This is a genomic window from Streptomyces sp. SCPE 10 (assembly GCF_051980735.1).
GTDB classification, from domain to species: Bacteria; Actinomycetota; Actinomycetes; order Streptomycetales; family Streptomycetaceae; genus Streptomyces; species Streptomyces misionensis.
This window is the reverse complement of sequence record NZ_CP197069.1, coordinates 4,829,313-5,284,023: the sequence shown is the minus strand read 5'-3', so window position 1 is coordinate 5,284,023 and position 454,711 is coordinate 4,829,313. Positions and strand designations below refer to the sequence as shown.

At 71.6% G+C, this 454,711-nt stretch carries 404 protein-coding genes, 3 tRNA genes, 4 pseudogenes and 1 riboswitch (2 of these 412 only partly in view); of the genes and pseudogenes, 172 read left to right on the top strand and 239 right to left on the bottom strand.

The window, feature by feature from the left end; genetic code table 11:
• From ACSP97_RS24560 to ACSP97_RS24545, 4 genes are all read left to right on the top strand, one after another.
• Positions 1 to 1,596: the 3' portion of an ABC transporter ATP-binding protein gene (locus ACSP97_RS24560; RefSeq protein WP_358273527.1), read on the top strand. Its footprint begins 168 nt before the window's first position; 1,596 of the gene's 1,764 nt are visible here — the last part of the coding sequence; the start codon falls outside the window, past its left edge; it ends in the stop codon at positions 1,594 to 1,596.
• Between the two features lie 363 nt (positions 1,597 to 1,959).
• Complete coding sequence (locus ACSP97_RS24555; protein ID WP_358273526.1) at positions 1,960 to 3,615, top strand: M4 family metallopeptidase; 1,656 nt, start codon at positions 1,960 to 1,962, stop codon at positions 3,613 to 3,615.
• Positions 3,616 to 3,704: 89 nt separating this feature from the next.
• Entirely contained in the window at positions 3,705 to 4,226 is a 522-nt protein-coding gene (locus ACSP97_RS24550) for a DUF1990 domain-containing protein (RefSeq protein WP_355151740.1), read from the top strand.
• The gene (locus ACSP97_RS24545; RefSeq protein ID WP_382013196.1) at positions 4,223 to 4,588 is read left to right on the top strand and encodes a hypothetical protein; all 366 of its coding nucleotides are present in this window, start codon (positions 4,223 to 4,225) and stop codon (positions 4,586 to 4,588) included. The genes ACSP97_RS24550 and ACSP97_RS24545 overlap by 4 nt, the downstream gene beginning before the upstream one ends.
• Here the strand turns inward: ACSP97_RS24545 and ACSP97_RS24540 are convergent.
• On the bottom strand, positions 4,585 to 7,203 hold the full coding sequence (locus ACSP97_RS24540) for a glycosyltransferase family 1 protein (RefSeq protein ID WP_355151742.1): 2,619 nt from the start codon (positions 7,201 to 7,203) through the stop codon (positions 4,585 to 4,587). The two genes, ACSP97_RS24545 and ACSP97_RS24540, sit on opposite strands and share 4 nt — an antisense overlap.
• Positions 7,204 to 7,534: 331 nt before the next feature.
• Here ACSP97_RS24540 and ACSP97_RS24535 point away from each other — a divergent pair, with 331 nt between their 5' ends.
• The 4 genes from ACSP97_RS24535 to glgB all read left to right on the top strand — a co-directional run bounded on the left by ACSP97_RS24535 (position 7,535) and on the right by glgB (position 15,022).
• On the top strand, positions 7,535 to 9,634 hold the full coding sequence (locus ACSP97_RS24535; protein WP_440554274.1) for an alpha-1,4-glucan--maltose-1-phosphate maltosyltransferase: 2,100 nt from the start codon (positions 7,535 to 7,537) through the stop codon (positions 9,632 to 9,634).
• The gene (gene treS / locus ACSP97_RS24530; protein WP_355325977.1) at positions 9,631 to 11,331 is read left to right on the top strand and encodes a maltose alpha-D-glucosyltransferase; all 1,701 of its coding nucleotides are present in this window, start codon (positions 9,631 to 9,633) and stop codon (positions 11,329 to 11,331) included. Before ACSP97_RS24535 ends, treS begins: the two co-directional genes overlap by 4 nt.
• A gap of 92 nt (positions 11,332 to 11,423) precedes the next feature.
• A complete protein-coding gene (locus ACSP97_RS24525) occupies positions 11,424 to 12,791 on the top strand; it encodes a maltokinase N-terminal cap-like domain-containing protein (RefSeq protein WP_440554272.1) in 1,368 nt (455 codons plus the stop codon).
• Positions 12,792 to 12,817: 26 nt separating this feature from the next.
• A complete protein-coding gene (gene glgB / locus ACSP97_RS24520; protein WP_440554270.1) occupies positions 12,818 to 15,022 on the top strand; it encodes a 1,4-alpha-glucan branching enzyme in 2,205 nt (734 codons plus the stop codon).
• Between the two features lie 45 nt (positions 15,023 to 15,067).
• On the opposite strand, the gene ACSP97_RS24515 is transcribed toward glgB, so the two are convergent.
• The 5 genes from ACSP97_RS24515 to ACSP97_RS24495 form a co-directional block, all read right to left on the bottom strand.
• Positions 15,068 to 17,302, bottom strand: a complete 2,235-nt coding sequence (locus ACSP97_RS24515; RefSeq protein ID WP_440554268.1) for a HelD family protein — start codon at positions 17,300 to 17,302, stop codon at positions 15,068 to 15,070.
• 168 nt (positions 17,303 to 17,470) lie between these two features.
• Positions 17,471 to 17,785 carry a thioredoxin family protein gene (locus ACSP97_RS24510; protein ID WP_391869865.1) on the bottom strand — a complete coding sequence of 105 codons (315 nt, stop codon included), beginning with the start codon at positions 17,783 to 17,785 and terminating at the stop codon, positions 17,471 to 17,473.
• Positions 17,786 to 17,799: 14 nt separating this feature from the next.
• Positions 17,800 to 18,228, bottom strand: a complete 429-nt coding sequence (locus tag ACSP97_RS24505; protein WP_355153633.1) for a MerR family transcriptional regulator — start codon at positions 18,226 to 18,228, stop codon at positions 17,800 to 17,802.
• A 49-nt stretch (positions 18,229 to 18,277) separates the two neighbouring features.
• A complete protein-coding gene (locus tag ACSP97_RS24500; RefSeq protein WP_355153635.1) occupies positions 18,278 to 19,042 on the bottom strand; it encodes a DUF2127 domain-containing protein in 765 nt (254 codons plus the stop codon).
• Positions 19,043 to 19,136: 94 nt separating this feature from the next.
• Positions 19,137 to 20,816 (bottom strand): MFS transporter, encoded by a 1,680-nt coding sequence (locus tag ACSP97_RS24495; RefSeq protein ID WP_355153637.1) that lies wholly within the window; start codon positions 20,814 to 20,816, stop codon positions 19,137 to 19,139.
• A gap of 120 nt (positions 20,817 to 20,936) precedes the next feature.
• On the opposite strand from ACSP97_RS24495, the gene ACSP97_RS24490 reads away from it, so the two are divergent.
• The gene (locus tag ACSP97_RS24490) at positions 20,937 to 21,560 is read left to right on the top strand and encodes a TetR/AcrR family transcriptional regulator (RefSeq protein WP_355153639.1); all 624 of its coding nucleotides are present in this window, start codon (positions 20,937 to 20,939) and stop codon (positions 21,558 to 21,560) included.
• A gap of 65 nt (positions 21,561 to 21,625) precedes the next feature.
• Here the strand turns inward: ACSP97_RS24490 and ACSP97_RS24485 are convergent, their stop codons facing one another.
• Entirely contained in the window at positions 21,626 to 23,002 is a 1,377-nt protein-coding gene (locus ACSP97_RS24485) for a cation:dicarboxylate symporter family transporter (RefSeq protein WP_355525928.1), read from the bottom strand.
• Between the two features lie 156 nt (positions 23,003 to 23,158).
• Here ACSP97_RS24485 and ACSP97_RS24480 point away from each other — a divergent pair, with 156 nt between their 5' ends.
• From ACSP97_RS24480 to ACSP97_RS24470, 3 genes are read left to right on the top strand one after another with little or no spacing between them, the layout of a single operon-like run.
• Positions 23,159 to 24,787: a sensor histidine kinase gene (locus tag ACSP97_RS24480; RefSeq protein ID WP_355153643.1), complete on the top strand. Its 1,629-nt coding sequence runs from the start codon at positions 23,159 to 23,161 to the stop codon at positions 24,785 to 24,787.
• Complete coding sequence (locus ACSP97_RS24475; protein ID WP_355325998.1) at positions 24,784 to 25,473, top strand: response regulator; 690 nt, start codon at positions 24,784 to 24,786, stop codon at positions 25,471 to 25,473. The genes ACSP97_RS24480 and ACSP97_RS24475 overlap by 4 nt, the downstream gene beginning before the upstream one ends.
• 16 nt (positions 25,474 to 25,489) lie before the next feature.
• Positions 25,490 to 25,621, top strand: a complete 132-nt coding sequence (locus tag ACSP97_RS24470) for a hypothetical protein (protein WP_440554264.1) — start codon at positions 25,490 to 25,492, stop codon at positions 25,619 to 25,621.
• A gap of 57 nt (positions 25,622 to 25,678) precedes the next feature.
• Here the strand turns inward: ACSP97_RS24470 and ACSP97_RS24465 are convergent, their stop codons facing one another.
• Entirely contained in the window at positions 25,679 to 26,704 is a 1,026-nt protein-coding gene (locus ACSP97_RS24465; protein WP_355153647.1) for an ATP-dependent 6-phosphofructokinase, read from the bottom strand.
• 192 nt (positions 26,705 to 26,896) lie between these two features.
• Between ACSP97_RS24465 and pta the strand changes: the two genes are divergently transcribed.
• The 3 genes from pta to pyk all read left to right on the top strand — a co-directional run bounded on the left by pta (position 26,897) and on the right by pyk (position 31,710).
• Positions 26,897 to 28,996: a phosphate acetyltransferase gene (gene pta / locus ACSP97_RS24460; protein ID WP_440554262.1), complete on the top strand. Its 2,100-nt coding sequence runs from the start codon at positions 26,897 to 26,899 to the stop codon at positions 28,994 to 28,996.
• A complete protein-coding gene (locus ACSP97_RS24455; RefSeq protein ID WP_355153651.1) occupies positions 28,993 to 30,201 on the top strand; it encodes an acetate kinase in 1,209 nt (402 codons plus the stop codon). Before pta ends, ACSP97_RS24455 begins: the two co-directional genes overlap by 4 nt.
• A gap of 84 nt (positions 30,202 to 30,285) precedes the next feature.
• On the top strand, positions 30,286 to 31,710 hold the full coding sequence (pyk, locus tag ACSP97_RS24450; RefSeq protein ID WP_355153653.1) for a pyruvate kinase: 1,425 nt from the start codon (positions 30,286 to 30,288) through the stop codon (positions 31,708 to 31,710).
• A gap of 98 nt (positions 31,711 to 31,808) precedes the next feature.
• Here pyk and ACSP97_RS24445 read toward each other — a convergent pair whose 3' ends face one another.
• From ACSP97_RS24445 to ACSP97_RS24430, 4 genes are all read right to left on the bottom strand, one after another.
• On the bottom strand, positions 31,809 to 33,227 hold the full coding sequence (locus ACSP97_RS24445) for a hypothetical protein (protein ID WP_440554259.1): 1,419 nt from the start codon (positions 33,225 to 33,227) through the stop codon (positions 31,809 to 31,811).
• Positions 33,217 to 33,765, bottom strand: a complete 549-nt coding sequence (locus ACSP97_RS24440) for a DUF6114 domain-containing protein (RefSeq protein WP_355153657.1) — start codon at positions 33,763 to 33,765, stop codon at positions 33,217 to 33,219. Before ACSP97_RS24440 ends, ACSP97_RS24445 begins: the two co-directional genes overlap by 11 nt.
• 116 nt (positions 33,766 to 33,881) lie before the next feature.
• The gene (locus ACSP97_RS24435; protein ID WP_355153658.1) at positions 33,882 to 34,514 is read right to left on the bottom strand and encodes a DUF6230 family protein; all 633 of its coding nucleotides are present in this window, start codon (positions 34,512 to 34,514) and stop codon (positions 33,882 to 33,884) included.
• Positions 34,515 to 35,138: 624 nt separating this feature from the next.
• Positions 35,139 to 36,110 (bottom strand): tetratricopeptide repeat protein, encoded by a 972-nt coding sequence (locus ACSP97_RS24430; protein ID WP_355153660.1) that lies wholly within the window; start codon positions 36,108 to 36,110, stop codon positions 35,139 to 35,141.
• 210 nt (positions 36,111 to 36,320) lie between these two features.
• On the opposite strand from ACSP97_RS24430, the gene ACSP97_RS24425 reads away from it, so the two are divergent.
• Entirely contained in the window at positions 36,321 to 36,941 is a 621-nt protein-coding gene (locus ACSP97_RS24425; RefSeq protein ID WP_355525936.1) for a TetR/AcrR family transcriptional regulator, read from the top strand.
• A gap of 7 nt (positions 36,942 to 36,948) precedes the next feature.
• Here ACSP97_RS24425 and ACSP97_RS24420 read toward each other — a convergent pair whose 3' ends face one another.
• The 7 genes from ACSP97_RS24420 to ACSP97_RS24390 form a co-directional block, all read right to left on the bottom strand.
• The gene (locus tag ACSP97_RS24420; RefSeq protein ID WP_440554255.1) at positions 36,949 to 38,649 is read right to left on the bottom strand and encodes an acyl-CoA mutase large subunit family protein; all 1,701 of its coding nucleotides are present in this window, start codon (positions 38,647 to 38,649) and stop codon (positions 36,949 to 36,951) included.
• A gap of 91 nt (positions 38,650 to 38,740) precedes the next feature.
• A complete protein-coding gene (locus tag ACSP97_RS24415) occupies positions 38,741 to 39,079 on the bottom strand; it encodes a DUF3817 domain-containing protein (RefSeq protein WP_355153666.1) in 339 nt (112 codons plus the stop codon).
• Positions 39,080 to 39,122: 43 nt separating this feature from the next.
• Positions 39,123 to 39,632, bottom strand: a complete 510-nt coding sequence (locus tag ACSP97_RS24410; protein WP_070027751.1) for a MarR family winged helix-turn-helix transcriptional regulator — start codon at positions 39,630 to 39,632, stop codon at positions 39,123 to 39,125.
• 87 nt (positions 39,633 to 39,719) lie between these two features.
• A complete protein-coding gene (locus tag ACSP97_RS24405) occupies positions 39,720 to 40,367 on the bottom strand; it encodes a TetR/AcrR family transcriptional regulator (RefSeq protein WP_355326007.1) in 648 nt (215 codons plus the stop codon).
• Positions 40,364 to 41,131, bottom strand: coding sequence for a hypothetical protein (locus tag ACSP97_RS24400; RefSeq protein ID WP_440554252.1), 768 nt, complete (start codon positions 41,129 to 41,131; stop codon positions 40,364 to 40,366). The genes ACSP97_RS24405 and ACSP97_RS24400 overlap by 4 nt, the downstream gene beginning before the upstream one ends.
• An 87-nt stretch (positions 41,132 to 41,218) precedes the next feature.
• A complete protein-coding gene (locus ACSP97_RS24395) occupies positions 41,219 to 41,515 on the bottom strand; it encodes an MTH1187 family thiamine-binding protein (RefSeq protein ID WP_355153672.1) in 297 nt (98 codons plus the stop codon).
• Complete coding sequence (locus ACSP97_RS24390) at positions 41,512 to 41,856, bottom strand: DUF3817 domain-containing protein (RefSeq protein ID WP_355326013.1); 345 nt, start codon at positions 41,854 to 41,856, stop codon at positions 41,512 to 41,514. The genes ACSP97_RS24395 and ACSP97_RS24390 overlap by 4 nt, the downstream gene beginning before the upstream one ends.
• Before the next feature lie 168 nt (positions 41,857 to 42,024).
• Here ACSP97_RS24390 and ACSP97_RS24385 point away from each other — a divergent pair, with 168 nt between their 5' ends.
• The 4 genes from ACSP97_RS24385 to ACSP97_RS24370 all read left to right on the top strand — a co-directional run bounded on the left by ACSP97_RS24385 (position 42,025) and on the right by ACSP97_RS24370 (position 44,686).
• On the top strand, positions 42,025 to 42,657 hold the full coding sequence (locus ACSP97_RS24385) for an AIM24 family protein (protein ID WP_070027746.1): 633 nt from the start codon (positions 42,025 to 42,027) through the stop codon (positions 42,655 to 42,657).
• Entirely contained in the window at positions 42,658 to 43,308 is a 651-nt protein-coding gene (locus tag ACSP97_RS24380) for an AIM24 family protein (RefSeq protein WP_355153675.1), read from the top strand.
• Positions 43,305 to 44,117 (top strand): AIM24 family protein, encoded by an 813-nt coding sequence (locus ACSP97_RS24375; RefSeq protein ID WP_355153677.1) that lies wholly within the window; start codon positions 43,305 to 43,307, stop codon positions 44,115 to 44,117. The genes ACSP97_RS24380 and ACSP97_RS24375 overlap by 4 nt, the downstream gene beginning before the upstream one ends.
• Positions 44,118 to 44,209: 92 nt before the next feature.
• The gene (locus ACSP97_RS24370; protein ID WP_355153679.1) at positions 44,210 to 44,686 is read left to right on the top strand and encodes a MarR family winged helix-turn-helix transcriptional regulator; all 477 of its coding nucleotides are present in this window, start codon (positions 44,210 to 44,212) and stop codon (positions 44,684 to 44,686) included.
• 163 nt (positions 44,687 to 44,849) lie between these two features.
• Here the strand turns inward: ACSP97_RS24370 and ACSP97_RS24365 are convergent, their stop codons facing one another.
• The 3 genes from ACSP97_RS24365 to ACSP97_RS24355 all read right to left on the bottom strand — a co-directional run bounded on the left by ACSP97_RS24365 (position 44,850) and on the right by ACSP97_RS24355 (position 48,427).
• Positions 44,850 to 46,088, bottom strand: coding sequence for an MFS transporter (locus ACSP97_RS24365; RefSeq protein WP_440554248.1), 1,239 nt, complete (start codon positions 46,086 to 46,088; stop codon positions 44,850 to 44,852).
• A 145-nt stretch (positions 46,089 to 46,233) separates the two neighbouring features.
• Complete coding sequence (gene meaB, locus ACSP97_RS24360; RefSeq protein WP_440554246.1) at positions 46,234 to 47,190, bottom strand: methylmalonyl Co-A mutase-associated GTPase MeaB; 957 nt, start codon at positions 47,188 to 47,190, stop codon at positions 46,234 to 46,236.
• 37 nt (positions 47,191 to 47,227) lie between these two features.
• Positions 47,228 to 48,427, bottom strand: coding sequence for an acetyl-CoA C-acetyltransferase (locus ACSP97_RS24355; RefSeq protein WP_071828843.1), 1,200 nt, complete (start codon positions 48,425 to 48,427; stop codon positions 47,228 to 47,230).
• Between the two features lie 149 nt (positions 48,428 to 48,576).
• Between ACSP97_RS24355 and mce the strand changes: the two genes are divergently transcribed.
• The 7 genes from mce (at position 48,577) to ACSP97_RS24320 (ending at position 58,497) form a co-directional block, all read left to right on the top strand.
• Positions 48,577 to 49,017 carry a methylmalonyl-CoA epimerase gene (mce, locus tag ACSP97_RS24350; protein ID WP_355153685.1) on the top strand — a complete coding sequence of 147 codons (441 nt, stop codon included), beginning with the start codon at positions 48,577 to 48,579 and terminating at the stop codon, positions 49,015 to 49,017.
• A 206-nt stretch (positions 49,018 to 49,223) separates the two neighbouring features.
• Positions 49,224 to 53,291, top strand: coding sequence for a polarized growth protein Scy (gene scy / locus ACSP97_RS24345; protein WP_355326019.1), 4,068 nt, complete (start codon positions 49,224 to 49,226; stop codon positions 53,289 to 53,291).
• Between the two features lie 183 nt (positions 53,292 to 53,474).
• Entirely contained in the window at positions 53,475 to 54,410 is a 936-nt protein-coding gene (locus ACSP97_RS24340) for a cellulose-binding protein (RefSeq protein WP_355153689.1), read from the top strand.
• Between the two features lie 90 nt (positions 54,411 to 54,500).
• Positions 54,501 to 55,460, top strand: coding sequence for an ATP-binding cassette domain-containing protein (locus tag ACSP97_RS24335; protein WP_355525944.1), 960 nt, complete (start codon positions 54,501 to 54,503; stop codon positions 55,458 to 55,460).
• Positions 55,457 to 56,272, top strand: coding sequence for an ABC transporter permease (locus ACSP97_RS24330; protein WP_440554242.1), 816 nt, complete (start codon positions 55,457 to 55,459; stop codon positions 56,270 to 56,272). Before ACSP97_RS24335 ends, ACSP97_RS24330 begins: the two co-directional genes overlap by 4 nt.
• 129 nt (positions 56,273 to 56,401) lie before the next feature.
• Entirely contained in the window at positions 56,402 to 57,616 is a 1,215-nt protein-coding gene (locus ACSP97_RS24325) for an ABC transporter ATP-binding protein (protein ID WP_355326028.1), read from the top strand.
• Positions 57,613 to 58,497, top strand: coding sequence for an ABC transporter permease (locus ACSP97_RS24320; protein ID WP_355153696.1), 885 nt, complete (start codon positions 57,613 to 57,615; stop codon positions 58,495 to 58,497). Before ACSP97_RS24325 ends, ACSP97_RS24320 begins: the two co-directional genes overlap by 4 nt.
• 18 nt (positions 58,498 to 58,515) lie before the next feature.
• On the opposite strand, the gene ACSP97_RS24315 is transcribed toward ACSP97_RS24320, so the two are convergent.
• Entirely contained in the window at positions 58,516 to 58,848 is a 333-nt protein-coding gene (locus ACSP97_RS24315; RefSeq protein WP_070027779.1) for an ATP/GTP-binding protein, read from the bottom strand.
• 230 nt (positions 58,849 to 59,078) lie between these two features.
• Between ACSP97_RS24315 and ACSP97_RS24310 the strand changes: the two genes are divergently transcribed.
• Entirely contained in the window at positions 59,079 to 60,107 is a 1,029-nt protein-coding gene (locus ACSP97_RS24310) for an LLM class flavin-dependent oxidoreductase (protein WP_440554239.1), read from the top strand.
• Positions 60,108 to 60,229: 122 nt separating this feature from the next.
• On the opposite strand, the gene ACSP97_RS24305 is transcribed toward ACSP97_RS24310, so the two are convergent.
• Complete coding sequence (locus tag ACSP97_RS24305; protein WP_355153701.1) at positions 60,230 to 60,622, bottom strand: SCO5389 family protein; 393 nt, start codon at positions 60,620 to 60,622, stop codon at positions 60,230 to 60,232.
• Positions 60,623 to 60,907: 285 nt separating this feature from the next.
• Between ACSP97_RS24305 and nucS the strand changes: the two genes are divergently transcribed.
• Positions 60,908 to 61,579: an endonuclease NucS gene (gene nucS, locus ACSP97_RS24300; RefSeq protein ID WP_180329391.1), complete on the top strand. Its 672-nt coding sequence runs from the start codon at positions 60,908 to 60,910 to the stop codon at positions 61,577 to 61,579.
• Between the two features lie 135 nt (positions 61,580 to 61,714).
• On the opposite strand, the gene ACSP97_RS24295 is transcribed toward nucS, so the two are convergent.
• Positions 61,715 to 62,119, bottom strand: a complete 405-nt coding sequence (locus tag ACSP97_RS24295) for a hypothetical protein (RefSeq protein WP_440554236.1) — start codon at positions 62,117 to 62,119, stop codon at positions 61,715 to 61,717.
• Between ACSP97_RS24295 and ACSP97_RS24290 the strand changes: the two genes are divergently transcribed.
• Entirely contained in the window at positions 62,112 to 62,363 is a 252-nt protein-coding gene (locus ACSP97_RS24290) for a hypothetical protein (protein ID WP_440554234.1), read from the top strand. The two genes, ACSP97_RS24295 and ACSP97_RS24290, sit on opposite strands and share 8 nt — an antisense overlap.
• 44 nt (positions 62,364 to 62,407) lie before the next feature.
• Here ACSP97_RS24290 and ACSP97_RS24285 read toward each other — a convergent pair whose 3' ends face one another.
• The 3 genes from ACSP97_RS24285 to ACSP97_RS24275 form a co-directional block, all read right to left on the bottom strand.
• Entirely contained in the window at positions 62,408 to 64,819 is a 2,412-nt protein-coding gene (locus ACSP97_RS24285) for an ATP-binding protein (protein WP_440554232.1), read from the bottom strand.
• 296 nt (positions 64,820 to 65,115) lie between these two features.
• Positions 65,116 to 65,439 carry an STAS domain-containing protein gene (locus ACSP97_RS24280; protein ID WP_355153708.1) on the bottom strand — a complete coding sequence of 108 codons (324 nt, stop codon included), beginning with the start codon at positions 65,437 to 65,439 and terminating at the stop codon, positions 65,116 to 65,118.
• A 191-nt stretch (positions 65,440 to 65,630) separates the two neighbouring features.
• Entirely contained in the window at positions 65,631 to 66,479 is an 849-nt protein-coding gene (locus tag ACSP97_RS24275) for a 3-hydroxyacyl-CoA dehydrogenase family protein (RefSeq protein WP_355153710.1), read from the bottom strand.
• A gap of 337 nt (positions 66,480 to 66,816) precedes the next feature.
• Here ACSP97_RS24275 and ACSP97_RS24270 point away from each other — a divergent pair.
• A pseudogene (locus ACSP97_RS24270) lies at positions 66,817 to 67,032 on the top strand (Scr1 family TA system antitoxin-like transcriptional regulator); the annotation flags it as partial.
• Positions 67,008 to 67,136: pseudogene (locus ACSP97_RS24265) on the top strand (DUF397 domain-containing protein); the annotation flags it as partial. The pseudogenes ACSP97_RS24270 and ACSP97_RS24265, both read left to right, overlap by 25 nt.
• Positions 67,137 to 67,284: 148 nt before the next feature.
• Here ACSP97_RS24265 and ACSP97_RS24260 read toward each other — a convergent pair.
• Positions 67,285 to 67,935, bottom strand: a complete 651-nt coding sequence (locus ACSP97_RS24260) for a TetR/AcrR family transcriptional regulator (RefSeq protein ID WP_355326040.1) — start codon at positions 67,933 to 67,935, stop codon at positions 67,285 to 67,287.
• 80 nt (positions 67,936 to 68,015) lie between these two features.
• Here ACSP97_RS24260 and ACSP97_RS24255 point away from each other — a divergent pair, with 80 nt between their 5' ends.
• From ACSP97_RS24255 to ACSP97_RS24240, 4 genes are all read left to right on the top strand, one after another.
• A complete protein-coding gene (locus ACSP97_RS24255) occupies positions 68,016 to 68,798 on the top strand; it encodes an ABC transporter ATP-binding protein (protein ID WP_440554229.1) in 783 nt (260 codons plus the stop codon).
• Positions 68,799 to 68,817: 19 nt separating this feature from the next.
• Positions 68,818 to 69,567 carry an ABC transporter permease gene (locus tag ACSP97_RS24250; protein ID WP_440554227.1) on the top strand — a complete coding sequence of 250 codons (750 nt, stop codon included), beginning with the start codon at positions 68,818 to 68,820 and terminating at the stop codon, positions 69,565 to 69,567.
• A gap of 13 nt (positions 69,568 to 69,580) precedes the next feature.
• Positions 69,581 to 70,153 (top strand): cob(I)yrinic acid a,c-diamide adenosyltransferase, encoded by a 573-nt coding sequence (locus ACSP97_RS24245; RefSeq protein WP_440554225.1) that lies wholly within the window; start codon positions 69,581 to 69,583, stop codon positions 70,151 to 70,153.
• 225 nt (positions 70,154 to 70,378) lie between these two features.
• Entirely contained in the window at positions 70,379 to 72,220 is a 1,842-nt protein-coding gene (locus ACSP97_RS24240; protein WP_355153721.1) for a glycoside hydrolase family 18 chitinase, read from the top strand.
• Between the two features lie 59 nt (positions 72,221 to 72,279).
• Here ACSP97_RS24240 and ACSP97_RS24235 read toward each other — a convergent pair whose 3' ends face one another.
• The 25 genes from ACSP97_RS24235 to ACSP97_RS24115 all read right to left on the bottom strand — a co-directional run bounded on the left by ACSP97_RS24235 (position 72,280) and on the right by ACSP97_RS24115 (position 98,436).
• Positions 72,280 to 72,726 carry a DUF2550 domain-containing protein gene (locus ACSP97_RS24235; RefSeq protein ID WP_355153723.1) on the bottom strand — a complete coding sequence of 149 codons (447 nt, stop codon included), beginning with the start codon at positions 72,724 to 72,726 and terminating at the stop codon, positions 72,280 to 72,282.
• A gap of 124 nt (positions 72,727 to 72,850) precedes the next feature.
• The gene (locus ACSP97_RS24230) at positions 72,851 to 73,225 is read right to left on the bottom strand and encodes a F0F1 ATP synthase subunit epsilon (RefSeq protein ID WP_070027808.1); all 375 of its coding nucleotides are present in this window, start codon (positions 73,223 to 73,225) and stop codon (positions 72,851 to 72,853) included.
• Between the two features lie 110 nt (positions 73,226 to 73,335).
• Positions 73,336 to 74,772, bottom strand: coding sequence for a F0F1 ATP synthase subunit beta (gene atpD, locus ACSP97_RS24225; protein WP_355153724.1), 1,437 nt, complete (start codon positions 74,770 to 74,772; stop codon positions 73,336 to 73,338).
• Positions 74,773 to 75,690 carry a F0F1 ATP synthase subunit gamma gene (locus ACSP97_RS24220; RefSeq protein WP_355153726.1) on the bottom strand — a complete coding sequence of 306 codons (918 nt, stop codon included), beginning with the start codon at positions 75,688 to 75,690 and terminating at the stop codon, positions 74,773 to 74,775.
• Positions 75,691 to 75,711: 21 nt separating this feature from the next.
• Complete coding sequence (gene atpA, locus ACSP97_RS24215) at positions 75,712 to 77,304, bottom strand: F0F1 ATP synthase subunit alpha (RefSeq protein ID WP_070027816.1); 1,593 nt, start codon at positions 77,302 to 77,304, stop codon at positions 75,712 to 75,714.
• A gap of 148 nt (positions 77,305 to 77,452) precedes the next feature.
• Positions 77,453 to 78,268 carry a F0F1 ATP synthase subunit delta gene (locus ACSP97_RS24210; RefSeq protein ID WP_358295042.1) on the bottom strand — a complete coding sequence of 272 codons (816 nt, stop codon included), beginning with the start codon at positions 78,266 to 78,268 and terminating at the stop codon, positions 77,453 to 77,455.
• Entirely contained in the window at positions 78,265 to 78,810 is a 546-nt protein-coding gene (locus ACSP97_RS24205) for a F0F1 ATP synthase subunit B (RefSeq protein ID WP_070027820.1), read from the bottom strand. Before ACSP97_RS24205 ends, ACSP97_RS24210 begins: the two co-directional genes overlap by 4 nt.
• A 37-nt stretch (positions 78,811 to 78,847) precedes the next feature.
• Positions 78,848 to 79,096: a hypothetical protein gene (locus ACSP97_RS24200; protein ID WP_070027822.1), complete on the bottom strand. Its 249-nt coding sequence runs from the start codon at positions 79,094 to 79,096 to the stop codon at positions 78,848 to 78,850.
• 72 nt (positions 79,097 to 79,168) lie between these two features.
• Positions 79,169 to 80,005, bottom strand: a complete 837-nt coding sequence (gene atpB, locus ACSP97_RS24195) for a F0F1 ATP synthase subunit A (protein WP_070027824.1) — start codon at positions 80,003 to 80,005, stop codon at positions 79,169 to 79,171.
• Between the two features lie 210 nt (positions 80,006 to 80,215).
• Positions 80,216 to 80,656 (bottom strand): hypothetical protein, encoded by a 441-nt coding sequence (locus ACSP97_RS24190; protein ID WP_355153731.1) that lies wholly within the window; start codon positions 80,654 to 80,656, stop codon positions 80,216 to 80,218.
• Between the two features lie 301 nt (positions 80,657 to 80,957).
• Positions 80,958 to 82,295, bottom strand: a complete 1,338-nt coding sequence (locus ACSP97_RS24185; protein ID WP_440554220.1) for an MraY family glycosyltransferase — start codon at positions 82,293 to 82,295, stop codon at positions 80,958 to 80,960.
• Positions 82,296 to 82,465: 170 nt separating this feature from the next.
• Positions 82,466 to 83,704 (bottom strand): serine hydroxymethyltransferase, encoded by a 1,239-nt coding sequence (glyA, locus tag ACSP97_RS24180; RefSeq protein WP_355153735.1) that lies wholly within the window; start codon positions 83,702 to 83,704, stop codon positions 82,466 to 82,468.
• A gap of 93 nt (positions 83,705 to 83,797) precedes the next feature.
• Positions 83,798 to 84,475, bottom strand: coding sequence for an arsenate reductase/protein-tyrosine-phosphatase family protein (locus tag ACSP97_RS24175; RefSeq protein ID WP_070027831.1), 678 nt, complete (start codon positions 84,473 to 84,475; stop codon positions 83,798 to 83,800).
• Positions 84,472 to 85,119 carry an L-threonylcarbamoyladenylate synthase gene (locus ACSP97_RS24170; RefSeq protein ID WP_355153737.1) on the bottom strand — a complete coding sequence of 216 codons (648 nt, stop codon included), beginning with the start codon at positions 85,117 to 85,119 and terminating at the stop codon, positions 84,472 to 84,474. Before ACSP97_RS24170 ends, ACSP97_RS24175 begins: the two co-directional genes overlap by 4 nt.
• A 50-nt stretch (positions 85,120 to 85,169) precedes the next feature.
• Positions 85,170 to 86,015 (bottom strand): peptide chain release factor N(5)-glutamine methyltransferase, encoded by an 846-nt coding sequence (gene prmC / locus ACSP97_RS24165; protein ID WP_070027833.1) that lies wholly within the window; start codon positions 86,013 to 86,015, stop codon positions 85,170 to 85,172.
• A gap of 38 nt (positions 86,016 to 86,053) precedes the next feature.
• Positions 86,054 to 87,121, bottom strand: coding sequence for a peptide chain release factor 1 (gene prfA / locus ACSP97_RS24160; RefSeq protein WP_070027834.1), 1,068 nt, complete (start codon positions 87,119 to 87,121; stop codon positions 86,054 to 86,056).
• A gap of 108 nt (positions 87,122 to 87,229) precedes the next feature.
• Positions 87,230 to 87,451, bottom strand: coding sequence for a 50S ribosomal protein L31 (gene rpmE / locus ACSP97_RS24155; protein ID WP_015657814.1), 222 nt, complete (start codon positions 87,449 to 87,451; stop codon positions 87,230 to 87,232).
• Positions 87,452 to 87,647: 196 nt separating this feature from the next.
• Entirely contained in the window at positions 87,648 to 88,781 is a 1,134-nt protein-coding gene (locus ACSP97_RS24150) for an LCP family protein (protein WP_355153740.1), read from the bottom strand.
• A 342-nt stretch (positions 88,782 to 89,123) separates the two neighbouring features.
• Positions 89,124 to 91,097, bottom strand: coding sequence for a transcription termination factor Rho (gene rho, locus ACSP97_RS24145; RefSeq protein ID WP_355326061.1), 1,974 nt, complete (start codon positions 91,095 to 91,097; stop codon positions 89,124 to 89,126).
• 405 nt (positions 91,098 to 91,502) lie between these two features.
• On the bottom strand, positions 91,503 to 92,420 hold the full coding sequence (thrB, locus tag ACSP97_RS24140; RefSeq protein WP_440554214.1) for a homoserine kinase: 918 nt from the start codon (positions 92,418 to 92,420) through the stop codon (positions 91,503 to 91,505).
• Positions 92,421 to 92,712: 292 nt separating this feature from the next.
• Positions 92,713 to 93,771 (bottom strand): threonine synthase, encoded by a 1,059-nt coding sequence (gene thrC, locus ACSP97_RS24135; protein WP_355153746.1) that lies wholly within the window; start codon positions 93,769 to 93,771, stop codon positions 92,713 to 92,715.
• Between the two features lie 6 nt (positions 93,772 to 93,777).
• The gene (locus ACSP97_RS24130; protein WP_355153748.1) at positions 93,778 to 95,070 is read right to left on the bottom strand and encodes a homoserine dehydrogenase; all 1,293 of its coding nucleotides are present in this window, start codon (positions 95,068 to 95,070) and stop codon (positions 93,778 to 93,780) included.
• A gap of 146 nt (positions 95,071 to 95,216) precedes the next feature.
• Complete coding sequence (gene lysA / locus ACSP97_RS24125; RefSeq protein WP_355153750.1) at positions 95,217 to 96,608, bottom strand: diaminopimelate decarboxylase; 1,392 nt, start codon at positions 96,606 to 96,608, stop codon at positions 95,217 to 95,219.
• Positions 96,609 to 96,661: 53 nt separating this feature from the next.
• Positions 96,662 to 97,648 (bottom strand): ArgS-related anticodon-binding protein NrtL, encoded by a 987-nt coding sequence (gene nrtL / locus ACSP97_RS24120; RefSeq protein WP_440554211.1) that lies wholly within the window; start codon positions 97,646 to 97,648, stop codon positions 96,662 to 96,664.
• A 170-nt stretch (positions 97,649 to 97,818) separates the two neighbouring features.
• Positions 97,819 to 98,436, bottom strand: coding sequence for a response regulator (locus ACSP97_RS24115; RefSeq protein ID WP_355153754.1), 618 nt, complete (start codon positions 98,434 to 98,436; stop codon positions 97,819 to 97,821).
• A gap of 896 nt (positions 98,437 to 99,332) precedes the next feature.
• Here ACSP97_RS24115 and ACSP97_RS24110 point away from each other — a divergent pair.
• The 5 genes from ACSP97_RS24110 to ACSP97_RS24090 all read left to right on the top strand — a co-directional run bounded on the left by ACSP97_RS24110 (position 99,333) and on the right by ACSP97_RS24090 (position 107,087).
• Positions 99,333 to 99,404 (top strand) — tRNA-Arg (locus ACSP97_RS24110).
• A gap of 409 nt (positions 99,405 to 99,813) precedes the next feature.
• Entirely contained in the window at positions 99,814 to 99,945 is a 132-nt protein-coding gene (locus ACSP97_RS24105) for a hypothetical protein (RefSeq protein WP_440558563.1), read from the top strand.
• Between the two features lie 563 nt (positions 99,946 to 100,508).
• The gene (locus ACSP97_RS24100; protein WP_440558476.1) at positions 100,509 to 101,075 is read left to right on the top strand and encodes a DNA cytosine methyltransferase; all 567 of its coding nucleotides are present in this window, start codon (positions 100,509 to 100,511) and stop codon (positions 101,073 to 101,075) included.
• 320 nt (positions 101,076 to 101,395) lie between these two features.
• A complete protein-coding gene (locus tag ACSP97_RS24095; protein ID WP_440554209.1) occupies positions 101,396 to 102,397 on the top strand; it encodes a hypothetical protein in 1,002 nt (333 codons plus the stop codon).
• 1,150 nt (positions 102,398 to 103,547) lie between these two features.
• Entirely contained in the window at positions 103,548 to 107,087 is a 3,540-nt protein-coding gene (locus ACSP97_RS24090) for an nSTAND1 domain-containing NTPase (protein ID WP_440554207.1), read from the top strand.
• 1 nt (position 107,088) lies between these two features.
• On the opposite strand, the gene ACSP97_RS24085 is transcribed toward ACSP97_RS24090, so the two are convergent.
• Positions 107,089 to 107,388 (bottom strand): NIPSNAP family protein, encoded by a 300-nt coding sequence (locus ACSP97_RS24085; RefSeq protein WP_355525990.1) that lies wholly within the window; start codon positions 107,386 to 107,388, stop codon positions 107,089 to 107,091.
• Between the two features lie 328 nt (positions 107,389 to 107,716).
• On the opposite strand from ACSP97_RS24085, the gene ACSP97_RS24080 reads away from it, so the two are divergent.
• Positions 107,717 to 108,187 carry a GNAT family N-acetyltransferase gene (locus ACSP97_RS24080; protein WP_355150543.1) on the top strand — a complete coding sequence of 157 codons (471 nt, stop codon included), beginning with the start codon at positions 107,717 to 107,719 and terminating at the stop codon, positions 108,185 to 108,187.
• 138 nt (positions 108,188 to 108,325) lie between these two features.
• Here ACSP97_RS24080 and ACSP97_RS24075 read toward each other — a convergent pair whose 3' ends face one another.
• From ACSP97_RS24075 to ACSP97_RS24065, 3 genes are all read right to left on the bottom strand, one after another.
• A complete protein-coding gene (locus tag ACSP97_RS24075) occupies positions 108,326 to 108,793 on the bottom strand; it encodes an SPW repeat protein (RefSeq protein WP_355525992.1) in 468 nt (155 codons plus the stop codon).
• Positions 108,794 to 109,145: 352 nt separating this feature from the next.
• A complete protein-coding gene (locus ACSP97_RS24070; RefSeq protein ID WP_440554204.1) occupies positions 109,146 to 110,348 on the bottom strand; it encodes a hypothetical protein in 1,203 nt (400 codons plus the stop codon).
• A gap of 174 nt (positions 110,349 to 110,522) precedes the next feature.
• On the bottom strand, positions 110,523 to 111,197 hold the full coding sequence (locus tag ACSP97_RS24065) for an 8-oxoguanine DNA glycosylase OGG fold protein (RefSeq protein ID WP_440558475.1): 675 nt from the start codon (positions 111,195 to 111,197) through the stop codon (positions 110,523 to 110,525).
• A gap of 530 nt (positions 111,198 to 111,727) precedes the next feature.
• Between ACSP97_RS24065 and ACSP97_RS24060 the strand changes: the two are divergent.
• Positions 111,728 to 112,821: pseudogene (locus tag ACSP97_RS24060) on the top strand (IS630 family transposase).
• Here ACSP97_RS24060 and ACSP97_RS24055 read toward each other — a convergent pair.
• The 4 genes from ACSP97_RS24055 to ACSP97_RS24040 form a co-directional block, all read right to left on the bottom strand.
• A complete protein-coding gene (locus ACSP97_RS24055) occupies positions 112,787 to 113,368 on the bottom strand; it encodes a NifU family protein (protein ID WP_355326087.1) in 582 nt (193 codons plus the stop codon). The pseudogene ACSP97_RS24060 and the gene ACSP97_RS24055 overlap by 35 nt on opposite strands.
• Positions 113,365 to 115,311, bottom strand: a complete 1,947-nt coding sequence (feoB, locus tag ACSP97_RS24050; RefSeq protein ID WP_440554202.1) for a ferrous iron transporter B — start codon at positions 115,309 to 115,311, stop codon at positions 113,365 to 113,367. Before feoB ends, ACSP97_RS24055 begins: the two co-directional genes overlap by 4 nt.
• Entirely contained in the window at positions 115,308 to 115,610 is a 303-nt protein-coding gene (locus tag ACSP97_RS24045) for a FeoA family protein (protein WP_355526166.1), read from the bottom strand. Before ACSP97_RS24045 ends, feoB begins: the two co-directional genes overlap by 4 nt.
• Before the next feature lie 190 nt (positions 115,611 to 115,800).
• A complete protein-coding gene (locus ACSP97_RS24040) occupies positions 115,801 to 116,898 on the bottom strand; it encodes a substrate-binding domain-containing protein (RefSeq protein ID WP_440554200.1) in 1,098 nt (365 codons plus the stop codon).
• A gap of 745 nt (positions 116,899 to 117,643) precedes the next feature.
• Here ACSP97_RS24040 and ACSP97_RS24035 point away from each other — a divergent pair.
• The 3 genes from ACSP97_RS24035 (at position 117,644) to ACSP97_RS24025 (ending at position 121,568) form a co-directional block, all read left to right on the top strand.
• Positions 117,644 to 118,624 (top strand): hydroxyacid dehydrogenase, encoded by a 981-nt coding sequence (locus ACSP97_RS24035; protein ID WP_440558474.1) that lies wholly within the window; start codon positions 117,644 to 117,646, stop codon positions 118,622 to 118,624.
• A gap of 74 nt (positions 118,625 to 118,698) precedes the next feature.
• Positions 118,699 to 120,522, top strand: a complete 1,824-nt coding sequence (locus tag ACSP97_RS24030; protein WP_440554199.1) for a DUF2264 domain-containing protein — start codon at positions 118,699 to 118,701, stop codon at positions 120,520 to 120,522.
• A gap of 83 nt (positions 120,523 to 120,605) precedes the next feature.
• Positions 120,606 to 121,568 carry an aldo/keto reductase gene (locus ACSP97_RS24025; protein ID WP_440554198.1) on the top strand — a complete coding sequence of 321 codons (963 nt, stop codon included), beginning with the start codon at positions 120,606 to 120,608 and terminating at the stop codon, positions 121,566 to 121,568.
• A 41-nt stretch (positions 121,569 to 121,609) separates the two neighbouring features.
• On the opposite strand, the gene ku is transcribed toward ACSP97_RS24025, so the two are convergent.
• The gene (ku, locus tag ACSP97_RS24020; RefSeq protein ID WP_440554196.1) at positions 121,610 to 122,623 is read right to left on the bottom strand and encodes a non-homologous end joining protein Ku; all 1,014 of its coding nucleotides are present in this window, start codon (positions 122,621 to 122,623) and stop codon (positions 121,610 to 121,612) included.
• Positions 122,624 to 122,676: 53 nt separating this feature from the next.
• On the opposite strand from ku, the gene ligD reads away from it, so the two are divergent.
• A complete protein-coding gene (gene ligD, locus ACSP97_RS24015; protein WP_355526014.1) occupies positions 122,677 to 123,564 on the top strand; it encodes a non-homologous end-joining DNA ligase in 888 nt (295 codons plus the stop codon).
• A gap of 6 nt (positions 123,565 to 123,570) precedes the next feature.
• On the opposite strand, the gene ACSP97_RS24010 is transcribed toward ligD, so the two are convergent.
• Complete coding sequence (locus tag ACSP97_RS24010; RefSeq protein WP_358295074.1) at positions 123,571 to 124,374, bottom strand: nuclease-related domain-containing protein; 804 nt, start codon at positions 124,372 to 124,374, stop codon at positions 123,571 to 123,573.
• A 99-nt stretch (positions 124,375 to 124,473) separates the two neighbouring features.
• Between ACSP97_RS24010 and ACSP97_RS24005 the strand changes: the two genes are divergently transcribed.
• The 6 genes from ACSP97_RS24005 (at position 124,474) to ACSP97_RS23980 (ending at position 130,551) form a co-directional block, all read left to right on the top strand.
• Entirely contained in the window at positions 124,474 to 124,980 is a 507-nt protein-coding gene (locus tag ACSP97_RS24005) for a protein-tyrosine phosphatase family protein (RefSeq protein ID WP_355150481.1), read from the top strand.
• A gap of 113 nt (positions 124,981 to 125,093) precedes the next feature.
• Positions 125,094 to 125,831 (top strand): hypothetical protein, encoded by a 738-nt coding sequence (locus ACSP97_RS24000; RefSeq protein ID WP_364732539.1) that lies wholly within the window; start codon positions 125,094 to 125,096, stop codon positions 125,829 to 125,831.
• On the top strand, positions 125,828 to 127,072 hold the full coding sequence (locus ACSP97_RS23995; RefSeq protein ID WP_440554193.1) for an ATP-binding protein: 1,245 nt from the start codon (positions 125,828 to 125,830) through the stop codon (positions 127,070 to 127,072). The genes ACSP97_RS24000 and ACSP97_RS23995 overlap by 4 nt, the downstream gene beginning before the upstream one ends.
• An 89-nt stretch (positions 127,073 to 127,161) precedes the next feature.
• The gene (locus tag ACSP97_RS23990) at positions 127,162 to 128,523 is read left to right on the top strand and encodes an FtsW/RodA/SpoVE family cell cycle protein (protein WP_355526023.1); all 1,362 of its coding nucleotides are present in this window, start codon (positions 127,162 to 127,164) and stop codon (positions 128,521 to 128,523) included.
• 41 nt (positions 128,524 to 128,564) lie between these two features.
• Entirely contained in the window at positions 128,565 to 130,022 is a 1,458-nt protein-coding gene (locus tag ACSP97_RS23985; RefSeq protein WP_355150537.1) for a penicillin-binding transpeptidase domain-containing protein, read from the top strand.
• Between the two features lie 43 nt (positions 130,023 to 130,065).
• On the top strand, positions 130,066 to 130,551 hold the full coding sequence (locus tag ACSP97_RS23980; RefSeq protein WP_358678214.1) for a DUF3291 domain-containing protein: 486 nt from the start codon (positions 130,066 to 130,068) through the stop codon (positions 130,549 to 130,551).
• On the opposite strand, the gene ACSP97_RS23975 is transcribed toward ACSP97_RS23980, so the two are convergent.
• The gene (locus ACSP97_RS23975) at positions 130,535 to 131,401 is read right to left on the bottom strand and encodes a hypothetical protein (protein WP_358678353.1); all 867 of its coding nucleotides are present in this window, start codon (positions 131,399 to 131,401) and stop codon (positions 130,535 to 130,537) included. The genes ACSP97_RS23980 and ACSP97_RS23975 overlap by 17 nt on opposite strands.
• 55 nt (positions 131,402 to 131,456) lie before the next feature.
• Complete coding sequence (locus ACSP97_RS23970) at positions 131,457 to 132,566, bottom strand: ferritin-like domain-containing protein (protein ID WP_440554190.1); 1,110 nt, start codon at positions 132,564 to 132,566, stop codon at positions 131,457 to 131,459.
• 124 nt (positions 132,567 to 132,690) lie between these two features.
• On the opposite strand from ACSP97_RS23970, the gene ACSP97_RS23965 reads away from it, so the two are divergent.
• Both ACSP97_RS23965 and ACSP97_RS23960 read left to right on the top strand, forming a co-directional pair.
• Positions 132,691 to 133,629, top strand: coding sequence for an AurF N-oxygenase family protein (locus ACSP97_RS23965; protein WP_355150469.1), 939 nt, complete (start codon positions 132,691 to 132,693; stop codon positions 133,627 to 133,629).
• Between the two features lie 322 nt (positions 133,630 to 133,951).
• On the top strand, positions 133,952 to 134,767 hold the full coding sequence (locus ACSP97_RS23960; RefSeq protein ID WP_440554188.1) for an alpha/beta hydrolase: 816 nt from the start codon (positions 133,952 to 133,954) through the stop codon (positions 134,765 to 134,767).
• Between the two features lie 7 nt (positions 134,768 to 134,774).
• Here the strand turns inward: ACSP97_RS23960 and ACSP97_RS23955 are convergent, their stop codons facing one another.
• Positions 134,775 to 135,353: a HutD/Ves family protein gene (locus ACSP97_RS23955; protein ID WP_440554186.1), complete on the bottom strand. Its 579-nt coding sequence runs from the start codon at positions 135,351 to 135,353 to the stop codon at positions 134,775 to 134,777.
• Between the two features lie 143 nt (positions 135,354 to 135,496).
• Between ACSP97_RS23955 and ACSP97_RS23950 the strand changes: the two genes are divergently transcribed.
• From ACSP97_RS23950 to ACSP97_RS23940, 3 genes are all read left to right on the top strand, one after another.
• Positions 135,497 to 136,156: a TetR/AcrR family transcriptional regulator gene (locus ACSP97_RS23950; RefSeq protein ID WP_355150463.1), complete on the top strand. Its 660-nt coding sequence runs from the start codon at positions 135,497 to 135,499 to the stop codon at positions 136,154 to 136,156.
• 4 nt (positions 136,157 to 136,160) lie between these two features.
• The gene (locus tag ACSP97_RS23945; protein ID WP_355150461.1) at positions 136,161 to 136,463 is read left to right on the top strand and encodes a hypothetical protein; all 303 of its coding nucleotides are present in this window, start codon (positions 136,161 to 136,163) and stop codon (positions 136,461 to 136,463) included.
• Between the two features lie 115 nt (positions 136,464 to 136,578).
• Complete coding sequence (locus ACSP97_RS23940) at positions 136,579 to 137,604, top strand: C40 family peptidase (protein WP_358295089.1); 1,026 nt, start codon at positions 136,579 to 136,581, stop codon at positions 137,602 to 137,604.
• A 64-nt stretch (positions 137,605 to 137,668) separates the two neighbouring features.
• Here the strand turns inward: ACSP97_RS23940 and ACSP97_RS23935 are convergent, their stop codons facing one another.
• The 5 genes from ACSP97_RS23935 to ACSP97_RS23915 are packed head-to-tail and all read right to left on the bottom strand — an operon-like array spanning position 137,669 to position 143,409.
• Positions 137,669 to 138,922: a styrene monooxygenase/indole monooxygenase family protein gene (locus tag ACSP97_RS23935; protein ID WP_355150457.1), complete on the bottom strand. Its 1,254-nt coding sequence runs from the start codon at positions 138,920 to 138,922 to the stop codon at positions 137,669 to 137,671.
• Between the two features lie 24 nt (positions 138,923 to 138,946).
• Complete coding sequence (locus ACSP97_RS23930; RefSeq protein WP_355150455.1) at positions 138,947 to 139,606, bottom strand: GTP-binding protein; 660 nt, start codon at positions 139,604 to 139,606, stop codon at positions 138,947 to 138,949.
• On the bottom strand, positions 139,587 to 140,003 hold the full coding sequence (locus ACSP97_RS23925; protein WP_355150453.1) for a DUF742 domain-containing protein: 417 nt from the start codon (positions 140,001 to 140,003) through the stop codon (positions 139,587 to 139,589). Before ACSP97_RS23925 ends, ACSP97_RS23930 begins: the two co-directional genes overlap by 20 nt.
• The gene (locus tag ACSP97_RS23920) at positions 140,000 to 140,497 is read right to left on the bottom strand and encodes a roadblock/LC7 domain-containing protein (RefSeq protein ID WP_355150451.1); all 498 of its coding nucleotides are present in this window, start codon (positions 140,495 to 140,497) and stop codon (positions 140,000 to 140,002) included. The genes ACSP97_RS23925 and ACSP97_RS23920 overlap by 4 nt, the downstream gene beginning before the upstream one ends.
• Complete coding sequence (locus tag ACSP97_RS23915) at positions 140,494 to 143,409, bottom strand: sensor histidine kinase (RefSeq protein WP_440554182.1); 2,916 nt, start codon at positions 143,407 to 143,409, stop codon at positions 140,494 to 140,496. The genes ACSP97_RS23920 and ACSP97_RS23915 overlap by 4 nt, the downstream gene beginning before the upstream one ends.
• A gap of 371 nt (positions 143,410 to 143,780) precedes the next feature.
• On the opposite strand from ACSP97_RS23915, the gene ACSP97_RS23910 reads away from it, so the two are divergent.
• The gene (locus tag ACSP97_RS23910) at positions 143,781 to 144,572 is read left to right on the top strand and encodes a hypothetical protein (protein WP_440554180.1); all 792 of its coding nucleotides are present in this window, start codon (positions 143,781 to 143,783) and stop codon (positions 144,570 to 144,572) included.
• Positions 144,573 to 144,648: 76 nt separating this feature from the next.
• On the opposite strand, the gene ACSP97_RS23905 is transcribed toward ACSP97_RS23910, so the two are convergent.
• Positions 144,649 to 145,140, bottom strand: coding sequence for a MarR family winged helix-turn-helix transcriptional regulator (locus ACSP97_RS23905; protein WP_355150445.1), 492 nt, complete (start codon positions 145,138 to 145,140; stop codon positions 144,649 to 144,651).
• A 242-nt stretch (positions 145,141 to 145,382) separates the two neighbouring features.
• Between ACSP97_RS23905 and ACSP97_RS23900 the strand changes: the two genes are divergently transcribed.
• Positions 145,383 to 146,207 carry a lysozyme gene (locus ACSP97_RS23900; protein WP_358295096.1) on the top strand — a complete coding sequence of 275 codons (825 nt, stop codon included), beginning with the start codon at positions 145,383 to 145,385 and terminating at the stop codon, positions 146,205 to 146,207.
• Between the two features lie 70 nt (positions 146,208 to 146,277).
• Here ACSP97_RS23900 and lon read toward each other — a convergent pair whose 3' ends face one another.
• Both lon and ACSP97_RS23890 read right to left on the bottom strand, forming a co-directional pair.
• The gene (gene lon, locus ACSP97_RS23895; protein ID WP_355150441.1) at positions 146,278 to 148,698 is read right to left on the bottom strand and encodes an endopeptidase La; all 2,421 of its coding nucleotides are present in this window, start codon (positions 148,696 to 148,698) and stop codon (positions 146,278 to 146,280) included.
• Between the two features lie 121 nt (positions 148,699 to 148,819).
• Entirely contained in the window at positions 148,820 to 149,584 is a 765-nt protein-coding gene (locus ACSP97_RS23890) for a rhomboid-like protein (RefSeq protein ID WP_440554177.1), read from the bottom strand.
• 184 nt (positions 149,585 to 149,768) lie between these two features.
• Between ACSP97_RS23890 and ACSP97_RS23885 the strand changes: the two genes are divergently transcribed.
• The 4 genes from ACSP97_RS23885 to ACSP97_RS23870 all read left to right on the top strand — a co-directional run bounded on the left by ACSP97_RS23885 (position 149,769) and on the right by ACSP97_RS23870 (position 156,496).
• Positions 149,769 to 150,446, top strand: a complete 678-nt coding sequence (locus tag ACSP97_RS23885) for a spermidine synthase (RefSeq protein ID WP_355150439.1) — start codon at positions 149,769 to 149,771, stop codon at positions 150,444 to 150,446.
• Between the two features lie 113 nt (positions 150,447 to 150,559).
• On the top strand, positions 150,560 to 151,303 hold the full coding sequence (locus ACSP97_RS23880) for a response regulator transcription factor (protein ID WP_355150437.1): 744 nt from the start codon (positions 150,560 to 150,562) through the stop codon (positions 151,301 to 151,303).
• Positions 151,300 to 152,424 carry a HAMP domain-containing sensor histidine kinase gene (locus ACSP97_RS23875; RefSeq protein WP_355150435.1) on the top strand — a complete coding sequence of 375 codons (1,125 nt, stop codon included), beginning with the start codon at positions 151,300 to 151,302 and terminating at the stop codon, positions 152,422 to 152,424. Before ACSP97_RS23880 ends, ACSP97_RS23875 begins: the two co-directional genes overlap by 4 nt.
• 301 nt (positions 152,425 to 152,725) lie before the next feature.
• The gene (locus ACSP97_RS23870; protein WP_355150433.1) at positions 152,726 to 156,496 is read left to right on the top strand and encodes a multifunctional oxoglutarate decarboxylase/oxoglutarate dehydrogenase thiamine pyrophosphate-binding subunit/dihydrolipoyllysine-residue succinyltransferase subunit; all 3,771 of its coding nucleotides are present in this window, start codon (positions 152,726 to 152,728) and stop codon (positions 156,494 to 156,496) included.
• Positions 156,497 to 156,588: 92 nt separating this feature from the next.
• On the opposite strand, the gene ACSP97_RS23865 is transcribed toward ACSP97_RS23870, so the two are convergent.
• Entirely contained in the window at positions 156,589 to 156,768 is a 180-nt protein-coding gene (locus ACSP97_RS23865) for a DUF6104 family protein (RefSeq protein WP_028420339.1), read from the bottom strand.
• A 167-nt stretch (positions 156,769 to 156,935) separates the two neighbouring features.
• Between ACSP97_RS23865 and ACSP97_RS23860 the strand changes: the two genes are divergently transcribed.
• Positions 156,936 to 157,844, top strand: coding sequence for a DUF4097 family beta strand repeat-containing protein (locus ACSP97_RS23860; RefSeq protein ID WP_355150431.1), 909 nt, complete (start codon positions 156,936 to 156,938; stop codon positions 157,842 to 157,844).
• A gap of 1 nt (position 157,845) precedes the next feature.
• The gene (locus ACSP97_RS23855) at positions 157,846 to 158,763 is read left to right on the top strand and encodes a PadR family transcriptional regulator (RefSeq protein ID WP_355150429.1); all 918 of its coding nucleotides are present in this window, start codon (positions 157,846 to 157,848) and stop codon (positions 158,761 to 158,763) included.
• A gap of 67 nt (positions 158,764 to 158,830) precedes the next feature.
• Here ACSP97_RS23855 and ACSP97_RS23850 read toward each other — a convergent pair whose 3' ends face one another.
• Entirely contained in the window at positions 158,831 to 159,796 is a 966-nt protein-coding gene (locus ACSP97_RS23850; protein ID WP_355150427.1) for a zinc-binding dehydrogenase, read from the bottom strand.
• Positions 159,797 to 159,961: 165 nt separating this feature from the next.
• Positions 159,962 to 161,185: an NAD(P)-dependent malic enzyme gene (locus tag ACSP97_RS23845; protein ID WP_355326141.1), complete on the bottom strand. Its 1,224-nt coding sequence runs from the start codon at positions 161,183 to 161,185 to the stop codon at positions 159,962 to 159,964.
• 596 nt (positions 161,186 to 161,781) lie between these two features.
• Here ACSP97_RS23845 and ACSP97_RS23840 point away from each other — a divergent pair.
• Genes ACSP97_RS23840 through ACSP97_RS23830 form a run of 3 tightly spaced genes read left to right on the top strand, consistent with a single transcriptional unit; the run spans position 161,782 to position 164,514 of the window.
• Positions 161,782 to 162,741 carry an ABC transporter substrate-binding protein gene (locus tag ACSP97_RS23840; protein ID WP_440554173.1) on the top strand — a complete coding sequence of 320 codons (960 nt, stop codon included), beginning with the start codon at positions 161,782 to 161,784 and terminating at the stop codon, positions 162,739 to 162,741.
• A 40-nt stretch (positions 162,742 to 162,781) separates the two neighbouring features.
• On the top strand, positions 162,782 to 163,714 hold the full coding sequence (locus ACSP97_RS23835) for an amino acid ABC transporter permease (protein ID WP_180329475.1): 933 nt from the start codon (positions 162,782 to 162,784) through the stop codon (positions 163,712 to 163,714).
• Positions 163,711 to 164,514, top strand: a complete 804-nt coding sequence (locus tag ACSP97_RS23830; RefSeq protein ID WP_355150420.1) for an amino acid ABC transporter ATP-binding protein — start codon at positions 163,711 to 163,713, stop codon at positions 164,512 to 164,514. The genes ACSP97_RS23835 and ACSP97_RS23830 overlap by 4 nt, the downstream gene beginning before the upstream one ends.
• Before the next feature lie 53 nt (positions 164,515 to 164,567).
• On the opposite strand, the gene ACSP97_RS23825 is transcribed toward ACSP97_RS23830, so the two are convergent.
• Positions 164,568 to 165,326 (bottom strand): class I SAM-dependent methyltransferase, encoded by a 759-nt coding sequence (locus tag ACSP97_RS23825; RefSeq protein ID WP_355150418.1) that lies wholly within the window; start codon positions 165,324 to 165,326, stop codon positions 164,568 to 164,570.
• Positions 165,327 to 165,427: 101 nt separating this feature from the next.
• Here ACSP97_RS23825 and ACSP97_RS23820 point away from each other — a divergent pair, with 101 nt between their 5' ends.
• Positions 165,428 to 166,057 (top strand): CGNR zinc finger domain-containing protein, encoded by a 630-nt coding sequence (locus ACSP97_RS23820; RefSeq protein ID WP_355150416.1) that lies wholly within the window; start codon positions 165,428 to 165,430, stop codon positions 166,055 to 166,057.
• Here ACSP97_RS23820 and sodX read toward each other — a convergent pair.
• Positions 165,961 to 166,395, bottom strand: coding sequence for a nickel-type superoxide dismutase maturation protease (sodX, locus tag ACSP97_RS23815; RefSeq protein ID WP_070026780.1), 435 nt, complete (start codon positions 166,393 to 166,395; stop codon positions 165,961 to 165,963). The genes ACSP97_RS23820 and sodX overlap by 97 nt on opposite strands.
• A gap of 145 nt (positions 166,396 to 166,540) precedes the next feature.
• Here sodX and sodN point away from each other — a divergent pair, with 145 nt between their 5' ends.
• From sodN to ACSP97_RS23785, 6 genes are all read left to right on the top strand, one after another.
• On the top strand, positions 166,541 to 166,936 hold the full coding sequence (gene sodN, locus ACSP97_RS23810) for a superoxide dismutase, Ni (protein WP_440554171.1): 396 nt from the start codon (positions 166,541 to 166,543) through the stop codon (positions 166,934 to 166,936).
• A gap of 146 nt (positions 166,937 to 167,082) precedes the next feature.
• The gene (locus ACSP97_RS23805) at positions 167,083 to 167,466 is read left to right on the top strand and encodes an ASCH domain-containing protein (protein WP_440554169.1); all 384 of its coding nucleotides are present in this window, start codon (positions 167,083 to 167,085) and stop codon (positions 167,464 to 167,466) included.
• Positions 167,467 to 167,698: 232 nt separating this feature from the next.
• Positions 167,699 to 168,118, top strand: a complete 420-nt coding sequence (locus ACSP97_RS23800; protein WP_355526183.1) for a MarR family winged helix-turn-helix transcriptional regulator — start codon at positions 167,699 to 167,701, stop codon at positions 168,116 to 168,118.
• 52 nt (positions 168,119 to 168,170) lie between these two features.
• On the top strand, positions 168,171 to 168,770 hold the full coding sequence (locus ACSP97_RS23795) for a cysteine hydrolase family protein (RefSeq protein WP_355326150.1): 600 nt from the start codon (positions 168,171 to 168,173) through the stop codon (positions 168,768 to 168,770).
• A gap of 355 nt (positions 168,771 to 169,125) precedes the next feature.
• Complete coding sequence (locus ACSP97_RS23790) at positions 169,126 to 169,479, top strand: helix-turn-helix transcriptional regulator (protein WP_382071546.1); 354 nt, start codon at positions 169,126 to 169,128, stop codon at positions 169,477 to 169,479.
• 49 nt (positions 169,480 to 169,528) lie between these two features.
• Positions 169,529 to 169,945, top strand: coding sequence for a VOC family protein (locus ACSP97_RS23785; protein WP_355150406.1), 417 nt, complete (start codon positions 169,529 to 169,531; stop codon positions 169,943 to 169,945).
• Between the two features lie 6 nt (positions 169,946 to 169,951).
• On the opposite strand, the pseudogene ACSP97_RS23780 reads toward ACSP97_RS23785, so the two are convergent.
• The 3 genes and pseudogenes from ACSP97_RS23780 to ACSP97_RS23770 form a co-directional block, all read right to left on the bottom strand.
• Positions 169,952 to 170,300, bottom strand: a pseudogene (locus ACSP97_RS23780) (DUF952 domain-containing protein).
• A gap of 158 nt (positions 170,301 to 170,458) precedes the next feature.
• Complete coding sequence (locus ACSP97_RS23775) at positions 170,459 to 171,595, bottom strand: family 2 encapsulin nanocompartment cargo protein polyprenyl transferase (protein ID WP_440554166.1); 1,137 nt, start codon at positions 171,593 to 171,595, stop codon at positions 170,459 to 170,461.
• A 112-nt stretch (positions 171,596 to 171,707) separates the two neighbouring features.
• Positions 171,708 to 173,114 (bottom strand): family 2B encapsulin nanocompartment shell protein, encoded by a 1,407-nt coding sequence (locus ACSP97_RS23770; protein ID WP_355150400.1) that lies wholly within the window; start codon positions 173,112 to 173,114, stop codon positions 171,708 to 171,710.
• A gap of 215 nt (positions 173,115 to 173,329) precedes the next feature.
• Here ACSP97_RS23770 and ACSP97_RS23765 point away from each other — a divergent pair, with 215 nt between their 5' ends.
• Positions 173,330 to 174,247, top strand: coding sequence for a 1-aminocyclopropane-1-carboxylate deaminase/D-cysteine desulfhydrase (locus ACSP97_RS23765; protein WP_440554164.1), 918 nt, complete (start codon positions 173,330 to 173,332; stop codon positions 174,245 to 174,247).
• A 61-nt stretch (positions 174,248 to 174,308) separates the two neighbouring features.
• Here the strand turns inward: ACSP97_RS23765 and ACSP97_RS23760 are convergent, their stop codons facing one another.
• Entirely contained in the window at positions 174,309 to 175,904 is a 1,596-nt protein-coding gene (locus ACSP97_RS23760) for a Na+/H+ antiporter (RefSeq protein ID WP_355150396.1), read from the bottom strand.
• 62 nt (positions 175,905 to 175,966) lie between these two features.
• Between ACSP97_RS23760 and ACSP97_RS23755 the strand changes: the two genes are divergently transcribed.
• The 3 genes from ACSP97_RS23755 (at position 175,967) to ACSP97_RS23745 (ending at position 178,118) form a co-directional block, all read left to right on the top strand.
• Positions 175,967 to 176,227 carry a UBP-type zinc finger domain-containing protein gene (locus ACSP97_RS23755; protein WP_355150394.1) on the top strand — a complete coding sequence of 87 codons (261 nt, stop codon included), beginning with the start codon at positions 175,967 to 175,969 and terminating at the stop codon, positions 176,225 to 176,227.
• A 344-nt stretch (positions 176,228 to 176,571) separates the two neighbouring features.
• Complete coding sequence (locus tag ACSP97_RS23750; protein ID WP_009190566.1) at positions 176,572 to 176,988, top strand: anti-sigma regulatory factor; 417 nt, start codon at positions 176,572 to 176,574, stop codon at positions 176,986 to 176,988.
• Between the two features lie 20 nt (positions 176,989 to 177,008).
• On the top strand, positions 177,009 to 178,118 hold the full coding sequence (locus tag ACSP97_RS23745; RefSeq protein ID WP_355150392.1) for an RNA polymerase sigma factor SigF: 1,110 nt from the start codon (positions 177,009 to 177,011) through the stop codon (positions 178,116 to 178,118).
• 10 nt (positions 178,119 to 178,128) lie between these two features.
• On the opposite strand, the gene ACSP97_RS23740 is transcribed toward ACSP97_RS23745, so the two are convergent.
• Positions 178,129 to 178,572, bottom strand: a complete 444-nt coding sequence (locus ACSP97_RS23740; RefSeq protein WP_355150390.1) for a hypothetical protein — start codon at positions 178,570 to 178,572, stop codon at positions 178,129 to 178,131.
• Positions 178,573 to 178,777: 205 nt separating this feature from the next.
• Here ACSP97_RS23740 and ACSP97_RS23735 point away from each other — a divergent pair, with 205 nt between their 5' ends.
• Together ACSP97_RS23735 and ACSP97_RS23730 are read left to right on the top strand one after the other, a co-directional pair.
• Positions 178,778 to 179,746: a diacylglycerol/lipid kinase family protein gene (locus ACSP97_RS23735; RefSeq protein ID WP_070026800.1), complete on the top strand. Its 969-nt coding sequence runs from the start codon at positions 178,778 to 178,780 to the stop codon at positions 179,744 to 179,746.
• Between the two features lie 320 nt (positions 179,747 to 180,066).
• Positions 180,067 to 180,324, top strand: a complete 258-nt coding sequence (locus tag ACSP97_RS23730) for a WhiB family transcriptional regulator (protein WP_003992873.1) — start codon at positions 180,067 to 180,069, stop codon at positions 180,322 to 180,324.
• A gap of 239 nt (positions 180,325 to 180,563) precedes the next feature.
• Here ACSP97_RS23730 and ACSP97_RS23725 read toward each other — a convergent pair whose 3' ends face one another.
• Positions 180,564 to 182,033: a sensor histidine kinase gene (locus ACSP97_RS23725; RefSeq protein ID WP_355150387.1), complete on the bottom strand. Its 1,470-nt coding sequence runs from the start codon at positions 182,031 to 182,033 to the stop codon at positions 180,564 to 180,566.
• Between the two features lie 522 nt (positions 182,034 to 182,555).
• On the opposite strand from ACSP97_RS23725, the gene nagB reads away from it, so the two are divergent.
• The 7 genes from nagB to ACSP97_RS23690 all read left to right on the top strand — a co-directional run bounded on the left by nagB (position 182,556) and on the right by ACSP97_RS23690 (position 190,666).
• Positions 182,556 to 183,341, top strand: coding sequence for a glucosamine-6-phosphate deaminase (gene nagB, locus ACSP97_RS23720; protein ID WP_355150385.1), 786 nt, complete (start codon positions 182,556 to 182,558; stop codon positions 183,339 to 183,341).
• Positions 183,342 to 183,606: 265 nt separating this feature from the next.
• Positions 183,607 to 184,371 carry a GntR family transcriptional regulator gene (locus tag ACSP97_RS23715; RefSeq protein ID WP_355150383.1) on the top strand — a complete coding sequence of 255 codons (765 nt, stop codon included), beginning with the start codon at positions 183,607 to 183,609 and terminating at the stop codon, positions 184,369 to 184,371.
• A gap of 139 nt (positions 184,372 to 184,510) precedes the next feature.
• Positions 184,511 to 184,774 carry a DUF3311 domain-containing protein gene (locus ACSP97_RS23710; protein WP_070026806.1) on the top strand — a complete coding sequence of 88 codons (264 nt, stop codon included), beginning with the start codon at positions 184,511 to 184,513 and terminating at the stop codon, positions 184,772 to 184,774.
• A complete protein-coding gene (gene mctP / locus ACSP97_RS23705) occupies positions 184,771 to 186,399 on the top strand; it encodes a monocarboxylate uptake permease MctP (RefSeq protein WP_355150381.1) in 1,629 nt (542 codons plus the stop codon). Before ACSP97_RS23710 ends, mctP begins: the two co-directional genes overlap by 4 nt.
• 81 nt (positions 186,400 to 186,480) lie before the next feature.
• A complete protein-coding gene (locus ACSP97_RS23700) occupies positions 186,481 to 186,987 on the top strand; it encodes a GNAT family N-acetyltransferase (protein WP_355326170.1) in 507 nt (168 codons plus the stop codon).
• A gap of 52 nt (positions 186,988 to 187,039) precedes the next feature.
• Positions 187,040 to 187,164: riboswitch (cobalamin riboswitch) on the top strand.
• Positions 187,165 to 187,289: 125 nt separating this feature from the next.
• On the top strand, positions 187,290 to 189,653 hold the full coding sequence (locus ACSP97_RS23695) for a ribonucleoside-diphosphate reductase subunit alpha (RefSeq protein ID WP_355326173.1): 2,364 nt from the start codon (positions 187,290 to 187,292) through the stop codon (positions 189,651 to 189,653).
• A gap of 56 nt (positions 189,654 to 189,709) precedes the next feature.
• Positions 189,710 to 190,666: a ribonucleotide-diphosphate reductase subunit beta gene (locus tag ACSP97_RS23690; RefSeq protein WP_239697933.1), complete on the top strand. Its 957-nt coding sequence runs from the start codon at positions 189,710 to 189,712 to the stop codon at positions 190,664 to 190,666.
• Here the strand turns inward: ACSP97_RS23690 and ACSP97_RS23685 are convergent.
• The gene (locus tag ACSP97_RS23685; protein WP_355150375.1) at positions 190,579 to 190,821 is read right to left on the bottom strand and encodes a hypothetical protein; all 243 of its coding nucleotides are present in this window, start codon (positions 190,819 to 190,821) and stop codon (positions 190,579 to 190,581) included. The genes ACSP97_RS23690 and ACSP97_RS23685 overlap by 88 nt on opposite strands.
• A 92-nt stretch (positions 190,822 to 190,913) precedes the next feature.
• Between ACSP97_RS23685 and ACSP97_RS23680 the strand changes: the two genes are divergently transcribed.
• Positions 190,914 to 191,876, top strand: coding sequence for a GlxA family transcriptional regulator (locus tag ACSP97_RS23680; protein WP_440554145.1), 963 nt, complete (start codon positions 190,914 to 190,916; stop codon positions 191,874 to 191,876).
• A 28-nt stretch (positions 191,877 to 191,904) separates the two neighbouring features.
• On the opposite strand, the gene ACSP97_RS23675 is transcribed toward ACSP97_RS23680, so the two are convergent.
• The 8 genes from ACSP97_RS23675 to ACSP97_RS23640 form a co-directional block, all read right to left on the bottom strand.
• The gene (locus ACSP97_RS23675; protein ID WP_355526102.1) at positions 191,905 to 193,278 is read right to left on the bottom strand and encodes a bifunctional albaflavenone monooxygenase/terpene synthase; all 1,374 of its coding nucleotides are present in this window, start codon (positions 193,276 to 193,278) and stop codon (positions 191,905 to 191,907) included.
• Complete coding sequence (gene cyc1 / locus ACSP97_RS23670) at positions 193,275 to 194,360, bottom strand: epi-isozizaene synthase (RefSeq protein WP_355150369.1); 1,086 nt, start codon at positions 194,358 to 194,360, stop codon at positions 193,275 to 193,277. The genes ACSP97_RS23675 and cyc1 overlap by 4 nt, the downstream gene beginning before the upstream one ends.
• Before the next feature lie 288 nt (positions 194,361 to 194,648).
• On the bottom strand, positions 194,649 to 195,299 hold the full coding sequence (def, locus tag ACSP97_RS23665; RefSeq protein WP_355150367.1) for a peptide deformylase: 651 nt from the start codon (positions 195,297 to 195,299) through the stop codon (positions 194,649 to 194,651).
• Between the two features lie 73 nt (positions 195,300 to 195,372).
• The gene (locus ACSP97_RS23660) at positions 195,373 to 196,353 is read right to left on the bottom strand and encodes a tetratricopeptide repeat protein (RefSeq protein ID WP_440554142.1); all 981 of its coding nucleotides are present in this window, start codon (positions 196,351 to 196,353) and stop codon (positions 195,373 to 195,375) included.
• Between the two features lie 216 nt (positions 196,354 to 196,569).
• Positions 196,570 to 196,869, bottom strand: coding sequence for a mycothiol system anti-sigma-R factor (gene rsrA, locus ACSP97_RS23655; RefSeq protein ID WP_146465641.1), 300 nt, complete (start codon positions 196,867 to 196,869; stop codon positions 196,570 to 196,572).
• A complete protein-coding gene (gene sigR / locus ACSP97_RS23650; RefSeq protein WP_355150363.1) occupies positions 196,866 to 197,564 on the bottom strand; it encodes an RNA polymerase sigma factor SigR in 699 nt (232 codons plus the stop codon). Before sigR ends, rsrA begins: the two co-directional genes overlap by 4 nt.
• A gap of 255 nt (positions 197,565 to 197,819) precedes the next feature.
• Positions 197,820 to 198,446, bottom strand: coding sequence for an alpha/beta hydrolase family protein (locus ACSP97_RS23645; protein ID WP_358274118.1), 627 nt, complete (start codon positions 198,444 to 198,446; stop codon positions 197,820 to 197,822).
• A 1-nt stretch (position 198,447) separates the two neighbouring features.
• The gene (locus ACSP97_RS23640) at positions 198,448 to 199,263 is read right to left on the bottom strand and encodes an SOS response-associated peptidase (RefSeq protein ID WP_355150359.1); all 816 of its coding nucleotides are present in this window, start codon (positions 199,261 to 199,263) and stop codon (positions 198,448 to 198,450) included.
• Positions 199,264 to 199,313: 50 nt separating this feature from the next.
• On the opposite strand from ACSP97_RS23640, the gene ACSP97_RS23635 reads away from it, so the two are divergent.
• The 4 genes from ACSP97_RS23635 to ACSP97_RS23620 all read left to right on the top strand — a co-directional run bounded on the left by ACSP97_RS23635 (position 199,314) and on the right by ACSP97_RS23620 (position 202,863).
• Positions 199,314 to 200,036 carry a M50 family metallopeptidase gene (locus ACSP97_RS23635; protein WP_355150357.1) on the top strand — a complete coding sequence of 241 codons (723 nt, stop codon included), beginning with the start codon at positions 199,314 to 199,316 and terminating at the stop codon, positions 200,034 to 200,036.
• A gap of 58 nt (positions 200,037 to 200,094) precedes the next feature.
• Positions 200,095 to 201,435, top strand: coding sequence for a 3-phosphoshikimate 1-carboxyvinyltransferase (aroA, locus tag ACSP97_RS23630; protein WP_355150355.1), 1,341 nt, complete (start codon positions 200,095 to 200,097; stop codon positions 201,433 to 201,435).
• 9 nt (positions 201,436 to 201,444) lie between these two features.
• Positions 201,445 to 202,455, top strand: coding sequence for a ribosome small subunit-dependent GTPase A (gene rsgA, locus ACSP97_RS23625; protein WP_355150353.1), 1,011 nt, complete (start codon positions 201,445 to 201,447; stop codon positions 202,453 to 202,455).
• An 84-nt stretch (positions 202,456 to 202,539) separates the two neighbouring features.
• Complete coding sequence (locus ACSP97_RS23620; protein ID WP_070026832.1) at positions 202,540 to 202,863, top strand: DMT family transporter; 324 nt, start codon at positions 202,540 to 202,542, stop codon at positions 202,861 to 202,863.
• A gap of 106 nt (positions 202,864 to 202,969) precedes the next feature.
• Here the strand turns inward: ACSP97_RS23620 and ACSP97_RS23615 are convergent, their stop codons facing one another.
• The gene (locus ACSP97_RS23615) at positions 202,970 to 203,563 is read right to left on the bottom strand and encodes a TetR/AcrR family transcriptional regulator (protein WP_355150351.1); all 594 of its coding nucleotides are present in this window, start codon (positions 203,561 to 203,563) and stop codon (positions 202,970 to 202,972) included.
• A gap of 193 nt (positions 203,564 to 203,756) precedes the next feature.
• On the opposite strand from ACSP97_RS23615, the gene hisN reads away from it, so the two are divergent.
• Together hisN and ACSP97_RS23605 are read left to right on the top strand one after the other, a co-directional pair.
• Positions 203,757 to 204,557, top strand: coding sequence for a histidinol-phosphatase (gene hisN, locus ACSP97_RS23610; RefSeq protein ID WP_355150349.1), 801 nt, complete (start codon positions 203,757 to 203,759; stop codon positions 204,555 to 204,557).
• 151 nt (positions 204,558 to 204,708) lie between these two features.
• Positions 204,709 to 205,131 carry a CBS domain-containing protein gene (locus ACSP97_RS23605; protein ID WP_355150528.1) on the top strand — a complete coding sequence of 141 codons (423 nt, stop codon included), beginning with the start codon at positions 204,709 to 204,711 and terminating at the stop codon, positions 205,129 to 205,131.
• 138 nt (positions 205,132 to 205,269) lie between these two features.
• On the opposite strand, the gene ACSP97_RS23600 is transcribed toward ACSP97_RS23605, so the two are convergent.
• Entirely contained in the window at positions 205,270 to 206,724 is a 1,455-nt protein-coding gene (locus ACSP97_RS23600) for a catalase (RefSeq protein ID WP_358678275.1), read from the bottom strand.
• A gap of 145 nt (positions 206,725 to 206,869) precedes the next feature.
• On the opposite strand from ACSP97_RS23600, the gene ACSP97_RS23595 reads away from it, so the two are divergent.
• Positions 206,870 to 207,286, top strand: coding sequence for a Fur family transcriptional regulator (locus tag ACSP97_RS23595; RefSeq protein WP_146465629.1), 417 nt, complete (start codon positions 206,870 to 206,872; stop codon positions 207,284 to 207,286).
• A gap of 213 nt (positions 207,287 to 207,499) precedes the next feature.
• On the opposite strand, the gene ACSP97_RS23590 is transcribed toward ACSP97_RS23595, so the two are convergent.
• The 4 genes from ACSP97_RS23590 to ACSP97_RS23575 all read right to left on the bottom strand — a co-directional run bounded on the left by ACSP97_RS23590 (position 207,500) and on the right by ACSP97_RS23575 (position 212,713).
• Positions 207,500 to 207,573: transfer RNA gene (locus ACSP97_RS23590), tRNA-Met, on the bottom strand.
• Between the two features lie 72 nt (positions 207,574 to 207,645).
• On the bottom strand, positions 207,646 to 209,484 hold the full coding sequence (locus tag ACSP97_RS23585; RefSeq protein WP_440554136.1) for a sel1 repeat family protein: 1,839 nt from the start codon (positions 209,482 to 209,484) through the stop codon (positions 207,646 to 207,648).
• A 219-nt stretch (positions 209,485 to 209,703) separates the two neighbouring features.
• A tRNA-Met gene (locus ACSP97_RS23580) sits at positions 209,704 to 209,777 on the bottom strand.
• Between the two features lie 41 nt (positions 209,778 to 209,818).
• Complete coding sequence (locus tag ACSP97_RS23575; RefSeq protein ID WP_440558473.1) at positions 209,819 to 212,713, bottom strand: UPF0182 family membrane protein; 2,895 nt, start codon at positions 212,711 to 212,713, stop codon at positions 209,819 to 209,821.
• Positions 212,714 to 212,877: 164 nt separating this feature from the next.
• On the opposite strand from ACSP97_RS23575, the gene ACSP97_RS23570 reads away from it, so the two are divergent.
• Positions 212,878 to 213,420, top strand: a complete 543-nt coding sequence (locus ACSP97_RS23570) for a PPA1309 family protein (protein ID WP_440554135.1) — start codon at positions 212,878 to 212,880, stop codon at positions 213,418 to 213,420.
• Between the two features lie 81 nt (positions 213,421 to 213,501).
• On the opposite strand, the gene ACSP97_RS23565 is transcribed toward ACSP97_RS23570, so the two are convergent.
• From ACSP97_RS23565 to ACSP97_RS23550, 4 genes are all read right to left on the bottom strand, one after another.
• Entirely contained in the window at positions 213,502 to 214,599 is a 1,098-nt protein-coding gene (locus ACSP97_RS23565) for a YlbL family protein (RefSeq protein ID WP_355150341.1), read from the bottom strand.
• Between the two features lie 50 nt (positions 214,600 to 214,649).
• Positions 214,650 to 214,790, bottom strand: coding sequence for a hypothetical protein (locus tag ACSP97_RS23560; protein WP_355150545.1), 141 nt, complete (start codon positions 214,788 to 214,790; stop codon positions 214,650 to 214,652).
• Between the two features lie 186 nt (positions 214,791 to 214,976).
• Complete coding sequence (locus ACSP97_RS23555) at positions 214,977 to 215,438, bottom strand: molybdenum cofactor biosynthesis protein MoaE (protein ID WP_355150339.1); 462 nt, start codon at positions 215,436 to 215,438, stop codon at positions 214,977 to 214,979.
• Between the two features lie 114 nt (positions 215,439 to 215,552).
• Positions 215,553 to 216,677, bottom strand: a complete 1,125-nt coding sequence (locus ACSP97_RS23550) for an SDR family oxidoreductase (protein WP_355326191.1) — start codon at positions 216,675 to 216,677, stop codon at positions 215,553 to 215,555.
• Between the two features lie 191 nt (positions 216,678 to 216,868).
• Between ACSP97_RS23550 and ACSP97_RS23545 the strand changes: the two genes are divergently transcribed.
• The gene (locus ACSP97_RS23545; RefSeq protein ID WP_355150335.1) at positions 216,869 to 218,314 is read left to right on the top strand and encodes a zinc-dependent metalloprotease; all 1,446 of its coding nucleotides are present in this window, start codon (positions 216,869 to 216,871) and stop codon (positions 218,312 to 218,314) included.
• Complete coding sequence (locus tag ACSP97_RS23540; protein WP_355150333.1) at positions 218,311 to 218,832, top strand: NUDIX hydrolase; 522 nt, start codon at positions 218,311 to 218,313, stop codon at positions 218,830 to 218,832. The genes ACSP97_RS23545 and ACSP97_RS23540 overlap by 4 nt, the downstream gene beginning before the upstream one ends.
• A gap of 52 nt (positions 218,833 to 218,884) precedes the next feature.
• Here the strand turns inward: ACSP97_RS23540 and ACSP97_RS23535 are convergent, their stop codons facing one another.
• From ACSP97_RS23535 to ACSP97_RS23520, 4 genes are all read right to left on the bottom strand, one after another.
• Entirely contained in the window at positions 218,885 to 219,637 is a 753-nt protein-coding gene (locus tag ACSP97_RS23535; RefSeq protein ID WP_355150331.1) for an AIM24 family protein, read from the bottom strand.
• Positions 219,638 to 219,656: 19 nt separating this feature from the next.
• On the bottom strand, positions 219,657 to 220,337 hold the full coding sequence (locus ACSP97_RS23530) for an AIM24 family protein (RefSeq protein WP_070026854.1): 681 nt from the start codon (positions 220,335 to 220,337) through the stop codon (positions 219,657 to 219,659).
• An 11-nt stretch (positions 220,338 to 220,348) separates the two neighbouring features.
• Complete coding sequence (locus tag ACSP97_RS23525; protein WP_440554131.1) at positions 220,349 to 222,094, bottom strand: TerD family protein; 1,746 nt, start codon at positions 222,092 to 222,094, stop codon at positions 220,349 to 220,351.
• Positions 222,095 to 222,298: 204 nt separating this feature from the next.
• Positions 222,299 to 222,868 (bottom strand): M48 metallopeptidase family protein, encoded by a 570-nt coding sequence (locus ACSP97_RS23520; RefSeq protein WP_355150327.1) that lies wholly within the window; start codon positions 222,866 to 222,868, stop codon positions 222,299 to 222,301.
• A 334-nt stretch (positions 222,869 to 223,202) separates the two neighbouring features.
• Between ACSP97_RS23520 and ACSP97_RS23515 the strand changes: the two genes are divergently transcribed.
• Together ACSP97_RS23515 and ACSP97_RS23510 are read left to right on the top strand one after the other, a co-directional pair.
• A complete protein-coding gene (locus ACSP97_RS23515; RefSeq protein ID WP_440554129.1) occupies positions 223,203 to 224,429 on the top strand; it encodes a TOMM precursor leader peptide-binding protein in 1,227 nt (408 codons plus the stop codon).
• Complete coding sequence (locus ACSP97_RS23510) at positions 224,422 to 225,804, top strand: ABC1 kinase family protein (RefSeq protein WP_355150323.1); 1,383 nt, start codon at positions 224,422 to 224,424, stop codon at positions 225,802 to 225,804. Before ACSP97_RS23515 ends, ACSP97_RS23510 begins: the two co-directional genes overlap by 8 nt.
• A gap of 45 nt (positions 225,805 to 225,849) precedes the next feature.
• Here ACSP97_RS23510 and ACSP97_RS23505 read toward each other — a convergent pair whose 3' ends face one another.
• The 5 genes from ACSP97_RS23505 to ACSP97_RS23485 all read right to left on the bottom strand — a co-directional run bounded on the left by ACSP97_RS23505 (position 225,850) and on the right by ACSP97_RS23485 (position 229,765).
• Complete coding sequence (locus ACSP97_RS23505) at positions 225,850 to 226,062, bottom strand: hypothetical protein (protein ID WP_358274141.1); 213 nt, start codon at positions 226,060 to 226,062, stop codon at positions 225,850 to 225,852.
• A 142-nt stretch (positions 226,063 to 226,204) separates the two neighbouring features.
• Positions 226,205 to 226,528, bottom strand: a complete 324-nt coding sequence (locus ACSP97_RS23500) for a hypothetical protein (protein ID WP_355150319.1) — start codon at positions 226,526 to 226,528, stop codon at positions 226,205 to 226,207.
• Complete coding sequence (locus ACSP97_RS23495; RefSeq protein WP_070026864.1) at positions 226,525 to 226,893, bottom strand: WhiB family transcriptional regulator; 369 nt, start codon at positions 226,891 to 226,893, stop codon at positions 226,525 to 226,527. The genes ACSP97_RS23500 and ACSP97_RS23495 overlap by 4 nt, the downstream gene beginning before the upstream one ends.
• A gap of 171 nt (positions 226,894 to 227,064) precedes the next feature.
• Positions 227,065 to 227,388, bottom strand: coding sequence for a hypothetical protein (locus ACSP97_RS23490; protein ID WP_355526137.1), 324 nt, complete (start codon positions 227,386 to 227,388; stop codon positions 227,065 to 227,067).
• 163 nt (positions 227,389 to 227,551) lie between these two features.
• Positions 227,552 to 229,765, bottom strand: a complete 2,214-nt coding sequence (locus ACSP97_RS23485) for an ATP-dependent DNA helicase UvrD2 (protein WP_355526140.1) — start codon at positions 229,763 to 229,765, stop codon at positions 227,552 to 227,554.
• A gap of 197 nt (positions 229,766 to 229,962) precedes the next feature.
• On the opposite strand from ACSP97_RS23485, the gene ACSP97_RS23480 reads away from it, so the two are divergent.
• A complete protein-coding gene (locus ACSP97_RS23480; protein ID WP_074993197.1) occupies positions 229,963 to 230,205 on the top strand; it encodes a mycoredoxin in 243 nt (80 codons plus the stop codon).
• A 99-nt stretch (positions 230,206 to 230,304) separates the two neighbouring features.
• On the opposite strand, the gene nudC is transcribed toward ACSP97_RS23480, so the two are convergent.
• The 5 genes from nudC to ACSP97_RS23455 form a co-directional block, all read right to left on the bottom strand.
• Positions 230,305 to 231,249 (bottom strand): NAD(+) diphosphatase, encoded by a 945-nt coding sequence (gene nudC / locus ACSP97_RS23475; protein ID WP_355150313.1) that lies wholly within the window; start codon positions 231,247 to 231,249, stop codon positions 230,305 to 230,307.
• Between the two features lie 152 nt (positions 231,250 to 231,401).
• Positions 231,402 to 232,805, bottom strand: a complete 1,404-nt coding sequence (locus tag ACSP97_RS23470; RefSeq protein WP_440554125.1) for a dipeptidase — start codon at positions 232,803 to 232,805, stop codon at positions 231,402 to 231,404.
• Positions 232,806 to 232,852: 47 nt separating this feature from the next.
• Positions 232,853 to 236,383 (bottom strand): UvrD-helicase domain-containing protein, encoded by a 3,531-nt coding sequence (locus ACSP97_RS23465; RefSeq protein ID WP_440554123.1) that lies wholly within the window; start codon positions 236,381 to 236,383, stop codon positions 232,853 to 232,855.
• A 94-nt stretch (positions 236,384 to 236,477) separates the two neighbouring features.
• Entirely contained in the window at positions 236,478 to 239,873 is a 3,396-nt protein-coding gene (locus tag ACSP97_RS23460) for an ATP-dependent helicase (protein ID WP_440554121.1), read from the bottom strand.
• A 210-nt stretch (positions 239,874 to 240,083) separates the two neighbouring features.
• Entirely contained in the window at positions 240,084 to 240,470 is a 387-nt protein-coding gene (locus ACSP97_RS23455; RefSeq protein ID WP_070026872.1) for an MGMT family protein, read from the bottom strand.
• Positions 240,471 to 240,656: 186 nt separating this feature from the next.
• On the opposite strand from ACSP97_RS23455, the gene ACSP97_RS23450 reads away from it, so the two are divergent.
• On the top strand, positions 240,657 to 243,557 hold the full coding sequence (locus tag ACSP97_RS23450; protein ID WP_440554118.1) for a lysylphosphatidylglycerol synthase domain-containing protein: 2,901 nt from the start codon (positions 240,657 to 240,659) through the stop codon (positions 243,555 to 243,557).
• 122 nt (positions 243,558 to 243,679) lie between these two features.
• Positions 243,680 to 245,266 carry an alpha/beta hydrolase gene (locus tag ACSP97_RS23445; RefSeq protein WP_440554116.1) on the top strand — a complete coding sequence of 529 codons (1,587 nt, stop codon included), beginning with the start codon at positions 243,680 to 243,682 and terminating at the stop codon, positions 245,264 to 245,266.
• A gap of 263 nt (positions 245,267 to 245,529) precedes the next feature.
• On the opposite strand, the gene moeZ is transcribed toward ACSP97_RS23445, so the two are convergent.
• The 12 genes from moeZ to ACSP97_RS23385 all read right to left on the bottom strand — a co-directional run bounded on the left by moeZ (position 245,530) and on the right by ACSP97_RS23385 (position 260,047).
• The gene (gene moeZ, locus ACSP97_RS23440) at positions 245,530 to 246,708 is read right to left on the bottom strand and encodes an adenylyltransferase/sulfurtransferase MoeZ (RefSeq protein WP_355150299.1); all 1,179 of its coding nucleotides are present in this window, start codon (positions 246,706 to 246,708) and stop codon (positions 245,530 to 245,532) included.
• Between the two features lie 63 nt (positions 246,709 to 246,771).
• Positions 246,772 to 247,500: a spherulation-specific family 4 protein gene (locus ACSP97_RS23435; RefSeq protein ID WP_355526152.1), complete on the bottom strand. Its 729-nt coding sequence runs from the start codon at positions 247,498 to 247,500 to the stop codon at positions 246,772 to 246,774.
• The gene (locus ACSP97_RS23430; protein WP_355150295.1) at positions 247,488 to 248,447 is read right to left on the bottom strand and encodes an NAD-dependent epimerase/dehydratase family protein; all 960 of its coding nucleotides are present in this window, start codon (positions 248,445 to 248,447) and stop codon (positions 247,488 to 247,490) included. The genes ACSP97_RS23435 and ACSP97_RS23430 overlap by 13 nt, the downstream gene beginning before the upstream one ends.
• Positions 248,448 to 248,560: 113 nt before the next feature.
• Positions 248,561 to 250,027 carry a hypothetical protein gene (locus tag ACSP97_RS23425; RefSeq protein WP_440554113.1) on the bottom strand — a complete coding sequence of 489 codons (1,467 nt, stop codon included), beginning with the start codon at positions 250,025 to 250,027 and terminating at the stop codon, positions 248,561 to 248,563.
• A complete protein-coding gene (locus tag ACSP97_RS23420; RefSeq protein WP_440554111.1) occupies positions 250,024 to 251,631 on the bottom strand; it encodes a glycosyltransferase in 1,608 nt (535 codons plus the stop codon). The genes ACSP97_RS23425 and ACSP97_RS23420 overlap by 4 nt, the downstream gene beginning before the upstream one ends.
• 253 nt (positions 251,632 to 251,884) lie before the next feature.
• Positions 251,885 to 253,477, bottom strand: a complete 1,593-nt coding sequence (locus ACSP97_RS23415; protein ID WP_440554109.1) for a dipeptide ABC transporter ATP-binding protein — start codon at positions 253,475 to 253,477, stop codon at positions 251,885 to 251,887.
• Positions 253,474 to 254,472 carry an ABC transporter permease gene (locus ACSP97_RS23410; protein ID WP_355530127.1) on the bottom strand — a complete coding sequence of 333 codons (999 nt, stop codon included), beginning with the start codon at positions 254,470 to 254,472 and terminating at the stop codon, positions 253,474 to 253,476. The genes ACSP97_RS23415 and ACSP97_RS23410 overlap by 4 nt, the downstream gene beginning before the upstream one ends.
• The gene (locus ACSP97_RS23405; RefSeq protein WP_355530130.1) at positions 254,469 to 255,503 is read right to left on the bottom strand and encodes an ABC transporter permease; all 1,035 of its coding nucleotides are present in this window, start codon (positions 255,501 to 255,503) and stop codon (positions 254,469 to 254,471) included. Before ACSP97_RS23405 ends, ACSP97_RS23410 begins: the two co-directional genes overlap by 4 nt.
• Before the next feature lie 4 nt (positions 255,504 to 255,507).
• Positions 255,508 to 257,226, bottom strand: coding sequence for an ABC transporter substrate-binding protein (locus ACSP97_RS23400; protein WP_355150283.1), 1,719 nt, complete (start codon positions 257,224 to 257,226; stop codon positions 255,508 to 255,510).
• Positions 257,227 to 257,403: 177 nt separating this feature from the next.
• Positions 257,404 to 257,499 (bottom strand): Ms4533A family Cys-rich leader peptide, encoded by a 96-nt coding sequence (locus ACSP97_RS23395; protein ID WP_355530133.1) that lies wholly within the window; start codon positions 257,497 to 257,499, stop codon positions 257,404 to 257,406.
• Between the two features lie 56 nt (positions 257,500 to 257,555).
• Positions 257,556 to 258,980, bottom strand: coding sequence for a DUF3152 domain-containing protein (locus tag ACSP97_RS23390; RefSeq protein ID WP_440554105.1), 1,425 nt, complete (start codon positions 258,978 to 258,980; stop codon positions 257,556 to 257,558).
• An 8-nt stretch (positions 258,981 to 258,988) separates the two neighbouring features.
• Positions 258,989 to 260,047, bottom strand: a complete 1,059-nt coding sequence (locus tag ACSP97_RS23385; protein ID WP_355530135.1) for an alpha/beta fold hydrolase — start codon at positions 260,045 to 260,047, stop codon at positions 258,989 to 258,991.
• 203 nt (positions 260,048 to 260,250) lie between these two features.
• Here ACSP97_RS23385 and ACSP97_RS23380 point away from each other — a divergent pair, with 203 nt between their 5' ends.
• The 4 genes from ACSP97_RS23380 (at position 260,251) to ACSP97_RS23365 (ending at position 262,042) form a co-directional block, all read left to right on the top strand.
• Complete coding sequence (locus ACSP97_RS23380) at positions 260,251 to 260,475, top strand: hypothetical protein (protein WP_355150275.1); 225 nt, start codon at positions 260,251 to 260,253, stop codon at positions 260,473 to 260,475.
• A gap of 134 nt (positions 260,476 to 260,609) precedes the next feature.
• Positions 260,610 to 261,251, top strand: coding sequence for a TetR/AcrR family transcriptional regulator (locus ACSP97_RS23375; protein WP_355150273.1), 642 nt, complete (start codon positions 260,610 to 260,612; stop codon positions 261,249 to 261,251).
• Between the two features lie 128 nt (positions 261,252 to 261,379).
• Positions 261,380 to 261,607 carry a DUF3107 domain-containing protein gene (locus ACSP97_RS23370; protein WP_355150271.1) on the top strand — a complete coding sequence of 76 codons (228 nt, stop codon included), beginning with the start codon at positions 261,380 to 261,382 and terminating at the stop codon, positions 261,605 to 261,607.
• A 171-nt stretch (positions 261,608 to 261,778) separates the two neighbouring features.
• A complete protein-coding gene (locus ACSP97_RS23365) occupies positions 261,779 to 262,042 on the top strand; it encodes a hypothetical protein (RefSeq protein ID WP_355150269.1) in 264 nt (87 codons plus the stop codon).
• Positions 262,043 to 262,140: 98 nt separating this feature from the next.
• On the opposite strand, the gene ACSP97_RS23360 is transcribed toward ACSP97_RS23365, so the two are convergent.
• Positions 262,141 to 262,884 carry a ferritin-like fold-containing protein gene (locus ACSP97_RS23360; RefSeq protein ID WP_355150267.1) on the bottom strand — a complete coding sequence of 248 codons (744 nt, stop codon included), beginning with the start codon at positions 262,882 to 262,884 and terminating at the stop codon, positions 262,141 to 262,143.
• A gap of 503 nt (positions 262,885 to 263,387) precedes the next feature.
• Between ACSP97_RS23360 and ACSP97_RS23355 the strand changes: the two genes are divergently transcribed.
• Positions 263,388 to 265,955: a DEAD/DEAH box helicase gene (locus ACSP97_RS23355; RefSeq protein WP_440554101.1), complete on the top strand. Its 2,568-nt coding sequence runs from the start codon at positions 263,388 to 263,390 to the stop codon at positions 265,953 to 265,955.
• A 121-nt stretch (positions 265,956 to 266,076) separates the two neighbouring features.
• Positions 266,077 to 266,967 carry an alpha/beta fold hydrolase gene (locus tag ACSP97_RS23350; RefSeq protein WP_440554099.1) on the top strand — a complete coding sequence of 297 codons (891 nt, stop codon included), beginning with the start codon at positions 266,077 to 266,079 and terminating at the stop codon, positions 266,965 to 266,967.
• Here the strand turns inward: ACSP97_RS23350 and ACSP97_RS23345 are convergent.
• The gene (locus ACSP97_RS23345) at positions 266,964 to 267,869 is read right to left on the bottom strand and encodes an NYN domain-containing protein (RefSeq protein ID WP_107409176.1); all 906 of its coding nucleotides are present in this window, start codon (positions 267,867 to 267,869) and stop codon (positions 266,964 to 266,966) included. The genes ACSP97_RS23350 and ACSP97_RS23345 overlap by 4 nt on opposite strands.
• A gap of 206 nt (positions 267,870 to 268,075) precedes the next feature.
• Here ACSP97_RS23345 and ACSP97_RS23340 point away from each other — a divergent pair, with 206 nt between their 5' ends.
• Positions 268,076 to 268,228 carry a hypothetical protein gene (locus tag ACSP97_RS23340; protein ID WP_086805833.1) on the top strand — a complete coding sequence of 51 codons (153 nt, stop codon included), beginning with the start codon at positions 268,076 to 268,078 and terminating at the stop codon, positions 268,226 to 268,228.
• A 74-nt stretch (positions 268,229 to 268,302) separates the two neighbouring features.
• Here ACSP97_RS23340 and ACSP97_RS23335 read toward each other — a convergent pair whose 3' ends face one another.
• The 3 genes from ACSP97_RS23335 to ACSP97_RS23325 form a co-directional block, all read right to left on the bottom strand.
• Positions 268,303 to 268,908, bottom strand: a complete 606-nt coding sequence (locus tag ACSP97_RS23335; protein ID WP_355150261.1) for a MarC family protein — start codon at positions 268,906 to 268,908, stop codon at positions 268,303 to 268,305.
• Positions 268,909 to 268,982: 74 nt separating this feature from the next.
• Positions 268,983 to 269,840: a PHP domain-containing protein gene (locus ACSP97_RS23330; protein ID WP_355326345.1), complete on the bottom strand. Its 858-nt coding sequence runs from the start codon at positions 269,838 to 269,840 to the stop codon at positions 268,983 to 268,985.
• Positions 269,841 to 269,943: 103 nt separating this feature from the next.
• Positions 269,944 to 270,585 (bottom strand): DUF6758 family protein, encoded by a 642-nt coding sequence (locus ACSP97_RS23325; RefSeq protein WP_355150259.1) that lies wholly within the window; start codon positions 270,583 to 270,585, stop codon positions 269,944 to 269,946.
• Positions 270,586 to 270,780: 195 nt separating this feature from the next.
• Here ACSP97_RS23325 and ACSP97_RS23320 point away from each other — a divergent pair, with 195 nt between their 5' ends.
• Positions 270,781 to 272,004 carry an MFS transporter gene (locus ACSP97_RS23320; protein ID WP_355150257.1) on the top strand — a complete coding sequence of 408 codons (1,224 nt, stop codon included), beginning with the start codon at positions 270,781 to 270,783 and terminating at the stop codon, positions 272,002 to 272,004.
• A gap of 21 nt (positions 272,005 to 272,025) precedes the next feature.
• Here the strand turns inward: ACSP97_RS23320 and ACSP97_RS23315 are convergent, their stop codons facing one another.
• The gene (locus ACSP97_RS23315; RefSeq protein WP_355530144.1) at positions 272,026 to 272,610 is read right to left on the bottom strand and encodes a suppressor of fused domain protein; all 585 of its coding nucleotides are present in this window, start codon (positions 272,608 to 272,610) and stop codon (positions 272,026 to 272,028) included.
• 504 nt (positions 272,611 to 273,114) lie between these two features.
• Here ACSP97_RS23315 and ACSP97_RS23310 point away from each other — a divergent pair.
• Together ACSP97_RS23310 and ACSP97_RS23305 are read left to right on the top strand one after the other, a co-directional pair.
• Positions 273,115 to 274,242 (top strand): magnesium and cobalt transport protein CorA, encoded by a 1,128-nt coding sequence (locus ACSP97_RS23310; protein WP_355150253.1) that lies wholly within the window; start codon positions 273,115 to 273,117, stop codon positions 274,240 to 274,242.
• A 22-nt stretch (positions 274,243 to 274,264) separates the two neighbouring features.
• The gene (locus ACSP97_RS23305) at positions 274,265 to 274,780 is read left to right on the top strand and encodes a hypothetical protein (protein WP_440554095.1); all 516 of its coding nucleotides are present in this window, start codon (positions 274,265 to 274,267) and stop codon (positions 274,778 to 274,780) included.
• 147 nt (positions 274,781 to 274,927) lie between these two features.
• Here ACSP97_RS23305 and ACSP97_RS23300 read toward each other — a convergent pair whose 3' ends face one another.
• A complete protein-coding gene (locus ACSP97_RS23300; RefSeq protein ID WP_355150249.1) occupies positions 274,928 to 275,677 on the bottom strand; it encodes a hypothetical protein in 750 nt (249 codons plus the stop codon).
• A gap of 256 nt (positions 275,678 to 275,933) precedes the next feature.
• On the opposite strand from ACSP97_RS23300, the gene ACSP97_RS23295 reads away from it, so the two are divergent.
• The 3 genes from ACSP97_RS23295 to ACSP97_RS23285 are packed head-to-tail and all read left to right on the top strand — an operon-like array spanning position 275,934 to position 279,013.
• Positions 275,934 to 277,235, top strand: a complete 1,302-nt coding sequence (locus ACSP97_RS23295) for a magnesium transporter MgtE N-terminal domain-containing protein (RefSeq protein WP_355150247.1) — start codon at positions 275,934 to 275,936, stop codon at positions 277,233 to 277,235.
• Positions 277,225 to 277,836: a DUF1003 domain-containing protein gene (locus tag ACSP97_RS23290; RefSeq protein ID WP_355150245.1), complete on the top strand. Its 612-nt coding sequence runs from the start codon at positions 277,225 to 277,227 to the stop codon at positions 277,834 to 277,836. The genes ACSP97_RS23295 and ACSP97_RS23290 overlap by 11 nt, the downstream gene beginning before the upstream one ends.
• Before the next feature lie 43 nt (positions 277,837 to 277,879).
• Positions 277,880 to 279,013, top strand: a complete 1,134-nt coding sequence (locus ACSP97_RS23285) for an Mrp/NBP35 family ATP-binding protein (RefSeq protein ID WP_355530150.1) — start codon at positions 277,880 to 277,882, stop codon at positions 279,011 to 279,013.
• A gap of 49 nt (positions 279,014 to 279,062) precedes the next feature.
• On the opposite strand, the gene ACSP97_RS23280 is transcribed toward ACSP97_RS23285, so the two are convergent.
• The 5 genes from ACSP97_RS23280 to sigE all read right to left on the bottom strand — a co-directional run bounded on the left by ACSP97_RS23280 (position 279,063) and on the right by sigE (position 283,978).
• Positions 279,063 to 279,725 (bottom strand): hypothetical protein, encoded by a 663-nt coding sequence (locus ACSP97_RS23280; protein WP_355150241.1) that lies wholly within the window; start codon positions 279,723 to 279,725, stop codon positions 279,063 to 279,065.
• Positions 279,726 to 279,949: 224 nt separating this feature from the next.
• Positions 279,950 to 280,408 carry a sec-independent translocase gene (locus ACSP97_RS23275; RefSeq protein ID WP_355326267.1) on the bottom strand — a complete coding sequence of 153 codons (459 nt, stop codon included), beginning with the start codon at positions 280,406 to 280,408 and terminating at the stop codon, positions 279,950 to 279,952.
• Positions 280,409 to 280,492: 84 nt separating this feature from the next.
• Positions 280,493 to 282,130, bottom strand: a complete 1,638-nt coding sequence (locus tag ACSP97_RS23270) for a S1C family serine protease (protein WP_440554091.1) — start codon at positions 282,128 to 282,130, stop codon at positions 280,493 to 280,495.
• 130 nt (positions 282,131 to 282,260) lie between these two features.
• Positions 282,261 to 283,268, bottom strand: a complete 1,008-nt coding sequence (locus ACSP97_RS23265) for a zf-HC2 domain-containing protein (RefSeq protein ID WP_440554090.1) — start codon at positions 283,266 to 283,268, stop codon at positions 282,261 to 282,263.
• Entirely contained in the window at positions 283,265 to 283,978 is a 714-nt protein-coding gene (gene sigE / locus ACSP97_RS23260) for an RNA polymerase sigma factor SigE (RefSeq protein WP_355150233.1), read from the bottom strand. The genes ACSP97_RS23265 and sigE overlap by 4 nt, the downstream gene beginning before the upstream one ends.
• Before the next feature lie 234 nt (positions 283,979 to 284,212).
• Here sigE and ACSP97_RS23255 point away from each other — a divergent pair, with 234 nt between their 5' ends.
• On the top strand, positions 284,213 to 284,911 hold the full coding sequence (locus ACSP97_RS23255) for an O-methyltransferase (protein WP_355150518.1): 699 nt from the start codon (positions 284,213 to 284,215) through the stop codon (positions 284,909 to 284,911).
• A gap of 117 nt (positions 284,912 to 285,028) precedes the next feature.
• Here the strand turns inward: ACSP97_RS23255 and ACSP97_RS23250 are convergent, their stop codons facing one another.
• Positions 285,029 to 285,196 carry a DUF3117 domain-containing protein gene (locus ACSP97_RS23250; RefSeq protein WP_018544333.1) on the bottom strand — a complete coding sequence of 56 codons (168 nt, stop codon included), beginning with the start codon at positions 285,194 to 285,196 and terminating at the stop codon, positions 285,029 to 285,031.
• Positions 285,197 to 285,571: 375 nt separating this feature from the next.
• Here ACSP97_RS23250 and ACSP97_RS23245 point away from each other — a divergent pair, with 375 nt between their 5' ends.
• Positions 285,572 to 286,375, top strand: coding sequence for an enoyl-CoA hydratase/isomerase family protein (locus ACSP97_RS23245; RefSeq protein ID WP_355150231.1), 804 nt, complete (start codon positions 285,572 to 285,574; stop codon positions 286,373 to 286,375).
• On the opposite strand, the gene ACSP97_RS23240 is transcribed toward ACSP97_RS23245, so the two are convergent.
• Together ACSP97_RS23240 and ACSP97_RS23235 are read right to left on the bottom strand one after the other, a co-directional pair.
• Positions 286,360 to 286,962 carry a DNA-3-methyladenine glycosylase I gene (locus tag ACSP97_RS23240; RefSeq protein WP_355150229.1) on the bottom strand — a complete coding sequence of 201 codons (603 nt, stop codon included), beginning with the start codon at positions 286,960 to 286,962 and terminating at the stop codon, positions 286,360 to 286,362. The genes ACSP97_RS23245 and ACSP97_RS23240 overlap by 16 nt on opposite strands.
• Positions 286,959 to 287,315, bottom strand: coding sequence for a DivIVA domain-containing protein (locus ACSP97_RS23235; protein WP_070026917.1), 357 nt, complete (start codon positions 287,313 to 287,315; stop codon positions 286,959 to 286,961). The genes ACSP97_RS23240 and ACSP97_RS23235 overlap by 4 nt, the downstream gene beginning before the upstream one ends.
• A 139-nt stretch (positions 287,316 to 287,454) precedes the next feature.
• Between ACSP97_RS23235 and folP the strand changes: the two genes are divergently transcribed.
• Positions 287,455 to 288,315 carry a dihydropteroate synthase gene (gene folP, locus ACSP97_RS23230; RefSeq protein WP_382015246.1) on the top strand — a complete coding sequence of 287 codons (861 nt, stop codon included), beginning with the start codon at positions 287,455 to 287,457 and terminating at the stop codon, positions 288,313 to 288,315.
• A 158-nt stretch (positions 288,316 to 288,473) separates the two neighbouring features.
• Here folP and ACSP97_RS23225 read toward each other — a convergent pair whose 3' ends face one another.
• Complete coding sequence (locus ACSP97_RS23225; RefSeq protein ID WP_070026919.1) at positions 288,474 to 289,232, bottom strand: TIGR00730 family Rossman fold protein; 759 nt, start codon at positions 289,230 to 289,232, stop codon at positions 288,474 to 288,476.
• Between the two features lie 155 nt (positions 289,233 to 289,387).
• The gene (gene dapE / locus ACSP97_RS23220) at positions 289,388 to 290,467 is read right to left on the bottom strand and encodes a succinyl-diaminopimelate desuccinylase (RefSeq protein WP_358295227.1); all 1,080 of its coding nucleotides are present in this window, start codon (positions 290,465 to 290,467) and stop codon (positions 289,388 to 289,390) included.
• Between the two features lie 96 nt (positions 290,468 to 290,563).
• On the opposite strand from dapE, the gene ACSP97_RS23215 reads away from it, so the two are divergent.
• Positions 290,564 to 291,550 (top strand): heavy metal transporter, encoded by a 987-nt coding sequence (locus tag ACSP97_RS23215; protein ID WP_355150221.1) that lies wholly within the window; start codon positions 290,564 to 290,566, stop codon positions 291,548 to 291,550.
• A gap of 288 nt (positions 291,551 to 291,838) precedes the next feature.
• Positions 291,839 to 292,255 (top strand): ATP-binding protein, encoded by a 417-nt coding sequence (locus tag ACSP97_RS23210; protein ID WP_355150219.1) that lies wholly within the window; start codon positions 291,839 to 291,841, stop codon positions 292,253 to 292,255.
• Positions 292,256 to 292,355: 100 nt separating this feature from the next.
• Here the strand turns inward: ACSP97_RS23210 and ACSP97_RS23205 are convergent, their stop codons facing one another.
• Together ACSP97_RS23205 and fdxA are read right to left on the bottom strand one after the other, a co-directional pair.
• Complete coding sequence (locus tag ACSP97_RS23205) at positions 292,356 to 293,450, bottom strand: bifunctional succinyldiaminopimelate transaminase/glutamate-prephenate aminotransferase (RefSeq protein WP_440554084.1); 1,095 nt, start codon at positions 293,448 to 293,450, stop codon at positions 292,356 to 292,358.
• Positions 293,451 to 293,573: 123 nt separating this feature from the next.
• Positions 293,574 to 293,894 (bottom strand): ferredoxin, encoded by a 321-nt coding sequence (gene fdxA / locus ACSP97_RS23200; RefSeq protein ID WP_014674796.1) that lies wholly within the window; start codon positions 293,892 to 293,894, stop codon positions 293,574 to 293,576.
• Between the two features lie 140 nt (positions 293,895 to 294,034).
• Between fdxA and ACSP97_RS23195 the strand changes: the two genes are divergently transcribed.
• Positions 294,035 to 295,084: a GNAT family N-acetyltransferase gene (locus ACSP97_RS23195; RefSeq protein WP_355150215.1), complete on the top strand. Its 1,050-nt coding sequence runs from the start codon at positions 294,035 to 294,037 to the stop codon at positions 295,082 to 295,084.
• Between the two features lie 27 nt (positions 295,085 to 295,111).
• Positions 295,112 to 295,981: a SirB1 family protein gene (locus ACSP97_RS23190; RefSeq protein ID WP_355150213.1), complete on the top strand. Its 870-nt coding sequence runs from the start codon at positions 295,112 to 295,114 to the stop codon at positions 295,979 to 295,981.
• Between the two features lie 18 nt (positions 295,982 to 295,999).
• Here the strand turns inward: ACSP97_RS23190 and ACSP97_RS23185 are convergent, their stop codons facing one another.
• The 8 genes from ACSP97_RS23185 to ACSP97_RS23150 all read right to left on the bottom strand — a co-directional run bounded on the left by ACSP97_RS23185 (position 296,000) and on the right by ACSP97_RS23150 (position 303,683).
• Entirely contained in the window at positions 296,000 to 296,614 is a 615-nt protein-coding gene (locus tag ACSP97_RS23185) for a response regulator transcription factor (RefSeq protein ID WP_355150211.1), read from the bottom strand.
• Positions 296,611 to 297,807 (bottom strand): sensor histidine kinase, encoded by a 1,197-nt coding sequence (locus ACSP97_RS23180; protein ID WP_440558472.1) that lies wholly within the window; start codon positions 297,805 to 297,807, stop codon positions 296,611 to 296,613. Before ACSP97_RS23180 ends, ACSP97_RS23185 begins: the two co-directional genes overlap by 4 nt.
• A 5-nt stretch (positions 297,808 to 297,812) precedes the next feature.
• Entirely contained in the window at positions 297,813 to 298,550 is a 738-nt protein-coding gene (locus ACSP97_RS23175) for an ABC transporter permease (RefSeq protein ID WP_355326299.1), read from the bottom strand.
• Positions 298,547 to 299,494: an ABC transporter ATP-binding protein gene (locus tag ACSP97_RS23170; RefSeq protein ID WP_355150207.1), complete on the bottom strand. Its 948-nt coding sequence runs from the start codon at positions 299,492 to 299,494 to the stop codon at positions 298,547 to 298,549. Before ACSP97_RS23170 ends, ACSP97_RS23175 begins: the two co-directional genes overlap by 4 nt.
• Positions 299,495 to 299,640: 146 nt before the next feature.
• Positions 299,641 to 301,857 carry a hypothetical protein gene (locus tag ACSP97_RS23165; protein WP_358274192.1) on the bottom strand — a complete coding sequence of 739 codons (2,217 nt, stop codon included), beginning with the start codon at positions 301,855 to 301,857 and terminating at the stop codon, positions 299,641 to 299,643.
• A gap of 196 nt (positions 301,858 to 302,053) precedes the next feature.
• A complete protein-coding gene (locus ACSP97_RS23160) occupies positions 302,054 to 302,446 on the bottom strand; it encodes a DUF6113 family protein (protein ID WP_355530279.1) in 393 nt (130 codons plus the stop codon).
• A 32-nt stretch (positions 302,447 to 302,478) separates the two neighbouring features.
• Entirely contained in the window at positions 302,479 to 303,357 is an 879-nt protein-coding gene (gene mshB, locus ACSP97_RS23155; RefSeq protein WP_358675694.1) for an N-acetyl-1-D-myo-inositol-2-amino-2-deoxy-alpha-D-glucopyranoside deacetylase, read from the bottom strand.
• A gap of 131 nt (positions 303,358 to 303,488) precedes the next feature.
• The gene (locus ACSP97_RS23150; RefSeq protein WP_355150201.1) at positions 303,489 to 303,683 is read right to left on the bottom strand and encodes a hypothetical protein; all 195 of its coding nucleotides are present in this window, start codon (positions 303,681 to 303,683) and stop codon (positions 303,489 to 303,491) included.
• 177 nt (positions 303,684 to 303,860) lie between these two features.
• On the opposite strand from ACSP97_RS23150, the gene ACSP97_RS23145 reads away from it, so the two are divergent.
• A complete protein-coding gene (locus ACSP97_RS23145; protein WP_355530177.1) occupies positions 303,861 to 305,975 on the top strand; it encodes a S9 family peptidase in 2,115 nt (704 codons plus the stop codon).
• A gap of 113 nt (positions 305,976 to 306,088) precedes the next feature.
• On the opposite strand, the gene ACSP97_RS23140 is transcribed toward ACSP97_RS23145, so the two are convergent.
• From ACSP97_RS23140 to ACSP97_RS23120, 5 genes are read right to left on the bottom strand one after another with little or no spacing between them, the layout of a single operon-like run.
• Positions 306,089 to 307,180, bottom strand: coding sequence for an ABC transporter ATP-binding protein (locus ACSP97_RS23140; protein ID WP_355150197.1), 1,092 nt, complete (start codon positions 307,178 to 307,180; stop codon positions 306,089 to 306,091).
• Positions 307,164 to 308,147 carry an ABC transporter ATP-binding protein gene (locus ACSP97_RS23135; RefSeq protein WP_355150195.1) on the bottom strand — a complete coding sequence of 328 codons (984 nt, stop codon included), beginning with the start codon at positions 308,145 to 308,147 and terminating at the stop codon, positions 307,164 to 307,166. Before ACSP97_RS23135 ends, ACSP97_RS23140 begins: the two co-directional genes overlap by 17 nt.
• Before the next feature lie 8 nt (positions 308,148 to 308,155).
• A complete protein-coding gene (locus tag ACSP97_RS23130) occupies positions 308,156 to 309,136 on the bottom strand; it encodes an ABC transporter permease (protein ID WP_355326314.1) in 981 nt (326 codons plus the stop codon).
• The gene (locus ACSP97_RS23125; RefSeq protein ID WP_355326317.1) at positions 309,129 to 310,052 is read right to left on the bottom strand and encodes an ABC transporter permease; all 924 of its coding nucleotides are present in this window, start codon (positions 310,050 to 310,052) and stop codon (positions 309,129 to 309,131) included. Before ACSP97_RS23125 ends, ACSP97_RS23130 begins: the two co-directional genes overlap by 8 nt.
• Before the next feature lie 5 nt (positions 310,053 to 310,057).
• Positions 310,058 to 311,677, bottom strand: coding sequence for a peptide ABC transporter substrate-binding protein (locus tag ACSP97_RS23120; RefSeq protein ID WP_388292913.1), 1,620 nt, complete (start codon positions 311,675 to 311,677; stop codon positions 310,058 to 310,060).
• 473 nt (positions 311,678 to 312,150) lie between these two features.
• Between ACSP97_RS23120 and ACSP97_RS23115 the strand changes: the two genes are divergently transcribed.
• The 6 genes from ACSP97_RS23115 (at position 312,151) to ACSP97_RS23090 (ending at position 319,256) form a co-directional block, all read left to right on the top strand.
• A complete protein-coding gene (locus ACSP97_RS23115) occupies positions 312,151 to 313,179 on the top strand; it encodes an ABC transporter permease (protein ID WP_355150187.1) in 1,029 nt (342 codons plus the stop codon).
• Between the two features lie 80 nt (positions 313,180 to 313,259).
• Positions 313,260 to 315,017, top strand: a complete 1,758-nt coding sequence (locus ACSP97_RS23110) for an ABC transporter substrate-binding protein (RefSeq protein ID WP_440554075.1) — start codon at positions 313,260 to 313,262, stop codon at positions 315,015 to 315,017.
• A 95-nt stretch (positions 315,018 to 315,112) separates the two neighbouring features.
• On the top strand, positions 315,113 to 316,093 hold the full coding sequence (locus ACSP97_RS23105) for an ABC transporter permease (protein WP_355150183.1): 981 nt from the start codon (positions 315,113 to 315,115) through the stop codon (positions 316,091 to 316,093).
• Between the two features lie 47 nt (positions 316,094 to 316,140).
• Positions 316,141 to 317,178, top strand: a complete 1,038-nt coding sequence (locus ACSP97_RS23100) for an ABC transporter ATP-binding protein (protein WP_355150181.1) — start codon at positions 316,141 to 316,143, stop codon at positions 317,176 to 317,178.
• A gap of 26 nt (positions 317,179 to 317,204) precedes the next feature.
• Positions 317,205 to 318,248 (top strand): ABC transporter ATP-binding protein, encoded by a 1,044-nt coding sequence (locus tag ACSP97_RS23095; protein WP_355530185.1) that lies wholly within the window; start codon positions 317,205 to 317,207, stop codon positions 318,246 to 318,248.
• A gap of 264 nt (positions 318,249 to 318,512) precedes the next feature.
• Positions 318,513 to 319,256, top strand: coding sequence for a class I SAM-dependent methyltransferase (locus tag ACSP97_RS23090; RefSeq protein WP_358276373.1), 744 nt, complete (start codon positions 318,513 to 318,515; stop codon positions 319,254 to 319,256).
• A gap of 13 nt (positions 319,257 to 319,269) precedes the next feature.
• Here ACSP97_RS23090 and ACSP97_RS23085 read toward each other — a convergent pair whose 3' ends face one another.
• From ACSP97_RS23085 to ACSP97_RS23055, 7 genes are all read right to left on the bottom strand, one after another.
• Positions 319,270 to 320,406 (bottom strand): ABC transporter ATP-binding protein, encoded by a 1,137-nt coding sequence (locus ACSP97_RS23085; protein ID WP_440554072.1) that lies wholly within the window; start codon positions 320,404 to 320,406, stop codon positions 319,270 to 319,272.
• A 12-nt stretch (positions 320,407 to 320,418) separates the two neighbouring features.
• Complete coding sequence (locus tag ACSP97_RS23080) at positions 320,419 to 321,441, bottom strand: ABC transporter ATP-binding protein (RefSeq protein ID WP_355530194.1); 1,023 nt, start codon at positions 321,439 to 321,441, stop codon at positions 320,419 to 320,421.
• A gap of 12 nt (positions 321,442 to 321,453) precedes the next feature.
• Entirely contained in the window at positions 321,454 to 322,434 is a 981-nt protein-coding gene (locus ACSP97_RS23075) for an ABC transporter permease (protein ID WP_355145988.1), read from the bottom strand.
• Positions 322,435 to 322,521: 87 nt separating this feature from the next.
• The gene (locus tag ACSP97_RS23070; protein WP_355145986.1) at positions 322,522 to 324,330 is read right to left on the bottom strand and encodes an ABC transporter substrate-binding protein; all 1,809 of its coding nucleotides are present in this window, start codon (positions 324,328 to 324,330) and stop codon (positions 322,522 to 322,524) included.
• A gap of 152 nt (positions 324,331 to 324,482) precedes the next feature.
• Entirely contained in the window at positions 324,483 to 325,517 is a 1,035-nt protein-coding gene (locus ACSP97_RS23065; RefSeq protein WP_355145984.1) for an ABC transporter permease, read from the bottom strand.
• A 546-nt stretch (positions 325,518 to 326,063) separates the two neighbouring features.
• On the bottom strand, positions 326,064 to 327,971 hold the full coding sequence (typA, locus tag ACSP97_RS23060; RefSeq protein ID WP_440554069.1) for a translational GTPase TypA: 1,908 nt from the start codon (positions 327,969 to 327,971) through the stop codon (positions 326,064 to 326,066).
• Positions 327,972 to 328,113: 142 nt separating this feature from the next.
• A complete protein-coding gene (locus ACSP97_RS23055; protein ID WP_355323980.1) occupies positions 328,114 to 330,228 on the bottom strand; it encodes an ABC transporter family substrate-binding protein in 2,115 nt (704 codons plus the stop codon).
• Between the two features lie 288 nt (positions 330,229 to 330,516).
• Between ACSP97_RS23055 and ACSP97_RS23050 the strand changes: the two genes are divergently transcribed.
• From ACSP97_RS23050 to ACSP97_RS23035, 4 genes are read left to right on the top strand one after another with little or no spacing between them, the layout of a single operon-like run.
• Complete coding sequence (locus tag ACSP97_RS23050) at positions 330,517 to 330,807, top strand: hypothetical protein (RefSeq protein WP_355145978.1); 291 nt, start codon at positions 330,517 to 330,519, stop codon at positions 330,805 to 330,807.
• A gap of 58 nt (positions 330,808 to 330,865) precedes the next feature.
• Positions 330,866 to 331,687: a hypothetical protein gene (locus ACSP97_RS23045; protein ID WP_440554066.1), complete on the top strand. Its 822-nt coding sequence runs from the start codon at positions 330,866 to 330,868 to the stop codon at positions 331,685 to 331,687.
• Complete coding sequence (locus tag ACSP97_RS23040) at positions 331,687 to 333,615, top strand: fumarate reductase/succinate dehydrogenase flavoprotein subunit (protein ID WP_440554064.1); 1,929 nt, start codon at positions 331,687 to 331,689, stop codon at positions 333,613 to 333,615. Before ACSP97_RS23045 ends, ACSP97_RS23040 begins: the two co-directional genes overlap by 1 nt.
• Positions 333,612 to 334,382 (top strand): succinate dehydrogenase/fumarate reductase iron-sulfur subunit, encoded by a 771-nt coding sequence (locus ACSP97_RS23035; protein ID WP_355145972.1) that lies wholly within the window; start codon positions 333,612 to 333,614, stop codon positions 334,380 to 334,382. Before ACSP97_RS23040 ends, ACSP97_RS23035 begins: the two co-directional genes overlap by 4 nt.
• 13 nt (positions 334,383 to 334,395) lie before the next feature.
• Here the strand turns inward: ACSP97_RS23035 and ACSP97_RS23030 are convergent, their stop codons facing one another.
• Entirely contained in the window at positions 334,396 to 335,490 is a 1,095-nt protein-coding gene (locus tag ACSP97_RS23030) for a hypothetical protein (protein WP_440554062.1), read from the bottom strand.
• A gap of 80 nt (positions 335,491 to 335,570) precedes the next feature.
• On the opposite strand from ACSP97_RS23030, the gene ACSP97_RS23025 reads away from it, so the two are divergent.
• Entirely contained in the window at positions 335,571 to 337,157 is a 1,587-nt protein-coding gene (locus tag ACSP97_RS23025; protein WP_440554060.1) for a hypothetical protein, read from the top strand.
• A 10-nt stretch (positions 337,158 to 337,167) separates the two neighbouring features.
• Here the strand turns inward: ACSP97_RS23025 and ACSP97_RS23020 are convergent, their stop codons facing one another.
• From ACSP97_RS23020 to ACSP97_RS23000, 5 genes are all read right to left on the bottom strand, one after another.
• Positions 337,168 to 339,756: a SpoIIE family protein phosphatase gene (locus ACSP97_RS23020; RefSeq protein WP_355145966.1), complete on the bottom strand. Its 2,589-nt coding sequence runs from the start codon at positions 339,754 to 339,756 to the stop codon at positions 337,168 to 337,170.
• 344 nt (positions 339,757 to 340,100) lie between these two features.
• Positions 340,101 to 340,499 carry an ATP-binding protein gene (locus ACSP97_RS23015; RefSeq protein ID WP_382012654.1) on the bottom strand — a complete coding sequence of 133 codons (399 nt, stop codon included), beginning with the start codon at positions 340,497 to 340,499 and terminating at the stop codon, positions 340,101 to 340,103.
• Between the two features lie 339 nt (positions 340,500 to 340,838).
• Positions 340,839 to 341,258: a (deoxy)nucleoside triphosphate pyrophosphohydrolase gene (locus tag ACSP97_RS23010; RefSeq protein WP_355323991.1), complete on the bottom strand. Its 420-nt coding sequence runs from the start codon at positions 341,256 to 341,258 to the stop codon at positions 340,839 to 340,841.
• 43 nt (positions 341,259 to 341,301) lie between these two features.
• Positions 341,302 to 341,493, bottom strand: a complete 192-nt coding sequence (locus tag ACSP97_RS23005) for an SPOR domain-containing protein (RefSeq protein WP_355145960.1) — start codon at positions 341,491 to 341,493, stop codon at positions 341,302 to 341,304.
• Between the two features lie 426 nt (positions 341,494 to 341,919).
• Positions 341,920 to 342,672: a GntR family transcriptional regulator gene (locus ACSP97_RS23000; protein WP_355323994.1), complete on the bottom strand. Its 753-nt coding sequence runs from the start codon at positions 342,670 to 342,672 to the stop codon at positions 341,920 to 341,922.
• Between the two features lie 259 nt (positions 342,673 to 342,931).
• On the opposite strand from ACSP97_RS23000, the gene ACSP97_RS22995 reads away from it, so the two are divergent.
• The gene (locus ACSP97_RS22995) at positions 342,932 to 344,137 is read left to right on the top strand and encodes a serpin family protein (RefSeq protein ID WP_355145956.1); all 1,206 of its coding nucleotides are present in this window, start codon (positions 342,932 to 342,934) and stop codon (positions 344,135 to 344,137) included.
• A 307-nt stretch (positions 344,138 to 344,444) separates the two neighbouring features.
• On the opposite strand, the gene ACSP97_RS22990 is transcribed toward ACSP97_RS22995, so the two are convergent.
• A complete protein-coding gene (locus tag ACSP97_RS22990) occupies positions 344,445 to 345,098 on the bottom strand; it encodes a GOLPH3/VPS74 family protein (RefSeq protein WP_440554056.1) in 654 nt (217 codons plus the stop codon).
• A gap of 316 nt (positions 345,099 to 345,414) precedes the next feature.
• Between ACSP97_RS22990 and ACSP97_RS22985 the strand changes: the two genes are divergently transcribed.
• The gene (locus ACSP97_RS22985; RefSeq protein WP_440554054.1) at positions 345,415 to 346,374 is read left to right on the top strand and encodes a helix-turn-helix transcriptional regulator; all 960 of its coding nucleotides are present in this window, start codon (positions 345,415 to 345,417) and stop codon (positions 346,372 to 346,374) included.
• On the opposite strand, the gene ACSP97_RS22980 is transcribed toward ACSP97_RS22985, so the two are convergent.
• The 17 genes from ACSP97_RS22980 to ACSP97_RS22900 form a co-directional block, all read right to left on the bottom strand.
• Positions 346,345 to 347,430 (bottom strand): glycosyltransferase family 2 protein, encoded by a 1,086-nt coding sequence (locus tag ACSP97_RS22980; RefSeq protein WP_355324003.1) that lies wholly within the window; start codon positions 347,428 to 347,430, stop codon positions 346,345 to 346,347. The genes ACSP97_RS22985 and ACSP97_RS22980 overlap by 30 nt on opposite strands.
• Before the next feature lie 29 nt (positions 347,431 to 347,459).
• Positions 347,460 to 350,003 (bottom strand): class III lanthionine synthetase LanKC, encoded by a 2,544-nt coding sequence (gene lanKC, locus ACSP97_RS22975; protein ID WP_440554052.1) that lies wholly within the window; start codon positions 350,001 to 350,003, stop codon positions 347,460 to 347,462.
• 112 nt (positions 350,004 to 350,115) lie between these two features.
• Positions 350,116 to 351,780: a daptide biosynthesis intramembrane metalloprotease gene (gene mpaP, locus ACSP97_RS22970; RefSeq protein ID WP_440554050.1), complete on the bottom strand. Its 1,665-nt coding sequence runs from the start codon at positions 351,778 to 351,780 to the stop codon at positions 350,116 to 350,118.
• Complete coding sequence (locus tag ACSP97_RS22965; protein ID WP_440554048.1) at positions 351,777 to 352,520, bottom strand: ABC transporter permease; 744 nt, start codon at positions 352,518 to 352,520, stop codon at positions 351,777 to 351,779. Before ACSP97_RS22965 ends, mpaP begins: the two co-directional genes overlap by 4 nt.
• Positions 352,513 to 353,241, bottom strand: coding sequence for an ABC transporter ATP-binding protein (locus tag ACSP97_RS22960; protein WP_355530230.1), 729 nt, complete (start codon positions 353,239 to 353,241; stop codon positions 352,513 to 352,515). The genes ACSP97_RS22965 and ACSP97_RS22960 overlap by 8 nt, the downstream gene beginning before the upstream one ends.
• Positions 353,242 to 353,243: 2 nt before the next feature.
• Positions 353,244 to 353,441 carry a hypothetical protein gene (locus ACSP97_RS22955; RefSeq protein ID WP_070026970.1) on the bottom strand — a complete coding sequence of 66 codons (198 nt, stop codon included), beginning with the start codon at positions 353,439 to 353,441 and terminating at the stop codon, positions 353,244 to 353,246.
• A 111-nt stretch (positions 353,442 to 353,552) separates the two neighbouring features.
• Positions 353,553 to 353,729 carry a daptide-type RiPP gene (locus tag ACSP97_RS22950; protein ID WP_167381432.1) on the bottom strand — a complete coding sequence of 59 codons (177 nt, stop codon included), beginning with the start codon at positions 353,727 to 353,729 and terminating at the stop codon, positions 353,553 to 353,555.
• A gap of 80 nt (positions 353,730 to 353,809) precedes the next feature.
• A complete protein-coding gene (locus tag ACSP97_RS22945; protein ID WP_070026971.1) occupies positions 353,810 to 354,007 on the bottom strand; it encodes a daptide-type RiPP in 198 nt (65 codons plus the stop codon).
• Positions 354,008 to 354,102: 95 nt separating this feature from the next.
• Positions 354,103 to 355,317, bottom strand: coding sequence for a daptide-type RiPP biosynthesis dehydogenase (gene mpaC / locus ACSP97_RS22940; RefSeq protein ID WP_440558471.1), 1,215 nt, complete (start codon positions 355,315 to 355,317; stop codon positions 354,103 to 354,105).
• Complete coding sequence (gene mpaD / locus ACSP97_RS22935) at positions 355,317 to 356,594, bottom strand: daptide-type RiPP biosynthesis aminotransferase (RefSeq protein ID WP_391869720.1); 1,278 nt, start codon at positions 356,592 to 356,594, stop codon at positions 355,317 to 355,319. The genes mpaC and mpaD overlap by 1 nt, the downstream gene beginning before the upstream one ends.
• Complete coding sequence (gene mpaM, locus ACSP97_RS22930; RefSeq protein WP_440554044.1) at positions 356,594 to 357,409, bottom strand: daptide-type RiPP biosynthesis methyltransferase; 816 nt, start codon at positions 357,407 to 357,409, stop codon at positions 356,594 to 356,596. Before mpaM ends, mpaD begins: the two co-directional genes overlap by 1 nt.
• The gene (gene mpaB / locus ACSP97_RS22925; protein ID WP_440554042.1) at positions 357,406 to 358,485 is read right to left on the bottom strand and encodes a daptide biosynthesis RiPP recognition protein; all 1,080 of its coding nucleotides are present in this window, start codon (positions 358,483 to 358,485) and stop codon (positions 357,406 to 357,408) included. Before mpaB ends, mpaM begins: the two co-directional genes overlap by 4 nt.
• Entirely contained in the window at positions 358,478 to 359,458 is a 981-nt protein-coding gene (locus tag ACSP97_RS22920) for an LLM class flavin-dependent oxidoreductase (protein WP_440554040.1), read from the bottom strand. Before ACSP97_RS22920 ends, mpaB begins: the two co-directional genes overlap by 8 nt.
• Positions 359,459 to 359,722: 264 nt before the next feature.
• On the bottom strand, positions 359,723 to 362,887 hold the full coding sequence (locus tag ACSP97_RS22915; RefSeq protein WP_440554038.1) for an N-acetylmuramoyl-L-alanine amidase: 3,165 nt from the start codon (positions 362,885 to 362,887) through the stop codon (positions 359,723 to 359,725).
• A gap of 397 nt (positions 362,888 to 363,284) precedes the next feature.
• Positions 363,285 to 364,133, bottom strand: coding sequence for a dTDP-4-dehydrorhamnose reductase (gene rfbD / locus ACSP97_RS22910; protein WP_440558470.1), 849 nt, complete (start codon positions 364,131 to 364,133; stop codon positions 363,285 to 363,287).
• A 32-nt stretch (positions 364,134 to 364,165) separates the two neighbouring features.
• On the bottom strand, positions 364,166 to 365,170 hold the full coding sequence (gene rfbB / locus ACSP97_RS22905) for a dTDP-glucose 4,6-dehydratase (protein ID WP_355145927.1): 1,005 nt from the start codon (positions 365,168 to 365,170) through the stop codon (positions 364,166 to 364,168).
• Positions 365,167 to 366,234: a glucose-1-phosphate thymidylyltransferase gene (locus ACSP97_RS22900; RefSeq protein ID WP_355145925.1), complete on the bottom strand. Its 1,068-nt coding sequence runs from the start codon at positions 366,232 to 366,234 to the stop codon at positions 365,167 to 365,169. Before ACSP97_RS22900 ends, rfbB begins: the two co-directional genes overlap by 4 nt.
• Positions 366,235 to 366,458: 224 nt before the next feature.
• Between ACSP97_RS22900 and ACSP97_RS22895 the strand changes: the two genes are divergently transcribed.
• The 3 genes from ACSP97_RS22895 to ACSP97_RS22885 all read left to right on the top strand — a co-directional run bounded on the left by ACSP97_RS22895 (position 366,459) and on the right by ACSP97_RS22885 (position 370,498).
• Positions 366,459 to 368,456 (top strand): glycosyltransferase family 2 protein, encoded by a 1,998-nt coding sequence (locus tag ACSP97_RS22895; RefSeq protein WP_440554036.1) that lies wholly within the window; start codon positions 366,459 to 366,461, stop codon positions 368,454 to 368,456.
• Positions 368,457 to 368,484: 28 nt separating this feature from the next.
• Positions 368,485 to 369,081: a dTDP-4-dehydrorhamnose 3,5-epimerase gene (gene rfbC / locus ACSP97_RS22890; protein WP_355530254.1), complete on the top strand. Its 597-nt coding sequence runs from the start codon at positions 368,485 to 368,487 to the stop codon at positions 369,079 to 369,081.
• A gap of 154 nt (positions 369,082 to 369,235) precedes the next feature.
• Positions 369,236 to 370,498 (top strand): alpha/beta hydrolase, encoded by a 1,263-nt coding sequence (locus ACSP97_RS22885; RefSeq protein ID WP_355145919.1) that lies wholly within the window; start codon positions 369,236 to 369,238, stop codon positions 370,496 to 370,498.
• 728 nt (positions 370,499 to 371,226) lie between these two features.
• Here ACSP97_RS22885 and ACSP97_RS22880 read toward each other — a convergent pair.
• The 7 genes from ACSP97_RS22880 to ACSP97_RS22850 all read right to left on the bottom strand — a co-directional run bounded on the left by ACSP97_RS22880 (position 371,227) and on the right by ACSP97_RS22850 (position 382,604).
• Positions 371,227 to 372,420: a hypothetical protein gene (locus ACSP97_RS22880; RefSeq protein WP_440554033.1), complete on the bottom strand. Its 1,194-nt coding sequence runs from the start codon at positions 372,418 to 372,420 to the stop codon at positions 371,227 to 371,229.
• Positions 372,401 to 373,807: an N-6 DNA methylase gene (locus ACSP97_RS22875; RefSeq protein WP_440554031.1), complete on the bottom strand. Its 1,407-nt coding sequence runs from the start codon at positions 373,805 to 373,807 to the stop codon at positions 372,401 to 372,403. Before ACSP97_RS22875 ends, ACSP97_RS22880 begins: the two co-directional genes overlap by 20 nt.
• On the bottom strand, positions 373,804 to 373,989 hold the full coding sequence (locus ACSP97_RS22870) for a hypothetical protein (RefSeq protein ID WP_207824155.1): 186 nt from the start codon (positions 373,987 to 373,989) through the stop codon (positions 373,804 to 373,806). The genes ACSP97_RS22875 and ACSP97_RS22870 overlap by 4 nt, the downstream gene beginning before the upstream one ends.
• Positions 373,990 to 374,214: 225 nt before the next feature.
• The gene (locus ACSP97_RS22865) at positions 374,215 to 377,553 is read right to left on the bottom strand and encodes a type I restriction endonuclease subunit R (protein ID WP_440554028.1); all 3,339 of its coding nucleotides are present in this window, start codon (positions 377,551 to 377,553) and stop codon (positions 374,215 to 374,217) included.
• Positions 377,550 to 378,794 (bottom strand): restriction endonuclease subunit S, encoded by a 1,245-nt coding sequence (locus ACSP97_RS22860; RefSeq protein ID WP_440554026.1) that lies wholly within the window; start codon positions 378,792 to 378,794, stop codon positions 377,550 to 377,552. The genes ACSP97_RS22865 and ACSP97_RS22860 overlap by 4 nt, the downstream gene beginning before the upstream one ends.
• A complete protein-coding gene (locus ACSP97_RS22855) occupies positions 378,787 to 380,421 on the bottom strand; it encodes a type I restriction-modification system subunit M (protein WP_440554024.1) in 1,635 nt (544 codons plus the stop codon). Before ACSP97_RS22855 ends, ACSP97_RS22860 begins: the two co-directional genes overlap by 8 nt.
• A 17-nt stretch (positions 380,422 to 380,438) precedes the next feature.
• Positions 380,439 to 382,604 (bottom strand): hypothetical protein, encoded by a 2,166-nt coding sequence (locus ACSP97_RS22850; RefSeq protein ID WP_440554022.1) that lies wholly within the window; start codon positions 382,602 to 382,604, stop codon positions 380,439 to 380,441.
• A 351-nt stretch (positions 382,605 to 382,955) separates the two neighbouring features.
• Here ACSP97_RS22850 and ACSP97_RS22845 point away from each other — a divergent pair, with 351 nt between their 5' ends.
• Positions 382,956 to 384,704: a DUF6119 family protein gene (locus ACSP97_RS22845; RefSeq protein WP_440554020.1), complete on the top strand. Its 1,749-nt coding sequence runs from the start codon at positions 382,956 to 382,958 to the stop codon at positions 384,702 to 384,704.
• A gap of 139 nt (positions 384,705 to 384,843) precedes the next feature.
• Positions 384,844 to 386,235 carry a hypothetical protein gene (locus tag ACSP97_RS22840; protein ID WP_440554018.1) on the top strand — a complete coding sequence of 464 codons (1,392 nt, stop codon included), beginning with the start codon at positions 384,844 to 384,846 and terminating at the stop codon, positions 386,233 to 386,235.
• Positions 386,236 to 386,251: 16 nt separating this feature from the next.
• Here the strand turns inward: ACSP97_RS22840 and ACSP97_RS22835 are convergent, their stop codons facing one another.
• From ACSP97_RS22835 to ychF, 3 genes are all read right to left on the bottom strand, one after another.
• On the bottom strand, positions 386,252 to 386,665 hold the full coding sequence (locus tag ACSP97_RS22835) for a DNA-binding protein (RefSeq protein ID WP_440554016.1): 414 nt from the start codon (positions 386,663 to 386,665) through the stop codon (positions 386,252 to 386,254).
• A complete protein-coding gene (locus ACSP97_RS22830; protein ID WP_028438980.1) occupies positions 386,647 to 386,931 on the bottom strand; it encodes a hypothetical protein in 285 nt (94 codons plus the stop codon). The genes ACSP97_RS22835 and ACSP97_RS22830 overlap by 19 nt, the downstream gene beginning before the upstream one ends.
• Positions 386,932 to 387,212: 281 nt before the next feature.
• Positions 387,213 to 388,301: a redox-regulated ATPase YchF gene (gene ychF / locus ACSP97_RS22825; protein ID WP_355145917.1), complete on the bottom strand. Its 1,089-nt coding sequence runs from the start codon at positions 388,299 to 388,301 to the stop codon at positions 387,213 to 387,215.
• Positions 388,302 to 388,490: 189 nt separating this feature from the next.
• Here ychF and ACSP97_RS22820 point away from each other — a divergent pair, with 189 nt between their 5' ends.
• On the top strand, positions 388,491 to 389,030 hold the full coding sequence (locus ACSP97_RS22820; protein WP_358270696.1) for a DUF6542 domain-containing protein: 540 nt from the start codon (positions 388,491 to 388,493) through the stop codon (positions 389,028 to 389,030).
• A gap of 14 nt (positions 389,031 to 389,044) precedes the next feature.
• Here ACSP97_RS22820 and ppgK read toward each other — a convergent pair whose 3' ends face one another.
• Together ppgK and ACSP97_RS22810 are read right to left on the bottom strand one after the other, a co-directional pair.
• On the bottom strand, positions 389,045 to 389,794 hold the full coding sequence (gene ppgK / locus ACSP97_RS22815) for a polyphosphate--glucose phosphotransferase (RefSeq protein WP_358295398.1): 750 nt from the start codon (positions 389,792 to 389,794) through the stop codon (positions 389,045 to 389,047).
• Between the two features lie 49 nt (positions 389,795 to 389,843).
• Positions 389,844 to 390,851 carry a 4-hydroxy-3-methylbut-2-enyl diphosphate reductase gene (locus ACSP97_RS22810; protein ID WP_355145911.1) on the bottom strand — a complete coding sequence of 336 codons (1,008 nt, stop codon included), beginning with the start codon at positions 390,849 to 390,851 and terminating at the stop codon, positions 389,844 to 389,846.
• A gap of 100 nt (positions 390,852 to 390,951) precedes the next feature.
• Here ACSP97_RS22810 and xseA point away from each other — a divergent pair, with 100 nt between their 5' ends.
• The 3 genes from xseA (at position 390,952) to ACSP97_RS22795 (ending at position 393,104) form a co-directional block, all read left to right on the top strand.
• A complete protein-coding gene (gene xseA, locus ACSP97_RS22805) occupies positions 390,952 to 392,160 on the top strand; it encodes an exodeoxyribonuclease VII large subunit (protein WP_355145909.1) in 1,209 nt (402 codons plus the stop codon).
• Complete coding sequence (locus tag ACSP97_RS22800; protein WP_355145907.1) at positions 392,157 to 392,381, top strand: exodeoxyribonuclease VII small subunit; 225 nt, start codon at positions 392,157 to 392,159, stop codon at positions 392,379 to 392,381. The genes xseA and ACSP97_RS22800 overlap by 4 nt, the downstream gene beginning before the upstream one ends.
• Before the next feature lie 132 nt (positions 392,382 to 392,513).
• Positions 392,514 to 393,104 (top strand): malonic semialdehyde reductase, encoded by a 591-nt coding sequence (locus ACSP97_RS22795; protein WP_355145905.1) that lies wholly within the window; start codon positions 392,514 to 392,516, stop codon positions 393,102 to 393,104.
• Between the two features lie 168 nt (positions 393,105 to 393,272).
• On the opposite strand, the gene ACSP97_RS22790 is transcribed toward ACSP97_RS22795, so the two are convergent.
• Positions 393,273 to 393,824 (bottom strand): DUF4245 domain-containing protein, encoded by a 552-nt coding sequence (locus ACSP97_RS22790; protein WP_364733269.1) that lies wholly within the window; start codon positions 393,822 to 393,824, stop codon positions 393,273 to 393,275.
• A gap of 127 nt (positions 393,825 to 393,951) precedes the next feature.
• Here ACSP97_RS22790 and glpX point away from each other — a divergent pair, with 127 nt between their 5' ends.
• On the top strand, positions 393,952 to 394,986 hold the full coding sequence (glpX, locus tag ACSP97_RS22785; protein ID WP_355145901.1) for a class II fructose-bisphosphatase: 1,035 nt from the start codon (positions 393,952 to 393,954) through the stop codon (positions 394,984 to 394,986).
• Positions 394,987 to 395,104: 118 nt separating this feature from the next.
• Here glpX and ACSP97_RS22780 read toward each other — a convergent pair whose 3' ends face one another.
• On the bottom strand, positions 395,105 to 395,482 hold the full coding sequence (locus ACSP97_RS22780) for a WhiB family transcriptional regulator (RefSeq protein ID WP_070029086.1): 378 nt from the start codon (positions 395,480 to 395,482) through the stop codon (positions 395,105 to 395,107).
• A gap of 175 nt (positions 395,483 to 395,657) precedes the next feature.
• Positions 395,658 to 396,347, bottom strand: a complete 690-nt coding sequence (locus ACSP97_RS22775; protein ID WP_355145899.1) for a DUF1707 SHOCT-like domain-containing protein — start codon at positions 396,345 to 396,347, stop codon at positions 395,658 to 395,660.
• Positions 396,348 to 396,561: 214 nt separating this feature from the next.
• Between ACSP97_RS22775 and ACSP97_RS22770 the strand changes: the two genes are divergently transcribed.
• The 4 genes from ACSP97_RS22770 (at position 396,562) to ACSP97_RS22755 (ending at position 402,867) form a co-directional block, all read left to right on the top strand.
• Positions 396,562 to 398,232, top strand: coding sequence for a fumarate hydratase (locus ACSP97_RS22770; RefSeq protein ID WP_355145898.1), 1,671 nt, complete (start codon positions 396,562 to 396,564; stop codon positions 398,230 to 398,232).
• Positions 398,233 to 398,317: 85 nt separating this feature from the next.
• Positions 398,318 to 399,703 (top strand): class II fumarate hydratase, encoded by a 1,386-nt coding sequence (locus ACSP97_RS22765; RefSeq protein WP_355145896.1) that lies wholly within the window; start codon positions 398,318 to 398,320, stop codon positions 399,701 to 399,703.
• 84 nt (positions 399,704 to 399,787) lie between these two features.
• Positions 399,788 to 400,477, top strand: a complete 690-nt coding sequence (gene fomD, locus ACSP97_RS22760) for a cytidylyl-2-hydroxypropylphosphonate hydrolase (protein WP_355324033.1) — start codon at positions 399,788 to 399,790, stop codon at positions 400,475 to 400,477.
• A 278-nt stretch (positions 400,478 to 400,755) separates the two neighbouring features.
• Positions 400,756 to 402,867: a SpoIIE family protein phosphatase gene (locus ACSP97_RS22755; protein ID WP_355324036.1), complete on the top strand. Its 2,112-nt coding sequence runs from the start codon at positions 400,756 to 400,758 to the stop codon at positions 402,865 to 402,867.
• A 56-nt stretch (positions 402,868 to 402,923) separates the two neighbouring features.
• On the opposite strand, the gene ACSP97_RS22750 is transcribed toward ACSP97_RS22755, so the two are convergent.
• Positions 402,924 to 405,311 (bottom strand): transglycosylase domain-containing protein, encoded by a 2,388-nt coding sequence (locus tag ACSP97_RS22750; protein WP_355145890.1) that lies wholly within the window; start codon positions 405,309 to 405,311, stop codon positions 402,924 to 402,926.
• A 304-nt stretch (positions 405,312 to 405,615) separates the two neighbouring features.
• On the opposite strand from ACSP97_RS22750, the gene ACSP97_RS22745 reads away from it, so the two are divergent.
• Genes ACSP97_RS22745 through ACSP97_RS22735 form a run of 3 tightly spaced genes read left to right on the top strand, consistent with a single transcriptional unit; the run spans position 405,616 to position 409,165 of the window.
• Entirely contained in the window at positions 405,616 to 406,140 is a 525-nt protein-coding gene (locus ACSP97_RS22745; RefSeq protein ID WP_070029103.1) for a PadR family transcriptional regulator, read from the top strand.
• A complete protein-coding gene (locus ACSP97_RS22740; RefSeq protein WP_355145887.1) occupies positions 406,137 to 406,826 on the top strand; it encodes an ABC transporter ATP-binding protein in 690 nt (229 codons plus the stop codon). The genes ACSP97_RS22745 and ACSP97_RS22740 overlap by 4 nt, the downstream gene beginning before the upstream one ends.
• Positions 406,823 to 409,165, top strand: coding sequence for an FtsX-like permease family protein (locus tag ACSP97_RS22735; protein ID WP_440554007.1), 2,343 nt, complete (start codon positions 406,823 to 406,825; stop codon positions 409,163 to 409,165). The genes ACSP97_RS22740 and ACSP97_RS22735 overlap by 4 nt, the downstream gene beginning before the upstream one ends.
• A gap of 41 nt (positions 409,166 to 409,206) precedes the next feature.
• On the opposite strand, the gene ACSP97_RS22730 is transcribed toward ACSP97_RS22735, so the two are convergent.
• Positions 409,207 to 410,157: a LysR substrate-binding domain-containing protein gene (locus ACSP97_RS22730; protein ID WP_355145883.1), complete on the bottom strand. Its 951-nt coding sequence runs from the start codon at positions 410,155 to 410,157 to the stop codon at positions 409,207 to 409,209.
• 133 nt (positions 410,158 to 410,290) lie between these two features.
• Between ACSP97_RS22730 and ACSP97_RS22725 the strand changes: the two genes are divergently transcribed.
• Both ACSP97_RS22725 and ACSP97_RS22720 read left to right on the top strand, forming a co-directional pair.
• Positions 410,291 to 410,845 carry a peroxiredoxin gene (locus tag ACSP97_RS22725; RefSeq protein ID WP_355145881.1) on the top strand — a complete coding sequence of 185 codons (555 nt, stop codon included), beginning with the start codon at positions 410,291 to 410,293 and terminating at the stop codon, positions 410,843 to 410,845.
• Between the two features lie 3 nt (positions 410,846 to 410,848).
• Positions 410,849 to 411,382: an alkyl hydroperoxide reductase gene (locus ACSP97_RS22720; RefSeq protein ID WP_162135529.1), complete on the top strand. Its 534-nt coding sequence runs from the start codon at positions 410,849 to 410,851 to the stop codon at positions 411,380 to 411,382.
• Between the two features lie 33 nt (positions 411,383 to 411,415).
• Here ACSP97_RS22720 and ACSP97_RS22715 read toward each other — a convergent pair whose 3' ends face one another.
• The 5 genes from ACSP97_RS22715 to ACSP97_RS22695 form a co-directional block, all read right to left on the bottom strand.
• Positions 411,416 to 412,777, bottom strand: coding sequence for an AI-2E family transporter (locus ACSP97_RS22715; protein ID WP_440554004.1), 1,362 nt, complete (start codon positions 412,775 to 412,777; stop codon positions 411,416 to 411,418).
• Positions 412,778 to 412,909: 132 nt separating this feature from the next.
• Positions 412,910 to 413,623, bottom strand: a complete 714-nt coding sequence (locus tag ACSP97_RS22710; protein ID WP_355145877.1) for a transglycosylase SLT domain-containing protein — start codon at positions 413,621 to 413,623, stop codon at positions 412,910 to 412,912.
• 376 nt (positions 413,624 to 413,999) lie between these two features.
• Positions 414,000 to 415,325, bottom strand: a complete 1,326-nt coding sequence (locus ACSP97_RS22705; RefSeq protein WP_440554001.1) for a PhoH family protein — start codon at positions 415,323 to 415,325, stop codon at positions 414,000 to 414,002.
• A gap of 371 nt (positions 415,326 to 415,696) precedes the next feature.
• On the bottom strand, positions 415,697 to 416,470 hold the full coding sequence (locus ACSP97_RS22700) for an isoprenyl transferase (RefSeq protein ID WP_364727411.1): 774 nt from the start codon (positions 416,468 to 416,470) through the stop codon (positions 415,697 to 415,699).
• 658 nt (positions 416,471 to 417,128) lie between these two features.
• Entirely contained in the window at positions 417,129 to 417,911 is a 783-nt protein-coding gene (locus tag ACSP97_RS22695; protein ID WP_440553999.1) for a class I SAM-dependent methyltransferase, read from the bottom strand.
• 296 nt (positions 417,912 to 418,207) lie between these two features.
• Here ACSP97_RS22695 and ACSP97_RS22690 point away from each other — a divergent pair, with 296 nt between their 5' ends.
• Positions 418,208 to 418,585: a DUF192 domain-containing protein gene (locus ACSP97_RS22690; RefSeq protein ID WP_440553997.1), complete on the top strand. Its 378-nt coding sequence runs from the start codon at positions 418,208 to 418,210 to the stop codon at positions 418,583 to 418,585.
• 5 nt (positions 418,586 to 418,590) lie between these two features.
• Here the strand turns inward: ACSP97_RS22690 and ACSP97_RS22685 are convergent, their stop codons facing one another.
• From ACSP97_RS22685 to ACSP97_RS22620, 14 genes are all read right to left on the bottom strand, one after another.
• A complete protein-coding gene (locus tag ACSP97_RS22685; protein WP_355145867.1) occupies positions 418,591 to 419,214 on the bottom strand; it encodes an OmpA family protein in 624 nt (207 codons plus the stop codon).
• Positions 419,215 to 419,224: 10 nt separating this feature from the next.
• Complete coding sequence (locus ACSP97_RS22680) at positions 419,225 to 419,800, bottom strand: hypothetical protein (RefSeq protein ID WP_355145865.1); 576 nt, start codon at positions 419,798 to 419,800, stop codon at positions 419,225 to 419,227.
• Between the two features lie 33 nt (positions 419,801 to 419,833).
• Entirely contained in the window at positions 419,834 to 420,427 is a 594-nt protein-coding gene (locus ACSP97_RS22675; RefSeq protein WP_382072323.1) for a pilus assembly protein TadG-related protein, read from the bottom strand.
• A complete protein-coding gene (locus ACSP97_RS22670; RefSeq protein WP_070029141.1) occupies positions 420,424 to 420,621 on the bottom strand; it encodes a Flp family type IVb pilin in 198 nt (65 codons plus the stop codon). Before ACSP97_RS22670 ends, ACSP97_RS22675 begins: the two co-directional genes overlap by 4 nt.
• A 125-nt stretch (positions 420,622 to 420,746) precedes the next feature.
• Positions 420,747 to 421,481, bottom strand: a complete 735-nt coding sequence (locus ACSP97_RS22665; protein WP_440553994.1) for a response regulator — start codon at positions 421,479 to 421,481, stop codon at positions 420,747 to 420,749.
• Positions 421,482 to 421,494: 13 nt separating this feature from the next.
• Positions 421,495 to 422,754: a sensor histidine kinase gene (locus tag ACSP97_RS22660; protein WP_440558469.1), complete on the bottom strand. Its 1,260-nt coding sequence runs from the start codon at positions 422,752 to 422,754 to the stop codon at positions 421,495 to 421,497.
• Between the two features lie 65 nt (positions 422,755 to 422,819).
• Positions 422,820 to 423,707: a DUF5936 domain-containing protein gene (locus tag ACSP97_RS22655; RefSeq protein WP_355145861.1), complete on the bottom strand. Its 888-nt coding sequence runs from the start codon at positions 423,705 to 423,707 to the stop codon at positions 422,820 to 422,822.
• Positions 423,708 to 423,718: 11 nt separating this feature from the next.
• Positions 423,719 to 424,666 (bottom strand): type II secretion system F family protein, encoded by a 948-nt coding sequence (locus ACSP97_RS22650; protein WP_355324063.1) that lies wholly within the window; start codon positions 424,664 to 424,666, stop codon positions 423,719 to 423,721.
• Between the two features lie 8 nt (positions 424,667 to 424,674).
• A complete protein-coding gene (locus ACSP97_RS22645; RefSeq protein ID WP_355145857.1) occupies positions 424,675 to 426,012 on the bottom strand; it encodes a CpaF family protein in 1,338 nt (445 codons plus the stop codon).
• A 13-nt stretch (positions 426,013 to 426,025) separates the two neighbouring features.
• Positions 426,026 to 426,367: a TadE/TadG family type IV pilus assembly protein gene (locus ACSP97_RS22640; RefSeq protein WP_440553990.1), complete on the bottom strand. Its 342-nt coding sequence runs from the start codon at positions 426,365 to 426,367 to the stop codon at positions 426,026 to 426,028.
• Position 426,368: 1 nt separating this feature from the next.
• The gene (locus ACSP97_RS22635) at positions 426,369 to 426,749 is read right to left on the bottom strand and encodes a TadE/TadG family type IV pilus assembly protein (protein ID WP_355145853.1); all 381 of its coding nucleotides are present in this window, start codon (positions 426,747 to 426,749) and stop codon (positions 426,369 to 426,371) included.
• Positions 426,750 to 426,753: 4 nt separating this feature from the next.
• A complete protein-coding gene (locus ACSP97_RS22630) occupies positions 426,754 to 427,986 on the bottom strand; it encodes an AAA family ATPase (protein ID WP_355145851.1) in 1,233 nt (410 codons plus the stop codon).
• A gap of 12 nt (positions 427,987 to 427,998) precedes the next feature.
• On the bottom strand, positions 427,999 to 428,709 hold the full coding sequence (cpaB, locus tag ACSP97_RS22625; RefSeq protein ID WP_355145849.1) for a Flp pilus assembly protein CpaB: 711 nt from the start codon (positions 428,707 to 428,709) through the stop codon (positions 427,999 to 428,001).
• A gap of 57 nt (positions 428,710 to 428,766) precedes the next feature.
• Positions 428,767 to 429,627, bottom strand: coding sequence for a hypothetical protein (locus tag ACSP97_RS22620; RefSeq protein WP_355145847.1), 861 nt, complete (start codon positions 429,625 to 429,627; stop codon positions 428,767 to 428,769).
• A gap of 311 nt (positions 429,628 to 429,938) precedes the next feature.
• On the opposite strand from ACSP97_RS22620, the gene ACSP97_RS22615 reads away from it, so the two are divergent.
• The 5 genes from ACSP97_RS22615 (at position 429,939) to ACSP97_RS22595 (ending at position 438,156) form a co-directional block, all read left to right on the top strand.
• Complete coding sequence (locus ACSP97_RS22615; protein ID WP_440553987.1) at positions 429,939 to 431,672, top strand: chitinase; 1,734 nt, start codon at positions 429,939 to 429,941, stop codon at positions 431,670 to 431,672.
• Between the two features lie 146 nt (positions 431,673 to 431,818).
• The gene (locus ACSP97_RS22610; protein WP_440553985.1) at positions 431,819 to 432,364 is read left to right on the top strand and encodes a hypothetical protein; all 546 of its coding nucleotides are present in this window, start codon (positions 431,819 to 431,821) and stop codon (positions 432,362 to 432,364) included.
• Positions 432,361 to 432,999 (top strand): hypothetical protein, encoded by a 639-nt coding sequence (locus tag ACSP97_RS22605; protein ID WP_355531968.1) that lies wholly within the window; start codon positions 432,361 to 432,363, stop codon positions 432,997 to 432,999. The genes ACSP97_RS22610 and ACSP97_RS22605 overlap by 4 nt, the downstream gene beginning before the upstream one ends.
• Positions 432,999 to 437,717 carry a putative T7SS-secreted protein gene (locus tag ACSP97_RS22600; protein WP_440553983.1) on the top strand — a complete coding sequence of 1,573 codons (4,719 nt, stop codon included), beginning with the start codon at positions 432,999 to 433,001 and terminating at the stop codon, positions 437,715 to 437,717. Before ACSP97_RS22605 ends, ACSP97_RS22600 begins: the two co-directional genes overlap by 1 nt.
• 19 nt (positions 437,718 to 437,736) lie before the next feature.
• Entirely contained in the window at positions 437,737 to 438,156 is a 420-nt protein-coding gene (locus ACSP97_RS22595; RefSeq protein ID WP_440553981.1) for a contact-dependent growth inhibition system immunity protein, read from the top strand.
• A gap of 93 nt (positions 438,157 to 438,249) precedes the next feature.
• On the opposite strand, the gene ACSP97_RS22590 is transcribed toward ACSP97_RS22595, so the two are convergent.
• The 5 genes from ACSP97_RS22590 to ACSP97_RS22570 form a co-directional block, all read right to left on the bottom strand.
• Entirely contained in the window at positions 438,250 to 438,825 is a 576-nt protein-coding gene (locus ACSP97_RS22590; RefSeq protein ID WP_440553979.1) for a hypothetical protein, read from the bottom strand.
• 71 nt (positions 438,826 to 438,896) lie between these two features.
• Positions 438,897 to 440,393 (bottom strand): GntP family permease, encoded by a 1,497-nt coding sequence (locus ACSP97_RS22585; RefSeq protein WP_391869740.1) that lies wholly within the window; start codon positions 440,391 to 440,393, stop codon positions 438,897 to 438,899.
• A gap of 104 nt (positions 440,394 to 440,497) precedes the next feature.
• Positions 440,498 to 440,908, bottom strand: a complete 411-nt coding sequence (locus ACSP97_RS22580; protein WP_355531958.1) for a RidA family protein — start codon at positions 440,906 to 440,908, stop codon at positions 440,498 to 440,500.
• A complete protein-coding gene (locus ACSP97_RS22575; RefSeq protein ID WP_355145827.1) occupies positions 440,905 to 441,693 on the bottom strand; it encodes an IclR family transcriptional regulator in 789 nt (262 codons plus the stop codon). The genes ACSP97_RS22580 and ACSP97_RS22575 overlap by 4 nt, the downstream gene beginning before the upstream one ends.
• Positions 441,690 to 442,751: a sugar kinase gene (locus ACSP97_RS22570; RefSeq protein WP_440558468.1), complete on the bottom strand. Its 1,062-nt coding sequence runs from the start codon at positions 442,749 to 442,751 to the stop codon at positions 441,690 to 441,692. The genes ACSP97_RS22575 and ACSP97_RS22570 overlap by 4 nt, the downstream gene beginning before the upstream one ends.
• A 179-nt stretch (positions 442,752 to 442,930) precedes the next feature.
• Between ACSP97_RS22570 and ACSP97_RS22565 the strand changes: the two genes are divergently transcribed.
• Together ACSP97_RS22565 and ACSP97_RS22560 are read left to right on the top strand one after the other, a co-directional pair.
• Entirely contained in the window at positions 442,931 to 444,205 is a 1,275-nt protein-coding gene (locus ACSP97_RS22565; RefSeq protein WP_440553976.1) for an amino acid deaminase, read from the top strand.
• 29 nt (positions 444,206 to 444,234) lie between these two features.
• A complete protein-coding gene (locus ACSP97_RS22560) occupies positions 444,235 to 445,860 on the top strand; it encodes an N-acyl-D-amino-acid deacylase family protein (protein WP_440553974.1) in 1,626 nt (541 codons plus the stop codon).
• 5 nt (positions 445,861 to 445,865) lie between these two features.
• Here ACSP97_RS22560 and ACSP97_RS22555 read toward each other — a convergent pair whose 3' ends face one another.
• Positions 445,866 to 446,720 (bottom strand): trypsin-like serine peptidase, encoded by an 855-nt coding sequence (locus ACSP97_RS22555; protein ID WP_355531950.1) that lies wholly within the window; start codon positions 446,718 to 446,720, stop codon positions 445,866 to 445,868.
• Positions 446,721 to 446,892: 172 nt separating this feature from the next.
• Positions 446,893 to 447,576, bottom strand: coding sequence for a hypothetical protein (locus ACSP97_RS22550; RefSeq protein ID WP_440553972.1), 684 nt, complete (start codon positions 447,574 to 447,576; stop codon positions 446,893 to 446,895).
• Positions 447,577 to 447,700: 124 nt separating this feature from the next.
• On the opposite strand from ACSP97_RS22550, the gene ACSP97_RS22545 reads away from it, so the two are divergent.
• Entirely contained in the window at positions 447,701 to 448,912 is a 1,212-nt protein-coding gene (locus tag ACSP97_RS22545) for a pyridoxal phosphate-dependent aminotransferase (RefSeq protein ID WP_440553970.1), read from the top strand.
• Positions 448,913 to 449,027: 115 nt separating this feature from the next.
• On the top strand, positions 449,028 to 449,444 hold the full coding sequence (locus ACSP97_RS22540; protein WP_355324109.1) for an SCO4983 family protein: 417 nt from the start codon (positions 449,028 to 449,030) through the stop codon (positions 449,442 to 449,444).
• 254 nt (positions 449,445 to 449,698) lie between these two features.
• Here ACSP97_RS22540 and ACSP97_RS22535 read toward each other — a convergent pair whose 3' ends face one another.
• A complete protein-coding gene (locus ACSP97_RS22535) occupies positions 449,699 to 451,519 on the bottom strand; it encodes a phosphoenolpyruvate carboxykinase (GTP) (RefSeq protein WP_355324112.1) in 1,821 nt (606 codons plus the stop codon).
• Between the two features lie 289 nt (positions 451,520 to 451,808).
• Here ACSP97_RS22535 and trhA point away from each other — a divergent pair, with 289 nt between their 5' ends.
• The 4 genes from trhA to ACSP97_RS22515 all read left to right on the top strand — a co-directional run bounded on the left by trhA (position 451,809) and on the right by ACSP97_RS22515 (position 454,450).
• On the top strand, positions 451,809 to 452,522 hold the full coding sequence (gene trhA / locus ACSP97_RS22530; RefSeq protein ID WP_440553968.1) for a PAQR family membrane homeostasis protein TrhA: 714 nt from the start codon (positions 451,809 to 451,811) through the stop codon (positions 452,520 to 452,522).
• Positions 452,523 to 452,642: 120 nt separating this feature from the next.
• On the top strand, positions 452,643 to 453,293 hold the full coding sequence (locus tag ACSP97_RS22525) for a TetR/AcrR family transcriptional regulator (RefSeq protein WP_358301182.1): 651 nt from the start codon (positions 452,643 to 452,645) through the stop codon (positions 453,291 to 453,293).
• A 33-nt stretch (positions 453,294 to 453,326) separates the two neighbouring features.
• The gene (locus ACSP97_RS22520) at positions 453,327 to 454,058 is read left to right on the top strand and encodes a Mut7-C RNAse domain-containing protein (protein ID WP_440553965.1); all 732 of its coding nucleotides are present in this window, start codon (positions 453,327 to 453,329) and stop codon (positions 454,056 to 454,058) included.
• A gap of 47 nt (positions 454,059 to 454,105) precedes the next feature.
• Positions 454,106 to 454,450 (top strand): hypothetical protein, encoded by a 345-nt coding sequence (locus tag ACSP97_RS22515; RefSeq protein ID WP_355145803.1) that lies wholly within the window; start codon positions 454,106 to 454,108, stop codon positions 454,448 to 454,450.
• 8 nt (positions 454,451 to 454,458) lie between these two features.
• Here ACSP97_RS22515 and ACSP97_RS22510 read toward each other — a convergent pair whose 3' ends face one another.
• On the bottom strand, positions 454,459 to 454,711 hold the 3' portion of the coding sequence (locus tag ACSP97_RS22510) for a thioredoxin domain-containing protein (protein WP_440553963.1). It continues 1,778 nt past the right edge of the window; the window shows 253 of its 2,031 coding nt (coding positions 1,779-2,031); the start codon falls outside the window, past its right edge — the gene reads right to left on this strand; the stop codon is at positions 454,459 to 454,461.

Below are 454,711 nucleotides of genomic sequence, written 5' to 3'. Positions count from 1 at the left end.
GACGAGGTGCGGGCCGGGCGCGGGGTCGGCGCGGTGGACCGGCTGGCCCTGTGGATCCTGCTGTGCGCGCTGGCCCAGCTGGTGCTGGCCCGCTGGGCGCGCCGGGCGGGCTACCGGTTCGGCGAGCGGACGCTGGCGCGGGTGCGCGAGGGGTACGTCGACCGGGTGCTGGCGCTGCCCGCCGCCGTGGTGGAGCGGGCCGGCACCGGCGATCTGACCGCGCGCGGCACGGCGGATGTGACGGCCGTCGGCGACACCCTGCGGGACGCGGGCCCGGAGCTGCTGGTGAACAGCGTGCAGGCGCTGTTCGTGCTGGGCGCGGTGTTCGCCCTCGATCCGCTGCTCGGTGCGTTCGGGGTGCTCGGGCTGACCCCGATCTGGCTGGTGCTGCGCTGGTACCTGCGGCGGGCCCGGGACGGCTATCTCGCCGAGGGCGCGGCAGGATCCGCGGTCGCGGAGATCATCGCGACGACGGCCGAGGGCGCCCGTACCGTCGAGGCGTTCGGTCTCGCCGGGCGGCGGATCGCGGCGAGCCGGGACGCCCTCGACCGGTCCCGGCGGGCCCGGCTGTACACGCTGTTCCTGCGCACGGTGTTCTTCCCGGCGGTCGAGACGACGTACACCGTCCCGACGGTCGGCGTGCTGCTGCTCGGCGGCTGGCTGTACACGCGGGGCGCGGTCGGGGTCGGCGCGGTGGTGGCGGCGGCGCTGTATCTGCGCCAGCTGGTGGAGCCGTTGGACCAGATCCTGATGCGGGTGGAGCAGATGCAGTCCAGCGGTGCCTCGTTCGCCCGGGTGGAGGGGCTGGCCCCGGCGCCCGGCGGCGCGGCGGACGGCGACGGCGCGAGGCCCGTGGACGACCGGATCGAGGTGCGCGGTGTGCGCTACGCCTACGAGCACGGCGACGAGGTGCTGCGCGGGGTGGACCTGGCCGTGCGCCCCGGTGAACGCCTCGCCGTGGTGGGCCCGTCGGGCGCCGGGAAGACCACGCTGAGCCGGCTGATCGCGGGCGTCGACCGGCCCGGGTGCGGCACGGTGACGGTGGGCGGGGTGCCGGTCGCCGGGCTGTCCCCGGAGCTGCTGCGCCGCCAGGTCGTCCTGGTCACCCAGGAGCACCATGTGTTCCTGGGCACCGTCCGGGACAACCTGCGCATCGCCGAACCGGACGCCACGGACGAGCGGTTGTGGGCGGCGCTCGCGGCCGTGGGCGCCGACGGCTGGGTCGGTGAGCTGCCCGAGGGGCTCGGCACCCGCCTCGGCGCCGGGGGCCACCCGACCGACGGCTCCCAGGCGCAGCAACTGGCGCTGGCCCGCGTGGTGCTGGCCGACCCGCACACGCTGATCCTGGACGAGGCGACCGCCCTGTTGGACCCGACGACGGCCCGGCACACCGAGCGCGCCCTCGCCGCCGTGCTGCGCGGCCGGACCGTCATCGCCGTGGCGCATCGCCTGCACACCGCGCACGACGCGGACCGGGTGGCGGTGATGGAGGGGGGCCGGCTGACCGAACTGGGGACCCACGAGGAGCTGGTGGCGGCCGGCGGCGCCTACGCGGCGCTGTGGCGGACGTGGCACGGGGACGCCCTCCGGCCATGACCGGTGGGCGAATCGGCCAACAACTCGGCCAACAACGAGGAACTTCCCGAGAACGGCTTTCGGCCACGCCTGACGGGGAGGCGCAAGACTGCCGGAACCTGACGTTCCTGTGAACCACTCCCCAAAGCCCTGGTAATTCAAGGTCATTGAGGGAAGCGAACCCCTCGGAGTACCCCTGTTCACACGCCCGCAACGTTTACTGGACGGTCGACTTCCAGCCAACATCACTTCAGGGTCATGACATGTACGCGCCCTTGATGTCACTCTCTCTCCACGCCGCAAGCAGCACAGCAGCTTCACAGCGAAATACTTCCCGGCCAGTAACCCCACGCTGACCGGTCTCCCCCACGAGAAGGAGCTTGCGTGAGCCCCCTCTACGCGCGTCACAAGCGCACCACCCTCGCCATCGCCACCGCCGTCGCCGCCGGAGCCCTGATCTCCGCCGGTATGGCCACGAGCGCCTCGGCCACCCCCGCCCCGGCCGCCGCCAAGGTGCCGGCCGCCGCCCCGGCGATGCTGTCCGCCTCGGCCCACACGTCGCTGATCAAGCAGGCGCAGGCCGACGCCCCCGAGACCGCGCAGCAGATAGGTCTCGGCGCCAAGGAGAAGCTGGTCGTCAAGGACGTCGTCAAGGACCTCGACGGCACGGTCCACACCCGCTACGAGCGCACCTACGCGGGCCTGCCGGTCCTCGGTGGCGACCTGGTCGTCCACACGTCCAAGACCGGCAAGACCGAGGGCGTCACCAAGGCGAACAAGGCGACCATCAAGGTGGCCTCGCTCACGCCCAAGCTCACCCCGGCCAAGGCCGAGAAGCAGGCCGTGTCCGCCGCCAAGACCCTCGGCTCCGCGCAGTCCACCGCGGACGGCGCCCGCAAGGTGATCTGGGCCGGCTCCGGCACGCCCGTCCTCGCCTACGAGACCGTCGTCGGCGGCCTCCAGGACGACGGCACCCCGAACCAGCTGCACGTCATCACCGACGCCGCCACCGGCAAGAAGCTCTTCGAGTACCAGGGCATCGAGAACGCGACCGGCACGGGCAAGACCCTCTACTCCGGCACCGTCAACCTCGACACCACCCTGTCGGGCTCGACGTACCAGCTCACCGACGCCACCCGCGGCGGCCACAGCACCTACAACCTGGCGCACAAGACGTCCGGCAAGGGCACGCTGTTCACCGACGCCGACAACGTGTGGGGCACCGGCGCCGCCTCCAGCTCCTCGACGGACCAGACGGCCGCCGCGGACGCCGCCTACGGCGCCCAGGAGACCTGGGACTTCTACAAGAACACCTTCGGCCGCAACGGCATCAAGAACAACGGTGTCGGCGCCTACTCCCGCGTCCACTACGGCAACTCGTACGTGAACGCGTTCTGGGACGACAGCTGCTTCTGCATGACGTACGGCGACGGCTCCGGGAACAACCACCCGCTGACCGCGCTGGACGTGGCCGGCCACGAGATGAGCCACGGTGTCACCTCCAACACCGCGGGCCTCAACTACAGCGGCGAGTCCGGCGGCCTGAACGAGGCCACCTCGGACATCTTCGGCACCGGCGTGGAGTTCTACGCCAACAACTCGACCGACAAGGGCGACTACCTCATCGGCGAGAAGATCAACATCAACGGCGACGGCACCCCGCTGCGCTACATGGACAAGCCCAGCAAGGACGGCGGCTCGGCGGACTACTGGTCCTCCTCCGTCGGCAACCTGGACGTCCACTACTCGTCCGGCGTCGCCAACCACTTCTTCTACCTGCTGTCCGAGGGCAGCGGCGCGAAGACGGTCAACGGAGTGTCGTACAACTCCCCGACCTACAACGGCTCCACGGTCACCGGCATCGGCCGGGACAAGGCGCTGCAGATCTGGTACAAGGCGCTGACGACGTACTTCACGTCGACCACCAACTACAAGTCGGCCCGCACGGGCACGCTGTCCGCGGCGTCCGCCCTGTACGGCTCCTCCAGCGCCGAGTACAAGGCGGTGGCGGCGGCCTGGTCGGCGGTCAACGTCAACTGACCCCCGCGCGGCGGTGACGAGGGCAGGACGGTGAAGAGGGCGGCACCCGGAGCGGATCTCCTCCGGGTGCCGCCCTACTCTTGGGCCCCATGTCCTCGGCACCCTTCACCTACGAACCGGTCGGAGCCACCCGCGACGACCTGACCTTCTGCCCGCCCGGCTACCGCCCCTTGCTGGCGCGCGCCCGCCTCGGCGAGGGCCGAAAGGTCTTCGACCGGGCCGCCGAGGCGGTCCTCACCTGGGAGATGCACCGCGCGATGGGCGTCGGCATAACCGCCGCCGCCGACCGCGCCGCCCCCGGCGTGGACGTCACGGTCTCCCTGGCCGGCCTGGTCAGGGCCCCCTGCCGGATCATCTGGACCACCGAGGAGCCGCGCCGCGCCGGCTGGGGCTACGGCACCCTCGACGGCCACCCCGAGTGCGGCGAGGAGGCCTTCGTCGTCGACCGCACCGGCGACGGCACGGTCTGGCTGACCGTCGCCGCGTTCAGCAAACCCGCCAGCTGGTACGCCAGGGCCGGCGGCCCCGCCACCCGGGGCCTGCAACACGCCTACGCCCGCCGCTGCGGCACGGCCCTGCGCAGGCTGTGCGAGGGACTGACGGAGGAGTGACCCGGCGCGCGCTGCCGGTCCTCCTGCTGACGCTCCTCTCGGCCGCCCTGCTGGCGGCGCACCTCTCCTTCGGCTCCGACAGCTACCGGGACTGCGCCTACGTCGGCCCGTCCATCCGGATGTACCTCACTTCCTGGGCCGGTCTCGCCTGCGCGCTCGGCGCCCTGCCGGCGTTCGCCCGACTGCCCCGGAGCGAACGCCGCGGACTCGCGCTGCCGTCCGTGGTGGCCGCCGTGCTGCTGACCCTCGCGACCCTGACGACCACCTACTGGCTGTACGCCCCCGACCCGGCCGGCGGGGACGACTGCTCGGGCCTCGCGCGGCTGATCACGTCGTGCCGGACCCTTCCCTGGCTTCCCTAGCGCAGCAACACCCCCGTCTGCTCCACCAGTTCGTCCGACGGCAGGGCCACCAGGCCCAGTTCCGCACCGGAGGCCAGCAGGCGGTGGGTGGGCAGGATGCGGACCGTGTAGCCGTAGGGGCCGGTGCGGTCGAGGGCGAGGGGGCCCTCGTAGAGGTGGCGGCCCTCCAGGTCGGGGGTGCCGGCCGGTTTCAGCGGGACGACGGTGGCGTCGGTGATGCGGTCCTGCGCGTCCACCCGCCCGGACACCGCCTGCACCTCCACGTCGTCGGGGGTCAGCCCCCCGAGGGCGACCCGGACCCGCAGACCCAGCGTCGTGCCCAGTTCGGCCGTGGCCGTGGTCTCGGTGGTCTCCACGTGGTCGACGCTCACCCCGTGCCAGGCCTCCCGCACCCGCGCCTTCCACCCGGCCAGCTCCCGCGCGGCGTCCGGGGTCAGCGCGCGGTGCGAGCGGGCGGCCGGGGTGTAGAGCCGGTCCACGTACTCCCGGACCATGCGGCCGGCCAGCACCTTGGGGCCGAGCAGGGTGAGGGTCTGGCGGACCATCTGGATCCAGCGGTCCGGCAGCCCGCCCCGGCCGCGCTCGTAGAAGCGCGGGGTGATCCGCTGCTCCAGCAGGTCGTACAGGGCCGCCGCCTCGATGTCGTCGCGCCGCTCCGGGTCCGTGCCGGGGCCGTCGGCGGTCGGGATGGCCCAGCCGAAGTCCGGCCGGAACCACTCGTCCCACCAGCCGTCGCGCACCGAGAGGTTCAGACAGCCGTTGAGCGCCGCCTTCATCCCGGAGGTGCCGCAGGCCTCCAGCGGGCGCAGCGGGTTGTTCAGCCAGACGTCGCAGCCCGGGTAGAGCTTCTGCGCCATCGCCATGCCGTAGTCGGGCAGGAAGACGATCCGGTGGCGCACCTCCGGGTCGTCGGCGAACCGGACCAGCTCCTGGACGAGGCGCTTGCCCCCGTCGTCGGCCGGGTGCGCCTTGCCCGCCACCACGATCTGCACCGGCCGCTCCGGGTGCAGCAGCAGCGCCCGCAGCCGGTCGCGGTCGCGGAGCATCAGGGTGAGCCGTTTGTACGACGGCACGCGCCGGGCGAAGCCGATCGTGAGCACGTCCGGGTCGAGCACGCCGTCGATCCAGCCCAGCTCGGCGTTGCCCGCCCCGCGTTGCCGCCAGGAGGCGCGCAGCCGCTCCCGTACCTCCAGCACCAGCTGTTCGCGCAGCGTGCGGCGCAGCTCCCAGACGTCCTGGTCCGGGATGTCCGCCGCCGCGTCCCAGCGCTCGGAACCGCCGACGCTCAGCGCGTCCTCGGCCCGCTGGGTGCCGATCTGCCGGGCGCCGAGCCGCAGCACCTCCGGGGCCACCCAGGTGGGCGCGTGCACCCCGTTGGTCACGGAGGTGATCGGCACCTCCTCGGCGTCGAATCCCGGCCAGAGTCCGGCGAACATCTCCCGGCTGACCCGGCCGTGCAGCAGCGACACCCCGTTGGCGCGCTGGGCCAGCCGCAGCCCCATCACGGCCATGTTGAACAGGTTCGGCTCGCCGCCCGGGTAGGTCTCCATGCCGAGCGCGAGGATGCGCGGGGTCTCGATGCCGGGCAGCTCGGCGTCCGGCCCGAAGTGCCGGGCGACCAGGTCCCGTTCGAAGCGGTCGATGCCGGCCGGGACGGGGGTGTGCGTGGTGAACACCGTGCCGCCCCGCACCGCCTCCAGCGCCGCGTCGAACTCCAGCCCGCGGGCGCACAGTTCGGCGATCCGCTCCAGGCCGAGGAAGCCGGCGTGCCCCTCGTTGGTGTGGAACACCTCGGGCTCCGGGTGCCCGGTGAGCCGGCAGTACGCGCGCACCGCGCGGACCCCTCCTATGCCCAGCAGCATCTCCTGGAGCAGCCGGTGCTCGCTGCCGCCGCCGTAGAGCCGGTCGGTGACGGAGCGTTCGCCGAGGTCGTTCTCCTCCACGTCGGAGTCGAGCAGCAGCAGCGGCACCCTGCCGACCTGGGCCAGCCAGATCCGGGCGCGCAGGGCCCGGCCGCCGGGCAGCGCGAGGGAGATCCGGGCACAGGTGCCGTCGGCCTCCTTCAGCTGGGTGAGGGGCAGTTCGTTGGGGTCGAGCACCGGGTAGTGCTCCTGCTGCCAGCCGTCGCGGGACAGGGTCTGCCGGAAGTAGCCGTGCCGGTACAGCAGTCCGACCCCGATCAGCGGCACCCCGAGGTCGCTGGCCGCCTTGAGGTGGTCGCCGGCGAGGATGCCGAGCCCGCCGGAGTACTGGGGCAGCGCGGCCGTGATGCCGAACTCCGGGGAGAAATAGGCCACCGCGGCGGGCAGGCCCTCGTTCTGGGCCTGGTACCAGCGGTCGCCGGTCAGATAGTCGTCCAGGTCGTCGGCGGCGGCGTTCAGCCGGCGCCGGAACCGCCGGTCCCCGGCCAGCTCGGCCAGCCGCGCGGGCCGCACCCGGCCGAGCAGCCGTACCGGGTCGCAGCCGGCCGCGGCCCATGCCTCGGGGTCGACGGACTGGAACAGATCGCGCGTTTCCGCGTGCCAGGACCAGCGCAGATTGTGCGCGAGGTCGCTCAGCGGCCGGAGGGGTTCGGGGAGAACGGGACGGACGGTGAACCGACGGATCGCCTTCACATTCCACCTCGGGCGCGTTATCGGGATGAGACGCACGGCGGGGCACGTCTCGTTCGTCCCTTCCGACGGTAGTGGTTACCGGGGCGTCGGTGGGGACGTACCACCGGGGGTGTCGGGGCGTGGGGAGGCGGCGCCGGGGCACTCGCGGAAGTGGGCCGGTCTTGCGGGTGGACATACGCGCGAGTAGTTAACAAAGTTCCGGATTGCCCACCCGAGAAGGGTGGGAAGGCTCCTCCATATCCACCCCACAGGTCGCGCCCAGCACCTCCCGCAGGACCCACCTCCCCATAGTCATCCGCCCACAGCCACGTTGACGCGGACAGGAGCGGTCATGCCCGCCACGAACCATTCGTCAGCAACCCCGCCGGGCCGCAGGGCCACGGCGGCCGGGAAGAAGCCTGCGGACCGCAAACGTCCGAAGTCCCCCGCTCCGAAGCCACCGGGGCCCGTCCCCGTGACCGGTCGCATCCCGGTCCTCGACGTGCGCCCCGTGGTGCAGCACGGTCGCCGGCCCGCCAAGGCGGTGACCGGGGAGTCGTTCGAGGTGTCGGCCACCGTGTTCCGGGAGGGGCACGACGCGGTCGCGGCGAACGTGGTGCTGCGCGACCCGGCGGGCCGGCCCGGACCCTGGACCCCGATGCGGGAACTCGCCCCGGGCACCGACCGCTGGGGCGCCATCGTCACGGCGGGTGCGCCCGGCCGCTGGACGTACACGGTGGAGGCCTGGGCCGATCCGCTCACCACCTGGCACCGGCACGCCCGGATCAAGATCCCGGCCGGCATCGACACCGAACTGGTCCTGGAGGAGGGCGCCCGGCTGTACGAGCGCGCCGCCGCCGGGGTCCCCGAGGCACGGCGGCGGCGCGTGCTGGAGGCGGCCCGCGCCCTGCGGGACGAGGAGCGCCCGGCCGCCTGGCGGCTCGCGGAGGCGCTGCGGCCAAAGGTGCGGGAGGTGCTCGCGCGGTATCCGTTGCGGGAGTTGGTGACCGCGTCGGACCCGATGCCGCTGCTGGTCGAGCGCGAGCGCGCGCTCTACGGCTCCTGGTACGAGTTCTTCCCCCGCAGCGAGGGCACCGCCGCACACCCCCACGGCACCTTCCGCACCGCCGAGCGGCGGCTGAAGCCGATCGCCGACATGGGCTTCGACGTGGTCTACCTGCCCCCGATCCACCCGATCGGCCACACCTTCCGCAAGGGCCGCAACAACAGCCTCACCGCCACCCCCGACGACGTCGGCGTCCCCTGGGCCATCGGCTCCCCCGAAGGCGGACACGACACCGTCCACCCCCGGCTCGGCACGATCGAGGACTTCGACCACTTCGTCGACCGGGCCCGCGCACTGGGCCTGGAGATCGCCCTGGACTTCGCCCTCCAGTGCTCCCCCGACCACCCCTGGGTGCACAAACACCCCGAGTGGTTCCACCACCGGCCCGACGGCACCATCGCCCACGCCGAGAACCCGCCCAAGAAGTACCAGGACATCTACCCGATCGCCTTCGACACGGACATGGACGGCCTCGTCACCGAGACCGTGCGGGTGCTGCGGCACTGGATGGACCACGGGGTACGGATCTTCCGCGTCGACAACCCCCACACCAAACCGGTCGTCTTCTGGGAACGCGTCATCGCCGAGATCAACGACCAAGACCCCGACGTGATCTTCCTGGCCGAGGCCTTCACCCGCCCCGCCATGATGCACACCCTGGCGCAGATCGGCTTCCAGCAGTCCTACACCTACTTCACCTGGCGCACCACCAAAGACGAACTCACCGCATATCTCACCGAGTTGACGGGCGAGGCAGCCGCCTACATGCGGCCCAACCTCTTCCCCAACACCCCCGACATCCTGCACGCCTACCTCCAGCACGGCGGCCGCCCCGCCTTCGAGGTCCGCGCCGTCCTCGCCGCCACCCTCTCCCCCAGCTGGGGCATCTACAGCGGCTACGAACTGTGCGAGAACACCCCCCTGCGCGAAGGCAGCGAGGAATACCTCGACTCCGAGAAATACCAGCTCACACCACGCGACTGGGACACCGCCGCACGCGAGGGCCGCACCATCGCCCCGCTGATCACCAAGCTCAACCACATCCGGCGCCGCAGCCCCGCCCTGCGCCAGTTGCGCGATCTGCACTTCCACCACGCCGACCAGGACGCCGTGATCGCCTACTCGAAGCGCGGCGGCTCGAACACGGTTCTGGTCGTCGCCAACCTCGACCCCCACCACACCCAGGAGGCCACGGTCTCGTTGGACATGCCGCAACTCGGCCTGGACTGGCACGAGTCGGTGCCGGTGCGCGACGAGCTCACCGGCGAGACCTACCACTGGGGCAGGGCCAACTATGTGCGCCTGGAACCGGGCCACCGGCCCGCGCACGTCTTCACCGTCCTGCGACCGTCCAACCCGCAGATCGGAGGGTCACCCACCACATGATCGTCAATGAGCCCGTCCCGGACACCTTTCAGGACACTCCGGCCGGGGACCGGGACCCGGACTGGTTCAAGCGCGCCGTCTTCTACGAGGTGCTGGTCCGCTCCTTCCAGGACAGCAACGGCGACGGCGTCGGCGACCTCAAGGGCCTGACCGCCAAGCTCGACTACCTCCAGTGGCTCGGCGTGGACTGCCTGTGGCTGCCGCCCTTCTTCAAGTCGCCGCTCAGAGACGGCGGTTACGACGTCTCGGACTACACCGCGGTGCTGCCGGAGTTCGGCGACCTCGCCGACTTCGTGGAGTTCGTGGACGCCGCCCACCAGCGCGGCATGCGCGTGATCATCGACTTCGTCATGAACCACACCAGCGACCAGCACCCGTGGTTCCAGGAGTCCCGCCGCGATCCGGACGGCCCGTACGGGGACTACTACGTCTGGGCCGACGACGACAAGCAGTACCCGGACGCGCGGATCATCTTCGTCGACACCGAGGCCTCCAACTGGACGTACGACCCGGTACGCAAGCAGTACTACTGGCACCGCTTCTTCTCGCACCAGCCGGACCTCAACTACGAGAACCCGGCGGTGCAGGAGGAGATGATCTCCGCGCTGAAGTTCTGGCTCGATCTCGGCATCGACGGGTTCCGGCTGGACGCGGTGCCGTACCTGTACCAGCAGGAGGGCACCAACTGCGAGAACCTGCCCGCGACCCACCAGTTCCTCAAGCGGGTGCGCAAGGAGATCGACGCCCAGTACCCGGACAAGGTGCTGCTGGCCGAGGCCAACCAGTGGCCGGAGGACGTGGTCGACTACTTCGGGGACTACACCTCGGGCGGCGACGAGTGCCACATGGCCTTCCACTTCCCGGTGATGCCGCGGATCTTCATGGCCGTGCGGCGCGAGTCGCGCTACCCGGTCTCCGAGATCCTCGCCAAGACGCCCGCGATCCCGTCCAGTTGCCAGTGGGGCATCTTCCTGCGCAACCACGACGAGCTGACCCTGGAGATGGTCACCGACGAGGAACGCGACTACATGTGGGCCGAGTACGCCAAGGACCCCCGCATGCGCGCCAACATCGGCATCCGGCGCCGGCTCGCCCCGCTGCTCGACAACGACCGCAACCAGATCGAGCTGTTCACCGCCCTGCTGCTGTCCCTGCCCGGCTCGCCGATCCTCTACTACGGCGACGAGATCGGCATGGGCGACAACATCTGGCTCGGCGACCGCGACGCCGTACGCACCCCCATGCAGTGGACCCCCGACCGCAACGCCGGCTTCTCGTCGAGCGATCCGGGCCGGCTCTTCCTGCCCACGATCATGGACCCGGTCTACGGCTACCAGGTCACCAACGTGGAAGCCGCCATGTCCTCGCCGTCCTCCCTGCTGCACTGGACCCGGCGCATGATCGAGATCCGCAAGCAGAACCCCGCCTTCGGCCTCGGCACGTACACCGAACTCCAGTCGAGCAATCCCGCCGTGCTCGCCTTCCTGCGCGAGTACGAGGACGACCTGGTGCTGTGCGTGCACAACTTCTCCCGCTTCGCCCAGCCCACCGAGCTGGACCTGAGCCGGTTCGGCGGGCGGCACCCGGTCGAGCTGTTCGGCGGGGTGCGCTTCCCGGCGGTGGGCGAGCTGCCGTATCTGCTGACCCTCGCGGGACACGGCTTCTACTGGTTCCGGCTGCGCCGGGAGGCGGTGTAGCCACGCCGCTCGCGCCGCGGGGCGTTTCCCCCGCCCCGCCCCGGGCACGCGACAGTGACACCCCGACGACCCGGGGAAAGGACGTGACGCCCATGACGGAAGCGGTCACCCCTCCATTGAGCACCACCCTCGACTCACTGGCCCCCTTGCTGCGCGCCTGGCTGCCCCGGCAGCGCTGGTTCGCGGGCAAGGGTCGCCCGGTCACCGGGTTCACTCCGGTGGCCGTCACCCAACTCCTGCCGCCCGACGGGAGATTGGGCCTGTACCACATCCTGGTGCGGGTCCATCAGCCGTCGGGGCCGCGAACCGGCCACTGCTACCAGCTCCTCATAGGCGTGCGCGAGGCGCTGCCGCCCCGGCTGGCGCCCGCGCTGATCGGCCATGTGGACAGGGGCCCGCTCGCCGGACACACGGCGTACGACGCCCTCTACGACCCCCGGCCCGCCGAAGTGCTCCTGGAGGCCCTGCGCACCCGGGCGCGCATCGGCGGGCTCGTCTTCGAACGGGACCCGCGCCGGGAGATCCGGCCGCACCTGGTGGCCCGGCTGCTGGCCGCCGAGCAGTCCAACACCTCGGTGGTGTACGGGGACGCGTTCATCCTGAAGGTGCTGCGCCGGGTGGTCCCCGGGATCAACCCCGACCTGGAACTGCCGCTGGCGCTGGCCCGTGAGGGCTGTCCCCGGGTGCCCGCGCCGACGGCGTGGCTGCACACCGAACTGGACGGGGAGCCGCATGTGCTCGCGGTGCTCCAGCCGTTCGTGAGCGGAGCCGCCGACGGCTGGGAGCTGGCGCTGCGGGCCCTCGCCAAGGGCGAGGGCTTCGCCCCCGAGGCGCGGGCGCTGGGCCGGGCCACCGCCGAGGTGCACACCGCGCTCGCCCGCGCCCTGCCGACGGTCACCCTCGGCCCGGCCCAACTGGGGCCGCTGGTCCAGGGGATGACCGAGCGGCTGGCGGCGGCCGTCCAGGCGGTGCCCGCGCTGGTGCCCTACGAGGAGGGGCTGCGCTCGGCGTACACGGCGCTGGGCGAGCTGGTGACCCAGGGCCGTACCTGGACGGCGCAGCGGGTGCACGGGGACCTGCACCTCGGGCAGTGTCTGCGCGCGCCGTCCGGCGACTGGTCGCTGATCGACTTCGAGGGGGAGCCGGCCCGGCCGCCGGCCGAGCGGCGGATGCCGCAGCCACCGGTGCGGGACATCGCGGGGATGCTCCGCTCCTTCGACTACGCGGCCCGCTCGGCGAGCCCGCCCGCACCGCGCTGGGCGCACGACTGCCGGGCCGCCTACTGCTCCGGGTACGCGGAGGTGACCGGGCGCGACCCGCGCACCGATCCGGTCATGCTGCGCGCCTACGAGACCGACAAGGCCGTCTACGAGGTGGTGTACGAGGCCCGCCACCGCCCCGACTGGCTGCCGGTGCCGCTGTCGGCGGTCCGCCGCCTCGCCGCGTCCGACCCGAACTGACCCGATCCACCCCGGGAGACTCGCTCGTGACGTCGAAGAATCACGTATCCGCCGCCGGGACCGCCGCGCCCTGGGAGGCCGGGGACCGCGACCGGCTGCTGCACGGCACCCACCACGACCCGCACGCCGTACTCGGTGCCCACCCGGTGCCGGACGGCGTCGTCTTCCGGGCCCTGCGCCCGGGCGCCCGCTCGGTCACCGTCGTCGCCGGCGAACTCCGCGCCGAACTGCGCGACGACGGCGACGGCTTCTTCTCCGGCCTGCTCCCGCTGACCGCCGTACCGGACGCCTACCGGCTGCGGGTGGCGTACGACGGCGCGGTGCACGAGACCGAGGACGCCTACCGCTTCCTGCCCACGCTCGGCGAGCTGGACCTGCATCTGATTGGCGAGGGCCGGCACGAGCAGCTGTGGCGGGCCCTCGGCGCCCACGTCCTGACCCACCAGGGGGTGACCGGCACCCGGTTCGCGGTGTGGGCGCCCGACGCCCGGGGGGTGCGGGTCGCCGGGGACTTCGACTTCTGGGACGGCACCGGCTTCCCGATGCGTTCGCTGGGTTCCTCCGGGGTCTGGGAGCTGTTCGTGCCGGGGATCGGCGAGGGCGAGCTGTACAAGTTCGAGATCACCCGGCCCGACGGCTCCCGCACCCTGCGCGCCGACCCGCTGGCCCGCCGCACCGAGGCCCCGCCGGCCACCGCGTCGGTGGTGCACGTCTCGCACCACGTGTGGGAGGACGCAAAGTGGCTGGCCCACCGGGGGGACGTACCGGTGCACGAGGCGCCGTTCTCCGTGTACGAGGTGCATCTGCCGTCCTGGCGGCCCGGCCTGTCCTACCGGGAACTCGCGGACCAACTGCCCGCGTACGTCAAGGAGATGGGCTTCACCCATGTGGAGCTGATGCCGGTCGCGGAGCACCCGTTCGGCGGCTCGTGGGGCTACCAGGTCACCGGCTTCTACGCGCCGACGGCCCGCCTGGGCACCCCGGACGACTTCAAGTACCTGGTGGACCGGCTGCACCAGGCCGGCATCGGGGTGCTGATGGACTGGGTGCCGGCCCACTTCCCGCGCGACGAGTGGGCACTGGCCGAGTTGGACGGGCGCCCGCTGTACGAGCACCCCGATCCGCTGCGGGCCGCGCATCCCGACTGGGGCACGCTGGAGTTCGACCTGGGCCGGCGCGAGGTGCGCAACTTCCTGGTGGCGAACGCCGTCTACTGGTGCGAGGAGTTCCATGTGGACGGCCTGCGGGTGGACGCGGTGGCCTCCATGCTCTACCTGGACTACTCGCGCGAGCCGGGCCGGTGGACGCCGAACGAGCACGGCGGCCGGGAGAACCTGGACGCGGTGGCCTTCCTCCAGGAGATGAACGCCACCGTGTACCGGCGCTGCCCCGGGGTGGTGACCGTCGCCGAGGAGTCCACCGCCTGGGACGGGGTGACCCGGCCGACCGACAGCGGCGGGCTGGGCTTCGGCCTGAAGTGGAACATGGGCTGGATGCACGACTCGCTCCAGTACATGGCGCACGACCCCGTGCACCGCGCGTACCACCACCACGAGATGACCTTCTCGATGATGTACGCGTACAGCGAGAACTACGTCCTGCCGATCTCCCACGACGAGGTGGTGCACGGCAAACGATCGCTGGTCTCCAAGATGCCGGGCGACTGGTGGCGGCAACGCGCGGACCTGCGCGCCTACCTGGGCTTCATGTGGGCGCACCCGGGCAAGCAACTCCTCTTCATGGGGCAGGAGTTCGCGCAGGGCGCCGAGTGGTCCGAGGCGCACGGCCCGGACTGGTGGCTCCTCGACCCGTCGTACCCCGCCGAGCCCGACCACCGGGGCGTCCGCGATCTCGTGCGCGATCTCAACGCCCGCTACCGGGCCACCGCCGCGCTGTGGCAGCGGGACACCGACCCGTCCGGCTTCCGGTGGATCACCGGCGACGCGGCCGACGACAACGTCCTCGCCTTCCTCCGGTTCTCCGCCGCCGGCGACCCGGTCCTCGTCGTCTGCCACTTCTCCCCGGTGCCCCACCCCGACTACGTGATCGGCGTCCCGGACGACGTCCCGGCCTGGGCGGAGATGCTGAACACGGACGCCGAGCGCTACGGCGGCAGCGGGGTGACCAACCCGGGGCCGCTGAAGGCGGAGCCGCGGGCCGCCCACGGCCACCCGGCCTCCGTCCGACTGACCCTGCCCCCCTCGGCCACGGTGTGGCTGCGGCCGGCCTGACCACCGGGTGCCCCGGAGCACACCGCTCCGGGGCGCTCGGGGTGGCTAGGTGTGCTGCCCGGCCAGGGCCGCGGGCAGGTCGCCGGTGTGCAGCACCCCCAGCCGCTGGGTGGCGCGGGTCAGGGCCACGTAGAGGTCGCTGGTGCCGTACTCGCCCGGCTCGACCACCAGGACCGAGTCGAACTCCAGGCCCTTGGACTGGCGGGGGTCCAGCAGGACGACCGCCCGGGTGAGGTCGGGTTCCGCGCCGGCCGTGACGCCGTCGAGGCGTGCCGCGATCGCCCGGTGCAGACGGCGCGGGGCGATGACCGCCAGGCGGCCCTCCGCCGGGGTGAGTTCGGCGACCGCCTTGGCCACCGCGCCGGGCAGGTCGTCGTCGGCCCGGCGCACCCAGGGCCGTACGCCCGTGGAGCGCACCGAACTCGGCGGCCGGAAGCCGGGGTCCTCGGCCCGGACCACGGCCGCGGCGAGGTCCATGATCTCGGACGGGGTGCGGTAGTTGACGCCGAGGCGCGTGTGCTCGTAGCGGTCCTCGACGTACGGGGCGAGGATCTTCGCCCAGGAGCCGACGCCGGCCGCCTCCGCGGTCTGCGCCGGGTCGCCGACCAGGGTCATGGAGCGGGTCGGGCAGCGCCGCATCAGCAGCCGCCAGGCCATCGGCGACAGTTCCTGCGCCTCGTCCACGATGATGTGCCCGAAGGCCCAGGTCCGGTCCGCGGCGGCGCGCTCGGCCGCGCTGCGGTGGTCGGCCTCCTCCTGGCGCTCGGCGAACCGCTCGGCGTCGATGATGTCGTGCGCGGACAGCACCTCCGAGGCTTCCGGGTCGTCCTCTTCCTTGTCCTCGAACTCGTAGGTCCGCGAGGCGTACGACACGTCCAGCACCCCCTGCGCGTACGCGATCTGCGCCTCGCGCTCCTGCTCCGCGCGGGAGCGGGCCGGCCGGTCGTCCTCGCCGAGGAGTTCGGCGGCCTCGTCGAGGAGCGGTACGTCGGCGACGGTCCACGCGCGGGTCACCGGGCGGCGGATCGCGGCGGCGTCCTCGGCGGAGAGGTACCCCTCGGGTTCGGCCAGGAAGTCGGCGACCAGCCGCTGCGGGGTGAGGCGGGGCCAGAGCCGGTCGATGGCGTCCCAGACCTCGGGGTTCTCCGCGAGTTCGTCGCGGATCTGGGTGAGGTCGGAGGCGTCCAGCAGGCTGCTGCCGTCATAGGGGTCGGTGCCGACCCGTTCGGCGTACAGGTCGGTGAGGGTGTTGAGGATGTGGCCCTCGAAGTGCTCGCGGGCCGCGTTGTGCGGCAGCTTCGCGGCCCGGGTGCGTTCCCGGGCGACGCTCACCAGGCCGTCGTCCAGCATCAGCACCTCGCGGTCGTGCTCGATCGCGATGACCGGGTCGGGCAGCGCCTGCCGGTCGCGCACCACCTCGGCGAGCACGTCGGCCATCGCGGCGCCGCCCTTGACGGCGGCCGCCTCCGGGGTGTCGGCGGCGGTGGCCTTCACCCCGGGGAACAGCTCGCCGACCGTGGCCAGCAGCACACCGGTCTCGCCGAGGGAGGGCAGCACCTCGCCGATGTAGCCGAGGAAGGCCGGGTTGGGTCCGACGATCAGCACGGCACGGCGGGCCAGCAGCTCCCGGTGCTCGTACAGCAGGTACGCCGCCCGGTGCAGTGCCACGGCGGTCTTGCCGGTGCCCGGACCGCCCTCCACCACCAGCACGCCGCGGTGCGGCGCCCGGATGATGCGGTCCTGGTCGGCCTGGATGGTCCGCACGATGTCGCCCATCCGGCCGGTGCGCGCCGAGTTCAGTGCGGCCAGCAGCACGGCGTCGCCGTTGTGGTCCTCGTGCCCGGTGCGGGTGGCGTCGCCGAGGTCCAGGATCTCGTCGTGCAGGGCGGTGACGGTGCGTCCCTCGGTGGCGATGTGGCGGCGCCGCCGCAGCCCCATCGGAGTGTGCCCGGTGGCCAGGTAGAACGGCCGGGCGACGGCGGCCCGCCAGTCGACCAGCACGGGGGTGCGCTCGGCGTCGTCCTTGCGCAGCCCGATTCGCCCGATGTGGTGGCTCGCGCCGTCGGCGAGATCGATGCGTCCGAAGCACAGCGATCCGTCCACGGCGTTCAGCGCGGCGAGCAGACCGGACCGCTCGGCCACCAGGATGTCCCGCTCCAGCCGGGCCTGCATGGGCTTGTCGCCCTGCGCGAGCGCGTCCCCGACCGAGGCCTCCGCCTCCCCGCGCAGCACGTCCACGCGCGCGTACAGGGCGTCGATGAATTCCTGTTCGCGGCGCAATTCATCGTCTGGAAATTCGGTGTTTGACAATTCCGCTCCCGCCCGGATATACTGTGCTCACAAAGCTTTCCGTGACTCCGTGAACAGGAAGTCACGAACCACCGAATATACGCAAAGAAATCCCCCGGCCGCAATTGCCCGGGGGATTTCCGTGTCTCTCGGCCCGCTTCAGAGCACGTCCGCCAGCTCGGCCAGCAGCCGCCGCTTCGCCCGTGCCCCCACCATCGACCGCACCGGTTCACCGCCGCGGAAGACCATCAGCGTGGGCGTCGCCAGCACCCCGTGCGCCATGGTGGTCCGCGGGCTGCGGTCCACGTCCACCTGTACGACCTTCAGCCGCTTGCCCTCCTCCAGGGCGATGTCCCTCAGCACCGGTGCCAGCTGCCGGCACGGCCCGCACCACTCGGCCGTGAACTGCACCAGCACTGGCAGCTCGGCGCCGAGCACCTCCGTCTCAAAGTCGGCGTCGGACACCTCGGCCACTGCGCTCACCACACTCACGATCGCTGTCCTCCCAGTTCGCACACGGGTTCCGGACCCCCCGGAACCGATGCCTCGGCGGCCAGCTCGTCCCGGGCCCGCTCGGCCCTGCGCAACTGCCCCGCGACCGTCTCCCGCACCGCCGTCAGCTGCCCGATCAGCGCGTCCAGCTCCGCGAGCTTGCGCCGGTAGACCACGAGCGACGCCGGACAGGCGTCGCCCTGTGGATGCCCCGCCCGCAGACACTCCACGAACGGCCGCGTCTCCTCCAGCTCGAACCCGAAGTCCTGGAGCATCCGGATCTGCCGCAGGAGTCCGAGGTCGTCCTCGTCGTACCTCCGGTGGCCCTTCTCGTCCCGCCGCGCCGGAAGCAGCCCACGCGCCTCGTAATAGCGCAGGGCACGCGTCGTGGTCCCGGCCCGGGCAGCCAGCTCGCCGATTCGCATGTCCGTGACGTTAGGCGTTGACGCCGGGGTCAAGGCAAGCGGCCGGGTGTCAGACCAGCACCCCCGCCGACTCCTCCACCTCCAGCAGGGACGCGCTGTGCCGCTCCTCCTCGAACTTGCGGCGGCCGCCGCGCAGACCGAACAGGCGCTTGGCGAGGGCGATGTAGAGGACGGCGAGGATGTTGAGGGCGAGGGTGGCGATCTTGAGGTAGCTGATCTTCTCCGTCAGCTCGTAGACCTCCAGCGGGAGGAACGCGGCCGTGGCGACGACCGTGAGGTATTCCGCCCAGCGCTTGGCGCGCCACAGGCCGACCGCCTCGACCAGTTCGATCAGGGCATAGGCGAGGAGCACACCGGCGACCAGGAGCAGCGTGGAGTGCTTGTAGCCGAAGGCCTTCTGGATGGAGCCGACCACGGGAGAGTGGTCGAGGTCGTAGTGGAAGTGGCGGAAGACCGGGCGCAGGACGGTCAGGTACTCGTTGAACAGCCGCCGTACCGCGTCCTGGCTGTTGCTGAACTTCCACACCGCCACCGCGACCAGCACTATGAACACCCCGCGCACGGCCCGCTCGACCGCGAGGAAGCGCAGGATGAACAGGTCCCGCAGCACCTTGCCGCGCGGCACCAGCGGCGCGTCCTCGGCCGGCCCCGAACCGTCGGGCTCGCCGAGCACGAAGTCGCCGCAGCGCAGACAGCGCCAGACGTCCCCGAGCCCGGTCCGCGCGTGCAGCCGCACCCGCAGCCGGGGGTCGTCGGGCGCGTAGGTCACGTGCCCCTTGCGGGCGCAGGTGCGCCGGTCCCAGTCGATCTTCATCCCCCGTGCCTCCATGCTCTTGCTGACGCCACGCGGCGGCGTGCCGTTCCGGTCGATCCGGAACGGCACGTTAACCGATGCGGGTGGGAAGACCTCAGCGGGCCGAGGTGTCCGCCGGTTCCTTCTCCGCTTCCTTCACCTGCGCGGCCTGTGCCGCGGTGGCGCGGCGCGGCAGCAGCAGGGCGACCAGGACGGTGCCGACGCCGAGCACGACCGCGCCGACGAGGCTGGTGTGGGCGACGGCGTCGGAGAAGGAGGAGCCGACCGCGTCGGCCATCTGGCGGGCGCCCGCGGCCAGTTCGCCGGCCTGCTGCTTGAGCTGGGCGGCCTGCTGGGGGCTGCTCGCGTGGGCGGCCTGCGCGGCGACCTGGTGTGCCTTGTCGGCGATGCCCTGCGCGACGGCGTACCCGGCGCCGACCGAGTCCTGGGCGGTGTCGAGGGCGCTCGGCGGGAGCTTGCTGCCGGCCGTGGCGTCGCCGAGGTGGTTGCCGTACGACGTCGCGAGCAGCGAGCCGAGGATGGCGATGCCGAGCGAGCCGCCCAGCTCCAGCGAGGTGTCGTTGACCGCGCCGCCGACGCCCAGCTCGGACTCCGGGAAGGCGCCCATGATCGCGTCGGTGCAGGGCGAGAGGGCGAGGCCGATGGCGAGGCCGAGGATGATCAGCGGGGCCAGGAAGTCGCCGTACGTGGAGCCCGCGTCCACCCGGGTGAGCAGGGCCAGCGCCACGGTGCCGAGGACCATGCCCGCGCTGACCGTCCACTTCATGCCGACGCGCGGGGTGAGCCAGCCGGTCAGGGCGGAGCCGACGAAGACCGCGCCGGCGAGCGGCAGCATCCGCACACCGGTCTGCAGGGCGTCGTAGCCGAGGACGAACTGGAGGTGCTGGGTGAGGAAGTAGAACGCGCCGAAGACGGCCAGGAAGAACAGGGCGACGGCCAGGTTGGAGCCGGCGAAGCGGCGGTTCGCGAAGCGGCGGACGTCCAGGATCGGACGCGGGTGGCGCAGCTCCCACAGGACGAACGCGACCAGTCCGGCGCCCGCGATCACGGCGGCCGTGACGGCCTTGGCGCCCCAGCCGAAGTGCGGGCCCTGGATGATCATGTAGACGAGCGCGCCGGTCCACAGCACGGACAGCAGGCCGCCCACGTAGTCGATGCGGTCGTGGTGGCCGGCCTTGGACGGCGGGACCAGGACGAAGGCGGCGACCAGGGCCACGGCCGCGATCGGCACGTTGATCAGGAAGGTCGAGGACCAGCCGTGGTCCCGCAGCAGGGCGCCGGCGACCACCGGTCCGGCGGCGATGGCGAGGCCGGCGGTGGCGGTCCACAGCGTGATCGCCTTGGCCCGCTCGGCCCGCGGGAAGGTCGCCGCGAGCAGCGACAGCGTGGCCGGCATGATCAGCGCCGCGCCGACGCCCATCACCGCACGGGCGGCGATCACGGTCGCGGCGCTGCCGGCGAGATAGCCGAAGACGGCGCCGGCGCCGAAGACGAGCAGGCCGAGCACGAGCGCCCCGCGCCGGCTGTACTTGTCGCCGATCGCCCCGAGCAGCAGCATCAGCGCCGCGTAGGGGACGGTGTAGCCGTCGATCACCCACTGGAGGTCGGCGCTGGACAGGCCGAGGTCCTTCGTCATGTCGGGCGCCGCGACCGTGAGGGCGGTGTTGGCCATCACGATGATCAGCAGGCTCAGGCAGAGCACCAGCAGGGCCCACCAGCGCCGGGCGTACGGGCGCTCCATCTTCTCGACCGGTTCGGTCATGACGAGTCGCATGGCAGCGGTTTGCCTTCCTCGGGGTTCACATCGGTACTTGCACAGCAGCGTGCAATTGCACAACCATGTGCAATGTACGCCGTTGCACAGTGCTGTGCAACTCGCGAGAGGACGTGCAGAATGACTGCCATGACCACGGGTAACCCCAGCCGCGCCGACGCGAACCGGCGCCGCATCCTCGACGTCGCCCTCGCCGAGCTGCTGCGCGACCCGGACGCCTCCATGGACCAGATCGCGCGCGCCGCCGGCGTCGTACGACGGACCGTGTACGGCCACTTCCCCAGCCGTGAGGCGCTGATCAGCACCCTCACCGACGAGGCCGTGCAGGCCCTGGCGGACGCGGACGCCGCGGTGCGCACGGGGGCGGACGACCCGGCGCGGGCCCTGGCCCGCTCGGTGCTGGCGGTGTGGGAGACCGCGGACCGCTACCGGCTGCTGATCGCGCTCGCCCAGCGCACGGTCACCGTCCAGGGCATCCGCGAGCGGCTCGCCCCGGTGCGCGCGGCCAAGATCAGGGTGCTCCAGCAGGGCCTGGACGAAGGGGTGTTCACCTCACCGCTGCCCGCGCCCGCGCTGGCCTACGTGCACGAGCAGACCCTGTTCGCGGTGATGGAGGCCGTCAACGACGGTCTGCTGCCGGCGCGGGAGGCGGGCCGCTCCGCCACGGTCACCGTCCTGACCGCGGCCGGCGTGCCCGCCGAGACGGCCACCGCCCTGGTGGCCGAGGTGAGTTCCGGCTCCTGACGCCGAAACGCCGGATGCCCGGCCCCGGTTCAGGCGGGGCCGGGCATCCGGAGTACAAAGGGCCCCTACGCCTTGGCCAGCTTCTCCTCCCGGGGCTCGGGAATCCCGGCCACCGTGCTCGCCTGCACGTCGAGCGCCGCCTCGTCGAACGGCAGCTCGCCGGCGAGCACCTGCCGCACCCGCGCCTTGTCGATCTCCTTGGTCCACGTGCCCACCAGCACCGTGGCGATCGCGTTGCCCGCGAAGTTCGTCAGCGCTCGCGCCTCGCTCATGAACCGGTCGATGCCGACGATCAGACCGACGCCGTCCACCAGCGCGGGCTTGTGCGACTGCAGACCGCCGGCCAGGGTGGCGAGACCGGCCCCGCTGACACCGGCCGCGCCCTTGGAGGCCAGCAGCAGGAACAGCAGCAGCGGAATCTGCTCGCCCACCGACATCGGGGTGCCCAGCGCGTCCGCGATGAACAGCGACGCCATGGTCATGTAGATCATCGTGCCGTCGAGGTTGAAGGAGTACCCGGTCGGCACGGTGATGCCGACGACCGGCTTACTCACGCCCAGGTGCTCCATCTTCGCGATCAGCCGGGGCAGCGCGGACTCGGAGGAGGACGTGGACAGGATCAGCAGGAACTCCCGCGCCAGGTACTTGCACAGGGAGAACACGTTGACCCCGGCCACCAGGCGCAGCACCGCACCGAGCACCACGAAGACGAACAGGACACAGGTGATGTAGAAGCCGAGCATCAGCACCGCGAGGCTCTTGAGCGCGTCCACGCCCGCCGAGCCGGTGACCGCCGCGATCGCGCCGAACGCGCCGAGCGGCGCCGCCCACATCACCATGGACAGGATGCGGAAGACCAGCCGCTGGAGGTGCTCGACGCCGCGCAGCACCGGCTGCCCGGCCGCGCCCATGGCCTGGAGGGCGAACCCGGCGAGCAGGGCGACCAGCAGCGTCTGCAGGACCTGGCCCTCGGTGAAGGCGGACACGAACGTCTTGGGGATGATCGACAGCACGAAGTCCACGGGCGGCAGCGCGTCCTGGCCGACCTGCGCCTGCCCGGTCTGCTTGAGGGCGCTCGTCAGATGGAGCCCGGAGCCGGGGTGCAGCACGTTGCCGACGACGAGCCCGATCGCGAGGGCGACCAGCGACATCACGAGGAAGTAGCCGAGGGCTATGCCGCCGACGGCACCCACCTTGGCGGCCTTCCGCACGGACCCGATGCCGAGCACGATGGTGCAGAAGATGATCGGCGAGATCATCATCTTGATCAGGTTGACGAACCCGGTGCCCAGCGGCTGGAGCTTCACCGCGGCGTCGGGCCAGATCAGGCCGACCGCGATGCCGATCACGACCGCCACGATGACGGCGATGTACAGGTAATGGGTCCGGTCCCGCTTGGCGCGGGGTGCGGCAGGTGCCGTATCGGGAGTGGTGGCGGCCACGACTGCCCTCCTTGACGTCTTCGTCGGTGCACGACCGGCGTGCGGCTCACGTCCGGGATGGTGCTGGGGAACGCGGTGACTATCTCCCGGCCTGTGAGGGCGGTCACGCTTGCGTTCATTTAGTTCACGCCACAACCGAGGGGCACACTGGCTGGCATGCGTCTTCCGTCCCTGCCCCGTCCCCGCAGCCTGGCGGGCCAGCTGTTCGCCATGCAGGCCGTGCTGATAGCGGTGGTCGTGGCCGGATCCGCGCTGTTCACCTACGTCAGCGACCGGCGGCAGGCCGAGGGCGCGGCCGCCCGGCAGGCCACCGCGGTGGCCCGCTCGATCGCCGACTCCCCCGCGGTCCGCGACGCGATCCGCACCCCGGACCCGACCGCGTCGCTGGAGCCGTACGCCCTGAAGGTCACCCGGGACGCCAACGTCGACTTCGTCACGATCATGAACCCGGCCGGGATCCGCTGGACCCACCCGGACCGCCGCCAGATCGGCAAGCGCTTCCTCGGCACCACCGCCCCCGCCCGGCGGGGCCGCACCTTCACCGAGACCTACACCGGCACCCTCGGCCCCTCCGTGCGCGCGGTGACCCCGGTGACGGACGGCGGCCGGATCGTCGGCCTGGTCAGCGCCGGCATCACCGTGGACCGGATAAGCGAGCGCCTCCAGGACCAGGTCACGGCGCTGCTCGGGGTGGCCGGCGGGGCGCTGCTGCTGGGCGCGGTCGGCACGTACGTCGTCAACGCCCGGCTGCGCCGCCACACCCACAACATGAACGCCACCGAGCTGAGCCGGATGCACGACTACCACCAGGCGGCGCTGCACGCGGTCCGCGAGGGACTGCTGATGCTGGACGGCGGGTACCGGGTGGCGCTGATCAACGACGGCGGGCGGGAACTGCTGGGCGTGGGCGAGGACGTGGTGGGCCGTTCGGTCGCCGGGCTCGGCCTGCCCGCCCCGCTGACCGGCGCGCTGCTGTCCTCGCGCCCCCGGGTGGACGAGGTGCACCTGACCGCCTCCCGGGTGCTGGTGGTCAACACCTCTCCCGTATCCGGCGGCGAGCACCGCGGCACGGTCGTCACCCTGCGCGACGTCACCGAACTCCAGTCGCTGATGGGCGAGCTGGACACCGAGCGGGGCTTCACCCAGGCGCTGCGCTCGCAGGCCCACGAGGCGGCGAACCGGCTGCACACCGTGGTGTCGCTGATCGAGCTGGGCCGGGCCGAGGAGGCCGTGGAGTTCGCCACCGCCGAGCTGGAGCTGGCGCAGGCGCTGACCGACCAGGTGGTGGCGGCGGTGAGCGAGCCGGTGCTCGCGGCGCTGCTGCTGGGCAAGACCTCCCAGGCCAACGAGCAGGGTGTGGAGCTGGTGGTGTCCGCCGACAGCCGCCTGGACGACGGCCTGCTGCCCGGGGAACTGCCCGCCCGGGACCTGGTGACCATCCTCGGCAACCTGATCGACAACGCGGTGGACGCGGCGCGGGGCAGCGCGCGGGCTCGGGTGACCGTGACGGCGTACGCCTCGGCGGCCGAACTGGTGCTCCGGGTCACGGACACCGGCCCCGGCGTCGACCCCGGCCACGCCGACCTGGTGTTCCAGCGCGGCTTCTCCACCAAGCCGGCCGGACCCGGCGGGCGGGGGCTCGGGCTCGCCCTGGTGCGGCAGGCGGTGACCCGGCACGAGGGCACGCTGACGGTCACCGGCGCGTCGCCGGACGGGGGCGCGGTCTTCGAGGTGCGGCTGCCACTGCGCCCGGCGCCCGCCCTGGCCGAGGGCGGTGCCGCGTGACGGACGGCAGACCGATCAGAGTGCTCGTGGTGGAGGACGATCCCGTCGCCGCCGACGCGCACGAGCTGTACGTGGGCCGGGTGCCCGGCTTCGTCGCGGTCGCCAAGGCCCGCACGGGCGCCGCGGCCCGGCGCGTCCTGGAGCGCACGGAGGTGGACCTGCTCCTGCTCGATCTGCATCTGCCGGATGTGCACGGCCTGCAGTTCGCCCGCTCGCTGCGCGCCTCGGGCCATCACGCGGACGTGATCGCGGTGACCTCGGCCCGCGATCTGGCGATGGTGCGCGAGGGCGTCTCGCTGGGCGTGGTGCAGTACGTGCTCAAGCCGTTCACCTTCGCCACCCTGCGGGACCGGCTGGTGCGCTACGCCGAGTTCCGGGGCGCGGCGGGCGAGGCGAGCGGGCAGGACGAGGTGGACCGGGCGCTCGCGGTGCTGCGGGCCCCGGCGCCGGCCGCGCTGCCCAAGGGGCTCAGCGGGCCCACCCTGGAGCGGGTGACCGGCGCGCTGCGCGAGGCGGCCGGCGGTCTCACCGCGGCCGGGGTCGGCGAGGCCGTGGGCATCTCCCGGATCACCGCGCGCCGCTACCTGGAGCACCTGGTGGACACCGGCCGGGCCGCGCGCAGCCCGCTGTACGGCCAGGTGGGCCGGCCGGAGCTGGTGTACCGCTGGGTGCCGCAGCGGCGCTGAGCCGGGAGAGACCGCGGTGACGGACACCCACCTCGCCGGGATCAAGAAGCAGTTCGAGCCCGAACACCCCGGCAAGAAGGCCGAGTTGGTGTCGACCAAGGCACCGGACTCTCCCGCCCGCCGCCTGGGCGGCGCGGTCAAGGGCTGACGCCGGGGAACCGCCGGGGGGACCGCCGGACGGCGGCACCCCGGCGGCGCGGGCCGGTCAGAAGACCGACTCCGCCTCCTCCATCCGGCTCTTCGGGACCGTCTTCAGTTCGGTGACCGCCTCCGCCAGCGGGACCATCACCACGTCGGTGCCGCGCAGGGCGGTCATCCGGCCGAACTCCCCGCGGTGGGCGGCCTCCACGGCGTGCCAGCCGAAGCGGGTGGCGAGGACGCGGTCGTACGCGGTGGGCACGCCGCCGCGCTGCACATGGCCGAGGATGACCGGCTTGGCCTCCTTGCCCAGGCGCCGCTCCAGCTCGTACGCCAGCGCGGTGCCGATGCCCTGGAAGCGCTCGTGGCCGTACTGGTCGATCTCGCCCTTGCCGTAGTCCATGGTGCCCTCGGCCGGGTGGGCGCCCTCGGCGACGCAGATGACGGCGAACTTCTTGCCGCGGGCGAAGCGCTCCTCGACCATCTTGGCCAGGTCGGCCGGGTCGAAGGGCCGCTCGGGCAGGCAGATGCCGTGGGCGCCGGCGGCCATGCCGGACTCCAGAGCGATCCAGCCCGCGTGCCGCCCCATGACCTCGACGACCATCACGCGCTGGTGGGACTCGGCGGTGGTCTTCAGCCGGTCCATCGCCTCGGTGGCGACGCCGACGGCGGTGTCGAAGCCGAAGGTGCGGTCAGTGGCGGAGATGTCGTTGTCGATCGTCTTGGGCACACCGACGACCGGCAGCCCCGCGTCGGACAGCATCCGGGCCGCCGTCAGGGTGCCCTCGCCGCCGATCGGGATCAGCGCGTCGATGCCGAACTCCTCGACCATGTCGGTGGCCCGCTCACAGGCCTCCCGGAGCCGGTCGCGCTCCAGCCGGGACGAGCCGAGGATGGTGCCGCCGAGGGCCAGGATGCCGCCGACCGCGTCCAGGTCGAGGGTCCGGTAGTGGCGGTCCAGCAGACCCCGGTAGCCGTCCTCGAAACCGATGACCTCGTCGTCGTACTGCGTCACCGCCCGGTGCACGACCGAACGGATCACGGCGTTGAGGCCGGGGCAGTCGCCACCTGCGGTGAGTACTCCGATGCGCATCGTGCTCTGTCTCCTGCTCGCTGTGGTCCGTGCGTGCGCCGTCTCCGATTCTTTCACGTCCGCCGGGCTCCCCCTCGATCCTGACGGGCGCCTTATCCCGGCCGAGGGGTACTGTCAAGAGGGTTCTGCTCACCTCGGTGGGCGATTTTTGTGCCGACCCTTTTGTGCCGACATGAGAAACGGAGTGGACACGTGACGCGCAGCGTGTACGTGACCGGCATCGACCGGGGCGACGGCCGCCAGGTCGTGGATCTGGGGGTCATGGAACTCCTGACCCGGCAGGCCGACCGGGTGGGCGTCTTCCGGCCGCTCGTGCACGACGGGCCCGACCGGATGTTCGACCTGCTGCGGGCGCGCTACCGCCTCTCCCAGGACCCCGCGACCGTGGTCGGCATGGACTACCGCGAGGCGTCCGCGCTCCAGGCCGAGCGCGGCACCGACGAGCTGGTCTCCGCCCTCGTCGACCGCTTCCACCGGCTGGCCCGCGACTACGACGTGGTCCTCGTCCTCGGCACCGACTACGCCGCCACCCAGCTCCCGGACGAGCTGGCCCTCAACGCCCGTCTCGCCAACGAGTTCGGCGCCTCCGTACTCCCGGTGGTCGGCGGCCGCGACCACACCGCCGAGTCGGTGCGCGCGGAGGTCCGCAACGCCTACCGGGCCTACCACGGCCTCGGCTGCGACGTGCTCGCGATGATCGCCAACCGGGTGGCCCGGGAGGACCGCGACGACATCGCCACATGGCTGTCCTCCCGGCTTCCGGTGCCCTGCTACGTGCTGCCCGACGAGCCCGCGCTGTCCGCGCCGACCGTCGCCCAGATCGCCCAGACCCTCGACGCCACGGTGCTGCTCGGCGACGACTCCGGGCTCGCCCGGGACACCCTCGACTTCGTCTTCGGCGGCGCGATGCTGCCGAACTTCCTGCCCGCGCTGACCCCGGGCTGCCTGGTCGTGACCCCCGGCGACCGCGCCGACCTGGTCGTCGGCGCGCTGGCCGCGCACAGCGCCGGCACCCCGCCGATAGCCGGTGTGCTGCTCACCCTGGACGAGGTGCCGAGCGAGGAGATCCTCACCCTGGCGGCCCGGCTCGCCCCCGGCACCCCGGTGCTGTCCGTGCGCGGCAACAGCTTCCCGACCGCCGAGCGGCTGTTCTCTCTGGAGGGCCGGATGACCGCGGCCACCCCGCGCAAGGCGGAGACCGCGCTGGGCCTGTTCGAGCGCCATGTCGACACCGTGGACCTGGCGAGCCGGGTCGCGGCGTCCAGCGGCGACCGGGTCACCCCGATGATGTTCGAGCACAAGCTGCTGGAGCGGGCCCGCGCCGACCGGCGCCGGGTGGTGCTGCCGGAGGGCACCGAGGAGCGGGTGCTGCACGCGGCCGAGGTGCTGATGCGCCGGGGCGTGTGCGAGCTGACCCTGCTGGGGCCCGTCGACCGGATCCGCAAGAAGGCCGCCGATCTCGGCATCGACCTCGGCGAGACCCGGCTGATCGACCCGGCCACCTCCGAGCTGCGCGACGCCTTCGCCGAGAAGTACGCGGCCCTGCGCGCCCACAAGGGCGTCACGGTGGAACTGGCCTACGACGTGGTCGCGGACGTGAACTACTTCGGCACCCTGATGGTCGAGGAGGGCCTGGCCGACGGCATGGTCTCCGGTTCGGTGCACTCCACGGCGGCCACCATCCGCCCGGCCTTCGAGATCATCAAGACCCGCCCGGAGGCCTCGATCGTCTCCTCGGTGTTCTTCATGTGCCTGGCCGACAAGGTGCTGGTCTACGGCGACTGCGCGGTCAACCCGGACCCGGACGCCGAGCAGTTGGCGGACATCGCCGTCCAGTCGGCCGTCACGGCGGCCCGGTTCGGGGTGGAGCCGCGGATCGCGATGCTGTCGTACTCCACGGGCACCTCCGGCTCGGGCGCCGACGTCGACAAGGTGCGGGCGGCCACCGAGCTGGTGCGGGCCCGCCGGCCCGACCTGAAGATCGAGGGGCCGATCCAGTACGACGCGGCGGTGGAGCCGTCCGTCGCCGCCACCAAGCTGCCGGGCTCCGAGGTCGCCGGGCAGGCCACCGTGCTGATCTTCCCGGACCTCAACACCGGCAACAACACCTACAAGGCCGTGCAGCGCTCGGCCGGCGCGATCGCCGTCGGCCCGGTCCTCCAGGGGCTGCGCAAGCCGGTCAACGACCTGTCCCGGGGCGCCCTGGTGCAGGACATCGTGACGACCGTGGCCATCACCGCCATCCAGGCCCAGACATCCGCCGACCGAGCAGAGAGTGTGCCCGTACCGTGACCGCGACCCGTGTCCTCGTCCTCAACTCCGGTTCCTCCTCGCTGAAGTACCAGCTGCTCGACATGCGGGACGCGAGCCGGCTCGCCGTCGGGCTGGTCGAGCGGATCGGCGAGCAGACCTCCCGGATCGAGCACACCTGCGTCCCTGGCGGCGAGACGCGGGAGCAGAACGGCCCGATCGCCGACCACGACGCGGCCCTCAAGGCGGTCGCCGGGGAACTGGCCCGGGACGGCGTGGGCCTCGACTCGCCGGACCTGCTGGCGATCGGGCACCGGGTGGTGCACGGCGGGATGTTCTTCACCGAGCCCACGGTGATCGACGACGGGGTGATCACCGAGATCGAGCGGCTGATCCCGGTCGCCCCGCTGCACAACCCGGCCAATCTGACCGGCATCCGCACCGCCCGGGCGCTCCGTCCCGACCTGCCGCAGGTCGCCGTGTTCGACACCGCGTTCCACACCACCATGCCGGAGCCGGCGGCGCGCTACGCGATCGACCCGAAGATCGCCGACCGCCACCGCGTGCGCCGCTACGGCTTCCACGGCACCTCGCACGCCTATGTCTCGCGGGCGGCCGCGCGGCTGCTGGGCAAGGACCCGTCCGAGGTGAACGTGATCGTGCTGCACCTCGGCAACGGCGCCTCCGCCTCCGCCGTGGAGCGGGGCCGGTGCGTGGACACCTCCATGGGACTGACGCCTTTGGAGGGCCTGGTGATGGGTACGCGATCCGGTGATCTGGACCCGGCCGTCATCTTCCATTTGGCACGGGTTGGCGGAATGTCCATGGACGAGATCGACACTCTTCTCAACAAGAGGAGCGGGCTGTTCGGTCTGTGCGGGGACAACGACATGCGCGAGATCCGCCGCCGGATCGACGAGGGCGACGAAGAGGCCGCTCTCGCCTTCGACATTTACATTCACCGGCTCAAGAAGTACATCGGCGCTTATTTCGCCGTCCTCGGGAAGGTGGACGCGATCGTCTTCACCGCCGGGGTCGGCGAGAACGCGGCGCCCGTGCGGGAGGCGGCGATCGCGGGCCTGGAGGGGCTGGGCGCGGCGGTCGACCCGGAGCTGAACGCCGTGCGCGACGGGCGGGCACGGCTGATTTCGCCGGCGTCCGCGCGGGTGGCCGTGGCCGTGGTGCCGACGGATGAAGAACTGGAGATCGCGACGCAGACCTATGCGCTGATCGGAAAGAGCAATTGAGCAGCACCTGAGCAGGACGCCTCTCATTTGTATCTTCCGCCAGACGGAATATTCCGTAGCGAAACAAACCGATAGGATCGCCCCATGCGCCGTTCGAAAATCGTCTGTACTCTCGGCCCCGCGGTCGACTCCCACGAGATGCTCGTCGCCCTGATCGAGGCGGGCATGAACGTGGCCCGCTTCAACTTCAGCCACGGCTCCCACGCCGAGCACCAGGCGCGGTACGACCGCGTCCGGGCCGCGTCCAAGGAGACCGGCCGGCCCATCGGCGTCCTCGCCGACCTCCAGGGCCCGAAGATCCGCCTGGAGACCTTCGCCGAGGGCCCGGTCGAACTCGAGCGCGGTGACGAGTTCGTCATCACCACCGAGGACGTGCCCGGCGACAAGCACATCTGCGGGACGACGTACAAGGGGCTGCCGGGCGACGTCTCGCGCGGCGACCAGGTCCTGATCAACGACGGCAACGTCGAGCTGAAGGTCGTGGACGTGGAGGGCCCCCGGGTCCGCACCATCGTCATCGAGGGCGGTGTCGTCTCCGACCACAAGGGCATCAACCTGCCCGGCGCGGCCGTCAACGTGCCCGCGCTGAGCGAGAAGGACGTCGAGGACCTGCGGTTCGCGCTGCGCATGGGCTGCGACCTGGTCGCGCTGTCCTTCGTGCGGGACGCCAAGGACGTCCAGGACGTGCACCGCGTCATGGACGAGGAGGGCCGCCGGGTCCCGGTCATCGCCAAGGTGGAGAAGCCGCAGGCGGTGGAGAACATGCAGGACGTCGTGATGGCGTTCGACGGCGTGATGGTCGCCCGCGGCGACCTGGCCGTGGAGTACCCGCTCGAGAAGGTCCCGATGGTGCAGAAGCGCCTGATCGAGCTGTGCCGGCGCAACGCCAAGCCGGTGATCGTGGCGACCCAGATGATGGAGTCGATGATCACCAACTCCCGTCCGACCCGCGCCGAGGCCTCCGACGTGGCCAACGCGATCCTGGACGGCGCCGACGCGGTGATGCTGTCCGCCGAGTCCTCGGTGGGCGCCTACCCGATCGAGACGGTCAAGACGATGTCGAAGATCGTCCAGGCCGCCGAGCAGGAGCTGCTCTCCAAGGGCCTCCAGCCGCTGGTGCCGGGCAAGAAGCCGCGCACCCAGGGCGGTTCGGTGGCCCGCGCGGCCTGCGAGATCGCCGACTTCCTCGGCGGCCGGGGCCTGGTCGCCTTCACCAAGTCCGGTGACACCGCGCGCCGGCTGTCGCGCTACCGCGCCGCCCAGCCGATCCTCGCCTTCACCACCGAGGAGGCCACCCGCAACCAGCTCACGCTGAGCTGGGGCGTGGAGCCGCACGTGGTGCCGTTCGTGAACACCACCGACGACATGGTCGTGCAGGTGGACCAGGAGCTGGCCAAGCTGGGCCGCTTCGAGACGGGCGCCACCGTGGTGATCACCGCCGGCTCGCCCCCCGGCGTCCCCGGCACCACCAACATGATCCGGGTGCACCACCTGGGCAGCGACAACTGACCTACCCCGCGAGGGTCTTGTACGGCGCTGAGGGCGCCCCCGGTAACAGGGGGCGCCCTCTGCTGTGTTGCGGCTCCCGGACGGGTCTTGGGGACCGGTCAGCCGGTCGTGTACACGTGCATCCCGGGCACGTGCAGGGTGCCGCCGAACTGGGCCGCCTGGGTCACCTTCACATTGGTGAAGTAGATCAGCGGGAGGTTCAGCGGGGGCGGGCTGTCGGGGCTGAACGTCATGGGGATCAGCCCGAACAGGTTGCCCGAGATCTTCTCGGTGTACATCACGGTCTTGCCGTCGCGGATCGTCGACGTCGAGCCCTTGGCGGCCTGGACGTGGTACGTCTTGCCGGAGAGCTTGTCCTGCACCGTCTGGTGCAGGTCGCCGATGTCGGTGCCGTCGGAGACCACGTACTTCAGCGCCTTCTTGGTGGTGCCGTTCGCCGCCCTGACCTCGACGATGCCCTGGTAGTCGGCGCCCTTCAGCAGCAGCGAGCTGGCGCTGAGGTACCAGGGGTCGTCCGCCACCGGCACCTGGTTGTCGACGCCGCCCTCGTCGGTGGTGGCCGCCGGGCAGTCCTCGGCCGAGGGGGTCGCGCTCGCCGACGGGTCGGCGCCGGCGGACGGGCTCGAAGTGGCCGACCCGGCCGCGTCCTTGACCGCCTTGCCCGCGCCGTCGACCGCCTTGCCCGCGTCGCCGGCCGCCTCGGTGGCCGTGTCGGTGGTGTTCTTCACCGTGTCCCCGACCGTCTTGACGGTCTTGGACGTGGTGTCCTTGACGGTGTCGGTGAGCTTCGAGCCCGACGCCGAGGCCGACGGGGTCGCCGTGGGCGTGGGGCTGGCGGACGCCGTGGGGGTGTCCTTCGCGCCGCCGGTGAGGATGTTCCCGAGCGTGTCGCCGATGGTGCCCAGCAGCCCGCCGCCGCTCTGGCTCGCCGACGACGTGGGCGTCGTCGCGCCGGAGTCCGAGCCGGCGGACCCGGAGGTCCCGGCCGGCTTCGGCGCGGTCTTCCCAGCCGAGCCCGAATTGGCCGAGCCCGAATCGGCCGAACCTGAATCGGCCGAGTCCGAGCCGGCGGAGCCGGAACCGGAGGACGACGAACCGGACGTGTCCTTGGCGGAGTCCTTGCCGGAGTCCTTGGCGGGGTCCTTGCCTGCGTCGGTGCTCGCGGAGGGCGAGGGCGTCGGCGCCTCGGACCGGTCCGAGGCGGACGGCGAGGGCGAGGCCGAGGGGTCCTTGGCGTCGTCCAGCGCCTTCACGCAGTCCTTGTACTCGTCGGCCGTCAGGCTCTTGGCCGTGGTCGACGGGGACGGGCCGCTGCCGCCGCCCGCCGCGATGGCGAGCGTGGAGGTGAAGCCCATGCCCATCAGCACGGCCGTCGGCATCGCCACGGTGGCTATCGCCTTGCCGGCCGGCATGTGGAATCTGGTGAACAGCGGCTTTCTGGGGGCCGCGTGGCGGGGTCCGGTTCTGGCGCGGGGCTCCTCCGTGTCGCTCCCGCGCGTCACCTCGTCAGCCGGCACTGTGCCTCCCGTTCGCCCCGTTGGCCGGGCTCGTTCCTGACAGGTCGGTCGGCTCGCCCATGCGCTGTCCCGGCAGCGGTGCGGTGTCGGGGGTCCCGTCCGCGGCGGGGGCCGCCCCGGCCGGCGGCTGCGGCTGCGGCGGCGCGCCGGGCGCCCAGGCCACGGCCATCGCTCCGCCGATCAGCGCGGACAGGAAGCCGACGATGAAGCCGCCGATGTTGGACAGCGGAATGGACACCAGCGCCAGCAGGATCGCCGCGATGCCCGCGAAGACCCGGATGTGCTGCTGGACCCAGAGGGTGATGCCGAGAACGATGAGCAGCACACCGATGATCAGGGAACTGGAGCCGCCGGGGGTGCCCATCGTCATCGACAGATGGCCCAGCTGGAGGTGTGCGTACGGGAAGTACAGGATGAGAAAGCCGCCGAAGATGACGAGCACACCGGCCCAGAACGGACGCGTGCCCCGCCAGGCGCGGAACTGCTGCCTCCGGCGGGTGAACTGGCCGGGGTCGGCGGCAGGGGTCTCGGCGCTCATGGAAAACAGCTCCCTGGTGCAGCGTTGCTGTGGTGGTGATGTGTGCCGCGTGTGAAAACGCGGTCCAAGTGGCGCGGGCGGGGGCGCCGTCGGCTCCCCCGCCCGTCATCGAGTGCCTAGTAGCACTCGTGCGTGCCCGCCGAGACGGACATGTGCAGACCGCTGAGCTTGAAGGTGCCGGCCGTGGTCGCCCACGCCGTCTGCTTCACGCCGGTCAGCGTGGCCGAGTCGGCCTGCTGCGCGAAGCCGAACGGGTTGGCCTGCTCCTTGCCGCCCTTCATGCCGGGACCCTTGCCGGCGTCCTTGGCGGCAACACCGATGTCGATGTTCTTGAAGGTGGCGTCGGCGCTGAGGTCGTCGACGTCGATGTACAGCTGGCTGGCCTCGACCGGCTTGTCTGCGCCCGCCTTCAGCACGAGGCTCACCGAGCCCAGCACCGGGATGTTGGGCGTGACGACCGACTGGCACATGTTGGTGATCTCGGCCGAGTTGAAGGCCGAGACCGCCACCGGGTGGGTGGTCTGATCACCGCTGAGGGTGTAGCCGTTGTCGAGCGCGCCGTACTGCTCGAAGCCCTGACCGACCAGCTTGTCCGCGGTCACCTTGAAGGACTGACCGGACACGCTGAACGAGGCGGCGAGCGCACCCTGCGCGAGGGCGACACCTATGCACGCCGTGGCGGCCACGCTGGGCACCATGACCACAGCGAACCGCTTCCATCTGGTCCCGCCACGCACCTGGGACTCCATATTTCCTCCTTCTCGGACGTACATCTCCTGGCCCGGTCTTCGCCCACGGGCGGCGGCTCAGCCGGGCAGGGATGGGAGAAGTGCTACGTCCTCGGGAAGGAGAGCGCCCGCGCTCGGCGGCGCGTACCGCGCCCGAATCACCGGCGATCACCCCCGAGCGACAACCACTGGTCGCGCCTGACACGCATCACGCACAACCTTGCTGGACAGGCTTCGCCGGCCGGCGAAGACCCCCCTGCCCAAGACCCGGCGCCACTGCCGCCGGCTCTGCTCGGTGGGGACCCAGAGTCTCCCTCGCCCCGACCGGATGCCGGGGTACGGGAATGGACCGAGCGTCGCCGATCGTGGTGCAAATTGGCCGCCCGCACAAGGGGGTTCGTTACTGGCTAGTAACGGCCGGATAACCGAGAAACGTCCGCGTGATCTCGGAGCGCGACACTCGGTCGCACCACAGGGCAGAACAAAGCCGTTGATCCCTGTACGAAACCAGACAGATCAACGGCCTTGATTTACTCGGAGTAACAGCCGCCCCGATTACCAAGATTTGGTAAAGCGGAGCGGCCTCAACGCCTTGTCGGCAAACCTTTCACCCCGGCGTCACAGGCCGTGGCGTTTACCGACTGGTCAGAAAAGCGCCCGCGCCAGCGCCCGGCGGGCGCCGACCACCCGCGGGTCCTCGGGGCCCACGACCTCGAACAGTTCGAGCAGCCGGCGCCGTACCGCGTCCCGGTCGTCACCCACCGTGCGTGTCACCGTCTCGATCAACCGCCCGAAGGCGTCCTCGACATGACCGCCCACCAGATCCAGGTCCGCGGCGGCGATCTGCGCCTCGGCGTCCTTCGGGTTCTCGGCCGCCTCGCGGCGGACCTTCTGCGGGTCCATGTGCTGCACCCGGCGGAGCAACTCCGCCTGCGCGAGGCCGAGCTTGGCCTCGGGGTGGCCCGGGTCGTCGGCCAGTACGTTCTGGTACGCGCGCACCGCGCCGTCCAGGTCGCCGGCGTCCAGGGCCAGCGCGGCGGCGTTCAGGGCCGCGTCGTACGGCCCCTCCGGCGCCTCGGCACCGGCCGCGCCGCCCGGCTCCGCTTCCGGGTCGACGGTCAGACCGGTCAGCCCGAAGCGCTGCTCGGCGACCTGCACCAGCTGGTCGAGGGTCCCGCGGATCTGCTCCTCGCTCGCCGCCCCCTGGAACAGCGGCAGGGCCTGGCCCGCCACGACGGCGAACACCGCCGGGATGCCCTGCACCCCGAACTGCTGCATCAGCATCTGGTTGGCGTCGACGTCGATCTTGGCGAGCAGGAAGCGCCCGTTGTACTCGACGGCCAACCGCTCCAGGACCGGGCTCAGCTGCTTGCAGGGCTGACACCACTCGGCCCAGAAGTCGATGACGACCGGCACCTCTGCGGAGCGCTGGAGGATCTCGCGTTCAAAGCCGGCTTCGTCGACGTCGATGACGAGGTCGGCCGGGGAGACGGCACCCGTGCCGCCCTGCCGGGCGGCTTCGGCGCGCGCCTGCTCGGCCTTGGCCTTGGCCTCCTGGGCCGCCTTCACCGCGGCGAGGTCGACCACGCCGCTCATGGACATGTTCCGTGGCTGCATGCGTCTATCCTCCCCCGATACCGCGTCTGAAGAAAAAAGCGTCGATGTCCGGCGCCGGGTCCCCACCCGCGCCGTGCCGTTCCGCCCGCGTACGTCCCTCGCGAGCTTTCCGCTACGACCCGTAGCGTAATGGCAATGGGCGGGCGAACGACAGCTCCTCCCGGTGATCTCCCTCACGGCCCCGCAGAACCCGCCGGTTATGGTCGTGGGATGCACAGCCGCACCCCCGCCAGCCGTCCCGGGCGCCCGCGCAGCGCCGCCGCGGACGCCGCGATCCTGGCCGCGACCAGGGAGGCGCTGGTGGAACTGGGCTGGTCCAAGCTCACCCTGCAGGACGTGGCGACGCGCGCCGGGGTGGCGAAGACCACTCTCTACCGCCGCTGGGCCGGCAAGAACGAACTGGTCGTCGACGCCGTCGCGGAACTCTTCGACGAGCTGCGCCTGCCCGACCGGGGCAGCCTGGCCGCCGACATCGAGGGCGTCGTCCTCCAGTTCGCGGCGCTCCTGGACCGCCCCGAGTGCCGGAGCGGCCTGATGGCGGTCGTCGCCGAGTCCACCCGCGACGACCTGCTGCGCGAACGCATCCGCGCCTCCATCGTGGAACGCCAGAAACGGCTGGTCCTGGAGGGCCGGGCCCGGGCCACCGAACGCGGCGAACTGCCCCCGGAACCCGAGGACGAGGAGGAGGCGGCCCGCACCGTCGACCTCACCTTCGACGTGGTGGCGGGCGCGGTGGTGCACCGCACCCTGGTGAGCGGCAAGCCCGCCGACGAGGCGTGGGTGCGCAGTTTCGTCCGGGTGCTGCTGCTGGGACTGGCCGCCCCGTCCTGAAGCCCGGTCAGAACCCCGCGGGCTCCGTGTACGCCCCCCACTCCTCGCGCAGCACCCCGCAGATCTCGCCGAGGGTCGCCTCGGCGCGCACCGCGGCCAGCATGGGCTCGATCATGCCCGAGCCGTCCCGGGCGGCGGCGAGCAGTTCACCGAGGGCGGTGCGTACGGCGGTGCCGTCCCGTTGCGCACGGCGCTCGCCGAGGGCCCTCACCTGGTCCCGCTCCACCTCGTGGCCCACCCGCAGGATCTCCAGGTCGCCGGTGACGGACCCGGTGTGGGCATTGACGCCCACGACCCTCTTCTCCCCCTTCTCCACGGCCTGTTGATGGCGGAAGGCCGACTCGGCGATCTCCCCGGTGAACCAGCCGTCCTCGATCCCGCGCAGGATGCCGGAGGTCATCGGCCCGATCGGATGCCGTCCGTCCGGATGCGCCCGCAGCCCCCGCTCCCTGATCTGCTCGAAGATCTTCTCCGCCGCCGCCTCGATCCGGTCCGTCAGCTGCTCGACGTACCACGAACCCCCGAGCGGGTCCGCGACGTTGGCGACGCCGGTCTCCTCCATCAGCACCTGCTGGGTGCGCAGCGCGATCTCCGCGGCCTGCTCGCTGGGCAGCGCCAGCGTCTCGTCCAGGGCGTTGGTGTGCAGCGAGTTGGTCCCGCCGAGCACCGCGGCCAGCGCCTCCACCGCGGTGCGCACCACGTTGTTGTACGGCTGCTGCGCGGTGAGCGAGACACCGGCCGTCTGCGTGTGGAACCGCAGCCACTGCGCCTTCTCGCCGCGCGCGCCGTACACGTCCCGCATCCAGCGGGCCCAGATCCGGCGGGCCGCGCGGAACTTGGCGATCTCCTCGAAGAAGTCGACATGGGCGTCGAAGAAGAAGGACAGGCCGGGCGCGAAGACGTCGACGTCCAGCCCGCGGCTGAGCCCCAGCTCGACGTACCCGAAGCCGTCCGCCAGCGTGTACGCCAGCTCCTGCGCGGCCGTCGCCCCGGCCTCGCGGATGTGGTAGCCGGAGACGGACAGCGGCTTGTAGGCGGGGATGCGGGCGGCGCAGTACTCCATGAGGTCGCCGATCAGCCGCAGATGCGGCTCGGGCCCGAAGAGCCACTCCTTCTGGGCGATGTACTCCTTGAAGATGTCGGTCTGGAGCGTGCCGTCGAGCACCGAGGGGTCGACGCCCTGCCGCTCGGCGGCGACCAGGTACATGCAGAAGACGGGCACGGCGGGCCCGCTGATCGTCATCGACGTGGTGACGTCGCCGAGCGGGATGTCCCGGAACAGGACCTCCATGTCGGCGGCCGAGTCGATCGCGACCCCGCAGTGGCCGACCTCGCCGAGCGAGCGGGGGTCGTCGGAGTCGCGGCCCATCAGCGTCGGCATGTCGAACGCCACGGAGAGCCCGCCGCCGCCCGCGGCGAGGATCATCCGGTACCGCTCGTTGGTCTGCTCGGCGGTGCCGAACCCGGCGAACTGCCGGATGGTCCAGGCGCGGCCGCGGTAGCCGGTCGGATACAGGCCGCGGGTGAAGGGGTACTCCCCCGGCCAGCCGATCCGCTCGAATCCCTCGTACGTGTCACCGGGCCGGGGCCCGTACACCGGCTCCACCGGGTCCCCGGAGAGCGTGGAGAAGTCCGCGTCACGCTTGCGCGCGGCGTCGTAGCGGGCCTGCCAGCGCCGGCGGCCCTCCTCGATGGCGTGAGCGTCCATACCGTCGAATTTACTTGGACGTCCTAGTATCTGTCGACGGCAGACCGCCGTACGGGTGCCCGTACGGCGGTGGGGGCCCCGGCGAGGGGGCTTACGCCTCGGCGACGGCCGGGGTACGGCCGGCGATCCTGCCGTCCAGTTCCCGGCTGATCTTCCGCTCCACGAAGAACGCGGCGGTGGGGATCGTGCCCGCGAGCAGCACCCACAGCTGCTTGCCGACCGGCCACTTCGCCTTGGAACCCAGGTCGAAGGCGAAGACCAGGTAGACGACGTACAGCCAGCCGTGGGCGATGGCGACGACGCGGGTCACGTCGGCCGCGCCGCTGATGTCCAGCCCGTACTTCGCGATCATGCTCAGGCACAGCAGCACCAGCAGGACACCCGTGGTGTAGGCCAGGACGCGATAGCGGGTCAGCACGCTCTTCTTCATGGGGTCGAGCGTAACCACCCGTTCCGGGAGATCTTGCCCGGGGTCACCCCTCGTCGAAGTCGAGCGCCGCGACCCGCAGCGGGCGGAACATCGCGAAGATCTCCCGGCACTCCTCCGCGTCGTACACCCCCAGGCCGAAGTCCATGGCCATCAGGTCGCGGGTGGCCGCGTCGACCACCTCGCGGCCCTTGTCGGTGATCACGGCGAGGGTGCCGCGCCCGTCGTTGGGGTTGGGCCGCTTCGCCACCAGGCCGGACTTCACCAGCCGGTCCACGGTGTTCGTCACGGAGGTGGGATGCACCATCAGCCGCTCGCCGATCTTGGACATCGGCAGTTCGCCGGCCTTGGAGAAGGTGAGCAGCACCAGCGCCTCGTAGCGGGCGAACGTCAGCCCGTACGGCTTGACCACCGCGTCCACCTCGGCGAGCAGGATCTGCTGGGCCCGCATGATCGAGGTGATCGCGGCCATGGAGGGCACGTTTCCCCAGCGCTGCTGCCACAGCTCGTCGGCGCGGGCGATGGGGTCGAACGGGAGGCTGAGTGGCTTGGGCACGTCATCAGACCCTACCGGCCGGTCATATGCCGGTCAGCTCCGTCTCGCCTTTCGGATGCCGGGCGATCACCACGCGTGCCCCGCCCCTCACCGTCCCGCCTTGCGCAGCCGGTGCCGCACCGCCCGCTGCGCCACCGGCCCCAGCTCCTCCACCGCGGCCACCAGCGCCGCGAGCTGGTCCAGCGCGTCCAGCGCCGCCCGCGCCCCCGCCTCGTCGGCCCCCTCGTACAGCTCGATGCCCACGAAGGACGCGGCCACCGCGCGCGCGAGCCCGGCCGGGTCGACGAACTCGGCGAACGGCGTCGCGGCGAGCAACCGGGTGAGCACCTGTTCGATCTCGGCGATCCACAGCCGCAGCCCCGCCGCCGTCGCGGGTCCGAGCGCCGGGTGGGTCGGGGCGCCCGCGAGGAGCTGGCCGAGGAGGGCGACATGGCCGCCGTCCCGCTCGCGTTCGTGGATCTCGCGGCCCACGGCGAGCAGCTCGGCCAGGGAGGTGACGGCGGCGAGCCGCTCCCGGTAGCGGGCGACGGCCCGCTCCGCGCCGTACCGGCAGGCGGCGGCGAGCAGCTCGTCCACGGTGCCGAAGTGGTAGAAGACCAGCGCCTGGTTGACGCCGGCCGCGGCGGCCACCGTACGGGCCGAGGTCTTGGCGATGCCCTGCTCGGTGAGCGTGCGCAGGGCGCCCTCAAGCAGCCTGGTCTTGGTCTCCCGGGCCTTGGCCGTCTCGGGGCTCATACGGGGGCCTCCGTGCGGTTCTGGAGGGCGCGCAGCAGGCGCGGCGCCCGGGTCTGGGTGGCGGGGGCGCGCAGACAGCGGCGGGCGGCCGGGATGGCCTCCCCCGGGGACTTGAACAGGGCGGCGCAGACGGCGGCGAGCAGCAGCACCGGGCACAGGTAGGCCATGGCGGCGGAGAACGGGCCGAACAGGCCGAGCAGCGGTTCGAGGGCGCCGAGTCCGGTCAGGCAGCCGGCGAGCAGCAGGGCGCGCACCGCCAGTTCGGCGAGCCAGTTGCGCAGGGCGCGCTCGGGGGTGATGCCGCGTTCCAGCCAGAGCCGGAGCCGGTCGAAGGACCAGGCGGTGGCCCAGCCGAGCAGCGGGCGGACCAGCAGGCGGTCGGTGGCGGCGCCGAGGGCTCCGCCGCGCGGGCGGTAGTCGTAGCCGGCGAGGAAGCGGACGCCCTGCGCGTCGGGGACGTAGCGCCAGTAGCCGGCGCCTTCGGCGATCAGGCCGAGGGGGTGGGTGGAGGAGAAGCAGAGCGCGGAGGTGCGGGTGCCGTCGGGCCGTTCCTTCTCGCCGGCCGAGACGCCGGTGCCGCCGAGGGCGAGGAAGGGCGGCAGGCGCGCGGTGAAGCGGAACGGGCGCGGCTCGCCCTGGACGTGCGGGAGGTGGTGCAGCTCGGTGAGGAGCAGGTCCCAGCGCCGGTGCCGGGCGGGGTCCTGGGTGTGCGCCCACAGCTGGTCCAGGTCGGCGCGTATGTGCGTCTCCGTGTAGAGACCCATGTGCTCCCCCACGTCAGGCCGCCGTTGGGCGAACGCTCAAAGGATCTTCGGCAGGAAGATACTCCCTTTGAGCGGTCGCTCAAAAGATTAGCCGGCGAGGTGTCGCTCCACGGTCTCCACCTTGGAGGTCAGACCGTCGGTGACGCCGGGCCGGATGTCGGCCTTGAGGACGAGCGAGACGCGCGGGGCACGCGCCTCGACGGCGGCGACGGCGCGCCGCACGACGTCCATGACCTCTTCCCAGCTGTCGCCCTCGATCGAGGTGAACATGGCGTCGGTGCGGTTCGGCAGGCCCGACTCGCGGACCACGCGGACGGCGTCGGCGACGTACTCCCCCACGTCCTCGCCGACGCCGAGGGGCGTCACGGAGAAGGCGACGATCATGCGTTCACGATTCCTTCCTTGCGGGCGCGGGCCGCGATCACGGCGTCCTCGGCCTCGCGGCGCAGCTTGCGCTCCGCGAAGAAGCCGCCGGTGGGCAGCACGGAGAGGACGAAGTAGAGGGCCGCGGTGCCGAGGCTCCACTTGGCCTTGTTCCAGGCGTCGGCCCAGAACAGAACGTACAGGATGAAAAGGACACCGTGGATCGCGCCCATCACGGGCACCGCGTTGAAGTCCGTGGTCCGCTTCAGCACCGAGCAGACGAGCAGGACGATGAAGGACACGGCTTCGGGGGCGGAGACGAGGCGGAGGCGGCGGAGGGCGGTGGCGGTCTTGATGTCCACGGGTCACCTTCGGTGGGAGTTGCGAGGAGTGGCTGCCGATTTGTGAACGTACGCACAAGCGTCCCGCCATTGTGACAAACGGTGCCCTTAGGGGTCCGCTCAGGGTGCGAGTCCACCTGTGGGTGCTGTTCGGCCCACCCGCCGTGCGGATACGTTCCCAGCGTGGCGATGTTCCGATTGCAGGGCACCAGGGTGCTCGCCGTCGACATGACCGGGGACGCCGTGAAGGCGAAGAACGGCTCGATGGTCGCGTACGACGGGCAGATGTCGTTCAAGAAGCTCACGGGCGGCGGCGAGGGGCTGCGCGGCATGGTGACGCGGCGCCTCACCGGCGAGCAGATGGCGGTGATGGAGGTGAAAGGGCACGGGACCTGCTGGTTCGCCGACCGGGCGACCGAGATCAACCTGGTGAGCCTGCGGGGCGAGAAGCTGTACGTCGAGTCGAGCAATCTGCTGGTGACGGACGCGGCGCTGCGCACGGGCACCACGTTCACCGGGCTGCGCGGCGCCTCCCAGGGCAACGGTCTGTTCACCACGACGGTGGAGGGGCACGGGCAGGCGGCGATCATGTCCGACGGGCCGGCGGTGGTGCTCAGGGTCACCCCCCAGTACCCGCTGACGGTCGATCCGGGCGCCTACGTCGCCCACCAGGGCAACGTCCGGCAGTCCTTCCAGTCCGGTGTGACGTTCCGCACCTTCCTCGGGGAGGGCGGCGGCGAGGCCTTCCAGATCCGCTTCGAGGGGGACGGCCTGGTGTACGTGCAGCCGAGCGAGCGGAACACGATCGCGGGGGATCTGTAGATGGCCTTCCGGGAAATCAACTCCAAGATGGTCGAGGCGACCGTGCTGCCCGGGCAGCGGCTGTTCAGCCAGCGCGGGGCGATGCTCGCCTACAAGGGGGACGTGTCGTTCACGCCCAGCATCCAGGGCGGCCAGGGCGGGGTGATGTCGATGCTCGGGCGCCGGGTGACGGGCGAGGCGACCCCGCTGATGAGCGTCGAGGGCAGCGGCACGGTCTTCTTCGGGCACGGCGGTCATCACGTCCATGTCATCCACCTCGCCGGCGACACCCTGTACGTGGAGGCCGACCGCCTGCTCGCCTTCGAGGGCACGCTGCGCCAGGGCACGATGTTCATGGGCTCGCAGGGCGGCGTCATGGGCCTGGTCCGGGGCCAGGTCACCGGCCAGGGACTGTTCACCACCACCCTCCAGGGGCAGGGCTCGGTGGCCGTGATGGCGCACGGAGGCGTCTTCGAGCTGCCGATCACCCCGCAGCGCCCGGTCCACGTGGACCCGCAGGCCTACGTCGCCCACCACGGCGAGGTCCGCAACAGGCTGTCCACCGCGCTGGGCTGGCGCGAGATGGTGGGCCGCGGCTCCGGCGAGGCCTTCCAGCTGGAACTCAGCGGCAACGGCACGGTGTACGTCCAGGCCTCGGAGGAGAAGCTATGAGCGCGTACGGCACCCCCGCTCCCGGGGGCCCGGTGGTGTACGACCCGATGACCCTGCCCGCGGACGACAACGTGAACAGCTACACGTTCTGCGTCGAACTCAAGGACGGGCAGTGGTTCCTCCAGAAAGGGAAGATGATCGCCTATTACGGGGCGATCGAGTTCAACGGCGTCGGACACGGACGACTCGACCACCTCGTCCGCACCTCGTTCCATTCGCCACTGCACGCGAGCGACTGGGTCGTGGCGCAGGGCTCGGGCAAGATGCTGCTCGCCGACCGGGCCTTCGACGTCAACTCGTACGACCTGGACGACGGGAACCTGACCATTCGCGCGGGCAATCTGCTCGCTTTTCAGCCAAGTCTCGCGCTCAAGCAGTCGATCGTGCCGGGATTCCTCACACTCCTCGGAACCGGCACGTTCGTGGCGGCGTCCAACGGCCCGGTGGTGTTCATGGAACCACCCCTGCGGGTGGATCCCCAGGCACTGGTGGGCTGGGCCGACTGTCCCTCCCCGTGTCATCACTACGACCACGGGTACCTGACCGGAGTACTGGGCGGTCTACGTGCGATGACGGGCCTGGGCGGGGTCTCCGGCGAGGAGCACCAGTTCGAGTTCGCGGGCGCGGGGACGGTGCTGCTGCAGTCGTCGGAGGCGCTGATGACCGAGGTGGAGACCGGGGTCGTGCCGGCCGAGCCGGGGGTTCCGGGCGGTGGCGCACCGGCACCGGGTGGACACGGTCCGCAATCGGGCGGTGCACCGCGCCTTCCCGGACAGCTCGGGGACCTCCAACGTCGCTTCGGGCTGTGAGCGGTAGTCTGCGGAGTGTGACGTCGAACGCGTGCGCACTGTCACACCACCCGAAGTAGTTCGTCATTCAACTTCTTAGGTAGACTTCATTCATGGAGACCGAGACGGCCACGCGCTGGCTGACCGATGCGGAGCAGTGCGCCTGGCGCACCCACCTGGAGGTCAACAGGCTGTTGACGTACCAGCTGGAGAAGGATCTGCAGCCGTTCGGCCTGACGATGAACGATTACGAGATCCTCGTGAACCTGTCCGAGTCGGAGGACGTACGGATGCGGATGAGCGACCTCGCCTCCGCGACGATGCAGTCCAAGAGCCGGCTCTCGCACCAGATCACGCGGATGGAGAACGCGGACCTCGTGCGCCGCGAGAACTGCGAGTCCGACCGGCGGGGACTGTACGCCGTACTCACCGAGCACGGCCTGGAGACGATGAAGAAGGTGGCGCCGCACCACGTCTCGTCGGTGCGGCGGCACTTCATCGATCTGCTGTCGCCGGAGGCACTGGTGGAACTGGACAAGGCCCTGAAGCCGATCGCCGAGCACCTGCGGGGACAGCGGGGGCGTCCCTAGGGCCTCTCGTTTGGATCAAGCCGGGCTCGCGGGGCCCGGCACGCGCATCTGCCGCGTTGTCGTCAGTCGCCGACGCTCCGCGTCGACTCCCTCCTCCGCCTTGCATCTGCACGCACCGGGCCCCGCTCCCTGATCCGGCCTGATCCAAACGAAAGACCCTAGCTCAGCGAGGCGGGCGTTCCCCGGCCCCGGCGAGGTGCCGGGGCGCCCGCGCCGTTCCGGTGGTCCGGCCACCGGCGGCCAGGGCGGCGGAGGCGAGGGCCGTCGCGCCCGTCACCAGGAAGCAGACTCCCAGCGGCAGCCGGCCGATCAGCAGCCCCGCCACCAGCGCCCCGGCCGAACTGCCGCCGTTCACCCCCATGTTGACCCAGGCCCCGGCCTGGGTGCGGGACTCCGGCGCGGCCACTTCGTCCGCCGCCAGATACGCGGTCGTCAGGGTCGGGGCGATGAACGCGCCGGCGAGGGCCAGCGCGGCGGTGAGCAGCCACAGGTTCGGGGCCAGACCCGCCACCGCGATGACGCAGCCCAGCGCCACCGCGAAGAGCACCAGCCGGGTGCGGGCCGCCGCCCGCCACGTCACCGCGCCATTCACCAGACCGCCCACCGCGCTGCCTGCCGAGACCGCGCCCAGGACCCAGGGCACGAGCCCGGTGTCGTACTCGCGCTCCGTGGCGAAGGCCATGGTCAGCAGCTCCACCGCGCTGACGGCCAGCCCCGCGCCCAGCGCCACCGCGAACGGCGCCGCCAGTCCCCCGACGGCGCTCCGCCGGCCGCGCGGCGGGGCGGGACGGGGCCCGGGAATCACCGGGGAACTCAAGAAGACGCTCGCGCCGCCCACCACGAGCAGCGCGCTGAACAGCACCCCCGAGGCCGGCGGGGCGAACCCGGTCAGCACGCCGACCAGGACGGGTCCGGAGACGAACAGCAGTTCCTCGGCGACCCCGTCCAGGCTGTAGGCGCGCTGCAACATCCGCTGGTCGGGGGCGAGTTCGGCCCATACGGCCCGCATGACCGGCCCCAGCGGCGGCGCGCACGCGCCGGCCAGCGCGGCGACCGTGGCGATCAGCGCCACCGGCGCCCCGGGACGCCACGTCAGGACGGCCAGGAGGGCCAGCAGGGCGCCGTACAGCACCGCCATCGGCAGCACCGCCCGGCGGGCGCCGTGGCGGTCACTGAGGGCGGCGCGCAGCGGGGTCAGGAAGACGGTGGTGGCGCCGAACAGGGACATCACCGCGCCGGAGACGGCGTAGGAGCCGGTGGCCCGGGTGACGGACAGCATCACCGCGAGCCCCACGGTGCCGTAGGACAGCCGGGCGGCCAGGGCCGCGGTGAAGGTGCGGCGGACGTGCGGGAGGCGCAGGACGGCGGCGTACGAGGGCCGCACGGGAGCATGCGTGGACACGCTGGAGTTCCTCTGACTCAGGCGGGGAAGGGGACGCCGAAGTGCGCGAGTGCCGTGGTGTCACCGGCCTCGCGCGGGGCGCGCCCTATGCCAAGAGGAGGAACATGGGGGTCAACCTACCGGGCCGGCCCGGGAGTTGTCAGCGTCAGCCGTCCGTCAGGCCCGCGATCAGTTCGTCCGCCGCGCGGTAGGGGTCGAGTTCGCCCGCCGTGATCCGCTCGGCGAGCGCGCCGAGGCGGCGGTCGCCGTGCAGGTCGCCGATGCGCCGGCGCAGGGCCGTGACCGCGATGGTCTCCACCTCGTGGGCCGCGCGGGCACGCCGGCGCTCGGCGAGCACCCCGCGCTCCTCCATCCACGCGCGGTGCTTCTCCAGCGCCTCGACCACCTCGTCCACGCCCTCGGCGCGGGGGGCGACCGTCTTCACGATCGGCGGGCGCCAGTCGCCGGGCCGGCGGGCCTCGCCGAGGCCGAGCATGTGGCCCAGCTCGCGGGCGGTGGCGTCGGCGCCGTCCCGGTCCGCCTTGTTGACGACGTAGACGTCGCCGATCTCCAGGATGCCCGCCTTGGCGGCCTGGATGCCGTCGCCCATGCCCGGGGCCAGGAGCACCACGGAGGTGTCCGCCTGGGCGGCGATCTCCACCTCGGACTGGCCGACGCCCACCGTCTCGACCAGGATCACCTCGCAGCCCGCCGCGTCCAGTACGCGGATGGCCTGCGGCGCGGCCCAGGCGAGGCCGCCGAGGTGACCCCGGGTGGCCATGGAGCGGATGTAGACGCCGGGGTCGGAGGCGTGCTCCGACATCCGTACGCGGTCGCCGAGCAGGGCGCCGCCGGAGAAGGGCGAGGACGGGTCGACGGCCAGGACGCCGACCCGCCTGCCCTGCTTGCGGTAGGCCGTGACGAGCGCGGAGGTGGAGGTCGACTTGCCGACGCCCGGCGAGCCGGTCAGGCCCACCACATAGGCGTTGCCGGTCAGCGGGGCCAGTGCCGCCATGACCTCTCTGAGCTGGGGGGACGCCCCCTCCACCAGGGAGATCAGCCGGGCCACGGCCCGCGGCCGGCCTTCCCTGGCCTGGGCCACCAGGCAGGAGACGTCCTGCATCACAGCTCCGTTCGCTTCACCGGCCCGACGAGGGGCCTCAGGCCTTCGGTACCCGCACGATCAGCGCGTCGCCCTGGCCGCCGCCACCGCACAGCGCGGCCGCGCCGGTGCCGCCGCCCCGGCGCTTGAGCTCCAGCGCCAAGTGGAGCACGAGCCGGGCGCCGGACATGCCGATCGGGTGGCCGAGCGCGATCGCGCCGCCGTTGACGTTCACCTTTTCCGTGGACACGCCGAGGTCCTTCATTGACTGCACGGCGACGGCGGCGAAGGCCTCGTTGATCTCGATGAGGTCGAGGTCGGAGACCTCCAGGCCGTCCTTCTTCAGGGCGTGCAGGATGGCGTTGGACGGCTGGGACTGGAGGGAGTTGTCCGGGCCGGCCACATTGCCGTGCGCGCCGATCTCGGCGAGCCACTCCAGGCCCAGTTCCTCGGCCTTGGCCTTGCTCATCACGACCACCGCGGCGGCGCCGTCGGAGATCTGCGAGGAGGAGCCGGCGGTGATGGTGCCGTCCTTGGCGAAGGCCGGGCGCAGCTTGGCCAGGGACTCGGTGGTGGTCTCGGCGCGGATGCCCTCGTCCTTGCTGAACAGGATGGGGTCGCCCTTGCGCTGCGGGATCTCCACCGGGGTGATCTCGGCCTCGAACAGGCCGTTCTTCTGCGCGGCGGCGGCCCGCTGGTGGGACAGCGCGGCGATCTCGTCCTGCTCGGCGCGGCCGATGCCGAGGCGGGTGTTGTGCTTCTCGGTGGACTCGCCCATGGCGATGCCCTCGAAGGCGTCGGTCAGCCCGTCGTACGCCATGGCGTCGAGCATCTCGACGGCGCCGTACTTGAAGCCCTCGCGGGACTTCGGCAGCAGGTGCGGGGCGTTGGTCATGGACTCCTGGCCGCCGGCCACCACGATGTCGAACTCGCCGGCGCGGATCAGCTGGTCGGCCAGGGCGATGGCGTCGAGGCCGGAGAGGCACACCTTGTTGACGGTCAGGGCCGGGACGCTCATCGGGATGCCAGCCTTGACGGCGGCCTGGCGGGCCGGGATCTGGCCCGCGCCGGCCTGGAGCACCTGGCCCATGATCACGTACTGCACCTGGTCGCCGCCGATGCCGGCGCGGTCGAGGGCGGCCTTGATCGCGAAGCCGCCCAGCTCGGCTCCGGAGAAGGACTTCAGGGAGCCCAGCAGTCGTCCCATGGGCGTACGGGCGCCCGCGACGATCACCGAGCGGTTCGTTCCAGAAGACATGAGGTGCGATCCCCTTCCAGCTGCGCAGAGCCGAGGAGTGAACGAGGGTTTACTTCGAATGTACTGAGCGGCACTCAGTGCCGTCATCGTCCTGTCGGTGTGATCGCGCGCACGTTGCGTAACCATCGCGGTGGCGCTGCACTGAAACCATGCTGACGCGAATCGACCACATCGGGATCGCCTGCCACGACCTCGACGCCACCGTCGAGTTCTACCGTGCCACGTACGGCTTCGAGGTGTTCCACACCGAGGTCAACGAGGAGCAGGGCGTGCGCGAGGCCATGCTCAAGATCAACGAGACGTCGGACGGCGGCGCCTCCTACCTCCAGCTGCTGGAACCGACCCGGGAGGACTCGGCGGTCGGCAAGTGGCTGGCGAAGAACGGCGAGGGCGTGCATCACATCGCCTTCGGCACGGCGGACGTCGACACCGACTCGGAGGAGATCCGGGGCAAGGGCGTCCGGGTGCTCTACGACGAGCCGCGACGCGGTTCCATGGGCTCGCGGATCACCTTCCTGCACCCCAAGGACTGCCACGGAGTCCTCACAGAACTGGTGACTTCGGCGCCTGTTGAGTCCGCCGAGCACTGACCCCCGTACATAAGGGCCGGTAGGGTTGGGGGCGGTCGTCCCGGAACCGGGGCGGCCGCATGCCGGGGTCCGGGTTTCGGGGGACGTGCGTCGGGGCAGCAGGCCGTGCTCCGCCGTTGATCTGACACCATTTCCCCGGGGGCCCCGTTCGGCGGTTGGACGTGGCTCGTTGGAGAAGCTGACCAGGGGACGGATGGGACCGCGCAGTGCGGGGCTACGAGAGCCAGGAGCGAGAGCCGGCGGCTGACGTCGACCACCTCTCTCGGTTCGAGGCCGAGATGAAGCGGCTGAGGACCGAGCGGGAGAAGGCGATCCAGCACGCCGAGGACCTCGGCTACCAGGTCGAGGTGCTGCGCGCCAAGCTGCACGAGGCGCGCCGCACCCTGATGACCCGTCCCGCCTATGACGGCGGCGACATCGGCTACCAGGCCGAGCAGTTGCTCCGCAACGCCCAGATGCAGGCCGAGCAGCTGCGTCAGGACGCCGAGCGGGAGCTGAGCCAGGCCCGGGCGCAGACGCAGCGGATCCTCCAGGAGCACGCCGAACAGGCGGCGCGGCTCCAGGCGGAGCTGCACCAGGAGGCGGTGACCCGGCGCCAGCAGCTCGACCAGGAGCTGGCCGAGCGCAGGGCCACCGTCGAGTCGCACGTCAACGAGAACGTGGCGTGGGCGGAGCAGCTGCGGGCCCGTACCGAGCAGCAGGCCCGGCGGCTGCTCGACGAGTCGCGCGCGGAGGCCGAGCAGGCGATGGCCGCCGCCCGCGCCGAGGCGGAGCGGCTGACCCGGGAGGCCCGGGACCGGCTGCGCGGCGAGGCCGAGGAGGCCCGCGCGGAGGCCGAGCAGATCCTGCGCCGGGCCCGCGCGGACGCGGAGCGGCTGCTGAACGCGGCCTCCACGCAGGCGCAGGAGGCCACCGACCACGCCGAGCGGCTGCGCACCACCACGGCCACCGAGTCGGACGCCGCCCGCCGGCAGGCCGCCGAGCTGAGCCGGGCCGCCGAGCAGCGGATGGCGGACGCGGAGGAGGCGCTGCGCAAGGCGCAGGCCGAGGCCGAGAAGCTGGTCGCGCAGGCCGAGGAGACCGCCGCCAAGACCCTGGCGAGCGCGGAGAGCGCCAACGAGACGCGCACCCGCACCGCCAAGGAGCAGGTCGCCCGTCTGGTCCAGGAGGCCACCAAGGAGGCGGAGGCCACCCGCTCGGAGGCCGAGCAGCTGGTCGCGGACGCCCGCGCCGAGGCCGAGAAGATCGTCGCGGAGGCCGTCGAGAAGGCCCGCACGGTCACCGCGGAGGAGACCGCCACCCAGCTGTCCAAGGCGGCCAGGACCGCCGAGGAGGTCCTCAACAAGGCGTCGGAGGAGGCCCGGAAGACCACTCGGGCCGCCACCGAGAAGGCCGAGCGGATCCGCAAGGAGGCCGAGGAAGAGGCGGACCGGCTGCGCGCGGAGGCGCACGACATCGCCGAGCAGCTCAAGGGCGCGGCGAAGGACGACACCGAGGAGTACCGCGCCAAGACGGTCGAGCTCCAGGAGGAGGCGCGCCGGCTGCGCGGCGAGGCCGAGCAGCTGCGGTCCGACGCGGTGGCCGAGGGCGAGTCGATCCGCGCCGAGGCCCGCCGCGAGGCGGTGACGCAGATCGAGGAGGCGGCCAAGTCCGCCGAGGAGCTGCTGGCCAAGGCCAAGGCGGACGCCGACGAGCTGCGGCAGAAGGCGACCGCCGACAGCGAGAAGGTGCGCACCGAGGCCATCGAGCGCGCCACCTCGCTGCGCCGGCAGGCCGAGGAGACCCTGGAGCGCGCCCGCGGCGAGGCCGAGCGGCTGCGCACGGAGGCCGGCGAGGCGGCCGACACGGTCCGGGCGGACGCCGAGAAGGCCGCCCGCGAGCTGCGCGAGGAGACCGACAAGGCGGTCGAGGCCCGGCGCGCGGAGGCGGCCGAGGAGCTGACCCGGCTCCAGGGCGAGGCCCAGGAGCGGCTGGCGTCGGCCGAGCAGGCGCTCACCGAGGCCCGCGAGGAGGCCGCGCGGATCCGCAAGGAGGCCGCCGAGGAGATCGAGCGGCTGCGTGCCGAGGCCGCCGAGCGGATCCGGGCGCTCCAGGAGCAGGCCGAGACCGAGGCCGAACGGCTGCGCGACGAGGCGGCGGCGGACGCGTCCGCCTCCCGCGCCGAGGGCGAGGCCGTCGCCGTACGGCTGCGTTCGGAGGCGGCGGCCGAGGCCGAGCGGCTGAAGACGGAGGCGCAGGAGAGCGCCGACCGGGTGCGTGCGGAGGCGCAGGCCGCCGCCGAGCGGCTGGCCGCCGAGGCGTCCGAGACGCTGGCGGCCGCGCAGGAGGAGGCCGCCCGGCGCCGCCGCGAGGCCGAGGAACTGCTCGGCGCGGCCCGCGCGGAGGCCGACGAGGAGCGTCGGCGGGCCCGCGAGCAGAGCGAGGAGCTGCTGGCGTCGGCGCGCAAGCGGGTGGAGGACGCGCAGGCCGAGGCGGTGCGGCTGGTCGAGGAGGCCGACCGGCGGGCCGGCGAGATGGTGTCCGCCGCCGAGCAGCACGCGCAGCAGGTGCGGGACTCCGTCGCCGGGCTGCACGAGCAGGCGCAGGAGGAGATCGCCGGGCTGCGCTCGGCCGCCGAGCACGCGGCGGAGCGCACGAAGCGGGAGGCCGAGGAGGAGGCCGAGCGGCTCCGTGCCGACGCCCACGCCGAGCGGGAGCGGGCGTCCGAGGACGCGGGCCGGCTGCGCCGGGAGGCGCACGAGGAGACGGAGGCCGCCAAGGCGCTGGCCGAGCGCACCGTCACGGACGCCACGGCGGAGGCGGAGCGGCTGCGCGCGGACGCGACGGCGGAGGCCGAGCGGCTGCGGACGGACGCGGGCGAGGACGCGGGCCGCATCCGGCGGGAGGCGCAGGAGGAGTCCGAGGCCGCCGCGGCGCTGGCCGAGCGCACCCTCGCGGAGGCCGCGACGGAGGCGGAGCGGCTGCGCGCGGACGCGGGCGAGTACGCGCAGCGGGTGCGTACCGAGGCGTCCGACGCGCTGGCCGAGGCCGACCAGGCGGCGGCGCGCACCCGGGCGGACGCCCGCGAGGACGCCAACCGCATCCGGTCGGACGCGGCGACCCAGGCGGACACCCTCATCACGGAGGCGCGCAAGGAGGCCGAGCTTCTCCAGACGGAGACGGCGGCGGAGGCCGAGCGGGTGCGCACCGAGGCGCTCACCGAGGCGGAGCGGCTGCGCACGGAGACCGCGGCGGAGGCCGAGCGGGTGCGCGCGAAGGCGCGGGCCGGCGCGGACCAGCTGGTCGGGGAGGCCACCACGGAGGCGGAGCGGCTGCGGGCCGAGGCCGCCGAGACGGTGGGTTCCGCGCAGGCGCACGCCGAGCAGCTGCGCACCGAGGCCGAGCGGACCAGGACCGAGGCGCGGGCGGAGGCCGAACGGCTCCTCAACTCGGCCCGCGAGGAGGCCGAGCAGACCCTGGACGAGGCCCGCAAGGACGCCAACAAGCGGCGTTCGGAGGCGGCCGAGCAGGTCGACAAGCTCATCGGCGAGACCACGGCCGAGGCCGACAAGCTGCTCACCGAGGCGCAGCAGCAGGCGCAGAAGACCACCGCGGAGGCGGAGGCGCAGGCCGACACCATGGTGGGCGCGGCCCGCAGCGAGGCCGAGCGGATCGTCTCCGAGGCGACCATCGAGGGCAACTCGCTGGTGGAGAAGGCCCGTACGGACGCGGACGAGCTGCTGGTGGGCGCCCGCCGGGACGCCACGGCGATCCGGGAGCGGGCGGAGGAGCTGCGCGAGCGGATCACCGCCGAGATCGAGGAGCTGCACGCGCGGGCCCGCCGCGAGGCCGCCGAGACGATGAAGTCCACGGGCGACCGCTGCGACGCGCTCATCAAGGCCGCCGAGGAGCAGTTGGAGAAGGCCCAGGCGAAGGCGAAGGAGATCCTCTCGGACGCCGACTCCGAGGCGGGCAAGGTGCGGATCGCGGCCGTCAAGAAGGCGGAGGGCCTGCTGAAGGAGGCCGAGCAGAAGAAGGCGCGGCTGGTCAAGGAGGCCGAGGAGCTGAAGGCGGAGGCGATCCGGGAGGCGCGGGCCTCGGTCGAGGAGGGCAAGCGCGAGCTGGAGGTCCTGGTGCGCAGGCGGCAGGACATCAACGCCGAGATCTCCCGGGTGCAGGACGTGCTGGACGCGCTGGAGTCCTTCGAGGCGCCGGGCTCCGGCAAGGACGGGTCGGTCAAGGCGGGTGCGACGGTCGGAGCCCCCCGTTCGGGTGGCAAGTCGTCAGAGGGCTAGCATCCGAGGGGTGTTCGGGTGTCGACTGGGGGCTTTGCCCTGCTCGTTGGCAAGCCCTCCGGCGGTCAGCCACTCAAAAGAGGTGTCATTCTCCAGATCAAACACGTATCCGCTCGATGACACACCGCTTCGGCGCCTAGGATTCCCCCTATCACCTCACCGGTCTCATTTGACAGGAACCCCATGAGCGACACTTCCCCCTACGGCTTCGAGCTTGTGCGGCGTGGGTACGACCGCGCTCAGGTGGACGAACGTATCTCCAACCTCGTCTCCCAACGTGACCAGGCCAACGCCCGTATCACCGCCCTGGAGAAGCGGATCGAGGAGCTGCACCTCGAAACGCAGAACGCCCAGGCCCAGGTCAGCGACGCCGAGCCGTCGTACGCGGGTCTCGGCGCCCGGGTCGAGAAGATCCTGCGCCTGGCCGAGGAAGAGGCCAAGGAGCTGCGTGAGGAGGCCCGGCGCGCGGCGGAACAGCACCGCGAGCTGGCCGAGTCGGCCGCCCAGCAGGTCCGCAACGACGCCGAGTCCTACGCCGCCGAGCGCAAGGCCAAGGCCGAGGACGAGGGCGTCCGGATCGTCGAGAAGGCCAAGGGCGAGGCCTCCCAGCTGCGTGCCGACGCGCAGAAGGACGCCCAGTCCAAGCGTGAGGAGGCGGACGCCCTCTTCGAGGAGACCCGCGCCAAGGCCGCGCAGGCCGCCGCCGACTTCGAGACGAACCTCGCCAAGCGCCGCGAGCAGTCCGAGCGCGACCTGGCCTCCCGTCAGCAGAAGGCGGAGAAGCGGCTCGCGGAGATCGAGCACCGCGCCGAGCAGCTGCGCCTGGAGGCGGAGAAGCTGCGCACCGACGCCGAGCGCCGTGCCCGCCAGACGGTGGAGACCGCCCAGCGCCAGGCCGAGGACATCGTGGCCGACGCCAACGCCAAGGCGGACCGCATCCGTTCCGAGTCCGAGCGTGAGCTGGCGGCCCTCACCAACCGCCGCGACAGCATCAACGCCCAGCTGACCAACGTCCGCGAGATGCTGGCGACGCTGACCGGCGCGGCGGTCGCCGCCGCGGGTACGACGGGTGAGGACGAGCCTGTCTCCCGTGGGGTGCCCGCGCAGCAGTCCCGGTAGGTACGAGCGGTTCCCCGCGACCCTTTGGTGCGCTGCGAAGCCCCCTGCTCCCAAGTGGCAGGGGGCTTCGTCGCGTCTTAGCGTGGCCGCATGATCGAGCTGGACGGGCTGACCAAGCGGTACGGCGAGAAGGTCGCCGTCGACGGTCTGACGTGCACCGTGCGGCCGGGCATCGTCACCGGGTTCCTGGGGCCGAACGGGGCCGGGAAGTCCACGACGATGCGGATGATCCTGGGTCTCGACCACCCCACCGCCGGGGACGTGCGCATCGACGGGGTGCGCTACGCCGAGCTGGCGGACCCGCTGACGTACGTCGGCGCCCTGCTGGACGCCAAGGCGGTGCACGGCGGGCGCAGCGCCTACCACCATCTGCTGTGCCTCGCGCAGAGCAACGGCATCCCCGAGCGCCGGGTGGGCGAGGTGCTGGAGACGGTGGGGCTGATGGCGGTGGCCCGGCAGAAGGCCAAGGGGTTCTCGTACGGCATGGGGCAGCGGCTGGGGATCGCGGCGGCGCTGCTCGGGGACCCGCGGATCCTGATGTTCGACGAGCCGGTGAACGGGCTGGACCCGGAGGGCATCCACTGGATCCGGAACCTGATGAAGTCGCTGGCCGCGCAGGGGCGGACGGTGTTCGTCTCCAGTCATCTGATGAGCGAGATGGCGCTGACCGCCGATCATCTGATCGTGATCGGTCAGGGCCGGCTGCTCGCGGACATGTCCATGGCCGACTTCATCCGGCAGCACGCGCGCTCCTACGTCCGGGTCCGCTCGCCCCAGCGGGAGGGGTTGCTGGACGCCCTGCACGAGGCGGGGATCGCCGCCTCGGCGGCGCCGGACGGGGCGCTGGAGGCGGAGGGCGACGAGGCCGAGCGGATCGGCGAGCTGGCGGCGGGCCGGGGCATCGTGCTGCACGAACTGAGCCCGCGGCAGGCCTCGCTGGAGGAGGCGTTCATGCGGCTGACGGCGGGGTCGGTGGAGTACCACGCGCGTCAGGAGGCCGAGCCCGAGCCGGAGGGCTGGGGCGCTGGGTGGCAGGGGGGTGCGCGATGACGGCCGTTCGCTCCGGGGAGACGGCCGGCGTCTCCCGGTCCGCCCGGGCCGCCCAGGTGCTGCGCTCCGAGTGGACCAAGATCCGGTCGGTCTCCTCCACGGCCTGGACCCTCCTGATCGCCGCGGTGGTCACGATCGCGATCGGGATGCTCATCTCCGCGCTGACCCGCAACGAGTTCGACTCGATGCCGATCCGTGAGCGGCTGCTGTTCGACCCGACCTTCGTCAGCTTCGCGGGTATGACGCTCGGCCAGCTCGCCATGATCGTGTTCGGGGTGCTGGTCGTCAGCAGCGAGTACAGCACCGGCATGATCCGGGTCTCGCTGGCCGCCGTGCCGCGCCGTGCCGCCTTCCTCTTCGGCAAGGTCGCGGTGGCCGGCGCGCTCGCCCTGGTCGTCGGCATGGCCACCAGCTTCGCCGCCTTCTTCCTCGGGCAGGCGATGCTCGGCCCCTACCGGGCCCGGCTCGGCGATCCCGGGGTGCTGCGCGCGGTGGTGGGCGGCGGGCTGTACATGGCCCTGATCGCGGTGTTCTCCATGGGCGTGGCCGCGATGCTGCGCTCGCCGCTGCTGTCGCTCGGCATCCTGATGCCGTTCTTCTTCCTGGTCTCCAACATCCTCGCCGGGGTGGACGCCACCAAGAAGGTCGGCCGGTTCCTGCCCGACCAGGCCGGCAGCCGCGTCATGCAGGTGGTGCCGCGCGCCGACGAGGCGCCGTACGGCCCCTGGGGCGGCCTCGGGATCATGGCGCTGTGGGTGATCGCCGCGCTCGCGGGCGGGTACGCCCTGCTCAGACACCGGGACGCGCAGTAGCCCGCCCGTTCACCCGCCGTATCGCCCAGGCTTTACTTTCCTTTGGGCGGAACCGTCAGCGTCCCGATATCCTCCTAACCCTTACGGGGGCGGGTCCCCGCTGTCCTGAACCGTCCGATGGGTGCGAGCATGATCGAGGCTGTAGGCCTGACGAAGCGGTACGGCGACAAGACCGCTGTGTACAACCTTTCCTTCCAGGTGCGGCCGGGTTCCGTGACCGGCTTCCTCGGGCCGAACGGCTCGGGCAAGTCCACCACCATGCGGATGATCCTCGGGCTGGACAACCCCACGTCCGGTTCGGTGACCATCGGCGGCCACCCCTACCGCAGGCTGCCCAACGCACCCCGCCAGGTCGGCGCGCTGCTCGACGCCAAGGCCGTGCACGGCGGCCGCTCCGCCCGCAACCATCTGCTGAGCCTCGCCCAGCTGTCCGGCATCCCGGCCCGCCGGGTGGACGAGGTGCTCGGCGTCGTCGGCCTCCAGGACGTGGCGAGGAAGCGGTCCAAGGGCTTCTCCCTCGGCATGGGCCAGCGCCTCGGCATCGCCGCCGCGCTGCTCGGCGACCCGCAGGTACTGCTGTTCGACGAGCCGGTCAACGGCCTCGACCCCGAGGGCATCCTCTGGGTGCGCAACCTGATGAAGGCGCTCGCCGCCGAGGGCCGTACGGTCTTCGTCTCCTCGCACCTGATGAGCGAGATGGCGCTGACCGCCGACCACCTCATCGTGATCGGGCGCGGCCAGCTGCTCGCCGACATGAGCGTGACGGACTTCATCTCGGCCAACTCCGCCGACTTCGCGCGGGTGCGCACCCCGGACACCGAGCCGCAGCTGCGCGAGAAGCTCGCCGCCGCGCTCACCGAGGCGGGCGGCCATGTGCTGCCGGAGCAGGACGGCGCGCTGCGCGTGACCGGGCTGGCGCTGCCCCGCATCAGCGACCTCGCGCACGAGGCGGGCGTACGGCTGTGGGAGCTGTCGCCGCACCAGGCCTCGCTGGAGGAGGCGTACATGCGGATGACCCAGGGCGCGGTGGACTACCGCTCGACGAACGACCAGAAGGCGGGCCTCCAGCAGCCGCTGCCGCCCGGCGTCCAGCCGCCCCTGCCGGTCCCCGGCCAGGGCCAGCCCGGCTGGTACGCCCCGCCGCCGCCCCAGCAGGGCGGGCAGCCTTTCGCCATGCCCGCGGGCCCGTACGGCGCTCCGGGCGCCCCGGCCAACCCGTACGCGCAGCCGGGGCCGCAGTCGCCGCCGCCCGCCGCTCCCCCGGCGCCGGCCGCCCCCGCGGCTCCGCCCGCCCCGGCCCCCGCCCCCTCCTCCGACAAGACCCAGCCCGAGGACGCCCGATGAGCACCCACCAGCCCCCGATGCCGCAGGCACCCGCAGCCGCGCCCGACTGGCAGGCGGCGCCCGGCGGCTCGTACCCCGGCTACACCTCGCCGATCCCCGTCGTGCGCACGCACCTGGGGCACGCGGTGGCCTCCGAGTGGACGAAGATCAAGTCCGTCCGCTCCACGATCTGGACGCTCGGCGTCTTCCTGGTCCTGGTCGTGGGCATCGGCCTGCTGGCCGGGGCACTGGTGAGCGACAACACCGACGCGTCCTCGCTGCACGGCACCAACCCGCTCTCCTTCGGGTTCTTCGGGCTGCTCGTCGGCAACATGTGCATCATCACCCTCGGCGTGCTGACCACCGCGTCGGAGTACGGCACCGGGATGATCCGTACGACGATGACGGCGTGCCCGAGCCGGGGCCGGGTGCTGGCCGCCAAGGCGATCGTGTTCTTCGTGGTCGCCTTCGTCGTGACCATCGTGTCGACCACCTTCGTGGCCATGGTCCAGACGTCCATGCTGTCCGGCAGCGGCGCGCGCACGCCCTCGGGCGGGGACTGGGCGAAGGCCACCCTCGGCGTGAGCCTCTACATCGCCCTGCTCGGCCTGCTCGCGCTGCTGGTCGGCTCCATGATCCGGCACTCCGCGGGCGCCATCACCATCATGATCGGCCTGGTGCTCGCCCCGCTGGTGCTCGCGCTGTTCATGGCCACGGAGTCGCTGCACCCGGTGCGCGACTTCCTGCTGGAGTACTCGTTCCCGAGCCAGCTCAGCGTCTTCTACGACAACGCCATCACCAGTTCCGGCCCCACCGGCTGGGACCCGCTGTGGATCATGCTGGGGCTGACCGCGGTGGCCGGCGCCGGCGCGTACGCCCTGCTGCGCGGCCGGGACGTCTGAGCGCCGCCCGGTGGAACGCTAGAACCTCGGCGCGTTACGGGACCGCTGCACCCGGGTGGTGCGGCGGTCCTTCGCGTTCCAGCAGGCCTTGTGCCAGTGGCGGCGGTCGTCGACGCCCGCGTGGTCGGGCCAGGCGACCACGTGCGGGACGGCGGAGGGGATCAGCTGGTCGCAACCGGGGCAGCGGTACGTCTTGCCCTCGGCGCTCGCGCCCGCGACATGGCGCACGCTCCACTCCTCGCCCTGCCAGTGCTCCGTGGACTGGAAGCCGCCGTACCGGCCGGTGCGGTCGTCCTCGGCGCTGGGGCCGGACGAGCCGGCGGCCTTCGGTCGGTTGCGGCGCGGGGACACGGGACACCTCTCGGGGCTCGGCGGCAGGCAGGGTCTGCGTAAGGTCTGCGTCCAGCCTACGCGCCGCCGACGGGGGTACGCGAAGGGCGCCAACCGGTGCAACTCCCCCTGCGGGACGGCGGATTCTGCAGACAATCCGTCAATTACCCCACCAGGCCGTGTCCTGCGCACGTGTCAGACGGTTATGCCCGTGGGGAGCTCGGGTCGGAGCCGAGGAAGCGGGAAACGCGATGTACGTAGGAAGCTTTGTGCTGGGCGCCCAGTTCCCGGGCCAGGGTCAGGGTGAGGCACTGCACCGGGCGGTCCGCTCGGCGGAGGTCGCCGAGGAGGCCGGTCTGGACTCGGTCTGGCTGGCCGAGCACCACTTCGTGCCGTACGGCACCTGTCCGTCGGCCGTCACCCTGGCCGCCCTGCTGCTCGGCCGCACCCGCCGCGTCCGGGTGGGCACGGCGGTCAGCGTACTGCCCACCGCCCACCCGGTCGCCCTGGGCGAGCAGGCCGCGCTGCTGCACCTGACGAGCGGCGGGCGGTTCACCCTCGGGGTGGGCCGCGGCGGCCCCTGGGTGGACCTGGAGGTGTTCGGCAAGGGACTCGACGCGTACGAACACGGGTTCCCGGAGTCGCTCGATCTGCTGCTGCGCTGGCTGCGCGAGCCGGCCGTGGCGGCCCACGGCGAGCGGTTCAGCTTCCGCGAGGTCCCCGTCGTACCCCGCCCCTCGGAGGCGCTGACCGACGCCCCGGGCCCCGAGGTCGTCGTCGCGTGCACCTCCCCGGCGACCGTCCGGCTGGCCGCCGAGCGCGGGCTGCCGATGCTGCTCGGGATGCACGCGGGGGACGAGGAGAAGGCCGACATGGTCGCCCTGTGGCGGCGCTGCGCCCGCGCGGCGGGCCGGCCGCCCGAGGAGATCGCGGACGCCGGACATGTCGCGGCCGGGGTCTGCCAGCTCGCCGACCGCCGGCAGGACGCGGTGGAGACCCTGCTGAAGGCCATGCCGGGTTGGCTGAAACAGGGGCTCGACGCGCATGTGACGGTCGACGGCCGCAGGCGCGCGATGCGCGATCCGCACGCCTACACGGAACTGCTCTGCGGGCTGCACCCGGTGGGCACCCCGCGGCTCGCCGGCGACCGGCTCGCGGCCACCGCGGAGCGCACGGGCATCTCCCGGTTCGCCCTGCTGGTCGAGGGCTCGGGCGATCTCGCGGCGACCGAGGACACCCTGCGCCGCCTGGGCGCCGAGGTGCTGCCCCGGCTGCGCTGACCGGCGGACGTGAACAACGGGCAAGCCACCTGGGGGGCTTGCCGCCCCAGCACCGAATACACCTCCCGCGGGTGGAGCGGCAAGCAGGCGACGCGCTGCCCCGGACGTGCCGGAGCCGCGGGTCAGCAGTCCCGAAGTTCCGGCGACTGGTTCAGCAGCTGGGCCCGCACCGAGGTGAAGCGGGCCAGCCTCTCGTCCACCGCGGGGTCCAGCGGAAACACCGCCACCCGGTGGCAGTTCTGGAAGGCGAGCCGCACACCGAAGTGCCGTTGCAGCGCGCCGCGGATGGCGTCACTGGCGAGCGCACGCAGCAACTGGCCGCGCGCCTGCTCGTCCGGCGGCGGCGTCTGGTTGTCGGCGAAGGGGCCGCCGTCCACCTTCAGCTGGGCCACCAGGGAGCTGATCATCTCCCACGCGTAAGGCAGGGAGGTCCGGACGCAGTCGACGAATTCTGCTTCGTCGACTTCGCCTCGCTCGGCCGCTTCGAGTAGGGCCGGTGAGACGTCGAGCGACATGGGTTCTCCTCTCGCACCCCCGGGAACAGGGGTTGCCGGACGGACAAAGGGAGTTCGGCCGTCAAACACGCTGAGTACATGGACCGCGACCTCCCGTTCCTACGGTAGGCAACGGTCGGTGACGACACCACCAGAATGGGTATATGGAACGGTCGGGTTGCGCCCACAATCGGCCAAGGACGAACAAGAGTTTCCAGGGACAAAGCAGGGACAACCGGGGCGATCCGCAACCGGTGGGACGGGCGAATCGCGTGGGGCGACGGGTGTCGAGTAGCGTTGCGGACCATGCGTCTCGTCATTGCCCGGTGCTCGGTCGACTACGCCGGCCGGCTCACCGCCCACCTCCCCTCGGCGCCGCGCCTGATCCTGGTCAAGGCGGACGGCAGCGTCTCCATCCACGCCGACGACCGGGCCTACAAGCCCCTCAACTGGATGTCGCCGCCCTGCACGCTGAAGGAGGGCACGGGTGAGGACGCGGGCGTGTGGACCGTCGTCAACAAGGCGGGCGAGAAACTGATCATCACGATGGAGGAGATCCTCCACGACTCCTCGCACGAGCTGGGCGTGGACCCCGGCCTGATCAAGGACGGCGTGGAAGCGCACCTCCAGGAGCTGCTCGCCGACCGCATCGAGACGCTCGGCGAGGGCTACACGCTCATCCGCCGCGAGTACATGACGGCGATCGGCCCGGTGGACATCCTGTGCCGGGACGCGAGCGGGCAGACGGTCGCGATCGAGATCAAGCGGCGGGGCGAGATCGACGGCGTGGAGCAACTCACCCGCTATCTCGACCTGTTGAACCGCGACCCGCACCTCGCCCCGGTCCGCGGCATCTTCGCCGCGCAGGAGATCAAGCCCCAGGCCCGGGTGCTCGCCACCGACCGCGGCATCGACTGCCACATCATGGACTACGACGCCCTGCGCGGCATCGAGGACGACAAGCTGAGGCTGTTCTAGTACCGGCTCAGGACGCCCGCCTGGCCATGTGGCCCGGTTCCGGGGCCGTGCAGACGTAGTCGCTCATCGCCTCCTCGACGGCCTCCCGCGCCTGGCCGGCCGGCGCGGGCGCCGGCCGCGCCCCCGCGGCGAGGATCACGGCAGGTGCCGGGCGGGCTCGGGCAGGCGCCCGCGCGGGACGACAGGCAGGTGCCGGCGGTCCTCGGCCGCGGCGAACAGCAGGCTGACACCGACCCCGGACCGGCACACGCCCACCATGTCCTCCACCCCGACCCCCTGGTGGACCACGTGCCAGGGGCGGGAGGCGCAGGTGAGGATCTCCTCGGCGAGCTGCCGCAGGGGCGTGGTGCGGCCGGCGAAGACGGCGAGGGGCAGCGAGGCGTCGTCGAGCAGGGCCGTCTCGCCGAACCAGGCGCACTCGATGGCGCCGATGACCCGGTCCGCCGCCTTCCGGGGCTCGCCGGCCTTGAGGACACCGCCGCACCACCGTTCTGGGACGCCCCGCCCGGCGGCGGACGCGTCGGTGCTGCTGATGCACACCGGCAGCACCCGCATCCCGGACTCGCTGTGCGCCGGGTTCGGCGTCGACCCGCACGACGCGAAGGTGGCCTCGTCGTACCGGGTGCTGCGCGAGCACGCCAACACCCTCGGCCGTTCGGTGCCGTCGATGTTCGCGGAGGACACGCCTCGTCCGGCCGGGGAGGGGCTGGCGATCGCCTTCGGCCTCTCCTTCTCCGCCGGCGCCTTCACCGTCCGCTTCCCGGACGGCGGTTGGCGCCCCTGACCGGTCGGCCGGCCGGGCCGGCCGCACCGCTCGCCGCGGGGTCCCTACAGGGTGGGGTCCGGGTCCGTCGGCGTCGTCACCTCGGTGGGCCCGGGTGCCGGCGCCGACTTCGTGAACGGTGCCATCGAGTCGCCGGTGGGGTCCGTGGACGGGTCCGTGGGGGTCGGGTCGGTGGGCGGGGTGGCCGGTGAGGACGAGGTGGCGGGCGGGGTGCTCGGCTTGGTCGGCGGGTCCGTCGGCTTCGTCTTGGTCGGGGTCGGCGTCGGCTTCGGGGAGGTGCCCCCGCTGCCGGTGCTTCCCGTCTCGCTCGGGTCGGCCGGCGCGCTGTCGGACACGGACGGCCGCGGCGGGGCGCTCGTGCCGGTGTGCGTGTCCGCCGGGCCCGAGGCCGAGGGGCGGACCGCGGGCGGCTGCGCGGGCGTCCCGGGGTCCTGGCCCGGGTCGGCGTCCACCGTGGAGTCCCCGGCGTCCTGGCTCGCCGACGGGTTGACGTCGGCCCGCCCGGCGGGGTTCTTGTCGTCGCCCTCGTGGGACGTCATGCCCAGCGTCACCACGGTGCCCAGCACCGCCGCGAGCAGTGCCCCGGAACCGGCCGCGACCATGTTGCGGCGGGCGAGCCGGCGGATGCCGAGCCCCCGGACGGGCGGTGCGGTCACCTGGGGCGTGACCAGGGTGTCGGGGACCGGGGCCGGGATGGGCGGCGTCGCGCGGCGCGGCTCGGGTTCCCGCTCCCCCGCCGCCACGGGTACCGGCACGCCGGGCAGTTCCCCGGCCCGGTCCGCGACCAGCGCGAGGGCCCGTCGTCCGGCGACGGTGCCCCGCTTGTCGGCGAGCGCGCCGCGCAGCCCGATGGAGGTCTCCAGTTCGGTCCGGGCCCGGTCGAGCCGGCCCGCGCAGAGCGCGAGGACGCCCAGCTCGTGGTGGAAGTAGGCCTGCTCGGTCACCTCGCCGGTGTGCAGCGAGGCCTCCGCGCCGTACCGCAGGGCCCGTTCCCAGGCGCTCCAGTGCAGGGCCGCCGCGAAGGCGGGCGCCGCCGTGCGGGCGAGCCGCACCGCGTGCTCGTCCTCGCCCTCGGCGGGCGGCACCACGGCCGCGAGCGCCGCGAGCACCGCGTCGGCCTCGGCGCCCACCCGCTCCGGGGTGACCGAGGGGTGCCCGGCCCACCAGGCGTAGTGCTGGGCGGCGGTACGGGCCTGCTCCGGGGCGTCGTCGCCGTACCCGGCGGCCTCCAGCTGGGTCTGGACGCCGGCCGCGAGCCGGTAGCGGGAGCCGACCGGGGAGACCAGCCCGCAGGCCGCCAGTTCCCCGAGGGCCGCGTCGGCGTGGGTGTCGCCGACCATCGCGGGCAGATGCGCCTGGTGCGGGACCTCGCCGCCGAGGGCGACCGCGAAGCGCAGGGCCGCGCGGGCGGAGGCGCTGAGCCGGGAGGCGAGCAGCGGGGCGGGCGCGGCGGCCTCGCCGAGCGAGGGCAGCGGCACGGCCGCGCCGTCGAGGTCCCGCCCCTGGCCGACCACGGGGCGTACGTCCTGGAAGACGCCGTACTCGTCCACCGCGCCGGTCTCGGCGCGCAGTTGGTCGCGCTGCCGCAGCAGGGCGCCCGCCTGCACGAAGCGCAGCGGCAGTCCCTCGGACTCGAACCAGAGGTCGCCCGCCCAGTTGGCCTCTTCCTCGGTGAGCACCCGCCCGGTGGTGCGTTCCAGGATCTCCACTCCGCCGGCCCGGTCGAGCCCGGCCAGGAAGACCTCCTCGACGTCGGCTTCGGCGGAGGGCGCGGGCACGTCCGGGGTGGCGGCGAGCAGGAAGGCGCACTCGGGGGTGGCGTCCAGCAGTTCGTCGAGTTCGGCGCCGCCGAACTGGAGGTCGTCCAGCACGACGACGGCGCCGATCTCCGCGAGCGGTGCCCGCAGTTCGGCGCGTTCGGGGCGGTGGCGGGGGGCGTCGTAGACGGTGTGGAAGAGGTCGTGCAGCAGGTCGTCCGCGGTGCGCTGGAAGCCGTTCAGGCGCACCACGCCGTCGGGCGCGAGGTCCTGGCAGTCCTCGGCGACCAGGTCGAGCAGGGCGGTGCGGCCGGAGCCGCCCGGGCCGGTCAGCCGTACGGTGCGGCCCCGGGCGAGCAGCCGGACCAGCCGCTCGCGCACGTCCTGGCGTTCCAGCAGCGGCAGCGGCTGCCGGGTGGGCCCGGGTGGCACCGGGGGCCTGGCCGCGCGTTCGGCCTCGGCGCGTTCGGCGGCGGTGCGCTTGCGCGGGCTGCCGGGGCGCTCGGCCGGCGGGCACGGCTCGATCTCGCTGCCGTCCACGGGGTTGACGGTCAGCAGCAGGTCGCCGGAGACGAGGTGCGCCGTGCGGGCGGGCGCGGGCGTGCCCGGGCCGAAGTCGGCGATGAGGGAGTCCCGGGGCGGACGGCGGCTGCCCGCCGCCATGTGCTCCTCGGGTCCCGGGCTGCTGATCGGGTCCATGGGTTCAAGCCCCCCATAAGCGTCGTGTGCTCGTGATCCGGCCCCTCCCGGTCTGCCGCGCACCGCGCTGTCGCTCCGGTCCGGACCCGCTCGGTCGAGGGGTGCGAGTCAGGCGGGCGACTCGGGCGGGCGAGGGAACACTAAACCTTCGCCCAGTATCCACGACAGGGCGGGGGTGCCCTATCCCGCGGCGGGCTGCTCCGTACGGTCCGACACGTCACGTTCCGGCGCGGATTGCGCCCCGGGTCCCGCCCTCGGACCGTCCTCGGACCGTCCTCGAACCCCCGGCCGGGGGATCAGACGCGCGGCAGCGATTCGACGCCGATGCCGCCCTCGATGGCGAGGATGCGGTGCAGCCGGGTGGCCACCAACAGCCGCTGCATCTGCGGCGGTACGCCGCGCAGCACCAGACGGCGACCGCAGCGGCCGGCCCGCCGGTGGGCCCCCATGATCACCCCGAGTCCGGTGGCGTCCCAGGAGTCCAGTTCGGACAGGTCGAGCACCAGGTCGCCGGCTCCGTGGTCGACGGCCGAGTGCAGGGCCGTACGGGCGTCCGCCGCGCTGCGGACGTCGAGGCGCCCCCCGACGACCAGCTCGGCGTGGTCGCCCCTGATGTGCATATGCGCTCCCCGTTGAGTGCGGTTGTGGCGTTCTCCGTGTCGATGCTGTGCACCGTCTGACTGAATGCGTGGCGGTGCGGTTGCTGCTTGTAAGCGAACCGATACCGAATTCACCCCTGGGAGTGATGTTCTGGGGGTGAATTCGGTGACGATCCGCTTTCGTACTCGCTCAGTACCTGCTCAGTACGTGCTCAGTACGTGTAGAAGCCCTGCCCGCTCTTGCGGCCGATGTCACCGGCATCCACCATCCGGCGCATCAGCTCCGGCGGGGCGAACTTCTCGTCCTGGGTCTCGGTGTAGATGTTGCCGGTGGCGTGCAGCAGGATGTCCACGCCGGTCAGGTCGGTGGTGGCGAGCGGGCCCATGGCGTGGCCGAAGCCCAGCTTGCAGGCGAGGTCGATGTCCTCGGCGGTGGCGACGCCCGACTCGTAGAGCTTGACGGCCTCCACGACGAGGGCGGAGATGAGGCGGGTGGTGACGAACCCCGCGACGTCCCGGTTGACCACGATGCAGGTCTTGCCGACTGACTCGGCGAACTCCCGCGCGGTGGCGAGGGCTTCGTCGCTCGTCTTGTACCCGCGGACCAGTTCGACCAGCTTCATCATCGGCACCGGCGAGAAGAAGTGCACGCCGACGACCCGTTCGGGCCGCTCGGTGGCCGCCGCGATCTTGGTGATCGGGATGGCGGAGGTGTTGGAGGCGAGCACGGTGTCCTCGCGCACGATCTTGTCGAGCGCGCGGAAGATCTCGTGCTTGACCTCCAGCTTCTCGAAGACGGCCTCCACCACGACGTCCGCGTCGGCGGCGGCGTCCAGGTCGGTGGTCGGGGTGATCCGGCCGAGGGCGGCATCGGCGTCGTGCGCCTCCAGCTTGCCCTTGCTCACGAACTTGTCGTACGACGCCTTGATGGCGTCGGTGCCGCGCGTGAGCGCCTCGTCGGTGACATCGCGGAGGACGACCTCCCAGCCCGCCTGCGCGGCGACCTGAGCGATACCGGACCCCATGAGACCGGCCCCGATGACGGCGAGCTTCCCTGCCACTCCGACTCCCTCTTCCCGCTGTTACCCGCTGGACGTGTGCCTCTTCGGCGGACGATAGCGCTCGTGAGGCCGGTTGAGTACGGTAAGTAACGCGCGTCACTGTCTCAGGGGCTGAGACTCCGGTCACGTCAATTCCTCGTGGAGTCAAGCATTTTGTCCCCCTGTCGGCGGCCCGGCCGATACGCCGCGTGGTCAGATCGCTACGTTTCCCATCGGGGGTGTGTCATGCCACCGCGAAAAGTGGTCACGGGCCGCAGTCAGGAGCCTCGTTGGCGGTACGCGGAGGAACTGCGCCGGCTGCGTCTCGCCAAGGGCCTGACCCTGCGTGAGCCGGCGCACGGACGTGATGTTCCTGCGCCTGCTGGACGGCAGCACGGTGGCGTACACGGAGAACGCCCATCGCGGCGAACTGATCGAAGACAGCGGGGCAGTTGAACACCTGCAACGTCCGTACGATGCCATGCGCGACCAAGCGCTCCCCCCGGCCGAGTCGCGGAAGTTCATCCTGCGCATGTTGGAGGAAGTGCCATGCGACCCCGAGTCCTCGACCTGAGCAGCGTGACGTGGCGCAAGAGCAGCTACAGCAACCCCGACGGCGGCGCCTGCCTCGAAGTCTCCGACAACCACCCCACCGCCATCCCCGTCCGTGACAGCAAGAACCCCCACGGCCCCGTCCTCCTCTTCACGGACCCGGCCTGGGCGGCCTTCGTCGGGGCCGGTCGGGCGCGGGGTGCCGGTCTGACGGAAAGGCCCCCGGCGCCGCCCTCGCGGGACGGCGCCGGGGGCCGTGTCCGGCGGCCGGGCCTCAGCCCTCCGCCCGCTGCCCGCGCACCGCGTACCCGAGCACCCGCTCGCTCAGCAGCGCCTCCATCTCGTCCAGCAGCGCCAGCACCTCCCGCGAGACCTCGGCGGGCGCCCGGCCCTTGACCATCTCCCGGCCGATGACCCCCATCACCGTGCCGTGCACCCAGCCGATCTGACCGGCCATCAGCAACGGCAGTTCATCGTCGTCGGCCGCACCGGTCTCCTCGCGCAGGGCTTGTTCGAGGGCGGCCTGCACCTCCTGGGAGATGGCCCACAGGCGCGAGCGCAGCGCCGGGGCTGCCTCGATGACGCGCATGAAGACCGCGTAGTCCGGGAGCAGACCGACCCGCGGGGACACCGCCTCGACCTCCTCGCGCAGTTCGCGCAGCACGGCCGCCGCCGCCGACTCCCCCTCGCGGCGGCCGCGGACCCAGCGGGCCAGCCGGTCCACCACCCCCGCGGAGCGGTCGAAGAACAGGTCCTCCTTGGCGGGGAAGTAGTTGTAGACCGTGTTGACGGAGACGTTCGCCGCGTCGGCGATCTCCGCGACCGTCACCGCGTCGAAGCCCCGCTCGACGAACAGCCCCGTGGCGACATCCGAGATGTACTGCCTGGTCTGCCGCTTCTTCCGCTCCCTGAGTCCCTCGGCCATGCCCGCAATCCTAGCTTCGCTGGGCCTCCTGAAAACTTGGAGTGATTGCAAATTTTCAGGGACTCTGTTTTTCTGTGGGCATGGCAGCAGTCATCAGCGCGGCGCGTCTCGCCCGCACCTTCCGGACGAAAGCCGGCCCCGTCGACGCCGTGCGCGGCATCGACCTCACCGTCTACGAGGGCGAGATCCTCGGCTTCCTGGGCCCCAACGGCGCCGGAAAGACCACCACCCTGCGCATGCTCACCACCCTCTTGAAGCCGACCGGCGGCACGGCCACCGTCGCCGGGCACGACCTCGCGGGCGACCCGGCCGGGGTGCGGCGTGCCTGCGGGTACGTCGCCCAGGCGGGCGGCGTCGACCCGCAGATCACCGTGCGGGAGGAGCTGGTCACCCAGGGGCGGTTCTACCGGCTGTCCAAGGCGGACGCCGTCGCACGGACCGGGGAACTCGCCCGCGACCTGGGCCTCACCGGCCTGCTCGACCGCAAGGCGGGCGCCCTCTCCGGCGGGCAGCGGCGGCGCCTGGACATCGCGATGGCCCTCACCCACCGCCCCGCCGTGCTGTTCCTGGACGAGCCGACCACCGGCCTCGACCCCGGCAGCCGGGCCGATCTGTGGGACCTGGTGCGCAGGCTGCGCGACGAGGGCACGACCGTCTTCCTGACCACCCACTACCTGGACGAGGCCGACGCCCTCGCCGACCGGCTGGTGATCGTCGACCGGGGCGTGGTCGCGGCCGAGGGCACGCCCGCCGCGCTCAAGCTGGAGTACGGCGGCTCCCTGGACGCCACCCTCCAGGACACCTTCCTGGCCGTCACCGGCCGCGCCCCCGCCCCCGCCGACGACACCCCCGTCGCCGTATAGCCCCCAGGAGTCCCCCGGCATGCTGCTGCACGACACGGCCCTCGTCTACGGCCGCTACCTCCGCCAGTCCCTGCGCTCCCGCTTCGCCCTCCTCTTCGGGGTCCTCACCCCGCTGCTCTACCTGCTCTTCTTCGGCCCGCTGCTCACCGGTCTGCCGCTGGGCGGAGCGGGCAGCTCCTGGCAGGTGCTCGTACCCGGCCTGCTGCTCCAACTCGGCCTGTTCGGCGCCCTGTTCGCGGGCTTCACGGTCATCATGGAGAACGCCGCGGGGGTGGTGGAACGGATGCGGGTCACCCCGGTCAGCCGGCTCGCCCTGCTGCTCGGCCGGGTGCTGCGCGACACCACGGTGTTCGTGTTCCAGGCGGTGCTGCTGGTGCTGGCCGCGCTGGTGATGGGCCTGCGCGCACCGCTGGCGGGCGTGCTCATCGGCTTCGGGTTCGTCGCGCTGCTCACGCTGTCCCTGGCCTCGGTGTCGTACGCGCTGGCCATGAAGGTCCGCACCCCGCAGGAGTTCGGCCCGCTGATCAACGCGGTGTCCATGCCGTCGATGCTGCTGTCCGGACTGATGCTCCCGATGAGCCTGGCCCCCGGCTGGCTCGACGCGCTGTCGCACTTCGTGCCGTTCCGCTATCTGGTGGACGCGATGCGCGACGCCTACGTCGGCCACTACGCCACCACGCACATGCTCTACGGCGTCCTGGTCGCCGTAGGCTTCGCGGCACTGGCCGTGACGGCGGGCACACGGGTGTTCCGGACGGCCGGGGCGTAATTACGCTGGGCACATGGTCAATCTGACGCGCATCTACACCCGGACCGGCGACAAGGGCACCACCAACCTCGGCGACATGAGCCGGGTGCCCAAGACGGACCTCAGGATCTCCGCGTACGCGGACAGCAACGAGGCCAACGCGGTGATCGGCACCGCGATCGCCCTGGGGGGCCTGGACGAGGAGGTCGTCGCCGTCCTCACCCGCGTGCAGAACGACCTGTTCGACGTGGGCGCGGACCTCTCGACCCCGGTGGCGGAGAACCCGGAGTACCCGCCGCTGCGGGTCGAGCAGTTCTACATCGACCGGCTGGAGGCGGACTGCGACCGCTTCAACGAGCAGCTGGAGAAGCTGCGCTCCTTCATCCTGCCCGGCGGCACCCCCGGCGCCGCCCTGCTCCACCAGGCCTGCACCGTCGTGCGCCGCGCCGAGCGCTCCACCTGGGCGGCCCTGGAGGTGCACGGCGACCTCATGAACCCGCTCACCGCCACCTACCTCAACCGCCTCTCCGATCTCCTCTTCATCCTGGCCCGCATCGCCAACAAGGCCACCGGCGACGTGCTCTGGGTGCCCGGCGGCGAACGCTGACGGGCACGGACAAGTCCCACGTCAGCCGGTTGCCGGGCAAGCCGGCGCTGCACGGCCGAGTCCAAGCGGCCGTCCTGACAGGCGAGTTGGGGGTTTAGGCGCACCACCGCCAGATTGGTCCAGACCTATTGACCCGTGGTCCAGACCTTTCTACCCTCGGGGCACCGTGGGCATGAAGGCTCAGTCATGCCCCCCTTTCACCCCCACCGACAAGGGAGGCGCAGCGTGCGCTTCAGACACAGAGCCGCGGCAGGACTCGCGACCCTGATACTCCCCCTGGCCGGACTGGTCTCTCTCGCGAGCCCCGCCCCGGCCGCGAGCGACGCCACGGCGGCCGGCGGCGTCACCGCCAGCTTCACCAAGTCCAGCGACTGGGGCACCGGGTTCGGCGGTCAGTGGACCATCAAGAACTCCGGCACCGCCAGCATCAGCTCCTGGACCATCCAGTGGGACTTCCCCTCCGGCACGTCCGTCACCTCCGCCTGGGACGCCGACGTCACCAACTCCGGCAACCACTGGACGGCGAAGAACAAGTCCTACAACGGCACCCTCGCCCCCGGCGCCTCCGTCAGCTTCGGCTTCAACGGCTCCGGCCCCGGCTCCCCGAGCAACTGCACCCTCAACGGTGACAGCTGTGACGGCACCTCGGTCCCGGGCGACGCCGCCCCGAGCGCCCCCGGTACCCCGACCGCCTCCGGCATCACCGACACCTCGGTCAAGCTGACCTGGGGCGCGGCCACCGACGACAAGGGCGTCAAGAACTACGACGTGCTGCGCGACGGCAAGGTCGTCGCCACCGTGACCGGCACCTCGTACACCGACACCGGTCTCACCGCCGGCACCGACTACTCCTACTCGGTGCAGGCCCGTGACACCGCCGGCCAGACCGGTCCGGTCAGCGCCGCGGTCGCCGTGCACACCACCGGGGGCGGCGGCACCACTCCCCCGCCGACCAGCGGCAAGATCAAGATGGGGTACTTCACGGACTGGGGCATCTACGCCCGCAACTACAACGTGAAGAACCTGGTGACCTCCGGCTCCGCCGCCAAGATCACCCACATCAACTACGCCTTCGGCAACGTCACCGGCGGCAAGTGCGCCGTCGGCGACTCCTACGCCGACTACGACAAGGCGTTCACCGCCGACCAGGCCGTCAACGGCGTGGCCGACACCTGGGACCAGCCGCTGCGCGGCAACTTCAACCAGCTGCGCGAGCTGAAGGCCAAGTACCCGAACCTCAAGGTGATCTGGTCCTTCGGCGGCTGGACCTGGTCCGGCGGCTTCGCCGACGCGGCCAAGAACCCGGCGGCCTTCGCCCAGTCCTGCTACGACCTGGTCAACGACCCGCGCTGGGCCGATGTCTTCGACGGCATCGACATCGACTGGGAGTACCCCAACGCCTGCGGCCTGACCTGTGACACCAGCGGTCCCGCGGCCCTCAAGAACGTGGTGGCCGCGCTGCGCGCCAAGTTCGGCACCAACAAGCTGGTGACCGCCGCGGTCTCCGCCGACGGCTCCAACGGCGGCAAGGTCGACGCCGCCGACTACGCGGGCGCCGCCCAGTACCTCGACTGGTACAACGTGATGACGTACGACTTCTTCGGCGCCTGGGACGCGAAGGGCCCCACCGCCCCGCACTCCCCGCTCACCTCGTACAGCGGCATCCCGCAGGCCGGCTTCACCACCGCCGACGCGATCGCCAAGTACAAGGCGGCCGGCGTGCCCGCCTCCAAGCTGCTCATCGGCATCGGCTTCTACGGCCGCGGCTGGACCGGCGTCACCCAGGACGCCCCGGGCGGCACGGCCACGGGCCCGGCGAACGGCACCTACGAGCAGGGCATCGAGGACTACAAGGTGCTCAAGTCGTCCTGCCCGGTCACCGGCACCATCGCGGGCACCGCGTACGCCCACTGCGGCAGCAACTGGTGGTCGTACGACACCCCGTCGACCATCGCCGGGAAGATGAGCTGGGCCAAGACCCAGGGCCTGGGCGGCGCGTTCTTCTGGGAGTTCAGCGGCGACACCAGCGACGGCGAACTGGTGAACGCCATCAGCAGCAACCTCTGAGCCGGACGGCTCCGCACGACATCGTCCCTCTCCCGGCGTCCGGGAGAGGGGCGATGCGGTTACGCCACGTTCACCCGCTGGCCGGGCGGCGCTGCCTCCAGCCACGCAAGGAATCCGGTCAGCGCGTCCTCGCTCATGGCGAGCTCCAGGCGCGTGCCCTGGTGGATACAGGCGAGGACCACCGCGTCGGACAGCAGCGCCAGTTCCTCCTCGCCCTCCGGCAGCCGGCGTCCGGCCACCTCGATCAGGGCGCGTTCCAGCACCCGGCGGGGGCGCACGGCGTAGGAGAAGACCCGGTACCACTCGATCCGGTCACCGTTGTAGCGGGCGACGCCGTAGCTCCACCCTTTGCCACCGGCATCCGGCCTGTCGGCCACGTCCCAGCGCAGCGAACAGTCGAAGGTCCCGCCCGAACGCTGGATCAGCCGGCGCCGCAGGCCGAACAGGAACAGCCCCAGCACCACGAGCGCGACCACGATCCCGCACACAGTCAGAGCGAGGACCATCGGCACCGACCTCCTCGTCTCCTAGGTAACGGAACGGAAAAAACACCCGGATCTGCCTCAGCCGCGACCGGGACCCCGAGGTCCCAGCCGCGGCTGAGGTTACGTCATCACACGGTGCGCGGTGTCAGCGCGCCGTCGCCGCACGAAGCCGGACGTCCGCACGGCGCTCGGCGGCGGCATCGCCCTCCGCCTTCGCGCGTTCGAGCTCCCGCTCGGTGCGCTGGACATCGATCTCGTCCGACAGCTCGGCGACCTCGGCCAGCAGCGACAGCTTGTTGTCCGCGAACGAGACGAAACCGCCGTGCACCGCGGCGACGACCGTGCCGCCGTCACTCGTACGGATGGTCACCGGGCCCGACTCCAGCACACCGAGCAGCGGCTGGTGACCGGGCATGACGCCGATGTCGCCGGAGGTGGTGCGCGCGACGACCAGGGTGGCCTCGCCGGACCAGACCTGGCGGTCCGCGGCGACCAGCTCGACGTGCAGCTCAGCAGCCAAGGGTGGCTCCTCGGGTCACCACCCGGCAGGGGCGCCGGGTGTTGGGGTCAATTCTAGTGGGCGTTGCGGAGGGGGCGGGACGCGCCCGCCCCCTCACACGAGCACGGGGCTCAGGAGACGCCCAGCTCCTTGGCGTTGGCCTTGAGGTCCTCAAGACCACCGCACATGAAGAACGCCTGCTCCGGGAAGTGGTCGTACTCGCCGTCGCAGATCGCGTTGAACGCGGCGATCGACTCGTCCAGCGGCACGTCCGAACCGTCCACGCCGGTGAACTGCTTGGCGACGTGGGTGTTCTGGGACAGGAAGCGCTCCACGCGACGGGCACGGTGGACGACGAGCTTGTCCTCCTCGCCGAGCTCGTCGATACCGAGGATCGCGATGATGTCCTGGAGGTCCTTGTACTTCTGCAGGATGTTCTTCACGCGCATGGCCGCGTTGTAGTGGTCCGCGGAGATGTACCGCGGGTCCAGGATCCGGGACGTGGAGTCCAGCGGGTCCACGGCCGGGTAGATGCCCTTCTCGGAGATCGGACGGGAGAGAACCGTCGTCGCGTCGAGGTGGGCGAAGGTGGTCGCCGGGGCCGGGTCGGTCAGGTCGTCCGCGGGGACGTAGATCGCCTGCATCGAGGTGATCGAGTGACCGCGGGTCGAGGTGATGCGCTCCTGGAGGAGGCCCATCTCGTCGGCCAGGTTCGGCTGGTAACCCACCGCGGACGGCATACGGCCGAGCAGGGTGGAGACCTCGGAACCGGCCTGCGTGAAGCGGAAGATGTTGTCGATGAAGAACAGCACGTCCTGCTTCTGGACGTCACGGAAGTACTCGGCCATGGTGAGGCCGGCCAGCGCGACGCGCAGACGGGTGCCCGGGGGCTCGTCCATCTGACCGAAGACCAGCGCGGTCTTGTCGATGACGCCCGAGTCGGTCATCTCCTCGATGAGGTCGTTGCCCTCACGGGTGCGCTCACCGACACCGGCGAACACGGAGACACCGTCGTGGTTGTTGGCGACACGGTAGATCATCTCCTGGATGAGCACCGTCTTGCCGACGCCGGCGCCGCCGAACAGGCCGATCTTGCCGCCCTTGACGTACGGGGTGAGCAGGTCGATGACCTTGACGCCCGTCTCGAACATCTCGGTCTTCGACTCGAGCTCGTCGAAGTTCGGGGCCTTGCGGTGGATCGGCCAGCGCTCGCCCTCGTACTGCTCATCGACGTTCAGCACCTCACCGAGGGTGTTGAACACCTTGCCCTTGGTGAAGTCGCCGACCGGCACCGAGATCGGCGCGCCGGTGTCGACGACCGGGGCCTGGCGGACCAGGCCGTCGGTGGGCTGCATGGAGATGGTGCGGACCAGGCCGTCACCCAGGTGCTGGGCGACCTCCAGGGTCAGCGTCTTCTTCTCGCCGGCGTTGGCCGGGTCGGCCACCTCGACGTGCAGCGCCTGGTAGATGTCCGGCATCGCGTCGACGGGGAACTCCACGTCGACGACCGGGCCGATGACCCGGGCGACGCGGCCCGTAGCCGTCGCGGTCTCAACAGTGGTGGTCATTTATCGGTCACTCCCCGCGGTCGCGTCGGCCAGGGCGCTCGCGCCACCGACGATCTCGCTGATTTCCTGGGTGATTTCGGCCTGGCGGGCCGCGTTGGCAAGGCGGGACAGCGTGTTGATCAGCTCGCCCGCGTTGTCGGTGGCCGACTTCATCGCGCGCCGCGTGGCGGCGTGCTTGGAGGCGGCCGACTGGAGCAGCGCGTTGTAGATCCGGCTCTCCACGTAGCGCGGCAGGAGGGCGTCGAGGACGTCCTCCGCCGAGGGCTCGAAGTCGTAGAGCGGGAGGATCTCGCCCTCGTGCTTCGTCTCCTCGGCGACCTCTTCGAGGCGCAGCGGAAGCAGCCGTGCGTCCAGCGCGGTCTGCGTCATCATCGAGACGAACTCGGTGAAGACGATGTGGAGTTCGTCCACGCCGCCCTCGGCCGTGTCCTTCTCGATGGCCTCGATCAGGGGCGCCGCCACCTTCTTGGCGTCCGCGTACGACGGCTCGTCGGTGAAGCCCGTCCACGACTCCGCGACCTTGCGCTCACGGAAGTTGTAGTGGGCGACACCGCGCCGGCCGACGATGTACGTGTCGACCTGCCTGCCCTCGCGCTCCAGGCGCTCGGTCAGCTGCTCCGCGGCCTTGATGGCGTTGGAGTTGAAGGCGCCGGCCAGACCGCGGTCGCTCGTGAGGAGCAGGACCGCGGCACGGGTCGGGGTCTCGGCCTCCGTGGTGAGCGGGTGCTTGGTGTTCGACCCCGTACCGACCGCCGTGACCGCGCGCGTCAGCTCGGTCGCGTACGGCGTGGAGGCCGCCACCTTGCGCTGTGCCTTGACGACACGCGAGGCGGCGATCATCTCCATCGCCTTGGTGATCTTCTTGGTCGCGCTGACGGATCGGATGCGACGCTTGTAGACCCGGAGCTGGGCTCCCATGAGTCAGGTCCCTTCCTTACGTCACTTGGCGGCAGCGGCAGGAGTGTCCTCGCCGAGCAGCTTGCCGTCCGAGGTCTCGAACTGCTTCTTGAACTCGGCCACCGCGTCGTCGATCGCCTGGATCGTGTCGTCCGACATCTTGGCGCCCTCCTTGATGGAGGTCATCAGGCCCTGGTGCTTCCGGTGCAGGAAGTCGATCAGTTCCTTCTCGAAGCGGCGGATGTCGGCGACCGGCACGTCGTCCATACGGCCGTTGGTACCGGCCCACACGGAGACGACCTGGTCCTCGGTGGCCATCGGCTGGTACTGGTCCTGCTTCAGCAGCTCGACCATGCGCTGACCGCGCTCCAGCTGGGCCTTGGAGGCCGCGTCCAGGTCGGAACCGAAGGCGGCGAACGCCTCCAGCTCACGGAACTGGGCGAGGTCCACACGCAGGCGGCCGGAGACCTGGCGCATCGCCTTGTGCTGGGCGGAGCCACCGACTCGGGAGACCGAGATACCGACGTTCAGCGCGGGACGCTGACCGGCGTTGAACAGGTCCGACTCCAGGAAGCACTGGCCGTCGGTGATGGAGATGACGTTGGTCGGGATGAACGCCGAGACGTCGTTGGCCTTGGTCTCGACGATCGGCAGACCGGTCATCGAACCGGCACCCATCTCGTCGGAGAGCTTCGCGCAGCGCTCCAGGAGGCGGGAGTGCAGGTAGAAGACGTCACCCGGGTAGGCCTCACGGCCCGGCGGGCGGCGCAGCAGCAGGGACACGGCGCGGTAGGCGTCGGCCTGCTTGGACAGGTCGTCGAAGATGATGAGGACGTGCTTGCCCTCGTACATCCACTGCTGACCGATGGCCGAACCGGTGTACGGCGCCAGGTACTTGAAGCCGGCCGGGTCGGACGCCGGGGCGGCGACGATGGTCGTGTACTCCAGGGCGCCGTTCTCCTCCAGCGCGCGGCGCACGCCGGCGATGGTGGAGCCCTTCTGGCCGATGGCGACGTAGATGCAGCGGACCTGCTTCTTCGGGTCGCCGGTGCGCCAGTTGTCGCGCTGGTTGATGATGGTGTCGACGGCCAGGGCGGTCTTGCCGGTCTGGCGGTCACCGATGATCAGCTGGCGCTGACCACGGCCGATCGGGGTCATCGCGTCGACGGCCTTGTAGCCGGTCTCCATCGGCTCGTGCACCGACTTGCGCTGCATGACCGTGGGGGCCTGCAGCTCGAGGGCGCGGCGGCCGGACGTCTCGATCTCGCCGAGGCCGTCGATCGGGTTGCCGAGCGGGTCGACAACACGGCCGAGGTAGCCCTCGCCGACCGCGACGGAGAGCACCTCGCCGGTACGCGTGACCGGCTGGCCCTCCTCGACACCGCTGAACTCGCCGAGGACGATGGCACCGATCTCGCGCTCCTCGAGGTTGAGGGCGAGGCCGAGGGTGCCGTCCTCGAACTTCAGCAGTTCGTTGGCCATGGCCGAGGGAAGACCCTCGATCTTCGCGATGCCGTCGCCGGCAAGGGTGACCGTACCGACCTCCTCGCGCGAGGCCGCGTCCGGCTTGTACGACTGGACGAAGTTCTCCAGCGCGTCCCGGATCTCCTCCGGCCGGATCGTGAGCTCCGCCATCTGGGTTCCCTGCTCTCCTTGTTGGGCCCGAAGTTTCACTTTGGGGGGATGGGGACTCCCCCCAACAGGAGGTGAATCCTCTGCACGGCCCAACCAGGGCCGTAAGTACGTACTGCTTTTCTCGGTCTGTCGACTTGCTGCTGCGTGGCTAGCTCGCCATGCGGCGGGCGGCCTCGTCCAGGCGGTCCGCGAGCGAACCGTTGATGACCTCGTCACCGACCTGCACGCGCATTCCGCCTACGACGTCGGGGTCCACGTCCAGGTTGAGGTGCATGCGGCGGCCGTAGAGCTTGCCGAGGGCGGCGCCGAGGCGCTGCTTCTGGGTGTCGCTCAGCGGTACCGCGGAGGTGACGACGGCGACCATGCGGTCCCGGCGCTCGGCGGCCAGCTTGGACAGGGACTCCAGTCCCGCTTCCAGGCTACGACCACGCGGCGCGGTCACGAGGCGCACGACCAGTCGCTCGGTGGCGGGCTTGGCCCGTCCGCCGAGCAGCCGGTGCAGCAGCTCGGTCTTGGCCCGGCCGTCCGCGGAGCGGTCGGTCAGGGCGGCGCGCAGCTCGGTGCTGGAGGAGACGATCCGGCCGAACCGGAACAGCTCGTCCTCGACCTCGTCGAGGTTGCCGCGCTTCTCCGCGGCGGTGAGGTCGGCGATGTCCGCCAGCTCTTCCAGCGCGTCCACCAGGTCGCGGGGCTGCGACCAGCGGGCGCGGGCCATGCCGGCCACCAGGTCGGCGGCGGTACCGCTGACCTGGGCGCCGAGCAGGCGCTGGACCAACTCCGCCTTGGCCTCTCCGGACTGCGCCGGGTCGGTGACAACCCGGCGCAGGCCGGCCTCGCGGTCGAGCAGCGCGGTGACGGCCGCCAGCTCGTCGGCGAGCGTGACCGCGTCCACGGACGTGGAGTCCGTCAGCGTGTCAAGGCGCTCCCGTGCGGCTGCCAGGGCCTCGCGGCTCGCTCCGTTCATCGCGCGGCCTCGGCCTTCTCCTCAAGCTCGTCGAGGAAACGGTCGATCACACGGCTCTGGCGGGCGTGGTCCTCGAGGGACTCGCCGACGAGCTTGCCGGCCAGGTCGGTGGCGAGCTTGCCGACGTCCTGGCGCAGCGCGGACGCGGCGGCCTTGCGGTCGGCCTCGATCTGGGCGTGACCGGCGGCGACGATCTCCTCACGCTGCCGCTGGCCCTCGGCCCGCATCTCGGCGATGAGGGCGGCACCCTGCTCCTGCGCCTCCTGGCGCAGCCGCGCGGCCTCGTGCCGAGCCTCGGCGAGCTGCGCCTTGTACTGCTCAAGGACGCTCTGGGCCTCGGTCTGCGCAGCCTCGGCCTTTTCGATACCGCCCTCGATGGCCTCGCGGCGCTCTTCCAGAACCTTGTTGATGTTCGGGAGGAGCTTCTTGGCGAGGAAGCCGAAGACGATGACGAAAGCGATCAGGCCGATGACGAGCTCTGGGATCGGCGGAAGGAGGGGGTTCTCGGCCTCCTCAGCCGCCAGCTGAACCAGGGGGCTCATATCAGTGCCTTTCGTCTATTGGTGCGAGGCGGTCGGGTCAGGAGGTCGGGTAGACGAACGGCATGACCAGACCGATCAGGGCGAGCGCCTCACAGAAGGCGAAGCCGAGGATCTGGTTGGCGCGGATCAGACCGGCCGCCTCGGGCTGGCGGGCGAGGGCCTGCGTACCGTTACCGAAGATGATGCCGACGCCGACGCCCGGGCCGATGGCGGCGAGGCCGTAACCGATGGAGCCGAGGTTGCCCTTGATCTGGACGCCGGCGGCAAGGGTTTCGAGAGCGGACATGCCGGTTCTTCCTTCTCTTTCAAAGACCGGTGGGGGTTGGCCACCGGATGTCTGGGTGGGTGGTCGGGAGGCTCAGTGGTGCTCGGCGAGCGCGCCCTGGATGTAGCTGCAGGTCAGCAGTACGAAGACGTACGCCTGGACAGCCTGGATGAAGAGCTCGAAGGCCGTCATGACGATGACCATCACGAACGAGACGGCGGAGTAGGCGATGCCGATGCCGTTGAGCATGTACCAGCTGGCGATCGTGAAGAGCAGCAGCAGGGTGTGGCCGGCGAACATGTTCGCGAACAGTCGGACGGCGTGGGTGAAGGGCCGCACGAGCAGGTTCGAGAAGAACTCGATGGTCATCGACAGCGGGAGGACCGGGCCGAGCGTCTTGTCGTAGCCGGTGAAGTTCTTGAACGCGCCGACGAAGCCGTGTCGCTTGAACGTCAGCGAGACCCAGAGGATGTAGACGACCAGGGCCAGCCCGGCGGGGTAGGCGATGATCGCCGTCACCGGGAACTGGGCGACCGGGATGATCGACCAGAGGTTCATCATCCAGACGAAGAAGAACAGCGAGACGACCAGGGGGACGTACTTCTCGCCCTCCTTCTTGCCGATCGTCTCGAAGACGACGCCGCGGCGCACGAAGTCGTAACCGGCTTCGGCCACCAGCTGGAGCTTGCCCGGGACGATCTTCGGCTTGGCGAAGGCGGCCCAGAAGAAGCCCACGATGATGATGGAACCGAGGAGCGCCAGCAGCATCGTCTTGTTGAAGTACAAGTTGCTGTCCGCGTCGCCGAAGAGCGGCTTGAACAGGAACGAGTGCAGGCCCGGAGCCGGGAAGCCGCACCCGTCGAACAGGTGACAGCTCGTGTCGAAAGCGAGCGTCTGCGACGGATCAGCACTCACCGCGGGCTCCTTCATCGTGGCGCATAGGTACGGCAACCTCGTTGTGTCGGCGCGGCGTGCAACCGCGGGTCGGCACGGGACTGGTGTTACGGATGTGGGGGCGGCTGGGGGGCATCTCGCCTCGCGATCGAACAGGCGTCAGCCGAGATGCCCGCGCCCGCGATGCCGCAGTTGGCACCGGACGATAGCAGCATGTCTCCTGCGCCTTTATCCCGGCCCTACCTCTCACGACGAGCGCCCTGTCTTCTCGGACTTTCCGCCCGGGGACGAGGCGTCGGGATCGACGTAGAGGGTCTTGGCCTTCATGTGCGCACGCGTCTGCGCGGCGATCCACGCGAGGGTGGCGACCACAAGCGTGATGGCGAAGGCACGCGGGTTGAAGAGCGTGGTGTTCTTGAACAGGGCGACGAAGATGACCAGCAGCAGCAGCTGAGCCGCGTAGAGCATCAGCCCCATCATCTGGAACAGCTGCGGAAATGACTTGGCGGTGCGCTGGAGCACGTAGAGACCGAGCCCCATGAACAGGATCACGACCACCGTGGCGACGACGGCCCCGATCGCGCCCTTGCCGCCCGCGACCACACCGCTGACGACGGCGGCGAGCGCGCCGACGACAGCCGTGGGCACGGCGGCCTGAGCAAGGATCCGGGCGTCAGAAGACGGCATGGCGGCAACTCCGCTTTCACAGGGGGCAGGTGTCGTCATGGACGAGCGTAGTCCCGGGCTGAGTGATCGAGACCTCACACCAATGGACCGTCGCACTACGGTCCTTCGGCTCTATCCGGGGTTCTCGTGAACCGTATCACAAACTATTTGATGAGGTCTTTACCTGGTAGGTGTGCTTACTGTCACACATGAGAGTGACCCTGCACGTCTGCGCAAAAATCGAAGCCCTTTGTCTGGTATTAGGGGCTTTCGCTCCCCCACGACTTGGCAATGCTCTCGTCAGATTCTTACCTTGACCGTCTCAGGAACGATCGAGAAAACGCCCATGGGTGCCGATAGCGGTCGCTCCGTTGACGCCGGACACCCCAGCCGTGACCGGGTCCCGCTCCTCGCTCCCCGGCGCCTCGCCGGCCCCGTCCGCCGCGTCCTCCGCGGTCGCCGACGACGCCTCCGCTTCCGTGCCGGTGACCGCGCGGCGGCGGTACCGGGGCGGCACGAAGCGCTGCGCCCAGACCGGCACCCGCGGCGTGAAGCGCGGCAGCAGCAGGAGCACCAGGCCCACCGCGCTGAGGAACACCACACCCAGCACGATCCACATCGACGCGGAGTTCACCGAGTACGCCAGCGCCCCGAAGGCGATCAGCGCCGACCAGAAGTACATGATCAGCACCGCGCGGCTGTGCGAGTGGCCGATCTCCAGCAGCCGGTGGTGCAGGTGCCCGCGGTCGGCGGCGAACGGCGACTGGCCCCGCCAGGTGCGGCGCACGATCGCCAGCACCAGGTCGGCGGCGGGCACGGCGATGATCGTCAGCGGCATCAGCAGCGGGATGTAGACCGGCACCATCTGGTGGACGGTCTCGCGCTCGGAACCGGAGAACAGGTTCATCACGTCCGGGTCCACCTGACCCGTGATCGAGATGGCGCCGGCCGCGAGCACCAGGCCGATCAGCATCGACCCGGAGTCGCCCATGAAGATCCGGGCCGGATGCATGTTGTGCGGCAGGAAGCCCAGGCACATGCCCATCAGGATGGCCGCGAACAGCGTGGCGGGGGCGGCGGCCTCGATGCCGTAGGAGACCCAGACGCGGTAGGCGTACAGGAAGAACGCCGCCGCCGCGATGCACACCATGCCGGCCGCCAAACCGTCCAGGCCGTCCACGAAGTTCACCGCGTTGATGGTGATGACCACGAGCGCGACGGTCAGCAGCGTGCCCTGCCACTGGGTCAGCGCCACGTTGCCGACGCCGGGGATGGGCAGCCACAGGATCGTCAGACCCTGCATGACCATGACGCCGGCGGCGATCATCTGGCCGCCGAGCTTGATCAGGGCGTCGATCTCGAACTTGTCGTCCAGGACGCCGATCAGCCAGATCAGCGCGGCGCCGGACAGCAGCGCCCGGGGCTCGTTGGACTTCTCGAAGACCCAGTTCAGGCTGGACAGGTGGTCGGCGGCCAGCAGGCCGGCGCACAGTCCGAAGAACATCGCGATCCCGCCGAGACGCGGAGTGGGTTCCCGGTGCACGTCCCGCGCCCGGATCTCCGGCATCGCCCCCGCCACGATCGCGAACTTCCGTACCGGTCCGGTCAGCAGGTACGTCACCGCGGCCGTGATGCAGAGCGTCAGCAGGTATTCACGCACGGGCTTCCCCACAGGTCTCGCTGGCCATCACAGCCCCACAGCCTAGCGGCGGGCGTATACGGATGGGGACTTGCGGGTAGCCAGGATGGTTGCACACCTCGCCGTGCCCGCCGCCGTGCCGGTGCCGTGTCCTGGTTCGCGCCTGCCCTCGACGGGTGCGATCGCGCCGGTCAGCCGGGATACGGCGGAAACGCGCCGGTCAGCTCGCGCACCTCGGCCCGCGCCCCGGCCGGCTCCGCCCGGCCGCGCACCACCGCGGCCGCCAGCTCCCCGATCCGCGCCATCTCCGCCTCCCCCATGCCCTGGGTGGTCACCGCGGCCGTGCCCAGGCGCAGGCCCCGGCCGTCGCCGTGCGGCAGCGCGCAGCAGTCCAGGACGATCCCGGCGGCGGCGAGCCGGCCGCGGGCGGTACGGCCGTCCGCGCCGAGCGGCGCCGGATCGACGGTGATCAGATGGGTGTCCGTGCCGCCCGTGGTGACGGCGAAGCCCTCGGCGGCCAGCCGGGCGGCCAGCGCCCGCGCGTTCGCGACCACCTGGCGGGCGTACCCGGCGAACGCCGGGGTGGCCGCCTCGCCGAACGCGACGGCCTTCGCGGCGATGGTGTGCATCTGCGCCCCGCCCTGCGTGAACGGGAACACCGCCCGGTCCACCCGTTCGGCCAGCTCGCCGCCGCACAGGATCATGCCGCCGCGCGGGCCGCGCAGCACCTTGTGGGTGGTCGCGCACACCAGGTCCGCGTACGGCACCGGGTTCGGCGCCGCGCCGCCGGCGACCAGGCCGATCGGGTGCGCGGCGTCCGCGATCAGATAGGCGCCGACCTCGTCGGCGACCTCGCGGAAGAAGGCGTAGTCGAGATGGCGCGGGTAGGCGATCGACCCGCACACGATCGCCTTCGGCCGGTGGTTGCGCGCCAGGTGGCGCACCTGGTCGTGGTCGATCAGCCCGGTCTCGGCATCGACGCCGTACGCGACGAAGTCGAACCAGCGGCCGGAGAAGTTGGCCGGCGAGCCATGGGTGAGATGACCGCCGTACGGCAGTCCGAGCGCCAGCACGGTGTCGCCGGGGCGCAGCAGCGCCGCGTACGCCGCGAGGACGGCCGAGGAGCCCGAGTGCGCCTGCACATTGGCGTGCCGGGCGCCGAACAGCGCCTTGGCCCGCTCCACGGCGAGCCGCTCGGCCATGTCCACGAGCTCGCAGCCGCCGTGGTGCCGGGCGCCCGGGTACCCCTCGGCGTACTTGTTGGCGAGCGGTGAGCCGAGCGCGGCGAGCACCGCCGGCGAGGTGAAGTTCTCGGCGGCGATCAGCTGCAACGACGTCGACTGGCGCCGCAGCTCCCCCGCGAGGATCTCGGCCAGTTCCGGGTCCTGTGCCCGCAGCACATCGGCCTCGTACGGGATGGTGACCGACATGACGGACTCCGGGCGGTCGGGGGTGACGTATCCCCAATGTAGGCCGGGGACGTGCGCGGCGCCCGACATGACGGACGGGCCGCACCCCTGCCGCTACATGTGCGCGGGCACACCCGTCAGCGCGGTCACCACCGGGTCCAGCGCGTCCCGTATCTCGTCCCCGATGGAGCGGAAGAACGTCAGGGGCGCGCCGTAGGGGTCGTAGACCTCGTCCGCCTCCGCGGTGGGCGCCAGCAGCCAGCCGCGCAGGGCGGCCGCCGCGCGGACCAGGGCGCGGGCGCGCATGACGAGGCCGTCCTCCAGGGGCGGCAGCGTCGCCGGGTCGATCGCCCGGACCAGCCGGGTGAACTCCTTGAGGGTGAACGTGCGCAGGCCCGCGGAGTGCCCCATGGAGATCACCTGGGCGCGGTGGTCGCGGGTCGCGGTGAGCACCAGGTCGGCGCAGATGACGTGCTCGTCCAGCAGCTCCCGCCCGGTGAAGCCGGAGGCGTCCGCGCCGAACTCGGCCAGCACGGTCTCCGCGTTGGCCTCCATGGGCGCGCCCTCGTGGCCCCAGGTGCCCGCGCTCTCCACGATCAGCCCGCCACCGAGTACACCGAGCCGCTCGGCGACGAAATGCCGGGTCAGCCGCTCGGTGATGGGCGAGCGGCACACATTGCCGGTGCTGACGTGGAGGATGCGGAAGGTGTCACGCGGAAAACCGAAGGTGGTCGTCTGCTCCGCGACGCTCTCCCCGATGCCTATGCCACGCCCCGCTTCAGGGGCCGTCAATTCGCCACCTCAAGGTCGGGTACGACCTTGCGCAGCTCGTCCGCCGAGAGGGCGCCCTCCCGCAGCAGCACCGGCACGTCGCGGGAGACGTCGACGATGGACGAGGGCACGTTGGCCGGGGTGGGCCCGCCGTCGAGGTAGACGGAGACGGTGTCGCCGAGCATGCCCTGGGCCTCGTCGCAGTTCTCCGGCGCCGGGTGGCCGGTGAGGTTGGCGGAGGAGACCGCCATCGGGCCGACCTCGGTGAGCAGTTCGATGGCGACCGGGTGCAGCGGCATCCGCACCGCGACCGTGCCCCGGGTGTCGCCGAGGTCCCACTGGAGGGACGGCTGGTGCTTGGCGACCAGCGTCAGGGCGCCCGGCCAGAACGCGTCCACCAGGTCCCAGGCCGGCTCGGAGAAGTTGGTGACCAGGCCGTGCAGCGTGTTCGGGGAGCCGATGAGCACCGGGGTGGGCATGGTGCGGCCCCGGCCCTTGGCGGCGAGCAGATCGCCGACGGCCTCGGAGGAGAACGCGTCGGCGCCGATGCCGTAGACCGTGTCGGTCGGCAGCACCACCAGTTCGCCACGACGGACGGCGGACGCGGCCTCGCGCAGACCCGTCACGCGGTCGGTCGCGTCGTTGGTGTCGTATCGCCGTGCCATCTAACGGGCCTCCTCGTGCGGGTACTGCGGAAATGAAGACGTCGGGCCGCTCACGGCAGCGCCTTGCGGGCGGTGGCGAACCGCGGCCGGTTGTTGAGGTCGGGATGGTCCGCCGCGTCGGCCCAGCCCCGCTCCTCGGTGAAGATCCACGGCACCTGGCCGCCCTGGGTGTCGGCGTGCTCGATGACGACGACCCCGCCGGGGCGCAGCAGCCGGTGCGCGGTGCGTTCGATGCCGCGGATCAGGTCGAGGCCGTCCTCGCCCGAGAACAGCGCCAGTTCCGGGTCGTAGTCGCGCGCCTCGGGGGCGACGTACTCCCATTCCGTGAGCGGGATGTACGGCGGGTTGGAGATGACCAGGTCGACCTGGCCGTCGAGGTCGGGGAACGCGGTCAGGGCGTCGCCCTGGCGCAGGTCCACCCTGGACCCCTGCACGTTCTTGCGGGTCCAGCGCAGCGCGTCCTCCGACAGCTCCACGGCGTGCACCCGGGAGCGGGGCACCTCCTGGGCAAGGGCGAGCGCGATGGCGCCGGAGCCGGTGCACAGGTCGACGATGCACGGCTCGACCACGTCCATGGCGCGCACGGCGTCTATGGCCCAGCCGACCACCGACTCGGTCTCCGGCCGGGGCACGAAGACGCCCGGCCCGACCTGGAGCTCCAGATAGCGGAAGTAGGCCCGCCCGGTGATGTGCTGGAGCGGCTCGCGCTGCTCACGCCGGGCGATGACCTCCCAGTACCGGGCGTCGAAGTCCGCATCCTTCACGGAGTGCAGTTCGCCGCGCTTGACGCCGTGCACGAACGCGGCGAGCTCCTCCGCGTCGTTGCGCGGCGAGGGCACGCCGGCGTCGGCCAGCCGCTGGGTGGCCTGGGCCACCTCTGCAAGCAGCAGGTTCACGCAAGTCCTCCGGAAGTCTGCAAGTCCTCGTGGTTGCCTTACGCGGCGGCGAGCTTCGCCGCGGAGTCGGCGTCGACGCAGGCCTGGATCACCGCGTCCAGGTCGCCGTCCAGGACCTGGTCCAGGTTGTACGCCTTGAAGCCGACGCGGTGGTCGGAGATGCGGTTCTCCGGGAAGTTGTACGTGCGGATCTTCTCGGAGCGGTCGACGGTGCGGACCTGGCTGCGGCGGGCGTCCGCGGCCTCCCGCTCGGCCTCCTCCTGGGCCGCGGCGAGCAGCCGGGAGCGCAGGATGCGCAGGGCCTGCTCCTTGTTCTGGAGCTGGCTCTTCTCGTTCTGGCAGGAGGCGACGACACCGGTCGGCAGGTGGGTGATGCGCACCGCGGAGTCGGTGGTGTTGACCGACTGGCCGCCGGGACCGGAGGACCGGTAGACGTCGATGCGGAGGTCGTTGGGGTTGATCTCCACGTCCACCTCCTCGGCCTCGGGGGTGACGAGGACACCGGCGGCGGAGGTGTGGATACGGCCCTGGGACTCGGTGGCCGGCACCCGCTGCACCCGGTGCACGCCGCCCTCGTACTTCAGCCGCGCCCACACGCCCTGGCCGGGCTCGGTCTGCCCGCGGGTCTTCACCGCGACCTGGACGTCCTTGTAGCCGCCCAGCTCGGACTCGGTGGCGTCGATGATCTCGGTCTTCCAGCCGACGCGCTCGGCGTAGCGCAGGTACATGCGCAGCAGGTCGCCGGCGAACAGCGCCGACTCGTCGCCGCCCGCGCCCGCCTTGATCTCCAGGATGACGTCCTTGTCGTCACTCGGGTCGCGCGGCACCAGCAGCAGGCGCAGCTTCTCGGTCAGCTCCTCGCGCTGCTGCTCCAGCTCCTTGACCTCGGCGGCGAAGTCGGGGTCGTCGGCGGCCAGCTCGCGCGCGGTCTCGATGTCGTCGCCGGTCTGCTTCCAGGAGCGGTACGTGGCGACGATCGGGGTCAGCTCGGCGTAGCGCTTGTTCAGCTTGCGCGCGTTCGCCTGATCGGCGTGGACCGACGGGTCGGCGAGCTTCTTCTCCAGATCGGCGTGCTCAGCGACGAGTTCCTCGACGGCCTCGAACATCTTGCGGCTCCTGTACTGCGGTGAAGGGAAGGGGCGGGCGACCAAAAACGCCGGTCCCGGACGCACGCCTCGCGGACGTGCGGCCGTGGACCGGCGGTCTGGGGCTCGCTACTTCTTGGAGCCGGCAGCCTTGCCGAAGCGGGCCTCGAAGCGGGCCACACGGCCACCGGTGTCGAGGATCTTCTGCTTGCCCGTGTAGAACGGGTGGCACTCGGAGCAGACCTCGGCCCGGATGGTGCCGGACTCGATGGTGCTACGGGTGGTGAACGACGCGCCACAGGTGCAGCTGACCTGCGTCTCGACGTACTCGGGGTGGATGTCGCGCTTCAAGGTGTCTCCTAGATTCCGGGAGGGCACCGGGTCGCCGCCGCGGGCTGCGGGGACGTGAACCGGGGCCGACGTACCAGTCTGCCAGGACTGGGGCCATCCCCCAAAACCGAGGTCCCGCGCGATCTATTCCACGGGCCCCCGAAGGGGACTCCCGGGCCTGCCCGGCCCGAGACCCGGCCGTTTTCCAGCCCGTTCCTCAGGAGGACACCACGCCGTTCGCCTGGCCCGTCGCGGTGCCCTCGGTGGCCGACCGCGGGATTGGGCGGTCGTCGCGCAGGGCGTTCCAGACCAGCTGGGCCTTGGACTTCTCCAGCAGCACGCGGTTGGGGTCGGCCGGGTCGTACCGCACGGGCATGGTGACCATCGTCATGTGCTTCGTGCTGACGCCCTTGAGGCCGTTCGCAAACTCGATGAGCGAGTTGACCGAGCCGAGGTCGGAGTCGGTGGTGACGGACTTGGTGGCGGTGTCGGCGAGGTCGTACAGCTTCTTCGGGTCGCTGAACACACCAACGTTCTTGACCTGGCCGATGAGCGCCTTGACGAAGGCCTGCTGGAGCTGGATGCGGCCGAGGTCGGAGCCGTCGCCGACGCCGTGCCGGGTGCGGACCAGGCCGAGAGCCTGCTGTCCGTTCAGGGTGTGGGTGCCCGCCTGGAGGTCGAGGTGGCTCTGCGGGTCGTCGATGGCCCGGGTCGTGGTGACCGGGACGCCGCCGAGGTCGTCTATGAGTCTCTGGAAGCCCGCGAAGTCGACCTCCAGGTAGTGGTCCATGCGGATACCGGTGAGCGACTCCACGGTCTTCACGGCGCAGGCCGCGCCTCCGGCGGAGTACGCCTCGTTGAACATCACACCGGTCGCGGCCGGGTGCGCGGTGCCCTTGGTGTCGGTGCACGCGGGGCGGTCCACGAGGGTGTCGCGGGGTATGGAGACCACACTGGCCTTCTTGTGGCCGGCGTAGACGTGCACGATCATCGCGGTGTCGGAGCGCGCGCTGCCGTCGTCCGTGCCGCCGCCGAGCTTCCGGTTGCCGCCGGCGCGGGTGTCCGAGCCCAGGACCAGGATGTTCTCGGAGCCGTTGTCGACCTTCTTCGGCCGGTCGGCGCCGAGCATCTGGTTGATGTCCACGCTGTGCAGGTTGCCGTTGAGCTTGAAGTACACGTAACCGGCTCCGGCACCGCCGAGCACCACCACGCCCGCGGCCACCCAGGCCGTCGCCAGCAGGGTCTTGCGGCCGGCGCTGCGCGGCTTGCGGCGCCGCCCCCTGGCCCGGCGGCCGGGGCCGTTGGCGCTCGGCTGGTTCATCGCGGGATCCGGCATGCTCTCGGCGGACACGGCACTCCTAGGTCTCGTCGATCGGTTACCCCCTGCTGTCAGGGACAGGCGCGGACATCACCGCTCCATCGTCCCTCCGTGCACTGGGACGGAGAAACTCGGGACAGCGTTGCACAACGCACGGTGCCCACCGCGTGCGGCGATGGGCACCGTGGGTAATCGGATGCGCCAGGCGTACCGCGCTCACCTGCGGTTTCGGCACCGGTTGTCGTATGCGCCGAAACCGGCACGGAGCGTGCTCCTTGTGGCAAAGATCTCTTGCCGGGGCTTTCCCGCCCGGTACGGCGAAGAGGCCGCCCCTCGTCCGTGGACGGGGAACGGCCTCTTCGGGCAGTGCGCGGATCAGTCGCCGTTGCCGGGGGCCGGCGTGGTCTTCTGGATCTGCATCAGGAACTCGACGTTCGACTTGGTCTGCTTCATCTTGTCCAGCAGCAGCTCGATCGCCTGCTGCTGGTCCAGGGCGTGCAGCACCCGGCGCAGCTTCCAGACGATGCCCAGCTCCTCGCTGCCGAGCAGGATCTCCTCCTTGCGGGTGCCGGACGCGTCCACGTCCACCGCCGGGAAGATGCGCTTGTCGGCGAGCTTCCGGTCGAGCTTGAGCTCCATGTTGCCGGTGCCCTTGAACTCCTCGAAGATCACCTCGTCCATGCGGGACCCGGTGTCCACGAGCGCCGTCGCGAGGATGGTCAGCGAACCGCCGTCCTCGATGTTGCGCGCGGCACCGAAGAACCGCTTCGGCGGGTACAGCGCGGTCGAGTCGACACCACCGGACAGGATGCGGCCGGAGGCCGGGGCGGCGAGGTTGTACGCGCGGCCCAGACGGGTGATGGAGTCGAGCAGCACCACCACGTCGTGACCCAGCTCCACCAGGCGCTTGGCGCGCTCGATGGCCAGCTCGGCGACCGTGGTGTGGTCCTCGGCCGGGCGGTCGAAGGTCGAGGAGATGACCTCGCCCTTGACCGACCGCTGCATGTCGGTGACCTCTTCCGGACGCTCGTCGACGAGGACGACCATCAGGTGGCACTCGGGGTTGTTGTGCGTGATCGCGTTGGCGACCGCCTGCATGATCATGGTCTTGCCGGTCTTCGGCGGGGCCACGATCAGACCACGCTGGCCCTTGCCGATGGGCGAGACCAGGTCGATGATGCGGGTCGTCAGCACGCCCGGGTCCGTCTCCAGGCGGAGGCGGTCCTGCGGGTACAGCGGCGTGAGCTTGTTGAACTCCGGGCGGCCGCGGCCGTGTTCGGGCGCCATGCCGTTGACGGAGTCGAGGCGCACGAGGGCGTTGAACTTCTCGCGGCGCTCGCCCTCCTTCGGCTGGCGGACCGCGCCGGTGATGTGGTCGCCCTTGCGCAGGCCGTTCTTGCGGACCTGGGCGAGGGAGACGTACACGTCGTTCGGGCCCGGCAGGTAGCCGGAGGTCCGGATGAAGGCGTAGTTGTCGAGGATGTCCAGGATGCCCGCGACGGGGATCAGGACGTCGTCCTCGGCGACCTGCGGCTCGGCGATCTCGTCGCGTCCACGACGGCCACGGCGGTCGCGGTAGCGGCCGCGACGGCCACGGCGGCCGCCCTCGAAGTCGTCGTCGTCCTGCTGCCGGTCCTGCCGGTCCTGGCGGCCGCCCTGCTGGCCCTGCTGGCGCTGCTGGCCGCCCTGCTGGTCGTCGCCCTTGTTGCGGCGGTCGCGGTCACGGCCGCGCTCACGGCGGTCGCGGCGGCCGCGGCCCTCGCCGTCACCGGCGTCGTTCTTGGCGGAGTCGCCCTGCTGCGGGGCGGGCGCCTCGGACTTGGTCTCGGTCTTCGCCTCGGCGGCCGCGGGCTCCGCGGCGGGGCTGCCGGCCTCGGCGGTGGCGCGGCGGCGACGGCGCTCGGTCGGCGCGTCCTCCCCCTCGCCCGCGCGGGCGGTGCCGCCGGCCGGCTGGCCCGGGATCTCGATCTGCTGCTGGGCGGCCTTCTCGGCCGGCTTCTCGGACTTGGCCGCCTTCTGCTCGCCGTCCGCGGCGTTCTCGCCGGTACGGGCCTTGGAGGTGGCCCGGCGCTTCGGCTTGGTCTCGGCGGCGGCCTCGGCCTTGGGGGCGCCGCCCTGGGCCTGCGCCTCCTTGATGACCTCGATCAGCTGGCTCTTGCGCATCCGCGCGGTGCCCCTGATGCCGAGGCCCGAGGCGACCTGCTGCAGCTCGGCCAGCACCATGCCCTCAAGGCCGGTACCCCGGCGCCGCCGGGAGCCGGCACCGGCGGCAGGCGCGGAGGCGTCCGTGGCGGGCGCGGCAGCGGTCTCCTCGACACGTGCGCCCATCAGATCGGTGGTGTCGCTCACGAAGGGTCCTTCCCTGGAGCGGACGTCGGCCTGTCTGGCTCGGCGACCGGTTGTGCTGTCCGGCTACGGTCCTGTCTTCGGTGAACCGTGCCGGGGCGGTGGTCCGCCAACGCGGCGGAAGAGAAATGTGCGATGACGGCGCTTCCGCGAGCCGTGACACCTGGTGTCACGTGGCGTGGAAGCACCGGTTCCGGAGCATGCCCGGCGGCCCGCTCAGTGCTCGCATCCGACGTACTGCCCAGGTACGGCGCACGGAACACGGAGTGGCGTGGGAGGCTCCCGGAAGAATGTCTGTCCCGGACGGGGACACGTGGCACCTCGCCATGGTGAGGTCGGGTGCAGACTTGAGATTAACACTACCGGATCCAACAAACATTCCCCCTCTCCAAATCCGGCAACCGTGTGTCAGGGCGCAAGCGGCAGCACGCTCGCTCCCTGCGTGTCGAGGTCCAGCCGGTTGGCGGCCCAGCCCTCCCCGGCGAGGTGGGAGACCTTGTCGGCGGTGCCGGCGTCGGTGAGCGCCATGACGGTGGGTCCGGCGCCTGAGATGACGGCCGGGATGCCGTCCGCCCGCAGCCGTTCCACCAGCGCCGCGCTCTCCGGCATGGCCGGGGCGCGGTACTCCTGGTGCAGCCGGTCCTCGGTGGCGGGCAGCAGCAGTTCGGGGCGCCGGGTGACGGCCTCCACGAGCAGGGCGGCCCGGCCCGCGTTGGCGGCGGCGTCGACGTGCGGGACGGTGCGCGGCAGCAGTCCGCGGGCGGTTTCGGTCAGGACCGGCTTTCCGGGCACGAAAACCACCGGAACGATGGAATCGCTGGGGTCCATCCTGATCGCCCGGGCCGCGCCGGCCTCCATCCAGGACAGGGTGAACCCGCCGAGCAGACAGGCGGCCACGTTGTCGGGGTGGCCCTCGATCTCGGTGGCCAGTTCCAGCAGGGCCGCGTCGTCCAGACGGGCCTCGCCGCCTATCGTCACGGCGCGGGCGGCCACGATGCCGGCGCAGATGGCGGCGGAGGAGGAGCCGAGGCCCCGGCCGTGCGGGATGCGGTTGGCGCAGACGATCTCCAGCCCCCGGGGCTGGCCGCCCAGCAGGTCGAAGGCGGTGCGCAGGGAACGGACGAGGAGGTGACGCTCGTCGCGGGGCAGGGTCTCGCTGCCCTCGCCCGCGATGTCGATGTGCAGCCCGGAGTCGGCCACCCGGACGACGACGTCGTCGTACAGCCCCAGCGCGAGGCCCAGGGCGTCGAAGCCGGGACCGAGGTTGGCGCTGGTGGCGGGGGTGCGCACCCGGACGGCGGCGGCACGGAAGGCTGGACCGGCCATCGCTCGAAGACTCTCCTTGAGCTGCGTGACTGTCAAAGACATTCGATACGTACGGAAGACCCTCGGCCGCTCAGACGGCGCGGCGTTGCCCCTATGCGCAGTGCATATGCAACAAGTGGGTTCGGTACAGCGTATCGAAGGAAGGTTCAGTAGCGACATAGGGCGCACAGGAGGCGCACGATGCGTGTCGTAAGCCCCCTGTGCACCCGGTCAGGACCGCGTCGGGCCCTGACCGGATGTCCCGGGACCTGCGGGGCCCTCGCGGGGAGGACCCCCGGGTGCCCCCGGTGCCTCAGGCCAGCCCGAGGCGCTCGGCCGCGGTGGCCGCGTCGACCGGCACGGTGACCGGCTGCGGCGCGCCGGCCACGGCCCAGTCGGGGTCCTTCAGTCCGTTGCCGGTGACGGTGCACACGATGCGCTGGCCCGGGTCCACCTTGCCCTGCTCGGCGGCCTTGAGCAGACCGGCGACCGAGGCGGCGGAGGCGGGCTCCACGAAGACGCCCTCCTGGGCGGCCAACAGCCGGTAGGCGCGCAGGATCTCACGGTCCGTCACCTCGTCGATGGCGCCGCCGGACTCGTCCCGCGCCGCCAGGGCGTACTGCCAGGAGGCCGGGTTGCCGATCCGGATGGCGGTGGCGATGGTCGACGGGTCCTTGACCACCTCGCCGCGCACGATCGGGGCGCTGCCGGACGCCTGGAACCCCCACATGCGGGGCGTCCGGGTGGCGATCTTGTCGGCGGCGTACTCCTGGTAGCCCTTCCAGTAGGCCGTGATGTTGCCCGCGTTGCCGACCGGCAGGACGTGGATGTCGGGCGCGTCGCCGAGCATGTCCACGATCTCGAAGGCGGCCGTCTTCTGGCCCTCGATCCGCACCGGATTGACCGAATTGACCAGCGCCACCGGGTAGTTCTCGCTCAGCGAGCGGGCCAGGGTGAGGCAGTCGTCGAAGTTGCCGTCGACCTGGAGGATCTTCGCGCCGTGCACCAGCGCCTGGCCCATCTTGCCGAGCGCGATCTTGCCCTGCGGCACCAGTACGGCGGAGACCATGCCGGCCCGCACGGCGTAGGCCGCGGCGGAGGCGGAGGTGTTGCCGGTGGAGGCGCAGATGACGGCCTTGGCCCCCTCCTCCTTCGCCTTGGAGATGGCCATGGTCATACCGCGGTCCTTGAAGGACCCGGTCGGGTTCGCGCCCTCGACCTTGAGGTGGACCTCGCAGCCCGTGCGCTCGGAGAGCACCTGCGCGGGCACGAGGGGCGTGCCGCCCTCACGGAGCGTCACGACCGGCGTGGTGTCCGAAACCGGCAGCCGGTCCCGGTACTCCTCGATGATTCCGCGCCACTGGTGGGTCATTGCTGGTTACTCTCCTTCAACCCGCATGATGCTGGCGACACCCCGCACGGTGTCGAGCTTGCGCAGCGCCTCGACGGTGCCGGTGAGGGCGGCGTCGAGGGCGCGGTGGGTGACGACGACGAGGGACGCCTCGCCGTCCTTGCCCTGCTGCCGAACGGTGTCGATCGACACCCCGTGCTCGGCGAAGACGGTGGCGACCTGGGCGAGCACACCCGGTTTGTCCGCCACGTCCAGGCTGATGTGGTACCGCGTGACGACGTCGCCCATCGGGGAGACGGGCAGCGCGGCGTACGCCGACTCACCGGGCCCGGTGGCGCCGTTGAGCTTGTTGCGGCAGACGGCGACGAGGTCGCCGAGCACGGCCGAGGCGGTCGGGGAGCCGCCGGCGCCGGGGCCGTAGAACATCAGCTGCCCGGCGGCGTCGCTCTCCACGAAGACGGCGTTGTACGCACCGCGCACGGAGGCGAGGGGGTGGCTCAGCGGAATCATGGCGGGGTGCACGCGCGCGGTGACGGACGCCCCGTCCCGCGCCCGCTCGCAGATGGCGAGCAGCTTGATGGTGCAGCCCATCTCCTTGGCGGAGCGGAAGTCGGCGGCGGTGACCTCGGTCATGCCCTCGCGGTACACGTCGTCGAGGCGCACCCGGGTGTGGAAGGCGATGCCGGCGAGGATGGCGGCCTTGGCGGCGGCGTCGAAGCCCTCGACGTCCGCGGTCGGGTCGGCCTCCGCGTACCCCAGCGCGGTGGCCTCGTCCAGGGCCTCCTGGTAGCCCGCGCCCGTGGAGTCCATCTTGTCGAGGATGAAGTTGGTCGTGCCGTTGACGATGCCGAGCACCCGGTTGACCTTGTCGCCGGCCAGCGACTCGCGCAGCGGCCGGATCAGCGGGATGGCGCCGGCGACGGCGGCCTCGTAGTACAGGTCACGGCCGTGCTCCTCGGCGGCGGCGTGCAGGGCGGCGCCGTCCTGGGCGAGCAGGGCCTTGTTCGCGGAGACGACGGAGGCACCGTGCTCGAAGGCGGTGGTGATGAGCGAGCGGGCGGGCTCGATCCCGCCGATCACCTCCACCACGACGTCGATGTCGCCGCGTTTGACGAGGGCGGTGGCGTCGGTGGTGACGAGGGCCGGGTCGATGCCCTCGCGCACCTTGCTCGGGCGGCGTACGGCGACCCCGGCGAGCTCCACCGGGGCGCCGATCCTCTGGGCGAGGTCGTCGGCGTGCGTCGTCATGATGCGCGCCACCTCTGAGCCGACAACCCCACAGCCCAGCAGCGCCACCTTCAGCGGACGCGTACGCATCATCCGACCTCGTTTCCTCTTACCGTCTACGGTTGGACCAGTCTCACTCACCGGACGGGACTTTCTACCCTTCGTCCGGATCCTGAGACGTTTATTTCATTTACGCGGGGAGGGCGGACCGCAGATCTTCCACCCCCGCGGCCGGTGCCTCAGCCGACGTCGAGACGCAGGAGGTCCTCCTCCGTCTCCCGCCGGACGATCACCCGGGCCTCGCCGTCGCGCACCGCGACGACCGGCGGCCGGAGCACGTGGTTGTAGTTGCTGGCCATCGACCGGCAGTACGCGCCGGTGGCCGGTACGGCGATGAGGTCGCCCGGCGCGAGGTCGGCGGGCAGGAACGCGTCCTTCACCACGATGTCCCCGCTCTCGCAGTGCTTGCCGACGACCCGCGCGAGCATGGGCTCGGCGTCGCTGGCCCGGGAGACGAGCGCGACGCTGTACTCGGCGTCGTACAGCGCGGTGCGGATGTTGTCGGACATGCCGCCGTCCACCGACACGTACGTGCGCAGCCCTTCCAGCGGCTTGACGGTGCCGACCTCGTAGAGCGTGAACGCGGTCGGGCCGACGATGGCGCGTCCGGGCTCGACCGAGATCCGGGGCGTGCGCAGCCGCGCGGCCTCGCACTCCCGGCCGACGATCTCCCCGAGCGCCTTGGCGATCTCGTGCGGCTCGCGCGGATCGTCGTCGCTGGTGTAGGCGATGCCGAGACCGCCGCCGAGGTCGATCTCGGGCAGTTCGACGCCGTGCTCGTCCCTGATGTCCTTGAGCAGTCCGACGACCCGGTGGGCGGCGACCTCGAACCCGGACATGTCGAAGATCTGCGAACCGATGTGGGAGTGGATGCCGATCAGTTCGAGCCCGTCCAGCTGGAGCGCCCGCCGCACGGCCTCGGCGGCCTGCCCGCCGGCGAGCGGGATCCCGAACTTCTGGTCCTCGTGCGCGGTGGCGATGAACTCGTGGGTGTGCGCCTCGACGCCGACGGTGATCCGGATCTGCACCTTCTGCCGCTTGCCCAGCGACTGCGCGATGTGCGCGACCCGCACGATCTCCTGGAAGGAGTCGAGCACGATCCGCCCGACCCCGGCCTCGACGGCCCGGGTGATCTCGGCGATGGACTTGTTGTTCCCGTGGAAGGCGATGCGCTCGGGTGCCATGCCCGCGGACAGCGCGGTGGCCAGTTCCCCTCCCGAGCACACGTCGAGATTCAGCCCCTCCTCGGCGAGCCAGCGCACGACGGCGCGCGACAGGAAGGCCTTCCCGGCGTAGAACACGTCGGCGTTGGCCCCGAACGCGGTGCGCCAGGCGCGCGCCCGGGCCCGGAAGTCGGCTTCGTCGAGGATGTAGGCGGGCGTGCCGAACTCCTCGGCGAGCCGGGTCACGGGTACCCCGCCGACGGTGACGACGCCGTCCTCGCCGCGGCCGACGGTGTGCGCCCAGACCTTGTGGTCGAGCACGTTGAGGTCGGTGGGCGGCGCGGAGTAGTGCCCTTCGGGAAGCACGTCGGCGTGGCGGGGCCCGGCGGGGTGGGCGGAACGGCTCATGACGGTGGCTCTCAGACTCTCTGTCTCTCTCCGGGGCGCATCTGCTCGTGGCCTCAGAGATGTTCGGGTGCGTCGATGCCGAGCAGGGACAGGCCGCCGGCCAGCACCGTCCCGGCGGCTTCGGCGAGCGCGAGCCGGGCGCGGTGGGCGGCCGAGGGTTTCTCCTCGCCGAGCGGAAGCACGCAGGTCACAAAGGGCAGCACGGCATCCGCGATGGTGACGAGGTGCCGGGCGAGCCGGTCCGGGGCGCGATGGGTGGCGGCCGCGGCGAGGATGCGGGGGTAGTCGGCGAGGGGGGACTGGAGGGCGTCGGAGTGGGCCGCGCCCTCCCCCAGGCGTCCCGGCTCGGCGTCGAAGCCCAGCCGGGCGGCGTTGCGGCCGACCGCACGGACCCGGGCGTGCGCGTACCGGACCCGGAACAGCGGATTCGCCTCGCGCTGGACGAGGTGGTCGGCGGTGATGCGGGGCCGGTCGTGCGGGGCGGGATGGAGCAGGGCCCAGCGGGCGGCGTCGGGCCCGAGCGGCGCGGGGTCCTCGGGCGCGGGCACGGGCCGCACGTTGACGGGCTCCCCGTGTTCGACGGTGGCGCGCCCGCCCTGGCTGGCGACGATCCGCACGATGGCGTCGGCGACGACCTCGGCCCGCACCTCGTACGGCACCCGCAGCGCGACGACCTCCCCCGCGAGCGCGTCACCGTGCCCGTACCGGGCACCGCACCGGCGGATCTCCCGGACCAGACCGCCGAGCGGATCGGCCTGCTCTTCGAGCAGGAAGTTCAAGAACCCGGGCCCGGTGACGACGACGTCCCGGACACCGTCCATCCCGACGAGCCGGGACCGCAGGATCTCGGCGACCTGACGCGGCGGCTTCCCGGCGGCGCGGGCGAGCTGGAGCGCGACATTGGTCGCGTACTCGCCACACCCCCCGGCCCCCGGCTCCCCCACGACGACCCGCTCGGGAACCACACCCCGGAGCTGCCCCTCCGCCACGGCACAACGCACCGCGTCCAGGACGACACGGGAGAGCTCGACGGGGGTCACGGGACAAGGGTAGGGGAGGAGGGGGGAGGGAGGGCGAGGAGGTTTCCCCAGTGAGACGGTCACCGGCACACGAGGTCCCCCGCATGCGAGGCCATCCAGGCACGAGGTCCCCCACGGACAAGGTCACCCACGGACAAGGTCACTTACCCACGAGTCACTTACCCACGAGATCACTTACACGGAAAGTCACCCGAAGGAAACGCTCCGGCCACCCCGTCGGCGAGCCCGTCGTCGTCACTGGCGTCGTCACCGCCGCGGCCGTCGCCACCACCGTCTCGACCACCCCCGCCGCCGCCCCGGCCCCCTCCCGGCCCGTCCCCTCCGTCGTCCCCTTCTCCCTCTCCCCCGCGCGCGGCGCGACCGCTGACGATCAACCGCTTGACGACGCGCACGAGCTCACCGGGTTCGAAGGGCTTGGAGAGAAAGGCGTCCACGCCGACATCGAGGCCGGTCTCGACCTCGTACGGGCTGCAGGCGCTGATGATGGCGAGCGGCAGATGGTTCGTCCGGGGATCGGCACGGAGCCGGGCGGCGGTGCGCAGCCCGTCCAGCCGCGGCATGACGACGTCGAGCGTCACAAGATCGGGCCGCACCTGGTGCACCACGTCCAGACACTCGGCACCATCGGCCGCGGTCACGACCTCGAGCCCTTCCAGCTCGAGATTGACCCTGATCAACTGCCGGATGACCTTGTTGTCGTCCACAACAAGCACCCGACCCGAAGCGCCCGGCACAAGTCGAGAGTAGGTCCGCCCGACCCACCGCGTCCGGGTTTTCCCCACTTCCACCCCGTGAGGGGGATGGGAGTTCCGGGGCGGGCGGGGGTGGGGCTTCCGGGCCGTGTGGGGGGGGGCGGGGCTACCGGCCAGTGTGGGGGGGTGCGCGTCCTGCCGGTGCGGGGGGGGTGTCCTGCCTGTGCGGGGGAAGAGGGGGCGGCTGCCAGTCCGTACAGGGGGCGGGGCTTCCAGGGCGGCGGGGTCATGCCGGACCCGAAGGCCGGAGGCCCCATTGCGGAGCCACGAAAAAGGTAACGGGGGAGGGGGGGCGCCCTGTCTGTGTGGAGGGGGGGCGGCTTCCGAGCCGTGCATGGGGACGTGGCTTCCGGCCAGCGTGGGGGCCGCGGCGTCCTGTCTGTGCGGGGGGCTGCTGCCAGCTCCTACAGGGGACCGGGCTTCCAGGGCGTGGAGGTGAGGCGACTCCAGCCCGTGTTGGGGGAAGGCGGCCTCCACCCGTGCGAGAGGACGCGGCTTCCGGCCCATGCGGAGGACTCGGCTGCCAGCCCGTACGGTGGGGAGACGACTTCCAGCTCGTGCCGGGGGGACGCAGCTTCCACCCCGTACTGGGGCGCCTTGATCCCGCACCAGGGCGGCACTCGAACCCGTCCCGTACCGGGGGGCGGCTTCCACCCCCGTGCTGAGGACGCTTCCATCCCGCACCAGGGGGCGCGCTCGATCCGGCGGACGGGGCATCGCTCGTCGGCACCCGGAGGCCGGCCGCGCCCTGCCGCGGACGGAACCCGCTTCGACCGCATATCCGGCGCGCCGCCCGACGGCATCCGAAGGCCAGCCGCACCCCCACGCGAAGCCCCTCTTCGACCTCACCTCGGAAACGGGTTCCTGATCACCTCTCCGGACCTGCTAATGTTCTACCCGTCGCCGCAAGCACAACCCACCGCGACCGACACGCCCCCGTAGCTCAGGGGATAGAGCAACGGCCTCCGGAGCCGTGTGCGCAGGTTCGAATCCTGCCGGGGGCACCCAACATGAGGTGCCCAAAGACCCCGTCACCAGCGGAAACGCTGAGGCCGGGGTCTTCGCGTATGTGCAGGCGTATGCGGCCCGGAGCGGCCGTATGCCGGGGTCTGTGGACGAGGCGTGGACGGGATCTTGGGGCATCGTCGCAGGTGAGTCCATAAAAGGGCGAGGCCGGCACCGGCGCCAGGTGCCGCCGCCCTGATAGACATCATCACGCCACCAGGGCTGCCAGCGGGCTCAGGACTGCCGACACCTAATCGTGGTTGTTGCTACGGGCTTGGCGTGCCGCCTCCTCGCGCTGCTTCCTGAAGTAGCCGTCCTTCCGCTTGATGGCACGCCGACGCCGCGCCTCCTCTTCCTGCTGCTTCCTTGTCTCGCTCTGCTGCACTCCTGCGTAGCGAGCCCTGCACGGTGTCGGTGACCCACGAGGGCATCCGCATCACGTGGACGATTCGACCCGTGGTCTTCCTGCCGCTCCTGCACCGCCAGGGCGCCGAACTCCCGCACTGCTCCCATGACTTCAAGCCCCGGAAGCCCGACTGAGTTACAACTTTCTCTACGGGTTCAAGGCGGCTCGCATCCGCTCGCCGCGCGCGGCCCGGGCGCCGGCCGCCCTGGCCGCGCACACAGCAATCAGCCGCTTGACGCCAGAGATGGAGACGTCGTGGCTGGGGGCTCCACGGCTTTAGCCACCTCCCCGGTTCGGGTCCCGCGTCGAGCAAGACCAGGAGGCCACTCGTGCCCATTGCGGTCAGGCCCAAAGCCTGCCCGAGTTGCCAACCAGCGTACGGCCCCCTGATCATGCTCGACCCCAAACCGGGCAGGCCACCGGCCAAACCCGCTCCGCCGACCTCGCGTCAGGGAGGACGTACCGCATGGGCGCCAGCCTCATAGGAACGTTCAGGAGCCGATCCACATTGCGACGGTCTCAGTCAGCTCCACAGAGACGTTAGGGTGAGTTACCATCTGCGCATGCACGCGCCCCTGATCTCCCGTCATCACTCGACCGCAGGACTGCCCTATGGGGCCAGGCGCCTGCCGCTGGGTCAGTGAGTACGCGCGACAGGCGCTGGACGGTTGTCGACTTGTTCAGCGGGGCCGGCGGCATGAGCTGGGGGTTTCACGCTCATCCCCAATTTCGTATTGCAGCAGCCGTTGACGCACAGAAAAGCAAGCCCAGCCGAAGCACGCTGGATTGCAACGACACGTACGAGCGCAATATCGGAATCAGACCCCTGGAGTTCGATCTCCAACAGATAAGCGCTACGGAACTATACCAAGCGGTTCGCAAGGAAGGGAACTTCCGCAGTCCGACCGTCCTGCTCGCATGCCCTCCGTGCACTGGCTTCACGCGGACTCTTCCGAAGAATCACAGTGAAGACGATCCTCGCAACAGCCTCGTTGGTCGCGTTGCAGAGTTCGCCGCCGCCCTCAAGCCTAAAGTAATCATCCTTGAGAACGCTCGCGAACTAATCCGAGGCTCATTCAAGTCTCATTCGAAAAAACTCGAACAAAAACTTCACGAACTGGGCTACTCGATACATTCACAGATTTACCGCCTGGAAAACATGGGTCTTCCACAGCGACGCGAGCGAGCCATAATTGTTGCCGTAGCCGCCGGCCTTCCCCTTCGTACCCTGGACGACCTATGGGATGACTGGAAGGTAAACTAGAAATCCATCACCGTGCGGCACGCCATTTACGACCTGCCCGAAGTGAGTGCCGGCCAGACGCACCCTGCAGATCCATCTCACGTAAGCAGTGCCGTGACCGACACCGTCATGCAGCGCATTCGGGCTATTCCGACAGATGGTGGCTCATGGATCAGCTTGTTCCGGAGTCCAGAAACGGAAAAGCTTGCTACGCCAGCCATGAGGCGGTCCGTCGAAGCCAATCGCACGAATCACTTCAGCGATGTATATGGCCGAATGGCATGGGACAATCCGGCACCGGCGATTAAGCGAGAATGCAGCCATGTAGGCAATGGTAACTGGTGGAAGAATTCGCGACGCTGACCTCTGGGTTGGTCAGTAACGTCGCCGTTGCCTCGCTCGCTGCGATGAGAGCCGATGCTCACAGGCTGCTCACTCGCTTCAATGGCAATCTTGACAGGCCTTTCCTCTCTCATCGGTTCTACGAAGGCGGCCCCGAGAGCGAAGAGCTTGTCGTACGGCTTGTAGCTGACGAAATCAAGAGCCTTCTGGACAGCGCGGACGTTCGCAGGTGGCTGGAATCCAAAGCCATCATGCATTGGGCGGAACAGCACATCATTGACGATGTGGAAGTTAAGGTCAAAAAGAACGACGTCGTCATAGCTAAGGCTGAACTCATTCGTGCCGTCGCCGGCGACGACCATCGCGGATCTTTCGAGATCACGAATCAGGCCAAGGCGGGGCACAAGTTCAATCTGGGCAGGGAGTACAAGGAAACCATCACAGGAATACTCGCTGCCGGCGAGTCAGCTGAATCCTTGGACTACGACTTCGCACGCCTAACCTGTCTGGCTCGCAATGATCCCTCTCCCTTCCCCGGTGATAGGACACCGATCTTGACGGAAGGCACCATAGTTAGGGGTCGACGCGGCCAACAAAAGGTATATCTCCTCTGCTCGATGCCCCTGTGCGACACTGTCCGGGTCGGCACTGAGCGCCCCTTCCCCTTTATTCCGCTCAAATCAGTGAGCGCAATCGACCGCTACGATCTCGTCGCTTTGAGCCCGGAGGGAGATCGATTGTATCTTGCCTTCGGGGCGGGCAGGCACTACGACACCGTCAGGCACACGTTCGCTGGTGATGCAGGTGGCGTGGTCCGGTCTAAAAGGCGATCTGGAAAAGTCGAACAATTTGTCTTTTTTGACACGGACGGAAAGCCGTGGGTGTGGGTGGCGGAACTGCGTTTCCAGCACGCTCACCGTAAGCTGAACGATCTCGGTGCGGCAGCAAGTCGCGTCGGGCTAGATGAGGCTTACATACTGCGAGTGGCCAGCCAGCGTTGATAATCCGGGACAGAGCATCTCGCTGGCAGGCACCGTGAGCAGAGACCTCTATCATTCGTGGCTGGAGGCGCTACAGCTCCTGACCTCCGATGCCGCTCAGCTCGCGAGCTGGCAGGAGCGCCGGTACCGGTTTGCACACCGACTCGGCGCTCTCCTCACTAATCCCTGGATGGGATCCACTGCGGTGGCTGGGCCGGTGCTCTACGGCGTTTTTGCCAACGGAGTTGGCCTTTGCAACGTGGGTCAGACCCGAGAGGCAGAACGACGTCTTCGCGATCTACCCGTCGGCGAGAGCCATCATTTGGCCAACACTCTGCCTCCTGAGCTGTGGACAAAAGTAGTTGTTCTTCGCTGGCCTTCCCTGGTGAGCAAAGTTCCTGAAGCGGAACAAGTGATGGCTGCAGATCTCGGGCAGCACATTTGTGGCTTGGCCATGGAACACACGTTGCAAGTTGCTCTTGTACCCCCTCTGAACAGTCGGCGACGTCGGCCTGACGGTGATTGGCGTCCGCGAGATCTTCCGCGCAGCCGTTCTCAAGGGGCTACATTCTCCCGCTCGTTGCCGTATCTGTCAGCTCTCGTCGTGCGAACGTGGCAGTCTCTCTCTACCACCATCGTGCCGACCGGGCAGGCTGTCACTGACTTGGAAGCTGGCCGTGTCGTGATACCAACGTCCATTGCAGACTCGGCGGGGGACACCTTCGCAGGCAGGACCTAGACCGCCCTCCAGGCTCGTCGCCCACTCACGGACGGGGTGCTGCCAACAACGCCGGTCGAGCCCTAACCACTGGCCCCGTGCAGGCTCTTCGACGCCGTGGACCATCTGTGGACCAAGCCTCCAGTAATTGTCACTGACCAGCATGTCACTGACTGAGTGCAGCGGCCTCCGGAGCCGTCTCCGCAGGTTCATATCTTGGCGCGCTCGGAGCGGCGCACCTTCAGGTCGACGGCCTGGTGGCCGGTTTCCGTATGTGTTCTTGAAGGCTGCCTTGTCGCCCGCAGATGATGTACCGGGGTTCATCGCGCATCTCTGGGCCGTCGACTCGCGCGGTCCGGGCACAGGGTGACCAACGGGACGGGGGCTGGCAGGGGTGCACGGGTATCGAGGGGGCCGGCACGGGGGCGGTGCCGCATGAGGCACCGCGTGCAAGTGGTGCTCCAGATCATGCTGGCGCTGGTCGCCTGTCTTCTCGGTATCGCCACGAACTACGCCACCAACGCGGCCCACGTGCCCTGGGCACTGGAGGTCATCCGACGGGGGTCCGTACCGGCCATCGGGGTGCTCGTCATCGCCATGGTGGTCGGCCAGGTCGTCGTGTACCGGTTGGAGAACCCGGCGCCCGAGCAGACGGACTGGCCGCGTGACCGGATTCCGTACCCCGGGCTGGACGCCTACAGCGAGGACGAGGCCGCTGTCTACTTCGGCCGTGAGACACAGGCCGCCGAGCTGACGCGCAGGCTGCACAGCTCCGGGCCTCGTCCGGTCGACCGGTTCCTTCTCCTGACGGGGGCCTCGGGCAGCGGCAAGTCCTCGCTGGTACGGGCTGGGGTGATGCCTAGGCTCCGCCGCCGCCGATGGACCGTCGTGCCGACGTTCGCACCGGGATCGAACCCGCTGAACGCTCTGGCCGCCTCCCTGGTCGTGGCCGTCGGCGGCACCGAGCCGGTCGGTGCGATGGTTCGGCGGCTGCGACAGGGGCCGGACCGTCTGGCCGCCGAGGTGGCACGGCTGCGAGGTGGGCAGTTTCGTCGCATTCTGCTCGTGATCGACCAGTTCGAGGAGCTTGTCACCCTTGCGAGTGAGCGAGAACGGGACCAGTTCTTGGAGGCGCTGGAAGCATGCCTCCGGCAGGAGCCCACTGTCCGGGTTCTCGCCACTTGCCGGGTGGATCTGCTCGGGAGGCTCCTCGGCACCCGGCACGCCTACCTTCTGCAGCATCCGGTGATGATCGGCACGTTGAGCAGGGCTCAGCTGGCGCAGGTCGTCGAGCGGCCGGGTGCCTTGGTGGGGATCTCGTTCGCCCCCGGCCTCGTCGAAACCATCGTGGACGACACGGGGACGGACGACGCGCTTCCTCTCCTCGCCTATCTCCTCCAGGAGCTGTACTTCGTCAGTGGGCCGGGCGGCACGGTCACCGAGGAGATGTACCGGCGGCTCGGAGGCGTGGCCGGGGCGCTCGCGCGGCAGGCGGACAACACCGTGGCGGCCCTCGCGCCGCCCAACGGCATCGAGTTCGCGCTGCGGGTGCTGCTGAAGTTCGTCACGTTCGAAGAGCGCGACCTCGCCCGTCGGCCGGTACGTCTGTCCGAGCTGGCAGACCAGGAGCGGTACGTCGTCGAGGCGTTCATCGACGCGCGCCTCATCAGGTCGGACGCGGTGGATGGGGCGTCGGAGGACGGGAGCGGACACGCGTACGCCGAGGTGACACATGAGGCACTGTTCCGGCAATGGGCGCCTCTGCGTCAGGAGGCGGAGGCGCGCGCCGAGCGACTGCGGGAGAGGGCGGAGTTGGAACGGTGGGCCGCCGATTGGGAACGGTCCGGACGCAGCGTGGACTACCTCCTCACCGGTGAGAGGCTCGCCGTCGCCCAGAGATGGTTGGTCGCACTGGAGGAGGCAGGCCAGGTGTCGGCTACCGCACAGGCACTCGTGGACGCCTCGCAGCGCCGCGACCTGGCCTTCCTCAGCCGCGTCTCCGACAGCATCGGCCGTCAGGTGATCGCGAGTGCGGAGATCGAGCCGGAAAGGGCTCTGCTCCTGTCCCTGGCCGCCCTCGGCGAGTGCGCGCCGACTCCGGCCGCACGCCGCGGACTCATGACCGCCCTTGCCGTCGGACACCTTCACACGCAGTTGGACGGGCACTCGGACACTGTTCGGGACATCGCCTGGTCCGTCGACGGGAGACTGCTGGCCACCGCCTCCAGGGACGGGACGGCCCGCGTGTACGACGCGCGCTCGGGGCGTCAGTTGCGCGTCCTGCCGTGTGACGGAGTCATGGTGGAATCCGTGTGTTTCTCTCCCGACGCGACGCAGGTGGCCACCGCGGGCCGCGATCACGTCGTGCGCGTCTGGGACGTCGCCTCCGGTGAACCGGTCCGACGGCTCACCGGTGCTGGAGACATCGGACGGCGGGTGGCGTGGTCGCCGGACGGGCTGCGGATCGCCGCCACGTTCAGGGACGAGGTCGTGCGTGTATGGGAGGCCGATACCGGCCGCATCACGCACGAACTGCGCGGCCACACGGGTGATGTGTGGGGTGTCGTCTGGGCACCGGACAGCACGCGCCTCGCCACGGCATCGCACGACCGCACGGTGATCGTTTGGGATGCGGTGACGGGATCGGCCACAACGACGCTGACCGGCCATACGGAGTTCGTCGAGGGCGTCGCTTGGTCATCGGACGGTGAGTCGCTGGCAACCGGTTCCGGTGATCACACCGCCCGGGTCTGGGACGCCCGCACGGGCACGCTGCGGCTGCTGCTGCGCGGCCACTCCGATTACGTGTGGAACCCTGCCTTCTCGCCGGACGGCCGGATGCTCGCAACCCCCTCGTCCGACCGGACGGTGCGCGTCGTCAGCACCGAGGACGCGAAGGTGGTGGCGGTGTTGCGTGGGCACACCGACACGGTGTGGTCCGTTGTGTGGTCACCGTCGGGTACGCAGCTCGCCACCGCATCGACGGACGGCACCGGCCGGGTATGGGACCTGAAGCCCCAAGGTGCCGAGTGCGTCCTGGTCCATGGGCATGACGCCCCCGTCAACCAGGCTGTTTGGTCCAACGACGGCGCTCGCCTTGCCACCGCCTCGGACGATGGCACTGCGCGGGTCTGGAGCGTGGACTCGGGCGTGCCCGCCGGTCCGGTGACATCGGTCGGCGTGCGCGTGTGGAGCGTGGCATGGTCACCGCACGGCGGCCGTCTCGCCCTCAGCACCGCGGACGGCTTGTTCCGCGTCGTCGACGACGCGGGCGACACGGTGTTCGAACTGCGGGGCGAACCCGTCGAAGGATGCGCGTGGTCCCCGGACGCCCGACGGATCGCGACCGGTGGGCACGACGGCAGCGTACGCATCGTGTCGGCGGTCGACGGCACGGAACTCCGAAAACTGACGGGGCACCAGGACTGGGTCGGCCGTGTGGCATGGTCCCCGAGCGGTCGCATGCTGGCCAGTTGCTCCGACGACCGCACCTGCCGCCTTTGGGGCACCACCGACGGCACACAACTGACCGTGCTCCGCGGACACGGCAACTATGTCGAGGATGCAACCTGGTCGCCGGACGAAATGCGGGTGGCCACGGCGTCCGGTGACTGGACGGCGGCCGTGTGGGATGCGGCCACGGGGCGCCGTCTCGACGTGCTGAAAGGACACGAGGGGCGGGTCCGAGCCATCGCCTGGTCACCGGACGGCCGCCACATCGCGACCGGATCGGACGACCGGACGGTACGGCTCTGGTCCGCCCTCACGTTCGAGGAAGTGGGTGTCATCGGCGTACATCGCGACAAGGTGACCTCGGTGGCTTGGTCCGGGGACGGTACCCGGCTGCTCACCGCGTCCACCGACGGAACCGCGCGTGTGTGGCCGGCGGAACCCGACTACGACCGGCTCGAAGCGCGGGCGCGCGGGCGGGTATTCCGCACTCTCGACGCCGAAGAACGGCGGCAGCACCTGCTGCCGCCGGACCCCGCCTGAGTCAGTAACTCTGCTCGACCGTACGGTCGTCGGTGCGGACGAGATAGTCGTCCGGGTCGAGGTCCATCGCCTTGCGTTCCGGCGACGCCCAGTAGATCGCGTTTCGCTCGGCGAAGGTCTCGGGGCCGTCGTAGGAGATCAGCCAGATGAACTGGTTGCGCTCCCGGTCGACCCAGGCCCCACCGATCTCGAAGCCCAACTCCAACCGCAGCGGCACAATGTCGCTGCGCCACCGCTCCACCCATTCGTCGAGCAGTCCGTCACGGACGGTGTACGTACGCAACTGAGTGGTCCTGGGCATCGAAGGCGTCTCCTGTAACCGTCGAGGGGAACCGGTGAACCGTCTTATCGCTCCACCCGAGCGTGACGGACCACCGGCCAAAGTCGCCGACTCAACGGTACGCCTCGGGGCGCCAGTTGACTGCCTCGCCACTGAACGCCTCTGTCCGGTCACAGCCGCTGCCTCGGAGTGGACAGGCCCGGCGTGCCGGTTCCGCGGCAGGTTCGGGGCGCCGTATACGCTGCGAGGCGTCCAACCTGACGACGTTGACAGTGCGTACACGACTGAGCGCACACGGCTCACGTCGGCCCGGACGGCGCGGCCGTCGCATGCAGGAAAGGGTGTGGCCATGACCCCTCCGGGTGTGCACCTGCGGGAGATCACCGATGCCAATCGGGATGCCGTTCGTGCGCTCCGTGTTCGACGTGATCAGAGGCAGTTTGTCGCCTCCGTGGCCAAGTCGCTCAAGCAGGCGGCGCGGAGCCCGGAGGCCCATCCCTGGTATCGCGCGGTGTACCTCGGTGACGAGCCAGTCGGCTTCGTGATGTTGTCGTGGAAGCCGCCGGGCGGTCCGTACAAGGGGCGGCATTTCATCTGGCGGCTCCTCGTCGACAAGCACCACCAGAGGCGGGGTATCGGCCGGGAGACGCTCAGCCAGATCGCCGCCCTGGTCCGCGCGGACGGTGCCACGGAGCTGTTGACCAGCTACGATCCCGGCGACGGCGAGCCGTGGCCCTTCTATCAGAAGTTCGGGTTCGAGCCCACAGGGGAGATCGACGACGGCGAGATCGTTCTGCGGCTGGTCTTTCCCGACCGGTGAGCTCATCCGGGGAAAAGTGTGCGGACCAAGGGGTAAGTTTTCTATTTTCTTCGCGGTCTTGGGACGCCCTGGGCCGCGGAGAGGGGCACCGGACTGACCGGCTTTCCTCGAGACCGGGGCGTCCCTTTCCCGCGACGGTCAGCCGCGGTGGCCCTCGTAAGGCACGGACGCACGGGCGGAGGTTCCCCGGCGTCGGTCGGTCGGGCGGCCGATGGAGGCGGCCATCAGGGCCACCAGCAGGCCGATGGCGCCGATGACGACGTTGTTGATGATGGTCTTCGTCGTGGCGACGTTGCCGGCCACGACCCACGGCGCGATGATCGTCCACACGCTCAGCGCGCAGGCGGCCCACGCCATGCTGTGCACACGCTCGTAGGCCCGGCCGAAGCCACCGCTCATGAGCAGTGCGTAGGCGATACCGACGATCAGGTTGTTGACCGCCAGGGTGGACAGGCCGTTGAAGCCCGTGATCCACGGCGAGGCCGCGAGGTACAGCCCGGTGAGGAGGGCCATGGTCTCCATGCCCTGCGCCTTCGGGGTGCTCGCACTGCGCTCGGCCATCTCGTGCCGTTCGCGCATCTCGATGATGTCAGGATGGGTTGCCATGTCGGACCGAGGAGCGGTCGCCATGCCAATCACCTCCGGAATATCCGCTTTCTTAGGGTTCGTCCGTCGGGTACCCAAAAGGTCTGCGGTAACTGCGGCGGCATGAAGAATCCGGGCGGCCACCGGCAGCCGTCAGGACGTCCGGCGCTGGTCGAGCCGGGGTCGCGCCGGGGCGGGGGCGTTGGTCTCGGGGCAGGCGTGGGCCAAGGGTGCCCGGTGGGGGTGTGAATCCCGCCGCCCGCGGAGCCCCGGGCGGTTCGCCTGGCCTCGGCTGCCGTTCGGTCTCGGGCAGGCGGCTGCTCGGCCGGCCGGAGAGCCGTGTCAGGGCTGCGAAGGCGGCAGGAGATCCGTGTCAGGGCTGCGAAGGTGGCAGGAGGTCCGTCTCGATTCGCTCCCAGCTGGGTCGGTCTTCGTCGAGGCGGCGGACGACGGTCAGCAGCCTGCCGTCCAGGACGGCGTCGGTCCCGAGGGAACGCCGGCTGCGCTGTGCGCGGCCGCCGCGGGGTATGCCCGCTTCGAGAACGCCGATCAATACCTCATGGGTAGCCGGGCCGAGCGCGTTCGCCGTGATCCACTTGCCTCGGACCGGTACGCCGGCAACGCTTCCGACGGTCGTGGCGGAATGTCTGTACAGCTCGTCCATCATTATCTCGGCCCTCTTGTCGGCCTCGGCGGCGTATTCCTCCAAACTGACTCGGCGCGTCATGCCGGCCGGAACCTGGTTCGAACGCATGCGCTCGGAAGGAATTGGCCCGTTTTCTGGGGCCGCGTCGCCGAAAAAGTCGGCTATCGGGGTGGCGGGACGCCGGCGCCGAGGCCGTTCAGGCTCCATGACCCATCGCTCGCCGCCTTCGGCACTCACCGTCCAATCCTTTACGACGCTTTTCGTCACCTGCTCGTCGTCGGGGAGGAAAATGTCCACGACGACCCCGGAGGGGCCTATCCACACCCAGCTCATGAAGTACGGGTGGTCGGCGTTGTCGATGGACCAGTTCGCCAGCGTGAGCATGCGATCTTTCTGAGGCTTCGTCGCGGACCTGGGAAAGAGCGTCCGCTCCTTGCGGCTGCGTCCGCGGGCCTCCCCGGCGATGGCACCGGTTTCCAGGTGGAACAACAGGTCCGGTCTCGGCCCCTTCCTTCCGAAAACGGCGCCGAATCGCCGCGGAAGCACGTCGAAGCTGTTCAGCGACCGCTTGCCGGGCTTCCACGCGAACAGCTCCTCACTCACCGCCGACATGACGCCGAGGCCCGTGCACTCGCTGACGAAGCCGCGTATGTGCCGAGAGGCCGCCTGCAACCGGGAGTAGTGGGCAGTCAGCGGAGTCCCACTCGTCGCCTCCGCGACGTAGCTGGTCAGCAGGTTCACCTCGTGGTCGTGGACCCCTTGATCGATGACGCCGCGCAGGTCGCACGCCAGCGCGTTGATGCCGACCAGCTGCGAAAGGGAGACGGGCAGGGAGCGGCGGCCGACTTCGGTCGCGATCACCGCCTCCGCCAGACCGTCGGAGCCGATCACCGCTGTGGTCCGCCAGAGCCTGGCATGCACGATGTTCACGACCGAAGGATAGGCAACTGCCCGTTGTGCCGCGGGGGTTACCACACCTGGGGTGCTGGCCGCCGACGATCGGTTGGTGGGGCCCGTGACGTGTGTACCCCAACACTGCCCCGAGCCCGTGCGTTTCGGCCTCCCCCTTGGTCATCGCAGTGGGATCCGAGGGAGGTGTCCTGCTCACCGTGCGGCGCCCGGCGGGCGGACCGACGGGTGCCAGGCGCCGGCGAAGAGTGCCAGTTCCAGGATGTCCGGGGACGCCGGCCAGCCGTTCACCTCGGTGGTGAGTTGGCTGTTGATCGCGTGCATCCACCGCAGGTAGACGTCGTACCGGTGGGAGGTCCAGCCGCCGTCGCGCCAGATCCGTCCGGCGATCGGGGCGGCCCAGTCGTGGCCCGCGTCGTGGCCGACATTCGTGGCGTGCCGGCGGAGGACTCGGGCCAGCCGCATGTCGAGGATCAGCGGGGGCAGTCCCTTGGCCTCCGATAGGACCAGGCCCGCGAAGTAGAGGAACTTGGTGAGGAAGGCAGGGCCGAGGCGGTGCACCCCGTTCAGCTTCTCGTACGCCGCCTTCGCGCCGTTGTCCCGGAGGAGGGACACCGCGCACTCGAGGACTCTTCGGTCGGAAGAGTGGTCGAGCACCGTCCGTGTGCGGCCAGGGCCGTAGCCCCTGCGTCCGTAGCCCCACACCTGGCTCGCGACGAAGGCCTCGGCCCAGTTCTCCGACCGCGACGCGGCCACCGCCACGGCCGTCACGTCGCCCCGGGTCACCGTGCGCGGCCCGGGCACCGACCGGTCGGCGAGCGATGCCGGCCAGGGCTCGACGGCCGTCCAGCTCGACGGGAGGTAGTCGATGCCGTGGCTCGCGGTGCCCCGCGCATACCGCCCCCCCTCTGTCGGGGTCGGCCAGCCAGCGGGCCAGTGAGGCCACGGCGTCCTCGGGCAGCGGCTGCGCGAGGAACGCCTTGTCCAGTTTGTCTGCCAGTTCCTGGTCGAACTTCCTCAGGCGCTCCAGGAGGGTCGCCCGGTTCGGTGGTGTCTCCCCCGTCTCGACCACGAAGCCCAGGTCGCGCAGGCGTCGCGCCACCGTGGCCGCGCCGCCGCTGAAGTCCCCCGCGGTCAGGAAGTCGCCGGTGGCGTGTCCGTGGGCGACTCCGGCGATGGCCTTCGAGTCGTAGCGCATACCGTCCAGGACCAGTTCGTACGACCTGGCTCGTCCGAAGCCGTACGTCTGGAGGAAGTTGTCCCGGCCCAGACGGCGGAACTCCTCGGTCGCCGCGAGGATGTCGTCGTACTGGATGTCGCCAAGCCCCATGCGCGAAAGGCTAGTGTCCTGAGTCGGGAATTCGCTGCGTAAGTCATCGGCGGTTCGGCATGATGGCCGGGTGGCGAGGACGGGACGGCCGAAGGCCGAGCTGGTGTTGACCGATGACGAGCGTGAGACGTTGAACCGCTGGGCCAAGCGTCGGACTTCTTCGCAGGCCCTGGCCCTGCGGTGCCGGATCGTGCTGGAGTGCGCGACCGGCGCTTCGAACAGAGACGTCGCCGCCCTGCTCGGTGTCGAGGAGCACACGGTGAGCAGGTGGCGGGCCCGCTTTGTGCGGGACCGGCTTGAGGGCCTGACCGACGAGCCACGCCCGGGTGGTCCCCGGAAGATCACCGACGCTCAGGTGGAAGATGTGGTCGTCAAGACACTGGAGACCACGCCGAAGGACGCCACGCACTGGTCGACGCGGTCGATGGCCAAGGAAGTGGGCCTCTCCCAGTCGGCCATCACGCGTATCTGGCGGACCTTCGGCACCTGGTGGACACCTTCAAGCTCTCGAAGGATCCGCAGTTCATCGAGAAGGTCCGCGATGTGGTCGGCCTGTATCTCGCCCCGCCCGAGCATGCGCTGGTGCTGTGCGTGGACGAGAAGACGCAGATCCAGGCGCTGGACCGGTCGGCTCCGGTGTTGCCGATGATGCCGGGCATGCCCGAGCGCCGTACTCACGACTACGTGCGCGGCGGCGTCACCACGCTGTTCGCCGCGCTGAACACCGCTACCGGCGAGGTGATCGGCCAGATCCACCGCCGGCACCGTGCCGTGGAGTTCAAGAAGTTCCTCGTCCGCATCGACAAGGAGGTACCCGCCGGCCTGGACGTGCATCTGATCTGCGACAACGCCTCAACGCACAAGACCCCGACCATCCAGCGATGGCTGACCGCACACCCCCGCTTCCATGTGCACTTCACACCGACCAGTTCCTCCTGGCTGAACCAGGTCGAGCGGTGGTTCGCGCTGCTGACGACCAAGCAGATACGGCGAGGTGTCCACAGAAACGTCCAGTCCCTGGAGAAGGACATCCGCAACTGGATCAAGACCTGGAACGAAGACCCGAAGCCCTTCGTCTGGACGAAGACCGCGGACATACGACAATCCATACGGCAATCTGGGGTGCTGCTCACGCCCCCCGTCGCCGCAGCGACAGCCACGTAGGTCCCGGCCGCCGTCGGTCCGGCTGTCCCGTGGCGCGGAGTTCGAGGAGGGCGGGGAAGCGCTTGCGCAGTTCCGATTCCAGGCGGGAGTGCAGGGTGAAGTCCGCGGCCGGGCAGTGGGTGCAGGTGCCCGAGAGGCGTACCTCGGCCCTGCGGTCGTGGGCGGAGACGATCGTGGCCTCGCCGCCGTGGGAGCGGATGTAGTCGCCGGCCGGGCCGTTCAGGACGTCCTGGAGGGCGGCGTGGAGGAGGTCGTCCTCGGTCGGGGCGGTGGCCGGTCGCCACTGCTGGGGGTGGCCCAGTGCCGTGCCGAGCGCGTCGCGGACGCGGGGGCCGGTGGTGGCCCAGGTGTGGTCGGGGGCGAGGCGGATCAGGACGGCCCGGGACTCCACCTCGATGGCGGCGACGGTGCCGGAGCGCAGCATGGTGCCGAGGTCGGCCGGGGCGTCGGTGATCGGGCCGACGAGGGGGAGGGTGCCGGCGGGGATGACCCAGCGGACCGTCTGGGGGTCGGTCGTGGGCTCGGGGTGCATGGGGACGGTGGTCATGTCAGGGCGCTCACGACGGTGTGGGTCACGAAGGCCATCGTCCAGGCCAGGACGAACATGTAGCCGAAGGCGACCGCCGGCCATTTCCAGGAGCCGGTCTCCCGGCGCATGACGCCGATGGTCGACATGCACTGCAGCGCGTAGAGGAAGAAGACCAGCAGGGCGGCGGTCGTGGCCGGGGTGAACAGCTTCTGTCCCTGGTGGGGGCCGTCCGTGTAGGTCATGTGGGTCAGGGCCTCGGTCGGCTGGTCGGGGTTCTGGGCCGCGGCGACCTGGCCGAGGGTGGCGACGAAGACCTCCCGGGCGGACAGCGAGCCCAGCACGCCGACGTTGATGCGCCAGTCGAAGCCGAGGGGTTCGAAGACGGGTTCGATGGCGTGGCCGATGTCCGCGGCGTAGCTGTGGTCGACCTCGTAGGCCGAGACCGCGGTCCGGTCGGCCGGGTCGACGCCGGCCGAGCGCAGCTGGGCGTCGCTGTGCATGGGCAGGCTGAGGAGGAGCCACAGGCCGACGGTGACGACGAGGATGATCCGGCCGACCTTGGCGAGGAAGCCCTTGCACGCGCTCCAGATGGCGTCGGCCACCGCGCGCGGGCGCGGCAGGCGGTAGGACGGCATCTCCATGTAGAACGGCAGCACCGGGCCGCCCCGGCTGCTGAACCGTTTGAAGACCCAGGCGGTGGCCATGGCCGAGAGAGCGCCGACCAGGTAGAGGGCGAACATGACGACGCCCTGGGCACCGAACGGGCCGACCCTGCTGCCGGGGCTCACCAGCAGGCCGGTGAGCAGGACGTAGACCGTCAGCCGCGCCGAGCAGGTCATCAGCGGCGCGCCCATCATGGTCGCGAACCGGTCCTTGGCGGACGGCAGGGAGCGGGTGGCCATGATGCCGGGGATCGCGCAGGCGAGGGAGGACAGCAGGGCGACGAACGCGCGGCCCTCCAGGCCGGCCCTGGCCATGAGGCGGTCCATCAGGAAGGCCGCGCGGGAGAGGTAGCCGCTGCCTTCGAGCAGCGAGATCATCAGGAACAGCAGGGCGATCTGCGGCAGGAAGACCACGACGCTGCCCAGGCCGCCGATCAGGGCGTTGCCGAGGAAGCCGGACAGCAGGGGGTTCGAGACGTACTCGGTGACCAGGGTGCCGAGCCGGTCGAAGACGCTCTGCACGGCGTCCTGGAGCGGTGTCGCCACGGTGAAGATGATCTGGAAGAACGCGAACATGGTCGCGAAGAAGATCAGCGTGCCCCACAGCGGGTGCAGCAGTACGGCGTCGATGCGCCGGGTGCGCTGGTCGATCTCCGGCACCTCGTAGCCGGCACTGGCCAGCAGCGACTCCACCCAGGCCCGGCGCTGCGCCGGGTCGGTGGGCGGCGGCAGGACCGGTCGTTCCCAGGAGGCCGGGTCGGGCAGGGCGGCCTGGAGTTCGGCGAGGTCGTTGCGCGAACCGCCGGTCACCGCGACGACCGGCACGCCGAGGGCGCGGCGGAGGGCGGCGACGTCGAGGGTGCCGCCGCGGCGGGCCAGCTCGTCGCGGAAGGTGAGCACCACGCAGATCGGCAGGCCGGTCCGCATGACCTGGGCGAGCAGGCCGAGGGAGCGGCGCAGTGTGGTCGCGTCGAGGGTGACGAGGATGCCGTCGGGCGTGCCGAGGTCCGGGTTGTCCGGGTCGAGGACGTCGGCGACGACCTGCTCGTCCGGGCTGATCGGGTCGAGGCTGTAGGTGCCGGGCAGGTCCTCGATGACCACCTCGTGCTTGCCGGCGCGCGCGGTTCCCTCGTAGCGCGCGACGGTGACGCCGGGGTAGTTGCCGGTCTTGGTACGCAGGCCGGTCAGGGCGTTGAACAGGGTGCTCTTGCCCGAGTTCGGGCTGCCGACCAGGGCCAGCCGGGTGGCGCCGGCGAGCGTCCCGGTCGTCGCGCCCGTCGGGCCGCAGTGCGCGCTCATGCGGTGCGCCGTACCCGGATGCCCGCGGCCTGTTCCTTGCGCAGGGCGATCTCGTACTCCACGACCTGGAAGACGACGGGGTCGCCGAGCGGCGCCCGGCGCAGCACGGTGACCTCGGCGCCGGGGGCGAACCCCAGGTCGGACAGGCGTCGCGCGGTGCTCGGCTCGACGGACTCGTCGATGCCGGTGACCTCGCCGCTCATTCCGGGGCGCAGATCCGAAAGCCGTGCGTCCGGCCCGGAGTCCACCGGCACGGACGGACCGCTCTTGCGGCGCGCACCCAACTGCACTGAGACCATCGACACCCTCGCACCGGGATCATCCGAACAACTTAGGGAAGGCTAACCTTTTGCCCCGGTAACGACAATATCGGCTCCGCCACGGTAGGAGCCGCGGGGGGTCGCATGGGGGCGCGGGCGTGTCGTACGACGCCCGCGGGCGCCTGGTCGTTCGGGTCCCTCGGTCGTCGAGTCCCCCGGCTCCCCACGGTCATCTCCCCCGTCTCCCCCTCCCCATCCCACCCCGTCCGCACGAGGCGCGGACCGCGAGGGACGGTTGCAGGGTCAGGTGGTGGACCGGCAGGGGGTGGGTCGAGCGGAGGCGGGAGGTCAGGAGTTCGATGCCCTTGCGGCCCAGGGCGCGTTTCGGTGGGGCGACGGCGGTCAGGGGGACGCCGGCCAGGGCGGCGACATCGTCGTCGTAGGAGACGATCGCGAGGTCCTGGGGGACGCGGATGCCGCGTTGGGCGGCGAGCTGGAGGAGGAGGATGGCCTCGGCGTCGCCGTGGACGAGGACGGCGGTGGCGCCGTGGGCGCGGAGGTCGTCGAGGACCTCGTCGATGCGCTGTTCGGTGTGGGGGGACGTCTCGCGCTGCGGGACCAGATGGACCGGGGTGTCCTGGTCAAGGCCCAGGGCGCGCAGGGCGTGGGTGTAGCCGAGGCGGACGGCGGGGGCCGTGGGGCCGACGTCCTTGACCATGAGGGCGATGCGGCGGTGGCCGAGGCGGGCCAGGTGTTCCACCGCGAGCCGGGCGCCCGCCTGGTGGTCCGTGACCACGTGGTCGAGGCGGTCGACCAGGGTCGTGGAGCGCAGTTCGCGTTCGACCAGGACCACCGGTATCCGCAGTTCGCGCAGCCGTTCCTCGAAGCGGGTGTGGCGGGAGTTCTCCAGGGGCGGAGGGGCCAGGAGGAGACCGTCGACGCCGTCGTCCAGGTGCCGGCGGATGGCCACCAGGTCCTGTTCCGGCTGGTAGTCGGAGAAGGCCAGGGTCAGTTCGACGCCGAGTTCCGCGGCCGCCTCCCTGGCGCCTTCCAACACCTCGCGGAAGTAGGGGCCGTTGGGCAGCAGCAGGCCCAGGCGCAGGCCGTCGCGGGGGCGGTCGGGCTCCCGGTCGGCGGTGGCGGTCCTGCGGTCCAGGGTGACTCCGCCGTGGAACCGCCGTACCAGGCCCTCGCGTTCGAGGGCCTCGACGTCGCGGCGCACCGTGACGTCGGAGACCCCCAGCAGTCCCACGAGGTCGCTGATCCTCGCCGAGCCGTGTTCCCGCAGATGGGCGAGGAGCAGGTCGTGCCGGTCCGGAGAGAGCATCACGCGTCACATTCCCCTGGGCGATGACATGGAAGGGTTCCGAACTCTTGGGAAGAGAAGGAAAAAACCTAGCGTCCGGCAGGAGAGTTCGGCATCCCCTCGGAGAGAAGACGGCGAGCAGGTGGGATCCGCGGAAAACCCGAAGGGGGTGAAGGGGGAGGAAAGGGCGATCGGAGGAGCGGGAATGGTTCCGGGTGCTTTCCATCGCGCACATCCTCATTGACGGGTTCCGGACCTGATCGGATGCTGAACGCGCATCGGGCGGCGGTGGTCCGTGAGGCGACCCGTCGTGTCTGCCGGTGCCCCTCTCTCCCCTTGGAAGGAGGCCCCTGTGCCCCTGGTCGGCCAGCGGCCCGGCGGTGCACCGGCCGAGTCGTCAACGGCGCTCCGCAGCCGGGGCTCGCCGGCCTCACCCGGCGGCTGGACGACTCACCGAAGACGCTGTCGCCGATCTGCCGGCCGGACGCCTCGGCCGCCTACCGGTTCTCCTCGCCCACCTTCAGCGCCAAGTGGGCCGGGGTCTCCCCCGCGCTCGACTCCGCGGTGATGGATGCCGTCTCCGGCAGGACGAACGTGTTCGCCAAGGCCGAGGCGGCCACCGGACGAGCCCCGCCGCCGTCCGCTGACGTACCGCATTCCCGCGCGGCGGCGCCCGCTTCCCGCCGGGCGCCCCCACGCCCACGACCCGAGGAGTCCCGTGTCCGACCTGCCCCCCGCGGCCCGCCGCCCCCGGGTCCTGCTCGCCATGCAGCGCGACCTGCTGCCGCTGCTGCTCGACCCGGCGCGCACGGCCCGGCTCACCGGCCTCGCCGACGTCGACCCCGCGCTGGTCGCCGACGACTTCACCGGTCCCGGCATCGCCGCCGAACTCGCCCGCGCGGACGTGCTGTTCACCTGCTGGGGCTGCCCGCCGCTGCGCCCCGAGGTGCTCGCCGGGGCGCCCCGGCTGCGCGCGGTGGTGCACGCCGCGGGCTCGGTGAAGAACTTCGTCACCGACGCCTGCTGGGAGCGGGGCATCACGGTCTCCTCCGCCGCCGACGCCAACGCCCTGCCGGTCGCCGAGTACGCGCTGGCGATGATCCTGCTCGCCAACAAACGGGCCCTGCGCACCCGCGACCGCTACCGGGCCGTACGCGGCCCGCTGTCCTGGCAGCACGAGTACCGCGACGCCGGGAACTACCGCCGTACCGTCGGGATCGTCGGCGCCTCGCGCACCGGGCGCCGCCTCATCTCCCTGCTCGCCCCCTACGACATGGAGATCCTGGTGCACGACCCCTACCTGGAGCCCGGGGAGGCGCGGGCGCTCGGCGTGCGCCGGGTGGAGCTGGACGAGCTGTGCGCGGCCTGCGACGTGGTGTCGCTGCACGCGCCCGCGCTGCCCGGGACCCGGCACATGATCGACGAGCGGCGGCTGAAGCTGATGGCGGACGGCGTCACGCTGGTCAACACCGCGCGCGGCGCGCTGGTCGACACCGACGACCTGACCCGGGAGCTGACCAGCGGCCGGCTGAACGCCGTACTGGACGTGACCGAGCCGGAGGTCCTGCCGCCGGACTCCCCGCTGTACGACCTGGACAACGTCGTGCTGACCCCGCACATCGCCGGCTCCCTCGGCGGTGAGCTGCACCGGATGGCGGACTCGGCGCTGGACGAACTGGAACGCCTGGCCGCCGGGCGGCCGTTCGCCCACCCCGTGGTGCGCGAGGAGGTCGAGCGTTCCGCCTGAGCCGGACCGGCGGAGACCGGCACAGTGGAATCCGCGCCCGCCCGCCCACCGGCCCGCACCCCGAACGAGGAGCCATGACCCGTCACCGACCGCGCCCGTCCTTCGGCAACCCGCCGCACAGCCGCGCCGACTGGCAGCGCGTGCTGCTCGACCTGTGCGCCCCGCTCGCCGACGGCTTCGCCGACGACACGGCGCTGTACGCGCCCGGCACCGCCTACCCGCCCCGGGTGGCCCGTCTGGAGGCGACCGTACGGCCGCTGTGGGGGCTCGCGCCGCTCGCGGCCGGGGGCGGGCGGTACGACGGCTGGGACCGGATCCGCCGGGCCGTCGCCGCCGGCACCGACCCGGAGCACCCGGACTACTGGGGCGAGCCCGGCGCCATGGACCAGCGGCTGGTCGAGGCGTCGGTCCTCGGGTTCACCCTCGCCCTGGCGCCCGGGGAACTGTGGGAGCCGCTCGCCCCGGCGGAGCGGACCCGGTTGGCCGGCTGGCTGCGCCGGGCGGCGCGGGCCGAACGCGTCCCGGACAACAACTGGCATCTGTTCCCGGTGATGGCCCAGCTGGGCCTGACCTCGGTCGGCGAGCCGCCCGAACCGGGCGTCGTGGAGCGGGCGTTGGCCCGCGTCGAGGACTACCACCGGGGCGGCGGCTGGTACTCGGACGGCCCGGACGACAAGCCCCGCGACTACTACGGCCCCTGGGCGCTGCACCTGTACACGCTGCTGTACACGACCCTCGCGCCGGACGCCGACGCGGAGGTGGTGGCGCGGGTCCGGGAGCGGGCCGCGCTGTTCGCCGGGGAGTTCCGGCACTGGTTCGGGGCCGACGGTGCCGCGCTGCCCTTCGGCCGCAGCCTGACGTACCGGTTCGCGCAGGCCGCGTTCTGGGGCGCGCTCGCGCACGCGGGGGTCGAGGCGCTGCCCTGGGGGGTGCTGCGCGGACTGTGGGCGCGGAACCTGCGCTGGTGGCTGCGGCAGCCGGTGTTCGCGCCCGACGGCACCCTGTCGGTCGGCTACGCCTACCCGAACCAGTTCATGAGCGAGCAGTACAACGCGGCGGGCTCCCCCTACTGGGCGTTCAAGGCGTTCCTGCCGCTCGCGCTGCCCGCCGGGCACCCGTTCTGGGCCTGCGCGGAGGAGCCCCTGCCCGTCCCGGACGCCGTGCACCCGCAGCCGCAGGCGGGCCTGCTGGTCCAGCACGGCGGCGGGCACACCACCGCGCTGGCCGCCTGCACCGCCGACACTTGGGTGCGCAACGCCCCGGCGAAGTACGGCAAGTTCACGTATTCGACGGCTTTCGGGTGCTCCGTCGCCACCGGTCCGCTCGGTGCCGAGGCGGCGGGCCCGGACGGCACGCTGCTGCTCAGCGACGACGGTCTGCACTGGCGGTCCCGGGTCGCCTGCGCGTCCCGCTCGGTGACCGCGGAGCGGGTGCACGCCCGCTGGCTGCCCTGGCCCGACGTCCGCGTCGACACCTGGCTGCTGCCCGCGGGGCCCGGCCGGCACGTCCGCGTCCACCGCCTGGTCACCCCCCGCCCGCTGCACAGCGTCGAGGGCGGCTTCGCGGTCCCGCTGGACGGCGCCGGCACGGCCGCCGAGGGCCCCGGCGCGTGGGCGGCGTGCGGCGAACTCGACAGCTCGGTGCGGGATGTGCTGGACGTGCGGGTGGCCGAGGTGATGCTGCCCGACCCCAACGGCCATCTGCTGTGGCCCCGTACGGCGCTGCCCGTACTGCGCGGCGAGCTGGCGCCGGGCGCCCACTGGCTGGTGGCCGACGTGTGCGCCACGGTCGGGGGCGACGGCGGCCGTCCGGCGCCGCTCGACTGGCGTGCGCTGCCCGGCCTGCCCCGCGCGCTGCGCGCCGGTCCGGCGCCGGACCGGCCCGGCCCGTCCGTGTGACGGCCGGCTCGGGCCGCCCGGTGGCGACCCGAGCCCCGATGCCCCCGATCCGCCGACTTCCCGGTCTGGAAAGGTCTTTCCGCATGCGCGTCCGTCTCCCCCGCCTCGCCCTGGGCTGCGCCGCCCTGGGCAACCTCTACCGTCCGGTCTCCGGCGAACAGGCGCACGCCACCGTCGACGCCGCCTGGGACGCGGGCATCCGCTGCTTCGACACCGCGCCCCACTACGGGCTCGGCCTGTCCGAACGCCGCCTGGGCGCCGCGCTGCGCGGCCGCCCGCGCGCCGAGTACACCCTGTCCACCAAGGTGGGCCGGCTCCTGGTGCCGCACACCGGGGGCGGCGACGACCTCGCGCACGGCTTCGCCGTCGCGGCCACCCACCGCCGCGTCTGGGACTTCTCCGCCGACGGGGTGCGCCGCAGCCTGGCGCAGTCGCTGGACCGGCTGGGCCTGGACCACGTCGACATCGCCCTGCTGCACGACCCCGACGACCACGGCGAGCAGGCGTTGCGCGAGGCCTACCCGGCGCTGGAGCGGCTGCGCGACGAGGGTGTCGTACGGGCCATCGGCGCGGGCATGAACCAGACCGCCATGCTCACCCGCTTCGTCCGGGACACCGACGTCGACGTGGTGCTCTGCGCGGGCCGCTACACCCTCCTGGACACCTCCGCGCTCACCGAGCTGCTGCCCGAGGCCGCCGCGCGCGGCCGGAGCGTGCTGGTCGGCGGGGTGTTCAACTCCGGGCTGCTGGCCGGACCAGGGCCGGACGCGACGTACGACTACGCCGCCGCGCCACCGGAGTTGGTGACGCGGGCGCTGCGGATGCAGGAGGTGTGTGCCCGGCACGGGGTGCCGCTGCGCAGTGCCGCGCTGCGGTTCCCGCTCGGCCACCCGGCCGTCACCGGGGTGCTGCTCGGCGCCCGCTCGGCCGCCGAAGTGGCCGACGGCACCGCCCGGTTCGGCGAACCGCTGCCGGCCGCGCTGTGGGCGGAGCTGCGCGCGCAGGGGCTGCTGGGCGCGGACGTGCCGGTGCCCGGGGAGCACTGACGGAGCCGTCCGCGCCCCGGGGCGCCGGCCCCCGGACGTCGTCAGGCCGGCCGTTTGCGGGACGTCGTCTTCTTCGCCTGGGTCTTCTTGCCCGTGGCCGACTTCGCGGTGCTCTTCTTCGACGCCCGCGCCGGCTGTGCGGCGGACTTCCGGGCCGTGGTCGTCTTCTTGGCGGCGGTCTTCTTCGCCGCGGCCGTGGACTTCTTGGCGCCCGCCTCCTTCGGTGTGCCGCCACCGCGCCGCAGGGATCTGACCTCGGCGTCGCCCCCGGACCCCGGCGCGCGGGACGCGCGGGCGGCGCGCACGCTGTTCTCCAGGGCGGCCATCAGGTCGAGGACCTTGCCGCCGGCCGCGGGAGCGGGGGCTTCGGGCGGGGCCTCGCCCGCGGCCTTCGCGGCGATGACCTCCTCCAGGGCCTCCCGGTACTCGTCGCGCAGGTCGTCGAGATCAACCTCGCCGAGGGTGTCCATCAGGGCGTCCGCGAGGTCCAGCTCCTTGTCGCGGATAGTGACGTCCGCGTCCGGGGCGACGCCCTCGGGAGCCCGTACCTCGTCCGGCCAGAGCAGGGCGTGCAGGACGAGCGCGTCGTCGGCCACCCGGAGCATGCCGAGGCGCTCGCGGCCGCGCAGCGCGAACTTGGCGACGGCGACCTTGCCGCCGCGCTTCAGCGCCTCGCGCAGCAGGGTGTACGGCTTGGCGGCGGCGGCTCCGCCGACGGCCAGGTAGTAGGGGGCGCCCATCTGGATCGGGTCGATCCGGTCGGCCGGCACGAAGGCGACGATCTCGATGGTGCGGGCGGTGGGGATGGGCAGGTGGGACAGGTCCTCGTCGGTGATCGGGATGATCGTGCCGTCCGCGTCCTCGTACCCCTTGCCGATCTCGGACTGGCTGACCTCGCGGTCCTCCACCTCGCACACCTTGCGGTAGCGGATGCGGCCGTTGTCCTCGGTGTGGATCTGGCGGAAGGAGATCGCGTGGCTCTCGGTCGCGTTGACCAGCTTGATCGGGATGCTGACCAGCCCGAAGGAGATGGCGCCGTTCCATATCGATCGCACGTGCCGCACCCGTCCTTTCCCACTCGCAGTGGTTTGTCTGGGATTGTCATCGTATGACGCCTATCACAGAGGTGGCGGGGCGACGGGTGGCACTGAGCAATCTGGAGAAGGTGCTCTATCCGGAGACCGGCTTCACCAAGGCCGAGCTGGTGCACTACTACGCGACCACCGCCGACGCGCTGCTGCCGCACCTGCGCGACCGCGCGGTGTCCTTCCTGCGCTACCCGGACGGACCCGAGGGCCAGGTGTTCTTCACCAAGAACGTGCCGCCGGGTACGCCCGAGTGGGTCACGACCGCCGAGGTGCCGCGCTCGTCGGCGGACGCTCCGGCCCGGATGGTCGTCGTACAGGACCTGCCGAGCCTGGTGTGGGCGGCGAACCTGGTCACCGAGTTCCACACGCACCAGTGGCTGGTGCGGTCCCCCGACGAGGCCGACCGGCTGGTCTTCGACCTCGATCCGGGGGCGCCCGCGACGATCGTGCAGTGCTGCGAGGTCGCCCTGTGGCTGCGCGAGCGGCTCGCGGCGGACGGCATCGAGGCCCACCCCAAGACGGCCGGGTCCAAGGGGCTGCATCTGCTGGCGGCCGTGCGCGGCGCCTCCCCGGAGCGGACCAGCGAGTACGCCAGGGCGCTCGCCGTGGAGGCGGAGCGGGCGCTGCCCCGGCTGGTGGTGCACCGGATGGCCAGGAGCCTGCGGCCGGGGAAGGTGTTCGTGGACTGGAGCCAGAACGCGGCCCGCAAGACCACGGCCACCCCCTACACCGTGCGCGCCCGCCGCACCCCGCTCGTCTCCACCCCGGTGACCTGGGAGGAAGTCGCCGAGTGCCGTTCGCCGGCCCGGCTGGAGTTCCAGGCCGGGGACATCGCCCCGCGCCTCCACGACCATGGTGACCTGCTGGCCCCGCTGCTCGACCCCGACCGGGCCGCGCCCCTTCCCTGATGGTCCCTAGACCCTCTCCCAGGTGCGCCGGTCGCGGGCCATCGCGTGCAGCGCCTCCACGTCCGCCGGTTTCAGCACCCCGCCCAGCCGGGTCAGACCGGAAAGCTCCTCGTCGGACAGGATCCGCACGCCCCGGGGTACGGCGGTGAGGGTCACCCCGGCCGGGGCGGTCAGGGCGAGGACCGGGCGGACCTCGGCGGTCAGCGCGTAGGCGGCCCGGTCGGCCTGGGCGCGCAGCAGGCGCAGCAGCGGCTCGGCCGGGCGCCGGCCCACGGTGACCATCGGGTCGGCGACGCGCACCCGCGCCCTGCGGGCGTACAGGGCGTGCACGGCGAACAGGCCGCCGGGACCGATCAGCAGATGGTGGACGCGGTCGCCGCCGGGCAGCGGCAGCGAGTGCAGGGTGTGCCAGCCGGCGCCCTCCATGGCGTCCAGGGCGTCGCCGACGGTCTGCTCGGCAAGCAGGGCGCGGCGGCGCGGATCGGGGCGCAGCCGGCGGGCGGGGCGGGGTGCGCGGTCGAGTGCGATCAGCAGGGCCTCGCCGGGGCGGTTGGGCGCGAGGTCGTCGTCCGGGTGCAGGCTGAGCCGGGCGAGTTCGGCGGGTGTGGGGACCGGGGGCGGGCCCACGGTCACCGGGCCGGTGAGGAAGGGTTTCAGGGCTTCGAGGACCCGGTCCCGCTCGTCCTCGCCGAGCAGGTTCACCCGGCCGGTGTCCCGGTCGTACCAGGCGATGTTGCCGCCGTCCGGGCGGCAGACGTACAGCCGCTCCCGGCCGCCCCGGCGGGCCGGCACCACGCGCAGTCCGCTCATGTGCATCACCCCTCGACCATGGGAACAGGCCGGGTACGTGTCGGGCAAGAGCGGCTACCGTGGAGACCGGCCCTGCGCAGGGGAGTTGGGGAGGCGCCGTTGCGGACCCGCGGAATGCAGCCCGACGTGCCGGCTCCACGGAGCCCGTGGAACGAGATCGTGCCCGGCCTGTGGATGGGCGGGCACGAGTACCGGGCGCGTACGGGGCGGCTGGAGACGGCCGTCGTACGGGACGAGTTCGACGTGGTGCAGTCGCTGCTGCGGCTGCCGGGGTACGGCCCCGACCCGGGCGTGGAGCACCATGTGTGGCCGATACCGGACGGGCCGCTGGACGGCACCCAGCTCGCCGGGGTGATCCGGCTGGCGCGGGCGGCGAACGAGTCGCTGGACGCCGGCCGCCGGGTGCTGGTGCGCTGCTACCACGGCTACAACCGCTCGGGGCTGGTCGTGGCGCACGCCCTGGTCCAGCGGGGCGCGGCGGCGGACGAGGCCATCCGGGTGATCCGGGCCCGCCGCTCGGCGTGGGCGCTGCACAACGAGCTGTTCGTGGCGTATCTGCGCGCCGGTCTGCACACCGTGCGGCTGCTGGAAGAACTGGCCGAGTAGCCTCTCTCCCGCGCACCACGGCCCGGTCGTACAGAACGGACGAAAAGGGGCTTCCTTGGAATCTATGTGCATACTGGCCTACTGACCTGAGAAACCATCGTCCCAGGAGCACCGTGCCCGTCCGTCGCCCTGTGCGCACCGCCCTCACCGTGGCCGCCGTCGCCCTGCTGGCGGCGACGGCGTCGGCCTGCGGGGACGCCGGCGAGCTGCAGAGCGCCGGGCCGACGCAGACCGCCGACAGCCCCGCCAAGCTCTGGCCCGATCTGCGGCCGGCGTCCAGTCCGGCCTATCCGTACGCCGTGTCCACCCGGGAGACCGTCAAGGGACTCACCGTCCCCGGCGACGACATCCGCCGGATCGATCCGGTGGACATCGTCGCGGCGGAGCTGCGGGCACACCCGGCGGACTACGGGTCGAAGGGGGCGTACCACGCGACCGCGGAGCGGATGAAGGACTGCCGGGCGGGCGGCGACCGGGCCCGGTGTCCGCTGCTGAAGCCGTACTACCGGGATCTCACCGGGGACGGCCGGCCCGATCTGACGCTCGGCTTCCGGCTGTACCCGACCAACCAGACGGCGGTGCGGGTCTACACCGTCGAGGGGCACCACCTGGTGCAGGTGCTCGCCGACAACGACGCGATCACCGGCGTGGAGCTGGCCGGCCGCGCGCTGGTCGAGCGTTCCCCGGCCGACATCTCCGGCTACGAGTACCGCACCACCTGGGAGTGGGACCCGGGCCAGCGCGCGATGGTGTTCTCCCGCGACGAGTACCTGCACATCGGCGGCGGCCGGGCCCGCCACCGGACGCCGTCGCCCTCGCCCTCGCCCTCGCCCGCCGCGAGCGCGTCATGAGACTGCTGCCCCGCTGGGCCGGGCCCCTCGCCGTCAAGGCGGCCGTGTTCATCACCGTGATGTGCTGTGCGCTGGCCGCGCTGCTCGGGGTGCTCGTGCACGTCTCGGTGACCAACCAGACGGTCGGTCAGGCCCGTGAGCTGGCCCTGTCCCGGCTCGCGGACGCCACCCACGCCTACGAGGCCGGGGACGCGCTGCTGCCGAACGCCGGGGTGGACCCGGAGGGGCTGCCCGGCTCGCTGCGGTCCCTCGCGGTCTCCGGGCAGCGCGGCACGATGGTCTCCACGTACCGGGGGCGGCCGACGATGTGGGCGGCCGGGCCGGTCTCCGGGCACCGGGCGCTGGCCGTGGAGATCGACTACTCGCAGCAGTCCCGCACCATCGCCGGGCTCGACACCTCGATCCTGTGGTCCTCCGTGCTCGCCATCGGCGCGACGGTGCTGGTCGGCGTGTTCGCCGTGTCCCGGGTCACCCGGCGGCTGCACGGCACCGCGCGGGTGGCCCGCCGGATCAGCGCGGGCGACCTGGACGCGCGCGTCGACGACCCGCGCACCAAGGACCCGACCCGCCCCCAGGACGAGGTGGCCGCGGTCGCCGCCGCGCTGGACTCGATGGCCGCCTCGCTCCAGGGCAAGCTGCTCAGCGAGCAGCGGTTCACCGCGGACGTGGCGCACGAGCTGCGCACCCCGCTGACCGGGCTGCACGCGGCGGCGGAGCTGCTGCCGCCGGGCCGCCCCACGGAGCTGGTGCGGGACCGGGTGGCCGCGCTGCGCACGCTCACCGAGGACCTGCTGGAGATCTCCCGCCTCGACACCGGCCGGGAGCGGCTGGAGGCGGACGCGGAGGAGCTGGGGGCGCTGGCCAAGCGGGTGGTACGGGCCTCGGGCACGGACACCGAGGTCCGCGTGGTCCAGGACGCCCTGGTGGAGACCGACCGGCGGCGTCTGGAGCGGGTGCTGGGGAACCTGGTGGCCAACGCGCACAAGCACGGGGCGCCGCCGGTGGTGCTGTCGGTCAACGGGCCGGTGGTGACGGTGCGGGACCACGGCAGCGGGTATCCCGGGTACCTCGTGGCGCACGGACCCCAGCGGTTCCGCACGGAGGGCGGGGCGAAGGGGCACGGGCTCGGGCTGACGATCGCGGTGGGGCAGGCGGAGGTGCTGGGCGCGCGGCTGTCGTTCCGCAACGCGCCGGACGGGGGCGCCGTGGCGACGCTGATCCTGCCGGTGGCCGGGCGTTAGGCCCGCTCGTCGAGGCGGAACGGGTTCCCGTTTCGACCTCCGATGTGGCGTTTGATCACCTCAGAGGATCTTTTGGATAGGTTCCCGGCATGAGCAACGCCGGAACCGCCGCGCCCACGGCCCGGGCGCCCGTGCCCGTCGTACACCTCTCCCGGCGCCGCGGTGTGGAACTCGCGCTGATCGTGCTGGCGGTCACGCTGTCGGTGTACGGCTACTGCGCCGTCGGCCTGGCCCGGGCGGGGCGGGTACCGCCCGGGGCGCTCGCGTACGGGGCCGGGCTCGGGTTCCTCGCCCTCGTCGCCCATCTCGCCGTACGGCTGCGGGCGCCGTACGCGGATCCGCTACCGCTGCCGATCGGGGTGCTGCTCAACGGGCTCGGCCTGGTGCTGATCTACCGGCTGGACCTGGAGACGCCGGGCGACCGCGCGGCCCCCGCCCAGCTGGTCTGGTCCACGCTCGGGGTGGCCCTGTTCATCGTCGTCGTGCTGCTGCTGCGCGATCACCGGGTGCTGCAGCGGTACGCGTACGTGTGCGTGGTCGCCGCGCTCGTCCTGCTGCTGGTGCCGATCCTCTTCCCCGCGGTCAACGGCGCCCGGATCTGGATCCGGATCGCCGGGTTCTCCATCCAGCCGGGCGAGTTCGCGAAGGTGCTGCTCGCGGTGTTCTTCGCCGCCTATCTGGCCGCCAACCGCAACGCGCTGGCCTACACCGGCCGCCGGGTGTGGCGGATGCAGTTCCCGACCGGCCGGGTGCTCGGCCCGATCGTGACGATCTGGCTGCTCAGCGTGGGGGTGCTGGTCCTGGAGCGGGACCTCGGCACCTCGCTGCTGTTCTTCGGGCTGTTCGTGGTGCTCCTGTACGTCGCCACCGGACGCACCGGCTGGATCGCGGTGGGGCTGCTGCTGGCGGTGCTGGGCGCCGTCGCCGTCGGCCGGGTGGAGCCGCACGTGGGCGGCCGGATCGCGGACTGGCTGCACCCGTTCGCCACCATCGAGGCCGGGCGGGGCCCCAACCAGCTGTCCCAGTCGCTGTTCGCGTTCGCCGCGGGCGGGCTGCTGGGCACCGGTCTCGGCCTCGGGCACTCGGTGCTCATCGGCTTCGCCACCAAGTCGGACTTCATCCTGGCCACGGCGGGCGAGGAGCTGGGCCTCGCGGGGCTCGCCGCGATCATCCTGCTGTACGCGCTGCTGGTGGAGCGCGGCTACCGGGCGGGCCTCGCGCTGCGCGAGCCGTTCGGGCGGCTGCTCGCGGTCGGGCTGGCCTCGATCCTGGCGCTCCAGGTGTTCGTGATCGCGGGCGGGGTCACCGGGCTGATCCCGCTGACCGGCATGGCGATGCCGTTCCTCGCCCAGGGCGGCTCCTCGGTGGTCACCAACTGGGCGATCGTGGCCCTGCTGATCCGGGTGAGCGACTCGGCCCGCAGCCGGTACGACGGCACGGAGGCGCCGTGAGCGAGTACGCGGGCATGGGCGGCGGCGACGGCGGGCGGCCGATGGCCCGCTGCATCCGGCACGCCTGCGCCTTCTGCACCCTGCTGCTGGCGGCCCTGCTGGTCAACGCGGCCCGGGTGCAGCTGGTGCAGGCCGGCACCTACACCGGCAACCCGGCCAACCGCCGGGCCGCCATCGCCCGTTACCAGCAGCCGCGCGGGGACATCCTGGTCGGCGGCAGGCCGGTCACCGGCTCCGTGGACACCCATGAGCAGCTGCGCTACGAACGCGCCTACCAGAACGGCCCGTTGTACGCCCCGGTGACCGGCTTCGCCTCCCAGTCGTACGGCACCACGTTCCTGGAGCACGCCGAGGACGGGGTGCTCTCCGGCACCGATCCGATGCTCCAGCCGCTGCCGCTGTGGAACGACATGACGCGCGGGCGCAGTCCGGGCGGGAACGTGGTGACGACGCTGCACCGGGCGGCGCAGGAGGCGGCCTACCGGGGGCTCGCCGGGCGCAAGGGCGCGGTGGCCGCGATCGAACCGGCCACCGGCCGTGTCCTGGCACTGGTGAGCAGCCCCTCGTACGACCCGGCGCAGCTGTCCGGCAACGGCGAGGCGACGGCCTCGGCGTGGGCCCGGCTCAACAGCGACCCGGAGAAGCCGATGCTCAACCGGGCGGTGCGCCAGACCTATCCGCCGGGTTCGACCTTCAAGGTGGTCACCGCGGCGGCGGCGCTGGACGCGGGGGTGGTCACCGACCCGGACGCGCGCACCGACTCCCCCGACCCCTACCGGCTGCCCGGCACCCGGACCCGGCTGACCAACGAGGCCGACGGCTGCGCGGACACCTCGCTGCGGGACGCCTTCGAGTGGTCCTGCAACACGGTCTTCGCCAAGCTCGGCGTGGACGTCGGGGTCCAGGACATGAAGAACACCGCGGAGGCGTTCGGGTTCAACGACACGGGTCTGCGCATCCCGTTCTCGGTGGCGCCCAGCACCTTCGACTTCCGGGTGGACAAGGCCCAGTTGGCGCTGTCGTCGATCGGGCAGTACAACACGCGGGCCACCCCGTTGCAGATGGCGATGGTCGCGGCGGCCGTCGCCGACGACGGCCGGCTGCACACGCCGTACCTGGTGGAGCGGACCACCCGGCGCGGGGGCGAGACGGTCTCCGGCGGGGGGATGCACCCGGTCCGCCAGGTGATGCGGCCGTCCACGGCCCGGCAGTTGAAGGACCTGATGACCGGCGTGGTCCGCGAGGGCACCGGCACCCGGGCGGCCATCCCGGGCGCGGTCGTCGGCGGCAAGACCGGCACCGCCCAGCACGGGGTGGGCAACACCGGGGTGCCGTACGCCTGGTTCGTCTCCTGGGCGCAGGCCGACGGCGCGGCGGAGCCGGGGGTGGCGGTCGCCGTGGTGGTGGAGGACGCCTCGGCGGACCGCGGCGAGATCAGCGGCGGCGGCGACGCGGCCCCGATCGCGCGGGACGTGATGCGCGCGGTGCTCGGCCGCTGAGACGGGGCTACCGGCGGCGACCGGGCCGATCTACGGTGCGCCCATGACGGATACGGCAGCCGTGCACGAACTGGCCCAGATCAACATCGCCCGACTCAAGTACCCGCTCGATTCACCGCAGTTGAAGGACTTCGTGGACGGGCTCGACCCGGTCAACGCGGTGGCGGACGCCTCGGACGGCTTCCTCTGGCGCTTGCAGAGCACCTCGGGCAACGCGACCGGCGTACCGGTCCTCGGCGACCCGTGGCTGATCGTCAACATGTCGGTGTGGCGGGATGCCAAGGCCCTGACCGCGTTCATGTACCGGGGCCGGCACCGGGAGCTGCTGGCCCGGCGCAGGGAGTTCTTCGAACACGTCGAGGAGGCGATGACCGCGCTGTGGTGGGTGCCGGCCGGCCACCGCCCGACGGTCGCCGAGGCGGAGGACCGGCTGCTGCACCTGCGGGCGCACGGCCCGACGGCGTACGCGTTCACCCTGCGGGCGCCGTTCGAGCCGGGCGAGGAGCCGGCGGTCAGAGAATCGGCTTGACCGCCTCGGAGCGGATCCGGATGGTCTGCCTGGCGAGCGACGCCAGGTCGACGGTCGACGGGTCCTTGGACACGGTCGCCACGTCCACGATGGCGACCGTGGCACCGGTGTTGTCGTCGGCCCAGGCGCACATGGGCAGCGTGACGCTGGAGCCCATCTGCTCCTGGGTCAGCACCTCGCAGCTGACCGTGACCTCCAGGTCGAAGTCCTTCGGCGCCACGGCGACCTTGGCGCCGTCGGTCTGGGCGGCGCCCTTCATCATGTTGCGCCGGGCCGTGTCGGTGTTCTTGAACCGGCCGTACATGCCCGACACCACCAGGGTGCCCTTGGTCTCGTCGCCGCCCAGGCTGTAGCTGCCGACGACACCGTGGGTGTCCTTGGCGTCCCAGGCGCCGTCCGCCTCCTGGCCGATCTGCTTGCCCTCGGTGTCGGAGAGGTCCTTGGCCAGCTCGTACTTCCCGTCGAGCAGCGTCTGGGGCAGCGTCAGCTTCCGTTTCCCGTCGGGGAAGCTGGTCGCCGCCTTGTAGCCGATCGTGCCGAGCGCGACCAGGCCGCCCACGATCAGGACGACGACACCGCCGACGATCCCGAGGATCAGGCCGACCCGGCTCTTCTTCGGGGGCGGCGGCGCCACGGGCGGCATGCCGTTCCAGCCCTGGTACGGGGGCTGCGGCTGCTGGGGCTGCTGCGGATAGGGCTGTTGGGGATACGGCGAGCCGTAGGGGCCGGGGTGCTGCGGGGGCTGCTGGCCGTACGGGCCGGGATTCTGCGGGGGCTGCTGGCCGTACGGGGGCTGCCCGCCGTACGGGGGCTGCGGCTGATCGGGGTACGGCGGCGGCTGCGGAGGCATGGACACGCCAGCACGCTACTGCACGAGGGTGAACAAAGAGCCATCGAGTCCGGAATCAGCCGTCTGCTCCGCCCTCCCGGATGGCCTCCGTCACCTCGGCCACCCGCTCCCGCTCCTCCACCGCGAACCGCTCGGCGTCCAGCCGGTCGGCCAGCTCCTCGTCCTGCGCCATCAGCTGGTCCAGGTTCGCGTCCCCCATCTCCAGCACGCCCATGTCGACGTAGGCCCGCTGGAGGCGCTCGCCCCACAGTCCGATGTCCTTGACGCAGGGCACGATGCGGCTGAACAGCAGCTTGCGGAAGAGCTGGAGGAACTCCGAGCGCTCGCTGAGCCGTTCGGCCTCGGCGCGGGCGATGCCGAAGTTCTCCAGCACCTCCACCCCGCGCAGCCGGTCGCGCATCAGATGGCAGCCCTCGATGACGAACTCCTCGCGTTCGCGCAGTTCGGCGTCGGTGAGCTGCCGGTAGTAGTCGCGCAGCGCCATCCGTCCGAAGGCCACGTGCCGGGCCTCGTCCTGCATGACGTACGTCAGGATCTGCCGGGGCAGCGGCTTGGTGGTGGTGTCCCGGATCATCCCGAACGCGGCCAACGCGAGGCCCTCGATGAGCACCTGCATGCCGAGGTACGGCATGTCCCAGCGGCTGTCGCGCAGGGTGTCGTCCAGCAGCGAACGCAGGTTGTCGTTGATCGGGTAGAGGAGCCCGATCTTCTCGTGCAGGAACCGGCCGTAGATCTCGGCGTGCCGGGCCTCGTCCATGGTCTGGGTCGCGGAGTAGAACTTGGCGTCCAGGTCGGGCACCGACTCCACGATCCGGGCCGCGCAGATCATCGCGCCCTGCTCGCCGTGCAGGAACTGGCTGAACTGCCAGGAGGCGAAGTGCCGCCGCAGTTCGCCCTTGTCCTTGTCGGTCATCCGGTCCCAGTACGGCGTCCCGTACAGGACCATCGCCTCCTCGGGGGTCCCCAGCGCGTCGCACGGATCGACCTCCAGGTCCCAGTCGATGCGTCTGGTCCCGTCCCACTGCTTGTCCTTGCCCTTCTGGTACAGGGCCAGCAGGCGGTCGCGTCCGTCGTCGTACTCCCAGCTGAACCTGGCCGCGCCAAAGGCGGGCACGTGCCAGGCGGGGGCTCCGGGCTCGTTGGCGTACAGCTCATGGGTCGGCATACCTCGCAGGCTCACACGCGCGGGCGCGGCCAACAAGTCCTGCGCGGGGGATTGACGACCTTGCTGACAGGCAGTCTCATAAGAGACTGGACGACATACCCCCGGGTAACGAGGTGACGGAGCCATGACGACTCTGACGGAAGCGGACGCGCTGGACGGTCTGCGCGATGCGCTCGGCCTGCTCAAGGACCGGGAACAGGTGGCCGAACGACTGCTCGTCTCCTCCGCCAAGCACTCCTTCGACCCGGACAAGGAGCTGGACTGGGAGGCGCCCTTCGAGGAGGGCAAGTGGTTCTGGCCGCCGGAGCTGGTGTCGCTGTACGACACCCCGATGTGGCGGCGGATGAGCGAGGAGCAGCGCATTCTCCTCTCCCAGCACGAGGCGGCGGCGCTGGCCTCGCTCGGCATCTGGTTCGAGATCATCCTGATGCAGCTGCTGGTCCGGCACATCTACGACAAGGCGGCCACGAGCGCGCACGTCCGCTACGCCCTCACCGAGATCGAGGACGAGTGCCGCCACTCCAAGATGTTCGCCCGGCTGATCTCGCACGGCGGCACCCCCTGGTACCCGGTGAGCAGGGTCCACCTGAACCTGGGCCGCCTCTTCAAGACCATCTCCACGACTCCCGGTTCCTTCACTGCGACCCTGCTGGGCGAGGAGATCCTGGACTGGATGCAGCGGCTGACCTTCCCGGACGAGCGGGTGCAGCCGCTGATCCGGGGCGTGACCCGGATCCACGTGGTGGAGGAGGCCCGCCATGTCCGCTACGCCCGCGAGGAGTTGCGCCGCCAGATGGTGACGGCCCCGCGCTGGTCACAGGAGTTCACCCGGGTCACCTCCGGCGAGTTCGCCCGCGTCTTCTCCGTCGCCTTCGTCAACCCCGACGTCTACACCAACGTCGGCCTCGACAAGCGCGAGGCCATGGCGCAGGTCAAGGCCAGCGCCCACCGCCGGGAGGTCATGCAGACCGGCGCCAAGCGGCTGACCGACTTCCTGGACGACATCGGGGTGCTGCGGGGCGTCGGGCGGCGGCTGTGGCGGTCGTCGGGCCTGCTGGCGTAGGGACCGGCCGCCGGGCCGCCGGTCGTGTACGGCCGTGGCGGGATCACCGGCAGGTGGTCAACGGAGCGTTGTGACGGTTGCGCACCGGTGCTCCGCGGCGTGATCCGCCGGCACGCGGCTTCGGCGTCCACGCGTTCTCCCTGCCGGATGCCGACGCGGCCGGGCGGCGTTACCGTCATGTGGTGAGACAGGGACGCTGTTCATGGCCTCGGCAGGCTTCCACGCCGTTGCATGTGACCTTCACCCACCCTCCGACGCGTCCTTGCAACGGTTCTGGACAGGGAGGCCCCGGATGGCTTGCTTTCCACGCCGCGATGCCGCGATGACTCTGGTGGTGGCAGCGATCACCGCCGCCACCACCACGGCCGCTGCCGCACCAGGCGGCGCCGTGGACACCGTGCGGCAGGCTGCCCGGCAGACGAGACCCACCGTTGTCCTGGTGCACGGAGCCTGGGCGGACACGTCGAGCTGGAACGGCGAGATCAGTTTGCTGCGCCGCGCCGGCTACACGGTCCGTGCCGTCGGGAACCCTCTCCAGGACCTGACGACTGACGCGCGGACGGTTCACGACTTCCTGAAGAGCATCAAGGGCCCGATCGTCCTGGCGGGGCACTCCTACGGAGGCTCGGTGATCACCAACGCCGCCCAGGGAATCGGCAACGTCAAGGCGCTCGTCTATGTCGACGCCGCCGCGCCGGCGGTCGGCGAGACCACGGCACAGCTCAGCGGCCCGACGTCGGTCTTGACAAAGGGGTCGCCGGCCGACCTGTACGACGCCGTGCCGTACCCGAACGCCCCGTCCAACGCGTCCGCCCTGTATCTCAAGGAGGACGTGTTCGTCACCAAGTTCGCAAGCAGCGTGCCCCATGACCAGGCGGTCAATCTGTGGGCCACGCAGCGTGCCGCCACAACCGTGGCCTTCAGCACTCCTTCCAAGTACGCGGCGTGGAAGACGATTCCGTCCTGGTACTTCATCAGCAGCGGCGACCGGATCATCACCCCTGCCTCGGAGCAGAGGATGGCGCACCGGGCGGGCTCCAAGGTGACGCTCTACAGGGGCGGTTCCCACCTGACGCTCGTCTCGGACCCCGCGGCGGTGACGAAGGTGATCCAGTCGGCCGCCTCGTCCGTGCGCTGATCGTCCGTCAGACAGGACCTGTGGTCGTGCGGGTGAGGGTGACGAGCGCGGCGACGCCCGAGACGTCGAGGGCCTCGTCGCCCGCGTCGCCGGTCAGGGCCGCGTCGAGGCGGCCGAGGGCCGAGCCGGCCGTTTCCAGGACGGCGGAGCCCTCCAGCACCACCGCGAGCAGCGTGGCCCCGGCCGGGGCCACGAACGCCGTCCGCCCGCGGACGATCTCCACCCGCGCGGCGGCCCGGCCGCGCCGGGTCATCACGTTGAAGTCGACGAGCGGGCCCCCGAGCAGCCGGCAGTCGGTGGCCGCGTCGCCGGGGAAGGCGAAGGGGGCGTAGCGTTCGGCCACGGTGTGCGGGGCGCCGTCGACGGTGAGCACCATGCCGGGGCCGTCGACCAGGGTGATGATCCGGTCGACCCCCTCGAAGCGGGAGAACGGGCCGCCCCGGTCCACGTCGGCGAGGCTGACGCGCCACTCGAAGTCCGACGTCCCCGCGCCGCCGGGAGCCGCGGCGATCTCGCGGGTCAGCCCGCCCCCGTTCTTCCACGGCGCCGCCGGGCGTTCGTCCGCCCTCAACACCCGCACCGTCATTCCGCACTCCCTCTCGTTCGCCGTCGCTGCCGCCGGCCCGGGGCCGGCCCCACGTGTGTATCCGTGGATCCCCCGGTTGTCGAGCGAGGTCCGCGGGCCGGCGGCCCGGCGCTCCCCGGGGCCCGCACGTTACGCTGCGTGGCATGACCCCGCAGGCCGCCACCCCCGCCTACCGCCGGCTCAGCGTCGAGGAGCGCCGGCGCCAGCTGCTCGACGCCGCGCTGTCCCTGTTCGCGCACCGGGCGCCCGAGGACGTGTCGCTGGACGACGTGGCGGAGGCGGCCGGGGTGTCGCGGCCGTTGGTGTACCGGTACTTCCCGGGCGGCAAGCAGCAGTTGTACGAGGCCGCGCTGGGCTCGGCCGCCGACGCGCTGCGGCAGTGCTTCGACGAGCCGCGCCAGGGGCCGATGCTGGCCCGGCTGGCCCGCGCCCTGGAGCGCTATCTGGCCTTCGTGGACGAGCACGACACCGGCTTCTCGGCGCTGCTGCGGGGCGGCAGCGTGGCGGAGACCTCGCGCACCACGGCCATCGTGGACGGGGTGCGCCGGGCCGCTGCCGAGCACATCCTCAGCCACCTCGGCGCCGCCGACGCCGGACCCCGGCTGCGGATGACCGTACGGATGTGGATCACGGCCGTGGAGGCGGCCTCCCTGATCTGGCTGGACGAGGGCAAGCAGCCGCCCGCCGACGAACTGCGCGACTGGCTGGTGGACCAGTTCGTCGCCGTCCTCTCGGTCACCGCGGCCCGCGACGAGCAGACCGCGGCCCTCCTCGGCGCCTTCGCGCCGGATGACCGAGACTGAGACCGTGAAGAGCCAGGACACCCCGTTCGAGGGCGGCCCCATGGACGGACGCGTGCTGCCCGTCCTGGTCGGCCCGACCGGGCACCCCCCGAAGACGTACCGCGTCCCCGTCCCCGCCCCGGACGGCGGCCCGCCCACCGTGTACGTCTACCGTCGGGTGCCGCGCGGCCACAGCAAACGGCTCGGGCTGATCCAGGGCTGGAAGTACGCCTACGACCCCGACGACACCTCCGGCGGCCGGCTGCGCTGGCCCTGGTCCAAGCCCCGTACGACACCGCCCGGCAAGCCGGGTGACACGCGCGGGTGACAAAGATGCGCCGAACCGCCCACACGCGGCGCGCGCCCCACCCGGATACGTCTGATTATCGCGGTGCGATAGGGCCCGGCAATGCGCCCACCCCTTCCGCACCCGAGGTGATGACGTGTCAGGAAAGCTGCTGCGCCTGGCCTGTACGGCCGCCGTCGCGGCCCAGGCCGCCCTCGCGCCGGTGCCCGCCGGCGCCGCACCGCAGCCGCAGCGGTCCGTCTCCCAGCTGCTGACGGACCTGCAGACGCTCTACCGGCAGACCGAGCAGGCCACCGAGACCTACGACGCCACCGCCGACCGGCTCCAGCGGCAGAAGGCCGAGGTGACACGGCTCGACGGCGAACTGGCCCGCGCCCGGCTCGCCCTCCAGGACAGCCGCGCCGACGCCGGCCGGCTGGCCCGCCAGCAGTACCAGAGCGCATCCGGCCTCGGCCCCTACATCAGCCTCCTGCTCGCCCCGGACCCGCAGCAGCTGCTGGACGAGAGCCATGTCATCGAGGAACTCGCGCGCCAACGCGCCCGTACCGTCGCGAAGTTGACCGGAGCCGAGCAGCGCACGGACGCCGTCGCCCGCGCCGCCCGCAAGGCCCTCGACACCCAGCAGTCGCTCGCCGGCCGGCAGAAGAAGCAACGCGACGCCGTGCAGACCAGGCTGCGCGCCGTGGAGCGGATGCTGGCCGCCCTCTCCCCCGACCAGCTGGCCGCCGTCAACCGCCTGGAACAGCAGGGCGTCGACGAGGCCCAGAAGGCCCTCACCGCCGCGGGCTCGCTCCCCGACGACCGGCCGCCCTCCTCCGGGGGCGAACGCGCCGTCCGCTTCGCGATGGAACAGCTCGGCAAGCCCTACGTCTGGGGCGCGCAGGGCCCGTCGGCCTACGACTGCTCCGGCCTGACCTCGCAGGCGTGGCGGCACGCGGGCACCCCGATCCCGCGCACCAGCCAGGAACAGTGGCACCGGCTGAAGAGGGTCTCCCTGCGCCGGCTCCGCCCCGGAGACCTGGTCATCTACTTCCCGGAAGCCACCCACGTGGCCATCTACGTGGGCGACGGAAAGGTCGTACAGGCACCGCGTCCGGGCGCCCGGGTCAAGGTCTCGCCGCTGGCGTCCAACCCGGTGCTCGGCGCCGTACGGCCCGGATGACCCGCGGGGGCGCGGGGAGCCGGGCGGCCCCGCGGCCGCCGGCGCACCCGCGCCCCCGGGACGATCAGGCCCCGGACACGGACGCCAGGTACGCCTGCGCCTTCTCCGGCTCGAAGAAGAAGTTCTCGAAGTCCGCCGGGTTGTCGAACCCGTTGGCGAACCGGTCGGCCACCGGCTGCAGTTGGCCGGCCGCGCCGATGAGGTTCAGGACGTGCTCCGGCGGCGGCGCCAGCATCGCGTTCGTCCACTTGGTGACGTGCTGCGCCGTCGCCCAGTACCGGTCGAACGTCTCGCGCATCCACGCCTCGTCGAACGGCTGGTCCCCCCGCTCCAGGATCGACGCGAGGTACGCGGCCGCGCACTTGGACGCGGAGTTGGAACCCTGGCCGGTGATCGGGTCGTTGGCCACCACCACGTCGGCCACGCCGAGCACCAGACCGCCCGAGGGCAGCCGCCCGATCGGGTTGCGCACGGTCGGCGCGTACCGGCCGGCCAGCGTGCCGCCCGCGTCGGTCAGTTCGACCTTCGTCGCCCGCGCGTACTCCCAGGGCGTGAACTTCTCCATGAGTTCCAGGGTCAGGGAGAGGTGCTCCGCGGGGTCCTTGACGCCGTTGAAGACGTCGAGCGGGCCGCCGGGTATGCCCTCCCAGAACAGGATGTCGGCGCGCCCCGAGACGGTGAACGTCGGCATGACGAACAGCTCGCCGACGCCCGGCACCAGGTTGCAGCGGACCGCGTCGAACTCCGGGTGCTCCGGGCGCGGGCCCATCCCGTGCACGTAGGACACCGCGAGGGCGCGCTGCGGCTCGCTGTACGGGGAGCGCTCCGGGTCGCGGGCGAACATCGACACCAGCTCGCCCTTGCCGGCCGCGACCAGCACGAGGTCGTAGGTGCGGGAGAAGTAGTCGAGGTCGCCGACCGCCGCGCCGTGGATGACCAGCTGGCCGCCGCGCTGGGCGAAGGTCTCCATCCAGCCGGCCATCTTCACCCGCTGGTCGACCGACTGGGCGTAGCCGTCCAGCTTGCCCACCCAGTCGATGGCGCGCTGGGTGGGGCCCGGGTCGTGCGAGCCCGGGGCCGCGACCGAGACGCCCAGGCCCTCGATCTTCGGGGCCTGGGACTCCCAGAAGTTCAGCTGGAGGTCACGCTCGTGCTGGAGGGCGGTGTGGAACATGCACTGCGTCGACATCACCCGGCCGGAGCGGATCTCGTCCGCGGTCCGGTTCGACATCAGGGTGACCTCGTAGCCGTGCGACTGCAGGCCGAGTGCGAGCTGGAGTCCGGACTGGCCGGCTCCGACGACGAGTATCTTCCGCATGCGGGTGGTGGCTCCTAACAGGGACTACTCGGGGGTTTCGTCCAGCGCGTGGCCGACCAGGGCCAGGAGGGTCTCGATGGCCGAAATCCGGCGGCGCGCATCCATGATCATGACAGGGATGTGCGCGGGTATCGTCAGCGCCTCCCGCACGTCCTCCACGTCGAACAGCTCGCTGTTGTCGAAGTGGTTGACGGCCACGATGTAGGGCAGCCCGCAGCTTTCGAAGTAGTCCAGGGCCGGGAAGCAGTCCTTGAGGCGGCGGGTGTCGGCCAGCACCACGGCGCCGATCGCGCCGCGTACCAGGTCGTCCCACATGAACCAGAACCGCTGCTGGCCCGGTGTGCCGAACAGGTAGAGCACCAGGTCGTCGTCGAGCGTGATGCGGCCGAAGTCCATGGCCACGGTGGTGGTGACCTTGTCCGGGGTGTCGGACAGGTCGTCGGTGCCCTCGCTCGCCTGGGTCATCAGCGCCTCGGTCTGCAGAGGCGTGATCTCCGAAACGGCCGTGACCAGGGTGGTCTTGCCGACGCCGAAGCCGCCCGCCACCACGATCTTCGTCGCGACGGGAGCCCGCGTCCGGTCCGTCTGCCAGGCCTTCAGGTCCTCGTCGGGCTCGGCGAAGCCGGCGACGAGGGGGGCGGCGCCTCCGGGGGAGGCGGTGGCGTCAGAGACGGCGAAGTCCACTCAGCACCCTTTCCAGCAGAGCCCGGTCCGGGCGGCCGGTGCCGTGACCGGTTCCGGTGCCGTACACACGGATCTTTCCCTGGTCCGCGAGATCGCTCAGGAGGACGCGGACCACGCCGAGCGGCATCTTCAGCAGCGCGGCGATCTCGGCCACCGTGCGCATACGGCGGCACAGTTCGACGATGGCCCGCATCTCCGGCATGACACCGGCGAGCGAACCGTTCGTCAGTTCCTTGCGCTCCTCCGGGGCGTCGAGGGCCGCGGTGCTGGCCACGAACGTCTCCACGAGGAGGACGTGACCGAAGCGGGTGCGGCCGCCGGTGAGCGAGTAGGGGCGGACGCGGGCAGGTTTGCGCTCACCGCCGCGCACGGGGAGTTTCCCGGGCTTGTCGGTCATCGGTCGCTCCCCGCCGGCCCGGCCTCCATGGACTTGCGCAGCTCGCTGCGGAGTTCCGGGGTGAGGACGTGGCCGGCCCGGCCGACGAACAGCGCCATGTGGTAGGCGACCACGCTCATGTCGCACTCGGCGGAGCCGTGCACGCCGAGCAGCGAGCCGTCGCTGATGGACATCACGAACAGGCTGCCCTCCTCCATGGCGACCATCGTGTGCTTGACCCCGCCGAACGCCATCAGCTTGGCGGCGCCGACGGTGAGGCTGCCGATGCCGGAGACGACGGTGGCCAGGTCGGCGGAGGAGCCGCGGGGGCCCTTGCCCGGACGGGCCTCGCGGGACTGCCGGCTGTGGCCCGGGTCGGACGACAGCAGCAGCAGACCGTCCGAGGAGACCACGGCGACGGACTGGATGCCGGGGACTTCCTCCACCAGGTTGGTCAGCAGCCAGTGCAGATTGCGGGCCTCACTGCTCAGCCCGAAGGTACTGGGAGCGGTCAACTGCTTGCCTCCTCGACAGGGCCCCCCGTGGTGTCTTCGGTACGGTCTTCGATCTCTGCCTCGACGTCGCGGTAGCCGGCCTGTGCTCCTCGGCGGAAGCCGCCGAGCCTGCGGCGCAGGGCCTCGGCGTCGACGCTCGTGCTGCGCTGACGGGGCGGGGGTGCGGGTGCGGTGATCTTGGGAGTGCGCTTGGGCAGGCCCTTGCTGGTGAGCTTCTCCTCGGCCTCGCCGTCGCCGTCGCCCGCACCGTCGGCACCGCCGGCGGCCGGGGACTCGGCGGCCGCCGGGGCCGGGGGCTCGGTGGGCTCGGGCCGGGTGTGCGTGGGCTCGGCGGGGGTGGGCTCGGCGGATGCCGGCCGGGCGGGCGTGGGCTCGTCGGTCGCGGGCTCGTCGGTCGCGGGCTCGTCGGTCGTCGGGGCCGTGAGCGGGAGCAGCAGCTCCATCGTGGTCTCGGCGAAGGTCTCCACCGGCGCCTTCGGCCGGGCCTCGGCCTCCTCCTCGCCGGGGCCGGCCTGCTCGTGCACGGCCTCGTCGCCGGCGGCGCCGGTCGCCTCCCGCGGGTCCTCCGCCGGCTCCTCCGCCGGCTTCCGCTCCTGCTCGGGCTCGGGCCGCGTCTCCACCCCGGCGTCGCGCACCGCCTTCTCCGCCAGCGCGACCAGCGGATCGGGCTCGTCCGACGGCTCGGGCGGCCCGGCCTGGTCGGCGGTGTCCTTCGGGCGGGTCGGCAGGACGTTGGAGTTGGCCTCGGCGGCGGCGCCCGGCAGGGTGAAGGTGCCGGTGGTGGAGGTGGCCGTCTGCGGGGGTACGGCGGTGGCGGGGGCGTCGGCGAGGAGCGTGGCCGGCAGCACCACGACCGCCGCGACACCGCCCTGCTTCTGCTCGCGCAGCTGCACCCGCACCCCGTGCCGGTGGGCGAGGCGGGCCACGACGTACAGGCCGAGCCCGAGGCCGTCGTCGCCCTCCTGGTCGTAGGCCGATTCCGGGTCGAAGTCGGCGAGCCGGGCGTTGAGGCGGGTGAGGCGGTCCTCGGCCATGCCGATGCCCTCGTCCTGGACGGAGAGCATGACCTCGCCGGACTCCAGCAGCCAGCCGGACACCTCGACCGGCACGTCCGGCGGGGAGAACGTGGTGGCGTTCTCCATCAGTTCCGCCAGCAGGTGGGAGAGGTCGTCGGCGGCGAAGCCCGCGACGTGCGCGTGCGGCGGCAGCGCGGCGATGCGCACCCGCTCGTAGCGCTCGATCTCGCTGACCGCCGCGCGCACCACGTCGACCAGCGGGACCGGCGCGTGGTGCTGCTGGACGTGCTCGGTGCCGGCGAGGACCAGCAGGTTCTCGCTGTGCCGGCGCATCACCGTGGCGAAGTGGTCCAGCTTGAACAGGGTGGACAGCCGCTCCGGGTCCTGCTCCCGCTCCTCCAGCCCCTCGATCACGGCGAGCTGGCGCTCGACCAGGCCGAGGGTGCGCAGCGCCAGGTTGACGAAGGTGCCGCCGATGCCGGCGCGCACCCGGCGCAGCTCGGCGCTGACGTCGGCGAGTTCGGTGCGCAGTTCCTCGCGGGCGTCGGCCATCTTCTGCCGCTGGCCGACCAGGTGCTTGCGGTCGGTCTCCAGGGTGGCGACGCGTTCGTGCAGGGCGACGGCGTGCGCGTGCAGGGCGTTGACGGAGCGGACGACCTGGGCGAACTCGTCGTTGCGGCCGGTGAAGGCGATGGGCTCGCGGCCCGCCACGTCGCCGGGTTCGGCGAGCCGGGCGGAACCGCGGCGCAGCACGGACAGGGGCCGGGTGAGGGTGCGGGCCGTCGCCGTGGTGATGCCGACCGCGACCAGCATCAGCACACCGAGGGCGGCGACCCGGATCTCCAGGGCGGTGACGTCGTCGTCCCGCAGCCGTTCCAGGTCCTTGGTGCGGTGGTCGTAGAGGGCCGACTCCGCGCCGCGCATCAGGTCGATGCGGCCGGACAGGGCCGCGTCCAGCTTCTTGGTGCTGGTGGCGAACGCGCTGTCGGGCAGCGTCGGCTGGGCGGTGAAGGTGTCCAGGTACTTCTCGGCCGAGTTGACGTCGGAGCCGGTGACCGTGGAGTCGTAGGAGTCGACGGCCGACTTGGGGGCGGTCTCGCGGAAGTCGGCGAGGGCCGCGTCGGCGCGCAGCCGGGCCTGCTGGGCGGCCGCGGTGAGCGCGTCGCGCTGCTTGCGGTCCGCCTCGCTGGGGACCGTCGTGGTGGTGGGCAGTCCGGTGACCGGGTTGATCACCGTCTGGGTGGTGGCGGGCACGTTCAGCGCGGCGAGCAGCAGGCCGCGGGCGGCGGCGGACTGCTGGACGGCGCTGTCCAGCTCGGCGAGCGCGTGCCCGCCGGAGCCGGCCCGCGGGGGCGTCCTGTCGGCGAGCTGCTCGGCGAGCCGGTGCAGTTCGGTGATGGTGGCCGAGTAGGCCTGGTGGGTCTCCAGGGCCGTGCTCTTGCCGGTGAGGGCGGAGCGGCGCACGGCCGCGATGGCGTCGAGGTCGCCGCGCAGGCTCGCCGGGGTGTCGCTGTCGGCGCGCAGGTCCTCCACCTGGCGGTCGACGCGGGTGCTGCGGTCTTCCGAGGGCGCCTTGGACCGCGGGCGCCCGGCCGCCACATAGGAGGTGACCTCGTCGCGCTCGTCGGCCAGCGAGTTGGCGAGCGCGAGGGCGTCCTGGGTGCGGGTGGCCAGCGTCACCAGGTCCTGGGATTCGCTGACGTCGCCGGACGCGGTGAGCAGGGCGGGCGCCCCGGCCCCCGCGACGGCCGCGGCCACCACGGCGACGGCGACGATCAGCCGGTTGCGCACATGCGTGGGCCGGCCGGTGCCCACGGGAGTCTCGGGGGCGGCCCCCTCGGGGGCCGTCTGCCTGCCTGTGCGCCGAGGCCGCTTCATCTGCACCGGTGCTCGCATTCCTGAACTCGTCTACCCAAGGGCCGGGTGGCGCCCCGTCAGCTCGGTGCCAAGTGGTGCGTGCACCCGGTTCGTACGGTTCCCGACCCTCCCAGCGCCGGTGGGCAGTGGTCGCGCATCACCTGACCCGCCACCCGAAGGAGTGAACCTCGGAGGGGAGTTGGCGGGCAAGTTCCTCTGGCGTGTGCCAAGCCGCCGTACGGCGGGCCGGTTGGACGCGGCGGGCGGGGTTTGGCAGTATTCGCCGCCGCGCTTTTTCGGAGCAGGACATTTCCCCCCAAAGCAGGCACCTGGCCTTCGCGCTCATGCCAAACCGTGGATGATTGCCAGCCTTTGGCGGAACTCGTGAAGGCCTCGTGCAGACTGGCCGGATGCGAACTGATCTCGTTTCGGAACCCGGTGACGCCACCCGACCCAACGAGGACTTCGCCGGTGTCGGACTACCCGCCTCCGGACAGGGCGGTTGTGTGATCTTGCTGGACGGAGTGACGCCGCCCGCCACGGAGACGGGCTGTCTGCATTCCGTCCCCTGGTTCACGGCCCGGCTCGGCGGTGCGTTGACCGAACTGACCGTTTCCGGCCGAGATCTGACGCTGACGGAGATCCTTTCCCGCGCGATCGAGCGCACCGCGGGCGCACACGCGCGGACCTGTGAGCTTTCTCACCCGCGCACCCCTCAGGCAACGGTCGTCCTGGCCCGCTGGGGCGCGGAGACGGTCGAGTACCTGGTGCTCTCCGACTCGGCGCTGCTGCTGCGCTCACCCCGGGGCGAGGTCACGACGGTGCTCGACGACCGGCTCGCCCGGCTGCCCCGCTCGGCGCTGGCCACCGACGCCCTGGTGGACGCCACCCTGCGCAACAAGGAGGGCGGCTTCTTCACGGCCGCCGCGGACCCCTCGGTCGCCGCCCGCGCGGTGACCGGGACCGTGCCCCGTCGCGCGGTGGGGGCGCTGGCCGCGCTGACGGACGGCGCGACCCGCTGGACGGAGACGTTCTGCCAGGGCGACTGGACGGCCCTGTTCGACGTGATCGAGAAGGAGGGCGCCCGCGCGCTGGTGGACCGGGTGCGGCGGCTGGAGGCGGCGGACCGCGAGGAGCGGGCGTACCTGGGGCGGAGCAAGACGCACGACGACGCGACGGTGGTGTACGCAGACCTGTCGTGAGCCGGGGGCCGGCGACGGCCCGGGGCCGGCCGCGAGCCGGGGCCGTCGGGACCCGGGACCGCGGTCGCCCGGGGGGTTACTTCTCCATGACCCCGTTGAGCTGGTGCAGCAGCCGGGCCAGCTCGGCGACCTCCCGGCGGTCCCAGTGGGCGAGCTGGCTGACGTACCGGGCGCGGCGGGCCTCGCGGACCGTGCCGACGCGGCGGCGGCCCTCCTCGGTGAGGGTGACGAGCCAGGCGCGGCCGTCGGCGGGGTCGGGCTCGCGGGTGATCAGGCCCAGCTCCTCCAGGGCGCGCAGCTGGCGGGACATGGTGGCCTTGCCGACGCCGAAGTAGCCGGCGAGTTCGGTGGCCCGCCGCCCGCCGTGCTCGTCCAGCCGGATCAGCAGGCCGTAGGCGGAGGACTCCAGATCGGGGTGGACCTCGCGGGCCATCTCGCCCTGGTTGGCCCGGGCGCGCCGCAGCAACACGGTCAACTCCCGTTCCAGGGCCAGGAATTCCTGGTCCGCACCACTGGGCGTCACCTGCTCGGCGACGCGTGATTCTGCGCCGTTTCCGTTCTTGTGCACGTCACACCCCTGATCGGTTTCGCGGTCCTGAAAGTTTCTGTCCAACGCCGTCATAGCCGCAGCTCCGTAAGTATTTCGCAGGCGTAGACCAACGGCGGCGCCCGGACCCCCTTCCCACGCCGCGGTCTACGTGCGTAGCTTTTTCGACGGGCGTTGAATGACATGCCCACGACAGTGCACCTTTCCCCGAGGTCACTGCCATGTTCCCCCCACCTTCCACCCCACCTCCCCGGAGGCACGTCATGCCTGCGCACAGACCCGGTTCCCACCGCCCGCGCCCGCTGGCCGTCCTGGTCACGGCCCTGCTCGCGGCGGCGGCCTGCGCCCTGCCCCTCACCTCCGCCCAGGCCGCGTCCACCCCCACCCGCGGCACCGCCTACATGGGCATGGGCGTCCCGGCCCACGACGGTACGCACGGCACCCCCACCAGTGGCGACGCCACCCAGACCGAGGGCGTGGACGTCTCCAACTACCAGGGCAACGTCGCCTGGTCCACCCTCTACGGCAGCGGTGTGCGCTGGGCGTACACCAAGGCGACGGAGGGCACGTACTACACGAACCCCTCGTTCACCCAGCAGTACAACGGCTCGTACAACGTGGGCATGATCCGCGGCTCGTACCACTTCGCGACCCCGGACACCACCAGCGGCGCCACCCAGGCGAGCTACTTCGTGGCACACGGCGGCGGCTGGTCCAAGGACGGCAAGACGCTGCCCGGCGCGCTCGACATCGAGTGGAACCCGTACGGCGCCTCCTGCTACGGCAAGACCGCGAGCCAGATGGTCAGCTGGATCGCGGACTTCCTGAACACGTACAAGTCCCTCACCGGCCGGGACGCCGTGATCTACACCGCCACCAGCTGGTGGACCGAGTGCACCGGCAACTACGCCGGCTTCGCGGCCAACAACCCGCTGTGGATCGCCCGCTACGCCTCGGACCCGGGGACGCTGCCGGCCGGCTGGTCGTACTACACGATGTGGCAGTACACCTCCTCCGGCCCGACCGTCGGCGACCATGACAAGTTCAACGGCGCGCTCGACCGCGTCCAGGCCCTCGCCAACGGCTGACGCACCCCGCCACGGCAGAGGCCCGGGCCTCCCTCACGGGACCCGGGCCTCGCCTTCCCCACGGCGTCCGTCACGCCGCCACGGGAACCTCCGGCGCCACGCCCTCGACCGCGGGCGACAGCGCCAGCTCCAGGACCTGGCGGACGTCGGAGACGGTGTGCACGTCGAGCTTGTCCAGCACCTCGGCCGGCACGTCGTCCAGGTCGGGCTCGTTGCGCTTGGGGATGATCACAGTGGTCACCCCGGCGCGCTGGGCGGCGAGCAGCTTCTGCTTCACGCCGCCGATCGGCAGCACCCGGCCGGTCAGCGAGACCTCGCCGGTCATCGCCACGTCCGTGCGCACCAGGCGGCCGGAGAGCAGCGAGGCCAGCGCGGTGGTGAGCGTGATGCCGGCGCTCGGGCCGTCCTTGGGGACCGCGCCCGCCGGGAAGTGGATGTGCACGCCCCGGTCCTTCAGGTCGGTCACCGGCAGGCCCAGCTCGGCGCCGTGGCTGCGCAGGAAGCTCAGCGCGATCTGCGCCGACTCCTTCATCACGTCGCCCAGCTGACCGGTGAGGGTCAGGCCCGCCGCGCCCGTCTCCGGGTCGGCGAGGGACGCCTCCACGAAGAGCACGTCGCCGCCCGCGCCGGTGACCGCGAGCCCGGTCGCCACCCCGGGCACGGCCGTACGGCGCTCGGCCGGGTCCTGCGCGGACTCGGGCACGTGGTGCGGCCGGCCGAGCAGGGCGCGCAGATCGCCGTCCGCGACGGTGAACGGCAGCTCCCGCTCGCCCAGTTCGTGCTGGGCCGCGATCTTGCGCAGCAGCCGGGCGATCGACCGCTCCAGCGTGCGCACGCCCGCCTCCCGGGTGTACTCCCCGGCCAGCTTGCGCAGCGCGCCCTCCTCCAGGGTGACCTCGCTGCGGTCCAGGCCGGCCCGCTCCAGCTGGCGCGGGAGCAGGTGGTCCCGGGCGATGACGACCTTCTCGTCCTCGGTGTAGCCGTCCAGGCGCACGATCTCCATCCGGTCGGCCAGCGCCTCCGGGATCGCCTCCAGGACGTTGGCCGTGGCGAGGAAGACGACGTCGGACAGGTCCAGTTCCACCTCCAGGTAGTGGTCCCGGAAGGTGTGGTTCTGCGCCGGGTCGAGCACCTCCAGGAGGGCGGCGGCCGGGTCGCCCCGGAAGTCCGAGCCCACCTTGTCGATCTCGTCGAGCAGCACCACCGGGTTCATCGACCCGGCCTCCTTGATCGCCCGCACGATCCGGCCGGGCAGCGCGCCGACGTACGTACGGCGGTGACCGCGGATCTCGGCCTCGTCGCGGACGCCGCCGAGCGCGACGCGCACGAACTTGCGGCCCATGGCGTGGGCCACGGACTCGCCGAGGCTGGTCTTGCCGACGCCGGGCGGGCCGACGAGCGCGAGCACCGCGCCCCCGCGCCGCCCGCCGATCACGCCGAGGCCGCGGGCTCCGCGCCGCTTGCGCACGGCCAGGTACTCGGTGATGCGTTCCTTGACGTCCTCCAGGCCCGCGTGCTCCGCGTCGAGGATCTCCTTGGCGCCGCGGATGTCGTAGGCGTCCTCGGTCCGCTCGTTCCAGGGCATCTCCAGGACGGTGTCCAGCCAGGTGCGGATCCAGGAGCCCTCGGGCGACTGGTCGGAAGACCGCTCCAGCTTGTCGACCTCCTTCAGCGCGGCCTCACGGACGCGCTCCGGGAGATCGGCGGCCTCCACCCGGGCGCGGTAGTCGTCGGACTCCTCGCCCTCCTTCTCGCCGTTCAGCTCGCGCAGTTCCTTGCGGACGGCCTCCAGCTGACGGCGCAGCAGGAACTCGCGCTGCTGCTTGTCCACGCCTTCCTGGACGTCCTTGGCGATGGTCTCGGCCACGTCCTGCTCGGCGAGGTGGTCGCGCAGCTGCTGGGTGGCGAGGCGCAGCCGGGCCACCGGGTCCGCGGTCTCCAGGAGTTCGACCTTCTGCTCGGTGGTCAGGAAGGGCGAGTACCCGGAGTTGTCGGCGAGCGCGGAGACGCCGTCGATGGCCTGGACGCGGTCCACGACCTGCCAGGCGCCGCGCTTGCGCAGCCAGCTGGTGGCCAGCGCCTTGTACTCCTTGACGAGTTCGGCGACCTGGCCGGGCAGCGGGTCCGGCACGGTCTCCGCCACCTGGGCGCCCTCGACCCACAGCGCGGCGCCGGGACCGGTGGTGCCGGCGCCGATGCGGACGCGGCTGCGGCCGCGGACCAGAGCACCGGGGTCGCCGTCGGCCAGCCGGCCGACCTGCTCGACCGTGCCCAGCACGCCGGTCCTGGCGTAGGTGCCGTCGATCCGCGGCACCAGCAGCACCCTGGGCTTGCCGGGTTCGGAGCGGGCGGCGGCCTGTGCGGCCTCCACCGCGGCCCGTACCTCGGCGTCGCTCAGGTCCAGCGGAACCACCATGCCGGGCAGCACGACCTCGTCGTCGAGCGGCAGCACGGGCAGGACGAGCGTGAACGCCGATGACTCAGCAGCCATGATCTCCCCTTAGGCAGTCAACTTGAGCTATGCCGACTCAATGTTTGTCGCCGGGGGAATGTTCCCAACGCCGTGTTCGCTGTCAGCGATCACGGAACACCGCAGGTGGGAGGGGGTCGCGTCACGACCGGCCGGGCGGTTGCCCTGCCCCCTGGACGGGTTGGGCGGACCGCGCCCAGCGGCGCACGAAGGGCCAGGCGGCCGTGCCGATCGCCAGGGCGGTCAGATGGCCCCAGTCGGTCATCGGGTCCGTATAGGCGAGGAGGTCGTCCAGCAGGAGGGCCGCCGTGCCGAGGAGGAGGGGCCAGCGGAGCCAGGGGCGCAGCAGGCCCGCCAGGGCGCCGGTGCTCGCGGCGACGCCGAAGCTGATGCCGTAGTCGAGGCGGTGCAGGGAGGTCGCCGGCAGCCGGCCGGCCAGCACCGCGAGGCCGACCGGGACCTCCGTCGCCAGGGTGGCCAGCACATGCCCGGCCAGGAAGACACAGGCCGCTCGCGCCCCGCCGACACGCCGTTCCAGCGCGGTCAGCACCAGGACGAACGCGGCCGAGTACGGCGAGAGGACCCCGCCGGCGATCCACAGCGCGCTGGCCAGCAGCACCACCGCGGGCGAGCGCACCAGGTGGGCGACATCGGTGCTGGAGCCCTGATAGAGGGCGTACACCAGGGAGGGCGGCGCCACGGCCGCGATCAGCGAGGTGACGGCGAGGACCGCCGCGTAGCCGAAGGTGAACGGCGTCCCGGTGGGCGTCGGCAGCAGCCGCCAGGGCCGTACCCGCGGCGGCACGAGCCGGCGGCGGGCGGGCGGTGCCCACGGCACGGCGGCCCGCTGGTGGGGCACGGCGTCCAGCAGGTCCGTGCCCACGGGGTCCGGCGCGGTCCGTTCCACGGTGGGGCGCTCCTTCCGTCGCGACCACCCTCGACGCCGCGGGAAGCCGCTGTCTATGACCGACGCCACGGGAGCGCGGATTCACGGCAACCTCCTACGTTCCGCCCGCGTCCGGCACCCGCGCCCCGGGCCCGGCATCCGCAATTACCGTGAAAGCAACGCCCTGTTCAAGCAGGATGGAGCCATGGCTGCCACAGACGACTCCCCCGTGGTCCTGGACCGGCGTGACGGCCCGTACGGCGAAGTGGTGCTGCGCAGACACGGCGCGCTGCTCCAGATCATCGCCAACGGCTGTTTCCTGATGGACACTTCGGACGGCCGCTCGGAACGGCTGCTGATCGACCGCGCGTACGACGCCCTCGACGGACGGCCGGCCCCGTCGGTGCTGGTCGGCGGCCTCGGCGTCGGATTCTCACTCGCACACGCGTCCGAAGATCCCCGCTGGGGGCGGATCGTGGTCGTGGAGCGGGAGCGCGCGGTCATCGACTGGCACCGCGCGGGCCCCCTGTCCGCCCTGACCTCGGCCGCGCTCGCCGACCCGCGCACCGAGATCGTGGAAGCCGACCTCGTCCGTTACGTCAATGAGACATCGGACACGTTCGACGCGCTGTGCCTCGACATCGACAACGGTCCCGGCTGGACCGTCACCGAGGACAACGAAAGCCTGTACTCACCGGCCGGACTGGCTTCCTGCGCAAGGGTGTTGAGGCCCGGCGGGGTGCTCGCCGTATGGTCGGCGAAGCCATCTCCGGAATTTGAAGGAACCTTGCGGAATGCCGGGTTCCGACAGGTGCGTACCGAAGAGGTGCCCGTTGCCCGGGGAGTTCCGGACGCCGTGCACCTCGCCGTCCGCCCTGGATAGCGACGGCACGGCCGATCCCCGTAATGTGCTGCCCTGACGCGGATCTTTCGCGCGTCGATCGCAGTCATGGGATCACCCCACGGATTCCGGAAAGCAACAAACAGGGGCGGGCGATGGAGCAGACACACACCTCCCAGAGCGGCGCGGCGGCGACTACCACTCCCGGCGCCCAGCGCCGGGTGCTGGTCGTCGAGGACGACCCCACGATCGTCGACGCCATCGCGGCCCGGCTCCGCGCCGAGGGCTTCCTCGTACAGACCGCGGCCGACGGACCGGCCGCCGTCGACACGGCCGAGGCATGGCAGCCCGATCTGCTGATCCTCGACATCATGCTGCCCGGCTTCGACGGCCTGGAGGTCTGCCGGCGCGTACAGGCCCAGCGCCCGGTGCCGGTGCTGATGCTCACCGCGCGGGACGACGAGACGGACATGCTGGTCGGCCTCGGCGTCGGCGCCGACGACTACATGACCAAGCCCTTCTCCATGCGCGAGCTGGCCGCGCGGGTGCACGTGCTGCTGCGCCGGGTGGAGCGGGCGGCCATCGCCGCCTCCACCCCCCGCTCCGGCATCCTGCGCCTCGGCGAGCTGGAGATCGACCACGCACAGCGCCGGGTGCGGGTGAAGTCGGAGGACGTCCACCTCACCCCGACCGAGTTCGACCTGCTGGTGTGCCTGGCCAACACCCCGCGCGCGGTGCTCTCCCGCGAGCAGCTGCTGGCCGAGGTGTGGGACTGGGCGGACGCCTCCGGCACCCGCACCGTCGACAGCCACATCAAGGCGCTGCGCCGGAAGATCGGCGCCGAGCGGATCCGCACCGTGCATGGTGTCGGCTACGCCCTGGAGACGCCCGCCCCGTGAACGGAAACGGGCGCCAGGCCGCAGGCGGGAATCCCCGGCCCCGCGCCGAGGATCCCTGGGGCGGGGTGCGCCCGTTCTCGATCAAGACCAAGCTGGGCGCGCTGGTCGTCATCGCGGTCCTGATCACCACCGGTCTGTCGATCGTCGCCGTGCACACCAAGACGGAGCTCCGCTTCATCATGGTGTTCTCGATGATCGCCACCCTGCTGATCACCCAGTTCGTGGCGCACTCGCTCACCATGCCGCTGGACGAGATGAACGCGGTGGCCCGCTCCATCTCCCAGGGCGACTACACCCGCCGGGTGCGCGAGTCGCGCCGGGACGAGCTGGGCGACCTGGCCCAGACGATCAACGTCATGGCCGACGAGCTGGAGGCCCAGGACCTCCAGCGCAAGGAACTGGTCGCCAACGTCTCCCATGAGCTGCGCACCCCCATCGCGGGGCTGCGGGCCGTCCTGGAGAACATCGTCGACGGGGTCACCGAGGCCGATCCGGAGACCATGCGGACGGCCCTGAAACAGACCGAGCGGCTCGGCCGGCTGGTGGAGACGCTGCTGGACCTGTCCCGGCTCGACAACGGCGTCGTACCGCTCAAGCTGCGGCGCTTCGAGGTGTGGCCGTACCTGTCGGGCGTGCTGAAGGAGGCCAACATGGTCGCCTCGGCGCGCGCCGGCATCGCCTCCGGCTCCGGCAGCCACACCCGCACCGACGTCCATCTGCACCTGGACGTCTCCCCGCCGGAGCTGACCGCGCACGCGGACCCCGAACGCATCCACCAGGTCGTCGCCAACCTGATCGACAACGCGGTCAAGCACAGCCCGCCGCACGGCCGGGTCACCGTGAAGGCCCGCCGCGGGCCCCAGCCGGACTCGCTGGAGCTGGAGGTGCTGGACGAGGGTCCGGGCATCCCCCGCTCGGAGTGGCACCGCGTCTTCGAGCGGTTCAACCGGGGCGCCGTCACCCGGCCGCACGGCCCCGGCAGCGACGGCGGCACCGGGCTCGGCCTGGCGATCGCCCGCTGGGCCGTGGATCTGCACGGCGGCCGGATCGGTGTGGCCGAATCCGAGCGGGGCTGCCGGATCATCGTCACCCTTCCGGGACTGAACTCCGCTTCAAGTTGACGTAAAGTGCCAGCGAAGGCACAAGATCCACGACCGTCCGCGCCGTCTTCGCGCAGCTGGACACGTGTGATCGGCAGCAGCCCGCGCCGGCCGCGACAGCCCGGAGGCGCAGGGCCGGGCCCGCGCACCCTGGCACACCCGGAACCACGCTTGTTTCCCGCCATTTCAAGCCCTGAAACAAGATTTTCGATGTGACTTACACGACGATGAACCTGCCCGACCTGACCTTCCCCCTCTCCAAGGCGTAGCCTTTATTCCCGCTGTCCATCACCTTGTGAAGCGGAAGAGGGCGGTTGCCGCCGTGTCGCCACAGTCCCCCAGTAACTCGAGCATCTCCACCGACGACCAAGCCGGGAAGAACCCCGCGGCCGCCTTCGGTGCGAACGAGTGGCTCGTCGACGAGATCTATCAGCAGTACCTCCAGGACCCGAATTCGGTAGACCGTGCCTGGTGGGACTTCTTCGCCGATTACAAGCCCGGCGCGCCCGCCACGCCGGCGCCGGCGGCCGGTGCGGCGACGGGGGCCGAGGCCCCCGCCAAGGCCCCGCAGGCCCCGGCCGCACCGGCCCCGAAGCCCGCCGCGGCCCCCGCCCCGGCTCCCGCCCCCGCGGCCCAGGCCGCCCCCGCCCCGGCCAAGCCGGCGCAGCCCGCACAGGCGCCCGCTCAGCCCAAGGCGAAGGCCGCCCCCGCGCAGGAGGCCCCGGCCGGCCCGGAGCAGGTCACGCTGCGCGGCCCCGCCGCCGCGGTCGCCAAGAACATGGACGCCTCGCTGGAGATGCCGACCGCCACCTCGGTCCGCGCCGTCCCGGTGAAGCTGCTGTTCGACAACCGCATCGTCATCAACAACCACCTCAAGCGCGCCCGCGGCGGGAAGATCTCCTTCACGCACCTCATCGGGTACGCGATGGTGCAGGCCATCAAGGCCATGCCGGCGATGAACCACTCGTACGGCGTCAAGGACGGCAAGCCGACCCTGATCAAGCCGCCGCACGTCAACCTCGGCCTCGCCATCGACCTGGTCAAGCCCAACGGCGACCGCCAGCTCGTCGTCGCGGCGATCAAGAAGGCCGAGACCCTGAACTTCTTCGAGTTCTGGCAGGCCTACGAGGACATCGTCCGCCGCGCCCGCGAGGGCAAGCTGACCATGGACGACTTCACCGGGGTCACGGTCTCCCTGACCAACCCCGGCGGCCTGGGCACCGTGCACTCCGTGCCGCGTCTGATGCCCGGCCAGTCCGTGATCATGGGCGTCGGCTCCATGGACTACCCGGCCGAGTTCCAGGGCACCAGCCAGGACACCCTGAACAAGCTCGGTGTCTCCAAGGTCATGACCCTCACGTCGACCTACGACCACCGGGTCATCCAGGGCGCCGCCTCCGGCGAGTTCCTGCGCCAGGTCGCCAACCTGCTGCTCGGCGAGAACAAGTTCTACGACGAGATCTTCGAGGCGCTGCGCATCCCCTACGAGCCGGTCCGCTGGCTCAAGGACATCGACGCGTCCCACGACGACGACGTCACCAAGGCCGCCCGCGTCTTCGAGCTGATCCACTCCTACCGGGTCCGCGGCCACGTCATGGCCGACACCGACCCGCTGGAGTACCGCCAGCGCAAGCACCCCGACCTGGACATCGTCGAGCACGGCCTCACCCTGTGGGACCTGGAGCGCGAGTTCGCCGTCGGCGGCTTCGCCGGCAAGTCGATGATGAAGCTGCGCGACATCCTCGGCGTGCTGCGCGACTCGTACTGCCGCACCACCGGCATCGAGTTCATGCACATCCAGGACCCCAAGCAGCGCAAGTGGATCCAGGACCGGGTCGAGCGCGGGCACGCCAAGCCGGAGCGCGAGGAGCAGCTGCGCATCCTGCGCCGGCTGAACGCCGCCGAGGCCTTCGAAACCTTCCTGCAGACCAAGTACGTCGGCCAGAAGCGCTTCTCGCTGGAGGGCGGCGAGTCCGTCATCCCGCTGCTCGACGCGGTGATCGACTCGGCCGCCGAGTCCCGCCTGGACGAGGTCGTCATCGGCATGGCCCACCGCGGCCGGCTGAACGTGCTCGCCAACATCGTCGGCAAGTCGTACGCGCAGATCTTCCGCGAGTTCGAGGGCAACCTCGACCCGAAGTCGATGCACGGCTCCGGCGACGTGAAGTACCACCTGGGCGCCGACGGCACCTTCACCGGCCTGGACGGCGAGCAGATCAAGGTCTCGCTGGTCGCCAACCCCTCCCACCTGGAGGCGGTCGACCCGGTCCTGGAGGGCGTCGCCCGCGCCAAGCAGGACATCATCAACAAGGGCGGCACGGACTTCACCGTCCTGCCGGTGGCGATCCACGGCGACGCGGCCTTCGCGGGCCAGGGCGTGGTGGCCGAGACCCTGAACATGTCGCAGCTGCGCGGCTACCGCACCGGCGGCACCGTGCACATCGTCATCAACAACCAGGTCGGCTTCACCGCGGCCCCGGAGTCCTCGCGTTCCTCCATGTACGCGACGGACGTGGCCCGCATGATCGAGGCCCCGATCTTCCACGTGAACGGCGACGACCCCGAGGCCGTCGTCCGCGTCGCGCGCCTCGCGTTCGAGTTCCGCCAGGCGTTCAACAAGGACGTGGTGATCGACCTCATCTGCTACCGCCGCCGCGGTCACAACGAGTCGGACAACCCGGCCTTCACCCAGCCGCTGATGTACGACCTGATCGACAAGAAGCGCTCGGTGCGCAAGCTCTACACCGAGTCCCTGATCGGTCGCGGCGACATCACCCTGGAAGAGGCCGAGCAGGCCCTCCAGGACTACCAGGGCCAGCTGGAGAAGGTCTTCACCGAGGTCCGCGAGGCCACCTCGCAGCCGGCCGACGGCGCCGCCCAGGAGTCGCAGGACGGCTTCCCGGCCACCGTGCCCACCGCCGTCTCCTCCGAGGTCGTCAAGCGGATCGCCGAGTCCCAGGTCAACATCCCCGAGCACATCACCGTGCACCCGCGTCTGCTGCCGCAGCTGCAGCGCCGTGCGGCGATGGTCGAGGACGGCACCATCGACTGGGGCATGGGCGAGACCCTGGCCATCGGTTCGCTGCTCCTGGAGGGCACCCCGGTCCGCCTGTCGGGCCAGGACTCCCAGCGCGGCACCTTCGGCCAGCGCCACGCGGTGCTGATCGACCGGGAGACCGGCGAGGAGTACACCCCGCTCCAGTACCTCTCCGAGGACCAGGCGCGGCTGAACGTCTACAACTCGCTGCTGTCCGAGTACGCGGCGATGGGCTTCGAGTACGGCTACTCGCTCGCGCGTCCCGACGCGCTGGTGATGTGGGAGGCCCAGTTCGGCGACTTCGTCAACGGCGCCCAGACCGTCGTGGACGAGTTCGTCTCCTCGGCCGAGCAGAAGTGGGGCCAGACCTCCGGCGTCGTCCTGCTGCTGCCCCACGGCTACGAGGGCCAGGGCCCGGACCACTCGTCCGCCCGCCCGGAGCGCTTCCTCCAGCTGTGCGCGCAGAACAACATGACGGTGGCGATGCCCACCTCGCCGGCGAACTACTTCCACCTCCTGCGGTGGCAGGTGCACAACCCGGCCCACAAGCCGCTGGTCGTCTTCACCCCGAAGTCGATGCTGCGCCTGAAGGCCGCCGCCTCCAAGGCGGAGGAGTTCACCACCGGCGGGTTCCGCCCGGTCATCGGCGACGCCACGGCCGACGCGGCCGCCGTCCGCAAGGTCGTCTTCTGCGCCGGCAAGGTCTACTACGACCTGGAGGCCGAGCGGAAGAAGCGCGGCGTCACGGACACCGCGATCATCCGCATCGAGCGCCTGTACCCGCTGCCGGGTGCCGAGCTCCAGGCGGAGGTCAACAAGTACCCGAACGCCGAGAAGTACCTGTGGGTCCAGGAGGAGCCGGCGAACCAGGGTGCCTGGCCGTTCATCGCGCTCAACCTGATCGACCACCTCGACCTGGCGGTCGGCGCGGACATCCCGGCCGGCGAGCGGCTGCGGCGCATCTCGCGCCCGCACTCCTCGTCCCCGGCGGTGGGCTCCGCCAAGCGCCACCAGGCCGAGCAGGAGCAGCTGGTGCGTGAGGTGTTCGAGGCCTAGTCCTCCGGCACGGCGACACACCGAAGGGCCCGGTTCCGTCCAGGAACCGGGCCCTTCGGCCTGCCCGGGCTGCCGCCCGTCGCCGCCGCCCGCTACTCGTCGTCCTCGTCGTCGAGCCGGGCGAGCCAGGTGGCCAGGCGCTCCACGGGCACCTCGAAGTCGGGGTTGAGGTCCACGAAGGTGCGCAGCTGCTCGGCGAGCCACTCGAAGGTGATCTCCTCCTCGCCGCGCCGCTTCTCCAGCTCCTCGATACCGCGGTCGGTGAAGTACATGGGGGTTGCGTCTCCTGCGTCTGCGTTGTGCGTCGCCACCAGCGTATGCAATGCGCGCGCCCGCTCCCCGCGGAACAGCGCCTTGACTTCACCGGTCCACGATATATCGTGTTTCCCGTGGACGCGATATGGCGCGTCGCGACCCCGTGCGGCCGAGGAGGTCTCCCATGTCCGAGTGGTCCGTCACCGAGCCCGAGAAGCTGGCCTTCGACACCCCCGTGAGCGACCTCCAGGTCCGCGTCGTCAATGGCACGGTGAACGTCGTGGGCACGGACGAGGGCCCGGCCCGGCTGGAGGTGACCGACATCGAGGGCCCGCCCTTGGTGGTCACCCAGGACGGCGGCACCCTGACCGTGGGATACGAGGACCTGCCCTGGAAGGGCTTCCTCAAGTGGTTCGACAAGGGCTGGCGGCGCAGCGCCGTCGTCACCCTGACGGTGCCGGCGGGGACCCGGGTGGAGGTGGGCGTGGTCGGCGCCGGCGCGGTGGTCTCCGGCATCCGGGGCCGCACCGTGGTCAAGGGCGTCACCGGCGACACCACCCTGGTCGGCGTCTCGGGCCCGGTCCGCGCGGACACGGTCTCGGGAAACGTGGAGGCGCAGGCGGTCACCGGCGAACTGCGCTTCAACTCGGTCTCCGGGGACCTGACCGTGGTCGAGGGCTCGGGCCCCTGTGTGCGCGCCGACTCGGTCAGCGGTTCCATGATCGTGGACCTGGACCCGGACGGCCCTACCGATGTCCGGCTCACCAGCGTCTCCGGCGAGATCGCCATCCGGCTGCCGCACCCGGCGGACGCGGAGGTGGAGGCCAACACGGCGAGCGGCCGGATCTCCAACGCGTTCGAGGACCTGCGGGTGCGGGGCCAGTGGGGCGCCCACAAGATCACCGGCCGGCTGGGCGCGGGCACCGGCCGGCTGCGGGCCACCACGGTCTCCGGCGCGATCGCGCTGCTGCGCCGCCCGCCCCGCGAGGACGAGGAGAACACCGCCCCCAGGGAGTCCGCCCCGGCCGACGGCCCGTCCCAGGGACCCGCCGACGGCCCGACCGACGGCCCGACCGACAAGAAGGTGCTCTGACATGCCCCCCGTCTTCGCCCATGGGCGCCTGCGCCTGTACCTGCTCAAGCTGCTGGACGAGGCCCCGCGCCACGGCTACGAGGTGATCCGCCTCCTGGAGGAGCGCTTCCAGGGGCTGTACGCCCCCTCGGCGGGCACCGTCTACCCCCGCCTGGCCAAGCTGGAGGCCGAGGGCCTGGTCACCCACACCACCGAGGGCGGCCGCAAGGTGTACGCCATCACCGACGCGGGCCGCGCCGAACTGGCCGGCCGCAGCGGTGAACTGGCCGAGCTGGAGCTGGAGATCCGCGAGTCGGTGGCGGAGCTGGCCGCGGAGATCCGGGCCGACGTGCGCGGCGCGGCGGGCGAGCTGCGCCGCGAGGTGCGTGCCGCCGCCTCCGAGGCCCGCGGCGCGGACTCCGCCGGGGACGACAAGGACGCCTGGCGGGTCGCCAAGGAGGAGATGCGCCGGGTCCGCCAGGAATGGAAGGAGCAGGCCCGCCGCGCCAAGGACGAGAGCCGGCGAGCCCGGGAGGAGGCCCAGCGGGCCCGCCACCAGGCCCAGGAGGCCCAGGCCCGGGCCCGTGCCCAGGCCCAGGAGGAGATGCAGCGCATCGCCCGCCGGGTCCAGGACCACTTCGCCCGGGGCGACTGGCCGACGGGCGTCCGCGAGGGTTTGACCGAACTGGCCAGGGAGATCGGCGAGTTCAGCAAGGACTGGACGGCCCCCCGCACTCCCCCCGCCCCCGCCTGGTCCAAGGAGCCCCCGACCGACGACCCGGCCCGCGACCTGGACCGCCTGCTGGACCGCTTCCGCGACGACATCCGCGACCTGGCCCGCGACCACGGTGTGACGGCGGCCCAACTGGAGGCGGCCCGGCGGCATCTGGCGACGGCGGCGGCGGACATCACATCCGTCCTGCGCCCACCGGCCCCCTGACCGGAGCCGGCACCCGGCACGCGAAGGGCGGGCCCGGAACCGGGCCCGCCCACCGGCGCGCGAGGACTCAGGCCGTGGTCAGTACGATCTTGCCGAACTGGCCCCCGGACTCCATCCGTTCGAAGCCCTCGCGGGCCCGGTCCAGCGGCAGCACCTCGTCGATGACCGGCCGCACCCCGGTCGTGGCGCAGAAGGAGAGCAGGTCGTCCAGCTCCTCCTTGGTGCCCATCGTGGAGCCGACCACCTTCAGCTCCAGGAAGAAGATCCGGGTCAGCTCGGCGTGCGAGGGCCGGTCCCCGCTGGTGGCGCCGGAGATGACGATCGTCCCGCCGGGCCGCAGCGACTTCACCGAGTGGGACCAGGTCGCCGCGCCCACGGTCTCGATCACGGCGTCCACCCGCTGCGGCAGCCGCGCGCCGGTCTCCACGGCCTCCACCGCCCCGAGCTCCATGGCCCGCTTGCGCTTGGCCTCGTCCCGGCTGGTGGCGAACATCCTCAGCCCCGCCGCCTTGCCCAGCACGATCGCGGCCGTGGCGACGCCGCCGCCCGCGCCCTGCACCAGGACCGAGTCCCCGGGCCGTACGCCCGCGTTGGTGAAGAGCATCCGGTACGCCGTCAGCCACGCGGTCGGCAGACAGGCGGCCTCGGCGAAGGACAGTTCCTTGGGCTTGGGCAGCACGTTGAAGGTCGGTACGGCGACCTGCTCGGCGAAGGTGCCCTGGTAGCGCTCGGTCAGGATGGAGCGCGGCTCGTCCGGGCCGACGCCGTGGCCGGTCTGGCCGATGACGGAGTGCAGGACGACCTCGTTGCCGTCCGCGTCGATCCCGGCGGCGTCGCAGCCGAGGATCATCGGCAGCCGGTCCTCCGGGAGGCCGACGCCCCGCAGGGACCAGAGGTCGTGGTGGTTGAGGGAGGCGGCGCGCACATCGATGGTGCTCCAGCCGGGTCGGGCCTCGGGAGCCGGGCGCTCCCCCAACTCGAGGCCGTCGAGCGGCTGGTCGCGGTCGATTCGGGCGGCGTAGACAGCGAACATGGAGCCGACGATAGGTGCGCCGTGGCCCCGGCGGAACCGGACCGCGCTGTGACACATGCCCTCTTGCCCGCAGGGCACCTGTTCGGCACGCGAGCCGGGAAAGACGGGGCAGGCGGGAAAAGGGAGGAGGCCCCGTCCGGCCGGACGGGGCCTCCTCCCTCGGCGTCAGCGCCGGGCGACACCCTCCGCGCGCGCCGCGGCGGCCACGGCCGCCGTGACGGCGGGTGCCACCCGCTCGTCGAACGGCGAGGGAATCACATAGTCGGCGGCGAGGTCGTCGCCGACCACCGCGGCCAGCGCCTCCGCCGCCGCGATCTTCATGCCCTCGGTGATCCGGGTGGCCCGCACCTGGAGCGCGCCCGCGAAGATGCCGGGGAAGGCCAGCACGTTGTTGATCTGGTTCGGGAAGTCCGAGCGCCCGGTGGCGACGACCGCCGCGTACTTGTGCGCGACGTCGGGGTGCACCTCGGGGTTCGGGTTGGCCATCGCGAACACGAAGGCGCCCTCGGCCATGGAGGCCACGGCCTCCTCGGGCACCGTACCGCCGGAGACGCCGATGAAGACGTCCGCGCCCTTGAGCGCGTCCTCCAGCGTGCCGCTGATCCCCGCCTTGTTGGTGAAGCCGGCCACCTCGCGCTTGACCGGGGTCAGGTCCGCGCGGTCCGCGGAGACGACGCCCTTGCGGTCCGCCACGGCGACATCGCCGACGCCGGCCTCGATCAGCATCTTGGCGATGGCGACACCGGCCGCGCCGGCGCCCGAGATCACGGCGCGCAGCTGCCCGATCTCCCGGCCGCTGAGCCGCGCCGCGTTGCGCAGCGCGGCGAGCGTCACCACGGCCGTGCCGTGCTGGTCGTCGTGGAAGACCGGGATGTCGAGGCGCTCCTGGAGCCGGCGCTCGATCTCGAAGCACCGGGGTGCCGAGATGTCCTCCAGGTTCACTCCGCCGAAGGAGGGAGCGAGCCGGACGACGGTCTCCACGATCTCGTCCACGTCGGTGCAGTCGAGCGCGATCGGCACCGCGTCCACGCCGCCGAACTGCTTGAAGAGGATGGCCTTGCCCTCCATCACGGGGAGGGACGCCCGGGGACCGATGTCCCCGAGTCCGAGCACGGCCGTGCCGTCGGTGACGACGGCGACCACGGAGGACTTCCATGTGTAGTCGTTGACCAGCTCCGGCTGTTCCGCGATCGCGGTGCACACGCGCGCGACGCCGGGCGTGTACGCGAGGGAAAGGTCGTCCTTGTCGCGGACCGGCACGGTGGCCTGCACGGCCATCTTGCCGCCGCGGTGCAGCGCGAACACCGGATCGAAGGAATCGAGGGGCTCGGCCCCGCCGTCCTGGTCCGTACCGGTGTCGCTGCGAGGATTGACGATCTCCGCTGCCACTTGTTCTACCCCTTAGGTATGCATGGTTTGAGGGTCGACCACTCCTGGTGAGGGGTGGGCGGGCACCGCGCACGGCCCGATTGCGGATACGCACGGGTCATACGCGACGGGCGCGCCGCACACGCGCCCTGAGCCCCGGATGAGGGGTGTAAAGAACCTTCTTACCGGACGGACGGCGCCCACGACGAGTCCAATAGGTGCAAGGTCACATCTCGGAACCAGAAAGCCACACGGGGGTGACACGCCGCTGACGGCCGTGCCGCCAGGGGCCCGGGTACCGAGGGACTCGACGGGGCGGAAACGGATACGGAATCCGCCGGTCCGGCCGTCCGCATGATGAGAGACGCCGGAGATTTTCCGGCGGTGGGACGGGATTCGCGCAGATGGTCCGGCGTGCTGCGACGCCGCGCGACCAAGGATGTACCGACCTGTTGTGGTTCGGGGGTCACCCGTTATCCGATTTTGACATATCGGCGCCCCTGAATGGCGTAGTCCGACTGGCAAGATGCCGTAAACCCGCGAGGTCGCGCCACCCAATGGTGTGTGTTCTCGTCTACCCAGCGGCAAACTGTTCGCATACGCCGGAGGAACCAACCATGACCGCAAGCTCCACGCGTCGGACGACCGCCATGCAATCCCGGCTGGCAGCGGTCGGTGCGATCGCGGTCGCGGGCGCCCTGCTGCTCACCGGCTGCGGCGACCAGACCAAGGGCAAGGGCAACGACTCCGGGGCCGGCACCACGACCGGCGCCCCGCTCGCGAGCAAGCTCCCGCAGAGCATCCGCAGCAAGGGCCGCATCCTCGTCGGCTCGGACATCGCGTACGCCCCGGTGGAGTTCAAGGACGCCGGCGGCAAGGTCGTCGGCCTGGACCCGGACATCGCGGCCGCGCTCGGCAAGCAGCTCGGGGTGCGTCTGGAGTTCCAGAACGGCACCTTCGACGCCCTGCTCACCGGTCTGCGTTCGGGTCGCTACGACATAGCCATGTCGGCGATGACCGACAACAAGAACCGCCAGGAGGGCGTGGACCCGGACACCGGCAAGAAGGTCGGCCAGGGCGTCGACTTCGTCGACTACCTGACCGCCGGCGTCTCGATCTACACCCGCAAGGGCGACACCCAGGGCATCAACGGATGGCCGGATCTGTGCGGCAAGAAGCTCGCCGTGGAGCGCGGCACCGTCTCGGAGGACCTGGCCAAGCAGGAGGCCAAGAAGTGTCCGGGCGGCAAGAAGCTCACCATCGAGGCCTTCGACGACGACCAGCAGTCCCAGACCCGGCTGCGCTCGGGCGGCGTCGACGCGGCCTCCTCCGACTTCCCGGTGGCCGCCTACGCGGTGAAGACCTCGGGCGGCGGCAAGGACTTCCAGGTCGTCGGTGACCAGGTCGAGGCGGCGCCGTACGGCATCGCGGTCTCCAAGGACGCGACCCAGCTGCGGGACGCGCTCAAGGACGCGATGGACGCGATCATCAAGAACGGCGAGTACCAGAAGATCCTCGAGAAGTGGGGCGCCGAGGACGGCGCCGTCAAGGAATCCGTGATCAACGGCGGCAAGTGACCCGCGGCGCACCCAGCGGCCACCGAGAGGCAGCACATCCGTGACTGACATCGAGAAGACGGCCGGGGAGCAGGGCACTCCCCCGGCCGGCCATGAAGCCATCCGAGCGATACCCGTGCGGCACTACGGACGCTATGTGACCGCGGTCGTCGCCATCGCGATCCTCGTCGCGATCGTCTACGCCTTCGGCCAGGGCAAGATCAACTGGCATGCGGTACCGCAGTACTTCTTCGACCACCGGATCCTGACCGGTGTCGGCAAAACGCTTCTGCTGACCGTGCTGTCGATGCTGATCGGCATCGTGGGCGGCGTCGTCCTGGCCGTCATGCGGCTGTCGAAGAACCCGGTGACCTCGGGCATCGCCTGGTTCTACATCTGGTTCTTCCGCGGCACCCCGGTCCTGGTCCAGCTGTTCCTCTGGTTCAACCTGGGCCTGGTCTTCGAGTACATCAACCTGATGCCGCTCTACAAGGACTACTGGTCGAACTTCATGACGCCGCTGCTGACGGCGCTGCTCGGCCTGGGCCTGAACGAGGCGGCGTACATGGCCGAGATCTGCCGGGCGGGCCTGCTCGCGGTGGACGAGGGCCAGACCGAGGCCGCCCACGCGCTGGGCATGAGCCACGGCAAGACCCTGCGCCGGGTGGTCATCCCGCAGGCGATGCGGGTGATCGTGCCGCCGACCGGCAACGAGGTCATCAACATGCTGAAGACGACCTCCCTGGTGGCGGCCGTCCAGTACCCCGAGCTGTTCCGCTACGCCCAGGACATCGGCCAGAACTCCGGTGCCCCCGTGGAGATGTACTTCCTGGCCGCGGCCTGGTACCTGATCATGACCTCGGTGCTCAGCGTGGGCCAGTACTACATCGAGCGGTACTACGCCCGCGGTTCCAGCCGCAGCCTCCCGCCCACCCCGTGGCAGAAGGTCAGGGCGCATCTGACGACCTTCTCCAGCAGGAAGGTCATGGCATGAGCGACAAGCCGAGCAAGCAGGACTCCGCGGCCGCGGGCACCGCCCCGATGGTCAAGGCGGAGGGGGTCCACAAGTCGTTCGGGCACGTGGAGGTGCTCAAGGGCATCGACCTGGAGGTGCGACCGGGCGAGGTGTTCTGCCTGATCGGCCCCTCGGGCTCGGGCAAGTCCACCTTCCTGCGGTGCATCAACCACCTGGAGAAGATCAACGCCGGCCGGCTGTACGTCGACGGCGAGCTGGTCGGCTACCGCCAGCGGGGCGGCAAGCTGTACGAGCTCAAGGACAGCGAAGTCGCCATGAAGCGCCGGGACATCGGCATGGTCTTCCAGCGCTTCAACCTCTTCCCGCACATGACGGCGCTGGAGAACGTCATGGAGGCGCCGGTCCAGGTCAAGGGCGTCGCCAAGAGCGAGGCACGGGAGCGGGCCGCGCAGCTCCTGGAGCGGGTGGGCCTGGCCGACAAGGCGGGCAACTACCCCTCGCAGCTCTCCGGCGGCCAGCAGCAGCGGGTGGCGATCGCCCGGGCCCTGGCGATGGACCCCAAGCTGATGCTCTTCGACGAGCCGACCTCGGCCCTGGACCCGGAGCTGGTCGGCGACGTCCTGGACGTCATGCGCGACCTGGCCGAGTCCGGTATGACCATGGTCGTCGTCACCCACGAGATGGGCTTCGCCCGGGAGGTGGGCGACAGCCTGGTCTTCATGGACGGCGGTGTGGTGGTCGAATCCGGCCATCCGCGGGACGTACTGACCGATCCGCAGCACGAGCGGACGCAGTCGTTCCTGTCGAAGGTGCTGTAGCCAGGCGGAGGAGGGGGCGGCACGGCCCGCCCGCACCGCCCCCTCCCCATGGCTCACTTGACGGCGAGCAGCAGCGTGTCGGACGGCGAGCACCACACCGGGCGGGCCTCGCCGAAGCCCTGTTCCCGCAGCACCCGCGCGTGCCAGGCGGCGGAGGGCGTGTCGCCGTCCGCGTGCTCGCCGTAGATCTCGAAGCGGCGGGCGGTCGGCTCGGCGAGCACCGGGTCCTTGGCGGCCAGCTGCCACCAGTCGGCCCAGTCGAGGACGCCGTCCGCCTTGGCCTGTTCCATGCGGGCGTGCCGCTGGGCGCGTTCGGCCGCGTTGATCCGGGGCGTGCTCTCATCGATCATGTGGTCCGCGTTCATGAACACACCGCCGTCGCGGACGAGCCGCGCGACCTGACCGTAGAGAGCCGCGAGGGGTTCGCTGTGCAGCCAGTGCAGGGCCGTCGCGGTCAGTACGGCGTCGTACGAGTCGTACGGCAGCTTCGCGGTCCAGTCGGGGTCCTTGAGGTCGGCGGTGACGAAGGAGACCCGTCCGTCGCCCTCGAAGGTGCCGCGCGCGATGGCGAGCAGGGCCGGGTCGAGGTCGACGCCGGTGCTGGTGGCCTCGGGGAACCTGGCCAGCAGCCGGGCGGTGATGCTGCCGGTGCCACAGGCGAGGTCGAGCACGCGCGGGGCCGTGCCGACGAGGGCCTCGACCATGTCGAGCATGATCCGGAAGCGCTCCTCCCGGTCCGGCATGTACCACTCCTGCTGCCGATCCCAGCTCTCCTGCCAGGCCGCCCAGTCGGTTCCGGTACCCGTGGTCATGGAACCCGCCTTTCCCCTCGATTGGGTAATACCCTGGAAGCACGATCGGCTGTTACCTGACCGCAGGTACGACGATAGAGCGCCCCTCGTAAGGACTACAAGTGGAACTGGCCTATTACTCGGATTACGCCGTACGCCTCGTCAACAGCGAGGAGCCGGTCCGGGGCAAGGACTCCCTGACCTCGGTCGAGGCCGTGCGGGACCTCTTCGGCGACAACGCGTCCGCGGCCCGGCGCGCGACCGACGCCGACGTCACCCGCTTCCGCTCGGTGCGGGCCCGGCTGCGCTCGGTCTTCGAGGCGGCCGACGGGGGCGACGAGACGCTCGCGGTGAACCAGCTGAACTCGCTCCTGCTGGAGTTCCCGGTGAGCCCGCAGATCTCCGGCCACGACCACCGGGACGAGGACGGCCGCCCGCTGTGGCACATGCACCTGGCCGACCACCCCTCCAACGCCACCGCCGGCTACGCGGCGATCGCGGCGATGGGCCTCGCCTTCCACCTCACCGAGTACGGCGTGGACCGCCTGGGCCTGTGCCAGGCGCTCCCCTGCCGCAACGCCTACCTGGACACCTCGACCAACCGCTCCCGGCGCTACTGCTCCGACCGCTGCGCGACCCGGGCCAACGTGGCCGCCTACCGCGCCCGCAAGCGCCTGGAGGCCGACCGGTCGGTGAGCAGCGGCCGCGCGGCCGAGAACGCCCAGCGCAGCAGCGCGAGCGGCGAACGCTGACCGGGCCGAAGCGGCCGGTAGCGCAGCCACGCGCGGCCCAGGATCAGCTCCTCGGGCACGACGCCGTAGTCGGTGCTGTCCCCGCCCGCGTAGGGGTTGTCCCCGAGCACCCACCAGCCGCCCTCGCGCCGCTCCGCGGCCCGCTTGACGACCAGCAGGTCCTGCTGGAACGGGTGCCGCAGCACCACGACGTCCCCCGCCCTGACCACACCCCCGTACCGCACCAGCAGCTGGTCGCCGTGCTGGAGGGTGGGGACCATCGACGGTCCCGTCACCTCGGCCAGCCCGAACGGCGCGGCGGACCTCCCCCGCTCGCTCTCCTGCGACAGCTCCGGCATTCCCGGCACCTCCCCGGTCCGTTCCTCCACCAGTCTCAGTCTCACCCTGGACTTTTGTCCTAAGCCCTAGGGGGCACTCAGGAAAACAGCTCTCTCAGGGAGTAATGTCGCACCTGAGAAGACGATCACGAGGAAGGAATGCTCCATGCTTTCCCGCCTGTTTGCCCCCAAGGTCAAGGTCAGCGCCCACTGCGACCTGCCCTGCGGCGTGTACGACCCGGCCCAGGCCCGCATCGAGGCGGAGTCGGTCAAGGCCGTCCAGGAGAAGATGGCCGGCAACGACGACCCCCACTACCAGGCGCGTGCCACCGTCATCAAGGAGCAGCGCGCGGAGCTCGCGAAGCACCACGTCTCCGTCCTCTGGAGCGACTACTTCAAGGCCCCGCACTTCGACAAGTACCCCGAGCTGCACCAGCTGGTCAACGACACCCTGAAGGCCCTCTCGGCCGCCAAGGCGTCCACCGACCCGGCGACGGGCCAGAAGGCGCTCGACTACATCGCCCAGATCGACAAGATCTTCTGGGAGACGAAGAAGGCCTGACCTTGAGTCACGCCGCTTGACCTGCGATTCTTTGTCGCCTGGTCCACCTCCCGCACCCGGTCCGCAGGCCGCCGACAGCACGGCGGCCGCCGCGGACCGGGTGCGGTTCTTTGTCCGGCCCGGCCCCAGGAGGGTGTTCACCGGTCATGAACAGCAGCACTGGCCGCGTCCGCGAGCTCAACCTCTACCGCCGGTACTTCGACCTCGTCGCCGCGGGCGTCAAGACCGTCGAGGTCCGGGTCCGATACCCGCACCTCGCCGACCTCGCCGCGGGCGACGTCATCCGCTTCCGGGTCAAGGGCACCGAGGAGACCTGCGAGGTGACGGTCGAGCGGGTGACCGAGTACCCGGACTTCGCGTCGCTGCTCGACGGCGAGGGCCCGGCCGGCGTCAATCCGGCCGCCACCCGCGAACGGCAACTCGCCGACCTCCGGGCCATCTATCCCCCGGAGAAGGAAGCGCTGGGCGCCCTGGCGATCGAGATCAAGCGCCGAAGTGCCGTCGCCGCGCGGGCGGTTGGCGAAGCGTAGGACAAAGCCGCGGCGGGTGGGGCGTCCCGTGGTGCCGTTCACGAGGCCGGCCGGCTCGCTCGCCACACCCTCGTCCCCGCATGCCGAGCCGCACCCCGTCGTCCGGCCGCGCGCCAAGAATTCATCAAGGAACTTGGCAAAGTTGCTTGATGAGTTTTACGGTGCGGTGGTGACCACCGGCTCCCCTCCCCCACCCTCGCCCGCCGACACCGCGCAGCGGCTCAACCAGGCGATGAAGCGCCTGCGGGCGCGGCTGCGCGCGGAGTCGGGACAGCTCGCGACCGGGCTGACCGCCACCCAGCTCGCCGTCCTGGCGGAGGTGGTGCGCGAGGGTCCGGTCACCGCGGCGCGGCTCGCCGCGCTGGAGCACGTCAGCCCCCAGGCCATCGCCCAGAGCCTCGCGGCGCTGAAGGCCGCCGGTCTGGTGCACAGCGCGCCGGACCCGCAGGACGGCCGCCGCAAGCTGGTCAGCGCCGACCCCTCGGCCGGGGCGCTGATCGAGCGGCTGCTCGCCGGGCGCGCGTCCTTCCTGGTGCGCGCCATGGAGGCGGCCGTGACACCGGACGAGCTCGACACCCTGGAGCGAGCCGTGGAGCTGCTGGAGCGGCTGGCCGCGGTCGAGCTGGGGGACGCCGTCGTGGTCCGCCGTTGAACACCCCCACGAGATCCACCGGCCGCACGAGATCCACAAGGAGAACCCCCGTATGACCAGCCCCGCCGCCCTGCCCACGATCGTCCCCGGGCGCACCGCCCTGCTGGCGATGGATCTCCAGGGCGGGATCCTGCCGCTCGTGCCGGACCCGGACGCCCTGGTGGACCGGGTCAAGGGCGCCATCGCCGACGTCCGCGCCGCGGGCGGCACCATCGGCTACGTCCGCGTCGCCTTCACCGAGGACGACTGGGCGGCGGTCCCGGAGACCAACAAGTCCTTCAGCCCGCTGGCCGCGGCCAAGCTCAACCACCACGAGGACCCGGCCACCCAGGTCGACGAGCGGATCGCGCCCGAGGACGGCGACATCGTCGTGCGCAAGGTCCGCATCGGCGCGGCCTCCACCACCGACCTGTACGAGCAGCTGCGCGAGCGCGGCATCGACACGCTGGTCCTCTCCGGGATCAGCACCAGCGGTGTCGTCCTGTCCACCCTCACCGACGCCGCCGACCGCGACTTCCGCGTCGTGGTGCTGTCGGACGGCGTCGCCGACCACGACCAGGAGGTCCACCGGGTGCTGCTGGAGAAGGTGTTTCCGATGCGGGCCTACGTCATCGACACGGCCACGCTGCGCGAGCTGCTGGGCTCCGCCTGACCGCTCGGCACCGGCCCCGGGTGCCGCGGCGGGGCGCGTCGGCGTGCCGAGACGGACGCGGCGCCCGTGCCCCGTCGGTGGAACCGCGGCACGATCGGCGAGATCCCGTAGGCCACCACCGCCGCGCAGGCCACGAAGCACAGCCCCGCCGGAGCGCGGGCCGGTGCGTCGGCGCCCCTGCCCGGCGGTCGGTGGGGGGCACCGTCGGTCAGGACCGCGATCCCCGGGTTGAGCGCGCCGATTCCGCGAACAACGGGAGCGAATTCCCTTTCCCGGCCGGATGTCGGTGCCCTGTGCCAAGCTTGTGGCCGTGACCCTGGAGGACCTGAGGCGACTGCGGCGCGTACGCGACCGGATGGACCGCGAGTACGCCGAACCGCTCGACATGACCGAGCTGGCCCGCGACGCCCTGATGTCCCCCGGCCACTTCCAGCGCAGCTTCCGCAAGGCCTTCGGGGAGACGCCGTACAGCTATCTCATGACCCGCCGGATCGAGCGGGCCAAGGCGCTGCTGCGCCGGGGCGACCTCACCGTGACCGAGGTGTGCCTGGCCGTGGGCTGTACCTCGCTGGGCTCCTTCAGCTCCCGCTTCACCGAGCTGGTCGGCCGCACGCCGAGCGCCTACCGGGCGGACTCGCACGAACCGGCCGCGGTGATCCCGTCCTGCGTGGCCCGCGCCTTCACCCGGCCACGCCGCCGGCCCTACTGATCCGTCCGAGCCGCGCGCGGCGAAGCCCGCGGCGGCTTAGCGTGAAGCCATGGATGTGAGACTCGCGCAGTGCTTCATCGCCGTGGACGACCACGACAAGGCCCTCGCCTTCTACCGTGACGTCCTCGGCCTGGAGGTCCGCAACGACGTGGGCTTCGAGGGGATGCGGTGGGTGACCGTCGGCTCGCCGCACCAGCCGGACGTGGAGATCGTGCTGGAGCCGCCGGGCGCCAACCCGGACGCCTCCCCGGCCGACCGGCTGGCGCTGGCCGAACTGCTCGCCAAGGGCATGCTGCGCGGGGTCATCCTGGCCACCGACGACTGCGACGCGTTGTGGGAGCGGCTACGCGAGCACGGCGCCGATGTGCTCCAGGAACCGACCGACCAGCCGTGGGGCGTACGCGACTGCGCCTTCCGCGACCCGGCGGGAAACCTGTTGCGCTGCTTCCAGCGACCGGCGGCCTGACGTCCCTCAGTTACCCGGCGAGCCGGCCGCCCAGGGGGTCACCTCCACCACGGCCTCGACCGGCAACGGACCGTACAGATGCGGGAATTCCTCGCCCCCCCGGTTCGACGGACTCGTAGCGCAGCGGCGCGTCCAGCCGCTCCGGGTCCACCTCCAGCACCACCAGGTCCGCGCGGGCGTCGTCGCCGTACAGGAAGGCGGCGACGCGCGGCAGCTGGGCGCGGGTGGAGAAGTGGATGAAGCCCTCTTCCCGGAGGGTGCGGCCACGGGTCGACACCTCGTAGGTGCCGCGCCCGCGCGCCGTCTCCCACAGGGAGCGCTCGGTGAGGTGGAGGATGCGGGACGGTTTCGACATGGCCCCACGGTAGACGGCGGGCCCCGCACACTGTGGGGATGTGCGGAGCCCGCCCGGCCGGAGCCCCCGGGACACCGTGCGGGGTCAGGAGCCGCACGGGCCCGGGGACTCCGGGTCCTTCGGGCCGCCGGACGGGCCGGCGGCGCTGGTGGGGGCGCTCAGCTGCTGCGCCGGGTCACGAACTCGGCGAGGGCCAGCAGGCCGCCCGCCGCCTCCGGGTCCGGGATCGCCCGCGCCAGTTCCTGCATCGCGCGGGCCATCCGGTCGGCCGCCTCCGCCTGCGCCCAGTCCCGGCCGCCGGCCTGCTCCACGGCCAGCGCGGTCCGTGCGATGCCCTCGCTGTCGCCGGAGACGTACGGCTTCCCGTACAGCACGGCGAGTTCGGCCGCCGCCGGGGTGCCGGAGGCGAGCGCCGCCACCACCGGCAGGGACTTCTTGCGGGCCGCGAGATCGGCACCGGCCGGCTTGCCGGTGCGCCGCGGATCGCCCCATATCCCGATCACGTCGTCGATCAGCTGGAAGGCCAGCCCCGCCTGGCGGCCGAAGCCGTCCAGCGCGGCCGCCTCCTCGGGCCCGGCGCCCGCGTACAGCGCGCCCAGCGCGCAGGCGCAGCCCAGCAGTGCCCCGGTCTTCGCCTCGGCCATGGCGAGCACCTCGTCCAGGGTGACCTCGTCCGGGGCGCGGCGCTCCATGTCGGTGTCGGTGTGCTGACCGGCGCACAGCTCCACCACGCAGTCCGCGAGCCGGGCGGCGGCCCGGCCGGCGGCCGGGTGCGGGTCCTCGGCCAGCAGCCGCAGCGCGAGCGCCTGGAGCGCGTCCCCGGCGAGGATCGCGTCGGTGTCCCCGAACACGGTCCAGGCCGTGGGCCGGTGCCTGCGGGTGGCATCCCGGTCCATCACGTCGTCGTGCAGCAGCGTGAAGTTGTGGACCAGTTCCACCGCGGCCGCGGCCCGGACGGCCGCCGCCCGGGCCGCCGGGCCGCCGAGCGCGGCGGCCGCGGCGAGCACCAGGGCCGGCCTGATCGCCTTGCCGGCGTTGCCCTCGGCGGGGGTGCCGTCCGCGTGCTCCCAGCCGAAGTGGTAGCGCGCGATCCGGCGCATGGAGCCGGGCAGTGACTCGACCGCGGCACGCAGCTCCGGGTCCACCAGGGCCCGGGTCCGCTCCAGCAGTGCCGCCGCCTCCTGCCCGTCGAGCGGGCCGGGGCCGGTGTCCCCGCCTTCCCGCCGGTCCCCCGGTGCGCCGATGTGCGACACACCGGTGGATCGGTGTTCGGTCTCCGTCATGAAGTCGACCATGCCTCCCCCTCGCCAGGTCCGCGGGCGCCGGCGACGCCGGCCCGGCCGGACGCGTACCCCGAGGGTGTACCCGCCCGGACGACCGGGGACACGGCCGCGACGTGCGGAAACGTCACCTCCAGCGGCCGATCTCGACGTTCTCCAGCACACCGAGCGCGTCGGGCACCAGGACGGCGGCCGAGTAATAGGCCGTGACCAGGTATTTGATGATCGCCTGCTCGTTGATACCCATGAAGCGGACGGACAGGCTGGGCTCGATCTCGTCCGGGATGCCGGACTGCCGCAGACCGATGACGCCCTGGTCCTCCTCGCCCGTACGCATCGCGATGATCGAGGTGGTCCGCGCCTCGCTGATCGGGATCTTGTTGCACGGGTACAGCGGCACCCCGCGCCAGGTGGGGATGCGGTTGCCGCCGATGTCGATGGTCTCCGGCACCAGCCCCCGCTTGTTCAGCTCGCGTCCGAACGCGGCGATCGCGCGCGGGTGGGCGAGGAACAGCTTGGTCCCGCGGCGGCGGCTGAGCAGCTCGTCCATGTCGTCCGGACTGGGCACCCCGGCGTGCGGCTGGAGCCGCTGGTCGTACTCGCAGTTGCTGAGCAGGCCGAAGTCCGGGTTGTTGATCAGCTCGTGCTCCTGGCGCTCCTTCAGCGCCTCGACCGTGAGCCGCAGCTGCTGCTCGGTCTGGTTGATCGGCTGGTTGTAGAGGTCGGCCACCCGGGAGTGGATGCGCAGCACCGTCTGCGCGATGCTCAGCTCGTACTCGCGCGGCCGGGGTTCGTAGTCGACGAAGGTGTGCGGGATGTCCGGCTCGCCGGAGTGGCCGGCCGCCAGCTCGACCTCTTTCTCGCCGTACTTGTTGGTGCGCTGCTCCGGGATCGAGCGCACCCGCGCGAGATGGTCGCGCAGCGAGGGCGAGCGCTCCGCGATCTCCTCGAAGTCCTGGCGGCTGAGGATCAGTACGGTGGTGGCGGTGCCGGCGCGGACCGTGTACTCCCAGATGGACCCCCCGTCCAGCAGCGCCTGGTCGCCGAAGTAGGCGCCGTCGGCGAGGACGCCGAGGACCGAGTCGTCGCCGTAGGGGCCGGTGGCGACCTTCTCGACCCGGCCGTGGGCGAGCAGGTAGACCCCGTCGTTGCGGTTGCCGAAGTCGGCGATGACCTCGCCCGGCGCGAAGGCGCGCTGGCGGCAGCGGCGGGCCAGTTCGGCCAGCACCTCCTCGTCCTCGTACGACCGCAGGGCCGGCAGTTCGCCGAGTTCGGCCGGGATGACCTCCACCTGATCCCCGGTCTTCACGAAGGTGATACGGCCGTCGCCGACGGCGTAGGTCAGCCGCCGGTTCACCCGGTATGTGCCGCCCTGGATGTCCACCCAGGGGAGCGTGCGCAGCAGCCAGCGGGAGGTGATCTCCTGCATCTGCGGAACGGACTTGGTGGTGGTGGCCAGGTTCCGCGCTGCCGCCGTCCCGAGGGACTGCTGCGGCCTGCCCTGATCCGTGCGGACCTCATCGCCTACCGACATAGAGAAATGCCCTCCCATGTAACGCGCCGGTCGCAGTGCACCGGTCTCGCAACGAGAGTCCCATCACTCACGGTGGTGACGCCATTACCCGAAAGAAGGGGAATGGATCATCGGATTACTGGGCACAACGGGGGGTCTCGTCGGATGCGGGGCCGGTCGCGCCCCGGTCCGCACCCCCGCTGGGCACCGTCGCCGGGCTCGGCGACAATGGCACCGTGACCAGCAGCGATCCCCTCGCCCCCCGGCTCCCCTCGCCCCTGACGGAAGTCCGGGACGAGCGGTTCGAGCGGCGGGGGCTGCGGCTGGTACTCAAGCGGGACGACCTCGTCCATCCCGAGCTGATCGGGAACAAGTGGCGCAAGCTCGTGCCGAACATCGCGGCGGCGCGGGGACGCCCGCTCGTCACCTTCGGCGGTGCCTACTCCAACCATCTGCGGGCCACCGCCGCGGCCGGCCGGCTGCTCGGACTGGACACCACCGGGGTGGTCCGCGGCCAGGAGCTGGCCGAGCGGCCGTTGAACCCGTCGCTGGCCCGGTGCGTGGCGGACGGCATGCGGCTGCACTTCGTCGACCGGTCGGTCTACCGCCGCAAGGCGGAGCCCGCGACCCTGGCGGCGATCCTGCGGGCGGCCGGGGCGCAGGACGCGTACGTCGTCCCGGAGGGCGGCAGCAACGCCGAGGCCGTGCGCGGCTGCCGGGCGCTCGGGGAGGAACTGCGCGGGCACGCCGATGTCGTCGCGGTCGCCTGCGGCACCGGTGGCACGCTCGCCGGGCTCGCCGCGGGGCTGGGGCGCGGGCAGCGGGCGCTCGGGGTGCCGGTGCTCAAGGGCGGCTTCCTGGAGGCCGAGGTGCGGGCGTTGCAGGAACGTGCCTTCGGCGGCCGCACCGGCGACTGGTCCCTGGACGACCGCTTCCACTTCGGCGGGTACGCGCGCACGACGCCGGAACTCGACGCGTTCGCCGAGGACTTCGAGCAACGGCACGGGCTGCCCGTGGAACGCCTCTATGTCGCCAAGTCGCTCTACGGACTTGTCGCCCTCGCCGAGGAGGGCGCCTGGCCGCGCGGGACCACCCTCGCGGCCGTCGTCACCGGCCGCCCGTTCCCCGGGACCGCCTGGCCCCCGGCCGCCTGACCCTCCGACCGTCTCACCGCCTGGCCCGTGACCACGTGACCGCCCGGCCGCCCGACGGCGCCTACGCCGTGTCCCGGTGGGCCGCCGCCTCCTCCAGGTCCAGGTGCCTGAGCAGGGCGCGCAGCATCTCGTCGTCGATGTGACGGCCGTCGCGCAGCCGGACGAAGACCTCGCGCTCGGCGCTGATCATCTCGCGGGACAGCCGCCGGTAGGTGTCGTCCACGGACTCGCCGGTGAGCGGGTTGACCTGGCCGAGGCGTTCCCAGACGGCGTTGCGGCGGCGCTCCAGGACGGTGCGCAGCCGGTCGGCGAGCGGCGGCGGGAGGGCGTTGCGCTCGTCCGCGAGGAGTTCGTCCAGGCGGCGTTCGGCGGCCAGCGAGGCCTGCGCCTGGGCGTTGGCCTCGGCCAGCGTCTCGGCCTGCCGGTCGCGGCCGGGGAACCTCAACAGGCGGATCAGCGGCGCGAGGGTGAGGCCCTGCACGACCAGGGTGCCGATGACGGTGGTGAAGGTCAGGAAGAGGACCATGTCGCGCTGCGGGAAGGGGGCGCCGCCGCGCACGGTCTGCGGGATGGAGAAGGCGATGGCCAGGGACACCACGCCGCGCATCCCGGCCCAGGAGACCACGACCGGCGCCCGCCAGGTGGGGTTCTCCTCGCGCTCCCGCACGCGCCGCGACAGCAGGCGCGGCAGGAAGGTCGCCGGGAACGTCCACACGAACCGGGCCGCGACGACGACCAGGAAGACGGCGACGGCGTACCAGGCGGCGTCGGCGCCGTGGTAGGCGCCGAGCCCCTTGAGGATGAGCGGCAGCTGGAGGCCGATCAGCGCGAACACGGCCGACTCCAGCAGGAAGGCGACCATCCGCCACACCGCCTCCTCCTGGAGCCGGGTGGCGAAGTCGACCTCCCAGGAGTGGTGTCCCAGGTAGACGGCGACCACGACGACGGCGAGCACCCCGGAGGCGTGCACCTGCTCGGCGACCCCGTAGGCGACGAACGGGATCAGCAGGGACAGGGTGTTCTGGAGCAGCGCCTCGGTCAGCCGGGTGCGCAGCCAGTGGATCGGCACCATGAGCACCAGGCCGACGACGACACCGCCGACCGACGCGCGCAGGAACTCCTCGAAGCCGCCCGCCCAGGTGGAGCCGGCGCCGACGGCGGCGGCGACGGCCACCTTGTAGGCGGTGATCGCGGTGGCGTCGTTCAGCAGCGACTCGCCCTGGAGGATCGTGGTGATCCGGGACGGCAGCCCGACCCGGCGGGCGATCGCCGCGGCGGCGACCGCGTCCGTCGGCGCCACGACCGCGCCGAGCACCAGGGCGGCGGGCAGCGGCAGCCCCGGTACGACGAGATAGGCGGCCCAGCCCACCAGGAAGGTCGCGAAGAGCACGTACCCGACGGACAGCAGCCCCACCGGCCGCTTCTGTGCCCTCAGGTCGAGGTAGGAGCTTTCGGTGCCCTCCTTGTAGAGCAGCGGGGGCAGCACCAGGGGCAGCACGACGTCGGGTTCGAGCGTGTAGTCGGGCATGCCGGGGACGTACGACACCGCCAGGCCCACCGCGACCAGCAGCAGCGGGGCCGGCACCGGTGTGCGCCGGGCCATCCCCGCCACCGCGGCACTACCCGCCACCAGCAACAGCAGCGGCATCACGTCCATGCTTCCCGCCCACCCCTCTTCTTCCGCGCGGCCACCCGCACACCCGTCGTAATCTGGCAATCATGAAACAGTGCACGCACGCCGACGCGCTGCCGCACCCGGAACCCGAACCGCTGACCGCGACCTGCCCGGAGTGCCTGGCGGACGGGACGCACCCGGTGCAGCTGCGGCTCTGCCTGACCTGCGGGCACGTCGGCTGCTGCGACTCCTCGCCGGGCCGGCACGCCACCGGGCACCACGAGAAGTCCGGTCATCCGGTGATGCGGACCTTCGAGCCGGGCGAGGACTGGCGGTGGTGCTTCGTCGACCACGTGCTGGTCTGAACCGCGAGCGAGCCGCCCGACGCACAGGATCAGCGTCCAGACCGTTGATCGTGTTCCCGTCCGACCACCTTCTCGTGTGACACTGCATGCGGCGGCGGTGGTACGACGGTTCGGGCGTCTGACGTCTGGGTACGTCAACCCGGCGCGCGCTCATCCGATTTGGGGCCGCACACCCCCTAGACACGGAGCGTATCCACAGCTTTACTGTGAGTGACGCCAGGGGGTTGGGGTCCCCAGGACGGGAACATCCGGCGCGCGATAGCGTCACCGCTTGAACCATCTACGCGTTAGCCCCGGGGGGCGACCCTCGGCCCCGTAAAGCTTGTACCACCATGGAGGTGAGGGTGTCCCAGATCGCAGGCGAACCCGCGGCGAACCAGGATTTCGTGGAGGTCCGGCTGCCGGCCGCGGGTGCCTACCTGTCGGTGCTGCGGACGGCCACGGCCGGTCTGGCGGCCCGCTTGGACTTCACCCTGGACGAGATCGAGGATCTGCGCATCGCCGTGGACGAGGCCTGCGCGATCCTGCTCCAGCAGGCCGTACCCGGCTCGGTGCTCAGCTGCGTCTTCCGGCTCGTCGACGACTCGCTGGAAGTCACCGTCTCGGCGCCGACCACGGACGGCCACGCCCCTTCGCGGGACACCTTCGCCTGGACCGTGCTGTCGGCCCTCGCGGGGAAGGTCTCGTCCGCCGTCGACGAGGACAAGACGGTGTCCATCAGCCTCTACAAACAGCGCGGCGCGGGTCCCGGGCCGGCGTGAGGGAGAACGGGGACGGTCCGGTGCGGGACGAAGAGCGCGGCACGCGTGAGCTGCCGACCGGGGACGGGGGTGCCCCCTGGTCGAGTGCGGCCGAGACGTCCGGGGAAAGCCCCCGCGACGGTTCCCGGCGCATGGCGGACGGCATCGACGGCATCCCCGAGCAGGCCAGGCCCCATCCGGAGGACCACTCCGCGCGGCCCGGCGGTGCGGGCGCCGGTCCCGGCACCCCGTCGAAGCGCGGCGGGGCCGGTTCCGCCGACCGCGCGGGGGCGAGGGCTCGGGGAAGGGCTACGGGCGGGACGATGAGCGAGCACGAGCGATACGCGGACGACGACACGCTGGGCGCCGAGGCCGTGCAGGCCGCGGCCCACGACCCGCAGGACCGCAGCGGGGCCCGGGCGATGTTCGTCGAGCTGCGCGGGCTCGACGCGGGCAGCGCGGAGTACGCGGAGCTGCGCAACCAGCTGGTCCGCATGCACCTGCCGCTCGTGGAGCACCTGGCCCGCCGCTTCCGCAACCGCGGCGAGCCGCTGGACGACCTCACCCAGGTCGCCACCATCGGGCTGATCAAGTCCGTGGACCGGTTCGACCCGGAGCGGGGCGTGGAGTTCTCCACCTACGCCACGCCGACCGTCGTCGGCGAGATCAAGCGGCACTTCCGGGACAAGGGCTGGGCGGTGCGCGTGCCGCGCCGGCTCCAGGAGCTGCGGCTTTCGCTGACCACGGCGACGGCCGAGCTGTCCCAGCTGCACGGCCGCTCCCCCACGGTGCACGAGCTGGCCGAGAAGCTGGCCATCTCCGAGGAGGAGGTCCTGGAGGGCCTGGAGTCCGCGAACGCGTACTCCACGCTGTCCCTGGACGTCCCCGACACCGACGACGAGTCCCCGGCGGTCGCCGACACGCTCGGCGCGGAGGACGAGGCGCTGGAGGGCGTCGAGTACCGGGAGTCCCTCAAGCCGCTGCTGGAGGACCTGCCGCCGCGCGAGAAGCGGATCCTGCTGCTGCGCTTCTTCGGGAACATGACCCAGTCGCAGATCGCGCAGGAGGTCGGGATCTCCCAGATGCACGTCTCCCGGCTGCTGGCGCGCACGCTGGCGCAGCTGCGGGAGAAGCTGCTGGTGGAGGAGTAGAGCGCCTGCCCTACTCGGCGCGGCCCGGTCCCTTGATACCGAGGGCCTGGGTCGTCTCCCGGTTGACGAGGAGCACGAGCGCGGCCACGGCGACCACCGCGAGCACGATGCCCGCGGGCACGGCCATGCTGTCGGCCTTGAGCAGGTTGTAGGCCACGGGGAGGGCGATCAGCTGCGTGATCACGGCGGGGCCACGGCTCCAGCCGCGGCGCAGCAGCAGCCCCCGGGTGGCGAGCAGCGGCAGCAGCGCGAGCACGGCCAGGGTGATGCCCAGGGTCACCGCCTGCTGCCGGTCGTCCGGCGAGCCGGTGAGGCCGAGCACCAGCACCCACAGGCCGCCGGCGAGCAGGGCGACACCCTCCAGGGCGGCGAGGACGGCGGCGTACGTCAGCCGGCGGGGCCGGGGGCCGGCGCCGTCGGCGGTCTCCTGCGGGGAAGTCTGCTCACTGCTCACCCCAGCAGGGTAGCCGCCGGCGGGTCGCGGACGGGGACGGGGACACCGGCCGCCGCCGCGGTGCGGACCCGGTCCGCGCCCGCACCGCGCCGATTCCCCGCGGCCCCCGTGAGGCGGGGTACGTGTCCAGGGTCACGCCCCGGCCTCTTACCCGTTCCACACCTCGGGCTGGGGTGAGTACCACCCAGTAGGTACCCTGCCTTGCATGCGTGCTCTTCTCGTGGTCAATCCGGCGGCTACCACCACAAGCGCACGCAGGCGTGATGTGCTGATCCACGCGCTCGCCAGCGAGATGAAGCTGGAGGCGGTGACCACCGAGTACCGGGGGCACGCCCGGGACCTGGGCCGGCAGGCCGCGGAGAGCGACGACATCGACATGGTCGTGGCGCTCGGCGGCGACGGCACCGTCAACGAAGTGGTCAACGGGCTGCTGCACGCCGGCCCCGACCCCGACCGGCTGCCCGGACTCGCCGTCGTGCCCGGCGGCTCCACCAATGTCTTCGCCCGCGCGCTCGGCCTGCCCAACGATCCCGTGGAGGCCACCGGCGCCCTGCTGGACGCCCTGCGCGAGGGCCGGGAGCGGGTGGTGGGCCTCGGCCTGACCTCGGGACCGCCCGGCTCCGAGGACGAGGGCGTGCCGAGCCGCTGGTTCACCTTCAACGCGGGGCTGGGCTTCGACGCGGGTGTCGTCGGCCGGGTCGAGCAGCAGCGCGAGCGCGGCAAGAAGTCGACGCACGCCCTGTACGTCCGCCAGGTCCTCCGGCAGTTCCTCGGCGAGGCCAACCGCCGCCGCGGCACGATCACCCTGGAGCGGCCCGGCGAGGACCCGATCGAGGACCTGGTTGTCGCCATAGTCTCGAACACGTCCCCTTGGACGTATCTCGGCAATCGCCCGATGTACACGTCGCCTAAGGCCTCGTTCGACACGGGCATCGACGTGCTCGGCCTGAGCCGCCTGTCGACGGCCGCGGTTGCCCGGTATGGCACCCAGTTGCTCACTTCGTCCCCCGAGCGCGGACCCCATGGCAGGCATGCGGTCTCGCTCCATGATCTGGACCGCTTCACCTTGCATTCGAAGGCACCCCTCCCCCTCCAGATGGACGGTGACCACCTGGGGCTGCGCAGAAGCGTGACGTTCACAGGCGTACGCCGCGCACTGCGTGTGATTGTGTGAGTGGAAGAGGCGAAAGTCCTTTCACTCGAACGTTTAGGCCAGGATCCACCCCATGGAAGTACGGCTGTGACCCAGTCGACACCGAGGAATCAAAAAAAACTTTCCGGAAGGGGTTGTATCCGCCGCTGAGGTTTGCGAGTCTCTACGTGGCGATCGGGACGGCCCGCAACACCGGCCTCCACTGATCACCGGAACCCCTCTTCATACCAAGGACCACGCCGGGGAAGACCCGGCGGTCGGCCCTTCACTTGTTGGGGGATTCGTGAAAGCGTTCACATTCACAAGCAACTTGCACGTAATACCAAGGAGAGGTAGCAGCCATGGACTGGCGTCACAACGCCGTTTGCCGCGAGGAAGACCCCGAGCTCTTCTTCCCCATCGGCAACACCGGTCCCGCGCTGCTGCAGATCGAGGAAGCCAAGGCCGTCTGCCGTCGCTGCCCGGTGATCGAGCAGTGTCTGCAGTGGGCGCTTGAGTCCGGCCAGGACTCCGGCGTCTGGGGTGGTCTCAGCGAGGACGAGCGTCGCGCGATGAAGCGCCGTGCCGCCCGCAACCGGGCCCGTCAGGCCTCCGCCTGACACACCCACCCCAGGTGACAGCCTGAGCTTGGCGGCGCGTACATCGCGTACGCATCTCCCGCCCCCGAGCAGCAGCGCGCAGTACCCCCCGATGCCGCCAGCGAACAGCAGCGCAGCAACGAGCACAAGCCTCGGACCAATGACGGTCCGGGGCTTTCTGCTGTGCCCAGCGCCACGCTCCCCCGGCGTTCGCCGCCCGAACGGCCTTGCGGGAAAGGCCCGTTGACCGGGCCCGTCGACTACTGCTTGGCCGCGCGCACCGGGATGTCCAGCAGCACCCGGGTCCCCCGCCCCGGCGCCGGGACCATGTCGAAGGTGCCGCCCAACTCGCCCTCGACGAGGGTCCGTACGATCTGCAGCCCCAGGTTGCCCGAGCGGTGCGGGTCGAAGCCCTCGGGCAGCCCGACGCCGTCGTCCTGCACCGTGACCAGCAGGCGGGCCTCCTTGGTCGTACCGCCGCGCACCGCCGAGACCTCCACCGTGCCGGTCTCGCCCTCGCCGAAGCCGTGCTCCAGGGCGTTCTGCAGCACCTCGGTGAGGACCATGGACAGCGGGGTGGCCACCTCGGCGTCGAGTATCCCGAACCGCCCGCTGCGCCGGCCGGTCACCTTGCCCGGCGAGATCTCGGCGACCATCGCGAGCACCCGGTCGGCGATGTCGTCGAACTCCACCCGCTCGTCCAGGTTCTGGGACAGCGTCTCGTGCACGATGGCGATCGAGCCGACCCGGCGCACCGCTTCCTCCAGGGCGGCGCGGCCGCGCTCGGAGTCGATGCGCCGGGCCTGGAGCCGCAGCAGCGCGGCCACCGTCTGGAGGTTGTTCTTCACCCGGTGGTGGATCTCCCGGATGGTGGCGTCCTTGGTGATCAACTCGCGCTCGCGCCGCCGCAGTTCGGTGACGTCCCGGCAGAGCACCAGCGCCCCGATCCGGGTGCCCTTGGGCTTGAGCGGGATGGAGCGGAACTGGATCACCCCGTCCGCCGACTCGATCTCGAACTCGCGCGGCGCCCAGCCGCTGGCCACCTTCGCCAGCGCCTCGTCCACCGGGCCCCGGGTGGGGGCCAGTTCGGCGGTGGTCTGTCCGAGGTGGTGCCCGACCAGGTCGGCGGCGAGGCCGAGGCGGTGGTAGGCGGACAGGGCGTTCGGGGAGGCGTACTGGACGATGCCGTCGGCGTCCAGCCGGATCAGGCCGTCGCCGACGCGCGGGGAGGCGTCCATGTCGACCTGCTGGCCGGGGAAGGGGAAGGAGCCGGCCGCGATCATCTGGGCGAGGTCGGAGGCGCTCTGGAGGTAGGTCAGCTCCAGCCGGCTCGGGGTGCGCACGGTGAGCAGGTTGGTGTTGCGGGCGATCACCCCGAGGACCCGGCCCTCGCGCCGCACGGGGATGGACTCCACCCGTACGGGGACCTCCTCACGCCACTCCGGGTCGCCCTCGCGCACGATCCGGCCCTCGTCCAGGGCCGCGTCCAGCATGGGGCGGCGGCCGCGCGGGACCAGGTGGCCGACCATGTCGTCCTGGTAGGAGGTGGGGCCGGTGTTGGGGCGCATCTGGGCGACCGAGACGTACCGGGTGCCGTCCCGGGTGGGGACCCAGAGCACCAGGTCGGCGAAGGAGAGGTCGGACAGCAGCTGCCACTCCGAGACCAGCAGGTGCAGCCACTCCAGGTCGGAGTCGTCGAGGGCGGTGTGCTGGCGGACCAGCTCGTTCATGGAGGGCACCCTGCGAGCGTACCGGGGCCCCTGACCTGGCCGGAAAACACCCGCGGGCCGCGGCGCCTGGAAGGGACCCTCAACCCTCCCGGCACCGCAGCCCGGAGCATCATCGGCCGCGGGGTGTGCGGTCCCGGCCGGCCGAAGGCCGAGGAGCCGGGGCAGTCAGGGCAGAGAGCGCCGGTTCCTCGATCCGCCTTCCTGTGCGGGGAAGACGGAGGCTTGTCCTCTTCGAGCGTCGAACCACCGGTTCGAACGGTTCGAACAGTTCTCTTCGATTGTGGACTAGACCATGGGGCATGTCCATGCCCCTGCGAGCACGTACGGCGCCGTCCGGCGGCCGCCCGCGCCCCTGGCACCGGATGCCACGCGCAGCCTAGCCCGCCCGGGTCGGCCATGGGGACAGAAGGCGTCGGCAATTTCCGCGACCCGGCCTGGAGCCATCGGCAGCGGGGGCCCATTCTGTTAGATTGGTCTAAACCACATAGACGCACCGAGCCCTCTCCAGAACGGCAGGCCCACGTGGAAGTTGTCATCGTTCCGGACGCCGCGGCGGGTGGCGAGCTGATCGCCGAGGCCATGGCACAGCTGCTGCGACGCAAGCCCGACGCCCTGCTCGGCGTCGCCACCGGCTCCACCCCGCTGCCCGTCTACCAGGCGCTCGCCGCCAAGGTGCGGGCCGGCGCCGTGGACACTTCGCGGGCCCGCATAGCCCAGCTCGACGAGTACGTGGGGCTGCCCGCCGACCACCCCGAGTCCTACCGCTCGGTGCTGCGCCGGGAGGTGCTGGAGCCGCTCGGCATCGGCATGGACGCCTTCCTCGGCCCCGACGGCACGGCCGAGGACATCCAGGCGGCGTGCGAGGCGTACGACCGCACGCTCGCCGCGGCCGGCGGGGTGGACCTCCAGCTCCTCGGGATCGGCACCGACGGGCACATCGGGTTCAACGAGCCCTGCTCCTCGCTCGCCTCCCGCACCCGGATCAAGACCCTGACCGAGCAGACCCGCGTCGACAACGCGCGCTTCTTCGAGGGTGACATCGAGCAGGTCCCGCACCACGTCGTCACCCAGGGCATCGGCACCATCCTGGAGGCCCGCCACCTGGTGCTGCTGGCGACCGGCGAGGGCAAGGCGGACGCGGTCGCGGCGACCGTCGAGGGCCCGGTCGCGGCCGTCTGCCCGGCCTCCGCGCTCCAGCTGCACCCGCACGCCACGGTGGTGGTCGACGAGGCGGCCGCCGCCAAGCTGAAGCTGGCCGACTACTTCCGCCACGCGTACGCCAACAAGCCGGAGTGGCAGGGGATCTAGGCCCTCGTTTGGATCTCGCCGGGCTCGCGGGCCCTGGCACCGCTTTCCGATCCGGCCCGATCCGAACGAAAGACCCTGGCGCGCCACAGGGGCGGCGACCGCACCGTCGCCCCTGTTGGACTAGACCAGCCATGGTCACGACGGTATACAGAGGGGATCACGGAGCGTGCGGGTGGAGTCCTGACGCAGCAAGCCGTGCCACGATGTGAGCCGTGGCCGATGGGATGTCGGTCGCTTTCGGCATCCGGAGCCGGGAAGGCAGAGCATGAGCACCGATGTCAGCAGCGCGGAGACCGAGGCCGGCCCGACCGTCCGTACCGCGCGCGTGCCGAAGTACTACCGCCTGAAGAAGCACCTGCTCGACATGACGGAGACGCAGGCACCGGGCACGCCGGTCCCGCCGGAGCGCACGCTGGCCGCGGAGTTCGACACGTCCCGCACCACGGTCCGCCAGGCGCTGCAGGAGCTGGTCGTGGAGGGCCGCCTGGAGCGCATCCAGGGCAAGGGCACCTTCGTCGCCAAGCCCAAGGTCTCCCAGGCGCTCCAGCTCACCTCCTACACCGAGGACATGCGCGCCCAGGGTCTGGAGCCGACCTCACAGCTGCTGGACATCGGCTACATCACCGCCGACGACCGGCTCGCCGGGCTGCTGGACATCACCGCCGGGGGGCGTGTGCTGCGCATCGAGCGGCTGCGCATGGCCAACGGCGAGCCCATGGCGATAGAGACCACGCACCTGTCCGCCAAGCGCTTCCCCGCGCTGCGCCGCTCGCTGGTCAAGTACACGTCCCTGTACACCGCGCTCGCCGAGGTGTACGACGTCCATCTCGCCGAGGCCGAGGAGACCATCGAGACCTCCCTGGCCACCCCGCGCGAGGCGAGCCTGCTGGGCACCGACGTGGGCCTGCCGATGCTGATGCTGTCCCGGCACTCCCTGGACCGCTCGGGCCGGCCGGTGGAGTGGGTGCGCTCGGTCTACCGGGGCGACCGGTACAAGTTCGTCGCCCGTCTCAAGCGGCCCCTGGACTAGAGCCCCAGGACCGCAGCGGGGTCCCGCCTTCGCCGAATCGATATACCGACCTGCGGACAGGGTCTTCCTCTGCCAGGACACCGTCACCTAGATTGCCTGCGCATTACACAGGTGATCAGCGAGGGGACGGAGCGATGACATGTCCGAAACACCTGAAGTGAGACCACCGGTCGTGACGCCGGTGAGGGTGATCATCGGCCTGTGTCTCGTCGCGCCCTTCGTGGCGATGCTGTGGGTCGGCTCGTACGCGAAGACGGACCCCGCCTTCATCGGCATCCCGTTCTTCTACTGGTACCAGATGGTCTGGGTGCTGATCTCCACCGCGCTCACCATGATCGCGTACAAGCTGTGGCAGCACGACCAGCGCTCCCGCAAGGACGCGCAGGGGGGTGCGGCACGGTGAAGGACGGCGTCAACGGCGTCGCGCTCGGCGTCTTCATCTTCTTCTTCCTGGCCGTCACGGTCATGGGCTTCCTCGCCGCACGCTGGCGGCGGGCCGAGAACGAGCACTCCCTGGACGAATGGGGCCTGGGCGGACGGTCGTTCGGCACCTGGATCACCTGGTTCCTGCTCGGCGGTGACCTGTACACGGCGTACACCTTCGTCGCCGTGCCCGCGGCGATCTACGCGGCGGGCGCGTCCGGCTTCTTCGCGGTGCCGTACACGATCCTGGTGTACCCCCTGATCTTCACCTTCCTGCCGCGCCTGTGGTCGGTCTCGCACCGCCACGGGTACGTCACCACCTCCGACTTCGTGCGCGGCCGGTTCGGCTCGAAGGGGCTGTCGCTCGCGGTGGCGCTGACCGGCATCCTCGCGACGATGCCGTACATCGCGCTGCAACTCGTCGGCATCCAGGCGGTGCTGGACGTGATGGGCGTGGGCGGCGGCGACAACACCAACGAGTTCGTGAAGGACCTGCCGCTGCTGATCGCGTTCGCGGTGCTGGCGGCGTACACGTACTCCTCGGGTCTGCGGGCGCCCGCGCTGATCGCCTTCGTCAAGGACGCGCTGATCTACATCGTGATCCTGGTGGCGATCATCTACATCCCGATCAAACTGGGCGGGTTCGACGACATCTTCGCCAAGGCGGGCCACGCCTTCAGCCAGCTCAGCCCGGCCACCGGCAAACCGCGCGGGGCGCTCGCCCCGCCGGCGGCGGGCCAGTGGTCGTACGCCACCCTGGCGCTGGGCTCGGCGCTCGCGCTGTTCATGTACCCGCACTCGATCACCGCGACGCTCTCCTCCCGCAGCCGTGAGGTGATCCGGCGCAACACCACCATCCTGCCGCTGTACTCGCTGATGCTCGGCCTGCTGGCGCTGCTGGGCTTCATGGCGATCGCGGCCGGGATCAAGGTGGACAACGGGCAGCTGGCGATCCCGCAGCTGTTCGAGGACATGTTCCCGGACTGGTTCACGGGCGTGGCCTTCGCGGCCATCGGCATCGGCGCGCTGGTCCCGGCGGCGATCATGTCCATCGCGGCGGCGAACCTCTTCACCCGCAACATCTACAAGGACTTCATCAAGCCGGACGCCACGCCGAAGCAGGAGGCCCAGGTCTCCAAGTTCGTGTCGCTGCTGGTGAAGGTGGGCGCGCTGGTCTTCGTGCTCGGCATGGACAAGACGGTCGCGATCAACTTCCAGCTGCTGGGCGGCATCTGGATCCTGCAGACCTTCCCGGCGCTGGTCGGCGGTCTGTTCACCCGCTGGTTCCACCGCTGGGCGCTGCTCGCCGGCTGGGCGGTCGGCATGGTCTACGGCACCCTCGCCGCGTACGGTGTCGCCTCGCCGACCCAGAAGCACTTCGGCGGCTCGGCCGACGAGATCCCGGGCATCGGCCAGATCGGCTACATCGGCATGACGGCGTTCGTGCTGAACGTCGTGGTCACCGTGGTCCTCACCGTCGTCCTCAAGGCCGTCAAGGCCCCCGAGGGCGTGGACGAGACGAGTCCCGCGGACTACACGGCGGACGCGGGTGACCCGGGCGTCGAGGTGGAGCTGCCGCCGGCCACGGCGGGCACCAGCCACTGACCGGATCCGCGCACGGAAACCGCGCACGGGCCGCCGGAAAGCACCTGCTCCGGCGGCCCGTTGTCGTGCACACTCGCCGGCATGGACATCCGCATCCGCCCCGCCGACCCGGCCGAGTACGACGAGCTCGGCGAGCTCACGGCCGAGGCCTACCTCCTCGACGGCCTCCTCGACTTCGGCGCGAGCGACCCGTACCTCCTCGTGCTCAAGGACGTGGCCGCGCGAGCCGCGTCGGCCGAGGTCCTCGCCGCCGTGCTGGGGGACCGTGTTGTCGGCGGCGTGACCTTCGTCCCCTCGGGCGGCCCCGTCGCCGACATCGCGAGGCCCGGGGAGGCCGAGATCCGGACGCTGGCGGTGCGGCGCGAGGCGCGCGGCAGAGGGGCCGGCGAAGCCCTCGTGCGCGCCTGTGTCGACCGCGCCCGGGCCACCGCGGGGTGCTCGTCCGTCGTCCTCTCCAGCCAGCGCGCCATGCACAGCGCCCACCGGCTCTACGAACGCCTCGGGTTCGTGCGCACGCCCGAGCGGGACTGGAACCCCCTCCCGGAGCTGGACGACGTCACTCTCATCACCTACAAGTTGACGCTCTGACACCAGGGCGACACAACATCTGGGGGTGACACGGCAGCCCGGCACTAGATGTATGCTCATGCTCGCTGCCGCCGCAGGGGAATCCGGTGCGAATCCGGAACTGTCCCGCAACGGTGTACTTGTGCGTATCCGCGTACAGGAGTCAGTCCGAGGACCTGCCGACAGCGCGCCCGGCCGTCCGGTCCGGGTGCCCTGAGACGTCCGGGCCTCGTGGAGTGGGCCGGTGGACGCGACGCCGTGTGCGCTCGTGGCTGCCCCCTGCCCTCCGCCAGGCCCCCGTGCCGAGCGAGGGAGAGCCCCACGTGACCATCGCGCCAGCCGACCCGGCATCAGCCCCGGATCTGGAGAACGACGGCCCCGGCGCCGCGCTGCTGCGGACCCTGACCGAGCTGACCGCAGACCTCCCCGACGCCGACCCCGGCCGGGTCGCCGCCGCCGCGCTGCGCGGCCGGTCGGCCCGCGCCGACGAGGCGGAGCTGCGCGAACTGGCGACCGAGGCCGCGGCCGGCCTGATCTCCGAGGACCCCGCGTACTCGCGGCTCGCCGCCCGGCTGCTGACCGTCTCCATCCGGGCCGAGGCCGCCTCGCAGGGCGTGACCTCGTTCACCGAGTCGGTCGCCGTCGGACACCGCGAAGGCCTCATCGCCGACCGGACCGCCGAGTTCGCGCGGATCCACGCCGCCCGCCTGGACGCGCTGGTGGACACCGGCGCCGACGACCGCTTCGGCTACTTCGGTCTGCGCACCCTGCACAGCCGCTACCTGCTGCGCCACCCGATCACCCGCAGGGTCATCGAGACGCCCCAGCACTTCATGCTGCGGGTCGCCGCGGGCCTGGCCGAGGACGACTCCGTCCGCGCCCTGGACGAGGTCGCCGCGCTCTACGGGCTCATGAGCCGGCTCGACTACCTGCCCTCCTCCCCCACCCTGTTCAACTCCGGTACCCGGCACCCCCAGATGTCGTCCTGCTACCTCCTCGACTCCCCGCTGGACGAGCTGGACTCCATCTACGACCGCTACCACCAGGTCGCCCGGCTCTCCAAGCACGCCGGCGGCATCGGGCTGTCGTACTCCCGCATCCGGGCCCGCGGTTCGCTGATCCGGGGCACCAACGGGCACTCCAACGGCATCGTGCCGTTCCTGAAGACCCTGGACGCCTCGGTGGCCGCGGTGAACCAGGGCGGCCGGCGCAAGGGCGCGGCCGCGGTGTACCTGGAGACCTGGCACTCCGACATCGAGGAGTTCCTGGAGCTGCGGGACAACACCGGTGAGGACGCCCGCCGTACGCACAACCTGAACCTCGCGCACTGGGTGCCGGACGAGTTCATGCGCCGGGTCAACGCCGACGAGCAGTGGTCGCTGTTCTCCCCGGCGGACGTGCCCGAGCTGGTGGACCTGTGGGGCGCCGAGTTCGACGCCGCCTACCGCGAAGCGGAGCGCAAGGGCCTGGCGAAGAAGACCATGCCCGCCCGTGAGCTGTACGGCCGGATGATGCGCACCCTCGCGCAGACCGGCCAGGGCTGGATGACCTTCAAGGACGCCGCCAACCGCACCGCCAACCAGACGGCGGAGCCGGGCCAGGTCATCCACTCCTCCAACCTCTGCACGGAGATCCTGGAGGTCACCAACGACGGCGAGACGGCGGTCTGCAACCTGGGCTCCGTCAACCTGGGCGCGTTCGTCGACACGGCGACGGGGGACATCGACTGGGAGCGGCTCGACGAGACCGTCCGCACCGCCGTCACCTTCCTCGACCGCGTCGTGGACATCAACTTCTACCCGACCGAGCAGGCCGGCCGCTCCAACGCGAAGTGGCGTCCGGTGGGCCTGGGCGCGATGGGTCTCCAGGACGTCTTCTTCAAGCTGCGGCTGCCCTTCGACTCCCCGGAGGCGAAGGCGCTGTCCACCCGGATCGCCGAGCGGATCATGCTCGCCGCGTACGAGGCCTCCGCCGACCTCGCCGAGCGCAGCGGCCCGCTGCCGGCCTGGGAGCGGACCCGTACCGCGCGCGGGGTGCTGCACCCCGACCACTACGGCGTCCAGGAGACCTGGCCCGAGCGCTGGGCGGCGCTGCGCACGCGGATCGCGGCGGTCGGCCTGCGCAACTCGCTGCTGCTGGCGATCGCGCCGACGGCCACCATCGCCTCCATCGCGGGCGTCTACGAGTGCATCGAGCCGCAGGTGTCCAACCTGTTCAAGCGCGAGACGCTGTCCGGGGAGTTCCTCCAGGTCAACTCCTACCTGGTGCAGGACCTGAAGGACCTCGGCGTCTGGGACGCGCGCACCCGGGAGGCGCTGCGCGAGTCCAACGGCTCGGTGCAGGGCTTCGCGTGGATCCCCGAGGACGTGCGGGCGCTGTACCGCACGGCGTGGGAGATCCCGCAGCGCGGTCTGATCGACATGGCGGCGGCGCGCACCCCGTTCCTCGACCAGGCGCAGTCCCTGAACCTGTTCATGGAGACGCCGACCATCGGCAAGCTCTCCTCGATGTACGCGTACGCCTGGAAGTCCGGGCTGAAGACGACGTACTACCTGCGGTCGCGCCCGGCGACCCGGATCGCCCGGGCCGCCCAGGCGCAGAAGACCATCCCCGTCCAGCAGGTCGCCGACCCCGACGCCGTCGCCTGCTCCCTGGAAAACCCCGAGTCCTGCGAGGCCTGCCAGTGAAGACCGAACGCAACACCAACCTGCTCGACCCGGGCTTCGAACTGACCCTGCGTCCCATGCGCTACCCGGACTTCTACGAGCGCTACCGGGACGCCATCAAGAACACCTGGACCGTGGAGGAGGTCGACCTCCACTCGGACGTCGCCGACCTCGCCAAGCTCAGCCCGGCCGAGCAGCATCTGATCGGCCGCCTGGTCGCGTTCTTCGCGACCGGTGACTCGATCGTCGCCAACAACCTGGTGCTGACGCTGTACAAGCACATCAACTCCCCCGAGGCGCGGCTGTACCTGAGCCGTCAGCTGTTCGAGGAGGCGGTGCACGTCCAGTTCTATCTGACGCTGCTGGACACCTACCTGCCCGACCCGGACGACCGGGCGGCGGCGTTCGCGGCCGTCGAGAACATCCCGTCGATCCGTTCGAAGGCCGAGTTCTGCTTCAAGTGGATCGACTCGGTGGAGCGGATCGACCGGCTGGAGACGCAGGCGGACCGCCGGCGCTTCCTGCTCAACCTGATCTGCTTCGCCGCGTGCATCGAGGGCCTGTTCTTCTACGGCGCCTTCGCGTACGTCTACTGGTTCCGCAGCCGGGGCCTGCTGCACGGTCTGGCCACCGGCACCAACTGGGTGTTCCGCGACGAGACGATGCACATGTCCTTCGCCTTCGACGTGGTCGACACCGTCCGCAAGGAGGAGCCGGAGCTGTTCGACGACCGGCTCCGGCAGGAGGTCACCGACATGCTGCGGGAGGCCGTCGAGGCCGAGCTGCAGTTCGCGCGCGACCTGTGCGGTGACGGCCTCCCGGGCATGAACACCGAGTCGATGCGGCAGTACCTGGAGTGCGTGGCCGACCAGCGGCTGACCCGGCTGGGCTTCGCGCCGGTCTACGGCTCCGAGAACCCCTTCTCCTTCATGGAGCTCCAGGGTGTTCAGGAGCTGACCAACTTCTTCGAGCGGCGTCCGTCGGCGTACCAGGTGGCGGTGGAGGGCACTGTCGACCTGGACGAGGACTTCTGAGCCTCCTGCTCCGCGTGGGCCTCCTGGGCCTTCCTGATCTGCCGGTCGACGCGCCAGTCGCGCAGGGCGCCGAGCACGGAGGGAAGGGCCAGGAGGATCAGGATCCCGAGGGTGGCGGTCATTCCGATCAGGCCTTGGATCTGGTTTCCAGTCATGCCACTACTGTCCTGCCGGACGCCCCTGACCGGGAGTGGCAGGACTGCCGTACACCCTCGATTTACTGCCAGTACTGCGGCACACTGGGCGCATGCTGAAGAACGTGGCCGCCGTGCTGCTGAACGGAGTGCACCCCTTCGAACTGGGCGTCGTCTGCGAGGTGTTCGGCATCGACCGCAGCGACGAGGGACTGCCGGTGTACGACTTCGCCGTGGTCTCGGCCGAGGGGCCCGACCTCGGCACCCACTGCGGGTTCACCGTCTCCACCCCGCACGGCCTGGAGCGGCTGGAAGAGGCCGATCTGATCGCCGTGCCCGCCGGCGAGAGCTACGCCGAGCGGGACTATCCGCCGCAGCTCCTCGACGCGCTGCGCCGGGCGGTCGGGCGCGGCTGCCGGGTGCTGAGCGTCTGCTCCGGGGTGTTCGTGCTGGCCGCCGCGGGACTGCTGGACGGACGGCGGTGCGCGGTGCACTGGCACCATGCCGAGCAGCTGGCCCGGCGCTATCCGCGGCTCGCCGTGGAGCCGGACGTCCTGTACGTGGACGAGGACCCGGTGATCACCTCCGCCGGCACCGCGGCCGGCATCGACGCCTGTCTGCACCTGGTGCGCAAGGAGCAGGGCCCGGAGGTCGCCAACAAGATCGCCCGGCGGATGGTGGTCCCCCCGCACCGGGACGGCGGCCAGGCCCAGTACATCGAGCGGCCGCTGCCCAAGGCGCCCTGCGACACCGTCGGCGAGGTGCTGGTGTGGATGGAGGTGCACCTGGACGCGGAGGTGACCGTGGAGCAGCTCGCCGCCCGCGCCCACATGGCCCCGCGCACTTTCGCCCGCCGCTTCCAGCAGGAGACCGGGACCACGCCCTACCGCTGGATCCTGCGTCAACGGGTGCTGCGCGCCCAGGAGTTGCTGGAGGGTACGGACGAGACCGTGGATGCGATCGCCGCCCGCACCGGGTTCGGCACGGCGGCCGCGCTGCGCCACCAGTTCGTCCGGGCGCTCGGCACCACCCCGAACGCCTACCGGCGCGCGTTCCGGGGCCCTCAGGCCGCCTGAGCACGCGCCGGCGGGAGACGTCCGGGCCCTACCAGGGCAGCGGCCGCAGCCGCAGGTTGTCCGGGCGCAGGGTGATGCCCACCCGGACGGCGTCGTTGGAGTCGGCGGCCGGTTCGAAGCGGTACCTGGCCGTGACCGCCGCCGTGATCAGGCTCAGCTGGGCCATCGAGAAGTGGTCGCTGGGGCACTTGCGGTTGCCGACGCTGAAGGGGCTCATGGCGTACTTCGGCACCTCCTTGGCCCGCTCCGGCAGCCAGCGGTCCGGGTCGAAGTCGAGGTGGCGGTCGTACGAGCGGGGGTCGCGCTGAATGGCGTACGGGCTGTAGATGATGTCCGCACCGGCCGGAATGCGATAGTCGCCCAGCGCGGTGTCGGCGGTCGCCCGGCGGGTCAGAATCCATACGGCGGGACGCAGCCGGATGGCCTCCAGGATGAGATTGTTGGTGTGCCTGAGGGAGCGGACGTGTTCGAATCCCACAGGCCGGCCACCGGTCACGGATTCGACCTCCGCGCGCACCTTCTCGGCGTGCTCCGGGTGTTCCGCGAGCGCCTGGAGCAGCCACATGATCGTGGACGCGATCGTTTCGGCCCCGGGGGTGATTATCGCCACGACCTGATCGTGGATCTCCTGTTCCCCGATGGGCTCACCATTGTCGTCCTTCGCCTCCAGCAATGCCGTCAGCAAATCGTCCGGCTTTTGACCGGATGCCCTCCGCTCGGCGACGATCTCGTCCACGAGCAGATGCAAATCGGCCAGGGCACGGTTGAATTCGCGGTTGGCCGGAAACGGCAGTCGGTACAGCGGTCCCAGGGGAACCACCATCCGCCGGTACATACCACGGAAAACGGTGGCGAGGTCGGTGCTCAGCCGCTCGGCGCGCTCGTCCATGAACGCGCCGCGCAGCAGGCAGCGGGCGGCCATGCGGACGGCGACGCGGAAGGACTCCGAGGTGCAGTCGACGGTCTCGCCGGGGCGCCAGCGCTCGGTCAGGGCGTGTGCCTCCTCCTCCATGATCGGGCCGTAGGCCGGGATCGCGTCCATCCGGAAGGCCGGCTGGATGGTGCGGCGCTGGCGCCGGTGCACGGGGCCGTTGGCGGTGGCCACGCCCTCCTTGCCGAGCAGGCCCACCAGGGACTCCCAGACCGGGCCGTCGATCTTGAAGTCGGGGCTGAGGGCGAGCGCGCCGGTGAGCTCGGGGGTGGTCACCGCGTACACGGTCTTGGGGCCGAGCCTGAGGCGCACGATGTCGCCGTGGTCGCGCAGCCGGGACATGAAGTCCAGCGGGTCGCGGACCAGTTTGAGACCGTGCCCGAACACCGGCACGGCGCCGCCGGCCAGGGGCGGTTCGCGCAACTGCGCCGGGGCACCGGAGGTCTGGGGCTGCACAGACTCGACGGTCATTTCTCACCTGCCGCTTCGTTCGTGACGTACGGGGGCGTGGAGCGGTCGTCCCAGCTGTCCACCCTGTACCGGCCGGACTCGTGGTGGAACCAGTAGACGGAGCTGAACCAGTTGCGCATATTGCCGACGCAGATACGGACGGCGGTGCTCAACTCCTTGCCGCGGAACGTGCCGTCGGCAAGTGCGTCCGCGAATTCAAGGGCCTCGCGCTCGGCGTCGAGAAATTCTTCGACGCAGTCCTCGACGCGTCGCCTGAGAGCGTCCACCGCCTCTTCCAGGGTCAGTCCCTCATGGGTGATGAGACTGATCCCGAGATTGTGGACCTCGTCGCCCGCTATTTCCTTCGGCAGGGAGCACAGGTCGTTGTACCAGGCGGCGAATTCCTGACTGAGCAGGGCGGCGCGACGGTAGGCGGGGTGCTTGCGGACGGATTCCGGGAGTTCGCATCCGGCACCGGGTTCCAGCAGGTCCGTCCAGATCCGGTGGGCGAAGGTGAGACGGCGCAGTGCCAGATATTCTTCGACGCCGGGTATGTATCCTCGGGTGCGATTGCGGAATTCACGGTCGTAGGCTTCGACGACCGCGTGGAAGTGCCGGGCGAACCGCTGGTTCCAGGTGCGCGACAGGAACCCGTAGAGCCGCAGCACGCTGTCGGCGAAGCCCGCGACCAGCGGGTCCGGGTGGTGCAGATGGTGCCGGGGGGCGTCGAGTGCCGCGTGCAGCCGGTGCCGCAGTCGCCGCCAGTCGCCCACCCGGCCGTGCACGATGTCGCGGTCGTGACGGTCGTCCCAGACGAAGAACCAGGCGCTGTAGTCCGCAATGGCCTGGAGCACGTCCTCGGAGGCGTCCGTGTAGTAGCCCGCCATCAGGTCGGTGTAGCGCAGATCGTCCGCGTACTCGCGCACCTTCTCCGCCGGCATCAGCCGTTTTTCCAGCAGCCAGTGCCGGGTCTTCTCCTGGAGCCGGGGCCAATACGGGTGCAGTCGCCGGGGAAAACGGGACTCGATCACCGGGAGCGCCAGTGAGGGTGGTACCGCGACCGCCGTCGGTGACTCTGTGGTGCTGTGTGGGAAAGCTTGCACAGAACAAACCCCTCTCAGCCGCCGGATACGCCCGCCCTCGGATGTGCCGGGCGCGCGCCGTACCTATCCCCCACTTCCCATTCAGCACCACAACTGACCGCTGTGGGAACGGATTTGCTTCACTCACTACCCCAAGATGCCGAGAAGCCCCTCTTGTGTGACCGAGAGATGATCACCGGCGGCAGTGGAAGCGAGTGCTTGTACGACGCGCTGATGAGCGAGGAAGGGCAGGAAGAAGGGCGCCCGGCCGGGGTGGTCCCGGCCGGGCGCCCAACGGGCCGACGTCGGCTAGTCGTTGGCGACCACGGGGTAGCGCGGCTCGTTCTCGGCCATCTGCCGCAGCGCGTCCTTGCGGTCCCGCTTGGACAGCCGGTCGATGTAGAGGTAGCCGTAGAGGTGGTCGGTCTCGTGCTGCAAACACCGTGCGAAGTACCCGGTGCCGCGGACCTTGATCGGGTTGCCCTGCTCGTCCTGGCCGGTCACCTCGGCGTAGTCGGGACGCGCGAGCGCGGCGTAGGCGCCGGGCACCGACAGGCAGCCCTCGTTGCTGTCGTCCAGCCGGCGGCGCTCCGCGGGCAGCTCGACGAGCTTCGGGTTGCACACCACGCCGACGTGCCGGACGCCCTCGTCGTCCTGGCAGTCGTAGACGAAGACCTTCAGATCGACGCCGATCTGGTTGGCGGCGAGCCCCACGCCCTCGGCGGTGCGCTGGCTGGCGAACATGTCGGCGACCAGCTGCCGCAGCTCCTCGCCGAACTCGGTGACGTCCTTGCACTCCTTGTGCAGCACCGGGTTGCCGACGACCGTGATCGGGCGGGAGGTCCCGCTCTCCCGCCAGGCCTTCTCGCGCCCCTCGCAGTCCTCCGTGTCCACGACATAGCCCTCGTCGTCGACGGGGAGCACGCCCGCGTGCTGCTGATCGGTGTCCTGCTGCGCCATGACCGACGTACGCCTTCCTGCAAGCCTGGAAAATTCTGCGTGTACAGCCTAAAGGTGGCCGGTCACCCGCTGCTCAGCAAACCTCTTCCAAGTCCCGCCAGTCCCTCGAGTCGGGACTGTCGGCCACCCAGCCGTCCAGCAGCCCCCGCACCAGCGAGGGCGGCGCGGCCACCCCGCACTCGCGCTCCGGGACCCACAGCTGACCGTCGGTGCGATGGCCCAGCGGGCCCGGGTGACCGGGTTCGCTGTGGTCGTGCGGGTCCAGGTGGACCCCCTCGCCCTCGTCGGACGGCATCCGGGACTCGCTGCACATCCGGCACAGCAGCCGCACCGAGGACGACCAGTCCTCCGCCGCGAACCCGGCGTCGGCGGCCAGCTGCTCCAGCGCGTCCCGGTCCGCCTCGGTGGCCGCCTCCAGCAGCACCACCCAGGTCGGGACGGGCGAGGGCGCCCACAGCTCGATCTCGTCGAAGACCGGGTAGCTGTGCCCGGTGGAGGTGGTGCGCTCGCCGTGCGGAACGCCGTCGTGCAGGACGACCTCGCCCCAGCGCCGGCCGGAGGAGGGCAGCGGAATGGACAGCACCTCGATCCGCGCGGGGTCCAGACGGCGGCCCCACACCACCTCGGCCTCGCCCTCCGGGGAGAGTCGTACGGCCGCGCTGCCCAGCTCCATGCCGAGCGGTTCCCCGGCGGCCGCGACGCCCCCGGGCACCTTCAGCCCGTACGCCTGCCAGGCGCGGCGGGCCAGCGGCCAGTCCTGGAGGGCGGTGGCGGCGATGCCCACGTTCCACCAGTCGGGCGCGCCGGACTCCTGGTCGAGCAGGGCGACGGCGCGCAGTCCGGCGGCGCGGGCCTGCTCCCAGTCGTGCCGGAACTTGTGCAGCAGCGCCAGGTTGAACCAGGACTCGGACAGCCAGGGTTCCAGGTCTGCGGCGCGGGTCAGCAGTTCGCCCGCGTCCTCGTACCGGCCGTCGCCGATGAGCGTGAACGCGCGGTCGGTGGCCTGCCGCCAGGAGGCGGAGGGCCGGTGCCGTCCCTTGCCGAAGATCCTCACGATTCCCGCCTGCCAGTTCCGGTTCCGCACAGTGGGCTGGCTTGTGCCCCCGGGCGCCCTCTCCTTCGCATCCAACCACGTGCGGTGGGAACGGCGCTCATTACCCATGGGTTACCCAGGCGCGGGTGGGATCAGACAGTGCCGTACGTCTCCCGGCGGTGTGCGTCACCGGGGGCCCGGGCGTCCGCGCAGGGGCGGGAACCGGGCCCGGGGCGGTCAGCCGTCCTGGGCGGTGGTGATGTCGTGGTCGGGCGCGGGCTGCCCGGAGCGGAGCAGATCGAGCCGCCCCATGACCTTGGCGCGCAGGTCGGCGGGCACGTCGTCATGGCCGCAGCACCGCTTGACCAGCTTCTTCACGGCCTGCTCCAGGCCGTACTTCTCCAGGCACGGCGAGCATTCCTCGAAGTGGTGCCGGAACTTGTCGCGATCGACGTCCGGCATCTCGCTGTCGAGGAACTCGTACAGATGGTCCAGGACCTCACCGCAGTCCGTCTCGTGCGGCTCTCCGCAGCTCATGAGCCCGAGCCTTTCGCTTCGTTCGACTCTCCCGCGCCCGCCGGGACCAGCCCGCGCTCACGGGCGTAGTCCTCCAGCATGCCGCGCAGTTGACGGCGGCCCCGGTGCAGCCGGGACATCACCGTACCGATGGGTGTCCCCATGATGTCCGCGATCTCCTTGTAGGCAAACCCCTCGACATCGGCGAGATACACGGCGATGCGGAACTCCTCGGGGATGGCCTGGAGCGCTTCCTTCACGTCCGAGTCGGGCAGGTGGTCGAGCGCCTGCGACTCGGCGGAGCGCAGCCCCGTCGACATGTGCGACTCGGCACGGGCGAGCTGCCAGTCCTCGATCTCCTCCGCCGCCGAACGCTGCGGCTCGCGCTGCTTCTTGCGGTAGGAGTTGATGAACGTGTTGGTGAGGATCCGGTACAGCCACGCCTTGAGGTTGGTGCCCTCGCGGAACTGGTGGAAGGACGCGTAGGCCTTGGCATACGTCTCCTGCACGAGGTCCTCGGCGTCGGCCGGGTTGCGCGTCATGCGCAGGGCGGCCGAGTACATCTGGTCCAGGAATTCGAGCGCGTCCCGCTCGAAGCGCGCGGTGCGCTCCGCGGTCGACTCGGAGAATGCCCCCGCGTCCGCGCCCCGGCCCTCGGGCTGCTCCGCCTGGCCGCCGTTGTCGGTCCCCGCGTCGGTCCCAGTGACCGGACCCACCTCCTCAAGATCCCGGGTGGCACCGAAACCGGTCCCACTCGTTTCGGAGGATAGAACACGACCCTCGCCCGCCGCCCCTCGAATAGGGCCGGCCTTGGGCGCGTGGAACACCGTCCAGTCCAGTTCGGTACTGGACTGCCGGGCCGGGCAGATGGTCGAACCCATGCGGCGGACTTCCTTCCCACGACGTCGGTGCCGAGGCCTCAGCACTTCTGTCCGCCTCAACAGCGCCGCCCCGCGCGGCATTCCCGGCCGTCACCCGAGTGACGCGGTCCACTCGGCGACCCCCTCCGTGATGACCTCCAGGGCCCGCTCCTGGGTGATGTCCGCGCGCTTGGGCACCGCGAAGCCGTGATCGCCGTACGGCACCTCGATCAGCCGGAAGTCGCCCTCGGGGAACTCGGCGGGCCTGCCGAAGGGGTCGCTGCCGCCCTGGACGACGAGGGTGGGCCTGCCGGTGCCCAGCAGCTCCTGTGCCCGGGACTTCTCCGGCTTGCCCGGCGGGTGCAGCGGGAAGCTCAGCGCGAGCACCGCGCGGGCGTCCAGCTCGGTGGCCGTGCGGCAGGCGACGCGGGCGCCGGCGCTGCGGCCCCCGGAGATCACCGGCAGCTCCATCCCGGACAGCGAGGGCCAGATCCCCCGCCACCCGGCGTCCAGCGTCTTGGGGGCGGGCGCCACCTTCTTGCCGGCCACCCGCCAGGGCTGCTCGACCAGGGCGACGGTCACGCCGTGCGCGGGCAGGGCGGCCGCGAGGGCCTGGAGGTCGCGGGCCTCGATGCCGCCGCCGGCGCCGTGGCTCAGCGCGAGGACGGCCCGGGGGTCCGTCGCCCGGTGCCAGGTGATGCGGGCGGTTCCGGTGTCGGTCTCGACAATCTCGATCACGCTAGAAGAGTGTGCCCTCTTCCGGGCCCTCCAGCTCCTTCAGCAGCTCCGGTCCGTTGTTGCGGACGTTGCTGACGGCGGTGGCGACCGGGTAGGCGCGCATCAGCCCCGGCGGGGGCGGGGCGAGCAGGGCGCGCAGCTCCTCCGGGTCGGTGCGGGAGGGGTCCAGCCAGGCGTCCCAGCGGTCCGGGGTGAGCATCAGCGGCATCCGGGGGTGGATGTCCGCGAGCGAGCGGGGGCCCTCGGCCGGGGCGACGGCCAGCGGGGTCCGCTCGGCCTCCGTGGTGATCACCGAGCAGGTGACCCACCAGGCCTGGGGGTGGTCGTCGGGCAGCGTCCGGTCGCGCCAGAACTCGTAGAGGCCGGCCATCGCGAACACCGAGCCGTCGGCGGGCAGCACGAAGTACGGCTGTTTGCGGGGCCGCTTCTTCTTCCCCTCGACCTCCAGGTCCCGCTCCTGCTGCCCGGTCACCCATTCGTAGTAACCGTCGGCGGGCAGGATGCACCGGCGGGCGGCGAAGGCACGGCGGTAGGCGGGCTTCTCGTGCACGGTCTCCGCGCGGGCGTTGATCATCCGGGCGCCGCCCTCGGGGGTCTTGGCCCAGGACGGCACCAGGCCCCACCGCAGCCGGCGCAGCTGGCGAACCGGGCGCGGCGAGTCGGCGTCTTTCAAGGGGCGGTCGAGTACCGCGTGGACCTCCTTGGTGGGGGCCACGTTGTAGTCCGGCTCCAGGGCCTCCTCGGGCTCCCACCTCTCGATCCCGAAGACCTGGGCGAGGTCCTCGGGCCTCCGACTGGCTGCATACCGTCCGCACATACGTGCCACACTGCCAGACTCCGCACCGACCCAGGGAGCCACTCGGACACATGAACGACCTCGCCGCCACCGCGCTCCCCGACCTCTGGGACCGGCTCACCGGCACCCAGCCCGACCCCGCCCTGTGGGTGGTGCTCGCCACCCTGGCCGCCGCGCTGGCGGTGATCGCCCCGCGCCCGCTGTGGCTGATATCGCGCAACGCGATCACCATCGCGCACGAGGGCGGCCACGGGCTGATCGCCCTGCTCACCGGCCGGCAGCTCACCGGCATCCGGCTGCACTCGGACACCAGCGGGCTCACGGTGAGCCGCGGCAAGCCGTACGGGCTCGGCATGATCCTCACCGCGGCGGCGGGCTACACCGCCCCCTCGCTGCTGGGTCTCGGCGGCGCCGCGCTGCTGGCCACGGGCCGCATCACGCTGCTGCTGTGGGTGGCCACGGCGCTGCTGGCGGTGATGCTGGTGATGATCCGCAACGCGTACGGCGTGCTGACCGTGGTGCTCGCGGGCGGCGCGTTCCTGCTGGTGTCCTGGCTCGCCGGGCCGCAGGTGCAGGCGGCGTTCGCGTACGCCGTCGTGTGGTTCCTGCTGGTCGGGGGCGTACGGCCGCCGTTCGAGCTGCAGAGCAAGCGCCGGCGCGGCGACGCCGGGGACTCGGACGCGGACCAGTTGTCGCGGCTGACGCACGTCCCGGCGGGCCTGTGGCTGTTCCTGTTCCACGCGGTGGCGCTGTGCTCGCTGATCGGCGGGGGCCGCTGGCTGCTGGAGGTCTGAGACCGCCCCGGAAGATTTGGCCTGCGGCCCTTCTCATAAAGCCTTATAAAGTGGGCCCATGGTCCCGAACACCGCCTCCTCCGCCCTCTGGCCCGCCCCGCACGCGAGCGGAGCCGTCGACGCCACGGTCCACGTGCCGGGGTCCAAGTCGGTCACCAACCGCGCCCTGGTGCTGGCCGCCCTCGCCTCCGAGCCCGGCTGGCTGCGCCGCCCGCTGCGCTCCCGCGACACCCTGCTGATGGCGGAGGCGCTGCGGGCCATGGGCGTGGAGATCGAGGAGACGGTGTCGTCCAGCTCCTCCGTCGCGGCCGGCTCCGACGCCGCCGGCGAGGCGTGGCGGGTGCTGCCGACCGGGCTGCACGGCCCGGCCACGGTGGACGTCGGCAACGCCGGCACCGTGATGCGCTTCCTGCCTCCGGTGGCCGCGCTGGCCGACGGTCCGATCCGGTTCGACGGCGACCCGCGGTCGTACGAGCGCCCCCTGCACGGCGTGATCGACGCGCTGCGGGTGCTGGGCGCCCGGATCGACGACGACGGCCGGGGCGCGCTGCCGATGACCGTGCACGGCGGCGGGGCGCTGGACGGCGGCACGGTCTCCATCGACGCGTCGTCCTCCTCGCAGTTCGTCTCCGCCCTGCTGCTGTCCGCGCCGCGCTTCAACCAGGGCGTGGAGGTCCGGCACACGGGCGCGACGCTGCCCTCCCTGCCGCACATCCGGATGACGGTGGACATGCTGCGCGCGGTCGGCGCCCAGGTGGACACCCCGGAGTCGGGCGGCGAGCCGAACGTGTGGCGGGTGACGCCGGGCGCGCTGCTCGGCCGGGACCTGACGATCGAGCCGGACCTGTCCAACGCGCAGCCGTTCCTGGCGGCGGCGCTGGTGACGGGCGGCAAGGTGCTGATCCCGGACTGGCCCGAGCGCACCACTCAGCCGGGCGACCAGCTGCGGGAGATCTTCACCGAGATGGGAGGCTCCTGCGAACTGACCGAGTTCGGCCTGGTGTTCACGGGTTCCGGTGCCGTCCACGGCATCGACGTCGACCTCGGTGACGTCGGCGAGCTGACCCCGGGCATCGCGGCCGTCGCCGCGCTCGCCGACTCCCCCTCGACCCTGCGCAACGTGGCCCATCTGCGGCTGCACGAGACGGACCGGCTGGCCGCGCTCACCAAGGAGATCAACGAGCTCGGCGGCGACGTCACGGAGACGGCCGACGGGCTGCACATCCGCCCGCGCCCGCTGCACGGCGGCACCTTCCACACCTACGAGGACCACCGCATGGCCACCGCCGGCGCGATCATCGGCCTGGCGGTCGAGGGCGTGCGCATCGAGAACATCGCGACGACGGCGAAGACCCTGCCGGACTTCCCCGAGCTGTGGACCGGGATGCTCGGGCAGTAGGGACACGCCATGCGCCGCTACGGCAAGCACACCGACGAGGACGACATCCGCACGCGCCCCAACCGCAAGGGCAACCGGCCGCGGACCAACATCCGGCCCAAGCACGAGGACGCGGCCGAGGGACTGGTCCTCACCGTGGACCGCGGGCGGCTGACCTGCCTGGTCGAGGACCGGGTCGTGACGGCGATGAAGGCGCGGGAGCTGGGCCGCAAGGCCGCGGTGGTCGGCGACCGGGTGGCGCTGGTCGGCGATCTGTCCGGCGACAAGGACACGCTCGCGCGGATCGTGCGGATCGAGGCGCGCTCCTCGGTGCTGCGGCGCACGGCGGACGACGACGACCCGTTCGAGCGGGTGGTGGTCGCCAACGCCGACCAGCTGGCGATCGTCACGGCCCTCGCGGACCCCGAGCCCCGGCCCCGGCTGATCGACCGCTGTCTGGTCGCCGCCTACGACGGCGGGCTCGAACCGCTGCTGGTGCTGACCAAGTCGGACCTGGCCCCGCCGGACGAACTCCTGGAGCTGTACGGCGATCTGGACATCCCCTACGTGGTGACCAGCCGCGACGAACTGGAGAACGGGGACGCGGCGGACCGGGTGCGCGAGCATCTCGGGGGCCGGATCACCGCGTTCGTGGGCCACTCGGGCGTGGGCAAGACGACGCTGGTGAACGCGCTGGTGCCCGAGGAGCGGCGGCGTACGACGGGACACGTCAACGCGGTGACGGGGCGCGGCCGGCACACCACCACGTCGGCGCTCGCGCTGCCGTTGGCGAAGGCGGACGGCTGGGTGGTCGACACCCCCGGGGTGCGGTCCTTCGGCCTGGCGCACATCGATCCGTCCCGGGTCATCCACGCCTTCCCGGACCTGGAGCCGGGCACCGCGGACTGCCCGCGCGCGTGCAGCCACGACGAGCCGGACTGCGCGCTGGACGCGTGGGTGGAGGCGGGGCACGCGGACCCGGCGCGGCTGTACTCGCTGCGGCGGCTGCTGTCGACGCGGGAGCGCACGGAGGGCGACTGACCTTCGCGTTGTACGCCCGGCCGGGGGTGCGGCACGTGCATAATCACACCGGGTCGGGGTTCTGGATCAACGGGAGGACAGCGCATGGCGTGGCTGCTGGTCATCGTGGCCGGGATGCTGGAGACCGGCTTCGCCGTGTGCCTCAAGCTGTCCCACGGCTTCACCCGGCTGTGGCCGACGATCGCCTTCGCGTCCTTCGCCCTCGGCAGCTTCGGACTGCTGACCCTCTCCCTGCGCAAACTCGACGTCGGTCCGGCCTACGCGGTGTGGACCGGCATCGGTGCGACCGGCACCGCGATCTACGGCATGATCTTCCTCGGCGACGTGGTCTCCACCCTGAAGCTCGTCTCCATCGCCTTCGTGATCGTGGGCATCATCGGCCTGCAACTGTCGGGCTCGGCGCACTAGGGGCCTTTCTTCCGGATCAGGTCGGCTCGGGTCAGCGGTGCCTTGCGGCCGGGTCGACCGTCGCCCTCCTGTGCCGGGTGGCTCGCCGCGGGGTGCCGGGGCCGGCTCAGCGCGCGGGGTGCGGCACCACGGCCCGGACCAGTTCGGCGACCCCGCCCTCGGCCGGCGGCGCCGCCACGCAAGAGAGGGCGAGACGCACGACGAGCTCGCAGGAACGGGCGAGTTCGGCGGTGGCCGCGCCGCTCGTGCCGGGTGCGGCGAGCGCGATGACGGCACGGTCGCGGACCATCCGGACGAGCTCCGGGGGCGTGGGCAGCGGCCGCTCCGCCCGGCGCGGGGCCGGTACCCGGACCGGGTCGCGCCACGGCCGGGGCAGCCGTTCGCTCCAGCAGCCGGTGAGCAACGCCCGGACCAGGGCGTTGTCCCGGGCCGCCGCGGTCGTCCACTCGGCGGTCGCGGTGAGCCGCTCCCAGGTGCCGCCGGTGCCGGCGAGGGCCCGCTCCACCCCGGCGAGATATCCCTCGGTCTCCCGGCGCACCAGCGCCCGCGCGAGGCCGTCCTTGCTGCCGAACTCGTTGTAGAGCGTCTGCCGGGACACGCCCGCCGCGGCGGCCACCTCCACCATCCGCACCGCCGGCCAGGGCCGGCGGTCGAGCGCCATGAAAGCGGCGTCCAGCAGCAACTCCCGGGCAGCGGCCATCCTCGCCTCCCTGGACCGAAGGGCGTTCCGCCCAGATTTGACGGGCTTTCGGGAGGTGTCAAGGGGGGAGGGAAGGGCCGGCCGCCCGGCTCCCCGGGCCCCGGGAGGCGGCGGCACCGTCGGCCGCGACCGCGAACCGCCCGGGAAGCCCCTAGCTGGCCCCGCGCCGACCTCGACCGATAGCGTGACGTACATGCCGGACTACCTCGACGACCTGCGTCTCGCCCACGTCCTCGCCGACGCGGCCGACGCCGCCACCATGGACCGCTTCAAGGCCCTCGACCTCAAGGTGGAGACGAAGCCGGACATGACCCCGGTGAGCGAGGCGGACAAGGCGGCCGAAGAACTCATCCGCGGCCAACTGAAGCGCGCCCGCCCCAGGGACGCGGTCCTCGGCGAGGAGTACGGCATCGAGGGCTCCGGCCCCCGCCGCTGGGTGATCGACCCGATCGACGGCACCAAGAACTACGTCCGCGGCGTCCCCGTCTGGGCCACCCTGATCTCGCTGATGGAGGCCGGTGAGGGCGGCTACCAGCCCGTCGTCGGCCTCGTCTCCGCGCCCGCGCTCGGCCGCCGCTGGTGGGCCGCGAAGGGACACGGCGCCTTCACCGGCCGCAATCTGACCTCGGCGTCCCGTATCCACGTCTCCGGCGTGAGCGACCTCGCGGACGCCTCCTTCGCCTACTCGTCCCTGTCCGGCTGGGAGGAGCAGGACCGGCTCGACGGCTTCCTCGACCTCACCCGCCAGGTCTGGCGCACCCGCGGATACGGGGACTTCTGGCCGTACATGATGGTCGCCGAGGGCTCCGTGGACCTGTGCGCGGAGCCGGAGCTGTCGCTGTGGGACATGGCCGCCAACGCCATCGTCGTCACGGAGGCCGGCGGCGCCTTCACCGGGCTCGACGGCCGCCCGGGCCCGCACAGCGGCAACGCGGCGGCCTCCAACGGCCTGCTGCACGACGAGATGCTGGGGTATCTCAACCGGCGCCAGTGAGACAGGCGGGGCGCTTGCGCACGCCCCCCGGCGGTCCGCGTGCGCCCTCTTGTTGGTCCGGCCCAGACCTGAGACTCTGAGACCACCCCCACTTGTGAATTTGTGAATTCGGGGACAAGGTTCCCGGATCCTCCAGGAGGTGGCCCCACCCATGCTGGTCCGCGACGCCATGAGCACGGTGATCCTCACCCTCGGCCCCGCCCACACCCTCCGTGAAGCAGCCACGTTGATGTCCGCGCGGCGCATCGGCGCCGCCGTCGTACTCGACCCGGACGCCGGCGGCATCGGCATCCTCACCGAGCGCGACGTCCTCAACTCCGTCGGCCTCGGCCAGGACCCGGACACCGAGCGCGCCCACGCGCACACCACCACCGACGTCGTCTTCGCCGCGCCGACCTGGACGCTGGAGGAGGCGGCCCGGGCGATGACCCACGGCGGCTTCCGGCACCTGATCGTCCTGGACCACGGCGAGGTCGCCGGCATCGTCTCGGTCCGGGACATCATCCGCTGCTGGCTCCCGGACCGTGAGCTCCCCGGCCGCGAGCCCGCCGGACTGGCCCGGGCCGGCTCCTGAGGCCCGGCCCCGGGAACCCCGCCCGGCCGGGGCCGGACTCCGGTGTCGCGTCCGGCGGCGCCCCCGGGCACGCGAAGCGGGCCGGACCCCGAGCACCAGGGGATCCGGCCCGCCCGGCAGGCGGAGCGTGCCGCCGGCTCAGCCGCGCAGCGTCCGCACCGCCGCCTCCAGCCGCTTGCCGAAGTCGGCGTCCGCGGCCGCGAAGTTGCCGATCGCGCGCTCCGCGATGTCCTCGCGGGAGACCTGGGAGATCGCCCCGGCCAGGTTGGCGATCAGCCGCTCCTTCTCCTCCTCCGTCATCAGCCGGTAGAGGTTGCCCGCCTGCACGAAGTCGTCGTCCTCGGCGTGCAGCGGAGTCGGGTGCTCACCGGTGCCGGCGGTGAAACCGTCGTACGACGCCCACAGTGCGCGCCCGGTCTGCTGCGGCCCGCCGAAGCTGTTGGGCTCGTAGTTCTTGGCGCCGCCGTGCCGGCCGTCGTAGAGGTGGCCGTCGCGGGAGTGGGTGCGCGCCTCGGTGGCGTGCGGACGGTTGACCGGCAGGTGGTCGGCGTTGATCCCGACGCGGTAGCGGTGCGCGTCGCCGTACGCGAAGAGCCGGCCCTGGAGCATCTTGTCCGGCGAGGGGCCGATGCCCGGCACGAAGTGCGAGGGGCTGAAGATCGACTGCTCGACCTCGGCGAAGATGTTCTGCGGGTTGCGGTTCAGCTCCAGCCTGCCGATCTCGATGACCGGGTAGTCCGCGTGCGGCCACACCTTGGTCAGGTCGAACGGGTTGAAGCGGTAGGTCGCCGCGTCCGCCGCCGGCATGATCTGCACGCCCACGGTCCAGCTCGGGAACTCGCCCCGCTCGATCGCCCGGCGCAGGTCACGCTGGTGCGAGTCGGGGTCCTGACCGGCGAGGACGGCCGCCTCCTCGGCGGTGAGGTTCTTGATCCCCTGGTCGGTCTTGAAGTGGTACTTGACCCAGAAGACCTCGCCGGCCTCGTTGTTCCACTGGAAGGTGTGCGAGCCGAAGCCGTCCATGTGCCGGTACGACGCCGGGATGCCGCGGTCGCCGAACAGCCAGGTCACCTGGTGGGTCGACTCGGGCGACAGGCTCCAGAAGTCCCAGACGTTGTCGGCCTCCTGGCTGCCGGTGTACGGGTCGCGCTTCTGGGTGTGGATGAAGTCGGGGAACTTGATCGCGTCCCGGATGAAGAAGACCGGGGTGTTGTTGCCGACGAGGTCGTAGTTGCCGTCCTCGGTGTAGAACTTCACCGCGAAACCGCGCGGGTCGCGGACGGCGTCCGCCGCGCCCAGGTTCCCGGCCACGGTGGAGAAGCGCAGGAAGACCTCGGTCTCCTTGCCGATCTCCGAGAGGAACGCGGCGCGGGTGTACGGCGTCACGTCCGCGGTCACCGTGAAGGTGCCGTAGGCCCCGGCGCCGCGCGCGTGCACGACCCGCTCCGGGATGCGCTCCCGGTTGAAGTGGGCCAGCTTCTCCAGCAGCAGCTGGTCCTGGACCAGAACGGGGCCGCCGACGCCCGCCGTCTCGCTGTTCTGGTTGTCGGCCACCGGAGCACCGGCCTCCGTGGTGAGCGGTCCCTGTGTCACGTGCGCCTCCTGCGTCATCGCCGGCCAATCCTGTCCCTTGGCCAAAGCCGAGTCCGATCCTACATTGGACTTAATCCAAGTCAAACAGGATTCCAATCTCACACCTATTCCCGTCCTGGTCCCCCTTGCTGATAGGCTGGTAGCCATGAGCGACCTTCTGGAACGACTGCGTGGACGCGGATGGCGGATGACCGCGCAGCGACGCGTGGTGGCCGAGGTCCTCGACGGCGAGCACGTCCATCTGACAGCCGACGAGGTCCATGCGCGGGCCGTCGCGAAGCTGCCGGAGATCTCCCGGGCGACCGTCTACAACACGCTCGGTGAGCTGGTCACCCTCGGCGAGGTCCTGGAAGTCACCACGGACAAGCGCGCCAAGCGGTACGACCCGAACGCGCACCGGCCGCACCACCACCTGGTCTGCGCCCACTGCGGCGCGATCCGGGACGTCCACCCGACGGGCAACCCGCTCGCCGACCTCCCCGACACCGAGCGCTTCGGCTTCACGGTGTCGGACGTCGAGGTGACGTACCGGGGACTGTGCCCGGAGTGTGCGGGCGCCTGACGCGAACGCGCGCGAGGCGAGAGGGGGGCCGCGGGCCCCCTCTTTTTTTGCGCCCGCACAGGGCCACGCTTTTTGCGCCCGCACAGAGTCGCGCCCGCCGACGACCGCCCGTCCATGGCTCGCCGCCCACCCGTGGCCCGCCGTCCATCCGCGGCTGCCCGCATACGACCGAGGGCCGGAACCCATTTCTGGATTCCGGCCCTCGGCCTTCAGTAGCGGGGACAGGATTTGAACCTGCGACCTCTGGGTTATGAGCCCAGCGAGCTACCGAGCTGCTCCACCCCGCGTCGGTGAATACGACACTACGCGAGGGAAGCCGACGGAAGCAAATCCATTCGGGGGCGAGTGACCGGGGCCACTCACGCCGACAGCTCCTCGCGCAGCGCGTCCCGCAGCCGCCCCGCCCGCTCCGTGACCTCCGCCGGTCCCAGCTCCGCCGCCCGGGCCGCCCAGCGCTGCCCCTCCGCCAGCTCGCCCCGGCGCGCGTAGACGAGCGCGAGCCGCAGCGCCGCGCGCCCGTGCCCGTCGTCCGCCGCCCGGGTCCACCACACCACGGCCTCCGGCTCGCTGCCCTCGCGCGCCAGCAGCAGCCCGAGGTTGAAGGCGCCGTTGCGCGACCCGGCCTCGGCCGCCGCCCGGTACCAGCGCGCCGCCTCCACCACGTCGCCGCGCGCGGAGGCGAGCATGCCGACCCGCACCTGGGCCCGCCGGTGCCCCTGCTGCGCGGCCCGCTCGTACCACTCCTCGCACTCGGTCTTCTCGTGCGCGCTCTCCCCCAGTTCGTGCGCGGGCCGCGGCGGCCGGCGGGCGTCCAGCAGGGTGGCCAGCCGGTATGCCGCCTCCGCGCTGCCGCCCCCCGCGGCGCAGCGCAGATGCCGCTCGGCGGCCCGCTCGTCGCCCTCGCGCAGCCGGGCCATGCCGACCTGGAGCGCGGCCTCGGTGTGCCCGGCGGCGGCCGCCCGCTCGTACCAGCGCAGCGCCATCGCCTCCTCGCCGCGCCCGGCGTAGAGGATGCCGAGGTTGAAGGCGGCGTCCACGCTGCCGGCCTCGGCCGCCTTGGAGAACCACGGCTCGGCGCCGGAGGTGTCGCCGACCTGGAGCAGCAGGATGGCCAGCGCGTTGGCGGCCTCCCTGTGCCCGGCGTAGGCGGCGCGCCGGTACCACTGCTCGGCCTGCGCGGTGCGCCCCTGCTCGGCGCAGAGCAGGGCGAGGTTGTAGGCGCCGTTGTCGTCGCCCGCGTCCAGCGCGGCCCGGTACCAGCGCTCGGCGGTCTGGGTCTCGCCGCGTTCGGCGTGCAGCGCGCCGAGCGCGTTGGCCGCGTTGCCGTCGCCCTCCTGGGCGGCGCGCAGCCACCACACGGCCGCGCTCTCGGTGTCCCCGGCGTCCCGCAGCAGGAAGCCGAGGGCGCAGGCGGCACGCGGTTCGCCGTCCTTGGCGGCGGTCAGGTACCAGCGCCCGGCCTCCTTCAGCTCGCCGCGCTGCTCCAGGATCGCCCCGAGGTGCAGAGCGGCCCGCCGGTGACCGCGCGCGGCGGCCTGCCGGTACCACTGCTCGGCCTCCTCGGCGGTGTCGTCGTCCGCGGCCGCGTCCCGGCGCCCGGTCCCGTGCTCGTCGTCGAGGCGCCCGGTCCCGCGGTCGAGGGCGCGCGCCACCCGGTAGGCGGCCTCCCGGTGCCCGCGCTCGGCGGCGAGCCGCATCCAGTGCCCGGCGGTGGCGTCCCCGCGGTGCTCCAGCAGGTCGGCGAGCGCGTAGATGCCGAGGACGTGGCCCTGTTCGGCGGACTGGCGCAGCCAGTACTCGGCGGCGGGTTCGTCGCCGCGTTCGCGGTGGTAGCGGCCGAGCGCGTGCCCGGCGGCGGCGGAACCGGCGACGGCGGCGATGCGCCACCAGCCCGCGGCCTCGTCGGGGTACCCGCGCTGGTGCAGCAGGACGCCCAGGTTGTTGGCGGCGGCCCGGTCACCGGCCGCGGTGGCGGCCCGCAGATGGGGTTCGGCCCCTTCGAGGTCGCCGCGGCGCAGCAGCATGGCACCGAGGACGCTGGCGGCCTCCGCGTCACCGTTGCGTGCGGCGAGCGCGAGGCGTACCTCGTCGGCGGCGTCGGCCATGTCGCCCATCTCGTCGCGGGCCGGCCCCTCACCAGAAGTCTGTACAAATCGCCCTGAGTCGAACAGAGTTGCCTTGTCCCCCATAACGTCCATCGTCGCACCACCCGCAACCTGGGTACACCCGGTATACCCCACCCCGTGAGGTCACTTCAGCGTTTTGTCGACATGCCCACAGGACGACAAGTCAAACACATACCGCCCAACTCCTCACGGCGGCGCGGCCGGTGGCGCCTTCCCCGATCCCGCCCCGATACGTGTCCGCACACCACGAAGGCCCGGATCCCCTTGAGGATCCGGGCCTTCGTATTGCAGTAGCGGGGACAGGATTTGAACCTGCGACCTCTGGGTTATGAGCCCAGCGAGCTACCGAGCTGCTCCACCCCGCGTCGTTGTTCCTCAACCGTATCACGACACGGGACGGCCTCGGTCAGCCCTTGTTCCCGCCCTTCTTGCCCGTGGCCTGGTGCTCCGCCTTCTCGGCCCGCTCCAGCGCGGACTTGAGGTCCTTCTGGGCCTTGGCGTAGGCGGCCCAGTCCGGGCCGTCCGGCTGCTTCAGCGCCTTCTGTCCCGCGTCGAAGGCCTTCTGGGCGTCGACCAGGGCCTGCCGGACCGTCGGATCGCCGGACGCGGGCGGGGCGGCGGCGCCGGTGTCCGGCGGCGCGGTCGTGTCGCCCTGCTTGCCGAAGATCTTGTCCAGTGCCTCGCCCAACGTGTTCTCGAACGCCGGCGGCTTGCCCGCGTAGGTGACCAACACCTTGCGCTGCAACGGCAGTTTGAGTCCACCGCCGCGTACGTAGACCGGCTCCACATAGAGCAGTCCGCCGTCCAGCGGCACGGTCAGCAGGTTGCCGTACTCCACCTCCGAGTCGCCGCCCTTGAGGAGTTTGATGGCGGCGGCGATGTCCTGTTCGGAGTTGAACTGGCTCTGCACCTGCTTGGGACCGTCGACCGTCTGGCTGGTGGGCAGCTTCAGGATTCTGATCTTGCCGTAATCGGCGCTGTCCGCCTCGGAGTCGACCGACATGAAGGCGCTGAGGCTGTACCGGCCGGCCGGCGTGAACGTGGTCGACAGCGAGAACGCCTGCTTGCTCTGGCCGGGCATCTTCATGCTCAGGTAGTACGGCGGCACCGCGTCACCCGACTTGTTGGTCGGGTCGGCCGGCACCTGCCAGACCTCGCTGCCGGTGAGGAAGGTCTGCGCGTCCGTCACGTGGTAGCGGGTGAGCAGCTCGCGCTGGACCTTGAACAGGTCCTGCGGGTACCGCAGATGGGACAGCAGCTGCGGCGAGATGGCGCTCTTCGGCCGCACCGTGCCGGGGAACGCCTTCATCCAGGTCTTCAGCACCGGGTCCTGGGTGTCCCACTGGTAGAGCCTGACCTCGCCGGTGTACGCGTCGACGGTCGCCTTCACCGAGTTGCGGATGTAGTTGACCTGGTTCTGCTGGGCGACCACGCTGCGGTCGTCCCGGCCGGTGCTCAGCGAGTCGGCCGTGGTGTCGCCGAGGGTCGTACGGGAGGAGTACGGGTAGCCGTTCGACGTCGTGTAGGCGTCGACGATCCACTGTATGCGGCCGTCGACGACGGCCGGGTAGGCGTCGCCGTCGATGGTCAGCCAGGGGGCGACCGCCTCGACCCGCTCCTTGGGCGTGCGGTTGTACAGGATCCGCGAACCCTTGCCGATCGCGCCCGAGTAGAGGATCTGCGGCTCGTTGAACGCCACCGCGTACGCGGCCCGGTTGACCGGGTTGTCGAGGTTGACCCCGCTCTTGCCGGTGTAACTGGTGGTCTTCTCGCCGTGGTCGTCGGTGGAGTAGTCGATCTCCTTCTGGGGACCGCCGACGATGGAGTAGGTGGTGGTCTTCTCGCCGTAGTAGACCTGCGGCCGGTAGCCGCCCAGGTCGCCCTCGGGCGGCAGGTTGTACTCGGTGAAGACGGGCTCGCCGTCGTCGGCCTCGGTGCCCTTGGCGGCGACCACGCCGTAGCCGTGCGTGTAACGGAAATGGTCGTTGATCCAGTTGTGCTTGATCCCCTTGCCCTTGAGGTTCAGCTCGCGCACGCCTATGACGGTGTCCTGGAGCTTGCCGTCCTTGGTGGGGTACCGGTCGACGTCCAGGTTGGCCGGGAAGCCGTAGTAGTCCTTCACCTGCTGCGCCTGCTGGAATGTCGGCGAGACGATGTTCGGGTCCATGATCCGGATGCTCGCCGCGTCGTCCGCGTCCGCGCGCAGCTTGGCGTCGTCCTTGGTGTCGGGCTTGCCCTCGTACTTGACGACCTGGCTGTCGTCGATGCCGTACGCCTTGCGGGTCGCCGCGATGTTCTTCTGGACGTACGGGGCTTCCTTGGCCTGCTCGTTGGGCTGGACCTGGAACTTCTGCACGATCGCCGGGTACAGCCCGCCGATCAGGACCGCCGACAGCACCATCAGGCCGAAGCCGATGACGGACAGCTGCCAGGTGCGCCGCCACAGGGTCGCGAAGAACAGCAGCGCGCAGATGACGGCGATGCAGAACAGGATCGTCTTGGCCGGCAGGTAGGCGTTGGCGTCGACATAGCGCAGACCGGTCCAGTCGCCGGCCTTGAAGCCGCTGGACTTCACCGCGAGTCCGTACCGGTCGAGCCAGTAGGCGACCGCCTTGAGGGCGACGAAGAGGCCGAGCAGCACCGAGAGGTGCCCGGTCGCGGCGGCGGTGGCGCGCGCGCCGGGGCTGGTGAGGCGCAGCCCGCCGTACAGGTAGTGGGTGAAGGCGGCGGCGATCAGGCACAGGATCACGGCGGCGAAGCCGAAGGCCAGCAGGAACCGGTACCAGGGCAGTTCGAAGGCGTAGAAGGAGATGTCCAGGTGGAACTGGGGGTCCTTCTGGTGGAAGGGGACCCCGTTCACCCACATCAGCCACGTGCGCCACTGGCCTGCGGCGGAGGCGCCCGCGATCAGCCCGACCAGGGCGCTGATCGCGACCAGCAGCCAGGTCTTGTACGGCGCGAGACCCATCCGGTAGCGGTCCAGGTTCTGCTGCTCCATGGACATGGCGCTCAGCGGGGGCCGCAGCCGGTGCGCGAGCCAGATGTTCAGGCCGACCACGAAGGCGGTGAGCAGACCGAAGACGAAGAACAGGCCGATCTTGGTCCACAGTGTGGTGGTGAACACGGACGAGTAGTGCACCGACCGGTACCACAGCCAGTCCGTCCAGAAGCCGGCGAACATGCTGAACGCCATGCCGAGGACGGCGAGCACGCCCAGGGTCAGGATGAGGACCCTGACCCGCCGGGACGGACGGCCCGCTCCGGTCCGTGGCCCCCTGGGGCCTTGGCCGCGGTCCGGCATCTGGAAAGCCAAGGTGCGCCCCTCGAAGTTCGCTCTCGATCCATCAGGTCCCCGTTCTCGCGGACCCCTGGTGGCCCCCCGTGATCGCGGGCCGACACCTATGCAACTTACCCAGGCCCTGCTCGGTTCCCGATTCGGGTGGGGAACCAGGCAGGATTGTGCCCATGTCCAACACTCCCATGGCAGCGAACCCGCTCACCCGGGCCGTACTCGAGATCGACGAGTACGTCTCCGGCCTCGGCTGGGACCAGCCCGCTCGCCTCTTCGCCCTCGTCGACACCGCCCGGCTGCGCAGCCAGGAACCCGCGCTCGCGGCCCAGCTGGGCCTCGAGGACGAGTCCGAGACCGTCGGTCTCACCCCGATCGAGCAGGACGAGATCCCGTCCGGCAAGCCGCTCGACGAGTTCCTCGCCACCATCGCCTGGCCGGACGCGGTGGTCGGCTGCGCGCTCACGGTGGAGCGGCTGATGCTGCCGCCGTCCGCCGAGGCACAGGTCCCGAAGGGCCTCGGTGAGGCCGGGCTGGCCAAGTGGGTGGCCGACCACCCCGAGCGCCAGGAGGTGCGGATGACGGTGGCGGTGCTGCGCGACGGCGGCCGCGAGTCGGCGCTGCGGCTGCGCGAGAAGGACTCCCCCACGGAGGTCCTGACCGGCCCGGACCTGGTGCCCGGTCTCGCGGATGCCCTGGCGGCGACGTTCGCCGACTGATCCGGCTCCACGGTACGGCGGTGGGGGCGCCCCTGGTCGAACGGGCGCCCCCAGCCGTGCCGGGGCCCGGGTCCGCGCGGGTCAGCCCTTGGCGCCGCACAGCGGCAGCGCCGCGGTGTCCCCGCTGCGGATGTCCTTGAGGGCGCCCAGCGCGTCCTTGATCGTCTTCACCTTGACCAGGGTGAGCCCGCTCGGCTTGTCCGCGGCGGCCTCCGCGCAGTTGTCGGCCGGCGTCAGGAAGTACTGGGCGCCCTTGCCGCGCGCGCCGAGGGTCTTCATGTCGACGCCGCCGATCGGGCCGACCGTGCCGTTGTCGTCGATGGTGCCGGTGCCGGCCACGAACTTGCCGCCGGTCAGGCTGCCCGGGGTGAGCTTGTCGTAGATGCCGAGCGCGAACATCAGACCGGCGCTCGGGCCGCCGACGTCGGCGAGCTTGATGTCGATGCTGAACGGGAAGGTGTGGTCGGTCCCGGCCGAGATCCCGACGATCGCCCGCTTGGGGCCGCTGTCGTCGGAGGCGGCCGTGGTGATCGTGACGTCCTGGGTCGCCGTGGCCGTCCGGTGGGCCTTCTCTGCGGCGGCCTGCTCCTTGGCGGGCACGACGGTGAAGACGACCTTCTGGCCCGGCTTGTGCTTGGTGACCAGCTTGGCCACGTCGGAGGGCTGCTTGACCGCGGCGCCGTCGACGGCCTTGATCACGTCGCCGGCGTGCAGCCTGCCCTGGGCCGGGGAGTCCTTGACCACGGTGGAGACGATCACCCAGGACTTCACCGGGACGTTCAGCTGCTTCAGGGCGGCGACCTTGGCGCTCTCCTGGGACTGGCTGAACTCCTCCGCGTTCTGCTGGGAGGACTGCTCCTCCGTCGTGCCCTTCGGGTAGAGCGTGTCGTGCGGCACCACCTTGCTGTCGCGCGACAGCCAGCCGTAGACGGCCTCCACCAGGTTCATCCGGAAGTCCACGCTGGTCACCCGCACGGTGGTCATGTTGAGATGGCCGTCCGTCGGATACGTCTTGCGCCCGGAGATCTGCAGCACCGGCTCGCCCTGGTGCTCCCCGAGCGTGTTCACCGTCGGTCCGGGGGACATCTCCGCGTACGGCGCGGGAATGAGCATCCCGGCGCACAGGAGCGCGATCAGCATCAGGGTCGAGGCGAGCATCGTCGCGGTGCGGCGTGGCATGCCTCGACAGTACGGGACGCCCCTGTCGGCGCACTGTCAGGGCACCCCTGTCAGGCGCCGCCCGCGCCCGAGTGGGACCTCTCCATCGCCTCGCGGAACCGGGCGTACCCGTCCAGCTCGGGACCGTCACTGCGCACCTTGCGCGTCCGGTTGGCCCAACTGCCCCACAGCCCGCCGCCGATCGCTGCCACAAGCGGAATCAACAGCCAGACAAGCGCGCCCATGCCGACCTCCCAACGCTGAGCGTCCGCAACTGACTGATCAGCAGATTAACCGCCCGCACCGACAACGCTCACGTGCGGGGGCCGGTCACGCAACCGGAAAGAGCAGTGGGCGGGGGTGACGGGCCCGCTCCGGTGAGCCGGACGGGTGATGCGTCAGCAGGCCCCGACCCACTCCTCGGTCCCGTCGGAGAACTTCTGGTGCTTCCAGATGGGCACCTCGTGCTTGAGGTCGTCGATCAGTCTGCGGCAGGCGTCGAATGCCTCCGCCCGGTGCGGACACGCCACGGCGACGATCACGGCGATGTCCCCGACCGCCAGCTCCCCGACCCGGTGCACGGCGGCCAGCGCCCGCACCGGATAGTCGGCGGCGACCTTCTCCGCGATCCGCCGTATCTCGGACTCGGCACTGGGGTGGCAGGAGTACCCGAGCGCGTCCACGTCGGCACCGCCGTCGTGATTGCGCACCGTGCCCACGAACAGCGCGATACCGCCGGCCGCCGCGTCCCCGACGGCGCCGAACACCTCGTCCACCGAGAGCGCGGTCTCCCGCACCCCGATCAACCTGATGGGATCCGCCGCGGCCCGCTCCCCGGAATGCCCACTCGTCTCAGCCATGCCCCCATCGTGCCGCACGGGTGTGACAGCGAGGAATACGAGGTTCGCCCGGCACGGGTGCGGCCCGCTTTGGACGCTCCTACAGCGGCCCGGCCGGCGGCGCCGCGAGCACCGTCAGCGCCGCCGGGCCTTCCGGGCCCGCCGCACCACGGCCGCGGCGCCCAGCAGCGCCACCGTCGCGCCCGCGGCCCCCGCCGCCGTCGCGTCCTTGCGCCCCAGTCGCCGGCCGGCGACCGTGTGCCGTCCGGCCACCTCCTCCAGCAGCTCGGCGAGCACCTCCTCGTTGGTCCACCGCGGCCGCCACCCGGCGTCGTGCAGCCGGCTCCCGCTGACCACCCACGGGTACATCGTGTAGGCCAGGTCACCGGCCGGGGACGGGGTGAGCCCGATCCGGTGCAGCCGGGCCGCGGCGCCGAGCGCGACCGCCGAGGGCAGCTCCATCCGCCGGATGCCGCTGAGCTCCTCGACCTCCTCCTGCTCCAGCCAGCCGTCGCAGCCGACGGCCAGCTCCCCCTCGACCTTCTCCAGCACCGCGTACTCCAGGGCGGCGCACAGGTCCTCGACGTGGCAGAACTGCCACGCGGGCCGCGAGCCGGCCACGACCAGCAGCCGCGGGGACTCGAAGTACCGGGTCAGCGCGGTGTCCGTGCCGCCGACGAGCAGGGCGGGCCGCACCACGGTGACGTTCAGACCGGGGTGCGCCCGGGGCGCGCGCCGCGCCAGGCGCTCGATCTCCAGCAGGTCGCCGACGCCGGTGGCCTCGGCGGTCGCCCGCAGCTCGGCGTCCTCGGACAGGGGCAGCTCGTTGTCCGGCAGGGCGCCGTAGACCATGGCGGAGGTGCACAGCACCACCCGGTGCACCCCGGCCGCCGCGGCGGCGGTGAGCACGGTCTGCGTCCCCCGGACGTTGTAAGCGGTCCGCGCGGCCGGGTCGCTGCCCAGGTCCAGGTCCAGGGCGAGGTGGACGACCACGTCGGCGCCGCGCAGCTTGTCCGCGATGGCCGGATCGCGCACGTCCAGGACATGCCACTGCGCCTCGGCGCACTCCCCCCGCCGCTCGTCGATCGCGACGACCCGCCTGACCTCCTCCGACGCGGCGAGCCGCGCGGTGAGCAGGGCGCCCACGCCGGTCGCGGCGCCCGTGACCGCGACGACGGGCCCGCGCACGGCGGGGGTGTGCCCGGCGGACGGGGCTGACTGGTTTCGCGCTGCGCGAACCTGCGGATCTGGGGAACTCACCCGGCATCTCCAGCGGTTGTCTTCTGTACGGGCGTGAGTGACGCGCGCGTACGAGGTGCATCCATCCTGCCGCAGGCCTTCCGCGGGCGAAGCACCGAGGCCCGATCGGGTCCGGGTGTCTACGCTGGGTGGTGTTGTCGGGCAGCCGCGCCGCCGGAGAAGACCGGTGGCCTTACCAGCCGAGGAATCCCGTGAGTGACACCCCATTCGGTTTCGGCCTTCCGCCGGAGGAGCCGGAGGACGGCGACGAGGGCAAGAAGAAGGACCAGCAGAGCGGTGGTGGGCAGGGACCGGCCAATCCGTTCGGTTTCGGCGGCATGCCCGGAGCCGGTGGCTTTGGCGGCCCCGGCGCCGACAATCCGCTCGCAGCCATGTTCGGCTCGCTGAACCCCACCGATCTCGGTGCCGCGTTCCAGCAGCTGGGCCAGATGCTCTCCTACGAGGGCGGCCCGGTGAACTGGGACATGGCCAAGCAGATCGCCCGCCAGACGGTCGCCCAGGGCACCGCGGACGGCACCAAGGACGCCAGCGTGGGCCCCGCCGAGCGCAAGGCGGTCGAGGACGCCGTACGCCTGGCCGACCTGTGGCTGGACGACGTGACGTCCCTGCCGTCCGGCTCCGCCTCCGCGGTCGCCTGGTCGCGCGCGGAGTGGGTCGAGGCGACCCTGCCCGCCTGGCAGGAGCTGGTCGACCCGGTCGCCGAGCGGGTCGGCGCGGCCATGGGCGATGTGCTGCCCGAGGAGATGCAGGCCATGGCGGGCCCGCTGATCGGCATGATGCGCTCCATGGGCGGCGCCATGTTCGGCACGCAGATCGGGCAGGCCGTCGGCGTGCTCGCGGGCGAGGTCGTCGGCTCCACCGACATCGGCCTGCCGCTCGGCCCGGCCCGCAAGGCCGCGCTGCTGCCGGCCAATGTGGAGGCGTTCGGCAAGGACCTCAGCGTGCCCCTGGAGGAGGTGCGGCTCTACCTGGCCCTGCGCGAGGCCGCCCACCAGCGCCTGTTCGCGCACGTGCCGTGGCTGCGCTCGCACCTGTTCGGCGCGGTCGACGGCTACGCGCGCGGCATCAAGGTCGACACCGCGAAGCTGGAGGACGTGGTCGGCCAGTTCGACCCGCAGAACCCCGAGCAGCTGCAGGACGCGCTCCAGCAGGGCATGTTCCAGCCCGAGGACACGCCCGAGCAGAAGGCCGCCCTGGCCCGGCTGGAGACCGCCCTGGCGCTCGTGGAGGGCTGGGTGGACGCGGTGGTCCACGCGGCCGCGAAACCGCGTCTGTCGTCCGCCGACGCGCTGCGCGAGACGCTGCGCCGCCGCCGGGCGACCGGCGGCCCGGCGGAGCAGACGTTCGCCACGCTGATCGGCCTGGAGCTGCGCCCGCGCCGGCTGCGGGACGCCTCGCGCCTGTGGGCCTCGCTCGCGGACGCGCGCGGCACCGACGGCCGGGACGCCCTGTGGCACCACCCGGACATGCTGCCGACCGCGACCGACCTGGACGACCCGGACGGCTTCGTCCACCGCGAGCAGCTGGACTTCTCCGAGCTGGACAAGATCCTCGGCGAGGCGGCGGACAAGCCCGACCTGCACAAGAAGACCGACGACGGCGAGGCCGGCGACTCCAAGGGCGACGACACCGAGTGAGCCTGTACGACGACGCGGTCCTCGTGCTGAAGGGGCACGAGGGCCAGGACGAGCTGCGCCAGTCCTACCTGGACCACCTGGCGGCGCACCCGGACGGCATCTGGAAGGCCTGCCACTCGGGCCATGTGACGGCGAGCGCCCTGGTGATCGACCCCGAGCGCGGCCGGGTGCTGCTCACCCTGCACCGGAAGCTGCGGATGTGGCTCCAGATGGGCGGCCACTGCGAGCCGGGCGACGCCACCCTGGCGGCGGCCGCGCTGCGCGAGGCGACCGAGGAGTCCGGCATGGCCGGGCTGACCCTGCTGCCCGGCGGCCCGGTGCGCCTGGACCGGCACCCCATCCCGCCGCCGTGCCACACGCACTACGACGTCCAGTACGCGGCGCTCGCCCCGCCCGGCGCCGTCGAGGCGATCAGCGACGAGTCCCTCGACCTGCGCTGGTTCGCGTACGACGAGGTCGCGGGCGTGGCCGACGGCTCGGTCGCCCAGCTGCTGGAGGCGACCCGCGCGCGGCTGTGAACGGGTGAGGGGGCGACCGCGACGGCGGTCGCCCCCTCACGCGCTCATCCGGTCAGCTCCAGACGTTGCCGCGGTTCTGGCCGCGCGCGCCCTGCTGGCCCATCCCCCACTGGCCGGCGATGCCCTGGATCTGCGCGTTCTGCGGTGGCAGCAGCTCGCTGGGCTGCACCAGGGCGAACCCGGAGCCCATGAAGCTCAGCTCCCAGCCCTCCCCGGTGTTGCCGCGCCGCCGCCACACCCCGGAGGAGTGCGTCTGGGCCTGCATCTGCACCCGCAGCCCGGTCGACCAGGCCACGATCGCGTCGGCGTCGCAGTTGACGTACCGGTCCGGGGTGACCCGCATCAGCAGCGGGGCGCCGGAGGTCATCAGGGCGACCCGGCCGCGCCCGGTGATGTTCAGCTGGTACTTCCCGGAGCCGGAGATGCCGTAGAGGCTGTCGACGGCGATGACCTCGTGGTGCAGCGAGGAGTCCATGGCGAGGACGTAGGAGCTGTCGACGGTCAGCCCCTCCGGCTCGACGTCCATGATGTGCACGTGCTGGGCGAGGTTGGCCAGGTAGACGGTGCCCTGTCCGTGACAGCGCATCAGGTCCAGGCCCTCGCCGGTGTGTGCTCGCGCGCGCCGCTGGCTGCCGCTGCGGTACTCGGCGTCGAACTCGACCAGGCCCTGGTAGGCGACCATGGTGCCCTTGCGGGCCAGGACGTCGTCGTTGCCCTCCATGACGACCCGGAGCAGCTGCGGGTTCTGCAGGCTCCAGCGCTCCTGCGTCTGGTTGTCGTTGTACGCGAAAATCGGGCTCTGCATGGCGTGTTCTGACTCCCCCTCAGCCCCGGAACCGCAGGCGGTCGGTGCTGTCCTCACTGGGCTGGACGACGACGATGCCCTGTCCGGAGAAGGCCATCTGGTAGGCCTCGCCGCTGCCCCGGCCGATCAGCGACTGCGCCTTGAAGCTGCGCTTGCCCTTGACCTTCAGGTTCGGCGACCAGGCGACGAGCGCGTCCGGGTCGACGTAGGTCTCGTCCTCGCCGCCGCCGCAGTCGACGACGATCGGGGTGCCCCGAGAGGTCAGCGCGACCCAGCCCTGGCCGGTGATCCGCGTGTTCCACAGGCCCTGCCCGGCGAACTTGGCCAGCCCCTTGACCCGCTCCACGCCCCAGCTGAGGTGGGCGTCGAAGGCGAGCAGGTTGGTGGCGTTGACGGAGATGCCGTCGCCGTCGAGGTTGATCACCACGACGTTGGCGCCGTAGTCGGCGAGGTAGAGCAGTCCGTCCCCGGAGCACTTCATCAGCGGGGCGCCCTCGCCGGTGATCCAGTCGCGGGCGATCTGGCGCACGGCCGGCGGGTTGGGCTCGTACTGGACGAAGCCCTCGTAGGCGACCATCGAGCCGACGCGCGCGAAGAGGTCGTTGCCGGTCTGCATGGCGACCTTGAGCATGTGGTCGCCGTGGTTCTCCATGCGGGCGGTGACGGGTGCGGGAGCGAAGCCCGCGAGCGGCTGGTTCATGACGGGCTCCCTCAGACCTCGTACGGCTGGACGACGATGAAGTTGCCGGGCGCGCCCCGGAACTGGAGGTTGACGCTTTCGCCGGTGTCGCCGGGGTAGGCGTTGCGGCGCATGCGGACCTGGCTGGAGACGATCACCTGGGAGGCCGCCGACCAGGCCACCACCGCGTTGCAGTCGGCGAAGGTGGTCGGGGTGACCGGCAGCACCACGGGGGTGCCGTGCGTCTTGACGACGATGGTGCCGGTGCCCTGGAACTGCATGGTGAACAGCGCGCCGCCGGGGATGCCGTGGCCCTCGATGCGGCGGACCTCGTACTGGAGGCTCTCGTCGAAGGCGAGCACGTTCTCGGCGGAGACACAGATCGCGTCGCCCTGGAGTTCGACAGGGTGCAGGTTGGTGGCGTTGTCGGCGAGGAACACCTGGCCCTGGCCGGTGCAGCGCATCAGCTGCATCTCCTGGCCGGTGGCGTTACCGACGATCCGTCCGGCGAAACCGGCGCCCTTGTAACCGAAGTCGACCTTGCCCTGGTACAGCACCATGCTGCCCTGCTTGGCCAGCACCGGCTGCCCGCCGGCACCGAGGTCGACCCGCATGAGCTTCTTGTTCTGGAGGGTCCAGCGCTGCCCGGTGGGCGTCTCCTTGAACTTCCGCAGCGCGGCCCCCACTCCGGCGCCGCCCTGCGGGGCGCCCTGGGGCACACCGTAGGCGGCGGCCTGGCCGGGGACCTGGCCGTAGCCCGGGGGCATGGGCGCACCGGGCTGACCGCCGTAGCCCGGGGGCATCGGCGCGCCGGGCGCACCCGCGTGGGGCGGCTGCGGCGACTGGGCGTCGTACGACGGCTGCTGCGGCGGCCGGCCGTGGGGCGCGGGGGCCGGAGCGGGAGCGGGCGGCGGGACCGCCCCGCCGGGCGGGGTCAGGGGGGCGATGACCGTCGGCGCGCCGTGCACGTCCGGCGCGGCCGGGGGCGGGGTCTGGCCGGGCGGGGTGAAGCCCTGCGGAGGGGTACCGCCCGGTGGGGTGAAGTCGTGGGCGCCGGACTGCGGGCCCGGGGCGGCGACCGGCTGCGGGCCCGGGGCGGGGGGCGGGACGGGCGCGGGGGCGGACTGCGGGCCGGGGGCGGTGAAGGCGGGCGGGGCGGCGGCCTCGGCCGGCGGGGCGAAGGGGGGCGGGGCGAAGCCGGGGGCGGCGCCGGACCGCGGCTGCTCCGGCGGCGCGTCGGGCGCCTCCTCCTCCAGCACCTCGCCGCCGAAGTTCCGCAGCAGCGCCTCCAGACCGCCGTCGAAGCCCTGCCCGACCGCGGCGAACCGCCAGCCGTCCTTGAAGTAGAAGTCACCGAGCATGACGGCGCGCTCGGTGGAGAACTCCGCACCGTTGAAGGAGTAGCGGGCGACCTCCTCGCCGCCCGCGACGATCCGCAGGTAGCCGGGGCCGATCTGCGACATCTGTCCGGCGCCGTCGATGGTCGCCGTGAAGGACAGCTTGCGGATGTGCGCCGGGACGCGGTCGAGGGTGACCCGGAACGACTCCGTGTCGCCCGCCTGGGCGCCGAGCAGTTGGAGGGACTCCTCCGGCGACTTCGGCTGGTTGAAGAAGATGAAGTACCGGTCGTCCGAAAGCCGTTCGTCGGCGTCCAGCCCGAAACAGCTGATGTCGAAGGTCAGTCCGGGGCCGGCGATCTGCACGCCTACGTACAGATCGGTGCCCGCGGTGAGGTCACTGATCCTGGCCTTGTGGCCGCGTTGGAAGTCCCTGGCCATGCGATACGACCGTCCCCCATCCCGATGGTGAGTGCGTCGCGCCAGGCTAACGGCTGTGACCGACAACCACCCCCGCCGGTCCCCGTCGGTACAGACCCGGTACACAACCGGGCCCGACCGCGCACACGGAACCGGCGGAGGGACCGGTCGGAGGGAGCGGTCACCCGGACCGGTCTCGGGCGGCGGCCGTCCACCGCGGGTCCGTCACTCGTCGCGCGCGCCGGGAGCGTGCGGCAGCCGTGCGGCGGCGACCACCCCTTCGAGATAGCCGCGGGCGCGTTCGGTGCGCGGGTATGCCTCCAGCAGCCGCCAGAAGTCGGCTCCGTGACCGGGGACCAGAAGGTGCGCCAGCTCGTGGCAGAGCACGTAGTCGATGACGTACTCGGGCATGCCCTGGAGCCGGTGCGAGAGGCGGATGCTGCCCTCGGCGGGGGTGCACGAACCCCAGCGGGTGTTCTGGTTGGTGACCCAGCGCACGGAGGCCGGGCGGGCGCGGCCGTCGAAGAACTGGGCCGACAGCCGTTCGGCGCGCTCGGTCAGCGCGCTGTCACCGAGGACCCGCCGGCTCTCCTGGGCGGCGAGTTTGTCGAGCATGACGGTCACCCAGCGTTGTTCCTCCGCCTTCGACATCCGGGCGGGGATCAGCACGACAGTGCGATCGCCCTCGCGGTACGCGGAGACCGTCCGGCGGCGCCGGGCGCTTCTGCGGACCTCGATCGCGCTCGTCGTGCCGCGCTGTGTCTTTCCGGCGCGGTGCAGTGGGTCGGCGGGCACGCCCCGACGTTACCCGCTGGGCCCCGGCGAAGTCCCGGCTCCCGGACGGTTCGGTGCGGATCCCCACCGCGGGTTTGATTTGCGTGACGATCCAAGTATCCGATTTGCACCTTTTCTAGAGTTTCGCGAACTTCACCCCTTCCATCCCTGCTGACACTCCCGCGAGTTGCCACCACCCCTGCCGGTTCATATGAAGAACTCCCTCGCCTGTGGATAACTTTCCGCGCCGCGCGGGCCGGGCGTGCATGCTGGCAGGTGTCGGCGGAACACGACCAATTCCGCCGGAGTCTCGACGGATACCCAGATACACGGACACGGGAGACGGGGGCCGGGCATGCATCCGATGGTAAAACCCGCGCTGCGGCGCGGCTGGCGGGACCTCGGCACGGTGCAGTTCGGGATGACCGCCGCGCACGCGCTGACGCTCGGCCCGATGGACGCCGCCACGGGCGGTCTCCTCGACCTGCTCAACGGCACCCGGGGGCTGCCGCTGCTGCGCGCGGAGGCCCGCCGCCTCGACCTGCCGGACGGCCACGTCGACGCGCTGGTGGACCGGCTGGCCCGCGCGGGCCTCGTCGACGACGCGCGCGGCGGCGGGCCGGCCGCGGACGCGCTGCGCGGCAAGCCGGAGGTGCTGCGGCGGCTGCGCCCCGATCTGGCCTCGCTCTCCTTGACCACGCCCGAGCCGGGCGGCGCGCTCGCCCGGCTCGCCGCCCGGCGCGCGCTGCGGGTCCGGGTGCGGGGCGCGGGCCGGGTCGGGGCGGTGCTGGCGGCGGTGCTCGCGGGCGCGGGCGTCGGCGAGGTGGAGGTGCTCGACGAGGGCCGGGTGCGGCCGGAGGACGTGGCACCCGGCGGGCTGCCCGCCGAGTCGGTCGGCCGGCCCCGCCGGACGGCCGCGGCGGCCGCCGTCCGCCGGGCCGCCCCGGACCGCCCGCCCCGCCGCGCCCACTCCCCCGGTTCCGGGGCCGAGGAGCCCGGTCTGTCCCTGGTGATCCTCGCGCCGCGGGACGAGGTGGCCGTGCACGCCCCGGATCCGCGCGCCGCCGAGCCGCTGCTCGCCTCGGGCACCCCGCATCTGTACGCCGGTGTGGTGGAGGGCACGGGCGTGGTCGGCCCACTGGTGCTGCCCGGCGAGACGGCCTGTGCCGGCTGTCTGCACGAGAGCCGCACGGACCGGGACCCGGCCTGGCCCCGGCTGCTCGCCCAGTGGCGCTCCGGCGGCTCCCGCCACCCCGGGGCCTGTGACCTGGCTCTCGCCACGACGGTCGCCGGGCTGGCCGCGGCCCACGCCCTGGCCTTCCTCGACGGTGTGTCGCCGTCCGGCCCGGGCGCCCGCTGGGAGGCGTCCCTGCCCGGTCTGACCTGGCACGCACGCCCTCTGTGGCCGCATCCGGCCTGCGGCTGCGGGGCCGCGCGGCGGGCCGGTAAGAAAGCAGAGGCGGAACACACACCGACCGGCGGGCCCGCACGCGCGACAATGGCGGTGCAACGGCCGTCGACGGAGCGGGCACGCGAAGCGGGCGCGGCACGGCCGACAGGGACTTGGAGGGCGCATGTCTGATCTTCCCCGCAAGGCGGTCACCCGTACCGCCAAGCTCGCCGCGCTCCCGCTCGGCTTCGCCGGCCGGGCGACCTGGGGCCTGGGCAAGCGGATCGTGGGCGAGTCCGCGGAGATCGTCGGCCGGGAGCTGCAGCAGCGCACGGCGGAGCAGCTCTTCAAGGTGCTCGGGGAGCTGAAGGGCGGGGCCATGAAGTTCGGGCAGGCCCTGTCCGTCTTCGAGTCGGCGCTGCCCGAGGAGGTCGCCGGCCCCTATCGGGCGGCCCTGACCAAGCTCCAGGAGGCGGCCCCGCCGATGCCGACCCGCACGGTGCACGCGGTGCTGGAGGAGCGGCTGGGCCCGGACTGGCGCGAGCTGTTCGAGGAGTTCGAGGACAAGCCGGCGGCCGCGGCCTCGATCGGCCAGGTGCACCGGGCGGTGTGGCACGACGGCCGCGAGGTGGCGGTCAAGGTGCAGTACCCGGGCGCGGGCGAGGCACTGTTGTCCGACCTCGGCCAACTGGGCCGGTTCGCCCGGTTGTTGGGGCCGCTCATCCCGGGCATGGACATAAAGCCGCTGATCGCCGAGTTGCGGGACCGGGTCTCCGAGGAGCTGGACTACGGGCTGGAGGCCGCGGCCCAGACGGCCCACGCGGAGGAGTTCGCGGGCGACCCGGACGTGGTGGTCCCGGCCGTGGTGCACCAGTGCGACCAGGTGCTGGTCACGGAGTGGATGGACGGCGTCCCGCTGTCCGAGATCATCGCCGACGGCACCCCGGAGCAGCGGGACCGGGCCGGCCAGCTGCTCGCCCGCTTCCTGTTCTCGGGCCCGGCCCGCACCGGGCTGCTGCACGCGGACCCGCATCCGGGCAACTTCCGGCTGCTGCCCGGCGGCCCGGACGGCGAGGACGACTGGCGCCTCGGGGTCCTGGACTTCGGCACCGTCGACCGGCTGCCCGGGGGGCTGCCGACCCCGATCGGGATCTCCCTGCGGCTGACGCTGGACGGCGACGCCGAGACGGTCTACGAACTGCTCTGCGAGGAGGGCTTCGTCAAGGAGTCGATAGAGCTCGATCCGGACGCGGTCCTCGACTATCTGCTGCCGATCATCGAGCCGGCCCGTGTCGACGCGTTCACCTTCACCCGCTCCTGGATGCGCGGCCAGGCCGCCCGCATCGCCGACCCGCGCTCACCCGCCTACCAGCTAGGCAAGCGGCTCAACCTGCCCCCGGCGTACCTCCTGATCCACCGGGTGACCCTGAGCACCATCGGCGTGCTGTGCCAGCTGGGCGCCACGGTCCGGCTGCGCGACGAGCTCGAAGCCTGGCTCCCCGGCTTCGCCCTCGACGACCTTCCGGAGGACGACCCGACCGAGGAGGAGTCGGCGGCGCAGGCCTGATCCCGGGACGCCCCGAGGCGGCCGGAGCGGCCCCGGGGGTGGTGGTCACCACCACGCCGAGTCCAGCCGGCCCTCGATGGAGCGGAGGTTCTCACGGGAGCAGGTGTCGCAGAAGTGGACCGGGGTGCCGTTCTCCACGGAGCAGGTCCAGGTGACCGGGTGGGGGCCGGGGGCGGGGATGCCGCAGCGTGCGCACAGCAGGGGTGCCGGGCGCTCCGGGGAGCCGCCCTGATCGCTTCCTGGGGGAAGACTCGTCACCCGGTGACGATAACTCCGTGAGCGTCCGGCGGCGCGCAGAACGCACCGCGGGGGCCGGTCCGTTCGGCCGGACCGGCCCCCGCGGGGAGCGTCTCGGCCCCCCGGTCCGCGCCGGGAGGCCACCGCTGTTCAGGTGTGGCTCTTACTGCATGACCGCCATGGCGAGCGCCCGGCGGGCGCGCAGCGAGGCGCGCTCCGCCCGGCGCTGCATCCGCTGGGCGACGGCCAGGCGCGTGGCCTGGCGCTCCCGGCGGGCGTCATGCAACCGGTCGTGCATATGCGCACGTGCCAGGGCTTCTTGCATGAGTTGCATCTCTCGGGTCCTGTTCTGGCGCGCTTCGGTGGCGCCGGTGGTGCGGGAATCTGTGGTCGCGGAGCCTGCGGGCTCGCTGGCGGACGGCTTCATCGGGGCCTGCTTCTTGGGGTCGTGCGTGAGGGGACGGTCGATTGTTCCTGTGGTGTTCATGCCGTGACCGGGTTCTTCCGCGGGCGGCCACGCGGCCGCTTCCGGGCGACGACGACACCCTGCACGAACAGCTCGCCACCCCAGACGCCCCAGGGCTCGCGCCGCTCCTTGGCCCCGGCGAGGCAGGCCTCGATCAGCGGGCAGGTGCGGCACAGGGACTTGGCGTACTCCACGTCCGCGGGCGACTCGGCGAAGAAGACCTCCGGGTCGTAGGAGCGGCACGGAACGGGCACGCCGAGGTTCTCGATGGCGTCGTCGAGCGCGGTGAGCGCGGTGAGCGGGATCAAGGCGGGGTCCTCCGTGAGGCCGGGCGGGGGGATCGTTTGCGAAGGCGGTACGGACGGGGCGTGCGCTTCGAGTTGCACGGTTGGTCTTCCTCGTCTGGTCGTTCCGGCCGGTTGACCGGGTGGCGGCTGGTACCGGGTTCTTTTCTTGTCCCGAGGCCCCTTCGCGGTGTCCTCCCCGTTCGGGAAAAACTGAAGGGCCGCGGATCCCGGATGGGGTTCCGCGGCCCTGAAGGCGCCGGCCTGATCAGGTCAGGCTGGATAGCTCCAGGGTTTTGGCCCACGGAAGGCCCACATCTGGTGGTGCTGCGTCGTCTGCTTCCGGAATCCGGCACCGGCCGCTGCAAAGGCATAGGCGCCTGCCTGTGCCACTACCGCTTCCAGTGCCTTGGTCGGTCGCTCATTGCGCTCATCACGGGCAGGGAGGCCCGCGAGAGCCAGGGCGGAGGCCGGACGGACGGCACGAATGCCGGACAGACCGGTGCCCTGGTGGGAGGCGCCGAGGATGCACAGGGAGACGGTCGAGCGATCGGTCAGTTTGGCCGTGCCGTTGGTGCTGAAGTTGATGCTGATCACCGGACTCGCCTCCTCTCGGCGTCTCAGGGACTGGTGAACCAGTCCGTTTCGTATGTGCAAGTACATCACGGAGGCCGGGCCTTGGAGAAGGCCGCTGCTTCCGTGCCTAGAACCTATGGGGATTCGCGGCGCGTGCGCAAACTATTTTTTCGACGAGTTCGCATCAGTCGTCCGCGTCCTCGCCCCCAACCTCCTGACCTGCGCAGATGGCCAGCACATCGGCTCCGTAGCTGCGCAGCTTGCGGCTGAGGACGCCGGGGATGCGGGAGAGTTCGGCGGCGCTGTCCGGCCGGGCCTCCGCGATGGCCATCAGGGTGCGGTCGGTGAAGACGCAGAAGTCCGGCTGACCGCTCTGCGCGGCCTGCGCCGCCCGCCACTCGCGCAGCCGCTCGTAGAGCCCTTCGTCCATGTCGGAGGGGCAGTCCTCGCAGCGCATCAGTTTCATCTCGCCGGCGTCGGTGAGGGTGCGGCCGCAGACCCGGCAGCGGGCCGGGGTGCGCTGGGTGCGCCGGGGCACCGCGGCCGCCGCGGCGGCGGCGAGGACGCCGCGCTCGACGCCGCCGACGGTCGCGGCAGCGCCGCGGCCCACGGTGGGGGTGGTGCCGGGGCGCAGTCCGTCGAGGAAGCGGCTGGGCCTGCGATTCGGGCGGCCGCCGGGCGAGCGGGAGAGGGCCCAGGAGACATGGAGGCGTTCTCGCGCGCGGGTGACGCCGACGTAGAGCAGTCGGCGCTCCTCCTCGATCTGCTCGTCCGTCTTCGCGTAGGTGATGGGCAGCATGCCCTCGGCGACGCCCACCAGGAAGACGGCGTCCCATTCGAGGCCCTTGGCGGCGTGCAGCGAGGCGAGGGTGACGCCCTGGACGGTGGGGGCGTGCTGGGCGTTCGCCCGCTCGTCCAGTTCCGCCACGAAGTCGCCGAGGGTGGCGCCCGGGCGGGCGGCGGCGAGGTCCTGGGCGAGGTTGACCAGCGCGGCGAGGGACTCCCAGCGTTCTCTGACGGCGCCGGAGCCGGCCGGGGGCACGGGGGTCCAGCCGCCCTCGCCGGACAGCACGGCGCGGACCTGGGAGGGCAGGTCCACGGCGCCGTCCAGCAGGGCGTCGTTGCCGCCGAAGCGGGCGGCGCCGCGCAGGGCGATGCCGGCCTTGCGCACCTCGGGCCGGTCGAAGAAGCGCTCGGCGCCGCGCAGCTGATAGGGCACGCCGGCGTCGGCCAGGGCCTGCTCGTAGGTCTCGGACTGGGAGTTGGTGCGGAACAGGACGGCGATCTCGGCGGCCGGGACGCCGGCGTCGATCAGCTCGCGGATGCGGCGGGCGGCGCCCTCGGCCTCGGCCGGCTCGTCGGTGTACTCGGCGTAGACGGGTTCGGGGCCGGAGGGGCGCTGGGAGACGAGTTCCAGCCGGTGGTCGGCGGCGCGGCCGTGGGCCTGGGCGAGCAGGCCGTTGGCCAGGCGGACGACCTGGGGCGTGGAGCGGTAGTCGCGGACCAGCTTGACGACGGTGGCGCCCGGGTACCGGACGCGGAAGTCGAGGAGGTGGTCGGGCGTTGCTCCGGTGAACGAGTAGATGGTCTGGCTGGCGTCGCCGACGACGCACAGGTCGTCGCGCTCGCCGAGCCACAGTTCCAGCAGGCGCTGCTGGAGGGGGCTGACGTCCTGGTACTCGTCCACCACGAAGTGCTGGTACTGGGCGCGGATCTGCTCGGCGATGTCGTGCCGGTCCTGGAGGATGGCGACGGTGAGCAGCAGCACGTCCTCGAAGTCGATCACCGCGCGGTCGCGTTTGAGGTCCTCGTAGGCCGCGTACAGGTGGGCGATCTCGGCGGGGTCGCGGGGGGCCTCGCGGCCGGCCTTCGCCGCCGCGTACGGGTAGTCGGCCGGGATCGTCTGGGTGACCTTGCACCATTCGATCTCGCTGGTGACGTCGCGCAGCTCGCCCCGGTCGAGCCGGGTGCCGAGGGCCGCGGCCGCGTCGGCGACGAGCTGGATCTTGCGGTCGATCAGCCGGGGCATGCCGCCACCGATGGCTTTCGGCCAGAAGTACTGGAGCTGGCGCAGGGCCGCGGAGTGGAAGGTGCGGGCCTGGACGCCCTGGGCGCCGAGCTGGCGCAGCCGGCCGCGCATCTCTCCGGCGGCGCGGTTGGTGAAGGTGACGGCGAGGACGCTGGTGGGCTGGAGGACCCCGGCGCGCACCCCGTAGGCGATGCGGTGGGTGATCGCCCGGGTCTTGCCGGTGCCCGCGCCGGCCAGCACACACACCGGGCCGCGCAGGGCGGTGGCCACCTCGCGCTGCTCGGGATCGAGCCCTTCGAGCACCGCGTCGGCGGAGTCCGGGACATCCGGTACCTGCGGGAAGAGGGGGGAGTGCGTTGCTGCTGTCACACCAGCCATGCTGCCAGGTCGCCCGGGACGGCCGCGCCGGTTGTCCACAGGCGGGGTGTGATGGTCGTACCGATGCGGTGGGAGTCACAGCGAGGCGGCCGGTCCGGCCCGATACCCCCCGTGGGAATGGCGGGCCGGTCGCCCGCGTTCACTGTGCGGACGACGTTTTTCCGAGCTGCCTGAGGAGCGCGAGAGACATGCAGGGCACTGTGACGATGTACAGCACGACTTGGTGCGGCTACTGCCGTCGGCTGAAGAGCCAGATGGACCGGGAGGGCATCGCCTACACCGAGATCAACATCGAGCAGGACCCCGAGTCCGCGGCCTTCGTGGAGAAGGCGAACGGCGGCAACCAGACGGTTCCGACCGTGCTCTTCGCGGACGGCACCACCATGACGAACCCGTCGCTGGCCCAGGTCAAGCAGAAGCTCGCCGCGTAACGGCCCGAGCTGCGAAACGGCGGTTCCCGAGTCCGGAAGCGACTCGGGAACCGCCGTTTTCGTGTGCCGTACGACACCCGGGCGGCCCGCCGGGGTGCCTCAGAAGGCGGCGCGGGTGGGCAGGGGCTTGCCGTACCACATCTCGATCAGGCGGGCCGCGATGGAGATGCCGTAGGGCGGCAGCACCTCGCCGGACTCGAAGGCCTCGTGCAGTTCCTGGCGGGAGAACCAGCGGGCCTCGGAGATCTCGTCGCCGTCGACCTGGATCTCGGTGGTGGTGGCGCGGGCCATGAAGCCGAGCATCAGGCTGGACGGGAAGGGCCAGGGCTGGCTGGCCACGTACTCGACGCCGCCGATGGTGACGCCGACCTCCTCGGCGACCTCGCGGCGCACCGCCTGCTCGATGGACTCGCCGGGCTCCACGAAGCCGGCCAGCGTGGAGAAGCGGCCCTCGGGCCAGTGCACCTGGCGGCCGAGCAGGATGCGGTCCTCCGCGTCGGTGACCGCCATGATCACCGCCGGGTCGGTGCGCGGGTAGTGCTCGGCGCCGCAGGCCTGGCAGCGGCGGATGTGACCGGCCGCGGCGATCACCGTGCGCTCGCCGCAGCGGGAGCAGAAGCGGTGGGTGCGCTGCCAGTTCTCCAGGCCGACCGCGTGCACCATGAGCGCGGTGTCGCGCGCCGACAGCAGCAGGCCCGCCTCACGCAGACCCGCCGGGCGCGCGGACTGGTCGATGCGGCCGGGCAGCGCGTCCTTCTGGAGCGCGAAGTAGGACACGCCGTCCTCGTCGATGCCGAGGAAGTAGCGGTGCGCCTCGGTGAGCGGGGCCTCGAAGGACGGCGTCATGACGAGTTCGGTCCGGCCGTCGGGCGTCTCGTCGATGAGGACCTGGCCGCCGGAGACCACGAAACAGCGGGTCGTCGGGTGGCTCCACGCCGCCGCGAGCCAGGCCTCGTCCAGCCGGTGGTGGGCGGCGCGGTCGATGCCGCCGGGGTCGGTCAGCGAGATGGGTCGATCGGCTGTGTCGTCGGTCCAGGTGGTCACGGGTGCTTCCAACTCCCCCAGTGCGGCGGTTCGGTTCGGCGGGCGGTTCGGCGGGGCGTGCGACGGGACGCACCGGGTCGGGCGGGCGGGGGCGGTCCTTCCAGTGTGCCCCTCGCCCCGGCGTCCCCCTGCCGGGGCCCGGTGCGGGCCGGTCAGGCGGTGGGCCGCCAGTTCTCGGCCAGGTCGGCCCACAGGTAGGCGCTGGTCTCGACGCCCTTGAGGAGGAGGTCCAGCTCGACCTTCTCGTTGGGCGCGTGCCAGCCGTCGGAGGGGACGGAGATGCCCAGGAAGAGCACGGGGCTGCCGAGGACTTCCTGGAGGTCGGCGGCGGGGCCGGAGCCGCCCTCGCGGGTGAAGCGGACCGGGCCCTCGAAGGCGCGGCCCATCGCCCGGGCCACCGAGCGCAGCGCCGGGTGGTCGAGCGGGGTCAGACAGGGGCGGGTGGCCGAACCGAAGTCGATCTCGGCGCGGATCCCGGCGGGCACCTGCTCGGCGGCCCAGGCGCGGACCGCCTTCTCGACGTGGTCCGGGTCCTGCCCGGCGACCAGCCGGAACGACAGCTTCACCATGGCCGAGGACGGGATGATGGTCTTGCTGCCGGGGCCCTGGTAGCCGCCGCCGATGCCGTTGACCTCGGCGGTCGGGCGGGCCCAGATACGCTCCAGGGTGGTGAGCCCGGCCTCGCCGTGGGTGGCGCGGGACTTGGCGGTGCGCAGCCAGCGCTCCTCGTCGAAGGGCAGCTCGGCGAAGAGCTCGCGCTCGCGCTCGGTCAGCTCCACGACGCCGTCGTAGAAGCCGGGGACGGCCACCCGTCCCCGCTCGTCGTGCAGGGCGGCGACCAGGCGGGCGACGGCGGTGGCCGGGTTGGGCACGGCGCCGCCGAAGGAACCGGAGTGGATGTCCTGGTCGGGACCGTGAAGGCGGATCTCGCACTCGGCCAGGCCGCGCATGCCGGTGCACACCGTCGGGGTGTCCTCGGCCCACATACCGGTGTCGGAGACGATCACGGCGTCGGCCATAAGGCGCTGCGCGCGCTCCTCCACCAGGGCCCGGAAGTGCGGGGAGCCGGACTCCTCCTCGCCCTCGATCAGCAGCTTCAGGCCGACCGCGGGGGCGGTGCGGCCGGTGGCGGCGAGGTGGGCGCGCACACCGAGGGTGTGGAAGAACACCTGGCCCTTGTCGTCGGCCGCGCCGCGTGCGTAGAGCCGGTTGCCGCGCACGACCGGCTCGAAGGGCTCGCTGTCCCAGCCGTCCTCGCGGGCGGCGGGCTGCACGTCGTGGTGGCCGTAGACCAGCACGGTGGGCGCCCCGGGGTCGTCGCAGGGCCACTCGGCGAAGACGGCCGGGGCGCCCTCGGTGGGCCACACCTCGACGGTCGGGAAGCCGGTCTCGCTCAGCTTGGCGGCGAGCCAGTCGGCGCTGCGCCGCACGTCGGGCGCGTGGTCGGGCTGGGCCGACACGGAGGGGATGCGCAGCCATGCGGCGAGGTCGTCGAGGAAGGCGGCGCGGTGCTGCTCGATGTACGTGCGGACGGCGCTGTCCGGGGTCTGGCTCATGCTCACGAGCCTATCGGCCCGCGCGGGCATCCTCGGCGGGCGGTTCGTCACACTCGCGGTGGGCGCCGTGTCACCTCCGGTGCCGGCCCGGCTGTGCCGGGCGTCCGGCCGGGGCCGCCGAGCAGCCGCTCCAGCGCGGCACGGTCCGGCAGGTCCGCGGGGCGGACCACCTCGCCGGTGCGCACGTACAGGAACGCGGCGGTGACCGAGTCGAGCGGGACGCCCTGCTGCTCGGCCCAGGCCAGCCGGTAGACGGCGAGCTGGAGCGGGTCGGCGGTGTGCTCGCGGCCGGTCTTCCAGTCCACGATCTCGTACGTCGCCGCCGCGCCCTCGCCCGTGCGGTAGACGGCGTCTATCCGGCCGCGCACGATCCGCCCGGCGAGGGTGAGCTGGACCGGGGCCTCGACGCGGTACGGCGTGCGCCGGGCGTACTCGGTGCGCTCGAAGGCCTCCTTCAGCGCCTCCAGGTCCTCCTCGTCGGCGATCTCCGCGTCGCCGCCGGGCAGCTCGTCGGGCTCCAGCAGGGGCAGCGCCAGCTCCTCGTAGCGGGACTCCACCCAGGCGTGGAACCGGGTGCCGCGGCGCGCGGACCGCTGCGGGGGGCGCGGCATGGGGCGCGCGAGCTCCTGTGCGAGCCCGTCCGGATCCTCGGCCAGGAGCAGCAGCTGGGTCGCGGTGAGCGTCACGGGCAGGGGGACGTCCGTGACGGTGCGGCGGGCCAGCAGCAGCTCCCGGGTGAGCGCGTCCAGATCGCGGTCCCAGGACGCGATCAGACGGGACTCCTCGGGCGTGAGGACCGGCTCGGCGGGGGCGGTGGCCTGGTGGGGGACGGTGGGAGCGGCGGGGGCGGCGGGGGCCGGGCCGTACGGCTCGTCGTCGTAGGGCTCCGGGTCGTATGGCTCATCGCCGTAGGGCTGCTCGTCGTACGGCGGCTCGTCCTCGTAGGGCGGTTCGTCGTACGGCGGTTCCTCGGGCGGTGCGGGCCAGTCCGGGTCGCCGGAGGCGGTGGGAACGGCGGGGTCGGCCGGGTTCGGGGCCGCCAGGTGGGCGAGGACGGTCTCGGCGGCCGCGCGGCGGCGGGCGAGGGCCTCCGGGTCCAGGGGCAGCGGCCAGGCCAACTCCGTGTCGGGCGCCCGCAGGGCCGGGTTCTCCTCGTCGTCGCCGGGTTCGTCCGCCCAGGCCTCGATCTCGCCGTACCCGGCGGCGCAGTGGTCGTGGAGCGCCCGGAGGAAGTCCGAGGGGCCGCGCTTCTTCTTCTGGCTGGGCCCCCACCAGTGGCCGGAGCCGAGCAGGAGGGAGCGGGGGCGGGTGAAGGTGACGTAGCCGAGGCGGAGTTCCTCGGTGTGCTGGTGGTCCTTCATGGCCTCGTGGAAGGCCTTCATGCCGCGCGCGTCCCAGCCGTCGACGTCGGGCAGGGTGTCGGCGTCGCCGCGCAGGGCGTGCGGCAGCACCTTGGCCTGGGCGGTCCACTTGTCGCGGCCCTGGCTGCTGGGGAAAGTGCCGGTGACGAGGCCGGGCACGGCCACGACGTCCCACTCCAGGCCCTTGGACTTGTGCGCGGTGAGCACCTTGACGGTGTTCTCGCCGCCGGGCAGGGCGTTGTCGAGGCCCTTCTCGTACTGGGCGGCGGTGCGCAGGAAGCCGAGGAAGGCGAGCAGGGTGGCCTCGCCGTCGCCCGCGGCGAAGGAGGCGGCCACGTCGAGGAAGTTGGCGAGGGTCTCACGGCGGCGGGCGGCCAGCGCGTGCGGGGACGCCGACAGCTCCACCTCCAGACCGGTGACGGCGAGGACGCGGTGCAGCACGTCCATCAGCGGGTCGGACAGCGCGCGGCGCAGCTCGCGCAGTTCGGCGGCGAGGCGGGCGAAGCGCACCCGGGCGTCCGGGGAGAACGGCAGCCCGTCCTCGTCCTCGCCGGAGGCGTCCAGGAAGGTGTCCAGGGCGTCGGCGAGCGATATCACCTCGGCCGGGTCGGTGCCCTCCACCGCGGCGGCCAGCCGGCGGTCCGGGTCGTCGGCGTCGTCGGCGCGGGCGTGGGCGACCAGCAGGCGGGCGCGGCGGCCGAGCAGGGCGAGGTCGCGGGGGCCGATGCGCCAGCGGGGCCCGGTGAGCAGCCGTACCAGGGCGGCGTTGGCGCCGGGGTCCTGGAGGACCTCGCAGACGGCGACCAGGTCGGCGACCTCGGGCAGGTGCAGCAGCCCGGACAGGCCGACCACCTCGACGGGGACGTCCCGGGCGACGAGCGCGGCCTGGATCGCGCCGAAGTCGCCCGCCGTACGGCACAGCACGGCGATCTCGCCGGGGGCGGTGCCGGTGTGTACGAGGTGGGCGATGGAGTCGCCGAGCCAGTCCAGCTCCTCGGCGTGGGTGGGCAGCAGGGCGCAGCGGACCCGGCCGTCGAGCTCGGCGCCGGGGGCGGGGCGGAGGGCTTCGACGCCCGCGTGCATCGCGCGCAGCGGGGCGGCGAGGCCGTTGGCGAGGTCGAGGAGGCGGCCGCCGCTGCGCCGGTTCTCGCTGAGCGCCTGGCGGGTGGCGGGGCGGCCGTCGGCGTGGCGGAAGTGCTCCGGGAAGTCGTCCAGGTTGGCGACGGAGGCGCCGCGCCAGCCGTAGATGGCCTGGCAGGGGTCGCCGACGGCGGTCACCGGGTGACTGGTGCCGCCGCCGAACAGGCCCGCGAGCAGGACGCGTTGGGCGACGGAGGTGTCCTGGTACTCGTCCAGGAGGACCACCCGGAACTCCTCGCGCAGCAGGCGGCCCACCTCGGGCAGGCCGGCGAGGCGGGCGGACAGGGCGATCTGGTCGCCGAAGTCGAGCAGGTCCCGCTCGCGTTTGGCGGCCCGGTAGCGCTGCACCAGGTCGGTGAGTTCGCGGCGGGCGGCGGCGGTCTCGGGGACCTTGCGCAGCTCGGCGTTGCCAAGTTTCGCGCCGTCGAGGGTGGCCAGCAGCTCCGTGTCCCAGGTGCGCAGCCGGCCGGGTTCCACGAGGTGTTCGGAGAGTTCGGAGTCGAGTGCGAGCAGATCGCTGACGAGGTCGGCGAAGGAGCGGGTGAGCGCCGGGTAGGGGCCGGGGGCCTCGCGCAGCACGCGGGCGGCGAGCTGGTAGCGGGTGGCGTCGGCGAGGAGGCGGGAGGCGGGCTCCAGGCCGATGCGCAGGCCGTGGTCGGTGAGGAGGCGGCCGGCGAAGGAGTGGTACGTGGAGATCACCGGCTCGCCCGGGGGGTTGTCCGGGTCCCACCAGGAGGGGTCGGCGGAGGGCGCGGTCGCCGAGGCGGGCCGGCCGGGCGACGGGAGGGCGTCGGGGTCGGTGACGCCCGCCTTGACGAGGGCCTTGCGGACGCGTTCGGCGAGCTCGCCCGCCGCCTTGTTGGTGAAGGTCAGGCCGAGGACCTGTTCGGGGGCGACCTGTCCGGTGCCGACCAGCCAGACCACGCGGGCCGCCATCACGGTGGTCTTGCCCGACCCGGCTCCGGCCACGATCACCTGCGGGGCGGGCGGCGCGGTGATGCAGGCCGTCTGCTCCGGGGTGAAGGGGATGCCGAGGAGCTCCTTGAGCTGCTCGGGATCGGTGAGATGGGCGGGCATGTCGGAAAAGGCTAGCGGGGGGCACTGACAGCCTCGCGCGCACCACTCCTCCGGGGCGGTAGAAGCCCAGGTCAGCGGGGTGGGGTGCGGTACGTCACTCCACCACGTGCCGCCCCTCGGGCCGGGCGCTGCACGAGGCGCGGAAGGCGCAGTGGGTGCAGTGCTGGCCGGCGCTCGGCGAGAACCGCTCGTCCAGGACCTTCCCGGCGGCGGTGGCCAGCAGCTCGCCGACCCACTCCCCCGCGAGCGGTTCCTGGCTCTGCACCTTGGGCAGCGTCTCGCCGCCGTCGCGCTGGGCGGCGCCCTGGCGCAGGTGCACCAGTTCGGCGCCGCCGGGCTCGGGGCGGACGCCGTCGAAGGCGGTGTCGGCGGCGCCCTCGCGGACGGCGAGCTGGTAGACGGCGAGCTGGGGGTGGCGTGCCACCTCGCGCGCGGTGGGGGCCTGCTTGCCGGTCTTGAAGTCGACCACGTAGGCGCGGCCCTCGGCGTCCGTCTCGACGCGGTCCATCTGGCCGCGGATGCGGACCTGGTAGTCGCCCGCCTCCAAGGTGACGTCGAAGTCCTGCTCACTGGTGACGGGGGTGCGCCCCGCCCGGTCCAGGACGTGCCAGTTCAGGAAGCGTTCGAGCGCGGCGCGGGCGTTGTCCTTCTCCTGGCGGGACTTCCAGGGCGCGTCGAAGGCGAGCGCGTTCCACACCGAGTCCAGGCGTTCCATGAGGACGTCGAGGTCGGCGGGGGTGCGGCCGGAGGCGACCTCGTCGGCGAGGACGTGCACGACGTTGCCGAAGCCCTGGGCGGCGGTGGCGGGCGCGTCGGCCTTCACCTCGCGGCCCAGGAACCATTGCAGGGCACAGGTGTTGGCCAGCTGGTCGAGGGCGCTGCCGGAAAGCACCACGGGCTGGTCGCGGTGGCGCAGCGGCACCTTGCTCTCGGTCGGCTCGAACATGCCCCACCAGCGGTAGGGGTGAGCGGCCGGTACGAGGGGGCGGCCGTCCTCGTCGGTGAGTGCGGCGAGCCGGGCCAGGCGGCGGGCGGCGGCCTCCCGCAGGGCGGCGGAGGCGCGCGGGTCGACGGTGGTGGCGCGCAGCTCGGCGACGAGCGCGGCCACGGACAGCGGGCGCCGGGGGCGGCCGGCCACGTCCCTGGGCTCGACGCCCAGCTCGGTCAGGAACCGGGAGGGCTGGTCGCCGTCCTCGGCGGGCGCCTTCACCGCGGTGACGACCAGGCGGTCGCGGGCGCGGGTGGCGGCGGCGTAGAACAGGCGGCGTTCCTCCGCGAGCAGCGCGCCCTGGGTGAGCGGTTCGGCCAGTCCGTCCCGGCCGATCCGGTCGGCCTCCAGCAGCGATCCGCGGCGCCTGAGGTCGGGCCACAGACCCTCCTGCACGCCCGCGACGACGACCAGCGGCCACTCCAGGCCCTTGGCGCGGTGCGCGGTCATCAGGCGTACGGCGTCGGGGCGCACCGCGCGACGGGTGAGGGTGTCGGCGGCGATGTCCTCGGCCTCGATCTCGGCCAGGAAGTTCAGGGCGCCGCGGCCCCCGGTGCGCTCCTCGGCGCGGGCGGCGGTGGCGAACAGGGCGCAGACGGCGTCCAGGTCCCGGTCGGCGTTGCGGCCGGCCGCGCCCCCGCGCAGGGCGGCCCGCGCCAGGCGGCCGGGCCAGGGGGTGCCGGACCACAGGTCCCACAGCGCCTCCTCGGCCGTGCCGCCGTTCGCGAGGCGCTCGCGGGCCGTGCGCAACAGCGCGCCCAGACGCTGGGCGCCCCGGGCGTACGCCGGGTCGTGCACGGCCAGCCGCTCGGGCTCGGCGAGCGCCCTGGTGAGGAGTTCGTCCGAGGGCGGCGGCAACGGGTTCCCGCCGGCTCGCTCCTCCTCCCGCAGCGCCCGTCCCAGCCGGCGCAGATCGGCCGCGTCCATGCCGGCGAGGGGGGAGCCGAGCAGGGTGAGCGCGGTCTCGGTGTCCAGCCAGGGCGCCTCGGCCTCCGCCCGTGCCTCCGTGTCGGGCCCCGCGTCGGCGCCCTCCCGGGACTCCGCCCCCGCCCGCTGCCCCGCCTCCGTCTCCAGCTGCTCCCTGGGCGTCCCGCCCTCTCGCTCCCGCGCCTCCGCGACCGCCACCGCCCGCAGGGCCGTGAGGAGCGGGGCCACCGCCGGTTCGTGGCGCAGGGGGAGGTCGTCGCCGTCGATGTCCAGGGGGACGCCGGCCGCGGTCAGGGCGCGGCGCAGGGTGGGCAGGGAACGGGCGCCGGCGCGGACCAGGACGGCCATGTCGCGCCAGGGGACGCCGTCCTCCAGGTGGGCGCGGCGCAGGATGTCCGCGATGTTGTCCAGCTCGGTGCCCGGGGTCGGGTACGTGTAGACCTCGACCCGGCCGCCGTCGCGTACCGCGGCCGGCTCCCGGTGGGCGCGCACCTTCTCGGCGGGCAGCCGGGGCAGCGGCATGCGCCGGGTGATCAGCCGGGTGGCGGCCAGCAGCGTGCCGCCCGAGCGGCGGTTGGTGCGCAGCACCTGGACGGGGGCCGGGCGACCGTCGGCGCGCGGGAAGGCCTCCGGGAAGTCGAGGATGCCGTTCACGTCGGCGCCCCGGAAGGTGTAGATCGACTGGTCGGGGTCGCCGAACGCGACCAGGGTGCGGCCGCCGCCCGCCAGGGCGTGCAGCAGCCGCACCTGGGCCGGGTCGGTGTCCTGGTACTCGTCGACGTACACGGCGTCGTACCGCGCGGCCAGGGCGGCGGCGACCTCGGGGCGGCCGGCCAGCAGCACCGCGCGGTGCACCAGCTCGGCGTAGTCGATCACGCCCTGGAGGTCCAGCACGTCCAGGTACTCGGCGAGGAAGGCGGCGGCGGCGCGCCAGTCGGGGCGGCCGATGCGGCGGGCGAACGCGTCCAGGGCGTCCGGGCCGAGGCCCAGCTCACGGCTGCGGGCGAGCACGGCGCGGACCTCGTCGGCGAAGCCGCGTGTGGTCAGGCAGGCGCGCAGTTCGTCCGGCCAGCGCACATGGGTCAGCCCGAGCCGCTCCAGCTCGGGCTGCCCGGCCAGCAGCTCGCGCACGGCGACGTCCTGCTCGGGGCCGGACAGCAGGCGCAGCGGCTCGGCGAACAGTTCGCCGTCCTGGTGGGCGCGGACCAGGGCGTAGCCGTACGAGTGAAAGGTGGTCGCCCGGGGCGCGCGGGCCGCGCCGATGCGCTGGGCCATGCGGTCGCGCAGGTCGAGGGCGGCACGGCGGCTGAACGTCAGCACCAGGATGCGCTCGGGGTCGCCGCCCCGGGCGATCCGCGCGGCCACGGACTCGATCAGGGTGGTGGTCTTGCCGGTGCCGGGGCCCGCGAGGACAAGCAGCGGCCCGGCCCGGTGGTCAACCACGGCGCGCTGGGCGGCGTCCAGAACAGGGGAGGCCGGCCGCGGCGGCGGGGTGCGCACCAGTCGGTAGGCGCCACGGCTCCCCCGCCGCACCTCGGGGTGCGGCGGGCGTCCGGTGGCGGAAGAGGAGCTCACGTGGTTGGCCGGTCCTGGTGGTCGTACTGCTTGCTGGTGGTGCGGGCGGACGGGCGGTCACGCGCGCGGGGCGGTGTCCCCCGGCAGGGGGACGCACGGGCCGCCGGCGCGATGCCGTCGACTCTCGAACGTACGGCATGCCACGGGTGTCCCCGGTGTCACCCGGACGGGGCAGGGGTTGCCGCCGGGGGTGCCCGATGGCGGAAGCTGTCAGGTGTGACCCTCGTCGCCCGTACCGCCGTCCCACCGGGCCCGCCGCATGTCGAGCCGCGGCAGGTGGCCCTCGGCGCTCCTGCCCGCCTCCTTCAGCGGTGTGCCCTCGGCGCGGTAGTGCGCGAGCGCGCGCAGCTCGTGCCCGGGCAGCAGCACCCCGTCGGCGCGGACGATCCGCCACCACGGGACGGCGCCGCCGTAGAGGGCCATCACCCGGCCCACCTGGCGCGGGCCGCCCTCCTCCAGCCACTCGGCGACGTCGCCGTACGTCATGACCCGTCCCGGCGGGACCAGCTCGGCGACCTGAAGGACCCGCTCGGCGTACTCGGGGAGCTCCGCCGGATGCGTGTCCAGGATGTCCTCACCGGGGCTCTGCTCGCTCATTCGCCCCATCCTGCCGCACCCCGCCGACATCGTGGCGCGGAGCGGACCGGACGTTCCTCTCGCCCCCGCGCGGCGCTTCCGGCAGACTGTGCGATCGCACATCCGCACCCTGACGCCCGCGTGTGTCGGTGGGGCATGCCACCATCGTGCGGGCGGTGACCGGTGATACGAGACCAAGAAGAGATCATGAAACAGCAGGGCGTGCACCCCGAGGGCGGGTCGGGCACCCCTGGCGCCGGCGCACGCCCGCAGACCGGCCGTACGACGGGCGAGGACGACCAGGACGCGCGCGGGGAACCGCGGCCTGCGGCCACGGAACGCACCGAAGCGGAACGCACCGAGGGGGCGCACATCCCGCAGAACCCGCCGGCCGACCGCGGGCCGGGAGGCGACGACGCCCCGCGCGCGGACCAGGAGCCGCAGGCCCGGGCCCCGCGCGCGGCCGAGGACCCGGAGCCGGACCAGGACCCGGAGTCGCACGCGGACCACCCGGACCCCGTGGAGGGCGACGAGCCGCTGCTCCCCGCCCGTGTGCACCGGCCCTCGGACCTGATGCGGCTCCTGGTGGGCCTGCTCGCCATCGTGGTGGTGCTCGCCGTCGCCGCGTTCGCGCACGGCACCACCTCCGGCCTCGAACAGGACATCAACAAGGGCACCGGTCAGGCCCCCGACCTGCTGATCCGCTTCGCGGGGCTGGCCTCCAGCATCGCGATCCTGCTGGTCCCGGTCGCCTTCGCGATCGAACGGCTGATCAAACGGGACGGGCTGCGCATCGCCGACGGCGTCCTCGCCGCCGTCCTCGCACACGGAGTGACGCTCGCCACCGACCTGTGGGTCGCGCGGGCCGCCCCGGGCTCGATCCAGGACGCCCTGACCCAGCCCTCGCCGGGCGACGTCCACGCCCTGACCGACCCGGTGCACGGCTATCTGGCACCCGTCATCGCCTATATGACGGCCGTCGGCATGTCCCGCAGACCCCGCTGGCGCGCGGTGCTGTGGATCGTGCTGCTGCTCGACGCGTTCTCCATGCTGGTCACCGGCTACACGACCGCCTTCTCCATCGTCCTGACGGTGCTCATCGGCTGGTCCGTCGCCTACGGCACCCTGTACGCGGTCGGCTCCCCCAACATCCGCCCCACCGGGCAGACCCTGCTGGCGGGTCTGCGGCACGTCGGTTTCCGCCCGGTCGGCGCGGTCCGCGAGGAGTCCGTGGAGAGCGAGAACGGCGACCGCGGCCGGCGCTACTTCGTCACCCTGGAGGACGGCCCGCCGCTGGACGTCACGGTCGTGGACCGGGAGCAGCAGGCGCAGGGCTTCTTCTACCGGGCGTGGCGCAATCTGACCCTGCGCGGCTTCGCCACCCGCTCCAGCCTCCAGTCGCTGCGCCAGGCGCTGGAGCAGGAGGCGCTGCTGGCGTACGCGGCGATCGCGGCGGGCGCCAACGCGCCGAAGCTGATCGCCACCTCGGAGCTGGGCCCGGACGCGGTGATGCTGGTCTACGAGCACACCGGCGGACGCACCCTGGACTCGCTGGCCGACGAGGAGATCACCGACGAGCTGCTGTGCAGCGCCTGGCGACAGGTGCGCGCGCTGCAGTCGCGGCGCATCGCGCACCGCAGGCTGGCCGGCGAGGCGATCCTGGTGGATCGTTCCGGCGAGGTGATCCTCACCGAGCTGCGCGGCGGCGAGATCGCGGCCGGCGAGCTGCTGCTGCGCATGGACGTGGCCCAGCTGCTGACCACGCTCGGCCTGCGGGTCGGCGCCGAACGGGCGGTGGCCTCGGCGGTCGGGGTGCTCGGTCCGGACGCGGTGGCCGACTGCCTGCCGATGCTCCAGCCGATCGCGCTCACCCGCTCCACCCGCGCCACGCTGCGCCGGCTGGGCCGCGAGCGCGCCGAGCGGGAGCGGGAGGCGGTCCTGGAGGCGTCCCGGCAGGCCAAGCTGGCCCGGCTCCAGGAGGCCGCCGACGCGAACGGCACCACGCTCGAAGAGGCCGGCAAGCCGGACAAGAAGGCGGTACGGGCGGAGCAGCGGGCCGAGCGGCGGGCGATCGACGAGGCCATAGAGGAGGCCCGCGAGGAGGACCTGCTCACCCAGATCCGGCACCAGGTGCTGCGGATCAGGCCCCAGGCCCCGGTGCAGCCGGCCCGGCTGGAGCGGGTGCGGCCGCGCACGCTGATCAGCTTCATCGCCGGTGCGATCGGCGCGTACTTCCTGCTGACGCAGCTCACCCACATCCAGTTCGGCACGCTGTTCGCGCAGGCCCAGTGGGGCTGGGTGGTCGCGGCCGTGCTGTTCTCGGCGCTGAGCTATGTGGCGGCGGCGATGGCGCTGCTGGGCTTCGTGCCGGAGCGGGTGCCGTTCCCGCGGACGGTGGCGGCCCAGGTCGCCGGGTCGTTCGTGAAGATCGTGGCGCCGGCGGCGGTCGGCGGTGTGGCGCTGAACACGCGCTTCCTGCAGCGCGCTGGCGTGCGCCCGGGGCTCGCGGTGGCGAGCGTCGGCGCCTCGCAGCTGTTCGGGCTCGGCTGCCACATCCTGATGCTGCTGTCCTTCGGCTATCTGACCGGCACCGAGAAGACCCCGTCGCTGTCGCCGTCCCGCACCGTGATCGCGGGTCTGCTGACCGTCGCGGTGCTGGTGCTGGTGGTGACCTCGGTGCCGTTCCTGCGGAAGTTCGTGGTCACCCGGGTGCGGTCGCTGTTCGCCGGTGTCGTGCCGCGCATGCTCGACGTGCTCCAGCGGCCGCAGAAGCTGATCACCGGCATCGGCGGCATGCTGCTGCTGACCGCCTGCTTCGTGATGTGCCTCGACGCGTCCGTGCGGGCCTTCGGCGACGGCTCGGCCTCGCTGAGCATCGCCAGCGTCGCGGTCGTCTTCCTCGCGGGCAACGCGCTCGGCTCCGCGGCGCCCACTCCCGGCGGCGTGGGCGCGGTCGAGGCCAGCCTCACCCTCGGTCTGATCGCCTTCGGCCTGCCCAAGGAGGTCGCGGCCCCCGCCGTGCTGCTGTTCCGGCTGCTGACCCTGTGGCTGCCGGTGCTGCCGGGCTGGCTGGCCTTCAACCAGCTGACCCGCAAGGGCGCCCTGTAGGGGACCCGGTCCCACGAGGTCGGGGCCCGGACACGATCCCCCGGGGTGATCCCTCCCGGGTCCCGTACCTCGTACGGACCGCGCCCCGCGCGGCGCGGCGTGCGCGCCCCCAGGATGGGCACATGGCCTCTGACTCCCGGCTGCGTGCCGTCGTTCCCCGCCGGCCGCGTACCACCACCGCCCTGACATCGGCCGCCGTGCTGCTGGCCGCGCTGCTGACCGGATGCGGCGACGGCGACCTGCGCGCCACCGGCACGAGTGCGCGGTTCACGGCCCAGACGCTGGACTGGCGGGCCTGCCCGGCCCCGTCCGAGGCGGAGGGCGGTGGGAGCGCCCCCTCCCCGCTGCCGAACGGCGCCACCTGGGAGTGCGCCACCATGAAGGCGCCGCTGGACTGGAGCAGGCCGCAGGGCCCGACCGTCGACATCGCCCTGATCCGGGCCAGGGCCAGCGGACCGGCGAGCCGGCGGATCGGCTCGCTGGTGTTCAACTTCGGCGGCCCCGGTGGCAGCGGCGTCACCGCGCTGCCCGCGTTCGCGCAGGACTACGCGACCCTGCGCACCCGTTACGACCTGGTCAGCTTCGATCCGCGCGGGGTCGGCCGCAGCGCGCCGGTGAAGTGTCTCGACGACGCCCAGCTCGACACCTTCTTCCAGCAGGACGCGACACCCGACGACAGCACCGAACGGGCCCAGCTGGTCGCGCGCACACGGAAGTTCAACACCGCCTGCGAGGCGAACTCCGGGAAGCTGCTGCCGAACGTGCGCACCACCGACGCGGCCCGCGACATGGACCTGATGCGGCGGCTCCTCGGCGATGCCGAGCTGCACTACTTCGGCATCTCCTACGGCACCGAACTCGGCGGTGTCTACGCCCACTTGTTCCCCCAGCACGTGGGCAGGGCGGTGTTCGACGGTGTGGTCGACCCCACCCAGGACCCCGAACAGAGCGCGCTCGGCCAGGCCAAGGGCTTCCAGCTGGCGCTGGACAACTTCGCCGAGGACTGCGCCTCCAAGCCCGAGGGCTGCCCGATCGGGGACACCCCGCAGGACGTCAAGGACCGCATCGCGCAACTCCTGCACAACCTCGACAAGAAGCCGATCCCGGGGATCTCCCCGCGCCGGCTCACCGAGACGGCCGCCACCAACGGCATCGCGCAGTCCCTGTATTCCAAGGACTTCTGGGAGTACCTCACCGAGGGCCTGGAGCAGGCGTACGACGGTGACGGCAGGGTCCTGATGGTGCTGTCCGACGCGATGAACGGCCGTAACCCGAACGGCGGTTACAGCAACATCACCGCGGCGAACGTGGCGATCAACTGCGCCGACCAGAAGCCCCGGTACACCGTCGCCGACGTCCAGCGGGCGCTGCCCCGGTTCCGCGCCGCCTCCCCGCTGTTCGGCGACTTCCTCGCCTGGGGCATGATCAGCTGCACCGACTGGGCCGTACCCGGCGCCGCCTACCACCCCGACGTCAGCGCCCCCGGCTCGGCCCCCATCCTCGTCGTCGGCAACACCGGCGACCCGGCCACCCCTTATGCGGGCGCGCGCAGGATGGCGCAGGCCCTCGGCAAGGGCGTCGCGGTGGAGCTGACGTACAAGGGCCAGGGGCACGGGGCGTACGACAGCAAGAACAAGTGCGTCCAGAACAAGGTGAACGCCTACCTGCTGGACGGGAAGGTCCCCAGGAGCGGCGGGGTCTGCACCTGACCCGCATCCGCACCCGGTCCCGCGCCCGGAGGGGGCTCAGGCCGGCTCGGACAGGGCGTCCAGCAGCTGGGGCAGCAGCCGGGCCGGTTCGTCGGCGCCGTGGATGACCTCCCGGGCCGTGAGCCCCTCGAACGCGGCGACGAGCAGCCGGGCCAGGTCCTCCGGGTCGACGGCGGAGCGGTACCCGTCCCGGACGGAAGCCCACGGCGCCCGACCGAGGTCGGGCGCCGTGGGCTTCCACGCAGCGCGGGAGCGCGCGTCGGTCAGTAGACCGGCTTGTCGGGTTCGATCTGGTTGACCCAGCCGATGACGCCGCCACCGACGTGGACCGCGTCCGAGAAGCCCGCGGACTTCAGGACCGCGAGGACTTCCGCACTGCGGACACCCGTCTTGCAGTGCAAGACGATCTTCTTGTCCTGGGGCAGCGACTCCAGCGCGGTGCCCATGAGGAACTCGTTCTTCGGGATCAGCTTGGCGCCCGGGATGGAGACGATCTCGTACTCGTTGGGCTCGCGGACGTCGATGATCTCGATGTTCTCGCCGTCGTCGATCCACTCCTTGAGCTGCTTGGGAGTGATCGTGGAGTCCACCGCCGCCGCCTGCGCCTCCTCGGAGACGACGCCGCAGAAGGCCTCGTAGTCGATGAGCTCGGTGACGGTCGGGTTCTCGCCGCAGACCGCGCAGTTGGGGTCCTTGCGGACCTTGACCTGCCGGTACTGCATCTCCAGGGCGTCGTAGATCATCAGCCGGCCGACCAGCGGGTCGCCGATGCCGGCGATCAGCTTGATGGCCTCGTTGACCTGGATGGAGCCGATGGACGCGCACAGCACGCCGAGCACGCCGCCCTCGGCGCAGGAGGGGACCATGCCCGGGGGCGGGGGCTCCGGGTAGAGGCAGCGGTAGCAGGGGCCGTGCTCGGACCAGAACACGGACGCCTGGCCGTCGAAGCGGTAGATGGAACCCCAGATGTACGGCTTGTTCAGCAGCACACAGGCGTCGTTGACCAGATAGCGGGTGGCGAAGTTGTCCGTGCCGTCCACGATCAGGTCGTACTGGCTGAAGATGTCCATCACGTTGTCGGCCTCGAGCCGCTCCTCGTGAAGGACCACGTTCACGTACGGGTTGATGCCCTGGACGGTGTCACGCGCGGACTCGGCCTTGGAACGGCCGATGTCGGACTGGCTGTGGATGATCTGGCGCTGCAGGTTCGACTCGTCGACCTCGTCGAACTCCACGATGCCGAGCGTGCCCACGCCCGCCGCGGCCAGGTACATCAGCGCGGGCGAGCCCAGCCCGCCGGCGCCCACACAGAGCACCTTGGCGTTCTTCAGCCGCTTCTGCCCGTCCATGCCCACATCGGGGATGATCAGGTGGCGGGAGTACCTGCGGACCTCGTCTACGGTGAGCTCGGAAGCCGGCTCGACCAGGGGTGGCAGCGACACGGGGACTCCGTTGGTCGGTCAATCACTACGTTTGTTCTCCCGTCAACACTGCCACGCCCTTCTTCATTCCGAGACACCCGTTCCGAGGCGCGAGACGATTTCGTCCCAGTAGCCGGGCATGGCCTCCCAGGGGTCGCCCTGGCCCCGGCCCCCGGTGCGGTCCGTGAAGTAGATCGTCGCCGCGCCCTGCCAGCGGGCGATGCGCAGCGCCTCCTCCAGGTGGCCGCGGGGCACGCCGTGCACGAAGTGGCAGAACCGGTCGGGCGGGTAGTCCGCCGTCCACTCCGCGACCTGGGACCAGCGGTAGTCGGACCAGGGCCCCGCGAAGGTCACCAGCTGGTCGGCGCACTCCGCGTAGCCCGGGTGCGGATGGGTGCCGTGGCCGAGGACGAGGTGGGTGGGGCCGGCGACCGCCCGCAGGCCGGCGAGCAGCCGGCGGACGCCGGGGAGTTCGGCCGCGCCGGTGGGGCAGCGGTCCAGCAGGAAGCCGTCCACCTGGTACCAGTCGAGGTAACGGAGGGCGTCGTGGCGCAGTTCGGCGTGGTCACGGACGCCCTGGGCGAGATCGAGGCGGCCCAGGACACGGACGCCCGCGTGGTGCAGCCGGCCCGCGGCTTCCAGGCAGTGCGGGTCGGGCCGGGCGCCCGGGCCCGCGCAGACGTCGAGCGCCACCCAGTCCAGCGGGGTGCCGGGGCGGGCGAGTTCGGCCCACTGGGCGGGGGCGACCAGGGGGTGGGCGTAACCGGGGACACCGAGGGCGGTGCGCACCGCGGTGCTGGTCAGATGCGGCATGCCGCCTCCATCCAGATGTCCGCCAGGGATTCCTCCAGGTTGATCCGGGGCCGCCAGCCGAGCCGGTCGCGCGCGGTGCGGACATCGGCCTGCTGCCAGCTGCCGCAGCCGTCCGGGTACGGGAACGCCGCCGGGGAGGTGTGGTCGGCCTCGGCCCGCGGATGGCCGAGGGCGCCGCGCAACGGGCCGGGCGGGCCGTCGAGTTCGTGCAGGGCGCCGCCGTAGCCGGCCACGCGGGCGAGGATCCCGGCGGCGTCCCGCAGCCGCACGGCCCGGCCGGACCCGATGTTGATCACGCCCTGCGCGGCGGAGAGCGAGGCGGCGTGCACGGCGCGCGCGACGTCGCGCACGTCCACGAAGTCGCGCTGGATGCCGAGGCCCGCGAGCTTCAGCTCACCGTCGCCGGACTGCATGGCGCGGCGCATCGCCTCGGCGAGCCGGCCCAGCGGGGAGCCGGCCGGGGTGCCGGGGCCCGCGGGCGAGAAGACCCGCAGCACGACGGCGTCGAGGCCGGAGCCCAGGACCAGTTCGGTGGCGGCGAGCTTGCTGACGCCGTACGGGCCGCCGGGGCGCGGCACGGCGTCCTCGGCGGTGGAGGAGCCGGGCTGGCTGGGCCCGTACTCGGCCCCGCAGCCGATCTGCACCAGCCGTGCCCCGCAGCCGCTGCGGCGCAGGGCCTCGCAGACGGTGGCCGCGGCGACCGTGTTGTGCCGGGTCAGTTCCCGGGCACCGCCGCGGGTGGCGCCCGCGCAGTTGATCACGACGCCCGGGTGGACCGCGTCCAGGAACCGGGTCAGCGCCCCGGGGCTGCCGGTCGCGAGGTCGAACCGGACGTCCGCGTCGTCCCCCCGCCCGAGCGCGGTGAGCTGTACGGCGGGGTCGGCGAGCAGCCGCTCGGCGACGAACCGGCCGAGGTATCCGTTGGCACCCATCAGCAGGACCCTCATCGGGCGGCTCCCGGGGCGCCGACGGGTGCGGTGGGTTCGGGGACTTTCTGGTGGGCGGTGAGCATGTCGGGTTCTCCTTCAACGGGGTGGTGCCAGTGGCTTGTGGAGGGCGCTCACTCGGGGGCGCCGACGGGTGCGTGGGCCGAGGCCCGGGTGAGCGTGCGGCCGGCGTGCAGCAGCAGGGTCAGGGCCGCGGCGCCGCAGGCGAGGGCCGGTACGGCGGCCTCGCCCCAGGTGTCCACGAGGGTCCGGACGGGTGTCGCCAGGAAGCCGCAGTGGGGCAGCCGGCCGGCCAGGGGCAGCGCCAGGGCCGCCGCCTCCGTGACCGCCGCGGCGGCCTGCGCGAGGGCGGGGGCGCGCCGGTGGCGGTGCACGGTGAGCAGGCGCGCGAGCAGGAGCAGGGCGCCGAGGGTGAGCGCCTGCGGTCGGGCCGCGGGTTCGCCGAGGACCGGGCCGCACAGTGCGAGCAGTGCGGCGAGCGCGCCGAGGAACAGGGTGAACGTGCCGAACAGCAGGGGGCGTACCGCGGCCGTGAAGTCCTTGAGGCCCCGGCTGCCGGCCAGCCTCCGGCGGGCGCCCGCGGCGAGGAGGTGCGCGCACCAGGCCGCCGGGGCGACGGCCAGGGCGAGGGCGAGCGCGGGCACGAGGGCCGTGGGCCAGTCGCCGTCCGGGGTGCCGTCGGGCAGGGTGTCGGGGCCGCCGGTCAGCACGTTGTGCAGCAGGCCGTCGCCGAACAGCGCGTAGCCGAGCAGCCAGAGGGTCCAGGCGCGGGGGCCGGGCGGACCGGCGAGGGGCCCGGTGCGCAGTGCGGCGCGGACGGCGAGGGCCACGGCGAGGAGACCGGCGGCGGCCACGAGGAGGCGGGGGTGGCCCTGGGTGAGGCGCAGCCCGGCGACGGTGGCCGCGCCGGCGGCGCCGGGCAGCAGGGCGCACAGGGCCCAGCGGGCGCGGATCCGGGGCCCGGGAAGCGGTGGCGCGGGCTCCGGGCGGGCCTCGCCGGTGCGCGGCACGCGCGCGTACAACTCCTCGGCCAGCGCGAACACGTCCCGGTGCCGGAAGCGCGCGGCGGTCCGGTCGGTGATTCCCGCCGCCTCCAGACCGGCCGCGATCTCCAGCGGGTCCACGGCCCGCTCGCACAGCTCCCGGTGCCGGTGGAGCAGCGCCTTGACGGGGTCGACACCGCCGGGCCCGGGGACCGGTGCGCGCCCGCCGTCGGGCGCGCGGGCCACGGACTCGGGCCGGCCCGCCCGCGCGCCCGTGGCGGGGGCGCCCGGCTGACGCGGGCCGGGCGTGCGCGGGGCGGGCATGAGCGGCCCGGGGGTGAGCGGGGCGCCGCCGGGCGTCCCGTCCGGCCGCTCCTCGCCGGCGCCGGGACCGCGCTCCGCCGCCCCGGCCGGCCGGGTCCACCCCGGCACGCCGTCCACCGCTCCGGCGGACGGCCACGCCGGGACCGGCTCGCCGGCCGTCCCGGAGGAACGCGTGGCCGCTCCGGGCGGGCCGCTCGCGGCCGGTGCCGTGAAGGCCCCCGTCCCGGTGCCCCACGGTTCCGCGCCCCTGGGCGTTCCCGGTGTGTCGGTCATCGGGTGGCCTCCGGGGTGGCCCAGGCGGGGACGTGGGTCTTGGACCAGTGGGCGGGGACGTGGGACTCGGCGGGGGCGGCGAAGGGAAGGGGTGCGCCGGCCGCGTCGAGGACGTCCCGGCGGACCGGGCAGTGCGAGACGATCTCCAGGTAGATGCCGTGGAACGCGGCGATGTTCTGCTCGACCGTGAACAGTTCGAGCGCCCGGGCGCGCGCGGCGGCGCCGAGGCGCGCGCGGCGCTCGGGGTCGCGCAGCAGCGCCACGCAGGCATCGGCGAGCGCCCGCGGATTGCGCGGGGGTACGACGAGTCCCGTGCCGCCGATCACCTCCACCACCGCGCCGACGTCCGTCGAGACGGTGGCCCGGCCGCAGAACATGGCCTCGATGAGCCCGGTCGGGAAGCCCTCCACCACGCTGGACAGCACGACGACCGTGCCGGCCGCGTACGCGTCGGGCAGCGTGGGGGCCTCGGGGCCGCCGATCTCCTCGAAGGAGACGGGGTTGGAGCCCACGGCATGGGCGCCGTCCGCCTCGTCCGGGAAGAGCTGGGCCGCCAGTGCCCGGCACTGGCTCAGATAGGCGGCGCCGTCGGGGCCGTTCGGCGCGCCGACGACGCGCAGCCGGGCCCGCGGCTCCTCCTTGCGGACCTCGGCGAAGGCGTGCAGCAGCGAGACCAGGTCCTTGGCGGGTTCGACGCGGCCGACCCAGAGCAGGGTGTGCGGGGCCGCGCGGTCCGGTGACTCGCCGACCTCGGCGAAGCGGGCGGCCTCCATGCCGGGGTAGACCGTGCGGATCCTGGCCCGGTCGGCGCCGCACCGCTGCTGCCAGCGGCGGGCGTGCGCGTTGCCGGGGGTGAGGAGTTCGGCGCGGCGGTAGATCTCCGTGGCCAGCCGGCCGTGGAAGGCGGCGAGCAGGGTGCGGACGGCGGGCGCGGCGGCGTCGGGGCCGAGGGCCAGGTAGTGGGAGCGCAGTCGGACGCCGTACTCGGTGACCAGCAGGGGCACCCCGGAGAAGTGCCGGGCGAGCAGCCCGGGGAGGGCGGCCGGCCCGCCGGAGGTGGCGTGGCAGAGGTCGGCGGCGCCGAGGGCGTCGTCGCCGTACCAGTCGAGGGAGAGAGGGCGCAGGGCGCGTTCGAGGTGTGCGGTGACGGTGAGCAGATCGGCGACGCGCGCCGTGCGCGCCGGGCGCGGCGCACCGGAGGCGCGGCAGGCGCGCTCCAGGGTGCGCACGGCGGTGTCGGAGCGCAGGGCGGCGCCGAGTCCACCGTGTTCGCGGGCGAGGCCGGCGAGGCCGTAGAGCGCGTTGGCGAAACGGTCCGCCACCGCGTCACCCGCGGCAGCGTCCGGCGCGGCGCACAGCGCGCCGGCCAGTTCGCCGTAGTGCTCGGCGAACCTTTGGCGGGCACGCCGTCCGTACGCCACCGCCCCGGCGTCGTCCCCCGCCGTCCACAGCGGTGCGGTACGCACCCGGGTCACCTGGGGCGGCAGCGGGAGCAGTCCCTGTTCCTCCTGGCGCCTGCTGCGGCTGAGCGCGTAGAGGTCGAACTCGTGCCGGTCCAGCCCGCGCACCAGCCGGTCGCACCAGAGGCCGGCGTCACCGCCCACATACGGATAACCACCCTCCGTAATCAGTGCTGCGCGCACGTGTGCACCCCCGATCTTCCTTCTGGTCGGCCGCCGTCCACCCGGCGGCTCGCAGCGGGACGAACGTAAGCGGACAAGCGGGTGGCGCGACGGACGGTTGTCCATCGCGCCACCAAAAGGGGTGAACGGCCGTAACTTTCCCGCGCGGAGGGCGTTTCGTCGCGCTAGGCGCGCACGCGGGCACGGGACGTCACGTCCGCGCCGGTGTGTGCCGTCAGGCCGCCGCCGGTTCGCCGCGCGCGGCGCGGCGCCGGGCCGCCAGCTCCGGGTCCAGGGAGGGCACCGCGGCCAGCAGCTGCCGGGTGTACTCCTCGCGCGGGCTGTCGTACACCTCGTCGGCCGGGCCGTACTCCACCACCCGGCCCCGGCGCATCACCGCGAGCCGGTCGCTGACCTGGCGGACGACGGCGAGGTCGTGCGCGATGAAGACCAGCGCGAGGCCGAGCTCCCGCTGCAACTCGCCGAGCAGCGCGACCACTTGGGCCTGGGTGGTGACGTCGAGCGCGGAGACGGGCTCGTCGCAGACGATGACGCGCGGCTCGGCCGCGAGCGCGCGGGCGATGCCGATGCGCTGGCGCTGACCGCCGCTGAACTCGTGCGGGTAGCGGTCGTGGTGCGCCGCTTCCAGCCCCACGCGCTCCAGCAGCTCCGTCACCCGCCCCCGGATCCGCTCCTCGTCCTTCTCGCCCCGGGCGCGCAGCGGGTCGGCGATGGACTCGCCCACGCTGCGGCGGGGGTTGAGGGAGGAGACCGGGTCCTGGAAGACCATCTGGACGGCCGGGTTCACCCCGGTGTGCGCGGCGCCCGCGTACCGGATCGTGCCCGCGGTCGGTGCCAGCAGCCCGACCAGCATCCGGCCGAGGGTGGTCTTGCCGCTGCCGCTCTCGCCGACGACGCCGAGGGTCTCGCCGCGCCGCACGGTGAGCGAGACGTCGTCCACGGCGGCGAACGCCCGCCTGCCGCGCCCGAACTCGCGCCGCAGCCCGGTGGCCTCCAGCACCACCTCGTCGGTGGCGGGCGAGCCGGTGCGGCGCGCGTCCACGCGCGGTACGGCGTCGAGGAGTTCGCGGGTGTACGCCTCACGGGGGGCCGCCAGGACCGTGCCGACCGGACCGTGCTCGACGGCCCTGCCGTACCGCATGACCAGCACCTCGTCGACGCTCTCCGCGGCCACGCCCACGTCGTGGGTGACCAGCAGCAGGCCCATGCCGGTCTCCGCGCGCAGGGTGTGCAGCAGATCGAGGATCTGGGCCTGCACGGTGACGTCGAGCGCGGTGGTCGGCTCGTCGGCGATCAGCAGCTCGGGGGCGCAGGCGAGCGCCATCGCGATCAGGGCGCGCTGGCGCATGCCGCCGCTGAACTCGTGCGGGCGGGAGCGGGCCCGCCGGGCGGCGTCCGGGATCCCGACCCGGTCCAGCACCTCCACGGCCCGCGCGCGGGCGGCACGGCGCGAGGCCCGCGCGTGCACCCGGTACACCTCGGCGATCTGGTCGCCGATGGCGTAGTAGGGGTCGAGGGAGGACAGCGGGTCCTGGAAGACCATGGCGGCCTTGGCGCCGCGCAACCGCCGCAGCTCCCGCTCGGTGGCCGCGTGGACGTCGGTGCCGGCGACCCGTACGGTGCCGCCGACCCGGGCGCCGGTGCCGTGGTGCAGGCCCAGCAGGGCGCCCGCGACGGTGGACTTGCCGGAGCCGGACTCGCCGACCAGGGCGAGCGCGCCGCCCTCCGCGAGGCGGAAGGAGAGTTTGTCCACGGCCCGCAGGGAGCCGAACTCGACCGTCAGGTCCGTGACTTCCACCAGGCTCATGCGAGCACCACCCGTCGGTCGGCCACCGCGTACAGCACGTCCGCGACGGCGTTGGCGAGCACCACGAAGAACGAGATGACCAGGACCATGCCGACGACCACCGGCAGGTCCACCACCTCCACGGCGTGGACGAGTTCCTGGCCGATGCCGGGCAGTCCGAACAGGGCCTCGGTGAGGACGGCGCCGCCGATGGCGGAGCCGACGTTGTTGGCGTTGAGCGCGATGACCGGGGCGAACGCGCCGCGCAGCGCGTGCCGTGCGACGATGGCCCGCTCCCCCACGCCGTACGCCCGGAAGGTGCGCACATGGTCCTCGGCGAGGGTCTCCAGCATGGCGCTGCGGGTCAGCCGGGCGAAGGTCGCCGCCTCGACCAGGGCCAGCGACAGCCAGGGCAGCAGCAGGTTCCAGGCCCACTGTTCCGGGTCGTCGGTGAAGTTCACGTACTGCGGGAAGGGCAGCAGCTGGAGTTGGCCGCAGACGACGATCATCAGCACCAGGCCGATGACGAACACCGGGGTGGCCATGCCCGCGAGGGTGATCGCGGTCAGCGTCCGCTCGGAGACCCGGCCCCGGCGCCAGACGGACAGCACCCCGGTGCCGACGCCGAGCAGGAGCCAGAGCACCATGGCGCCGACGACCAGGGAGAGGCTGACGGGCAGCTTGCCCAGGATGATGTCCAGGACCTGCTGACCGGTCTGGTACGACTCCCCGAGGCAGGGCGCCGCGCAGTGCTCCACGGAGGTGCCGGTGGAGAAGTCCTGGCCGACGAACAGGCCCTGGAGGAAGTGCCAGTAGCGCGCGGCGAGCGGGTCGTCCAGCCGCAGCCGCTCGGCGACCTGGTGCACCTGTTCCGGCGAGCAGCGCGGGCCGCAGGTGATCTGGGCGACGTTGCCGGGGGTGGCGTAGAAGACGACGTAGACGATCACCGAGACGGCGAGCAGGGTGATCACCGTGGCCACGGCCCGGCGCAGCAGGAATCCGCCGAAGCCGCTCATGCGGTCGCCTCCTTCTTCTCGTCCGCGGCGTCCGCGCGGGCGGGGTCCGCCTGCTTCCCGCGGCCGGTGCCGACGCGCAGCCGGGAGGCGGCGCGCGGGTCGAGGGCGGTGCGCACGCCGTCGCCGAGCACGGTGAGGGCGAAGACGGTGACGAACAGGGCGCCGGCCGGCAGCAGCAGGTACTGGGGCGCGGCCTGGTACCAGACGTCGGCGGCGGTGAGCATCTGTCCCCAGGAGGGCGTGGGCGGCTTCACGCCGACGCCGAGGAAGGACAGCGCGGACTCGACCGAGATGTTCATGGGCACCAGGAGCGCCGCGTAGGTGATGACGGGCGCGGCGAGCCCGGGCAGCAGTTCGCGGCGGGCGATGTGCCGGGTCTTCCAGCCGCTGAGCCGGGCCGCCGAGACGTAGTCGAGCCCCTTGGCGGACAGGGTCTGGGCGCGCACGATCTTCGCGACGCCGCCCCAGGCGACCAGGCCGATCACGAGGGTGACCAGGACGGGCCGCGGAAAGCTCGGCGGCACGATCGCCAGCAGTGCCAACGACATGATCATCAATGGCATGGCGACGATGATGTCGGTGATCCGGCTCAACACTTGATCAACCCATTGATTGCCGAGCGCGGCGCTCACGCCGACGACGACCCCGACGGCGACCTGGATGAGCGTGGCGGCCAGGGCCACCCCGAGCGAGATCCGGGCGCCGTAGACCAGGCGCGCGAACAGGTCGCGGCCGGTCTGGGGTTCGACGCCCAGCCAGTGGTCGGCGCCGATGCCGCCGAAGGAGCCGACGGGCACGCCGCCGCGCGCGGAGTCGATCAGCGACGGGTGGTAGGTGGTGGGGTCCTGGCCCTCGACCGCGGTGAGCAGCGGCGCGGCGAGCGCGATCAGGACGAGCAGCGCGACGACCGCCGCGGCGACCAGGGCGGCGCGCTGCGCTCGCAGCCGCCGCCAGAACAGACGGGCCCCCGAGGCCGCCGGGACGGTGCTGTCCGTCCCGGCGGCCTCGACGGCGACAAGTGCCTCGCTCACGGCGTCACTTCACCGCGACCTGGGAGATGTCCAGCACGCCGGTCCAGTCGCCGATGACGATGTTCCGGACGTCCTTGCCGTACAGGCGCTTGTAGACCGGGTGGAACAGCGGCACCACGAGGGCCCGCTCGCCGATCTTCTTGTCCAGCGCGCCCCAGCGCTTGGCGGCCGCGTCCAGGTCGGTCAACTTGTTGATCGCGTCAATCTCGTCATTGACCGACTTGTCGTCGAGCCGGCTCGTGTTGAAGTTGGCGCCGTCCTTGACGATCTGCCGGCCGTCGAAGATCGGGGCGAGGAACGGACCGCCGGAGGGCCAGTCGGCGCCCCAGCCGGCGAGGAAGAAGCCGGGCTCGGTCTTCACGTTGTGCACGGTGTCCCGGTAGTCGTTGTTCTCCAGACCCTGGAGCTTCACCGTGATCCCGGCCTTCTTGAGCGCGTCCTGGAGGGCGGTGGCGATCTCCGGGCTGGTCGCGAAGTCCTTGGCGTTGGAGTGCGTCAGCGTGACGGTGAGCCCGTTCTTGTAACCGGCCTGCGCCAGCAGCTGCCTGGCCTTCGCCGGGTTGCCGGAGGGGCCGGCCGGGAACGGGTCGTACGGCGTGTAGCCGAAGGACTTCTGGTTCGGCAGGAAGGTGGTGGCGGGCTCGGCGAGCGCGCTGCCGCCGGCCGCGTTGACGACCGAGGAGCGGTCGACGGCGTAGGCGATGGCCTCGCGCACCTTGGGGTTGTCGAACGGCTTCACGGCCGGGTTGAACGCGATGTAGTTGGTGTAGCCGAAGTGCCCGGTGCCCACCCGCGCGGCGAGGTCCTTGTCACCGGTGACCTTGGCGAGTTCGGCCGGGCCGAGGTTGGTGTCCGTGGTGACGGCGGCGGCGTCCGCGCCCTGGGACGCGGACAGCCGCTGGTTGATCACCGAGGAGTCGAGCCCGGAGCGGACGTCGATGGTGTCCGGGTAGGCCTTGCGCTGGTCGTCGGTGGCCGCGGACCAGTGGGGGTTGCGCTTGAGCAGCACGTGCTCGCCGTCGTTCTCGTTCTCGACGACCTCGTAGGGGCCGGACGAGACCGGGTGCTCCTCGTACTTGGTGCCCGTGTCCTTGCTCCTGGGCACCGGCGCGAACTGCGTCTGGGTGGCCAGGAACGGGAACTCGCCCTCGGGCTTGTTCAGATGGAAGACGATGGTCCGGTCGTCGGGCGTCTCGATCGCCGACAGGCCCTTCTTGTCCTTGTACGGCCCCTGGTAGTCGGCCGCGCCGGCCAACCAGTCCCGCAGGTAGGGGGCGCCGCCGGAGAGTTCCGGGGCGAAGGAGCGCTCGATGCCGTACTTGATGTCGGCCGAGGTGATCGGGGTGCCGTCCTCGTACGTGAGGCCCTTCTTCAGGGTGTACGTCCACACGGTCGCGTCCTTGCTGGGCCGCCCGGTGTCGGTGGCCAGGTCCGGCACGACCTTGGCGCCGTCCGCGCCGTTCGCGCGGTTGCGGGTGGTGAGGGTGCGGAAGACCAGCGAGGGGACGTTCCCGCCGCCGGAGGTGTACAGGCGCGCGGGGTCGAAGTCGGTCTGCGGCTCGGAGTTCAGGACCGTGAGCGTGCCGCCCTTGTGGGGCGTGGAGTCGCCACCGGAACCCTTGGCATCGTTGTCCTTCGGGCCGCAGGCGGCGGCGCCCGCTGCCACGACCAGGCTGACGGATGCCGCTGCCACGCGGCGCGCTATGACGGACGGTTGACGCATCGGAATGACGACCTCTCGGGGCTGGTTCGAGGATTTCTCGAATGGTGAGACGTTTGGACGAGGGTTGAGACGTCCATGGACAGACGTCGCCTCGGGCGCCGGGTCGTCGGAGAGTCCGCGACCGGGGTCACGGAGGGGAAAGCGGAAAGGTCGCGACGCGAACGCCAGGGGGCGGCGTCAGCGACAGTCGATGTCGGCCACGCAGAGTGCGGTCACGCCGATCAGCGCCAGCTCGATGGCGGCGCTGTCGGAGACGGCGTGATGGGACGACATGCGCAGAAATATGAACGAACTCGCAGCTCATGTCAATGTGACATAAGCGGGTGAGGTCAACTCCTGGGATACGGCCAGGGGTTGGGCAGGCAGTGGATTCCGTCGTGGTCGAGGAACTTGGTCTGCTGCTGCATGACCGGCGCGAGTTCGCCGTTCTTCTCGCAGGTGACGTGGTTGTGGCCGAGCCGGTGGCCGACCTCGTGGTTGATCAGCATTTGGCGGTACATGTAGATCTTGTCGCCATATGTCTTGCTTCCCTGGGCCCATCGGTACGCGTTGATCATCACGCGCTGGGTGGCGGCCGAGTCGCAGGAGACGTTGTCCTCGGTGGTGTCCAGGCCGGACTTGGCGCACCAGGTGGCCGTGGTGCCGGGGCTGGCCAGGGTGATCACGAAGTCGGGCTTGCCGGAGGAGATCCGCTCGAAGGTGCGGGCGCCGCCGTGCGCCCAGCTCCGGTCGTCGTTCAGCGTCTTCTGCACGGCCTGCGCGAACAGCGCGCCGTCCAGGCCCATCCCCTGCTCGATGTCGACCCGGTAGCGGTACTTCTGGCCGGTGCCGGGCGCCTTGTCGAAGCCGGGGACCGTGTCGAACTTCCCGGAGCCCTTCAGGGTGGCGCTCAGCGGGTACGTCCGGTCCATCTTCTGCTGGTACGTCAGCGGCGCGGCGCTCGCCGGCGCGGAGGGGCGGCCGCTCGCGTCGCCCTGGTCGGGCGCGGACCGGCCCAGCGTGGCGGCGTCGTCCCGTCCCTCGGTGACCTGTCCGGCGACGACCACCGCGAGCACGGTGGTGACGGCGGCCGCGGCGATGCCGGTGAAGGCCCGCCCCTTGCCGCCGCGCTGGGCGGGTACCGCCTTCTCCTTGTCCGTGCCCAAGGCGGCGGCCTCGGCCCGCTCGGCCGACTCCTCCTTCGTGTGCGTGCCCCGGGGCCCGCCGCGGCCCCGGTCGCCGTCGCCGTCGAAGGCGTCCAGGTAGTCCTGCCGGGGACCGCGCCCGGCCGGCCCGCCCGGGCCCGCCTGCCGCTGCCTGGGCAGCACCACACCGGGCGCGCCGGTACCGGCCCGGCCCGCGAAGTCGCCCCAGCCGCCGCCGGGTTCACGCTGCTCGGGGTGGCCGCCACGCGCCGCCGCGGCACCGGGCACGCCGGGCACGCCGTGGGCCGGGGTGCCCTCGGGAAGACGCGGCACCCCGTGGGCCGGGGTCCCCTCCGGCGGGCGCGGCACCGCACGCGCCGGAGACCCGTCCGGGCGCGGCACACCACGGCCCGGAGCCCCGTCCGGCAGGCGCGGCACCCCGTGGGCGGGCGTCGCGTCGGGGCGTCTTCCGGCGCCCGCCGGGCCCGGCGCTCCCCGCACACCGGCCCGCGCACCGGCATCCGCCCCCGGCGCTCCGCGCTCCGTGTCCCGCTCGCTCCCGGCCGCTATGTCCGGACCGTTGTCCTTGGCCGCCGGCCGGGCAGGCCCTCGGCGGCTGTGGCGTCCCACGGTGTGCTTCAGCTCCCCGCTTCCGTACCGTCGGCGGCCCCGCGGCCGCCCGTGTCCGTGCTGTCGTCCCCGTCGTCGTCAACGACGGTCCCCCGCCCGGCGTTTCCCTCGGCGTCCCCCTGCTGTGCCAGCAGTTCCCGGAACGCCCGCGCCACCACGTCCGGGTATTCCATCATCGCCACGTGCCCGGCGTCCGGCAGGGTCAGCAGCCGTGAGTCGCGGAAGGCGCGGGCGGCCTTGGCGGACATGCGGTAGCCGACGAGCTGGTCCCGGCCGCCGTAGACGAGCAGCGTCGGGGCGAGCACGCGCTCGGCCTGCCGCCACAGCCCGTGCTGCCCGCCGAGCGTGTAGGCGTTGACGATGCCGCGCGCCGAGCGGGCCATCGCGTCCCAGAAGTACGGCAGCCGCAGCCGCCGCTCCAGCTCCTCGACGGCGTACCGGAAGGCCTCCGGCGTCACCCGGCCCGGATCGCCGTAGCAGAGGCCCATGACCCCGCGCACTCGCTGCTCGGCCGTCCACTCCTTGGTGAACCGGGTGAACAGGGCCGCGATGCCGGGCACGCCGAGCAGTCCGGTGGGCACCGCGGTGCGCTGGATGCGCAGCTCCGGCAGGGCGGGCGAGATCAGGGTGAGGGTGCGCACCAGGTCGGGCCGTACGGCGGCCACGCGGGTGGCGACGGCGCCGCCGAGCGAGTTGCCGAAGAGATGGACGGGGCCCTGCCCGGCCGCGTCCAGGTAGCGGATCACCGCGCGCGCGTGTCCGGTGACCGAGTAGTCGCCGTCGTCCGGGGGCGGCGAGTCGCCGAAGCCGGGCAGGTCGACGGCCTCGCTGTGCACGACGTCGTCCAGGTGGGCCATCAGCTCCGACCAGTTCTGCGAGGAACCGCCGAGTCCGTGCACATAGAGGGCGCGCGGCAGTCCCTCGCGCGCGGGCGGCCGGCAGCGCACCGACAGGGTGACCCCGGGCAGACCGACCGAGCGCAGTCGCTCCCCCTCGCCGACCCGGACGGGCGCCACCCTGGGGAGGACGCTGGCGGCCGGCACGGAAGGCGACTCGGTCGAAGACATGCGGCAATGTTACGAGATGATCACACCGGGGTTCATGTGTTCGCCGTCACAGAGTCCGCCCCCGCGCCGGGGACACCCGGTGAGCGAACGGGCGCGTACGGCATGGCATCCGGAACGGCCGCATCCTAGGCTCGTACACAGGGCACCCGCAGGTGGCCGGCCCCTGCCGGCTTCAGGGATGTCCGTAGGAAGGGAGCCCAACCATGGCCCACGACCCCACCGAGCCCGACACGATCGAGGAGCTGGACGACGAGACGGCCCCCGAGCTGGGTGTCGAGGACCCGGAAGTGGACGCCGTCGAGCAGCAGGCCGACATCCGGCCGGAGCGCGACGAGCCGGTGACCGAGGTGGACAAGGACCGGGCGAACGAGGCCGATCTGCTCGAACAGGCACGCGTGGTCTCGCTGGACGAGGACGACTACCGCTGATCCCGGAGGTCGCCCGCGGCTTTCGCCGCCGTCCGGTACGTGAAATTCTGCGTTCGCACCGCGCACTGAACGGTTACCGAAAAGTACGATGGCCGCGCGGTCGACACCGCATGTGGACGACTTTGGGAGGCGGCGTGACAGCCATCGAGCAAACTGAGGCAGCACGCCCGCGCGGCACCCGGCTGCCGCGCCGAGCCCGACGGAACCAGTTGCTGGGCGCGGCCCAGGAGGTCTTCGTCGCACAGGGCTACCACGCGGCGGCGATGGACGACATCGCCGAGCGGGCCGGCGTCAGCAAGCCGGTGCTCTACCAGCACTTCCCCGGCAAGCTCGACCTGTACCTCGCCCTGCTGGACCAGCACTGCGAGGCGCTGATCCAGTCCGTGCGCGGTGCGCTGGCGTCGACGACCGACAACAAGCAGCGCGTGCGGGCGACCATGGACGCCTACTTCGCCTATGTGGAGGACGACGGCGGCGCCTTCCGGCTGGTCTTCGAGTCGGACCTGACCAACGAGCCGGCGGTGCGCGAGCGCGTCGACAAGGTGACCAACGAGTGCGCCGAGGCGATCTGCGACGTCATCGCGGAGGACACCGGGCTCTCGCGCGCGGAGTCCATGCTGCTCGCCTCCGGCCTCGGCGGGCTCGCCCAGGTGGTGGCGCGTTCCTGGCTGCACAGCGACCGCAGTGTGCCGCGCGACCACGCGGTGCAGCTGCTCGCCTCGCTCGCATGGCGGGGCATCGCCGGTTTCCCGCTGCACGGCAACGAGCACCACTGAGACCATTCCCGCACGCTGTTCGCTGATGGCGTTCCGGCCAAAAGCGTGTACGTCCCCTCACCGGGCTAATGTGTGCAGGTACGGCGCGGAAGATCGCGCACATCACTGACCGTCGGAGGGACATAGCCGTGGAGGTCAAGATCGGCGTGCAGCACGCGCCCCGCGAGATCGTTCTGGAGAGCGGTCAGAGCGTCGAGGAGGTCGAGCGCCTGGTGTCGGAGGCGCTGGCCGGGAAGACGCAGCTGCTGACCCTTGAGGACGAGAAGGGCCGCAAGGTCATGGTGCCGACGGACCGGCTGGCGTACGTGGAGCTCGGCGCGCCGACCGTGCGCAAGGTGGGCTTCGGCGCGCTGTAGGGCGAGGCTGTGCGAGGGCCCGGCGGCCGCATGCCGCCGGGCCCTCGCACGTCCCGCGTCGCACACAGGAGCGACACAACTCCTCCATAGCGGAGGATTGCGCTCCGCAGGTCACGGGTAAGACGGGCTACGACCGATCAAGCAGACCGGCCGTGGGAGGGACCCCTCGTCATGATCCTGGAAACGCTCGGCGCCGCCGTGCTCGGTCTCCTGCTCGCCTGGGCCGCGGCGAGCCGTCTGGCCCACCGTCTTCCGGCCCGCCCCCTGATCTACTCGACCGCGGTCGCGGGCGCCCTTCTGGGCGACTTCGTCACGCGCAGCGCGCTCGACCCCGGCCCGTCCCTCGTCCCGCTCCTGGGCGCGTTCGCCATCTCGGCGGCGTCGCTGTCCCTGCTGCTGCGCCCCGCCCGGGTCCGCCGGTCGGCGCCGGCGTAGCGCAGCCCCTCCCGGGGCGCGCGACCCACGCGGCGGCCCGGCCCGGCGACCGCGGTCGCGCACTTCCCGGCGACCGGTCCCGCGGAGCGCGCCGCCGCTCAGGCCGCTAGGCCGAGTGCGGCCATCCGCTTGGTGTGCGCCTCCGTGATCCGGGTGAACATCCGGCCCACCTCCGCCAGGTCGAACCCGTCGGCCACCCCGCCCACGAGCATCGTGGACAGCGCGTCCCGGTCCGCCACGACCCGCTGGGACTGCGACAGCGCCTCCCCCATCAGCCGCCGCGCCCACAGCGCGAGGCGTCCGCCGACCCGCGGATCGGCGTCGATGGCGGCCCGCACCTTCTCCACCGCGAACTCGGCGTGCCCGGTGTCGTCCAGCACGGCGAGCACCAGCTCACGCGTGTCGGAGTCGAGGCGCGCGGCGACCTCCCGGTAGAAGTCGCTCGCGATGGAGTCGCCGACGTACGCCTTGACCAGGCCCTCCAGCCAGTCCGACGGCGCGGTCTGGCGGTGGAAGCCGTCGAGCGCGGCGACGAACGGGTCCATCGCCGCCGTCGGCTCCTCGCCGATCTCGGTCAGCCGGTCGCGCAGTCGCTCGAAGTGGTGGAACTCGGCCGAGGCCATCTTCGCCAGCTCCGCCTTGTCCGCGAGGGTCGGCGCCAGCTTGGCGTCCTCCGCGAGCCGCTCGAACGCCGCGAGCTCGCCGTAGGCGAGCGCGCCGAGCAGGTCCACGACGGCGGCGCGGTAGTGCGGCTCGGCGGCGGCCTGCGCCCAGTCCTGGGCGGCGACACCGGTCGGCGCGGGGGCGGCGGACGCGTTCTCAGCCTTGTCAGAGCTAGTCATGAGGCGCACAATAGCCCGCTCGGCGCCCCCCTCAAGCCCCTGGCCGGACACTGTGACCGCGACGACGTGACCGAATCGGCCATCGCATGTGCGCCGATCCGGGGTATGGTGGTATTGCGCATGCTGAGTGCGTCGGCGGTGTTCGACGTGCCTTGACAGGGCGCACGCATGAGGATGCCCGGTCGGTGGCCCGATCGGCTCCGACCCGACAGCCCTCCGTGGCCGTACGGCTCAACGTACGACGACCGGAGGGACACCCTCAGCGGTACGAGCGCTAGAGCGTCGGCAGAGGTCCCGTGTCATACGGCTTGCCTTGACTGGTTGGCCCGTACGGCAGCCGACGTCCCCGGCACGGTCAGCCACGACCCCCGCGCTCGCCTCGCACCGCGCCACACAGAAGAGGCAGCACCCTGACTACGACGTTTCGAGACCTTGGGATTCTCCCCGAGACCGCCGAGGCCCTGGAGGCCGTCGGCATCGTCAATCCCTTCCCCATCCAGGAGATGACGCTCCCCGTCGCCCTTTCCGGCACGGACGTCATCGGCCAGGCCAAGACCGGCACCGGCAAGACGCTGGGCTTCGGCCTCCCGCTCCTCGAGCGCGTGACCGTACCCGCCGACGTGGAGGCCGGACGCGCCGCCCCCGAAGCCCTCACCGACGCCCCGCAGGCGCTCGTCGTCGTGCCCACCCGCGAACTGTGCACGCAGGTCACCAACGACCTCCAGACGGCCGGCAAGGTCCGTAACGTGCGCGTGGTGGCCATCTACGGCGGCCGGGCCTACGAGCCCCAGGTCGAGGCCCTGAAGAAGGGCGTCGACGTGGTCGTCGGCACCCCCGGCCGGCTCCTCGACCTCGCGGGCCAGAAGAAGCTGGACCTCAAGCACGTCAAGTGCCTCGTCCTCGACGAGGCCGACGAGATGCTCGACCTGGGCTTCCTGCCCGACGTCGAGAAGATCATCGACATGCTGCCGGCCAAGCGCCAGACCATGCTGTTCTCGGCGACCATGCCGGGTGCGGTCATCGGCCTCGCGCGCCGCTACATGTCCCGGCCCACGCACATCCGCGCCACCGCGCCGGACGACGAGGGCGCGACGGTGGCGAACATCAAGCAGTTCGTCTACCGCGCGCACAACATGGACAAGCCGGAGATGGTCGCCCGCATCCTCCAGGCCGAGGGCCGCGGACTGGCGATGATCTTCTGCCGGACCAAGCGCACGGCGGCCGACATCGCCGAGCAGTTGCAGCGCCGCGGGTTCGCCTCCGGCGCGGTCCACGGCGACCTCGGCCAGGGCGCCCGCGAGCAGGCGCTGCGCGCCTTCCGCAACGGCAAGGTCGACGTGCTGGTCTGCACCGACGTGGCCGCGCGCGGCATCGACGTCGAAGGCGTCACCCACGTCATCAACTACCAGTCCCCCGAGGACGAGAAGACGTACCTGCACCGTGTCGGCCGCACCGGCCGCGCGGGCGCCAAGGGCACGGCGATCACGTTCGTCGACTGGGACGACATCCCGCGCTGGCAGCTGATCAACAAGGCGCTGGAGCTGGACTTCAACGACCCGGTGGAGACGTACTCGTCGTCCCCGCACCTGTTCTCCGACCTCGGCATCCCCGAGGGCACCAAGGGCACCCTGCCGCGCTCGGAGCGGACCCGTGCCGGTCTGGACGCGGAGGAGCTGGAGGACCTGGGCGAGACCGGCGGACGGGGCGCGCGCGGCCGTGGCCGCGGTGGCCGTCCCGACCGCTCCGGCGCCCCGGCCCCCGAGCGCGAGCGCGAGCGTCCGGCCCGTACCCCGCGCCGTCGCCGCCGCACCCGTGGCGGCGCCCCGGTGGACCCGTCCGCCGCGGCCCCGGCCGCCGAGTCCGCGCCGTCCGTGGACGAGTCGGCGTCCCCGCGCACCCCGCGCCGTCGCCGCCGTACCCGTGGCGGTGCCCAGGCCCCGGTCGCGGTGACGGCGGAGGCGACCACCGAGGCGCCGCAGGCGGCCCCCGTGGCCGCGCCCGTCGTGGAGTCCGCCGTGGCGGCCCCCGTCGTGGAGAAGCCGCGTCGCCGCCGCACCCGCAAGTCCGCGGAGCGCGCCGAGACGGCCGCGGTCGAGACGCCGGCCCAGGAGGCCGTGGCCGCCGAGACCGCCGTCGCCGAACCCGTCGTCGCCGAGGCCCCGGCCGTTCAGACGCAGCCGGAGCCGGAGGCCAAGCCGCGCCGCCGCACCCGCAAGGCGGCGGAGGCCGCGGTGGACACGGCCGAGGCCACGGAGGCCAAGCCGCGCCGCACCCGCAAGACCGCGGCGAGCGCCGAGGCCACCGACGCGGAGGCCGCGGAGGCGAAGCCGCGCCGCACCCGCAAGACGGCCGCCGCCAAGGCGGAGGCCGACGCCCCCGAGGCCGAGGCCGAGGTCAAGCCCCGCCGTACGCGCAAGACGGCTGCCGCCGCCGAGGCCGCGACGGAGACCGCCGAAGCCGCGGAGGCCAAGCCGCGCCGTACGCGGAAGACCGCCGCCGCCACCGAGGCCGCGACCGACGAGGCCGCCCCCGCGGCCAAGCCGCGCCGCACCACCCGTAAGACGGCGGAGGCCGCGGTGGACACGGCCGAGGCCACGGAGGCCAAGCCGCGCCGCACCCGCAAGACCGCCGCCGCCAAGCCGGAGACCGAGGCGGAGGCCCCCGAGGCCGAGGCCAAGCCGCGCCGCACCCGCAAGACGGCCGCCGTCAAGGCGGAGGCCGACGCCCCCGAGGCCGAGGCCGAGGTCAAGCCCCGCCGCACCCGCAAGACCGCGGCGAGCGCCGAGGCCACCGACGCGGAGGCCGCGGAGGCGAAGCCGCGCCGCACGCGCAAGACGGCCGCCGCGGCCGTGGACGCGGCCGACGGTGCCGAGCCGGCCGCTCCGAAGGCCCGGCGGACCCGTAAGGCCACGGCGGAGATCCCGGCGCAGGCCAGCGGCGAACCGGAGACCAAGCCGCGCCGTACGCGGAAGACCGCCGCCACCGAGGCGGCGACCGACGAGGCCGCCCCCGCGGCCAAGCCGCGCCGCACCCGCAAGGCGACGGCGGCCGTGGAGGCCCCGGAGGCCTGATCCGCGCGCGTCGGCGACAGTCGAAGACGGCCCGGTCCACCCAGGTGGGCCGGGCCGTCGCCGTTCCCGGACGGATCCCGCCGCACGGCGGGCCGTCCGGCACGCCCGATAGCCTCTCCCCATGAGCATGCCCAGCACCTTCGTCCCGCCCCCCGGCGCCCGGGCGTACCCGCTGCGTACCGCGCGCGGGCGGTTCGCCGTGGTGGACGCCCCTGTGGCGGCGGGAGTGGAAGCGAGGGGAGTCGTCCTGCTGGTGCCGGGGTTCACCGGCAGCAAGGAGGACTTCAACCCGCTGCACGTGCCGCTGGGCGAGCGCGGATACCGCACCGTGGCCGTGGACGGGCGCGGGCAGTTCGAGTCGGACGGCCCGGAGCACGACGAATCCGCCTACGCGCAGGCCGAGTTGGCGCGGGACGTGCTGGCGCAGGCCGAGGCGCTCGGCGGGCCGGTGCATCTGCTGGGACACTCGTTCGGCGGGCAGGTCTGCCGCGCCGCCGTGCTGCTGGACCACACCCCGTTCCGGTCGCTGACGCTGATGGCGTCCGGCCCGGCCCACATCTCCCCGGCCCAGCAGGAGCGGGTGAAGCTGCTGCGGGACGCGCTCGCCGTGATGACGATGGCCGAGGTGTGGGAGGCGATGCGGGCCATGGAGGCGCCCGAGGAGACGAGGACGCCCGCACCGGATGACACCCGGGCCGTGCGGGAGGACATGCGGCGCCGCTGGCTGGGCACGAAGCCCGCCCAACTCATCGCCGCCGGACGCCAGTTGTGCGCGGAGCCGGACCGGGTCGCGGAACTGGCCGCCCTGCCAGTGCCGTTCCACGTGCTGTCGGGCGTCCGGGACGACACCTGGCCGGTGCCGCTGCTGGACGACATGGCGGTGCGCCTGGGGGCGCGGCGCACGGTCGTCGACGGCACCGAGCACTCCCCCAACACCGAGAGCCCCCTCGAAACGGCGCGCGCGCTCGCCGACTTCTGGGACACGGCGGAGGCGTCCGACGTGAGCCGCTAGTACTGCGCCTGGAGGTGGTCCCAGAAGCCGTCCCGCAGGGCCCGGCGCAGATCCGCCTGGCCGCGCAGGGAGTACTGGAGCAGGCCCTCGGCCTCGACGAGCAGGTCCTGGTCGACGGAGCCGGGCAGGTACGGGTGGCCGGGCAGCAGTTCGACCAGGGCGTCACGGCCTCGGGAGGCCAGCCATTTGGCGGCGATCTGGGCGCCGACGAAGCGGACGTCCTCGCGGGTGGGCCGGGCCCCCGCGCCGGCCTCATAGGCGGCGGCCGTGCGTCTGGAGACGTAGGGCTTGAAGAACTCCAGGTCCAGGGTGCGCTGGCTGTCGACCTCCCACAGCAGCGGCTCGGCCTGGTTGCGGCCCTCGGGCGCCTCGATGCCCCACAGGTGGACGCGGGCGCCGTAGCCCTGGGCCGCCTCGACCGCGGAGACCAGGTCCTCGTCGCCGCCGAGCAGGGCCGCGTCGCTGATGGCGCGGTGCCGGGCGAGTGACTCCAGATCCGTGCGGATCAGCGAATCGACGCCCTTCTGCTGGTTGTTGGCGTTGAGGTTGCCGAGGCGGACCTTGACGTCGGGGAGTTCGGCGATGATCTGCTGCTCGGCGGTGTGGATGCGGCGCCGGGCGCCGTCGTACCAGTAGACGCGCAGCAGCCGGCTGTCCGCGAAGACGGTGCGGGCGCGGTCGATCAGCGCGTCGATCAGGCCCTCCGCGTCGACGTCGAAGGCCCGGCGGTCCTCGGTCCCGGCGACCAGCCGGCCCGCCGCCGCGTACAGATACCCCGCGTCCACGAAGATCGCGTGGGTCGAGGGCGTCTTCGCCACCTCGGCGAGCATGCGTTCGAGCAGCTCGTTCGTACGGTCGATACGGGCGGCAAGGGGCGCCAGGTCGTCGTTCATCACCTCCATTCTCCTCGTCGTCACACTGTGAACACAACCGGTCCCGATCTGTCCCGAACGATACTTATCAGTCAGTAATTAGATGCGCGAAAAATTTCCTTAGCGTAGGGAATGTTTGTCACGAGCAGCACGTTGACTCAGTACGACACCGGATACACATCCGGTGCCATCGAGTAGTTCTCCGCAGGAGGATGACCAGACGAAGGGAGAAGCCTGTGCGCTTCGAAATCATGCGACTCGACGAGGTCGACGGCACCACCGTGGACAGCACCGTCGTGGACGCCGCCTCCGTCAATCGGATCGTTCAGCAGGCAGCCGCCGTAGGACAGCGCCTGTGGATCCGCCCGGCCGAGACCCCGGCCTCGTAACGGGGTTCCCGCTCACGCCTTCCGGGGGAACCGGGCCGCGTACGACGGCTCGGTCCCCCCGGATCACCTGAGCGTCAGCTTCCCCGGATCACCTGGGTGATCCCGTTGATGATCTGCTGCACGGCGATCGCGGAGAGCATCATGCCCGCGAGCCGCGTCACCAGGACCACTCCGCCGTCCTTGATGAGCCGGATGATCAGCAGCGAGTAGCGCATCACCAGCCACAGCACCACGTGGATCGCGAGGATCGCGATCCACACCGATATCTGGGTGTCCACGCTGTGGGCCTTCTGCACGGCCAGGATGACGGAGACGATCGCGCCCGGCCCCGCCAGCAGCGGCATGCCCAGTGGCACGAGGGCCACGTTGACGTCCTTGGTCGCCTTCGGCTCGTCGTTCTTCCCGGTGAGCAGGTCGAGCGCGATCAGCAGGAGCAGCAGACCGCCCGCGATCATCAGGGCGGGCACGGAGACGTGCAGATAGTTCAGGATCTGGTGGCCCAGGACGCCGAAGACGGCGATGACCCCGAACGCCACGCAGACGGCCTGGAACGCCATCCGCTTCTGCGTCTTCGCCGGCCGGCCGGCGGTCAGGGCGAGGAAGATCGGGGTGATCCCAGGGGGATCCATGATGACAAAAAGGGTCAGGAACAGAGAGCCGAAGACGGCGATGTCGAACATGGGGGAAGTACTGGCCTTGCCGGAAGAAGAACTGAGGGTGTGAGTGCGCGCGGGCCGGCCGTCGGAAGACGGCCTCAGGCTCCGCCGGCCCCCGGGACCGGGAACGCGCCGGTCGCCCGGCGGGTGATCTCCCCGTACACCTCGGGGTCGGTCGTGTACGCGCCGAGCTCCACGGTCTTGCGCGTGCCGTGGTAGTCCGAGGAGCCGGTGACCAGCAGTCCGAGGTCCTTCGCCAGGCCGCGCAGCCGCTCGCGGGTCTCGGCGTCGTGGTCCATGTGGTCGACCTCGATGCCGTCCAGACCGGCCGCGGCCATCTTCGCGATGGCGGACTCGGGGACCGTGCGGCCGCGCTTGGCGGCGGCCGGGTGCGCGAACACGCAGACCCCGCCCGCGGCCTTGACCAGCCGGATCGCCTCGAAGGGGTCGGTCTCGTGCTTCCCGACGTAGGCCCGGCCGCCGTCGGCGAGCCACTGATCGGTGAACGCGTCGCTCACCGTCTCCACCACGCCCAGCTCGACCAGCGCCGAGGCGACGTGCGGGCGCCCCACGGAGCCGCCGGCGGCGATCCGCTCGACCTGCTCCCAGGTCACCGGCACACCCAGCGCGTTCAGCTTGGCGACCATGCCCTTGGCCCGCGGCACCCGGTCGTCCCGGACCAGCTCGCGCTCGGCGAGCAGGGCGGGCTCCTCGGGGTCGAAGAGGTAGGCGAGCATGTGCATCGAGACACCGTCGAGACGGCAGGACAGCTCGGCGCCGGGGACCAGGGTCAGCCCGGCGGGCAGCGCGGCGATCGCCTCGGCATGGCCGCGGGTGGTGTCGTGGTCGGTCAGCGCGACGACGTCCAGTCCGGCCGCGGCGGCCTTGCGGACCAGCTCGGCGGGGGTGTCCGTACCGTCGGACGCGGTGGAGTGACAGTGCAGATCGATGCGCACGGTGACTCCAGACGGGACCAGGACGGAAGTGGACACCTCAGGATAACCGCCCCGCGCACCCCCCTTTGTCACGGCCGCTGCCTGGGGGCGCCCCCTACAGCTCCTAGGGGCGCAGCAGTCGTGGGGACAGGGCGCCGCAGGGCACCAGGTCCAGTTCGGCGCCCGCCTCGCGCAGATCGGTCAGGACCAGCTCGTCGTACAGGAGCAGGCCCGCCTGTTCGGGCCAGATCACCGCCCACAGCCACATGCCCAGCGCCTCGCCGGCGAAGACGGCGCGGTCGTCGGGGGTGCGGTAGACGTGCCACAGCGGGGTGGGGCGGCCGGCCGCGAGCACCTTGGTCTGGGGCGGCTTCTCGACGTTCATGTACGGCCCGGGGTCCGGGCCGTCGATGCCCGCGTAGCGCGCGCCGAGACCGACGCCCATCTCCTCGGCGACCAGGATCAGCTCGCCCGGACCGCCGAGCGGGCCCGGTCCGGAGCAGGCGACGGCGGTCGCCCGGCCGCCGCTGCGGTCGTCCCCGGCGTAGGCCACCCCCGTAAAGAGCCAGCCGACCGGCAGCGGCCACGGCATCCACAGCGGCACATGCGTGCGGTGCACCACGGCACCGAGGGCCTCGACGCTGGGCGGGATCACGGGCTGCAGCGGAAACACCGCGCCGTGCGCATCGCACTGCCACGTATCGGCGAAGAGGCCGGGAGCCCTGACCCGGCCACCACACCGCGGGCAACTGGGTTCGCCCCTCATAGGGCCCCACGGTCCTACCCCGGCCCGTCCACGTCAAGGACGATCACCCGTCCGGCGGGAACCCCCGCGGCACACCCCGGCCGCGGCCCGCCGACCAGGAAGTTAGGTGCATCTTGCACTAATTAGCTGAGCTAACTTACTATGTGCATAAGCCAACTATCTGGACTGCGTGCCACACGCGGATGGGAGAAGCACATGGACCCCCTCGACGCGGGAGCCGGCGGCATCCTGCGGCAGCCCAAGGCGGTCTGGGCCACGGCCGGCGCCTCCGTCGTCGCCTTCATGGGCATCGGCCTGGTCGACCCGATCCTGCCGTCGATCGCGCAGGGTCTGCACGCCACACCCAGCCAGGTGTCCCTGCTCTTCACCTCGTACTTCCTGATCACCGCCGTGGCGATGCTGCTGACCGGCTTCGTCTCCAGCCGCATCGGCGGCAAGAAGACGCTGTTGCTCGGTCTCGCCTTCGTGGTGGTCTTCGCCGGTCTCGCCGGCACCTCCGGCACGGTCGGCCAGCTGGTCGGCTTCCGGGCGGGCTGGGGCCTCGGCAACGCGCTGTTCGTCTCCACCGCCCTCGCGGTGATCGTCGGCGCGGCGGCCGGCGGCAGCGCCGCGGCGATCCTGCTCTACGAGTCCGCGCTCGGCCTCGGCATGGCCTGCGGCCCGCTGCTCGGCGCGGTCCTGGGCAACGTCAGCTGGCGCTACCCGTTCTTCGGTACCGCCACCCTGATGGCGATCGGCTTCCTGTGCATCGCGGCGTTCCTGAAGGAGCAGCCGAAGCCGGCCCGCAAGACCTCGATCCTGGACCCGCTCAAGGCGCTCGGCCACGGCGGTCTGGCCTCGGCGGCGATCTCGGCGTTCTTCTACAACTACACGTTCTTCACCGTGCTCGCCTTCACGCCGTTCGTGCTGAACATGACCCCGTACCGGTCCGGCGCGGTGTTCTTCGCCTGGGGTGTGCTGCTCGCGGTGTTCTCGGTGCTCGTCGCCCCGCGCATGCAGAAGCGGTTCGGCTCGCTGAAGGTGCTCGGCGGCTCGCTGGTGCTGCTCGCGGCCGACGTCCTGGTGCTCGGCTACGGCAACCACACCGCCGCGATCGTCTGCACCATCCTGTCCGGTGCCTTCATCGGCGTGAACAACACCGTCTACACCGAGCTGGCCCTCGGCGTGTCGGACGCCCCGCGCCCGGTGGCGAGCGCGGGCTACAACTTCGTCCGCTGGTTCGCCGCCGCGGCGGCGCCCTACTTCGCGCCGAAGATCGAGGAGTGGACCGACATCCACGTCCCGTTCACGGTCGCGGCGGTCACCGCGCTGCTGGGCGCGGTGGTGGTCGGCGTCCGGCGCCGGGCCCTCACCCACGAGGCCGAGGAGCTGGCGCCCCGGCACGCCACCGAGGACGGCGTCACCGTCTTCGCCGACTGAGCGGCGGCGCAGTGAGCTTGCTCACTCCAGCGGCACGGACCTGCGGACCGGATCCCGCAGGTCCGTGCCGTGCGTGAGCCAGCGCTCCTGGAGCGCCTGGGCGCCGTGCACCCGCTTCCAGGCGGCCTCGTTCGGCGTCATGGGCAGCAGCGGCAGGAACCGCACGGGCTCCAGCGGGGCGTCCAGCTCCAGGTCCTCGACCAGCCCGCCGCCCTCGCCCACCAGGACCGAGGTGAAGGGGGCACCGGGCCACAGCGGCTCGCCCACGTCCAGGGAGCTGCCCGGCGCCACGACCAACCCCTCGACCTGCGGGGACGCGGCGAGCACGGCGAGCGGGCGGAGCACCTTGTCGGTGTCGGCGACGCCCGCGCGGACCGACAGCACCAGTTCGGCGCGGGGGCCCTTGACGGGATCGGCGACCAGCGCGGTCGGATCGGTCATGGGATGCGCGGACATGCCGAGAGTCGCGTACCGGACGACGTCCCCCTCGGTGAAGCGGAGCACCTCGATGCGGTCCGTGCCGAGGAAGGTGACGGCCGCCCGCGCGTCCGCCGCGCCCAGCGCAGTGGCCAACCGTGCCTCGACCAGAGGAAGAACATCAACCATGCGGTGAGCATAGAACTCGTCAGCAGCGGGCAAAGCGGCACCTTGACAGCGAGGGCGGCTGGTACTCTGAGCCGGTGGTTCGGGACGGCACGCGAAGCGTCGCTATCAGGTCCCGGTACCGAAAGGACTCCCTTACGAGGGACCGGCCGGAGGAGGTGGGGCTGTCATGGATCGAAGTCGACCTGGTAGTACCACTCGCTCTTCCGCCCACTGATGTAGTCACCGGCTCGTAGCCACTGGCTGATTCCCGATCTGGCCGGCTGCCGCCTTCCCGTGCGCGTCACTGTCCGGAAGAGCACTTCGTTTCGCTTTGCCTGATCTGCGTCAGTTCTGCATCAGCAGCGAAGTCGCCACCGCAACGGTGCGGTGCTCCCCGCTTTGTGGACGAGCCAAACATCCTTCCCCTGCCTCGCGGGAGGAAAGAGCCCTGAAGGACGTCCTCATTCCGGGTAGTTCCACCCGTCACCGGCGGTCTTTCGTTGCCTGCCGCGAAGGAGTCTGCCCATGTCGATGATCCGCGACCTGCGCGCCGTGGTCCGTCCCTCCCGCGTCGCGCCCCGCAAGGCCACGGGCGCGCCGTCGGCGCCGTACGACACCACGCGCGACCCCGCCACCCCCTCGGCCGTGGTCGACTGCGCCGTCTACCGCGACGGCCGGCGCCTGCCGAGCGCGAAGCCGCTGACCCCGCAGGAGGCGATGCGGCTGGTGCGACGCGACGGGGGCTTCGTGTGGATCGGTCTGCACGAGCCGACCGAGGCCGAATTCGCCGGGATCGCCGGGGAGTTCGGGCTGCACCCGCTGGCCGTCGAGGACGCGGTGCAGGCGCACCAGCGGCCCAAGCTGGAGCGGTACGACGACTCCCTCTTCACCGTCTTCAAGACCATCCACTACGTCGAGCACGACCGGCTGACCGCCAACAGCGAGGTCGTGGAGACCGGTGAGGTGATGTGCTTCACCGGCCGGGACTTCTTCATCACCGTCCGGCACGGCGGCCAGGGCTCGCTGCGGGCCCTGCGCCACCGGTTGCAGGACGACCCGGAGCTGCTGGCCAAGGGCCCCTCGGCGGTGCTGCACGCCATCGCCGACCATGTGGTGGACGGCTACATCGCGGTCGCCGCCGCGGTGCAGGACGACATCGACGAGGTGGAGACCGAGGTCTTCTCGCCGGGCCGGGGCGGGGTCTCGCGCGGTGTGGACTCCGCGCGGATCTACCAACTCAAGCGCGAGGTCATGGAGTTCAAGCGGGCGGTGGCGCCGCTGCTGCGGCCGATGCAGCTGCTCAGCGAGCGGCCGATGCGGCTGGTCGACCCGGACATCCAGAAGTACTTCCGGGACGTCGCCGACCACCTCGCCCGCGTCCAGGAGCAGGTGCTGGGCTTCGACGAACTGCTCAACTCCATCCTCCAGGCCAACCTGGCGCAGGCGTCGGTCGCACAGAACGAGGACATGCGGAAGATCACCGCGTGGGCCGCGATCATCGCCGTGCCGACGATGGTGTGCGGGGTGTACGGCATGAACTTCAAGTACATGCCCGAGCTGCACTGGAAGTACGGCTACCCGGTGATCATGGGCATCACGGTGGCGCTGTGTCTGGGCATCCACCGGACGCTGAAGCGCAACGGCTGGCTGTGAGCGCCGCGGATAGGGTGGGCGCATGACAAGCGAGCTGCTCGACCGGGCTCTCATCGAGGAGGCCGCCAAGAAGTCCGGCCTCGTCTGGGTCGCCGGCGCCGGTGCCGGTGCCGCGCGTGCGCTGTGGCACGTGTGGCACGAGGGCGCGGTGTGCCTGGTCGGCGACGGGCCCGGGGAGCAGCCGCTGATCGGGCTGGCCGACGGCGCGAGGGCCGAGGTGACCGTGCGCAGCAAGGACAAGGGCGGCCGGCTCGTGTCCTTCCCGGCGACCGTGACCGAGCTGCCCGCCGGCACCCCGGAGTGGGAGGCGACGGTCGGCGAGCTGAAGGGCAAGCGGCTGAACGCCCCCGACGCGGAGCGGATGCCGGACCGCTGGGCCCGCGAGTGCCGGGTGCTCCGGCTGGTGCCGGCGGGTCCGGTGGCACCGCTGCCCGCCGGGGACCTGGCGAGGAGACCGGTCCCCACCCCGGCGACGACGCGCCGCCCGGTCCCGGCGGCCCTGCCCAGACTGCTGGCCAAGCGCCGCAAGGGCCGGTAGCGCCGGGGCCGGGCGAGATCCGGCCCGCGGGTCGTCGCCGTGACGTCGGCTCACCGCGGTGTCGGCCGGCCGGCGTCGCGCCGACGGTGACGGCGGGGGCGGCCCTGCGCCGGCGAACAGAGGTGGAGGGCGGTCACCGCCCCGCGTTCACGACGTCGGCAGCTGCTGCCCGTAGTCCACCGTCTCCGAGTCCGCGGGCTCGGCGAGCGCGAAGTTCTTGCCCCAGTCGGAGAAGCGGAGCGTGCCCGCGTTGCCCGCGCGGGTGAGCGCGAGGGGATAGGGGGTGCCCTGGAGGGAGACGTCCAGGGTGCCGCCGGAACCGTGGTCGCCGGTGATGCGGATGGTGCGGGTACCCGCCTGGGCGTGGTGCCCGTCCGTCGCCAGCGTGCCGTGCAGTGCCAGCAGACCAGCCAGGAGGACGTCCTTGTCCGTGAAGCCGCTGAACTTCTTGTACGCGGGGTCCCCCTGCGGCACCTTCACGTACTTGCCGTCGAGCTTGGCCGCGGCCCCCGCGTCCTGGGAGCCGGCGCCTTTCTCGCCGTCGGCCTGCCGCCAGAAGTCCGCGTCGGCCTTCAGCCACAGCTGGCTGCCCACCCGCAGCAGCCGGAACGTGGCGCCCTCGGAGGTCACCGAGCCGGTCCCGCCGTCGGCCTTCAGCCGCATGTCCAGCCGGTACGTGCGGCCGCTGGTGACCACGGTCCCGGCGAGCCGTACCGCGGGCGCCGCGTCGGCCGCCGCCCGGGTCCTGGCCTGGATCTTCCCGGCGGGCAGCCTGCCCACCCCGTTCGTCCCCGCGTCCGGGTCGTCGCCGCACCCGGTGAGCACCGCCGCGCCGGTCACGGCCAGCGCGCAGATCGCGGTCACCAGACGGGTACGGCCGGGGGGAATCGCAGTCACAGGTGAGGTCGCCTTTCCGACGGTTCCTTCAGCGGCGTACCGCAGCGTACCGGTGCCCCGGCCCCCGGCGGAGCGGGTCCGTCCGGACCCCCCACCAGGGCGTATCCAAGCGGTACGGGCTAGCCTGAAGCGCACCCGTGCGGGCAAATCCGAGCAATTCAACAACGACCCGCCAACAAAGCGGACAACCAGAAACGCAGAGCGATTCCCAGGCCACGGGCATGCCCCGGGCCGCGGCAGCAGAGGAAGCAGAACCATGGCAGCCGGCGCTCCCCGGATCTTCGTCTCGCACCTCGCCGGGGTCCCCGTCTTCGACCCGAGCGGCGACCAGGTGGGCCGCGTGCGCGACCTCGTCGTGATGCTGCGCGTGGGCCGCAGGCCGCCGCGCGTGCTCGGGCTGGTCGTCGAACTCGCCACCCGGCGCCGCATCTTCCTGCCCATGACCCGGGTCACCGGCATCGATTCCGGGCAGGTCATCATCACCGGCGTCATGAACGTCCGCCGCTTCGAGCAACGGCCCACCGAGCGGCTGGTCTTCGGCGAGCTGCTGGACCGGCGGATCACCCTGGTGGAGACCGGCGAGGAGGCCACCGTCCTCGACGTGTCCGTGCAGCAGCTGCCCGCGCGCCGGGACTGGGAGGTCGACCGCGTCTTCGTCCGCAAGGGACGCAAGGGCGGCGCCTTCCGGCGGGCCAAGGGCGAGACGCTGACCGTGGAGTGGGCGGCCGTCTCCGGGTTCTCCCTGGAGGAGCACGGGCAGGGCGCCGAGAACCTGCTCGCCACCTTCGAACAGCTGCGCCCCGCCGACCTGGCCAACGTGCTGCACCACCTCTCCGCCAAGCGGCGCGCCGAGGTCGCCGCCGCCCTGGACGACGACCGGCTCGCCGACGTCCTGGAGGAACTGCCGGAGGACGATCAGATCGAGATCCTCGGCAAGCTGAAGGAGGAGCGCGCCGCGGACGTCCTGGAGGCCATGGACCCGGACGACGCGGCCGACCTGCTGGGCGAGCTGCCGGAGGAGGACAAGGAGCGGCTGCTGAGCCTGATGCAGCCCGCCGACGCGGCCGACATGCGCCGGCTGATGTCGTACGAGGAGCACACGGCCGGCGGGCTGATGACCACCGAGCCGATCGTGCTGCGCCCGGACGCCACCGTCGCCGACGCGCTCGCCTGCGTCCGCAACCCCGACCTCTCCCCCGCGCTCGCCGCCCAGGTCTACGTCTGCCGCCCGCCGGACGAGACCCCGACCGGCAAGTACCTGGGCACCGCCCACTTCCAGCGGCTGCTGCGCGACCCCCCGTACACCCTGGTCAGCTCACTCGTGGACGACGACCTGCAACCGCTGTCGCCGGGCGACACGCTGCCGGTCATCGCCGGGTTCTTCGCCACCTACGACATGGTGGCCGCGCCCGTGGTGGACGAGGCCGGGTCGCTGCTGGGCGCGGTGACCGTGGACGACGTACTGGACCACATGCTGCCCGACGACTGGCGCGAGACCGAGTTCCACCTGGAGGAGAGCCCCGAAGGAGACGAGGGGGACACGCACCATGACGCCTGAGCGCGAAGCCGGCCGCGAGCACGGCCGGGAGCGTGCCCCCTCGGGCGCCACGGCCGCCCCCCGCCCGCGCACGCCCCGGCTCGACCAGCCGCGCCCGCCCCGCCGCCGGCTCCTGCCCGAGTGGGACCCGGACGCCTTCGGCCGGCTGTCCGAGCGGATCGCGCGGTTCCTCGGCACGGGACGCTTCATCGTCTGGATGACGGTGGTCATCATCGTCTGGGTGGTGTGGAACGTGGCCGCGCCCGCGCATCTGCGGTTCGACCAGTACCCGTTCATCTTCCTGACCCTGGCGCTGTCCCTCCAGGCCTCCTACGCGGCCCCGTTGATCCTGCTCGCGCAGAACAGGCAGGACGACCGCGACCGGGTCAACCTGGAGCAGGACCGTAAGCAGAACGAGCGATCCATCGCCGACACCGAGTACCTGACCCGGGAGATCGCCGCGTTGCGCATGGGCCTGGGCGAGGTGGCCACCCGCGACTGGATCCGCACCGAGCTCCAGGACATGCTCAAGGAGATGGAGCGCCGCGGTCACGGGGGGCCGGTCGTATTCCCGGCGGAACGGACGGAACGCCCGCCGGGACGTGACGCAGACGACCGCTGAGGTGCTACCCCGAGGCCCCCGAGGGCGCCGTACCATCGTCCTTATGGCTACGGAAGACGCGGTGCGCGAGGCACTGGCGACGGTGAACGACCCCGAGATCAACCGCCCCATCACCGAGCTGGGGATGGTCAAATCGGTGGAACTCGGGGAGGACGGCGCGGTCGCGGTCACCGTGTACCTGACGGTCTCCGGCTGCCCCATGCGCGACACGATCACCCAGCGGGTCACCGAGGCCGTCTCGCGGGTCGAGGGCGTCACCCGGGTCGACGTCACGCTCGACGTGATGAGCGACGAGCAGCGCCGGGAGCTGGCCGAGGCGTTGCGCGGCGGCCAGGCCGAGCGCGAGGTGCCGTTCGCCAAGCCGGGCAACCTCACCCGGGTCTACGCGGTCGCCTCCGGCAAGGGCGGCGTCGGCAAGTCCTCGGTCACGGTCAACCTGGCGGCGGCGATGGCGGCCGACGGTCTCAAGGTGGGCGTCGTGGACGCCGACATCTACGGCCACTCGGTGCCCCGCATGCTGGGCGCGGACGGCCGTCCCACCCAGGTCGAGAACATGATCATGCCGCCGTCGGCGAACGGCGTGAAGGTCATCTCCATCGGCATGTTCACCCCGGGCAACGCCCCGGTGGTCTGGCGCGGCCCCATGCTGCACCGGGCCCTTCAGCAGTTCCTGGCGGACGTCTACTGGGGCGACCTGGACGTCCTGCTGCTCGACCTGCCGCCGGGCACCGGTGACATCGCGATCTCCGTGGCCCAGCTGGTCCCGAACGCCGAGATCCTGGTCGTCACGACCCCGCAGCAGGCGGCGGCCGAGGTGGCCGAGCGCGCCGGTTCCATCGCGGTGCAGACGCACCAGAAGATCGTCGGCGTGGTCGAGAACATGTCCGGCCTGCCCTGCCCGCACTGCGGCGAGATGGTCGACGTCTTCGGCACGGGCGGCGGCCAGCTGGTCGCCGACGGCCTGACCCGCACCACCGGCGCCTCGGTGCCGGTCCTCGGCTCCATCCCCATCGACGTCCGGCTGCGCGAGGGCGGCGACGAGGGCAAGCCGGTCGTGCTGACCGACCCCGACTCCCCGGCGGGCGCGGCCCTGCGCTCGATCGCGGGCAAGCTGGGTGGCCGGCAGCGCGGCCTGTCGGGCATGTCGCTGGGGCTGACCCCGAAGAACAAGTTCTGAGCCGTCGGTCCACGCCGAAGGGGCGCCGGCACGAACCGGCGCCCCTCGGTCACGCGTAGGCGGACACGTCCCCGACCGCGGCGAACCCGAGACCGTACGCGCTCATCCCCCGGCCGTACGCGCCGAGGTGCACCCCCGCCTCGGTGGTGCCGGCGAGCACCCACCCGAACTCGGACTCCCGGTAGTGGAAGTCCGCGGCCACCCCGTCCACCGGGAGCGAGAGGCGGGACCACTCCGGCCCGCCGAGATCGTCGGCCAGCGCCCACGCCGTCTCGGTCTGCTGCTCCAGCCAGTCGTCCCGCAGGCTGTGGTCCAGCTGCCCCGGCCAGGTGAACGACAGCAGCCCGACCCCCGCGAGCCAGGCGGCCGAGGACACCGACGTCGCCTCCAGCAACCCGGTCCCGTCGTCGGTGCGCCGGGACGGGTGCGCGGCGACGGTCACCACGACCGTGAACTTGTCCCTCGGTTCCCCGGTGACGCCCTCGTGCAGGACGGAGGGCGTGTCACCGTGCCCGATCGAACCGTGCTCCACGGCTCCGTCGGAGGCCATGCCGACCTGCATCAGCCAGCGCGGCCCCGTGAACGCCTCGTCGAGCCCGTACCAGGGGAAGGGCGCCCGCAGGTAGGCGTCGACCGTGCGGCGGTCGGAGGCGAACCCCTGTCCGCCCTCCGGGGCCGGCGCCGTCGCGCCCACCCGACTCGTCGTCTCCATCTGCCCGGACGCCTCCTCGCTCTCGTCGGACCGGGGCGGCCCGCCCCCCTTCGGGCGTACTCCTCCGGTCCGCACAACAACTCGGCAGCATAACCACACCGCTGAGCGCCGCAGGGCAGGCGCTGGATGCGCGGGTACCCCGAACGACCTGTTCACGCCGTTCGCGGCGGGCGCGGGCTATGACACGCGTCACGTGCGCGTGTCGGGATGGGGCGGTTCGCGGCTTACGTGGCGTCGAAGTCGAACGGGGGCCGCTCGTCCTTGCCGGGGTCCTCGGGCTTCTTGGTCATGTCGATCTTCCCGCCGGAGGCGGGGGACGCCGCGTCGGAGGAGGACGAGGAGGACGAGGAGGAGCCGGTGTCGCGGCCGTTGACCGCGTCCGTGATCTCGGCCATCTCCTTCTTCAGGTCGAAGCCGTTGCGGATCTCCTGGAGGCCCAGGTCGTCATTGCCCAGCTGCTTGCGCAGGAACGTCTTGGGGTTGAGGTCCTCGAAGTCGAAGTCCTTGAACTCGGGGCCCAGTTCGCTGCGGATGTCCTGCTTGGCGCTCTCCGAGAACTCGCGGATCTTCCGGATGGTCCGGGTGACGTCCTGGATGACCTTGGGGAGCTTGTCGGGGCCGAACACGAGCACCGCGATGACGATGATCGTCAGTAGCTCCATTGGCCCTATGTCATTGAACACCTGACGCTCCTTGCGATGTCCTCGGTCGCTCAACGGTACCCGGCGTTCCCGTCCGACCGGTACCGTCCCGAGGTGAGACTTGTGTCAGTTCTGCTCCGAGGTGCCCAGGACGAGTGAGACCTCCCGCTCGGCACCGCCGTGTTCGACCGTCAGCCGCAGCCGGTCGCCGGGCCGGTGGGCGCGGACCTTGACGATCAGCTCCTCACCCGTGTGGACCCGCTCCCCGTCGACCCGGGTGATCAGGTCGCCCGGCGCGAGCCCGGCCCGTGCGCCGGGGCCGCCCTCGATGACGGCGGGGCCGCCGTTCGCGCTGTGGTCGTCGATGCGGGCGCCGTCGCCGGTGTAGCCCATGTCGAGGGTGACGCCGATGACCGGGTGGGTGGCGTGGCCGTCGTTGATCAGTTCCTCGGCGACGCGCCGGGCCTGGTTGACCGGGATGGCGAAGCCCAGGCCGATGGAGCCGGCCTGGCCGCCCTCGGTGTCCGAGCCGCCGTCGGCGGAGCGGATGGCCGAGTTGATGCCGATGACATGGGCCCGGGAGTCAAGCAGCGGTCCGCCGGAGTTGCCCGGGTTGATCGGGGCGTCGGTCTGGAGGGCGTCCACGTAGGACACGTCGCTGCCGTCGCCCTCCTCGCCGCCCGCGGTGATGGGCCGTTCCTTGGCGCTGATGATGCCGGCGGTGACGGTGTTGGCGAGGTCGAAGGGGGCGCCGATGGCCACGACCGGGTCGCCGACCCGGACGCCGTCGGAGTCGCCCAGGGTCAGCGGGGTGAGCCCGCGCACGCCGTGCACCTGGACGACGGCGAGGTCGTAGCCGCTGTCCCGGCCGACGACCGTGGCCCTGACGGAGTCGCCGTCGCTGAACGTCGCGGATATCTTGCCGCCCGACGCGGCGGCCGCGACCACGTGGTTGTTGGTGAGGATGTGGCCGCGGTCGTCGAGCACGAAGCCGGTGCCGGTGCCCTCCTCGCCGGAGCCGGAGACGTGCAGGGTGACGACGCTGGGCAGGGCGCGGGCGGCGATCCCGGCCACGCTGTCCGGGGCGCGCCCGGCGGGCACGCTCCCGGCCTGCGGCAGGGTCACCTCGCCGCCGAGGCCCTCGCGTTCGACGTAGGCGCCGACGACACCGCCGATCCCGGACGCCACCAGGGCGACGGCCAGGGTCCAGACGACCAGGAGCCGCCTGCCCCGCCGCCCGTTCCGCCGCTCGCCGTCGGGTACGGCGCCGGCCTGCTGGAGCGGTCCTCGCCCCCACGGGTCGTAACGCCCCCAGGGGTCCTGTGCGGGTCCCGGGGCGACCGGGGGCACCGGGATGGGGGCGCCGGCCACGACGGGCTCCGGGACCGCCGTGAGGCCCTGCAGGGGCGCTGTTTCCGGAAGGGGCGCGGACGGTGGGGCCGGTGCGGTTGCCGGTCCGCCGGTGACGGCCGGGGCCGGGGAGGCGGGAGCGGGCGCGCCCGGGAACGCGGGCGCGGGGCCGTGGGGGCCGGCCGGCGGCGGCAGCGGTGTGCCGTGCGTCGGAGTGGCGCCCGGGTGCTGGACCGGCGGGGCGGGGGCCCAGGGGCCAGGCTCGCCGTAGGGCGGGGTGCTGTAGGGGTCCGGTTCGTGCAACGGCGTGGGGCGCGCCGGCTTGGCCAGCTCGAAGTCGCCGTCCGGCGTTGGACCGGCCCCGGCCGCCTCCTCCGTACCCGCTCCCGGCGGGACACGGTTCCCCTCGTTCATGCTCTCCCCACGGCCGGCCGCGGCCGTGCGCTTCGGCGGCCGCGGGACGTCGACTACGTGCCCGGTCGATCACCACGGGCACGGCCCTCACCGGATTCAACCAGGTTCGCGGGCCGTGGCGCAGCAGCGGTCAGCGCGCCCGGTCCGAGGCACTCGGGGACGTGGAGGGGGCGGCGGAGACGGCGGGGGTGCCGGGGAGGGAGTCGGACAGCACGCCGGGGACCATGGGGGCCGTGGACCACTTGGTCAGCGGCAGGGCCGTGGTCTTGTCCGGCAGGCGTATCAGCGGGGACACGGCGGTCGCGCCCGCCATCAGCGGGGCGCTCAGCCGGCCGCCGAGGCCCTGGTCCGGTCCGGCCGAGGGAGCGGGGGCGCCGGGCACCAGGGGCGCGGTGGCGGCGGTCGGCGCCGTCTCCGTCGTGTGCCCGAGCAGGGTGCCGCCCTGGGCGAGCAGCGGGCCGGGGCGGCGGCGCTGGGCGTCGGCCGTGCCGGCGCCGGTGCCGCCGGTGGCGCTGCCGGTGCCCGTGGTGCCGGCCGGGATCACGTTGCTGCCGGTGCCGGAGCCGCGGGGGTCCGCCGCCGGGGAGCCGGGGATCGCGGTGGTCACGCCGCCGAGGGCGACCGCGGCCAGCGACACCGCGCCGGCGGCGGCGAACGCGAACCGCAGCCCGCGCGAGGCGGAGCGGCCGTCGTCCGGGCGGCCCACGGGGTGGATGCGGAAGCCGTCGCCCTCGGGGCCGGGGCCGGGGCCGTGCGGGCGGGCCGGGACGTAGCCGAAGGAGAAGCCGCGCCCGGTGTCGAAGACGCCCGAGGAACCGGAGGCCGGGGCCTCGGGGCCGCTTCCGAGCAGTCCGGCGGCCGGGCTGCCGCCGCCCTCGGGGCCGCCGCCGGGCAGGCCCTGGAGGCGGGCCAGCAGGCTCGCCGAGGGCGGGGGCGGGGGCGCCGCCGCGAAGGCGTTCTTCAGCGCGCGCTGGGCGTCCGCCTCCGCCTTGCAGCGGGCGCAGGTGGCCAGGTGGGCGAGGACGCGTTCCCGCGTGTCATGGCCGAGCTCTCCGTCCACCAAGGCGGAGAGCCGGTCTCCCAGATGCTGCTCGGCGAGGCGTGTCCCCTCGGCGGGTTTCTGTCGCGATCCGCTCACGCCGTCGCGCCCCCTCCCCCCAGCGCGGGGACCCGGGCCAGGAACGAGCGCCGCTCGGCCGCGCGGGCCTCCGGTGAGCGGTGCGCGAGGGCCTTGCGGAGCTGGGAGCGGCCGCGGTGGATGCGGGAGCGGACGGTGCCGAGCTTCACGCCGAGGGTCGCGGCGATCTCCTCGTACGACAGCCCCTCGATGTCGCACAGCACGACGGCGGCGCGGAACTCGGGCGCGAGGGTGTCCAGGGCCTGCTGGACGTCCGCGTCGAAGTGGGCGTCGTTGAAGAGCTGCTGCGGGGTGGGTTCGCGGCTGGCCAGCCGCTCGGCCGCGTCCTCGCCGAGGGCGTCGAAGCGGATGCGCTGCTTGCGCCGGACCATGTCCAGGAAGAGGTTGGTGGTGATGCGGTGCAGCCAGCCCTCGAAGGTGCCCGGCGAGTACGTGGACAGCGAGCGGAAGACGCGCACGAAGACCTCCTGGGTGAGGTCCTCCGCGTCGTGCTGGTTGCCCGTGAGGCGGTAGGCCAGGCGGTAGACGCGGGCGCTGTGGGTGCTGACGATCTCCTCCCAGGTGGGCGGAGTCCACGCCTGCCCGTCCGCGTCACTGGTGAAGGTCGCGGTCTGGGGCTCGGCCGGGGCGAATCCGGCGGCGTGGTGGTCAGCAGCGGTGTCGGTCACGGATTTCGGCCTGCCCGCCGACCCGAGGAAGCGCCGCAGCACTCCACCCCGGTCCTCGGGCGCAGCCGCACCTCCCCTGTCGGCTCTGGTGGTGTCCAGTGGAGCCCCTACCATAGCCACCTCGCCCGTTAGCTCCGGATAAGCGTTTTTACGAGAATTTGATACTTGCTGGTGCGGCTCGTGCCGCTGCGTCAGCAGTTGTGCGCTCTCCTCGTCCATCCCCTGCCCCCGGAGCATTCCCCCACCGTCGTCTCTTCCTTGTAAACGTCCGGTCCCATCTGCGGGTTCCCGACGCCAACGGATACAGTCACGCCGAGGCATCCATGGGGACAGGAGAGGGTCATTACCGGCAACCGGCAGACGAGCTCGGCATTCGCCGACGCCTTTGCCGCCGAGGACGAAGCGCTGCTCTGGGCCCGCGACCGCGCCCGTGACGCGGGACTTCGCTCGGTGTCGCCCGGCACGGGCTCCGCGCTGCGCCTGCTCGCCGCCTCCGTGGACGCGAAGGCCGTCGCGGAGATCGGCACGGGCTGCGGGGTGTCCGGAATCCATCTGCTGCACGGCATGCGCCCGGACGGGGTGCTCACCACGGTCGATTCGGAGCCGGAGCACCAGCAGTTCGCCCGGCAGGCCTTCCGCGCCTGCGGCTTCGCCAGCAACCGGGCCCGCTTCATCCCGGGCCGCGCCCTGGAGGTGCTGCCCCGGCTCGCGGACGCGGGCTACGACCTCGTCTTCTGCGACGGGGACCGGCTGGAGTACCTCGACTACTTCACCGAGTCGCTGCGGCTGCTGCGCTCCGGCGGCGTGGTGGTCTTCGAGGGGGTCTTCGCGAGCGGCCGTACGGTCGACTCGGGGCCGCAGCCGTCGGAGGTGCTGCGGCTGCGGGAGCTGCTGCGCACGGTGCGCGAGAGCCAGGAGATGGTCACCTCGCTGCTGCCGGTCGGCGACGGGCTGCTGTGCGCGGTCAAGCGGTGACGGCGGCGGCCGGGACGGGGAGGGCCGGCGGCACCCGGCGGGTGCGGGCCCCGCAAACGCGGCTGCCCCGGCACCGCGTACGATGCCGGGGCAGCCGTGAGGACTGACTCTCGCGCGTCAGACGACGACCTTCTTGAGGGCGTCACCGAGCGCCTCGGCCTCGTCAGGGGTCAGCTCGACGACGAGTCGACCGCCGCCTTCGAGCGGAACGCGCATGACGATGCCCCGCCCCTCCTTGGTCACCTCGAGCGGGCCATCGCCCGTCCGCGGCTTCATGGCCGCCATGCTCGTTCCCCTTCCTGAAACCAGCTCATCGTCTGCCGATTGATGGCACCCGGGCGGGCACCCGCGGGACCGGATCGGACACGCGACACCGGCATCGAACACATTGCTTCCCAGCCATTATCCCGCATCTCAGGACCCGATGACCAACATCGGTCCGCATCGCTTGGGCAACGCGCGCGAGCAAAACCACTCAATTCGGGGATGTGGCTGCGATACTGCGCCATCGCACACACACCCGTCGGCCAACCTCCGTCCGGTTTTCTTTGACGCAGCTCACACCCCTGGTCGGACCCCCGGTCCGTGATCTCCGCCATGCTGTTCCCGGACACGGACGTACCGAGCGGTACGTCACCACCGCGACGGAGGGGATGCGCCATGGCCGACACCGTGCTCTACGAGGTGAGCGAGGGCCTCGCGACGATCACGCTGAACCGCCCCGAGGCGATGAACGCGCTGAACGTCGAGGCCAAGGTCGCCCTGCGGGAGGCGGCGCGGGAGGCGGCCGGGGACCCGGAGGTGCGGGCGATCCTGCTGACCGCGGCCGGGGACCGGGCGTTCTGCGTGGGCCAGGACCTCAAGGAGCACATCGGGCTGCTGGCCAAGGACCGGGAGACCGGGTCCGGGCAGACGATGAGCACGGTCGGCGAGCACTACAACCCGATCGTGCGGGCCCTCGCCGGGGCGGCGAAGCCGGTGGTCGCCGCGGTGAACGGGGTCGCGGCCGGGGCCGGGTTCGGCTTCGCCCTCGCCGCGGACTACCGCGTCGTCGCCGACACGGCGTCCTTCAACACCTCGTTCGCGGGGGTCGCCCTGACCGGCGACTCCGGCATCTCCTGGACGCTGCCCCGGGTGGTGGGGCCCGGCCGCGCGGCCGACCTGCTGCTCTTCCCGCGCAGCATCGGCGCGCGGGACGCGCTGGAACTGGGCATCGCCAACCGGGTCGTGCCCTCCGGCGAGTTGCGGGCCGAGGCCGAGAAGGTGGCGCGCGAGCTCGCCTCGGGCCCGACGCTGGCGTACGCGGCGATCAAGGAGGCGGTGGCCTTCGGGCTGACGCACTCGCTGTCGGAGACCCTCGACAAGGAGGACGAGCTCCAGACCCGCGCCGGGCGGTCGGAGGACCACGCGATCGCCGTGCAGGCGTTCGTCGACAAGCGGAAGCCGCGCTACTCGGGGCGGTGACGCCCCTCCCGGGCGCCACGGGCGACGCACGCCTCCAGGTGGTCGTCGACCAGTCCGCACGCCTGCATCAGCGCGTACGCCGTCGTGGGCCCCACGAACTTCAGGCCCCGCTTCTTCAGCGCCTTGGACAGGGCCGTGGACTGCGGGGTGACCGCCGGGACGTCCGCCAGGGTCCTCGGGGCCGGGCGGGTCGCGGGGTCGGGGGCGTGGGACCAGATCAGCTCGTCCAGCTCGCCCTCGGACCAGTCGGCGAGGACGCGGGCGTTGGCCAGCGTGGCGTCGATCTTGGCACGGTTGCGGATGATGCCGGGGTCGGCCAGCAGCCGCTCGCGGTCCTCGTCGGTGAAGGCGGCGACCTTCTCGATGGAGAAGCCCGCGAAGGCCGTACGGAAGCCGGGGCGGCGGCGCAGGATGGTGATCCAGGACAGGCCGGACTGGAAGGCCTCCAGGCTGAGCCGTTCGAAGAGGGCGTCGTCGCCGTGGACCGGGCGGCCCCACTCCTCGTCGTGGTACGCGACGTAGTCGTCGGTGGACAGGGCCCAGGGGCAGCGCAGCGCGCCGTCCGGCCCGGCGACGGCGGCGGTCATCGCTGGTCCTCCGGGTGCTCGGGCTTGTCCTGGCGCGGCTGTGCGGCGGCGGCCCGGGCGCCGGCCAGCGCGGATTCCAGGCCGGCGATCCGGGCGTCCCGCTCGGCGAGTTCGGCGGCGAGCCGGCCGAGGGCGTCGTCCACGTCGGCCATCCGGTAGCCGCGCGGGGCCAGCGGGAAGCGCAGGGTCTCGATGTCGGCGCGGCCGACGGGGCGGTCCTCCGGCAGCGGGTCCTGGAGCCGCTCGGGCGCGGCCTCGGGCAGCGGGGCGCTTTCGCCGCCGCCCACCACGGCGAGGGTCACCGCGGCGACCACGACGGCCAGCGCGACGACCAGGAACAGGAACATCACCATCGTCTCGAGGTCCCCACGCTCGGGTGCCGGCCGCGAGGGCCGGACGCGGAATCTGTCTGGTCCGATCGTGCCATGCGCGTCCGGCGGTTAGGGTCACTGGCGGTCGCAGTGCCGGACGTACGAGGAGAGGTCACAGCGGATGCTCAGGCTGGGCAGGCGGGAATTCGGACCGCACGAACGAGTGATCATGGCGATCGTGAACCGGACCCCGGACTCCTTCTACGACCGGGGGGCGACCTTCCGGGACGAGCCGGCCCTGGCACGGGTGGAGCAGGCGGTCGCCGAGGGCGCGGCGATCATCGACATCGGCGGGGTGAAGGCGGGCCCGGGCGAGGAGGTCTCGGCCGAGGAGGAGGCGCGCCGCACGGTCGGCTTCGTGGCGGAGGTACGACGCCGCTTCCCGGACGTGATCATCAGCGTGGACACCTGGCGGGCCGAGGTCGGCGAGGCGGTGTGCGAGGCGGGCGCGGACCTGCTGAACGACGCGTGGGGCGGCGCGGACCCCGGCCTCGCCGAGGTCGCGGCGCGGTACGGGGTGGGGCTGGTGTGCACCCACGCGGGCGGCGCCGAGCCGCGCACCCGCCCGCACCGGGTGACGTACGACGACGTCATGGCCGACATCCTGGACGTGACCGTGGGGCTCGCCCGGCGGGCGGTGGAGCTGGGGGTGCCGCGGGAGTCGGTGCTGATCGACCCGGGGCACGACTTCGGCAAGAACACCCGGCACAGCCTGGAGGCGACGCGCCGGCTGGACGAGATGGTCGCGTCGGGCTGGCCGGTGCTGGTGTCGCTGTCCAACAAGGACTTCGTCGGGGAGACGCTGGACCGGCCGGTCAAGGAGCGGCTGATCGGCACGCTGGCGACGACGGCGGTGTCCTCCTGGCTCGGCGCGATGGTCTACCGCGTCCACGAGGTCGCCGAGACCCGCCAGGTGCTCGACATGGTCTCCTCCATCTCGGGCCACCGCACTCCTGCGGTGGCCCGGCGGGGACTGGCCTAGGGTCTTTCGTTTGGATCAGGCCGGATCAGGGAGCGGGGTCTGGTGCCGTGCATCGCAAGGCGAAGGAGGGCGACATGGCGGAGCCATGGCAACCGACGACAACGCCGCGAGGCGCGGTGCCAGGGCCCGCGAGCCCGGCAAGATCCAAACGAGAGGCCCTAGCGGGCTGCCTCCTTGGAGACGAGGGCCACGGCCTCGTCCACGTCGTCGGTGACGTGGAAGAGCAGGAGGTCCTTCTCCAGGGCCTTGCCGGAGGCCACCAGGGTGTTCTTGAGCCAGTCGACCAGGCCGCCCCAGTACTCGCTGCCGAAGAGGACGATCGGGAAGCGGGTGACCTTCTGGGTCTGGACCAGGGTCAGCGCCTCGAACAGCTCGTCCAGGGTGCCGAGGCCGCCGGGCAGGACGACGAACCCCTGGGCGTACTTGACGAACATCATCTTCCGGACGAAGAAGTACCGGAAGTTCAGGCCGATGTCGACGTAGGGGTTCAGGCCCTGTTCGAAGGGCAGCTCGATGCCGAGGCCCACCGAGACGCCGCCCGCCTCGCACGCGCCCTTGTTGGCCGCCTCCATGGCACCGGGGCCACCGCCGGTGATCACCGCCCAGCCGGCCCTTACCAGGCCCCGGCCGAGCCGGACCCCGGCGTCGTACTCGGGTGAGTCCACCGGGGTGCGGGCCGAGCCGAACACGCTGATGGCGGGCGGGAGTTCGGCCAGGGTGCCGAAGCCCTCGATGAACTCCGACTGGATGCGCAGCACCCGCCAGGGGTCGGTGTGGACCCAGTCGTTGGGAGCGCGTTCGTCCAGCAGTCGCTGGTCGGTCGTGCTCGCCGTCACCTGGTCCCGCCGCCGGAGGACCGGCCCGAGCCGCTGCTCGTCCGGTGGCTGCTTCTTCCCCTCGGGGTTCCCGGTAGGCATGTGCGCTCCCTCCGCTAGCCGGTGGTTCCGTCCCAGCGTAGATCCACTCGGGTTACGCGGGGTGGACGTGCGCGTGTCCGCCCGGCGCGTGCCGCGCGGGGCCCCTGCCAGGCCGTGCGCCCGCCAGGCCGTGCGCCTGTCAGGCGGTGAGCCCGTCAGGCCGTGAGCCAGCCGCGCAGTCGTTCCTCGGCCGCGAGGATCTTGGCGGTCTCCACGCGCTCGTCCCGCTTGTGCGCCAGGTGCGGGTTGCCGGGGCCGTAGTTGACCGCGGGGATGCCGAGCGCGGCGAAGCGGGAGACGTCCGTCCAGCCGTACTTGGGCCGCGGGGCGCCGCCCACCGCCTCGATGAAGGCCGCGGCGGCCGGGTGGGAGAGGCCGGGCAGCGCGCCGCCGCTGTGGTCGTCGACCACGAACTCCTCGACGCCGCAGTCCGCGAACACCTCGTGGACGTGCGCGATCGCCTCCTCCTCGGTGCGGTCGGGGGCGTAGCGGAAGTTGACGGTGACCACGCACTCGTCGGGGATGACGTTGCCCGCGACCCCGCCGCTGATGCCCACGGCGTTCAGGCCCTCGCGGTACTCCAGGCCGTCGATCACCGGGTAGCGGGGCTCGTAGGCCGCGAGGCGCTCCAGGATCGGCGCGGCCGCGTGGATGGCGTTGGCGCCCATCCAGGAGCGCGCCGAGTGCGCCCGCTCGCCCTTGGTCCGCAGCAGCATCCGCAGCGTGCCCTGGCAGCCGCCCTCGACCTCGCCGTCGGAGGGTTCGAGCAGCACCGCGAAGTCGCCCGCCAGCCACTCCGGGTGGGCCTCGGCGACGTGCCGGAGGCCGTTGAGGTGGGCGGCGACCTCCTCGTTGTCGTAGAAGACGAAGGTCAGGTCCCGGTTGGGGGCGGGGACGGTGGCCGCGATGCGCAGCTGGACCGCCACGCCCGACTTCATGTCGCAGGTGCCGCAGCCCCACAGCACGCCGTCCTCGTCCAGGCGCGAGGGCACGTTGTCCGCGATCGGCACGGTGTCGATGTGTCCGGCCAGCACGACCCGCTCGGCGCGGCCCAGGTTCGTCCGGGCGATCACGTTGTTGCCGTACCGGTCCACGGTCAGGTGCGGCAGGGCGCGCAGGGCGGTCTCGACGGCGTCCGCGAGCGGCTTCTCGGTGCCGCTCTCGGAGGGGAGGTCCACGAGCCGCGCGGTGAGCGCGGCGGCGTCCAGCGTGAGGTCAAGCGAGGTGTCGGCCATGGCCTCGACCCTAGCGCGCCGCCGTCGGCCGCCCGGCTCACGCGCGGTAACGCACCGCTGGCGTAAGGGTGGTGATCGCTCCAGTACCTTGTACGCGTGTCTGAGCCGTCCCCCACCCGTCTCAAGCGCCGCGGCCGTCTTTTCCGGTTCTCCGCGGCCCTGTTGGTCCTGTGCGGTGTCGCCGCCTATCTCGTGGTGCAGTACGTCACCGGAGGCGGCGGAGCCCATGGCTGCAAGGTGGTCTCGGCCGCCGGCGACGGGACGTCGTACGAGTTCACGCCCGAGCAGGCGGCGAACGCGGCGACGATCGCCGCCGTCGGCACCGGCCGGAACATGCCCGAGCGGGCCGTGACCATCGCGCTGGCCACCGCGATCCAGGAGTCCGGGCTGCGCAACATCGAGCACGGCGACCGGGATTCACTCGGCCTGTTCCAGCAGCGGCCCTCGCAGGGCTGGGGCACCGAGGAGCAGATCATGGACCCCACGTACTCGGCGGGGATCTTCTACGCCCATCTGGCCAAGGTCCCCGACTACACCGGGCTGCCGCTGACGGTGGCCGCGCAGAAGGTGCAGCGCAGTGGCTTCCCGGAGGCGTACGCCAAGCACGAGCCGGACGCCGAGCTGCTGGCGGCCGCGCTGACCGGGCAGGCGGCGGCCACGCTGACCTGCGACGGGCGCTTCGACCCGCGGGCCACGGCGATCGGTCCCGACGCGGTGCGGGCCGCGCTGGTGCGGGACTTCGGGCGGGACGCGCTGCAGGAGACCGGTGCCGAGGTCGGCGGCACGCCGGTGCCCTCGCCGTCCCCCTCGCCCAGCGTGACGGCCACGGCGAGCGGGCGGACCGTGAGCGTGCCGGTGCCGCTCGGCGCGCGCCGGGACGCGAGCGGGCGTGGCGAGCAGCAGCGGGGGTGGCAGCTGGCGCAGTGGGCGGTCGCCAACTCCGCGGAGCTGCACATCCAGCGGGTGACGTACGCGGGGCGGGTCTGGACGAGCGACGAGGGGTCGTGGCAGCCGGTGCGGTCGGACGGGGCCGGCGGCGCGGAGCGGTCCATGGGCGTTGTCCGGATCGTGACCGGACAGTAGTGCGGGGCGCCGCCCGGGAGGGTGGCGTCGCCGCCTTATGCGGGGCCGTACGGGCGAATCGCGGGCCGGACCGGGAAACCCTTGGGAATCAAGGGGCGTAAGGATTCTGCGGGGCACCTGGAGCAATGCTCTTTGCCCGTTTTTATCCACACCTGATAATGCGATGCGTTATCCATTCGTGACCTGGGGTGTCCGCAACCTTCGCGGGCTTCGAGCGGTAGTCACGGCGTCCGGGCCCGGTGCCGGGTCCGGACGAAGACACCGTTCTCTCCCGTCGAATGGAGCATCATGTCCCTCCCCCTGACCCGCCGGATCGCCCGTGCCGCGCTGCTCGTCGCAGCGGGAGCGGCCGCCGGGGTCGGTGCGGCCGGCTCCGCCGGTGCGGCCACGAACCTGCCGGCCACTCCGAACCTGGGCGGCCTGACCGCGCTGGACGGCGCGCACGTCGGCAACACCGTCGACGGTGCCGCCGAGAACGTCACCGCGCTGGCGGGCAACGCGGGCGGCAACGCCGTCAAGCAGGCGGTCCCGGCCGCGGGCAAGACGGCCGGCGGCGCCGTGCAGAAGGCGGCGCCCGCGGCGCAGCAGGCCGCGGGCGGTCTGACCGGGGCCGCGGGAAGCGCCCTCGGGGACGCGGCGGCCGGTGCGACGAAGGGCGGCCTGCCCACGTCCAACCTGCCGGTCCACGGGCTGCCGCTCACCTGAGCCGGAGCCTGAGGCGGCGCATCGCCCGGTGAACGGGGTCCAGGGGTTCCCTGGGCCCCGTTCCGCGTGTCCGGGCCCCGGGGGGGAGGGACCGCGGCGGTCAGCGCAGCCGGGAGACCGCCGCCTGGACGCGTTCGTCCGTCGCCGTCAGGGCCACGCGCACGAAGTTCTCGCCCGCCGTGCCGTAGAAGTCGCCGGGGGCGACCAGGATGCCCAGGTCGGCGAGGTGGGCGACCGTGGTCCAGCAGGATTCGTCGCGGGTGGCCCAGAGGTAGAGGCTGGCCTCGCTGTGCTCGATGCGGAAGCCGTGGGCGACCAGGGCCGCCCGGAGGGCCTCGCGGCGGGCGGCGTAGCGGGCGCGCTGCTCCTGGACGTGCGCGTCGTCGCCGAGGGCGGCCACGACCGCGGCCTGGGTCGGCGCGGACGTCATCATGCCGCCGTGCTTGCGGATCTCCAGCAGCGGGCCCAGGACCGCCGGGTCGCCCGCGACGAAGGCGGCGCGGTAGCCGGCCAGGTTGGAGCGCTTGGAGAGGGAGTGCACGGCCACGACGCCGTCGTACGAGCCGCCGTTGACGTCCGGGTGCAGGACCGAGACCGGGTCGGCCTCCCAGCCCAGCTCCAGGTAGCACTCGTCGGAGACGACCAGGACGCCGTTGGCGCGGGCCCAGGCGACGATGTCGGTCAGCTCACGGGCGGAGAGGACCTTGCCGGTGGGGTTGGACGGGGAGTTCAGCCAGAGCAGCTTGAGGCCGGCCGGGTCCAGGTCGCGCGGGTCGTCGTAGACCTCGTACGCGGCGCGGGCGAGGCGGGCGCCCACCTCGTACGTCGGGTAGGCCAGCCGCGGGTAGGCGACCTTGTCGCCGGGGCCGAGGCCCAGCTGGGTCGGCAGCCAGGCCACCAGTTCCTTGGAGCCGACGACCGGCAGCACGTGCCGGTGGGTCACGTCGCGGGCGCCCAGGCGGCGCTCCAGCCAGCCGCAGATCGCGTCCCGCAGGGCCGGGGTGCCCCAGACGGTCGGGTAGCCCGGGGAGTCGGCCGCGTCGACGAGGGCCTTCTGGATCAGCTCGGGGACCGGATCGACCGGGGTGCCGACGGAGAGGTCGACGATCCCGTCCGGATGGGCCGCGGCCGTCTTCTTGTAGGGCTCCAGCTTGTCCCAGGGGAAGACCGGAAGCCGGTCGGAGACTGCGGACACGATCAGTGGCTCACTTTCGTCTGGTGCGGCAAACACCTCGGTCCCGTGCGGCGGCGATCGGGCGATCGAGCCGTACGGGACCGAGGCGGCGCGGTTCGGCGCGGGCCGCTTTGCGCTAAACGGTCACTCGCCCTGCGGCGGCAGCGCGGCGACGAAGGGGTGGTCGCGCTCGATCAGCCCCAGCTTGCTGGCGCCGCCGGGCGAGCCCAGCTCGTCGAAGAACTCGACGTTCGCCTTGTAGTAGTCCTTCCACTCCTCCGGGACGTCGTCCTCGTAGAAGATCGCCTCGACCGGGCAGACCGGCTCACAGGCACCACAGTCGACGCATTCGTCCGGGTGGATGTACAAGGACCGCTGGCCCTCGTAGATGCAGTCGACCGGGCACTCCTCGATGCACGCCTTGTCCTTGACGTCGACACAAGGCTGCGCGATGACGTAGGTCACGCTGTCGTTCCTCCTCGATAGGGCGCTGGCGGGCCTCCTCAGGCTCCGCCGCCTGGCGCGCGGGAGCGCGGCGTCGTCGATGCCCGCCCCTAGTATCTCCGTTCCGGAGCATGATCCGAACAGGAGGGGTGAACTGACCGGTGGAAATCTCGGCACAAGGGCGCCTTGTAGTCCGTATCACCCCAGCTGACGTGGGGAAACGCGTCTCCGTGCGGCGGTTGAGCGAACCCGGCGCGGCGCGGGAGAAGTTCACCGACACGGTGGGCGTTCTCACATCTTGGGATCATGGCGTGGTCATGATCACACAACGGAGCGGCGAGAGTGTCCGGTTTCCGGAAAACACCCTCGTGGCGGGCAAGGTCGTACCGGCCGCCCCGGCGCGTCACCGGGGTCCCGCGGCCGGCTACGAGGAGCTGGCCCGGGTCGCCTCGCGCGCGTGGCCGCCGGTGGAGAGCGAGCCGCTCGGCCAGTGGGAGCTGCGGGCCGCCGGCGGGTTCACCCGGCGGGCCAACAGCGTGCTGCCGCTGGGCGATCCGGGCCGTCCGCTCGACGCGGCCCTGGCGGCCGTACGACGCTGGTACGGCGAGCGGGGCCTGCCCGCGTACGTGCAGACCGCGACCGGCGCCGAGGGCACCCAGGAACTGCTCTGCGCGGAGCTGGAGCGGCGCGGCTGGGTGCGGGAGGTGACCGCCGAGGTGTGGACGGGCGCCCTGGCGCCGGTCGCGGACCGGGCCGGGGGCGCGGACGTGGTGCTCGCCCGCGAGGCGGACGCGGCATGGCTCGCGCGGTACCGGCGCAAGGGGGTGAGCGAGGTGGCCCTGAAGGTGCTCGGCTCGCGCGCGGACGACCGCGGGGCGGGGCCGTCCGTGTGGTTCGCCTCCGTGCCGGGCGCGCCGGGCGCGGCGCCGGCGGCGATCGGGCGGTGCGCCGTGGACGGGCGCTGGGCCGGGTTCGCCGCCGTCGAGGTGGACCCCGAGCGGCGCAGGCAGGGCCTGGCCACCGAGGTGATGGCCGCGCTCGCCCGCCGCGCCCTGGCCGAGGGCGCCTCGGCCGCCTGGCTCCAGGTGGAGTCCGACAACGAGCCCGCGCGGGCCCTGTACGCCGCCCTGGGCTTCTCCCGGCACCACGCCTACCACCACTTCCGGGAGCCGGGCGAACGCTCGCCGCAGGACCTCCCGGACCGGTCGTAGAACCCCTTGAGAGGGCAGGAACCCGCCATGCCGAACCCCCGTCGTCTGCCGCCCCCCTACCCGCCGTCGCCGGAGCGGTCCGCCGAGGTGCGGCGCCGGTTCGGTGAGGAGGCGCGGGCCGAGCGGCCGGATCTGGCGGCGCTGTGCCTGCTGATCGGCGCCGAGACGGACGGCTCGCTGGACGAGGCCGGGATCGACGCCGCGCAGGCCGAGCTGGACCGGCTCGCGGGCGAGCTGCCGTACCGGCCCGGCGGGCCGCGCGCCTGGGCGGAGGCGGTGCGGCGGCTGCTCGGCGGGCGCTACGAGTTCCACGGGACGCCCGGCGACTACGAGCGCCTGGAGTCCTCGCTGCTGCACGAGGTGCTGCGGCGGCGGCGCGGGCTGCCGATCCTGCTGTCGGTGGTGTGGCTGGAGGTCGCCCGCCGGGCCGGGGCCCCGGTGTACGGCGTGGCGCTGCCCGGGCACTTCGTGGTCGGGTTCGGGGCGCCCGGGGAGCAGGTGCTGGCCGATCCGTTCGAGGGCGGGCGGGTGCTCAGCGGGCCGGACGCCGAGCTGCTGGTGGCCGGGGCGACCGGCGCGCCGCTGGATCCGGCGATGCTGGGGCCCGCCCCGCCGCTGGAGGTCGTCCAGCGGATCCTCAACAACATCCGGGCCTGGGCCGCGGCCCGCCCCGAGCGCTCGGACGTCGCGCTGCGGGCGGTGGAGCTGTCGCTGCTGATCCCCGCGCACCCGGCCCGGCTGCGCTACGAGCGCGGGCAACTGCTGGTGCAGCGGGGTGAGTTCCTGGCCGGGGCGGCGGAACTGGACGCGTACGCCGAGCTGATCGAGGTGGTCGACGAGCCGGCCGCCGAGCGGGTGCGGCGGCAGGCCCGCACGGCCCGCGCCAAGCTCAACTGACGGCCCGCCGGTCCGCGTTCAGAGCCAGCCCTTCTCCCGGGCCGTGCGCACCGCCTCCGCCCGGTTGCGGACGGCGAGCTTCTGGATGGCCGTGGAGAGGTAGTTGCGGACCGTGCCCTGGGACAGGTGCAGGGCCTTGGCCAGTTCGGCGTTGGTGGAGCCGTCGGCCGCGGCGCGCAGCACCTCGCGTTCGCGTTCGGTGAGCGGATTGGCGCCCTCGGCGAGCGCGGCGGCGGCCAGCGTCGGGTCGATGACCCGCTCGCCGGCGAGCACCGTGCGTACGGCGGCGGCGAGTTGGGCCGCCGGGGCGTCCTTGACCAGGAAGGCGTCGGCGCCGGCCTCCATGGCGCTGCGCAGATAGCCGGGGCGCCCGAAGGTGGTGAGCACCACCAGCTTCACCCGGGGGAACTCCCGGTGGACCCGGGCCGCGGCCTCGATGCCGGTGCAGCCCGGCATCTCGATGTCGAGCAGCGCCACGTCGACGTCGTGCGCGGCGACCGCCGCGAGCACCTCGTCCCCGCGCGCGACCTGGGCGACGACCTCGATGTCCGGCTCCAGGCCCAGCAGCGCGGCCAGCGCCTCGCGGACCATCGACTGGTCCTCGGCCAGCAGGACCTTGATCGTGCGCGTCATGCCCCGGATCCTATGTCCCCGGCAGCCGCCGCGGGCACCCGGGCGACCAGCCGGAAGCCGTGTCTGAAGCGGCCCGCCTCCAGGGTTCCGCCGGCCTTCTCCAGGCGCTCGGTCAGCCCGGTCAGGCCGTTGCCGAAGCCGCCGCCGCCGCTGCCCCCGGTCCCGTTGTCCTCGACGGTGAGTTCGAGCACCGGCCCGTCCAGGGTCTGGCGGTGCAGGAGCCGTACGGCGCAGCGGTCGGCGCCGCTGTGCCGGACCACGTTGGTGACCGCCTCGCGCAGTGCCCAGGCGAGCGCGGACTCGGCCTCCCGGTCCACCCCGTCGAGGTCGGGCCCGTCGGGCAGTTCGGCGGTGACGCCCGCGGCGGTGAGGGCCACCTGGGTGCCGGCCAGCTCCACGGCGAGCCGGGGGCGCCGGTAGCCGGTGACCGCCTCCCGGACGTCCACCAGGGCCTGGCGGCTGACCTGTTCGATGTCGGCGACCTGCTGGGCCGCCTTGTCCGGGTGGTCCGGCAGCATCCGGCCGGCCAGCTCGCTCTTCAGCGTGATCAGCGAGAGCGAGTGCCCCAGCAGATCGTGCAGGTCGCGGGCGAGGCGCAGCCGCTCCTCGTTGGCGGCGAGCTGGGCGACGGTGGCCCGCGCCTTGCGCAGCTCGACGGTGGTGCGCACGAGCTGGCTCACCCCGATCATCGCGTACCCGATGAGCACGACCAGCAGCAGGTCCTCGTCGACCGCGTACACGCCCCACCGCAGCCCGACGAGGTACATCAGCACGGCCGAGCCCGGGATCGCCCAGACCGCGAGCCGCGGCGGCAGCGTGGCCCCGCAGGCCACCGCGAGGTAGACGAACAGCCCGGTCCAGTGGGTGCCGAGGCCGTAGCCCAGGGCGGGCGCGAGGACGGCGAGGGTCCCCAGCAGCACGGCCACGGCGCTCGGCGAGAAGGGCCGTCCCATGTTCCGGAAGACCAGCGTCAGATAGGCGACGACGAAGACCGTAAGGCCCGCTGCCCCCGCCACGGTCCCGGCCGTGGTGTGGTGGCCGCTGGTCAGGTCGTGGACCGGGGAGCTGAGGAAGACCAGCCACACGCCGATCCACATCAGCTTGATCAGTACCTCGCGCCGGTCGCGGGGCCCCTGCCCGATCCGCACCTGCGGCTCCGGCCCGCGCGCGCCGGCCTGTGGGTCTTCCGTCATCGTGCTCACGCCTTCAGCGTGTCCTTCCGGTACAGCCAGGCCGCGCCGCCCGCGAAGAGGACGAAGTACCCGGCGAGGACGGCGATGTCCGTGGCGTGCGGGGCCTGGCTCTGCTCGATCGCCCGGCCCAGCGCGGCGTACGCGTGGGTGGGCAGCCACGTGGCGATGTCCTGGAGGAACCGCGGGAAGGTGGTGGACGGCATCCACAGTCCGCCGAGGATCGATAGGCCGAAGTACACGATCATCGTGATGGGGCGCACCGCGTCCCCGGAGGCGAGGTAGCCGAGGGCGACACCGAGCGCGGCGAAGACGAGGCTGCCGGCCCAGATGACCCCGGTGAGGGCGAGCCACTGCCAGGCGTCCAGCCGTACGTGCTTGATCGCGGCGGCGGCCAGGAACACCACCACGATGGACGGCAGGCTCACCACGGCCGCACTGGCGGTCTTGGCGAGGACGTAGCCGCGCCCGGGCAGCGGGGTCAGCCGCAGCTGCCGCACCCAGCCGCTCTCGCGCTCCTTGGCGATGCGCTCGCTGTTGCCCATCAGGACGGCGGTCAGGGCGCCGAAGGAGGCCATGGAGACCATCATGTAGGTCGCCAGGGTCAGCCCGGTCCCGTCGATCCTGGTGTCGTCGGCGTTGCCCGCGATGATCAGGAAGAGGACGGCCGGGTAGAGCACCGAGAAGAACAGGAACTTCTTGTTGCGCAGGGCGCGGGTCAGTTCCAGCTTGATAAGCGAGGTCACGACTGCTTGGCCTCCTCGGCCTCCGTGATGGCGACGAACGCCTGTTCCAGCCCGAGGCCGGTGACTTCGAGGTTGCGGGGGTAGAGACCGAGGCCGTACAGGGCGTGCACGGTGGCGTCGGCGTCGGCGGACTGGAGGCGCACGGTGTGGCCGGAGCCGCCGTGGGACACCGTGAGGGAGGTCAGCCGCGGCAGGGCGCGCAGGGCGTCCTCGTCGACGGTGCCCTCCAGGTCGAAGGAGATCCGCCGGGCGCCCGCCCTGGCCTTGATCTCGGCGGCGGTGCCGTCGGCGAGGAGCCGGCCGCGGTGCAGCACCAGGACCCGGTCGGCGATGGCGTCGGCCTCCTCCAGGTAGTGCGTGGCGAACAGCACGGCACGGCCCTGGTCGGCCTGCTCGCGCATGGTGGCCCAGAATGCCTGGCGGGCGGAGACGTCCATGCCGGTGGTGGGCTCGTCCAGGATGATCAGGTCGCTGTCGCCCGCGGTGGCCAGGGCGAAGCGGACCCGCTGGGCCTGGCCGCCGGAGAGCTTGTTGACCTTGCGGTCGGCGATCTGGGTGATCCCGGCGCGGGCCAGCACGTCGGAGACCGGGTACGGCCGCGGGTGCAGCGAGCAGGACAGCTTGACCAGTTCACCGACGGTGACCTCGTCCATCAGCCCGCCGCTCTGCAGCATGGCCCCGACCCGCCCGGCCACGATCGCCTCGCGCGGGCTGGTGCCGAACACGGTCACCGTGCCGCTGTCGGGCTGCTTCAGGCCGAGGAGCAGGTCGAGAGTGGTGGACTTGCCGGCGCCGTTCGGGCCGAGCAGGGCGACGGTCTCCCCCGGGTGCAGCCGCAGCGAGAGCCCGTCGACGGCCCGCACCGTCCCGTACGTCTTGGTCACCTGGTCGAACCCGACCACCTCGGTGGTGGTGGAGGTGGCCGGTACCGCTGTCGTTGTCATGCCCCCCATGGTGCCGGGGCGGGACGGGCGACCGGCAGTGCCGGTGATCCCGCGTGCGGGATGACAGATGTCATGCGGCCGGGGTGACACCCCGAGGGACGCGTCGGGGGCGCTCGGCGCGGTGCCGAACGCCCCCGGCGGCGCCCTCAGTTCGGGTTGGTGCTGATCACCGCGACCCGGTTGGTCTTGCTCATCAGTGCCTGACGCAGGGCGCCGTAGACGTCCTGCGGCGTGACCGGCGTCTTCTTGCCGTTGCCGCGGGTGATGAGGACGCCGTCGAAGGCCTTGCCATACAACTGCTGGAGGGCGGCCAGGTCGGGCTTGTCGACCAGCTTGCCGTTGACGGCCGTCACATGGAGGAACTTCCACAGCGAGTTCTGCGGGCTCAGGGGGACCGCGTGCGCGGCGTCCGTCATCACGGTCACCTTGGCCGACATCGCCGGCTCCGCGAACTCCTTCATCTCCCGGTCGACCTCGGCGTTGGAGACCGTCGGCTGCCGGTTGGTCGTCGGCACGGTCACCGGGGCCGAGCTGTTCGTCTCCACGGCCGTACGGTAGGCCTGTTCGATCGCCTGGGCGGAGCCGGCCGCGTCGATGGCCCTGCCCGGCTTGCCGTAGACGGCCACGGCCTTGCCGGGCTTGAACTCGATACCGCCCTCGACGACCGCGCCGGAGCCGGAGCCCCCGCCGGCCTGCCGGAGCGCGGCCTGGAGCTTCTCCTCGTCCACCGGCATGACCGGGGCGACCACGCGCTTCTGCCCGAAGAGGGTGCCGACCACGGAGACCGGGTTGTAGTCGCTCGTCGCGGCCTGGCTCGCGGTGGCCTGGAAGTCGAACTGGAGACCGGCGTTGGCCGGGGTGAGGGTGACCGTCTTGCCGCCCACGTCCAGCTTGAGCGGCTTGGCCACCCGGCTGCCGAACGCGTCGTCGAGCTTCTTGACGGCGTCGTCCCGGGTGCCGCCGCCGATGTCGACGCCGAGCACGGTGGTGCCCTTGGGCACGTCGGTGTGGTTCATCAGCAGCCCGGCGCCGTAGACACCGCCCGCGATCACCACCACGCCGACGGCGAGCAGCACCAGCTTGCTGCGGCCCTTCTTCGGCTTGGCGGCCGCCTTGGGGGCGGCCTTGGCGGGCTCGGGCGCGGGCTTGGCCGCCGTCTGCCCGGCCGGGCCGCCGGGGCCGCCCGCGCCGAACGGGGCGCCGTTGCCGCCCGGGACGACCGGGATGCCGCTGGTGACGGTGTGTCCGGAGACGTTGTCCGGGGCGCGGTAGCCGGGCGTGCCCGGTTCGGGGGCCGGCTTCTGCGGGGTGAGGATCGCGGTGTCGTCGCTGAGCCCGCCGCCGGGGCCGAGCCCGGCGCCCGGAGCGCTCGCGGGACCACCGGGCGCGCCCGGGCCGTCGAGGTCGGCGATGTCCGTGAGGGCGCTGCGCGCGGGCGCGCCGCCCTGGCCGCCGTACCCGCCGGTGCCCGGCAGCAGCGGGCTGTCGCCGGTGACCGGACCCCCGGTCGGCCCGGCGGGGCCCTGCGGGCCGCCGCGGCCACCCGGTCCGTTCGCGCCGTCGGCACCGCCCACGCCGCCCGCGCCGGCGGGACCGCCGAAGCCGTCCTGGCCGCCGTGCTCGGAGAAGTACGGCAGGTCGTCGCGGCGCGGCTCGCCGCCGTTGCCGTCGGCGCGGGAGCCGCCGCCGAGCGGGCCCGCGGCCAGCGCCTCGGTGACGTCGAAGGAGCCCGTGCCGCCGCCGTGCCCGGGGGCCACGGGGCCGCCGGTGGCGCCGGGCAGGCCCGAGCCGTTGGTCTTGCCGGAGCGGCCGGGCACGCTCATGGAGCCGACCACACCGCCGGGGCGCGCGCCGGTGCCACCGGCCGCGCCGTTCGCACCCGGTCCACCCGGACGGGCACCCGGCGCGCCGGCGGGGGAACCGCCGGGGTTCTTGCCGCCGTTGGCGCCGCCCTTGCCGGTCGCGGCCTTGCCCCCGGAGGACTTGCGCGGCGCGAACCAGTCGCTGGTCTTCTCCTCGGCCGGGGCCGCGGGCTCGGCGGGCGCCTGCGGGGCGGGCGCCGCGGCGGCCGGGGTGCGCACCTCGGCGGCCGGCCTCTCCTCGCGGGCGCCCTCGGCGGACTCGCCGTCCCCGACGGGCTTGCGCACGACGACCGGCGGGATCGGCCGGGACCCGGGGATGTTGATCCGGATCCGGGTCGTCAGCGTGGTCTCGGTCTTGCGTTCCTCCGGCGCGCCCGAACGGGCCCCGTCCGTACCGTCGTCGGAAGCCATGGGGGTCCCGTACGGCGGGGTGCCGGAGGGGTATGCGGCTCCGCCGCGCCCGTTGGGCCCGGAGGACGGAGTGTCAGTTTCACGACTCAAGGCAGGTTCTCCCAGTTGGCTCCGCCGCCCGACACGACCTCACTGCTCTGGCGGTCCCCCGGCTCGAACGAGGTCGGCAGCGTGGGGGAGGTTCGGCGGCGCGCACCACCATACTGGCCGCTTCCGGCGGGCATCTGCCGACCGCCGGGGAAACCCACACCCAACTCGCACGCGGGCCGCACCGGAAAGCGGTACGTCACTTCCCAAGTCGGGCGGAGCCGTCCCGGGGTTGCCGCATCGCGCCAACCGTGGCGCAGATCACAGCGAGCGCCATGCCGCCGAAGAGGAAGAGGTAGGAACCACCGCCCGCGCCGAAGAGGAAGTCGCCCTCGGGGCGCGAGGAGGTGAGCAGTATGACGGTGACAATCCAGCCCGCCGCCGGGGCCATCGCGCCGCCCCGGGACCGGGTGGCGTACGAGCCGCCGAGGAAGGTGCCGACCGCGGCCGCGAGGGCGAGCAGCAGCCCGCCGGGGAACCAGCCGGCCTGCACCAGCGCGCCGGCGGCCGCGACGAGGGCGCCGAGCAGGAAGAGGCCGACGTACGCGGCGGCCCGCCCCGGGGACGGCGGCCGCAGCGGCTGGGCGAGCATCGAGCCCGGGGCGCCATCGCCCGCTCCGCCGCTCACGAGGCCTCCTCGATGCCGAGTCCGGCGAACAGGTCGGTCTCGCCGGGAACGGCCGTGCCACGCGCCAACTCGTAGTATTCGGTGGTGAAAAGGGGCTGGGCCAGCTCGTTGGAGAGTGCGAAGCAGGACCCGGCCACCTCGATCTGGGTGGCGTGGGCGCGCATCGCGGCGGCCTTGGCGGCGGCGTGGGCGGTGCCGTCGACGGCGGTGGTGATCCGCTCGTCGTCCACCACGCCGGGCACGTCGTCCAGGGTGGCGCTCTTGGTGAAGGGCAGCGTGGGCAGCTCGTCCTGGAGCCGGGCGAAGGCGGCCTCGGCCACGGAGCGCGGGGTGCGGTTCCAGTAGACCTTGTCGACGCGGTGCCCGCGCTCGGCCGCCATGTCCACGGCGCGCATGGCGACACGGTGGGCCTGGATGTGGTCCGGGTGCCCGTAGCCGCCGTTGTCGTCGTAGGTGACGAGGACCTGCGGCCGGGTCTGGAGGATCACCTCGACGAGGTGGCCGGCGGCCTCGTCCACGTCGGCCCGCCAGAAGCAGCCGGGGTCCTCGTTGTCCGCGGTGCCCATCATCCCGGAGTCGCCGTAGCGGCCCGCGCCGCCGAGCAGCCGGGCGTCGGTGACCCCCAGCGCGGCGAGGGCGGCGGCCAGCTCACCGCGCCGGTGCGCGCCCAGGGCGGGCCCGGTCAGATGCCGCAGTCCGGGCGGGATGCACTCGCCCCGCTCCCCCAGGGTGCAGGTGACCAGCGTCACGTGCGCACCCTCGGCCACGTACTTGGCCATGGTGGCGCCGTTGTTGATCGACTCGTCGTCCGGGTGCGCATGCACCAGGAGCAGCCGCCGAGCGCCCCGCGACCCAAAGGAGGACAGTTCCGTCATGCCACCACCCTACGCAGGCCGACGGTGTTCCCGGCGCCCCCGGGCTCCCCGTCCCCCGGCTCCGGCGGTTTGCGGGCCGCGCGGGAGGGAACCCGCTCGGCCGGACGGGACGGGCCGGCCTGGGAGGCGGCTCAGAACTTGATGCTTCCGATCATGCTCGCCACGTTCGTCGTCAGCTGACTGATCGTGGGCGCGATGGTGGAGGAGGCGAGGTAGAAGCCGAGCAGGATGCAGACCACCGCATGGCCGCCCTTGAGCCCGGACTTCTTCATCAGCAGGAAGACGATGATCGCCAGCAGCACCACCGCCGAAATCGAGAGTGCCACGGCGGCTCACCTCCAAAGATCCCAGGGACGCGGCTGTTCGGAAAGATCGGCAGAGCAAGTCCATGCGGACGCCAGCGGGTTCATACCCACACAGCGGTAGTGATCATAACTATCCGTGCTCGCGCATCGCTCGGCGCACAGCCGCACAAGGGGGCGCATGGCCAATATGGTCGGGGTATGACGACCGAGTCCGACTCCTTCCCCCGTAGGCACGCCAGGACCCAGCGGTTCACCCTCGGCGCGCCGCGCGGATTCACCGTGGCACCCGACGGCGCACGTGTCGCGTTCCTCCGCTCGAGCTCCGGCACCGACCGGGCCAACTCCCTGTGGGTGCTCGACCTTCCGGACGGCACCGAACGCCTCGTCGCCGACCCGGGCACCCTCCTGCGGGGCGCCCGCGAACAGCTCTCGCCCGAGGAGCGGGCGCGCCGCGAGCGCAGCCGCGAGGGCGGGGCCGGCATCGTCGGCCACGCCACCGACGCCGCCGTGGAGTTGGCGGCTTTTCCCTTGTCAGGGCGGCTTTTCACGGCGCGCCTGACGACCGGCGAGACCCGTGAACTCGCCGTTCCGGGACCGGTGATCGACCCCCGTCCGGCCCCCGACGGCCGGCATGTCGCGTACGTCGCGCGGGGCGCCCTGCGCGTGGTGGGCGCCGACGGCGAGGGCGACCGCGCGCTCGCCGAGCCGGAGACGGAGAACGTCACCTACGGGCTCGCGGAGTTCATCGCGGCCGAGGAGATGGCACGTCACCGGGGCTTCTGGTGGGCGCCGGGGTCGGACCGGCTGCTGGTGGCGCGCGCGGACGACACGCCGGTTGCCCGCTGGTGGATCGCGGATCCGGCCCACCCGGAGCGTGAGCCACGTAACGTCGCCTATCCCGCCGCGGGCACGCCGAACGCGGACGTACGGCTGTTCGTGCTCGGCCTCGACGGTGCGCGCACCGAGGTGCGGTGGGACCGCGCCCGCTACCCGTATCTGGCCCGAGTGCACTGGTCAGAGGCGGGTGCGCCGCTGATCCTGGTGCAGGCCAGGGACCAGCGCAGCCAGCTGTTCCTGGCGGTGGACCCGGACACCGGGGCGACCCGGATGGTGCACGCCGACGAGGACCCAGATTGGCTGGAACTGTTTGCCGGGGTGCCCTGCTGGAGCCCTTCGGGCCGGCTGGTCCGGATCGCGGACGAGGGCGGCGCGCGCGTCCTGACCGTGGGCGAACGTCCCCTGACCAGGGGTCAGTTGCACATCCGCGCGGTGCTGGACGTGGGCGCGGACGACGTGCTGGTCTCGGCCTCCGCGGGTGCCGAGGCGGAGGCGCCGGAGACCGGTGAGATCCATGTCTACCGCGTGAACGAGCTGGGTGTGGAGCGCGTCTCCCAGGAGCCCGGCGTGCACTCGGCGGTACGCGCCGGGGGCGTGACCGTGCTGGTCTCCGCGTCGCTTGACAGGCCGGGCACCCGTGTCCAGGTGCTGCGTGACGGAAAACCGGTGGCCACTGTCCGGTCGTACGCCGAAGACCCCGGTTTGTCCCCCCGGGTCACTCTCACCGAGGGGGGCGCACGCCGAATTCCGTGCGCCGTGCTTATGCCACGGGACTACCCCGGTGACACTCCCCTGCCGGTGCTGCTGGACCCCTACGGCGGTCCGCACGGCCAGCGGGTGGTCGCCGCGCACAACGCGCATCTCACCTCCCAGTGGTTCGCCGACCAGGGCTTCGCCGTGATCGTGGCCGACGGCCGGGGCACGCCCGGGCGCTCGCCGGCCTGGGAGAAGGAGATCCGCGACAACGTGGCGGAACGCGTGCTCCAGGACCAGGTGGACGCGCTCCAATCGCTCGCCGAGCGGTTCCCGCTGGACCTGACCCGGGTGGCGATCCGGGGCTGGTCCTTCGGCGGCTACCTCTCGGCGCTCGCGGTGCTGCGCCGCCCGGACGTCTTCCACGCGGCGGTGGTCGGCGCCCCCGTCACCGACCTGCGCCTCTACGACACCCACTACCAGGAGCGCTACCTGGGCGACCCGAACGAGCAGCCCGAGGTCTACCGCCGCAACTCGCTGATCGACGACGCCGGTCTGGTCGACCCCGCCGAGCCGCACCGCCCGATGATGATCATCCACGGTCTCGCGGACGACAACGTGGTGGTCGCCCACTCCCTGCGGCTGTCCTCCGCCCTGCTGGCCGCCGGCCGCCCGCACGAGGTGCTGCCGCTGTCCGGGGTGACCCACATGACCCCGCAGGAGACCGTCGCGGAGAACCTGCTCCGGCTGCAACTGGACTTCCTGCGGCGCTCCCTGGGCTGAGCCCCGGCCGCGTTAACACACGGGCAACGCGCCGGTAGCGGCACCGATATGCGGACACGGCAGGCTTCCTGGCATACGGCCGTGCGGGTGCCGTGCGCGGGCCGGGGTGCGGGTCACCCCGGCCCGTTGCCGTTCACCGTGGCCTGCGGTGCCTCGGGCCCACCGGGGTCCTCCGGCGGCACCACCCGCCGCTCCTCGGCGAAATGGCACGCCGAGTCGTGCGCGGCCGGCCCCCCGCCCTTCGCGAACACCTCGGGCACCGCGAGGGCCGGCACCTCGCGGGCGCACCGCTCCCGCGCCTTCCAGCACCGGGTGCGGAAGCGGCACCCGGAGGGGATGTCCGTGGGCGAGGGCACGTCGCCGCCGAGGATGATCCGCTCGCGGCGTTCGCGGGCCCCGGGGTCCGGGACCGGCACCGCCGACAGCAGCGCCTGGGTGTACGGGTGCGTCGGGTGGTCGTAGATCTCCGCGTCCCGTCCCGTCTCCACGATCCGGCCCAGGTACATCACCGCGACCCGGTCCGAGATGTGCCGCACGATCGACAGGTCGTGCGCGATGAACACGTAGGACAGGTCGAACTCCGTCTGGAGCCGGGCCAGCAGGTTGATCACCTGCGCCTGCACGGAGACGTCCAGGGCGGACACCGGCTCGTCGGCGACGATGACCTCCGGGCGCAGCGCGAGCCCCCGCGCGATGCCGATGCGCTGGCGCTGGCCGCCGGAGAACTGGTGCGGGTAGCGGTTGACGTAGTCCGGGTCGAGCCCCACCACGTCCAGCAGCTCCCGCACCCGCCGGCGCCGGTCCCCCCGGGGGGCCGCCTCGGGGTGGATCTCGTACGGCTCCCCCACGATGTCGCCCACCGTCATCCGGGGGTTCAGGGAGGTGTAGGGGTCCTGGAAGACCATCTGGATGTTGCGGCGCACGGCCTTCAGGGCGCGTCCCGACAGCCGGGTGATGTCCTCGCCCTTGAACCGGATGGACCCGGCGGTGGGCCGCTCCAGGCTGCACAGCAGTCTGGCGACGGTCGACTTGCCGCAGCCCGACTCGCCGACGACGCCGAGGGTCTCGCCCCGGCCGAGGGCGAAGTCGACGCCGTCGACGGCCCGTACCGCCCCGATCTCCTTCTTGAACAGGACGCCCCGGGTCAGCGGGTAGTGCTTGACGAGTCCCTCGGCCTCCAGGATCGGTTCACCGGTCGCCGTCATCGAGGCACTCCCTCCAGAAGTGGCAGGCGCTGCTCCGGGCCTCGGACACCTCGTACAGCGGGGGCACCTCGGTGCGGCACACGTCCCGGGCCATCGGGCAGCGCGGGTGGAAGGCGCAGCCCGGGGGCACCCGGGTCAGGTTCGGCGGCAGGCCCTTGATGGCGTACAGCTCCCGCCCCTTGAGGTCCAGGCGGGGGATGGAGTCCAGCAGGCCCCGGGTGTACGGGTGGGCGGGCGCCCGGTAGATGTCGTGCACGGGCGCCGACTCCACGATCCGCCCGGCGTACATCACCGCGATCCGGTCGGCCACGTCCGCCACCACCCCGAGGTCGTGGGTGATGAGGACGAGCCCCATCCGGTACTCGCGCCGCAACTCGGCGAGCAGGTCCATCACCTGGGCCTGCACGGTGACGTCCAGGGCGGTGGTGGGCTCGTCGGCGATGACGAGGGCCGGCTCCAGGGCCAGCGCCATCGCGATCATGATGCGCTGGCGCATCCCGCCGGAGAACTGGTGCGGGTAGTCGCGCACCCGCTGGGCGGCGCCCGGGATGCGCACCCGGTCCATCAGCTCCACCGCCCGGGCCCGCGCCTCCCGCTTCGACGTCCCCCGGTGCACCACGAAGAGTTCGCCGAGCTGGTCGCCCACCGGAAGCACCGGGTTGAGGGCGGACAGCGCGTCCTGGAAGATCATCGCCATCTTCGCGCCGCGCAGCCCGCGCCGCTCCTCCTCCCCGAGCCCGAGCAGGTCCCGGCCCTGGAAGAGGATCTCGCCGCCGGTGATCCGCCCGGGCGGCGTGTCGAGGATGCCCATCACGGCCTGCGCGGTCACCGACTTGCCGGACCCGGACTCGCCGAGCACCGCCAGGGTCTGTCCCGCGTCCACCGCGTACGACACCCCGTCGACCGCTCTGGCGACCCCGTCCCGGGTCCGGAACTCCACGTGCAGATCGCGGACTTCGAGCAGCATGCGCGCGGTCACCTCAGCCGGGGGTCGAGGGCGTCGCGGACCGCGTCGCCGAGCATGATGAAGGCCAGGACGGTCACCGCGAGGGCGCCGGAGGGCCACAGCAGGGCGTGCGGGGCGTTGCGGACGTAGGGCGAGGCGGCGGAGATGTCGATGCCCCAGGAGACGCTGGGCGGTCTGAGGCCGACGCCGAGGTAGGACAGGGTGGCCTCCAGGGAGATATAGGTGCCCAGCGCGATGGTCGCGACCACGATGACCGGGGCGACGGCGTTCGGGGCGATGTGGCGCAGCAGGATGCGGGAGTCGGAGGCGCCGAGCGCGCGGGCCGCCTGGACGTAGTCGTGCTGCCGGGCGGTGATGACCGAGCCGCGCGCGATGCGGGAGATCTGCGGCCAGCCGAGCAGCACCATGAAGCCGATCACCGGCCAGACCGTGTTGCTGGTGACCACGGACAGCAGCACCAGGCCGCCGAGGACGACGGGGATGGCGAAGAAGATGTCGGTGGTGCGGGACAGCAGCGCGTCCCACCAGCCGCCGTAATAGCCCGCCAGGCCGCCGAGCACGGACCCGAGGAGGGCGACCCCCAGGGTGGCGCAGACGCCGACCGTGACGGACGTACGGGCGCCGTAGACGGTGCGTGTGTAGACGTTGCAGCCCTGTCCGTCGTAGCCGAAGGGGGCGCCCGGGCCCGGGCCGTCCTGGGACTTGGCCAGGTCGCAGGCGAGCGGGCTGCCGGAGGCGATCGCCGAGGGCCACAGCGAGACGAACACCAGGAAGACGATGACCAGGGTGGACAGCAGGAAGACGGGGTTGCGGCGCAGGTCCCGCCAGGCGTCGGACCACAGCGAGCGGGGCTTGCCCGCGGGGCCCGCGCCCGCCGGGCCGCCGGGGCCCCCCTCCAGCGTGGCGGCCTCGCTCGCGCCCAGGTCCATGGGGCCGCCCATGCCGGTTCCGGCGATGGCCCCCTGGGGCTCGTGGGACTGTTCAGGCATAGCGGATCCTCGGGTCGAGTACGGCGTACAGGAGGTCGACGAGGAGGTTGGCGAGGAGGAAGACCAGCACCAGGACGGTCACGAAGCCGACGACGGTCTGCGTGTTCTGCCGCAGGATGCCCTGGTAGAGCTGGTAGCCGACGCCGTGGATGTTGAAGATCCGCTCGGTGACGATCGCGCCGCCCATCAGCGCGCCGATGTCGGTGCCGATGAAGGTGACCACCGGGATCAGCGAATTGCGCAGCAGGTGGCGGGTGATGACGCGGCGCCGGGGCAGGCCCTTGGCGATCGCGGTGCGCACGTAGTCGGAGCGCTTGTTCTCCGCGATCGAGGTGCGGGTGAGCCGGGTGACATAGGCCAGCGAGACGGAGGCGAGCACCAGTCCGGGCACGATCAGCTCGCCGAATGCGGCGGCCGGCGAGACGGACGGTTTGATCCAGCCCCACTGCACGCCGAGCAGCAGTTGCAGCAGCAGTCCGGTGACGAAGGTGGGCAGGGAGATGACGACCAGGGTGGCCAGCAGCACGCCGGTGTCGACGGGCCGGCCGCGCCGCAGGCCCGTGACGACGCCGAGCGCGACGCCGATGACGATCTCGAAGAGGACGGCCACGACGGTGAGCCGGACGGTGACCGGGAACGCCGCCGCCATCAGCTCGGTGACCGGCTGTCCGTTGAACGCCGTGCCGAAGTCGCCCGCGAAGACGTTCCCCATGTAGGTGGCGTACTGGCGCCACAGCGGCTGGTCGAGGCCGAATTCCCGTTTGAGCTGGGCGGCGGTGGCCGGGTCGCAGGCCCGCTCGCCGCACAGGCCCGCGACGGGGTCGCCCATCACGTTCACCATGAGGAAGATCAGCAGGGTGGCCCCGATGAACACCGGGATCATCTGGAGCAGTCGCCTGGCGACATAGCGGCCCACGCGGCTCAGCCGACCTTGATCTCGTTGTAGACCGGCACGCTGAACGGGTCGAGCGCCACCCGGGAGAGCCGGGAGGTGTATCCGGCGCTGCCGTTCTGGTACCAGAGCGGGATGGCCGCCATGTTGTCGCGGACGACCTTCTCGGCCTCCTGGAAGAGCCGGATGGAGGCGGCCCGGTCGGTCTCGGCGTTGGCCCGGTCCACGAGCCGGTCGAACCGCGGGTCGGACCACTTGCCGTCGTTGGAGGAGGCGCCCGTGTAGTACAGCGGCTGGAGGAAGTTCTGGATCAACGGGTAGTCCATCTGCCAGCCGGCCCGGAAGGGGCCGGTCATCTTGTGCTGCCCGATCTGGTTGCGGAAGTCGGCGAAGGTGCCGACCGGGTTGCCGACGCACGCCTTGTCGTCGCGCAGGGCGTTGTTGATGGAGTTGCAGACGGCGTCCACCCACTGCTTGTGCGAGCCGGTGTCCGCGTTGTACGTGATCTTCAGCCGGCCGCCGGGGATGCCGCCGCCCTCCCGGACGAGCCTGCGGGCCCCGGCGGGGTCGTAGGCGCACGCGTGGCCGCACAGCCCGGCCTGGTAGCCGCCGGCCTTGCCGAGCACCGGGGAGGTCCAGTCGGTGGCCGGGGTGCGGGTGCGGCGGAAGATGGTCTCGGTGATCTGCGCGCGGTCGATGGCCATGGACAGCCCGGTGCGGACCTTGCGCGCCCCCTCGGTGTTCCATTTGGGGTCGTAGTACGGGAAGGCCAGGGTCTGCAGGATGCCGGCCGGGGTGTTGATGTAGCGGCCGTCCAGGTCCGTGCGGACGTTCTTCAGCTGGGTGGCGGGCACGTCGTCGACGAGGTCGAGGTTGCCGGCCAGCACATCGGTGTACGCGGTGTTGTTGTCGGTGTAGACGAGGAGGGTGACGCCCTCGTTGCGGGCCGGGTCGGGTCCGGGGTAGCCGCTCCACTTCTTCAGGGTCATCGCCGAGCCCTTGGTGTACGAGGCGATCCGGTAGGGCCCGTTGCCGACCGGCTTGCGCAGCCAGGCGGCGTGGTCGGTGAAGAAGGCGCGCGGCAGGGGCGCGTAGGCCGCGTAGCCGAGGGTGTCGGGGAAGCCGGCGAACTTCTGCGCCAGGCGGACGGTGAACGTCCGGGGGCCTGTGACCCTGAGCCCTGACAGGGTGCCGGCGCGCTGCCGGCCGCTGTCGGGGTGGACCTTGTCGTAGCCCTCGATGTAGCCGAAGAAATAGGCGGCCTTCTGGTTGTTCCGCAGGCTCGCGCCGTAGTTCCAGGCGTCCACGAAGGAGCGGGCGGTGACCGGCTCGCCGTTGCTGAAGCGCCAGCCGTCCTTGACGGTGACGGTGAAGGTGCGCGAGTCGGGGGTGCTGATGCGCTCGGCGAGCATGTTCACGGCCCGGCCGGTGCGCGGGTCGTACTTCTTCAGGCCCCGGAAGATCATGTCGAGGACCTTGCCGCCCTGCACCTCGTTGGTGTTGGCGGGCTCCAGCGGGTTCTGCGGGTCGCCCCAGGAGGAGGTCAGCACCCCGGCCCCGCCGAACCCCCCGGAACCACTACATCCGGCCAACATCAGCCCGGCTGCGATCGCGCAGGCGCCCCGTCGGACGCGCCGGACACCACGCATGGAGCGCCTCCTCGACGATCACCGAATGCATCACCGGTCAATATCGGCTCATACGACACATACCGCATACCCATGGCGGGATTGAGGGACCTTTAGAGGGACACGTCATCCGAATGCAGGCACCCCGGCGGAACCCTCGCAATGATCTTGAAAGGGGAGCGCAACAGATCACCGCGTAACGTTGCCGAAACGTTGGATTGGGACACGTTGATGTACGTATTTCGACACTCCAGTATCCGCATATCGAACTTCTTGCCCGATTGGTCCGGTTGGCCCAATGTGAAGCACGGATTGATTACAGCGCGCTACCCGCGTAGCTACAGATCGACCAAGCAGAGGCAAAGAAGGTAAAGACAAAACCAAGTCGACCGAGAATTTATTGACCTTGAATGAATTGCGTTGAAAAAGTCCGGCGTAGCCCGTAGGGGAGCGCCCTGCGGAGTCATCAGACCCTCCCTTGGGCCAGGAGCACCATGACCTCCCCAACTCCATCCGCGGCCGCCCCGCTAGAGGTGACCGACGAGACCGTCACGAAGTCGACCACTTCGAGCGGTCCGAAGGGCAGTGAGAGCCGTTCCCCGGGCCGGCTCGCCTGGAAGCGTTTCAAGCGCGACAAGACGGGCGTCGTCTCGGCCTACATCGTGATCTTCTTCTTCGTGATCGCGATCGCCGCGCCGCTGATAGCCAAGCTGTACGGCAAGAACCCGTACACGACGTACGCCAGCCAGGACCCCAGCCTGCTGGACATGTTCTCGTACCCGGCCGGCCCCAACGGCGGCATGAGCTCGCAGTTCTGGTTCGGCGTCGAGCCGCAGCTGGGCCGGGACGTGTTCACCTTCCTGCTCTACGGCATCCGGACCTCGCTGGGCATCGCGGTGGCCGCCACGATCCTCACGGTGGTCGTCGGCGTCGTGGTCGGCATCACGGCCGGCTACCTCGGCGGCAAGACGGACTACCTCGTCAGCCGGGTCATCGACATCCTGCTGTCGTTCCCGTCCACCCTGTTCTTCATCGCGTTCATGCCGGTCGTCTACGGCATCTTCGTGGCCCCCGACGACAACATCCCGACGTGGCTGCGCGCCACCGCCCTGATCGTGGTGCTGACCACGTTCGGCTGGGCCACCATCGCGCGTCTGCTGCGCGGTCAGGTCCTCGCGCTGCGTGAGCGCGAGTTCGTGGAGGCGGCCAAGGTCACGGGTGCGTCTCCGATGCGCATCGTGTTCAAGGAACTGCTGCCCAACCTGTGGACACCGATCATCATCCAGGGCACGCTGCTGCTCCCCACGCTCGTGACCACGGAGGCGGGCCTGTCCTTCCTCGGCGTCGGCATCATCGACCCGACCCCGGACTGGGGCGTGATGATCGCGCGCGGCGCCGGGTTCTACTCCCAGGACATCACCTTCATGCTGTTCCCGGGCATCTCGATGGTGATCTTCGTGGTCGCCTTCAACCTGCTCGGTGACTCCGTGCGCGACGCGCTCGACCCCAAGTCCAAGCGATAGCACGTCCTTCCACCCGGTCCGGCTCGATGGCGTCCGGCTGGTCACGACCGTCCGAATCGACCCCTATAGGCAGGCTCAGCATGTCTTTTTCCCGTAGAAACTTCCTGATCGCCACCGGTGTGGCCGCGGCCTCCACGACTGTGCTGAGCGCCTGCAGCAGCGACGACAACAAGGCCACCGACAAGAACGTCCCGTCGGTGAGCAAGGCCAAGACCGTGAACATCCCGGTGGGCACCAAGGCGGACTCCACGGGTCCGGCCCCCGAGGTCGCCGGCGCGGTCAAGGGCGGGACGATCTACTCGCTCGACCAGTTCGACATGGACCACCTGGACCCGGCGCAGATCTACGTCGCGACCGAGGGCGCCATCACCCGTCCGATCCTGCGCGGTCTGACCGGCTACAAGGTCGACGACAAGGGCGGCTGCACGCTCGTCGGTGACGTCGCCACCGACGCCGGCACCATGAAGAACGGCGGCAAGACCTGGTCGTTCACCATCAAGGACGGCATCAAGTGGGAGGACGGCACCGACCTCTCCATGGACGACGTCCGCCACACGTTCGAGCGCCTCTTCGCCTCGTTCGTCACCGAGGGCCCGCGCTACGTCCAGCAGTGGCTCGTCGGCGGCGACAAGTACAAGGGCCCGTACGACGGCAAGCACATCGACTCGCTCGAGGTGTCCGGCAACACGATCACCTTCAACCTGACCGAGCCGCGCGCGGACTTCAACTACACGCTCGCCATGCCCGGTTACAGCCTGGTGAACAAGAAGCACGACACCAAGGAGAAGTACGACAAGCGCCCGTTCGCGCTCGGCCCGTACCGGATCGGCAGCCGTGACATCGGCAAGTCGCTGACCTACGTGCGCAACGACCACTGGGACCCGAAGACGGACCCGATCCGCAACGCGTACCCGGACAAGTACGTCTTCCAGTTCGGCTTCGAGCTGGTCGCCTCCACCGACCGCTACATCGCGGACAAGGGCAACGACCAGTACGCGATGTCGATCTTCAACGAGGTCGCGCCCGAGCGCATCGCCCAGGTCATGACCAACGCCACGCTGAAGAAGCGGGTCCTGACCCAGGTCGACACGGTCTGCTACTACTGGCCGATCAACATGACCCGGATCAAGGACGTCAAGATCCGCCAGGCCATCAACTACGCGTGGCCGCACCAGCAGATCCAGACGATCAACGGTGGCCCGGCCACCAACGAGATCGCCACCACCCTGCTGAGCCCGGTCACCCCCGGCTACGAGAAGTTCGACCTGTACGGTGTCGACAAGAAGCCCGGCGGCGACCCGGTCAAGGCGAAGGCCCTCCTCAAGGAGGCCAACGCGATCGGCCAGAAGCTGGTCATCGCCTACCAGCAGTCGGACACCCAGGTGAAGGTGGCCGTCGCGATCAAGAACGCGCTGGAGGCCGCCGGCTTCCAGGTCGTCAACAAGCAGGTCGACAAGTCGACCTTCTACAGCCAGATCGGCAAGCTGGACAACGGCTTCGACCTGATGGGCGCCGGCTGGAGCCCGGACTGGCCGAACGGCTACTCCGTCTTCTACCCCTGCTGGGACGGCAAGAACATCGGCGACGGCCGCAGCAACTACGCCCAGCTCAACGACCCGAGCATCAACAAGGCGATCGAGGCCGCCTCGAAGATCGCCGACGTCGAGCAGGCCAACAAGGCCTGGGGCGCGGTCGACCGCCAGATCATGGAGCTGGCGCCGGTGGTGCCGGACTACAACAAGATCCGCAACTGGATGTACGGCTCCAAGGTCGGCAACGTCGTCTACGACCCGGGCAACACCTGCGTCGCCCTGTGCAAGCTGTACGCGAAGAAGTAAGCGCGTAGTACCCACGGGGGCGGCCACGACCTGGCCGCCCCCTCGGCCCTCCCCCCTATCCCGGCGACGGCGCCCCGTCCGGAAAGTCACGCCCCATGCTCCGCTTCCTTGTCCGCCGAATCCTCGGCGCGCTGGTCATCCTGCTGGTCATCAGCGCCGTCACCTTCTGGCTCTTCTACGCCATTCCGCGTGACCCCGCCATGATGTCGTGCGGCAAGAACTGCTCGCCCGACATGCTCAAGCAGGTCCGGCACAACCTGGGCATCGACCACCCGGTCCCCGTCCAGTACTGGTACTGGCTGAAGGGCATCTTCGTCGGCCGCAGCTACGGCGACTTCGGCGAGTGCGCCGCCCCCTGCCTCGGCTACTCGTTCGCCAACCGCGAGCCCGTCCTCGGCACCATCATGGACCGGCTGCCGCTGACCCTCTCGCTCGCTTTCGGCTCCGCCGTCGTCTTCCTCATCTTCGGTGTCGGCGCGGGCATGATCGCCGCCGTCAAGCAGGGCAAGTGGCAGGACAAGCTGGCCAGCTCCGGCTCGCTGATCGCCTCCTCGCTGCAGATCTACTTCGTCGGTTACATCGCGATGTACTTCCTCGTCGCGAAGCTCGGCATCCTCGACAACCCGTCGTACACGCCGCTCACCGACAACCCCGTCGAGTGGGCCTCCGGACTGCTGCTGCCCTGGCTGGTGCTGGCGCTGATCTGGACCGCCAACTACACCCGTATGTCGCGCTCCCAGCTGGTCGAGACGCTCAGCGAGGACTACGTGCGCACGGCCCGCGCCAAGGGCCTGTCCCGCCGTACCGTCTTCTTCCGGTTCGCCTGGCGCGGCGCGATGGGCCCGATCGTCACCATCTTCGGCATCGACCTCGCCACTCTCATCGGCGGCGCGATCATCACCGAGACCGTGTTCAGCCTCCAGGGTGTGGGCCGGCTCGCGCTGAAGGCGGTGGACCAGAGCGACCTGCCCATGGTGCTCGGCGTGACCCTGCTGTCCGCCGGCGCGATCGTCATCTTCAACATCGTCGTGGACGCCGTCTACGCGCTCATCGACCCGCGGATCCGGCTCGCCTGACCTCCGCCCCATTCCCGACCCCCCGCATCACCCCCAGGAGCGTCCCCGTGACGAGCACCGATCAGCAGCCGTTCCTCTCGATCAAGGATCTAAAGGTCCACTTCTCCACCGAGGACGGCGTCGTCAAGGCCGTCGACGGTCTCAGCTTCGACCTGGCCAAGGGCCAGACGCTCGGCATCGTGGGCGAGTCCGGCTCCGGCAAGTCGGTCACCAACCTGACGATCCTGGGCCTGCACGACCCCGCGCGCACCTCGATCGAGGGCGAGATCCTCCTCGACGGCCAGGAACTGCTCACCGCCTCCGAGCGGGAGCTGGAGCGGCTGCGCGGCAACAAGATGTCCATGATCTTCCAGGACGCGCTGGCCTCGCTGTCGCCGTACCACACCGTCGGCGCCCAGATCTCCGAGACCTACCGCAAGCACACGGGCGCCTCCAAGGCCGAGGCCCGCACGCGTGCCGTCGAGATGCTGCGCCGGGTCGGCATCCCGCAGCCGGACATGCGGGTGGACGACTACCCGCACCAGTTCTCCGGCGGTATGCGCCAGCGCGCGATGATCGCCATGGCGCTGGTCTGCGACCCCGAGCTGCTGATCGCCGACGAGCCGACCACGGCCCTCGACGTGACCGTGCAGGCCCAGATCATGGACCTGCTCAAGGACCTCCAGCAGGAGTTCGGCACCGCGATCATCTTCATCACCCACGACCTGGGGGTGATCGCCGACATCGCCGACGACGTGCTGGTGATGTACGGCGGCCGGTGTGTGGAGCGCGGCACCAAGGAGGAGGTGCTCCGGGACCCGCAGCACCCCTACACGCTGGGCCTGCTCAACTCCATGCCGAGCCTGAACGGCCCGGTGGACGTGCCGCTGACGCCGATCCCCGGCTCGCCGCCCTCGCTGCTCAACCCGCCGACCGGCTGCCGCTTCCACCCGCGGTGCGCCTTCGCCGAGAAGGTCGCGGGCGGCAAGTGCTCCAGCGAGCGTCCGGCGCTGGAGATCGTGGACGGCCGTGGCTCGGCCTGCCACCTCACCGCCGAGCAGAAGCAGGAACTCTTCGCCGACTTCGCCGCGACCCGGCACAACTGACGGACAGCAGACGGGACTTCACGATCATGAGCAACACGAACCCCCTCCTGGACGTCTCCGGGCTGACCAAGCACTTCCCGATCAAGGGCGGCTTCCCGATCCGGCGGACCGTCGGCGCGGTCCAGGCCGTGGACGGGCTGGACTTCCAGGTCGCCGAGGGCGAGAGCCTCGGCCTCGTCGGTGAGTCGGGCTGCGGCAAGTCCACCACCGGCCGGCTGATCACCCGCCTGATGGAGCCGACCGGCGGCAAGATCACCTACCGCGGGCAGGACATCACGCACGCGGGCCGCAAGGACCTCGCGCCGATCCGCTCCGAGATCCAGATGATCTTCCAGGACCCGTACGCCTCGCTGAACCCGCGGCAGACGGTCGGCAAGATCATCTCGGGTCCGATGGAGATCAACGACATCAACCCGGAGGGCGGCCGCGAGAAGCGGGTACGCGAACTCCTGGAGATCGTCGGCCTCAACCCCGAGCACTACAACCGCTTCCCGCACGAGTTCTCCGGCGGTCAGCGCCAGCGCATCGGCGTGGCCCGCGCGCTCGCCCTGGAACCCAAGCTGATCGTCGCGGACGAGCCGGTCTCGGCGCTGGACGTCTCCATCCAGGCACAGGTCGTCAACCTGCTCCAGAAGGTGCAGCGCGAGCTGGGCATCGCCTTCGTCTTCATCGCCCACGACCTGGCGGTGGTGCGGCACTTCTCGCAGCGCGTCGCGGTGATGTACCTGGGCAAGATCGTGGAGATCGGCGACCGCGAGGACCTGTACGAGAACCCGCGTCACCCCTACACCCGGGCGCTGCTGTCCGCGGTGCCCGAGGCGACGGTGGACGAGGAGCCGCGCGAGCGCATCCGCCTGGTCGGCGACGTGCCCTCGCCCATCAACCCGCCGTCCGGCTGCCGCTTCCGCACCCGCTGCTGGAAGGCGACGGAGAAGTGCGCGTCCGAGGCCCCGCCGCTCATCCAGGCGGAGGGCAACAAGCCCGGTCACCTCACGGCGTGCCACTACCCCGAGACGCGGGACATGGTGCCGGCCCCGCGCCTGGCCAAGGACCCCGAGGCGGCGGCCTGACACACCCCTTTTCCGTCGGTCGCTCCCTTGCGGAACGGACTTCACCGGCCCATTGACCCGAGCCACCAGAACGTCCGCTCCACGGGAAGGAAGGCCCGCGTCTCCCCAAGACGCGGGCCTTCGCCGTGCCCGGGTCCACCGCCCCGGCGGGGTGCTGCCCGGAAAGGAGCACAGCCCGCCGGTGAATCACCACTCCCGACTGCGCACACCGCCCCCTGTCGAAAAGCCCCCCGTCGCGGTCGGAGGGTATGACAAACTGCCGCGGTGGTGGATCACTCGTTCGTCGATCTCTCGCTCGCCGCGCTCTACGACGGCCTCAACTCCTGGGGGCCGAGCGACGAGTTCTATCTGAAGCTGGTGCGGCAGGCGGACGCCGTGCTCGATGTCGGCTGCGGCACCGGGCAGTTGCTGCGCAGGGCGCGGGCCGAGGGGCACCGGGGCCGGCTCGTGGGGCTCGATCCGGCCGCGGCCATGCTCGTCCAGGCCCGGCAGGGGAGCACGGACGTCGAGTGGGTGCTCGGGGACACCCGGGTGCGGAGCTGGGACGGCGAGTTCGACCTCGCGGTGATGACCGGGCACGCCTTCCAGGTGCTGCTCGACGACGAGGACGTCCTGCAGTGTCTGCGCGCCGTGCGCAGGGCGCTCAAGCCCGGTGGGCGGTTCGCGTTCGAGACGCGCAACCCGGCCGCCCGCCCCTGGGAGCGGTGGACCCCCGACCGTGTGCGCGAGGTCACCGCCCCCGACGGAGCCGTCGTACGCGTCTGGCACGAGGTCCAGGACGGCGGCCCGCACGACGGCCGGGTCCGGTTCAGCGAGACCTACGACAGCGACGGGTGGCCCGCTCCCCGCGTCAGCCACACCGTCCTGCGCTTCCTGGACGCCGGGGAACTCGGCGCCTTCCTCACGGCCGCCGGGCTGACGGTCGTGGAGCAGTACGGCGACTGGGACGGCGGCCCGCTGACGCCCGCCGCCCCCGAGATCGTCACCGTGGCGACGCCCGCCGTCTGACCCCGCCCGGCGCCTACCCCTGCGCCCCCGCGTCCGGTCCCGGCTCCTCCAGGGCCGCCAGCGCCGGGTCCAGCACGATGTCCTCCTCGCGCGCCTCGGTCGTCGGCTCCTCCGGGAAGTGGCACGCCGTCAGATGGCCCTCGTGGTTGCCGGCGATCCGGACCAGCGGGGGTTCCTCGGTGGCGCACTTGTCCTGGGCCTTCCAGCAGCGGGTGCGGAAGCGGCAGCCGGACGGCGGGGAGATGGGGGACGGCACGTCGCCGGCGAGGCGGATGCGCTCGCGGCCGCCCGACTGACCGTCCGTGAGGCTGACCTCGGGGACCGCGGACAGCAGGGCGTGGGTGTAGGGGTGGCGCGGGCGGGTGTAGATGGAGTCCCGGTCGCCCACCTCGATGATCTTGCCGAGGTACATCACCGCGACGCGCTGCGAGAAGTGCCGCACCACCGCCAGGTCGTGGGCGATGAAGAGGAACGCGATGCCGAGGTCGTTCTGCACCTTCTGGAGCAGGTTGACGACCTGTGCCTGGATGGAGACGTCCAGCGCCGAGACCGGCTCGTCCGCGACGATCAGCTTGGGCTCCAGGGCGAGCGCGCGGGCCACGCCGATGCGCTGGCGCTGACCGCCGGAGAACTCGTGCGGGAAGCGGTTGTAGTGCTCGGGGTTGAGGCCGACGATCTCCAGGAGTTCGCGTACCCGCTTCTCGCGGCCGCCCTCCGGGTTGATGTCGTTGATCTCCATCGGACCCGAGATGATCGTGCCGACCGTCTGCCGCGGGTTCAGCGACGAGTAGGGGTCCTGGAAGATCATCTGGATCTCGGACCGGATCGGGGCCAGTTGCTTGCGCGAGGCGTGGCTGATGTCCTGCCCGCGGTAGGTGATCGTGCCGCCGGACGGTTCCATGAGCCGGGTGATCAGCCGGCCGGTGGTGGACTTGCCGCAGCCCGACTCGCCGACCAGGCCGAAGCTCTCGCCGGTGTGCACGGTCAGGTCGATGCCGTCGACGGCCTGCACCTGTCCGACGGTCCGGCGGATCGGGAAGCCGCCCTTGACCGGGAAGTGCTTGGTCAGCCCCGAGACCTGGAGCAGCGGTTCGCCCTCCGTGTCACCGCCGCGCTCGCGCTGGGCCGGGAGGACCAGGTCCTCTTTCATGACAGTGTCCTCCTAGCCCAGACGGGGCTTGATCTCCTCGATGAAGATGGTCCGCTTCTGGTCGGCGCTCAGATGGCACGCCGACGCGCGGCCGGAGCCGATCGGCGGGCGTTCGGTCGTACAGCGGCCGGCGCCCGCCACCCGGTCCTGGAAGGTGCAGCGTGGATGGAAGCGGCAGCCGCTCGGCGGGTTGAGCAGTGAGGGCGGGGTGCCCGGGATCGGGGACAGCTGCGCACCCGGGTCGGAGTCCAGGCGCGGCATGGAGTTCAGCAGGCCCCAGGTGTACGGGTGCTGGGGCGAGCGCAGCACCTCTTCGGTGGTGCCCCGTTCGACCGCGCCGCCCGCGTACATCACCATGATGTCGTCGGCCATGTCGGCGATCACCCCCAAGTCGTGGGTGATGAAGATGATGCCCGATCCGAACTCCTGTTGCAGGTCCTTCAGCAGATCGAGGATCTGCGCCTGCACGGTCACGTCGAGCGCCGTGGTCGGCTCGTCGGCGATGAGCAGGTCGGGGTCGCAGACCAGGGCCATGGCGATCATCGCGCGCTGGCGCATGCCGCCGGAGAACTGGTGCGGGTAGTCCTTCGCCCGCTGCCGGGGGTTGGGGATGCCGACCTTGCCCAGCATCTCCACGGCACGTTCCCAGGCGTCCTTCTTGGAGGCGCCGTTGTGCTTCATGTACGGCTCGGCGATCTGCCGGCCGACGGTGTAGTAGGGGGAGAGCGCGGTGAGCGGGTCCTGGAAGATCATGGCGACCTTGTTGCCGCGCAGCTTCTCCAGCTCCGACTCGCGCGCGGTCGTGAGCTCCCGCCCGTCCAGCAGGATCTCGCCCTCGACGGTGGTGAACATGGGATTGTGCAGACCGAGGATGGTCAGGTTCGTCACCGACTTGCCGGAGCCGGACTCGCCCACGATGCCGAGCGTCCGGCCCCGTTCCAGGTCGAAGGAGAGTCCGTCCACGGCCCGTACGACGCCGTCCTCGGTCTTGAAGCTGACGTGCAGGTCCCGCACGGAGAGGAGAGGTGTGCTCATGGATGTCTCCCCCTAGGACAGCCGCACGCGCGGGTCGATGAAGGCGTACGCGGCGTCGACGACGATGTTGAAGAGCAGGATCATGGTGGCGGCGAACAGCATCACGCCGAGCAGCAGCGGCAGGTCGCTGAAGAACACGGACTGCACGGCGAGTTGGCCGAGGCCCGGCAGGCCGAAGGTGTACTCGGTGATGATGGCGCCGCCGAGCAGGGAGCCGAGGTCGATGCCGAAGATGGTGACGATCGGGATCAGCGAGCCGCGCCAGGCGTAGCGGAAGAAGACGTACCGCCGGGACATGCCCTTGGCGCGGGCGGTGCGGACGTGTTCCTCCTGGAGCTGTTCGATCATCGCGGATCTCGCCATACGGGTGTACTGCGCGGCGAAGATCGTGGACAGCACGACCCAGGGGATGATCAGCCCGGTGAACCAGGTCAGCGGATCGCCGGTGAAGTTGTTGTACGCGGGCTTGTCGAACCAGTGGGTCTGGTAGACGAGGATCGCGAGGGCCAGCGGGCCGAGGAAGTAGATCTGCAGCGAGCTGACGACCATGGCGCCCGCGGTGGCCGTCTTGTCGACCATGGTGCCGCGCCGCCAGGCGGCCAGCAGACCGGTGCCGAGGCCGACGACCAGGAAGCACACGGCCGCGCCCAGGGTGAGCGAGACGGTGGTGGGCAGCCGGTCCATCAGCGTGTTCCAGACCGGGTCGTTGGTGTGGTACGAGTAGCCGAAACAGGGCGCGGGGCAGGGGCCTTGGGCGAACTGGCTGCTGCCCGCGACGAGGTTGTGCAGGAAGATCCAGTACTGCTCGGTGATGGGCTTGTCGAGCCCGAGCACATGGTGGATGTTCGCGATGCTGTCCGGGTTGCAGGTCTTGCCGCACATCAGCAGCGCCGGGTCCCGGGGCACCCCGAAGAACAGCACGAACGTGACGATGCTCAGCAGGAACAGAATGACGACGGCACCGATGATCCGGCGGACGAGGAAGCGCAGCATGACAGGGCAGCTCTCAGACGTCGGCGGTCCGGGCGGTACCCGGCGCTCCCCCGCGGCGGGGTCGCGCCGGGTACCGGCGGAAGACGGTTACTTGATGTAGAGGCGACGCGGGTCGACGCCGCCGATGACGTCGTCGAAGACCAGGCCGCCGACCTTGGAGCCGGCGATCTGGGTCTGCTTGTAGTACGCGGTCGGGACCTCGTTGACCACCTTGGTGAGGAGGTACTTGTCGAGCTTCTCCCACTCGGCCGCGGACTTGACCGGGTCGGTGATCGTGTTGATGCGGTCGATCTCGCTGTTCACGTGCGCGTCGTTGATCTGCGAGTAGACCGCGGCGCCGTCGGCGATCTGCCGGCCGTCGTACAGCGGCGGAATGACCGTGGAGGCGGACGGCCAGTCGGCGCCCCAGGCCGTGTGGAAGATGTCGTAGGGGTTGTTCAGCTTGGAGACCTGGTCGTAGAAGGTCTCGGCCGGGATCTCCTGGCGCTGCACGTCGAAGCCGGCCTTCTTCAGGCCCGCCGCCATGGCGGTGGAGTACTGCTGGCCCTCGGGGGTGTTGATGTAGCCGAAGGTGAGCTTCATGTTGAGCTTGCCGGCCTCCTTGAGGAGGGCGTGCGCCTTGGCCGGGTCACCCGCGGGCTTCTTCTTCTTGCCGTAGGGGTCGAAGGAGGGGTCGTAGCCGCTGACGGTCGGGCTGATCAGGCCGCCGGCGACCTCCATGGCGTCGGTGCCGCCGTAGGCGCGGACGAAGGGGGTGACCGGCAGGGCGTAGGCGATGGCCCGGCGGACCCGGATGTCCTTCATCTCGGGCTTGCTCAGGTTGATGTTCATCTGGCCCACGTACGACTGGTAGCCGGAGACCGTGCGGGACTTCAGCTTCGGGTCCCGGAGCACCCGGGACAGGTTGCCCGCGTCGACCTGGTTGTTGAAGCTGATGCCGGTCCGGTCGGGGCCGCTGTCGGCGAGCAGCGCCTTGGTGGAGGCCTCGAACTGCTGGTTGAAGGTGATGTTGAACCGGTCCACGTACTGGTGGCGGATCGGGTCGGTCTTCGGGTCCCAGTTCGGGTTCTTGACCAGCACCATCGACTTGCCGGACTGGAAGGACTGGATCTTGTACGGGCCGGTGGTGACCGGGGTCTTGTCGTACTTCTCCTTGGTGTCGCCCTTGGCGGAGACGACGGAGTAGCCCGCCATGGCCAGCGCGTACGGCAGGTCCGGGTGCGGGTTCTTGAAGTGGAAGACGATCGTTTTGTCGTCCGGCGTGGACAGGACGCCGTCCGGCAGGTGCTTGCCCTTGTAGGGGCCGTCGGGCAGCAGCTTGCGGTAGTCGGTGCCGCTGGTGTCGGCGAGCCACTGCTGGATGTAGGTCGGGCCCTGGTTGATGAAGGGCGCGAAGAGCCGCTCGAAGGTCTGGCGGACGTCCTTCGAGGTGATCGGCGTGCCGTCCTCGAACTTGATGCCGTCCTTGAGCGTGTACTTCCAGGTCTTGCCGCCGTCGGTGGTGGTGCCGGAGTCGGTGGCGAGGTCGCCGACCACCTCGTGCTGCTTGCCGTCGTCGCTGGTCGACTTGTAGCCGGTGAGGCCGCGGTGGATCAGCTGGGCGACGGTCATCCCGTCGTTGACGTAGATCTGCGCCGGGTCCAGGTGCGCGTAGCTGTCGCGCTGGAGCACCTCCATGCTGCCGCCGGGCTTGGCGCCGGGCACGGGGGCCGCCGGGCCGGTGGAGTCCGCCGCGTCGCCGAACTTGATGGCGGCCTGCTGGCGTTTGGCGTTCTGCTCGTCCTGCTTGGAGTTGTCGCCGGCGTCGCTGCCGCCCTTGCTGCAACCGGTGAGCACAAGAGCTCCGGCCGCGAGCACGGAGAGTGCGCCGTATGCGTGGCGTCCGCCCCTACTCATCACGAGGATTCCCACCCATCTGTGTATCACCAGTGCGTTGTGTGTGTCACCGGTACGAAAAGGACTCTGGCGTGGTGCGAGGAGTACTGAAGTGACGTGCGGTGAAGAGGAGTTGCCGAAACGGCGGCCGGCGGCCGCTCACCCGGAGGAGGTCAGCGCGCGGTCTTGGGGTCGAACGCGTCCCGGACCGAGTCGCCGAGCAGGTTGAACGCGACGACGAAGATGATCATCGATACGCCCGGGAAGAACATGTAGGTGATGTCGTTCTGCATCACCAGTTCGGTGGACGCCTTGGAGAACATCTGCCCCCAGTCCGGCGTCGGTTCGACGATGCCCACGCCCAGGTAGGACAGCCCCGCCTCGGCGGTCACGAAGTTGGGCAGCAGATACGTCGACTGCACCAGCAGCGGGGTGACGATGTTCGGCAGGATCTCCTTGCGGATGATCCGCCAGGGCGAGGCCCCGCTGACCTTGGCCGCCTCGATGAACTCCCGTTCCCGCAGGGCGAGTGCGGTGCCGCGCAGGATGCGGCCGAGGCCCATCCAGCCCAGGAACCACTGGACGATGATCAGTGCCAGCACCCGGACGTAGGTCGGCGTCTCGTCACGCGGGCTGACGAACAGGGAGACCACGACCGGCATGCTCGCGATGAAGAACAGCTGCGCCGGGAAGGCGAGCAGGAAGTCGATGACCCGGCCGATGAAGTAGTCGGTCTTGCCGCCGAGATAGCCGGCCGCGACGCCGAGCAGGATGCCGGTGACGACCACTGCGAGGGTCACCACGACCGAGATCATCAGCGAGGTGCGGATGCCGTAGATCAGCTTGGTGAAGACGTCGTAGCCGTTGCCGGGTTCGAGGCCGAACCAGAACTGGCCACTGATCCCGCCGTTGGGATGCACCGGCACACCGGCGCTGTCGAAGAGGTCCGGGCGCTCGTCCGCGTAGACCGTGTACGGGTTCTTGCCGTACAGCTTGGAGATCAGCGGGGCGAGCAGGCCGATCAGGAAGAAGAAGCCCACCACGTAGGCCGAGACCACCCCGGTGCGGTCGCGCTTGAAACGCATCCACATCAGCCGGCCGGGAGACCGGCCCGCCAACTCGACGGCTTCGCCCTTCGCCTTCGGCCCTGGTTCGCCGGAGACGACGACCGAGGTCCCGCCGCCCCCAATGTCGATAGGACTTGTCACGGTTCGTCCGTTTCACAGATATGAGTGTGAGTGGTGCCCGGGTACTCCGAGGACGCGCGAAACCGCAGCCGGACGCGCGTAGCTCCAAGACCTGGTCACTCGACGGGAAGTGAAGAACCGATCCGTCTGTTGCCGATGACACCGCACATGGGTGTTCCTCCTCACGACTGCACGCGTTCACCTACAAGAGAGGGTTCTGGCCTTGCCTCCGACACCCCTGACGGAGGCTCAGGATTCCCCTGGTGCTCGTGAGTCGACGCAACTGTCCCCACAGTGCGTGACCCATTGACCCGAGCGCTACGCGGCTAACTATCTGCCATGGGCTCAACCAGCGACCACTGCCCGTAGATCTCGATTCAGTCACAGCTGCCGCCCAGACCTTTCAAAATCTGGACAAACTGTTCGCCCGAAGAAGGCGCGAAACGGACTTGTTACATGGCTATCGGGCAGCGATCTCCGCACATCGGACATACGCCGGTGAAAAACGGGTTGCAAAAAACCCGGGCTCCCCCACCATGGGGGAACCCGGGTTCAACCGGCCCTGGATCAGCCGTGCTTGGCGCGGCTCGCGGCGCGGGCCCGCTCACGCTGGTCGAGGTTCACCTTGCGGATGCGAACGGCCTCCGGGGTCACCTCGACGCACTCGTCGTCACGGCAGAACTCCAGCGACTGCTCCAGCGACAGCTTGCGCGGCGGCACGATCGACTCCGCCACGTCGGCCGTCGAGGACCGCATGTTGGTGAGCTTCTTCTCCTTGGTGATGTTGACGTCCATGTCGTCGGAGCGCGAGTTCTCGCCGACGATCATGCCCTCGTACACCTCGGTGCCCGGCTCCACGAAGAGCACGCCGCGCTCCTGGAGGTTCGTCATCGCGAACGCGGTGACGACACCGGCGCGGTCGGCCACCAGCGAGCCGTTGTTACGGGTCGTCAGGGTGCCGAACCAGGGCTCGTGACCCTCGTGGATGGAGTGGCCGATGCCCGTGCCGCGGGTCTGCGTCAGGAACTCGGTGCGGAAGCCGATCAGGCCACGGGAGGGGACGACGAACTCCATGCGCACCCAGCCCGAGCCGTGGTTGGACATGTTGTCCATCCGGCCCTTGCGGACGCCCATCAGCTGGGTGACCGCGCCCATGTGCTCCTCGGGCACGTCCACCGTCATGCGCTCGACCGGCTCGTAGACCTTGCCGTCGACCTCCTTGGTGACCACCTGGGGCTTGCCGACGGTCAGCTCGTAGCCCTCGCGGCGCATCTGCTCGACCAGGATGGCGAGCGCCAGCTCACCGCGGCCCTGCACCTCCCAGGCGTCCGGGCGTTCGGTGTCCAGGACGCGCAGCGAGACGTTGCCGATCAGCTCGCGGTCGAGGCGGTCCTTCACCTGGCGGGCGGTGACCTTGCGGTCCTTGACGGCCGCCTTGGCGTCCGCGCCCTTGCCGGTGCCGCCGCGGCCGACCAGCGGCGAGGTGTTGGTGCCGATGACCATGGAGATCGCGGGCTCGTCCACCGTGATCAGCGGCAGCGCGACCGGGTTCTCCGGGTCGGCCAGGGTCTCGCCGATCATGATGTCCGGGATGCCGGCGACGGCGCAGATGTCGCCCGGGCCGGCCATCTCGGCGGGCTTGCGGGTGAGCGCCTCGGTCATCATCAGCTCGGAGATGCGCACGTTCTGGATCGATCCGTCGCGCTTGATCCAGGCCACCGTCTGGCCCTTGCGCAGCTCGCCCTGCTCGACGCGGAGCAGCGCGATGCGGCCGAGGAAGTTGTCGGCGTCGAGGTTGGTGACGTGCGCCTGGAGCGGCGCCTCCTCGTCGTACGTCGGGGCCGGGATGTGCTCCAGGATCGTGGAGAAGAACGGCTCCAGGCTGTCGCTGTCGGTCGGGACGGTGCCGTCCTGCGGCTTGGTCAGCGAGGCCACGCCGTCACGGCCGCAGGCGTAGACGATCGGGAACTCGATCTGCTCCTCGTCCGCGTCCAGGTCGAGGAAGAGGTCGTACGTCTCGTTGACGACCTCGTCGATGCGGGCGTCGGGGCGGTCCGTCTTGTTGATGCACAGGATGACGGGCAGGCGCTGCTGGAGCGCCTTGCGCAGCACGAAGCGGGTCTGGGGCAGCGGGCCCTCGGAGGCGTCCACCAGCAGCACCACGCCGTCGACCATCGACAGACCGCGCTCGACCTCGCCACCGAAGTCGGCGTGGCCGGGGGTGTCGATGATGTTGATGGTGATGGGCTCCCCGCCGTCCTTGGGGTGGTACTTCACCGCCGTGTTCTTGGCGAGGATCGTGATGCCCTTCTCACGCTCCAGGTCGTTCGAGTCCATGACCCGGTCGTCGACCTGGTCGAGCTGGTGGGCGGCGAACGCGCCGGCCTGCTTGAGCATGCCGTCGACGATGGTGGTCTTGCCATGGTCGACGTGAGCGACGATGGCGACGTTGCGGATGTCGTGGCGCGTGGCCATAGTGCGGCGAACTCCCGGAATGTGCGGAAGGCCCTCGGTGTGCGTCCGGTCTGACGCGGGCCCTGCCGGGCTTGACATGCCACGGCCTCACCCCATGTTACGTGGCCCCGAGCGGGTCGGCTTCCGCAGGGCCGGGCCGCCCTCAGCCGCGGGAGGGGCTCGCCGACGTCTTCGCGCCCTTCTTCAGGAAGCCCATGTCCTCGTACACCGGTGTCTGGAAACCGAACGCCCCGGCGTTGACCAGGTCCTTCCGGGCGCCCACCAGCTGGGGCCGCTGGTAGAGCGGGATCGAGCCCGCGGCCGCCCAGATGCGCGAGTCGGCCTGCTTGATCAGGCCCGCCGCCTCGTCCTCGTCCAGCGTGGTCGCCGCCTGCTCGAAGAGCTGGTCGACCTGGTCGGTGCCGACCCGGGTGTAGTTCTGTTCGACGTTCACCGACCCGTCGGCGGCCGGCAGCGGCTTGGCGTAGATCGGCCGGGCGTCGGTCGCGGGGAAGGCGGAGGACGGCCAGGAGTACAGCGCGAGGTCGAAGTCGCCGGCGGCGATGTGGTCCTTGAAGTAGCTCTCGTCGGAGACCTTGGTGATCGTCGTGCTGATGCCCAGCCGGTCCAGCATCGCGGAGATCCGCGTCGCGACGGTGTTCAGGGTGTCCGAGCCGGGCCCGGAGGGCAGCACGAAGCGGAGCGCGAGGGGCTTGCCGTCCTTGGCGAGCGGCGCGGCCTTGGCGCCGGCCGGCGCGGCCGTGCCCTTGGGGGCGTACGCGCCGGCCGCGCCCCCGTGCCGGCCCTCCTCGGCGAGGTGCCGGCCGCCCCGGTCGCCCTTGTCGTCCTCGCCGACGACGTACTCGCCGTCCCTGCCGCCGTCGGACTTCTCCTCCCGGTCGCTCTCCGGCCCGGCCGCCTTCTGCCCCTTCTTCGCGTCCCTGACCGGCCCGCCGGGCACCCAGCCGGCGTCCGCGAGCAGCGCCTGCGCCGCCTTGGTGTCCTGCGCGCCGAGCGCGCCGCTGTCGTCGGCGTAGGCGGGCTGCCCGGACAGTGCGAGGTGGCTGCCGACCGGGACGGCGGGCAGGCCCAGCGGGGTGAGCACCAGGCGGGCGATCTCCTTGCGGTCCAGGGCGCGGGCGATGGCCCTGCGGACCCGCTCGTCGGTGAGCGGCCCCGCGGCGCCGTTCAGCGCGAGCTGGGTGTAGGCGGGCTCCAGGGACTTGCGGACCTCCAGGGCCTCCAGGGCCCGCTGCTGGTCCAGGTACCGGGAGATCGACCTGGCCAGGTCCTCCCGGCCGGCCTCGGCCCCTGCGTCGAGGCCGTGGGCGCGCGCCCAGGAGCGCAGGTTCGACAGGGAGGTCTTCCCGCCCTGGAGCGGGCCGGAGTCGCCCTTGTCGCGGGCGGCGAGCCCGATCCGCTGGGCGTCGGCCGGGTCGAGGTCGGCGAGGTCGGCGCTGCCGTCGGCGAGCGCGCTCACCCGCTTGTCGCGGTCCACGGCGTGCAGCACGATCCGGTTCAGCTTGGCGGGCCTGCCCCACCAGCGGGGGTTGCGGCCGAGGACGACGTCCTTGGCGACGGTGTCGACCTTCTCCACCTTGAAGGGGCCCGCGCTGATGGCCAGCCTGCGGCGGGCGCCGTCGTTGAAGGCGTCGGGGGTGCCCATGACGTCCTTCGGGTACAGCGGGGAGAACAGCGACTTCCAGTCGGCGTAGGGGCGGGAGAAGGTGACCCGGACCTGGAGGTCGTTCGCGCCGCGCTCGATCTTCTCGATGCGGTCGTAGCCGGCGTTGCGGGCGGTCCAGTAGGCGGTGTCCTTGCCGGACAGGGCCCGCCACTGGGCGACGAAGTCGGCGGCGCCGATCTCCCGGCCGTCGCTCCAGACGGCCTGCTGGTTCAGCTTGTACAGCACCACCTGGCGCGGCTCGGTCTCGATGACCTTGGCCGACTCCAGGTAGGCGGGGTTGGCGACCGGGCGGCCGGTGGCGTCCATCCGGAACATCGAGGGCAGCGTGGCCTGGGCGACCCGGGTGGTGCCGGTGTCGGCGTCGGCCTGGTAGGTGTTCAGCGTCTCCGGGAGGGCGTCCACGGCCCACTTCAGGGTGCCGCCGTCGGCCACCTGGCCGCGCGCGACGAGGTCGATGTCCTGGGCGGCGAGGGGCTTGGCCACGTCGTCGTCCGAGCCGCAGCCGGCCAGCAGCGGCACCGCGAGCACACCCGCGGTGAGGAAGGCGGCCGGGCGCAGGACCGCGCGCAGGCCGACGCCGTGGTGGGACATCTGTGCTACCTCCGGGAAGCCGCGGGGCGTTATGATCACGTTTGGCGGTATTTGGAGCTGATCAGATCTATGCGGCTACTGAAGAGGAAAGGATCCGGCAACAACGAGCGACACGGCGGCCACGGACGGTAAGCCCACCCGTGCGGCGCAAACACACCGGGACGAGCACCCGCACGCCTGTCCCGTCGGTGCAGACGCCTTCACAGCGCCCGGTGTGACGCGCGACACTCTCAGGCGCACGAGCTATGCCGCCCGGGACCGCAGCACCCGCGGAAGTGAGGGCACATCATGTCCGTGTACGACGACCTGACCACGGTCCAGCGCAACCTCGACGACCTCCAGCGGTCACTGGGCCGGCTGGAGCAGCAGCTCGGCGGAAGCGGTCTGGAGATACGCAGGGTCCGGCTGGACGCCGACCATCTGCGCGAGAGCGTGGCGCTGCTGCGCGAGGCGGCCGCGGCCCGGGGCACCACCCGCCGGCCCGACCTCGTCACCATCTCCGACACGCCCTACGACGTCACCCTGTGGACGGACTCGGACGACGAGGGCCTGGGTGCCCGCGACCGGCACGCCCCCTGACCCGTCCGTCCCCCGGGCCGTTCCCCCAGTCGTTCCCTGAACCGACCGGAGTGCTGTCTTGGCCACTGGTACGGAACACCGACGCAGCGGCGGCGGTGTGCGCGCCCCCGGACGCGCCGCGATCGCCGCCGCCCATCTGCGGACCGACCGCTGGTGGCTGGCGCCCGCCTGCACGGCCGCCGGTCTGCTGGCCTTCGTCGCCTACTCGACCTGGCGGGCCTTCGCCAACGCCCACTACTACGCGGCGCCGTACGTCTCGCCCTTCTACTCGCCGTGCCTGGCGCGGAACTGCCGCCCCATGCACGGCGGTCCGAACGCGGACCTCTTCGGCGCCTGGTGGGGGATCTCCCCGGCGATCATCATCCTGATCTTCCCGCTCGGCTTCCGGCTGACCTGCTACTACTACCGGAAGGCCTACTACCGGGGCTTCTGGGCGTCGCCGCCCGCCTGCGCGGTGGCCGAGCCGCACCGCTCGTACAGCGGCGAGACCCGCTTCCCGCTGATCCTCCAGAACGCCCACCGCTACTTCTTCTACGCGGCCCTGCTGGTCGCCGGGGTGCTGACGTACGACACCGCGCTGTCCTTCCGCGACGACCGGCACCACTGGGGGCACATGGGGCTCGGCACCCTGGTCTTCCTGCTCAACATCGTGCTGATCTGGTCGTACACCCTCTCCTGCCACTCCTGCCGGCACATCGTCGGCGGCCAGCTCAAGCACTTCTCCCGGCATCCGGTGCGCTACCGGGCCTGGCGGCTGGTGAGCCGGCTCAACGCCCGGCACATGCAGCTCGCGTGGGCCTCGCTGATCAGCGTGGCGCTCGCCGACTTCTACGTGTATCTGCTTGCGTCCGGTGTCTTCGACGATCCGAGGTTCTTCTGATGCCCGTGGTGGACCGCCAGGAGTGGGACGTCGTCGTGGTCGGGGCCGGCGGCGCCGGGCTGCGGGCCGCGATCGAGGCGCGCGAGCGGGGCGCCCGTACGGCGGTGATCTGCAAGTCGCTGTTCGGCAAGGCGCACACGGTGATGGCCGAGGGCGGCATCGCGGCGGCGATGGCCAACGCCAACGAGCACGACACCTGGCAGACGCACTTCCGCGACACGATGCGCGGCGGCAAGTTCCTCAACCAGTGGCGGATGGCCGAGCTGCACGCGCGGGAGGCCTCGCAGCGGGTGTGGGAGCTGGAGACCTGGGGCGCGCTGTTCGACCGTACGAAGGACGGCCGGATCTCGCAGCGCAACTTCGGCGGTCACGAGTACCCGCGCCTCGCGCACGTCGGCGACCGCACCGGCCTGGAGCTGATCCGCACCCTCCAGCAGCGTGTGGTCGCGCTGCAACAGCAGGACTTCGCCGCCACCGGGGACTACGAGTCCGGGCTCAAGGTCTTCCAGGAGTGCACGGTGACCCGGGTGCTGAAGGACGGCGAGCCGGGCGGGGGCAGGGTCTCGGGGGTCTTCGCCTACGACCGGGAGACCGGCCGCTTCTTCGTCCTCCAGGCCCCCGCGGTGGTCCTCGCCACCGGCGGCATCGGCAAGTCCTTCAAGGTCACGTCGAACTCGTGGGAGTACACCGGCGACGGTCACGCGCTGGCGCTGCTCGCGGGCGCGCCACTGCTGAACATGGAGTTCGTGCAGTTCCATCCGACGGGCATGGTCTGGCCGCCGTCGGTCAAGGGCATCCTCGTCACCGAGTCGGTGCGCGGCGACGGCGGCGTGCTCAGGAACTCGGCGGGCGAGCGGTTCATGTTCGACTACGTCCCGGACGTGTTCAAGGACAAGTACGCCGAGTCGGAGCAGGAGGCCGACGGGTGGTACGACGATCCGGAACACCACCGCCGTCCGCCCGAGCTGCTCCCCCGCGACGAGGTGGCCAGGGCCATCAACGCCGAGGTGAAGGCCGGCCGGGGCTCCCCGCACGGCGGGGTCTTCCTGGACGTCTCCACGCGGATGCCGGCGGAGGTGATCCGGCGGCGGCTGCCGTCCATGTACCACCAGTTCAAGGAGCTGGCGGACGTCGACATCACGGCGGAGCCGATGGAGGTCGGGCCCACCTGCCACTACGTGATGGGCGGCGTCGCCGTCGACTCGGACACGGCGGCGGCGCGCGGGGTGCCGGGGCTGTACGCGGCCGGCGAGGTGGCGGGCGGCATGCACGGCTCCAACCGGCTCGGCGGGAACTCCCTGTCGGACCTGCTGGTGTTCGGTCGCCGCGCGGGCCGGTACGCGGCCGAGTACGCGCGGGCACTGGCCCCGGAGCGGCCGCGGGTGAACGGGGCGCAGGTCGACCTGGCCTCGGCGGAGGCGCTGCGCCCCTTCTCCGTCGGGGCCGAGGGCGAGGCGGGGCCGCCGGAGAACCCGTACACCCTGCACCAGGAGCTCCAGCAGACCATGAACGACCTGGTGGGCATCATCCGCCGGGAGGGCGAGATGGAGCAGGCCCTGCACAGGCTCGCCGAGCTGCGGTTGCGCGCCGGCCGGATCGGCATCGAGGGCCACCGCCAGTTCAATCCCGGCTGGCACCTGGCCCTGGACCTGCGGAACATGCTGCTGGTCAGCGAGTGTGTGGCGCGGGCGGCGCTGGAGCGGACGGAGTCGCGCGGCGGCCACACCCGGGAGGACCACCCGGCGATGGACCGCGGCTGGCGCAACGTCAACCTGCTGTGCACGCTGGCCGAGCACCCCCAGGGCCGTATCCGTCTCACCCGTGAGACCACCGACCCGGTCCGCCCGGATCTGCTCGCCCTGTTCGACAAGGAGGAGCTGGCCAAGTACCTCACCGACGAGGAGCTGGAAGGAGGGCTGTCCGCATGAGCGGCTACGAGGCCCGCTTCAGGGTGTGGCGCGGGGACGCACAGGGCGGCGGCCTGCGGGACTTCACGGTCGAGGTCAACGAGGGCGAGGTGGTCCTGGACATCGTCCACCGCATCCAGGCGACCCGGGCGCCGGACCTGGCGGTGCGCTGGAACTGCAAGGCGGGCAAGTGCGGTTCGTGCTCCGCGGAGATCAACGGCCGTCCCCGGCTGATGTGCATGACCCGCATGTCGGTCTTCGACCGCGCGGAGACGGTCACGATCACCCCGCTGCGCGCGTTCCCGGTGATCCGCGACCTGGTGACGGACGTGTCCTTCAACTACGAGCAGGCCAGGCGGATCCCTTCGTTCGTGCCGCCCGCGGGGCTCGGCCCCGGCGAGTACCGCATGTTCCAGGAGGACGTGGACCGCTCGCAGGAGTTCCGCAAGTGCATCGAGTGCTACCTGTGCCAGGACACCTGCCATGTGGTGCGCGACCACGAGGAGAACAAGCAGGCGTTCGCCGGCCCGCGCTTCCTGATGCGCGTGGCCGAACTGGACATGCACCCGCTGGACTCCGCCGCCGAGTCCGGCCTGGACCGCAAGCGCACGGCCCAGGACGAACACGGCCTCGGCTACTGCAACATCACCAAGTGCTGCACCGAGGTCTGTCCGGAGGGCATCCGGATCACGGACAACGCGCTGATCCCGCTGAAGGAACGGGCGGTGGACCGCAAGTACGACCCGCTGGTGTGGCTGGGCTCGAAGATCGGGCGACGCCGGTCCTAGCGGTTCGGGTGGCTCATCCCACCCAGCCCTTCTCGTACGCGCGCCAGTTCGCCTCCGTGGCGGCGAAGTCGACGTACAGGGCGACGCCGAAGCGGGCGCGGTGGGCGTCGGTGCGGGACAGGCCCAGGCGTACGCCCCGTACGGCGGCCGGGACGGTTTCCGCGTCGCCCACGTGCCCGAACCGGTTCTCGTAGTAGAACGGCAGACCCATGAGGAGGTGGGTGGTGCCGGGGGTGGCCTCCAGGGCGAGGCTGGTCTGCTGGGCCACGTATCCGCCGTACAGGCTCGGCAGCGGCTGCATGGTGTCGTACGACATCACCGCGATCTGGTCCACCCGGCGGGCCACCTGCCCGAAGTAGGCCTGCGACCACCACTTGGGGTGGTTGGTGGTCGCGCCCCAGAAGGAGTGGAAACCCGGGAGGGGGTCGATCTGATGGGCGGCGACGGAGAGCAGCGCGTGCCCGGCGTGGGTGAGTTCGCGCAGGTCGTCGAGGAGGGCGAGGTAGTGGCGGTCGCCCGAGTGCAGGGGCTCCAGGTCGAAGTGGGCGCCCTGGTAGCCGACGGCGAGGATCCGCCGGGTCGAGGCGAGGATCGCGGCCCGGGTCGCGGGACGCTCCAGGTGCATCCCGGTGGGCCCCTCCGTGGCGAGCACGTCCCCGAGCCAGGCCTGCACCCGCACCCCGGGCAGCTCCCGGTGCACCGCGGTGATGAACCAACCCGCCTTCGGGTACGCGGAGTCGGGCAGTGTGCCGTCGTCCTCCAGCGGCCCGGAGTGCACGTACAGGTCCCGCACCCCGGTCCGCCGCAGCCGCCGCGCCAGCGCCTTCACGTCCGCCTCCGTCTTGCGCCCGTCCACCCAGGCGTGGCCGAGCCAGAGCGCGTCCCGGTCGCGGGTGCGGGTGCCGGGGGCCGGATCGCCGGCGTAGTCGACGCGCAGCGCGGTCTCGCCCGCGAGGAGGGCGAGGAGCAGCAGCAGGAGGACCAGACCGAGGGCGGTGAGGGTGCGGCGCAGGACGCGGCGAGCGCGGGGCCTGCCGTCGGGCGCGGGGGGTCCGGTGCCGGCCGCACTCCCGTCAGCCGCCGGTGTCGGTGCCGTCTGCGCGTCCATCGCGTCCCTCTGTCCGTCCGGTCCCCCACCCGTGCCGGCCCCGCTCGCGGAGCACTCCCTGGGCCCATACGCTCCGAAATGTGACGTCCTCCCTGATCCGGGGCCGGCCCCGGCGTGCCAAGGCGCACATACGGGCGCGGGTGACGCATGTCGTGCTGGGTGCCCTGGCGGGGGGCGGGTGGCTGATATTGCCGTTGATGACGGTCACGGCCCGTGCTCCGGTTCCCGCCACCTCCACCGGCCCGGTCGCGAGCGCGGCGCCGGGCCCGGGCGGCACGTCCGCGGCGGACTACGTGCTCCCGCTGATCGCGGTGGTCGCGGCGGCGGTGCTGGCGGGCTACGGCTGTCTGCGCCGGGTGCGCCGCAGCCGCACCCGTACGACCCCGGGCCCCTTCTCCGGCCCCCCGCCCGCGCCGGCCCTCTCCGACGTCGAGCGCCAGGCACGCCGCGCCCTGGTCCTGGCCGACGACTGCGTGCGGACGAGCCGCGAGGAGCTGTCGTTCGTGGCGGCGGGGTGCGGGGCGGCGCGGGCCGAGCCGTTCGCGCGGGCGGTGCGGGCGGCCGGGGAGGAGACGGCCGCGGCGTTCGCGGTGTGGCGGAGGTACGAGCGGGGGCTGCCCGAGGCATCGGCGGCGCGGCGGCAGGCGCTGGCCGGGGTGGTCGAGCGGTGCGCGCGGGCGGGGCGGCGGCTGGACGCGGAGGCGGCGGCGCTGGATCAGACACGCGGGCTGGAGGGTCCGGGCGCCGGTGCCGCGCTGGAGGTGGCACGGGCGCGGGCGCGGGGGCTCGTGGCACGCGCGGTCGCCGCGCACGGCGTCCTGGGCGCCCTCCGCGAGCGGTACGCCCCCTCGGCCACCGACCCCGTCACCGGTTCGGTGGAACAGGCCGAGGACGGCCTGCTGTTCGCCACCGCCCGCCTCGGCGAGGCCCACCGGGCCGTCGTCGCGGGCGACGGCGACCGGGCCGCCCGCCGGCTGCGCGCCGGCGAGGGCGCCGTGGCCCAGGCGGAGACCCTGGTGCGCGGTGTGGAGCGGCTGGCGGCACGGCTGCGGGAGGCCGCCGCGCTGGTTCCGGCCGCGCTGACCGGCGCGGAGGCGGAGCTGGCGACCGCCCGGCAGGGGGGTTCCCGAACGCCCCTGGCCGCGGGCGAGCTGCACGCCCGGCTGGTCCACGCGGACGGCGTACTCGCGGCGGTGCGCGAGGAGTTGACCGGCGCGCTGCCGTACGACCCGCTGGACGCCCTGCGCCGGATCACCCGCGCCGCCGACCGGCTGGAGGTGGGCCGCTCCGGCGTGCTGGACACGGCCGCGCTGCTCGTCGCCCGGACCGCGGTCCGCGCGGCCGAGGACTTCGTCACGGTGCACCGGGGCGCCGTGGGCCCCGAGGCCCGCGCCCGTCTGGCGGAGGCGGTGCGGCAGCTGCGCGCGGGCGACGGTCCCGGCGCCGCCTTCCGGGCCGACACGGCCGCCCGGGAGGCCCGCGACCTGGCGGAACGTGACGTCCGCGCGCACGGCATTCCCTACACCGGCACCGGCGACCGCGTGACCGGCCTGTGCGGCGCCGTGCTCGGCGGCGTCCTGCTGGCCGAGGACCCCGACGGCGGCCCCCCGGCCTGCTTCGGCGGCCCGGGGACGCGGGCCCGCAGACGCCTGGCGCCGCCTTCCTGACGCCGTCGGTTCAGAACAGGCTGAGCAGCGCCTCCGCCGGGTCCGTGAGCGCGGCGTCGGCGCCCGGCAACGGCAGCTCGAACCAGACCGTCTTGCCCCGCGGTGTCCGCCGGGACCCCCACGCGGCGCTGAGCAGCTGCACCAGTTGCAGTCCCCGGCCCCCCTCGTCGGTGTCCCGCGCCCGCCGGCGCCGGGGCTGCACCAGTCCGCCGTCCCACACCTCGCACACCAGCGTGCGGTCCAGCAGCAGCCGGAGCCGGATCTCCCCCTCGCCGTACCGCAGCGCGTTGGTCACCAGCTCGCTCACCAGCAGCTCCGTGGTGTCGACGAGGGAGTCGAGCCCCCAGCCGAGCAGCTGCGCCCGCGCGTGCTCGCGCGCCCGGCCCACGCTGCGCGGCTCCCGCGGCAGCGTCCAGTCGCCGACGGACTCGGCGGGTAGTCCCTGCACCCGGGCCATCAGCAGCGCGATGTCGTCCTCGCCGTGGTGGGTGTCGAGGGTGTTGAGGACGTGGTCGCAGACGTCCTCCAGCGGTCGTGTGGGATCGGTGAGCGCGCCGACGAACGCGTGCAGTCCCTCGTCCAGCGGGTGGTCCCGGGACTCGACCAGTCCGTCCGTGTACAGCGCGAGCAGCGCGCCCTCCGGAAGCTCGACCTCCACCTCCTCGAAGGGCTCCCCGCCCACCCCGAGCGGCATGCCGGGCGGCACGTCCAGCATCAGCGCGGGCTCGCCGGGCTCCACCAGCACCGGCGGCAGATGACCGGCGTTGGCGAAGGTGCACCGCCGGGTCACCGAGTCGTACACGGCGTACACGCACGTCGCCAGGTACACCTCGGAGAGGTCCGCGTCCCGGGGCTGGCGTGCCGTGCGGGTGGCCTGCTGGATGCCGCCGGGCGTGCCGAGGCCCCGCGCGATCTCGTCGAGTGCGGACAGGACTTCGGCCGGTTCCAGGTCGAGCAGCGCCAGCGTGCGCACGGCCGTGCGGAGTTCGCCCATGGCCACCGCGGCGCGCAGTCCGCGGCCCATCACGTCGCCGACCACCAACGCCGTGCGGTGCCCGGGGAGTTCGATGACGTCGAACCAGTCGCCGCCGACCTCGGTCGCCGCGTTGCCGGGCAGATAGCGGCAGGCGATGTCCAGGCCGGACGCCTCGGGGTCGCCGGGCGGCAGCAGGGAGCGCTGCAGGATCAACGCCCGCTCGTGCTCCCGGCGGTACAGGCGCGCGTTGTCGATGCAGACCGCGGCGCGCGCGGCCAGTTCCACCGCCAGGTCCCGGTCCCGCTCCCCGAACGGCTCGCTGCCCTTGGTCCGCGCGAACCGGACGAGTCCGACGACCGTGTCGTGGGCGACCATCGGCACGGCCAGCGTGGACTGCACCAGGCTGCCCTCCTCGGGCGGCACGTAGCGGGGCCGGGCGGTGCGCAGGGCGTTGGCGCAGGGCGAGTTGAAGGGGAAGTGGTGGACGGCGCCGACCGAGACGGCCTCGGTGGAGCCGAACTGAGGTGCGTCGGCGACGGCGCTGGCGACGGCGACGCGCCGTAGTTCGGCGCTGCCGTCGGCCATGCCGGGCGGTGTCTCGTCGCCGGTCAGCAGCCCCTGGTAGAGGTCGACGGTGGCCAGGTCGCAGAAGCCGGGGACGACGACGTCGAGGAGTTCGCGCGCGGTGGTCTCCAGGTCGAGGGAGTTGCCGATCCGGGCCCCGGCCTGGTTGAGCAGGGCCAGGTTGCGGCGGGCGGCGGCGGCCTCCCGGGCGGCGGCGCGGCGGGCGGTGACGTCGGTGGCGAGCCAGCCGACGCCGATGGGCCGGCCGCTGCCGCTGTGCACGCGGTAGAGGTTGACGGACCAGTGGCGGCGCTCCTCGGAGCCGGGGACGTTCCCGGTGATGTGCATGTCGGTGACGGGCTCGCCGGTCTCCAGCACCCGGCGCAGCGTCGCCGAGACCCGTTCGGCCTCGCCGCGCGGCAGATAGTCGTGGACGTCCCTGCCCCGGTGTTCGTCCGGGCTGCCGCCGAAGACGGAGGCGAACCGCTGGTTGGCGCGGCGCACCCGCAGGTTGGTGTCGATGAGCAGGAAGCCGAAGGGGGATTGTCCGAATATCGCCTGGGACGCGGCGAGGTCGGTCTCGATCCGGCGCAGGGTGCGCACGTCCACGACGATGCAGACGGCCGCCCTCTCCCCCTCGGCGGTCCGAGTGGGCATCACATAGACCTCGGCCAGGCCGTCGGTGCCGCGCGCGCCGTCCGGCCGGTCCGGCATCCGGAAGGGCACCACGCCGGTCCACTCGCGCCCGTCCAGGATCTCCGCCATCTTGCGCTGACCCCGTTCGCGCAGGTCGGGGTCGATGAACGCCTCTATGGGGTCCATGCCGACGGCGCGGGCGGCGGGGATGCCGAAGAGCTGTTCGGCGCGCAGGCTCCACTGGTCCACCAGGCCGCCGGGGCCGATGGAGAAGGCGGCCACCTTGATGTAGTCGTACATGGAGCCGGGCGGGCTGCTCTGCCACATGGCGTCACCGGGCGCCGCCGCACCCTTCGCGGTCTGGTTCCTCGCGCCGTCCGACGGGTCCTCGGACTCCGTGGCCTTCGCTGGTATCTCGCTCACGCGATCCGTCCCCTCCAGCTCACCGCACCCGGCACCGGTCACCGGAGGCGGCTGCCCGCAGTATCCAGCACTACGGCGCCGCGCGACACGGTGTTCACGATCACAGCACGGTCCAGACGTTTTTCGGACCGCTGCGCGACAACACTGCCACTCTTCTAACCAGGGAACACGCCCTCGAACCACACGCTCCGCAGCGGTCGGCGAGCCGGAGTCACGCGAGGGGCCACGCGGCGGGCCATGTACACCCCCTCCGCGCCCTCGGGCGCCCCTGCCTCACCCCGCACCGCCTTGTGCCACCCCATGCGCCCCCGCCCCACCACCCCGGGACCGGTGATCGGCGGACCTCACCTCGGCACGGCCAGCTCGAACCAGACGGTCTTTCCGCTCGCGCCGGGCCGGGTGCCCCAGCGGCGCGAGGAGCCGGCGAGCAGTTGGAGGCCGCGTCCGCTCTCGTCCTCGGGCCGGGCCTCGCGTTCGCGCGGCGGGTCGGGGAGCGGGTCGGAGACCTCCACGAGCAGCGAGTCGTCGCCGCCGGCGGGCCGCACCAGTCGGACGCCGATGGGGCCGGTGGCGTAGCGCAGCGAGTTGGTGACCAGCTCGCTGACGAGCAGCGCCGCGAGGTCGGCGACACAGTCGAGGTCCCAGCCGTGCAACTGGCCGCGCACCACGGCCCGGGCGCTGCGCACGGCGCCCGGCTCCGCGGGAAAGGTCCACTCGGCGCAGTCGCCATCGGTGTCGATCACGCCGATCACTTCCCAGGCCGCGAGCCCACCCAAGTCCGGTTTAGTGGGGTTAATGGCCCCATACCCGGTATGTGATGGCCAGTACCGTCCGTGCCGTCCGTCTGTGGGTCGAACGGCCTAGGCGGAGACGGCCGACGGGCCACGGCGGCGGGGCGTGCGATGGCCGGCGGGGGCGCGTGGCGCTCCGCGGAGGCGGGTGGCGGTCGGCAGGGTGCGCGACGGTCGGCGGTCCCGGTCGTGAGGCGCCACGGTCGGCGGCCCTGCCGGGAAGCGCCGTGCTCAGCGGGTCCCGGCGGTGAGGCGCGGCGGTCAGCGGGTCCCGGCGGTGAGGCGCGGCGGTCAGCGGGTCCCGGCGGTGAGGCGCGCGGCGACCTCGCGCACGGCCGGTACGTCCTGGTCCAGCCAGGGCACGTCCCACAGCTCGGCCGGGGTCAGCCAGCGCAGCTCGTCGTGATCCTCCAGGGGCCGGGGCGCGGGCGAGCCGGGGCGCAGGCGAGCGGTCCACACCCACAGGACGTACGGCTCCCGCAGGGGCCACGCGCCGGGTACGCGCTCCACCGTCTCGGCGTCGACACCGAGTTCCTCGCGCAGTTCGCGCACCAGCGCGTCCTCGGGCCGCTCGCCCGGCTCCACCTTGCCGCCGGGCAGCTCCCAGCGCCCGGCCAGTTCGGCGGGCGCACTGCGGCGCGCGGCGAGCAGGCGGCCGCCGTCGAGCAGGGCGGCCCCCACCACCACGATCCGTCGCGTCTTGGGCGTCATGGAGCGGAGCCTACGGGAGGCTCCCGGACGCGGGCGCCGCCGGTCAGTTGCGGCCGCCGTCCCCGTTCTGCGCTACGCGCTCGACCGAGTAGAGCTGTCTGTGCTCCCGGTCCTCGAAGCTGTCGGCCACCTTCTGGGCCTCGGCCCGGGTCGCGTAGCGGCCGACGCGGTAGCGATTGCCGTTGTCGTCCTGCCGTATCACGATCCAGGGCAGGGAAACCGTGCCCTCACTCATGCCCCGCACCGCCCCCATCGATCTCTTCACCCTTTCCGGCATCACGGGACCCCCATCCCGTCCGGGGCCCCCACCGGGCCTCGCATAAGGAAACCGCAATCCGCATATGCCCGAGCGTACGCCCTACCTTCACGCACCGAATACGTCTTTTCACAAAGAGGTACGCAACCAGCCAGAACGCCGGGGGCGCACGCGCACGAATGCGCCCTCCGGGATGACATCGACACGGATCGGGCGCCCGCCGATCCAACCCGGCCCCACCTGCGGGAACGATCCCATGGTGAGAACGGCCCGGCGCCGGGCCCGGCCGGACGCCCGGCGCATCCGCGCACGGGACGAGCCCCGGCTGTGCGCTACGTCACTCCGGCAGTGTGGACGACGCCACGGAGACCTGCCGTGGTTTCCGGTGAACCGGTGCCTTCCCGTTCACTTGACGGGCAGGTGGTACGCCACCCGGTAGCGGTCCGCCGGGATCACCAGGTCCGCCGTCTCCACCGGGCGGCCCGAGGCGTAGTAGGTGCGCTGGACGACCAGCACGACATGGCCGGGGACGCCGCCGAGGAGATGGAGTTCCTCGGCGAGGCCGGGGCGGGCGCCGACCTCCTCGGTGACGTTGTCCACGATGATGTCGATGGCGCGCATCCGCTCGACCACGCCCATCCCGCCGAGCGGCCCCTCCTCGGGCAGCATCACCGGGGTGCGGCCGGTGAGGGCGAGGGGTTCCCAGGAGGTGGACAGCATCATCGGCTCCCCGGCCTCGCGGAACAGGTACTTGGTGCGCATGACCCGTTCACCGGTCTTGATCCCGAGCCGCTCGGCGATGACGCTCCCGGCCTCCGCCTGCTCGCTGCTGGACTCCCAGGTGCCGCGCACCGAGGCGTCGGCCTGCTCCTGCCGGAACGGCGTGGCGCCGCCGCCGGGGCGGTAGCCGGAGCGGGAGACCCGGCGCGGCACCGGCCGCTCCCGCACGTACGTCCCCGAGCCGGAGCGGCCCTCGACCAGCCCCTCGGCCATCAGCACCTTGCGGGCCTCCAGGGCGACCGTGTCCGAGACGCCGTACTCCTCGCGGATGCGGGCCTGCGAGGGGAGGCGGGTGTGGGGCGGCAGTGAACCGTCGACGATCTTCTTGCGGAGATCACCCGCGACACGCAAGTACGCCGGCTGCTCACCGAAAGTCACTGGCCGCTCCCATCAGGTTGTACAGACAGCAACAGCGTGGCAACCGTGGGTTGAGCCGTGCAAGCAAAGGCCAGAGAATCACTCGAAGTGATGACATCCGGTCGGAGAGGGCCGCACCCAGCACTTTCTCCCCCGCCCGGCCACCCCTTCACACCTCTCGTGCCTCCCGGACAACTCCGGGCGCCCGCAGGCGAGTCCACCGGCCCCGGTACCGTGCCTCTTACGACTTGTCGCAGGTAAGCGGGACACAGGGGGCGGAATGACGGTGGGCAGCAGGGCCGAGGGCACGGTCGCGCACACGGTGAACGGGCTGACGGCGCGCTGGGCGGCCACCGCGCAGGGCGGTACGGCGTTCTCCGCGGCCGGAGTCTGGCCCCTGCTGGCCCTGCTCGCGGACGGCGCGGCGGGCCCCGCCCGACAGGAGCTGGCGGGCGCGCTGGGCGTGCCCGCGGAGCAAGCGGCCCCGCTCGCACGGGAGTTGCTGGCGGCCCTGGGCGCGGCGCCCGGCCTGGACGCGGCACTCGGCCTGTGGACGCACCACACGCTGCCGCTGCGCGACGCGTGGCGGGCCGGGCTGCCGGCCGGGGCGCACGGCGTGTTCGGGGACGACCTCGTCACCGCGCAGGAACGGCTGGACGCCTGGGCGGCCGAGCGGACCGGCGGCCTGGTCGAGCGGATGCCGGTGACGCTGACCCGGGAGTCGCGGATGGTGCTGGCGGGCGCGCTCGCCCTGCACACCACCTGGCGCCAGCCCTTCGACGAGCGGTCCCTCGTCCCGGAGGCGGGACCCTGGCGCGGCCGCACCCTGCGCGGGCTGCACCGGCGCAGCGTGCGGCCCGACCGGGTGGGCGTCGCGGGCACTCCGGACGGCTTCGTCACCGCGCTGACGGTCCCCGGCGACAACGGGATCGACGTCCATCTGGTGCTCGGCGAGGAGCGCATGACGCCGGGGCAGGTCCTGGCGGCCGGGGTGGCCGTGGTGGAGCGCACGCTCGCCCTCACGCCGGGCGGCGCCCTGCCGTACGGCCACGTCGGGCCCGGCCTGCACGTGGAACGGCAGCAGGCCGCCGCGCCCGAGCCGACGTCGCTGGACGTGACGACGGTGGCGTACGAGGTGCGCGCGGACCACGATCTGCTGGCCCTGGCCGACCTGTTCGGGCTCGGAACGGCGGCGGACCCGCGGTTCGGCCACTTCCCCGGGGTGAGCGAGCAGCCGCTGGCCGTGGAACAGGCCCGGCAGTCGGCCGTGGCCCGGTTCGGCCCGCTGGGCTTTCGCGCGGGGGCGGTGACGGCCGTACAGGCCATGTACGGTGCCGGGGCGCCCCAGCTGCGCTACGAGACCACGGTGGTCCGCGTCGCCTTCGACCGCCCCTTCGCCTTCCTCGCCACCGACCGCGACTCACGCCTGGTCCTGCTGGCCGGCTGGGTGACCGACCCCGCACCGGGGTACGGGGGTTCGTTCTAGCCGCGGGCCCCCGTGAGCGTCAGCAGGGCGTCCCAGGTGCTCGCCTGGCTCAGGTGCTCCTCCGTGGCGAACAGGTACCCCACGTGCCCCTCCACCGCTCCCGTTCACCCGGGACCTCGTCCGACACCGGGCCGGCGGCCATCTTCACCCGACGGGTGGCTGAAGATCCACTCGGGCGGGGTGCGGGGGCGGGCGGACGAGGCGCCGGGCGGGGTTCGCGACGAGCGCGGAGGCGGGGGCGGGGCGGACGACGGCCCCGCGGTGGGCGAGGCCGGGTCCCCTTCCCGTGGCGGGCGGCGGGACGAGGTCAGCCCGTCAGGCCCGGGATCGAGGCGAGGAGGACCGTCACCGCGGCGAGGGCCGCCGAGACCGCGTCGCCCACCGTGCCGTCCGGCTCCAGCGCGGCGGACACCTCGGCCATGCGGGGGGCGATGCGCGCCGGGTCCGTGTCCGGCAGGGCGAGGGCGTCGAGGCCCGCCCGGTGCAGCAGGGTGAGGAGTTCGGCGGTGTCCGGGGACGGCTCGGCGTTCGCGTGGAGCACGGCGGACAGTTCGGCGCGCAGGGCCGTCAGCACCGAGGGGTCGGCCGGGGGGTAGCGGTGGGAGCCGAAGACGCCGAGCCGTTTGCGGCCCTCCTGGCGGACCACGCCCTTGGCCAGCAGGCCCTCGTAGGCGGCGGTGACCGCCTCGTCGCGCACGGCCAGCAGCCACGCCTGGGGCTTGGCCTCGGGCGCGCGGCGCATCTGCGCGGCCACGGCCGCCGCCAACGGCTCGTCGGACGGGGGCTCTTGCGTGAGGGCGAGTCCACCGTCGCGCGCCACCACCCGGCCGGAGCGCACGAGGCCCAGCAGCGGCACCGCCGCCACCGCGCAGCCCACCCGCAGTTGTTCACGCGGGGTGCCGTCCGCCTCGTCCAGTCCGAGCAGCACGATCCGCTCACCCACGGTAAGCCCAGCGTCCACAAGACCTCCCCAGTCTCTGGTCACGACGCGTCGTACGCGTCATCGGTTGCAGCGTCAACCGCCTTGCAGGTCAAGGACCTTGGTCCCCTCCTCCCCAGCGGAAACAGGAGTACTCCACCTTCACACGGGGCACACATATCCGGGGGAAGCACGGCGGCGCGCCGAGCGAAGAGACCGGTCCGACGAGGCGGTCAGCGGCTTTACTCCAACTTTGACATGTTTCAGCCACCTATGGAAGGATCCGGTCAACTTCCAGCACCGGTGGCGACTGTTCGCGGGGGAACACATGGGCGTATGGGAATTGACCGCTTTGGGAGTGGAACCGCTGGACGAGTCCGTGTACCGGACGCTGCTGCAGAACCCCGACCTGACCAGAACGGGTCTGCTCGCGGCGCTCGGCCTGGAGACGGCGGAACTCTGCCTCAGCCTCAAACGGCTGGAACAGCAAGGGATGATCCACCTCGACACCGACGGGGAACCCTCCCCCGTCGACCCGGGCATCGGCATAGAGCAGCTCGCCGAGCGGCGGTTGCGGGCCCTCCAGGAACAGCAGCTCGAAGTCCTGTCGACCACACAGTCCTTCGTGCTGCGCGCCACCCGGGGTCGCGGCCGGACCGGCGACCCCGGCCAGGTGGAACCGCTGGACGGCGCGGACGCGGTGCACGAACGCATCGACGAACTCGCCTTCTTCGCCCGGCGCGAGATCGTCGTCACCCAGCCGTCGTGGCTGCCGGCGCACGAGCACCTCACCGGCACCCGCGAGGCCGATCTGCGCTGTCTGCGCCGGGGCGTCGCCCTGCGGGTGCTCGCGCACCGCGCCGCGCTCCGTGACAGCGAGCCCGCCGGGCATCTGCGCGAACTGGCCGACCACGGCGCCGAGTTCCGGCTGCTGGACGGCAGCTTCGACCGGATCGCGGTGTTCGACCGGGAGACCGCCCTCGTCCAGACCACCGCCGACGCGACCGCACGGCAAGCCCTGATGGTGCGTCAGGACGTGCTGGTGCACGCGCTCCACAGCTTCTTCGAGCGGTGCTGGTCCCAGGCGTCCGACGCGCTGTCCTGCCTGCGGCCCGGCGCCGAGCGGGAGGGGCTGGACGAGCTGCACCTCAAGGTCCTCCAGGTGATGGCGTGCACCGACAAGGACGAGGCCGGCGCGCGGGAGCTGGGCATCTCGGTGCGCACCTACCGGGCCCGTATCGCCCGGCTGCTCCAGCACCTCAACGCGAGCACCCGCTTCCAGGCCGCGCTACTGGCCCGGGACAAGGGCTGGATCTGAGGATCCGGCGGGCGCGCACACCGCCGCGCCCGCCAGCTCCCGCAGCAGCCGCAACTGCCGGGACTGGATGGCGGGCAGCAGCCCGGTGGCCCGCCGGGCGTGTTCCGGACGGGCGCACAGCAGGTTCTTGGCGAGCGCGAACCGGCCCCGCTGCGGCACCAGGACGAGTTCCTCGAAGAGCTTTCCGGCGCCGGTCACGACCCGTTCGACCTCGGCGTCCAGATCGCCGTGCCAGTCCGCGGGGCGCGCGAACGTCCGGTCGGCCGCCATGCGCGCGTACCACTCCCGCATGTCCGCCAGGCACGCGGCGCGGAAGGCCGCGTCGTGCCGCCCGGCGCGCAGCTCCAGCAGGAGGGCGTGCGCGGCCCTGGCGTCCGTCAGGGTGACCAGCGGCATCCGGTGCGGCCGGGGCATGCGGTGCCGGCGGGTCCCGCCGTCGGTGAGCAGGACGGCGGTGGGCTCCAGCACCGTGCGAAAGACGTGCCCGGCGTCCGCCAGCCGCAGCCACAGGTCCCAGTCCTCCAGTCCCGCGCCCGCCCGCCAGCCGCCCACCGCCTCCACCAGACCGCGCCGGTGCGCCACCCGGGACGGCTCGAACATCGGTCCCATCAGCTGGAGCTGGGGATGCCAGCAGCACGACAGCGGGGGCAGCGGCGCCACCTCCCGCCCGGCCGCGTCCCGGTACTCGCAGCCCGTGGCGACCATCTCGGCGCCCGCCTCCAGCATCCCGAGGACGACCCTCAGGTGGTGCGGGTGCCAGGTGTCGTCGTGGTCGAGGTAGGCGATGTACGCGCCGCGGGCCGCGGCGAGCCCCGCGTTGCGCGGGCCGCTCGGGTGACCTGACCTGGCCACCCGCAGCAGCCGCACCCGCGGGTCCTCGGCCGCCGCCCGCGCCACCCAGTCCTCGGTGTCGTCGTCGCAGCCGTCGGAGACCACCAGGAGTTCCCAGTCCCCGACGGTCTGCGCCCGCACGGAGTCGATCGTCCTGGTGATCGCCCGCGAGCGGTTGTACGTCGGGCAGACGACGGACACCCGGGGGGTGCCGGTGGCTGTCATGACCGTGGGACCGTCCTTCGTCTCGGGGCTCAGCACAGCGGCAGGGCGCCGGGCCGGCCGCCCAGGGCGTGCAGCGCGAGCAGCACCCCCGCCCCGCCGGTGGCCAGGTCGGTGGAGAGCCGCAGGTTCTCGTGGCCCAGGAAGGCGGGCCGTCCCTCGTGCTCCACCCGGAACAGGCCGAGGACGTCCAGCAGCCGCTCCCGCTGCCGCGCGGTGGGCTCGCCGCCCAGGCGCCGCAGGGTCAGGGCCACCCCCGCCCAGCCGTGGAAGAGCCCGGCGGTGCGGGGCATCGCGTCCCGCGCCGCGTCCAGGACGCTGTCGCGGACCCGCGCGAGATCCGGGTCGGGCCGGTGGTCCAGATAGTCCGCGAGGACCAGCGCGGCGCCCGCGCCACCGGCCGCCAACTGCGGCCTGCCGCCGGGCGAGTTGGGAGCCCAGCCGGCCGGCCCCGCGGTGCCCTCGCCGGGTTCGTCGCCTTCGCGCCAGCCGAGCGCCCGTACGTCGCTGTCGAGCAGGGTGCGGGCGGCGTCCAGCCAGGCGGGGTCGCCGGTGTGCCGGTACAGGCCCAGCGGGAGCAGGGCGCCGCCCGAGCGGCCGCGCAGGAGACCCACGTGACCGCGGCGCGGCGGACCTGCGGCGGCCCGGACGGCGAGCTGCTCGCCGGCCGCGAGGGCGTACTTGAGCGCGTCGTCGTCGCCGGTGGTCCGGGCGAAGTACAGCTGGGCCAGTGCGGTCCCGGCCAGCCCGTCGAAGAGGCTGTCGTCCGGTGCGTCCGACTCCCTGATCCTGGCGAGGAGTTCGCTGGCCGTCCCGGTACGGCCGAGCCGCGCGAGCACCCCGGCGATGCCGGACAGGCCGGTCCACAGGCCGGGGGCGGGGTCGGTGAGCGCACCGGCCGCGCGCTCCAGCCAGTCCGTGTGCTCCTCGGGCACCTCCTGCCCCGCCTCGGCGAGCGCCCAGAGCACGCCCGCGGCGCCGTACGCGAGGCAGGCGCCGCCCTCCGGGACGAAGAACTGCGCGGCGTCACCGGGGAAGAGCCGGTCCGTGCGGTGCGGTGTGGCCGCCGCGACGATGCCCGCGGCGAGCGCGGTCCGCGCGTCGTCGTCGCCCGCGCGGGCCGGGGCGCCTGCCGGGGGGCCGCCCGCCGTGCCCGGCCCGGCGGCGGGGACGGCCGGCGTGAGGTCGGCGCGCACCCGGTCGCCCCAGTCGCCGGGCAGCGGATAGCGCGACACCACGTAGTCGATCAGCTGGTCCACCTTGCCCGGGCCCCAGCCCATCAGCGTGGTGAGCGGCGCGAACAGGGCGAGGCGCAGGCAGCCGAGGGCGTACCGGTCGATGTCCGGGCCGCGGTGTCCGGCGGGCGCGGCGAACCCGGGGGCGGCGTGGATCTGGGTGGCGTCCGGGTCGGTCGACGCCGTCTCCAGGTCGATGAAGGCGATCGTTCCGTCGGGGCGCACGAGCACGTTGCCGGGGTGCAGGTCGCCGAAGAAGACGCCCCGCTGGTGCATGGCGGCGATGCCCCGCGCGACCTCGTCGAGCACGCCGAGGGCCCAGTCGGTGTAGGCCTGGGCGCCCCGCGGGTCCGTCTCCGGGGCCTTGGGCAGGCGCCGGGTGATGGCGGTGGCGAGCGTCTCCCCCTCGATGAACTCCCTCACCAGGAAGTGGTGTTCGTGTCCCACCCGGGCGTCGAGCAGCCGCGGGAACCACGGCAGGCCGTCGAGCCGGCGCAGGCAGTCGTGTTCGCGCCGCAGCCGCGCCACGGCGTCCTCCCCCTGGGTGTCGAGCCCGGCGTACGGCCGGGCCTCGCGCAGCAGCACCGGCTCCCCGGTGCGCAGGTCGCTGCCCCGGTAGACGCCGCCGCCGTTGGAGAAGTGCAGGGCCTTCTCGGCCCGGTAGGGGAAGTCCTCCAGGGTGCCCGCCTCGCGCGCCCGCAGGGCCTCGTCGAGACAGGCGGGCGGCGTCACCCACTCCGGGGGGCGGAAGGAGGGCCCGCGCCGGTCGGGCACCAGGCGTCCCTCGGGGTCCTCGATGCAGTGGACGCTCTCGCCGGTGGGCGTCTTCATGGTGCGGGCCACGAACCCGCCGTAGCGCACGTACAGCGGGCCGGAGCGCCAGCGCAGATCGCTGAGGATGTACGGTCCCGGCTCCCCGTCGAGGAGTTCGCCCAGCTCCGCCAGGACGAGCGCGAACCGCTCCTCGTCCTCGGGGTAGATGGTCACGAACTTGCCGCTGGCGCTGCGGTCGCCGTACTTGCCGTTGCGGCGCAGCAGGACCTTGCGGCTGCGGATGAACTTGAACGCGACGCCTCGCGGCACCAGGTAGTCCCAGCAGCGCCGCAGGACGTCCTCGGCGTTGCCGGGGGTGGCCGAGACATGGATCTTCCAGCCCTGCGCGGGCAGCCGGTGGCCGGGCGGGGTCAGCATCGCCCAGTCCGGTCCGGCGGCGCGGGTCCAGCCCTCGGGCCCGGGGGCGGCGACGGCCGGGAAGTCGTCCGAGGCCGCCGAGTCCGCGTCGTCCCGGTCGAAGTACGGGGTGCCCGGCGGGCAGTACATCAGATGCCGAAGTATGTCCATGATCAACCGCCTTGGGAGCTGGAGAAGAGGCGAGGGCCGGTACGCCGAGAAGGCGTGGCCGTCCGGGGGCGTGGTGCCCCGGACGGCCACGCGGTGCCCGTGGCGGCCGGGGTCAGCGCCAGAAAGGTGCCAGGTAGCGGAGGTAGAGCCAGTCGCCGACGCTGCGCCGGCCGGCGTCCACCTCGGCCAGGCCCGTGGCCGCGGCGGGCGGCCGGTGCACGCGCAGCGGCACGCCGGTGGCGGGCAGCTTCATCGAGTCGAGCCCGGCGACCGGCGCGAACACCGAGAACGGGGCCTCGACCTGGGAGGTTTCCGAGCCGGTCACCCGGGCCTCGCCCAGGTCCTCGTGCAGCACGATGCCGCTGCCCCGCAGCCGCACCGTCGCGCCCGGGGTGACGGCGTCCAGGTCGGCGGCGCCCGTCGCCACGAACAGCACCCGACCGTCCCTCTGCACGAAGCCGCCGGAGACCGTGTAGGGGAGGGTCACCTCCCGCGCGATGCCGGTCAGGGCGGCGAGCACGACCAGCGAGACGACCCAGATCCGCCACCGGCGCGCCCCCGCGGCACGCGCCTCGGCACCGAGGCGCATGGCGCCCGAGTACAGGCGCAGCGCGAGGTAGGCCAGGCCGAGGGAGACGACGGCCGCGCCGACCAGTCCCATGGCCTCCAGCATGCTCTGCCACACCGTGAAGGCCATGGCGAGGACGTAGACCGGGAAGACCATGCAGGCCAGCCCGAACAGCGGAGCCCAGGGCACGCCGGGCAGGGCCCGCTCGTAGCGCCCGCCGAACAGCACCCGGGCCACCAGCCGCCGCGCGTCGGTCATCGACCGGTCCCGCAGGTGGGAGATGTCGAGGTGGCTCATGAGCGCGAGGTAGCCGTCCAGCTTGACGAACGGCAGCGCGTTGAAGACCCCCGAGACGAAGGTGGTCAGCGTGAGCAGCAGCAGCGTGTCGCGGACCCCGGGGGCGCCCCCGGCCAGTGCGACGACGGCCGCGGCGATGCCCGACACCCCGCCGATGGCGGCCTGGGTGGTGATGCCGGCGAGCGCGATCCGCACCCGCTGCCCGCTGCCCGGCAGCCGCCAGCCGTCCGTGACGTCGCAGAAGAACGCCGGGGTCAGATAGAAGAGCATGACGCCCATGCGGCTGGGCTTGCCGCCGTAGTGGCTGAGCACGATGCCGTGCGCCATCTCGTGCAGGACCGTGCCGACGTAGGTGACGACCACCAGGGTGACCAGCGTGGACACCGACACGGGATGGCTCAGCGCGTGGGCGAGCGCGGGCAGTTGGAAGGCCAGGCAGAGGATGCCGACGACCACCAGCGCCATCAGCGCCGCCGCCCAGGAGCGGTGTGCGAGCCGGGCGGCCAGCGGCCGGAACCGGGCCAGGAACCGCTCCGGGCGCACCACGGTGAACTGGAAGGTCAGCGGGGGCACGAAGGCGAACCTGCGGCGCCCGGCGGGTTTGCGGGCCGTGCCGCGCAGGAGTTCCATCCGCTGCGCCCGGGTCAGCCCCTCCCCCACCAGTTCGGGCGTCCACGGGGCGCCGAGCACGGCGGCGATGTCGTCGGCCGTGCGGGTGCCGTCGGCCGAGCGCAGCAGCCGCGCCATCCCGGCGCCCACCCGCAGGTAGCGGCCGGCGTCGAACTGCACGATCCAGGGGGCGCCCGCCTCGGCCGGCTCGTGCACCACCACGTCCTCGGCCAGGCACGGGTACCGCGGCAGCGGCGGCGGCGCGGCGGCCTGTGGCCGCGGGCGGTTCAGCGTCGGTTTCACGGCAGGTCCCGGCGCAGGAACAGGGTCCGGCCCGCGACCCCGGCGACGACGATCCAGACGGCGAGCACCACCAGGGCCCACGGGATGGGCAGCACACCGTCGTTGCCGCTGCGGTACACCGCGGCCATGGCCTCGTCGATGGTGAACCGGCCGATCTTCGGGGCGAGTCGCAGCAGGCCCTCGCTGACCAGCCAGGTGCTCAGCAGCAGCACGACGATCGCGACGACCTGCTGCCGGATGACGATGCCGAGCAGGCTGCCCCACAGGGCGCCCACCAGGATCACCAGCATCACACCGAGCAGGGTCCAGGTGGTGGTCGTCGTCCACTGCGGGTGCCATGCGCGGCCGGCCAGGAACAGCCAGGGGCTGGCCGCCGCCACGGCGCCCGCGGCCAGCGCGTACACCGCCCCGGTGCCGGCCGCGGCCACGAGCTTCGCGGTGAGCACCCGGCCGCGGCCGCCGCCGAGCAGCGCCGTCCGGCAGATCGCGCCGTTGGAGAACTCGCGGGTCACGGCGAGCATGGTGGCGAGGGCGGCGACCAGTTCGACCATGAACCAGCCCTGCACCAGCGTGGAGGTCAGGTCGGCCTCGGTGGTCGTGCCCTTGGGCAGCTGGTCGAGCGCCTGGGTGAGGTAGCCGGCGTCGGCCAGCACGCACAGCAGCGCCGCGGACAGGCCGAGCGCCCACCAGGCCCGCCCGGTCCAGATCTTGCGCCATTCGGCGGCGATGAGGTCACGCATGGCTGGGCTCCTTCGCCGCCGGGCCGACGAGTTCGAAGAAGCTGCTCTCCAGGCTCACCGTGCCGTTGCGGGTGAGGTCGGCGACCGTGCCGCTGTAGCGCAGGGTGCGTTGCAGGATCACGATGTCGTCGGCGGTCTGCTCCACCTCGGCGAGCAGATGGCTGGAGAGCAGGACGGTACGGCCCTCGTCGGCGAGGGACCGCAGGAACTGCCGCAGCCAGCGGATGCCGTCCGGGTCCAGGCCGTTGGCCGGCTCGTCCAGGATCAGCAGTTCGGGGTCGGCCAGCAGCGCCGTCGCCAGGGCGTGCCGCTGGCGCATCCCGGTGGAGAAGCCGCGCAGCTTGCGGTGGGCGTCGTCGGCCAGCCCGACCCGTTCGAGGACCTGCTCCACGCGGGAGCGGCCGAGGCCCAGGGTCCTGGCCCAGATGTTCAGGTCGCCCCGGCCGGTGGCGGCGTTGGAGGGCCCGATGCCGTCCATGCCGACACCGACGCGGTGGGCGGCGCGCGGGAGCTGCGCGTACGGGTGGCCGAACACCGTGGCCCGACCGGCGGTGGGCCGGGCCAGCCCGAGCAGCATGCGCAGGGTCGTCGTCTTGCCGGCGCCGTTGCGGCCCAGCAGTCCGACGACGCGGCCGGGTCTCACCTGGAAGGAGACGTCCTCGACCGCTGTCACCTCGCCGTAGCGCTTGGTCAGACCCTCGATGTCGACTACGTCCGTCATGCTCAGGTCCTCCCCCGGGCCCGGAGGAAGAGGCCGACACCGGCGATGATCAGCAGCTCCACGCCGATGCAGACGAGGAGGGAAGTGGTTCGCGTCCGGCCTGAGGTGAGGGCCGAGATGATGCCGGGCGCGGCCATGACGGCGACGATCCAGAAGCCCGCGAGGGCCCACGGAAAGCCGCGGGAAGCGGCCTGGGACATTGCGCATCTCTCCTTGGAGTGCTGGGCGGCACGTATATTTCCCGGGGAGGCCCTGGCCCGGATGCAACGCGACTGCATCCGGGACAGGGCACTCTCAGGGGCCGGCCCGCGTCAGGTCGCGACGACCGACGTGATGACGAGCGAGCTGTAGGTGGCGCTCACACCGGCGGACACACCGAAGCTCACGAGGAAGCTGTTCCACCAGTCGGGGGCCTCCATGCCCTCCAGCTCCTCCATGTCCAGCTCCTGCATGGACAGTTCGAGGGCGGAGTTCTTGTTCTCCTGCATCGTTCTTCACCTCCTTCCGGTGCCTTCGGGGTGGTCGGGCTCGAGAAGCCGTGGTCCGTGGGACCCGGGCTTCAGGAGACTCAGGTCGCCAGCGTCACGAGGGACACGTACGAGACGACCCCTCCTGCGCTCAGCCCGCTGACGAGGCTCACCACGTCAGTCCAGCCGAAGGGCGCGTCGAGCGCCTCCAGCTCCTGCATCTCCAGCTCGTGCGGCTCCAGCTCCTGCAGCGCCAGCTCGAGCGGCGCGGAGGGACCCTGGTTCTTGGCGGTCTGCATCTTCTTCCTCCTCTCCCGGTGCGATGCCTGGTGGTGCGTCCGTCAGCGGGGGCTGACGGAAGTCTGTGCGGCACGGGGCCGGCGGGGCCGGGCGGTCAGCGGGTGGCCAGGGCCGGCGCGCCGACCGCTTCCGCCATGACCTCGTGCACGTCGGCGAGGGTGAGGGCGCCGAGCGTCGGCAGTCCCTGCCCCCAGGCCCGGACGGTGGCGCGGGCCACCTCGGCGACGCGCTCGGGCGGTGCGTCGAGGGATCGCCGGATGCCCCAGTCGTCCAGCAGGGCGTCGATCCCCGCGGCGGGATCGTCCACCGGACCCGGTACGGTCCGTGCGGCCGACACCGCCCGCCACAGCCGCGCCAGCCGGGGCGCCGAGCCCCAGCGGGGGTCCGGCCGGGTGATCCGCCGCCACAGCGGGGGCAGCAGGGCGGCGGCGGCCGTCATCTTGCGCACCCCGAGGGCGGTGGACAGTTCGTTGGCGAGGTACCAGCCCTTGCAGGCGCACGGGTCCCGGCCGAGGTTGAGCCACGGCTGGTGGCTGAGCCCGCTCAGCTTGGCGATCTCCAGCCGAAGGGCGTCGCCGGGCGCCGTGCCGTCGGCGCGGGCCGCCGCCACCTCGTCGCCCAGCCGCACCAGCCGCCGCAGCAGGGTCTCGGCGAAGGCGTCCTCGGTCGGCAGCTCGCGGTGGTCGCCCGCGTACATCCCGGCCAGCCGGAACAGCACCTCCAGGACGCCCTCGGCGAGCAGGTCGCCGGGCAGGGTCCGGGTCGCCACGGCGTCGTAGACCGCGACCTCGGGCTGGAGCCCGTTGCCCAGCACCAGCCGCTTGCCCTCGGGCGTCGACAGGCAGACGGCGCCGCTCAGTTCGCTGCCGGTGCCCACCGTCGTCGGCACGGCGACCAGTGGCACGCGGGGCGCCGAGTCGGCCGACAGCAGCACGAGGCCGCTGCGCTGACGTACCGTCAGACGATCGCCCACGGCCGGGTCCGAGCCCAGCAGCACGGCGAGTTTGGCCTGGTCCAGCAGGGATCCGCCGCCGATGGCGACCACGAACTCGCGGTCCACGAGGTCCGCCGCGAGACGGGTGACGCTCGCCAGGTCGCCGGGGCCCGACAGGACGATCCGCTCGGTGTCCCGGTCCGCCCAGGCCGCGCGCTCGCGCACCCGGGACTCGGCCTCGCCGTCCGCCACGGCCGCGTCGACGAGGATCGTCAGCCGCCGGCCCGCGTGCCGGGTCAGCCACTGGGAGAGGCCGTCGAGGCCGTACGCCACCCGGGTCAGCGGATGCCTGCTCAGGCTCCAGACCGGCTCCATCACACCGCCTCCGTACCGGCGGCCGTGGCGGAGGCCGTACCGGCGTGCGCGTCCACCCCGGCCCGCACCCGGTCGAGCAGTTCGTCCAGCTCGGCGTCGGTGTAGGTGAGCGCCGGCAGGATCTGCACGCCGGACACGCTGGGGTGCACGAGGGCACCGGCCCGCCGGATCGCGGCGACCACGTCGGCGACCTGGTCCTGCGGCAGCGGTGAGCCGTCCGCCAGGCACAGCCGGATCGAGCGGAAGCAGCCCGCTCCGGTGGTGCCGCTCACCCGGGGATGGGTGGCGACCAGTTCGCCGAGCGCCGCGTCCAGCCGCGCGGACAGCCGGCGGGCCGAGGCGACGGCGTCCAGCCGCCGCATCTCGGCGAGGGTCGCCAGCACGGCCGCGCAGGTCACCGGTGTCCCGGCCTGGGTCTCCCCGTGCACGAAGACGTCCCCGGAGGCGTGGAAGGCGTCCGCCACCGCACGCGACACCAGGACCGCCGCCGCCGCGCAGGTGCCGTTGGTCAGGCCCTTGGAGGTGATGAGCAGGTCCGGGGGCGCGGGCCACTGCTGGGAGGCGAAGAGGCTGCCGACCCGGCCGAAGCCGGTGGCCACCTCGTCGGCGACCAGCAGGAAGCCGTACCGCTCGCGCAGTTCCAGCAGGGTCCGCACGTATGCGGGGGTCAGCGGCACCGCGCCGGTGCCGAGGACCGGTTCCACGACGACGGCGGCGATCTGCCGGCCCTGCCGTTCGGCCAGCGCCCGTATCTCGTCGGGCTGGTTGGGGGCCACGTGCCGGACCAGCCGCTGGTCGACCCCGTAGACCGGCTGGCCGAGGTTCTCGCCGGTGAGGGCGAAGCCGCCGAAGGTCAGGCCGTGGTAGCTGTCCCGCAGTCCCACCACCAGCTTGCGGGAGCCCTCGCCGCGCAGCGCGTGGTGGTGCCGGGCCAGCTTCATCACCACGTCGTTGGCCGCGCCCCCGGAGGTGGAGAACAGCACCCGCCCCCAGTGGTCCGTGCCGGCCGCCTCGACGAGCGCCCGCGCGGCCTGCCGGGCCGGCAGGTTCTCGTAGCGGAACACCGAGAGGTACGAGGCCTCCCGCAGCGCCCGCGCACAGGCGTCGGCGATCGCCTCGTTGCCGTACCCGAGGTTGGCGTTCCACAAGCCGCTGGTGCCGCACAGGAGTTCACGTCCGTCGAGGAAGCGCACCCGTACGCCCCGCGCGGAGACGGCGCACAGTTCGTCGTCGCCGTGCAGCGCGGTGTCCAGCAGCGACGGCCACAGTTCGGTCATCACGCGGCCTCCGCCTCGATCAGGACGTCCACGTGCCGGGGGCCGCTGGCGGGCAGCGTGTGCCAGGCGACGACGGGCAGTTGGGCGGCCGCGAGTTCCCGCTCCAGCCGCTGGGCGGCGAGCACCCGGATGGAGGTCGTCAGCACCTCGATCCGGTCGGCCGCGGCGGCCTCGCGCTCGGGCGGCAGGATCGTGACGCCGCGCGCCGGGGCGCCGGGCGGCCAGTGCTCGATCATCCGGTAGCGGCGGCCGCTCGCCCCCTGCACCTCGAAGTCCAGGTCGGCATCGGCCCCGGCGTCCGCGGCGCGGTCGACGGTGGACAGCAGGAACGTCCCGCCGGGCCGCAGATGGGCCCGTACCGAGGCGAGCAGTCCGGCCCGGCCGGCGTCGTCGAGCAGCGACACGGAGGTGGTGCCGAGCACCACGAGGCCGTAGGTGCGCCCCAGGTCGAAGGCGGACATGTCCCCCTGGACCGGCGCACAGCGGGCCCGCGCCCCGGCCGGGAGCGTCGCGAGCCGCTCCCGCAGCAGGTCCAGCATGCCTTCCTTCAGCTCCAGCGCGGTGACCTCGCGGCCGAGCGCGAGCAGCGGCAGCGTCAACCGGCCGGAACCCGCGGCGAGTTCGAGGATCGGTCCGGTGCCGCCGCGGGCCACCCGCAGCAGTTCCCGGATCTCGCTGGTGTCGGTCGCGGCCAGGTCGTGGTAGACGGGCACACCGGCCTCGTCGTACAGGTCGTGCAAGGCCACCCGGTCCCCGTATCCGGCCAGCACCCGCGCGGCCAGGCCGGGCGGTGACAGCGGCGTCGCCGTGGTCATACGCCCACCTCCGCCGGGGCGTCGGCCGTGGCGGGCAGCAGGGGCGCGCCGCGTTCGGCGAAGAAGTCGAGGACCTGGCGCACCGCGGCCCCGTCCGCCCCGTCGGCGGCCGACGCCGGGTCGCCGTGCACGAGCAGCCGCTCCGCCGTCCGCGCGGCCCGGCCGCCGAGCCGGAAGGTGCGCTCGTGCCCGGGCACCCGGACGTACGCCGCCTGCGGGGTCCAGGCCAGGAAGGGCACGGCGGGGTCCTGGGCGTCGTACGCGCCGCTCACGTCGGCCAGTTCGGCCGCGAGGCGTCCGCCGAAGCCGGAGATCCGCACGTCCGAGACGCCGTGCACCTGGAGGTCGCGCAGCATGTCCAGGGCGGCGAGGTACCGGCCCAGCCAGGGCCGTTCGGCCACGGCGGGCCCGCGGACGGCCTCGGGCACGGCGCGGCCGAGGGCCACGGAGGGGGCGGCGGCGGTCGCCGCGGTCCAGGCGGCGGACAGGTCGGCGGCGCTGTCGCCCGCCGTGCCCAGCCGGGTGCCCTGCGGGGAGACGGACACGGCGCCGTCGGCCGCGACCCAGAGCCGGGTGCCGGGGCCGTCGTCCGGTGCGGCCTCGCCCAGGGCGCCGAGGTCGGCGATCTGCACGGCCGGGCTGACCGCGAACGCCTCGAACTCGCCCGTCCCACGGGCCCGGTCGGCGTCGGCGAGGAACGCCTCGAAGTCGGGTTCGCCGGCCACCCGGACCAGGGTGGTCCCGAGCAGCGACATGTAGGGGCTCGTGCCGTAGTCCTGCACCTGGAGGAAGATGGCGCCGCCGATCGACGCGTCGCCGCCCGGTTCGCTGAGCGAGCCCTCGAAGCCCACGACGGTGGCGCCCGACGGCCCGTGTTCCTCCCCGTCCTGGTCGCCCGGGACGAGCACGAGAGTGCGGGGGCCCACGACGTCCGAGGCGAGCACGGCGGGCAGCTGGGCGGCGTCCTCCAGGACGACGGTCGCGCTCCCGCCCCCGGCGGTGCCGCCGGCGAGCGGCCGGCCCGTCGCCCAGGACCGCAGGTGCCTGCCCGTACGACTGATCAGAGCCTCATTCACCGGAGTTCCTCCGCTCGGCGCCGACCGCCGCGAGGATCTTCTTCAGATCCTCCATGGCGGCTTTCGGGCCATAGAGATTGCACACACCCGTCAGATTGAGCACGACTTCCTGAACGCCGGCCATTCTGAATTCGTCAAGCTTTTTGGCGACCTGTTCCTCGTTGCCGAAGACAAATGCGCCGGCGTCCGCCATGAGGCGTCCCGCGGATTTCGGATCGAGGTTGGAGAAATCGATTCCGGCACGCCCCAGCATGTCGATGTAATGCGGGGCCTGCATATGTCCAGAATTGCTCGCGAGGACGAACTCGGCCACGTCCCGCCCCGGCCGCTCCAGCGCGACGGGCACCATCGCGGTCACCCGCGGCGCGGTCCGCCCGGCCTTCTCGGCGCCCTCGCGCAGCGCGGGGCGCACGACCTCGTCCAGGTAGGCGGCGGGGGTCAGCCAGCTGACGGCCACATCGGCGATCTCGCCCGCCAGCCGCGCCATGCCGGGCCGCAGCACCCCGAGCCCCAGCTCCACCGGCGGGGCCATGACCGGCCCCATCTGGGCGTGGCACGAGTAGTACTCGCCCCGCACGTCGACCACTTCGCCGTCGAGCAGCCCCCGCACGATGCCCAGGTACTCCCGCACCGCCGTGAGCTGGCTGCGGTACGGCGCGCCGAGCAGGCTCTGCTGGAAGGTCCTGGCGCCCGGCCCGAACCCGGCGACGACGCTCTCGCCGGTCGCCATGGCCAGGGTCTTGACGAGGTGGGCCGCCTCGAAGGGGTGGCGCAGCGGCATCAGCGTGACCCCGAGCCCGGTCGGCACCCGGAATCCGGCGCCCGCGACGGCGGAGAGGGTCTGGAAAGGCTCCATCAGCATGCTCTGCCCCTGCCAGAGCCGCCGCGCTCCCGTCCATTCGACCAGGGCCGCATAAGGCAGTACCTGCTCGGGCCGTCGCTGCAGGAAAGGAACCAGTACGGAGTATTCCACTTGCTCTCGCCCCCCTTCGCGGTGTGCTCAGACACTTTCACACCGGGGAGCTTTTATGGAGACGTCGTGCTTGCAGCTTCGTGCAAGTGGCCTTGCACGAAGCTGCACATCACAACGATCTGCCTTTCCGCCCCTGTACGGCCGACCGCGGACCGCGTTCCACCGTGCGCCGGCAGGCGGCGTGGTCGGGGAGGATTCCGGCGGCGCGGGCGTCGGCGAGCGAGGGCGCCGCCACGCCGGAGGGCGCGGCGGCGGCTCCCGGACTCATCCGGTGAAGTACCCGGCGAGGTCCGCGATCAGGTCCACGTTCCCGGCGTGGTTGTAGAGATCGACCTTTCCGTTGGTGACGGGGACGACGACGAGGTTGGGGATGGTCTCGCCCGCCGTGAAGTTGAGGCTGGAGGCGGGGGTCGGCCTGGGGACGCCGTCGGGGTAGACGGTGACGTAGCTGGTGGTCGTCGGGCGGACCGCGGTGACGTTCAGGACGACGGCCGTGGCGTCGACCGGGACACCGTTGTGTCCGCCCACGGTCAGCGTGACCGTGCTGTCGGCCCCCACGGTGCCCTTGCGGACGCCGGTGCCGTCACGGGTGTCCATGACCCGGACCGGTCCCGCGTTGTGCTCGACGGAGCCGGTGGCGCTGAAGTAGCCGCTGATGTCGGCGATCAGGTCCACGCTCCCGGCGTTGTTGTAGAAGTCGACCTTTCCGTTGACGACGGGGACGACCACCAGGTTCGGGAACGTCTCGTTCGCCCAGAAGTTGAGGTTCGAGGCGCTGGTGCGCGTGGTCCCGTCGGGGTAGACGGTGACGTAGCTGGCCTGCGTCCCCCGCGTCGCCGTCACGTTCATCACCACCGCGGTGACGCCGCTGGCGGGCAGTCCGGCCTTGCCCGCGACCTGGAGGCCGACCGTGCCGCCGGGGCCCACCTTCGCCTTCGGCACACCGGTGCCGTCGCGGGTGTCCATGAGCCGCGTCGGGGTGACGCTGGTGAGCTTGGAACCGCTTCCGTCGCTGGTGTAGTAGCCGGTGATGTCGGCGATCAGGTCCACGCTTCCGGCGCGGTTGAAGAAGTCGACCTTGCCGTTCACGACGGGCACCGTCACCAGGTTCGGGAACGTCTTGCCCGCCGGGAAGTTGAGGTTGGACGCGCTGGTGCGCGTGGTGCCGTCGGGGTAGACGGTGACGTAGCTGGTGGCCGTCGCGTTGGTCGCCGTCACGTTCACGACGACGCCGGTGACCCCGGTGGTGGGTACCCCGGCCTTGCCGGTGACCTGAAGGGTGACCGTGCCGTTCGCGCCGACCTTGGCCTTTGCGACACCGGTGCCGTTGCGGGTGTCCATGAGCCGCGTCGGGGTGACGGGCTTGAGCGTGCCGGTCGGCGGCACGACCGGGTCGGTCACCCTGACGTCGCTCGCCTTCACGTACGCGAGACGGTGGTTGTAGCGGATCGGGTAGTAGGTCGTGTCCCCCGAGACGACCAGGCAGTCCGGGGTGCCCGAGCAGTTGATGTCCTCGGCGTAGTAGAAGTCGCCGTTCACCGCCGCCAGCGCGGTGTAGGACTGCCCCGGCTGGATCGTCGCGTCGTCGAGCGGCGTCACCTGCTGGCTCGCCGCGGAGGCCAGGTCGCTCAGCTGGGCGGGGTAGGCCGAGGTCTCCGGGTAGGCGCGCCCGTACACCGCGACGGCCGACGACCCGGCGGGGGTGATCAGGTGCCGCGCCGTACCGGTGTTGGCCATGGTGTAGGCGCCGCCGGGGTTGTAGAACCACGCCTTCTGGCCGTCGTACCAGATGGCCGTCCAGTCGCCCTGCACCGCCGCGACCACGAAGGTCTGGCCGAAGGGGGCCTTGTCCGTCCAGTCCCAGCCCTGCGTGGTGCCGGTGGGCGCACCGTCCGCGGTGAACTTCGGGTCGGTGAGCAGCGCGGCCGTGGAGGACGGACCGGTGCGCAGGTAGACGAAGTCGGCCGGGTTGGCCGGGCAGGCGGTGGTGGACGAACCGCACCCGGTCAGGGTGGGTTCGTAAGTGCTGCTCCACGGCGGGGTGATGGTGACCTCGCCGCCGGCCACGGGCATGCCGTTGCCGTTGGGGAAGGCGCCGAGCAGCGTCAGGTAGTGGCTCCAGTTCCACCACGGGCCCGGGTCCCAGTGCATGCCCTCGTAGTAGGCGCCGAGGGGACCGGTGACGTCGTCATGGCCGATGATGTGCTCGCGGTCGAGCGGGATGTCGAACTTCTTGGCGAGGTAGCCGACCAGGGCCACGGAGGACTGGTACTCCTGCTCGGTGTACCAGGTGCCGTAGTCCAGCGCGTAGCCCTCGTGCTCGATGCCGATCGAGTGGTCGTTGACGTACTTGTTGCCGGCGTGCCAGGCGATGTCCTTGGTCGGCACCATCTGCGTGACCGAGCCGTCGGCACCGATCACGTAGTGGGCGCTGGCGTAGGTCGACGGCTCCTGGAACGAGCTGATCGCGGACGCCGCGGTGCTCTCGGTGTCGTGGATGACGATGGTGTCGACGGCGTCGCCGTCCGCCGGACGGTTCGCGATGTCGTAGTTGCCGTAGTCGCTCTGATCGGTGCCGCTGTTGAGCGCGTAGGCGGCGGGGGTGAACGTGCAGACCAGCGTGGAGGGGCACTCCGTCGCCGGCGTGTCGGTGGTGCCGCCGGTGGTGAACGAGGCCTGGCGGATCGCGGGCTTCAGGTCCGGGCTCACCGAGGCCGACCGGTGCGCCGGCACGGAAGGGTCGGCCGGCAGCGTCACCTCCTGGTCGTCCGTGGTGACCCGGTGCGCTCCGGCCCGCATGGTCGCGAACACCCGGTCGGCGAACTGCTCGGCGACCTGGGGCTGGGCGGACTGGCTGTAACGGGCCACCGCCGGGTACCACCGGCCGGGGTCGGACGGCAGCGAACCGGCCGACGCGCGCTCGTAGGAGGCGAGCAGTGCGGCGGCGCCGCGTATGTTCTGCCGCGTCGAGGTGCGCAGCGACGCCTGGGAGGTCTTGACCAGCGAGGCGGCCTCGTCGAGGGTGCGCATCGCCGGGGTGATCCGCTGCGACGCGTTCGCGCTCGACGTGGACGTGTCGCTCGGGGTCGATGTGGCGGACCGCTCGGCGTGGTGGCGCAGCGCCCTGGGGTCGTCGCCGTACCCGCGCGTCTCCGGGCGGCTCTCCCGCCCCCGCTTCAGATCGGTCGCGCTGACCGAGGTCAGGCCCATGACGTTGTAGTTGCCGGTGACCGAGGGCCGGCCCTGGTGCGACTCCCACAGCGTCATCTGGTACGAAACGGCCATCAGCACACCGGCCGGCACATGGAACTCGGCGGCGGCCGACGTGAAATCGGTCTGGAGGGAGTGCGCGGGCCGTCCGCTCAAGGCGGCGGTGCCGGTGTGGCCACCGTCCGCTCCCAGAGCCGTCGTCGCGAGCACGCCTGCCACGAGCCCTCCGGTGGCGAGTCCACTCGCCACGCCGAGCCACAGCCGTGCCCTGGGTCTGCGATGTCTTGAAAGCAAGAAGGTACCCCAATCGGCCAATACGGGACATTCGCCAGCGAGAGTGCGGGCCGGCGGGGCGGGGTCTGCCGGAACAGAGCGCGGTGTCGCATCCGCGGATCGAGCGGTCACGGGAGCGCTGCCGACCCACCTGTATGTACAGCGTCAAGAGGCGGGCAAACATCACGCGCATCAGCAGGTCCGGGCGGCCATGTCACGACCGGATCGGTGGCGCTGCCGGTGCGGAGGCCCGGACGACGACGAGCGGGGCCGGCCGAACCGGCGACTGGTGTCACAGGTTCGGCCGGCCCCGCTCGTGTCGACGGGACTTCGATGTCCGGGTCTACGGCCGCTCGGCCGCCAGCAGCGTCGGGAACGCCTCGTGCAGGGCGTCGCGCCAGTCGCGGATCGGCTCGATGCCGGCGGCTGCCCAGCGGCCGTGGCTGAGGACGCTGTAGGCCGGCCGGGGGGCCGGGCGGACGTAGGCGGCGCTGGTGGTGGGACGGACCCGCTCGGGATCCGCGCCGAGCAGCCGGAAGATCTCCCGGCTGAGGCCGTACCAGGTGGTCTCGCCGCCACTGGTGCCGTGGTAGATCCCGGCGGGAGCGGTGCCCGCCAGCGCGGAGCGTCCGAGGCGGACGAGCCGGTCGGCGAGGTCGACGGTCCAGGTGGGCTGGCCGCGCTGGTCGTCGACCACGTCGAGGGTGTCCTTGACGCTTTCGAGCTTGATCATCGTGCGGACGAAATTGCCGCCGCCCGCGCCGTACAGCCAGGCCGTGCGTACCACGTAGCCCGTGTCCGCAAGCGTGCTCAGCACCGCCTGCTCGCCGGCCAGCTTGGTACGGCCGTAGGCGCTGCGCGGCGCCGTCGGGGCGTCCTCGGCGTACGGAGTGGTGCCGTCGCCCGCGAAGACGTAGTCCGTGGAGACGTGGAGCAGCCGGGCACCTGTCTTGGCGCAGGCCGCCGCCAGGTTCCGGGCGCCGTCGCCGTTGATCCGCAGCGCGTCGGCCTCGTGGGTCTCCGCGTCGTCCACGGCGGTCCACGCGCCGCAGTTGACGACCACGTCGGGCCGGCGCTCCGCGACGGCCTCGTGCACCGCCTCCGGGTCCGTGATGTCCAGATCCCCGCGGGTCAGGCCCACGCCCCGCACGCCGTCGGCCGTCAGACGGGCCAGGACGTCCTTGCCGAGCATTCCGCCCGCGCCGGTGATCAGCCAGGTGGATGTCACAGTGCCGCCCGCTCCTTCAGAGGCTCCCACCAGTCGCGGTTGTCCCGGTACCAGGCGACGGTCTCCGCGAGGCCCGTGGCGAAGTCCTTGCGGGGTTCGTAACCCAGTTCCGTCCGGATCTTGGTGCAGTCCACGGAGTAGCGGCGGTCGTGGCCCTTGCGGTCCTGGACGTACTCGACGCTCTCGTCCCAGTCGGCGCCGCACGCTTCCAGCAGGAGGGCCGTCAGTTCCTTGTTGGACAGCTCGGTGCCGCCGCCGATGTTGTAGATCTCGCCGGGCCGGCCCTTGGTGCGCACCAGGTCGATGCCCTGGACGTGGTCGTCGATGTGCAGCCAGTCCCGGACGTTGCCGCCGTCGCCGTACAGCGGGACCTTCTTGCCGTCCAGCAGGTTCGTGATGAACAGCGGGATGACCTTCTCGGGGAAGTGGTGGTGCCCGTAGTTGTTGGAGCAGCGGGTCACACGGACGTCGAGGCCGTGGGTGCGGTGGTACGACAGGGCGATCAGGTCACTGGACGCCTTGGCCGAGGAATAGGGGGAGTTGGGCCGCAGCGGGTCGGTCTCCGGCCAGGAACCCTCGTCGATGGAGCCGTACACCTCGTCGGTGGAGATGTGCACGAAGGTCTTGATCCCGGCCCGGTGCGCGGCGTCGACCAGGGTGTGCGTGCCCACCACGTTCGTGCGGACGAACTCCGCGCCGCCGTCGATGGAGCGGTCCACATGGGACTCGGCCGCGAAGTGGACCACCTCGTCGTGTTCGGCCATCAGCTTCTCGACCAGCTGGGCGTCGCAGATGTCGCCCTGGACGAAGCGGAAGCCGGGGTGGGCGCGCACCTCGTCGAGGTTGGCCGGGTTGCCCGCGTAGGTGAGCTTGTCCAGCACGGTGATCGCCACGTCACCCGGGCCGGACGGGCCGAGCAGGGTGCGGACGTAGTGGGAGCCGATGAAACCGGCGCCGCCGGTCACGAGGATCCGGGTCGGGCCGGCGGAAGGAATGGTCATGAGGAGATCTGCACCTTGCTGTGGTCGCCGAGGACGAGACGGTGGGCTGCGGGATTGCGGGGCGCGGGGGTGACCTGGACGTTGCGGCCGATGAGCGACGTCTCGACCCGCCGTACGCCGGTGATGGAGGACTCGCGCAGGACGATGGAGTACTCGACCTCGCTGTCGTCGATCCGGCAGTCCTCCGAGATGGAGGTGAAGGGGCCGATGTAGGAGTCGCTGATCACCGAGCCGGGGCCGATGATGGCGGGACCGACGATGCGTGAGCCGCGCACCTCGGCACCGGCGTCGATCCGCACGCGGCCGATGATCTCGCTGGAGGCGTCGACGGTGCCTTCGACGCTCGGCGTGAGCGTCTCCAGGACGGAGCGGTTGACCTCCAGCATGTCGGCGACGTTCCCGGTGTCCTTCCAGTAGCCGGAGATGGTCGTCGAGCGGACGTCCTTGTGCTGGTCGATCAGCCACTGGATGGCGTGGGTGATCTCCAGCTCGCCGCGCCAGGAAGGCTCGATGCTGCGGACGGCCTCGTGGATCGCGGGGGTGAAGAGGTACACGCCGACCAGCGCGAGGTCGCTCTTGGGCTGCGCCGGCTTCTCCTCCAGCCCCGTGACCCGGCCGCTCTCGTCGAGCTCGGCGACACCGAACGACGTCGGGTTGGGCACCCGGGTCAGCAGGATCTGCGCGTCGGGGCGTTCCGTACGGAACTCGTCGACGAGCCCGTTGATGCCGCCGACGATGAAGTTGTCGCCGAGGTACATCACGAAGTCGTCGTCGCCCAGGAACTCCTGCGCGATGAGCACCGCGTGGGCCAGGCCGAGCGGCTTGTCCTGGGGGATGTAGGTGACGTTGATCCCGAGCGTCGAGCCGTCACCCACGGCTTCCCGGATCTCTTCGGCGGTGTCACCGACGATGATCCCGACGTCTTTGATGCCGGCGTCGGCGATGGCCTCCAACCCGTAGAAGAGCACGGGCTTGTTGGCGACGGGCACCAGCTGTTTGGCCGATGTGTGCGTTATGGGACGCAGGCGGGTGCCCGAGCCACCGGAGAGAACGAGAGCCTTCATGAGGGGCATCCTAACCAGGGGCCTGTCAAGCAACTCGCCGCACGTTCCGTCACATTTCTCGGAACCATCTCATGAAGTTTGTGATCTGTTTGTGTCCGGGCTGGTGGATTTTTGCACTGGCGGTAAGACCAGCACACGTTAGCCTTACCCGAACGTGTGCTGGGCGGCGAGGTGAGCCCGGCCGTCACGTAGTCACTCCCAGTAACTGAGGCGGAAGAAGAGACGTGCCGATCAAGGTGAGCGTGGTGATCCCGGTCTACAACCCGGGCAAGTACATCGAGGACTGCATCGCCTCTCTTCTGCGCCAGAGCCTGCCGGACGACGAGTATGAAGCGATCTTCGTCGACGACGGCTCCACCGACGAGACACCCGAGCGCCTGGACCGGCTCGCCGCCGAGTACCCGCACATGCACGTCATCCACCAGGAGGGGTCCGGGTGGTCGGGCAAGCCGCGCAACGTCGGCATCGCGGCCGCCAAGGGCGAGTTCATCCAGTTCGTGGACAACGACGACTGGCTGGGCGACGAAGCCCTTGAGCGCATGTACAACTACGGCGTGGAGAACAACGCCGATGTGATCGTCGGCAAGATGGCCGGCAAGGGCCGTCCGGTCCCGCTGGAGCTGTTCCGCAAGAACCGCCCGCACGCGAACGTCGAGAACGCCCCGCTGATCGACAGCCTCACCCCGCACAAGATGTTCCGGAAGGCGTTCCTGGACAAGCACAACCTCCGTTACATGGAGGGGCGCCGCCGCCTGGAGGACCACGTCTTCGTCACCGAGGCCTACCTGCGGGCCGAGAACGTCGCCGTGCTCAGTGACTACCTGTGCTACTACCACGTCAAGCGCGAGGACGCCTCCAACGCCGGTTTCCAGCGCTTCGACCCGGTCGGCTACTTCAAGAACCTCCGTGAGGCCCTCGACGTCGTCGAGAAGCTCACCGAGCCCGGCCCGCTGCGCGACCGGCTCTTCCGCCGCTGGCTGCGCAACGAGATGGTCGAGCGCATGCGCGGAAAGCGTCTGCTGAATCTTCCGGAGGACTACCGGCAGGAGCTGTTCGACGAGATCCACAAGGTGGTCGTCGAGCGCTTCGGGCCCGGCGTCGCGGCCGGTCTGCAGCCCACGCAGCAGATCGTCGCCGCCCTGATCTCGGCCAACCGGCTCGCCGACGTCGAGGAGTTCGCCCGGTGGGAGTCGGAGGTCAAGCCCACCGGCGTCCTCGAGAACCTCGGCTGGGAGAACGGCGAGCTGACGATCGGCTTCACCGCCGAGTACCAGTCGAACGGAGAACCCGTCGTCTTCCGCACCGACGGCGACAAGGACCTGCTCGCTCCGCCGTTGCCGCAGTCCAGCCTGGACACCATCGCGATGCTCGGCGCCGACACCACCGCCCCGTTGGACAAGTCCAAGGTGGACCTCGTCGTGCGCGAGCGGGAGACGGCCGCGGAGTTCTTCCAGCCCGTCGAGCTGACCCGGGAGAAGATCGCCGTCGAGGGCCGGGAGGGGGACTTCCGGCAGGTGCTGCGAGCCACTTCCCGGATCGACCCGCTGTCGGCGGCGAACGGCGCCGGGCTCGGGGCCGGCATCTGGGACGTCCTCATACGCATCACCTCCTGCGGCTGGACCAAGGAGACCCGCCTCGGGGCCGTACGCGCCGAAGAAGCGGAGCGCGGGCGCGTCGCCGCCCTGACCGGCTCCCCGGCGCATCTGGTGCTGCCGTACTGGACCGACCCGTACGGCAACCTCTCGCTCGACATCGACCAGAAGACCAAGCGGATGTCGCAGGAGTTCGCCGGTCTGACCCCTGACGACGTCACCGTCACGGCGAACCCCGGCCGTCTCACCGTCGCCCTGCCGCTGCGCGTCCAGGGCGAGACCAAGGCGACCCTGAAGCTGACGGACATCGGGACCAGCCGTGCGGTCGACACCCCCGCCACGCTGACCGCCCGGGCCTCCGGCGACGCCGAGTTGAGCGCCGACCTGCCGCTCGGCGAGATCGCGGGCGGCCAGTGGCGGCTGAAGCTGGTCCTGCCCTCGGCCGGAGCCGGCAAGCCGGTGCCCCTCCCGCTGGTGCTCGCGGCGTCCGCCAAGCGCCGTGTCGTGATCAAGACCCCCGCCGCCGCTGCCGCCGACGCGGCAGCCGGCCGGCCCGCCTCCCGTCCCGCCGCGCGGCGTTCTCTGCTGCGCCGCGCGGCGGGGAAGCTCAAGCGGGCACTGAAGAAGTAGTCGAACCACGCAAGCAAGGAACGGAAACATGCGACCACTGGGCATCGAGGGCGCCTGGGTGCTGGAGCCCAAGGTCTTCCCCGACGAGCGCGGCAGCTTCCACGAGTGGTTCCGGGGCGCCGACTTCCGCGAGGCGACCGGACACGACCTCAGCCTCGCCCAGGCCAACTGCTCGGTCTCCAAGCGGGGCACCCTGCGCGGCATCCACTTCGCCGACGTCCCGCCGAGCCAGGCCAAGTACGTCAAGTGCGTGCGGGGCGCGATCGTCGACGTCGTCGTCGACATCCGCGTCGGCTCACCGACGTACAAGCAGTGGGAGGCGGTGCGGCTCGACGACCAGGACCACCACGCCCTCTACCTGTCCGAGGGCCTCGGCCACGCCTTCTTCGCCCTGACGGACGACGCGACGGTGGTGTACCTCTGCTCCGAGGGCTACGCCCCCGAACGCGAGCACGGCATCAACCCGTTGGACCCCGACCTCGCCATCGAGTGGCCGGCCGGCATCGAACCCCTGCTGTCCCCCAAGGACAAGCAGGCGCCGACGCTCGCCGACGCGGAGGCCCAGGGCCTGCTCCCGGCGTACGAGGACTGCGTCGCCTACCGCAGGACGCTCCGCGGCGACTGACCGCCGTTCAGGTCCGTGACGGGCCCTTTCGTGGAAACACGGAAGGGCCCGCATCTTTGTCCCTTTAGTGTTCGTTGGGGAACGCAGAGGGGTCGAGTGCCTTCCTCCTTGGTGAAGAAAAAACCACAGGCGAGGAAACCAGGGACTGAGTGGTATGGGCTTGACCAGCGAGACGACCGTGTACGTGATGGCGGCCGTGGCCGCCGTGTGTGTGGCGCTGTTGGTCTGGCTCTGGCCACGGCTCGCCAGACACGGCTTGTGGCAGGTGCTCGGGCGGCTGGCGGCGGTCGGGGTGACCCAGGTGACGATCGTCGCGGCCTTCGGGTGCTGGCTGAACTCGTCGTACCAGTTCTTCGGTTCCTGGAGCGAGCTCTTCGGCAACGTCGACACCGCTCCCGTCGGCGTCAGCCAGGCGGACGCCCGCGACGGCGCCGGGACGGTGACCGGTGTCTCCGTGAAGGGGGCGCTGATACAGCCTGCCGGCGACGAGCAGCTGCGCCGGGTCAGTGGACTGCCCACCGGCCCCGCAGCGGTCAACGGGCGGGTCGAGTCCGTGAAGGTCGTCGGCCGCCGCACGGGCGTGGTCGACCCGGCGTTCGTCTATCTGCCGCCGCAGTACTTCCAGAAGGCGTACCACAGACAGCGGTTCCCGGTGATCGTCGCGCTCAGCGGCTACCCCGGCAGCATCTTCAATCTCGCGCAGTACCTGCGGGTGTCGCAGACCGCGGGAGAGCTGCAGAAGAGCGGTCAGATGCAGCCGACCATCATGGTGATGATCCGGCCGACGATCGCTCCGCCGCGCGACACCGAGTGCGTGGACGTCCCGGGCGGACCGCAGACCGAGACCTTCCTGGCGAAGGACCTGCCGGAGGCCCTCAAGTCCGTCTACCGGGTGGGCCACGACGCCAGCGCCTGGGGCGTCATGGGCTACTCCTCCGGTGGCAGCTGCGCCCTGCAGCTGACGATGCGCAACCCGCACGTGTACACGACGGCAGGCGCCCTTTCGCCCGACTACGAGGTCAAGGACGACCCCACCACCGGCAATCTCTTCGGGAGCGGGCCGGACCGCGTCAACCGGAGGAACGGGCACGACCTGATGTGGCGGCTCAAGCACCTTCCCGCGCCCCAAGTCTCCGTCCTGGTCGCCGACAGCAAGCACGGCGAACGCGGCTACCCCCAGACACTGGCCTTCATCAAGGCCGTCAAGGCACCCATGCGCGTGGCGTCGATCCTCCCCGACCACGGCAGCCACAACTTCCCGACCTGGGTGAGGGAGATGCCGGCCACCCTGAAGTGGATGAACCAGCAGCTGACCTTCCCCCAGGACGTCGTGCCCCGGCACCACAAGAAGCCGGCCCACGCCACGGTACGCGCCTCGGGCCCCGAGCCCACCGAGACCGCCGCCACACACAGGTGACGCACGGCCACTACCGCTTGGGCCCGTGAACGCGCACAGCCCGTCCCGCCGACGGGCCCATCCGGCACATTCCGTCCCCCGCGCGGACAACAAAGGCCGCCCAACCCGCTCCACCGCAGGTCAGACGGCCTTTCGCCGAACGGATCAGACGTTGAACCTGAACTCCACCACAAGGCCGTGACCTGCGGAAATGCAGGCGCATCCCAGCACGATCCCAGCACGGGATGCGCGACAAAGTACAAGAACACCGAAGATCGCCAACGCTACCCGGAAGCGCCCGAACACGCCTGAAGTCTGCGGAACTTCTACGAGCTCCACATCAGGCTCGCGCCACCGCACCGAACCTCGCAAAGCAGCACAGCGCTCGCGCTCACTCGCGGTCTCCCCGGACGCCAGCGGCCAGCTCCGACGCCTGGCCGCCTCCCAGAATGTACGTCCAGACCTCAGGGCCGGCGCGAGCATCCACGGGTCCCGTATACCCCCGGTTTGGCGGGGCATAGTCAGAAGCTTCCGCGCTGTCGCAGGTCAGCCTGCGTAGCTCAGCGGGTGGAGCAGGCGCCTTCTAAGCGCTTGGCGGCAGGTTCGAGTCCTGCCGGTGGCGCCCAAACATGGCTGGTCAGGGCTCTCTCGGACCGCCAGCGGAGAAACGGTGCGCGCGGTACTGCGCCGTTCGTTCAGAGCGTTGGATTCCGTGCTCCAGAGAGGGGCAACGTGGATCAGCTCGGCATTCAGCTGGCCGAGGTGAGACGCGCCAGGCCCCCCTTCTCCAGCTCGTGCACCACCAGCTCCTCCATCACGTGTCGCTCCCTGGCGGAGGCGTAGGCGAGGTCGTGCAGGGCAGCAGCACGCCTGGCGAAGTCCCGCCTCACCGCATCGGTCGGCCAGGGGATCTTGTAACGGGAAAAGTCCTTGCGCCTCATCGCGCGGGCCTGTTCACCCTGCGTAACGGCCGTCAACTCCCGCCTCCGGTAACGCAGCGAGTGCAACAACCACATCCGATCGACCTCGGACTCCGTGTAAATCGCGAGCGTCCGCCGACCTGGCACTACCGGGGTAGTAGTGAGCACGGTCCGCACCTCCCCGGGACGGGGCGCGATCAAGAGGCTGCCGGACGGGCATACAACCTCCGCTTGCGCCACGGTGCGTGAAGTCACTGCACCCAGATGTACTGTCTTGCAGTTCAGTACTTCGCGGGGAGACACCCACGGCATAGCCGACTGCTCGCTGTCCGGCAGAGACTGTGCCGCACCAGCCGTAACCTGACACACTTCGCCCACTGCACGCTCGGTAGCGGGACCTTGCCCGCACGTCTGCAGCGCCTCCATGAAATGCGCATCCGCTAGTTCCGTCGCGCAAGACACAATCCGGGTGTTCAACGCATTCTTGCGCTCAGCAAGCGAGATCAGCGAAAGCAGCCTCTCCCGCACCGGCGCTGGAGGCACTGGCACGGGAAGTCGGTTGAGTGCCTGCAGAGGCAAGGTCATGTGCTCGGCGTTCGACGAGGACAGCGTGAGATAGCTCTGGCTCTGCGAGGTCTTCAGCCACCATCGAAGCCACAGATCCCATTGTTGGGCGCGGCCCTCTGGTGTCCAGCGGACGACCGCGAGCGACCTGGCGACATTCCATCCTGCGTGCTCCTCCCCTGCAACTGCCGCCTCCCCCACGCGCCCCACGAGCACGACAAGGAGGTCCCCAGACCTCAGCGTGCTGCGTGGGTGGCGTTTGGCCACCTCGGGAGGCACAAATGTGAACTCCTGGACATGCACACCTCCCTCGACAATCTCTGTGGCGCGGATCATAGGGATTCCGCCGGATGCCTTCTGCTGTCGCGCAATTCCGTAGGCGGCGTACTCGACCCCAGGGAACTCACGCAACTCAACGAGGGGCCACGGAGTGGGGACATCATCCGATTCTGTAGTCATGCCTGCTCTCCAGGGCATCACGGACTCGGTTCCTGGCTGCGGCGCTACGATCCATGCACTCATACAGCTCGGTCTTCCGGTTCCGGTCTCCGTCACTTGAATGCAACTGCGCGGTGCCCCCGTTCCGTACGTAGCGTGCGGGAGTCAGATCGAAGCCCGCCTCAGCGATTTCCTCGTACCTCGCCGCACGGCACCATGGGACGGATTCAGGGTCCCCCTCGCCCTCACGGCGTCGAAGTCCCTGCCATTCACCGAAGATCTGCAGCAGGCGTTCGGCCGAGTCCTTTGCGAAGTGGCGCCGCTGCCCCTCCTTCGCCGCTGGCAGTTTCCCTGCATCCGCGAACAAGACCTGATCGGAGTGCGGCCGCTCCCCTTTGGCCAGCAGCCACAGCGCCGTGCTCGCGCTGGCGTGCGGAAAGAGCCACGTCGGCAAGGCCACGACGCCCACGACCAGACCGTTCTCCAGCAGCCCACGGCGGATCAGTCCGTCGGTGCTGTTGCTGCTGTGCGCCGCACCGGAAGACAGCAGAACGACGGCCCGTCCTTGTGGCGTGAGATCGGCAAGGATGTGCTGGACCCAGGCGAAGTTCGCGTTACCCGGACGTGGCACGCCCAGGGTCCACCGCCAGTCGTCCTTCAGTTCACCGTGCCCCCAGTCCCGCTGGTTCACAGGAGGGTTGGCGACGATCACGTCGGCCGGTATCGGTGAAGTGCCGGCCCTGAGGGTGTCAGCTCCTTCCTTGCCGAGGTCGGCAAGGAATCCGTGCAGGGCGAGGTTGACGGCTGCGGCATAACGCGCCGTCCGGTTGATATCCGCACCGGACAAGCGCACTTCACCCCCCTGTGCCCGAGCCCGGTGTGCGGCGGCGCGCAGCAGTCGCCCGCTGCCGCACACCGGGTCCCGAACAATCTCGCCTCCTCGGGGAGCGGCCAGCCCCGCGAAGAGGTACGCCAGGTCGTTTGACGTGAAGTAGTCATCGCCACGCGCATAGCGTGTCGAGTACGTGTCGAGGAGCACGTCAAGGAGCCTCGGGTCCGGATCCAGCTGCCGCACCTCCACGATCAGCTCACGGAGGGCCGGGTCGATGAGCTCGAAGGGACGGCTCACACCTTCGTCGCGATACGCAGGAAGACTGTGGGCGCGAGCAACGGGCGTACGCGGCCACACTGCGCCGAGCCTGGCCCCCGCTGACTCCGAACCCGGCCCCCACAACCGGTCCGCCTCCGCCAGTGATCCATGGCGGGACCAGCAGTGAAGGTAGACCACTTGAAAGGCAAGCCGGTACGTCGTCGCGGCATCGGCGACGCTGCGTAGCTTCTCGACGGCCCGCAGCACTCGCCGGTACTTCAGCCGCCCCTCTTCGTTCGCCCATTCCTCCTGGGTCACGACGACCTCAGCCAGGAGACGACCGCCAGCCCGATGAGAACAGTGGCTCCGCAGGCGGCACCACCGTTCTGGATGGCCGTAACGACCTCTCCCGCGCCCACGAACTCGAGGATGCCGGCCACGAGCCCCACCACCACGGACGCCAGGACGACCACCACCAACAGCAGCGCTCGCTGCGACATGCCACAACTCCCTCGGTTCCACCAGCAGTTAGCAGTTCTGCGGTTCGTTCCGCGGACTTGAAAGTAGTGGCCTGCCGCACCTCACGTCTCGCAGCACGGGAATTTGCTTTTGCCGTAAGGCGGTCGGGCGCAGCCCCTGCCGACCCCGCGAAGGACATCCGGTCGGGCAGACGACCGCCCCGGCAAACAGACGCTTGCCGGGGCCAGAAGCGAGATGAGCGAGGGCTATGCGGCGGCGGCCGAGCCGTCCTGGGACCACTTGTCGGCGAAGTGTTCCATCTGACGGATCACCAGGGCGATCGCTTCCTTGGACTGCTCCGGCGGGTAGCCGTGGCGGGCCAGGAGGCGCCTGATGGTGGCGCGGAGCCTGGCCCGGACCGGTTCGCGGGCGATCCAGTCCTTCTTGAGGTTCTTGCGGACCTGGACCACGAGGTCCCGGGCGATGCCGGAGAGGATCTCGTCGCCCATGAGGTCGCGGGCGCTGCCGAGGTCGGCGACCGCGTCGTAGAAGGCGAGTTCGTCGTCGCCCAGCGGCGGGGTGAACTTCTCACCTCGCCGGGCGTCTTCCGCGACCGTCTTGGCCAGTTCCACCAGCTGGGCGATGATCTCGGCACTGGTGAGCTGCTGACGCATGTAGCGGGTCATCAGGTTCTGGAGGCGGACCGAGAACGCAGTCTGGCGGACGATGTTGTGCCGGGTCTGCTCGCGCATCTTCTGCTCGACGAGACGGCGCAGGGCTTCGGCTGCCAGGTGCGGGGTTTCGCTGTTCTGCAGGCGGCCGACGAGGGCGTCGTTGAGGTGAGTGAGGTCGGCCTTGTCCAGTCCGGCCTCGGAGAAGAGGTCGGTGACACCACCGGTCTCGACGACAGCGGAGGTGAGCTGGGAGAGGTAGAGGGCGACGTCGCGGGCGACGGGCAGGCCCTGGGCCTCACGGTCCATGGCGTCGAGCTTCGCCATGTACGTACGGACCTCGACGAGGAACTGGATGTCGCGCTTCCAGTACGGCTGGTCGCCGAACCGGGAGGAGATGTCGGCGGAGGAGCCGGCCAAGGCGAAGAAGCGCTCCAGGCGGTAGCCGTGCTCGCGGAAGCGGCGACTGAGGGTCTGGTTCGGGTCGTCGAGCTGATCGGGGTTGTTGCCCGGGGTAGCGGGGCTGCGGAGGTACTCGGCCGTGGTGTAGGCCGCCTTGATGAAAGCCTTCGGGTCGGGGCGGGAGAGGCGTTCGCGCCAGTTCCACCCGATCAGCATCTGATCGAGGATATTGTACTCGTTGCGGAGTTCGTCCAGGGCGCGGTCGATGTCCTGGCCGAGGGTCCGGTCGGCCTGGTCGTCGGCGGAGTACTCGGCGATGGCCTTCTGGAGGTTCTCGGTGAGGGGGGCGTAGCCGACGAGGAGGCCGTCCTCCTTCTTGCGGAAGCGGCGGTTGACGCGGGCGAGGGCCTGCATCAGGCCGGCGCCGCGCAGCGGCCGGTCCAGGTACATGGTGTGGATGGACGGCGCGTCGAAGCCGGTCAGGAGCATGTTGTTGACGATGAGGAGCTGGAGTTCGTCCTCGGGGTCCTTGGCGCGGTTGATGACGGCCTTGCGCTGGGCGTCGCGCAGGGCGTGGGCGCGCAGCTCCTCGGAGTCTTTACGCGAGTCTGAGGAGTAGACGATCTTCATGGCGCCGGTGGTGTGGTCGTCCGTATGCCAGTCGGGGCGCAGTTCGCGCAGGGCGTCGTAGACGCGGACGCAGATCTCGCGGGTGGCGCAGACGAGCATCGCCTTGCCGGGGGCGCCGCCGGGTGCGTCGTCGGCGTCCGCGACGAACGGCAGCATCGCTGCACGGCGCGCCTCCCAGTGTTCGACCAGATCCTGGGTCAGGTCGCGTATCCGGGCGGGGGCGCCGTACATGGCGTTCATGGTGGCGACGGCCTGCTCGACGCGGGTGCGCTCGGTGTCGTCCAGGCCGTCGGTGATGCGATCGGCCTCGGTGTCGATGGCGGTGGGGTCGACGTCGCGGTCGAGGACGAGCTGGACAACGCGGCTCTCGTGGTAGACCTTCACGGTCGCGCCGTCGTCGGCGGCCCGCTTGAGGTCGTAGGTGTCGATGTAGTCGCCGAAGACCTCGCGGGTGTTGCGGTCGGCCTCGGAGATCGGGGTGCCGGTGAAGGCGAGGAGCGTGGCGTGCGGGAGCGCGTCGCGCAGGTGGCGGGCGTAGCCGTCGAGGTGGTCGTAGTGGCTGCGGTGGGCCTCGTCGACCACGACGACGATGTTGCGCCGCTCGGAGAGGAGCGGGTGGTCGGTCCCGGACTCCTTCTCCTGCTTGGTACGGCCGAACTTCTGCAGGGTGGTGAAGAGGATGCCGCCGGTGCGCTTGGCTGCGAGCTCTTCGCGGAGTGCGGCGCGGTTGAGGAACTGGTGGGGCTGCTCGGGGAGGACCTCACTCTCCTTGAACGTGTCGAAGAGCTGGTCGTCGAGATCGGTACGGTCGGTGACGACCACCACGGTGGGGTTGTGCAGGGCGGGGTCGCGCATGACGAGGTTGGTGGTCAGCACCATCTCCTCGGACTTGCCCGAGCCCTGAGTGTGCCAGACCACGCCGGCCTTGCCGTCGGTCGCGGCGGCACGGCGCACGGCATCGGCGGCGCGGGTGACCGCGAAGTACTGGTGCGGCTTCGCGATCCGCTTCATGCGCTTGCCGGGCACGAAGTTGATGAAGGACCGGACGAGGGAGAGGAAGCGGGGCTGGGTGAACAGGCCGTGCAGGGCCAGGTCCTGGCCGGTCGGAACGTCGGCATCGGCGTCGGCGTGGACGGCGGCAGCGTCCACGGTGTCCACGCGGGCGCCGAACTCGTCGGTGTTCCACGGGGCGAAGTGCTCGTACGGGGTGAAGGGCGTGCCGTACTTCGCGGTGATCCCGTCGGAGAGCAGCACGACCGCGTTGTAGCGGAAGGCGGTCGGGAACTCCTCGACGTAGTGCCGGATCTGGGTGTGCGCGGAGGCGAGGGTGGCGTTCGGATCACCGGCCCGCTTGAGCTCGATGACGGCCAGCGGAAGCCCGTTGACGTACAGGACGAGGTCGAAGCGGCGGTTGCGCTCACCGTTGATCACGGTCACCTGGCGGACTGCGCGGTATGTGTTCGCGTCCGCGTGCTCCAGGTCGACGATCCGGACGGTCGGGGTGTGCTCGGCGCCGAGCGCGTCGGTGTACGTGACGGAGTGGACGCCGTCGGTCAGGTAGCCGTGCGCGGTCCGGTTCTCCTCGTACGTGTCCTGGGAGGTCGGGGTAGCGGCGGTCGCGAGGGCCTCGCGGACGGCCTCCGGGGGGAGGTCGGGGTTGAGCCGCTCGATGGCCTCACGGAGATCGGAGTACAGGATCAGGTCGTCCCAGGAACGGCGGTGACCGGAGCCAGGGGCGAGCTCATTGCCCTCGGCCTTCGGCCAGTCGAGCTCCACGAGCTCTTCGAGTGCGAGGAACTCCCAGTCGATTTCGAGGGGGCGGAAGTTGTCGGGGGTAGGGGTGCCGGGGGTGGGGCCGTCGGGGGTGTCGCTGCTGCCGTTGTCGCTGCTGTTCCCGGTCATACGTGGTCCTCGACAATCTTCTCGGCGTCCTTGACGCGGAGGCGGCCGGACATGAGTTGGGGGAGGAGGGTGTCGCGGAGGGCTGCCAGGGTTCGAGACTCGCTCTCCAGGGATTTCATGTGTGCAAAAGCGGCAGATGCTTCCTTTCCGAACGCTGCAAGCTGCTCGGCATCAGGGGCCATCACCGTGTAGTTCGAAGCATCTGCCGCACTGACCCGTTGACGCCCAGATGAGCCAACCATGTTCCGGATAGCGTGCTCACGGAACCGAGAGTCGCGAGCCAGAAAATAGCTCAGCTCACTCGGGACACCCGGAAGGGAGCGCAGCACGATGAACTCGGTAGACCCGAGCCCGATCTCTCCATCATCCATGAAGTCGACGTAGCCGGTCTTACCGTTCTCCAAGCAAGGAGTGATACGCGCCATGAGTGTGTCACCATTCATGAAACGGGGGCCAGACTTCGGCTCACGCCGAGTCCAGGACGGAATTCCAGCACGATTCGTCTGGAGCGCCGCCATGTCCACGTAGACCGGTTCAGCAGCGGCAGGCTTGCCGAGCTTCGGCCCGAAAGCGATGAGATCCGTAATCGGGATCTCAGATTCACCGTCCGGCTCGTCACCAAGACCTAGCTCAGCAAACCGACACTGGAGCAGCTGCTCGTAGGTGGCCGCGATGCGCTCATTGACGGCGATCTTGTCGTCCAGCGCCCCGAGGGCCTCAGCAATTCCATCTTGATCGGAGCGTGGAGGCATGACCAGCGGAAGTGAACTAAGAATCTTGGTATTGAGGTTTGGCATCGTCGCACCGACGGCGTGTCGCATAATCCATTCACGCACTTCCGGGTGACCAAGATAGTAGGACAGATAACGCGAGTTCACCTCATCTCCGGGACGGACTCGCAAACATCCGGTGCCACACAACCACCCCTCTTGAGATTTGCCGACCAAGGCTCGGCGAGTCACGTCACCTCGCCGCGAATACACGATATCCCCTGATCGCAGCTTGTACTTCGCAAGCCTCTCGACGTCCTGTGGAGAAACCCGCGCAACATCGAGATCGGAAATTACGTTGTCGCCAATATCCTGAGGCATAACGCTCGGAATGCCATCACTCACATAGTCCGATGCATGGAGCTGACTCCCGAAAGGACCAGTCTGAATATTGCCACCACCGCCTGCGCAGGCTGCGCCAAGGGTCGTGTTCCGCCAATCCCCAGGTGCGTCGAAGAGCTTCTCAGGCACCGATCCTCCCCAGCTGCTCGCGCACCATCTCTGCCAGCTCCTCCGACTTGTCGAAGAGTTCGTACAGCTCCCCCGTCAGCCGCGCGATCTTCTCCCCGACCGCCTCGGCGTCCTCTTCCTCCGCCTCGGCCGCTCCGACGTACCGCCCCGGCGTCAGCACGTACCCGTGCTCCTGGACCGTCTTCAGGTCCGCGCTCGCGCAGAACCCCGGCACATCCGCGTACGACTCCCCCGCGTCCTTCGCGCTCGTCGTCCCCCGCCACGCGTGGTACGTCCCCGCGATCTTCGCGAGGTCGCCCTCCGTCAGCACACGCTCGGTGCGATCGACCATCTCGCCCATGTCCCGGGCATCGATGAACAGAATCTCGCCCCGACGATCCGCAGCCGCAGCCTTCTGCCCCTTCACGCCCCCCGGCGACTTGTCCTTCGCCAGGAACCACAGGCAAGCCGGGATCGCCGTCGTCCGGAACAGCTGTGCCGGCAGTGCGACCATGCACGCCACCATGTCGCCGTCCACCAGCGCTTGCCGGATCTCGCCCTCGCCGCTCTGCTGGCTGCTCATCGAGCCGTTGGCGAGGACGACGCCGGCCGTTCCCCGCTCCCCCAGCTTGCTGATCATGTGCTGGAGCCAGGCGTAGTTGGCGTTACCCCTAGGCGGGACGCCGTACTTCCATCGCGGGTCCGACTCGTTGCGCGCCCAGTCCTTGATGTTGAAGGGCGGGTTGGCCATGACGTAGTCGGCCTTGAGGTCCGGGTGTTTGTCGTCAGCGAAGGTATCGCCCCAGCGGGCAGCGAGGTTGCCGTCGATGCCGTGGATGGCGAGGTTCATCTTGGCCAGGCGCCAGGTGCGTTCGTTGAGTTCCTGGCCGTAGACGGAGATGTCGGCCTTGTGGCCGCGGCCGCGGTGGGCCTCGATGAACTTGGCGGCCTGGACGAACATGCCGCCGGAGCCGCAGGCCGGGTCGTACACGCGGCCCTCGTACGGTTCCAGGACCTCCACCAGGAGGCGGACGACGCTGCTCGGGGTGTAGAACTCGCCGCCCCGCTTGCCTTCCGCGCGGGCGAAGTTGCCGAGGAAGTACTCGTAGACCTCGCCGAGGACGTCCTGGGCGGGTTTGTCGTCGCTGCCGCCGAAGCGGGCGTCGGTGATGAGGTCGACGAGTTCGGCCAGGCGCTTCTTGTCGACGTTGTCCTTGTTGAAGATCTTGGGGAGGACGCCGGTCAGCGAAGGGTTGGCCTTCATGATGGCGTCCATGGCCTGGTCGAGGACCTCGCCGACGGTGCCGCTCTTGGCGTTGGCGGAGATCGCGGACCAGCGGGCGCTCTCGGGGACCCAGAAGACGTGGTGCCCGGTGTACTCGTCCTGGTCCTCCAGGAACTCCTCCAGGCGGTCTTCGGCGATGCCTTCCTCCGCCAGTTCCTTGGCGAGCTGTTCGCGGCGCTCTTCGAAGGCGTCGGAGACGTACTTGAGGAAGATCAGGCCGAGGACAAACTCCTTGTACTGGTTGGCGTCCATGGAGCCGCGCAGCTTGTCGGCGGCCTTCCAGAGGATGGCCTGGATCTCCTTGGGCGTGGAGGCGGTGAACAGCTCCGCCTGGTCGGCGGGCTTCTTCTTCCGGGGAGGCATGGGCGCTCGGGTCTCCTTCACGAGTCGGACAAGGGTCGGACGAGAGGGGGTTCGGTGAGAGTCAGCGTGCCGTCGACGAGGCCGGCGGCGGTCAGGGTGGTCAGGTCGTCGAGGGCCGCCGCGTGCTGGCGCAGCAGGGCTGTTCGGCGGGCGATGTCGGCCAGGAGCGCGTCGTAGCGCTCGGCCTCGTCGCTGGGGAGGTCGGGGATGAGGAGGTCTTCTATGCGGCGGGCGGGGCGGACCGCGCCGCTCACCCGCCGGTGTTCGGTGGCCGCCGAGCGCAGGAGCGCCGCCAGGGCGCGGGGCCTTACGGGATGCTCGGCGTCGGACCGTGCGCGCAGGACGCGGGCGGGGAAGGCCACCACCGACAGGCCCTCGTCGTCGACGTACGCGCCGAAGCTCGGGGTGGCGGTGACGACGATGTCGCCGGGTTCGGTGAAGTAGGCGTGCTCGTAGGTGGTGTGGAGTACGGCGCGGTCGATGCGGTGGCTGCCGACCGGCGCGCTGCCGGTGATCTCGGCCGGGGTGAGGACCGTGTAGTGGCCCGCGCCGCCGGTGAGGAGGTGTTCGGCGGCGATGCGGTGGCCGGGCAGTCGGCGCAGGCGGCGGTCCTTGAGCAGGCGGGCCACGGTGGTGCGACGGGCCGGCTGGTCGTCGGGGCGCAGGACGGCGTTGGCGCGGATCGTGGGCGCGTGGTCGAGGGCGCTGCGGGTGGCGTCGATCAGCTGCTGGAGGCGGAGTTCGGTCTCGGAGATGCGGGCCGGGCGTTCGACGACGGTGCGGGTGTAGCGGTCGGCGTGCGGGCGGTGCTGTGGGGTGAACGCGGCACCGGGTGCGCCGGTCAGCGTGGTGGCCCGGACGACGGCGGCGTTGCGCGGTTCGTGGCGGCTGTCTGCCCGCCAGCCGGCGTCGCGGAAGATGTCGATGTCCTCGGCCAGCGCGTCCAGGGTCTGCGGGGTGAGGGAGCGTGAGGAGAGGTCGGCGAGGAGGATCTGGCCGGTGCGCTTGTCTTCGGGGGTGCGGTGCAGGAGCCAGATCGCGGTGCGGTGGGCCGGGCGGAAGCGGAGTACGCCTTCGGGGAGGCTGATCGCGGCCTTGAGGAGGTGCTGTTCCAGGAATTCCCGGCGCAGACGGTCCGCTTCCCCGCGGGCGGGCAGGGGCCGGACGAGCGCGTCGGCGGGTCCCAGGACGACGGCCGTGCGGTCCTCGGCGAGGAGGTCGGTGAGGTCCTGCAGGCTCTGCAGGACGGCGAGCGGGCTGCGGGTCTCGGCCGCCTCATAGGGCAGGCAGCAGGCGATGACGTGCGGGTTTCCCCAGTCTTCCGTGGCCAGTTCCTCGCCGTCGGCAAGGTCCATCTCGAATTCCTGGACCCCCTGTGCCATGAGGCGGCGGCGGGCGAGCCGGGCCAGGTCCGGCATCGGGTCCGCGGAGAGGAAGAAAGGTGAGTCCTCGGCGTCGGACACGGATTCGTGCAGGGCGACCAGCAGGTCGCCGCTCCGGGGGTGCAGGACGGCGGCCGTCGCTCCTTTCTCGCGCTCGTTCAGTCGCGCGAGGCCGGTCAGGCAGGCCATCGTGCGGCTCACCAGCGGAATCGGTTCATCGGCGACGAGGTCGTCGCAACCCAGGCGGCGGCGTGCATCCATGACCCGTTCGAGCGCTTCGGCCGGGGTGTAGGCGGCCTCGGTGAGCTGGTCGGCGAGCACGGCGAGCAGGGGGCCCTGCCGGTCGGCGTCCGGCAGGTCGCGCAGCTCTCTTTGGAGGAAGGTGTCGTCGAAGTCGGTCTCTGCGGCACGCTCCAGGATCGCCTGCCAGGGCAGGTCGGCAAGGGGTTCGTCGAGTAGCTGGCGCAGGCAGAGCAGCGCCGTCACCGTGTCGACCAGGGTGCGGGCGGGGATCGCGCGCCGCCAGGCAGACAGGGTGTGCAGCACCAGCTCCGCCCGGATCTGGCCGGCGTCGGCATTGCCGCGGCCGGTGGACAGAAGCCATTCGGCGACTTCACGGCCGTCGAAGAGCGGGCTGGCTCCCTCGTACGCGACGGGCGCGGGGAAATCCGCGTGCCGACGGGCCCAGGTGGTGACGACGGGACGTTGGACCTGGGCCAAGGTCCCGATTTCGGCGTAACTAATCCGCCAGGAGATCTCCTCGGGCAGGATGGGAGCGGTTGCTTCACGTGTGCCAGCCATGCGGTTCCGCTCCCTTCGTGACGACTGCCTGGTGCTCTCGGTCGAGAACGTTCTCCCAGGGCACCTCACACGCTACAGCCGGTCGAGCTCTCACCTTCGCCAACGGTCGATAACCAGGGTTATCAGGTTCTCGAACAATTTCACCTCCAATCTTCTGGCACCTTCGTCACCATCACCCCGGCACCACCCGCCGGGACGCCAACCCCATACGAGTCCGACCGCACCGGCGTCCTCATCGCCGCACCTCTGCTCCCTTGCCGGGCACTCACCCGTGTCCGCCTCGACACCACCCGCCCCGTAAGGCCGCTCGTGTTACCGAACCGCACCGCAACCTCGCCCCAGGAGACCTCTGTGTCCAGCACCGCGTCGAAGCGCACCCTGTACCGCCTGACCCACGTCGAGGCGACCCCTGAGTCGATGCTCGAAGCCCTCGACGTCGACGCCCTCGACACCCTGGACGCGGTCGTGCGCGACGTCAGCGATCACATGGGAGTTCCCGCCCTCGCGGTGTCCTTCGCCGTAGCGAAGGAGGAAGCCGCCTGGGGCAAGGATGTCCTCCGGCTCGCCGGCGAATCGGACCTGCTGCAGAGCGAGCAGCGCACCGGCGCACTGCTCGTGCTCGCCGTCGACGACGTGGTGTACGCGATCGGCTTCGACCAGGGCTACCGGCTTCTCCCCGCCCAGCTCAAGGACGCGCACTTCGGTCTGTCCTTCGGCATCCGCGCCATCAACCCGCGTCAGGTGCGGGACTTCACCGCCAGCGTCCTCGGCCAGGCGCGCATCGACAGTTCCCTGATCCCTGCCGGCGCCTCCGTACCGGCACTCGGACTCCGGGACCACGGGCGGATCATCCGCCACCTCGGCGGCTACCTCGACGAAGTCGACCTCACCGCAGGGAGCGGCACTAGGAACGGGGCCATGACCGCGGAGGGCGGCATCGGTCTCCGTATCAAACTCGGCACCACCCCCGCCACACTGGTCAAGGACATCCGCGCCATCGCCGCGATCTGCGAGCACGTCGCTCCCCACCCCGACCTGGCCTTCGTCGAGCACATCACCGCGGTCAAGGACCCTTCCCTCATCGACGCGCTCGACGCGGAACTGGACGCCACACTCGGCCGTCCCGCAGACGGCCGGATCATGACCGCCGTCCCCTTCTCCCAGAGCACCGACCTGCCCCGGTCCACCGCCTGCACCATCAAGATCGGGTCCTGCCCGCCCCACCTCCGGGACGAGTTCAGTCTCGACTACGTCCTGGAGCGGGCCCGTGTGATCAAGGCAGGCGCCCGCGTCACGGCGCTCCGGCAGGGCACCGTCGAACTGTTTCGTGACACGCTCTCCGCACGGACCGCGCTCGCCCCGCGCACCGCCTCCCTGGAAGCCCTGTCCAAGGAAACCGCCATGAAGTGGATCGAGGCCACTTTCTCCCTCGGCTCCCGCACGTTCTGTCTGCTCGACGGTGAGTGGTACGAGCTCGGGGCGGGCTACCTGCGCAACGTCAACGAGACCGTGGCTCCCTTGTTCCCCGACACGCCCTCCGTCGATCTCCCCCGCTGGCCGCTCGTCGAGAAGCTCAACAAGAAGGGTATGCGCGTGATGCGTCCCGTAGACGAAGGCGACTACAACAAGCTGGCCGCCCAGGCCCGTCGCGGCTGGGTCTGCCTGGACAAGAAGAATGTCCACAACCCCTTTCGGGCAAGCAACTCCGTCGAGATCTGCGACCTGTTCACCGAGGACGACACTCTTGTCCTCGTGAAGCCCGCGCACTCCTCAAGCCCGCTGAGTCACCTGTTCAGCCAGGCGCGCGTCTCCGTTGAGCTCCTCTTCGAGAACGCGGCCGTACGCGCGGAGTTCGCCCGGTCCGTACACGTCAACAGCGATCCGGCCCGCAGCATCCCCGAGGACTTCACCCCGCGCCACGTCGTCTTCGCGATCCTTCTGAAGGACGGAGCCAAGCTCACGCCGGACTCCCTCTTCCCGTTCTCCGCCATCACCCTGGCCCAGACCGCGAAGGCCCTCGCCGCTCGCGGCGTGACCGTTGAAGTCATCGGCGTCGAAAGCGAGTCGGCCCAGTCCGCCATGCGCGACGAGGCTGCGTAGCCGCCCGGGACTCTCGCCGTAAACACGCCCTCTATATCTCTCATCCGAACGAGGAGTCCTTTCAGCAGCCCAGAATTCCCGCAAGGGCAGCGGGCATCGTCTCCGGGTGCAGGGCATTCAGGGAACGGCGGGAGGCTACATGGAACAGGCCCTCAACAAGCGGCAGCAGGCCGTGCTCGGCTGGGTGGGCCAGGGGTGTCCCGACGGAGTCTGGCCAGACAGCACGTACAAGACCAGCGGACAAGCCCTGCAGAACCGAGGTCTCATCAAAGTCACCAAACGCCGCGGGCATTGGAGCGCCCACCTCACCGAGAAGGGGCGGCAGCATCTCATCGAACGCGGCATCCGCCCCGTGGAGCAGAGCACCCGACCGCCGGAGCGCCCCGCCCGAAAAGCGGCACCGCCGCGCCCCCGAGCCGTGCCGAAGGCCCTTGCGAACTACGCGGACCAGCTACTCGATGAACTGGCCGTTGCGAACGACGGCTGTCTCATCAAGCCCATCGAATCCGGCCCGCACGCGGTGAATTGGGCGTCACGGGTCAACGCCGCCCGCAAGTCCGGCAAGATCCCCCACACGCAGGAAATCCACGGAGACCGCACCCACCGCGGCTACGAGATCAAGCTGGTCGACATCCCTGCCTGGCGCCTCGCGGAACTCACCCCGCTCCCTGTGCCGGCCAGACTCACCAAACCCCATGCCGTCGTGGCCGCCCTCCAAAAGCAACCGCAGCCCATGGGCCTGACCAAACCCCTCCAGGGCCGAGCCCTGCGCATCATCCAAACCCTCATCGCCGCCACCACAGCCCAAGGCCACAAGGCATCGCTCGGAACCACACAAGGCGCGCCCCCGCCCCATCGGCGCCGCAAGGCACCACCGCACTTCTCCATCACCGCCCACGGCGAAAGTGTCGGATTCCTCGTCCTCCAAGAACAGGACCGCAACGAACACGTCCCCACAGACAAGGAACTCGCCGACGCCAAGAAGCACTCATGGATGCGCATCCCCCGCTTCGACTACACCCCCTCCAGCCGCCTACGCTTCATACTCCGCGGCGGCAGCCCGCACCGTGCAAGCGAATGGGCAGATCTCCCCGACCGGCCTCTGGAAGAACAACTCGCCGAGATCGTGCAGGAGGTCGGACTCCGCGGCGAGGCCGCAGAACGCAAACGCCTTGCAGACCAGCAAGCCAGAGAGCTACAGCAAAAGCGCTGGGAAGCCGCCATGCAGGAAGCGCACGCCGCCTACGCCCACGCCTACCGCGTCAAACACCTCGGAGAACAGGCGGACACCTGGTACCAGGCCAGGCGCCTGACTGAATACGTCGCAGCAGTAGGCGTCCATGCCACATCACTTCCGCCCGGGCAGGAGCGGACCGAGGTCGAGGCGTGGCTCGCGTTCGCGGACGCGCACCTCCAAAACCTCACCGGATCGGTCTCAGCGCCGAAACTGCCCACGCCGCCGAAACTCAGCGGCGACGACCTCAAGCCCTTCCTCGGTCACTGGAGCCCCTACGGACCCCGCTCCTACTGAGCCGGACAAAGGGAAATCACACCGCCACGAGCCGGACCCGCTCGCCGCACAGCTTGGCCATGTCGTCAATATCGGAAGTCAGCATGACCACGGGGCGGTGCTGTCGCAGCGCGGCCTCGGCGACGGCCGCATCGATCGCGTACTTGTGTCCGTGCAATCCGGCATTCATCAGCAACTTCGAGGCAGCCCTCGCCTCCTCGTCACGGACCGGGACGACCCGCAGCCCGGAAAGCACCCAGTTCAGGCGTGACTTGTTCGTACGGGCGTGGACGGCCTCGATGATGGTGAGCGCACTGATCACGACCTCCATGCCACGCGAGCGCGCCTCGGCGATCAGAGCCACCACCTGTTCTTCGTCAGCGAGCAGCTTCGAGAGTCCCTCACTGTCGAGGACCAGCGTCCCCTCGTGACTCAGCCGGCGGCGGGCCACTCGGCCTCCTCGGCGAACACCTCGTCGAAGACCTGCCGCGCCCGCTGACGAGCCGGCTCGGACACCGGCCCCTTGCGGCTCTCGTAGTCCGCCAGGTACTCGTCCAGGACCTGCCCGCGCAGCTCACGCTCGACCGCCTCGGCGATGAACGCGGAGAACTCCCGCTTGCCCACGCGAGCCCGGATCGCCTCCGCGGTCCCCTCCGGCAGCGACAAGCTCACCCGCGTCGCTGGCCCTTCCCCGATGCTGTACGTCGCCTCAGCCATACCCCCGATTGTGTCAAACGAGTAGGAAAAGCGCCACGTCTGCACTACCTTCACAGCTCGGTCAGCGCCCCGCTCACGCAAATCCCAGCACGGGCACCCCCATCCCATCCCAGCACGATCCCAGCACGGTAGGGATGAGCAGGGGCGATGACAGGTGACGAGGGGTCAGCTATCCCAGCACCATCCCAGCACGGGAAAAAACAAAGGGCCCGACCCCGAAGAGTCGGACCCTCTCTGACCTGCACGTTTGCCAGATCAGCGACGTGGTGATATGTCACCCGCTACACATTGAACCTGAACTCCACCACATCCCCGTCCTGCATCACATAGTCCTTGCCCTCCATGCGCGCCTTGCCCTTCGCGCGGGCCTCCGCGACGGAGCCGGCGGACACCAGGTCGTCGAAGGAGATGACCTCGGCCTTGATGAAGCCCTTCTGGAAGTCGGTGTGGATCACACCGGCGGCCTCGGGGGCGGTGGCGCCCTTCTTGATGGTCCAGGCGCGGGATTCCTTGGGGCCGGCCGTGAGGTAGGTCTGGAGGCCGAGGGTGTTGAAGCCGACGCGGGCCAGGGTAGCGAGGCCCGGCTCCTCCTGGCCGACGGACTGGAGGAGTTCGAGCGCCTCGTCCTCGTCCAGCTCGGCGAGGTCCGCCTCCAGCTTGGCGTTGAGGAAGATCGCCTCGGCCGGGGCGACCAGGGCGCGCTGCTCGTTCTTGAAGTCCTCGTCCGTCAGCTCGTCCTCGTCCACGTTGAACACGTAGAGGAACGGCTTGGTGGTGAGCAGGTGCAGGTCGTGCAGCAGCTCGGCCCGCTCGGTGCCCTGGACGATGCCGTGCGCGAAGAGCGTGTCGCCCTTCTCCAGGATCTCCTTGGCCTCCTCGACCGCCTTGACCTTCGGCGCGACGTCCTTCTTGATCCGGGACTCCTTCTGGAGCCGGGGCAGGACCTTCTCGATGGTCTGGAGGTCGGCGAGGATCAGCTCGGTGTTGATCGTCTCGATGTCGTCCTTGGGCGAGACCTTGCCGTCGACATGGACGACGTTCTCGTCCTTGAAGGCGCGGATCACCTGGCAGATGGCGTCCGACTCGCGGATGTTCGCGAGGAACTTGTTGCCCAGGCCCTCGCCCTCGGAGGCGCCGCGCACGATGCCGGCGATGTCCACGAAGTCGACCGTGGCCGGAAGAATGCGCTCCGAGCTGAAGATCGAGGCCAGCTGGGCGAGGCGGCCGTCGGGGACGCCGACGACGCCGACGTTGGGCTCGATCGTGGCGAACGGGTAGTTGGCCGCCAGCACGTCGTTCTTGGTCAGGGCGTTGAACAGGGTCGACTTGCCGACATTGGGCAGGCCGACGATTCCGATCGTGAGCGACACGTTGCGACTTCCCGTGGATGAGAGGGCCAGGAGCTGGGGGCTGCCAGGCCCTAGGAGGACACTGGCCGATCCACCAGTCTACGGCGTTCCGCGCGACGACCTCCCCGGAGCGTCGCCGGTCCGGCCAACGTAGGCCGATCGGCGTGTCTGGGGAGCGACTGGGCACATAAACAGACCTAAGTTGGTCCAATGGAGCAGCACAGAACGCGACCCCCGAACGACGGACGGCGGCGCCCCGCGCCCCGCGCCCAGCTGCCGCCGCAGGCCCGGCGCCGCCCGGGCGCACCGGAGGCGGGGCGCGGCGCCGGGCAGCCACGCCAGGCCCGGCCGGTGACGCCGGGCCGGCGGCTGCCGAACCCCCGGCTCACCGGGCTCGGCGGAGGGCTGTTCTGCGTGGCGGTGATGTTCTTGCTGGGCTGCCTGGACCAGCTGCTGCTCGACGGCTCGCTGCCGGTGTACGGCGTGCTGTTCCTGCCGGTGTGCGTGCTGACCGCGCTGTGGGTGCGGGCCGGGGACGTGCTGACCGCGCCCGTGGCCGTGCCCATCGCGTTCGCGGCCGGGCTGCTGGTGGTCGCCGACGGGCGCGAGGGGCTGCTCGGCCGGCTGATGGGCCTGGCGACCGGGCTGGCCACCCAGGCCGGCTGGCTGTACGGGGGGACGCTGATCGCCGGGGTGATCGTGCTCGTCCGCCGGGTGCAGTGGGTGCGGCGGCGCAGGAAGCGCTGCTGAGCCGCCGCGTCCGGCTACGGCCGCTGCTGCGCCGCTCTCATCGCGGCGCCCACGATCCCCGCGTTGTTCTGGAGCTGCGCGGGGACGATCTCGGCCTTGACGCCCTTGATGTGCGGCAGGAACTTGTCCGCCTTGCGGCTGACGCCGCCGCCGATGATGAACAGTTCCGGCGAGAACAGCATCTCCACGTGCGCGAGGTACTTCTGCACGCGGCGCGCCCACTGCTCCCAGCTCAGCCCGTGGTCCTCCTTGGCCTTGCTGGACGCCTTCTTCTCGGCGTCGTGACCGCCCAGCTCAAGGTGGCCCAGCTCGGTGTTGGGGACCAGGACGCCGTCCACGAAGACGGCGCTGCCGATTCCGGTGCCGAAGGTGAGCAGGACCACGGTGCCCGCGCGGCCGCGGCCGGCGCCGAACTGCATCTCGGCGACGCCCGCCGCGTCCGCGTCGTTGACCACGGTCACCGGGAGGCCGCCGAGTCTGCCGCCGAACAGGGCGCGCGCGTCGGTGTCGATCCAGCTCTTGTCGACATTGGCGGCCGTACGGACCGTGGCGCCGCCGGTGACCACGCCGGGGAAGGTCAGCCCGACGGGGCCGGTCCAGCCGAAGTGGTCGATCACCTGCTTCACCCCGTCGGCCACGCCGTCGGGCGTCGCCGGGTGCGGGGTGAGCACCTTGCAGCGCTCCTGGGCGAGATCGCCCCTGTCCAGGTCGACAGGGGCGCCCTTGATGCCCGATCCGCCGATGTCCACGCCGAAGATCTCCATGGCACCACGTTACGACGGGCCACCGACGGTCACGTCCCGGAGGCCGCGCTCACTCCTCGGCGGCGCCCGAACCGCCGCGCTCGGCGACCAGGGCGGCCGCCTCGTCGCGCAGGTCGCGGCGGAGCTCCTTGGGCAGCGAGAAGGTGATGGACTCCTCGGCGGCCTTGACGATCTCCACGTCCGCGTAGCCGCGCTCGGCGAGCCATTCCAGGACCTGCTCGACCAGCACGTCCGGGACGGAGGCGCCGGAGGTGACGCCGACGGTGGTCACGCCGTCCAGCCAGGACTCGTCGATCTCGTCGGCGAAGTCCACCAGGTGGGCGTCGCGGGCGCCGGCGAGCTTGGCGACCTCGACCAGCCGCTTGGAGTTGGAGGAGTTGCGCGAGCCGACGACGATGACCAGTTCGGCCTCGGCGCCCATCTGCTTCACGGCCAGCTGCCGGTTCTGCGTGGCGTAGCAGATGTCGTCGCTGGGCGGGGAGACGAGGCCGGGGAACTTGGTCTTCAGGGCGTCGACGGTCTCCATGGTCTCGTCCACGGAGAGGGTGGTCTGGGACAGCCAGACGACCCGCTCGGGGTCGCGGACCTCGACCTTGGCGACGTCCTCGGGGCCGTCGACCAGCTGGATGTGCTCGGGGGCCTCGCCGGAGGTGCCGATGACCTCCTCGTGGCCCTCGTGCCCGATCAGGAGGATGTCGTAGTCCTCCTTGGCGTACCGGACGGCCTCCTTGTGGACCTTGGTGACCAGGGGGCAGGTGGCGTCGATGGTGGCGAGGCGGCCCTGCCTGGCCTCCTCGTGCACGACGGGGGCGACGCCGTGGGCGGAGAACATGACGATGTTGCCGGGGGGCACCTCCTCCGTCCGCTCGACGAAGACGGCGCCCTTCTTCTCCAGGGTCTGTACGACGTACTTGTTGTGGACGATCTCGTGTCGCACGTAGATCGGGGCACCGTACTGTTCCAGGGCCTTCTCGACGGCGATCACGGCGCGGTCCACGCCGGCGCAGTAGCCCCGGGGGGCGGCGAGCAGGACACGGCGGCCAGGCGAAGCGGTCATGGTCCCATCGTAGGGGTCGTACGGCGGCGCCGGGGTCGCCGCGGCCCCGCCGGGCCGCGGCCCGGCGGCTCTGTCGGTGCCGGCCGTTACTCTCGGGCGCATGGCTTTGAAGACGACCCCCGAGGCGCCGTTGCCGGTCGGCGAGGTCTCCCGGCTGATCGGGGGGTGGATCGACCGGCTGGGCGCGGTGTGGGTCGAGGGGCAGATCACGCAGTTGTCGCGGCGGCCCGGCGCGGGCGTCGTGTTCCTGACGCTGCGCGACCCGTCGTACGACATCTCGGTCAGCGTGACCTGCTACCGGCAGGTGTTCGACGCGGTGGCCGACGTGGTCGGCGAGGGCGCCCGGGTCCTGGTGCTCGCCAAGCCCGAGTGGTACGCGCCGCGCGGCCAGCTGTCGCTGCGCGCGGCGGAGATACGGCCCGTGGGCGTCGGCGAGCTGCTGGCCCGCCTGGAGCAGCTGAAGAAGACGCTCGCGGCCGAGGGGCTGTTCGCGCCGGAGCGCAAGAAGCGGCTGCCGTTCCTGCCCCAGCTGATCGGCCTGGTCTGCGGCCGGGCCTCCGCCGCGGAGCGGGACGTGCTGGAGAACGCCCGGCACCGCTGGCCCGCCGTCCGCTTCGAGGTGCGCAATGTCCCCGTCCAGGGGGTGCACGCGGTGCCTCAGGTGGTGCAGGCGGTGCGGGAGCTGGACGCGATCGAGGACGTGGACGTGATCATCGTCGCCCGCGGCGGGGGCAGCGTGGAGGACCTGCTGCCGTTCTCCGACGAGCAGCTGGTGCGGGCGGTGGCGGGGTGCCGTACGCCCGTGGTGTCCGCGATCGGGCACGAACCGGACACCCCGCTCCTCGATCTGGTCGCCGATCTGCGCGCCTCCACTCCGACCGACGCGGCGAAGAAGGTCGTACCGGACGTGGGTGAGGAGCTGGCGCGGGTGCGGATGCTGCGGGACCGTGCCCGGCGTTGCGCGCACGCGCTGCTGGACCGCGAGGAGCGCGGCCTGGCGCACGCGTTGGCCCGGCCCGTGATGGAGGACCCGCACCGGATGGTCGACGAGCGTGCCGACCACGTGGCCTCGCTGGCCGAGCGCGGCCGGCGCACCCTGGGCCATCTGCTGGACCGCGCGGACTCGGAGCTGGCGCACACACACGCGCGCGTGGTGGCCCTCTCCCCCGCGGCCACGCTGAAACGCGGCTACGCGGTGCTCCAGCGGGCCGACGGGCATGCGGTGCGCGATCCGCGGGAGGTGTCCCCGGGCGAGGCGCTGCGCGCGCGTGTCGCCGACGGTGAGTTCAAGGTGAAGGTGGGCGAATGACGGACCGGACCGAGGAAGCGCTCTCGTACGAGCAGGCGCGGGACGAACTGATCGAGGTCGTACGGCGGCTGGAGGCGGGCGGCAGCTCGCTGGAGGAGTCGCTGGCGCTGTGGGAGCGCGGGGAGGAGCTGGCCAAGGTGTGCCGGCGCTGGCTGGAGGGGGCACGGGCCCGCCTGGACGCGGCGCTCGCCGAGGAGGAGGGCGAGGGGGAGGGCGAGTAGCCCGCGAGCGGGGTGACTGTGAGGACGATCACCCCGCCACCATATTTGTTGAATGTTAAACCTCGTGTGGCGTAGGGTCGTGCCGTCAGCCGGTCCGGGAGCGGACCGTACGCACCCCCGAGGAAGGCACGCATGTCTCTCGTCCTTGACCCCGCCGCCCAGGATCTGCTGTTCCGCGAGGCCCGCACCGCGAACACCTTCACCGACGAGCCGGTGAGCGAGGAGCAGGTCCGGGCGATCTACGACCTGGTCAAGTACGGCCCCACCGCCTTCAACCAGACCCCGCTGCGCATCACCCTGGTCCGCTCCCCCGAGGCCCGCGAGCGTCTGCTGCCGCACATGGCCGAGGGCAACCGGCCCAAGACCGCGACCGCCCCGCTGGTCGCGATCCTCGCCGCGGACAACGAGTTCCACGAGGAGCTGCCGGCCCTGTTCCCGGCGTTCCCCGCGGCCAAGGACGCCTTCTTCGCCGAGCGCCCGGTGCGTGAGCGCTCCGCCGCGATGAACGCCGCCCTCCAGGCCGCCTACTTCATCGTGGGCGTGCGCGCCGCGGGTCTCGCCGCCGGCCCGATGACCGGGTTCGACTTCGAGGGCGTGCGCAAGGAGTTCCTGGACGACGACCACACCCCGCTGATGATCGTCAACATCGGCAAGCCGGGCCCGGACGCCTCCTACCCGCGCTCCCCGCGCCTGGCGTACGAGGACGTCGTCACGACCGTCTGAGCCGCCCCCGGCGACAGGAAGAGGCCCCCGGCGACGCCGGGGGCCTTCTTTTCGGTGCGGGGTCCGGTGCGGCGGCTTTCGGCTTTCGGGCCCGGGCCGGCCGGCTCCGGGCTCCCGGTCCGGACCGGTCCGCCGGCGCCCGGCTTCCGGTCCGGGACGGTCCGGAAGCTACGACGCGGACGGCGCCGGCGTCTTCGCCAGCTTCAGCGCCGACACCATCTTCGTGAGGTCGTCGAAGGACCCGGTGCCCGCGACCACGGTGGTGGAGCCGGGCGTGTCCTGAAGGACGAGGGCCTCGTAGCGGCCGCCGGAGTAGCGGGTCCAGGTGCGGCCGTCGATGTGCTCGGACCGCCGGGTGGCCTTCGCGCCCTGGCTGGCCTGGTCGATGAAGGCGTCCCGCTTCTGCGTGGACTGCTCGATCTGGACATACTGGGCATCAGGGGTCTGGAAGCCCAGGTGCCAGTAGTCGCCGTTCGCGCCGTCGTAGCTGACGGAGGTGGCCTTCCAGGCGTCGGACAGGCCCTCGGGTGCCGCCACCGGATAGCTCGCCGCCCTGCGGGCCGTGAGCAGCTCGACCCGGTAGTCGACCCGCTTGAGGTCGGGAGCGTGATTGTCGTGCGGGATGGCGAGGAAGTAGACGACCGCCGCCGCGATGCCGATCAGGGCCAGGGAGAGGATCATGTCCCGGGCCGTCTTCTGCTTGCCTTTCGAACCTGCCACGCCCCCTATCGTCGCAGGTGCCCCAAGCGCTCAAACGTGGGGTCCCCTGCTCATTTTGTCAGCCTAACGATAGAGTCATGGCCAAGACCCTCATCCGGCCGTCGCCGTATCAGAAAGGTGCGCCCCGATGACCGAAAATCATCACCTGCCCTCCGAACTCGATGTTCCTGCCGAGGCTCCCGACCGCAACCTCGCCCTGGAACTCGTCCGGGTGACCGAAGCCGCGGCGATGGCCGCCGGCCGCTGGGTGGGGCGCGGCGACAAGAACGGCGCCGACGGCGCCGCGGTGCGTGCCATGCGGTCCCTCGTCTCCACCGTCTCGATGAACGGCGTCGTCGTCATCGGCGAGGGCGAGAAGGACGAGGCCCCGATGCTCTTCAACGGGGAGCACATCGGTGACGGCACCGGCCCGGAGGTGGACATCGCCGTCGACCCGATCGACGGCACCACGCTGACCGCCAAGGGCATGCCGAACGCGATCGCCGTGCTGGCCGCCGCCGAGCGCGGCGCCATGTTCGACCCGTCCGCCGTGTTCTACATGGACAAGCTGGTCACCGGCCCCGAGGCCGCGGACTTCGTGGACATCGACGCGCCGGTGGCCGTGAACATCCGGCGGATCGCCAAGGCGAAGAAGGCCACGCCGGAGGACGTCACCGTCGTCATCCTGGACCGGCCCCGGCACGAAGGCCTGATCCAGGAGGTCCGGGAGGCCGGCGCCCGCATCAAGCTGATCTCCGACGGCGATGTCGCCGGCTCGGTCTACGCGCTGCGCGAGGGCACCGGAGTCGACCTGCTGCTCGGCATCGGCGGCACGCCGGAGGGCATCATCTCGGCCTGTGCCGTGAAGTGCCTGGGCGGCACGATCCAGGGCAAGCTGTGGCCCAAGGACGACGCGGAGCGCCAGCGGGCGATCGACGCGGGGCACGACCTGGACCGGGTGCTCACCACCGACGACCTGGTCTCCGGGGAGAACGTCTTCTTCGTCGCCACCGGCATCACCGACGGTGAGCTGCTGCGGGGCGTGCGGTACCGCTCGGAGACCGCGCTGACCGAGTCGATCGTGATGCGCTCGAAGTCGGGGACGGTGCGCAGGATCGACTCCGAGCACCGGCTGAGCAAGCTGCGCGCCTACAGCGCCATCGACTTCGACCGCGCGAAGTAACCGGCCCCGAGGAGGCGCGGGCCTGCCGCGACCGCGGGTCCGGGCGGCCCGCCGCGCGGTGCCCCGCACCCTCGGGGCAGGACACCGCGCCCCGCGCCGGGAAGGTGCCCGGCGCGGCTCAGCCGGCTATGCGGTCCTGCGCCGCCACGCGCGCCGCCTTCTTCAGGTCCAGGTCGCGGCGGCGGCGCCGGGCCAGGACCACCCGGCGCTCCGCGGCCGTCAGACCGCCCCAGACGCCGTACGGCTCGGGCTGGAGGAGGGCGTGTTCGCGGCACTCGACCATGACCGGACAGCGGGCGCAGACCCGCTTGGCCGCCTCCTCGCGGGACAGCCGGGCGGCGGTCGGTTCCTTCGACGGGGCGAAGAACAGACCCGCCTCGTCACGTCGGCACACCGCCTCGGTGTGCCAGGGCGCGTCCTGGTCCCGCTCCCGCGCCGGCACCCGCTGGGCCGGTACGGCAGCTACCTGCACGGACGAATGCGGCGGTTGCAGCACGGTCTGCTCCTGACGACGGCTTCGCGAGCGAGAGACGATGCAGCAAGGCCTACCCGCTGTACGCGGGCCTATGCACTGCGTCCCCAACGGCCGGTGCACGGCGGCTCGTTCACGCCCCCGGCCCCACGCCGGAGGCGGGCGCGGAGCCTTCCGGTCACCGGCGGATTCGCGACCGTCAACGGTCCAGGTGTTTGCGCAACGTTCGGTCGATCTTGTCGTGAACCCGCCCCATGATGTCCTCGACGAGCTTGCCGCGCCGGGGGCGGGCCTCCACGTTGCCGAGCACGGCCCAGCCGTCGACGTAGACGACCGGCGCGTCGGTCTGCGGGGAATCGAGCGCGGCCACCTCGAAGTTGCCGAGGACACCGCCGCCGCTGCCGCGCAGCGTCACGTTCTCCGGGACGCGGACCTGGACGTCGCCGAAGACGGAGACGGCCTTGATCACGACCTGCTGGTACTCGAAGATCGCCTCGCTGAGGTCGATCTCCACACTGCCGAAGACCGCGTACGCGTGCAGCCGGCGGCCCGGGCGCCAGCGGCCCCGGCGGACCGCGCTGCTGAGCACGGCCACCACGTTGTCGGACTCCGCGGGTATCTCGCCCGTGGGGCGGGGCGGCACCGGGGCGGGGCCGGAGGCGTGCCGGTGGGCGGCGGGCAGGTCCCGGACGAAGACCTCCAGTTCCCCGACCGTCTTGGCGTTCAGTACGCCGTCCACGCGCTCGGCGTGCTCGTCGGCGGTGAGCCGGCCCTCGGCGAGGGCCTCGCGGAGGATGTCGGCGACCCGGTCGCGGTCGGCGTCCGAGGCACGCAGGGCGGAGACGTCCGGTGCGGCGTCCTGGGTTCGGGCGGGCTTCTGAAGGTCCACGGCAGCAGCCTACCGAAACGCGATAGATCGCGACTAGGGTCTTTCGCTGGGATCAGGCCGGACCGGCCCGGCACGGTCCGAACGAGAGGCCCCAGGGACGGGGACGGCCCGACTGAGCCTTACCTCACAGGTTCGCGCTCGACGGCAGGTTCTAGGCTGGGGAGGCTCGCCAGCGTCGGCGGGCGACGGCCGTCAGAGTGAGGAATGGGCTGAGATGCCTGAGTTCGCGTACACCGATCTGCTCCCCATGGGAGAGGACACCACCCCCTACCGGCTGGTCACGTCCGAGGGCGTCTCCACCGTCGAGGGCCCGGACGGGCGGACGTTCCTCAAGGTGGAGCCGGAGGCGCTGCGCAAGCTGGCCGCGGAGGCCATCCACGACATCCAGCACTACCTGCGCCCGGCCCACCTCGCCCAGCTGCGCCGCATCATCGACGACCCCGAGGCGTCCGCCAACGACAAGTTCGTCGCGCTGGATCTGCTGAAGAACGCGAACATCGCGGCGGCCGGCGTGCTGCCGATGTGCCAGGACACCGGCACCGCGATCGTCATGGGCAAGCGCGGGCAGAACGTGCTCACCGAGGGCGCGGACGAGAAGCACCTCTCGCACGGCATCTACGACGCCTACACCAAGCTGAACCTGCGCTACTCGCAGATGGCTCCGCTCACCATGTGGGAGGAGAAGAACACCGGCTCCAACCTGCCCGCGCAGATCGAGCTGTACGCGACGGACGGCGGCGCCTACAAGTTCCTGTTCATGGCGAAGGGCGGCGGCTCGGCCAACAAGTCCTTCCTGTACCAGGAGACCAAGGCCGTCCTGAACGAGGCCTCCATGATGAAGTTCCTGGAGGAGAAGATCCGTTCGCTGGGCACGGCCGCGTGCCCGCCGTACCACCTGGCGATCGTGGTCGGCGGCACCAGCGCCGAGTTCGCGCTGAAGACCGCGAAGTACGCCTCCGCGCACTACCTGGACGACATGCCGGCCGAGGGCTCGCCGCTCGGCCACGGCTTCCGGGACAAGGAGCTGGAGGAGAAGGTCTTCGAGCTGACCCAGAAGATCGGCATCGGCGCCCAGTTCGGCGGCAAGTACTTCTGCCACGACGTGCGCGTGGTCCGGCTGCCCCGGCACGGCGCGTCCTGCCCGGTGGCCATCGCCGTCTCCTGCTCGGCCGACCGCCAGGCCGTCGCCAAGATCACCGCCGAGGGCGTCTTCCTGGAGCAGCTGGAGACGGACCCGGCGCGGTTCCTGCCGGAGACGACCGACGAGCACCTCGACGAGTCCTCCGACGTGGTGAAGATCGACCTCAACCAGCCGATGGACACCATCCTCGCCGAGCTGACCAAGTACCCGGTCAAGACCCGGCTGTCGCTGACCGGTCCGCTGGTCGTGGCCCGTGACATCGCGCACGCCAAGATCAAGGAGCGGCTGGACGCGGGCGAGGAGATGCCCCAGTACCTCAAGGACCACCCGGTGTACTACGCCGGCCCGGCCAAGACCCCCGAGGGCTACGCCTCCGGTTCCTTCGGCCCGACCACGGCCGGCCGGATGGACTCCTACGTGGCGCAGTTCCAGGCCGCCGGCGGCTCCAAGGTGATGCTCGCCAAGGGCAACCGCAGCAAGCAGGTCACCGACGCCTGCGAGGCCCACGGCGGCTTCTACCTCGGCTCCATCGGCGGCCCGGCCGCCCGCCTCGCCCAGGACTGCATCAAGAAGGTGGAGGTCCTGGAGTACGAGGAGCTGGGCATGGAGGCCGTCTGGAAGATCGAGGTCGAGGACTTCCCGGCGTTCATCGTGGTGGACGACAAGGGCAACGACTTCTTCCAGGACCCGGCGCCGCAGCCGACGTTCACGTCGATCCCGGTGCGCGGTCCGGGCCTCGCCTGACCCACCGGGCGGGTCGGGCCGTCCGTACTGCTCCGGACGGCCCAACCCGCGGAACAACGCCGCGTCCCGGACCGCTGTACCCGGTATGAGCGAATACCGCATCGAGCACGACTCCATGGGTGAGGTCCGGGTCCCGGCGCACGCCAAGTGGCGGGCGCAGACGCAGCGCGCCGTCGAGAACTTCCCGGTGTCCGGACAACACATCGAGCGTGCGCACATCGAGGCGCTGGCGCGGATCAAGGGCGCCGCGGCGAAGGTGAACGCCGAACTCGGCGTGCTGGACAAGGACGTGGCCCAGGCGATCCAGGAGGCGGCCGAGGAGGTCGCCCGGGGGGACTGGGACGAGCACTTCCCCGTCGACGTCTTCCAGACCGGTTCGGGCACCTCGTCCAACATGAACACCAACGAGGTGATCGCCACCCTCGCCGGTGAGCGGCTCGGCCGGGACGTGCACCCGAACGACCACGTCAACGCCTCGCAGTCGTCCAACGACGTCTTCCCCTCCTCCATCCACATCGCGGCCACCGCCGCCGTCACCCGGGACCTGGTCCCGGCGCTGGAGCACCTCGCCGCCGCCTTCGAACGCAAGAGCACGGAGTTCGCCGACGTGGTGAAGTCGGGGCGCACGCACCTGATGGACGCCACGCCCGTGACGCTGGGCCAGGAGTTCGGCGGGTACGCGGCCCAGGTGCGGTACGGCGTCGAGCGGCTGCGCGCCTCGCTGCCGCGGCTGGCCGAACTGCCGCTGGGCGGCACCGCGGTGGGCACCGGCATCAACACCCCGCCCGGTTTCCCCGCCGCCGTCATCGAGGAGGTCGCCCGCGTCACCGGGCTGCCGCTGACCGAGGCCCGCGACCACTTCGAGGCGCAGGGCGCCCGGGACGCCATCGTGGAGACCAGCGGGCAGCTGCGGACCATCGCGGTCGGGCTGACGAAGATCGCCAACGATCTGCGCTGGATGGCGTCCGGGCCGCGCACCGGGCTCGCCGAGATCCGGCTCCCCGACCTCCAGCCGGGCTCCTCGATCATGCCGGGGAAGGTCAACCCGGTGGTCCCCGAGGCCGTGCTGATGGTCGCCGCCCAGGTGGTCGGGAACGACGCCACCATCGCCACCGCCGGTGCCGCCGGGAACTTCGAGCTGAACGTGATGCTCCCGGTGATCGCCAAGAACGTCCTGGAATCGATCCGGCTGCTCGCCAACGTCACGCGGCTGCTGGCCGACCGGACCGTCGACGGCATCACCGCCGACCGCGAACGCGCCCGCGAGTACGCCGAGTCGTCGCCGTCCGTGGTGACCCCGCTGAACCGGTACATCGGCTACGAGGAGGCCGCCAAGGTGGCCAAGAAGGCGCTCGCGGAGCGCAAGACGATCCGTCAGGTCGTCCTGGAGGACGGGTACGTGGAGCGTGGCGCGCTGACCGAGGCGCAGCTGGACGAGGCGCTGGACGTGCTGCGGATGACGCGTCCGTAACCGCGGGCGAAGCTTTCCGGCCACCTACGGGTGACCGTGACCCGCGCCGCAGCGCCGCATCCGCGCGGCACCTAATATCTGTCCATGACGGACGACGCGACGATGCGACAAGCGGCGGCGGGTCCCGCGGCGCACTGGGCGCCGGGGACCCCGATCCTGTGGCGTTACCGGGAGAACGGCGGCGAGCGGTTCCACATCGCCCGGCCCGTCACCGTCGTACGCGACGACGCCGACCTGCTCGCGGTCTGGCTGGCCCCCGGCACCGAGTGCGTGAAGCCGGCCCTGGCCGACGGCACCCCGGTGCACCGCGAGCCGCTGGAGTCCCGCTACACCAAGCCGCGCACCGTGCGCCGCGGCCGCTGGCTGGGCACCGGGGTGCTGAAGCTGGCCCAGCCCGGTGTGCCCTGGTCGGTGTGGCTGTTCTGGGAGCCGGGCTGGCGGTTCAAGAACTGGTACGTCAATCTGGAGGAACCGCTGGTCCGCTGGGCGGGCGGGGTGGACTCCGAGGATCACTTCCTGGACATCGACGTACGCCCGGACCGCAGTTGGCAGTGGCGGGACGAGGACGAGTTCGCGCAGGCCCAGCGGGACGGCCTGATGTCCGCGCGGACCGCCGAGCGGGTCCGGGCGGCCGGGCGGGCGGCGGTCGCCGCGATCGAGGAATGGGGGCCGCCGTTCTCGGACGGCTGGCCGGGGTGGCGACCCGACGCCTCCTGGGCGGTACCGTCACTCCCCGAGGACTGGGACCGCACGCCCGCGCACGTGTCCTCGTGAGACTCTTGATGCGCCCCCGGACAAGAAACGTAGGATCGTCCTCCGCAAGGGCGCTTCGGAGCGACAACTTCCGGGGTGTGCGCCGGGCTTGACCGATCGTCACCGAGGGGCGGCAAGGACGTGAACGAGGGGTATCAGGGCAGCACCGGCCGCGCAGGGTTCGCCGGTGGCACGGGAACATCCTCCGGACACGCGGAAAATCCGTTCCCGGGACACGTAATGCGGGTATCGGGACTTCTGCGGGACCGACTGCGCGCCCGGCGCGCAGCCCCGGACGGATGGATGCGACACGCGTGACGGAGCAGCCCACCTCCTTCGAGCGCCCCCAGCCGGGCGCCGCCCCCGCGGAGGGCCGCGGGGCGCTTGTGCGTGCCCCGGAACCGGTCGGCGCCCCCGCCTTACCCGTGCAGGCACGGGCCGACGGGACGCCCTCGGGACCGGGGACGGCCACCCCCTGTGGCCAGGCAGAGGACGGCAAGGGGAAGGAGCCCCCAGTCAACGGCCCGGAGCACTCCCAGCCCGCCACCGCGGACGCCGGCGCGGCCCATCGGCCGCGCCCCGCGCCGGAGGCCATTCCGCCGCAGCCAGGCGCCGACCAGGAGCGGGCGCCGGGCGGCCCGGAGCGCCGTACCGGGCGGGGTCTGCCATCGGGGCGGCCCATGCCGATGCGGCGTGACGGGGACCGGCTCAGGTTCGTGGGCGCGGCCACCCGGCGGATCGCCCGCGGTCTGGACCTGGACGAGATCGTGATGGGTCTGTGCCGGGCCACGGTGCCGACCTTCTCGGACGCGATCCTGGTCTATCTGCGCGACCCGCTGCCGGTCGGCGACGAACGGCCCACCGGACCGGTGGTGCTGCGGCTGCGCCGTACCGACCGCGTACCGGAGGAGCGGGACACCGACGGGGTCCTGCTGCCCCAGGCGTTCGAGCCGGAGCCGGAGCCGGTCGCGCTGGCGGAGCTGTCGTCGCTGACGACGGAGCTGTGCGAGGTGCGGCCCGGCGGCGCGCTCAACGAGGTGCTGCGCGGGGTGCGCCCGGTGTTCGCGGACGCGCCGGCCGCCCGGGCCGCGCTGCCCGAGCTGCTGGGCGAGGGCGCGGAGGCGCTCGTACCGTCCGGGCAGCACGCGATCCTCGCGCCGCTGCGCGGCCGGCGCCGGGTGATCGGCGCGGCCCTGTTCCTGCGCCGCCCCGAGCGGCCGGCGTTCGAGACGGACGACCTGCTGGTGGCGGCCCAGCTGGCCACGCACAGCGCGCTCGGCATCGACAAGGCGGTGCTGTACGGCCGTGAGGCCTACATCGCCGACGAGTTGCAGCGCACCATGCTGCCCGAGACCCTGCCCCGTCCGACGGGCGTGCGGCTCGCCTCGCGGTACCTGCCGGCGGCGGAGACCGCGCGGGTGGGCGGCGACTGGTACGACGCGATCCCGCTGCCCGGCAGCCGGGTGGCGCTGGTGGTCGGCGACGTCATGGGCCACTCCATGACCTCGGCCGCGATCATGGGCCAGCTGCGCACCACCGCGCAGACCCTGGCCGGTCTCGACCTGCCGCCCCAGGAGGTCCTGCACCACCTGGACGAGCAGGCGCAGCGGCTGGGCACCGACCGCATGGCGACCTGTCTGTACGCGGTCTACGACCCGGTCACGCACCGCATCACCATCGCCAACGCCGGCCATCCGCCGCCCGTGCTGCTGCACCTGGGCGGGCGGGCCGAGGTGCTGCGGGTGCCGCCGGGCGCGCCGATCGGTGTCGGCGGGGTGGACTTCGAGGCGGTCGAGCTGGACGCGCCCGCCGGGGCGACGCTGCTGCTGTACACCGACGGCCTGGTGGAGTCCCGGCTGCGGGACGTGTGGACGGGCATAGAGCAGCTGCGCGAACGGCTCGCCGCCACCGCGCAGCTGACCGGCCCGGACCATCCGCCGCCGCTGGAGGCCCTGTGTGACGAGGTCCTGGACATGCTCGGCCCGGGCGACCGGGACGACGACATCGCGCTGCTCGCCGCCCGCTTCGACGGGATCGCGCCGAGCGATGTGGCGTACTGGACGCTGGAGCCGGAGGAGACGGCCCCCGGGCAGGCCCGCCGGCTGGCCCGGCGCGCGCTCGCCCGCTGGGACATGGAGGACCTCACCGACTCGGTGGAGCTGCTGGTCAGCGAGGTCGTGACGAACGCCGTACGGTACGCGTCCCGGCCGGTGACGCTGCGGCTGCTGCGCACCCATGTGCTGCGCTGCGAGGTCGGTGACGACGTGCCGCAGCTGCCCCGGCTGCGGCAGGCCCGCGCGACGGACGAGGGCGGCCGGGGCCTGTACCTGGTCAACAAGATGGCCCGGCGCTGGGGCGCGACCCGGCTGAGCACCGGGAAGGTGGTCTGGTTCGAGCTGCACCGCGGCTGAGCCGGAAAGAGGGAGGGGCGCCCGGTGTGCACCGGGCGCCCCTCCCTCTTCCGCCGTTACGGCTGTTGCTGCTGCCGTTGCTGGTGGTGCAGCTGCTGCCGCTGGTCGCCGAGCTGTCCCAGCGGGTTCTCGTCCGTGGGGTCGGTCGTCGGCGACTGCGACGGCGACTGGCTCGGGGACTGGGACGGCGACTGCGACGGCGACTGGCTCGGCGACTGCGACGGCGACTGGGACGGCGAGCCGGACGACGTCGGGGTGCCGGAGGGCGACTGCGACGGCGACTGGGACGGGCTCTGGCTGCTCATCGAGGGGGTCGGCGTCTCGACGGCCGCACCCTGCGAGGTGTCCAGGTCGAACTTGGCCGCGTGGGTCACGCCGAAGGTGTAGGCCGCCCAGATCTCGGCCGGGGGGCCACCACCGTTGACGCGGCCGCCGCCCAGGGCACCGGTCAGGGGCACGTGGTCCTGCTTCTTGACCGTCGCGCCGTTGCAGCCGGTGCCGCCCGCCTTGCCGGCCTCGCCGAACAGGCCGACGGAGGTGACCAGGTCCGGGGTGTAGCCGGTGAACCAGGCCGAGAGGTCGCAGTCCGAGGTACCGGTCTTGCCCGCCACCTGCTGGCCGGCCCGCAGCGGGTTGTTCGCCACGCTGCGGCTGGCGGTGCCGTCGTCGACCACACCGGTCAGCACCGAGGTGACGCTGTCGGCGGCGGTACGGCTGATCACCGGGCCGCCGACCGGGTTCGGCATGGTGACCTTGCGGTCCTTCTGCTCGGCGTCCTTGACGATGGTCGGCGTGACCTTGTTGCCGTGGTTGTCGAGGGTGGCGTAGATCCCGGCCATCTCCAGCGGGCTCGCGCCCATCGAGCCGAGCGTCTGGGCGGGGACGGCCTGCATGCCCTCGGTGTCCATGCCGAGCTGCTTGGCCGTGCTCATCACCTTGCTCATGCCGACGTCGACGCCCATCTGCGCGAAGACGGAGTTGACCGAGTCGTTCATGGCCTTCTGGACGGTGACGGGACCGTAGTTCACGTCGTCCTCGTTGGGCGGGCCGAAGCCGACCCGGACGCCGTGGTCCACGACCTGGCGGCCGCTGGTGCCGTCGTACACCGTGTCGGCGTTGATCGGCTTGCCGTCCTGGGTGACGGAGCCCTGCTGGAGCGCCGCGGCGAGGATGACCGGCTTGAAGGTGGAGGCGGGCTGGTAGTCCTTGCGGGTGGCGTTGTTGGTCCAGTGCTTGAAGTGGTCCGTGCCGCCGTACATGGCGACGATCTTCCCCGTCTTGGGGTCCACCGAGACCGCGCCGGCCTGCACATCGCCGTCGACCTTGCGCTGCTTGGGGTCGAGCTTGCTGGTCAGCTGCTCCTTGACGGCCTGCTCCAGCGCGGCCTGCTTCTTCTTGTCGACGTTGAGGGTGATGGTCCAGCCGCGGTTGACCACCTGCTGCACGGCGTCCTGGTGGCTGATGCCCTCCTCGGACATCAGCTGGTCCTCCAGCTGCTGGTTGGCCAGCTCGACCAGGTAGCCCTTCTCGCCCTCCTCGCCGGGGGTGCCCTTGGGCTCCTTCGGCACGGGGAACTTCATGGCCTGCCGCTTGGCCGGGTCCAGCCAGTGCTGCTTGACCATGTTGTTCAGGACGTAGTTCCAGCGCTCCTGTACCAGCTTCTTGCCGGTGGGGGTCGCCACCGCCCAGTCGTACTGGCTGGGCGCCTGGAGCAGAGCGGCGAGGTACGCGCCCTGTTCGACCGTCAGGTTCTGGGCGTCGGTGCGGTAGTAGGCCTGGGCGGCGGCCTGGATGCCGTAGGCGCCGCGGCCGTAGTAGCTGGTGTTGATGTACCCCGCGAGGATGTCGTCCTTGGATTTCTTCTGGTCGACCTTCAAGGAGATGACCATCTCCTTGAGCTTGCGGGTGACCGTCTGGTCCTGGCTCAGGTAGTAGTTCTTGACGTACTGCTGGGTGATGGTGGAGCCGCCCTGGGTGCCCCGGCCCATCGCCGTGTTGTACAGACCGCGGGCGAGACCCCTGAGGTCGATGCCGGAGTCCGTGTAGAAGGTCTTGTTCTCCGCGGCGACGAAGGTGTGCTGCACGTCCTTCGGGACCTTGTCCAGGTCCACGCTCTCGCGGTTGGTCTCGCCGACGCGGGCGAGCAGGCTGCCGTCGCTGTACTTGTAGACGTTGCTCTCCTGGGTGGCGAGCGCGTTGCCCTCCGGTACGTCCACGACCATGTACAGCACGGCGAAGCCGGCTATGCCCAGCAGGCACACTCCGAAGAACGTGCCGAGGATCTTCTTCCAGGAGAAGATCCGGCGCAGGAGGCTCTTGCGGGGTGCTCCCCCGGCGGCCGGCCCCGCCGACCGGTTGCCGGTCTCGGGTGCCGAGCGGCGGCGCTGGGGCGCCGCGCGGTGGCCGCCGCGCTGTCGCGCTCGTCTCTCTTCCGCTCGTCCCATGGGTCCACCGCTCCGCTTCCGTCTCGTTGGTCAGCTCCGAAAGCTAACACCCGCCTATATGACAAAGGGCAACCGATCCGTTCTTTTACGGACGTGAGAATCAGCACCCGCCCCAAAGGAACCGACGGTTACCGGGGGTGCAAGGTTGCTCGTCGACCGGAAGTCTTCGGGCCGGAGTCCGGGGTGCGGCGGCCTGTCGCGAAACCGTGACAAAGGGCCCTCACCTGCGAGGTCGCACCCTTCGCGGTGCGCTGCACACGCGGTGTATACCTACTGCGTATACACGGTGTGTAGAGTGCTGCCCATGTCCATCGGTCACACCCTCCTAGGGCTCCTGGAGTCCGGCCCGCGCCACGGCTACGACCTCAAGCGGGCCTTCGACGAGAAGTTCGGTCAGGACCGGCCCCTGCACTACGGCCAGGTCTACTCCACGATGTCCCGGCTGCTGAAGCACGGCCTCGTCGAAGTCGACGGCATCGAGGCGGGCGGCGGTCCCGAGCGCAAGCGGTACGCCATCACGGAAGCCGGCGTCACCGACGTCCAGCGCTGGCTCGCCACCCCGGAGAAGCCGGAGGAGTACCTCCAGTCGACCCTGTACACCAAGGTCGTCCTCGCGCTGCTCACCCACCGCGACGCCTCCGTCATCCTCGACGTCCAGCGCGCGGAGCACCTGCGCAGCATGCGGATCCTGACCGACCGCAAGCGCAAGGGCGACCTCGCCGACCAGCTGATCTGCGACCACGCCCTGTTCCACCTGGAGGCCGACCTGCGCTGGCTGGAACTGACCGCCGCGCGTCTGGACAAGCTGCGGGCGGAGGTCGCCTCGTGACCCCTCCCCCCGGTTCCCTGCTGGCCGCGCACGACCTGCGCAAGGCGTACGGCCCCACGGTCGCCCTCGACGGCGCCGAGTTCTCCATCCACCCCGGCGAGGTCGTCGCCGTCATGGGCCCCTCCGGCTCCGGCAAGTCGACGCTGCTGCACTGCCTCGCCGGCATCGTGCCGCCCGACTCGGGCTCCATCACCTACGCCGGGCGCGAGCTGGCCGGCATGAGCGACGCCGAGCGCAGCGCGCTGCGCCGCAGCGAGTTCGGCTTCGTCTTCCAGTTCGGCCAGCTGGTGCCCGAGCTGACCTGCGTGGAGAACGTGGCCCTGCCACTGCGGCTGAACGGCACCTCCCGCAAGGAGGCCGAGCGGGCCGCCCTCGCCTGGATGGAGCGGCTGGAGGTGGACGGCCTCAAGGACAAGCGGCCCGGCGAGGTCTCCGGCGGCCAGGGGCAGCGCGTCGCGGTGGCGCGGGCGCTGGTCACCGGGCCCCGGGTGGTGTTCGCGGACGAGCCGACCGGCGCCCTCGACTCGCTCAACGGCGAGCGCGTGATGGAGTTGCTGACCGACGCGGCCCGCTCCACCAACGCGGCCGTCGTCCTGGTCACCCACGAGCCCCGGGTCGCCGCCTACTCCGACCGGGAGATCGTCGTACGCGACGGCAGGTCGCGGGACATGGAGCGCGCCATATGAGCGCACGCCAGTGGGGCAGGGACCTCGGTCTGGGCTTCCGGTTCGCCTTCACCGGGGGCCGCGAGGGCTGGACCCGGGTGCTGCTGACGGCGGTCGGGGTCGGCCTGGGCGTGGCCCTGCTGCTGCTGACGACCGCGGTCCCGAACGCGCTGGCGGTACGGCACGACCGGGACCAGGCCCGCGCGGACTACACGTACGGCCCGCCCCGGCCGAAGGCCGAGAACACCCTGGTGATCGCCGACACCGACACCGAGTTCCGCGGCCGCGACGTGCGCGGCCGGCTGGTGGAGCCCGAGGGACCGAAGGCGCCCGTCGCGCCGGGTCTTTCGGCGTACCCGGCGCCGGGCGAGATGGTGGTCTCCCCCGCGCTGAAGGAACTGCTCGGCTCGGGCGAGGGCAAGCTGCTGCGCGAGCGGCTGCCGTACCGGATCACCGGCACCATCGGCGAGAGCGGGCTGGTGGGCTCGCAGGAACTCGCCTACTACGCGGGGGCGAAGAACCTGGCCCCGAAGATCAACGGCTTCCAGACCGCCCGGATCAGCACCTACGGCTCACCGCACAAGCCCCCGGCGAACCGGACGGACCCGGTGCTGCTCCTGCTGGTGCTGCTCGTGTTCGTGGTGCTGCTGATGCCGGTCGGCGTGTTCATCGCGACCGCCGTGCGGTTCGGCGGCGAGCGGCGCGACCGCAGACTGGCCGCGCTGCGCCTGGTGGGCTCCGACAGCCGGATGACCCGCCGGATCGCGGCGGGCGAGGCGCTGGCCGGATCGCTGGTCGGGCTGGTCTTCGGCACCGTCTTCTTCCTGCTGGGCCGCCGGTTCGCGGGTTCGGTGGAGGTCGTGGGCATCAGCGTGTTCCCCGACTACCTCGATCCGTCGCCCGCGCTGGCCGCGCTGGTCGCCCTCGCCGTCCCCGCGGCGGCGGTGCTGGTCACCCTGTTCGCGCTGCGCGGTGTCGTCATCGAGCCGCTGGGCGTGGTGCGGACGGCCAGGCCCGCGCGCCGCCGGCTGTGGTGGCGGCTGCTGCTGCCGCTGGGCGGCCTCGCCCTGCTCGCCCCGATGATCGGCAAGGGCCGCGCGGACGGGGAGTTCAACCAGTACATGGTAACCGGCGGCGTACTGCTGCTGCTCGTCGGCGTCACCGCCCTGCTGCCGTGGGCCGTGGAGGCGGTGGTGGCCCGGCTGCACCGCGGCACGGTGGCCTGGCAACTGGCGGTGCGGCGGCTTCAGTTGAGCAGCGGCTCGGCGGCCCGCATGGTGAACGGCATCGCCGTCGCGGTGGCCGGGGCGGTGGCGCTCCAGATGCTGTTCGCGGGTGTCCAGGGCGACTACACCAAAAACACCGGGAAGGACCTCGGCCGGGCCCAGATGCAGATCAACCTGTCCCACGGCACCTCCTTCCACACGGCCGCCGACCGGTTCGCCACGACCAAGGGCGTACGCAAGGCCGTCTCGCTGGGCAGCACTTCGCTCGGGGACAAGGACTGGCACACCGGGCCCGACAGCACGGTGCTGATGGTCGCCGGCACCTGCGCCTCCCTGCGCGAGATGGCCCGGCTGCCCTCCTGCCGCGACGGGGACGCCTTCCTCTCGACGGGCGGGGAGCAGGACGACGACGCCGCCATCGCGAAGCTCACCCGGCCGGGCCGGGTGCTGCACATCGACACGGCCGACGGCACCGGCCGCGGCCCCGACGTGCGCTGGACCGTACCGGCGGGCCTGAAGCCGGCCCGCGCGATCACCAGCCCCAACGGCACCAAGGACAGCGCCGTCCTGGTGACCCGGTCCGCGCTGCCCGACCGGGTGGACCGGGTGCTGGACGGGGCGGTGTACGTCATGCTCGACCCGCGGGTGCCCGAGGTGTCCGAGTACATCCGCAACACGGCGGCGAAGGTGGACCCGTTCGCCGAGGCGATCGAGTGGTCGGCGACGGAGGAGTCCAAGAAGTTCACCTCCATCCGCACCGGTCTGTACGCCGGCGCGATCTGTGTGCTGGCCCTGATCGGCGCGAGCCTGCTGGTCACCCAGCTGGAGCAGCTGCGCGAGCGCAGGAAGCTGCTGTCGTCGCTGATGGCCTTCGGCACCCGGCGGCGCACCCTGGGCCTGTCGGTGCTGTGGCAGACCGCGATCCCGGTCGCGCTCGGCCTGCTGCTCGCGGCGGCCGTCGGACTGACGCTGGGCGGGGTGCTGCTGAAGATGGTGGGCTCGCCGCTGGGCGTGGACTGGCCGAGCGTGCTGACGATGACCGGCGCGGGCGCGGGGGTGGTCCTCGTGGTCACCCTGCTGAGCCTGCCGCCGCTGCTGCGGCTGATGCGGCCGGAGGGACTGCGGACCGAGTGACCTCCGTGCGCCGAGGGCCTCTCCCTGCCGGGGAGGGGCCCTCAGTCGTCGCCGAGGACGCGCACCGGCAGTGCCCGCATCGCCTCGCGCAGGGCCGCCGCCAGCTCCTCGTACTCGGCACCGCGTGCCGCTCCCGCGCGCATCGCCAGGGCGATCCGGCGGCTCGGGGCGGGATCGGCGAAGTAGCCGGTGAGCAACTGGCTGCTGCGGGTGGTCTCCAGCTTGAGCGCGGTGCGCGGCAGCAGGGTGCAGCCGAGACCGCCGGCCACCAGCTGGACCAGCGTGGACAGCCCGGCGGCGGTGGTGGTGACCGGGGCGTCGGCGCGGCCCGCCTCGCGGCAGATGTCCAGGGCCTGGTCGCGCAGGCAGTGCCCCTCGTCCAGGAGCAGCAGGTTGAGTTCCTTCAGCGCCTCGCGCGGAATGCCCTCACGGCCGCCGAGCCAGTGGTCGAGCGGGGTGACGAGCACGAAGTCCTCGTCGAACAGGGGAAGTTCGGCTATGCCGGGCACCCCGAGCGGGACGGCGAGCAGCAGCAGGTCGAGCCGGCCGCTGCTCAGCCCGTCGACCAGGCTCCCGGTCTGCTCCTCGTGCACCTGGAGGTCCAGGTGCGGATAGCGTTCGTGCACGAGCCGCAGCACGGTCGGCAGCAGATACGGTGCCACGGTCGGGATCACGCCGAGCCGGAGTGCCCCGGTGAACGGCGCCCGGACCGCCTCCGCCTCCTCCAGGAGGGTGCCGACGGCGTCGAGCACGGCCCTCGCCCGCACGGCGAGGCGCTCCCCCGCGGGCGAGAGCAGTACCTTGCGCGTCGTACGCTCGAGGAGGGTCACGCCGAGTGTCTCCTCCAGTGCGGAGACCGCGCCGGACAGGGCGGGCTGGCTCATCCCGATGGCCGCCGCCGCGTCCCTGAAGTGCAGGTGCTCCGCCACGGCGGCGAAGGCCCGCAGCTGGGCGAGGCTGGGCTGCCTCCGCTTACCGTTACTGATGGTCACTGATAGATACCTCCGATCAACACGACCGAGTGTAGCTATTTCCCTAATCAATGCACCCTGTGCCAACATCGACAGAGTCCAACCCATGGGAATCATCCCCAAAAGGGGTGTTTCTTCGCTGCAAGGAGAGCCTGTGCTCACTGTCGGTGACAAGTTCCCCGAGTTCGATCTGACCGCCTGCGTCTCGCTGGAGAAGGGCAAGGAGTTCGAGCAGATCAACCACAAGTCCTACGAGGGCAAGTGGCTGGTCGTGTTCGCCTGGCCGAAGGACTTCACCTTCGTCTGCCCGACCGAGATCGCCGCGTTCGGCAAGCTGAACGACGAGTTCGCCGACCGCGACGCCCAGATCCTCGGCTTCTCCGGTGACTCCGAGTTCGTGCACCACGCCTGGCGCAAGGACCACCCGGACCTGACCGAGCTGCCCTTCCCGATGATGGCCGACTCCAAGCACGAGCTCATGCGCGACCTGGGCATCGAGGGCGAGGACGGCTTCGCGCAGCGCGCCGTGTTCATCGTGGACCCGAACCACGAGATCCAGTTCACGATGGTCACCGCCGGTTCCGTGGGCCGTAACCCCAAGGAGGTCCTGCGGGTCCTGGACGCGCTCCAGACCGACGAGCTGTGCCCGTGCAACTGGACCAAGGGCGACGAGACCCTCGACCCGGTCGCGCTGCTGGCTGGTGAGTGACCCATGTCGCTCGACTCGCTGAAGTCCCGGGTCCCGGACTACGCCAAGGACCTCAAGCTCAACCTGGGCTCGGTCATCGGCAACTCCGACCTGCCGGCGCAGCAGCTGTGGGGCACGGTGCTGGCCACGGCCATCGCCTCGCGCTCCCCGATCGTGCTGCGCGAGCTGGAGCCGGAGGCGAAGGCGAACCTCTCGCCGGAGGCGTACACCGCGGCCAAGTCCGCGGCCGCCATCATGGCGATGAACAACGTCTTCTACCGCACCCGGCACCTGCTGTCGGACCACGAGTACGGCACCCTGCGCGCGGGCCTGCGGATGAACGTCATCGGCAACCCGGGCGTGGAGAAGGTCGACTTCGAGCTGTGGTCGTTCGCGGTCTCCGCGATCAACGGCTGCGGCATGTGCCTGGACTCGCACGAGCAGGTGCTGCGCAAGGCCGGCATGGAGCGGGACACCATCCAGGAGGCCTTCAAGATCGCCGCCGTCGTGCAGGCGGTCGGCGCCACCCTGGAGGCCGAGGCCGTCCTGGCCGAGTAGGTCACCGCGTCACCGTTGTTCCCCGGACCCCGCTCACCCCTGGTGAGCGGGGTCCTCGGCGTTCGGCTGCTCCTTTGCCGCAGGCTCGGCCGGGGCCGGGGCCGGTTCCGGCTCGGACCCGTGGAGTTCCGCCGAGTACTGCCGCAGATAGCCCACCACCGTGTTGGTCACCGCCACCAGCGGTACGGCCACCACCGCGCCGCCGATGCCGGCCACCATGCCGCCGGCCGCCACGGTCAGCACGACCGCGAGGGGGTGCACCCGCACCGCGCGGCCCAGGATGAAGGGCTGCAGCACATGGCCCTCGATCTGCTGCACGGCGAGGACCACGACCAGGGTCATGACGGCGGTGAAGACGCCCTGGGTCACCAGGGCCACGATCACCGCGAGCGCCCCGGAGGCGACCGCGCCGACCAGCGGGATGAACGAGAACAGGAAGATGAAGACGGCCAGCGGGACCGCCATCGGCACATCGAGGAAGTAGATGCCGATGCCGATGAAGATCGCGTCGATCAGGGCGACCAGGACCGTGCCGCGCACGTACGCGGTCAGGGTGCGCCAGGCGCGCGGACCGGCGCCGGCCACGCCCTCCCGGGCGGCGGAGGGCACCAGCTTCAGGAACCACTGCCAGATGCGCTTGCCGTCGTAGAGCAGGAAGAGCGTCGAGAAGAACACCAGCAGGATGCCGGTGAGGGCCTCCACGATGACCTGAACGCCCTCCAGGCCCGCGGACGTTATCTGGTCGGCGTTGGCGCCGATCGCCTCGCGCAGGTTCTTGGCGATCTGGTTGATCTGCTTGTCGGTGACGTGGAAGGGGCTCTTCAGCAGCCAGTTGCGCAGATCGTCGATGCCGGACTGGATCTGGGTGGAGAGCGTGTCGATGTTCTCCATGACCTGCCAGGTCACGAACCAGCCCATCAGGCCGATGACGACGAAGCCGCTGATCGCGGTGAGCGCGGTGGCCGGACCGCGCGGCACCCCGCGGCGGGTGAGCCGGGCGACGGTCGGTTGCAGCAGCGCGGTGACCAGCAGCGCGATGACGAAGGCGAAGACCACCAGCTGGATGGCGCTGATGACCCGCATCAGCACCCAGACGGTGCCCGCCAGCACCAGCAGCCGCCAGCCGGCCTCGGCCGCGACCCGCACCCCCCAGGGCACGGCCTGCGCGGGATCGGGGCGGGCGACGGGCACCGTCGGCACGGAACGGCGGGCGTGCGGCACCGCGTCGGGCGCCACATCGGCCGCCGCCTGCTTCGCACGGGCCGGTGCGGGCGCGGACGACGGCCCGGGGACCGCGTCCTCCTGTTCGACCTCCACGCGGCGGGCGTCCAGCCGTTCGCTCATCTCGGTGAGACCGGCGCCCAGCTTGCCGAGCCACCCTGGTACTCGCGACATGATCCGTCCTCTTCCCCCGCTTCTCGCCACCACTCCCCCCATGGAGTCGTGCGGTTACGACCGTACAGGGCGAAAGCCCCTTCCCAGAGGACGGGAAGGGGCTGCGCGAGGTTGAGCGTGGCGGGACGGAACTCAGTAGTTCCCGTTGGCCTGCCAGTAGGTCCAGGCGTCACAGGGGCTGCCGTAACGCTGGTTCATGTAGCTCAGGCCCCACTTGATCTGGGTGGCCGGGTTGGTCTGCCAGTCGGCACCCGCGGAGGCCATCTTGCCGCCGGGCAGGGCCTGCACGAGGCCGTAGGCGCCCGACGAGGGGTTGACCGCGCGGTAGTTCCAGCTGGACTCGTGGTTCACGATGTTGCTGAAGCACTGGAACTGGCCGGACGGCACGATCTGCCGCGCCATGGCCTGGATCTGGGCGATGGTGTAGGAGGTCTGCACCGGGAAGCTGGCGTTGATGTCACCACGGCTGGCGGCGGCCTTGGTCTCCGCGCGCTGCTTGGCTTCCTCGGCCGCCTTCTCGGCGGCGGCCTTCTTCGCGATCGCGGTCTCGGCGGCGGCCTTGCGGGCCGCTTCCTCGGCGTCCTTCTTGGCGCTCGCGTCCGCGGCGATGGCCTGCGAGTCGGCCTGCTGCGACAGGGTCGCGGACTGGACCTGGGCCTGCTGACCCGTCGGTATGTCCGCGAGGAGCGTGGTGTCGGCTGCTGCCGTCGGCTCCGCGGCGTCGTTGTTCTGCGCGACGCTGCCCGAGGCAACTCCGACGACGCTTCCGACGGCGGTGACTGCGGTGGCCGAGGCCACTGCGAATCCCCGGACCGAAATCCGGCTCACACGGTTTCCTTCCAGCATCGCCCGCTTCGGTGACCCTGGCGGACGCAATCGTGCCCCTGACACTGGCCTCCCAACTGCGGGGTCACGGGAGGCGCGGGCCCGGTGGGCAACTCCCCCTGCGGGGAGCGCCGCGTGGTGCTCGGGCGGCATACGACGAACTCTATGGAGTTGGTGCGTTTGTGGTGCCGGACCGCTGGGGGTACGGCTGTGTCGTATGCGGGGCCTGACAGGACTGAGACTCTGCCGTAACCGGACGCCGAGTGGCAATTCCGAGTTGAGTGTGAAAGCTCACATCCCGTTTGGCCCAAGGGAATTCTGGAAACCTGCACGCACGAAGACGCCGCCCGCTAGGCTCTGATGCCTTTGGCGGACGGCGTCTACGGGTGCTATCGGCTCAGATGTGGCCGTCTTCGAGCATTTCGGTCACCAGGGCGGCGATCTGCGACCGTTCCGAGCGGGTCAGCGTGACGTGCGCGAAGAGCGGATGCCCCTTCAGCTTCTCCACCACGGCGACGACGCCGTCGTAGCGGCCGACCCGCAGGTTGTCCCGCTGTGCCACGTCATGGGTGAGCACCACCCGGGAGTTGGCGCCGATCCGGGACAGCACCGTCAGCAGCACGTTCCGCTCCAGCGACTGCGCCTCGTCCACGATGACGAACGCGTCGTGCAGCGAGCGGCCACGGATGTGGGTGAGCGGCAGCACCTCCAGCATGCCGCGCGCGGTGACCTCCTCGATGACCTCCCGGCTGGTGACCGCCGACAGGGTGTCGAAGACGGCCTGCGCCCAGGGGCTCATCTTCTCCGCCTCGGTGCCCGGCAGATAGCCCAACTCCTGCCCGCCGACGGCGTACAGCGGCCGGAACACCATGACCTTCTGGTGCTGCCGGCGCTCCAGCACCGCCTCCAGACCCGCGCACAGCGCCAGCGCCGACTTGCCGGTGCCGGCCCGGCCGCCCATGGAGACGATCCCGACGTCCGGGTCGAGCAGCAGATCGAGGGCGATGCGCTGCTCGGCGCTGCGGCCCTTGATGCCGAACGCCTCCCGGTCGCCGCGCACCAGCCGGACGTTGCCCTCCGTGGTGACGCGCCCGAGCGCCTTGCCGCGCTCCGACTGGATGGTCAGGCCGGTGTGCACGGGAAGGCCGGAGGCCTCCGGTACATAGAGGTGTCCCTCCTCGAAGAGGACGTCCACCTGCTCGCCGGGGAGCGACAGTTCGCTCATCCCGGTCCAGCCGGAGTTCTCCGTGATGGCCAGCTCGGCCCGGTACTCCTCGGCGAGCAGGCCCACGGACGACGCCTTGATGCGCAGCGGCAGGTCCTTCGAGACGACGGTGACGTCGAATCCCTCGGCCTGCAGGTTGCGGGCCACCGCGAGGATGCGGGAGTCGTTGTCCCCCAGGCGGTAGCCGGTGGGCAGCACGCTGGGGTCCGAGTGGTTGAGCTCGACACGCATGGTCCCGCCGAGTTCCCCGATCGGGATGGGGGCGTCCAGGCGGCCGTGCCGTACCCGGTACGCGTCCAGCAGGCGCAGCGCCTGGCGGGCGAAGTACCCGAGTTCGGGATGGTGCCGCTTGGCCTCCAGCTCCGTGACCACCACGATGGGGAGCACCACCTCGTGCTCCTCGAAGCGGATCAGGGCGTTCGGGTCGGCCAGCAGGACGCTGGTGTCGAGAACATAGGTGCGCCGGTCTGGCTTGTGGCGCTTTGTGCTGGTCACCACGGAAGGACGTACCCCCTCGGATGAGGTCGGGGAGCGACGAAGTGGAAGCCGGGCCGGGAGGGCGGGCGAGACCGGGCCGGTCGGCGGCCCGTGCGCGCGGCGGGCCGGGAGCCGGACCTCCGCGGCTGCTTCCGTGCCGGTATCGCACGGTCGGGCTGGTGCAAAGGGCCTCCCGGGCGGACGACCCCGTGCCGCCCGCTGAGATCCGACGCCCGGGTCGGGCATCGACCTGCTTGCTCTATGCCCTCGAACGCGCGCCGCCATGCAAAAGCGGCCACCGGCACGACGGTGAACTCCTCGTTACGTCCGTCCGAAGCGGGGTACACATGGGCCCCGCCGGTCGGGTGACCGGCGGGGCCGTGGTCCGGGGCTCAGCCGCCGTACCGGCGGTGACGTGCGGCGTAGTCGCGCAGTGCGCGCAGGAAGTCGACCTTGCGGAAGGCCGGCCAGTAGACGTCGCAGAAGTGGTACTCGGAGTGGGCGGTCTGCCAGAGCATGAATCCGGACAGCCGCTGTTCGCCACTGGTGCGGATGACGAGGTCGGGGTCGGGCTGGTCGCTGGTGTAGAGGTGGCGGCCGATCATGTCGATGTCGACGGACTCGGCGAGGTCCTCCATCGCGACGCCCCGGTCGTGGGCGTCGAAGAGCATGGAGCGCACGGCGTCGGCGATCTCCTGCCGGCCGCCGTAGCCGATGGCCACGTTGACCACTATCCCCCTGATGTGGGCGGTGGCCTCCTCGGCCTCCTTCAGGGTGGCCTGCATGCCCGCGGGGAGCAGGTCCATGGCGCCCACGTGGTGCACCCGCCAGCGGCCGTCGGCGGCGAGGGTGCGCACGACGTCCTCGATGATGCCGAGCAGGGGGCCCAGTTCCTCCTGCGGGCGGTCGAAGTTGTCCGTGGACAGCAGCCACAGGGTGACGACCTCGACGTCGGTCTCGGTGCACCAGCCGAGGAACTCCTCGATCTTGTCGGCACCGGCCCGGTGGCCGTGGACGGTGGTGGAGCCGGAGGCCTTCGCCCAGCGGCGGTTGCCGTCCATGATGACGCCGATGTGCTTGGGCACCTGAGCGTGGTCGAGGTGGCCCTCCACCCGGCGTGCGTAGAGCCTGACCAGCAGGCCGCGCAGTTTGTCGCGCAGGTTCACGTGGCCCTCCGGGGGGTTTGGCGCGGGGTACGGTGCCGGGCCCGTCGAGCCTACCGCCGCCAGGGGCCTGGTACGGCCAGGGGCCTGGGGGGTGGGCGGGTATCGGGACGCCGGGCCTCGACCTTGGGACGCGCGCCGGGCGCCCGGTGGTTCCCGTTCGCGGCCAAGAAAAAACGGGCCGGTCCGTGGGGGGGAGACGGACCGGCCCGAGGGGGGGTTTCCACCATAACCCTTCGTGAGGGGAAATGGAGGCATCGGCGGGCTAAAACTACTCTCCGCAATCATATGGGGACGCCCTGATGGCCGGGGAATGATGGATTCCGGGGGGCCTCACGGCCATTTCACAGCGGAATCCCAGGGGAAACCGGTCGGATACGAATGAATCCGAAGAGTTTGCGCCGTCTTGTGGTCACATCGGCGTGTTGCCCGAGGTTCCCTCCGATGGGCTACCCGGTCAGCGAACGACGCCTTGACGGCTCCCTCGCGCACCGGGAGGGCGATCACCGGGCGCCACGGCACCGCGCAGCCCCCTCCACTGCGCGGTACCCCTCGCGCTGCTTTGCGGGCGCGAATTGCGTTGGTCTGAACTTACGTGACGGGTGGGGCTGGTGTGAACAGTGTTCGATAACGATGTGGACACCGCACCCCGGCGGAGGGCCTAACGGGGCTTGCGTGCGTCCACGAGATGCCGCGCGCTGTGCGCGACGAACGGGCCCTCCCGCTCGATCCGCTCGTGCAGCGACCGCAGTTGGGGCTCATACGCCTCGACGGTGAACCCGGGCACCATCCACACGACCTTGCGCAGGAAGTGGACAACGGCGGCGATGTCACGGAATTCCATCCGCAGCCGCTCCGCCCGCAGCCCCACGATCTCCAGGCCCGCCGCCTCGGCCGCGGCCCGCTCCCGCTGCGGGTCGCGGGCGCCGCGCGCGGACTGCGGCTGCGGCCCGAGGAAGTACTCGACCAGTTCGAAGACGCTGGCGGGCCCGACGTGCTGGGCGAAGTACGTGCCGCCGGGCCGCAGCACCCGCGCGATCTCGGCCCAGTGGGGCGTCACCGGGTGCCGGCTGAGCACCAGGTCGAAGGCCTCGTCGGCGAACGGCAGCGGCGCGTCGTCCGAGGCGGTGACGACCACCACGCCGCGCGGCCGCAGCAGGGCGGTGGCCTTGGCCGCGTTCGGCGCCCAGCCCTCCGTGGCGGCGATCAGCGCCGGCCGGGCCGGGGCGGCCGAGTCGAGGGCGAAGGCCAGCACCTCGCCGCCGCCGGTCTGGACGTCCAGCGCGGCCTCGGCGCGGCTCAGCCGCTCCCCCGCCGAGCGGGCGTACCCCCACGAGGGCCGGGCCTCGGTGGCCCGCCCCTCGAACCACGAGAAGTCCCACCCCTCGGTGGGCACGGCGGCCCCCTCGGCCACGAGTTCGGCGAACGACGGCTTCCCGGTCATGGACATCGATGATGGCAGAGGGCGAGCGGCCGGGGCCTGTGGTTTTCGCCCGGGGTCGGCTTCGTCGGACGTCGGTCGCCGGACGACGGTGTCGGCGCGGACCTCGGTCGGCCGCCGTACTGCACCGGCCACGGCGGCCGCGTCCCCGGCGACGCCCGCGCCGGGCCCCCTCGGCGGCTCGGGCGGCAGCCGGGGCCGGAACACGACTCCGGGTCCGGTCTTGAAGGTCGTCCCGGTGGGGAGAAGGGGAGGGTACGAACGCTTTGCCGAGCACGCCCGTCGACCGCGGAGGAAACATGGCACGACGACGCTGGCGGGACGGCCGGGGCACGTTGAGTGTGCCCGGCGGGACCGGCGCCCGGGACATCACCGTCCCGCTGGAGATCGCCGCCTCCTACCGCGCCCGCACCCGGGGCCTGCTGGGCCGGACCTCCCTCGACGGCGCCATGCTGCTGTCCCCGGCGAACTCGGTGCACACCTTCGGCATGCGCATCCCCATCGACGTCGCCTACCTGGACCGCCGGCTGACCGTCCTGTCGGTGCGCACCATGCGCCCCGGCCGCCTGGGCCTGCCCCGCCCGCGCGCCCGGCACGTGCTGGAGGCGGAGGCGGGCGCGATGGCGGGGTGGGGGGTGCGGGCCGGGGTGCGGGTGGAGCTGACGGCGGACGGGTGACGCGGTCACCGCGCGGTGCGCGGGAAGGACACCTCCACCCGGCGGTTCTTGCGGCGGCCCTCCTCCGTGGAGTTGTCGGCGATCGGGTACTGCTCGCCGTAGCCGCGGACCTCGAAGGTGATGTCCGGGCTGCCGAGGTCCTGGGCGAGGACCGACTGGACGGCGTTGGCACGCTGCCGGGAGAGCAGGATGCCGTGGGCCGAGGAGCCGAGGTCGTCGGTGAAGCCGAAGACCCGGACCTGGGTGGCGTGCTGCCTTCGGATCTCGTCGGCGATCGCGGCGATGCGGGCCTTGGCGTCGGCGCCGAGCGACGAGCTGTCCTTGCCGAACAGGACTTCCGCCTGGAGGGCGAAGGTGACGTCCGCGTTGGTGTCCTCGCGGCGTTCGTCCCCGCTCTGGTCCTCCACGACCGACTTGATGTCCAGCACCTTGGGCGTGGCCAGGGTGGCGCCCTCCGGCAGCTTGAGGTCCGGATCATGGGGGTCGATCTTCACCGGGGCGGCGGCCGACGGTGCGGTGTCGGGAGGTTCGGTGGGGTCCGTGCCGGTGGCGTGCGCGGAGCCGGGCACCGCGCCGAGCAGGAGGGCCGCGGCCGCGAGGGTGAGCGCGAGACGGGGTCGGGTGGTCACGGCGCGCCCCTCAACCGGAGATGTGGAGGGTGGCGGAGGAGAAGGTGGGCAGCTGGAACTCCACCTCGTTCACGGGCGGCGCCGGGAACTGCATGAAGACGGCGAGGGTGTCACCGGCCCGCAGGGTCGAGAAGCCGGTGGTGGTCAGCGGGCGGCCGTCGGTGTCCCGCAGCACGTAGTACCGCTTCTTGCCCTTCGGGTCGACCAGTGTGGCCCCGCCCAGTGACCGGCCGTTCTTGATGATCTCGGTCTCGTTGCCGCTCAGCGCGGAGGGGATGACGACGCTCTGGGAGCCGTCGTTCTTCAGGGTGCCGTCGACGGTGACGAATCCGCCGGAGTCCCGCTGCGCGGAGGTGATCTGGAGGCCGAGCCCGTCGGAGCCCCGCAGTTCGGCCAGCGGCTGGTCCGACCGGCCCTCCTGGGTGCCGGGGTTCGACCCGGTCGTCCTGGCAGCGGATGCCGGGTGGTCCGGCCGCTTGCCGTCGTCGCCACCGCCGCCGCAGCCGGCCGCACCGCCGGCCAGAGCGGCCACGACGGCCAGCGCGGCCGTCCCTCTGCGGGCTCTCGCGGTGAACCGCATGCTCATCATCCGCTTCCCTCGTCACTCGTCGTTCGCTTGTCAGTCGGCCAGATGGACGTCGAAGAGGTCGTCGGGCCCGGGGAGTCCCGACGGATCGTCCGGTTTGGGGTCCCACACCTTGTCCTTGCAGGCGAGCCGGGGCAGCGGGGCCTTGGCGGCGCCCTCGGCCGGGAGCTCGAAGGTGCACAGCGGTTCGATCTCGGCGGTGGCGGAGGCGGTCGACCTGAACTTCTCGGTCCCGGGTACGACCGAGCGGCCGACGGACTTGTCCGTGCGCACCTCGGTCCGGTACTTCAGCGGGCCCGCCGGGGAGCACGCGGTCAGCCGGGCGTCGTTGCGGGCCGCGAGTTCTCCGGCCCGGGCGCAGGGGTCGCCGAGGACCGGCGTCCGGCCGTCGAAGACGTCCTGCCACTTGGCCGGGTCCCGCAGCACCTTCAGCCACTGGCCGGCGAGTTGGTCGCGCACGTCCTGGGCCGCCGCGAGCGCCGAGGCGTCGGCGGCCGTCTGGGCGCCGCTCCGGTTCACCGCGGCCTGGCCGACCGCGAGGTAGGCGAACGCAAGAAAGAGCAGGCCCGCCACCACCGTGAGATAGATGGGGAAGGCCTGCCCTGCGTCCCGGCCCGGCCGGGTCAGCCGCCGGTGACCTCGGAGATCTTCGAGGTGATCGCGTCGTAGATCGTCTGCCCGATGCTCGTCCCGGTGATCGCCAGCACGATCGCCACGACCACCGCGATGATGCCGAGGTACTCCACCGCCGTCTGCCCCCGGTCGCCGCGGGCGGCGCGGGTCATCAGATACGTCACCGTGGTGTTGAACCATCTGCTCACGGTTGTCCCCTCCAGCCTCGTCTCCGATCCCGGCACCGTACGGCGGGGTGCGCCGGTCGGCCGAGGGTCCCTGGGCCCAACCGTGGGCCCATCGCGGAGTGTTGGCGTCGGCGCGGGCGGTCATCTCACGCCACCCCCAGCCATTTCGCGGCGGCCTGGGACCTGGTGGTGGCCTGGAGCTTGGCGAAGATGCGGTTGATGTGGTTCTTGACCGTCTTCTCGCTGATGAAGCAGACGGCGGCGATCTGCTGGTTGGTCATGCCGGACGCGATGAGGTCCATGATCTCCGCCTCCCTGACACTCAGCCGGAACCGCGACCGGGACGACTGTCCCATAGCGGATTGCAATTGTGAAGGAGGTAGGAGCGTATTTTGGACGCTCGTGGAAGGGAGTTGAGCTTCCGCGTGTGCAGGTGCACTTCCCCGCAGTTCGTCGAGTAATGCCCTGGTCGCGCCGGGCGTGACGTGCGGCCTGCCCTCGTGGACGTCCCGTACGGCCCGTACCAGCTGCTCGGTGGTGAACTCGCCGTGCACCAGGTACCCCCCGGCCCCCAGGCGCAGTGCCTCCCGCACCGTCCGCGAGTCGTGGCTGTAGGTGAGCATCATGACGGGCGCGAGGCGCAGCAGGTGCGGCAGAGCCGACAGGCCGTCGACCCCGGGCATGCGGACGTCGAGGAGGACGACGTCCGGGCGGTGCCGCAGCGCGGCCTCGTACGCCTCGCGGCCGTCCATCGCCTCCGCCACCACGGTGGTGTCCGCGCGGTCCGCGAGCAGCGCGGTCAGGCCGGCGCGCACCACGGGGTTGTCGTCGGCCACCAGCAGCCGCAGCCGGGCCGGCGGCGGGAACACGTGCGGGCGCATGGTGTGCCTCCTTTCAGGGGCTGGAGAGGGCGGCGGGCAGGGGGAGTTCGACGCGTACCTCCGTGCCCCGGGTGTGGGTGCCGCGGCCGACGCGGATGCGGGCGCCCGCCTGGGCGGCCCGTTCGACCATGCCGAGCAGGCCGAAGTGGCCGGAGGACCGCAGGTGTTCGAGCGTGGTGCCGGGCGGGAGGCCGCGGCCGTCGTCGTGGACGGTCAGGCGCAGCAGCCCGCCGTCGACGGCGACCCGCACGTCCACCCGGGTCGCCTCCGCGTGCCGCTGGGCGTTCTCCAGGGCCTCCGTGGCGATGGACAGCAGGGCGCGGGAGCGGTCGGCGGACAGCGCGGGCAGGGTGTCCGGGGGGTCCGGGCAGGCACAGGTCACCTTGAGGGTCGTACGGGCGGCGAAGTCGCCGACGACGGCGGCCAGTTCGGACCAGAAGGGCGGGGCCGAGCCGGCCGGTTCGCGGCGCAGGTCCGTCAGCAGTTCCCGGGACTCCGCCGCCGCCCGGCGGGCCGAGCGGGAGACCAGTTCGGCCTGTTCCCGCAGCCGGTCCGGGTCGGGGTCGGCGGCCGAGGCGGTGGCCGCGAGGCCGTCGGCGGCGAGCGCGACCCCGTACAGGGTCTTGGCCAGGGAGTCGTGCATCTCCCGGGCCAGCCTGGCCCGTTCGGCGCTCACCGCCTCCGCCGCCGCGAGCCGCGCCCGTACCGCCGTCAGCGCCTCGGTGGCGGCGCCGAAGCGGAGCATCAGGCCGCGCAGGGTCGAGCCCATGGCACCGGCGACGACGCACAGGCCGGGCAGCAGCAGTGCCTCGGCCACGGAGGCGTCGCGGCCGGCCTTCAGGGTGAGGTGGACGACGAACAGGATCAGCGCCTGGAGGGAGGCGAAGCAGGCCGCCCCGCGCCAGCTGTAGAGCAGGCCGGCCAGCAGCGGGGTGCAGACGCCGACGTAGGCGAGGGTGGTGTCCGGGCCCGCCGAGACCAGCAGGAGGGAGCCGAAGAGGGTGTCGGCGGCCAGCAGGCCGGGGTGGCGCAGCAGCAGGGGGCCGAAGCGCTCCCAGTCGCGGAAGAGCACGTAGGACACCATGAAGGTGACGATCACGGCCGCGCCGACCAGGCGGACGCCCAGGCCGGGGGCAGCGTTCAGCAGGGCCGCGGGGGCCGCCACGACGATCATCGCCAGCCGGAAGCCGAACACCTGCCGGCACAGCGCCTGCAACGCCCGGACCTGCACCTGCTCCGACGGCGGCTCGTCCGCGCGCCCCGCCGACCCCAGAAGTCCCGTGACACACCTCCTCGTCACCCCCCTCAACCGCTCGACCCGCCCGGCCGTCACGCCCTTCACTTCCCCGTGAGCGATCCGAAGTCCACCCCGGAACCCAGCAGCAGTCCCGCGCCCAGCAGCAGCATCGTCGCCGGGACCATGAACGTGGTGATCATCAGCGTGGCCTTGGGCACCGCGCGGGCGGCCTTGCGGCGGGCGTTCTGGGCGTCGGTGCGGCGCATGTCCTTGGCCAGCGAGACGAGGGTGTCCACGATCGGCGCGCCCAGTTCCTCGCCCTGCTGGAGCGCGGTGACGAACATGGCGACCTGCTCGGAGTCGTTGCGCCGGCGCAGTTCCGCGAAGGCCTGGCGGCGGCTCATGCCGAGGTCCATCTGGCGCAGGGTGATGCGCAGTTCGTCGGCCCAGGGACCCTCGTAGCGGGAGGCGACCCGGTCCAGCGCCTGCCGGAAGCCGAGCCCGGCGCTGACCACGACCGCCAGCACGTCCAGGAAGTCGGGCAGGGTCCGCTCGATGACGTCCTTGCGCACCCGGATCGCCGACCAGATGCCGACCTCGGTCCAGAACGCGCCGAAGAGCAGCAGCAGTACGGCCACGAACCACTGGCCGCGCAGCAGGAACACCAGGCAGCCGACCCCGCCGAGGACGCCGTAGACCGCGCGGCGGGCGGCGTAGCGGTCGATGGTCAGACCGCCCGGGTTGCCCGCGAGGTCGATCCGGCGCCGGTACCTGGCGACCAGGCGGGGGCCCATCAGGCGGAGCACCAGCGGGGCGTAGCGCATGCCCATGCGGTCGATGACGGAGCCCATCGCGCCGGTGCGGGTGGCGCCCACCTCCAGGGCGATGGCGAGGTCGCCGGGGAGCTTGGCGTCGGCGCGGTACATGCGCACGCCGGTGAAGATCCCCCAGACGGCGGCGCCCGCCAGCAGGGCGAGCAGCAGGGCCATGGCGTGCCTCCTCAGACGTCGATGCGGCTGAGCCGCCGGATGAGGACGAAGCCGACGGCGTACAGCGCGAAGGCGATCAGCACGCAGATCTGGCCGGCCGGGGAGCCGGTCATCCGGGCCAGGGCGCCGTCGCGGACGCCGTTCATCAGGAACAGCGCGCCGACGCCGAGCGCGGGCACGGCGTACGACGTCATGGTCACCTGGGACAGCTGGGTGCGGATCTCGCGCCGGGTCTCCTTGCGTTCCTCCAGGGTCTCGGTGAGGTTGCGCAGGGCGGAGACGACCTGGCCGCCGGCCCGGTTGGCGAGGACCAGCGTGGTGACGAGGACGACCAGTTCGCGCGAGGGCAGCCGGTCGGCTAGCTCGCCGAGGGCGTCGTCCAGGGAGTGTCCGACGGACAACTGGTCGGCGACCTTGGCCAGTTCCTCGCCGGCCGGGGCCTCCAGCTCCTCTGCGGCCATCCCGATGGCGGTGCGCAGGGCGAGTCCGGCCTGGGTGGCGTTGGCCAGGATGCGGGCGAGTTCGGGGAGCTGGCCGATGAAACGCTCGATGCGGCGCTGCCGCTGCCAGTTGAGGAACTGCACCGCCGCCCACACGCCCAGCAGCCCGGCGATCGGCCCGAAGAAGGGGGCGAGCGCGGCCTGTCCGATCAGCCAGAGCGCGGCGACCGTGACCAGCAGGGCGACGGAGAACTCGCCCGGCGTGACGTCCAGTCCGGTGGCGGCCAGGCGCCGTTCGAGCCGGCGGCCGGGGCGGGTACGGCGCAGTCGCCGGTCGAGGTCGCGGAAGTACCGCCTGCGGCCGGGGGCGGCGGGTGGCGGCCCGGTGTGCGAGAGGCGGTCCACGAGGGCGGCGCGCCGGGCCCGGCCCCGGGCGTGGCTGTGCACGCCGGCCACCGCGAGGACGCAGGCCAGCAGCGTCGCCCCGAGGGTGAGCTGGACGAGGGTGTGGAGTTCCATGTGGGGGCCTACCTGGCTTCTCGGGTGGCGAGCTGGTCGGCGGTGCGGGCGACGCCGAAGGCCTGGGGGACGGGCTGGCTCGCCATGTGGAGGCGGTCGGCGGTGCGGCGGGGCAGCGGGAAGTAGGCGAAGTCGCCATGCACCCGGCCGTCCGCGGTCATCGGCCGGGCGTCGAAGCGGGCGACGGTGGCGAGCCGGTACGGCTCCCCGCCGTGGCTGTCGAGCAGGGCGATCTCGGTGATACGGCGGGCGCCGTCGGCGAACCGGGTGAGCTGGACGATCACGTCGACCGCGCTGTTGATCTGGTCGTGCAGGGCGACGAAGGGCACTTCCACGTCGGACATGGAGGCGAGGGTCTGCAACCGGGTGAGGGCGTCCTCGGCGCTGTTGGCGTGCACGGTGGCCAGCGATCCGTCGTGGCCGGTGGACATCGCCTGGAGCATGTCGAGGGACTCGCCGCCGCGGACCTCGCCGACCACGATCCGGTCGGGCCGCATCCGCAGCGAGTTGCGGACCAGGTCGCGGATGGTGACCTGGCCCTTGCCCTCGACGTTGGGCGGCCGGGACTCCAGCCGGACCACATGGTGCTGCTGGAGCTGGAGTTCGGCGGAGTCCTCGATGGTGATGATGCGCTCGTGCGGCGGGATGAGTCCGGACAGGGCGTTGAGGAGGGTGGTCTTGCCGGTGCCGGTCGCGCCCGAGACGATGATGTTGAACTTCGCCCGTACCAGCCCCGCCATCAGGTACACCATCGGCTCGGCCAGCGAGCCCAGCCCGATCAGCTCCTGGAGGGTGAAGGAGCGCGGGAAGCGGCGGATGGTGAGGACGGGGCCGGTCAGCGACAGCGGCGGGATGATGACGTTGACGCGCTCGCCGGACGGCAGTCGGGCGTCGACCATCGGATTCGACTCGTCCACCCGGCGGTTGACGGTCGACACGATCCGCTCGATGGTCTGCATCAGCTGGTCGGTGGAGACGAACCGCAGCGGCAGCTGCTCCACCCGGCCGGCCCGCTCCACGAAGACGGCGTCCGGGCCGTTCACCATGATCTCGGTGATCGAAGCGTCCTCCAGCAGCGGTTCGAGGATGCCGAGGCCCAGTGCCTCGTCCACCACCCGCCGGATCAGCTGGGACCGCTCGACCGTCGACAGCACCGGTCCCTCGCGGCTGATGATGTGGCCGAGCACCCGCTCCAGCCGGCTGCGCCGGTCGGCGGCGGCCAGCGAGCCCATCTCCGCGAGGTCGATCTCCTCCAGCAGCTTGGCCCGGTAGGCGGCGACCAGGTGTCCGTCCTCGCCCCGGCTGCCGTGCTCCTCCGGAGTGCTGATGCGTGCGCGCAGGCTCATGGTCCCCTGCTCCTCAGTGGTCGAGCGGCATGGTGGCGGACTTGGTGGCGTCGCCGAAGCTCCAGACGATCTTCGGGATGCGGACGGTGGCGGTCACGGTCACGGAGCCGCCCCCGCCGCCGGACGAGCAGCGCACGTCGATCCCGCCGCCGACCGCCGCGGCGCACGCCTGCTGGGCGTCCTGCCGCAGCGACGCGGCCCGCGCCCCGGCCCGGGCCGCCGTACCGGCCTGCTCGGCGGCGTAGGCGACGGCGCCGAGCTGGATGCCGGCGAGCGCCACGAGCAGCAGGACGGGCACGAACCCGAGGTATTCCAGGGCGACTTGTCCCCGGTCGCGGTCTCTCCTGTGCGCCATCTCAGTCCTTCACCTCTTCCACCGCTCCCGCGTGGCCGTGCACCGTGAAGGGGAAGGAGGCCAGGCCCGGGAAGAGCACCGGGACCTTGAGGGAGACATCGGCCGTCACATAGCCGGAGCCGCCGCAGCGCACCGCCGCGTTCGCCCGCCACGCCGCCGACAGGTCCTTGCGCCCGGCCGCCGAGCAGGCCGCCTCGCGGGCGCCGCCCGGCGCCGCCGCCGTACCCGCCCGTACCGCCTCGTCCGCGGCGTTCCCGGCGAGCGTGAAGGTGTACCCCACCAGCACGGCCTGCCACATGAGCACCAGCGTCAGGAGGATCAGCGGTGTCATCCCGAGGAACTCGATGCTCACCTGGCCCTCGTCCGCGCCCCGCCGTGTCATCGGTTCACTCCTTCCGCCGCCGGAAGCCGCCGGGCGCGCGCGCCGGGCCCCGGTGCGCGCCCTCGGCCGCCCGTGCCAGCCCCAGCTCCCCCGCGAGCGCCCACAGGGCCTGCTTCACGGTGCTGCGGCCGTCGAGTTCGTGCACCCGCCCGGCGTCCACCACCGCCTGGAGTTCCTTGAAGTGGGCGGGGACGGCGGTGCGCGCGAGTGCGGTGCCGGTGATCCGCTGCACCAGGGCGGGCTGGATCTCGGTGTGCCGGCTGTGCCGGTTGACGACGGTCGTGGTCTCCTCGGCCTTGCGGATCTGGAGCCGGTCCCACATCCGCACGGTCCGCTTGGCGGCGCGTACGGCGATCACGTCCGGCGTGGTGACCAGCAGCGCGGTGTCCGCCGTCTCGACCGCGGCGGCGCCGGCCCCGCCGAGCTGGGCGCCGCAGTCGACGACGACGACCTCGTAGCGCGAGCGCAGGGCGCGCACGATCTGCCGGACGGCCCGGTCGGTGACCTCCTCGCCGCGTTCGCCCTCGCCGGGCGCGAGCAGCAGGGACAGTCCGGTGTCGTGGCGGAAGAGGGCGTCGGCGAGGACGCGCGGGGAGATGTCCGTGATCGCGGCGAGGTCGGCCACCGACCGCCGGAACTGGATGTCCAGGTAGGAGGCGACGTCGCCGGACTGGAGGTCGAGGTCGACCAGGGCGGTGGGCCGCCCGGAGGCCTGCGCGGCGAGCGCCAGCTGCACGGCGGTGAGCGTGGCCCCCACCCCGCCCTTGGCGCCGCTGACGGTGACGACGGTGCCCCCGCCGCCGCCCGCCGCCTCCCCGCCGTGCCCGAGGTGGCGCCGTACCTCCGTCGCCCACTGGGCGACGGCCTGCACCCGGCCCGCCAGTTCGTCGTACGACAGCGGGAGCGCGACCAGTCCGCGGGCGCCGGAGTCCATGGCGGCGGCGAACAGGCCGGGGCTCGCGTCGCTGGTGACGAGGATGACGCCGACGGCCGGGAAGCGCAGGGCGATCTCCCGGACCAGCTCCAACGCCGGGACGGGGCCGATGCGTTCGTGGACGACGAGCACCTCGGGGAGTTCGTCCACGGACTCGGCGGCGAGCCGGGCGAGGGCGTCGACCAGCTGGGTGGAGTCGGTCAGCGGCGGCTGCGGCTCGGCGTCGGGCAGCTGGCTGAGCAGGGTGACGAGGGAGCGGACGGCGTCCGGGTCGGCGCCCGCCGGGAGGATCCTGGTCGGCATGCGGGCCGCCTCTCACTTGTCCGTGGCGAGTTCGTAGGTGCGGTCCTTGTCCGGCACGCCGCCGTCGCCGCCGGGCGCCACCAGCGCGAGCCGGACGCGCTGGGCGAAGGACTCGGCGTAGGTGACGCGCTGGGCGTCGAGGGTGGACAGCGCGAAGGTGATGGGCACGGCCTCGCTGGGCTGCTGCGGGCCGTTCTTGGCGGCGTCGGGGTCGAGGGCGGTGATCCGGCCGACGTCGAGGACGCGCGCGTCGGTCACGATGATCTTCGACTGGTCCGGGTCGCCCTCCTTCTTCCCGGCGAAGGTGGCGTAGACGTTGACCCTCGACCCGGGGGTGATCTTCCCGGCCACGCCGGTCGCCGCGTCGATCATGATGGCGACCTCCTGCTGCCCCGGCTGGAGGGCGGGCTGGTCCACGATCATGTCGCTCTGCAGCAGCGATCCGGCGCGCAGCGTGGTGACGGCGGTCTTGCCCTGGATCTGCCGCAGATCGGTGACGGCGGTTCCGGACAGCCAGCGCCTGGGCATCCGGATCTTCTCGAACTGTCCCGCGTCCAGGGCGGTGTACGGCTTGACGTCGGAACGCACCCGGTAGGCGGTGACCTCGGGGCCGACCTTGGAGTCGACGTCGTGGACGACGGACAGCACGCCGGCGAACGCGCCGAGAGCGCACAGGACCGACAGGATCAGCAGGAGCACGCCGCGGCGCTGACGGGAGTTCATGAACCGTGCAACCTCGTTGGGGGAGTCGGTCGTTCGGGATATGGACGTGTGCTCGGGTCAGGCGGGCGTGCGGGGTTCGAGGGCGCGGGGTGTGGCGGGCTCGTGGGCGGGCGGGACGGCGGAGCAGAAGACGCAGCGGTCGCCGATGACGTCGAGTCCGCACCAGTGGCAGGTGGACTGCCGTACGGAGGTGACCAGTTGGTACAGGACGGAGAGGTCGTCCAGGTGGCCGCAGAACTCGATCAGGCGGCCGGTGCCCCACCAGGTGCGGGATTCGGCGGGCAGCGGGGTCTCGCGCACGCCCTGGGCCTGCCACTGGGCGCCGAGTCCGGCGGCCCAGTCGCCGGGCAGCTGCCCCTTGGCGAGGAGCAGCCAGGTGGGGAATTCGGGGCCCTTGAGGGTGGCGCCGGGCACGGCCTTGACGAACTGGGGCTCGGGGTGGGCGAGTACGGCGAACCGGGTGCCCGGCATCCAGGACTTGGCGTGCGCCTTCAGTCCGACCGGCACCCGGTCCAGCCGGGCGACGGAGCCGAGGACGGCGCCGGCGTGGATGTAGTGGGCGAGCAGCCGCCCGGCGGAGGCGAGCACCCCGGGGCTGAGGTCGCAGGAGGCGAGCTGCCGTAACTGGCGGGCGAGGACGGCGACCCCGAGGGGCGGTAAGTCGGGCCGGAACAGGGCGATGCGGTCGCTCTCCAGCAGCGAGCGCAGGGTGTACAGGCGGCGCACGACGGGTTCCGGGGTGGCCGCGGAGCACACGACGACGACGTGTCCGTGCCGCTCGACGAGGGCGTGCAGTTCGGTGAGCGCGTGATCGAGCGGGCGCCCGTCGAGGCCGTCCAGCACGACGGCGGGCATGGTGCGTTCGTCCTGTGGCGGCAGTGCCAGGTCGGCACTGGTCACGGCAATGGCTGTTGGCACGCGCCGCTCCCCGGTGACTTCACTGCGTGACTACCTGAGCACTGTATCCACGGGTGTGTGGCCGGAGAACAGCGTCGGTGGAGCCGGTGTGGAAGTTGACGAGGCAAGTCGCTGCAAACGGGGACAAGTCGACCGGGCGATCGGGGGAGGCTCCGGCGCGCGGCGGGGGCGGGCGCGAGCGGACGACCGGAGATGGTTTTGATCTGGACCTCTTGACAGCGCAATTGGTCTGGACCAACTTGTGTGTGCACCGATGGCCACCGGTTCCACTCCCCACCCGGCAACTTCCCCACGACTCCCCGGAGGTCCCCGTGGACCGCGCACCAGGCACCCTCAGACCACTTCGCGGCCGACGCCGGCCGGCGGCATGGGCCGCCGCCACCACCCTCGCCCTCGCGGCCGCGGGGCTCGCCGCCACCGCCGCCCCGGCCGCCGCGGCGGACGTCAACAACGTCGTCAACGCCGGCTTCGAGTCGGGCCTGTCCAACTGGACGTGCAGCGCGGGCAGCGGCACGACGGTCTCCTCCCCGGTGCACTCCGGCACCAGCGCCCTGAAGGCGACCCCGGCCGGGCAGGACAACGCCCAGTGCACGCAGACGGTCGCGGTCAAGCCCAACTCGTCGTACACGCTGAGCTCCTGGGTGCAGGGCGGCTACACGTACCTGGGCGTGACGGGCACGGGCACGACGGACGTCTCCACGTGGACCCCCGACACGACCACGTGGAAGCAGCTGTCGACGTCCTTCACCACGGGCGCGTCGACCACGTCGGTCACCGTCTACACGCACGGGTGGTACGGCCAGGCCGCCTACTACGCCGACGACGTCTCCCTCTTCGGCCCCGACGGCGGCGGCACCGGCGGCACCACGCCGCCGCCCACCGTCCCGGCCGCCCCCACGGGCCTCGCGGTCTCCGCCAAGACCTCCTCCTCGGCGACCCTCACCTGGTCCACGTCCTCGGGCGCCACGGGCTACAACGTGTACGAGAACGGCGCGAAGGTCGCCTCCACGACGGGCACCTCGACGACCGTGACCGGCCTGTCCCCGGCCACCTCGTACAGCTTCCAGGTGACGGCGACGAACGCGGCGGGCGAGTCGCAGAAGTCGGCCGCGGTGACGGCGACGACGGACTCCTCCGGGTCCGGCGGCACCGGCGGTTCGCTCCCGAAGCACGCGGTGACCGGCTACTGGCAGAACTTCAACAACGGCGCCAAGGTCCAGAAGATCTCGGACGTCCCCTCCGCGTACGACATCATCGCGGTGGCCTTCGCGGACGCCACCACGACGCCGGGCGCGGTCACCTTCAACCTGGACTCGGCCGGCCTCGGCGGCTACACGGTCGACCAGTTCAAGGCCGACATCAAGGCCAAGCAGGCGGCGGGCAAGAAGGTCATCGTCTCCATCGGCGGCCAGAACGGCACGGTGTCGGTGAGCGACTCGGCCTCGGCGACGAACTTCGCGAACTCCGTCTACTCCCTGATGCAGACGTACGGCTTCGACGGCGTCGACATCGACCTGGAGAACGGCCTGAACGCGACGTACATGACGCAGGCGCTGCGCGCCCTGTCGGCTAAGGCGGGCCCGTCCCTCGTCATCACCATGGCCCCGCAGACGATCGACATGCAGTCCACGTCCGCGTCCTACTTCCAGACGGCGCTGAACATCAAGGACATCCTCACCGTCGTCAACACGCAGTTCTACAACAGCGGTTCGATGCTGGGCTGCGACGGCAAGGTCTACAGCCAGGGCACGGTCGACTTCCTGACGGCCCTCGCCTGCATCCAGCTCCAGGGCGGTCTCGCCCCCTCCCAGGTGGGCCTCGGCGTCCCGGCGTCCACCAGCGCGGCGGGCAGCGGTTACGTCTCCCCCTCGGTCGTCGACAACGCCCTCGACTGCCTGAGCGCCGGCACCAACTGCGGCTCCTTCAAGCCGTCGAAGACCTACCCCGCCCTGCGCGGCGCGATGACCTGGTCCACCAACTGGGACGCGACCTCGGGCAACGCCTGGTCGAACGCGGTGGGCGCGCACGTGCACGCGATGCCGTGAGCTGACACCTGCCTTCCCCACGGCGCCCGGACTCCTCGACGAGGGTCCGGGCGCCGACGCGTTTTCGGCCAGTCCCGCCCGATTCGCGTTGCGAGCGGCGACGCGGCGATGTGATGCTCCGGGGCGTGAGCGCTCAGGGGGGCGGGATGAATTCGACGACGGGGACACGCGGATCACACCTCGCGGAATACACGGAGATCGCGGCATCCGCCGAACGGGAGAAACCGGGAACCCACGGGCACGGCGAGGACATCACTTCGCCGTCGAACCGGAATTCCTCCACTCGTTCCGACGCCGACGAGCTGGCACACGCGCGCCGTGAATTCGCCGTGCGGATCGGCGAGTTCCGCCGCACGGCGGTGCTCGTGCCCGTGGATGAGCACGACGTTCCCCTGACGGGTGATTACGGCGGCGTCCGCTGGATCTACGCCTTCTCCAGCGAGGCGGCCCTGGCCCGTTACGCGCTGGCGCGGGGCGAGGGCGAGCGGGAGTGGACGTACCAGAGGTGGCTGGGCGCGCGGCTGCTGGACGCCGCCGTGCCCGCCGTGGGGATGCCGTGCGGGGTCGCGCTGGACGTGGGCGGCGCGGGCACGCTGTTCCCGCCGGTCGTGGGGATCGTGCCGGACCGGGCCGCGGTGGACGCGACCGGTGGACCGGGCGGCTCGGCCGGGGGGTCGGGGGACGTGCGGTGAGCGGTGACGGCAAGGACCTGAAGACCGAGGGCCTGGCCCTGATCGCCAAGGGGCTGAACGACGCCCTCGGCGAGTTGAAGGAGCTGGGCATGGTGTACGAGGCGGACACCGGCCGGGGATTCGACAAGGTCGGCCTGACCGGCATGCAGTTGGGCCACGAGGGACTGACCGGCGAGTTCAAGTCGTTCTGCGAGCGCTGGGAGTGGGGTGTGCGCGCGCTGATCGACGAGGGCAGCGGATTCGCGGCGAAGACGGGCCTGGCGGCGGGCACGTACTACGACACCGAGAACTATGTGGTGGGCACCTTCAAGGACGTCGCCAACGCGGCGATCGGCAATCCCGACGCCTCCGAGGCGGACGTGGAGAAGATGGGCTGGGGCGACATCTTCGAGTCCAGTGCGTACGCCGGGAACGCGGACTACAGCAAGGAGTCATTCGATCGGGCGTGGGCCAACAGCAAGCAGGGCTGGAACGACGACGCACGCGACTTCATGGACTCGCAGGTCGCGCGGAACATGGGCATCAGGCCGAGCGGCATGTCGGACGCGGAGTACCACAGGATGCTCGACGCGGCGTTCGGCCCCTCCCCCGCGGAACGCGCCGCGGCCGCCGGGCAGCAGGGCGGTGAGGGCTGATGGGGCTGGGCGAGATCGGCAAGTTCACCGACACGGTCCTCGGTGCCGGTGAGGAGACGTGGAACGCGGGCAAGAAGAAGCTCGGCGAGGGCGTCGACTGGGCCGCGCACAAGGTGGGCGGTGAACTGGACCACGTCGGTCTGCACAAGTGGGCCGACAAGATCGAGGACGCGGGAGACGGACTCGCCTCCTATCTCGGCGCCACCCCCGGTGAGAAGCAGCTCGGCGAGACGGACGATCCCCACCAGCTCCTGCACGGCGCTCCGGAGCGGATCCGGGAGAGCGCCGAGCATCTGCGGGACTTCCACGGCGCCTTCGACAAGGTCGGCCAGGGCATGCGCAAGGTCGACTCCTCCGGCTGGCAGGGTGAGGCCGGCGATGCCTTCCGCGAGAAGTTCGGTGTGCATCCGGCCAAGTGGGCCACCGCTGCCGAGGCGTGCCTCGAAGCGGCGAAGGCGCTGGAGTCGTACGCGGACACCGTCACATGGGCCCAGAGCCAGGCCAAGGAGGCGTTGGAGCTCTACAAGAAGGGCGAGAAGGCATCCAGGGACGCGGCCGAGGCGTACAACAAGAAGGCCGACGCGTACAACGCGAAGGTCAAGGCCGACGAGGACCCCGGCCCCAGGCCCGAGCCGTTCCACGACCCCGGCAAGGCCGACGTCGACTCGGCCGTGCACAAACTCGCCGCCGCCCGCAAGCAGCGCAACACCGCGGCCACGGAAGCCCAGGGCAAGATCAAGACGGCCCTCGCCCACGCCCCGGCCGAGCCGCCACCGCTGGCCCGTCTGCGCCACAACCTCGAAGACGGCTACATGCAGCTCGACACCGAGGCCGTCCATTTCGTCGGCGGTGTCGTCAAGGGCACGGCGGGCCTGGTCACCTTCGTCCGCGGCCTCAACCCCCTGGACTCCTACAACCTCACGCACCCGGCCAACTACCTCCAGCATGTCAGCATGACCCTGAGTGGCCTGGTCGCCACCGGCGAGCACCCGGACCGCGCCCTGAAGGGCATGTGGTCCGACTTCAAGAAGGACCCGTCCGAATTCGGCGGCCGCATGCTTCCCCAGCTCTTCGTGGGCGACGGCGTCGGCCTGGAGGCCGGACTGACGCGCGACGCGGCACAGGCGGGCATGCGCTCGGTGGCCGAGGGCACCCTGAAGGACGGGGCGCGGGTGGGGGCGGAGGACGCGGGAAGGGCCACCGCCCGGGACACGGTGCGCGAGGACCCCCGTCAGCCCTCCCGCGAGCAGGACTCCCGGGTCAGCGACGGCACCGACCCCATCGACCTCGCCACGGGCAGGATGTATCTGCCCCAGACGGACGTCGTCCTGCCCGGCGCACTCCCGCTGCTCCTCGAACGGCGGGTGGAGTCCGGCTACCACCTGGGCCGTTGGTTCGGCCCGTCGTGGTCCTCCACGCTCGACCAGCGTCTGGAGATCGACGCGGAGGGAGTCGTCTTCGTCACGGCGGACGGCCTCCTCCTGTCCTACCCCCACCCCGCGCCGGGCCTGCCCACCCTGCCCACTCACGGCCCCCGCCGACCGCTGGACCGCGTCGACGGCGGCTACACCATCACCGACCCGGAAACCCGCCGCACCTGGCACTTCGCCGACCGGACCGAGAACCTCGCGGTGCTGGAGCAGGTGGACGACCGCAACGGCAACTGGATCACCTTCGAGTACGACACCGAGGGCACCCCGCTGTCCGTCTTCACGAGCGCGGGCCAGGGCGTCCTCGTCACGACCGAATCGGGCCGCGTCACGTCGTACCACTTGGCGACGACGGGCGAGGAACTCAAGCGCTTCCGCTACACGGACGGAAATCTCACGGAGGTCGTCAACTCCTCTGGTCTGCCGCTCCGTTTCGCGTACGACGAGGCGGGCCGGGTCACGTCCTGGACGGACACGAACGACCGCGGCTACACATACGAGTACGACGACCAGAACCGCTGCGTCGCCGAGGGCGGCGCGGCCGGCCACATGACCCTTCGCCTGACGTACGAGGGCCCGGATCCGACCACCGGCCTGCGCACGACGACGGCCACCACCGGTGCGGGCCACACCCGCCGCTACCTGGTCAACGACGCGTGGCAGGTGGTCGCGGAGAACGACCCGCTGGGCGCGACCACGAGCTACGTCCGGGACCGCTACAACCGTCTGCTCTCCACGACGGACCCGCTGGGCCACACGACATCGTTCCGCTACGACGAGGCGGGCAATCTCACGTCCGTCGTCCGCCCGGACGGCCGCGAGTCGCGAGCGGAGTACGACGAGCCGGGTCTGCCGGTCAAGCTCGTCGGCCCGGACGGCATGGTCGTCCGGCAGACCTTCGACGCGCGGGGCAACCGCACGTCGGTGACGGACCCGGCGGGCGGGACGACCCACTTCACGTACAACGAGTCCGGCCATCCGACCTCGGTGAGAGACCCGCTGGGCAACACGACGACGGTCGAGTGCGACCGGGCGGGCCTCCCCGTGAGGGTGACGGATCCGCTGGGCGCGGTCACCCGCTATGAGCGGAAAGCCTTCGGCCGCCCGACCGCGATCACCGACCCGGCCGGCGCGACGACACTGCTGGAGTGGTCGGTCGAGGGCCACCTGCTCCGCCGTACGGCTCCCGACGGCACGACGGAGACGTGGACGTACGACGGCGAGGGCAACTGCACGAGCCACACGGACCCCTTGGGCGGGGTCTCGCGCTTCTCGTACACCCACTTCGACCTCCTGTCGTCCCGCACGGGCCCGGACGGGGTGCGCTACGAGTTCGACCACGACGCGGAACTGCGCCTGACGAAGGTCACCAACCCGCAGGGCCTCACGTGGGAGTACGCGTACGACGCCGCAGGCCGCCTGGTGGCGGAGACGGACTTCGACCACCGGACCCTGACGTACGAGTACGACCCGGCAGGCCGCCTGACCTCCCGCCGTAACGCCCTCGGTGAGCAGATCTCTTTCGAGCGAAACGAAATCGGCCAAGTACTGCGCAAGAACGCGGCGGGCCGGATCACGACCTTTGCCTACGACCTGACGGACCAACTGGCCGAGGCGACGGGCCCGGACGGCACCACACTGACGTTGCTGCGCGACCGCCACGGCCGCCTGCGCTCGGAGACGGTGAACGGCCGGACGCTGACATACACGTACGACGCCCTGGGCCGCCGCACGGGCCGCACGACCCCCACCGGCGCCGTCTCCACCTGGTCGTACGACGCGGCGGGCCGCCGCACGAACATGGTGGCATCGGGCCGCACCATCGACTTCACCTATGACGACGCCGGCCGCGAACTGACCCGCCGCATCGGCGAGACGGTGACACTGGCCCACACCTTCGACGCACTGGGCCGCCTGACGACCCAGTCGGTGACCGGCGCCGCGGGCACCCTGGTCCAGCACCGGTCCTACACCTACCGCGCCGACGGCAACCTGACCGGCATCGACGACCACCTCTCGGGGCCCCGCCGCTTCGACCTCGACGCGACCGGCCGGGTCACCGCCGTCCACGCGGCCGGCTGGACCGAGCGCTACGCCTACGACGAGGCGGGCAACCAGACCGAGGCCGGCTGGCCCTCCGCCCACCCCGGCACGGAGGCGACCGGTCCCCGCGCCTACGAGGGCACCCGCATCCTGCGCGCCGGCAACGTCCGCTACGAACACGACGCCCTGGGCCGCATCACCCTCCGCCAGAAAACCCGCCTCTCCCGCAAACCGGACACCTGGCGCTACGCATGGGACACCGAAGACCGCCTGGTGTCGGTGACGACCCCGGACGGCACCCGCTGGCGCTACACGTACGACCCCCTGGGCCGCCGCACCGCCAAACTCCGCCTGTCCGACGACGGCGAAACCGTCCTCGAACACGTGTCCTTCACCTGGGACGGCACCACCCTCTGCGAACAGACCACCACCTCCCCGTCCCTCCCCCACCCCGTCACCCTCACCTGGGACCACCAGGGCCTACGCCCCTTGTCCCAAACCGAACGCATCACATCCGCCGACACCCCCCAGGAAGAAATCGACTCCCGCTTCTTCGCCATCGTCACCGACCTCGTCGGCACCCCGAACGAACTCATCGACGAACAGGGCGACATCGCCTGGCGCACCCGAAGCACCCTGTGGGGAACAACGGCATGGGCAACAAACAGCACGACGTACACGCCGCTACGCTTCCCCGGCCAGTACTACGACCCGGAAACCGGGCTGCACTACAACTACTTCAGGCACTATGACCCCGAGACCGGCCGGTATCTCAGCGTCGACCCGCTCGGCCTGGAACCAGCTCCAAATCCAGTCACTTACGTCGAAAGACCTCACACTTGGAGCGATTCTCTCGGGCTCGCACCCGAGGGGTGCCCTCGCCAGTTAGGAATTACCAGCGCCGCCCAACGAGCCATCGAAAAACTTGAAAACATAAAGAAGGATCCGCTCGGCGACGTAAATTCGCAGGCCAACCACAACCACTACAATGCGGCCAGGCGAGAGGCAAGCGGGGAAGTCGTCGCCCGGAAGGCCGACGGTACGCCCTTCGACCACATCGCCGAGTTGAAGCAGGCACGGGACGGATTGGACAGGATCAGAAGGGTCCTTGACCGGGAAATTTCGAGCCCTCCCGAGACGTTGACCGACCGCGGGCTCGAGGTTCTGATCACAAAACGAAAAAATGCGATCGCCGAACTTGATCGACTCAACGGGTTCCTGCATTCAATCGGACATCGCACTTGAGTATCCTGAAAGGCGACCGATGCTCTCGGAGTTCATTAGCAAAGAAAAATCGATCGAGGAACTTGAAGGGCACCGCTGGCCTGAGCCCACCGGCAACAGCACATCTCTGGTTCGTGGCGTTCATGAATTGAGGCGCCGAGCGGTCAAGGACCTGTCCGCAGAAGACCTACGGCGTCTGGTCGGCCAAGATATTGGCCTTCAGTGGCTTCTCCCTGTTGCCTTGGATTTTTTGCGAGCAACAGCCCCCCAGGAAGCAGAGACCGGATGGTACGACGACGACTTGCTCTCAGCAGTGCTGACAAGGAATGCCGAAACATGGAGAAATGCACCGGAACTAGCGCGTCACCTGAATGAAACAGTCAACATGCTGACTGATCTCTCACCGTATATCCGTGAAGAGGTAGAGGCCTTCCGGTCCGCTCTTTCGGACGTACTTTAGCCAGTGCTGAGGCGACCAACGTCCGGTCACGAGGACATGAGTCGGTGAGCCGGCTCCCGGGGGAGCCGGCTCGTGGGCAGCAGGGGGGTCGGCTCAGTCGCCGTCCTCGAAGTACGCGTCCAGGACCGCGTCCAGCTGCTCGTCCCACTCCTTGAAGCGGGACCGGGACGGTGCCTCGATCTCGATCGGGTACCAGCGCCGCTCCGGGGTGTGCACCGTGATCGTGTAGCGCTTGCCGAAGCGCGGGGTCTCCGACTCGACCGCGGCGATCTCGTCCCAGCCGAACTCGCAGGACTCCTCGTCCAGGCTGAGCCGGACGCCCTTGTGGTCGGCCACTATCCTGGCGCGCCGGTCGGCGGCCTCGAAGACCGGCCCGTCGGACGGCCCGTCGGACAAGGTGTCGTCGGACGAGGACGGGGTGTCCTCGGCCGGGGTTTCGGAGGCCCCGGCCTCGTCCGCCGTCGTCTGCTCGGCAGAGGCCGCGTCGGCCTCCGGCTCGGACTCCTGCTCCGGGGAGGACTTCGGCTCCGACGGCGACGCCGGACCCGTGATCCCCGGGATGAAGGCCGGGTCGAACCCGGCGCCCGTCACGGGCTCGCTCGTCACCGCTTCCGCCTTCAACGCTTCGGTGTTCAACGGATTGCTGCTCGATCCTATGCGCTGCTCCACGGCGGCAGTATGGACGACTTCCCTGTGCCGGAACCAGTCAGCCCGCGCGTCGCGTCGGCAACTTATGTCCCTCACACAAACAGGCTTACGACCCCGGCCACGGCGAAACCGGACACGGACAGCACCGACTCCAGGACGGTCCACGTCCGCAGCGTGTCGCGTTCGCTGATGCCGAAGTACTTGGCCACCATCCAGAAACCGCCGTCGTTGACGTGCGAGGCGAAGATGGAGCCCGCCGAGATGGCCATGATGACCAGGGCGGCGAAGGGCTGCGAGGTGTGGTCCTCGGCGAGCAGCGGGGCCACGATGCCCGCCGTCGTCACGATCGCCACCGTCGCCGAGCCCTGCGCCACCCGCAGCACCAGCGAGATCAGGTACGCCAGGACGATCACCGGCAGGCCCACGCCGTGGAAGGTGTCCGACAGGGCCTGGGCCACGCCGCTCGCCTTCAGCACGGCGCCGAAGACCCCGCCCGCGCCCACCACCAGCAGGATGTTGCCCACCGGCTTCAGCGACGAAGTGGACACCGTCTCCAGGGACTTGTAGGACCAGCCGCGCCGGATGCCCAGCAGGTAGTACGCCAGGAGCAGGGCCGCGGTGAGGGCGACGAAGGGGTGGCCCAGGAACTGCAGGAAGGAGCGGAACGGGGAGGGGTCCAGGGCGATCGAGGAGAAGGTGGCCGCCAGGATCAGGATCAGTGGCGTGCCGATGATGGCCAGGACGGTGGCGAGGGGCACCGGGCGTTCCTGCGCCGGCACGCCCTGGGCGCGCTGCTCGGCCAGCACCGCGCGCTTCGCCTCCTCGGCCGCCTCCACCATGTCCTGCGGTACGGCGACGAAGACCCGCTTGCCGATCCAGGCCGCGTACGCCCAGGCCGCGGCCACGGCGGGCAGTCCGCAGACGACGCCCATGAGGATGATCCAGCCGAGCTGGACGTGCAGCAGGCCGGCGGCCGCCACCGGGCCGGGGTGCGGGGGCAGGAAGGCGTGGGTCATGGACAGGCCCGCGAGGAGGGGCAGGCAGTAGAGGACGATCGATTTGCCGCCGCGCCTGGCCGCCGCGTAGACGAGCGGGGCGAGGACGAAGATGCCCACGTCGAAGAAGACCGGTATGCCGAAGATCAGGCCGGTCAGGCCCATGGCCAGCGGGGCGCGCCGCTCGCCGAAGAGGGACAGCAGGCGCTGGGCCAGCACCTGGGCGCCGCCGCTGACTTCGAGGATCGCGCCGAGCATCGTGCCGAGGCCGATGATGATCGCGATGTGGCCGAGGATGCCGCCCATGCCGGACTCGATGGTGGAGACGGCGCTCGAACTCTGGACGGTGCCGAAGAGTTCGGTGACCGACAGGCCGGACAGCAGGCCGACGGCTATGGAGACGGCGAGCAGCGCGACGAAGGGCTGCAGGCGCGCCTTGATGATCAGGAAGAGCAGCAGGGCTATGCCGAGGGCGGCGATGGTGAGGAGGCCGGGGGTGCCGTCCATGAGGAGGAGCAGTCCGCCGGTGTGCGGCGGGGTGGCGGGGGCGGGGGCTGGGGCCGCGAGCGTGAACGCCGGTGGGAAAAAGGACATTCGGGGGTCCTCTTCGTGGGGTCATGGTGCTTTCGGGCAGGGGGGAGCGCGGCACGGCGCCCCGGAGGGTGCCGTGCCGTGTGCGTCGTGCAGGGGGGTGGGGCTCAGCCGAGGACGGCGAGTGCGTCGATCTCGATCAGGAGGCCGGGCGGCAGGCCGACGTAGACCGTGGTCCGGGCGGCGGGCGGCTGGGTGAGGGCCTGGTCCTCGAAGTAGGCGTTGTAGATGTCGTTCATCTCGGCGAAGTGGTCCACGTCGGTGAGGTAGACGCGGATCATCATCACGTCGTCCCAGCTCGCGCCGCCCTCTTCGAGGATCGCCTGGACGTTGGCGAGGGTCTGGAGCGTCTGCTCGCGCAGGGTGGGGCCGGCCGGGGTCGGGGGCTTGCCCTCCTCCGCGGGCAGGAAGCCGACCTGGCCGGCGACCTGGAGGATGTTGCCCTTGCGCACGCCGTGCGAGAACTTCGCGGGCGGCGTGGTGTGGGTCTTGGGGGTGAGGGCGATCTTTTCGGTCATACGTGATCCTTACGGACGTTCTGTGATGGTTGTTCCGTGACGGGAGGTCTGCCGGAGAACTCGGCGCTGATGGCGTCCGCGGTGCGGCGGACGAGCGGGAGGAGGGCGAGCAGTTCGTCGGCGGTGACGACGACATTGGGGGCGGAGACCGACATCGCGGCGGCCACCCGGCCGTCGGCGCCGCGGATCGGCGCGGCGACGCAGTTGATGGACTCCTCGTGGCCGCCGAGGTCGGTGGCCCAGCCCTGGTCGCGGACCTTGGCCAGCTCACGGAGGAAGGCTTCGGCGTTGGGGGTGGAACGAGGGGTGTACGCGGGGTAGTCCAGCTTTTCGGCGAGGGCTCGGCGTTCGGGTTCGGGGAGATCGGCGAGGAGGAGTTTGGCGACGGCGGCGACGGTGATGGCGACGGGCTTGCCGATGCGGGAGTACATGCGGACCGGGTAGCGGCTGTCCACCTTGTCGATGTAGAGGACCTCGTGTTCCTCGTAGACGGCGAGGTGGACGGTGTGGCCGCACTGTTCGTTCAGCCGTACGAGGTGGGGGTGGGCGATCTCGCGGACGTCGAGGTTCTCCATCGCCTCCTGGGCGAGGGCGAAGAGGCGGGCGCCGAGGCGGTAGTGCTGGTCGGACTGGCGGTAGACCAGGCCGTGTTCGTGCAGGGTGCGCAGGAGGCGCAGGGCCGTGGACTTGTGGACGCCGAGCCGGTCGGCGACCTGGCCGAGGTCGGCGGGGCCTTCGGCGAGCAGCGGCAGGATGCTCAGGGCGCGGTCGACGGTCTGACTCATGTGGGATTCGCCTCCTCCGGTGCCCGCTCGGCCTGCGTCCAGCCGGGGGCGAGTCGAAGTCTCCCCCATGCCGGGGCGTCCAGGGCGACGAGGCGGTCGGCGTGGCCGCGGCCGGGCGGTGCGGCGAGGTCGGTGGGCGCGGTGAGGACCGCGGCGGCGGCGAGATGGCCGTACCTCAGCCGTTGCCGTACGGGCAGTCCGCGCAGGGTGGCGGAGAGGAAGCCCGCGGCGAAGGCGTCGCCGGCGCCGATGGTGGACACGACGTGGACGCGGGGAGCGGGTTCGAAGACGCGGTGCGTCACGGCGCCGACGGTGGCGGCCGGTTCGGGAGCGCCCGGCGTGACCGTGTCCGCATCCGCGCCGGCACCCTCCAGGGGGCCCCGGGCGAACGCCGTCGCGCCCCTCTCCCCGTCCTTCACCACCAGCACCTCCGGCTCGGGCAGCGCCTCCCTGATCGCCTCCGCGCCGCCGGTGACGCCCCAGGCCTCCTCCGCCTCGTCCGCGCCCACGAAGACGAGGTCGGCGCGCCGCGCCAGCTCCAGCAGTACCGCCGCCTCGCCCCGCTCCGGCCACAGCGCGGGACGGAAGTTCACGTCGAAGGAGATCAGGGGGCCGCCGGCGCGCGGGGCCGTCAGGTGCCACAGCAGCTCGCGGCACTGGGGCGACAACGCCGCCGTGATCCCGGACAGATGCAGCACCCGGCACGCCCGTACCGCCGCCGTGTCCACGTCGGCCACGGACATGGCGGACGCCGCCGAGCCCGCCCGGTAGTACACCACCTCGTGCGCGCCCGTGGCACGGTCCGCGCCGGTGCGGAAGTAGATGCCGGTGGGGCGGGCGGGGTCGCGGTGGACGGCGGAGACGTCGACGCCGTGGTCGGCGATCCGGGCCAGCAGATGGTCGCCGAAGCCGTCCGCGCCCACCCGGCTCACCCACCGTGTGGCGTGACCGAGAGCGGCCAACGCGCAGGCCACGTTGGACTCCGCGCCGCCGATCGCGCGGTCGAAGGACGGCACGTCCGCGAGCCGTCCCGGGCGGGTGGGCACGAAGGTGACCATGGACTCGCCGAGCGTGACGACATCCACGTACTCCACCTCGTAAGCAGCGTCGTCGATGATGGCTCCTGTCGATGTCCGGGGCGGCGGCTCCGTTGACCGGGTGTCGGCGAGATGCTAGACAGCAGGAGCACTGCATGCAATGGACGTTGCACATATTGCAACGGCAGAGAGGGGCTCGCATGGGTACCGAGGCGCTCGGCCGTCTGGCCGAGGAACGGGTCGACCACCGCTTCAAGGGGCTCCCGCCGGACGCCCACGGCCGTACCGTGCGCGAACTGGCCGCCGAGCGCCGCAATCTGTTCACCGCGGAGGGCGGGTTCACCACGCCCCTCCTCGTCCTGTCCGCCGAACGGCTCGCGCACAACCTCGCGCTCATGGAGTCCTACACGGCCCGGCACGGCCTCGCCTTCGCCCCGCACGGCAAGACCTCCATGGCGCCGCAGCTCTTCCACCGCCAGATCGAGCACGGCGCGTGGGGCATCACGCTGGCGGTGCCCCACCAGGTGCGGGTGGCCCGGGAGTTCGGGATCCAGCGGGTGTTCCTCGCCAATGAGCTGGTGGACGCCCCGGCCCTGCGCTGGATCGCGGCGGAACTCGCCGCCGACCCCGCTTTCCGCTTCGTCTGCTACGTCGACTCCGTGCGCGGGGTCGAGCTGATGGACGCCGCGCTGCGGGGTACCGCCCGTCCGGTGGACGTCGTCGTGGAGCTGGGCGCGGGCGAGGGCGCGCGGACCGGCGTGCGGTCGGCGGCGGATGCCCGGGCCGTGGCCGAGGCGGTGGGGCGCACGGACACGCTCCGGCTGGTCGGCGTGGCGGGGTACGAGGCCCAGGTGCCGGACGCCGATCCGGCGCGGGTGCGCGCATGGCTGCGTCACCTGGTGGCGCTGGCGGCCGAGTTCGACAAGGACGGGCGGTTCGCGGGCGCCGGGGAGATCGTCGTCAGTGCCGGCGGGAGCGAGTGGTTCGACGCCGTCGCCGAGGTGTTCGCCGAGGTGCCCGCGCTCTCCCTGCCCGTGCTGAAGCTGCTGCGCTCCGGCGCGTACGTCTCGCACGACGATGTGCACTACCGGCGGCTCACGCCGTTCAACCGGGTGCCCGAGGAAGGGGCGCTGGAGCCCGCCTTCCGGCTCTGGGCGCAGGTGGTCTCGCGGCCCTCGGCGACGGAGGCGTTCGTCAACGCGGGCAAGCGGGACGCCGCCTACGACCTGGATCTGCCGGTGGCGCAGGTGGTGCGCGGGGACGACGGCACCGAGCGGCCGGCCGCCGGGATCGAGGTGACCGCGCTGTCGGACCAGCACCTGTGGCTGCGCACCGGTTCCGGTGCCGACCTCCGGGTGGGCGACTGGGTCGGCTTCGGGCTGTCCCACCCGTGCACGGTCTTCGACAAGTGGCAGCTGATCCCGGTGGCCGAGGCGGACGGCACGGTGGTCGACTACATCCGCACCTGCTTCTGACCGCACACGGACCATTCGGAGGGGCCGGCATGGAGGACCTGGTCGTACGGGACGCCGAGGTGGTCGACGGCAGTGGCGGGCCGTCGTACCGGGCCGATGTGGTGGTCGACGGCGGGCGGATCGTCTCGATCGTCAAGGAGGCCGCGGCGGCCGGCTGCCAACGGCCGAGCGCGATGCGGGAGCTGGACGCGGAGGGGCTGGTCCTCTCCCCCGGCTTCATCGACATGCACGCCCACTCCGATCTCGCCCTGCTGCGCGATCCCGACCACAGTGCGAAGGTCGCGCAGGGGGTCACCCTCGAAGTGATCGGCCAGGACGGACTGTCGTACGCCCCGGTGGACGAGCGCACGCTGGAGGAGGTGCGCCGGGCGATCACCGGGTGGAACGGGTACGGCGAGGACGTCGACTTCGACTGGCGCACGGTCGGCGAGTACCTCGACCGGCTGGACCGCGGGATCGACGGGCACGGGATCGCCGTGAACGCCGCCTATCTGATCCCGCAGGGCACGGTCCGGGCGCTGGTCATGGGCTGGGAGGACCGGCCGGCGACCCCGGAGGAGCTGGCCCGGATGCGGGAGTTGGTGGCGCAGGGGCTGGAGCAGGGCGCGGTGGGGCTGTCGTCGGGGCTCACCTACACCCCGGGGATGTACGCCGATGACGCCGAGCTGACCGAGCTGTGCCGGGTCGTCGCCGGGTACGGCGGTTACTACTGCCCGCACCACCGGTCCTACGGCGCCGGCGCGCTGAAGGCCTACGCCGAGATGGTGGAGCTGGCCGGGCGCGCGGGCTGTCCGCTGCACCTGGCGCACGCGACGATGAACTTCGGGGTGAACGCGGGGCGCGCGGGCGAGCTGCTGGACCTCCTCGACCGCGCCCTGGACGCGGGCGCGGACATCACCCTGGACACCTACCCGTACACCCCGGGCTGCACCACCCTCGCCGCGCTGCTGCCGAGCTGGGCGAGCGAGGGCGGCCCGGAGCGGGTCCTGGCCCGGCTCGCCGACCCGGCGACCGCCGAGCGGATCCGGCGGGAGCTGGAGGTGACCGGCTCCGACGGCTGCCACGGGGTGCCGGTCGAGTGGGACACCATCGAGGTGTCCGGGGTGGCCGATCCCTCGCTCGGCACCCAAGTGGGCCGTACCGTGCGGGAGTTGGCCGAGGCGGGCGGCGAGGCCCCGTGGGAGGCGGCCCGCCGGCTGCTCGTCGAGGACCGGCTCGGCACGACGATCCTCCAGCACGTCGGCCACGAGGAGAACGTCCGCGCCATCATGCGCCACTGCGCCCACACCGGCGGCTCCGACGGCATCCTGCGCGGCGCGAAGCCGCACCCGCGGGCCTACGGCACCTTTCCGCGCTACCTCGGGCACTACGTACGGGAGTCGGGGGTGCTGTCGCTGGAGGAGTGCGTCGCCCATCTGACCTCGCGGCCCGCGGCCCGGCTGCGGCTGCCGGACCGGGGGCTGGTGCGCGAGGGCTACCGGGCGGACCTGGTGCTGTTCGACCCGGAGACGGTCGCGCCCGGTGCCACCTTCGCCGCGCCCCGGGCGCTGCCGACCGGCATTCCCCATGTGCTGGTCGACGGCCGCTTCGCCGTCGAGGACGGCCGGCGGACGGATGTGCTCGCGGGCCGCTCCGTCCGCCGTACGCCCGGGTGAGGCCGTTACGGCTTGGGCAGGACGCAGCCCGCCGCGCCGAGGTCGAGCTTGTTGCCCGTGGTGAAGCAGGCCGGGATCTGGTAGGTCTCCTCGGCGTAGTTGATGCCCTGGCGGACGGTGATGTTGCCGCCGGCGTCCACCTCGCACGGGTTGTTGACCGTGCAGCGCTGGCCGTCCTCGTTGCCGGTGTTGTTGACGGCTATGACCTTCCCGGTGGTGGTGTCGATCACCGGGGAGCCGGAGGTGCCGCCGATGGTGTTGCAGCTGGAGGTGTAGCGGATCGAATCCTTCCAGGTCCAGTCGCCCTCCTTCAGCCGGTAGACGAAGCCGTCGATGTTGCAGCTGTAGGTCGTCTTCCAGTAGCCGGAGACCACCTTGATGGCGGTGCCGGCGGTGGGGTGGGTGTCGCTCACGGTGAGCGCGTTGATGCCGTAGCTGCTCTTGATCTGTGCGTAGGTGCTGGTGAGGCGGTAGATCGTGACGTCCGTGTCCGTCATCGTCGAGTAGACGACCTGGTTGGCGCGCAGGGTGGCGATCTTGCTGCCGGAGGCGTTGAGCAGACCGAAGGTGCGGCTGGAGGACTGGCCGGTGATGACCTGGCCGGGATCCGGGAAGCCGGTCTCCAGGCAGTGGCCGTTGGTGAGCACCAGCGCGGGGTCGCTGTCGGCGGAGCCCGCGAAGCGGATGATCGAGCCGGAGCAGTCGCTGAGCGAGACGGTGCCCGCGAAGTTCACGGTGACGGCGGGCGACGTGACCTGGTGCGGGGCGGGCGCGGCGGTGAGCGGGGCGGCCACCGCGGGAGCCGCGCCCAGCCCGGCCAGGGCCAGGGCGGACAGCGCGGCAAGGAGAGGCTTGTTCATGTGGGGGTCCCCTCGTACGACGGGGGCGACCGGCGGGAGTGCCGGTCGCCCAATCTTTGTCATGCGCATTCTCAGCGCAGCGAGGGAACGGGAACAAGAAGCGGGATCAGGACATAGGGGTTTCCCTGTGTGACACCTGTGATCAACTCAAGGCGCGGGAACGGCACTTCACTCAGCGGAAGTGCCTGCCGTGACCGTGGTGCCGGCCGGAGGCGGACCAGGTGGGGGCGGCGGTCGCCGGCGGCTCGGAGGTGGGTGCGGGCGGGGGCGCGGCACTGCTCCCGTCGGGCGCCGGGGCGGTGGTGGCGGGGGCGGTGGTCCCGGCCGGCGCGGTCCGGGGCGCGGCCGGGGTGGATGCCGTCGGGGCGGACGCCGTCGGGACGGCGACACCGCCGGAGGCGCTGCCGGCGGCGGGGGCGGGCGCCTCCGGGGCCACGGCGTCGGCGGGCGCGCTCTGCGGGGCGCCGGCCCGCCCGCTCCCCTTGGACCGGGACGCGGCGGGGTCGTCCGAGCCGCCGGCCACGCCCGCGATCAGTGCGACGGTGCCGGCGACGCCGAGCGCTCCGGCGACGGCCGCGAGCCGGCGGCGGCCCGCCCTGCGCCGCCGCTCTTGCCGACGGCGCCCGGCACGGCCCTCACCGGGACCGGGCCCATCGGCGCCGGGCGCGTCGGCGTCGGCGATCGGGGGCAGCTCGCGGGTCTCGTCGTAAGCGTTCTGCCAGCCGTGGGCGGCGGCGGGGTCGGCGTACTCCTCGTAGGACGGAGCGGGACCCGGCCGCGGGAGGAACACGGGCAGAGGGGCGGCCCCCTCCCCGGCTCTGGGCGGCTCCGACTCGTACTCACGTTCGCTGGACACGACAGCGGATTGTAGGGAGGCAAGGGAGTACCGAGACAGCCGTAGGGGCATTCCGGGCAAATCCATGTCTCACGTGGCGGAAAACACCACCCACGAGTCATGGCCGGGCCCTAAGCTCACGCGTATGCAGGTGATCCAGTCGACCAAGCTCGCCAACGTCTGTTACGAGATCCGGGGTCCGGTTCTCGAGGAGGCCATGCGGCTTGAGGCGGCGGGCCACCGCATCCTCAAGCTCAACACCGGCAACCCGGCCGCGTTCGGTTTCGAGTGCCCCCCGGAGATCCTGGAGGACATCCTCCGCAACGTCTCCACGGCGCACGGCTACGGCGACGCCAAGGGCCTGCTGGCCGCCCGCCGCGCGGTCGTCATGCACAACCAGACCCTCGGCATCGAGACCGACGTCGAGCACGTCTTCATCGGCAACGGCGTCTCCGAGCTGATCGTGATGGCGATGCAGGGCCTGCTGGACGACGGCGACGAGGTCCTCGTACCGGCGCCGGACTACCCGCTGTGGACGGCCGCGGTCTCGCTGTCCGGCGGCACGGCGGTGCACTACCGCTGCGACGAGCAGTCCGACTGGATGCCCGACCTCGCCGACATCGAGAGCAAGGTCGGCGACCACACCAAGGCGATCGTCATCATCAACCCGAACAACCCCACGGGCGCGGTCTACGACGAGACGGTGCTCAAGGGGCTGACGGACATCGCCCGCCGGCACAATCTGCTGGTCTGCTCCGACGAGATCTACGACAAGATCCTCTACGACGGCGCCACGCACACCCCGACGGCCAAGGTCGCGCCCGACCTGCTGACGCTGACCTTCAACGGCATGTCGAAGGCGTACCGGGTGGCCGGTTACCGGGTGGGCTGGATGTCGATCTCCGGCCCGCGCGCCCACGCCGACTCCTACATCGAGGGCCTGACGATCCTGGCGAACATGCGGCTGTGCGCCAACATGCCGGGACAGCACGGCGTGGTCGCCGCGCTCGGCGGACGCCAGTCGATCCAGGACCTGGTGCTGCCCGGCGGGCGGCTGAAGGAGCAGATGGACACGGCGTACGAGCTGCTGACGCAGATCCCGGGCGTGAGCTGTGTCCGGCCGAAGGGCGCGCTCTACCTCTTCCCGCGCCTGGACCCGCAGGTCTACAAGATCCGGGACGACCGGCAGATGGTCCTCGACCTGCTGCGCCAGGAGAAGATCATGGTGGTGCAGGGCACCGGCTTCAACTGGCCCGAGCCGGACCACTTCCGGGTGGTCACCCTGCCGACCGTCGGGGATCTCAAGGACGCGGTGACCCGGATCGGGACCTTCCTGGACGGCTACGTCCAGCGGTGACCCGGGGCGACGGCGAGCCCATCGTAGTCGACGGGCTTCAGACCGTGACCCGACTCAACTTTAGACGAAATCCAAGCTAGGATGGTTTCCTGTCAGAGCACAGGAGGCCATCCCCATGTACGAACCGATCCGCACCAAGTCGGTCCACAGCACGATGGCCGGCACCCCCTCCGACTTCCCCCACCGTTCGCGCGAGGAGGAGCTGGACATCCAGCTCGCCGGGCATCTCGCCGCGCTGCTCGCGGTCACCGACGAGCTGCGGGCGCTGACGCCCTCCGCCGATCTGGACGCGGCCGCGCAGCGGCTGGCCGGTGAGGTGAGCCGGCTTCGGGGCGGTACGCCCCTGCGCGCGGCATCCGCCGCCGACGGCGACCCCGTGGCCCTGCACCGGCGGGCGCACGCCCTGGCCGGGCGGGCGCTGGTGGTCGCCGCCTCGCGCGCCGACACGGCGGCGGCGATCCTGTCCGCCGAGCGCATGGACGCCCACACGGCCGCCCTGGCCGACCCGAGGGAACTCAGCACCGCCGGCTGACCCCCACCCGGACCCCGTCGGGGGTCCCCACGACCGGCCCCGGTCCGCGTGCACCCGCAGCGACGCGCGGACCGGGCGCCTCAAACCGGGCCGTCCACCGACGCGGACACATGCGCGCACCGGGCCGGGACCCCTCGCCGTACGCCGTTGTACGGTGCGGGGCCCGGCCCGGTGCGTTGCGGTTCCGCGGCCGGCCTTCGTGACGACTGTCGCTGGTCAGGGCTAGTCGGACCGGCCGCGGAGTTCTCGGGGGCTCAGCCCAGGCGCTCGACGAGCGCGTGGTACTGGTCCCACAGCTCCTTCGGGGTGTGATCGCCGAAGGTGTCGAGGTGCTCGGGGATCAGCGCGGCCTCCTCGCGCCAGACCTCCTTGTCGACCGTGAGCAGGAAGTCCAGTTCCGCGTCGGAGAGTTCGAGACCGTCGGTGTCCAGGGCCGACTTCGCCGGCAGGATGCCGATCGGGGTCTCGACGCCCTCGGCCTTGCCGTCCAGGCGCTCCACGATCCACTTCAGGACGCGGGAGTTCTCGCCGAAGCCGGGCCAGACGAACGTGCCCTCGTCGTTCTTGCGGAACCAGTTGACGTAGTAGATCTTCGGCAGCTTGGACTGGTCCTTGTCCTTGGCCACGTCGATCCAGTGCGCCATGTAGTCGCCCATGTTGTAGCCACAGAACGGCAGCATGGCGAACGGGTCACGGCGCAGTTCGCCGACCTTGCCCTCGGCGGCGGCGGTCTTCTCGGAGGCCACGTTGGCACCCAGGAAGACGCCGTGGTTCCAGTCGAAGGACTCGGTCACCAGCGGCACCGCGCTGGCACGCCGGCCGCCGAAGAGGATCGCCGAGATCGGCACGCCCTTGGGGTCCTCCCACTCGGGCGCGATGATCGGGCACTGCGAAGCGGGCACGGTGAAGCGGGCGTTGGGGTGGGCGGCCGGGGTCCCGGAGGCCGGCGTCCAGTCGTTGCCCTTCCAGTCGGTCAGGTGGGCCGGCGCCTCCGGCGTCATGCCCTCCCACCAGACGTCGCCGTCGTCGGTGAGCGCGACGTTGGTGAAGACCGCGTTGCCCCACAGGGTCTTCATCGCGTTGGCGTTGGTGTGCTCGCCCGTGCCGGGCGCGACACCGAAGAAGCCGGCCTCGGGGTTGATCGCGTACAGACGGCCGTCCTCGCCGAAGCGCATCCAGGCGATGTCGTCGCCGATGGTCTCCACGGTCCAGCCGGAGACCGTGGGCTCCAGCATGGCGAGGTTGGTCTTGCCGCAGGCGCTCGGGAACGCGGCGGCGACGTACTTGGACTCGCCCTGCGGCGGGGTGAGCTTGAGGATCAGCATGTGCTCGGCGAGCCAGCCCTCGTCGCGCGCCATGACGGAGGCGATCCGCAGCGCGTAGCACTTCTTGCCGAGCAGGGCGTTGCCGCCGTAACCGGAGCCGTAGGACCAGATCTCGCGCGACTCGGGGAAGTGGGAGATGTACTTGGTCTGGCTGCACGGCCACGGCACGTCCGCCTGGCCCGGCTCCAGCGGGGCGCCGACGGTGTGCACGGCCTTGACGAAGAAGCCGTCGTCGCCCAGCTCGTCGAGGACGGCCTGGCCCATGCGCGTCATGGTGCGCATGGAGACGGCGACGTAGGCGGAGTCGGTGATCTCCACGCCCAGCGCGGAGAGCGGGGAGCCGAGCGGGCCCATGCAGAACGGGACGACGTACATGGTGCGGCCGCGCATCGAGCCGCGGAACAGTCCCTGCTCGCCGGTGAAGATCTCCCGCATCTCGGCGGGGGCCTTCCAGTTGTTGGTCGGGCCCGCGTCCTCCTCCTTCTCGGAGCAGATGAAGGTGCGGTCCTCGACGCGCGCGACGTCGGTCGGGTCGGAGGCGGCGTAGTAGGAGTGCGGGCGCTTGACCGGGTCGAGCTTCTTGAAGGTGCCCTTGGTCACGAGCTCCTCGGCCAGCCGCTCGTACTCGGCCTCGGAGCCGTCGCACCAGACCACGCTGTCCGGCTGCGTCAGTTCGGCGATCTCATTGACCCACGAGATCAGTTCCTGGTGGTGGGTGGGAACGCTGGTAGCCGAGTTGTCGCGCGCCACGGTTGCTCCTAAGTGAGGGATTTTGTCCTTGTTGCCCCGTGGGGGCTGCGACCCGGACGCTTCGTCGTCGCTCATCCGGTGCCGACTGCACTCATTTGATCATCCGCCTGTAGTGCCCATCTGTCCAGGGGGTCTCACAGGTGAGCGGAGTGAGGTCGACCACGGTTCCAGGGGCGTTTGCGTTTCCTTTACGTTCGGCTGGATTTCGGCTGACGGTTTTTTTGCGTCCGCCCGACCGACGGGCGCCCCTCACACCCGACTTACGGCGGCCGTGGGTAGCATGCGGCGCATGAATGCGTCCGTCCCCGACGCGCCCACGGACACGCCGGCCGGCGGCCGCGGCCCCGTGGCGCTCTCCTTGCCGCACCCGGTCAAGCCCAGGCTGCGTGGCTGGCTGCACCTCGGCATGTTCCCGGCCGTACTCATCGCGGGCCTCGTGCTCACCGCCCTCGCCGACTCGACCAGAGGCCGGGTCGCCTGCGGGATCTACGCCCTCACGGCCTGCCTGCTGTTCGGCGTCAGCGCGCTGTACCACCGGGGCAACTGGGGCCCGCGGATGGACGGCGTGCTGCGCCGCCTCGACCACGCCAACATCTTCCTGATCATCGCGGGCACGTACACCCCGCTGACCCTGCTCCTCCTGCCCGGTGCGAAGGGCCGGTGGTTGCTGTGGGGCATCTGGGCCGCGGCCGCGGCCGGGATAGTCTTCCGCGTCTTCTGGGTCGGCGCCCCGCGCTGGCTCTACACGCCCTGCTACATCGCGATGGGCTGGGCGGCCGTCTTCTTCCTGCCGGACTTCCTGCGCACCGGCGGCATAGCCGTGCTGACCCTGGTGATCGTCGGCGGTCTGCTCTACAGCGCCGGCGGGGTCGTCTACGGCATCAAGCGGCCCAACCCGTCACCGCGCTGGTTCGGCTTCCACGAGGTCTTCCACTCCTTCACCCTGGCGGCGTTCGCCGTCCACTACGTGGGCATCTCACTGGTCGCCTACCAGCACGCCTGACCCTCCCCCGCCACCGCGGCCACGGCTCCCGCGAGCCGTGGCCTTTTCCGTGCTCCGCGCCGGGCCGGGGCCGTTCCCGGCCATGGCCGCCCCCGCCGTCGATGCCGGACAATGAGCCCCATGACGGCCGCACGACCCACCAGCCCCGCCCCCCACCGCGCCCCCTCGGAAGGCGCCCGTCCCGGCCTGCGGGAACGCAAGAAGATCAAGACGCGGGAGGCGATCCGCGGGGCGACGTACGCCCTCATCGAGGAGCAGGGGTACGACGCCACGACGATCGACCAGATCGCCGACCGCGCGGAGGTGTCACCGTCGACCGTCTTCCGGTACTTCCCGACCAAGGAGGACATCGTCCTCACCGACGAGTTCGAGGCGGTCGTCCTGGAGGAGATCAGGCGGCGGCCCGCCGAGGAGCCCTGGCCCGACACCCTGCGGTACGTGCTGCGGCACGCCGTCCGGGCCGGGCTGGAGGAAGATCCCTGCGTCTCCAGGCTGCGCACCCACCTCATGGCCCAGGTGCCGGCGGTGCGCTCGCGGATGATGGAGAGCATGGCGGCGACCGGCCGCACGCTGTGCCGGGTCATCGCCGAGCGCACCGGCCACTCCTCCGACGACCTGGAGGTGCGGGTCTACGCCATGTCGCTGATCGGCGGCCTGATGGAGACCGGCGTGTACTGGGCCGAGCACGGCCACCGGGACGACCCGCGGGACCTCGTCGACCGCGCCCTCGACGTCCTGGAGCACGGCCTGCCCGGCGCCGGAAACCGCTGAGACCCGGCCCGCCGGCCGTGCGATGCTGACCAGGTGAACGGAACCGAGATCCGCGTCGAAGTCGCTCCCGAGCTGCACCTGTTCGTGCCCGCCGCCCGGCGCGCGGGCGCCACCGCGCTCGGCACCGACGGCGTCTCCACGCTCGGCCATGTCATCGAGTCCCTGGGCGTCCCGCTGACCGAGGTCGGCGCGCTGGTCGTGGACGGCCGCGAGGTGCCGGCCTCGCACATCCCGCGGGCCGGCGAGTCGGTGACCGTGCGCCCCGTCGCCCGCCCCCAGCACGTGCCCGGCGCCCCGCTCCGCTTCCTCCTCGACGTGCACCTCGGCACCCTGGCCCGCCGGCTGCGGCTGCTCGGCGTGGACACCGCGTACGAGTCCACCGACATCGGCGACCCGGCGCTGGCCGCGCGCTCGGCGGCCGAGCAGCGGGTCATGCTCAGCCGCGACCGGGGACTGCTGCGCCGCCGCGAACTGTGGGCCGGCGCGTACGTCTACAGCACCCGGCCCGACGACCAACTCCAGGACGTCCTCGACCGGTTCGCCCCCGAACTGCGCCCCTGGACCCGCTGCACCGCCTGCAACGGGCTGCTCAGACAGGCCACCAAGGAGGAGGTCGCCGCCCAGCTCAAGGGCGGCACCCAGCGGTCGTACGACGTCTTCGCCCAGTGCACCTCCTGCGGCCGCGCCTACTGGAAGGGCGCCCACCACGAACAGCTGGAGGCCGTCGTGGAGCGGGCGTTGAGCACGCGTACTCACGGCGGTTGAGTAGGCGGCCCGGTGCCGGGGGCCGGGCGGCGCGGTGGGATGGGGGCATGAACACGATGACGACGCAGCCGGTCACCCTCACCCAGCGCCAGAAGGACCGCTTCATCACCGGCTGGTCCCTCGCCGGGATCCTCCTGCTGCTGCCGATCGTCGTCCTGTCCTGGACGGTGGTGCTCTCCGGCGAGCGCGGCAGCCGGTGCCTGGAGTACGGCGAGCAGTGCTCGACCGTCCCCGGCTGGGCCCTCTACCTCGCCTTCTTCGTGGCCGTCGGCGCCGGCCTCACGGCCCTGGTCTGGCCCAGGGGCACGGCGACGTACGCCAGGGCCACGACCGTCTTCCTCCAGTGGGGCGCACAGCTCGTCCTCGGCGCGATGATCCTCGACGGCGCCTGACGCGCCGCTCAGCGACCGCCGAGGGCGCTGCGCAGCCGGTCCGGGTCGGTGGTCGGGGCGTCGCAGGTGAAGTTGCGGCAGACGTAGGCCGCCGCCGCGCCGGAGACCAGCGGACGGTCGGCGAGCAGCGGGAACTCGTCACTGTCCGGGGTGCCCACGGCGACGACCGCGCCCGGTGCGGTGCCCTGGAGCGCCGTACGGTGCAGGGTCGCCGTCGCCTCGTCGGTGAGGGACGGGCCGACGACCGCGACCTCCCGGGGC

Excerpts from the sequence above, each read along its gene's own strand:
- trhA (WP_440553968.1), top strand. The coding sequence starts at position 451,809 with ATGAATGCGTCCGTCCCCGACGCGCCCACGGACACGCCGGCCGGCGGC.
- mpaC (WP_440558471.1), bottom strand. The coding sequence starts at position 355,317 with ATGGAGCCGGTCTGGAGCCTGAGCAGGCATCCGCTGACCCGGGTGGCG.
- ACSP97_RS22540 (WP_355324109.1), top strand. The coding sequence starts at position 449,028 with ATGTACGAACCGATCCGCACCAAGTCGGTCCACAGCACGATGGCCGGC.
- ACSP97_RS23410 (WP_355530127.1), bottom strand. The coding sequence starts at position 254,472 with ATGAGCGGCTTCGGCGGATTCCTGCTGCGCCGGGCCGTGGCCACGGTG.
- ACSP97_RS23995 (WP_440554193.1), top strand. The coding sequence starts at position 125,828 with ATGAGACTGCTGCCCCGCTGGGCCGGGCCCCTCGCCGTCAAGGCGGCC.
- ACSP97_RS24415 (WP_355153666.1), bottom strand. The coding sequence starts at position 39,079 with ATGAAGAAGAGCGTGCTGACCCGCTATCGCGTCCTGGCCTACACCACG.
- ACSP97_RS23250 (WP_018544333.1), bottom strand. The coding sequence starts at position 285,196 with ATGGCGGCCATGAAGCCGCGGACGGGCGATGGCCCGCTCGAGGTGACC.
- ACSP97_RS24280 (WP_355153708.1), bottom strand. The coding sequence starts at position 65,439 with ATGCACATCAGGGGCGACCACGCCGAGCTGGTCGTCGGGGGGCGCCTC.
- ACSP97_RS23085 (WP_440554072.1), bottom strand. The coding sequence starts at position 320,406 with ATGAAAGAGGACCTGGTCCTCCCGGCCCAGCGCGAGCGCGGCGGTGAC.
- ACSP97_RS23785 (WP_355150406.1), top strand. The coding sequence starts at position 169,529 with ATGGATGTGAGACTCGCGCAGTGCTTCATCGCCGTGGACGACCACGAC.
- ACSP97_RS23395 (WP_355530133.1), bottom strand. The coding sequence starts at position 257,499 with ATGTCGTCCCATCACGCCGTCTCCGACAGCGCCGCCATCGAGCTGGCG.
- ACSP97_RS24025 (WP_440554198.1), top strand. The coding sequence starts at position 120,606 with ATGCGCGTCCGTCTCCCCCGCCTCGCCCTGGGCTGCGCCGCCCTGGGC.
- ACSP97_RS22575 (WP_355145827.1), bottom strand. The coding sequence starts at position 441,693 with ATGAGTCAGACCGTCGACCGCGCCCTGAGCATCCTGCCGCTGCTCGCC.
- prfA (WP_070027834.1), bottom strand. The coding sequence starts at position 87,121 with ATGTTCGAGGCCGTCGAGGAACTCGTCGCTGAGCACGCCGATCTGGAG.
- atpA (WP_070027816.1), bottom strand. The coding sequence starts at position 77,304 with ATGGCGGAGCTCACGATCCGGCCGGAGGAGATCCGGGACGCGCTGGAG.
- ACSP97_RS24170 (WP_355153737.1), bottom strand. The coding sequence starts at position 85,119 with ATGGCACGGCGATACGACACCAACGACGCGACCGACCGCGTGACGGGT.
- ACSP97_RS22980 (WP_355324003.1), bottom strand. The coding sequence starts at position 347,430 with ATGACAGCCACCGGCACCCCCCGGGTGTCCGTCGTCTGCCCGACGTAC.
- dapE (WP_358295227.1), bottom strand. The coding sequence starts at position 290,467 with ATGGCCGACACCTCGCTTGACCTCACGCTGGACGCCGCCGCGCTCACC.
- cpaB (WP_355145849.1), bottom strand. The coding sequence starts at position 428,709 with ATGAACTCCCGTCAGCGCCGCGGCGTGCTCCTGCTGATCCTGTCGGTC.
- ACSP97_RS22950 (WP_167381432.1), bottom strand. The coding sequence starts at position 353,729 with ATGCAGGAGAACAAGAACTCCGCCCTCGAACTGTCCATGCAGGAGCTG.
- ACSP97_RS24400 (WP_440554252.1), bottom strand. The coding sequence starts at position 41,131 with ATGGGTCTCTACACGGAGACGCACATACGCGCCGACCTGGACCAGCTG.
- ACSP97_RS24495 (WP_355153637.1), bottom strand. The coding sequence starts at position 20,816 with ATGCGACTCGTCATGACCGAACCGGTCGAGAAGATGGAGCGCCCGTAC.
- ACSP97_RS23575 (WP_440558473.1), bottom strand. The coding sequence starts at position 212,713 with ATGCCGGACCGCGGCCAAGGCCCCAGGGGGCCACGGACCGGAGCGGGC.
- ACSP97_RS22865 (WP_440554028.1), bottom strand. The coding sequence starts at position 377,553 with ATGACCGGGAACAGCAGCGACAACGGCAGCAGCGACACCCCCGACGGC.
- ACSP97_RS22715 (WP_440554004.1), bottom strand. The coding sequence starts at position 412,777 with ATGTCGCGAGTACCAGGGTGGCTCGGCAAGCTGGGCGCCGGTCTCACC.
- pyk (WP_355153653.1), top strand. The coding sequence starts at position 30,286 with ATGCGCCGTTCGAAAATCGTCTGTACTCTCGGCCCCGCGGTCGACTCC.
- ACSP97_RS24395 (WP_355153672.1), bottom strand. The coding sequence starts at position 41,515 with ATGATCGTCGCCTTCTCCGTGACGCCCCTCGGCGTCGGCGAGGACGTG.
- ACSP97_RS23285 (WP_355530150.1), top strand. The coding sequence starts at position 277,880 with ATGGCTACGGAAGACGCGGTGCGCGAGGCACTGGCGACGGTGAACGAC.
- ACSP97_RS24465 (WP_355153647.1), bottom strand. The coding sequence starts at position 26,704 with ATGCGCATCGGAGTACTCACCGCAGGTGGCGACTGCCCCGGCCTCAAC.
- ACSP97_RS24405 (WP_355326007.1), bottom strand. The coding sequence starts at position 40,367 with ATGAGCCCCGAGACGGCCAAGGCCCGGGAGACCAAGACCAGGCTGCTT.
- ACSP97_RS22770 (WP_355145898.1), top strand. The coding sequence starts at position 396,562 with ATGCCTGAGTTCGCGTACACCGATCTGCTCCCCATGGGAGAGGACACC.
- ACSP97_RS23805 (WP_440554169.1), top strand. The coding sequence starts at position 167,083 with ATGAACAGCAGCACTGGCCGCGTCCGCGAGCTCAACCTCTACCGCCGG.
- meaB (WP_440554246.1), bottom strand. The coding sequence starts at position 47,190 with ATGCAGGACGTCTCCTGCCTGGTGGCCCAGGCCAGGGAAGGCCGGCCG.
- ACSP97_RS22840 (WP_440554018.1), top strand. The coding sequence starts at position 384,844 with ATGGAACAGGCCCTCAACAAGCGGCAGCAGGCCGTGCTCGGCTGGGTG.
- ACSP97_RS23595 (WP_146465629.1), top strand. The coding sequence starts at position 206,870 with ATGAGCGACCTTCTGGAACGACTGCGTGGACGCGGATGGCGGATGACC.
- ACSP97_RS23305 (WP_440554095.1), top strand. The coding sequence starts at position 274,265 with ATGACAAGCGAGCTGCTCGACCGGGCTCTCATCGAGGAGGCCGCCAAG.
- ACSP97_RS23990 (WP_355526023.1), top strand. The coding sequence starts at position 127,162 with ATGAGCAACGCCGGAACCGCCGCGCCCACGGCCCGGGCGCCCGTGCCC.
- ACSP97_RS23190 (WP_355150213.1), top strand. The coding sequence starts at position 295,112 with ATGCCGAACCCCCGTCGTCTGCCGCCCCCCTACCCGCCGTCGCCGGAG.
- ACSP97_RS23105 (WP_355150183.1), top strand. The coding sequence starts at position 315,113 with ATGCTCCGCTTCCTTGTCCGCCGAATCCTCGGCGCGCTGGTCATCCTG.
- ACSP97_RS24210 (WP_358295042.1), bottom strand. The coding sequence starts at position 78,268 with ATGAACGGAGCGAGCCGCGAGGCCCTGGCAGCCGCACGGGAGCGCCTT.
- ACSP97_RS23465 (WP_440554123.1), bottom strand. The coding sequence starts at position 236,383 with ATGCCCGCCCATCTCACCGATCCCGAGCAGCTCAAGGAGCTCCTCGGC.
- ACSP97_RS22735 (WP_440554007.1), top strand. The coding sequence starts at position 406,823 with ATGAGCGCACGCCAGTGGGGCAGGGACCTCGGTCTGGGCTTCCGGTTC.
- ACSP97_RS22855 (WP_440554024.1), bottom strand. The coding sequence starts at position 380,421 with ATGCCTCCCCGGAAGAAGAAGCCCGCCGACCAGGCGGAGCTGTTCACC.
- ACSP97_RS24080 (WP_355150543.1), top strand. The coding sequence starts at position 107,717 with ATGACCCCTCCGGGTGTGCACCTGCGGGAGATCACCGATGCCAATCGG.
- ACSP97_RS24310 (WP_440554239.1), top strand. The coding sequence starts at position 59,079 with ATGTACGTAGGAAGCTTTGTGCTGGGCGCCCAGTTCCCGGGCCAGGGT.
- ACSP97_RS24010 (WP_358295074.1), bottom strand. The coding sequence starts at position 124,374 with ATGAGCGGACTGCGCGTGGTGCCGGCCCGCCGGGGCGGCCGGGAGCGG.
- ACSP97_RS24190 (WP_355153731.1), bottom strand. The coding sequence starts at position 80,656 with ATGCCGTCTTCTGACGCCCGGATCCTTGCTCAGGCCGCCGTGCCCACG.
- ppgK (WP_358295398.1), bottom strand. The coding sequence starts at position 389,794 with ATGGAGATCTTCGGCGTGGACATCGGCGGATCGGGCATCAAGGGCGCC.
- ACSP97_RS22690 (WP_440553997.1), top strand. The coding sequence starts at position 418,208 with ATGGCACGACGACGCTGGCGGGACGGCCGGGGCACGTTGAGTGTGCCC.
- ACSP97_RS23800 (WP_355526183.1), top strand. The coding sequence starts at position 167,699 with ATGAAGCGCCTGCGGGCGCGGCTGCGCGCGGAGTCGGGACAGCTCGCG.
- ACSP97_RS22610 (WP_440553985.1), top strand. The coding sequence starts at position 431,819 with ATGAATTCGACGACGGGGACACGCGGATCACACCTCGCGGAATACACG.
- ACSP97_RS22755 (WP_355324036.1), top strand. The coding sequence starts at position 400,756 with ATGGATGCGACACGCGTGACGGAGCAGCCCACCTCCTTCGAGCGCCCC.
- ACSP97_RS24535 (WP_440554274.1), top strand. The coding sequence starts at position 7,535 with ATGCCCGCCACGAACCATTCGTCAGCAACCCCGCCGGGCCGCAGGGCC.
- ACSP97_RS24035 (WP_440558474.1), top strand. The coding sequence starts at position 117,644 with ATGCAGCGCGACCTGCTGCCGCTGCTGCTCGACCCGGCGCGCACGGCC.
- ACSP97_RS24320 (WP_355153696.1), top strand. The coding sequence starts at position 57,613 with ATGAGCACCCACCAGCCCCCGATGCCGCAGGCACCCGCAGCCGCGCCC.
- ACSP97_RS22600 (WP_440553983.1), top strand. The coding sequence starts at position 432,999 with ATGGGGCTGGGCGAGATCGGCAAGTTCACCGACACGGTCCTCGGTGCC.
- ACSP97_RS22710 (WP_355145877.1), bottom strand. The coding sequence starts at position 413,623 with ATGCTGGAAGGAAACCGTGTGAGCCGGATTTCGGTCCGGGGATTCGCA.
- ACSP97_RS23030 (WP_440554062.1), bottom strand. The coding sequence starts at position 335,490 with ATGGACGCGCAGACGGCACCGACACCGGCGGCTGACGGGAGTGCGGCC.
- ACSP97_RS23010 (WP_355323991.1), bottom strand. The coding sequence starts at position 341,258 with ATGACGCCCAAGACGCGACGGATCGTGGTGGTGGGGGCCGCCCTGCTC.
- ACSP97_RS23170 (WP_355150207.1), bottom strand. The coding sequence starts at position 299,494 with ATGACAACGACAGCGGTACCGGCCACCTCCACCACCACCGAGGTGGTC.
- ACSP97_RS23510 (WP_355150323.1), top strand. The coding sequence starts at position 224,422 with ATGTCTGATCTTCCCCGCAAGGCGGTCACCCGTACCGCCAAGCTCGCC.
- ACSP97_RS23185 (WP_355150211.1), bottom strand. The coding sequence starts at position 296,614 with ATGACGCGCACGATCAAGGTCCTGCTGGCCGAGGACCAGTCGATGGTC.
- ACSP97_RS22945 (WP_070026971.1), bottom strand. The coding sequence starts at position 354,007 with ATGCAGACCGCCAAGAACCAGGGTCCCTCCGCGCCGCTCGAGCTGGCG.
- ACSP97_RS24550 (WP_355151740.1), top strand. The coding sequence starts at position 3,705 with ATGTCCTCGGCACCCTTCACCTACGAACCGGTCGGAGCCACCCGCGAC.
- ACSP97_RS23760 (WP_355150396.1), bottom strand. The coding sequence starts at position 175,904 with ATGGACGTGATGCCGCTGCTGTTGCTGGTGGCGGGTAGTGCCGCGGTG.
- ACSP97_RS22645 (WP_355145857.1), bottom strand. The coding sequence starts at position 426,012 with ATGAGCCTGCGCGCACGCATCAGCACTCCGGAGGAGCACGGCAGCCGG.
- ACSP97_RS23450 (WP_440554118.1), top strand. The coding sequence starts at position 240,657 with ATGAAACAGCAGGGCGTGCACCCCGAGGGCGGGTCGGGCACCCCTGGC.
- ACSP97_RS24375 (WP_355153677.1), top strand. The coding sequence starts at position 43,305 with ATGAGCGCGTACGGCACCCCCGCTCCCGGGGGCCCGGTGGTGTACGAC.
- ACSP97_RS23715 (WP_355150383.1), top strand. The coding sequence starts at position 183,607 with ATGAGCACCGATGTCAGCAGCGCGGAGACCGAGGCCGGCCCGACCGTC.
- ACSP97_RS23640 (WP_355150359.1), bottom strand. The coding sequence starts at position 199,263 with ATGTGCGGACGGTATGCAGCCAGTCGGAGGCCCGAGGACCTCGCCCAG.
- atpB (WP_070027824.1), bottom strand. The coding sequence starts at position 80,005 with ATGAAGGAGCCCGCGGTGAGTGCTGATCCGTCGCAGACGCTCGCTTTC.
- ACSP97_RS23570 (WP_440554135.1), top strand. The coding sequence starts at position 212,878 with ATGTCCAACACTCCCATGGCAGCGAACCCGCTCACCCGGGCCGTACTC.
- ACSP97_RS22525 (WP_358301182.1), top strand. The coding sequence starts at position 452,643 with ATGACGGCCGCACGACCCACCAGCCCCGCCCCCCACCGCGCCCCCTCG.
- ACSP97_RS23365 (WP_355150269.1), top strand. The coding sequence starts at position 261,779 with ATGATCCTGGAAACGCTCGGCGCCGCCGTGCTCGGTCTCCTGCTCGCC.
- ACSP97_RS24200 (WP_070027822.1), bottom strand. The coding sequence starts at position 79,096 with ATGTCCGCTCTCGAAACCCTTGCCGCCGGCGTCCAGATCAAGGGCAAC.
- ACSP97_RS23675 (WP_355526102.1), bottom strand. The coding sequence starts at position 193,278 with ATGACCGTCGAGTCTGTGCAGCCCCAGACCTCCGGTGCCCCGGCGCAG.
- ACSP97_RS23435 (WP_355526152.1), bottom strand. The coding sequence starts at position 247,500 with ATGCCGCATCTGACCAGCACCGCGGTGCGCACCGCCCTCGGTGTCCCC.
- ACSP97_RS23180 (WP_440558472.1), bottom strand. The coding sequence starts at position 297,807 with ATGACGGAAGACCCACAGGCCGGCGCGCGCGGGCCGGAGCCGCAGGTG.
- thrB (WP_440554214.1), bottom strand. The coding sequence starts at position 92,420 with ATGGCCGGTCCAGCCTTCCGTGCCGCCGCCGTCCGGGTGCGCACCCCC.
- ACSP97_RS23865 (WP_028420339.1), bottom strand. The coding sequence starts at position 156,768 with ATGTACTTCACCGACCGCGGTATCGAGGAGCTGGAGAAGCGGCGCGGC.
- ACSP97_RS23950 (WP_355150463.1), top strand. The coding sequence starts at position 135,497 with ATGACCCCGCAGGCCGCCACCCCCGCCTACCGCCGGCTCAGCGTCGAG.
- ACSP97_RS23075 (WP_355145988.1), bottom strand. The coding sequence starts at position 322,434 with ATGCTGCGCTTCCTCGTCCGCCGGATCATCGGTGCCGTCGTCATTCTG.
- ACSP97_RS23855 (WP_355150429.1), top strand. The coding sequence starts at position 157,846 with ATGCCCCCCGTCTTCGCCCATGGGCGCCTGCGCCTGTACCTGCTCAAG.
- ACSP97_RS23005 (WP_355145960.1), bottom strand. The coding sequence starts at position 341,493 with ATGAGTGAGGGCACGGTTTCCCTGCCCTGGATCGTGATACGGCAGGAC.
- rfbC (WP_355530254.1), top strand. The coding sequence starts at position 368,485 with ATGCGACCACTGGGCATCGAGGGCGCCTGGGTGCTGGAGCCCAAGGTC.
- ACSP97_RS23290 (WP_355150245.1), top strand. The coding sequence starts at position 277,225 with ATGACGCCTGAGCGCGAAGCCGGCCGCGAGCACGGCCGGGAGCGTGCC.
- ACSP97_RS23985 (WP_355150537.1), top strand. The coding sequence starts at position 128,565 with ATGGCCCGCTGCATCCGGCACGCCTGCGCCTTCTGCACCCTGCTGCTG.
- ACSP97_RS23385 (WP_355530135.1), bottom strand. The coding sequence starts at position 260,047 with ATGTCTTCGACCGAGTCGCCTTCCGTGCCGGCCGCCAGCGTCCTCCCC.
- ACSP97_RS23515 (WP_440554129.1), top strand. The coding sequence starts at position 223,203 with ATGCATCCGATGGTAAAACCCGCGCTGCGGCGCGGCTGGCGGGACCTC.
- ACSP97_RS22695 (WP_440553999.1), bottom strand. The coding sequence starts at position 417,911 with ATGACCGGGAAGCCGTCGTTCGCCGAACTCGTGGCCGAGGGGGCCGCC.
- ACSP97_RS23120 (WP_388292913.1), bottom strand. The coding sequence starts at position 311,677 with ATGCGTGGTGTCCGGCGCGTCCGACGGGGCGCCTGCGCGATCGCAGCC.
- lysA (WP_355153750.1), bottom strand. The coding sequence starts at position 96,608 with ATGAGCCGTTCCGCCCACCCCGCCGGGCCCCGCCACGCCGACGTGCTT.
- ACSP97_RS22515 (WP_355145803.1), top strand. The coding sequence starts at position 454,106 with ATGAACACGATGACGACGCAGCCGGTCACCCTCACCCAGCGCCAGAAG.
- ACSP97_RS23095 (WP_355530185.1), top strand. The coding sequence starts at position 317,205 with ATGAGCAACACGAACCCCCTCCTGGACGTCTCCGGGCTGACCAAGCAC.
- ACSP97_RS24255 (WP_440554229.1), top strand. The coding sequence starts at position 68,016 with ATGGCAGCAGTCATCAGCGCGGCGCGTCTCGCCCGCACCTTCCGGACG.
- ACSP97_RS23755 (WP_355150394.1), top strand. The coding sequence starts at position 175,967 with ATGAAACAGTGCACGCACGCCGACGCGCTGCCGCACCCGGAACCCGAA.
- glpX (WP_355145901.1), top strand. The coding sequence starts at position 393,952 with ATGACCGAAAATCATCACCTGCCCTCCGAACTCGATGTTCCTGCCGAG.
- ACSP97_RS24260 (WP_355326040.1), bottom strand. The coding sequence starts at position 67,935 with ATGGCCGAGGGACTCAGGGAGCGGAAGAAGCGGCAGACCAGGCAGTAC.
- ACSP97_RS23585 (WP_440554136.1), bottom strand. The coding sequence starts at position 209,484 with ATGGACGTTATGGGGGACAAGGCAACTCTGTTCGACTCAGGGCGATTT.
- ACSP97_RS22965 (WP_440554048.1), bottom strand. The coding sequence starts at position 352,520 with ATGCGTGACCTCATCGCCGCCGAATGGCGCAAGATCTGGACCGGGCGG.
- ACSP97_RS24100 (WP_440558476.1), top strand. The coding sequence starts at position 100,509 with ATGAGCTGGGGGTTTCACGCTCATCCCCAATTTCGTATTGCAGCAGCC.
- ACSP97_RS24130 (WP_355153748.1), bottom strand. The coding sequence starts at position 95,070 with ATGATGCGTACGCGTCCGCTGAAGGTGGCGCTGCTGGGCTGTGGGGTT.
- ACSP97_RS23565 (WP_355150341.1), bottom strand. The coding sequence starts at position 214,599 with ATGCCACGCCGCACCGCGACGATGCTCGCCTCGACCCTGATGCTGATC.
- ACSP97_RS24075 (WP_355525992.1), bottom strand. The coding sequence starts at position 108,793 with ATGGCAACCCATCCTGACATCATCGAGATGCGCGAACGGCACGAGATG.
- ACSP97_RS22765 (WP_355145896.1), top strand. The coding sequence starts at position 398,318 with ATGAGCGAATACCGCATCGAGCACGACTCCATGGGTGAGGTCCGGGTC.
- ACSP97_RS23400 (WP_355150283.1), bottom strand. The coding sequence starts at position 257,226 with ATGCGTCAACCGTCCGTCATAGCGCGCCGCGTGGCAGCGGCATCCGTC.
- ACSP97_RS24285 (WP_440554232.1), bottom strand. The coding sequence starts at position 64,819 with ATGGACCCGATCAGCAGCCCGGGACCCGAGGAGCACATGGCGGCGGGC.
- rsgA (WP_355150353.1), top strand. The coding sequence starts at position 201,445 with ATGCGCCGCTACGGCAAGCACACCGACGAGGACGACATCCGCACGCGC.
- ACSP97_RS22555 (WP_355531950.1), bottom strand. The coding sequence starts at position 446,720 with ATGAACAAGCCTCTCCTTGCCGCGCTGTCCGCCCTGGCCCTGGCCGGG.
- ACSP97_RS24290 (WP_440554234.1), top strand. The coding sequence starts at position 62,112 with ATGCACACCGGCAGCACCCGCATCCCGGACTCGCTGTGCGCCGGGTTC.
- ACSP97_RS22560 (WP_440553974.1), top strand. The coding sequence starts at position 444,235 with ATGGAGGACCTGGTCGTACGGGACGCCGAGGTGGTCGACGGCAGTGGC.
- ACSP97_RS24420 (WP_440554255.1), bottom strand. The coding sequence starts at position 38,649 with ATGGACGCTCACGCCATCGAGGAGGGCCGCCGGCGCTGGCAGGCCCGC.
- ACSP97_RS23355 (WP_440554101.1), top strand. The coding sequence starts at position 263,388 with ATGACGCTCCCCGTCGCCCTTTCCGGCACGGACGTCATCGGCCAGGCC.
- ACSP97_RS23380 (WP_355150275.1), top strand. The coding sequence starts at position 260,251 with ATGGCCCACGACCCCACCGAGCCCGACACGATCGAGGAGCTGGACGAC.
- ACSP97_RS23840 (WP_440554173.1), top strand. The coding sequence starts at position 161,782 with ATGACCGCAAGCTCCACGCGTCGGACGACCGCCATGCAATCCCGGCTG.
- mpaM (WP_440554044.1), bottom strand. The coding sequence starts at position 357,409 with ATGACCACGGCGACGCCGCTGTCACCGCCCGGCCTGGCCGCGCGGGTG.
- ACSP97_RS23295 (WP_355150247.1), top strand. The coding sequence starts at position 275,934 with ATGGCAGCCGGCGCTCCCCGGATCTTCGTCTCGCACCTCGCCGGGGTC.
- ACSP97_RS23345 (WP_107409176.1), bottom strand. The coding sequence starts at position 267,869 with ATGGAGGTGATGAACGACGACCTGGCGCCCCTTGCCGCCCGTATCGAC.
- ACSP97_RS23935 (WP_355150457.1), bottom strand. The coding sequence starts at position 138,922 with ATGCGGAAGATACTCGTCGTCGGAGCCGGCCAGTCCGGACTCCAGCTC.
- ACSP97_RS23070 (WP_355145986.1), bottom strand. The coding sequence starts at position 324,330 with ATGAGTAGGGGCGGACGCCACGCATACGGCGCACTCTCCGTGCTCGCG.
- ACSP97_RS23035 (WP_355145972.1), top strand. The coding sequence starts at position 333,612 with ATGAGCGGCTACGAGGCCCGCTTCAGGGTGTGGCGCGGGGACGCACAG.
- ACSP97_RS23615 (WP_355150351.1), bottom strand. The coding sequence starts at position 203,563 with ATGGCCGCTGCCCGGGAGTTGCTGCTGGACGCCGCTTTCATGGCGCTC.
- ACSP97_RS23280 (WP_355150241.1), bottom strand. The coding sequence starts at position 279,725 with ATGGAGACGACGAGTCGGGTGGGCGCGACGGCGCCGGCCCCGGAGGGC.
- ACSP97_RS23685 (WP_355150375.1), bottom strand. The coding sequence starts at position 190,821 with ATGACTGGAAACCAGATCCAAGGCCTGATCGGAATGACCGCCACCCTC.
- ACSP97_RS22545 (WP_440553970.1), top strand. The coding sequence starts at position 447,701 with ATGCAGGTGATCCAGTCGACCAAGCTCGCCAACGTCTGTTACGAGATC.
- atpD (WP_355153724.1), bottom strand. The coding sequence starts at position 74,772 with ATGACCACCACTGTTGAGACCGCGACGGCTACGGGCCGCGTCGCCCGG.
- ACSP97_RS22630 (WP_355145851.1), bottom strand. The coding sequence starts at position 427,986 with ATGCCGACCAGGATCCTCCCGGCGGGCGCCGACCCGGACGCCGTCCGC.
- ACSP97_RS23115 (WP_355150187.1), top strand. The coding sequence starts at position 312,151 with ATGACCTCCCCAACTCCATCCGCGGCCGCCCCGCTAGAGGTGACCGAC.
- ACSP97_RS22635 (WP_355145853.1), bottom strand. The coding sequence starts at position 426,749 with ATGACACGGCGGGGCGCGGACGAGGGCCAGGTGAGCATCGAGTTCCTC.
- ACSP97_RS23445 (WP_440554116.1), top strand. The coding sequence starts at position 243,680 with ATGGCCTCTGACTCCCGGCTGCGTGCCGTCGTTCCCCGCCGGCCGCGT.
- thrC (WP_355153746.1), bottom strand. The coding sequence starts at position 93,771 with ATGACCCACCAGTGGCGCGGAATCATCGAGGAGTACCGGGACCGGCTG.
- ACSP97_RS23525 (WP_440554131.1), bottom strand. The coding sequence starts at position 222,094 with ATGGCCAGGGACTTCCAACGCGGCCACAAGGCCAGGATCAGTGACCTC.
- sodN (WP_440554171.1), top strand. The coding sequence starts at position 166,541 with ATGCTTTCCCGCCTGTTTGCCCCCAAGGTCAAGGTCAGCGCCCACTGC.
- ACSP97_RS24480 (WP_355153643.1), top strand. The coding sequence starts at position 23,159 with ATGCGTCTTCCGTCCCTGCCCCGTCCCCGCAGCCTGGCGGGCCAGCTG.
- ACSP97_RS23350 (WP_440554099.1), top strand. The coding sequence starts at position 266,077 with ATGAGCATGCCCAGCACCTTCGTCCCGCCCCCCGGCGCCCGGGCGTAC.
- ACSP97_RS24335 (WP_355525944.1), top strand. The coding sequence starts at position 54,501 with ATGATCGAGCTGGACGGGCTGACCAAGCGGTACGGCGAGAAGGTCGCC.
- ACSP97_RS22655 (WP_355145861.1), bottom strand. The coding sequence starts at position 423,707 with ATGGCCCTGCTGCTCGCCCTGCTGGCGGGCGCCGCCGTCTGGGGGATC.
- ACSP97_RS24205 (WP_070027820.1), bottom strand. The coding sequence starts at position 78,810 with ATGAGCCCCCTGGTTCAGCTGGCGGCTGAGGAGGCCGAGAACCCCCTC.
- ACSP97_RS23830 (WP_355150420.1), top strand. The coding sequence starts at position 163,711 with ATGAGCGACAAGCCGAGCAAGCAGGACTCCGCGGCCGCGGGCACCGCC.
- ACSP97_RS24500 (WP_355153635.1), bottom strand. The coding sequence starts at position 19,042 with ATGAAGATCGACTGGGACCGGCGCACCTGCGCCCGCAAGGGGCACGTG.
- ACSP97_RS23690 (WP_239697933.1), top strand. The coding sequence starts at position 189,710 with ATGCGCTACCCGGACTTCTACGAGCGCTACCGGGACGCCATCAAGAAC.
- folP (WP_382015246.1), top strand. The coding sequence starts at position 287,455 with ATGCTCAGGCTGGGCAGGCGGGAATTCGGACCGCACGAACGAGTGATC.
- ACSP97_RS23415 (WP_440554109.1), bottom strand. The coding sequence starts at position 253,477 with ATGAGCCTGGTGGAAGTCACGGACCTGACGGTCGAGTTCGGCTCCCTG.
- ACSP97_RS22810 (WP_355145911.1), bottom strand. The coding sequence starts at position 390,851 with ATGACCGCTTCGCCTGGCCGCCGTGTCCTGCTCGCCGCCCCCCGGGGC.
- ACSP97_RS22995 (WP_355145956.1), top strand. The coding sequence starts at position 342,932 with ATGACGGTGGGCAGCAGGGCCGAGGGCACGGTCGCGCACACGGTGAAC.
- ACSP97_RS24055 (WP_355326087.1), bottom strand. The coding sequence starts at position 113,368 with ATGACCACCGTCCCCATGCACCCCGAGCCCACGACCGACCCCCAGACG.
- ACSP97_RS23910 (WP_440554180.1), top strand. The coding sequence starts at position 143,781 with ATGCGAACTGATCTCGTTTCGGAACCCGGTGACGCCACCCGACCCAAC.
- ACSP97_RS23040 (WP_440554064.1), top strand. The coding sequence starts at position 331,687 with ATGCCCGTGGTGGACCGCCAGGAGTGGGACGTCGTCGTGGTCGGGGCC.
- sodX (WP_070026780.1), bottom strand. The coding sequence starts at position 166,395 with ATGCCGGAGCTGTCGCAGGAGAGCGAGCGGGGGAGGTCCGCCGCGCCG.
- ACSP97_RS24330 (WP_440554242.1), top strand. The coding sequence starts at position 55,457 with ATGACGGCCGTTCGCTCCGGGGAGACGGCCGGCGTCTCCCGGTCCGCC.
- ACSP97_RS23135 (WP_355150195.1), bottom strand. The coding sequence starts at position 308,147 with ATGCTGCTCGAAGTCCGCGATCTGCACGTGGAGTTCCGGACCCGGGAC.
- ACSP97_RS22795 (WP_355145905.1), top strand. The coding sequence starts at position 392,514 with ATGTCTCTCGTCCTTGACCCCGCCGCCCAGGATCTGCTGTTCCGCGAG.
- ACSP97_RS24325 (WP_355326028.1), top strand. The coding sequence starts at position 56,402 with ATGATCGAGGCTGTAGGCCTGACGAAGCGGTACGGCGACAAGACCGCT.
- ACSP97_RS23500 (WP_355150319.1), bottom strand. The coding sequence starts at position 226,528 with ATGAACACCACAGGAACAATCGACCGTCCCCTCACGCACGACCCCAAG.
- ACSP97_RS23555 (WP_355150339.1), bottom strand. The coding sequence starts at position 215,438 with ATGGCTGAGACGAGTGGGCATTCCGGGGAGCGGGCCGCGGCGGATCCC.
- ACSP97_RS23360 (WP_355150267.1), bottom strand. The coding sequence starts at position 262,884 with ATGACTAGCTCTGACAAGGCTGAGAACGCGTCCGCCGCCCCCGCGCCG.
- ACSP97_RS22570 (WP_440558468.1), bottom strand. The coding sequence starts at position 442,751 with ATGGTCACCTTCGTGCCCACCCGCCCGGGACGGCTCGCGGACGTGCCG.
- ACSP97_RS23900 (WP_358295096.1), top strand. The coding sequence starts at position 145,383 with ATGCCTGCGCACAGACCCGGTTCCCACCGCCCGCGCCCGCTGGCCGTC.
- ACSP97_RS22885 (WP_355145919.1), top strand. The coding sequence starts at position 369,236 with ATGGGCTTGACCAGCGAGACGACCGTGTACGTGATGGCGGCCGTGGCC.
- ACSP97_RS24440 (WP_355153657.1), bottom strand. The coding sequence starts at position 33,765 with ATGAGCGCCGAGACCCCTGCCGCCGACCCCGGCCAGTTCACCCGCCGG.
- ACSP97_RS24305 (WP_355153701.1), bottom strand. The coding sequence starts at position 60,622 with ATGTCGCTCGACGTCTCACCGGCCCTACTCGAAGCGGCCGAGCGAGGC.
- def (WP_355150367.1), bottom strand. The coding sequence starts at position 195,299 with ATGGCGCAGCAGGACACCGATCAGCAGCACGCGGGCGTGCTCCCCGTC.
- ACSP97_RS23080 (WP_355530194.1), bottom strand. The coding sequence starts at position 321,441 with ATGAGCACACCTCTCCTCTCCGTGCGGGACCTGCACGTCAGCTTCAAG.
- ACSP97_RS23915 (WP_440554182.1), bottom strand. The coding sequence starts at position 143,409 with ATGCGAGCACCGGTGCAGATGAAGCGGCCTCGGCGCACAGGCAGGCAG.
- ACSP97_RS23240 (WP_355150229.1), bottom strand. The coding sequence starts at position 286,962 with ATGACCGCCGCCGTCGCCGGGCCGGACGGCGCGCTGCGCTGCCCCTGG.
- ACSP97_RS24505 (WP_355153633.1), bottom strand. The coding sequence starts at position 18,228 with ATGCGAATCGGCGAGCTGGCTGCCCGGGCCGGGACCACGACGCGTGCC.
- ACSP97_RS23425 (WP_440554113.1), bottom strand. The coding sequence starts at position 250,027 with ATGACCGACACACCGGGAACGCCCAGGGGCGCGGAACCGTGGGGCACC.
- ACSP97_RS23160 (WP_355530279.1), bottom strand. The coding sequence starts at position 302,446 with ATGCTCGCCCAGCCGCTGCGGCCGCCGTCCCCGGGGCGGGCCGCCGCG.
- ACSP97_RS24525 (WP_440554272.1), top strand. The coding sequence starts at position 11,424 with ATGACGGAAGCGGTCACCCCTCCATTGAGCACCACCCTCGACTCACTG.
- ACSP97_RS23455 (WP_070026872.1), bottom strand. The coding sequence starts at position 240,470 with ATGAGCGAGCAGAGCCCCGGTGAGGACATCCTGGACACGCATCCGGCG.
- ACSP97_RS23635 (WP_355150357.1), top strand. The coding sequence starts at position 199,314 with ATGAACGACCTCGCCGCCACCGCGCTCCCCGACCTCTGGGACCGGCTC.
- ACSP97_RS23710 (WP_070026806.1), top strand. The coding sequence starts at position 184,511 with ATGTCCGAAACACCTGAAGTGAGACCACCGGTCGTGACGCCGGTGAGG.
- ACSP97_RS23880 (WP_355150437.1), top strand. The coding sequence starts at position 150,560 with ATGGAGCAGACACACACCTCCCAGAGCGGCGCGGCGGCGACTACCACT.
- ACSP97_RS23315 (WP_355530144.1), bottom strand. The coding sequence starts at position 272,610 with ATGGTTGATGTTCTTCCTCTGGTCGAGGCACGGTTGGCCACTGCGCTG.
- mshB (WP_358675694.1), bottom strand. The coding sequence starts at position 303,357 with ATGACGGAACTGTCCTCCTTTGGGTCGCGGGGCGCTCGGCGGCTGCTC.
- ACSP97_RS23130 (WP_355326314.1), bottom strand. The coding sequence starts at position 309,136 with ATGCCTGAACAGTCCCACGAGCCCCAGGGGGCCATCGCCGGAACCGGC.
- ACSP97_RS22960 (WP_355530230.1), bottom strand. The coding sequence starts at position 353,241 with ATGACGGACGTAGTCGACATCGAGGGTCTGACCAAGCGCTACGGCGAG.
- ACSP97_RS22595 (WP_440553981.1), top strand. The coding sequence starts at position 437,737 with ATGCTCTCGGAGTTCATTAGCAAAGAAAAATCGATCGAGGAACTTGAA.
- ACSP97_RS23700 (WP_355326170.1), top strand. The coding sequence starts at position 186,481 with ATGGACATCCGCATCCGCCCCGCCGACCCGGCCGAGTACGACGAGCTC.
- ACSP97_RS23335 (WP_355150261.1), bottom strand. The coding sequence starts at position 268,908 with ATGTTCGACATCGCCGTCTTCGGCTCTCTGTTCCTGACCCTTTTTGTC.
- ACSP97_RS23885 (WP_355150439.1), top strand. The coding sequence starts at position 149,769 with ATGGCTGCCACAGACGACTCCCCCGTGGTCCTGGACCGGCGTGACGGC.
- xseA (WP_355145909.1), top strand. The coding sequence starts at position 390,952 with ATGGCTTTGAAGACGACCCCCGAGGCGCCGTTGCCGGTCGGCGAGGTC.
- ACSP97_RS22640 (WP_440553990.1), bottom strand. The coding sequence starts at position 426,367 with ATGGCGCACAGGAGAGACCGCGACCGGGGACAAGTCGCCCTGGAATAC.
- ACSP97_RS23925 (WP_355150453.1), bottom strand. The coding sequence starts at position 140,003 with ATGACCGACAAGCCCGGGAAACTCCCCGTGCGCGGCGGTGAGCGCAAA.
- ACSP97_RS22800 (WP_355145907.1), top strand. The coding sequence starts at position 392,157 with ATGACGGACCGGACCGAGGAAGCGCTCTCGTACGAGCAGGCGCGGGAC.
- ACSP97_RS22820 (WP_358270696.1), top strand. The coding sequence starts at position 388,491 with ATGGAGCAGCACAGAACGCGACCCCCGAACGACGGACGGCGGCGCCCC.
- ACSP97_RS23270 (WP_440554091.1), bottom strand. The coding sequence starts at position 282,130 with ATGAACGAGGGGAACCGTGTCCCGCCGGGAGCGGGTACGGAGGAGGCG.
- ACSP97_RS23955 (WP_440554186.1), bottom strand. The coding sequence starts at position 135,353 with ATGACGGTGCGGGTGTTGAGGGCGGACGAACGCCCGGCGGCGCCGTGG.
- ACSP97_RS24245 (WP_440554225.1), top strand. The coding sequence starts at position 69,581 with ATGGTCAATCTGACGCGCATCTACACCCGGACCGGCGACAAGGGCACC.
- ACSP97_RS24045 (WP_355526166.1), bottom strand. The coding sequence starts at position 115,610 with ATGGTCTCAGTGCAGTTGGGTGCGCGCCGCAAGAGCGGTCCGTCCGTG.
- glyA (WP_355153735.1), bottom strand. The coding sequence starts at position 83,704 with ATGTCGGTCACCATCCCGTACGAGGCCGATGTGCTGCGGGCACAGGAC.
- ACSP97_RS23980 (WP_358678214.1), top strand. The coding sequence starts at position 130,066 with ATGACGGATACGGCAGCCGTGCACGAACTGGCCCAGATCAACATCGCC.
- ACSP97_RS23790 (WP_382071546.1), top strand. The coding sequence starts at position 169,126 with ATGGACCGCGAGTACGCCGAACCGCTCGACATGACCGAGCTGGCCCGC.
- ACSP97_RS23770 (WP_355150400.1), bottom strand. The coding sequence starts at position 173,114 with ATGTCGGTAGGCGATGAGGTCCGCACGGATCAGGGCAGGCCGCAGCAG.
- ACSP97_RS23470 (WP_440554125.1), bottom strand. The coding sequence starts at position 232,805 with ATGAGCCAGACCCCGGACAGCGCCGTCCGCACGTACATCGAGCAGCAC.
- rfbD (WP_440558470.1), bottom strand. The coding sequence starts at position 364,133 with ATGCTCGGCAAGGACGTCCTGGCCCGTCTGACGGCCGACGGCGTGCGG.
- ACSP97_RS22565 (WP_440553976.1), top strand. The coding sequence starts at position 442,931 with ATGGGTACCGAGGCGCTCGGCCGTCTGGCCGAGGAACGGGTCGACCAC.
- ACSP97_RS24250 (WP_440554227.1), top strand. The coding sequence starts at position 68,818 with ATGCTGCTGCACGACACGGCCCTCGTCTACGGCCGCTACCTCCGCCAG.
- fomD (WP_355324033.1), top strand. The coding sequence starts at position 399,788 with ATGACGGACGACGCGACGATGCGACAAGCGGCGGCGGGTCCCGCGGCG.
- ACSP97_RS22955 (WP_070026970.1), bottom strand. The coding sequence starts at position 353,441 with ATGTCCCAGGCCGCTTCCCGCGGCTTTCCGTGGGCCCTCGCGGGCTTC.
- ACSP97_RS23620 (WP_070026832.1), top strand. The coding sequence starts at position 202,540 with ATGGCGTGGCTGCTGGTCATCGTGGCCGGGATGCTGGAGACCGGCTTC.
- ACSP97_RS22870 (WP_207824155.1), bottom strand. The coding sequence starts at position 373,989 with ATGTCGCAGCGAGCGCTGCTGTTGGTGGTGGTCGTCCTGGCGTCCGTG.
- ACSP97_RS23245 (WP_355150231.1), top strand. The coding sequence starts at position 285,572 with ATGGCCGACACCGTGCTCTACGAGGTGAGCGAGGGCCTCGCGACGATC.
- ACSP97_RS22750 (WP_355145890.1), bottom strand. The coding sequence starts at position 405,311 with ATGGGACGAGCGGAAGAGAGACGAGCGCGACAGCGCGGCGGCCACCGC.
- ACSP97_RS24355 (WP_071828843.1), bottom strand. The coding sequence starts at position 48,427 with ATGTCTTCTGGAACGAACCGCTCGGTGATCGTCGCGGGCGCCCGTACG.
- ACSP97_RS23535 (WP_355150331.1), bottom strand. The coding sequence starts at position 219,637 with ATGCAGAGCCCGATTTTCGCGTACAACGACAACCAGACGCAGGAGCGC.
- ACSP97_RS23050 (WP_355145978.1), top strand. The coding sequence starts at position 330,517 with ATGTCCGTGTACGACGACCTGACCACGGTCCAGCGCAACCTCGACGAC.
- mce (WP_355153685.1), top strand. The coding sequence starts at position 48,577 with ATGCTGACGCGAATCGACCACATCGGGATCGCCTGCCACGACCTCGAC.
- ACSP97_RS22580 (WP_355531958.1), bottom strand. The coding sequence starts at position 440,908 with ATGACCGAAAAGATCGCCCTCACCCCCAAGACCCACACCACGCCGCCC.
- ACSP97_RS22650 (WP_355324063.1), bottom strand. The coding sequence starts at position 424,666 with ATGGAACTCCACACCCTCGTCCAGCTCACCCTCGGGGCGACGCTGCTG.
- ACSP97_RS24040 (WP_440554200.1), bottom strand. The coding sequence starts at position 116,898 with ATGCTCTCTCCGGACCGGCACGACCTGCTCCTCGCCCATCTGCGGGAA.
- ACSP97_RS23140 (WP_355150197.1), bottom strand. The coding sequence starts at position 307,180 with ATGACGGCGACCGGTGAACCGATCCTGGAGGCCGAGGGACTCGTCAAG.
- ACSP97_RS23960 (WP_440554188.1), top strand. The coding sequence starts at position 133,952 with ATGACTCTGGTGGTGGCAGCGATCACCGCCGCCACCACCACGGCCGCT.
- rfbB (WP_355145927.1), bottom strand. The coding sequence starts at position 365,170 with ATGACCATTCCTTCCGCCGGCCCGACCCGGATCCTCGTGACCGGCGGC.
- ACSP97_RS24235 (WP_355153723.1), bottom strand. The coding sequence starts at position 72,726 with ATGGTCCTCGCTCTGACTGTGTGCGGGATCGTGGTCGCGCTCGTGGTG.
- ACSP97_RS23430 (WP_355150295.1), bottom strand. The coding sequence starts at position 248,447 with ATGAGGGTCCTGCTGATGGGTGCCAACGGATACCTCGGCCGGTTCGTC.
- ACSP97_RS23965 (WP_355150469.1), top strand. The coding sequence starts at position 132,691 with ATGACGACTCTGACGGAAGCGGACGCGCTGGACGGTCTGCGCGATGCG.
- nucS (WP_180329391.1), top strand. The coding sequence starts at position 60,908 with ATGCGTCTCGTCATTGCCCGGTGCTCGGTCGACTACGCCGGCCGGCTC.
- ACSP97_RS22585 (WP_391869740.1), bottom strand. The coding sequence starts at position 440,393 with ATGTCCTTTTTCCCACCGGCGTTCACGCTCGCGGCCCCAGCCCCCGCC.
- ACSP97_RS22745 (WP_070029103.1), top strand. The coding sequence starts at position 405,616 with ATGTCCATCGGTCACACCCTCCTAGGGCTCCTGGAGTCCGGCCCGCGC.
- ACSP97_RS23680 (WP_440554145.1), top strand. The coding sequence starts at position 190,914 with ATGCTGAAGAACGTGGCCGCCGTGCTGCTGAACGGAGTGCACCCCTTC.
- ACSP97_RS22680 (WP_355145865.1), bottom strand. The coding sequence starts at position 419,800 with ATGAGCATGCGGTTCACCGCGAGAGCCCGCAGAGGGACGGCCGCGCTG.
- typA (WP_440554069.1), bottom strand. The coding sequence starts at position 327,971 with ATGGCCACGCGCCACGACATCCGCAACGTCGCCATCGTCGCTCACGTC.
- ACSP97_RS23725 (WP_355150387.1), bottom strand. The coding sequence starts at position 182,033 with ATGAACGAGCTGGTCCGCCAGCACACCGCCCTCGACGACTCCGACCTG.
- ACSP97_RS23975 (WP_358678353.1), bottom strand. The coding sequence starts at position 131,401 with ATGCCTCCGCAGCCGCCGCCGTACCCCGATCAGCCGCAGCCCCCGTAC.
- feoB (WP_440554202.1), bottom strand. The coding sequence starts at position 115,311 with ATGAGCGCGCACTGCGGCCCGACGGGCGCGACGACCGGGACGCTCGCC.
- ACSP97_RS22830 (WP_028438980.1), bottom strand. The coding sequence starts at position 386,931 with ATGGCTGAGGCGACGTACAGCATCGGGGAAGGGCCAGCGACGCGGGTG.
- rsrA (WP_146465641.1), bottom strand. The coding sequence starts at position 196,869 with ATGAGCTGCGGAGAGCCGCACGAGACGGACTGCGGTGAGGTCCTGGAC.
- ACSP97_RS23775 (WP_440554166.1), bottom strand. The coding sequence starts at position 171,595 with ATGGTCGACTTCATGACGGAGACCGAACACCGATCCACCGGTGTGTCG.
- ligD (WP_355526014.1), top strand. The coding sequence starts at position 122,677 with ATGACGCCTATCACAGAGGTGGCGGGGCGACGGGTGGCACTGAGCAAT.
- ACSP97_RS23225 (WP_070026919.1), bottom strand. The coding sequence starts at position 289,232 with ATGCCTACCGGGAACCCCGAGGGGAAGAAGCAGCCACCGGACGAGCAG.
- ACSP97_RS22850 (WP_440554022.1), bottom strand. The coding sequence starts at position 382,604 with ATGGCTGGCACACGTGAAGCAACCGCTCCCATCCTGCCCGAGGAGATC.
- ACSP97_RS23850 (WP_355150427.1), bottom strand. The coding sequence starts at position 159,796 with ATGTTCGCTGTCTACGCCGCCCGAATCGACCGCGACCAGCCGCTCGAC.
- ACSP97_RS23145 (WP_355530177.1), top strand. The coding sequence starts at position 303,861 with ATGACGACCGAGTCCGACTCCTTCCCCCGTAGGCACGCCAGGACCCAG.
- ACSP97_RS23310 (WP_355150253.1), top strand. The coding sequence starts at position 273,115 with ATGTCGATGATCCGCGACCTGCGCGCCGTGGTCCGTCCCTCCCGCGTC.
- ACSP97_RS24490 (WP_355153639.1), top strand. The coding sequence starts at position 20,937 with ATGACTGCCATGACCACGGGTAACCCCAGCCGCGCCGACGCGAACCGG.
- ACSP97_RS24030 (WP_440554199.1), top strand. The coding sequence starts at position 118,699 with ATGACCCGTCACCGACCGCGCCCGTCCTTCGGCAACCCGCCGCACAGC.
- ACSP97_RS22665 (WP_440553994.1), bottom strand. The coding sequence starts at position 421,481 with ATGCGCCCGCACGTGTTCCCGCCGCCGGCCCGGCTGCGGCTGCTGGTG.
- ACSP97_RS23605 (WP_355150528.1), top strand. The coding sequence starts at position 204,709 with ATGCTGGTCCGCGACGCCATGAGCACGGTGATCCTCACCCTCGGCCCC.
- ACSP97_RS22880 (WP_440554033.1), bottom strand. The coding sequence starts at position 372,420 with ATGACTACAGAATCGGATGATGTCCCCACTCCGTGGCCCCTCGTTGAG.
- lanKC (WP_440554052.1), bottom strand. The coding sequence starts at position 350,003 with ATGGACATACTTCGGCATCTGATGTACTGCCCGCCGGGCACCCCGTAC.
- ACSP97_RS24085 (WP_355525990.1), bottom strand. The coding sequence starts at position 107,388 with ATGCCCAGGACCACTCAGTTGCGTACGTACACCGTCCGTGACGGACTG.
- ACSP97_RS23730 (WP_003992873.1), top strand. The coding sequence starts at position 180,067 with ATGGACTGGCGTCACAACGCCGTTTGCCGCGAGGAAGACCCCGAGCTC.
- ACSP97_RS23480 (WP_074993197.1), top strand. The coding sequence starts at position 229,963 with ATGCAGGGCACTGTGACGATGTACAGCACGACTTGGTGCGGCTACTGC.
- ACSP97_RS24340 (WP_355153689.1), top strand. The coding sequence starts at position 53,475 with ATGAGCGACACTTCCCCCTACGGCTTCGAGCTTGTGCGGCGTGGGTAC.
- ACSP97_RS24220 (WP_355153726.1), bottom strand. The coding sequence starts at position 75,690 with ATGGGAGCCCAGCTCCGGGTCTACAAGCGTCGCATCCGATCCGTCAGC.
- mpaD (WP_391869720.1), bottom strand. The coding sequence starts at position 356,594 with ATGACCGAACTGTGGCCGTCGCTGCTGGACACCGCGCTGCACGGCGAC.
- ACSP97_RS24430 (WP_355153660.1), bottom strand. The coding sequence starts at position 36,110 with ATGCAGCCACGGAACATGTCCATGAGCGGCGTGGTCGACCTCGCCGCG.
- ACSP97_RS24380 (WP_355153675.1), top strand. The coding sequence starts at position 42,658 with ATGGCCTTCCGGGAAATCAACTCCAAGATGGTCGAGGCGACCGTGCTG.
- ACSP97_RS23235 (WP_070026917.1), bottom strand. The coding sequence starts at position 287,315 with ATGGTGATGTTCCTGTTCCTGGTCGTCGCGCTGGCCGTCGTGGTCGCC.
- ACSP97_RS24370 (WP_355153679.1), top strand. The coding sequence starts at position 44,210 with ATGGAGACCGAGACGGCCACGCGCTGGCTGACCGATGCGGAGCAGTGC.
- ACSP97_RS23325 (WP_355150259.1), bottom strand. The coding sequence starts at position 270,585 with ATGAGGGGCGAACCCAGTTGCCCGCGGTGTGGTGGCCGGGTCAGGGCT.
- aroA (WP_355150355.1), top strand. The coding sequence starts at position 200,095 with ATGGTCCCGAACACCGCCTCCTCCGCCCTCTGGCCCGCCCCGCACGCG.
- ACSP97_RS23530 (WP_070026854.1), bottom strand. The coding sequence starts at position 220,337 with ATGAACCAGCCGCTCGCGGGCTTCGCTCCCGCACCCGTCACCGCCCGC.
- ACSP97_RS24425 (WP_355525936.1), top strand. The coding sequence starts at position 36,321 with ATGCACAGCCGCACCCCCGCCAGCCGTCCCGGGCGCCCGCGCAGCGCC.
- ACSP97_RS22900 (WP_355145925.1), bottom strand. The coding sequence starts at position 366,234 with ATGAAGGCTCTCGTTCTCTCCGGTGGCTCGGGCACCCGCCTGCGTCCC.
- ACSP97_RS23320 (WP_355150257.1), top strand. The coding sequence starts at position 270,781 with ATGGACCCCCTCGACGCGGGAGCCGGCGGCATCCTGCGGCAGCCCAAG.
- ACSP97_RS23860 (WP_355150431.1), top strand. The coding sequence starts at position 156,936 with ATGTCCGAGTGGTCCGTCACCGAGCCCGAGAAGCTGGCCTTCGACACC.
- ACSP97_RS23825 (WP_355150418.1), bottom strand. The coding sequence starts at position 165,326 with ATGACCACGGGTACCGGAACCGACTGGGCGGCCTGGCAGGAGAGCTGG.
- ACSP97_RS23210 (WP_355150219.1), top strand. The coding sequence starts at position 291,839 with ATGTCCCTCCCCCTGACCCGCCGGATCGCCCGTGCCGCGCTGCTCGTC.
- treS (WP_355325977.1), top strand. The coding sequence starts at position 9,631 with ATGATCGTCAATGAGCCCGTCCCGGACACCTTTCAGGACACTCCGGCC.
- ACSP97_RS23055 (WP_355323980.1), bottom strand. The coding sequence starts at position 330,228 with ATGTCCCACCACGGCGTCGGCCTGCGCGCGGTCCTGCGCCCGGCCGCC.
- ACSP97_RS22720 (WP_162135529.1), top strand. The coding sequence starts at position 410,849 with ATGTCGCTCGACTCGCTGAAGTCCCGGGTCCCGGACTACGCCAAGGAC.
- lon (WP_355150441.1), bottom strand. The coding sequence starts at position 148,698 with ATGGCTGCTGAGTCATCGGCGTTCACGCTCGTCCTGCCCGTGCTGCCG.
- hisN (WP_355150349.1), top strand. The coding sequence starts at position 203,757 with ATGCCGGACTACCTCGACGACCTGCGTCTCGCCCACGTCCTCGCCGAC.
- ACSP97_RS24385 (WP_070027746.1), top strand. The coding sequence starts at position 42,025 with ATGTTCCGATTGCAGGGCACCAGGGTGCTCGCCGTCGACATGACCGGG.
- ACSP97_RS24435 (WP_355153658.1), bottom strand. The coding sequence starts at position 34,514 with ATGGAGTCCCAGGTGCGTGGCGGGACCAGATGGAAGCGGTTCGCTGTG.
- ACSP97_RS23735 (WP_070026800.1), top strand. The coding sequence starts at position 178,778 with ATGCGTGCTCTTCTCGTGGTCAATCCGGCGGCTACCACCACAAGCGCA.
- ACSP97_RS23110 (WP_440554075.1), top strand. The coding sequence starts at position 313,260 with ATGTCTTTTTCCCGTAGAAACTTCCTGATCGCCACCGGTGTGGCCGCG.
- ACSP97_RS23795 (WP_355326150.1), top strand. The coding sequence starts at position 168,171 with ATGACCAGCCCCGCCGCCCTGCCCACGATCGTCCCCGGGCGCACCGCC.
- ACSP97_RS23970 (WP_440554190.1), bottom strand. The coding sequence starts at position 132,566 with ATGCCGACCCATGAGCTGTACGCCAACGAGCCCGGAGCCCCCGCCTGG.